Origin of the sequence: Tardiphaga sp. vice154, from assembly GCF_007018645.1 — a bacterium.
In the GTDB taxonomy this organism is placed as follows: Bacteria; Pseudomonadota; Alphaproteobacteria; order Rhizobiales; family Xanthobacteraceae; genus Tardiphaga.
The window spans coordinates 2,864,002-3,319,464 of record NZ_CP041399.1 but is presented as its reverse complement, the minus strand read 5'-3'; the positions used below and the strand labels follow the sequence as shown (position 1 = coordinate 3,319,464).

Annotated in this window: 424 protein-coding genes, 7 tRNA genes, 1 other RNA gene and 7 pseudogenes (2 of these 439 cut by a window edge); 218 read left to right on the top strand and 221 right to left on the bottom strand. The window is 64.2% G+C overall.

Translation table 11 applies throughout. The features are described 5' to 3' along the window. From FIU28_RS15475 to FIU28_RS15455, 5 genes are all read left to right on the top strand, one after another. A protein-coding gene (locus FIU28_RS15475) for an AMP-binding protein (protein WP_143574125.1) crosses the window boundary here: on the top strand, positions 1–17 show its final stretch. Its footprint begins 1,549 nt before the window's first position; 17 of the gene's 1,566 nt are visible here — the last part of the coding sequence; its start codon lies off the left edge, out of view; it ends in the stop codon at positions 15–17. A gap of 369 nt (positions 18–386) precedes the next feature. Then, on the top strand, positions 387–899 hold the full coding sequence (gene ldtR / locus FIU28_RS15470) for a transcriptional regulator LdtR (protein WP_143574124.1): 513 nt from the start codon (positions 387–389) through the stop codon (positions 897–899). Positions 900–1,206: 307 nt separating this feature from the next. Then, on the top strand, positions 1,207–1,434 hold the full coding sequence (locus FIU28_RS15465; protein ID WP_143574123.1) for a hypothetical protein: 228 nt from the start codon (positions 1,207–1,209) through the stop codon (positions 1,432–1,434). A 20-nt stretch (positions 1,435–1,454) separates the two neighbouring features. Continuing rightward, positions 1,455–1,676 (top strand): hypothetical protein, encoded by a 222-nt coding sequence (locus tag FIU28_RS15460; protein WP_143574122.1) that lies wholly within the window; start codon positions 1,455–1,457, stop codon positions 1,674–1,676. A 759-nt stretch (positions 1,677–2,435) separates the two neighbouring features. Next, positions 2,436–3,245 (top strand): tetratricopeptide repeat protein, encoded by an 810-nt coding sequence (locus FIU28_RS15455; RefSeq protein ID WP_143574121.1) that lies wholly within the window; start codon positions 2,436–2,438, stop codon positions 3,243–3,245. Positions 3,246–3,272: 27 nt separating this feature from the next. On the opposite strand, the gene xth is transcribed toward FIU28_RS15455, so the two are convergent. Continuing rightward, positions 3,273–4,064, bottom strand: a complete 792-nt coding sequence (xth, locus tag FIU28_RS15450) for an exodeoxyribonuclease III (protein WP_143574120.1) — start codon at positions 4,062–4,064, stop codon at positions 3,273–3,275. A gap of 156 nt (positions 4,065–4,220) precedes the next feature. Here xth and FIU28_RS15445 point away from each other — a divergent pair, with 156 nt between their 5' ends. The 4 genes from FIU28_RS15445 to FIU28_RS15430 all read left to right on the top strand — a co-directional run bounded on the left by FIU28_RS15445 (position 4,221) and on the right by FIU28_RS15430 (position 10,054). Beyond that, positions 4,221–5,351: an efflux RND transporter periplasmic adaptor subunit gene (locus tag FIU28_RS15445; RefSeq protein ID WP_143574119.1), complete on the top strand. Its 1,131-nt coding sequence runs from the start codon at positions 4,221–4,223 to the stop codon at positions 5,349–5,351. Between the two features lie 3 nt (positions 5,352–5,354). After that, positions 5,355–8,483 (top strand): efflux RND transporter permease subunit, encoded by a 3,129-nt coding sequence (locus FIU28_RS15440; protein ID WP_143574118.1) that lies wholly within the window; start codon positions 5,355–5,357, stop codon positions 8,481–8,483. Then, the gene (locus FIU28_RS15435) at positions 8,483–9,325 is read left to right on the top strand and encodes an amidohydrolase family protein (protein WP_143574117.1); all 843 of its coding nucleotides are present in this window, start codon (positions 8,483–8,485) and stop codon (positions 9,323–9,325) included. Before FIU28_RS15440 ends, FIU28_RS15435 begins: the two co-directional genes overlap by 1 nt. A 282-nt stretch (positions 9,326–9,607) precedes the next feature. Further along, on the top strand, positions 9,608–10,054 hold the full coding sequence (locus FIU28_RS15430; RefSeq protein WP_143574116.1) for an RICIN domain-containing protein: 447 nt from the start codon (positions 9,608–9,610) through the stop codon (positions 10,052–10,054). 77 nt (positions 10,055–10,131) lie between these two features. On the opposite strand, the gene erpA is transcribed toward FIU28_RS15430, so the two are convergent. Further along, positions 10,132–10,464 carry an iron-sulfur cluster insertion protein ErpA gene (erpA, locus tag FIU28_RS15425; RefSeq protein WP_143574115.1) on the bottom strand — a complete coding sequence of 111 codons (333 nt, stop codon included), beginning with the start codon at positions 10,462–10,464 and terminating at the stop codon, positions 10,132–10,134. A gap of 98 nt (positions 10,465–10,562) precedes the next feature. On the opposite strand from erpA, the gene FIU28_RS15420 reads away from it, so the two are divergent. From FIU28_RS15420 to surE, 12 genes are all read left to right on the top strand, one after another. Next, complete coding sequence (locus FIU28_RS15420; protein ID WP_210245405.1) at positions 10,563–11,774, top strand: deoxyguanosinetriphosphate triphosphohydrolase; 1,212 nt, start codon at positions 10,563–10,565, stop codon at positions 11,772–11,774. Between the two features lie 154 nt (positions 11,775–11,928). Next, a complete protein-coding gene (gene argS, locus FIU28_RS15415) occupies positions 11,929–13,719 on the top strand; it encodes an arginine--tRNA ligase (protein ID WP_143574114.1) in 1,791 nt (596 codons plus the stop codon). A 101-nt stretch (positions 13,720–13,820) separates the two neighbouring features. Next, the gene (locus FIU28_RS15410) at positions 13,821–15,242 is read left to right on the top strand and encodes an SPOR domain-containing protein (protein WP_143574113.1); all 1,422 of its coding nucleotides are present in this window, start codon (positions 13,821–13,823) and stop codon (positions 15,240–15,242) included. A gap of 46 nt (positions 15,243–15,288) precedes the next feature. Beyond that, on the top strand, positions 15,289–16,314 hold the full coding sequence (nagZ, locus tag FIU28_RS15405; RefSeq protein WP_143574112.1) for a beta-N-acetylhexosaminidase: 1,026 nt from the start codon (positions 15,289–15,291) through the stop codon (positions 16,312–16,314). Then, positions 16,311–17,144 carry a segregation and condensation protein A gene (locus FIU28_RS15400; RefSeq protein ID WP_143574111.1) on the top strand — a complete coding sequence of 278 codons (834 nt, stop codon included), beginning with the start codon at positions 16,311–16,313 and terminating at the stop codon, positions 17,142–17,144. Before nagZ ends, FIU28_RS15400 begins: the two co-directional genes overlap by 4 nt. Before the next feature lie 20 nt (positions 17,145–17,164). After that, complete coding sequence (gene scpB / locus FIU28_RS15395; RefSeq protein WP_143574110.1) at positions 17,165–18,301, top strand: SMC-Scp complex subunit ScpB; 1,137 nt, start codon at positions 17,165–17,167, stop codon at positions 18,299–18,301. Positions 18,302–18,444: 143 nt separating this feature from the next. After that, positions 18,445–18,693: a twin-arginine translocase TatA/TatE family subunit gene (locus tag FIU28_RS15390; RefSeq protein WP_143574109.1), complete on the top strand. Its 249-nt coding sequence runs from the start codon at positions 18,445–18,447 to the stop codon at positions 18,691–18,693. Between the two features lie 99 nt (positions 18,694–18,792). Then, on the top strand, positions 18,793–19,332 hold the full coding sequence (gene tatB, locus FIU28_RS15385) for a Sec-independent protein translocase protein TatB (protein ID WP_143574108.1): 540 nt from the start codon (positions 18,793–18,795) through the stop codon (positions 19,330–19,332). Then, on the top strand, positions 19,329–20,138 hold the full coding sequence (tatC, locus tag FIU28_RS15380; protein WP_143574107.1) for a twin-arginine translocase subunit TatC: 810 nt from the start codon (positions 19,329–19,331) through the stop codon (positions 20,136–20,138). The genes tatB and tatC overlap by 4 nt, the downstream gene beginning before the upstream one ends. A 62-nt stretch (positions 20,139–20,200) precedes the next feature. Next, positions 20,201–20,491: a hypothetical protein gene (locus FIU28_RS15375; RefSeq protein WP_143574106.1), complete on the top strand. Its 291-nt coding sequence runs from the start codon at positions 20,201–20,203 to the stop codon at positions 20,489–20,491. Positions 20,492–20,569: 78 nt separating this feature from the next. Continuing rightward, complete coding sequence (serS, locus tag FIU28_RS15370) at positions 20,570–22,003, top strand: serine--tRNA ligase (protein ID WP_143574105.1); 1,434 nt, start codon at positions 20,570–20,572, stop codon at positions 22,001–22,003. A gap of 4 nt (positions 22,004–22,007) precedes the next feature. After that, a complete protein-coding gene (gene surE / locus FIU28_RS15365) occupies positions 22,008–22,775 on the top strand; it encodes a 5'/3'-nucleotidase SurE (protein WP_143574104.1) in 768 nt (255 codons plus the stop codon). 165 nt (positions 22,776–22,940) lie between these two features. On the opposite strand, the gene FIU28_RS15360 is transcribed toward surE, so the two are convergent. Next, positions 22,941–23,318 carry a response regulator gene (locus tag FIU28_RS15360; RefSeq protein WP_143574103.1) on the bottom strand — a complete coding sequence of 126 codons (378 nt, stop codon included), beginning with the start codon at positions 23,316–23,318 and terminating at the stop codon, positions 22,941–22,943. A 271-nt stretch (positions 23,319–23,589) separates the two neighbouring features. On the opposite strand from FIU28_RS15360, the gene FIU28_RS15355 reads away from it, so the two are divergent. Both FIU28_RS15355 and FIU28_RS15350 read left to right on the top strand, forming a co-directional pair. Then, positions 23,590–24,240: a protein-L-isoaspartate(D-aspartate) O-methyltransferase gene (locus FIU28_RS15355; protein ID WP_143574102.1), complete on the top strand. Its 651-nt coding sequence runs from the start codon at positions 23,590–23,592 to the stop codon at positions 24,238–24,240. Between the two features lie 108 nt (positions 24,241–24,348). Then, positions 24,349–25,779 (top strand): LysM peptidoglycan-binding domain-containing M23 family metallopeptidase, encoded by a 1,431-nt coding sequence (locus FIU28_RS15350; RefSeq protein WP_143574101.1) that lies wholly within the window; start codon positions 24,349–24,351, stop codon positions 25,777–25,779. 159 nt (positions 25,780–25,938) lie between these two features. On the opposite strand, the gene FIU28_RS15345 is transcribed toward FIU28_RS15350, so the two are convergent. Then, a complete protein-coding gene (locus tag FIU28_RS15345; RefSeq protein WP_143574100.1) occupies positions 25,939–26,922 on the bottom strand; it encodes an ATP-binding protein in 984 nt (327 codons plus the stop codon). A 199-nt stretch (positions 26,923–27,121) separates the two neighbouring features. On the opposite strand from FIU28_RS15345, the gene yajC reads away from it, so the two are divergent. The 5 genes from yajC (at position 27,122) to FIU28_RS15320 (ending at position 31,421) form a co-directional block, all read left to right on the top strand. After that, positions 27,122–27,505: a preprotein translocase subunit YajC gene (gene yajC / locus FIU28_RS15340; RefSeq protein ID WP_143574099.1), complete on the top strand. Its 384-nt coding sequence runs from the start codon at positions 27,122–27,124 to the stop codon at positions 27,503–27,505. 62 nt (positions 27,506–27,567) lie between these two features. After that, the gene (gene secD, locus FIU28_RS15335) at positions 27,568–29,166 is read left to right on the top strand and encodes a protein translocase subunit SecD (protein WP_143574098.1); all 1,599 of its coding nucleotides are present in this window, start codon (positions 27,568–27,570) and stop codon (positions 29,164–29,166) included. Between the two features lie 25 nt (positions 29,167–29,191). Further along, a complete protein-coding gene (gene secF / locus FIU28_RS15330) occupies positions 29,192–30,187 on the top strand; it encodes a protein translocase subunit SecF (RefSeq protein ID WP_143576212.1) in 996 nt (331 codons plus the stop codon). Positions 30,188–30,189: 2 nt separating this feature from the next. Continuing rightward, the gene (locus FIU28_RS15325) at positions 30,190–30,573 is read left to right on the top strand and encodes an Mth938-like domain-containing protein (RefSeq protein ID WP_143574097.1); all 384 of its coding nucleotides are present in this window, start codon (positions 30,190–30,192) and stop codon (positions 30,571–30,573) included. Further along, a complete protein-coding gene (locus tag FIU28_RS15320; RefSeq protein ID WP_143574096.1) occupies positions 30,570–31,421 on the top strand; it encodes a phytoene/squalene synthase family protein in 852 nt (283 codons plus the stop codon). Before FIU28_RS15325 ends, FIU28_RS15320 begins: the two co-directional genes overlap by 4 nt. 162 nt (positions 31,422–31,583) lie before the next feature. Here FIU28_RS15320 and FIU28_RS15315 read toward each other — a convergent pair whose 3' ends face one another. The 4 genes from FIU28_RS15315 to FIU28_RS15300 all read right to left on the bottom strand — a co-directional run bounded on the left by FIU28_RS15315 (position 31,584) and on the right by FIU28_RS15300 (position 35,744). Continuing rightward, a complete protein-coding gene (locus tag FIU28_RS15315; protein ID WP_143574095.1) occupies positions 31,584–32,672 on the bottom strand; it encodes a serine/threonine protein kinase in 1,089 nt (362 codons plus the stop codon). Positions 32,673–32,699: 27 nt separating this feature from the next. Then, positions 32,700–34,136 (bottom strand): methylenetetrahydrofolate--tRNA-(uracil(54)-C(5))-methyltransferase (FADH(2)-oxidizing) TrmFO, encoded by a 1,437-nt coding sequence (trmFO, locus tag FIU28_RS15310; protein ID WP_143574094.1) that lies wholly within the window; start codon positions 34,134–34,136, stop codon positions 32,700–32,702. A gap of 136 nt (positions 34,137–34,272) precedes the next feature. After that, positions 34,273–34,425, bottom strand: coding sequence for a DUF1127 domain-containing protein (locus FIU28_RS15305; RefSeq protein WP_143574093.1), 153 nt, complete (start codon positions 34,423–34,425; stop codon positions 34,273–34,275). A 413-nt stretch (positions 34,426–34,838) separates the two neighbouring features. Further along, on the bottom strand, positions 34,839–35,744 hold the full coding sequence (locus tag FIU28_RS15300; protein WP_143574092.1) for a DUF2189 domain-containing protein: 906 nt from the start codon (positions 35,742–35,744) through the stop codon (positions 34,839–34,841). Positions 35,745–36,066: 322 nt separating this feature from the next. On the opposite strand from FIU28_RS15300, the gene FIU28_RS15295 reads away from it, so the two are divergent. After that, entirely contained in the window at positions 36,067–36,465 is a 399-nt protein-coding gene (locus FIU28_RS15295; protein ID WP_143574091.1) for a DUF3597 domain-containing protein, read from the top strand. A gap of 90 nt (positions 36,466–36,555) precedes the next feature. Next, the gene (locus tag FIU28_RS15290; RefSeq protein WP_143574090.1) at positions 36,556–37,350 is read left to right on the top strand and encodes a fumarylacetoacetate hydrolase family protein; all 795 of its coding nucleotides are present in this window, start codon (positions 36,556–36,558) and stop codon (positions 37,348–37,350) included. 129 nt (positions 37,351–37,479) lie between these two features. On the opposite strand, the gene FIU28_RS15285 is transcribed toward FIU28_RS15290, so the two are convergent. Beyond that, positions 37,480–37,767, bottom strand: coding sequence for a GNAT family N-acetyltransferase (locus tag FIU28_RS15285; protein WP_143574089.1), 288 nt, complete (start codon positions 37,765–37,767; stop codon positions 37,480–37,482). A 183-nt stretch (positions 37,768–37,950) separates the two neighbouring features. On the opposite strand from FIU28_RS15285, the gene FIU28_RS26485 reads away from it, so the two are divergent. Next, positions 37,951–38,088, top strand: coding sequence for a hypothetical protein (locus tag FIU28_RS26485; RefSeq protein WP_168202959.1), 138 nt, complete (start codon positions 37,951–37,953; stop codon positions 38,086–38,088). 64 nt (positions 38,089–38,152) lie between these two features. Here FIU28_RS26485 and FIU28_RS15280 read toward each other — a convergent pair whose 3' ends face one another. Together FIU28_RS15280 and FIU28_RS15275 are read right to left on the bottom strand one after the other, a co-directional pair. Then, positions 38,153–39,625, bottom strand: coding sequence for a DASS family sodium-coupled anion symporter (locus FIU28_RS15280; protein ID WP_143574088.1), 1,473 nt, complete (start codon positions 39,623–39,625; stop codon positions 38,153–38,155). Positions 39,626–40,344: 719 nt separating this feature from the next. Further along, positions 40,345–40,566, bottom strand: coding sequence for a hypothetical protein (locus FIU28_RS15275; RefSeq protein WP_143574087.1), 222 nt, complete (start codon positions 40,564–40,566; stop codon positions 40,345–40,347). 81 nt (positions 40,567–40,647) lie between these two features. Here FIU28_RS15275 and FIU28_RS15270 point away from each other — a divergent pair, with 81 nt between their 5' ends. After that, positions 40,648–40,863, top strand: coding sequence for a DUF433 domain-containing protein (locus tag FIU28_RS15270; protein WP_143574086.1), 216 nt, complete (start codon positions 40,648–40,650; stop codon positions 40,861–40,863). Between the two features lie 542 nt (positions 40,864–41,405). Here the strand turns inward: FIU28_RS15270 and uvrA are convergent. Then, positions 41,406–44,387: an excinuclease ABC subunit UvrA gene (gene uvrA / locus FIU28_RS15265; RefSeq protein ID WP_143576211.1), complete on the bottom strand. Its 2,982-nt coding sequence runs from the start codon at positions 44,385–44,387 to the stop codon at positions 41,406–41,408. 240 nt (positions 44,388–44,627) lie between these two features. Beyond that, positions 44,628–45,398 (bottom strand): outer membrane protein, encoded by a 771-nt coding sequence (locus FIU28_RS15260; RefSeq protein WP_143574085.1) that lies wholly within the window; start codon positions 45,396–45,398, stop codon positions 44,628–44,630. Between the two features lie 461 nt (positions 45,399–45,859). On the opposite strand from FIU28_RS15260, the gene FIU28_RS15255 reads away from it, so the two are divergent. The 3 genes from FIU28_RS15255 (at position 45,860) to gyrA (ending at position 49,989) form a co-directional block, all read left to right on the top strand. Then, positions 45,860–46,384 (top strand): single-stranded DNA-binding protein, encoded by a 525-nt coding sequence (locus tag FIU28_RS15255; protein ID WP_143574084.1) that lies wholly within the window; start codon positions 45,860–45,862, stop codon positions 46,382–46,384. A gap of 228 nt (positions 46,385–46,612) precedes the next feature. Next, positions 46,613–47,017 carry a DUF2306 domain-containing protein gene (locus FIU28_RS15250; RefSeq protein ID WP_143574083.1) on the top strand — a complete coding sequence of 135 codons (405 nt, stop codon included), beginning with the start codon at positions 46,613–46,615 and terminating at the stop codon, positions 47,015–47,017. A 197-nt stretch (positions 47,018–47,214) separates the two neighbouring features. Then, positions 47,215–49,989 (top strand): DNA gyrase subunit A, encoded by a 2,775-nt coding sequence (gene gyrA / locus FIU28_RS15245; RefSeq protein ID WP_143574082.1) that lies wholly within the window; start codon positions 47,215–47,217, stop codon positions 49,987–49,989. A gap of 183 nt (positions 49,990–50,172) precedes the next feature. Here gyrA and FIU28_RS15240 read toward each other — a convergent pair whose 3' ends face one another. Next, positions 50,173–50,430 carry a hypothetical protein gene (locus tag FIU28_RS15240; RefSeq protein ID WP_143574081.1) on the bottom strand — a complete coding sequence of 86 codons (258 nt, stop codon included), beginning with the start codon at positions 50,428–50,430 and terminating at the stop codon, positions 50,173–50,175. A 318-nt stretch (positions 50,431–50,748) separates the two neighbouring features. On the opposite strand from FIU28_RS15240, the gene coaD reads away from it, so the two are divergent. The 5 genes from coaD (at position 50,749) to tgt (ending at position 54,729) form a co-directional block, all read left to right on the top strand. Next, positions 50,749–51,243 (top strand): pantetheine-phosphate adenylyltransferase, encoded by a 495-nt coding sequence (gene coaD / locus FIU28_RS15235; RefSeq protein ID WP_143574080.1) that lies wholly within the window; start codon positions 50,749–50,751, stop codon positions 51,241–51,243. A 76-nt stretch (positions 51,244–51,319) separates the two neighbouring features. Then, positions 51,320–51,898 carry a peptidylprolyl isomerase gene (locus FIU28_RS15230; RefSeq protein ID WP_143574079.1) on the top strand — a complete coding sequence of 193 codons (579 nt, stop codon included), beginning with the start codon at positions 51,320–51,322 and terminating at the stop codon, positions 51,896–51,898. Positions 51,899–51,949: 51 nt separating this feature from the next. Beyond that, entirely contained in the window at positions 51,950–52,417 is a 468-nt protein-coding gene (locus FIU28_RS15225) for a peptidylprolyl isomerase (RefSeq protein WP_143574078.1), read from the top strand. A 99-nt stretch (positions 52,418–52,516) separates the two neighbouring features. After that, positions 52,517–53,599, top strand: coding sequence for a tRNA preQ1(34) S-adenosylmethionine ribosyltransferase-isomerase QueA (queA, locus tag FIU28_RS15220; RefSeq protein ID WP_143574077.1), 1,083 nt, complete (start codon positions 52,517–52,519; stop codon positions 53,597–53,599). Beyond that, the gene (gene tgt / locus FIU28_RS15215; RefSeq protein ID WP_143574076.1) at positions 53,596–54,729 is read left to right on the top strand and encodes a tRNA guanosine(34) transglycosylase Tgt; all 1,134 of its coding nucleotides are present in this window, start codon (positions 53,596–53,598) and stop codon (positions 54,727–54,729) included. The genes queA and tgt overlap by 4 nt, the downstream gene beginning before the upstream one ends. A 147-nt stretch (positions 54,730–54,876) precedes the next feature. On the opposite strand, the gene FIU28_RS15210 is transcribed toward tgt, so the two are convergent. The 5 genes from FIU28_RS15210 to FIU28_RS15190 all read right to left on the bottom strand — a co-directional run bounded on the left by FIU28_RS15210 (position 54,877) and on the right by FIU28_RS15190 (position 60,415). Further along, positions 54,877–55,854 carry a Bug family tripartite tricarboxylate transporter substrate binding protein gene (locus tag FIU28_RS15210; protein ID WP_143574075.1) on the bottom strand — a complete coding sequence of 326 codons (978 nt, stop codon included), beginning with the start codon at positions 55,852–55,854 and terminating at the stop codon, positions 54,877–54,879. 109 nt (positions 55,855–55,963) lie between these two features. Next, positions 55,964–56,812 carry a fumarylacetoacetate hydrolase family protein gene (locus tag FIU28_RS15205; RefSeq protein WP_143574074.1) on the bottom strand — a complete coding sequence of 283 codons (849 nt, stop codon included), beginning with the start codon at positions 56,810–56,812 and terminating at the stop codon, positions 55,964–55,966. Positions 56,813–56,882: 70 nt separating this feature from the next. Then, the gene (gene mhpA / locus FIU28_RS15200) at positions 56,883–58,454 is read right to left on the bottom strand and encodes a bifunctional 3-(3-hydroxy-phenyl)propionate/3-hydroxycinnamic acid hydroxylase MhpA (RefSeq protein WP_143574073.1); all 1,572 of its coding nucleotides are present in this window, start codon (positions 58,452–58,454) and stop codon (positions 56,883–56,885) included. 39 nt (positions 58,455–58,493) lie between these two features. Continuing rightward, the gene (locus FIU28_RS15195) at positions 58,494–59,387 is read right to left on the bottom strand and encodes a VOC family protein (RefSeq protein WP_143574072.1); all 894 of its coding nucleotides are present in this window, start codon (positions 59,385–59,387) and stop codon (positions 58,494–58,496) included. Next, entirely contained in the window at positions 59,384–60,415 is a 1,032-nt protein-coding gene (locus FIU28_RS15190; protein WP_143574071.1) for an amidohydrolase family protein, read from the bottom strand. Before FIU28_RS15190 ends, FIU28_RS15195 begins: the two co-directional genes overlap by 4 nt. 206 nt (positions 60,416–60,621) lie before the next feature. On the opposite strand from FIU28_RS15190, the gene FIU28_RS15185 reads away from it, so the two are divergent. Further along, complete coding sequence (locus FIU28_RS15185) at positions 60,622–61,347, top strand: GntR family transcriptional regulator (RefSeq protein ID WP_246660693.1); 726 nt, start codon at positions 60,622–60,624, stop codon at positions 61,345–61,347. A gap of 85 nt (positions 61,348–61,432) precedes the next feature. Here FIU28_RS15185 and arsH read toward each other — a convergent pair whose 3' ends face one another. Both arsH and arsC read right to left on the bottom strand, forming a co-directional pair. Continuing rightward, positions 61,433–62,149 carry an arsenical resistance protein ArsH gene (gene arsH / locus FIU28_RS15180; RefSeq protein WP_143574069.1) on the bottom strand — a complete coding sequence of 239 codons (717 nt, stop codon included), beginning with the start codon at positions 62,147–62,149 and terminating at the stop codon, positions 61,433–61,435. Further along, complete coding sequence (gene arsC, locus FIU28_RS15175) at positions 62,139–62,543, bottom strand: arsenate reductase (glutaredoxin) (RefSeq protein WP_143574068.1); 405 nt, start codon at positions 62,541–62,543, stop codon at positions 62,139–62,141. The genes arsH and arsC overlap by 11 nt, the downstream gene beginning before the upstream one ends. A 161-nt stretch (positions 62,544–62,704) precedes the next feature. On the opposite strand from arsC, the gene FIU28_RS15170 reads away from it, so the two are divergent. From FIU28_RS15170 to FIU28_RS15160, 3 genes are all read left to right on the top strand, one after another. Continuing rightward, positions 62,705–63,037 (top strand): ArsR/SmtB family transcription factor, encoded by a 333-nt coding sequence (locus FIU28_RS15170; RefSeq protein ID WP_143574067.1) that lies wholly within the window; start codon positions 62,705–62,707, stop codon positions 63,035–63,037. Beyond that, complete coding sequence (locus FIU28_RS15165; RefSeq protein WP_441351304.1) at positions 63,037–64,323, top strand: arsenic transporter; 1,287 nt, start codon at positions 63,037–63,039, stop codon at positions 64,321–64,323. Before FIU28_RS15170 ends, FIU28_RS15165 begins: the two co-directional genes overlap by 1 nt. A gap of 87 nt (positions 64,324–64,410) precedes the next feature. After that, complete coding sequence (locus tag FIU28_RS15160; RefSeq protein WP_143574065.1) at positions 64,411–65,478, top strand: ArsO family NAD(P)H-dependent flavin-containing monooxygenase; 1,068 nt, start codon at positions 64,411–64,413, stop codon at positions 65,476–65,478. 213 nt (positions 65,479–65,691) lie between these two features. Here the strand turns inward: FIU28_RS15160 and FIU28_RS15155 are convergent, their stop codons facing one another. Next, on the bottom strand, positions 65,692–65,904 hold the full coding sequence (locus tag FIU28_RS15155; RefSeq protein ID WP_143574064.1) for a hypothetical protein: 213 nt from the start codon (positions 65,902–65,904) through the stop codon (positions 65,692–65,694). Between the two features lie 216 nt (positions 65,905–66,120). On the opposite strand from FIU28_RS15155, the gene cysK reads away from it, so the two are divergent. Both cysK and FIU28_RS15145 read left to right on the top strand, forming a co-directional pair. Continuing rightward, positions 66,121–67,095 carry a cysteine synthase A gene (gene cysK, locus FIU28_RS15150; protein ID WP_143574063.1) on the top strand — a complete coding sequence of 325 codons (975 nt, stop codon included), beginning with the start codon at positions 66,121–66,123 and terminating at the stop codon, positions 67,093–67,095. A gap of 5 nt (positions 67,096–67,100) precedes the next feature. Continuing rightward, on the top strand, positions 67,101–67,340 hold the full coding sequence (locus FIU28_RS15145) for a BrnA antitoxin family protein (protein ID WP_143574062.1): 240 nt from the start codon (positions 67,101–67,103) through the stop codon (positions 67,338–67,340). 18 nt (positions 67,341–67,358) lie between these two features. Here FIU28_RS15145 and FIU28_RS15140 read toward each other — a convergent pair whose 3' ends face one another. From FIU28_RS15140 to FIU28_RS15125, 4 genes are all read right to left on the bottom strand, one after another. Continuing rightward, entirely contained in the window at positions 67,359–68,237 is an 879-nt protein-coding gene (locus FIU28_RS15140; protein WP_143574061.1) for a DMT family transporter, read from the bottom strand. 188 nt (positions 68,238–68,425) lie between these two features. After that, on the bottom strand, positions 68,426–68,917 hold the full coding sequence (locus FIU28_RS15135; RefSeq protein ID WP_143574060.1) for a hypothetical protein: 492 nt from the start codon (positions 68,915–68,917) through the stop codon (positions 68,426–68,428). A 20-nt stretch (positions 68,918–68,937) separates the two neighbouring features. Continuing rightward, complete coding sequence (locus tag FIU28_RS15130) at positions 68,938–69,294, bottom strand: hypothetical protein (protein WP_143574059.1); 357 nt, start codon at positions 69,292–69,294, stop codon at positions 68,938–68,940. A 157-nt stretch (positions 69,295–69,451) separates the two neighbouring features. Further along, on the bottom strand, positions 69,452–69,724 hold the full coding sequence (locus FIU28_RS15125; protein ID WP_143574058.1) for a hypothetical protein: 273 nt from the start codon (positions 69,722–69,724) through the stop codon (positions 69,452–69,454). Between the two features lie 494 nt (positions 69,725–70,218). On the opposite strand from FIU28_RS15125, the gene FIU28_RS15120 reads away from it, so the two are divergent. Continuing rightward, complete coding sequence (locus FIU28_RS15120) at positions 70,219–72,705, top strand: bifunctional diguanylate cyclase/phosphodiesterase (protein WP_143574057.1); 2,487 nt, start codon at positions 70,219–70,221, stop codon at positions 72,703–72,705. 161 nt (positions 72,706–72,866) lie between these two features. On the opposite strand, the gene FIU28_RS27210 is transcribed toward FIU28_RS15120, so the two are convergent. The 5 genes from FIU28_RS27210 to FIU28_RS15100 form a co-directional block, all read right to left on the bottom strand. Further along, positions 72,867–72,989, bottom strand: coding sequence for a hypothetical protein (locus FIU28_RS27210; RefSeq protein ID WP_256365909.1), 123 nt, complete (start codon positions 72,987–72,989; stop codon positions 72,867–72,869). Positions 72,990–73,747: 758 nt separating this feature from the next. Next, a complete protein-coding gene (locus tag FIU28_RS15115; RefSeq protein WP_143574056.1) occupies positions 73,748–74,335 on the bottom strand; it encodes a formyltransferase family protein in 588 nt (195 codons plus the stop codon). A gap of 59 nt (positions 74,336–74,394) precedes the next feature. Beyond that, positions 74,395–74,470: transfer RNA gene (locus FIU28_RS15110), tRNA-Lys, on the bottom strand. Between the two features lie 86 nt (positions 74,471–74,556). Further along, complete coding sequence (locus FIU28_RS15105) at positions 74,557–77,226, bottom strand: glycosyltransferase (RefSeq protein WP_143574055.1); 2,670 nt, start codon at positions 77,224–77,226, stop codon at positions 74,557–74,559. Positions 77,227–77,409: 183 nt separating this feature from the next. Further along, positions 77,410–77,961 (bottom strand): beta-1-3, beta-1-6-glucan biosynthesis protein, encoded by a 552-nt coding sequence (locus FIU28_RS15100; RefSeq protein WP_143574054.1) that lies wholly within the window; start codon positions 77,959–77,961, stop codon positions 77,410–77,412. Positions 77,962–78,183: 222 nt separating this feature from the next. On the opposite strand from FIU28_RS15100, the gene FIU28_RS15095 reads away from it, so the two are divergent. Beyond that, positions 78,184–79,830: a glycoside hydrolase family 17 protein gene (locus FIU28_RS15095; RefSeq protein ID WP_143576210.1), complete on the top strand. Its 1,647-nt coding sequence runs from the start codon at positions 78,184–78,186 to the stop codon at positions 79,828–79,830. On the opposite strand, the gene FIU28_RS15090 is transcribed toward FIU28_RS15095, so the two are convergent. Both FIU28_RS15090 and FIU28_RS15085 read right to left on the bottom strand, forming a co-directional pair. Then, positions 79,790–80,170 carry a hypothetical protein gene (locus tag FIU28_RS15090; RefSeq protein WP_143574053.1) on the bottom strand — a complete coding sequence of 127 codons (381 nt, stop codon included), beginning with the start codon at positions 80,168–80,170 and terminating at the stop codon, positions 79,790–79,792. The genes FIU28_RS15095 and FIU28_RS15090 overlap by 41 nt on opposite strands. 64 nt (positions 80,171–80,234) lie before the next feature. Beyond that, positions 80,235–81,461: a hypothetical protein gene (locus FIU28_RS15085; RefSeq protein ID WP_143574052.1), complete on the bottom strand. Its 1,227-nt coding sequence runs from the start codon at positions 81,459–81,461 to the stop codon at positions 80,235–80,237. 181 nt (positions 81,462–81,642) lie between these two features. Here FIU28_RS15085 and glmU point away from each other — a divergent pair, with 181 nt between their 5' ends. Beyond that, a complete protein-coding gene (glmU, locus tag FIU28_RS15080; RefSeq protein WP_143574051.1) occupies positions 81,643–82,995 on the top strand; it encodes a bifunctional UDP-N-acetylglucosamine diphosphorylase/glucosamine-1-phosphate N-acetyltransferase GlmU in 1,353 nt (450 codons plus the stop codon). A 6-nt stretch (positions 82,996–83,001) separates the two neighbouring features. Here glmU and FIU28_RS15075 read toward each other — a convergent pair whose 3' ends face one another. Then, positions 83,002–83,190, bottom strand: a complete 189-nt coding sequence (locus FIU28_RS15075) for a hypothetical protein (RefSeq protein WP_143574050.1) — start codon at positions 83,188–83,190, stop codon at positions 83,002–83,004. A 194-nt stretch (positions 83,191–83,384) separates the two neighbouring features. Between FIU28_RS15075 and glmS the strand changes: the two genes are divergently transcribed. Both glmS and FIU28_RS15065 read left to right on the top strand, forming a co-directional pair. Then, positions 83,385–85,211 carry a glutamine--fructose-6-phosphate transaminase (isomerizing) gene (gene glmS, locus FIU28_RS15070; RefSeq protein WP_143574049.1) on the top strand — a complete coding sequence of 609 codons (1,827 nt, stop codon included), beginning with the start codon at positions 83,385–83,387 and terminating at the stop codon, positions 85,209–85,211. A 149-nt stretch (positions 85,212–85,360) separates the two neighbouring features. Then, positions 85,361–86,134, top strand: a complete 774-nt coding sequence (locus FIU28_RS15065; protein ID WP_143574048.1) for a DUF502 domain-containing protein — start codon at positions 85,361–85,363, stop codon at positions 86,132–86,134. Positions 86,135–86,154: 20 nt separating this feature from the next. Here the strand turns inward: FIU28_RS15065 and FIU28_RS15060 are convergent, their stop codons facing one another. The 5 genes from FIU28_RS15060 to recG form a co-directional block, all read right to left on the bottom strand. Then, the gene (locus FIU28_RS15060) at positions 86,155–86,769 is read right to left on the bottom strand and encodes a DedA family protein (protein WP_143574047.1); all 615 of its coding nucleotides are present in this window, start codon (positions 86,767–86,769) and stop codon (positions 86,155–86,157) included. Beyond that, complete coding sequence (locus FIU28_RS15055; protein WP_143574046.1) at positions 86,766–87,356, bottom strand: class I SAM-dependent methyltransferase; 591 nt, start codon at positions 87,354–87,356, stop codon at positions 86,766–86,768. The genes FIU28_RS15060 and FIU28_RS15055 overlap by 4 nt, the downstream gene beginning before the upstream one ends. Before the next feature lie 131 nt (positions 87,357–87,487). Beyond that, the gene (locus tag FIU28_RS15050; RefSeq protein ID WP_143574045.1) at positions 87,488–88,855 is read right to left on the bottom strand and encodes a sensor histidine kinase; all 1,368 of its coding nucleotides are present in this window, start codon (positions 88,853–88,855) and stop codon (positions 87,488–87,490) included. After that, positions 88,852–89,526 (bottom strand): response regulator transcription factor, encoded by a 675-nt coding sequence (locus FIU28_RS15045; protein WP_143574044.1) that lies wholly within the window; start codon positions 89,524–89,526, stop codon positions 88,852–88,854. The genes FIU28_RS15050 and FIU28_RS15045 overlap by 4 nt, the downstream gene beginning before the upstream one ends. Positions 89,527–89,607: 81 nt before the next feature. After that, positions 89,608–91,713, bottom strand: coding sequence for an ATP-dependent DNA helicase RecG (gene recG / locus FIU28_RS15040; protein WP_143574043.1), 2,106 nt, complete (start codon positions 91,711–91,713; stop codon positions 89,608–89,610). Positions 91,714–91,880: 167 nt separating this feature from the next. Between recG and FIU28_RS15035 the strand changes: the two genes are divergently transcribed. Together FIU28_RS15035 and mfd are read left to right on the top strand one after the other, a co-directional pair. Then, positions 91,881–92,171: an FAD assembly factor SdhE gene (locus tag FIU28_RS15035; protein WP_143574042.1), complete on the top strand. Its 291-nt coding sequence runs from the start codon at positions 91,881–91,883 to the stop codon at positions 92,169–92,171. Beyond that, positions 92,168–95,686: a transcription-repair coupling factor gene (mfd, locus tag FIU28_RS15030; RefSeq protein WP_143574041.1), complete on the top strand. Its 3,519-nt coding sequence runs from the start codon at positions 92,168–92,170 to the stop codon at positions 95,684–95,686. The genes FIU28_RS15035 and mfd overlap by 4 nt, the downstream gene beginning before the upstream one ends. A gap of 234 nt (positions 95,687–95,920) precedes the next feature. Here the strand turns inward: mfd and FIU28_RS15025 are convergent, their stop codons facing one another. The 4 genes from FIU28_RS15025 to FIU28_RS15010 all read right to left on the bottom strand — a co-directional run bounded on the left by FIU28_RS15025 (position 95,921) and on the right by FIU28_RS15010 (position 101,013). Beyond that, complete coding sequence (locus tag FIU28_RS15025) at positions 95,921–96,328, bottom strand: PRC-barrel domain-containing protein (RefSeq protein ID WP_143574040.1); 408 nt, start codon at positions 96,326–96,328, stop codon at positions 95,921–95,923. A 68-nt stretch (positions 96,329–96,396) separates the two neighbouring features. Beyond that, a complete protein-coding gene (locus tag FIU28_RS15020; protein ID WP_143574039.1) occupies positions 96,397–97,635 on the bottom strand; it encodes a GGDEF domain-containing protein in 1,239 nt (412 codons plus the stop codon). 83 nt (positions 97,636–97,718) lie between these two features. Then, positions 97,719–99,227: a class I adenylate-forming enzyme family protein gene (locus FIU28_RS15015; protein ID WP_143574038.1), complete on the bottom strand. Its 1,509-nt coding sequence runs from the start codon at positions 99,225–99,227 to the stop codon at positions 97,719–97,721. A 4-nt stretch (positions 99,228–99,231) separates the two neighbouring features. Next, complete coding sequence (locus FIU28_RS15010) at positions 99,232–101,013, bottom strand: extracellular solute-binding protein (RefSeq protein WP_246660692.1); 1,782 nt, start codon at positions 101,011–101,013, stop codon at positions 99,232–99,234. Between the two features lie 297 nt (positions 101,014–101,310). Between FIU28_RS15010 and FIU28_RS15005 the strand changes: the two genes are divergently transcribed. After that, entirely contained in the window at positions 101,311–102,105 is a 795-nt protein-coding gene (locus FIU28_RS15005; protein ID WP_143574037.1) for an invasion associated locus B family protein, read from the top strand. A 154-nt stretch (positions 102,106–102,259) separates the two neighbouring features. Here the strand turns inward: FIU28_RS15005 and FIU28_RS15000 are convergent, their stop codons facing one another. Together FIU28_RS15000 and FIU28_RS14995 are read right to left on the bottom strand one after the other, a co-directional pair. Further along, complete coding sequence (locus FIU28_RS15000) at positions 102,260–102,835, bottom strand: HdeD family acid-resistance protein (RefSeq protein ID WP_143574036.1); 576 nt, start codon at positions 102,833–102,835, stop codon at positions 102,260–102,262. Positions 102,836–102,915: 80 nt separating this feature from the next. Next, entirely contained in the window at positions 102,916–103,920 is a 1,005-nt protein-coding gene (locus FIU28_RS14995; protein WP_143574035.1) for a PrsW family glutamic-type intramembrane protease, read from the bottom strand. Between the two features lie 115 nt (positions 103,921–104,035). On the opposite strand from FIU28_RS14995, the gene FIU28_RS14990 reads away from it, so the two are divergent. Next, positions 104,036–104,284 (top strand): hypothetical protein, encoded by a 249-nt coding sequence (locus tag FIU28_RS14990; RefSeq protein ID WP_143574034.1) that lies wholly within the window; start codon positions 104,036–104,038, stop codon positions 104,282–104,284. Between the two features lie 7 nt (positions 104,285–104,291). On the opposite strand, the gene FIU28_RS14985 is transcribed toward FIU28_RS14990, so the two are convergent. From FIU28_RS14985 to FIU28_RS14970, 4 genes are all read right to left on the bottom strand, one after another. Continuing rightward, a complete protein-coding gene (locus tag FIU28_RS14985; RefSeq protein ID WP_143574033.1) occupies positions 104,292–104,564 on the bottom strand; it encodes a hypothetical protein in 273 nt (90 codons plus the stop codon). A gap of 122 nt (positions 104,565–104,686) precedes the next feature. After that, positions 104,687–104,926 (bottom strand): hypothetical protein, encoded by a 240-nt coding sequence (locus tag FIU28_RS14980; RefSeq protein WP_143574032.1) that lies wholly within the window; start codon positions 104,924–104,926, stop codon positions 104,687–104,689. Positions 104,927–105,084: 158 nt separating this feature from the next. Continuing rightward, positions 105,085–105,621, bottom strand: coding sequence for a hypothetical protein (locus FIU28_RS14975; RefSeq protein WP_246660691.1), 537 nt, complete (start codon positions 105,619–105,621; stop codon positions 105,085–105,087). An 867-nt stretch (positions 105,622–106,488) separates the two neighbouring features. Next, a tRNA-Glu gene (locus FIU28_RS14970) sits at positions 106,489–106,563 on the bottom strand. 288 nt (positions 106,564–106,851) lie between these two features. Here FIU28_RS14970 and FIU28_RS14965 point away from each other — a divergent pair. Continuing rightward, complete coding sequence (locus FIU28_RS14965) at positions 106,852–107,109, top strand: PilZ domain-containing protein (RefSeq protein WP_143574031.1); 258 nt, start codon at positions 106,852–106,854, stop codon at positions 107,107–107,109. A gap of 10 nt (positions 107,110–107,119) precedes the next feature. After that, a complete protein-coding gene (locus tag FIU28_RS26480; protein WP_168202813.1) occupies positions 107,120–107,272 on the top strand; it encodes a hypothetical protein in 153 nt (50 codons plus the stop codon). 11 nt (positions 107,273–107,283) lie between these two features. Here the strand turns inward: FIU28_RS26480 and FIU28_RS14960 are convergent, their stop codons facing one another. The 3 genes from FIU28_RS14960 to FIU28_RS26475 form a co-directional block, all read right to left on the bottom strand. After that, the gene (locus FIU28_RS14960; protein WP_143574030.1) at positions 107,284–107,937 is read right to left on the bottom strand and encodes a glutathione S-transferase family protein; all 654 of its coding nucleotides are present in this window, start codon (positions 107,935–107,937) and stop codon (positions 107,284–107,286) included. A gap of 290 nt (positions 107,938–108,227) precedes the next feature. Next, positions 108,228–108,677 carry a VOC family protein gene (locus FIU28_RS14955; RefSeq protein WP_143574029.1) on the bottom strand — a complete coding sequence of 150 codons (450 nt, stop codon included), beginning with the start codon at positions 108,675–108,677 and terminating at the stop codon, positions 108,228–108,230. A 136-nt stretch (positions 108,678–108,813) separates the two neighbouring features. Continuing rightward, positions 108,814–108,957 (bottom strand): hypothetical protein, encoded by a 144-nt coding sequence (locus FIU28_RS26475; protein ID WP_168202958.1) that lies wholly within the window; start codon positions 108,955–108,957, stop codon positions 108,814–108,816. 335 nt (positions 108,958–109,292) lie between these two features. On the opposite strand from FIU28_RS26475, the gene FIU28_RS14950 reads away from it, so the two are divergent. After that, positions 109,293–109,478, top strand: coding sequence for a hypothetical protein (locus FIU28_RS14950; RefSeq protein WP_143574028.1), 186 nt, complete (start codon positions 109,293–109,295; stop codon positions 109,476–109,478). 10 nt (positions 109,479–109,488) lie between these two features. Here FIU28_RS14950 and FIU28_RS14945 read toward each other — a convergent pair whose 3' ends face one another. Together FIU28_RS14945 and FIU28_RS14940 are read right to left on the bottom strand one after the other, a co-directional pair. After that, a complete protein-coding gene (locus FIU28_RS14945; RefSeq protein WP_143574027.1) occupies positions 109,489–109,752 on the bottom strand; it encodes a hypothetical protein in 264 nt (87 codons plus the stop codon). 206 nt (positions 109,753–109,958) lie between these two features. Then, complete coding sequence (locus tag FIU28_RS14940; RefSeq protein WP_368039312.1) at positions 109,959–110,207, bottom strand: hypothetical protein; 249 nt, start codon at positions 110,205–110,207, stop codon at positions 109,959–109,961. Positions 110,208–110,442: 235 nt separating this feature from the next. Between FIU28_RS14940 and FIU28_RS14935 the strand changes: the two genes are divergently transcribed. Then, positions 110,443–110,739, top strand: coding sequence for a hypothetical protein (locus FIU28_RS14935; protein WP_441351234.1), 297 nt, complete (start codon positions 110,443–110,445; stop codon positions 110,737–110,739). A gap of 90 nt (positions 110,740–110,829) precedes the next feature. Here the strand turns inward: FIU28_RS14935 and FIU28_RS26470 are convergent, their stop codons facing one another. Beyond that, a complete protein-coding gene (locus FIU28_RS26470; protein ID WP_168202812.1) occupies positions 110,830–111,003 on the bottom strand; it encodes a hypothetical protein in 174 nt (57 codons plus the stop codon). Between the two features lie 263 nt (positions 111,004–111,266). Beyond that, on the bottom strand, positions 111,267–111,434 hold the full coding sequence (locus FIU28_RS26465) for a hypothetical protein (protein WP_168202957.1): 168 nt from the start codon (positions 111,432–111,434) through the stop codon (positions 111,267–111,269). 323 nt (positions 111,435–111,757) lie between these two features. On the opposite strand from FIU28_RS26465, the gene FIU28_RS14930 reads away from it, so the two are divergent. The 3 genes from FIU28_RS14930 to FIU28_RS14920 all read left to right on the top strand — a co-directional run bounded on the left by FIU28_RS14930 (position 111,758) and on the right by FIU28_RS14920 (position 112,652). Further along, positions 111,758–111,964, top strand: coding sequence for a hypothetical protein (locus FIU28_RS14930; RefSeq protein WP_143574026.1), 207 nt, complete (start codon positions 111,758–111,760; stop codon positions 111,962–111,964). Between the two features lie 201 nt (positions 111,965–112,165). Then, positions 112,166–112,366 (top strand): hypothetical protein, encoded by a 201-nt coding sequence (locus FIU28_RS14925; RefSeq protein WP_143574025.1) that lies wholly within the window; start codon positions 112,166–112,168, stop codon positions 112,364–112,366. Positions 112,367–112,454: 88 nt separating this feature from the next. Further along, a complete protein-coding gene (locus tag FIU28_RS14920; protein ID WP_143576205.1) occupies positions 112,455–112,652 on the top strand; it encodes a DUF3606 domain-containing protein in 198 nt (65 codons plus the stop codon). A 75-nt stretch (positions 112,653–112,727) separates the two neighbouring features. Here FIU28_RS14920 and FIU28_RS14915 read toward each other — a convergent pair whose 3' ends face one another. Further along, positions 112,728–113,288: a hypothetical protein gene (locus FIU28_RS14915; RefSeq protein ID WP_143574024.1), complete on the bottom strand. Its 561-nt coding sequence runs from the start codon at positions 113,286–113,288 to the stop codon at positions 112,728–112,730. Here FIU28_RS14915 and FIU28_RS14910 point away from each other — a divergent pair. From FIU28_RS14910 to FIU28_RS14875, 8 genes are all read left to right on the top strand, one after another. Beyond that, a complete protein-coding gene (locus FIU28_RS14910) occupies positions 113,287–113,526 on the top strand; it encodes a hypothetical protein (protein ID WP_143574023.1) in 240 nt (79 codons plus the stop codon). The genes FIU28_RS14915 and FIU28_RS14910 overlap by 2 nt on opposite strands. Positions 113,527–113,601: 75 nt before the next feature. After that, positions 113,602–114,363 (top strand): SIR2 family NAD-dependent protein deacylase, encoded by a 762-nt coding sequence (locus tag FIU28_RS14905; protein ID WP_143574022.1) that lies wholly within the window; start codon positions 113,602–113,604, stop codon positions 114,361–114,363. A gap of 185 nt (positions 114,364–114,548) precedes the next feature. After that, positions 114,549–115,214 (top strand): cold-shock protein, encoded by a 666-nt coding sequence (locus FIU28_RS14900; RefSeq protein WP_143574021.1) that lies wholly within the window; start codon positions 114,549–114,551, stop codon positions 115,212–115,214. A gap of 180 nt (positions 115,215–115,394) precedes the next feature. Further along, a complete protein-coding gene (locus FIU28_RS14895) occupies positions 115,395–115,817 on the top strand; it encodes a DUF192 domain-containing protein (RefSeq protein WP_246661005.1) in 423 nt (140 codons plus the stop codon). 57 nt (positions 115,818–115,874) lie between these two features. Continuing rightward, positions 115,875–115,951 (top strand) — tRNA-Pro (locus tag FIU28_RS14890). A gap of 131 nt (positions 115,952–116,082) precedes the next feature. Beyond that, positions 116,083–116,535, top strand: a complete 453-nt coding sequence (locus FIU28_RS14885; protein WP_143574019.1) for a ferritin-like domain-containing protein — start codon at positions 116,083–116,085, stop codon at positions 116,533–116,535. Positions 116,536–116,610: 75 nt separating this feature from the next. Continuing rightward, complete coding sequence (locus FIU28_RS14880) at positions 116,611–118,134, top strand: L,D-transpeptidase family protein (protein ID WP_246660690.1); 1,524 nt, start codon at positions 116,611–116,613, stop codon at positions 118,132–118,134. A 164-nt stretch (positions 118,135–118,298) separates the two neighbouring features. Next, the gene (locus tag FIU28_RS14875; protein ID WP_143574018.1) at positions 118,299–118,604 is read left to right on the top strand and encodes a hypothetical protein; all 306 of its coding nucleotides are present in this window, start codon (positions 118,299–118,301) and stop codon (positions 118,602–118,604) included. Positions 118,605–118,678: 74 nt separating this feature from the next. Here FIU28_RS14875 and FIU28_RS14870 read toward each other — a convergent pair whose 3' ends face one another. Next, positions 118,679–119,881 carry an OpgC domain-containing protein gene (locus tag FIU28_RS14870; protein WP_143574017.1) on the bottom strand — a complete coding sequence of 401 codons (1,203 nt, stop codon included), beginning with the start codon at positions 119,879–119,881 and terminating at the stop codon, positions 118,679–118,681. A 217-nt stretch (positions 119,882–120,098) separates the two neighbouring features. Here FIU28_RS14870 and FIU28_RS14865 point away from each other — a divergent pair, with 217 nt between their 5' ends. The 4 genes from FIU28_RS14865 to FIU28_RS14850 all read left to right on the top strand — a co-directional run bounded on the left by FIU28_RS14865 (position 120,099) and on the right by FIU28_RS14850 (position 125,023). Then, positions 120,099–120,404, top strand: coding sequence for an ETC complex I subunit (locus tag FIU28_RS14865; RefSeq protein WP_143574016.1), 306 nt, complete (start codon positions 120,099–120,101; stop codon positions 120,402–120,404). A 112-nt stretch (positions 120,405–120,516) separates the two neighbouring features. Then, positions 120,517–122,121, top strand: coding sequence for a carboxyl transferase domain-containing protein (locus FIU28_RS14860; protein WP_143574015.1), 1,605 nt, complete (start codon positions 120,517–120,519; stop codon positions 122,119–122,121). Further along, complete coding sequence (locus FIU28_RS14855) at positions 122,121–124,130, top strand: acetyl/propionyl/methylcrotonyl-CoA carboxylase subunit alpha (protein ID WP_210247728.1); 2,010 nt, start codon at positions 122,121–122,123, stop codon at positions 124,128–124,130. Before FIU28_RS14860 ends, FIU28_RS14855 begins: the two co-directional genes overlap by 1 nt. After that, entirely contained in the window at positions 124,127–125,023 is an 897-nt protein-coding gene (locus FIU28_RS14850) for a hydroxymethylglutaryl-CoA lyase (RefSeq protein ID WP_143574013.1), read from the top strand. The genes FIU28_RS14855 and FIU28_RS14850 overlap by 4 nt, the downstream gene beginning before the upstream one ends. Before the next feature lie 118 nt (positions 125,024–125,141). On the opposite strand, the gene FIU28_RS14845 is transcribed toward FIU28_RS14850, so the two are convergent. Beyond that, complete coding sequence (locus FIU28_RS14845; RefSeq protein WP_143574012.1) at positions 125,142–125,486, bottom strand: DUF6481 family protein; 345 nt, start codon at positions 125,484–125,486, stop codon at positions 125,142–125,144. Between the two features lie 343 nt (positions 125,487–125,829). Between FIU28_RS14845 and FIU28_RS14840 the strand changes: the two genes are divergently transcribed. Next, positions 125,830–126,018 (top strand): hypothetical protein, encoded by a 189-nt coding sequence (locus tag FIU28_RS14840; RefSeq protein ID WP_143574011.1) that lies wholly within the window; start codon positions 125,830–125,832, stop codon positions 126,016–126,018. A gap of 86 nt (positions 126,019–126,104) precedes the next feature. Beyond that, positions 126,105–126,569, top strand: coding sequence for an FKBP-type peptidyl-prolyl cis-trans isomerase (locus FIU28_RS14835; RefSeq protein WP_143574010.1), 465 nt, complete (start codon positions 126,105–126,107; stop codon positions 126,567–126,569). Between the two features lie 259 nt (positions 126,570–126,828). Here FIU28_RS14835 and FIU28_RS14830 read toward each other — a convergent pair whose 3' ends face one another. From FIU28_RS14830 to FIU28_RS14820, 4 genes are all read right to left on the bottom strand, one after another. Next, on the bottom strand, positions 126,829–127,023 hold the full coding sequence (locus FIU28_RS14830; protein WP_143574009.1) for a hypothetical protein: 195 nt from the start codon (positions 127,021–127,023) through the stop codon (positions 126,829–126,831). A gap of 94 nt (positions 127,024–127,117) precedes the next feature. Beyond that, positions 127,118–127,252, bottom strand: coding sequence for a hypothetical protein (locus FIU28_RS27205; protein WP_256365908.1), 135 nt, complete (start codon positions 127,250–127,252; stop codon positions 127,118–127,120). Between the two features lie 79 nt (positions 127,253–127,331). Next, entirely contained in the window at positions 127,332–128,384 is a 1,053-nt protein-coding gene (locus FIU28_RS14825) for a polysaccharide deacetylase family protein (protein WP_143574008.1), read from the bottom strand. Positions 128,385–128,497: 113 nt separating this feature from the next. Then, a complete protein-coding gene (locus tag FIU28_RS14820; RefSeq protein ID WP_143574007.1) occupies positions 128,498–128,764 on the bottom strand; it encodes a hypothetical protein in 267 nt (88 codons plus the stop codon). A gap of 268 nt (positions 128,765–129,032) precedes the next feature. Here FIU28_RS14820 and FIU28_RS14815 point away from each other — a divergent pair. Next, a tRNA-Arg gene (locus FIU28_RS14815) sits at positions 129,033–129,109 on the top strand. Positions 129,110–129,309: 200 nt separating this feature from the next. Then, positions 129,310–129,801 (top strand): BLUF domain-containing protein, encoded by a 492-nt coding sequence (locus FIU28_RS14810; RefSeq protein ID WP_143574006.1) that lies wholly within the window; start codon positions 129,310–129,312, stop codon positions 129,799–129,801. A 160-nt stretch (positions 129,802–129,961) separates the two neighbouring features. Here the strand turns inward: FIU28_RS14810 and FIU28_RS14805 are convergent, their stop codons facing one another. After that, positions 129,962–130,147, bottom strand: coding sequence for a hypothetical protein (locus FIU28_RS14805; RefSeq protein WP_143576203.1), 186 nt, complete (start codon positions 130,145–130,147; stop codon positions 129,962–129,964). Between the two features lie 267 nt (positions 130,148–130,414). Here FIU28_RS14805 and FIU28_RS14800 point away from each other — a divergent pair, with 267 nt between their 5' ends. The 7 genes from FIU28_RS14800 to FIU28_RS14770 all read left to right on the top strand — a co-directional run bounded on the left by FIU28_RS14800 (position 130,415) and on the right by FIU28_RS14770 (position 142,205). Further along, entirely contained in the window at positions 130,415–130,618 is a 204-nt protein-coding gene (locus FIU28_RS14800) for a cold-shock protein (RefSeq protein ID WP_143574005.1), read from the top strand. Between the two features lie 380 nt (positions 130,619–130,998). Continuing rightward, a complete protein-coding gene (locus tag FIU28_RS14795) occupies positions 130,999–136,218 on the top strand; it encodes an alpha-2-macroglobulin family protein (RefSeq protein ID WP_143574004.1) in 5,220 nt (1,739 codons plus the stop codon). Next, complete coding sequence (gene pbpC, locus FIU28_RS14790; RefSeq protein WP_143574003.1) at positions 136,215–138,422, top strand: penicillin-binding protein 1C; 2,208 nt, start codon at positions 136,215–136,217, stop codon at positions 138,420–138,422. The genes FIU28_RS14795 and pbpC overlap by 4 nt, the downstream gene beginning before the upstream one ends. A gap of 50 nt (positions 138,423–138,472) precedes the next feature. Continuing rightward, positions 138,473–140,215 carry an ArnT family glycosyltransferase gene (locus tag FIU28_RS14785; RefSeq protein WP_143574002.1) on the top strand — a complete coding sequence of 581 codons (1,743 nt, stop codon included), beginning with the start codon at positions 138,473–138,475 and terminating at the stop codon, positions 140,213–140,215. Continuing rightward, on the top strand, positions 140,215–141,057 hold the full coding sequence (locus FIU28_RS14780) for a phosphatase PAP2 family protein (RefSeq protein WP_143574001.1): 843 nt from the start codon (positions 140,215–140,217) through the stop codon (positions 141,055–141,057). The genes FIU28_RS14785 and FIU28_RS14780 overlap by 1 nt, the downstream gene beginning before the upstream one ends. A 66-nt stretch (positions 141,058–141,123) precedes the next feature. Further along, positions 141,124–141,867, top strand: a complete 744-nt coding sequence (locus FIU28_RS14775; RefSeq protein WP_246660689.1) for a glycosyltransferase family 2 protein — start codon at positions 141,124–141,126, stop codon at positions 141,865–141,867. Then, the gene (locus FIU28_RS14770; RefSeq protein ID WP_143574000.1) at positions 141,867–142,205 is read left to right on the top strand and encodes a lipid-A-disaccharide synthase N-terminal domain-containing protein; all 339 of its coding nucleotides are present in this window, start codon (positions 141,867–141,869) and stop codon (positions 142,203–142,205) included. The genes FIU28_RS14775 and FIU28_RS14770 overlap by 1 nt, the downstream gene beginning before the upstream one ends. On the opposite strand, the gene FIU28_RS14765 is transcribed toward FIU28_RS14770, so the two are convergent. Further along, the gene (locus tag FIU28_RS14765; protein WP_143573999.1) at positions 142,206–143,231 is read right to left on the bottom strand and encodes a helix-turn-helix domain-containing protein; all 1,026 of its coding nucleotides are present in this window, start codon (positions 143,229–143,231) and stop codon (positions 142,206–142,208) included. It lies immediately after the preceding gene. Positions 143,232–143,738: 507 nt separating this feature from the next. Beyond that, positions 143,739–143,951, bottom strand: a complete 213-nt coding sequence (locus FIU28_RS26990) for a hypothetical protein (RefSeq protein WP_246660688.1) — start codon at positions 143,949–143,951, stop codon at positions 143,739–143,741. A 78-nt stretch (positions 143,952–144,029) separates the two neighbouring features. On the opposite strand from FIU28_RS26990, the gene FIU28_RS14760 reads away from it, so the two are divergent. After that, positions 144,030–147,173, top strand: a complete 3,144-nt coding sequence (locus tag FIU28_RS14760; protein WP_246660687.1) for an autotransporter domain-containing protein — start codon at positions 144,030–144,032, stop codon at positions 147,171–147,173. A 70-nt stretch (positions 147,174–147,243) separates the two neighbouring features. Here FIU28_RS14760 and metC read toward each other — a convergent pair whose 3' ends face one another. After that, on the bottom strand, positions 147,244–148,443 hold the full coding sequence (gene metC, locus FIU28_RS14755) for a cystathionine beta-lyase (protein ID WP_441351233.1): 1,200 nt from the start codon (positions 148,441–148,443) through the stop codon (positions 147,244–147,246). 327 nt (positions 148,444–148,770) lie between these two features. Between metC and FIU28_RS14750 the strand changes: the two genes are divergently transcribed. The 5 genes from FIU28_RS14750 (at position 148,771) to FIU28_RS14730 (ending at position 155,146) form a co-directional block, all read left to right on the top strand. Then, the gene (locus FIU28_RS14750; RefSeq protein ID WP_143573997.1) at positions 148,771–149,784 is read left to right on the top strand and encodes an amino acid ABC transporter substrate-binding protein; all 1,014 of its coding nucleotides are present in this window, start codon (positions 148,771–148,773) and stop codon (positions 149,782–149,784) included. Positions 149,785–149,810: 26 nt separating this feature from the next. After that, positions 149,811–151,016 (top strand): amino acid ABC transporter permease, encoded by a 1,206-nt coding sequence (locus tag FIU28_RS14745; RefSeq protein ID WP_143573996.1) that lies wholly within the window; start codon positions 149,811–149,813, stop codon positions 151,014–151,016. Then, complete coding sequence (locus tag FIU28_RS14740) at positions 151,013–152,524, top strand: amino acid ABC transporter permease (RefSeq protein WP_143573995.1); 1,512 nt, start codon at positions 151,013–151,015, stop codon at positions 152,522–152,524. Before FIU28_RS14745 ends, FIU28_RS14740 begins: the two co-directional genes overlap by 4 nt. A gap of 11 nt (positions 152,525–152,535) precedes the next feature. Beyond that, a complete protein-coding gene (locus tag FIU28_RS14735; RefSeq protein WP_143576200.1) occupies positions 152,536–153,276 on the top strand; it encodes an amino acid ABC transporter ATP-binding protein in 741 nt (246 codons plus the stop codon). A 175-nt stretch (positions 153,277–153,451) separates the two neighbouring features. Further along, positions 153,452–155,146, top strand: coding sequence for an FAD/NAD(P)-binding protein (locus FIU28_RS14730; protein ID WP_143573994.1), 1,695 nt, complete (start codon positions 153,452–153,454; stop codon positions 155,144–155,146). Here FIU28_RS14730 and FIU28_RS14725 read toward each other — a convergent pair. From FIU28_RS14725 to FIU28_RS14705, 5 genes are all read right to left on the bottom strand, one after another. Beyond that, positions 155,110–155,886 carry an MOSC domain-containing protein gene (locus tag FIU28_RS14725; RefSeq protein WP_143573993.1) on the bottom strand — a complete coding sequence of 259 codons (777 nt, stop codon included), beginning with the start codon at positions 155,884–155,886 and terminating at the stop codon, positions 155,110–155,112. The genes FIU28_RS14730 and FIU28_RS14725 overlap by 37 nt on opposite strands. 3 nt (positions 155,887–155,889) lie before the next feature. Next, positions 155,890–156,930 carry a cysteine synthase A gene (locus FIU28_RS14720; protein WP_143573992.1) on the bottom strand — a complete coding sequence of 347 codons (1,041 nt, stop codon included), beginning with the start codon at positions 156,928–156,930 and terminating at the stop codon, positions 155,890–155,892. A gap of 106 nt (positions 156,931–157,036) precedes the next feature. Continuing rightward, complete coding sequence (locus FIU28_RS14715; protein WP_143573991.1) at positions 157,037–158,281, bottom strand: SAM-dependent methyltransferase; 1,245 nt, start codon at positions 158,279–158,281, stop codon at positions 157,037–157,039. Between the two features lie 67 nt (positions 158,282–158,348). Further along, complete coding sequence (locus FIU28_RS14710; RefSeq protein ID WP_143573990.1) at positions 158,349–159,236, bottom strand: DUF1365 domain-containing protein; 888 nt, start codon at positions 159,234–159,236, stop codon at positions 158,349–158,351. 2 nt (positions 159,237–159,238) lie between these two features. Further along, a complete protein-coding gene (locus tag FIU28_RS14705; RefSeq protein ID WP_143573989.1) occupies positions 159,239–160,552 on the bottom strand; it encodes an NAD(P)/FAD-dependent oxidoreductase in 1,314 nt (437 codons plus the stop codon). Positions 160,553–160,935: 383 nt separating this feature from the next. On the opposite strand from FIU28_RS14705, the gene FIU28_RS14700 reads away from it, so the two are divergent. The 5 genes from FIU28_RS14700 to FIU28_RS14680 all read left to right on the top strand — a co-directional run bounded on the left by FIU28_RS14700 (position 160,936) and on the right by FIU28_RS14680 (position 170,998). After that, the gene (locus FIU28_RS14700) at positions 160,936–162,381 is read left to right on the top strand and encodes an efflux transporter outer membrane subunit (RefSeq protein WP_143576199.1); all 1,446 of its coding nucleotides are present in this window, start codon (positions 160,936–160,938) and stop codon (positions 162,379–162,381) included. After that, on the top strand, positions 162,371–163,735 hold the full coding sequence (locus tag FIU28_RS14695; RefSeq protein ID WP_143573988.1) for an efflux RND transporter periplasmic adaptor subunit: 1,365 nt from the start codon (positions 162,371–162,373) through the stop codon (positions 163,733–163,735). Before FIU28_RS14700 ends, FIU28_RS14695 begins: the two co-directional genes overlap by 11 nt. A gap of 247 nt (positions 163,736–163,982) precedes the next feature. Then, positions 163,983–167,111, top strand: coding sequence for an efflux RND transporter permease subunit (locus FIU28_RS14690; RefSeq protein ID WP_143573987.1), 3,129 nt, complete (start codon positions 163,983–163,985; stop codon positions 167,109–167,111). After that, positions 167,111–170,218: an efflux RND transporter permease subunit gene (locus tag FIU28_RS14685; RefSeq protein WP_143573986.1), complete on the top strand. Its 3,108-nt coding sequence runs from the start codon at positions 167,111–167,113 to the stop codon at positions 170,216–170,218. The genes FIU28_RS14690 and FIU28_RS14685 overlap by 1 nt, the downstream gene beginning before the upstream one ends. Before the next feature lie 57 nt (positions 170,219–170,275). Further along, on the top strand, positions 170,276–170,998 hold the full coding sequence (locus tag FIU28_RS14680) for a tRNA-uridine aminocarboxypropyltransferase (protein WP_143573985.1): 723 nt from the start codon (positions 170,276–170,278) through the stop codon (positions 170,996–170,998). Positions 170,999–171,161: 163 nt separating this feature from the next. Here FIU28_RS14680 and FIU28_RS14675 read toward each other — a convergent pair. From FIU28_RS14675 to FIU28_RS14665, 3 genes are all read right to left on the bottom strand, one after another. Beyond that, positions 171,162–171,235 (bottom strand) — tRNA-Cys (locus FIU28_RS14675). Positions 171,236–171,327: 92 nt separating this feature from the next. After that, the gene (locus FIU28_RS14670) at positions 171,328–171,507 is read right to left on the bottom strand and encodes a hypothetical protein (protein WP_143573984.1); all 180 of its coding nucleotides are present in this window, start codon (positions 171,505–171,507) and stop codon (positions 171,328–171,330) included. 147 nt (positions 171,508–171,654) lie between these two features. Beyond that, entirely contained in the window at positions 171,655–171,840 is a 186-nt protein-coding gene (locus tag FIU28_RS14665; protein ID WP_143573983.1) for a hypothetical protein, read from the bottom strand. A 285-nt stretch (positions 171,841–172,125) separates the two neighbouring features. On the opposite strand from FIU28_RS14665, the gene FIU28_RS14660 reads away from it, so the two are divergent. Further along, positions 172,126–172,200: transfer RNA gene (locus tag FIU28_RS14660), tRNA-Asn, on the top strand. Between the two features lie 79 nt (positions 172,201–172,279). Here the strand turns inward: FIU28_RS14660 and FIU28_RS26460 are convergent. Beyond that, complete coding sequence (locus FIU28_RS26460; protein WP_168202950.1) at positions 172,280–172,432, bottom strand: hypothetical protein; 153 nt, start codon at positions 172,430–172,432, stop codon at positions 172,280–172,282. A gap of 207 nt (positions 172,433–172,639) precedes the next feature. Here FIU28_RS26460 and FIU28_RS14655 point away from each other — a divergent pair, with 207 nt between their 5' ends. The 4 genes from FIU28_RS14655 (at position 172,640) to FIU28_RS14640 (ending at position 179,012) form a co-directional block, all read left to right on the top strand. Further along, positions 172,640–173,305, top strand: a complete 666-nt coding sequence (locus FIU28_RS14655) for a protein-L-isoaspartate O-methyltransferase family protein (protein ID WP_143573982.1) — start codon at positions 172,640–172,642, stop codon at positions 173,303–173,305. Positions 173,306–173,520: 215 nt separating this feature from the next. Then, positions 173,521–174,900: a TolC family outer membrane protein gene (locus FIU28_RS14650; protein WP_143573981.1), complete on the top strand. Its 1,380-nt coding sequence runs from the start codon at positions 173,521–173,523 to the stop codon at positions 174,898–174,900. Positions 174,901–175,170: 270 nt separating this feature from the next. Continuing rightward, positions 175,171–175,929: a PopZ family protein gene (locus tag FIU28_RS14645; RefSeq protein WP_143573980.1), complete on the top strand. Its 759-nt coding sequence runs from the start codon at positions 175,171–175,173 to the stop codon at positions 175,927–175,929. 209 nt (positions 175,930–176,138) lie between these two features. Continuing rightward, on the top strand, positions 176,139–179,012 hold the full coding sequence (locus tag FIU28_RS14640) for a valine--tRNA ligase (RefSeq protein ID WP_143573979.1): 2,874 nt from the start codon (positions 176,139–176,141) through the stop codon (positions 179,010–179,012). A gap of 103 nt (positions 179,013–179,115) precedes the next feature. On the opposite strand, the gene FIU28_RS14635 is transcribed toward FIU28_RS14640, so the two are convergent. Beyond that, positions 179,116–179,730, bottom strand: coding sequence for a DNA-3-methyladenine glycosylase (locus FIU28_RS14635; RefSeq protein ID WP_143573978.1), 615 nt, complete (start codon positions 179,728–179,730; stop codon positions 179,116–179,118). Positions 179,731–179,830: 100 nt separating this feature from the next. On the opposite strand from FIU28_RS14635, the gene lipA reads away from it, so the two are divergent. Next, positions 179,831–180,790: a lipoyl synthase gene (lipA, locus tag FIU28_RS14630; RefSeq protein WP_143573977.1), complete on the top strand. Its 960-nt coding sequence runs from the start codon at positions 179,831–179,833 to the stop codon at positions 180,788–180,790. Between the two features lie 7 nt (positions 180,791–180,797). Then, a complete protein-coding gene (locus tag FIU28_RS14625; RefSeq protein ID WP_143573976.1) occupies positions 180,798–181,271 on the top strand; it encodes a type II toxin-antitoxin system RatA family toxin in 474 nt (157 codons plus the stop codon). Positions 181,272–181,318: 47 nt separating this feature from the next. Here FIU28_RS14625 and FIU28_RS14620 read toward each other — a convergent pair whose 3' ends face one another. Next, positions 181,319–181,939 carry a CinA family protein gene (locus FIU28_RS14620; protein ID WP_143573975.1) on the bottom strand — a complete coding sequence of 207 codons (621 nt, stop codon included), beginning with the start codon at positions 181,937–181,939 and terminating at the stop codon, positions 181,319–181,321. A gap of 1 nt (position 181,940) precedes the next feature. Beyond that, positions 181,941–183,122, bottom strand: coding sequence for a bifunctional 2-C-methyl-D-erythritol 4-phosphate cytidylyltransferase/2-C-methyl-D-erythritol 2,4-cyclodiphosphate synthase (locus FIU28_RS14615; RefSeq protein ID WP_143573974.1), 1,182 nt, complete (start codon positions 183,120–183,122; stop codon positions 181,941–181,943). A 261-nt stretch (positions 183,123–183,383) separates the two neighbouring features. Here FIU28_RS14615 and dusB point away from each other — a divergent pair, with 261 nt between their 5' ends. The 8 genes from dusB (at position 183,384) to hflX (ending at position 193,657) form a co-directional block, all read left to right on the top strand. Next, positions 183,384–184,391 carry a tRNA dihydrouridine synthase DusB gene (gene dusB / locus FIU28_RS14610; protein ID WP_143576198.1) on the top strand — a complete coding sequence of 336 codons (1,008 nt, stop codon included), beginning with the start codon at positions 183,384–183,386 and terminating at the stop codon, positions 184,389–184,391. Continuing rightward, a complete protein-coding gene (locus tag FIU28_RS14605) occupies positions 184,388–185,572 on the top strand; it encodes a two-component system sensor histidine kinase NtrB (protein WP_143573973.1) in 1,185 nt (394 codons plus the stop codon). Before dusB ends, FIU28_RS14605 begins: the two co-directional genes overlap by 4 nt. A gap of 10 nt (positions 185,573–185,582) precedes the next feature. After that, positions 185,583–187,025: a nitrogen regulation protein NR(I) gene (ntrC, locus tag FIU28_RS14600; RefSeq protein ID WP_143573972.1), complete on the top strand. Its 1,443-nt coding sequence runs from the start codon at positions 185,583–185,585 to the stop codon at positions 187,023–187,025. 206 nt (positions 187,026–187,231) lie between these two features. Beyond that, on the top strand, positions 187,232–189,517 hold the full coding sequence (locus tag FIU28_RS14595) for a sensor histidine kinase NtrY-like (protein WP_143576197.1): 2,286 nt from the start codon (positions 187,232–187,234) through the stop codon (positions 189,515–189,517). A 17-nt stretch (positions 189,518–189,534) separates the two neighbouring features. Continuing rightward, positions 189,535–190,905: a nitrogen assimilation response regulator NtrX gene (gene ntrX / locus FIU28_RS14590; RefSeq protein WP_143573971.1), complete on the top strand. Its 1,371-nt coding sequence runs from the start codon at positions 189,535–189,537 to the stop codon at positions 190,903–190,905. Between the two features lie 55 nt (positions 190,906–190,960). Beyond that, positions 190,961–191,818: a D-amino-acid transaminase gene (locus tag FIU28_RS14585; protein ID WP_143573970.1), complete on the top strand. Its 858-nt coding sequence runs from the start codon at positions 190,961–190,963 to the stop codon at positions 191,816–191,818. A gap of 187 nt (positions 191,819–192,005) precedes the next feature. Then, positions 192,006–192,254: an RNA chaperone Hfq gene (hfq, locus tag FIU28_RS14580; RefSeq protein WP_143573969.1), complete on the top strand. Its 249-nt coding sequence runs from the start codon at positions 192,006–192,008 to the stop codon at positions 192,252–192,254. Between the two features lie 11 nt (positions 192,255–192,265). Next, positions 192,266–193,657, top strand: a complete 1,392-nt coding sequence (gene hflX, locus FIU28_RS14575; protein WP_143573968.1) for a GTPase HflX — start codon at positions 192,266–192,268, stop codon at positions 193,655–193,657. Positions 193,658–193,950: 293 nt separating this feature from the next. Here hflX and mazG read toward each other — a convergent pair whose 3' ends face one another. Next, the gene (gene mazG, locus FIU28_RS14570; protein ID WP_143573967.1) at positions 193,951–194,784 is read right to left on the bottom strand and encodes a nucleoside triphosphate pyrophosphohydrolase; all 834 of its coding nucleotides are present in this window, start codon (positions 194,782–194,784) and stop codon (positions 193,951–193,953) included. A gap of 104 nt (positions 194,785–194,888) precedes the next feature. Between mazG and queC the strand changes: the two genes are divergently transcribed. The 6 genes from queC to FIU28_RS14540 all read left to right on the top strand — a co-directional run bounded on the left by queC (position 194,889) and on the right by FIU28_RS14540 (position 202,248). Continuing rightward, positions 194,889–195,605, top strand: coding sequence for a 7-cyano-7-deazaguanine synthase QueC (queC, locus tag FIU28_RS14565; RefSeq protein ID WP_143573966.1), 717 nt, complete (start codon positions 194,889–194,891; stop codon positions 195,603–195,605). A gap of 122 nt (positions 195,606–195,727) precedes the next feature. Further along, positions 195,728–196,432, top strand: a complete 705-nt coding sequence (locus tag FIU28_RS14560; protein ID WP_441351303.1) for a hypothetical protein — start codon at positions 195,728–195,730, stop codon at positions 196,430–196,432. A gap of 167 nt (positions 196,433–196,599) precedes the next feature. Then, on the top strand, positions 196,600–197,043 hold the full coding sequence (locus tag FIU28_RS14555; RefSeq protein ID WP_143573964.1) for an SgcJ/EcaC family oxidoreductase: 444 nt from the start codon (positions 196,600–196,602) through the stop codon (positions 197,041–197,043). Between the two features lie 525 nt (positions 197,044–197,568). Beyond that, a complete protein-coding gene (locus tag FIU28_RS14550) occupies positions 197,569–198,588 on the top strand; it encodes a TRAP transporter substrate-binding protein (protein WP_143573963.1) in 1,020 nt (339 codons plus the stop codon). Between the two features lie 6 nt (positions 198,589–198,594). Beyond that, complete coding sequence (locus FIU28_RS14545; RefSeq protein ID WP_143573962.1) at positions 198,595–200,481, top strand: TRAP transporter large permease; 1,887 nt, start codon at positions 198,595–198,597, stop codon at positions 200,479–200,481. 117 nt (positions 200,482–200,598) lie between these two features. Then, positions 200,599–202,248: an acyl-CoA synthetase gene (locus FIU28_RS14540; protein WP_143573961.1), complete on the top strand. Its 1,650-nt coding sequence runs from the start codon at positions 200,599–200,601 to the stop codon at positions 202,246–202,248. A gap of 137 nt (positions 202,249–202,385) precedes the next feature. On the opposite strand, the gene FIU28_RS14535 is transcribed toward FIU28_RS14540, so the two are convergent. The 7 genes from FIU28_RS14535 to FIU28_RS14505 form a co-directional block, all read right to left on the bottom strand. After that, complete coding sequence (locus FIU28_RS14535; RefSeq protein ID WP_143573960.1) at positions 202,386–203,183, bottom strand: MBL fold metallo-hydrolase; 798 nt, start codon at positions 203,181–203,183, stop codon at positions 202,386–202,388. Next, positions 203,180–203,971, bottom strand: a complete 792-nt coding sequence (locus FIU28_RS14530; protein WP_143573959.1) for a TatD family hydrolase — start codon at positions 203,969–203,971, stop codon at positions 203,180–203,182. Before FIU28_RS14530 ends, FIU28_RS14535 begins: the two co-directional genes overlap by 4 nt. A gap of 4 nt (positions 203,972–203,975) precedes the next feature. Then, entirely contained in the window at positions 203,976–205,538 is a 1,563-nt protein-coding gene (gene metG / locus FIU28_RS14525) for a methionine--tRNA ligase (protein ID WP_143573958.1), read from the bottom strand. A gap of 55 nt (positions 205,539–205,593) precedes the next feature. Beyond that, positions 205,594–206,643 carry a DNA polymerase III subunit delta' gene (locus tag FIU28_RS14520; protein WP_143573957.1) on the bottom strand — a complete coding sequence of 350 codons (1,050 nt, stop codon included), beginning with the start codon at positions 206,641–206,643 and terminating at the stop codon, positions 205,594–205,596. Continuing rightward, positions 206,640–207,317 (bottom strand): dTMP kinase, encoded by a 678-nt coding sequence (tmk, locus tag FIU28_RS14515; protein WP_143573956.1) that lies wholly within the window; start codon positions 207,315–207,317, stop codon positions 206,640–206,642. Before tmk ends, FIU28_RS14520 begins: the two co-directional genes overlap by 4 nt. A gap of 2 nt (positions 207,318–207,319) precedes the next feature. Further along, a complete protein-coding gene (locus FIU28_RS14510) occupies positions 207,320–208,579 on the bottom strand; it encodes a D-alanyl-D-alanine carboxypeptidase family protein (protein WP_143573955.1) in 1,260 nt (419 codons plus the stop codon). A 96-nt stretch (positions 208,580–208,675) separates the two neighbouring features. After that, positions 208,676–209,602, bottom strand: coding sequence for a septal ring lytic transglycosylase RlpA family protein (locus tag FIU28_RS14505; protein ID WP_143573954.1), 927 nt, complete (start codon positions 209,600–209,602; stop codon positions 208,676–208,678). A gap of 235 nt (positions 209,603–209,837) precedes the next feature. Between FIU28_RS14505 and FIU28_RS14500 the strand changes: the two genes are divergently transcribed. Then, complete coding sequence (locus FIU28_RS14500) at positions 209,838–210,041, top strand: hypothetical protein (RefSeq protein ID WP_143573953.1); 204 nt, start codon at positions 209,838–209,840, stop codon at positions 210,039–210,041. 75 nt (positions 210,042–210,116) lie between these two features. Here FIU28_RS14500 and FIU28_RS14495 read toward each other — a convergent pair whose 3' ends face one another. After that, positions 210,117–210,350: a hypothetical protein gene (locus FIU28_RS14495; protein WP_143573952.1), complete on the bottom strand. Its 234-nt coding sequence runs from the start codon at positions 210,348–210,350 to the stop codon at positions 210,117–210,119. A 144-nt stretch (positions 210,351–210,494) separates the two neighbouring features. After that, positions 210,495–210,846: a transfer-messenger RNA gene (gene ssrA / locus FIU28_RS14490) on the bottom strand. A 106-nt stretch (positions 210,847–210,952) separates the two neighbouring features. Here ssrA and FIU28_RS26455 point away from each other — a divergent pair. Together FIU28_RS26455 and FIU28_RS14485 are read left to right on the top strand one after the other, a co-directional pair. Further along, a complete protein-coding gene (locus tag FIU28_RS26455) occupies positions 210,953–211,108 on the top strand; it encodes a hypothetical protein (RefSeq protein ID WP_168202948.1) in 156 nt (51 codons plus the stop codon). A gap of 179 nt (positions 211,109–211,287) precedes the next feature. Continuing rightward, complete coding sequence (locus FIU28_RS14485) at positions 211,288–211,728, top strand: SlyX family protein (protein WP_143573951.1); 441 nt, start codon at positions 211,288–211,290, stop codon at positions 211,726–211,728. 87 nt (positions 211,729–211,815) lie between these two features. Here FIU28_RS14485 and FIU28_RS14480 read toward each other — a convergent pair whose 3' ends face one another. Next, positions 211,816–212,202 (bottom strand): hypothetical protein, encoded by a 387-nt coding sequence (locus FIU28_RS14480; RefSeq protein WP_143573950.1) that lies wholly within the window; start codon positions 212,200–212,202, stop codon positions 211,816–211,818. Positions 212,203–212,338: 136 nt separating this feature from the next. On the opposite strand from FIU28_RS14480, the gene FIU28_RS14475 reads away from it, so the two are divergent. Both FIU28_RS14475 and FIU28_RS14470 read left to right on the top strand, forming a co-directional pair. After that, a tRNA-Ser gene (locus tag FIU28_RS14475) sits at positions 212,339–212,428 on the top strand. A 688-nt stretch (positions 212,429–213,116) separates the two neighbouring features. Beyond that, a complete protein-coding gene (locus tag FIU28_RS14470) occupies positions 213,117–213,503 on the top strand; it encodes a hypothetical protein (RefSeq protein WP_143573949.1) in 387 nt (128 codons plus the stop codon). Between the two features lie 909 nt (positions 213,504–214,412). Here the strand turns inward: FIU28_RS14470 and FIU28_RS14465 are convergent. Next, a pseudogene (locus tag FIU28_RS14465) lies at positions 214,413–215,393 on the bottom strand (IS256 family transposase); the annotation flags it as partial. Further along, positions 215,389–215,700 (bottom strand): annotated as a pseudogene (locus tag FIU28_RS26985) (transposase); the annotation flags it as partial. The pseudogenes FIU28_RS26985 and FIU28_RS14465, both read right to left, overlap by 5 nt. Positions 215,701–215,955: 255 nt before the next feature. On the opposite strand from FIU28_RS26985, the gene FIU28_RS14455 reads away from it, so the two are divergent. After that, complete coding sequence (locus FIU28_RS14455) at positions 215,956–217,938, top strand: ice-binding family protein (protein WP_143573948.1); 1,983 nt, start codon at positions 215,956–215,958, stop codon at positions 217,936–217,938. A gap of 169 nt (positions 217,939–218,107) precedes the next feature. Here FIU28_RS14455 and FIU28_RS14450 read toward each other — a convergent pair whose 3' ends face one another. The 3 genes from FIU28_RS14450 to FIU28_RS14440 form a co-directional block, all read right to left on the bottom strand. Next, the gene (locus tag FIU28_RS14450) at positions 218,108–219,190 is read right to left on the bottom strand and encodes an IS5 family transposase (RefSeq protein WP_143573947.1); all 1,083 of its coding nucleotides are present in this window, start codon (positions 219,188–219,190) and stop codon (positions 218,108–218,110) included. Positions 219,191–220,331: 1,141 nt separating this feature from the next. After that, positions 220,332–220,520, bottom strand: coding sequence for a GYD domain-containing protein (locus FIU28_RS14445; protein ID WP_143573946.1), 189 nt, complete (start codon positions 220,518–220,520; stop codon positions 220,332–220,334). A gap of 34 nt (positions 220,521–220,554) precedes the next feature. Then, a complete protein-coding gene (locus tag FIU28_RS14440; RefSeq protein WP_246660685.1) occupies positions 220,555–221,076 on the bottom strand; it encodes a hypothetical protein in 522 nt (173 codons plus the stop codon). Positions 221,077–221,593: 517 nt separating this feature from the next. Here FIU28_RS14440 and FIU28_RS14435 point away from each other — a divergent pair. Further along, the gene (locus tag FIU28_RS14435; RefSeq protein ID WP_143573945.1) at positions 221,594–222,751 is read left to right on the top strand and encodes an OpgC domain-containing protein; all 1,158 of its coding nucleotides are present in this window, start codon (positions 221,594–221,596) and stop codon (positions 222,749–222,751) included. On the opposite strand, the pseudogene FIU28_RS26980 reads toward FIU28_RS14435, so the two are convergent. Beyond that, positions 222,729–223,013 (bottom strand): annotated as a pseudogene (locus tag FIU28_RS26980) (transposase); the annotation flags it as partial. The gene FIU28_RS14435 and the pseudogene FIU28_RS26980 sit on opposite strands and share 23 nt — an antisense overlap. A gap of 601 nt (positions 223,014–223,614) precedes the next feature. Between FIU28_RS26980 and FIU28_RS14425 the strand changes: the two are divergent. The 3 genes from FIU28_RS14425 to FIU28_RS14420 all read left to right on the top strand — a co-directional run bounded on the left by FIU28_RS14425 (position 223,615) and on the right by FIU28_RS14420 (position 225,890). After that, positions 223,615–223,956 carry a hypothetical protein gene (locus tag FIU28_RS14425; protein WP_143573944.1) on the top strand — a complete coding sequence of 114 codons (342 nt, stop codon included), beginning with the start codon at positions 223,615–223,617 and terminating at the stop codon, positions 223,954–223,956. Between the two features lie 737 nt (positions 223,957–224,693). Continuing rightward, on the top strand, positions 224,694–224,867 hold the full coding sequence (locus FIU28_RS26450; protein WP_168202947.1) for a hypothetical protein: 174 nt from the start codon (positions 224,694–224,696) through the stop codon (positions 224,865–224,867). A gap of 327 nt (positions 224,868–225,194) precedes the next feature. Next, a complete protein-coding gene (locus tag FIU28_RS14420; protein ID WP_143573943.1) occupies positions 225,195–225,890 on the top strand; it encodes a hypothetical protein in 696 nt (231 codons plus the stop codon). A 33-nt stretch (positions 225,891–225,923) separates the two neighbouring features. On the opposite strand, the gene FIU28_RS14415 is transcribed toward FIU28_RS14420, so the two are convergent. The 8 genes from FIU28_RS14415 to FIU28_RS14380 all read right to left on the bottom strand — a co-directional run bounded on the left by FIU28_RS14415 (position 225,924) and on the right by FIU28_RS14380 (position 237,348). Beyond that, positions 225,924–226,328 carry a hypothetical protein gene (locus tag FIU28_RS14415; protein WP_143573942.1) on the bottom strand — a complete coding sequence of 135 codons (405 nt, stop codon included), beginning with the start codon at positions 226,326–226,328 and terminating at the stop codon, positions 225,924–225,926. Positions 226,329–226,662: 334 nt separating this feature from the next. After that, positions 226,663–227,637 (bottom strand): biotin synthase BioB, encoded by a 975-nt coding sequence (bioB, locus tag FIU28_RS14410; RefSeq protein ID WP_143573941.1) that lies wholly within the window; start codon positions 227,635–227,637, stop codon positions 226,663–226,665. A 370-nt stretch (positions 227,638–228,007) separates the two neighbouring features. Next, complete coding sequence (locus FIU28_RS14405; protein ID WP_143573940.1) at positions 228,008–228,586, bottom strand: hypothetical protein; 579 nt, start codon at positions 228,584–228,586, stop codon at positions 228,008–228,010. A 266-nt stretch (positions 228,587–228,852) separates the two neighbouring features. Next, complete coding sequence (locus FIU28_RS14400; RefSeq protein ID WP_143573939.1) at positions 228,853–229,836, bottom strand: hypothetical protein; 984 nt, start codon at positions 229,834–229,836, stop codon at positions 228,853–228,855. Further along, positions 229,833–230,639: a hypothetical protein gene (locus FIU28_RS14395; RefSeq protein ID WP_143573938.1), complete on the bottom strand. Its 807-nt coding sequence runs from the start codon at positions 230,637–230,639 to the stop codon at positions 229,833–229,835. Before FIU28_RS14395 ends, FIU28_RS14400 begins: the two co-directional genes overlap by 4 nt. Before the next feature lie 8 nt (positions 230,640–230,647). Continuing rightward, positions 230,648–230,854 carry a helix-turn-helix transcriptional regulator gene (locus tag FIU28_RS14390; RefSeq protein ID WP_168202946.1) on the bottom strand — a complete coding sequence of 69 codons (207 nt, stop codon included), beginning with the start codon at positions 230,852–230,854 and terminating at the stop codon, positions 230,648–230,650. A 221-nt stretch (positions 230,855–231,075) separates the two neighbouring features. Further along, positions 231,076–232,275, bottom strand: a complete 1,200-nt coding sequence (locus tag FIU28_RS14385) for a tyrosine-type recombinase/integrase (RefSeq protein ID WP_143573936.1) — start codon at positions 232,273–232,275, stop codon at positions 231,076–231,078. A 231-nt stretch (positions 232,276–232,506) separates the two neighbouring features. Next, on the bottom strand, positions 232,507–237,348 hold the full coding sequence (locus FIU28_RS14380) for a beta strand repeat-containing protein (RefSeq protein WP_246660684.1): 4,842 nt from the start codon (positions 237,346–237,348) through the stop codon (positions 232,507–232,509). On the opposite strand from FIU28_RS14380, the gene FIU28_RS26975 reads away from it, so the two are divergent. The 6 genes from FIU28_RS26975 to FIU28_RS14355 all read left to right on the top strand — a co-directional run bounded on the left by FIU28_RS26975 (position 237,341) and on the right by FIU28_RS14355 (position 241,421). Then, positions 237,341–237,733: a hypothetical protein gene (locus FIU28_RS26975; protein WP_246660683.1), complete on the top strand. Its 393-nt coding sequence runs from the start codon at positions 237,341–237,343 to the stop codon at positions 237,731–237,733. The genes FIU28_RS14380 and FIU28_RS26975 overlap by 8 nt on opposite strands. A gap of 338 nt (positions 237,734–238,071) precedes the next feature. After that, positions 238,072–238,575 carry a phage tail protein gene (locus tag FIU28_RS14375; protein ID WP_246660682.1) on the top strand — a complete coding sequence of 168 codons (504 nt, stop codon included), beginning with the start codon at positions 238,072–238,074 and terminating at the stop codon, positions 238,573–238,575. A gap of 44 nt (positions 238,576–238,619) precedes the next feature. Beyond that, positions 238,620–239,153: a phage tail protein gene (locus FIU28_RS14370; protein WP_143573935.1), complete on the top strand. Its 534-nt coding sequence runs from the start codon at positions 238,620–238,622 to the stop codon at positions 239,151–239,153. A 114-nt stretch (positions 239,154–239,267) separates the two neighbouring features. Beyond that, complete coding sequence (locus FIU28_RS14365) at positions 239,268–239,795, top strand: phage tail protein (RefSeq protein WP_143573934.1); 528 nt, start codon at positions 239,268–239,270, stop codon at positions 239,793–239,795. Between the two features lie 3 nt (positions 239,796–239,798). Beyond that, on the top strand, positions 239,799–240,368 hold the full coding sequence (locus FIU28_RS14360) for a GNAT family N-acetyltransferase (protein WP_143573933.1): 570 nt from the start codon (positions 239,799–239,801) through the stop codon (positions 240,366–240,368). 246 nt (positions 240,369–240,614) lie between these two features. Next, the gene (locus FIU28_RS14355; protein WP_143573932.1) at positions 240,615–241,421 is read left to right on the top strand and encodes an outer membrane protein; all 807 of its coding nucleotides are present in this window, start codon (positions 240,615–240,617) and stop codon (positions 241,419–241,421) included. A 60-nt stretch (positions 241,422–241,481) separates the two neighbouring features. Here the strand turns inward: FIU28_RS14355 and FIU28_RS14350 are convergent, their stop codons facing one another. Beyond that, complete coding sequence (locus tag FIU28_RS14350) at positions 241,482–241,709, bottom strand: hypothetical protein (protein WP_143573931.1); 228 nt, start codon at positions 241,707–241,709, stop codon at positions 241,482–241,484. Between the two features lie 194 nt (positions 241,710–241,903). On the opposite strand from FIU28_RS14350, the gene FIU28_RS14345 reads away from it, so the two are divergent. Next, complete coding sequence (locus FIU28_RS14345; protein ID WP_143573930.1) at positions 241,904–242,092, top strand: hypothetical protein; 189 nt, start codon at positions 241,904–241,906, stop codon at positions 242,090–242,092. A 282-nt stretch (positions 242,093–242,374) separates the two neighbouring features. Beyond that, on the top strand, positions 242,375–243,250 hold the full coding sequence (locus FIU28_RS14340; protein ID WP_246660681.1) for a LysR family transcriptional regulator: 876 nt from the start codon (positions 242,375–242,377) through the stop codon (positions 243,248–243,250). Here the strand turns inward: FIU28_RS14340 and FIU28_RS14335 are convergent. From FIU28_RS14335 to FIU28_RS14320, 4 genes are all read right to left on the bottom strand, one after another. Further along, the gene (locus FIU28_RS14335) at positions 243,222–243,659 is read right to left on the bottom strand and encodes a DUF930 domain-containing protein (protein ID WP_246660680.1); all 438 of its coding nucleotides are present in this window, start codon (positions 243,657–243,659) and stop codon (positions 243,222–243,224) included. The genes FIU28_RS14340 and FIU28_RS14335 overlap by 29 nt on opposite strands. Positions 243,660–243,764: 105 nt before the next feature. After that, complete coding sequence (locus FIU28_RS14330; protein WP_143573929.1) at positions 243,765–244,019, bottom strand: hypothetical protein; 255 nt, start codon at positions 244,017–244,019, stop codon at positions 243,765–243,767. A 114-nt stretch (positions 244,020–244,133) separates the two neighbouring features. Next, the gene (locus tag FIU28_RS14325) at positions 244,134–244,319 is read right to left on the bottom strand and encodes a hypothetical protein (protein ID WP_143573928.1); all 186 of its coding nucleotides are present in this window, start codon (positions 244,317–244,319) and stop codon (positions 244,134–244,136) included. Between the two features lie 66 nt (positions 244,320–244,385). Continuing rightward, positions 244,386–245,096 carry a Spy/CpxP family protein refolding chaperone gene (locus tag FIU28_RS14320; RefSeq protein WP_441351302.1) on the bottom strand — a complete coding sequence of 237 codons (711 nt, stop codon included), beginning with the start codon at positions 245,094–245,096 and terminating at the stop codon, positions 244,386–244,388. A gap of 195 nt (positions 245,097–245,291) precedes the next feature. On the opposite strand from FIU28_RS14320, the gene FIU28_RS14315 reads away from it, so the two are divergent. Continuing rightward, positions 245,292–246,284, top strand: coding sequence for a hydroxyacid dehydrogenase (locus FIU28_RS14315; RefSeq protein WP_143573926.1), 993 nt, complete (start codon positions 245,292–245,294; stop codon positions 246,282–246,284). A 38-nt stretch (positions 246,285–246,322) separates the two neighbouring features. Further along, entirely contained in the window at positions 246,323–246,760 is a 438-nt protein-coding gene (locus FIU28_RS14310; protein WP_143573925.1) for a hypothetical protein, read from the top strand. A 78-nt stretch (positions 246,761–246,838) separates the two neighbouring features. Here the strand turns inward: FIU28_RS14310 and FIU28_RS14305 are convergent, their stop codons facing one another. Both FIU28_RS14305 and FIU28_RS14300 read right to left on the bottom strand, forming a co-directional pair. Continuing rightward, the gene (locus FIU28_RS14305; protein ID WP_143573924.1) at positions 246,839–247,252 is read right to left on the bottom strand and encodes a (R)-mandelonitrile lyase; all 414 of its coding nucleotides are present in this window, start codon (positions 247,250–247,252) and stop codon (positions 246,839–246,841) included. Between the two features lie 26 nt (positions 247,253–247,278). Further along, the gene (locus tag FIU28_RS14300) at positions 247,279–247,977 is read right to left on the bottom strand and encodes a ribonuclease activity regulator RraA (protein WP_143573923.1); all 699 of its coding nucleotides are present in this window, start codon (positions 247,975–247,977) and stop codon (positions 247,279–247,281) included. A gap of 227 nt (positions 247,978–248,204) precedes the next feature. Here FIU28_RS14300 and FIU28_RS14295 point away from each other — a divergent pair, with 227 nt between their 5' ends. The 4 genes and pseudogenes from FIU28_RS14295 to FIU28_RS14280 all read left to right on the top strand — a co-directional run bounded on the left by FIU28_RS14295 (position 248,205) and on the right by FIU28_RS14280 (position 252,182). Continuing rightward, complete coding sequence (locus FIU28_RS14295) at positions 248,205–248,933, top strand: 5-oxoprolinase subunit B family protein (protein ID WP_143573922.1); 729 nt, start codon at positions 248,205–248,207, stop codon at positions 248,931–248,933. After that, the gene (locus FIU28_RS14290; protein WP_143573921.1) at positions 248,930–249,970 is read left to right on the top strand and encodes a biotin-dependent carboxyltransferase family protein; all 1,041 of its coding nucleotides are present in this window, start codon (positions 248,930–248,932) and stop codon (positions 249,968–249,970) included. The genes FIU28_RS14295 and FIU28_RS14290 overlap by 4 nt, the downstream gene beginning before the upstream one ends. A 22-nt stretch (positions 249,971–249,992) precedes the next feature. Beyond that, complete coding sequence (locus FIU28_RS14285; protein WP_143573920.1) at positions 249,993–250,766, top strand: 5-oxoprolinase subunit PxpA; 774 nt, start codon at positions 249,993–249,995, stop codon at positions 250,764–250,766. A gap of 243 nt (positions 250,767–251,009) precedes the next feature. After that, positions 251,010–252,182 (top strand): annotated as a pseudogene (locus FIU28_RS14280) (IS481 family transposase). 28 nt (positions 252,183–252,210) lie between these two features. On the opposite strand, the gene FIU28_RS14275 reads toward FIU28_RS14280, so the two are convergent. Both FIU28_RS14275 and FIU28_RS14270 read right to left on the bottom strand, forming a co-directional pair. Continuing rightward, on the bottom strand, positions 252,211–253,419 hold the full coding sequence (locus FIU28_RS14275) for an ABC transporter substrate-binding protein (protein ID WP_441351301.1): 1,209 nt from the start codon (positions 253,417–253,419) through the stop codon (positions 252,211–252,213). Positions 253,420–253,478: 59 nt separating this feature from the next. Continuing rightward, the gene (locus tag FIU28_RS14270) at positions 253,479–254,762 is read right to left on the bottom strand and encodes a hydroxymethylglutaryl-CoA reductase, degradative (RefSeq protein WP_143573918.1); all 1,284 of its coding nucleotides are present in this window, start codon (positions 254,760–254,762) and stop codon (positions 253,479–253,481) included. 175 nt (positions 254,763–254,937) lie between these two features. Between FIU28_RS14270 and FIU28_RS14265 the strand changes: the two genes are divergently transcribed. Continuing rightward, positions 254,938–256,281 carry an aminotransferase-like domain-containing protein gene (locus tag FIU28_RS14265; RefSeq protein WP_441351642.1) on the top strand — a complete coding sequence of 448 codons (1,344 nt, stop codon included), beginning with the start codon at positions 254,938–254,940 and terminating at the stop codon, positions 256,279–256,281. 10 nt (positions 256,282–256,291) lie between these two features. Here FIU28_RS14265 and FIU28_RS14260 read toward each other — a convergent pair whose 3' ends face one another. The 13 genes and pseudogenes from FIU28_RS14260 to cysD form a co-directional block, all read right to left on the bottom strand. Next, on the bottom strand, positions 256,292–257,335 hold the full coding sequence (locus FIU28_RS14260; RefSeq protein WP_246661003.1) for an aliphatic amidase: 1,044 nt from the start codon (positions 257,333–257,335) through the stop codon (positions 256,292–256,294). Between the two features lie 236 nt (positions 257,336–257,571). Then, a complete protein-coding gene (locus FIU28_RS14255) occupies positions 257,572–258,513 on the bottom strand; it encodes an ABC transporter substrate-binding protein (RefSeq protein ID WP_143573915.1) in 942 nt (313 codons plus the stop codon). After that, positions 258,513–259,604 carry an LLM class flavin-dependent oxidoreductase gene (locus tag FIU28_RS14250; protein WP_143573914.1) on the bottom strand — a complete coding sequence of 364 codons (1,092 nt, stop codon included), beginning with the start codon at positions 259,602–259,604 and terminating at the stop codon, positions 258,513–258,515. The genes FIU28_RS14255 and FIU28_RS14250 overlap by 1 nt, the downstream gene beginning before the upstream one ends. A gap of 25 nt (positions 259,605–259,629) precedes the next feature. Beyond that, positions 259,630–260,594, bottom strand: a pseudogene (locus tag FIU28_RS14245) (acyl-CoA dehydrogenase family protein). Between the two features lie 50 nt (positions 260,595–260,644). Further along, positions 260,645–260,800 carry a hypothetical protein gene (locus FIU28_RS26445; RefSeq protein WP_168202811.1) on the bottom strand — a complete coding sequence of 52 codons (156 nt, stop codon included), beginning with the start codon at positions 260,798–260,800 and terminating at the stop codon, positions 260,645–260,647. Between the two features lie 158 nt (positions 260,801–260,958). Further along, the gene (locus tag FIU28_RS14240) at positions 260,959–261,756 is read right to left on the bottom strand and encodes an ABC transporter ATP-binding protein (protein ID WP_143573913.1); all 798 of its coding nucleotides are present in this window, start codon (positions 261,754–261,756) and stop codon (positions 260,959–260,961) included. Further along, positions 261,749–262,588, bottom strand: coding sequence for an ABC transporter permease (locus tag FIU28_RS14235; RefSeq protein ID WP_441351300.1), 840 nt, complete (start codon positions 262,586–262,588; stop codon positions 261,749–261,751). Before FIU28_RS14235 ends, FIU28_RS14240 begins: the two co-directional genes overlap by 8 nt. 23 nt (positions 262,589–262,611) lie before the next feature. Beyond that, positions 262,612–263,568 (bottom strand): NrtA/SsuA/CpmA family ABC transporter substrate-binding protein, encoded by a 957-nt coding sequence (locus FIU28_RS14230; RefSeq protein WP_143573911.1) that lies wholly within the window; start codon positions 263,566–263,568, stop codon positions 262,612–262,614. Between the two features lie 172 nt (positions 263,569–263,740). Further along, on the bottom strand, positions 263,741–265,348 hold the full coding sequence (locus FIU28_RS14225; protein ID WP_143573909.1) for a sulfite reductase subunit alpha: 1,608 nt from the start codon (positions 265,346–265,348) through the stop codon (positions 263,741–263,743). Beyond that, positions 265,345–267,126, bottom strand: coding sequence for a NirA family protein (locus FIU28_RS14220; protein ID WP_143573907.1), 1,782 nt, complete (start codon positions 267,124–267,126; stop codon positions 265,345–265,347). The genes FIU28_RS14225 and FIU28_RS14220 overlap by 4 nt, the downstream gene beginning before the upstream one ends. Positions 267,127–267,533: 407 nt before the next feature. Then, positions 267,534–268,460 (bottom strand): IS110 family transposase, encoded by a 927-nt coding sequence (locus FIU28_RS14215; protein WP_143576190.1) that lies wholly within the window; start codon positions 268,458–268,460, stop codon positions 267,534–267,536. A gap of 283 nt (positions 268,461–268,743) precedes the next feature. Continuing rightward, positions 268,744–270,657, bottom strand: a complete 1,914-nt coding sequence (gene cysC / locus FIU28_RS14210; RefSeq protein WP_143573905.1) for an adenylyl-sulfate kinase — start codon at positions 270,655–270,657, stop codon at positions 268,744–268,746. Between the two features lie 7 nt (positions 270,658–270,664). Continuing rightward, the gene (cysD, locus tag FIU28_RS14205) at positions 270,665–271,504 is read right to left on the bottom strand and encodes a sulfate adenylyltransferase subunit CysD (protein ID WP_143573903.1); all 840 of its coding nucleotides are present in this window, start codon (positions 271,502–271,504) and stop codon (positions 270,665–270,667) included. 215 nt (positions 271,505–271,719) lie between these two features. Here cysD and FIU28_RS14200 point away from each other — a divergent pair, with 215 nt between their 5' ends. Further along, a complete protein-coding gene (locus FIU28_RS14200) occupies positions 271,720–272,433 on the top strand; it encodes a phosphoadenylyl-sulfate reductase (RefSeq protein WP_143573901.1) in 714 nt (237 codons plus the stop codon). Here the strand turns inward: FIU28_RS14200 and FIU28_RS14195 are convergent. After that, positions 272,430–273,599 (bottom strand): CmpA/NrtA family ABC transporter substrate-binding protein, encoded by a 1,170-nt coding sequence (locus FIU28_RS14195; RefSeq protein WP_143573899.1) that lies wholly within the window; start codon positions 273,597–273,599, stop codon positions 272,430–272,432. The two genes, FIU28_RS14200 and FIU28_RS14195, sit on opposite strands and share 4 nt — an antisense overlap. Further along, on the bottom strand, positions 273,596–274,186 hold the full coding sequence (locus tag FIU28_RS14190; RefSeq protein WP_143573897.1) for an ANTAR domain-containing response regulator: 591 nt from the start codon (positions 274,184–274,186) through the stop codon (positions 273,596–273,598). Before FIU28_RS14190 ends, FIU28_RS14195 begins: the two co-directional genes overlap by 4 nt. A gap of 111 nt (positions 274,187–274,297) precedes the next feature. On the opposite strand from FIU28_RS14190, the gene rimO reads away from it, so the two are divergent. Next, positions 274,298–275,626, top strand: coding sequence for a 30S ribosomal protein S12 methylthiotransferase RimO (gene rimO, locus FIU28_RS14185; protein ID WP_143573895.1), 1,329 nt, complete (start codon positions 274,298–274,300; stop codon positions 275,624–275,626). 193 nt (positions 275,627–275,819) lie between these two features. Here rimO and FIU28_RS14180 read toward each other — a convergent pair whose 3' ends face one another. Together FIU28_RS14180 and FIU28_RS14175 are read right to left on the bottom strand one after the other, a co-directional pair. Beyond that, positions 275,820–276,794, bottom strand: coding sequence for a quinone oxidoreductase family protein (locus FIU28_RS14180; protein ID WP_143573893.1), 975 nt, complete (start codon positions 276,792–276,794; stop codon positions 275,820–275,822). A 55-nt stretch (positions 276,795–276,849) separates the two neighbouring features. After that, positions 276,850–277,575, bottom strand: a complete 726-nt coding sequence (locus FIU28_RS14175; protein WP_246660678.1) for a CDP-alcohol phosphatidyltransferase family protein — start codon at positions 277,573–277,575, stop codon at positions 276,850–276,852. A 119-nt stretch (positions 277,576–277,694) separates the two neighbouring features. On the opposite strand from FIU28_RS14175, the gene FIU28_RS14170 reads away from it, so the two are divergent. Beyond that, positions 277,695–278,885 (top strand): UbiH/UbiF family hydroxylase, encoded by a 1,191-nt coding sequence (locus FIU28_RS14170; RefSeq protein WP_143573889.1) that lies wholly within the window; start codon positions 277,695–277,697, stop codon positions 278,883–278,885. Here the strand turns inward: FIU28_RS14170 and FIU28_RS14165 are convergent. Further along, positions 278,882–279,835, bottom strand: a complete 954-nt coding sequence (locus FIU28_RS14165) for an AEC family transporter (RefSeq protein WP_143573887.1) — start codon at positions 279,833–279,835, stop codon at positions 278,882–278,884. The genes FIU28_RS14170 and FIU28_RS14165 overlap by 4 nt on opposite strands. A 1,064-nt stretch (positions 279,836–280,899) precedes the next feature. Next, complete coding sequence (hmgA, locus tag FIU28_RS14160; protein ID WP_210245561.1) at positions 280,900–282,252, bottom strand: homogentisate 1,2-dioxygenase; 1,353 nt, start codon at positions 282,250–282,252, stop codon at positions 280,900–280,902. Positions 282,253–282,327: 75 nt separating this feature from the next. On the opposite strand from hmgA, the gene FIU28_RS14155 reads away from it, so the two are divergent. Then, positions 282,328–282,816 carry a MarR family winged helix-turn-helix transcriptional regulator gene (locus FIU28_RS14155; RefSeq protein ID WP_143577985.1) on the top strand — a complete coding sequence of 163 codons (489 nt, stop codon included), beginning with the start codon at positions 282,328–282,330 and terminating at the stop codon, positions 282,814–282,816. Here the strand turns inward: FIU28_RS14155 and FIU28_RS14150 are convergent. From FIU28_RS14150 to FIU28_RS14115, 8 genes are all read right to left on the bottom strand, one after another. Continuing rightward, positions 282,813–283,700: an IclR family transcriptional regulator gene (locus tag FIU28_RS14150; RefSeq protein WP_143573883.1), complete on the bottom strand. Its 888-nt coding sequence runs from the start codon at positions 283,698–283,700 to the stop codon at positions 282,813–282,815. The genes FIU28_RS14155 and FIU28_RS14150 overlap by 4 nt on opposite strands. Positions 283,701–283,781: 81 nt before the next feature. Beyond that, entirely contained in the window at positions 283,782–285,047 is a 1,266-nt protein-coding gene (fahA, locus tag FIU28_RS14145) for a fumarylacetoacetase (RefSeq protein ID WP_143573881.1), read from the bottom strand. Between the two features lie 23 nt (positions 285,048–285,070). Further along, the gene (gene maiA / locus FIU28_RS14140) at positions 285,071–285,718 is read right to left on the bottom strand and encodes a maleylacetoacetate isomerase (protein ID WP_143573879.1); all 648 of its coding nucleotides are present in this window, start codon (positions 285,716–285,718) and stop codon (positions 285,071–285,073) included. A gap of 78 nt (positions 285,719–285,796) precedes the next feature. Continuing rightward, entirely contained in the window at positions 285,797–286,753 is a 957-nt protein-coding gene (locus FIU28_RS14135) for an MBL fold metallo-hydrolase (RefSeq protein ID WP_143573877.1), read from the bottom strand. A gap of 89 nt (positions 286,754–286,842) precedes the next feature. Next, positions 286,843–287,556 (bottom strand): ABC transporter ATP-binding protein, encoded by a 714-nt coding sequence (locus FIU28_RS14130; RefSeq protein WP_143576188.1) that lies wholly within the window; start codon positions 287,554–287,556, stop codon positions 286,843–286,845. 8 nt (positions 287,557–287,564) lie between these two features. Beyond that, on the bottom strand, positions 287,565–289,373 hold the full coding sequence (locus tag FIU28_RS14125) for a branched-chain amino acid ABC transporter ATP-binding protein/permease (RefSeq protein WP_143573875.1): 1,809 nt from the start codon (positions 289,371–289,373) through the stop codon (positions 287,565–287,567). Between the two features lie 4 nt (positions 289,374–289,377). Beyond that, the gene (locus FIU28_RS14120; RefSeq protein WP_143573873.1) at positions 289,378–290,307 is read right to left on the bottom strand and encodes a branched-chain amino acid ABC transporter permease; all 930 of its coding nucleotides are present in this window, start codon (positions 290,305–290,307) and stop codon (positions 289,378–289,380) included. 58 nt (positions 290,308–290,365) lie between these two features. Next, positions 290,366–291,595 (bottom strand): ABC transporter substrate-binding protein, encoded by a 1,230-nt coding sequence (locus tag FIU28_RS14115; RefSeq protein ID WP_143573871.1) that lies wholly within the window; start codon positions 291,593–291,595, stop codon positions 290,366–290,368. A gap of 270 nt (positions 291,596–291,865) precedes the next feature. Here FIU28_RS14115 and FIU28_RS14110 point away from each other — a divergent pair, with 270 nt between their 5' ends. The 4 genes from FIU28_RS14110 to FIU28_RS14095 are packed head-to-tail and all read left to right on the top strand — an operon-like array spanning position 291,866 to position 296,227. After that, positions 291,866–292,615, top strand: a complete 750-nt coding sequence (locus FIU28_RS14110) for an SDR family NAD(P)-dependent oxidoreductase (protein ID WP_143573869.1) — start codon at positions 291,866–291,868, stop codon at positions 292,613–292,615. Between the two features lie 7 nt (positions 292,616–292,622). Beyond that, positions 292,623–293,306 (top strand): EthD domain-containing protein, encoded by a 684-nt coding sequence (locus FIU28_RS14105; protein WP_143573867.1) that lies wholly within the window; start codon positions 292,623–292,625, stop codon positions 293,304–293,306. 1 nt (position 293,307) lies between these two features. Next, entirely contained in the window at positions 293,308–294,516 is a 1,209-nt protein-coding gene (locus FIU28_RS14100; RefSeq protein ID WP_143573866.1) for an NADH:flavin oxidoreductase/NADH oxidase, read from the top strand. A 1-nt stretch (position 294,517) separates the two neighbouring features. Continuing rightward, a complete protein-coding gene (locus tag FIU28_RS14095; protein WP_441351231.1) occupies positions 294,518–296,227 on the top strand; it encodes an FAD-dependent oxidoreductase in 1,710 nt (569 codons plus the stop codon). A 1,271-nt stretch (positions 296,228–297,498) separates the two neighbouring features. Here FIU28_RS14095 and FIU28_RS14090 read toward each other — a convergent pair. From FIU28_RS14090 to soxY, 10 genes are all read right to left on the bottom strand, one after another. Next, positions 297,499–298,110, bottom strand: coding sequence for a class I SAM-dependent methyltransferase (locus FIU28_RS14090; protein WP_143573862.1), 612 nt, complete (start codon positions 298,108–298,110; stop codon positions 297,499–297,501). 103 nt (positions 298,111–298,213) lie between these two features. Beyond that, positions 298,214–299,485 carry an NAD(P)/FAD-dependent oxidoreductase gene (locus FIU28_RS14085; protein WP_143573860.1) on the bottom strand — a complete coding sequence of 424 codons (1,272 nt, stop codon included), beginning with the start codon at positions 299,483–299,485 and terminating at the stop codon, positions 298,214–298,216. Positions 299,486–299,538: 53 nt separating this feature from the next. Further along, positions 299,539–300,801: an NAD(P)/FAD-dependent oxidoreductase gene (locus FIU28_RS14080; protein ID WP_143573858.1), complete on the bottom strand. Its 1,263-nt coding sequence runs from the start codon at positions 300,799–300,801 to the stop codon at positions 299,539–299,541. A 44-nt stretch (positions 300,802–300,845) separates the two neighbouring features. Further along, entirely contained in the window at positions 300,846–301,181 is a 336-nt protein-coding gene (locus FIU28_RS14075; protein ID WP_246660677.1) for a c-type cytochrome, read from the bottom strand. Positions 301,182–301,288: 107 nt separating this feature from the next. Next, positions 301,289–302,371: a YeeE/YedE family protein gene (locus FIU28_RS14070; RefSeq protein WP_143573856.1), complete on the bottom strand. Its 1,083-nt coding sequence runs from the start codon at positions 302,369–302,371 to the stop codon at positions 301,289–301,291. A gap of 173 nt (positions 302,372–302,544) precedes the next feature. Beyond that, the gene (locus tag FIU28_RS14065; protein WP_143573854.1) at positions 302,545–303,264 is read right to left on the bottom strand and encodes a c-type cytochrome; all 720 of its coding nucleotides are present in this window, start codon (positions 303,262–303,264) and stop codon (positions 302,545–302,547) included. Further along, complete coding sequence (soxC, locus tag FIU28_RS14060; RefSeq protein WP_143573852.1) at positions 303,248–304,522, bottom strand: sulfite dehydrogenase; 1,275 nt, start codon at positions 304,520–304,522, stop codon at positions 303,248–303,250. Before soxC ends, FIU28_RS14065 begins: the two co-directional genes overlap by 17 nt. Before the next feature lie 75 nt (positions 304,523–304,597). Continuing rightward, positions 304,598–306,295, bottom strand: a complete 1,698-nt coding sequence (gene soxB / locus FIU28_RS14055; RefSeq protein ID WP_143573850.1) for a thiosulfohydrolase SoxB — start codon at positions 306,293–306,295, stop codon at positions 304,598–304,600. Positions 306,296–306,385: 90 nt separating this feature from the next. After that, complete coding sequence (gene soxZ / locus FIU28_RS14050) at positions 306,386–306,718, bottom strand: thiosulfate oxidation carrier complex protein SoxZ (protein ID WP_143573848.1); 333 nt, start codon at positions 306,716–306,718, stop codon at positions 306,386–306,388. Positions 306,719–306,764: 46 nt separating this feature from the next. Beyond that, on the bottom strand, positions 306,765–307,229 hold the full coding sequence (gene soxY / locus FIU28_RS14045; RefSeq protein ID WP_143576187.1) for a thiosulfate oxidation carrier protein SoxY: 465 nt from the start codon (positions 307,227–307,229) through the stop codon (positions 306,765–306,767). 180 nt (positions 307,230–307,409) lie between these two features. Here soxY and soxA point away from each other — a divergent pair, with 180 nt between their 5' ends. From soxA to FIU28_RS14030, 3 genes are read left to right on the top strand one after another with little or no spacing between them, the layout of a single operon-like run. Next, positions 307,410–308,240, top strand: coding sequence for a sulfur oxidation c-type cytochrome SoxA (gene soxA / locus FIU28_RS14040; protein WP_143573846.1), 831 nt, complete (start codon positions 307,410–307,412; stop codon positions 308,238–308,240). A 59-nt stretch (positions 308,241–308,299) separates the two neighbouring features. Continuing rightward, a complete protein-coding gene (gene soxX / locus FIU28_RS14035; protein WP_441351299.1) occupies positions 308,300–308,890 on the top strand; it encodes a sulfur oxidation c-type cytochrome SoxX in 591 nt (196 codons plus the stop codon). A 48-nt stretch (positions 308,891–308,938) separates the two neighbouring features. Further along, positions 308,939–309,439, top strand: coding sequence for a GlcG/HbpS family heme-binding protein (locus FIU28_RS14030; RefSeq protein WP_143573842.1), 501 nt, complete (start codon positions 308,939–308,941; stop codon positions 309,437–309,439). 33 nt (positions 309,440–309,472) lie between these two features. On the opposite strand, the gene FIU28_RS14025 is transcribed toward FIU28_RS14030, so the two are convergent. Continuing rightward, positions 309,473–310,060 carry a SoxW family protein gene (locus tag FIU28_RS14025; RefSeq protein ID WP_143573840.1) on the bottom strand — a complete coding sequence of 196 codons (588 nt, stop codon included), beginning with the start codon at positions 310,058–310,060 and terminating at the stop codon, positions 309,473–309,475. Positions 310,061–310,085: 25 nt separating this feature from the next. Beyond that, a complete protein-coding gene (locus FIU28_RS14020; protein WP_210245400.1) occupies positions 310,086–310,829 on the bottom strand; it encodes a cytochrome c biogenesis CcdA family protein in 744 nt (247 codons plus the stop codon). A gap of 40 nt (positions 310,830–310,869) precedes the next feature. On the opposite strand from FIU28_RS14020, the gene FIU28_RS14015 reads away from it, so the two are divergent. From FIU28_RS14015 to FIU28_RS14005, 3 genes are all read left to right on the top strand, one after another. Next, a complete protein-coding gene (locus tag FIU28_RS14015) occupies positions 310,870–311,319 on the top strand; it encodes a thioredoxin family protein (protein ID WP_246660676.1) in 450 nt (149 codons plus the stop codon). Beyond that, positions 311,316–311,696 carry an ArsR/SmtB family transcription factor gene (locus tag FIU28_RS14010; protein ID WP_143573839.1) on the top strand — a complete coding sequence of 127 codons (381 nt, stop codon included), beginning with the start codon at positions 311,316–311,318 and terminating at the stop codon, positions 311,694–311,696. The genes FIU28_RS14015 and FIU28_RS14010 overlap by 4 nt, the downstream gene beginning before the upstream one ends. Positions 311,697–311,885: 189 nt before the next feature. Next, positions 311,886–312,881 carry a YeeE/YedE family protein gene (locus FIU28_RS14005; RefSeq protein WP_246660675.1) on the top strand — a complete coding sequence of 332 codons (996 nt, stop codon included), beginning with the start codon at positions 311,886–311,888 and terminating at the stop codon, positions 312,879–312,881. 9 nt (positions 312,882–312,890) lie between these two features. Here FIU28_RS14005 and FIU28_RS14000 read toward each other — a convergent pair whose 3' ends face one another. From FIU28_RS14000 to FIU28_RS13990, 3 genes are all read right to left on the bottom strand, one after another. Then, entirely contained in the window at positions 312,891–313,343 is a 453-nt protein-coding gene (locus FIU28_RS14000; protein WP_143573835.1) for a DsrE family protein, read from the bottom strand. 12 nt (positions 313,344–313,355) lie between these two features. Next, on the bottom strand, positions 313,356–313,829 hold the full coding sequence (locus FIU28_RS13995; RefSeq protein WP_143573834.1) for a DsrE family protein: 474 nt from the start codon (positions 313,827–313,829) through the stop codon (positions 313,356–313,358). A gap of 111 nt (positions 313,830–313,940) precedes the next feature. Then, a complete protein-coding gene (locus tag FIU28_RS13990) occupies positions 313,941–314,987 on the bottom strand; it encodes a YeeE/YedE family protein (RefSeq protein ID WP_143573832.1) in 1,047 nt (348 codons plus the stop codon). 340 nt (positions 314,988–315,327) lie between these two features. Here FIU28_RS13990 and hspQ point away from each other — a divergent pair, with 340 nt between their 5' ends. Further along, complete coding sequence (gene hspQ / locus FIU28_RS13985) at positions 315,328–315,660, top strand: heat shock protein HspQ (protein WP_143573830.1); 333 nt, start codon at positions 315,328–315,330, stop codon at positions 315,658–315,660. Positions 315,661–315,775: 115 nt separating this feature from the next. On the opposite strand, the gene FIU28_RS13980 is transcribed toward hspQ, so the two are convergent. Genes FIU28_RS13980 through epmA form a run of 3 tightly spaced genes read right to left on the bottom strand, consistent with a single transcriptional unit; the run spans position 315,776 to position 318,202 of the window. Beyond that, on the bottom strand, positions 315,776–316,045 hold the full coding sequence (locus FIU28_RS13980; protein ID WP_143573828.1) for a hypothetical protein: 270 nt from the start codon (positions 316,043–316,045) through the stop codon (positions 315,776–315,778). 31 nt (positions 316,046–316,076) lie between these two features. Next, positions 316,077–317,153, bottom strand: a complete 1,077-nt coding sequence (locus FIU28_RS13975) for a lysine-2,3-aminomutase-like protein (RefSeq protein ID WP_143573826.1) — start codon at positions 317,151–317,153, stop codon at positions 316,077–316,079. Next, entirely contained in the window at positions 317,150–318,202 is a 1,053-nt protein-coding gene (gene epmA, locus FIU28_RS13970) for an EF-P lysine aminoacylase EpmA (RefSeq protein WP_143573824.1), read from the bottom strand. The genes FIU28_RS13975 and epmA overlap by 4 nt, the downstream gene beginning before the upstream one ends. A gap of 138 nt (positions 318,203–318,340) precedes the next feature. On the opposite strand from epmA, the gene efp reads away from it, so the two are divergent. Together efp and FIU28_RS13960 are read left to right on the top strand one after the other, a co-directional pair. Beyond that, positions 318,341–318,907, top strand: coding sequence for an elongation factor P (efp, locus tag FIU28_RS13965; protein WP_143573822.1), 567 nt, complete (start codon positions 318,341–318,343; stop codon positions 318,905–318,907). 129 nt (positions 318,908–319,036) lie between these two features. Further along, positions 319,037–320,272 (top strand): lytic murein transglycosylase, encoded by a 1,236-nt coding sequence (locus FIU28_RS13960; RefSeq protein ID WP_143573820.1) that lies wholly within the window; start codon positions 319,037–319,039, stop codon positions 320,270–320,272. Between the two features lie 165 nt (positions 320,273–320,437). On the opposite strand, the gene recJ is transcribed toward FIU28_RS13960, so the two are convergent. The 7 genes from recJ to FIU28_RS13925 form a co-directional block, all read right to left on the bottom strand. Continuing rightward, positions 320,438–322,273 (bottom strand): single-stranded-DNA-specific exonuclease RecJ, encoded by a 1,836-nt coding sequence (gene recJ, locus FIU28_RS13955; RefSeq protein WP_143573818.1) that lies wholly within the window; start codon positions 322,271–322,273, stop codon positions 320,438–320,440. A gap of 275 nt (positions 322,274–322,548) precedes the next feature. Continuing rightward, positions 322,549–323,268, bottom strand: coding sequence for a haloacid dehalogenase type II (locus tag FIU28_RS13950; protein ID WP_143573816.1), 720 nt, complete (start codon positions 323,266–323,268; stop codon positions 322,549–322,551). Positions 323,269–323,421: 153 nt separating this feature from the next. Beyond that, a complete protein-coding gene (locus FIU28_RS13945) occupies positions 323,422–323,871 on the bottom strand; it encodes a GNAT family N-acetyltransferase (protein ID WP_143573814.1) in 450 nt (149 codons plus the stop codon). A gap of 10 nt (positions 323,872–323,881) precedes the next feature. Then, complete coding sequence (gene glpX / locus FIU28_RS13940; protein WP_143573812.1) at positions 323,882–324,880, bottom strand: class II fructose-bisphosphatase; 999 nt, start codon at positions 324,878–324,880, stop codon at positions 323,882–323,884. Positions 324,881–324,940: 60 nt separating this feature from the next. Further along, complete coding sequence (locus FIU28_RS13935) at positions 324,941–326,263, bottom strand: homoserine dehydrogenase (protein WP_143573810.1); 1,323 nt, start codon at positions 326,261–326,263, stop codon at positions 324,941–324,943. Positions 326,264–326,290: 27 nt separating this feature from the next. Then, positions 326,291–327,511, bottom strand: coding sequence for an LL-diaminopimelate aminotransferase (locus tag FIU28_RS13930; protein ID WP_143573808.1), 1,221 nt, complete (start codon positions 327,509–327,511; stop codon positions 326,291–326,293). A 90-nt stretch (positions 327,512–327,601) separates the two neighbouring features. Next, complete coding sequence (locus FIU28_RS13925) at positions 327,602–327,862, bottom strand: hypothetical protein (protein WP_143573806.1); 261 nt, start codon at positions 327,860–327,862, stop codon at positions 327,602–327,604. A gap of 301 nt (positions 327,863–328,163) precedes the next feature. Here FIU28_RS13925 and FIU28_RS13920 point away from each other — a divergent pair, with 301 nt between their 5' ends. From FIU28_RS13920 to FIU28_RS13910, 3 genes are all read left to right on the top strand, one after another. After that, positions 328,164–329,969, top strand: a complete 1,806-nt coding sequence (locus FIU28_RS13920) for a PHA/PHB synthase family protein (RefSeq protein ID WP_143573804.1) — start codon at positions 328,164–328,166, stop codon at positions 329,967–329,969. A 294-nt stretch (positions 329,970–330,263) separates the two neighbouring features. Beyond that, entirely contained in the window at positions 330,264–330,662 is a 399-nt protein-coding gene (locus FIU28_RS13915) for an MAPEG family protein (protein WP_143573803.1), read from the top strand. 51 nt (positions 330,663–330,713) lie between these two features. Then, positions 330,714–331,652: a glutaminase gene (locus tag FIU28_RS13910; protein WP_143573801.1), complete on the top strand. Its 939-nt coding sequence runs from the start codon at positions 330,714–330,716 to the stop codon at positions 331,650–331,652. Positions 331,653–331,746: 94 nt separating this feature from the next. On the opposite strand, the gene FIU28_RS13905 is transcribed toward FIU28_RS13910, so the two are convergent. Next, positions 331,747–331,947 carry a DUF2735 domain-containing protein gene (locus FIU28_RS13905; RefSeq protein ID WP_143573799.1) on the bottom strand — a complete coding sequence of 67 codons (201 nt, stop codon included), beginning with the start codon at positions 331,945–331,947 and terminating at the stop codon, positions 331,747–331,749. Positions 331,948–332,467: 520 nt separating this feature from the next. Here FIU28_RS13905 and FIU28_RS13900 point away from each other — a divergent pair. Then, entirely contained in the window at positions 332,468–333,508 is a 1,041-nt protein-coding gene (locus FIU28_RS13900; RefSeq protein WP_143573797.1) for a glutamine synthetase beta-grasp domain-containing protein, read from the top strand. A 143-nt stretch (positions 333,509–333,651) separates the two neighbouring features. On the opposite strand, the gene argC is transcribed toward FIU28_RS13900, so the two are convergent. From argC to FIU28_RS13880, 4 genes are all read right to left on the bottom strand, one after another. Beyond that, positions 333,652–334,629 (bottom strand): N-acetyl-gamma-glutamyl-phosphate reductase, encoded by a 978-nt coding sequence (gene argC, locus FIU28_RS13895; RefSeq protein ID WP_143573795.1) that lies wholly within the window; start codon positions 334,627–334,629, stop codon positions 333,652–333,654. Further along, positions 334,629–335,312, bottom strand: coding sequence for an FMN-binding negative transcriptional regulator (locus FIU28_RS13890; RefSeq protein ID WP_143573793.1), 684 nt, complete (start codon positions 335,310–335,312; stop codon positions 334,629–334,631). The genes argC and FIU28_RS13890 overlap by 1 nt, the downstream gene beginning before the upstream one ends. Before the next feature lie 206 nt (positions 335,313–335,518). Further along, positions 335,519–336,508 (bottom strand): MBL fold metallo-hydrolase, encoded by a 990-nt coding sequence (locus tag FIU28_RS13885; RefSeq protein ID WP_143573791.1) that lies wholly within the window; start codon positions 336,506–336,508, stop codon positions 335,519–335,521. 113 nt (positions 336,509–336,621) lie between these two features. Continuing rightward, positions 336,622–337,152 carry a DedA family protein gene (locus FIU28_RS13880; protein ID WP_143573789.1) on the bottom strand — a complete coding sequence of 177 codons (531 nt, stop codon included), beginning with the start codon at positions 337,150–337,152 and terminating at the stop codon, positions 336,622–336,624. A 327-nt stretch (positions 337,153–337,479) separates the two neighbouring features. On the opposite strand from FIU28_RS13880, the gene parE reads away from it, so the two are divergent. The 8 genes from parE to FIU28_RS13840 all read left to right on the top strand — a co-directional run bounded on the left by parE (position 337,480) and on the right by FIU28_RS13840 (position 348,685). Next, positions 337,480–339,525 (top strand): DNA topoisomerase IV subunit B, encoded by a 2,046-nt coding sequence (gene parE, locus FIU28_RS13875; protein WP_143573787.1) that lies wholly within the window; start codon positions 337,480–337,482, stop codon positions 339,523–339,525. A gap of 68 nt (positions 339,526–339,593) precedes the next feature. Beyond that, positions 339,594–339,788, top strand: coding sequence for a hypothetical protein (locus tag FIU28_RS13870; RefSeq protein WP_143573785.1), 195 nt, complete (start codon positions 339,594–339,596; stop codon positions 339,786–339,788). Between the two features lie 84 nt (positions 339,789–339,872). Beyond that, the gene (locus tag FIU28_RS13865; RefSeq protein WP_143573783.1) at positions 339,873–340,643 is read left to right on the top strand and encodes an SDR family NAD(P)-dependent oxidoreductase; all 771 of its coding nucleotides are present in this window, start codon (positions 339,873–339,875) and stop codon (positions 340,641–340,643) included. A gap of 217 nt (positions 340,644–340,860) precedes the next feature. Next, complete coding sequence (locus tag FIU28_RS13860) at positions 340,861–344,631, top strand: autotransporter domain-containing protein (RefSeq protein WP_143573781.1); 3,771 nt, start codon at positions 340,861–340,863, stop codon at positions 344,629–344,631. Positions 344,632–344,905: 274 nt separating this feature from the next. Further along, positions 344,906–345,229: a hypothetical protein gene (locus FIU28_RS13855; RefSeq protein WP_143573779.1), complete on the top strand. Its 324-nt coding sequence runs from the start codon at positions 344,906–344,908 to the stop codon at positions 345,227–345,229. Positions 345,230–345,291: 62 nt separating this feature from the next. Further along, the gene (locus FIU28_RS13850; protein ID WP_143573777.1) at positions 345,292–345,588 is read left to right on the top strand and encodes a hypothetical protein; all 297 of its coding nucleotides are present in this window, start codon (positions 345,292–345,294) and stop codon (positions 345,586–345,588) included. Between the two features lie 327 nt (positions 345,589–345,915). Further along, a complete protein-coding gene (locus FIU28_RS13845; protein ID WP_143573776.1) occupies positions 345,916–347,496 on the top strand; it encodes a DEAD/DEAH box helicase in 1,581 nt (526 codons plus the stop codon). A gap of 121 nt (positions 347,497–347,617) precedes the next feature. Then, the gene (locus tag FIU28_RS13840) at positions 347,618–348,685 is read left to right on the top strand and encodes a GGDEF domain-containing protein (RefSeq protein ID WP_143573774.1); all 1,068 of its coding nucleotides are present in this window, start codon (positions 347,618–347,620) and stop codon (positions 348,683–348,685) included. 16 nt (positions 348,686–348,701) lie between these two features. Here the strand turns inward: FIU28_RS13840 and FIU28_RS13835 are convergent, their stop codons facing one another. Beyond that, positions 348,702–349,109: a TfoX/Sxy family protein gene (locus tag FIU28_RS13835; protein ID WP_143573772.1), complete on the bottom strand. Its 408-nt coding sequence runs from the start codon at positions 349,107–349,109 to the stop codon at positions 348,702–348,704. Positions 349,110–349,439: 330 nt separating this feature from the next. On the opposite strand from FIU28_RS13835, the gene FIU28_RS13830 reads away from it, so the two are divergent. Then, positions 349,440–350,366 (top strand): IS110 family transposase, encoded by a 927-nt coding sequence (locus FIU28_RS13830; RefSeq protein ID WP_143576185.1) that lies wholly within the window; start codon positions 349,440–349,442, stop codon positions 350,364–350,366. Between the two features lie 72 nt (positions 350,367–350,438). Here the strand turns inward: FIU28_RS13830 and FIU28_RS13825 are convergent, their stop codons facing one another. From FIU28_RS13825 to FIU28_RS13790, 8 genes are all read right to left on the bottom strand, one after another. Further along, positions 350,439–350,840 (bottom strand): HesB/IscA family protein, encoded by a 402-nt coding sequence (locus FIU28_RS13825; RefSeq protein ID WP_441351230.1) that lies wholly within the window; start codon positions 350,838–350,840, stop codon positions 350,439–350,441. A 57-nt stretch (positions 350,841–350,897) separates the two neighbouring features. Next, a complete protein-coding gene (locus FIU28_RS13820) occupies positions 350,898–351,296 on the bottom strand; it encodes an SUF system Fe-S cluster assembly protein (RefSeq protein WP_143573770.1) in 399 nt (132 codons plus the stop codon). Further along, positions 351,293–352,540, bottom strand: a complete 1,248-nt coding sequence (locus FIU28_RS13815) for a cysteine desulfurase (RefSeq protein ID WP_143573768.1) — start codon at positions 352,538–352,540, stop codon at positions 351,293–351,295. Before FIU28_RS13815 ends, FIU28_RS13820 begins: the two co-directional genes overlap by 4 nt. A gap of 2 nt (positions 352,541–352,542) precedes the next feature. Beyond that, on the bottom strand, positions 352,543–353,868 hold the full coding sequence (gene sufD / locus FIU28_RS13810) for a Fe-S cluster assembly protein SufD (RefSeq protein WP_143573766.1): 1,326 nt from the start codon (positions 353,866–353,868) through the stop codon (positions 352,543–352,545). Positions 353,869–353,891: 23 nt separating this feature from the next. Then, positions 353,892–354,650: a Fe-S cluster assembly ATPase SufC gene (sufC, locus tag FIU28_RS13805; protein ID WP_143573764.1), complete on the bottom strand. Its 759-nt coding sequence runs from the start codon at positions 354,648–354,650 to the stop codon at positions 353,892–353,894. A gap of 2 nt (positions 354,651–354,652) precedes the next feature. Further along, complete coding sequence (locus FIU28_RS13800; RefSeq protein WP_143573762.1) at positions 354,653–354,946, bottom strand: hypothetical protein; 294 nt, start codon at positions 354,944–354,946, stop codon at positions 354,653–354,655. Positions 354,947–354,950: 4 nt separating this feature from the next. Beyond that, a complete protein-coding gene (gene sufB / locus FIU28_RS13795; RefSeq protein WP_143573760.1) occupies positions 354,951–356,432 on the bottom strand; it encodes a Fe-S cluster assembly protein SufB in 1,482 nt (493 codons plus the stop codon). Between the two features lie 92 nt (positions 356,433–356,524). Then, on the bottom strand, positions 356,525–357,736 hold the full coding sequence (locus FIU28_RS13790) for a cysteine desulfurase family protein (protein ID WP_143573759.1): 1,212 nt from the start codon (positions 357,734–357,736) through the stop codon (positions 356,525–356,527). 208 nt (positions 357,737–357,944) lie between these two features. On the opposite strand from FIU28_RS13790, the gene FIU28_RS13785 reads away from it, so the two are divergent. Both FIU28_RS13785 and FIU28_RS13780 read left to right on the top strand, forming a co-directional pair. Continuing rightward, positions 357,945–359,225, top strand: coding sequence for a DEAD/DEAH box helicase (locus tag FIU28_RS13785; RefSeq protein ID WP_143576183.1), 1,281 nt, complete (start codon positions 357,945–357,947; stop codon positions 359,223–359,225). Positions 359,226–359,458: 233 nt separating this feature from the next. Beyond that, complete coding sequence (locus FIU28_RS13780) at positions 359,459–360,106, top strand: alpha/beta hydrolase (protein WP_143573757.1); 648 nt, start codon at positions 359,459–359,461, stop codon at positions 360,104–360,106. 144 nt (positions 360,107–360,250) lie between these two features. Here FIU28_RS13780 and FIU28_RS13775 read toward each other — a convergent pair whose 3' ends face one another. Then, on the bottom strand, positions 360,251–361,354 hold the full coding sequence (locus FIU28_RS13775) for an anhydro-N-acetylmuramic acid kinase (RefSeq protein ID WP_143576182.1): 1,104 nt from the start codon (positions 361,352–361,354) through the stop codon (positions 360,251–360,253). A 152-nt stretch (positions 361,355–361,506) separates the two neighbouring features. On the opposite strand from FIU28_RS13775, the gene tyrS reads away from it, so the two are divergent. The 3 genes from tyrS to FIU28_RS13760 all read left to right on the top strand — a co-directional run bounded on the left by tyrS (position 361,507) and on the right by FIU28_RS13760 (position 365,946). Further along, on the top strand, positions 361,507–362,760 hold the full coding sequence (gene tyrS / locus FIU28_RS13770; protein ID WP_143573755.1) for a tyrosine--tRNA ligase: 1,254 nt from the start codon (positions 361,507–361,509) through the stop codon (positions 362,758–362,760). Between the two features lie 84 nt (positions 362,761–362,844). Then, positions 362,845–364,059, top strand: coding sequence for an MFS transporter (locus FIU28_RS13765; RefSeq protein ID WP_143573753.1), 1,215 nt, complete (start codon positions 362,845–362,847; stop codon positions 364,057–364,059). A gap of 192 nt (positions 364,060–364,251) precedes the next feature. Beyond that, entirely contained in the window at positions 364,252–365,946 is a 1,695-nt protein-coding gene (locus tag FIU28_RS13760) for a methyl-accepting chemotaxis protein (protein WP_143573751.1), read from the top strand. Between the two features lie 69 nt (positions 365,947–366,015). On the opposite strand, the gene FIU28_RS13755 is transcribed toward FIU28_RS13760, so the two are convergent. After that, a complete protein-coding gene (locus FIU28_RS13755) occupies positions 366,016–369,645 on the bottom strand; it encodes a DUF3971 domain-containing protein (protein ID WP_143573750.1) in 3,630 nt (1,209 codons plus the stop codon). Between the two features lie 282 nt (positions 369,646–369,927). Between FIU28_RS13755 and FIU28_RS13750 the strand changes: the two genes are divergently transcribed. The 3 genes from FIU28_RS13750 to FIU28_RS13740 all read left to right on the top strand — a co-directional run bounded on the left by FIU28_RS13750 (position 369,928) and on the right by FIU28_RS13740 (position 374,369). After that, positions 369,928–370,728 (top strand): peroxiredoxin, encoded by an 801-nt coding sequence (locus FIU28_RS13750; RefSeq protein WP_143573748.1) that lies wholly within the window; start codon positions 369,928–369,930, stop codon positions 370,726–370,728. A gap of 95 nt (positions 370,729–370,823) precedes the next feature. After that, positions 370,824–372,155: a peptidoglycan DD-metalloendopeptidase family protein gene (locus tag FIU28_RS13745; protein ID WP_143573746.1), complete on the top strand. Its 1,332-nt coding sequence runs from the start codon at positions 370,824–370,826 to the stop codon at positions 372,153–372,155. Positions 372,156–372,221: 66 nt separating this feature from the next. Continuing rightward, positions 372,222–374,369 carry a carbamoyltransferase C-terminal domain-containing protein gene (locus FIU28_RS13740; protein ID WP_246660673.1) on the top strand — a complete coding sequence of 716 codons (2,148 nt, stop codon included), beginning with the start codon at positions 372,222–372,224 and terminating at the stop codon, positions 374,367–374,369. A 10-nt stretch (positions 374,370–374,379) separates the two neighbouring features. Here the strand turns inward: FIU28_RS13740 and FIU28_RS13735 are convergent, their stop codons facing one another. Both FIU28_RS13735 and FIU28_RS13730 read right to left on the bottom strand, forming a co-directional pair. Continuing rightward, the gene (locus FIU28_RS13735; protein ID WP_143573744.1) at positions 374,380–375,360 is read right to left on the bottom strand and encodes a tripartite tricarboxylate transporter substrate binding protein; all 981 of its coding nucleotides are present in this window, start codon (positions 375,358–375,360) and stop codon (positions 374,380–374,382) included. Positions 375,361–375,492: 132 nt separating this feature from the next. Continuing rightward, positions 375,493–376,362: a fumarylacetoacetate hydrolase family protein gene (locus FIU28_RS13730; RefSeq protein WP_143573742.1), complete on the bottom strand. Its 870-nt coding sequence runs from the start codon at positions 376,360–376,362 to the stop codon at positions 375,493–375,495. Between the two features lie 140 nt (positions 376,363–376,502). Between FIU28_RS13730 and FIU28_RS13725 the strand changes: the two genes are divergently transcribed. Further along, positions 376,503–377,177, top strand: coding sequence for a helix-turn-helix domain-containing protein (locus tag FIU28_RS13725; protein WP_210245398.1), 675 nt, complete (start codon positions 376,503–376,505; stop codon positions 377,175–377,177). Positions 377,178–377,251: 74 nt separating this feature from the next. Here the strand turns inward: FIU28_RS13725 and FIU28_RS27255 are convergent, their stop codons facing one another. The 5 genes from FIU28_RS27255 to FIU28_RS13700 all read right to left on the bottom strand — a co-directional run bounded on the left by FIU28_RS27255 (position 377,252) and on the right by FIU28_RS13700 (position 384,741). Beyond that, entirely contained in the window at positions 377,252–377,650 is a 399-nt protein-coding gene (locus FIU28_RS27255) for a hypothetical protein (RefSeq protein WP_302466839.1), read from the bottom strand. A gap of 192 nt (positions 377,651–377,842) precedes the next feature. Continuing rightward, positions 377,843–378,980 (bottom strand): peptide chain release factor 2 gene (prfB, locus tag FIU28_RS13715; protein ID WP_143573740.1). Its coding sequence is split into 2 segments (ribosomal slippage): positions 377,843–378,910 and positions 378,912–378,980, totalling 1,137 coding nucleotides; the frame shifts between segments, so codons are not numbered across the junction. Between the two features lie 114 nt (positions 378,981–379,094). Further along, entirely contained in the window at positions 379,095–380,366 is a 1,272-nt protein-coding gene (locus FIU28_RS13710) for a hypothetical protein (RefSeq protein WP_143573739.1), read from the bottom strand. Between the two features lie 443 nt (positions 380,367–380,809). Beyond that, on the bottom strand, positions 380,810–383,299 hold the full coding sequence (locus tag FIU28_RS13705; RefSeq protein WP_143573737.1) for a penicillin-binding protein 1A: 2,490 nt from the start codon (positions 383,297–383,299) through the stop codon (positions 380,810–380,812). A 194-nt stretch (positions 383,300–383,493) separates the two neighbouring features. After that, positions 383,494–384,741 (bottom strand): N-acetylmuramoyl-L-alanine amidase, encoded by a 1,248-nt coding sequence (locus tag FIU28_RS13700; RefSeq protein WP_143573735.1) that lies wholly within the window; start codon positions 384,739–384,741, stop codon positions 383,494–383,496. 725 nt (positions 384,742–385,466) lie between these two features. On the opposite strand from FIU28_RS13700, the gene FIU28_RS13695 reads away from it, so the two are divergent. Continuing rightward, entirely contained in the window at positions 385,467–388,766 is a 3,300-nt protein-coding gene (locus FIU28_RS13695; protein ID WP_143573733.1) for an Rne/Rng family ribonuclease, read from the top strand. 63 nt (positions 388,767–388,829) lie between these two features. Here FIU28_RS13695 and FIU28_RS13690 read toward each other — a convergent pair whose 3' ends face one another. From FIU28_RS13690 to FIU28_RS13665, 6 genes are all read right to left on the bottom strand, one after another. Next, the gene (locus FIU28_RS13690) at positions 388,830–389,429 is read right to left on the bottom strand and encodes a TetR/AcrR family transcriptional regulator (RefSeq protein ID WP_246660672.1); all 600 of its coding nucleotides are present in this window, start codon (positions 389,427–389,429) and stop codon (positions 388,830–388,832) included. A gap of 127 nt (positions 389,430–389,556) precedes the next feature. Continuing rightward, positions 389,557–391,491, bottom strand: a complete 1,935-nt coding sequence (locus FIU28_RS13685; RefSeq protein ID WP_210247764.1) for an oleate hydratase — start codon at positions 391,489–391,491, stop codon at positions 389,557–389,559. A 91-nt stretch (positions 391,492–391,582) separates the two neighbouring features. Continuing rightward, on the bottom strand, positions 391,583–391,798 hold the full coding sequence (locus FIU28_RS13680; protein WP_143573729.1) for a hypothetical protein: 216 nt from the start codon (positions 391,796–391,798) through the stop codon (positions 391,583–391,585). Positions 391,799–391,927: 129 nt separating this feature from the next. Further along, positions 391,928–393,265, bottom strand: a complete 1,338-nt coding sequence (locus FIU28_RS13675; RefSeq protein ID WP_143573727.1) for a dicarboxylate/amino acid:cation symporter — start codon at positions 393,263–393,265, stop codon at positions 391,928–391,930. Positions 393,266–393,392: 127 nt separating this feature from the next. Further along, the gene (locus FIU28_RS13670; RefSeq protein ID WP_143576178.1) at positions 393,393–393,998 is read right to left on the bottom strand and encodes a biotin transporter BioY; all 606 of its coding nucleotides are present in this window, start codon (positions 393,996–393,998) and stop codon (positions 393,393–393,395) included. Beyond that, entirely contained in the window at positions 393,998–395,212 is a 1,215-nt protein-coding gene (locus FIU28_RS13665; RefSeq protein ID WP_143573725.1) for a pyridoxal phosphate-dependent aminotransferase, read from the bottom strand. Before FIU28_RS13665 ends, FIU28_RS13670 begins: the two co-directional genes overlap by 1 nt. 106 nt (positions 395,213–395,318) lie before the next feature. Here FIU28_RS13665 and FIU28_RS13660 point away from each other — a divergent pair, with 106 nt between their 5' ends. Next, a complete protein-coding gene (locus FIU28_RS13660; protein WP_143573723.1) occupies positions 395,319–396,734 on the top strand; it encodes a M48 family metalloprotease in 1,416 nt (471 codons plus the stop codon). Positions 396,735–396,803: 69 nt separating this feature from the next. On the opposite strand, the gene FIU28_RS13655 is transcribed toward FIU28_RS13660, so the two are convergent. From FIU28_RS13655 to FIU28_RS13625, 7 genes and pseudogenes are all read right to left on the bottom strand, one after another. Continuing rightward, the gene (locus FIU28_RS13655) at positions 396,804–398,072 is read right to left on the bottom strand and encodes an alkaline phosphatase family protein (protein WP_143573721.1); all 1,269 of its coding nucleotides are present in this window, start codon (positions 398,070–398,072) and stop codon (positions 396,804–396,806) included. 19 nt (positions 398,073–398,091) lie between these two features. After that, positions 398,092–398,958: an ABC transporter permease gene (locus FIU28_RS13650; protein ID WP_143573720.1), complete on the bottom strand. Its 867-nt coding sequence runs from the start codon at positions 398,956–398,958 to the stop codon at positions 398,092–398,094. Position 398,959: 1 nt separating this feature from the next. Beyond that, complete coding sequence (locus tag FIU28_RS13645) at positions 398,960–399,895, bottom strand: ABC transporter permease (protein WP_168202945.1); 936 nt, start codon at positions 399,893–399,895, stop codon at positions 398,960–398,962. Continuing rightward, a pseudogene (locus FIU28_RS13640) lies at positions 399,895–400,888 on the bottom strand (ABC transporter ATP-binding protein). Before FIU28_RS13640 ends, FIU28_RS13645 begins: the two are co-directional and overlap by 1 nt. Continuing rightward, a complete protein-coding gene (locus tag FIU28_RS13635; protein ID WP_143573718.1) occupies positions 400,885–401,868 on the bottom strand; it encodes an ABC transporter ATP-binding protein in 984 nt (327 codons plus the stop codon). Before FIU28_RS13635 ends, FIU28_RS13640 begins: the two are co-directional and overlap by 4 nt. A 3-nt stretch (positions 401,869–401,871) precedes the next feature. Next, positions 401,872–403,509, bottom strand: coding sequence for an ABC transporter substrate-binding protein (locus FIU28_RS13630; protein WP_143573717.1), 1,638 nt, complete (start codon positions 403,507–403,509; stop codon positions 401,872–401,874). Positions 403,510–403,571: 62 nt separating this feature from the next. After that, the gene (locus tag FIU28_RS13625; protein WP_143573715.1) at positions 403,572–404,399 is read right to left on the bottom strand and encodes a sugar phosphate isomerase/epimerase family protein; all 828 of its coding nucleotides are present in this window, start codon (positions 404,397–404,399) and stop codon (positions 403,572–403,574) included. Between the two features lie 575 nt (positions 404,400–404,974). Here FIU28_RS13625 and FIU28_RS13620 point away from each other — a divergent pair. The 6 genes from FIU28_RS13620 to accC all read left to right on the top strand — a co-directional run bounded on the left by FIU28_RS13620 (position 404,975) and on the right by accC (position 409,504). Beyond that, positions 404,975–405,742 (top strand): DsbA family protein, encoded by a 768-nt coding sequence (locus FIU28_RS13620; protein ID WP_143573714.1) that lies wholly within the window; start codon positions 404,975–404,977, stop codon positions 405,740–405,742. A 340-nt stretch (positions 405,743–406,082) separates the two neighbouring features. Beyond that, positions 406,083–406,301 carry a DUF6894 family protein gene (locus FIU28_RS13615; protein ID WP_143573712.1) on the top strand — a complete coding sequence of 73 codons (219 nt, stop codon included), beginning with the start codon at positions 406,083–406,085 and terminating at the stop codon, positions 406,299–406,301. A 147-nt stretch (positions 406,302–406,448) separates the two neighbouring features. Continuing rightward, positions 406,449–406,766, top strand: a complete 318-nt coding sequence (locus FIU28_RS13610) for a hypothetical protein (protein WP_143573711.1) — start codon at positions 406,449–406,451, stop codon at positions 406,764–406,766. Positions 406,767–407,019: 253 nt separating this feature from the next. Beyond that, complete coding sequence (gene aroQ / locus FIU28_RS13605; RefSeq protein ID WP_143573709.1) at positions 407,020–407,475, top strand: type II 3-dehydroquinate dehydratase; 456 nt, start codon at positions 407,020–407,022, stop codon at positions 407,473–407,475. A gap of 35 nt (positions 407,476–407,510) precedes the next feature. Beyond that, positions 407,511–407,999, top strand: a complete 489-nt coding sequence (gene accB, locus FIU28_RS13600) for an acetyl-CoA carboxylase biotin carboxyl carrier protein (protein ID WP_143573708.1) — start codon at positions 407,511–407,513, stop codon at positions 407,997–407,999. 155 nt (positions 408,000–408,154) lie between these two features. After that, complete coding sequence (gene accC / locus FIU28_RS13595; protein ID WP_143573706.1) at positions 408,155–409,504, top strand: acetyl-CoA carboxylase biotin carboxylase subunit; 1,350 nt, start codon at positions 408,155–408,157, stop codon at positions 409,502–409,504. A 50-nt stretch (positions 409,505–409,554) separates the two neighbouring features. Here the strand turns inward: accC and FIU28_RS13590 are convergent, their stop codons facing one another. Beyond that, on the bottom strand, positions 409,555–410,517 hold the full coding sequence (locus FIU28_RS13590; RefSeq protein WP_143573704.1) for an MBL fold metallo-hydrolase: 963 nt from the start codon (positions 410,515–410,517) through the stop codon (positions 409,555–409,557). A 10-nt stretch (positions 410,518–410,527) separates the two neighbouring features. Then, a complete protein-coding gene (locus FIU28_RS13585) occupies positions 410,528–412,666 on the bottom strand; it encodes a methyl-accepting chemotaxis protein (RefSeq protein ID WP_168209944.1) in 2,139 nt (712 codons plus the stop codon). A gap of 240 nt (positions 412,667–412,906) precedes the next feature. Here FIU28_RS13585 and FIU28_RS13580 point away from each other — a divergent pair, with 240 nt between their 5' ends. Genes FIU28_RS13580 through aat form a run of 4 tightly spaced genes read left to right on the top strand, consistent with a single transcriptional unit; the run spans position 412,907 to position 416,700 of the window. After that, positions 412,907–414,448, top strand: coding sequence for a sensor histidine kinase (locus tag FIU28_RS13580; RefSeq protein WP_246660671.1), 1,542 nt, complete (start codon positions 412,907–412,909; stop codon positions 414,446–414,448). Further along, positions 414,445–414,885 (top strand): response regulator, encoded by a 441-nt coding sequence (locus tag FIU28_RS13575; protein WP_143573700.1) that lies wholly within the window; start codon positions 414,445–414,447, stop codon positions 414,883–414,885. The genes FIU28_RS13580 and FIU28_RS13575 overlap by 4 nt, the downstream gene beginning before the upstream one ends. After that, the gene (locus tag FIU28_RS13570) at positions 414,882–415,976 is read left to right on the top strand and encodes a sensor histidine kinase (RefSeq protein WP_143573698.1); all 1,095 of its coding nucleotides are present in this window, start codon (positions 414,882–414,884) and stop codon (positions 415,974–415,976) included. Before FIU28_RS13575 ends, FIU28_RS13570 begins: the two co-directional genes overlap by 4 nt. Before the next feature lie 40 nt (positions 415,977–416,016). After that, a complete protein-coding gene (gene aat / locus FIU28_RS13565; RefSeq protein ID WP_143576175.1) occupies positions 416,017–416,700 on the top strand; it encodes a leucyl/phenylalanyl-tRNA--protein transferase in 684 nt (227 codons plus the stop codon). An 80-nt stretch (positions 416,701–416,780) separates the two neighbouring features. On the opposite strand, the gene FIU28_RS13560 is transcribed toward aat, so the two are convergent. Continuing rightward, complete coding sequence (locus FIU28_RS13560) at positions 416,781–417,698, bottom strand: DUF2155 domain-containing protein (protein WP_143573696.1); 918 nt, start codon at positions 417,696–417,698, stop codon at positions 416,781–416,783. Between the two features lie 229 nt (positions 417,699–417,927). Here FIU28_RS13560 and FIU28_RS27200 point away from each other — a divergent pair, with 229 nt between their 5' ends. After that, positions 417,928–418,056, top strand: a complete 129-nt coding sequence (locus FIU28_RS27200; protein ID WP_256365907.1) for a hypothetical protein — start codon at positions 417,928–417,930, stop codon at positions 418,054–418,056. 34 nt (positions 418,057–418,090) lie between these two features. On the opposite strand, the gene FIU28_RS13555 is transcribed toward FIU28_RS27200, so the two are convergent. Next, the gene (locus FIU28_RS13555; protein WP_143573694.1) at positions 418,091–418,501 is read right to left on the bottom strand and encodes an NADH:ubiquinone oxidoreductase subunit NDUFA12; all 411 of its coding nucleotides are present in this window, start codon (positions 418,499–418,501) and stop codon (positions 418,091–418,093) included. 234 nt (positions 418,502–418,735) lie between these two features. On the opposite strand from FIU28_RS13555, the gene FIU28_RS13550 reads away from it, so the two are divergent. Next, complete coding sequence (locus tag FIU28_RS13550) at positions 418,736–419,284, top strand: BA14K family protein (RefSeq protein ID WP_143573692.1); 549 nt, start codon at positions 418,736–418,738, stop codon at positions 419,282–419,284. 172 nt (positions 419,285–419,456) lie between these two features. Then, positions 419,457–420,653, top strand: a complete 1,197-nt coding sequence (locus tag FIU28_RS13545; protein ID WP_210247727.1) for a sensor histidine kinase — start codon at positions 419,457–419,459, stop codon at positions 420,651–420,653. A 13-nt stretch (positions 420,654–420,666) separates the two neighbouring features. On the opposite strand, the gene FIU28_RS13540 is transcribed toward FIU28_RS13545, so the two are convergent. Next, on the bottom strand, positions 420,667–421,566 hold the full coding sequence (locus FIU28_RS13540; protein ID WP_143573690.1) for a DMT family transporter: 900 nt from the start codon (positions 421,564–421,566) through the stop codon (positions 420,667–420,669). Positions 421,567–421,673: 107 nt separating this feature from the next. Continuing rightward, entirely contained in the window at positions 421,674–421,955 is a 282-nt protein-coding gene (locus FIU28_RS13535; protein ID WP_143573688.1) for a hypothetical protein, read from the bottom strand. On the opposite strand from FIU28_RS13535, the gene FIU28_RS13530 reads away from it, so the two are divergent. The 6 genes from FIU28_RS13530 (at position 421,900) to FIU28_RS13505 (ending at position 429,825) form a co-directional block, all read left to right on the top strand. Continuing rightward, the gene (locus FIU28_RS13530; protein ID WP_143573686.1) at positions 421,900–422,340 is read left to right on the top strand and encodes an SDR family oxidoreductase; all 441 of its coding nucleotides are present in this window, start codon (positions 421,900–421,902) and stop codon (positions 422,338–422,340) included. The two genes, FIU28_RS13535 and FIU28_RS13530, sit on opposite strands and share 56 nt — an antisense overlap. A gap of 623 nt (positions 422,341–422,963) precedes the next feature. Next, positions 422,964–426,719 carry a vitamin B12-dependent ribonucleotide reductase gene (locus FIU28_RS13525; RefSeq protein ID WP_143573684.1) on the top strand — a complete coding sequence of 1,252 codons (3,756 nt, stop codon included), beginning with the start codon at positions 422,964–422,966 and terminating at the stop codon, positions 426,717–426,719. A 182-nt stretch (positions 426,720–426,901) separates the two neighbouring features. Further along, the gene (locus FIU28_RS13520) at positions 426,902–427,225 is read left to right on the top strand and encodes a TIR domain-containing protein (protein ID WP_143573682.1); all 324 of its coding nucleotides are present in this window, start codon (positions 426,902–426,904) and stop codon (positions 427,223–427,225) included. Positions 427,226–427,394: 169 nt separating this feature from the next. Then, positions 427,395–427,793, top strand: coding sequence for an avidin/streptavidin family protein (locus tag FIU28_RS27355; protein ID WP_143573681.1), 399 nt, complete (start codon positions 427,395–427,397; stop codon positions 427,791–427,793). Between the two features lie 181 nt (positions 427,794–427,974). Then, the gene (locus FIU28_RS13510; RefSeq protein WP_246660670.1) at positions 427,975–428,931 is read left to right on the top strand and encodes a Bug family tripartite tricarboxylate transporter substrate binding protein; all 957 of its coding nucleotides are present in this window, start codon (positions 427,975–427,977) and stop codon (positions 428,929–428,931) included. 66 nt (positions 428,932–428,997) lie between these two features. Continuing rightward, positions 428,998–429,825: a lytic transglycosylase domain-containing protein gene (locus FIU28_RS13505; RefSeq protein ID WP_246660669.1), complete on the top strand. Its 828-nt coding sequence runs from the start codon at positions 428,998–429,000 to the stop codon at positions 429,823–429,825. A 9-nt stretch (positions 429,826–429,834) separates the two neighbouring features. Here the strand turns inward: FIU28_RS13505 and FIU28_RS13500 are convergent, their stop codons facing one another. Beyond that, positions 429,835–430,551 carry a methyltransferase gene (locus FIU28_RS13500; RefSeq protein WP_246660668.1) on the bottom strand — a complete coding sequence of 239 codons (717 nt, stop codon included), beginning with the start codon at positions 430,549–430,551 and terminating at the stop codon, positions 429,835–429,837. A 661-nt stretch (positions 430,552–431,212) separates the two neighbouring features. Here FIU28_RS13500 and FIU28_RS13495 point away from each other — a divergent pair. Then, complete coding sequence (locus FIU28_RS13495; RefSeq protein WP_143573677.1) at positions 431,213–431,764, top strand: hypothetical protein; 552 nt, start codon at positions 431,213–431,215, stop codon at positions 431,762–431,764. Between the two features lie 6 nt (positions 431,765–431,770). Here the strand turns inward: FIU28_RS13495 and FIU28_RS13490 are convergent, their stop codons facing one another. Beyond that, entirely contained in the window at positions 431,771–432,724 is a 954-nt protein-coding gene (locus tag FIU28_RS13490; protein ID WP_143571863.1) for an IS110 family transposase, read from the bottom strand. Between the two features lie 288 nt (positions 432,725–433,012). Beyond that, positions 433,013–434,485: an amidase gene (locus FIU28_RS13485; RefSeq protein WP_143573675.1), complete on the bottom strand. Its 1,473-nt coding sequence runs from the start codon at positions 434,483–434,485 to the stop codon at positions 433,013–433,015. A 133-nt stretch (positions 434,486–434,618) separates the two neighbouring features. Between FIU28_RS13485 and FIU28_RS26435 the strand changes: the two genes are divergently transcribed. After that, positions 434,619–434,795 (top strand): hypothetical protein, encoded by a 177-nt coding sequence (locus FIU28_RS26435; RefSeq protein ID WP_168202943.1) that lies wholly within the window; start codon positions 434,619–434,621, stop codon positions 434,793–434,795. 181 nt (positions 434,796–434,976) lie between these two features. On the opposite strand, the gene FIU28_RS13480 is transcribed toward FIU28_RS26435, so the two are convergent. Beyond that, complete coding sequence (locus FIU28_RS13480) at positions 434,977–435,333, bottom strand: hypothetical protein (protein ID WP_143573673.1); 357 nt, start codon at positions 435,331–435,333, stop codon at positions 434,977–434,979. A gap of 299 nt (positions 435,334–435,632) precedes the next feature. On the opposite strand from FIU28_RS13480, the gene FIU28_RS13475 reads away from it, so the two are divergent. Further along, positions 435,633–436,604, top strand: a complete 972-nt coding sequence (locus tag FIU28_RS13475; protein WP_143573671.1) for a Bug family tripartite tricarboxylate transporter substrate binding protein — start codon at positions 435,633–435,635, stop codon at positions 436,602–436,604. Positions 436,605–436,693: 89 nt separating this feature from the next. Next, a complete protein-coding gene (locus FIU28_RS13470) occupies positions 436,694–437,299 on the top strand; it encodes a CPBP family intramembrane glutamic endopeptidase (protein ID WP_143573669.1) in 606 nt (201 codons plus the stop codon). An 8-nt stretch (positions 437,300–437,307) separates the two neighbouring features. Here FIU28_RS13470 and FIU28_RS13465 read toward each other — a convergent pair whose 3' ends face one another. The 3 genes from FIU28_RS13465 to FIU28_RS13455 all read right to left on the bottom strand — a co-directional run bounded on the left by FIU28_RS13465 (position 437,308) and on the right by FIU28_RS13455 (position 439,278). After that, positions 437,308–438,186, bottom strand: coding sequence for a putative zinc-binding metallopeptidase (locus FIU28_RS13465; RefSeq protein WP_246660667.1), 879 nt, complete (start codon positions 438,184–438,186; stop codon positions 437,308–437,310). A gap of 137 nt (positions 438,187–438,323) precedes the next feature. Continuing rightward, the gene (locus FIU28_RS13460; RefSeq protein ID WP_143573665.1) at positions 438,324–438,737 is read right to left on the bottom strand and encodes a group III truncated hemoglobin; all 414 of its coding nucleotides are present in this window, start codon (positions 438,735–438,737) and stop codon (positions 438,324–438,326) included. A gap of 46 nt (positions 438,738–438,783) precedes the next feature. Further along, positions 438,784–439,278, bottom strand: a complete 495-nt coding sequence (locus FIU28_RS13455; RefSeq protein ID WP_143573664.1) for an MOSC domain-containing protein — start codon at positions 439,276–439,278, stop codon at positions 438,784–438,786. 181 nt (positions 439,279–439,459) lie between these two features. Between FIU28_RS13455 and serA the strand changes: the two genes are divergently transcribed. From serA to FIU28_RS13440, 3 genes are all read left to right on the top strand, one after another. Continuing rightward, positions 439,460–440,707, top strand: coding sequence for a phosphoglycerate dehydrogenase (gene serA / locus FIU28_RS13450; RefSeq protein ID WP_143573662.1), 1,248 nt, complete (start codon positions 439,460–439,462; stop codon positions 440,705–440,707). Positions 440,708–440,717: 10 nt separating this feature from the next. Next, positions 440,718–441,161, top strand: coding sequence for an MEKHLA domain-containing protein (locus FIU28_RS13445; protein WP_143573660.1), 444 nt, complete (start codon positions 440,718–440,720; stop codon positions 441,159–441,161). A 117-nt stretch (positions 441,162–441,278) separates the two neighbouring features. Beyond that, entirely contained in the window at positions 441,279–441,944 is a 666-nt protein-coding gene (locus tag FIU28_RS13440; RefSeq protein ID WP_143573658.1) for a peptidoglycan recognition protein family protein, read from the top strand. Positions 441,945–442,052: 108 nt separating this feature from the next. Here FIU28_RS13440 and FIU28_RS13435 read toward each other — a convergent pair. Continuing rightward, positions 442,053–442,794: pseudogene (locus FIU28_RS13435) on the bottom strand (tetratricopeptide repeat protein). Positions 442,795–442,997: 203 nt separating this feature from the next. Between FIU28_RS13435 and FIU28_RS13430 the strand changes: the two are divergent. Both FIU28_RS13430 and FIU28_RS13425 read left to right on the top strand, forming a co-directional pair. Continuing rightward, a complete protein-coding gene (locus FIU28_RS13430; protein ID WP_143573656.1) occupies positions 442,998–444,170 on the top strand; it encodes an MFS transporter in 1,173 nt (390 codons plus the stop codon). A gap of 42 nt (positions 444,171–444,212) precedes the next feature. Next, positions 444,213–445,424 (top strand): multidrug effflux MFS transporter, encoded by a 1,212-nt coding sequence (locus tag FIU28_RS13425; RefSeq protein WP_143573654.1) that lies wholly within the window; start codon positions 444,213–444,215, stop codon positions 445,422–445,424. A 104-nt stretch (positions 445,425–445,528) separates the two neighbouring features. On the opposite strand, the gene FIU28_RS13420 is transcribed toward FIU28_RS13425, so the two are convergent. Continuing rightward, positions 445,529–447,514 carry a DEAD/DEAH box helicase gene (locus FIU28_RS13420; RefSeq protein ID WP_143573652.1) on the bottom strand — a complete coding sequence of 662 codons (1,986 nt, stop codon included), beginning with the start codon at positions 447,512–447,514 and terminating at the stop codon, positions 445,529–445,531. Positions 447,515–447,872: 358 nt separating this feature from the next. Between FIU28_RS13420 and FIU28_RS13415 the strand changes: the two genes are divergently transcribed. Both FIU28_RS13415 and FIU28_RS13410 read left to right on the top strand, forming a co-directional pair. Further along, complete coding sequence (locus FIU28_RS13415) at positions 447,873–448,562, top strand: DUF2161 domain-containing phosphodiesterase (protein ID WP_143573650.1); 690 nt, start codon at positions 447,873–447,875, stop codon at positions 448,560–448,562. Between the two features lie 108 nt (positions 448,563–448,670). Further along, complete coding sequence (locus FIU28_RS13410) at positions 448,671–448,973, top strand: hypothetical protein (RefSeq protein WP_143573648.1); 303 nt, start codon at positions 448,671–448,673, stop codon at positions 448,971–448,973. Positions 448,974–449,021: 48 nt separating this feature from the next. On the opposite strand, the gene FIU28_RS13405 is transcribed toward FIU28_RS13410, so the two are convergent. Continuing rightward, positions 449,022–449,630 carry a GNAT family N-acetyltransferase gene (locus tag FIU28_RS13405; protein ID WP_143573646.1) on the bottom strand — a complete coding sequence of 203 codons (609 nt, stop codon included), beginning with the start codon at positions 449,628–449,630 and terminating at the stop codon, positions 449,022–449,024. Positions 449,631–449,769: 139 nt separating this feature from the next. Between FIU28_RS13405 and FIU28_RS13400 the strand changes: the two genes are divergently transcribed. Next, the gene (locus FIU28_RS13400) at positions 449,770–450,561 is read left to right on the top strand and encodes a cobalamin-binding protein (protein ID WP_143573645.1); all 792 of its coding nucleotides are present in this window, start codon (positions 449,770–449,772) and stop codon (positions 450,559–450,561) included. 138 nt (positions 450,562–450,699) lie between these two features. On the opposite strand, the gene FIU28_RS13395 is transcribed toward FIU28_RS13400, so the two are convergent. After that, a complete protein-coding gene (locus FIU28_RS13395) occupies positions 450,700–451,980 on the bottom strand; it encodes an ArgE/DapE family deacylase (protein WP_143573643.1) in 1,281 nt (426 codons plus the stop codon). A gap of 173 nt (positions 451,981–452,153) precedes the next feature. Here FIU28_RS13395 and FIU28_RS26430 point away from each other — a divergent pair, with 173 nt between their 5' ends. Next, the gene (locus tag FIU28_RS26430) at positions 452,154–452,306 is read left to right on the top strand and encodes a hypothetical protein (RefSeq protein ID WP_168202942.1); all 153 of its coding nucleotides are present in this window, start codon (positions 452,154–452,156) and stop codon (positions 452,304–452,306) included. Further along, positions 452,303–452,560: a DUF6719 family protein gene (locus tag FIU28_RS13390; protein WP_246660666.1), complete on the top strand. Its 258-nt coding sequence runs from the start codon at positions 452,303–452,305 to the stop codon at positions 452,558–452,560. The genes FIU28_RS26430 and FIU28_RS13390 overlap by 4 nt, the downstream gene beginning before the upstream one ends. Before the next feature lie 92 nt (positions 452,561–452,652). Here the strand turns inward: FIU28_RS13390 and FIU28_RS13385 are convergent, their stop codons facing one another. Both FIU28_RS13385 and FIU28_RS26425 read right to left on the bottom strand, forming a co-directional pair. Beyond that, complete coding sequence (locus tag FIU28_RS13385; protein ID WP_143573641.1) at positions 452,653–453,021, bottom strand: hypothetical protein; 369 nt, start codon at positions 453,019–453,021, stop codon at positions 452,653–452,655. A gap of 29 nt (positions 453,022–453,050) precedes the next feature. Next, entirely contained in the window at positions 453,051–453,209 is a 159-nt protein-coding gene (locus FIU28_RS26425; RefSeq protein WP_168202941.1) for a hypothetical protein, read from the bottom strand. Positions 453,210–453,661: 452 nt separating this feature from the next. On the opposite strand from FIU28_RS26425, the gene FIU28_RS13380 reads away from it, so the two are divergent. Beyond that, the gene (locus FIU28_RS13380) at positions 453,662–453,913 is read left to right on the top strand and encodes a hypothetical protein (RefSeq protein ID WP_143573640.1); all 252 of its coding nucleotides are present in this window, start codon (positions 453,662–453,664) and stop codon (positions 453,911–453,913) included. A gap of 14 nt (positions 453,914–453,927) precedes the next feature. Here the strand turns inward: FIU28_RS13380 and FIU28_RS13375 are convergent, their stop codons facing one another. Continuing rightward, positions 453,928–454,437, bottom strand: a complete 510-nt coding sequence (locus FIU28_RS13375; protein WP_143576170.1) for a CreA family protein — start codon at positions 454,435–454,437, stop codon at positions 453,928–453,930. Positions 454,438–454,716: 279 nt separating this feature from the next. Here FIU28_RS13375 and FIU28_RS13370 point away from each other — a divergent pair, with 279 nt between their 5' ends. Continuing rightward, positions 454,717–455,463, top strand: the 5' portion of a protein-coding gene (locus FIU28_RS13370; protein WP_143576169.1) for a L,D-transpeptidase. It continues 795 nt past the right edge of the window; only the first 747 of its 1,542 coding nucleotides appear in the window; its start codon is at positions 454,717–454,719; its stop codon lies beyond the right edge, outside the window.

Sequence of the window (455,463 nt, the reverse complement as noted above, 5' to 3'; positions counted from 1 at the left end):
TGCGCGGGGTTGCGTAACGCGCCCAATCTTTTTGCGTAAAACTGTCGAATAATTTTCGGCATTTTTTCGGTAAGATTTGAGTCACCCTAACGCCGCGGTCATCTCCGTTACCCCAACCTTTAAGATTTGAAGGATGCTGTTTCGCTATGGGCCAGAATCCGCGGACAAAGCTGGAACACGAGCTCCGCAGCGTGAATCAAAGATTGCAAGAAGCCCTTTATTCATCGGCTTAATACGCGATTCACTGTCTCAAATTCATGATCTCTTTATTGTCTTATTTAAGCGGTTCTTCAAACGCTGACCCTTACGTTGAGACCATCAGACGGGACAAAAGTTTCGTCAAATAAGTCGCAAAAAGCGACGAAGCGATAACAGGGGTTAGTGTCATGATGAAAGCCGTATCGACGGTTGAGAACGTGGATCTCGTTCCCGGACAGGCGCCGGTGCAGCCGCTATATCTCGAAGCGCTCACGCTGGTGGAGCGTCTGCATCGCCGCCTGCTCGACGTGATCAAGGACGAGTTCGACCGCCGCGGTCGTGCTGATATCAATTCGGTGCAGGCGCTTCTGCTGTACAACATCGGCGACAAGGAATTGACCGCCGGCGAGCTGCGCACCCGCGGCTACTATCTCGGCTCGAACGTGTCGTACAATCTGAAGAAGCTCGTCGAACTCGGCTTCCTCGATCACCAGCGCAGCCGCGTCGATCGCCGCTCGGTCCGCATCCGCCTGACCGCGCAGGGCCAGGAAATCCGCCACATCGTCGACGCGCTGTATCGCAAGCACGTCAAGACCGTTGAGCAGGTCGGCGGCATCTCGAACGAAGAATTCGCCACGCTCAACAAGTCGCTGCATCGCCTCGAGCGTTTCTGGACCGACCAGATCCTGTATCGCCTTTGAGAACGAACTGAGGAAACGCACCAAGGCGCTGGCGCGGAGCGTGTATGCTTCGCGACCGGCTCCGGCCCCGAGGCCGGCCATGTGCCGCTCTCATCCGAGAAGTGCGACCACCCAATCACCACACGCCGGGCAACGGCGGACCTCCGATCTGACGACCTTGATCGGCCCGCCTGGAAACAGCGGGCCGATTGTCGTTTGAGCGACGTGGTCTCCGGCGGCGCCGGAGATCGCGCCGCCAAAAATGTTTCCGCCGACGGAACTTGTTCCAGCCTCCGCGCCTTATCGCTTCGAACCGGAGGAACTTGCCATGTTGGTCGAGCGCGGATTGAAGGTGATGAACGTCGAGGCGGTGGGCGATGCCTACGCCATCGCTGCCAACTATCTGCGCAGGAGCGGCGCCATTCCCGACAGCCAGATCACGCATGATCGCCTGCTCGAACTTATCGTGCAGATGTTTCACCGCGGCGAAGGCAACAAGATCCGCCTCGCCAATCGCGCCATCGCATCGTTCGAATCCACCCAGCTCGTCGCCTGATGTCCGGAGAAGACAATCCCATGCAGACCGCCATCGACCGCATCATGCACACCTACGAAATGATGGTGAGCCGGACCCAGAGCGCCAACGACGAAGCGCGCGCCAAGGTGTCGAGCTACATCCAGTCGCTGTTCGATGGCGGCGAGAAGGACGAACACCGCCTGACGGTGTGCGGACTGACCTATCTGCGCGAACTCGATGGCAGCAACGATCCGGTCAAGGCCGGCTTTACCGGGATGTGAACCGGCGCGCCGTCGCCTGCTTGGCAGGATGTTTGACGGTAGGCCAAACGGCGCTTGGCTGACGATCAGTAATGCCGTTTGTGCAATCGGTCGCAGTCCTCGCTAGAGAGTGCCGAGCCGCGACCTGCGACTTTAGTCGCTTTCCCAAGATTGCATGGGCGCAACAAATGTTGCGCTGGGGCCACAGTTCCCCGGGATTTAACCGTCCGCCTAACTGATCCTTGCGTGCGCCGCGATTTAGCCACACGCCTCCATGAAATCATTTGACGTCCGCAGACCACCGCTGGCGCGCGCGAGCGACGGAAACGTCGGCTTGTCGGCGCGGCAGGTTGGGAAACCAGGTTCGAGATGAACGCCACGACGCCATCCAGGTCTAACCGATCCGCGCCGCAAGGCCGCGCCGCGATCGTGCGTTGCGGGCCTGATGAGCCGACGGATGGCCATCCCGGTCGCGCGCTGGCGGCTATTTCCGAAGGTGTCGATGTCTTCAAAAAGACTCCTTGCGTCGCGGATTTGAAACCGCGTGGCCGTGATCTCGCCAAACACATGCGTGATTTAGGGATCATGGAAAATCCGGACGGCCGCGCTGTCGATCATTGGACGTTGGACCGGAAACGGTCCGTCGACGGGCGGGCGACCAGGCTTCGACCACATGCGAGCCTTCCTGCATCTGTAGCGTCCGGCAGTTTGCCGGGCCGGTCGGAGCGGCCGTCGGTCGCGCTGTTACCGGCCCCGGCAGGGCGCACGAGAAACCATGTTATGCGGATTATCGAGCGTACATTTCTTGTCGCAATCGTCCTGGGGGCCGCGTCGGTGGCCACGCCATCGCTGGCCTTCGACGGCGCCCCGGTCGGATCGGACGCGACCATCCCGATGGTTTCCGCGCTGCCCGGTACGGCTCCCATCCTGAAAAAGTCGGCCAAGCCCGAGACCACGCTGACCGCGTTGCAATATGCGGCCGAGGGCGGCCATCCGATCGCGCAGTGGAAGCTCGGCCGGATGTATGCCGACGGCAACGGCGTGGCGCAGGACGATTTGCGCGCTTTTGACTATTTCAGCCGCATCGCCAATGCCCATGCCGAGGACAGCCCGTCGGCGCCGCAGGCCACCATCGTCGCCAATGCCTTCGTGGCGCTCGGACGCTATTACCTCGACGGCATTCCGAACTCGCGCGTCAAGGTCGACACCGAGCGCGCCCGCGAGATGTTCTCCTATGCCGCGTCCTATTTCGGCAATGCCGACGCGCAATACGACCTGGCCCGCCTGTACCTGAAGGGCATCGGCGCGCCGCGCGACACCAAATACGGCGTGCGCTGGCTCGGCCTCGCCGCGCAGAAGGGCCAGCACCAGGCCCAGGCGCTGCTCGGCCAGATGCTGTTCAACGGCGAGGCGCTGCCGCGCCAGATGGCCCGCGGACTGATGTGGCTGACGCTGGCCCGCGACAACGCCGCGCCCGACGAGGTCTGGATCCAGGAAAGCTACAACCGGGCGATCAGCAAGGCGTCCGAGGACGACCGCGCGATGGCGCTGCAGATGATCGAGCACTGGGTGCAGGGCCGCAAGGACTGATCAGCCTTTGACCCTGCGGAGCGGCGATCACGCCGCCTCCAGATCCAGGTCGATCCACACCGGCACGTGGTCCGACGGCTTTTCCCAGGCGCGGACATATTTATCGATGCCGACGTCGACGAGCTTGTCGCTGGCCTGTGGCGACAGCAGCAAATCGTCGATGCGGATGCCCCAGTTCTTCTGCCAGGCGCCGGCCTGGTAATCCCAGAACGTGTACTGGCCGGGTTCGTCGGTGACGGCGCGCAGCGCGTCGGTCATGCCGAGGCCGAGCAGGGACTGGAAGCTCTCCCGCGTCTCCGGCTTGAACAGCGCGTCATTGGCCCAGGCGGCAGGGTTGTGCACGTCGGCCGGGGCCGGGATCACGTTGAAGTCGCCGGCCAGGATCAGCGGCTCCTCGGTCTTCAGCCGCAGGCGGGTGAATTCCTGCAGCCGGGACATCCATTTCAGCTTGTAGGGGTACTTCTCGGTATCGACCGGATTGCCGTTCGGCAGGTAAAGGCAGGCGACGCGCACCACGCCGGATTTCAGCGACACCACGCCTTCGATGAAGCGCGCATGGGTGTCCTCGTCGTCGCCGGGCAGGCGAGGCGTGGCTTCCTCCAGCGGGTACTTCGAGAGCAGCGCCACGCCATTGAAGGTCTTCTGGCCATGGGTGATGACATTGTAGCCGAGCGCCTCGATCGCCTCGCGCGGAAAGGCCTCATCGACGCATTTGATCTCCTGCAGGCACACGATGTCCGGCGCGCAGTCGCGCAGCCAGGTAAGCAGGTGGTCGAGCCGCTGACGGACGGAGTTCACGTTCCAGGTCGCGATCCGCATGGCAGTGTTTCCCGGTGATAATGATGGCGAAATCTTGTTTGTGTGCATACCATGCACCGTCGCGCCGTGATAGGCTGGGCCAAAGCGCATAAGTCGCTGTCGGGGGCTGGAGCATCGGAGAGGCCCGGGCATTCGGCTGTATTGACGTGGGATGTGATGAAAAAAAGTACATCGATCGCCTTGATCCTGGTTGTCGGCGCCGCGGCGGCCGCAGCCTATCTGACACGCGCGTCGTGGAGCGGCGGCAATACCAGCGCCAAGGCGCCGCCCCGCGTTCGCGTCGTCGCCGTCGAGCTTGCCAAGGCCGAGCGCAAGCCGGTCCCGGTCGATGTCGATTCGATCGGCATGGTAACGCCGATCTCCAGCGTCGCATTGAAATCCCGGGTCGAGACCACCATCCTCGCCGTGCACTTCGAAGACGGCGCCAGGGTGAAGGAGGGCGACCTCCTGTTCACCCTCGACTCGCGCCAGATCGACGCCCAGATCGAGCAGGCCGAGGGCACCCTGATGAAGGACCGCGCCCAGCTCGCCGGCGCCGAGCGCGACGTCCGGCGCTTCAGCGACCTGATCGGCAAGGGCGCCACCACCCAGGTCAATGTCGACAATGCCAAGACCGCGTCCGACATCCTTGCCGGTACCATCCAGGCCGACCAGTCGGCGCTGGACAATCTCAAGGTGCAGAAGAGCTTCACCCAGATCCGCGCGCCGTTTGCCGGCCGCATCAGCCAGGCCAACGTCAAGGTCGGCAATTTCGTGCGCCCGGCCGATACCACGCCGCTGGCGATCATCAACCAGATGGCGCCGGTCTACGTCTCCTTTGCGGTGCCGCAGCGCGTGCTCGCGGATCTCCGCGAGGCGATGGCGGCGGGCTCGACCAAGGTGATCGCGACCATTCCGCAGAGCGGCCGGTCGGAAGACGGCAAGGTCGCGATGGTCGAGAACACCGTCGATTCGACCACCGGCATGGTTACCGTGCGCGGCATTATGAACAACCCGTCGGAGACGCTGTGGCCGGGCATCCTGGTGCAGACCAAGCTGATCGTGCGCAGCGAGGATGGCGTGGTGGTGCCGACCGTCGCCGTGCAGCGCAGCCAGACCGGCAATTTCGTGTTCACCGTGAAGGACAATATCGCCCATGTGCAGCCGGTCACGGTCGATCGCACCGCGCAGGGCATGTCGGTCATCAGCTCCGGCCTGACGGGCACGGAGGATGTGGTGGTCGACGGCCAGTTGCTGCTGACCGAGGGCACAAGGGTCGAGGCGCGCGCCCGCAAGGCCGGGGCCTGAGCCATGACGCTTTCCGAACTCAGCATCCGCCGCCCGGTGATGACCACGCTGCTCACCGCGACGATCATCGCGTTCGGTATTTTCGGATTCCGGCTGCTGCCGGTGTCGGCGCTGCCGAAGGTGGATTTTCCGACCATCGCCGTGACCGCCACACTGCCCGGCGCCAGCGCCGACACCATGGCGGCGTCGGTCGCGGGCGTCATCGAGCGCCAGCTCTCGACCATCGCCGGCATTTCCTCGATGTCGTCGAGCTCGTCGCAGGGCACCACCGGGATCACGATCCAGTTCGACCTCAACCGCAACATCGATGCCGCCGCCCTGGACGTGCAGACCGCACTGACCATCGCGCAGCGCCGGCTGCCGATCGAGATGACGATCCCGCCAAGCTTCCGCAAGGTGAACCCCGGCGACTTCCCGGTGCTGTTCGTCGCCTTGAGCTCATCGACGCTGCCGCTGTCGGCGGTCAATGAATTCGGCGACATCACCATCGGGCAGGCGCTGTCGCAGATCACGGGCGTCGCCCAGGTCGTGATCTACGGCTCGCAGAAATTCGCCATTCGCGTCCAGGCCGATCCGGAAGCCGCCGCGGCACGCGGCCTGTCGCTGGAGGACATCCGCACCGCGGTGTCGCGGGCCAATTCCTCGACCCCCGTCGGTACCCTGAACGGACCGAAGCAGGATATCTCGCTGCAGGCCTCCGGCCAGATGAACAAGGCGTCGGATTACGACCAGATCGTGGTGGCGTGGCGCAACGGCTCGCCGGTCAAGCTCAACGAGGTCGCCAAGATCTATGACGCGGTCGAGAACGACAAGGTCGCGACCTGGCTGAACGGCAAGCGCGCCATCGTGCTGGCGATCCAGAAGCAGCCCGACGCCAATACGGTCGCGGTGGTCGATGGCGTGCGCGCCAAGCTGCCGTCGCTGCAGGCGCAGCTACCGCCCTCGATCGAGGTCAGCGTGATGATGGACCGTTCGGTCTCGGTGCGCGAGGCCGTGGCCGACGTCGAGGAGACGCTGCTGATCGCCGTGGTGCTGGTGATCATCGTGATCTTCCTGTTCCTGCGCTCGGCCTCGGCGACCTTCATCCCGGCGCTTGCCGTGCCGATCTCGTTGTTCGGCACCTGCGCCGTGATGTACATGCTGGACTACTCCATCAACAACATGACGCTGCTGGCGCTGACGCTGTCGGTCGGCTTCGTGGTCGATGACGCCATCGTCATGCTGGAAAACATCGTCCGCCACATCGAACACGGCATGAAGCCGTTCGACGCCGCCTTGAAGGGCGCGCGCGAGATCGGCTTCACCATCATCTCGATCACCTTCTCGCTGATCGCGGTGTTCATCCCGGTGCTGCTGATGGGCGGCATCGTCGGCCGCGTGTTCCGCGAATTCGCGGTCACCGTGGCGGTCGCCATCATCGTCTCCGGCTTCGTGTCGCTGACGCTGACGCCGATGCTCTGCGCGCGCGTGCTGAAGGCGCATGATCCGCACAAGAAAGAAAACATCGTACTCCGGCTGTTCGAGCGGATGTTCGCCGCCTGGCTGCGCGGCTACGAATGGGCGCTCGACCACGTGCTGGCGCACAAGTTCCTGATGCTGATGCTGACCATCGCCACGCTTGGCGGCACCGTCTATCTCTACATGATCGTGCCGAAGGGCTTCTTCCCGCAGGAGGATACGGGCTTCCTGACGGGGATTACCGAGGCTGCCACCGACACCTCGTTCGAGGCGATGACGACCCGGCAAATGGCACTGGCCGAATTGCTGAAATCCGATCCGGCGGTCGACTACATCAATTCGACCGTCGGTTCCGGCGGCCCCAATCCGACCGCCAATTACGGCCGGCTGTTCATCGCGCTGAAGCCGCAGAAGCAGCGCGAGCCGGCGCCGGTGGTGATTGCCCGGCTGCGCCAGAAGGCCACTGCCATTCCCGGCCTGCAGGCGTTCTTCCAGAGTATCCAGAACCTCAGCGTCGGCGGCCGTCCGTCGAAGAGCCAGTATCAATATGTGCTGCAGGGCAGCGACACCGAGACGCTGTACCGCGTCTCGCCGGAGATGCGCGACCAGATCGCCAAGGTGCCGGGCCTGCTCGACGTCACCACCGACCTCTATATCAAGAACCCGCAGATGACGGTCGATATCGACCGCGAGAAGGCCGCGGTCTACGGCATCACCGTCGATCAGGTCCGCAACCAGCTCTACAACGCCTTCGGCGCACGGCAGGTCGGCACCATCTACATGCCGACCAACGACTACCAGATCATCCTGGAGGCGCAGCCGCAGTTCCGCATCGATCCCAGCGACATCTCCAGGCTCTACATGAAGACCGGCAACAACCAGACCATCCCGCTCAGCGCGGTGGCGCGGCTGGTGCCGACGGTGGGTCCGCTGCAGATCAACCATCAGGGCCAGCAGCCGGCAGTGACGATCTCGTTCAACCTGCAACCCGGCTATTCGCTGGGCTATGCGGTCGACCAGATCACCCGCATCGAGGCGGACTCCAAGCTGCCGGTGACGATCGCAACAGGATTCTCCGGCACCGCGCAGGTGTTCCAGGATTCCTTGCGCGGGCAGGGCGTCCTGATCCTCGCCGCGGTGTTTGCCGCCTTCGTCATCCTCGGCATTCTCTACGAGAGCTTCATTCACCCCATCACCATCATCTCCGGCCTGCCGTCGGCCGGCATCGGCGCGATCCTGACGCTGATGCTGTTCAAGATGGAAATGTCGGTGATCGCGATGATCGGCATCGTCATGCTGGTCGGCATCGTCAAGAAGAACGCCATCATGATGGTCGATTTCGCGCTGGAGCGCCGCCGCGTCGGGCTCTCCGCCGAGCATGCGATCCGCGAGGCCGCTTTGCTGCGTTTCCGCCCGATCATGATGACGACCTTTGCTGCGATCTTCGGCACGCTGCCGATCGCGCTCGGCGCGGGGGCCGGCGCCGAACTGCGCCAGCCGCTCGGCATCGCGGTGGTTGGCGGCCTCTGTGTCTCGCAGATCCTGACGCTGTTCATCACCCCGGTGATCTACATCTATCTCGACCGCATCGACCGCAAGCTGAAGCGCCGCCTGAATCCGCAGGAGCACGAGGCGTTCGACGAGGAGCGGCCGCGCGCCGTGGCGGCGGAGTGATGCAATTGCCCTGGGCCTCGGCTCTGGTTGCACTGACCTTTCTCGCCGCGCCGGTGCGCGCGGCCGACGAGCCGATCGAGATTTTCGACGCGCATCTGCACTATAATTTCGAGCCGACGCCGACCTTTCAGCCCGACGAGGTGCTGGCGCTGCTGAAGAAGCACCGCGTCACCGGCATTCTGGCCACCAGCCGTCCCAACACCGGCACCCATGTGCTGATGGGCGCCAAGGCCGAGGGCAAAGCCAGCGACCTGCAGGTGGTGCCCTTCATCCGGCCTTACCGCGTCCGGCCCGATATCCAGACCTGGTTCAACGATCCCGTGATCTTCGATCTGGTGCAGGACGAGTTCAAGCGCGGCTACTACCGCGGCGTCGGCGAATTCCATCTGCACGGCAAGTCCGCCGACACCGAGATGGTCAGGAAGACCGTCGATTTCGCCGTCGCGCATGATCTCTATCTGCACGCCCATTCCGATGCCGAGGCCATCGAGATCCTGATGCGGCACAATCCGCGGGCGCAGATCATCTGGGCGCATACCGGCTTCGGCCTGTCGGCGGATCGCGTCGCCGCGATGCTGGCGAAATATCCGAAGCTGTGGGGCGAGCTGTCCTATCGCAGCGGCATCGTCGACGGCGCGGGCCGGCTCACGACGGAATGGCGCGCTTTGTTCGAGAAATACCCCGACCGCTTCCTGCTCGGCTCCGACACCTGGGTGCCGGAACGCTGGTCGAGCTACGGCGACACCATGGAAGGCTACCGCGCCTGGCTGGCGCAGCTGTCGCCGGCGATCGCGAAGCAGATCGCCCATGGCAATGCGCGGGCGATGTTCGCGGAGAGATAGAGACAGTGGGTCGCACTCCTTTCCTTCGCTCTCCACTCAGAGGCAAAGGTGCCGCGCGTACAGCGGACGAGTGAGGGGGGGGCCGCGAGCTCCGGGCCTATCGTCCACCCCATTCGTCGCGGCCGCGCCGCGCCGCCTTCCGCCGCAAGGTGACGTAGGAAGAAGCGCTGACGTCATCCGGCCACGGCATCCACCATGAAAAGTTCCTTTGGTATTGTTAAACCTCTAAGGTTGTGCTTTTCATAAGCAACCTTAAGTTTAAAATGGGGCCGGGGCGTTCACATGACCAACATTTGCTACCAGATCACCATGGGAACCGGGCTGGCGCTGGCTATCGATGGCAACAGCCACCAGGCCGGCAGCCAGCTGATCCTAAAAACCGCATCTACCAGCGATCCTGACCAGCTGTGGAGTCTTGTGGCCTATCCTGCGACCCGCGGACTCATACTGCTCAATCCGTATCGCGGGCTGTATGCGGCCCCGGCGTCGGGAGACAATGGAGCGGCCGTTCAGCTGTTCGATCTGCCTGAAAATCTGACGTTCGACGATGCGCACACCTGGGAAGTGGCGAGCGACTCGCCGTATCCGGTGCGGATCGTCGGCAACAACGACCAGAACCTCAATGCAGCAGGCAGCGACTGGCAGCCCATCAGCACCCCTATCATCGTCTGGAAATGGGACAGCGGTCTGAACGAAGTGTGGACGTTCAAGCCCGTCAAAACCGGCTAGCCCAAGGCGAACCAGCCTAAGGAGTCATCGCCGCCGGCCGGCGCGAGACATAAACTCTTGCGCCTTGAGATCCCTACTCAGATCGAAAAACTCGTCCCGCAGCCGCAAGAGGCCGTGGCGTTTGGATTGACCACCCGGAACGACGCGCCGATCAGATCGTCGACGAAATCGACTTCGGAGCCCGCCAGAAATGGCACCGATGCGGAATCGACCAGCACCACGGCGCTGTCGCGGTTGATAACAAGGTCATCCTCGGCCTTGGCGCGATCGACGTCGAATTTGTAGGAAAAACCTGAGCAACCGCCGCCCTCGACGGAGATGCGCAGCATGGCGCCATCGCCCTCGGTCCTGAGGATTTCGCCGATCCGGCGGGCGGCCCGCTCGCTGATGGTGACGCTGGTGGCTGTCATGATGTGACTCCTGCGGGACGCTCAGGAAGTTTGAATAACCCGCTCCGCATAGTTAAGTGCGTTGGACAGCGGAATCAATTGGATAAGGACAAAACACCGTGGCGGTTGGAATGGCGGCGCCGCGCGCGCCGTATGCCTGCGACCCCCTGCGTAGCCGGGGACGGTTGGTCGCCGAGCCGGAAAGCGCCACCCGCAGCGCCTTCCGGCGGGATTGCGACCGCGTGATCCATTCGACCGCCTTTCGCCGCCTCAAGCACAAGACCCAGGTGTTCGTGTTCCATGAGGGCGACCATTATCGCACCCGGCTGACCCACACGCTGGAAGTCGCGCAGATCGCCCGTGCCATCGCCCGCCAGCTCGGCCTGGACGAAGACCTCACCGAGACGCTGGCGCTGGCGCATGACATCGGCCACCCGCCGTTCGGACACGCCGGCGAGCGCGCGTTGGACACCTGTCTCGCCGAGCACGGCGGCTTCGACCACAACGCCCAGACGCTGCGCGTCGTCACCGCGCTGGAGCATCGCTATCCCGATTTCGACGGGCTCAACCTGACCTGGGAAACGCTGGAGGGCGTGGTCAAGCACAACGGGCCGCTGACCGACCCGGCGGGGGCCGCGCTCGGCCATTATGCCGGTCCGGGCCTGCCGCGGGGGATTACCGAATTCAACGATATCTGGGACCTCGAGCTTTCCAGCTATGCTTCGCTCGAGGCCCAGGTCGCGGCGCTCGCCGACGACATCGCCTATGATGCCCATGACATCGACGACGGCCTGCGGGCCGGGCTGTTCACCGTCACCGATTTGCGGGTGATGCCGCTCGCCGCCGACATGATCGACGACATCGACGCGCGCTATCCCGGTCTCGACGAGGTCCGGCGCGGCGCCGAACTGGTGCGCGAACTGATCTCCTATCTGCTCGGCGCCGTGGTCGGCGAGTCGACGCGGCGGCTGGCCCAGGCGCAGCTCGGCTCGGTCGAGGCAGTGCGCCGCCATGGCGAGGGGCTGATCGCGTTTCCCCGCGAGGCCGAGAAGGCCGAGGCCGGCATCAAGGCGTTCCTGAAGGCGCGGATGTACCGCCACGCCCGGGTGATGCGGGTGATGGGCGAGGCCGAATGTATCCTGTTCGACCTGTTCGCGCGCTACCAGAGGGCGCCCGAGGACCTGCCGCCGGAATGGCTGCCGACCGGTTCGGTGCCGGAAAGCGATGCCGACCGCGCCCGCCGGATCGGCAATTTCATCGCCGGCATGACCGACCGTTATGCCATCACCGAACATATGCGGCTTTTCGATTCAACTCCCGAGTTACGTTAGAATATTGGCGCAGGATATTGATTGTGCTGCTTAATATACGCCAGATTAATCCTGTATCTTGGCTTTGAAAAGATTGGCGATCCGGCTGCGAAACCGCTAATCATCCGCTTCTTCTTCCAGCCGGAATCGTCCGGCGCAGTTCTGGTTTGCACGCATGGCCTCCGCACCGTCTCCGCATCTGTTCGCCATCATGCTCGCGCGCGTCCATGCGGTCTGCCGCGCGCTGGCCGACGAAGGCACGCTGCCGGCCGGGCTCGATCTGTCGCGCGTCGTGGTCGAGCCGACCAAGGATGCCTCGCACGGCGATATGGCCAGCAACGCCGCCATGGTGCTGGCCAAGCAGGCCAGGCTGAAGCCGAAGGACCTCGCCGAAGCAATCGCCGCGAAACTGCGCGACGACGATCTGGTCGCCTCCGTCGATGTCGCCGGTCCCGGCTTCATCAACCTGACTTTGAAGACCGCGGTGTGGGCCGAGGCGCTGCGCGCCGTGCTGCGCGACGGCGACGCCTACGGCCGCCTCGCGACCGGCGTCGGCGAGAAGGTCAATGTCGAATACGTCTCGGCCAATCCGACCGGGCCGATGCATGTCGGCCATTGCCGCGGCGCGGTGTTCGGCGACGCGCTGTGCAGCCTGCTGGCCACCGCCGGCTTTGATGTCTGCCGGGAATATTACATCAACGACGCCGGCGCCCAGGTCGACGTGCTCGCGCGTTCCGCTTTCCTGCGCTACCGCGAGGCGCTCGGCCAGGACATCGGCCCGATTCCGGAAGGCCTGTATCCCGGCGATTATCTGGTGCCGGTCGGGCAGGCGCTCGCCGCCCAATATGGTGACCTGTTGCTGCTCCAGCCGGAGTCCGAATGGCTGCCGGGCGTGCGTGACACGTCGATCGCCATGATGATGGAAATGATCCGGGGCGATCTCGCCGCCCTCAACATCCAGCACGACGTGTTCTTCTCCGAGCGCTCGCTGATTTCCGGCGATGTCGACAAGGTCGCCGACACCATCGAATTCCTGCGCGCCAAGGGCGACGTCTATGAGGGCCGGCTGCCGCCGCCGAAGGGCGTGCCGGTCGAGGATTACGAAGACCGCGAGCAGACTCTGTTCCGGGCCACCGCCTATGGCGACGACGTCGATCGGCCGCTGAAGAAGTCGGACGGCGGCTATACCTATTTCGCGTCCGACATCGCCAACCACAAGAACAAGTTCGACCGCGGCTTCCGCAACATGGTCGACGTCTGGGGCTCCGACCACGGCGGCTACATCAAGCGCGTGCAGGCGGCTATCAAGGCGGTGACCGCCGGGCAGGGCACGCTCGACGTCAAGATCGTGCAACTCGTCAAACTGTTGCGCAATGGCGAGCAGGTGAAGATGTCGAAGCGCTCCGGCGATTTCGTCACTTTGCGCGAGGTGGTCGACGAGGTTGGCCCCGACGCGGTGCGCTTCATGATGCTGTTTCGCAAGAACGATGCGGTGCTCGATTTCGACCTCGCCAAGGTCCGCGAGCAGTCGAAGGACAATCCGGTGTTCTACGTCCAGTACGGCCACGCCCGCGGCCATTCGATCTTCCGCAACGCCCGCGAAATGCTGGCTGACCTGCCGGAGGAGACCGAAGCCCGGGTCGCCTATCTGAAGGACGCGCCCGTCGAGCGGCTCGACGACGCCGCCGAGCTCGGCCTGGCGCGGCAACTGGCGTTGTATCCCCGGATGATCGAATCCGCCGCGCTGGCGCACGAGCCGCACCGGATCGCTTTCTACCTCTACGACCTTGCCAGCGCCTTCCATGCGCTGTGGACCCGGGGCCGCGATATGCCTCATTTACGCTTCATTATCACTAATGATGCAGAACTTACCAAAGCGCGACTGGCACTGGTCCAGAGCGTCGTCTCGGTCCTGGCATCGGGCCTCGCCGTTCTCGGCGTCACCGCGCCAGACGAGATGCGGTAGACAGGGGACGGCCGTCTGACGGGGATCTGTGGCGGCTCACACTAGCGGCCGATCGTTGACAAGCGGGTTGGCGGCTTTCCCGAAGGGGACGCAAATTGACTATGGCTGATCATCGATACCACGACCGACCCTTCCCCTCAGACGATCACAGTCGCGATGCGTCGCGACCGCGCAGCGACGCCGATCCGTTGGCCGAACTGGCGCGGCTGATCGGGCAGAGCGATCCGTTCGCCAATACCGGGTACGGCAGCCAGTCGCGCCGCGCCGAGCCGGTGCCGCCGAAGCCGGAAGATGATGCCGATGGCGCTCCGAGCGGCCCGCCGCCGTGGATGAAGCGCGTCGCCGCGCAGGAAGCCTATCAGCCGAACACCCATCAGCCGGAAGTCACGGATCAGCATGAACCCGATACGGCCTACAAGGTGAATCGCTACGCCCCCGAGCCGGCGCCGGAAGCCGACTACCATCCGGCGCCAAGCTTCGCTGCTGCGCATCCCGATCCCTACGCCGAACAGCACTACCAGGAGCCCGCCGATCCCGCGCGCTATGATGACGCGCTGTATGGCCGGCCCGATCCCGGCTACGAGCAGCCGCAGAGTCAGAATTATGCAGAAGACCCCTACGCCTATCAGGATGCCTATGCCGACGAGCCGGCACCGAAGCGTCGCGGCGGGCTGATGACCGTGGGCGTCGTGCTGGCGCTGGCCGTGGTCGGCACTGGCGCGGCCTTCGCCTATCGGACCTATATCGGCTCGCCGCGGTCGGGCGAACCCCCGGTGATCCGGGCCGACACCGGCCCCAACAAGATTGTGCCGCCGTCATCGACCGACGCGAACGCCAAGCTGATCCAGGACCGGCTCGGCGCCGCGCCGGAGAAAATGGTGTCGCGCGAGGAGACGCCGGTGAATGTGCAGGATGCCAGCAAGGCAGGTGGCCCGCGCGTGGTATTTCCGCCGCTGAACCAGAACGCCAATCCACCCTCGACCGCCAGCGTCGCGCCGGCCGGCAAGCCGATGGTCGGCGCCCCCGCACAGGGCGGCGATGAACCGCGCAAGATTCGCACCTTTGCCGTGAAAGGCGACCAGACGGACCCGAACGCCACCCCGGCCGCCCGCCAGGCGCCGGCGCGCCTGACCGGTACGCCGCCGGCCGCCGCGCCGGCCCGGCCGGCCAATGCGCCGATTTCGCTGTCGCCACAGGCCGCTCCGGCTCCTGCCGCCCCCGCCCGCGTCGCCAACAACGCGCCGCAGGCCATAGCGCCCGCGACCACCGCTGGTGGCGGCTATCTGGTGCAGATCGCGTCGCAGCGCTCGGAGTCGGAAGCCGCGGCCTCGTTCAAGGCGCTGCAAGGCAAGTACCCGTCGGTGCTCGGGTCGCGCACGCCGACGATCAAGAAGGCCGATCTCGGCGAAAAGGGCACCTATTATCGCGCGATGGTGGGGCCGTTCGGCTCGTCCGAGGAAGCTGCGCAGATGTGCGGAAGCCTGAAATCTGCCGGCGGAAGCTGCGTCGTCCAAAGGAATTAACGGCCGTTTCCTTGACCCTGGGCGCCGATGGGGGCTAATCGGCCTCATGACCAAACGTGCCTTCATCACCGGCGTATCCGGACTGGAACTGACCGCCGAAGAGCGCGCGTTTTTGCGCGCGGAGCGGCCCTGGGGTTTCATCCTGTTCAAACGCAACATCGACAATCCCGCGCAAGTCACGAGATTGGTTGAAGAATTGCGCGAGAGTACAGGCGATCTCGATGCCGTCGTGCTAATCGATCAAGAGGGCGGCCGGGTGCAACGCCTCGGCCCGCCGCACTGGCCGGTGTATCCGCCCGGCGCCGTGTTCGGCACGCTCTATGACATCGAGCCGGCGCTTGGCCTTGAAGCCGCGCGGCTGTCGTCGCGCCTGATCGCCGCCGATCTGGTGGATCTCGGCATCACCGTTGACTGCCTGCCGCTAGCCGATGTCCCGGTCGAGGGCGCCGACGCCGTGATCGGTAACCGCGCCTATGGCACCACGCCGGACAAGGTCGCGGCCATCGCCCGCGCCGCGACGACCGGGCTGGAGCAGGGCGGCGTGCTGCCGGTGCTCAAGCACATTCCCGGTCACGGCCGCGCTACCGCCGACACCCATTTCAAATTGCCGGTCGTGGATACCTCTGCGGCGGAACTCGAAGCCTTCGATTTCGCCGCATTCAGGCCTTTGGCCGATTTACCGATGGCGATGACTGCACATGTTGTGTTTAGCGCCCTCGATCCCGAACAACCGGCGACGACATCTGCGACAATCATTGCTCAGGTGATTCGCGGCTCGATCGGGTTCCAGGGTTTGTTGATGAGTGATGACGTGTCCATGAATGCGTTGGCCGGATCGATCGCGGAGCGAACTCGCGCGATCGTGGCGGCCGGCTGCGACGTCGTCCTGCATTGCAACGGCAAGCTCGACGAGATGCGCGCCGTCGCCGCCGAGACCCCGATCCTCGCCGGCCAAGCGCTGGAACGCGCCAAAGCGGTGCTGGCGTCGCGCCGGCAGCCGGATGCGTTCGACCGCGTCCAGGGCCGTGCCGATCTCGATGCCCTGATCGCCCGCGCCGAGGCCCGCGCATGAGCGCTGAAATCCTGTCCTTCGAAACCGGGCGTCCCGCGGAAATCGTCGAGGACGATGAGCCCTCCCTAGTCGTAGACGTCGAGGGCTATGAAGGCCCGCTCGACCTGCTGCTCGCTTTGGCGCGGCAGCAGAAGGTCGACCTGCACAAGATCTCGATCCTGGCGCTCGCCGACCAGTATCTCGTCTTCATCGAAGCCGCGCGAAAAATCCGCCTGGAACTGGCTGCCGACTACCTTGTGATGGCGGCGTGGCTGGCGTTCCTGAAGTCGCGGCTGTTGTTGCCCGAGCCGCCTTCGGCCGAGGGCCCGAGCGCCGAGGACATGGCGACGGCGCTGGCCAACCGGCTGCGCCGGCTGGAGGCGATCCGCGAGGCCTCCAACCAGCTGATGACCCGGCCGCAGCTCATGCGCGATATTTTTCCGCGCGGCGCGCCCGAGGCGATCGCCGAGGTCAAGCATCCGAAGTTCACCGCCACGCTTTATGATCTGCTGTCGGCCTATGCGACGCAGCGTCAGGCCCGCGTGCTGACCAAGGTGCATCTGGCGCGCCGCACCGTGTGGTCGCTGTCGGAGGCTCGCGCCTCGCTGGAGCGCCTTGTCGGCATGGCCGAGGACTGGAGCCGGCTCGACGAATATCTGCTGGCCTATGTCGTCGATCCCGCCCAGCGCGCCACCGTGATGGCATCGAGCTTTGCGGCTGCGCTCGAGATGGTCCGCGAGGGCACGCTCGATCTCAGCCAGAAGGCGGCGTTCGCGCCGCTGTATTTCCGCAAGCCCCCGCCGCGTTCCGCGACGGCTGCGCTGGTGGAGCCGGACGTTCCGGCCGAGTAGTGGAAGAAGGAGATCCCGACATGGCAAGCCTCGCCGAGAAAATCATCGACGATGCCGAGGATCCGATCGTGCAGGCCGACGATCAGCCGGAAGCACGTCCCGAGGAACTGCGTTTGCTCGAAGCGCTGCTGTTCGCCTCCAGCGAGCCGCTCGACCAGGCCGCCTTGGCCAAGCGCATGCCGGACGGCGTCGACATCAAGTCCGCGCTGGCGCGGCTGCAGGCCGATTATGCGATGCGCGGCGTCAACCTGATCCGCGTCGCCAACAAATGGACGTTTCGCACCGCCGGCGACCTGTCCTGGCTGATGACCCGCGAAACCACCGAAACGCGCAAACTGTCGCGCGCCGCGGTCGAAGTGCTGGCGATCGTCGCCTATCACCAGCCGGTGACCCGCGCCGAGATCGAGGACATCCGCGGCGTCGTCACCTCCAAGGGCACGCTCGACGTGCTGCTGGAGACCGGCTGGATCCGGCCGCGCGGCCGTCGCAAGACGCCGGGCCGCCCGCTGACCTTCGGCACCACCGATACGTTCCTGTCGCAGTTCAGCCTGGAAGCGCTCGGCGACCTGCCGGGCCTGGAAGAGCTGAAGGGCACCGGCCTGCTGGATTCGCGGCTGCCCGCGGGCTTCAGCGTGCCGAACCCGTCCGACGATCCCACGTTGCGCGAGGACGAGGATCCGCTGGAAGACGGCGAACTCGGTCTGTCGCTGCCTGAACCGGAGCCTGAATTCCCCGGACTGATCGAAAAAGCGGTCGACGCCCTCGAACTGGAAATTGCCGAGCGGCAACTGGTCGATCCGGAAACCGTCGAGGCTGAAGCCGGCGATGTCGTTGGCTTTGCCGAGGTCGAGGAAATCGTCGAAATCGAGGTGGTCGAAGCCGAACTGGAAGTCGGGGACGACCTGGCCGAGTTGGCTGAGGACGCCGACGAGTCCGAAGAGGCGGATGCCGGGCTGGAAACCGCCGAACCTGAACTGGGTGATGCCGACACCATCGAGGCGGAGATAGACGCCGCCGAGACCGCCGAGATCGAGGCCGAGGCGCCCGAATCGGCCGAGCTTGAGGCCGATGGACTGGAGGAGACCGAAGCGGTCGATCCGGCGCCGCGCCTCGGCGAGGCCGGTTCTGACGAGCCGGAAGAAGACACCGAACGCTGATTCCGGGCCGTTAACGCTCGCGGCGACGCGCGGCGTTATGCGCGATTTCACGGGGGCTTAGGTCCTTGTTTTTGACATGCCCGCGTCCTACGTTCCGGTCAGATTGACGGCCGGGCGACCGGCCGCGTGTGGAGGGTTTCAGGATGGGTTCACTCAGCATTTGGCACTGGATCGTGGTGATCGGGGTGGTCCTGTTGTTGTTCGGCCGCGGCAAGATTTCCGACCTGATGGGCGACGTCGCGCAGGGCATCAAGGCCTTCAAGAAGGGCATGGCCGACGACGACAAGACGGTACCGCCCGCCGAGAAGCCGATCGAGCCGGTCCGCACCATCGATCAGCCGCCGGCGCCTGCCGCCACGCGCCCCGCCGACGTCGGCACCAAGGTTGGCTGATCTGGCTGCCTGTTGCAGCGGGCTGCCCGTTGCAGCCGGATCGCGCCGGACCTATGAAAGGGACGCGGGACGCCTCGTCTCGCGTGAGCGGAAGAATTCATGTTCGACATCGGGTGGAGTGAACTGGTCGTCATCGCGGTGGTCGCGCTGATCGCCATCGGCCCGAAGGAATTGCCCGGCGTGCTGCGCATGGTCGGGCAGTGGATGGGCAAGGCGCGCAAGATGGCGTCCGAGTTCCAGGGCCAGTTCAACGAGGCGATGCGCGAAGCCGAGATGGAAGACGTCAAGAAGGCGTTCGACGACATCAAGGACACCGCCTCCGGTTTTACCAAGACCAACATTCTGACCTCGCTGACCAAGGACGTCAGCGACGCCATGACGATCGACAAGATCGAGAATATCGATACGCCGCCGGTCATGCCCACCACGCCGGAGCTGCCGACGGCGGAGACCTTCGTCGAGGCCGAGGCACACAATCCGCAGATGGAGCCGCTGGCGATCACCTCGGAAGTGCAGGCCGCCGCTATCGAACCGCCGGTTGCTGCCATGCCCGCGGTCCAAACGTCTGCCAGCGACGTCGCCGCTGTCCAGCCCGAAACGGCCAACCCCGACGTGTTGAAGGACGCGAGAGCGTCATGAGCGCGGAAGACATCGAAGCCTCGAAGGCGCCGTTGATGGATCACCTGATCGAGCTGCGTTCGCGGCTGATCAAGGCGCTGCTGGCCTTCGCCATCGCGTTCATCTTCTGCTTCTTCTTCGCCAAGCAGATCTACAATGTGCTGGTGTGGCCGTTCGTCTGGGTAGCCGGTCCCGAGAATTCGAAGTTCATCTACACCGCGCTGCTGGAATATTTTTTGACCCAGCTGAAGCTCGCGATGTTCGGCGCCGGCTTCATCTCCTTCCCGATCATCGCGGCGCAGGTCTACATGTTCGTGGCGCCCGGGCTCTACAAGCACGAGCGCGGCGCCTTCGTGCCCTATCTGATTGCGACGCCGTTCTTCTTCGCGGCCGGCTCGTTGCTGGTATATTTCATGGTGCTGCCGATGCTGATCCGGTTCTCGCTGGGCATGCAGCAGACCGGCAGCAGCGACACCGCACAGATCGCGCTGTTGCCCAAGGTCGGCGAATATCTGTCGCTGATGATGTCGCTGATCTTCGCCTTCGGCATCGCGTTCCAGTTGCCGGTGATTTTGACGCTACTCGGCCGCATCGGCGTGCTGACGTCGCAGCAATTGAAGGACAAGCGCCGCTATTTCATCGTCATCGCCTTCGTCATCGCCGCAGTGCTGACCCCGCCCGACGTCATCAGCCAGGCCTCCTTGGCGATCCCGCTGATGATCCTGTACGAGGGCTCGATCATCGCGGTGAAGATCGTCGAGCGGAATGCCAAGAAGGCCGCGGCGAAGGCGGCGGGTGCGGGCACGGACGTGACTCCGGCGGAGTAGTCGGTTGCATCTTTAGGTTGCGTTTCGTAATCTGCCGGGTAGGTAGGCGGCGGGAGGTGACCTTGGCATGGGCTTTTGATACACTCGGTTACTCAAAGCGGCTGCGGGATGCCGGCGTGCAAACCAATCACGCCGAGGCCCACGCGGAAGCGACGCGGGATTTCGTCATGACCGAATTGGTGACAAAAACCGACCTGCTTGTCGCCATGTCGGATTTCGACGCAAGATTGCTGGCCACCCGGAACGATCTTCAAGCAGCGATAGAGAAATCCGCGCTGCAGGTAACGATACGTCTAGGCGGTATTGTCGCTTTGGGCGTCGGCCTTTTGGCGGCCTTGCAACGCATTCACTGATGGCTTGTCCCGCCATTTGATGTTCCCAATCACCGGCGTTCGGGGTACTCAGGGCCACGTTTGCCCAGGACCCCCGCCATGCACGACATCAAATCGATCCGCGACAAACCCGAGGCCTTTGACGCCGCACTGAAGCGGCGCGGGCTGGCGCCGCTGGCTGCGTCGCTGCTGGCGATCGACGAGACCCGGCGCACGGCGATCCTGGCGTCCGAACTGGCGCAGGCGCGGCGCAATGCGGCCTCCAAGGAAATTGGTGACGCCAAGAAGAACAAGGACGACGCCCGCGCCAACGCGTTGATGGCCGAGGTCACCGAACTCAAGACCACGATGCCGGCCATGGACGCCGCGGCGAAGGCGGCTGAGGAGCAACTCAAGACCGCGTTGGCCGAGATCCCGAACCTGCCGCTCGCCGAAGTGCCCGAAGGTAGCGACGAGCACGGCAACGTCGTGCATCACCATTTCGGCGCCAAGCGCAGCTACGCCTTCGCGCCGAAGCCGCATTACGATCTCGGCGAAGCCATGGGCTTCATGGACTTCGAAGCCGCCGCCAAACTCAGCGGCGCGCGCTTCGTCGTGCTGAAGAGCGGGCTGGCGCGGCTAGAGCGCGCGCTTGGCCAGTTCATGCTCGACCTGCACACCAATGACCATGGCTACATGGAAGTGAACCCGCCAATGCTGGTGCGGGACGACGCAATGTTTGGCACGGCGCAGCTACCAAAATTCAGCAATGACCAATTTCGTGTCGAAACTGAAGAAGTGCAGCGCAAGCACGCCTACAAAACTTTTGAGCAGGATAAGACGGCCATTCTTGATTACGTTGAAAAGAACGGTATCGAAGCTGCAAAAATAGAGCGCTTGGAGATCGGAGATTTTGTGTATGACCACAATCCCGATCGAATGTGGCTCATCCCCACCGCCGAAGTCCCGCTGACCAACCTCGTCCGCGAATCCATTCTCGACGAAAAAGAACTGCCGCTGCGCATGACCGCGCTGACCCAGTGCTTCCGCGCCGAGGCCGGCGCCGCCGGACGCGATACGCGCGGCATGATCCGGCAGCACCAGTTCACCAAGGTCGAACTGGTCTCGATCACCACGCCGGACAAGTCGAGCGAAGAGCACGAGCGCATGCTGTCCTGCGCCGAGGAAGTGCTGCGCCGGCTCGACCTGCATTACCGCGTGATGACGTTGTGCACCGGCGACATGGGCTTCGCCTCGCAAAAGACCTACGACATCGAAGTATGGATGCCCGGGCAGGGCGAGGGCGGCGCCTATCGCGAGATCTCGTCGTGCTCGGTGTGCGGCGACTTTCAGGCCCGCCGCATGGACGCGCGCTACCGCGCTGCCGACGGCAGACCGCGCTTCGTCCACACGCTGAACGGCTCCGGCACCGCGGTCGGCCGCGCGCTCATTGCCGTGATGGAAACCTACCAGCAGGAAGACGGCTCGATCGTCGTCCCCGACGTGCTGCAGCCCTATATGGGCGGACTCAAAGTAATTGGAAAAGGCATCTGAGCGCATGCGAATTCTCTGCACCAATGACGACGGCATTCACGCGCCCGGCCTGAAGATCCTCGAACAGATCGCCAAGGAACTGTCCGACGACGTCTGGGTGGTGGCCCCCGAGATGGACCAGTCCGGCGTCTCGCATTCGCTGTCGCTGAACGATCCGCTGCGGCTGCGCGAGATCGGCCCGCGGCACTTTGCGGTGCGGGGCACGCCTACCGATTGCGTCATCATGGGCGCGCGCCACATCCTCTTGGACAAGCAGCCCGACCTGGTGCTGTCCGGCGTCAACAAGGGCCGCAACGTCGCCGAGGACGTGGTCTATTCCGGCACCATCGCTGGCGCCCTGGAAGGCACCATTCTCGGCTTTCCCTCGGTCGCGCTGTCGCAGGAATTTTCCATGGAAACCCGCCACGCGCCGCTGTGGGATACCGCGCTGAAATTCGGGCCCGACGTGTTGCGCAAGGTGATTGCGGCCGGCGTGCCGAAGAACACGGTGATCAACGTCAACTTCCCGGCCTGCGCGGCCGATGACGTGCAGGGCGTCCGCGTCACGCGGCAGGGCAAGCGCAACCAGGGTTTCCTGCGCGTCGATGAGCGCAAGGATGGCCGCGGCAATCCGTATTTCTGGATCGGCTTCGAGCGCATCGCGGTGGTCGACATGCCGGCGGAAGGCACCGACCTGGCCGCGCTCGCGGCGAAGTACGTCTCTGTCACGCCGCTGCGGCTCGACCGTACGGACGAGGCCTTTTCCGAAGCGCTGACGGCGGCGATGAAGTAGGGCTGCTACGGCGTTTGCGGCGCATCCTTCGAGCCCGTCGCTTCGCGACGGCGCCTCAGGATGACGGCGGAGTTTGTTGCGACGGGTCTCGTCTTGCTGTCCCGCCCGCCGCCGTCATCCTGAGGTGCTCGCCCGCAGGGCGAGCCTCGAAGGATGGATGTTCAGCTAAACCGCCACGCCCTTCAGCGTATCCGCCAGCACCTGCGCCAGCGTTTCCATCTGGAACGGCTTCTGCAAGGTCGGGCGGTCGCGGAATTCTTCTGGCAGGCCCTGCGCGCCGTAACCGGTGGCGAAGATGAAGGGACGGCCGCGCGACTGCAGCACCTCGGCGACGGGTGAAATCACCTTGCCGTTGACGTTGACGTCGAGGATCGCGATGTCGAACTCGGTCGAGCCGGCCAGGCGAATGGCCTCGTTGATCTCGCCGGCCTCGGCCGCCACGCTGTAGCCGAGCTCCTCGAGCATGTCGGCAACCATCATCCGGATCATTACCTCGTCCTCGACGAGGAAAACTGATCCGCCCGGCGGTTTGGTGGCAGTCATGGCCGGCTTCCTTACTCGATTATCGAATCAAAATAGCAGATCGCAGTTCCGAAGCCAGCCGCCGGCGGGGGCGCCTTGCGAGAACGGCTGCCTGGCTCGGATCCGCCCGGAACCATGGGCAATGGAGGCCCTTCGCAAGATAACACCCCGTTACGGCTTCGGACAGCGAAACGGAAGAATAAATCGTGAACTGGCTTACCGTGTTCTGAAGAATTGCGTCAATCTATCTGCGCTAGGTTGCGCGCTCGAATTTGCGTTGCGTGAGGCTGCCATGATCACCGTCGGACATCCGCCCGAACAAATGATGTTCCAGCTCAGCCTGCGGCGGCGCGGCATCAGTGACCGGAGCGTGTTGCGGGCCATGGAGGCCGTGCCGCGCGACCAGTTCGTCGCCGCCACCGACCGGGAACACGCTTGGCAGGACACCGCTCTGGCGATCGCCTGCGGCCAGACCATCAGTCAGCCCTTCGTGGTCGCCTACATGACCGAACAGTTGCAGGCGCAGCCGGAACACCGCGTGCTGGAAATCGGCACCGGCTCGGGCTACCAGGCCGCGATCCTGTCGAAGCTCGCCCGCGACGTGCTGAGCATCGAGCGGTACCGAACCCTGGCGGATTCCGCCCGCGCCCGGCTGGAGCGCCTCGACCTGCACAATGTCGAAGTCATGCTGGGCGACGGCTATGCGGTGCCGGCCAGTGTCGGCTCGTTCGACCGCATCATCGTGACGGCTGCGATGGAGGAGGTGCCCGACGCGCTGCTCGGCCGGCTCGAGCCGGAAGGCATCTTGATCGCACCGGTCGGCCCGCAGGCCGGCGTGCAGACGTTGATCCGCTATCGCAAGACCGGCGACTTGTATGAGCGCAGGGCCCTGGTCGATGTGCGCTTTGTACCGGCGTTGAAGGGCGTTGCGCGCGAGATGTGAAAAAGTTCAGCGCACCGCCGGCTTCCTGCCCGCAGGGTTAAAGGCTTGGTAATACCGACAGTGTTTATTCAAAAGAGTGATTTTTTGTTGCGTATGAGTGAGTAACCCATGTCCAGCGTTGTCGAGTTGCTTTGCTCCCGCCGGGCCCCGCAGGTCGCGGTGCTGGCGCTGATGTCGATCGGTTTTGCCGGCTGCAGCGCCGACATGCAGACGCGGTTGTCGCAGAATCCCTCTTTTGAGCCCGGCCAGTCGCGCGGTTTTGGCTGGCAGGGTGATACCACCGGTTCGGTATCGCAGCCGCGTCAGCAGGCACAGCCGCCGGCGCCGCGCGAGATGCCGCAGTACCAGCGCCCGGCCTACAACCCGCCGCCGACCTATCAATCCTCCGCGCTGCCGCCGCCGATCGCGGCGCCGCAGTCCTATCCGTCCACCCCCGTCGCATCCGCCCAGCCGGTGACCGGCGGCGGCCGCGGGATGGGCTCCTACACGCCGCCTGCCGCGCCGATCGAGACCACGGCCTCGGTCGCGCCGCGCTCGGTGGCGGCGACCAATGGCCAGGCCCGCGACGGCGGTACCAAGATCATCGTCGGCACCTCCGATACGCTGGAGACGCTGGCGCGTCGCTACAACGTGTCGTCGGCTGCGATCCTGCAGGCCAATGGCTACAAGGGGCCGCGCGCGCTGTCGCCGGGCCAGAGCCTGGTGATTCCACGTCAGGGCACTCCGGCCGTGGCCGCCGTGCCCGCCGCTCCGGCGCGTCCGGTGGCGATCGCCGCTGCCGCGCCCGCACCGGCCGCCGCTTCGGTTCACTTCGTCAATCGCGGCGATACGTTGATGAGCATTTCCCGTCGCACCAATGTGCCGGTCGCCGATCTGGCCCGCGCCAATGGCCTGGCGCCGAATGCCGGCCTGAAGCTCGGCAGCAAGATCACGGTGCCCGCCGCTACCCGGGTTGCTGGCGCACCGCCGGCGCCGCTCGGCGCGACGGCTCCTGCCGCCGTGGCCGCAGCCCCCGCCGGCACGGTGGTGTCCGCGCCCGCGACCCGCGTCGCCACCAATGAACCCGTGCAGAAGGCCCGTCTCGCCCAGACCTCCACGACCCCCGAGGAAGTCGCCGCACCGGAATCCCCGGTCAAGGCGGCGGATGCCACCGGCGCGCTGCCGACCTTCCGCTGGCCGGTGCGCGGCCGTGTCGTCACCGCCTACGGCGCCAAGACCAACGGCAAGGCCAATGATGGCATCAACGTCGCGGTGCCCGAGGGCACGCCCGTGAAGGCCGCCGAAGACGGCGTCGTCGCTTACTCCGGCAACGAACTGAAGGGCTATGGCAATCTGGTTCTGGTTCGCCATTCCAACGGCTATGTCACCGCCTACGCCCATGCCAGCGAGCTGATGGTCAAGCGCGGCGAAACCATCAAGCGCGGCCAGGTGATCGCCAAGTCCGGCCAGTCCGGCGAAGTGAGCTCGCCGCAGCTCCACTTCGAGATCCGCAAGGGCTCCTCGCCGGTCGATCCGAACCAGTTCCTCAGCGGTGGCTAGGCAAGCTGAACTATACAACGCAAAATGCCCGGCTCACGCCCGGCATTTTTTGTAGCCCGGATGATAATCCGGGGCCGGCTCGTCCACGTCCATACTGTTCCCGGATTGCGTCAGCGCGCCGTGCTACGCACGGCTCGCTGACTTCATCCAGGCTACAAGTTACTTCCCCGCCAGCCGCACGCCCATCCGGCCGGCCAGTTCCTGCGTGAACTGCCAGGCGACGCGGCCGGAGCGCGAGCCGCGCGTCGTCGACCATTCCAGCGCCTCGCGCTGCAATTCGTCGGCATCGAGCTTGATGCCAAAATGGCTGCAATAGCCGCGCACCATGTCGAGATATTCGTCCTGGCTGCATTTGTGGAAGCCGAGCCACAGCCCGAAGCGGTCCGACAGCGAGACCTTCTCTTCGACCGCCTCGCCGGGATTGATCGCTGTGGAGCGTTCGTTCTCGACCATCTCGCGCGCCAGCAGATGGCGGCGGTTCGAGGTCGCATACAGGATGACATTGTCCGGCCGGCCCTCGATACCACCCTCCAGCACCGCCTTCAGCGATTTGTAGGAGGCGTCGTTGCCGTCGAACGACAGGTCGTCGCAGAACACGATGAAGTAGAAGTCCGAGGCGCGGATCTGCGCCATCAAGGCCGGCAGGCTTTCGATGTCCTCGCGGTGGATCTCGACCAGCTTGAGCCGGCCATCGACGCCCTTCATGGCGTTGACGCGGGCATGTGCGGCCTTGACCAGCGAGGACTTGCCCATGCCGCGCGCGCCCCACAACAGCGCGTTGTTGGCGGGCAGGCCGGTGGCGAAGCGTTCGGTGTTCTCGATCAGCATGTCGCGCATCCGGTCGATGCCGTGCAGCAGGCCGATGTCGACGCGGCTGACCTTCGGCACCGGGGCAAGGCGGCCGTCGGGGTGCCAGACGAAGGCGTCGGCACGCTTCAGCGAATCGGCATTGTCGAATTTGGGGGAGGCAGCGGCCATGCCGGCGGCGATCGCTTCCAGCGCCCGGGCGATACGCTCGTCCATCGCCGGCGCTTTGGCGGCACGGGGACGTTTTGCCGCGGCGGCCTTGCGGGCCGGGGCAGGACGCTTCGGAGAGGGCTTGGCAACCCGGCGTGGGGCGGTTTTAGCGGGTTTTTTGGACATTTTGGTCCTTCCTGTCGGGGCACCCATAACGAGCCCGGCGGCCCGCCGCAAGCGCTTCAAATGTGAGGCAAATCAGCGCCGGGCGACGTTGCAATTGGGGCCGCGGTGGTTATAGTCCGCGCGAATTTGCCAAACTGGCCGAACGCCGCTGCGTCGCCGGTTTTTCCCATGTTTTCAGGTTTTCACGAGGAATACCCCGATGTTCATTACCCCTGCGTTTGCCCAGGCTGCAGCCGCCGGTGGCGATACCGGTTCGATGCTGATGTCGCTGCTGCCGTTCGCGCTGATCTTCGTGATCATGTATTTCCTGATTCTGCGCCCGCAGCAGAAGAAGGTGAAGGACCACGCCGAGCTGGTGAAGAACATCCGCCGCGGCGATACCATCGTCACCTCCGGCGGTATGGTCGGTAAGGTCACCAAGGTCGTCGACGACGAGCAGATCGAGTTCGAGATTTCCGACGGCGTCCGCGTCCGCCAGATGCGGACCATGATCGCCGGCGTCCGCACCAAGGGCGAGCCGGCCAAGGACAAGGCCGAGAAGGCCGACATCAAGGCCGTCAAGGACGACAGCACCGCGAGCTGATGCGTTCCAGCGAGCTAACGCTGCGCGCGTCGCCATCTCACCGAATCTGACGGGTCAACTCGATGTTGTATTTCACGCGGTGGAAGGCGCTGGCGGTCATTCTCACGGCGCTGGCGGTCTGCCTGTGCGCGGTTCCGAACTTCTTTCCGGAGTCCCAGGTCAAGACCTGGCCGAAATGGGCGCAACGCCATCTGGTGCTCGGGCTCGATCTGCAGGGCGGCTCGCATATCCTGCTCGAGGTCGATTCCAATTCGGTCAAGAAGGACAAGCTCGATCAGGTTCGCGATGATACCCGCCGCACGCTGCGCGAAGCCCGCATCGTCTATACCGGCCTGAGCGCGCGTAATGATTCCGTCGAAGTCCGCATCACCAAGGAAAACGAAGTCCAGACCGCGCTGACCAAGCTGCGCGAGCTGTCGCAGCCGCTCGGCGGCCTGCTGGGCTCCAACGGCCAGCGCAGCCTCGAAGTGTCCGACGCCGGCGGCGGCCTGATCCGGCTGACCGTGCCGCCCGCCGCGATCGCCGACCGCGTCCGCCAGTCGGTCGAACAGTCGATCCAGATCGTCGAGCGCCGCGTCAACGAGCTCGGCACCGTCGAGCCCCTGATCCAGCGCCAGGGCGCCGATCGTATCCTGGTTCAGGTCCCCGGCCTGCAGGATCCGACCCGGCTGAAAGAACTGCTCGGCAAGACCGCGAAGCTCGATTTCCGCATGGTCGATTCCAACATACCGGCCGATCAGGCGCAGGGCAGGGTGCCGCCGGATTCCGACCTGTTGATGAGTTCGCAGTCGCCGAAGGTGCCCTATGTCGTCAAGAAGGAGGTGCTGGTGTCCGGCGCCGATCTCGTCGACGCGCAGCCCGGCTTCGACCAGCGCTCCAACGAGCCGATCGTGTCGTTCCGCTTCAACTCATCCGGCGCGCGCAAGTTTTCCGACGCGACCGTGAAGAACGTCGGCCAGCCCTTCGCCATCGTGCTCGACAACGAGGTAGTGTCGGCTCCCGTCATTCGCGAACCGATCACCGGCGGCTCCGGCCAGATCTCCGGCTCGTTCACCGTGCAGCAGGCCAACGACCTCTCGATCCTGCTGCGCGCGGGCGCGCTGCCGGCGCCGCTCACCATCATCGAGGAGCGCACCGTCGGTCCCGGCCTCGGCGCCGACTCGATCGCCAAAGGCGAACTCGCGGCCTATGTAGGCTCTATCCTCGTCATCATCTTCATGCTGCTGACCTATCGTTTGTTCGGCCTGTTCGCCAACATCGCGGTGGCCATCAATGTCGCGATGATTTTTGGCGTGCTGTCTTTGCTGAATGCGACGCTGACCTTGCCCGGCATCGCCGGCATCGTGCTGACCGTCGGCATCGCGGTGGATTCCAACGTGCTGATCTATGAGCGCATCCGCGAGGAACTGCGCGGCGGCCGCACCGCGATCTCGGCGATCGACGCCGGCTTCAAGCGCGCGCTGTCGACCATTCTGGATTCCAACATCACCACCTTCATCGCCGCCGCGGTGCTGTTCTACATCGGAACCGGTCCGGTGCGCGGCTTCGCCGTGACGCTCGGCATCGGCATCCTCACCACGGTCTTTACTGCCTTCACCGTCACCCGCCTGATTGTGGCGACCTGGGTGCGATGGAAGCGGCCGACCAGCGTGCCGATTTGAGATTGCGGAGCTCGCTGTGACACAAATGGTTCTTTACGGCCTTGGGGCCCTCATCGTCGTTCTCAGCATCGTCGCTGCGATGGACTGGTTGCCGGCTTTGCGTATCGTCCCTGACGATACCAAGTTCGACTTCACGCGCTTTCGCCGGATCTCGTTTCCGATCTCGGCGCTGCTGTCGATCCTCGCCATCGTGCTGTTCTTCACGCACGGGCTGAACTTCGGCATCGACTTCAAGGGCGGCACGCTGCTGGAAGTGCAGGCCAAGTCCGGCACCGCCGACATCCCGGCGATGCGCTCCACGCTGGCTGCGCTCAACCTCGGCGAAGTGCAGATCCAACAATTCGGCGGCCCCGCCGACGTGCTGATCCGCGTCGCCGAGCAGCCCGGCGGCGACGCCGCGCAGCAGCAAGCGGTGCAGAAGCTGCGCGCCGCCTTCGGCGACAGCGTCGAATACCGCCGCGTCGAAGTCGTCGGCCCGCGTGTTTCCAGCGAATTGCTGGCCTATGGCATGCTCGGCCTGATGGTCGCGATCCTCGGCATTCTCGTCTATCTCTGGTTCCGCTTCGAATGGCAGTTCGCGCTCGGCGCGATGATCGCTAACGTCCACGACATCGTGCTGACGATCGGCTTCATGTCGATCAGTCAGGTCGAGTTCGATCTCACCTCGATTGCGGCGCTGCTGACGATTCTCGGCTATTCGCTGAACGACACCGTCGTCATCTATGACCGTATCCGTGAAATGCTGCGGCGCTACAAGAAGATGCCGATGCCCGACCTGCTCAACGAGTCGATCAATTCGACGCTGTCGCGCTCGATCATCACCCACGTCACGGTGACGCTGGCGCTGCTGGCTCTGCTGCTGTTCGGCGGCAACGCGATCCACTCGTTCACGGCCGTGATGATGTTCGGCGTCGTGCTGGTCGGCACCTACACCTCGATCTTCATCGCGGCGCCGATCCTGATCTATCTCGGCGTCGGTGAAAAGCGTGACACCGCGCCGGACACTCCGAAGAAGAAGTAGCCATGCCGGTCCCGCCCGAAGCGCCGCATCTGCCGCGATCTGCCGCGATCGACGGCTATGGCCGGGGCGGGTTCGAGTTCGACACCATGTCGCATGTTGGCTCGCTGCTGTGCCTGCCGGATGCGATCTGGGCATGGGGGGTGACCCGAGCGACCGACATCGACCGCGCCTCGCTGAAGCGCGTGTTCGAGAATGCAGCCTCCATCGACACGCTGATCATCGGCACCGGCAACGAGGTGTGGATCGTGCCGCGCGACCTGCGCGAGGCGCTGCGCAACGTCCATGTCGTGATCGACGCGATGCAGACCGGACCTGCGATCCGCACCTATAATGTGATGATGGGCGAGCGCCGCCGCGTTGCCGCGGCTTTGATCGCGGTGCCATGAGCGCCGACAGCGATTCCGCCGCGTTCTGCGCGCAACTGGTGCGCAGCCAGGATTTCGAACGATACGCCGCGACCTTGTTCGTGCTGGCCGAACACCGCCGTTCATTGCTGGCGCTGTACGCCTTCAACGCGGAAGTGTCCCGGATTCATGAACATGTCAGCCAGCCCCTGCCGGGCGAGATCCGGCTGCAATGGTGGACCGACATGCTGGCCGGCGCCGGCCATGGCGACGTCGAGAGCAACCCGGTTGCCGCCGAACTGCTGCTGGCGATCCGCGCTCATGAATTGCCTGTCGATCGGCTCACGAAGCTTGTCCAAGCCCATGTGTTCGATCTCTACAACGATCCCATGCCAGACCTTGCGGTGCTGGAGAGCCACATCAACGACACGTCATCGACGCTGCTGGCGCTGGAGGCGCGCATTCTCGGGCACCATTCGGACGCCATCGAGCAGGCCGCCGACCATGGTGGCCTGGCGCAGGGCGTGGTCCGGCTGATCGCCACGTTGCCCTATGATTCCGCACGACGGCTGATGTTCATCCCGCAAGACATGCTGATCCGGAACGGCGGCAGCGCCGAGGAAGTCTATGCCGGAAAACTCACGCCGCCGATCCGCGCCACGCTGGACCAGTTGATCTCAGGCGCGCAGGCGCAACTGGCCACGGCGATGGCGCTGTTGCCGGCGATGCCGGCCGAGGCGCGCCGCGCCTTCCTGCCGCTGGCGCTGGTGGCGCGCGATCTCAAGCGGGTCAGCGTCGCCGGGCACGATCCGTTCGTGCTGAACGTGCCGTCGCGGCTGCGCACGCTGTGGACGTTGTGGCGGGCGTCGCTGTCGAAGGTGTTTTCGTAAGTCTCGACGGTTTACTAATCTATCCGCCGTCATTGCGAGGAGCGAAGCGACGAAGCAATCCAGCTCTCGCCGAGCTTGCCGCTCTGGATTGCCGCGTCGCTTCGCTAAGGGGAAAGCCATAGGCTTTCCTTGACCTCGCAATGACGGCTGATAGGTCTTAGCTTACGCCGTCGGCGTCTCGAAATTGAACCGGTCGCGCAGGTTCTTCCGCGATTCCAGGATGCCTTTCAGGAACATCCGATCCGCGTCCGAGGTCATCAACGGCTCGATCAGGTCGAGCTGGTTCATTGCCACCAGTTGCAGGATCTCGGTGCGGATATTTCCCGCCGCATCGCGCGGCAGCGCGGACACCACCTGCAGATGCTCCGGCGGCTTCGGGCCTTTGGCGGATACCAGCGACGCCTGCAGCGGCGCCTCCAGTGCGACATCGTCGGCCTCGACGAAGGCATACAGCCCGACGCCACTGCGGCGATCGGCGAAGGCCACGATCGACACGTCGCGTACCGCGGGATGGCGGCGGATCAGCTCGGCGAGCGGCGGGGCGTCGTTGACCAGGCGGCGGCCGCCGCCTTCACGGTCGGTGAAGTTGAAGATGCCGCGCGTGATGCCGCGATAGACCTTCTTGCCGGTCATCAGCCAGATCCGTGCGAAGCCGGATTTCTTCGCCAGAACCTTCTTCTCGCTCGGCGTCAGCAACTCCGGCGCGTAGGAGCGCTTGTGCTTCAAGAGATGGCGCAGGTCCTCATAGGCGGCGATGCGGAACAGCCGGGAGCGCGACTTGAAGCAGACCGCGAGCTGGAAGTCGGTGACATAGGCCAGGCCATCGGTGCCGCGCAGCCAGTTCTGTTCTTTCGCCAGATCATTGTGGCAGACGCCCATACGGTGCAGCTTGCGCAGCGCGAGTTTCGCGGATTTGAAATAGCGCGCGTCGCCATAGGGCTTGGCGAGATGCAGCGCGACGCCGTCGATGAAGCCCCGCACCAGCGCCTGCTCGCCGGCCCACAGCAATTCCGGTCCGACACGGAGATCGCGGGCCAGCGTCAGCGCGCGGCGCTCGCGCGTGAACAGATGCTGGGCGACGACATAGGACCACCACGGCACCTGGTCGAGCCGGCGCAGCACCGCGTCGACCTCGCTGCCGTTGGCGCGGTAGCGTCCGCGCTCGACGGTCGAGAACACGTCGCGCTTTAGCAGCACGCCTTCGGTCCAGTGGGCGGACAGCGCGGCGGCGTCCTGTTTCGGCAAACTCATGACTCGGTCCTGAATGTGATGCGCGCGTTACGCGGCGGCAGCGCGGGCGGGCAGGTGGGCGGCTATCCAGCCGTCCATGTCGGCCAGGGCGCGCGCGCTCATCGCCTGCTTCTTGGCGACGGTCTTCTCGTTGCCGCGCAATCTGCCGCCTTCGGCGTTTCGGGTCGGCGCCTGCGCCAGCGGCGGGAACAGGCCGAAATTGATGTTCATCGGCTGGAACGAGCGCGGACCGGCATCGATGGTCTCGATATGGCCGCCGGTGATGTGGCCGAGCAGCGAACCCAGCGCCGTGGTCGGCGGCGGTGGTGCGAGCGAGGTGCCGCGCGCTTCGGCCGCAGCATAGAGCCCGGCAATCAGCCCGACGCTGGCGGATTCGACATAGCCTTCGCAGCCGGTCATCTGGCCGGCAAAGCGCAGCCGCGGCAGCGCACGCAGCCGCAGCGTCTCATCGAGCAGCTTTGGCGAATTCAGGAAGGTGTTGCGATGCAGGCCGCCGAGCCGCGCGAACTCCGCGTTCTGCAGGCCGGGAATCATCCGCAGCACGTCCATCTGCGCGCCGTATTTCAGCTTGGTCTGGAATCCGACGATGTTGTAGAGCGTGCCGAGCTTGTTGTCCTGGCGCAGCTGCACGATGGCATAGGCCTTCACGGTGGGGTCGCGCGGATTGGTCAGGCCGACCGGCTTCATCGGGCCGTGGCGCAGCGTCTCGCGGCCGCGCTCCGCCATCACCTCGATCGGCAGGCAGCCGTCGAAATAGGGCGTATTCTTTTCCCATTCCTTGAAGTCGGTCTTTTCGCCGGACAACAGCGCGTCGATGAAGGCTTCGTACTGGTCGCGGGTCATTGGGCAATTAATGTAGTCGGCACCGGTGCCGCCGGGCCCGACCTTGTCGTAGCGCGACTGGAACCAGGCGGTTTCCATGTCGATGGAATCCTTGTGGACGATCGGTGCAATCGCATCGAAGAACGCCAGCGCGTCCTGATCGGTGACGCCGCGAATCGCCTCGGCCAATGGTGCGGAGGTCAGCGGGCCCGTGGCGATGATGACGTTGCCCCACTCGGCGGGCGGCAGGCCGTCGATCTCGGTGCGGTCGATGGTGATGAGGGGATGTTCGGTGAGCGCACGGGTGACGGCGTCGGAAAAGGCGTTGCGGTCCACCGCCAGCGCGCCGCCGGCGGGCACCTGGTTGGCGTCGGCACAGCTCATGATCAGCGAGCCAAGCCGGCGCATTTCAGCGTGCAGCAGGCCGACCGCATTGTTCAGTGCGTCGTCGGAGCGGAATGAATTCGAACAGACCAGTTCGGCCAGACCCTGCGTGAGGTGGGCCTCGGTCATCCGGTGCGGCCGCATCTCGTGCAGCACGACGCGAATGCCGGCGTTGGCGACCTGCCACGCCGCTTCAGAACCGGCAAGGCCGGCGCCAATGATGTGAACGTGGTCGCTATGGTTCAGGGCTGTTGTCATGGCCCCGCATGTAGCGCGTTTTGCCGCGAAGTGGAATCCGCTTCGTCACCGGCAAGGGGGTTGTCCGTATCCTTGATGGCTTCACGAGAGCGTCCGCAATAAGCGGGCGCTGGTCGTGAGGCATCAAAGCGGCGGATTAGCCCTGGTAGGCGCCGGAAGCGACGCGCCGAATTTCGGAACGGTCGAGACCGATGTCGGACAGTTCACGATCGCTGAGTTGCGACAGCTCGGCCACGTTGCGCTGATAGTCACGAAACGCCTGGATCATACGGATGAAAGAAACGAGCATCTTGCTCTCCTGCAGTGTGGCGGTTCATCTCTTGAACCACCGTCGTCGTTGAAATGAATATAGATGATCATCCGCTGTTTAGCAGTCGGAATGTTGCGGTGCAGCTAGGCGTATGTTGCATAGCTCGCGCAAGGGATGATTAACCTATTGGCGCAGTGCCCGGAGTATGACGCTTCGCTGCGCAAAAAAATAACATCGGCTGGAAAAGCCGAGTTAGTTAGTCGATTAAATGATCGTGTCGTTGAAAGAGCCGCGAATCCGGCGGCGCCGCCGCTTCGAATTGGGGCGCGCGGCGCCTCCTGTTGCCGGCGGAAGGCAAACGAAATCGGAACTCTGCTACGATGAGATATGCGAAATTCACATGGTCAATTTAAAATGATTCTCAATTCAGTTTATCTGCCAGGCGGCCAAACCTAATTATCGTCGCGGCGCCACTGGAACAGCGACACCGGGAAATCCGCCGCCGAACGCTTGATCTTCACGCGCGGCGGGATCACCGGCGCCTCGGGATTTCGCTCGACCACCTTGCGGTACAGATGCCAGGTGGCGTGGCCGAGCAGCGGCACCACCACCGCCAGCCCGAGGAACAGCGGCAGCGAGCCCAGCACCAGCAGCACCGCGACGATCATCCCCCACATCGCCATCGTCGCCGGATTGGCCGCCACCGCGCGTAGCGACGTGGTGATGGCGTCAGCAACGCTGGCGTGGCGATCGAGCATCAACGGAAACGACACGACACTGACGCACAGCGCCGCCAGCGCAAACAGGAAGCCGGTGCCGCAGCCGAGCGCGATCAGCGTCCAGCCCTGCGGGGTCGTCAACACCTGCGAGACGAAGTCCGGGATCCCCGATGCCGGCGCATGGCCGAAGGTCGCGACATAGATCGCCTGCGCGGTCGCGATCCAGGTCACGAACAGCACCAGCAACATCGCGCCCAGGCCCAGCATGGCGCCGAACGAGGGGGAGCGCAGCACGTCGAGCGCATGGCCGGCGGAGGGCGTGTCGCCGATCTCGCGGCGGCGGCTGAGTTCGTAGAGGCCGAGGGCGGCGAACGGACCGATCAGCGCAAAGCCGGCAGCGAGCGGAAACAGCAGCGGCAGGATCGAATAGCCGAGCACGGCGCGCGCCAGCACCAGGCCGACCAGCGGATAGATCAGGCACAGCATGATGGCGTGGCTGGGCACCGCCTTGAAATCCTCCCAGCCGAGCCGCAGGGCGTCGATCAGGTCGGCCGAGGTGAGGCGGTGGATGGCGGGACCGATGGCGTCCGCGTGGCGTCGGGCATATTGGGTGGCATTGCCGGGATAGGGTTGGACCATGACGTGACTCCCTGTGCGCGCCCTCGTTGCGGGGCCGCTGTCGGATTCGTCACGATCAAACCAGACGCGAGAGCAAGGTTTGCCGCGACCTGTGCGGGAAGCCTACGCCAATCTGCAGCCGACGCCGCTCACGCTTCAGTGAGCGCGGCCGACCGCGCTGCAGCAATACCTTGCCGTCACAGCGACGCAACGCAGGCGTCGCATTGGCAGGCGACGATAGTAGCGCTAAAATCACTGCAGGTCGGCGATTGGCCGACCGGCCGGGAACCATCCGCCACGCAAGTTCTTCAATTAGTCCATTAAGTCTACTGGGAGCGACAATATGAGCATTTTCGGAAAAATCATGGGCGCCATCTTCGGCACCAGTGCCAGCGCGACGCCGGGCTCCACGCCAGCCACGAACTCCGCGCCGGCTCCCGGTTCGGCCCCTGCGGGCGCCGCGCCCGGACCTGGGTCGGCTGACAGCGTCGATGTCGCCGCCATCCTCGACAAGGCCGTCGCCGCCAAGGGTGAGAAGCTGGAATGGAAGACCTCGATCGTCGACCTGATGAAGGCGCTCGACATCGATTCCAGCCTCACCGCGCGCAAGGAGCTCGCCAAGGAGCTCGGCTACACTGGGGACACCAATGATTCCGCGACGATGAACATCTGGCTGCACAAGCAGATGATGGCCAAGCTTGCCGCCAATGGCGGCAAGCTGCCGGCTGATATCAAGCACTAAGCCTGGTTGCACGATTGCCGAAAGGCCCGCGCTCGCGCGGGCCTTTTTCGTGATAGGAACCATCAAGCCATAAAAATACGGAGGACGACCATGGACCGCATCGACCGCAGGACGATTCTGACCACCGGGACGCTGGCACTGGCGGGTGTTGCCGCCGCACAAGGCTCATCCGCCCACGCTCAGGCCGGGCCGAAAAGCATTTTTGCTGTCGATGCCGTCACCATTCCGATCGTCGGGGAGAGCGACGTGTTTCCGGTGCGCCGGATCTATTGCATCGGCCGCAACTATGCAGCGCATTCGCGCGAGATGGGATCGGACCCGACGCGCGAGCCGCCGTTCTTCTTCCAGAAGCCCACCGACGCCATCCAGAACGTCAAGGTCGGTGAGGTCGCCGATCATCCCTATCCCTCGTTGACCAAGAACTATCATTACGAAGTCGAGCTGGTGGCGGCGCTGAAATCCGGCGGCACCAACATTCCCGTCGAGAAGGCGCTCGATCATGTCTATGGCTACGCGCTCGGCCTAGACATGACCCGCCGCGACCTGCAGCGCGCGATGGGCGACGAGAAGAAGCCGTGGGAGATCGGCAAGAGTTTCGACCACGCCGCGGTGCTGGGGCCGATCCATTCGGTGAGCAAGACCGGCCACTTCGCCAAGGGCGCGATCTCGCTTTCGGTCAACGGCACGGTGAAGCAGAATTCCGACCTCGACAAGATGATCTGGAGCGTCGCCGAGCAGATCGCCAAACTGTCCGAAGCCTTCGAGCTGAAGGCCGGCGACATCATCTATTCCGGCACGCCGGAGAATGTCGGGCCCGTCGTGAAAGGCGACGTGTTGCTGTGCAAGCTGCAGGGCCTGCCGGACATGTCGATCAAGATCGTGTGAAAAACACTGTCGTTCCGGGGCGCGAGCGCATCAGCGCGAGCGAACCCGGAACCTCGAACTGTTCAGCACGCTCTCATATCGGGATTCCGGGTTCGCTCGGGCGGTGCCCTCGCGCCCCGGAATGACAAATCAGCCCACCAGATCCGAAACTTCCGGATGCTGCTCAAGATAATCCACTACGAACGAACAGCCGGCGACCACCTTGAAGCCGTCCGCGCGGATCAGCACCAGCGCGCCCTTGACCAGCTCTGAAGCAATGCCGCGGCCGCGCAGCGACGGCGGCGTCTCGGTGTGGGTGATGACGACACGGTCGCCGGCCAGGCGATAATCCGCAAAAGCGACCGCGCCATCAATCTCGAGTTCGAAGCGCGAGCGGGCCTTGTCGTAGCGGACGTTGGCGGCGAGGGCGTCGGTCATGCTGTATTCCTTGGAGCAGGTAACGTGAAGGCGGTATGTCCGTCCCTTAGAGATCGGAATACCGGCCGGACTTTACAAGATTGCCCGCGCGCCACCCGGCCATGCTAGGATGCCGCATCGCGCGCCGGTCCACCGGCGCGTTTTCATTTCAGGGCTTGTGCCCGCACCTGTCTGGATTTCGCCATGAGCAACGCGCCCAATCAAAAAGGCCCCAACACCAAGAAGAAGCAGAAGTGCAAGAATTGCGAGGGCAAGGGCCTGCTGAAGAAGGGCGACAAGGTGCTGAAGTGCCAGCGTTGTCACGGCACGGGATTGAGGTAGGCGGATGCGTTTCTTCCCTCCACCGCGCGCAGCTACGCTGCGCTCGGCGGAGGGAAGCAGGCGCTCACATATAGCCGAGCAGCTTCCACCAGACGCCGCCGACCAGCACCAGGATGGTGAGGTTGACCACGCTCATCACCCAGCCAGCGATCCACCATTCGTTGAGGGTGACATAGCCGGAGCCGAAGATGATCGGCGCGGTGCCGGTGGCGTAATGCGTCAGCGACATGTTCAGCGAGGACGAGAACGACAGCAGCAGGCCGAGCAGCAAGGGCGGCGCGCCCAGCGCGATGCCGGCGGCGAAGAAGGCGGCGAACATCGCCGTGACATGCGCCGTGGTGCTGGCGAAGAAGTAATGCGCGTAGAAATAGACGATCACGAGGATCGCGGCCGAGGCCTTCCAGTCCAGCCCCATACGGGTGATGCCGCCCTGGATCGACACCGAGAACCAGGTGGTCAGGCCGAGCTTGCCGAGGAAGGTCGCCATCATCACCAACGCGGCGAACCACACCAGCGTGTCCCAGGCGCTCTTCGCCTTCAGAATGTCTTCCCATTCCAGCACGCCGGTGATCAGCAGGATCGCGAGGCCGGCAAAGGCCGTGGTGGTGGGATCGAGGCCGAAGCCGGGGCCGAGCAGCCAGGCGGGCACGCCGGCCCACACCGCAAGCATCAGGACCAGCACGCCGAGCGTGACGATCTCCGGCGTCTGCATCGGGCCGAGCTTGTCGAGTTCGGCGCGCGCCATCGTGCGCGCGGCCGGCGTCTCCTTGATCTCCGGCGGATAGAGATAGAACAGCACGATCGGCATCACCAGCATCATCACCAGGCAGGGCAGCAGCGCGGCGAGCGCCCACTGGCTCCAGGTGATCGAGACAGCGGAGCCGGTGGCCTGCGCGATCAGCGCGACGCAGAGCGGGTTCGGCGCGGTGGCGGTGATGAACATCGCCGACGAGATCGGATTGGCGTTGTAATTGACCAGCGCCAGATAGCGGCCGATCGTTTTCTCCGTGCCCTTCTCGGGGCTGGAGCCGAAGCTGTCGGCGATCGAGCGCATGATCGGATGGATGATGGCGCCGCCGCGCGCGGTGTTGGACGGCGTGACCGGCGCGATCACCAGTTCTGAGGCGACCAGACCATAGGCGACGCCGAGCGTCTTCTTGCCGAGCAGCATGACGAAATAGAAGCCGATGCGGCGGCCGAGCCCGGTCTTGGTGACGGCCAGCGCCACCATCACCGCGATCACGATCAGCCAGATCAGCGGATTGGCGAAGCCCGACAGCGCGTCGGCCAGGGCGGCTACCGGCTTGCCGGGATTGGTGACGCCGGTGATTGCGACCAGCGCGATGGCCAGGATCGACAGCGCGCCGAGCGGCATCGCCTTGCCTATGATGGCGACAATGGTGCCGACGAACAGCGCCAGCAGGTGCCAGGCATTGGGCGAGACGCCGGCCGGCACCGGAATGACGAACCAGATCAGCAGCGTCACCGCAAGCACCACGGCGGAGGGCATGAGCTTGGGAAGCTTGAGACTTTGCATCGGATCCTCGAAAGCGCAGAACGGTCGCGTTCGAGACGGGAATCCCCGGATCAGTCACGGCCATGGATGCCGATGGTCTAGCGGAGAAGGGGAGAGGCCAACGTGATCTACCGCAATGCGGGAAGGGGTTGATCACTTAGGAGGAATGCGCGTTGGGCTGGTGGTGCGGAGCGCCTGCACGGGGGCGTACAGGTTAGTCGCTCGCTGACGTGTCGCGCCAGATCTGCGCGCGCTCGCGTCGCACGAATTTCCTCTTCAACTGTCAAACAGCCAGCCGCTCGCGTTCTCGCGACGCCAGGCGCCCGAGGTGTGCGGCAGTTTCCCCCCTTGAACCCACGAGGGGAGGCAGCGCGCCGACAGGCGCGGGGTGGTGGATGGGGCGCGATCCGCCTCACGACGAACCGCGGCGCCTGTCAGCGCGCCACCGCGGTGATTTTGGGCCGGGGGACCGTGCTTCCGGGGACTTGGTTCCAGGCGGTTTCCCGCCGTTCTCCTATCCCACGTCCAGCCGACAAAGAGCGGCAGAGCCCCGTAGTGGGCCCGGACGGTGACCTCCAGCCTCCCGGGGCGTGCTTGCGAGGCACACGCGCGGGACACCGCATCCTGCTCCGCTACCAAGACGCCTCATGACAGCGCCCCCTCGCGAACAAGACGATCGGCTTATAATCCTATATAAGAATAACGTCAATGTATTTGTGCGGGCATCGTGCACGTTGACCCTATGCCGAGATCGGCTTCAGCTCAAACAGACGAGCATATTTTGCAGCTTCGGGGATGTCGTTTCGACGCAGGGCCGAACGAACTGCATCCAGCTTCTTCGCGTCATTGGCGGACATCGTTGGCGACCAGCTCTCGTCGCTGTAATGGAATTCGATTTCCACTTCGGCCGCATACTTGCCTTCGTGAATGAGCTCCGTGTGTTTCCGCGTTTCTCGATCCATTGGACCTTGCCAATCTGGACGGGGCCGGGCCGTTATGCTGACAGTCCGCCCGCAATCCGCTATGCATATCTAGGGTGGGCCATGTCAGAGCTTTTGACAAGAATTACAACTGATCCCGACCTGATGCATGGCCGTTCGTGTATCAGAGGTCTGCGCATCACTGTTTCGGACGTGCTGCATCTGTTGTCCGCCGGGCAGTCCCGCGATGACATCCTGCTCGACTACCCCTATCTCGAAGCAGAGGATATCGACGCTGTCCTGGCGTTTGCAGCGCGTCGGCCAAAGCCGCTTGCGTAGGGCGGATTAGGCGAAGCCGTAATCCGCCGCTGATGATGGCGGATTACGGCTTCGCCTAATCTGCCCTACGGGCTTGCGTGATCCAGAACCATCCGAACCGCACGGGCCCGGACCTCGGGTGAAAACTTGTTTGTCGTCTTGCTTGTCATGGCTCCATCCTCTCAGAAGTTGGAGCCTCCGATCAACCCGGGGCGGTTCAGAGGCAGATAAGAGCCGTCTCGCTCGGGCCACAAACATGCGGCTTCGCTAATTGCCATGCGCCATAAACGCAAATCACCCAAAAGAACCGACGAACCGATCCACTTCGTAATCGACCAAAGCTCTCGAAAAATTCGGCGGATTCCGCTCCGAAGTCTATCCATAGGCAAAATGCTCAGCAGTGAGAGGCCGGCTCAGGCTGTAACAATGCGAGTAGCCCGCGTGAGCTTAGCGATATGCGGGGAAGTCCGAGGCCAGAAACTCCCGCATGTCGCTGCGCTCATGCGGGCTACGCTTGCTGCAAATTATAGGCAACCTGTTTCAACGTTGTAAGCATTTCCCCCTCACTCCGCCGCCTCGTCCACCTTCCGCTTCTTCGGCTTGGCCGCCTTGGCCAGCACCGGCTTGAGGTAGGTGCCGGTGTGGCTGCGCGGCGCTTTGACGATGTCTTCGGGCGGGCCCCAGGCGACGATTTCGCCGCCGCCGTCGCCGCCTTCGGGGCCGAGGTCGATCACCCAGTCCGCGGTCTTGATGACTTCGAGATTGTGCTCGATCACCACCACCGTGTTGCCCTGCGAGACCAGCTCGTGCAGCACTTCGAGAAGCTTCGCGACGTCGTGGAAGTGCAGGCCGGTAGTCGGCTCATCCAGGATGTACAGCGTGCGGCCGGTGGCGCGCTTGGATAGTTCCTTGGCCAGCTTGACGCGCTGCGCCTCGCCGCCGGACAAAGTCGTGGCCTGCTGGCCGACGTGGATGTAGTCGAGCCCGACGCGCTGCAATGTTTTAAAAGTTTCGCGGACGCGCGGCACGGCCTTGAAGAAGTCGGCGGCTTCTTCGACGGTCATGTCGAGCACGTCGGCGATCGACTTGTTCTTGAACAGCACTTCGAGGGTTTCGCGGTTGTAGCGCTTGCCCTTGCAGGTGTCGCAGGTGACGTAGACGTCGGGCAGGAAGTGCATCTCGATCTTGATGACGCCGTCGCCCTGGCAGGCCTCGCAGCGGCCGCCCTTGACGTTGAACGAGAAGCGACCGGCCTCGTAGCCGCGCGCCTTGGATTCCGGCAGGCCGGCGAACCATTCGCGGATCGGCGTGAAGGCGCCGGTATAGGTCGCGGGGTTGGAGCGCGGCGTGCGGCCGATCGGCGACTGGTCGATCTCGATGATCTTGTCGATGTGCTCGAGCCCCTCGATGCGGTCGTGCGGGGCGGCGCCCTCGCTGGCATTGTTGAGTTTTCGCGCGATCGCCTTGTAGAGCGTGTCGATCAGCAGCGTCGACTTGCCGCCGCCGGAGACGCCGGTGACGGCGGTGAACAGCCCCAGCGGGATCTCCGCCGAGACGTTCTTCAGATTGTTGCCGCGGGCGTTGATCACCTTGATGGTGCGGCGATGGTTCGGCGGCCGGCGCACCGGCACCGGCACCGACATCTCGCCGGTGAGATATTTTCCGGTCAGCGAATTCGGATTGGCCATCACCTGCTTCGGCGTGCCCTGCGCCACGATATGGCCGCCATGCGTGCCGGCGCCCGGGCCGACGTCGACGACGTAGTCGGCGGCGAGCACGGCGTCCTCGTCATGCTCGACCACGATCACGGTGTTGCCGAGGTCGCGCAGCCGGCGCAGCGTATCGAGCAGCCGCGCATTGTCGCGCTGGTGCAGGCCGATCGAGGGCTCATCCAGCACGTAGAGCACGCCGGTGAGGCCGGAGCCGATCTGCGACGCGAGGCGAATGCGCTGGCTTTCGCCGCCCGACAGCGTGCCGGAGGCGCGCGCCAGTGTCAGATAGTTGAGGCCGACGTCGAGCAGGAAGGAAAGGCGCTCGCGGATCTCCTTCAGGATGCGCAGCGCGATCTCGTTCTGCTGCTTGTTGAGCATGGTGGGTACGGTGGCGAACCATTCGCCGGCCTTGCGCACCGACATTTCCGAGATCTCGCCGACATGCTTGCCGCCGATCTTGACGGAGAGCGCCTCCGGCTTCAGCCGGTAGCCCGAGCAGGCGTCGCACGGCACGTCGGAAAAATACTTGCCGAGCTCTTCGCGCGCCCATTCGCTTTCGGTCTCGCGGAAGCGGCGATCGATATTGGTGACGACGCCCTCGAACGGCTTCTTGGTGTCGTAGGCGCGCACGCCGTCCTCGTAGGAGAACTTGATCTCGTCGTCGCCGGAACCATGCAGGATGGCGTTCTGCGTCTTCTTCGGCAGATCTTTCCACTTGGTGTCGAGCGTGAACTTGTAGAACTTGCCGAGCGCCGTCAGGGTCTGGATGTAATAGGGCGACGATGACTTCGCCCATGGCGCGATCGCGCCCTTGCGTAGCGTCAGGTCCTTGTCGGGGATCACCAGCTCGGCATCGATGGTCTGCTCGACGCCGAGGCCGCCGCATTTCGGGCAGGCGCCGTAGGGGTTGTTGAACGAGAACAGCCGCGGTTCGATCTCGGGGATGGTGAAGCCCGAGACGGGGCAGGCGAATTTCTCCGAAAACAGGATGCGCTCGGCGCCGGTCTTGTCGTGGATCTTGGCGACCTTCTTGTCGGCCTTCTTGTTGTCTTCGACAGGCGCGGACGGCGGCGCGTCGGCATATTCGATCACGGCCAGACCTTCGGCCAGTTTCAGCGCGGTCTCGAAGCTCTCGGCGAGGCGCTGGCCGATATCCGGGCGCACCACGATCCGATCGACGACGACGTCGATGTCGTGCGGAAATTTCTTGTCGAGCACCGGGGCCTCGGCCAGTTCATGAAAGCTGCCGTCGATCTTGATGCGCTGGAATCCCTTCTTGAGGTATTCCGCCATCTCCTTGCGATATTCGCCCTTGCGGCCGCGCACCACCGGCGCCAGCAGATAGAGCCGTGTGCCTTCCGGCAGCGCCAGCACACGGTCGACCATCATCGACACGGTCTGGCTCTCGATCGGCAGGCCGGTGGCCGGCGAGTAGGGCACGCCGACCCGCGCCCAGAGCAGGCGCATATAGTCGTAGATCTCGGTGACGGTGCCGACCGTCGAGCGCGGATTTTTCGAGGTGGTCTTCTGCTCGATGGAAATGGCGGGCGACAGGCCGTCGATCTGGTCGACGTCCGGCTTCTGCATCATTTCCAGGAACTGGCGGGCATAGGCAGACAGCGATTCGACGTAGCGGCGCTGGCCCTCGGCATAGATCGTGTCAAAAGCCAGCGAGGACTTGCCGGAGCCGGACAGGCCGGTGAACACCACCAGCTTGTCGCGCGGGATCTCGAGATCGACGTTCTTCAGATTGTGCTCGCGCGCGCCGCGGATGGTAATGTTGCGCAGCGCCGAGCCGACCGGCTGCCGCTTGGCCTTGATGATCTCGTCCATGACAAATCCCCGGCGCATCAGGCGCGCCGAATCCGGGCTGGTATCGCCGGGCATGCCGGGATCAAACGCCAATTGACTGACTTCGGAACATAGGAAGAACGAGGGGAGATTTCCAGTGCCCGGCGAAAATCATCAACGGATTGTTGGCGATCGGGTTGCAGGGGTGGGCAGGACGACCGCGTCCCCGCAAACAGAAAGGCCGGCTCGAGAGCCGGCCTTCGTATCGAAACTGCGGTTGGCTCAGTAGCGGCCGACGGCGGGGCCGCCCCAGCGGTAGTTGATGCGGGCGGTGACAAGATCGACATCGCCGCTGATCCGGTCGTTGGCGTAGAAGACGCCAGCCGGGGTGGTGAAGCGGGCATCGCGGCCATCGAGGAAGATGTGGTCATAGGCCACCGCGAACGACCAGTTCGGGGTGAAGCCATATTCCAGCCCGACGCCGATCACGCCGCCCCAGCGGGTGTTGCTGCTGGCCGTCGCCAACAGCAATCCCGTTGCGGCGTTGACCGAGGAGTACTCCTCATTGACCACGGCGGCGCCGCCCTTCACGTACAGCAGCGTGTTGTTCCAGGCATAGCCGATCTGACCGGTGAACAGCCCGAAGGCATCGATCTTGGAGCGGTTCGCGATCAGCGGGAACGGGGTGCTGACATTTCTGCCCTTGAAGTCAGCCCAGTTGCCCTGGGCTTCCAGGCCGTAGACCCAGGAAGCGTTCTGCCAACGGTAGCCGATCTGGCCGCCCGCGGTGCCGCCGTCGGCGTCGTGACAGCCTTCGCCGACGTTAGCCGCGCCGGTCGGAACGCCCGCAACGGTCGACGGGATGAAATCCCAGCACTTGCTGGCCGAGCCGTAGCCGCCGTTACCGCCGATGTAGAAACCCGACCAGTCATAGACCGCGGCGATCATCGGCGGCGCTTTGGTATAGGTCCGCCGGGCGAGGTCGGCGGCGGAAGCAGAAGTCGCTGTGCCCAAGGCAGCCAGTGCGACGGTGGCGAGGAAAAGTTTTTTCATTTCAAATTCTCCTGTTCATGTCGCTTCGTTCCCCCGAAGCGATCCCCAAGGCGCGAGCGCCGTATTCGACTCCATCGCGAACTTTGTACCTTAGAGTTGCAGCGCTGTCCGTCACCGCAAAGCCACAGTCGCCGCGGAAATGGCGCGGCTTCTAAGTTAATGAACTATTTCGCATTTTTCTTCGCACTGCAGTGAGGTGTTACGTCAATACTGCTGTCCGAAATGTCAGAAGTCGCTGCGGTGCGCGAATATCCATAAGTCAAGCCGGGCGTTTTGATAGTACGGCCTTGGCTTAAGAACAAAAATAGAACATAGTGGCGCCGATCGCCGGGGATAAGTCGGGGATCGGCGACCTGTCGGGATGCCGGACCGTATAGGATGATGCCGCAGCGGTTGCGGACCGGCCTTGTGGCTGGCGCGATAGCGCAACAGCAATTTCAGTGTGAGTTCAGGAGAGCGGTATGGCGGGCAGCGTAAACAAGGTGATTCTGGTCGGTAATCTGGGCAAGGACCCGGAAGTGCGCCGGATGCAGAACGGCAACCCGGTCGTCAATCTCACCATCGCTACGTCCGACACCTGGCGCGACAAGGCGAGCGGCGAACGCAAGGAAAAGACCGAGTGGCACCGCGTGGTGATCTTCAGCGAGGGTCTCGCCAAGGTCGCCGAGCAGTATCTCAAGAAGGGCGCCAAGGTGTATATCGAAGGCGCGCTGCAGACCCGGAAGTGGACCGATCCGCAGGGCGTCGAGAAGTACTCGACCGAGATCGTGCTGCAGGGCTTCAACTCGACGCTGACGATGCTGGACGGCCGCGCCGGCGGCGGGGCAGGCGCGGGCGGCGGCGGTGACAGCTATGGCGGCGACGACGGCGGCAGCTTCGGCGCCAGCAGCCCGTCGCAGCCGCGCCGCGTCGCGGCGAGCTCGCCGGCCGGCGGTGGCGGCGGCGGTGGTCGCGGCAGCGACATGGACGACGATATCCCGTTCTGATCGCGATTATCAGTTCAGCATTCGAGACACCGGCGCTGCGAGGCGCCGGTGTTTTTCGTAGCCCGGATGACAATCCGGGGCCGGCCCATCCATCCGGTTGAATATCGAGCAGTCCGTTGGTGGGCCCCGGATTGTGATCCGGGCTACACATCAGGCGGAACGCCGGGCTTGACGATGGAACCATCGATGTAAATAGTATTTACATCGATTTCGTTTTCCGGAGTTCCCATGTCGATCGATCCGCTGCTCGATGCCGTCCGCCCGGTCCCGCTGCACGCCTTGGCGGCTTTGGCGGCCTTCGTGCTTGGCGTGGTGCTGCTGGCAGCCCCGAAGGGCAGGCTGCCGCATCGCACGCTGGGCTGGATCTGGGTCGCGCTGATGCTGACCGTGGCGATCAGCGCGCTGTGGATCCAGGGCCATAGCTTCCGGCTCTGGCGCAGCTTCGGGCCGATCCATTTATTGTCGATCGTGGTGCTGGTGACGGCCCCGCTCGGTGTCTGGTACGCGCGCCGGCACAAGGTCGACGCGCATCGCTGGACGATGATTTCGATTTTCACCGGCGCGCTGGTGATCGCCGGCGCGTTCACGCTGGTGCCGGGGCGGATCATGCATGCGGTGGTGTTCGGGCCATAGCCAAGGCGAAGCCCGGCCGCGGGCCGATTCGCGGGTCCCGCGATGGCCGATCGGCAGGTCCGCGGCAAGCCGCGATATCCGGCTCTAAGTGGTTGGAAAAGCGAGGCTAAAATCCAGCTGCGGGGAGCGCACGGGGGTGGCTTGCCGGGCGTTGATGCGCTATATGATTCCCAGCAGAATCTCACCGGAAATCATCCTTGGCCGACACAGACGACAAGAAACCCGGGGAGCCGCCGGCGCCCTCGGATATCCGTCCCGTTTCCATTCTCGACGAGATGAAACGCTCGTATCTCGATTACGCGATGAGCGTGATCGTGGCGCGCGCGTTGCCCGATGCGCGCGACGGCCTCAAGCCCGTGCATCGCCGCATCCTGTACGCGATGTACGAGAACGGCTTCGAATGGAACAAGCCGTACCGCAAGTCGGCGCGTACCGTCGGCGACGTCATCGGTAAGTATCATCCGCATGGCGACCAGTCGGTCTATGACGCGATGGTCCGCATGGCGCAGACCTTCTCGATGCGGGTGCCGTTGATCGACGGCCAGGGCAATTTCGGTTCGGTCGACGGCGATGCCGCCGCCGCGATGCGATACACGGAATCGCGCCTGACCAAGATCGCGCAGTCGCTGCTCGACGATCTCGACAAGGACACGGTCGACTACCAGGACAACTACGACGGCTCGTTTCGCGAACCGCGCGTGCTGCCCGCCAAGTTTCCCAACCTGCTGGTGAATGGCGGCGGCGGTATCGCCGTCGGCATGGCCACCAACATCCCGCCGCACAATCTCGGCGAAGTCATCGACGCCTGCATCGCGCTGATCGACGACCCCTCGCTGACCATCGACGACCTCAACAAGATCATTCCCGGCCCGGACTTCCCGACCGGCGGCATCATCCTCGGCCGCTCCGGCATCCGCCAAGCTTACCTCACCGGCCGCGGCTCCGTCGTGATGCGCGGCAAGGTTTCGATCGAGCCCGCGCGAAAAGACCGCGAAGCGATCATCATCTCGGAAATCCCCTACCAGGTGAACAAGGCCACCATGGTCGAGCGTATCGCCGAACTGGTGCGCGACAAGAAGATCGAGGGCATCTCCGACCTGCGCGACGAATCCGACCGTGATGGTTTCCGCGTGGTGATCGAGCTGAAGCGCGACGTCGTCGCCGACGTGGTGCTGAACCAGCTCTACAAGTTCACCCCGTTGCAGACCAATTTCGGCTGCAACATGGTGGCGCTCGACAATGGTCGCCCGCTGCTGATGAACCTGCAGGATCTCTTGCGGATATTCGTCGCGTTCCGCGAGACCGTGGTCACCCGGCGCACCAAATTCCTGCTCAACAAGGCGCGCGACCGCGCCCATATCCTTGTCGGCCTCGCCATCGCGGTGGCGAATATCGACGAAGTCATTCGTGTGATTCGTACCTCGCCGGATCCGGCGACCGCGCGCGACATCCTGATGGAGCGGCACTGGCCGGCGCAGGACGTGGCCACGATGATCACTTTGATTGACGATCCGCGCCATCGCCTCGCCGAAGACGGCACCGCGCGATTGTCGTTCGAGCAGGCGAAGGCCATTCTCGACCTGCGTCTGGCCCGCCTGACGGCGTTGGGCCGCGAGGAAATTTCCGAAGAGCTCGACAAGCTCGCGGTCGAGATCGCCGACTATCTCGAAATCCTGCGCTCGCGCGCCCGCGTCCAGACCATCATCAAGGACGAACTCACCGCGGTTAAGTCGGAATTCGCGACGCCGCGCAAGACCGTGATCATCGAGCAGGAAGGCGAGGTCGAGGACGAGGATTTGATCCAGCGCGAGGACATGGTGGTGACGGTGTCGCACCATGGCTACGTCAAGCGCGTGCCGCTCTCGACCTACCGCGCGCAGCGCCGCGGCGGCAAGGGACGTTCCGGCATGGCGACGCGGGACGAGGATTTTGTCGCGCGGCTGTTCGTCGCCTCGACGCATACGCCAGTGTTGTTCTTCACGTCGCGCGGCCAAGTCTATAAGGAGAAGGTCTGGCGGCTGCCGATAGCGCCGCCGAACGGCCGCGGCAAGGCGCTGATCAACATCCTGCCGCTGGAGCAGGGCGAGCGCATCACCACCATCATGCCGCTGCCCGAGGACGAGGCGACCTGGGAAACGCTCGACGTGATGTTCGCCACCACCGGCGGCAATGTGCGGCGCAACAAGCTGTCGGACTTCGTCGATGTCCGTCGCTCCGGCATCATCGCGATGAAGCTGGACGAGGGCGAGGAGATCGTCGACGTGCAGATCGCCACCGAGCACGACGACGTGCTGCTGACCGCCGCGGGCGGCCAGTGCATCCGCTTCCCGGTTACCGACGTGCGCGTATTCCAGGGCCGCTCGTCGATGGGCGTGCGAGGCATCTCGCTGCCGGCCAACGACAAGCTCATCTCGCTCACCATCCTGCGGCATCTCGATGCCAATTCAGAGGAACGCGCCGCCTATCTGCGCCGCGCCAATGCGGTGCGCCGCGGCGGCAATGACGAACGCGGCGTGGTCGAGGAAGAGGCTGCCGCCACGGCGGCCGAGTCGGAGGAGGCGACGGCGGCGATCGAGCTCGGCGAGCAGCGTTATGTCGAGATGTCGGCGTCGGAGCAATTCGTGCTGACGATCACCGAAAACGGCTACGGCAAGCGCTCGTCGTCGTTCGAGTACCGGACCACGGGGCGCGGCGGCAAGGGCATCGTCGCCATGGCGGTAAACGGCCGCAACGGCAAGCTGGTGGCCTCGTTCCCGGTCGAGGACGACGACCAGATCATGCTGGTGACCAACAAGGGCCAGTTGATCCGCTGCCCGGTTGGCGGCATCCGCATCGTCGGCCGCTCCACCCAAGGCGTCACGGTGTTCAACACCGCGGACGACGAGCTGGTGGTGTCGGTCGAGCACATCGGCGAGGCCGCCGAGGTGGAAGATCCGGAAGCCGGCAACGGCGCCCCGGTGGCCGAGGGCTGAGGCCTCTCCCCGTCATTGCGAGGAGCCCTTGCGACGAAGCAATCCAGTCTTTGCTTGCCGCCTTCTGGATTGCCGCGTCGCTTCGCTCCTCGCAATGACGGGGAGGGGGCAGTGACCTACCCAGGAATCAAAAAGCCCCCGGCGAAACCGGGGGCTTTTTGATGGGATGTTGCGGTGCGAAGGTTACTTGCGCTCGGCGGTGACGAGGCGGGCTTCGCGGATCTTGGCGGTCCGGGTTTCGGCGCGGCGCAGGCAGGAGGCCTCGAAGTTCGGCCAGGCTTGCTCGGAGCAGCTGCGGCCAACCGGCTTGATGTCGAGGCGGTCGCCCTTCGCCAGGGCCACCGGCACGGACGCCTCGACCTTCGGGGCGAAACCCGGGAGAACGGTGAGAGCGGCGGCGATGAAAGCTGCAACGGCAATGGCGGAAATAGCTTTGATCATGACGGTCCCCTGTCGGATGGGCCCTGAGGCCCGGTGTTTTTTCCCTGTCCTGCCTGAATAATCAGGGCCGGTTTCAGGAAGTTGTCGTCGCCACACAATCGGGTTTCATCCCATCCCCCTGTGTGTCGTTCATTTCTCGGCGACGACACATGGGCTCGGAAAGTCCAGTGTTTTCAGCGTCGTCGCGATCTCCCGGAATAGACGCGGTGACCCCCGCTCCGGTTCGATTCAGTGCTGAAAATAAACACCGGGGTGATGGACGATTTCGCGGGAACCAACCCGGCTTGCGGCTTTAAGCCAGGCGCGGTAGACGAAGCCATGCCCCGTATCGCGCTCTATCCCGGCTCCTTCGACCCCGTCACCAACGGCCATCTCGACGTGGTCCGCCATGCCGTCGGCCTGTGCGATCGCCTGATCGTCGCGATTGGCGTGCACCCCGGCAAGAAGCCGTTGTTCACCACGGAAGAGCGGCTGGCGATGGTCGAGAACGTGTTCGCGCCGATCGCCTCCGCTAGCGGTTGCGCGTTCGATTGCACCACTTACGACAACCTCACCATCACCGCGGCCGAGCGGGCAGGCGCCACCATCCTGATCCGCGGCCTGCGCGACGGCACCGACCTCGATTACGAGATGCAGATTGCCGGCATGAACGAGACGATGATGCCGTCGGTGCAGACGGTATTTCTTCCGGCGTCCGTCGGTGTCCGCCCGATCACCGCCACACTGGTGCGGCAAATCGCAGCGATGGGCGGCGACGTCTCGGCCTTCGTGCCGCCGGCGGTTGCCAAGAGCTTGAAATCAAAGTTCGCTTGATTTCAAGTTCGCTGAAAAACCAAGTTTGCCTGAAGTCCACTGCCGGTTGACCGGCTTTCTCTGATCCGGAGTTCCCATGATCCGCATTCTCGCATTTGCTGCGGCGCTGCTTGTCGCCGCGCCCGCTCTGGCCCAGGCGCCCGCCGCGACCGCGCCGCTGCCCGCCGGCCTCGACAAGGCCAATGCCATCGTCATCGATACCACCAAGGGCCGTATCGTGTTCAAGCTGCGTGCCGATCTGGCGCCGAAGCATGCCGAGCGCATGAAACAGCTCGCCCGCGAAGGCTACTACAACAACGTGCCGTTCCATCGCGTGATGGACGGCTTCATGGCGCAGACCGGCGACGGCCAGAATTTCAACGGCACCGGCGGCTCGAAATATCCGAACCTGAAGGCCGAGTTCTCGCCGACCCCCTACAAGCGCGGCATCGTCGGCATGGCCCGCAGCGCCTCGGAAGATTCGGCGAATTCGCAGTTCTTCATCATGCTCGGCGAGAACCCCGGCCTGAACGGCAAATACACCGTGGTCGGCGAAGTCGTGTCCGGCATGGACGTCGTCGACAAGATCAAGAAGGCCCCGGCCGGCTCGCAGAGCGGCGCCGTCACCGATCCCGACAAGATGATCAAGGTCCAGGTCGCCTCCGACATCAAGTAACCGGCGATGCTTCGCCGCCTCCAACCTTCCGTCTAACGAAAGAGATTCACCATGGCTGCTACCGAAAACACGCTGATCCTCGAAACCACCCAGGGCAATGTTACCATCGAGATGCGCCCCGACCTGGCACCCGGCCATGTCGCCCGAATCAAGGAGCTGGTGCGCGAAGGCTTCTATGACGGCATCGTGTTCCACCGCGTCATCGAAGGCTTCATGGCGCAGACCGGCTGCCCGCAGGGCACCGGCACCGGCGGCTCCGGCCAGAAGCTGAAGGCCGAATTCAACAATGAGCCGCACGTCCGCGGCACGCTGTCGATGGCTCGCGCCGCGAGCCCGGATTCCGGCGACAGCCAGTTCTTCATCTGCTTCGACGACGCCTCGTTCCTCAACAAGCAGTACACGGTGTGGGGCAAGGTCACCGAGGGCATGGAGAATGTCGATAAGATCAAGCGCGGCGAGCCGGTGCAGAATCCCGACAAGATCATCAAGGCCCACATGGCCGCGGACGCCGCGGCGTAACCCTCGCAACCATCAGACGACGTCATGCCCGGCCATCGCGCGAAGCGCTGCTTCGCTAGATGTGCCGGGCATCCACGTTTTAGGAACCGCGACAGCGCCATGCGCACCGACCTTTTCGATTTCCATCTGCCGCCCGAAAACATCGCGCTGCGCCCCGCCAGCCCGCGCGATTCAGCGCGGCTGCTGGTGGTGCAGCCGGGCGCTGAATTGCACGACCACACCGTCGCCGACCTGCCGGACTGGCTGCGGCCCGGCGACCAGCTCGTGGTCAATGATACCAAGGTGATTTCCGCCCAGCTCGCCGGCCGCCGCATCGGCCGCGAGCCGGAGACGAAGATCGACGCCACGCTGATCAAGCGGCTCGACGGCGCGCGCTGGCAGGCGCTGGTGAAGCCCGCCAAGCGGCTCGTGCCCGGTGACACCATCCGCTTCGGCAGCGAGGGTCGCGTCTGCCTGCTCGGCCATCTCGATGCCGTGGTCGAGGCCAAGGGCGACGCCGGCGAGGTCACGCTGGCCTTCGTGTTCCACGGCCCGGCGCTCGATCAGGCGATCGCCGAACTGGGCGCGCCGCCGCTGCCGCCCTATATCGCCGCCCGCCGCACGCCGGACGCGCGCGATACCGAAGATTACCAAACCATGTTCGCGACGAAGGACGGCGCGGTGGCGGCGCCGACCGCCGGCTTGCATTTCACCCCGGCGCTGGAGGCGGCCCTCAAGGCACGCGGCGTCGGGCTGCACCGGGTGACACTGCATGTCGGTGCCGGCACCTTCCTGCCGGTCAAGGTCGACGACACCGCCGAACACAAGATGCATTCGGAGTGGGGCACGATCTCGCGCGAGACCGCGGATGCGCTGAACGCCGCGCGCGCGGCCGGCGGCCGTGTCGTCGCGGTCGGCACCACCTCGCTACGGCTGCTGGAGAGTGCGGCGACCGAGGACAACGTGATCCATCCGTTTGCCGACGACACCGCGATCTTCATCACGCCGGGCTACCGGTTTCGCGCCGTGGACCTGCTGCTGACCAATTTTCATCTGCCGAAATCGACGCTGTTCATGCTGGTCTCGGCCTTCGCCGGCTTCGAAACCATGACGAAGGCCTATGCACACGCCATCGCGTCGGGCTATCGGTTCTATTCCTATGGCGACGCCAGCCTGCTGTTTCCGGATAAACGCTCCTCATGACCGTTGCCAATCATTTCGAACTGTTAGGTACCGATGGCCCCGCACGCCTCGGCAAACTGACCACGCCGCATGGCGAGGTTCGCACGCCGGCCTTCATGCCGGTCGGCACGCTCGGCGCCATGAAGGGACTGCACTGGCGCGAAGTGCGCGACGCCGGCGCCGACATCGTGCTGGGGAATACCTATCATTTGATGCTGCGGCCTGGTGCGGAGCGGATCGCGGCGCTTGGCGGCCTGCAAAAGTTCACCACCTGGAACGGACCGATGCTGACCGATTCCGGCGGCTTCCAGGTGATGTCGCTGGCGCAATTGCGAAAAGTCACGGAGCAGGGCGTCACCTTCCGCTCGCATATCGACGGCGCCAAGTTTGAGCTCACGCCGGAGCGCGCCATAGAGATCCAGCGGCTGCTGAATTCCGACATCGCGATGCAGCTCGACGAATGCGTGCGGCTGCCGGCCGAGCACGCCGACATCGACCGCGCCATGCAGCTGTCGTTGCGCTGGGCCGAGCGTTGCAAGCGCGCCTTCGAGAGTGCGCCCGATGGCTACATGCTGTTCGGCATCGGCCAGGGCGGCGACGTGCCGGCGCTGCGCCGCTCAAGCGCGCAGGGTCTGGTCGACATCGGCTTCCACGGTTACGCGATCGGCGGCCTTGCGGTTGGCGAGCCGCAGGACGTCATGCTGGCGATGATCGAGGAGGTGGTGCCGATCCTGCCAAGCGACCGCCCGCGCTATCTGATGGGCGTCGGCACGCCGGACGACATGCTGGAGGCGGTGGCGCGCGGCGTCGACATGTTCGACTGCGTGATGCCGACCCGCAACGGCCGCCACGGCATGGCCTTCACCCGCCACGGCCAGCTCAACATGCGCAACGCCCGGCACATCGACGATCCCCGTCCGCTCGACGAGGAAAGCCCGTGGCCGGCGACGCGGGATTATTCGCGCGCCTACATCCACCATCTGGTGCGCTCCGGCGAAACGCTAGGCGCGATGCTGCTGTCGGAAATCAACATCGCCTACTATCAAAGCCTGATGCAGGGCATCCGCGCGGCGATCGCGGAAGGCACTTTCGCCGAATTTCGCGAACGCACCCGTGCCGGCTGGGCGCAGGGCGACATCGCGCCGCGCTGATCGGGCTCAGCCGCGCGACGCCGCTTCCCTGGAAAGCCGATCCGCCTCACGCTGCGCCATGTCTGCCCGCAAGCGAGGTACGCCCCAATCGCTGGAGCGGGATCGGCTGCACCGCGTGCTGGCACATCCGATCCCGCCAAGTGCGGCTTACTCCGGCTGGATGCCGAGACTCTGGATGGCCTTGCCGGTACTGGCCAGCTCGGCGTCCAGGAATTTTTTGGCCCCGCCGGGCGTCACCGCATCGCCGACGCGGAGGTCGAAGCCGAGGGTGGGCGCGCGCTCCTGAACTTCCGGTGAGTTGATGGCGCGTGCGACTTCGGCACTGAGTTTCTGGACGATCTCCGGCGGTGTGCCGGCCGGCGCCATGAACATGAACCAGCCCTGCAGGTCGACGCTCTGCAAGGTTTCTGCAATGGCCGGCACGTCCGGCAGCGAGGCGATCCGCGCGCTGCCGGCGACGGCCAGCGGGCGCAGCGATTTGGATGCGATGAAAGGCTCGGCCACCGAGGCGGACTGGATCGTGACCTGAATGCGCCCGGTGACGATGTCCTGCACGGCATTGGTGTTGGTGTTGTAGGGCACCAGCACGAAACCGGTTCCGGCCTGCTTGTTGATGGATTGTGCGATCAGGCCGGAGATGTTGCGCGTGCCGTCGATCGCCATGGTCAGCGAGCCCGGGGTGGCTTTCTCCAGCGCGATCAGCTCCGCCAGGGTGTTGGCCTTGACGTCGGGATTGACCAGCAGCACATGGTTGCTGCGCGCCACCATCGCCACCGGCACGAAATCCTTGATCGGATCGTAAGGCAGCTTCTTGAAGGTGTAGGGATTGGTCACCAGCGCGGCCGAAGTGGCGAACAGGAATGTGTAGCCATCCGGCGCGGCGCGCGCGACGGTCTGGGTGCCGACCAGATTGGCGGCGCCGGTGCGGTTTTCGACGACGAATTGCTGCCCGAGCGCCCGGCCGATTTTGTCGACGATGATGCGGCACAGCACGTCCGGGCTGTTGCCGGCGGCCTGCGATACCACGACGGTGATGGGCCGCGTCGGCCATGATTGCGCATGCGCCGGTGGAGCTAGTCCGAGCACGGCGCCGGTCAGCAGTGCAAGGTAAGTCGGCTTGAGCATGGTATCCTCCTGGATGGTATGGCCTGCGATTTGGTATCGCTTGAGGCATTTTCGATCGGGATAGTCGAGCGCTGCTGCGACGGCCTGCGTGCAGGCCGTCGCTAACGCATCAGATTTCGTCGGCGACGCCGTTGCGCAGCACGCCGAGTCTGTCGATCTCGACTTCGACGATATCGCCGGGCTTCAGCCACAGCGGCGGGGTGCGCTTGGCGCCAACGCCGCCCGGCGTGCCGGTGACGATCACGTCGCCGGGCTCCAGCCGCGTGAACGACGAGCAATATTCGATCTGGCGCGGAATATCGAAGATCATCTGATCGATGGTTGCGTCCTGCACGATCTGGCCATTGATGCGGGTCTGCAGCCGCAACGGCTTGACGTCGCCGAGTTCGTCCGGCGTCATCATCCACGGCCCGAACGCGCCGGTCTCCGGAAAATTCTTGCCGGGCGTGAACTGATGCGTGTGACGCTGGAAGTCGCGCACGCTGCCTTCATTGTAGCAGGCGTAGCCGGCGATATGGCTCCACGCGTCTGCCCGGGTGATGTGGCGGCCGGGTTTGCCGATGATGATCGCGAGCTCGCCCTCATAGTCGAGATGGGTCGACAGCTTCGGCCGGATGATGTCGGCGAGATGTCCAGTCTGGCTGTTGGCGAAGCGGCCGAACACGGTGGGGTTCTCGACTTCGGAGCGGCCGGTCTCCTTGCGGTGCGTCTCGTAGTTGAGGCCGATGCAAAGGATCTTGTCGGGGTTTGGGATCACCGGCAGCCAATGGATGGCGGCCGTCGGGTAACGCTTGGCGTCGCGCGCGGCGTCGGCCACGGCCGCCAGCGCATCGGCCGCGATGGCGGATTTCAGATCGGGATAGCGGTCCTTCACGACCGAGCCAATGTCGAGCGCGTCGTCACCCTCGATCAAACCCCAGGTGCTGTTGCTGCCGATCTTGAAGCTTGCCAATCTCATGGTTTCGTCCTCGTTGGAGAAATCGCGTGGCGGCGATGGATGTGTGAAACGTCACAGCTTCGTTGGCGGGTCATTGCAAAGCGATCGCCAACTGGCCGAGCTGGTCGTCAAGCATTGCCAGATCGCTGACGACGCCGAAGACGTAATGATCGGGGCGCACCAGTGCCGCGACGCAGCCGTGGCGTTCGAACCAGCCGGCAACGACGTCGTCTTTTTCGACCAGCGCAGTGTTGTCGCTGTCCGGGCCGATCCGGATCGGGCGCACGCCCAGTCGCGCAAGTTCTGCCTGCTGCGCCGGAAAAAGCTCCGGGCCGCTTCGCGCGTCCAGTACCAATCGCCATCCGGTGCCCGCGACGACATCGAGCAACTGCACACCCGTTGCCGCGCGGATCCAGGGCTGCGGAAACAACGTGCCGTGCGCCGGATGAAGCGGATGCGCCAGCAGGCCGGCCTGCCGCGGTGGCACGATTTCCTGGCGGGTCACGGTGCGTGGCTGACCGCCGCCCTCCGCGAGGATGCGAGCGTCGCGCGCATCGGCCGCGACCGGATCGCGCTCGCAGATCACATGGCCGATCGCCTTGATCCGCGACGTCAGCTCGCGAACATGCGTGCTGCGTTCCTCGCCGTAACTGTCGAGCACTACGTCGCCGGAGCGGCCCGTGAGAACACGGTCGAGCTTCCATGCCAGATTGACGACGTCGCGAATGCCCTGGCACATGCCCTGGCCGATGAAGGGCGGCTGCTGGTGCGCTGCATCGCCGGCGAGGAAGATGCGGCCCTGTCGCCATTGCGCGGCGACCAGCGCATGAAAGCGGTAGCTCGCCGCGCGCCATAGCGTGGCATCGTCGGGCGTGATCCATCGCGCCAGCAGCCGCCACACCTCGACAGCGGTTTCCATCGTCGACGGATCTTCGCCGGGCAACAACATGATCTCGAAGCGCCGGTGGTTGCCGGGGCAGATGATGAACGACGTCGGCCGCGACGGCTCGCAAAACTGCGCGGAGGTGTCGGGCAGCTTGCCGAGCGCACCATCATTGACCTGCAGGTCAATCACCAGCCAAGGCTCGTCGAATACCAGATCCTCGAATCCGATGCCGAGCTGCCGCCGCACCGGGCTCGAGGCGCCGTCGCAGGCGATGACATAGTCCGCGGTAACCGTCCGCGTCGCGCCGCTGTCGTCGCGCAGCTGCAGCGTGACCTGATGCTCCGACTGCTCGAAGCCGACCAGTTCCGTGCCCAGTTCGGCCGTCACGCTGTCATAGGCCGCGGCGTGGTCGCGCAAGGCCGCCTCGACCGGCGGTTGCGTGAACACCATGCTCGGCGTGTAGCCGAGCGGGTAGGGCTCGGCGACCATGTCGATGCGACGGATCAACTGGCCCCTCGCGCCAAAATGCTGCGAGGCCGAGAACGGCGCGATGAACGGCATCACCGCGGGGGCGGCGCCGAGATTGTCGATCACGCGCAGGATCTCATGATCGATCGCGATCGCCCGCGGCAGGTCATAGACGTCGCGCTGGCGGTCGATCGCCAGCGTGCGGATGCCGCGGTCGCCGAGCAGGCTGGCCGCAATGGCGCCGGACGGGCCATGGCCGATGATGGCGACCTGAAAGTCGCTGCGGGCTGGTGGCGATGAAAGCGTCACTCATAACTCCTGGTACATCTGGCGCTGCGGCGCTCGCGTTTATTGTGCGGCGAACGGCACGGCGAGCTGCGCCGCCTTGACGTAATCGGCCTTGGGCGAGGCAATGCCCCAATGATCGGTACGTCCGGGCGGCCAGCGCCACTCGGACGGGCCACGCACCACATAGTCGTCGTCGACCTGCAGCACCTCGGCGGTGTATTCGATGACGACGCCGAGGGGATCGATGAAATAGGCAAACACGTTGTCGCCCGGCCCGTGGCGGCCGACGCCCCAGGCGATCGGATGTCCATGGTCGATCATGCGGCCGGAGCCGCGCATGACGCTCTCGAGGTCCGGCATCAGGAAGGCGACGTGATTGAGACCGTTTACAGGTGCTTCGGCGATGACGATCGCGTGGTGATCGGCGTTGCAGCGCACGAAGGCCATCGCCTTTGATCGGTCGGTCAGCCGAAATCCGAGCGCGCGCTGGTAGAAACCCGCCAGGCTATCGAGGTCGGTGCTGTTGATGTTGACATGGGCAAGCCGCACCGGCCGCGTGCCGTCCGGCTGCGCGACATGTTGCGCGTCACCGTGCACGAAGCGAAGCGCACCACCGTCCGGCAAGCGAATGGTCATGACCGTACCGCCGTCGGGGCCCGGATTGGCTGACGGGCCGGACAGCAGCGTCGCGCCATGCTCGCGGCAGGCGGCGGCGATAGTTTCAAACTGCGCGTCGGACTCAAGTCGGAAGGTGACTGCACGCAGCGCGGGGCCGTCGCCTGCGCGCAAGGCGACGACATGATGATCGGTGCCGCTGGCGCGCAGATAGCTGACACCGTCCTGGCGCGTGACGAGGTCGAGGCCCCACACCGAGGTGTAGAAGGCTTCGGACCGCGCCAGGTCCGGCGTATCGAGATCGACGCTGCGAAGGGCGGTGACGGGAAAATGGGTCATGGCGAAACCTGTTCTCCGAGGCCGAGGAATCGGCGCGCGTTGTCGCGCACGACCAGTCGGCGGGTCGCCTCGTCGGCAATGGCGGAGGCGGCCCGGGCCACCGGGGTGCGGTCATGGAAGGCGAAGGGATAGTCGGTGCCGAGCATGATCTGCGTATCGCCGAACTTCGCGATCAGATGCAGCAGCGTCGGATCGTCATAGACCAGCGCGTCGTAATACAGCCGGCGCGCCTGTGCGACGGGCGCCTCCTGAACGCTCTCCTGCAGCACGGGAAACACCTGCCAGCCTTCCTGCAGCCGCGGCAGCAGCGACGCCAGCGTACCGCCGCCATGGCTGAAGGCGATGCGCAGGCCAGGCCTTCGCAGCAACAGATTGGAGGTGATGACCGAGGCGGCGGCGAGGCCAATGTCGGTGGGGTAGGCCAGCACCTGCTGCAATTGCGCAGGTCCGACCAGTCGGTCCATGCCGGCGGGACGCAGCGCATGCACGAACACCGCCATGTCGAGCTTCTCGACTTCGGCGAAGAAGCCGTCGAACTCCGGCGCGCCTACCGGCTTGCCATTGATGTTGCTGCCGATCTCGATGCCGGCGAAGCCGAGACCGTGCTTCAGCCGGTGCAGTTCGGCGATTGCGAGATCGATGTCCTGTAGCGGGACGGCGCCGAGGCCGGTCAGCCGGCCGCCGGAATGCGACACCATCTCGGCGATCTGGTCGTTGATGTAGCGCAGCAGATCATTCGCCGCGGCCGGCTCCATCCAGTACGACAACAGCTCCGGCATGGGCGAAATCGCCTGCCGACCCAGTCCCATCTCCGCCATGTCGGCGACACGCTTGCCGACATCCCAGCAGCGGTCCGATACCGTGCGGTAGATGCGCCCGGCCATCATGACATGCTTGTGGCACGGCTTCGCCTCGGCCATCGACGGCCAACCGGCGGGCACTGCCGCGCCCATGTAGGAGGGGAACGACGCCGGGACGACATGCGCGTGAACGTCGATCCCGCAAGTGCAGGGGGACAGGATGCTCATGACGAACGACGCCGGCCGCGGGTAGCGGCGGTTCCTTCGCTGGCTTGCACCTCACCCGGCATTGTCATCCCCAACGTAGTCTTTGATGTTGCCGACCAGTAACCTATAGAAATACGCCAACGCAACCATAATTTATAAATTTTAGGTTGGCTTCGGTATGTGTATAGAAATAACGGCGGATGGGGCTGATATCGAGGAAAATTGGCGTGGAGAAGGTTTCAGCATTGCGCCTGGTGTCGGGGGCACCATCCACCCAAGCGAGCACGGTCTACGACCGCCTGCGCGAAGACCTGCTGTCGGGCCGGCTCGAACCCGGCCGTAAACTGCAGATGCGTTTCCTGACCGACCTCTATCAGACCGGGCAGACCCCGCTGCGCGAGGCGCTCAACCGGCTGACGGCTGATGGCCTGGTCGAGGGGCGCGAGCAGCGTGGCTTTTATGTCGCCGCGATCAGCCGCAGCGAATTGGCGGAGCTGACCAAGACGCGGTGCTGGGTCGAAAGCCTGGCGTTACGGGAATCCATGGCGGCATCGACGCCGCAATGGGAGGAGCAGCTGCTTCTGGCGCAGCATCGCCTCAGCCGGTCGCCGCGTTCGCTCAACGCCGAGCAGTTCGAAGACAATCCGGAATGGGAGCGCCTGCACCGCGCCTATCACAAGGCGCTGATCGGCAATTGCGGTTCGCAGTCCCTGATCGCGTTCTGCGGCCAGCTTGCCGACCAGCTCTATCGCTATCGGCGGCTGTCGATCCGCAAGGTGTTTTCGTCGCGACAAGTGGCCGACGAACACCAGGCGATCATGGATGCCGTGTTGAGCAAGGATGCAGACGCCGCGGTGGCGATGCTCACGGCGCATTATAGTCGGACGGCGGAAGTCCTGCTGCAGGACCGGCAGATATTTCCCGAACTAAGGGATGGCGCGGACCGCGGCTGATGCGGAGCGCCGTCGCGGCAAAGCCGGAAACCTTTCAAGCCGGCCTGTCGCTCTGTGTTCATGTCAGGTCCCGGGCCTGCTATCCTCACAGCGCCTCGTTCAGCCGCAGCCTGTCGGCCAGTTTATCGGCGGTCTCCTTGCGTTCGCTGTAGCGGTCCGTCAGATGCGCCGAGGCTCCGCGCGTCAGCAAGGTGAATTTCACCAGCTCCTCGGCGACGTCGACGATGCGGTCATAATAGGGCGACGGTTTCATTCGCCCGGCGTCGTCGAACTGCTCATAGGCCTTGGCCACCGACGACTGGTTCGGGATCGTGATCATCCGCATCCAGCGTCCCAAAACGCGAAGCTGGTTCACGGCGTTGAAGGATTGCGATCCGCCGCTGACCTGCATCACCGCCAGCGTCTTGCCCTGGGTCGGCCGGACCGCGCCGATCGAGAGCGGAATCCAGTCGATCTGGGTTTTCATGATGCCGGTCATGGCGCCGTGGCGTTCGGGGCTGCACCAGACGTGCCCCTCCGACCACGCCGACAGCTCACGCAGTTGCTCCACTTTCGGATGCGTCGCCGGCGCGTCGTCGGCAAGAGGCAGACCGGACGGATCGAAGATCCGGGTCTCGGCGCCGAAGGCTTGCAGCAGGCGGGCGGTTTCCTCGACGGCGAAACGGCTGAACGACCGCGCGCGCAGCGACCCGTATAGCAGCAGGATCCGCGGTCGGTGGCCAACGACAGGCGCCTGCTGCAACAGGCTGGAATCGGCCGGTTGGAAGGCGGCGGGATCGATGTTCGGCAGGTCACGCAGCATCGACGATCTCACCGTCTTCTTTCGTGAACCGCCCGATATGCGGGTTCGGCAGGATGGCTAGCACCTGTTCGGACGGCCGGCACAGCCGGACGCCGAGCGGCGTGACGACGATCGGCCGGTTGATCAGAATCGGATGGGCAAGCATGGCATCGATCAGTTGATCGTCGCTGCGTTGCGGGTCATCCAGTCCCAGCTCTGCATAGGGCGTTCCCTTTTCGCGCAGAAGGCTGCGAACCGAGATGCCCATCGCGGCGATGAGGTCGTGAAGCTTTTCCCGGGATGGCGGGGTCTTGAGATATTCGATCACCTCGGGCTCGATGCCGCTCTGCCGGATCATCGCCAGCGTGTTGCGGGAGGTTTCGCAGGCGGGGTTATGATAGATCGTAACGGTCATCGATGAACCTCCGGATGGTGGCAAGATGTCAGCTCGAATAGGTGATCAGCAGTAAAGGTTTCAAGGCTTCCGCGTCGCGCCCGCGGCGATGGCGTCAAGGCGGTTGCATCGTTCCGAGAAGCTATATATCGTTTATCGACGATTAACGATAGGGGCTTTGCATGATGATCGCCGCGCGTGTCCGGAGCGAGCCGGCCCTCGATGAAAACGCAGCGCTTGCGGCGGTGGCGAAAGCGCTTTCGCACCCGGCGCGCATCGCCATCCTGCAACTGCTCGCCCGACGCGATACCTGTGTCGGCTGCGATATCGTCGAAGAGATCGGGCTGGCGCAGTCCACCACGTCGGAACATCTGCGGATACTCAAGGCCGCCGGCATCATCGTCGGCGAGATCGAACGGCCCCGGGTGTGCTATTCGCTCAACGTCGAAGCGCTTCAGCCGTTGCGGCAGTTCCTCGGCCTGTTGCGGGTGCCCGGCGGCGCGGCTGCCCGATGATTGCGGCTCTCGTCATCTTCCTTGCAACCATCGGTCTGGTGATCTGGCAGCCCAGAGGATTGGGTATCGGCTGGAGCGCGGCGGCGGGTGCGGCGATCGCCTTGCTGACCGGCGTCGTGTCGCTGGGCGATATTCCCGTCGTCTGGCACATCGTCTGGAACGCGACCGCGACCTTCGTCGCGATCATCATCATCAGCCTGCTGCTGGACGAGGCCGGGTTCTTCGAATGGGCCGCCCTGCATGTCGCGCGGTGGGGCGGCGGCCGCGGCCGCAAGCTGTTCGTGCTGTTCGTGCTGCTGGGGGCCGCCGTGTCGGCGCTGTTCGCCAATGACGGCGCGGCCCTGATCCTGACCCCGATCGTGATCGCGATGCTGCTGGCGCTCGGCTATAGCGACAGGTCCACGCTGGCTTTCGTGATGGCCGCGGGCTTCATCGCCGATACCGCCAGCCTTCCGTTAGTGGTTTCCAATCTGGTCAACATCGTCTCGGCCGACTTCTTCAAGATCGGATTCGGTCGCTACGCCGCCGTGATGGTGCCGGTGGACATCGCGTCGATCGCCGCCACGCTGGCAGTGCTGCTGTTGTTCTTCCGGCGCGACATTCCTGCCAGCTATGATGTGGCGCAGCTTCGCATCCCGGCGGACGCCGTCCGTGACCGGGCCACGTTCCGGGCCGGCTGGGTCGTGCTCGGTCTTCTGCTGCTCGGCTTCTTCGGACTGGAGCCGATCGGCGTGCCCGTCAGCGTGGTGGCGACGAGTGGCGCCGTGCTGCTTCTGGTGATCGCCGCCCGTGGCCACGTCATCAGCACGAAGAAGGTGCTGCGCGATGCACCGTGGCAGGTCGTGATCTTTTCTCTCGGCATGTATCTCGTCGTCTACGGGCTTCGCAATGCCGGGTTGACGGCCTATCTCGCCGGCGTGCTGGACCGGTTTGCGGAAGGCGGCGTCTGGGGTGCCGCATTCGGTACCGGCATTCTCACCGCCTTGCTGTCCTCGGTCATGAACAACATGCCGACCGTGCTGGTGGGCGCGCTATCGATCGACGCCTCGAAGGCGACGGGACTGGTGAAGGAGGCGATGATCTATGCCAACGTCATCGGCAGCGACCTCGGGCCCAAGATCACGCCGATCGGGTCGCTGGCCACGCTGCTATGGCTTCACGTTCTGGCGAAGAAGGGTGTCAAGATCGGATGGGGATACTACTTCAAGGTCGGAGTAGTGCTGACGCTTCCCGTTCTGCTGGTGACGCTCGCGGCGTTGGCGATCAGGCTGACCGTAGCGCCGTAACGCGCGCGCGGCGCAAGGTGAACAAATGGCGGGACTCGTTACGTCAGGCGCTCACTCCAGCAACGGCCATTCCCTTGGTAGACATCAATGACACAGCACCAGAGCCGGCAACGCGACGTCCTGATTATCGGCGGCGGGCAGGCGGGCCTGGCGGTGGGATACTTCCTGAGGCGCAGCGGATTGTCATTTTCCATCCTCGATGGTGAAGACGGCCCCGGTGGCGCGTGGACCCATGCATGGTCTTCGCTGACGCTGTTTTCGCCCGCGCAGTGGAGTTCGCTACCCGGCTGGCCGATGCCGGCAGGCGATCACGTCTATCCCCAACGTGAAGAAGTGGTTGCCTATCTCTCGCAATATGAAGAGCGCTACCAATTGCCGGTCGAACGCCCGGTCCAGGTGACGGCCGTGCATTCGACGCCGGATCATTTGAGCGTGGAAACCGACCGCGGCGAATGGACCGCGCGCGCCGTCGTGAGCGCGACCGGAACGTGGCGGGCACCGTTCATCCCGGACTATCCCAATCAGGCGCTGTTCGGGGGAACGCAGCTCCATTCCGCTGACTACAAGGATCCGCAGAACTTTGCGGGTCAACGCGTGTTGATCGTGGGCGGCGGCAACAGCGGCGCTCAGATCCTCGCCGAAGTGTCAAAGGTGGCCAAGGCGATTTGGGTGACGCTGCGCGAGCCGACGTTTCTTGCGGACGACGTGGACGGCCGGGTTCTGTTCGCGCGGGCGACCGCCAAATGGGAGGCCTTGCAGGGCGGTGGAGCGGCGGCGCCGGTCGGCGGCCTCGGCGACGTCGTCATGATCCCGGCGGTGAAGGAGGCGAGGGCGAGAGGGATCCTCACCTCGGTGAGACCGTTCGTCCGCTTCACCGCGTCGGGGGTGGTCTGGGAAGACGGCACGGAAAGCCATGTCGATGCGGTGATCTGGTGCACGGGCTTTGCGCCCGCGCTCGAACATTTGCGGCCTCTGAATATCGTCGGAAGCGATGGCAGGGTTGTTGTCGCAGCTACGCGGTCGGTGGCCGAACCGCGGCTGTGGCTGGTCGGCTATGGCGACTGGACCGGCTTCGCCTCGGCGACGCTGATCGGGGTCACTCGAAGTGCGCGCGAGACGGCGCGCGAAATCGAGGTTGAACTCGGTTCGCAGTAACCAGCCGACATTCGCTGCCCGTTGAAGCTTAGTCCGAATGGCGACACGACCGGCCTTCGGTTTGACAGGGAGTACCGATCGTCAGGGCAACCGAACAAAGGGGGGCGTTTCGCAAGGGCTTATGACGCAAACGACCGTGTGCCCCGGAAGGCCGCTTGCCGGACGTCATCATCGATCGCCGGGCGGCGATCACCTGACGATGTGATCTTCAGATTAGTTGCAGACGATCTTCTTTACCGCGTGCTTGGTCACGAACCCGTAGCCGCAGGTATCGCAGGTCCAGAGGTAGCTCACCACATCGTCGGTCACGAAGGCGGAGGCTTCGGCGGCGATCATGGTATCGGCACAGACCGTGCAGGTCGGCAACTCGCTGCCGCGCGGGAAGGGATGAGACGGCTTGGTCGAACGGGCAGCAAGTGCTGGCATCGTGACCTCCTCGGCGTTGACTTCATCATCTATCATTAGCGAGTTTAAGCTGATTTGTTTGACCTTGTCGCAACACAAATGCGTTGGTTTTACGATTTTTGATTTCGATCATGTTTTGCGATGCAGCGAAGTGCTTGGTATGGCGGCTTTGCTCGACGCATCACGGTTAGTTCATCCTCGCCGTCGCAGCGCACAAACCCGCTCAGGAGACTCATCATGGATACATCTGCAGAGACAACCGGCCATCGTCCCGGTCGCGGCCGTGTGTTCGGCAGCGTCATGGAAGCGTTCGGCGATACCCCGATCGTGCGGCTGGTGCGGCTGCCGCAGCAGCACGGCGTGGACGCGACGATCCTGGCCAAGCTGGAATATTTCAATCCTGCAGCCTCCGTGAAGGACCGTATCGGCGCCGCGATGATCGTCGCCATGGAAAAGGCCGGAATCATCAATGCGGCCACCGTGCTGATCGAGCCGACCTCGGGCAATACCGGTATCGGTCTGGCCTATGTCGCGGCATCGCGCGGCTACCAGTTGAAGCTGGTGATGCCGGATTCGATGTCGGTCGAGCGCCGCAAGATGCTGGCCTATCTCGGCGCCGAGCTGGTGCTGACGCCGGCCGCCGAGGGCATGAAGGGCGCGATCGCCAAGGCCGAGGAACTGCTCCGCACCATCCCGAATTCGGCGATGCCGCAGCAATTCAAGAATCTCGCCAATCCCGAGGTGCATCGCCGCACCACCGCCGAGGAGATCTGGAACGATACCGGTGGCGATCTCGATTTCGTCGTGGCCGGCGTCGGTACCGGCGGCACCATCACCGGGATCGGCCAGGTGCTGAAGCCGCGCAAACCGACGCTGAAGATGGTGGCGGTGGAGCCGGAGGAGAGCCCGGTGCTGTCCGGCGGGACGCATTCGCCGCACAAGATCCAGGGCATCGGCGCCGGCTTCGTGCCCGACATCCTCGACCGGTCGGTGATCGACGAGATCGTCAAGATCAACAGCGCCACCGCGCTGGAGACGGCGCGGGCGCTGGCGCGGCAGGAAGGCATTCCGGGCGGCATCTCGTCAGGCGCGGCGATTGCGGCGGCGTTGCAGATCGGCAAGCGGCCGGAGAACGCCGGCAAGGTCATCCTGGCGATTGTGTCGTCTTTCGCCGAGCGCTATCTCTCGACGGTATTGTTCGAAGGAATCTGATCGAGATGGCCCAGACCCCACGTCGCCCCCGCACGCAACAGGACGCCCGCAGCGAGGCAGAGGCGGCGTTCAAGCAGACCACCACGAGGCCCGTGGAGGAGCCGGTTGCGAAACCGGCGGTTCCCGGTGTGCGCGAACTGGTCTCGCTGCGGATCGATCAGGATGTGCTCGAGCACTTCCAGCAAGACGGCCCGGGTTGGCAGGACCGCATTAACGACGCGCTGCGCAAGGTGGCTGGCAAATAGCCGGCCTGGCGCGACCGGTCAGGTCGCGCTGCGGACAGGGGCGGGGTCGGCGCTGCGCAGGTTGAGCAGGTTGCCGGCCAGGATCAGCACCGCGCCCAGCACGGTGTAGATGTCGAGCCGTTCGGCATACAGCAGCCAGCCGATCGTCGCGCTGAGCGGCACCCGCAGGAAATCCATCGGCACCACCACGGTCGCATCCGCATAGAGCATCGCGCGTGCCATGCAGAAGTGCGAGAACGTGCCGCAGAACGCGATGATCATCAGCCACATCCAGGCATAGGGCGTCGGCCATTGCCAGACATGCAGCGCCGGCAACAATCCGGCGGTGGACTGCACGATGATCATCCAGAGCACGATGGTGAGCGTCGAATCCGTGCGCGTCAGCGATTTGGTCAGGGTGATCGAGATGCCGAAACCGAAGGCGGCGGCGAGCGCCACCATCTGCCCGATATTGATCGCGCCGGCGGTGGGGCGAACGATCACGACGACGCCGATCAGGCCGAGGACGATCGCGGCGATCTTGGCGGCCGTCATCCGCTCGCCGAGAAAGAACGCCGCCATCAAGGCGATCCAGATCGGCATGGTGAATTCGATCGAGACCAGCTGGCTCAGCGGAATCAGGGTCAGGGCGAAGAACCAGCCGATCTGGGCGGCGTAGTGAACCAGGTTACGGGTGATATGGCTGAACGGCCGCGCGGTTCTCAACGTCCCGAGCCCGCCGTTGAAATGCAGGATCGGCACTAGCATCAGCAGGCCCAGCACCGAGCGGATTTCCATCACCTGAAAGACATTGAGTTCGCGCAGCGTCTCGCGCCCGGCCACGGCGACGAACAGCATCAGGATCAGCCACCCCGACATCCACAGTGCGGCGCGCGATTTGGAAGGCGTGCGATCCATCGTTCGGAAAACCGGTTGCTGCATTGCTAAGGTCGGCAATGTCAACGTCATGAAAGGGCACGTTGTATCGGCGACCGCAGGTGGTTTGGCAACGCGCAAATCCGCCGGGCTGCGATGCGCAGAGCGGCACAACGAAAAGCCCCGGCTGCGGAACAGCCGGGGCTTCGTATTCTATCTGCGACGAAAACTCAGCTGCGGTTGAGGGCGATGTTGGCGCCCTTGAACGAGCCGTCCGAGGTGATGGCTACGTTCTGCTTGTTGCCATTGGTCGTCATGACCAGCTTCGCAGTGAAGGCCGGCGCCGATACGGTCACGTCGAACTGACCGTTGCCGGCGCGGCCCTGCAGCGAACCATTCACGCTACGCGTGGTCTCGGCCCAGGTGCCCGACAGCACGCCGGCCTTGGCGATGACATCGCTCTTCAATTCGAACTTGTAGCTGTCGCTGGCGCAGAGCAGGGCCTGATTGAGGCCATTGCCTTGGCTGCTGACGGCGTAGGTTGCCTTGCATCGGATCCGTTCCTTGGCGCCGCCTTCCAGAGAGATAGTGCCGGAGCCCGACCAGACGCCGGCCATGCCGGCGAAGGGCGCCGACTGGGCGAAAGCGGCCGGAGCGGAAACGCCAAGTGCTGCGCCGATGAGGCCGGTCCGCAGCAGCAATGAAGCAGAGCGAGAGATCATGATATCTTTCCAGGTTGAGATTATTGACGCGAAGCTTCCCAGCGTCCGCTACATGGAACGCCGCCCGATGCGCCGTTCCACTTGCCCGTTCCCGTGTTCCCGGACAACTGGCCATTGGCATAGGCCGGGCCGATCGAAACCTTGACGAGCCCCTGAGGCCCGACCTTGCCGGAGACATCGGCGCCGCGGGCGGTGATCCGGCCATCGGTGACGGTGAGCGGGTACCGTGATGTGGGTTCGCAGGTTCCGGATTGGGTGATGATCGTCACATGCCAAAGGCCATCATACGAAGCCTCGGACATGGCGGGTGCGGACAGGGCACAGAAGCCCATGAAAACGGAGCTGAGACAAAGTGATTTGATGCGGTCGAGACGCATGTATTCGATTCCTGATCTGATGAGGATCCACCATATCCGGGAGCAATGTGTCAAAACATTGCTGCACTGCGTCTGCCCCGGGCAGGTTTTGACCGAGACCGACACTTGTTGGCCGTGGAGATTTAAGGCCTGCCGCTACGACCACTTTTGTTACAACTCAATCGCCTTCCCGGTCTTCGACCGCGCGCAAGCCTGCGAAGGCGGCCAGTGCAGCGTCGCTCGCGGACTGCAGCGTTCCGCGGAGATGTCCGAATTGGTCGGGCCAGCCGGTGAGCCGCAGCAGCGCCGCCTGCAATGCATGGTCCGGCGCACCGATCTGCTGCATCACCGTGCCGAATGCCGGCGGATCGAGATGACGGGCGAAGAATTCCAGCGCCTGCAGCAGCTGCGGCAGCAACGCCACGATGTCGTCGACCACCGCGTCGGTCATGATGCGATTGTTAGCCCCCACTCCTGATAGTCCTGCCATACCCGCCGCAGCCCTCGTCGCCTCGCTTAACAGGCCACGGAGACGCATGCCGAGATCGGACGGTAATACCCGCCCAGAGCTTACCATCGGCATGGATCGATTCGAGGTCGTTTCCAATCAGGTTCGATTTGACCCGCCTCAAGACCTTTGCGTGCCGGGACAATACTCGCGGCAGCCTGATCCGGCGCATCTGCTGTGACCAGGCGCGGGTCCAAACTAACACCTCTGCCTGACCGTCCCTGCGACGCTGTCGCCCTTCGAGGTCCGCACGCGCTCGCACCTCAACGTCACGGCCCTGTCCTCGTAGTTCTGCGTGGTCCCGAATTAACGCGCCGGCAATGTGCAGTCACACTAGGTTGGGGGCGCAATCGATCACTGCGGATCCGCGGTGACGGACAAGGCCGTCGAGGCAGGCGTGCGCCGCTCGCGGACTGGCCAGTACAAAGGGGAGTAGCGTGGAAATTTCGGCCGACAATCTCGCCGTCAAGCCCGTGCAATGGAAACGTTACACGCCCGCCATTCTGGCGGCGGTCGTCGGCACACTGATTGCGCTGGGCGCATCTTTTGCCGTCTCGAGTTGGGAATCCAGGCTGGACGAACTCAAGCTGCAGGAGATCGCCGAGGACTACCGGCAGACGCTGAATTCGAGTATCGAGAATGCGACCAATATCCTGTTCACGCTGAGGGCCAATTACAGTTCGGCCGATCGGCCGATCGGCCGCACCGAATTCCAGGCCTACGCCAAGGACCTCCGCAGCCGGCTTCCCGGTCTTCGCAACACCGGCTGGGCCCCCCACGTCACCCGGCAACAGCGCGCGGCGTTCGAGCAGGCGGTGCGCGAGGAAGGATTTGCCGATTTCGAAATCTGGGAGCGCGACGAGAAGGGGAACCGCATTCGCGCGCGCGATCGCGACGAGTTTCTGCCGATCCTGTTTCCCGACCCGCAGGAATACACCAAGCAGATTATCGGCTTCGACATGTATTCGGAACCGATCCGTGCGCATGCCACGGCGCGTGCGCGCCTGACCGGGCGGCCGTCGGCAACGCCGCCGATCAATCTGATCACCAAGGAGGAACCCGACGGCTTCATGGCTTTTGTTCCGGTTTACCCCAAGTTTGCGGGTCCGCATGATCCGCAGCGGATCCCGGATGGCTTCATGTATGGCGTGTTCGGCACCGCGCCGATGATCGAGAACATCCTCGGCGCGAAAACGCTTCCGGCCGGTCTCGATATCTACTTCCTCAACCCGAAGGCGCCGGCCGGCCAGCGCGGCATTTTTTGGTATCCGTCGCGAACGCGGCTGCAGCCGGCGGCCGCTCCAACTGAAGACAGCATGCGGGCGGCTCGGCACTGGAGCGGCCAGATCCGCATTGCCGACCAGGAATGGACCGCGATCTTTGCGCCGACCGGCGAACTTGCCGGCGGCCGGTTGAGCTGGCAGGCGATCATCGTTTTTGGAGTGGGGCTGCTTATCACGGCGATGATCATCATCTACTTGCTGGTATCGCTGAAGCGGACCGTCCGGCTCGAAAGATTGACCGGCGAGCTGCGCGAGGCCACCGCGAAACTGCAGCGCGAAAGCGTCAAGGTCACCCGACTGGCGAGTCTCGATTCGATGACCGGCCTCGCCAACCGCGCGACCTTTAGCGCCCGGCTGGCCGAGACCTTCGCGGCGGCCAGACGGGATGACAGGCACTTTGCGGTGTTCTGTCTTGATCTCGATCACTTCAAGGAAGTCAATGATACGCTCGGCCATCCCTCCGGCGACCTGTTGCTGCAGATCGTGGCGGAACGACTGCGCGCCGTGGTCGGCATCCATGACCTGATCGCCCGGCTCGGCGGCGACGAATTCGCGATTCTGGTGGTCGATGCATCGGATCGCCCACTGCTCGCCAGCATCGCGGCGCGGATCCGGAATGCCCTGAAGCGGCGCTACGACCTCGACGGCGAGGAAGCACAGGTCTCCGCCAGCCTCGGAATCTCGATTTACGATACAGAGACCGCGTCGCCGGACGCCATGTTGGTCGAGGCCGACCTTGCGCTTTATCAGACCAAGCACGACGGCCGCGACGGCTACAGTTTCTATTCGACCAGTCTCGAACGCAAGGCGCGCGACCGCCTGGCGATGAGCGAGGAAATTCGTGCAGCGATCGCCAACGACGAGCTCGAGGTTTACTATCAGCCGCAGGTTGAGATTAGTTCCGGCCGGATCGTCGGCATGGAAGCCTTGCTGCGCTGGAATCATCCGCAGCGCGGGCTGCTGCTGCCGGCGTCGTTTCTGCCGATCGCCGTGACAACCGGCGCGATCCATTCGATCGGCCAATGGGTGCTGGAACAGGTCTGCCAGCAGATCGGCCGCTGGCAGCGCGAAGGTATCGACCCGCCGCGGCTCGCCATCAGTATTTCCGCAGCACAACTCAAGGTCGTCAACACGCTTGACGAGCAGATCCGGGAAACCGCGGCCCGCTACGCCATCGATCCCGGCCGAATCGAGATCGAGCTGACCGAAGCGGCATTGATCGAATCGAACAAGATCAGGACCGATATCATTCCGGACCTGCAAGCACTGGGGATCAGCGTCGCGATCGACGATTTCGGAATCGGCTATTCGTTGCTCGCCTTGCTGCGTACCCACCCGCTGGACCGGCTCAAGATCGCGCGGCAGTTCATGCCCAATTTGCTGACCGAACCCGGCGACGCCGCGATCGTCCGCGCAGCGCTGGTGCTGGCGCGCGAGTTCGGCATGGAAGCGATCGCCGAAGGCGTCGAGACCGCCGATCAACTGGCGTTTCTGCTGAGCGCCGGCTGTCGTTTCGCGCAGGGGTCATACTTCAGCCGCCCGGTGCCGGCGGACGAGGCCAGCGCACTGTTGCAGGCCGGCAGCATCAGCCGCCCCCCGGCGGCGAAGCCGGCCGACAGCGTGCGGTTGCTGGTCGGGTGAGAATACGCGGCATCGACCCGTGCGAGCCAGCTTTCATGGAGGTCGTGGGGAACGGTCGCCTCGGTCGCGGACTGCAGCGGACCGCGCAAATGCGCGAACTGGCCGGGCCAGTCGGCGAGTGGCGCAAGCGTCGCATGCAACGGCTGCTCCGGCATACCGATCTAATGCATCACCGCGCCGAATTCCGGCGGGTTGAGATGACGGGCGACAAGGCCGAGCGCCTCGAGCGATTGCAGCAGCGGCGGTAGCAACGCCACGATGTCGTGGATCACCGGGTCGGTCATGTTGCGCTTGTCAGTCCCGCCATGCAAATCGGCGCTGAAGCATGTCACCTCCACCGCAAATTGGATCAGTAGCTTGACGTGCCGATCGGCGTCGGGGCCCCGCGCCGATTCACAGCATAGTGCCGCAAGAGCTCTGGGATGCCGCCAAAGCGCGGCAGGTCGAATTGACCGGCCTCTACAAGAAGCAGACGGACGGCTGTCGCGCAGCGGTCCGGCGCATCATGGCCGCCAATGGCGGGTTGAACGCCACCCACCGGCCCCGAACGCTGCTGTCCGGCCTTGTGTTTTGTAACTGTTGTGGATCGCCGCCGAGCCCATCCGCGCCTATGTGCAGGAAACCAACCGCCTCAATCGCGAGCACCGAACCTCAGCCGACACCACCCGCCGCGAGCTTTCCGACACCGAGAAAGCTATCAAGGAGATCGTCCACGTCATCGAGCAAGGTGAATATCAGCGGGCCCTGTCGGCCCGGCCAACCGAGCTTGAGGCCAGACAGGACGAACTCAACACGCGGCTGTCGGAGGCTCCCGCCCCCCCGGCGACAAGCGCGGCAAGTTTCGGATCACCCTGCATGGCGATCTCGACACCATCCTCGACTGGATCGACAGCACAGGAAAGTCAGGCCACAGACCTGCACCTGATACCGCTTCATGCCGGTTGTCGGTCTCGGTCAAAACACGGGGATCTCCCTGGTAACATAATCGCCGATCACGGCGTTGGTTCCGCCGCAGTCAGACACTCCGGGCCTCCGGCGGCGCTCAGGCGAGCCTTGGCGCCTTGGTGGCGAATTGCTCGTCCTGCGCAATCGCCGGCAGGCTGCCATGGGCCACGGCGTGGTCGATGATCTCGCCGAGCAGCTTCTGGCCGAGTGGGGCGAGTGCGCGCTCCCACAATTCGCGGGCGGTTTCGCCCTTTTTGACGAAACAGAATTCCTGCAGCGCGATGGCGCCGCCGTCCATCGTGTCGGCGAGGTGGTAGATGGTCCCGCCCGCGACCGGATCGCCCTCCTTGATGGTCCATTCGACGGCGGCGATGCCGCGATGCCGCGGCAGCAGCGACGGATGATAACCGATGCCGCCCATCCTGGAGGCGGCCAGGGCGTCCTTGCCGATCCGGGCATGGCTGTGCGCGGTGACGATCAGGTCGGTGCCCTCGGCGATCTCGGACGCGACGACGTTCTTCGGGTTGGCCTGGACGGTCACCGGAATGCCGGCGGCCTTGGCAGCTGCCGCCAGCCGGTCCTCGGCGTCGGCGACGACCACCCGGGCGATCTCGACATCGTGGGTCCGCAGCATCTCTAGGGTAATGACGCCGAAATGTTTGGAGCCGACGAGCGTAATCCGCATGGAGTGGTGTCCGGTGTTCAAACGGTTTTGTCATCGCCCGGAAGCAAGCGATCCGGGAATGGTGGGCGGGATGGGACTCGAACCCATGACCAGTCGATTAAAAGTCGAATGCTCTACCAACTGAGCTACCCGCCCCCAAGGGGGTGAATAGAGAGAGGGTCCGCGCGGGTCAAGAGCGCGGACCGTCGTTGTGGACATCGAAGCGCCGATTGGCGCCGCCGTCAGCCGTCGCGACGGATTTCCGAAGGCACCGGCTGCGACACGTCGATCGCCGGCATCGCCACCGGGCGCAGGCCGATCAGCTCGGCGGTGCGTACCGTGGTGTTGCGCCACCAGGCGAAATCATTGGTTCGCGAATTTTCCAAGAGCGCAATCGCCACCGCCGACAGGAACGGCAGGCTCTGCAGCACCAGCACGCCCGCGAAGATATAGATCTCGTGCACCTGCTTGAAACTGTTGGAGGCGATCAGAACGCCGGCGCCGACCAGCAGCAGCACGCCGATCACCGCCTCCCAGAACGCCTGGAACTCGATCGACATGTTGGACAGGCCGCCCTTGGAGGTGACGGTGAACGGCAGGTGCTCGGTGATCAGGCCGTTGGCGACCGCGCGCGACACCGTCCACTGCACCGACATCGCCGCGATCATGGCGCCCAGCATCTGCCAGGTCTTCACATGGACCCGGAGCTTGTACAGCGTGATGAAGTGCACCAGCGACACCACGAAGGAGGCGATGATCGGCAGCGTCAGGATCTTGTCGGGGATGGCGATGTCAGCGAACGCGACGATCGGCACCCAGATCAGATTGAGGATCGCCACCACCACGCCGAGGCTTTCGGCGCCGAGCCAGTTCAGCCAGCCGAGGCCGAATTCGCGCTTCTGGTCCTGGGTCATGCGGCTGGCGCCGGGCAGGAAGCGGCGCCAATGCTTCTTGATGATCTGGAACCCGCCATAGGCCCAGCGATGGCGCTGCTTCTTGAACGCCTCATAGGTGTCCGGCAACAGGCCGTAGCCATAGCGGACGTTGGTGTAATGCGTCAGCCAGCCATGCTGCATGATGGCCAGGCCAAGGTCGGAATCCTCGCAGATCGTGTCGCCGGCCCAGCCGCCGGCCATGTCCATCGCCGATCGCCGGATCAGGCACATCGTGCCGTGGACGATGATGGCGTTGACCTCGTTGCGCTGGACCATGCCGATGTCGAAGAAGCCGGCATATTCGCCGTTCATGATGTAGTGCATCAGCGAACGGTTCTGGTCGCGATGGTCCTGCGGCGCCTGCACCAGCCCGACGTTGGGGTCGTTGAAGGCCGGCACCAGGTCCTTCAGCCAATTCGGCTCGACCATGTAGTCGGCGTCGATGATGCCGATAATTTCGGCATCGACCGAGGTGCGCTCCATCGCGATGCGCAGCGCGCCGGCCTTGAAGCCTTCGACTTTCAGCGCGTTGATGAAGATGAAGCGCTCGCCGAGCAGCCGGCAGTAATCCTGGATCGGCTGTGTGAAGGCCGGGTCGGGCGTGTTGTTGATGATCACCACGCATTCGAAGTTCGGATAGTCGAGCGCCGCGACCGCATCGAGCGTCTTCTTCAGCATCTCCGGCGATTCGCGGTAGGCCGGGACGTGGATCGACACCTTCGGGAACACGCCACCGGGCGGGATCGCGATCAACGAGGTCTGGGCCGGGGTGAGCAGGCGGCGCGGCGCGTGGCCGAAGGCAATCGCGGAAATTTCCTCGATCCGCGCCATCGCGATCAGGATCAGCGGCACCAACAGGGTCAGGCCCAGCGTCAGGGCGAAGGTGGAGCCCCAGACGAAGTAGTGGGTCTGCTGGTAAGCGAAAATGTAGGCGACCCAGGCGCCGACGCCGTTGGCGGCCGCCGACAGCACCAGCGCCTGCATTGGCGTCGGTGTCACCAGTTGCAGGATCGGCAGCGACAGCAGGATGCCGACCAGCAGCGCGATGCCCATCAGTTTCCAGTAGGCCGCGTCGACCACCGGGCCGCTCCAGGCGAATTTCGGCTCGCGCGCGGCGTTCAGGATACCCCAATACGGACCGACGCCGCCTTCGAAGAATTTCCAGGGCTGATCGATCGCCTCGACGATGTTGTATTCCATGCCGATGGCTTCGGCGCGGCTGACGAAGGTGCGCAACGTCACCGCCTGCTCGAACGGGCCGGGGATCGCGCTCTTGAGATTGTAGCCGGCACTCGGCCAGCCGAATTCGGCGATCACGATCCGCTTGCCGGGAAAGGCGTCGCGCAGCTTCTGATAGATGATCAGCGCCTGATCCACGGCCTGCTTGTCCGAAAACCCTTCCCAGTAGGGAAGGATATGCGCCGCGATGAAATCGACGGAGGAGGCCAGTTCGGGGTTCTCGATCCAGATGTTCCAGATCTCGCCGGTGGTGACCGGCACGTTGACCTGGCTCTTCACCTTCTGGATCAGTTTGACGAGATCTTCGACCTTTTGCTCGCCACGAAACACCGTTTCGTTGCCGACCACGATGCCGTTGACGTTGCGGTTGCGCTTGGCCAGTTCGACCGCGGCCACCATCTCGCGTTCGTTGCGATCGACGTTCTTGTCGATCCAGGCGCCGACCATGACCTTGAGGCCGGCCTCGTTGGCGATCGGCGGCACCAGTTCGACGCCACCGGTCGAGGAATACAGACGAATGCCGCGGCTGATGCCGGCCAGCGTCTTCAGATCCGAACGGATCCGTTCGGGATTGGGAATGTTGTCAATGTCGGGATGCGCCGTGCCGTCGAACGGCGCGTAGGAGACGCTGGGGAGAATGCCCTTGAAGTCCGGTGCTTCCTGCCTCTCGCGCAAAACTCCCCAGAGGGCGGCGTGAGCGGCAGTGACGAACAGCAAGACGGCGACGACGGCGCGCATCGCGAATAAACCATGACGGGGCGAGCGTGGCCGGTCTGCGGACCCGTCCCCTAGGTCCAACCAGTACGATGGCAGCGATTTCGGATCGCTGCCACACGAATTAACTACTCTTATGACGCCGTGGCGTTTTCAGGGCGATCGTTGCCAACGGGAAACAAATTGCCGCCGTCCGACGCCGCCTTATTACTTCGGCGCGTCGGCCGGCTTGGGCTCCGGCGCCGCACTGGGCGCCGGGGCGGCACCGCCGCTCGGCGCGGGCGTGACGGGGATGATCGAGGCATTCTGCGGCTGCGCGCTCGGATTGATCCAGCATGCGTGGACGCGGCCGTTCAGGCTGTCCGGCACTTTCGGATCGAGCGCACCGAACCGGACCAGGCAGCGGAACGTCGCCTGCACATGGCCGCCGGGGCAGCCGAACCGGTCATACAGATCGAGATGCCGGAACGCGGTATCGAGATCGTCGCGCCACATCAGCACCACGACGCGCCGGCCGAGCCAGACGCATTCCGGGTTGCCGGCGGGGCCGTTGATGGAATTGGTCGCTTCGACGAATTCGTCGGTCTTCTTCTGGCTGTCGCGGGCGACATCGGCCGGGGTGGGTGCGTTGGCCGCTGGCTTCTGCTCCTGGGCTGCGCTTTGCGCGACGGCGCCGCTGACGCCAAGCAGCATGGCCAGGGCAGAGACGGCGACGCCGCGAACAACCGACTTTTGGAACCCGAACACCAGTCGACGCATGAAGTCCCCGATAAGGTTGTCTGCCAGAGCGCCGATGACGCCCGTGTCAGATGCCGCTTAATTAGGTCCCCAATACGGCGGAGACCGCGCTTGAATCCCATGACGGACATTTTGGATTTTGTCCAGCAATGTACGAAGTTTGTGATCAATCCGCGAGCAACTGCGACGACGTGGCTGTGATTGCCTGCAAGCTGCTCTTGGCAGAACGGCGATGACGGGCTAATCGACGGACGTCTATGGAGGACGGAACCGATTTCCTATCGCACGCCGCTGGCGCTTCTCCTGTTATCCCTTTGCTCGATCGCGGCGGTTTGGTGGTGGCTGGCCACACCCGTCTCGCTGGCGCGCGCGCCGATCGATCCCGCCGACAAGCTGGAATGCGTGTCCTACGCGCCGTTCCGGGGCGAGCAGACCCCGCTCGTTCCCACCACGATGATCTCGACCGAGCAGATGGCGCAGGATCTGGCCCAACTCGCCAAGATCTCGAAATGCGTGCGGACCTATTCGATCGAGAACGGCCTCGATCAGGTCCCGGAACTGGCCAGCAAGGTCGGCCTGAAGGTGATCCAGGGGATCTGGCTCGGCAGCAACCGGCTGAAGAACCTCGCCCAGATCGCCATCGCGGTGCAGCTGACCAAGGAATATCCGAACACCATCAGCGCCGTCGTGGTCGGCAATGAAGTGCTGCTGCGCGGCGAAATGACCGCCGCGGATCTGGCCGCCAACATCCGGTCGGTGAAATCGCAGGTCAAGGTTCCCGTCACCTATGCCGATGTCTGGGAATTCTGGCTGAAGAACCGCGAACTCTATGACGCTGTGGATTTCCTCACCATCCATATCCTGCCTTATTGGGAAGACTTCCCGATCCGGGCGAAGAACGCCGCCGCCCATGTCGATTCGATCCGCAAGCGCGTCGCGGTCGCGTTCCCCGCCAAGGAAATCCTGATCGGCGAGACCGGCTGGCCGAGCGCCGGACGGATGCGCGACGGCGCGCTGCCGTCGCGGGCCAACCAGGCGCGCGTGGTGTCGGAAATCCTCGATCTCGCCAAGAAGGAAAACTTCCGCGTCAATCTGATCGAGGCCTATGACCAGCCGTGGAAACGCAATCTCGAAGGCACGGTCGGCGGCTATTGGGGCCTGATCGATGCCGATGCCCGCGCGCTGAAATACCCGGCCGGTGTGCCGATCACCAACTATCCGGCGTGGAAGCTGCAGATGGGCCTCGGCCTGGGACTGAGTTTCCTGACCTTCGCCGTCGGCATGCTCGCGCTGCGCAGGCGTCCGTGGACGCCGCGGCTGCTGGCCTGGATCACCGTGGCGATCTCGGCGACCTCCGCCGGCATCCTGCTCGGCGTCGCCTTTGACAAGCTGGTCTATGAGAGTTTTGGCACCGGCGTGGTGCTGCGCTGGGGGGGCTTGCTGGCGGCCGGCGTGGCCTCGCCGCTGCTCTGCGCCTATTTCACGATGTCCGGCCGCGCGCTGCCGACGTTCCTCGAACTGTTAGGCCCCAAGCCGTACCGGACGGGCTCGTTCCTCACCGTGCTGCTCGGGCTGACGCTGGCGGTGACGGCGCTGGTCGGCGCGGAAACCGCGCTCGGTTTCGTGTTCGATCCGCGCTACCGCGATTTCCCCTTCGCCGCGCTGACGATGGCCGTGGTGCCGTTTGCCGGACTGATGCTGGTCAACCGCCCGCAGCACGGCGATCGCCCGATCGCCGAATCGGTGTTCGCCGGCGTGCTGGCGCTGTCGGTGGTCTACATCGGCTTCAACGAGGGGCCGGACAACTGGCAGTCGCTGTGGACCTGCGCGATCTACCTGTTGTTAGCCATTACGCTGTGGCGGGCGCGGGCCGTGCAAATCCCAGAATAAGCAGCCCGATCGCCAGGCCCGACAGGCCGATATTGTACAAGACGATGCCGAAGCCGGCGGCGACGATGGCGCCGGTCAACAGCACGATCGACGGCCGCATCAGGTTGAGCACCGCGATCACCACCGCCGCGATGCCGAACACCGAACTCTTGAACAGCGCGGTCATCAACAGCCGCGTCTTGCACAGCATGGTCGGCAGGCCTGCGTCGCAGGCCAGCGCCACGGACGACAATTCGATCGCCATGTAACGCAAATAGATCGCATAGCCGACGCTGACGAAGCCGACGATGAGAAGCCACTGAACCTGGCGGGCGGTGAGGCGGAACGGATCTTTTTTCATGGCCTGACTATGGTTCGGATCGCGCTGCGGGACAACCCGGCAGTCGGGTGGAGGTGTTTCGCTGCTAGCGCAGGCCGAGGATCGAGCTCAGCGTGGAGGCCGGCTTCGGCGGCGGTGCCGGCTCTTCGGCGGGCGGCGGCGGCGGGGCGCGCTCGGTGCGTTCCTGCTTTGGCGCGGCGCGGCGGCGCGGCGGCGGTGCCGCTTCCGGCCGCGCGTCGTTCTTCAGCGCCAGCCGCTGGCCGTCGAACACCGCGGTTTCGCAGGCCCGCTTGCTTTCGATCAGCACGGCGCAGAGCCGGGCGGCGGCGGCCGCGTCGCCAAGCGGGCCGGCAATTAGCCGCAGTTGCATGCCATAGCCGCCATTGCGCTCCCGGATGATCATGACCGGGCGCAGCCCGTTCAGTTCCCTGGTGCTGGCGAGGCCGCGCCATAAGGCGCGAAGACCTTCCACCGAATTGGCGCCGCCGAGATCGACGCCGAATTCGGTCCGCGGCACCGGCGTTGCGCCAGGCTCCGAGATCGCGGCCGGCTCGGGTGCTATGGGATGAACGGAAGCCGTGGTGTCCGGTGCCTTGGCGGGTTCAGGCGATGGCGGTTCGATGAGACGGGCGGCGGTGGCGTCGGGGGGCGCCAAGATCGATTTCGGGGCCATCAGCGGCGCGGAAGCCGCTATCGAAGCGGCAGCGGACGGCCGCGGTGGCTCAACCGGCGCGACGACGGTCACTGGCGCGATCGACGGCGGTGGCGACGGCGGCATCGAAGGCGCGGGCGCCATCGACGGTACGGCATTGACGTGCAGGACAGGTTCGACGGTGGCAGCCGACAGGGCGGCAGCCGACAGGGTGGCAGGCGGCAGGGCAGGTGGGAGGGCAGGCAGGGCCGGGGGAGCCGTTGCCACGGCCTGGCGCTTGATCGAGCCGGTCACCGATTCGAGCCCCTGTTCGATCGAAGTGACGCGGGAATACAGCCGGTCGCGGTCGCCGTTTAGCGTCTCGATCGCCTGCGACAGCCGCCGGGCCTCGTTCTGGGTCTCTTTGGCAACGAACTGGATCTGCTGCGACTGCTGCGCCATCAATTGGGCGGAAGCGCCCTGTTCGCGGCGGAGCTTTGAGTGCGACTGGCTGGCCAGCACGGCCACGATCACGGCAGCCACGGCGCCGGCGCCCCACGAACCCAGCCGCCACAGCGTGCGGCGGTCGAACGTATCTTCTTCCGCCACAAGCCCCGTCAGCCAGCCCCCGGCAGGCTCGGCCGAAAGCGTATCGGCCCATTTGTCGCGATCGTCTGCCATACCCGCCTTGGTGCTTCCCGGGCGCCCGCTGCGCCCATTCGAATCACACTTCAACAATACAGGAAACCACGGCGTAACCTGAGTTCCGCGCGCGATGGATGCGGTAAAACCGCTTTCCTCTTTGCTCGAAAACGCTTTATGGAGGGCGGCTGCGCGCTGCGCGCACAACACGGGGATTCGGATGACCGGCAGAACCAGCCTGACCATCGTGCTCGCCGCCGGCGAGGGCACACGGATGCGTTCGTCGACGCCGAAGGTTCTGCATCAGGTCGCCGGCCAGTCGCTGCTCGCCCATGTGCTTGGCGCTGCCCCGGCCGGCCCTGGATCGGCGCTCGCCGTGGTGGTCGGCCCGGACCACCAGCCGGTAGCCGATGAGGCGACGCGCGCCCGGCCGGATGCGGCGACGTTCATCCAGCGCGAACGGCTCGGCACCGCGCATGCCGTGCTCGCCGCCAAACAAGCCATTGCCAACGGCGCCGATGATCTGCTGGTCGCTTTCGGCGATACGCCGCTGATCTCGGCCGAGACGTTTGAACGTCTGCGGGCGCCGCTGAAGGCCGGCGCGGCGCTGGCGGTGCTGGGCTTTCGCGCCAAGGATCCGACCGGTTACGGCCGGCTGCTGGTCGAGGGCGACCAGTTGGTGGCGATCCGCGAACATGCCGACGCCACGCCCGCGGAGCGAGCGGTCGATCTGTGCAATGCCGGGATGATGGCGTTCGACGGCAGGACCGCGCTGGCCGTGATCGAGAAGATCGGCAAGGCGAACAGCAAGGGCGAATACTATCTGACCGATGCGGTCGAAGTGGTCCGCGCGATGGGCCTGCAGGCCTGCGTGATCGAGACCGCCGAAGACGAGGTCCGCGGCATCAACACCAAGGCGCAGCTCGCCGAGGCCGAGGCGATCATGCAGGCGCGATTGCGCAAGGCGGCGCTCGACGCCGGCGTCACCATCATCGCGCCCGAAACCGTCTATCTCGCCGCCGACACCAGTTTCGGCCGCGACGTCACGATCGAGCATTACGTGGTGATCGGGCCGGGCGTCAGCATTGCCGACGGCGCGGTGATTCACGCCTTCTCGCATCTGGTGCAGGCCGCGATCGGCCGGAATGCCTCGATCGGCCCCTATGCGCGGCTGCGGCCGGGGACCAAGGTCGGGGACGGCGCGCGGATCGGCAATTTCGTCGAGACCAAGGCCGCGATCCTGGAGGCCGGGGTCAAGGTCAATCACCTCACTTACATCGGCGACACCCATATCGGGGCCGGCGCCAATATCGGCGCGGGCACCATCACCTGCAATTACGACGGCTTCAACAAGCACAAGACCTCGATCGGCGCCGGCGCCTTCGTCGGCTCGAACTCGTCGCTGGTGGCGCCGGTGACGATCGGCGCCGGGGCTTATATCGGCTCCGGCTCGGTGATTACGCGCGATGTGCCGGACGACGCGCTGGCCTTCGAACGCAGCCCGGTGGCGGTCAAGGATGGCTGGGCGAAGCGGTTTCGCGACGAGCGGATGGCGGCCAAAAAGCCGAAATGAGCCTGGTCATGATTCCTCGTCGGAGAATAATTCGCGTTTCAGCCGCCAGCCGCGACGCACCGCGCGGTTGACGGGCTCGTCCGGTGCATGCGGCTGCCGGATCAACTTGCGCAGGATCTCGGCGCTGCGCACCGGCGGCGGCCAATGCGCCAGCCGGCTCTGGGACGGCGACCTGGGTTCGCGAGGATCTCTCATGGCGCTACCTCCGGTATGGAGAAGCTCCGCCAAAGCCGTTAATGAGCTGTTAAACCCGCCGCGCAAAATCCGGGGCAGATCCGCCGAAATCTGTCTCAATCGGCAATAATAATTGAGTAACAAGACCTTGGCGTTTCTCGCTAAGAGAGGCCGGAGTCTTCTGGCACTTTAATACCTCGGAGAGATGTACCCGCATGTGCGGCATTGTCGGAATTTTGGGACGCGGTCCCGTAGCGGACCAGATCGTGGATTCGCTGAAGCGGCTGGAATATCGCGGCTATGATTCCGCTGGCGTGGCGACGCTGGAGGGCGATCATCTCGAGCGCCGCCGCGCCGAAGGCAAATTGAAGAACCTCGAAGCCACGCTCGCCCAGTCGCCGCTGACCGGCCATATCGGCATCGGACATACCCGCTGGGCCACGCACGGCAAGCCGACCGTTGCCAACGCCCATCCCCATGCCGCGGGCGGCGTCGCCGTCGTGCATAACGGCATCATCGAGAATTTTCGTGAGTTGCGGATGCAGCTCGAAGCCAAGGGCGCGGTGTTCGCCAGCGAGACCGATACCGAGGTGGTCGCCCATCTGGTCAATTCCTTCGTCATGAACGACGCCTCGCCGCAGGAAGCCGTCAAGCAGGCGCTGCCGCTGCTGCGCGGTGCCTTCGCGCTGGCCTTCATCTTCGAGGGGCACCCGAACCTGATGATCGGCGCCCGCAAGGGATCGCCGCTCGCGATCGGCTATGGCGACGGCGAGATGTATCTCGGCTCCGACGCCATCGCGCTGGCGCCTTTTACCGATGACATCAGCTATCTCGAGGATGGCGACTGGGTGGTCCTGAACCGCAAGGGCGCGGTGGTGCACGACGAGCACGGCAAGGTCGTCAAGCGCGAGATCCTGAAGTCGGGCGCCTCAAGCTTCATGGTCGACAAGGCGAACTACCGCCACTTCATGGCCAAGGAAATCCACGAGCAGCCGGAAGTCGTCGGCCACACGCTGGCGCGCTATGTCGACATGGCCAGCGAGCGCGTCTCGCTGCCGGTCAAGCTGCCGTTCGACTTCAAGGACATCCAGCGCATCTCGATCACCGCCTGCGGTACGGCGAGCTACGCCGGCTACGTCGCCAAATACTGGTTCGAGCGGCTCGGCCGCGTGCCGGTCGAGCTCGATGTCGCCTCCGAATTCCGCTACCGCGAAGCGCCGGTGCGCAAGGGCGATCTGGCGATCTTCATCTCGCAATCCGGCGAGACCGCCGACACGCTCGCAGCTCTGCGCTATGCCAAGGAACAGGGCATGCACACGCTGTCGGTGGTCAATGTGTCGACCTCGACCATTGCGCGCGAGAGCGAGACGGTGATGCCGACGCTGGCTGGCCCGGAAATCGGCGTCGCCTCGACCAAGGCGTTCACCTGCCAGCTGATGGTGCTGGCCGCGCTCGCGGTCGCTGCCGGCAAGGCGCGCGGCGAACTCTCGGATGCGGACGAAGCCAAGCTGGTGCATGGCCTGGTCGAGATTCCGCGCCTGATGGCCGAGGCGCTGACCACCGAGCCCTTGATCGAGAAGCTCGCCCGCGACATCGCCAAATGCCAGGACGTGCTCTATCTCGGCCGCGGCACGAGCTACCCGCTGGCGCTGGAAGGCGCGCTGAAGCTGAAGGAAATTTCCTACATCCATGCCGAGGGCTATGCCGCCGGCGAGCTCAAGCATGGGCCGATCGCGCTGATCGACGAGAACATGCCGGTGGTGGTGATCGCGCCGTTCGACCGGGTGTTCGAGAAGACCGTGTCAAACATGCAGGAAGTCGCGGCGCGCGGCGGCCGGATCATCCTGATGACCGACGCCAAGGGCGCGGAGGAGGCCACAGTCGAGTCGCTGGTGACCATCGTCATGCCCGACATGGCGTCGACCTTCACGCCGATGGTCTATGCCATTCCGGTGCAGCTCCTGGCCTATCACACGGCCGTCATCATGGGCACCGACGTCGACCAGCCGCGTAATCTGGCAAAATCGGTCACGGTGGAATAGGGCGCATCTGCGGGACGCCGGGAAATCCCGGCCGTCAACGGCTCTTTGCCGCGCGGCAACTTTGCACCGCAGCGGCGAAAAGCTGCTAGGATGTCGGCGAACGCGAACGGCGCCACCATGCGCGCCGCGCCCCTGGATTTGGAACGCTGATGGACCGCAACGACCTGCCGCCGACGATGCCCGTCGGTGATCCCGTGCCCGAGACGCCGCGCGGCTTCATGGGCCGCATCCGCACCTACTTTCTCACCGGCCTGATCGTCGCCGGCCCGGTCGCCATCACCTTCTACCTGACCTGGTGGTTCGTGACCTGGGTCGATGGCCTGGTGCGGCCATTCGTGCCCGAGGCCTATCGGCCGGAACAGTATCTGCCCTACAACATCCCCGGCTCCGGCCTGATCGTCGCCTTCGTGGCGCTGACGCTGCTGGGCTTCCTCACCGCCAATTTGATCGGCCGCACGCTGGTCGATCTCGGCGAAAAACTGCTCGGCCGCATGCCGGTGGTGCGCGCGATCTATCGCGGGCTGAAGCAGGTATTCGAGACGCTGTTCTCGGGTTCCGGCTCGAGCTTCCGCAAGGTCGGTCTGGTCGAATTCCCGTCGCCGGGGATGTGGTCGATCGTGCTGATCTCGCAGCCCCCCAGCGTCGAGATCAGCAACAGCCTGCCGGGCCAGGACGAATACATCTCGGTGTTCCTGCCGTGTGCGCCGAACCCGACTACCGGCTTTTTCTTCTACGTGCCGAAGAGCAAGATCATCGACATCGACATGTCCGCCGAGGATGCCGCGACCCTGATCATGTCGGCCGGCGTGGTGCAGCCTGGCTCCGACCCGCAGAAGAAGATCGCGGCGCTGGCCGAGATGGCAAATGCCGCGCGCGTGGCGAACACCGGCGCCGTGGCGCAGGAGCCGGCGAAGGTCGAGTAGTCGCCCCTGCGGGCCGGTCCCTACCTGCGCCGCCGCCATCGGCGCCAGATCGTCACCGCCAGGACTTCGAGGGCGATAAGCACGACGATCAGCAGCAGGGCGTCCGACGCCGGGTCAGCGCGGCTGGTACCGATGAAATAGCCCATGATGATGAGCGGCGCTGTCCAGATTACGCTGCCGATGAAGGTACCAATCAGGAAACGGCTGATTGACACCCCGATTGCGCCCGCTGGAACCGCGAGAAAGACCCGCATGGCCGGGATGGTCTGGCCGATGGTCGAGATCGTCAGCAGGTTGCGGTGAAACGCATTGACCGCAAATTGATAGCGCGTTGGCGAAAGATGGATCCAGGGTCCGAAACGCGAAACAAGGGCGTTGCTTCGCGTTTCGCCTAATTTACGTCCGGCGCCGTACCAGCATAGCGAGCCGGCCGTTGAGCCCACGGCGGCCGCGAGTAGCGCGAGCACCGGATTGCCATTGCCGGCAGCGAGGACAACGCCGGTGACGACAAAGAGCAGATAGGACGGCACGACCGGGCACAGCTTTTCAGCCAGGCCGATCAAGCCGATGCCAAGCGGTCCCGCGCCGATGCAAGCGACGAGCGCATCCGGCAGGTGCGCAGCAGCGAAGTTCATGGCGTCACTCCGGCGTTCGGCGCGCGGCGTACGATGCGGTAAACTGAGGCAGGCGGGACGTTCAGCAAGACGCGTCCAACGCAGGAGGCGTGCAGTCCGAGCCGTTCGAGAAGTTCATGATGGACGGGACTGCTCACGCCATAGGTGAACTGGTACATCACGCCATCTTCTTTCAGGCTACTGAAGACGCCGCGCAGGATTGCCTCGACCTTGGTCGGCGTGATGTTGAGCAACGGCAGGCCGCTGACGACGGCGCCAAAGCTGTTGTTCTCGAATACCTTGTGAGAATTGATCCAGGCGGCGTCCATCCAGAGGACACGCGCGGCGGGAAACCGCAACTGCAGCGTCCGTATGAAGTCGGATCCATATTCGATGAGCGTGAGATCCCGCTCACTGACGCCACGCGCCAGCAATGCTTTGGTGAAGACGCCCGTTCCCGGCCCGAGTTCGAGGACCGGTCCGGTCGCGGCGTTGATTTCCTGTGTCATCATCTTGGCCAAGCCGGTCCCTGACGGAGCGATTGCGCCAACCATTCGAGGTGACAGGGCGAGTGTCCGTAAAAACAGGAGGAGGCTGCGTGCGGTCATGAAGACGGTCCATTGCAATGTGACGTCACCGACGATCGTCGGTGTCGCAGCCGGTATGCAGGTTGGAGATTGTGTGAACATTACATGCCGCAGGATCAGAGCATGTCGCGCGCCGTCATGACCGGACGTTCTTAGAGGTGCGGCCTTCGCTGGCCGAACGAAATCGTCACGCAGGCGCCGCCCTCGTCGCCGTCGTCGATCACCACCCGGCCGTCGTGCAACCGAGCAATTTCCCGAACCAGGTTGAGTCCCAGCCCCGCTCCGCGTGTCGCCGCACTGGAGCGATAGAAGGGCTCGAATACGCGCTCGCGATCGGCCGGCGCAATGCCAGCACCGCTGTCGGTCACCGATATGCTCGACGGCGTTACGCGAACCACGATCCTGCCGCTGCGGCCGCCGTACTGGATCGCATTCTGGATGAGGTTGGCGATCGCTCGCTGCAGGGCGCCTTCATCGCCGAGCATCTTGGCGTGGGGGACCGTGGTCTCGAACGCGATCTCGTAGCCGGCCCCGATGGCCAGCGGGGCGAGGTCGGCGGTCACATGACGCGCGATACCGACCAGATCGACGATGGCGTGCGAGGCTGCCGTCTGCTCCAGTCGCTCGACGTCAAGCAGTTGATCGGCCAGCACCGAGAGGCGCTTCACGTCTTCGAGCAAACGCGTGGTCTGCGGCCCCGGCGCGAGGGTTTCGATGCGGGTCTGCAAAATGGCGATCGGCGTCCGGACTTCATGCGCCGCATTGGCCAGGAAACGCTGGCGGCGCTCGACACCATCATCGAGACGCGCCAGCGCGTCGTTGACCGCCCGGACCAAGGGAGCAATTTCTTGCGGCACCTGATCGAGCGAAAGTCGGGTGGCGCGCCGGTCGATGTCGATGCGGACAGCTTCCGCCGCGGTTTGGCGCAGCCCGTCCAGCGCGCGTCGCACCACGATCGGCGTCGCCAGCAGCGTCGTCACCGCCATCATGGCCCCGATCGGCAAGATGACGCTGGCCAGCACTTTGACGACCGCGGTGGCCAGCCATTGCCAGGGCAATGTCGCGCCCGAGCCGGTCAGAATCTGGACCGCGCCGGCCGGGGTTTCCAGCCAACGCATGCGCGCCGGGGCGCGCGGCGCGTCGCCGACGGTCCAGCCGAGACGCGCCTGTCCGATCTCGTCGAGAGCGCCACCAATCCGCGCAAATTCTGCAGGTATCTTGCCTACCGATGCGACATGACCGCTGCGGTCCCGGACCTGAAACCAGAGATCCGGACTTTCCGCGTAAAGATTTGACAAAGCCGGGGTCTCGCGGATCACGATGCCGCCCGAGGTATCGCGCGCAATCGCGTCGCTGATCGCGTCGAGCGTCCGATCTTCCGGCTCCGGTGCAACCAGATAGCCGCCGGCCCACAACGCGGCGAACACGACGGCTACCAAGATCGCGAGCACGGTCGCCTGCAGCACGATCAGGCGGCGGACCAGCACCCAGCGCAGCGAATTCCGCGTCAGCGTGGTCATGACTGGCTGTTGATCAGGTAGCCGATGCCGCGGATCGCGTGAATCTCGATGCCGGCGTCGGCATCGGCAAGCTTGCGCCGCAGCCGCGAAACATGAGTATCAAGCGCGTTCGACTGGATCTCGTCATCAAAGCCGTAGACCGCGTCATCGAGCACTGAACGGGCGACGGTCCGGCCGGCGCGACGCAGTAGCGCTTCAAGCACCAACAGCTCCCGGCGCGGCAAGTTCAGGGCGACCCCGGCGACGCTGGCCTGCCGATGGGCGCCGTCATAGGCGAGACGACCCAGTTTGAGAGTTTCGTCGGGTAGATCGCCCGGTCGGCGCAGCACCGCCCGTAGGCGCGCCAGCAACTCTGCGATTGCAAAAGGCTTGCTCAGGTAATCGTCAGCGCCACCGTCAAGCCCGGCGACGCGGTCGGCAATCTCGCCTCGCGCTGTAAGTACGATGATAGGGGTCTGCAATCCCGATGCGCGAAGTTTTGGAATCAGCTTGAGCCCGTCGCCATCCGGTAGTTGGCGGTCGAGCAGGACCGCACTGTAGGTGGCAATGCGCAGCGCTTCCTCGGCGAGACCGAGGTCGGCGACCAGATCGACGACCATGTCGTGATCCCGGAGGGCTGTCGCCAGTGCTGCCGCCATTTCGGGTTCATCCTCCACCAGGAGAACGCGCACAGCCAAGGTTCCTTCTCGATATTGTTCGGAAACTGCCTGCCTAACATTGCGCGAACATTACGGATCGATCAATTCCGCCTTCTATCCCGCGCCGATCAGCGGCAGCGCTTCGTCGCGCTCGTAGAGATACAGCAGGCACCGCAGCGCCTCGCCGCGCTCGCCTTTCAGTTTCGGATCGTCCTGCAGGATGCGCAACGCCTCGTCGCGGGCCTGTGTCACCAGTTGCGCGTGCACCTCGGGGCGCGCGATGCGGAAGCCCGGCATGCCGCTCTGCCTTGTGCCGAGCACGTCGCCTTCGCCGCGCAGTTTCAGATCCTCTTCGGCGATGCGGAAGCCGTCGGTGGTGTCCTTGATCACCTTGAGCCGCTTGGCGGCGATCTCGCCGAGCGGCTCGCGGAACATCAGCAGGCAGTTCGAGGCTTCCGAGCCGCGGCCGATGCGGCCGCGTAGCTGGTGCAGCTGCGACAGGCCGAAGCGTTCAGCGTTCTCGATGATCATGATGGTGGCCGCCGGCACGTCGACGCCGACCTCGACCACGGTGGTGGCGACCAGGACCTGCGTCTCGCCGGCGGCAAAGCGCGCCATCGCCGCGTCCTTGTCAGCGCCGCGCATGCGGCCGTGCACGAGGCCCACCTTGTCGCCGAACAATTGCTGCAGGCTGTCGAAGCGCTCCTCGGCATTGGTGAGCTTCGGGCCGTCCATTTCGGACTCCTCGACCAGCGGCACGATCCAGTACACCAGCTTCCCGGCGGCGATCTGGCGGCCGACGCCGTCGATCACTTCCTTCAGCCGGCTGCTCGACATCGTGCGGGTCTCGATCGGCTGCCGGCCGGCAGGCTTTTCGCGCAGCTCCGAGACGTCCATGTCGCCGAAATACGTCAACACGAGTGTTCGCGGAATTGGCGTGGCCGACAGCACCAGCACGTCGACGGCGCTGCCCTTGTTGGTCAGCGTCAGCCGCTCGCGGACGCCGAACCGGTGCTGCTCGTCGACCACCGCCAGCGCCAGCGATTTGTAGATCACGTCGTCCTGGATCAGCGCATGCGTGCCGACCAGCATGTCGATCTCGCCTGCGGCCAAGCGAGCGAGAATGTCCTTGCGCTCGCGGCCCTTCTCGCGGCCGGTCAGGATCGCGACGCGCATGCCGGCGCGTTCGGCCAAGGGCGTGATCGTCTTGATGTGCTGGCGCGCGAGAATCTCGGTCGGCGCCATCAGGGCGGTCTGCTTGCCGACCTCGGCGACGGCGGCGGCGGCGAGCAGCGCCACCACGGTCTTGCCGGAGCCGACGTCGCCCTGCAGCAGCCGCAGCATCCGCATCGGCTTGGTCAGGTCCTCCGCGATCGCGGCGGACGCCTCCTGCTGCGACTTGGTGAGCGCATACGGCAGGGCGTCGATAATCTTGTGCCGCAGATGGCCGTCGCCGGCATTGCGGTCGCCGGCCGGACGGCGCACCTGCGCGCGAACCAGCGCCAGCGCCAGTTGCCCGGCGAGCAACTCGTCGAAGGCAAGGCGCGACCAGAACGGACCCTCCGGCAGGACGTCGGTCATCTCATTGGGCACATGAACGCGATGCAGCGCCTCCCACAGCGACGGGAAACTGCAGCGGCGCAGCACTTCCGGGCTGATCCATTCCGGCAGCTCCGGCAGCTTGGTCAGCGCCAGCCCGACCGCCTTGCGCAGGGCGCCGATCGCCAGCCCCTGCGTCAGCGGATAGACCGGATCGATGCCGCTGAGTTTCGCAAAGCCTTCCTCGTCGATGACGCGGTCGGGATGGGTGATCTGCAGGACGCCGTCGAACAATTGCGTGGTGCCCGAGACGAAGCGCTTCTCGCCGACCGGCAGGATCTTCTCGACCTGTCCGGGATAGGCGCGGAAATAGGTGATGACCACGTCGCCGGTGTCGTCGGAGGCATAGACCAGATGCGGCGCGCGGGCGCGGCCGGCGGGCGCCGGGCGATGGCGGTCGACGGTCACTTCCAGCGTCACCATCTTGCCGATCTCGGCGTCGCGGATCTTGGGCCGGGCGCGGCGGTCGATCACGCTGACCGGCAGATGCAGCAACAGGTCGGCGATCCGCGGGGTCTCGTCGCGGCCCAGCAAAAAGCGCAGCAGCTTGTCCATCTTCGGGCCGATGCCGGGGATGGTGGTGACCGGAACGAACAGCGGATTGAGCAATTCAGGGCGCATTGCGACTCAGGCGATCGGTTCGGGCTCATGGGCCGGCGGTATGGCCGAGACTTGAATGCATTTTGGGACGAATGCAATGCGAGAACAGGTGCTGACAGCACCGGGCCCGGGGGCTATATCAGCCTGCCCGGCACGTCCGGGTTTTTGGCGTTGCACGGGATGGACCTATGACCGGTACGACACGATCGAGCGGCGGCCTGGATGATCGCCGCAAGCGGCTTCTGTTCCGCTGCTGGCACCGCGGCACCCGCGAGATGGACCTGATCCTGGGCACCTTCGCCGACGCCGAGATCGGCCTGCTGGCGGATCTGGAACTGACCCAGCTCGAGGCGCTGATCAGCCTCGAAGATCCCGACCTCTATCCGGCCTTCGTCGGCGAAACCCGGCTGGCGCCGGAGTTCCATACCCCCTTGTTCGAGCGCATCAAGAGCTTCCGGAATATGGACAAGTCTCTATGAAGGCGCCGACCGTCTCTCCCGCGGCGCAGCTTGCGCCCGGGCGCGCACTGACTTTTGCCAATGTCGCCGAGGGCGCCGAGGGCCTGATCGTCTCCGACCTCGCCCGCGCCATCGCCGCCCGGCCGAAGCCGCCGGCGGTCAGCCTCGCGGTGGTCTGCCGCGACGGCACAAGGATGCAGAATCTCGCCCGGGCGCTGGAGTTTTTTGCGCCCGACCTCGGCGTGATGCAGTTTCCGGCCTGGGACTGCCAGCCCTATGACCGCGTCTCGCCGCATGGCGGCGTGCTGGCGCAGCGGCTCACCGCGCTGGCGCGGCTGTCGCGCCTGACCGGCAGCGAGAAGCCGCTGATCGTGCTGACCACGGTCAATGCCATCGTGCAGCGGGTGCCGGCGCGCGAGGGCGTTGCGGCGCAGGCGCTGTCGGTCGCGCCCGGCAATGTCGTGCCGATGGACTCGATCATCAGTTGGCTGGAGCACAATGGCTACAACCGCTCCTCGACGGTGCGCGAGCCCGGCGAATACGCCGTGCGCGGCGGCATCCTCGACCTGTTCCCTGCCGGCCTCGACCAGCCGGTGCGGTTCGACTTCTTCGGCGACAGCCTGGAATCGATCCGCAGCTTCGATCCCGAGACCCAGCGCACCCATTTCGACATGCGCGCGCTCGACCTGGTGCCGATCTCGGAATTTCAGCTCGTCACCGAAACCATCAAGCGCTTCCGCATGGGCTATGTCGCGCAGTTCGGCGCGCCGGAGCGCGACGATCTCTTGTACGAAGCCGTCAGTGAGGGGCGCCGCCATCCCGGCATGGAGCACTGGCTGCCGCTGTTCCAGCAGCGGATGGATACGCTGTTCGACTATCTGGACGGCACCCCGATCGCGATCGAGCCGGAAGGCGAGGCGGCGGCCTCCGAGCGTTTTCGCCAGATCACCGACTATTACGAGGCGCGCCGGGAGGCGATGGGAATTCCCGGCGGCGGCGCGGTGTACAAGCCGCTGCCGCCCGACCGGCTTTATCTCACGCAGGACGAATGGCAGGATCGTCTCACCGGCGTCGCATTGGTGCGGCTGACGCCCTATGCCGTGCCCGAGCAGAGCGCGGGCTTCGTCGATGCTGGCGCCCGCGCCGGGCGAAACTTCGTGCCGGAGCGCGCCGATGCCTCGGTCAATGTGTTCGCGGCCGTGGTCGCGCATATCGAGGCGCTGCAGGCGGCGCGCAAGAAGGTCGTGGTGGCGCTGTGGAGCGAAGGCTCGCGCGACCGCATGGGCAGCATGCTCAAGGACCACAAGCTCCTGAACCTGCAGAGCGTGAACTCCTGGCGCACCGTGCTGGCGACGCCGCGCAACCAGACCATGCTGGCGGTGGTCGGCATGGAGTCCGGCTTCGAGACCGACCAGATCGCCGTCATCAGCGAGCAGGACATTCTCGGCGATCGCCTGGTTCGCCCGCGCAAGGCGACGCGCAAGCTCGACAACTTCATTTCCGAAGTCACCTCGCTCGCCGCCGGCGACATCGTCGTGCATGTCGAGCACGGCATCGGCCGCTTCGTCGGTCTGCAGACGCTGCAGGTCGGCGGCGCGCCGCATGACTGCCTCGAGCTGCGCTACGCCAACGAGACCAAGCTGTTTCTGCCGGTCGAGAACATCGAACTGCTGTCGCGCTACGGCTCGGATGCCACCAATGTCGAACTCGACAAGCTCGGCGGCTCCGGCTGGCAGGCGCGCAAGGCGAAGCTGAAGAACCGGATTCGCGAGATTGCCGGCGAGCTCATCAAGATCGCCGCCGAACGCCATCTGCGCGAGGCGCCGAAGACCGTCGTGCAGCCGCATCTCTATGACGAGTTCTGTGCGCGCTTCCCCTATGAGGAGACCGAGGACCAGCAGAGCGCGATCAATGCAGCGCTCGGCGACCTTGAAAGCGGTCGGCCGATGGACCGCCTGATCTGCGGCGACGTCGGCTTCGGCAAAACCGAGGTGGCGTTGCGCGCGACCTTTGCCGTGGCCCTGGAAGGCAAACAGGTCGCCGTCGTGGTGCCGACCACGCTGCTCGCGCGCCAGCATGCCAAGAACTTCACCGAGCGCTTCAAGGGCTTTCCGGTAAATGTCGCGCAGGCCTCGCGGCTGGTGACGCCGAAGGAAATGAGCCAGACCAAGAAGGGCATCGCCGACGGCACGATCGACATCGTGGTCGGCACCCATGCGCTGCTCGGCAAGGCGATCAAGTTCAAGGATCTTGGCCTCGTCGTCGTCGACGAGGAGCAGCATTTCGGCGTCACCCACAAGGAGCGGCTGAAGCAGCTCCGGGCCGACGTCCATGTGCTGACGCTGTCGGCGACACCGATCCCGCGCACGCTGCAGCTCGCCTTGAGCGGCGTCCGCGATCTGTCGATCATCGCCTCGCCGCCGGTCGATCGCCTTGCGGTCCGCACCTTCGTGGCGCCGCACGATCCCCTGATGATCCGCGAAGCACTGCTGCGCGAACGCTACCGCGGCGGTCAGGCGTTCTACGTGGTGCCGCGCATCGACGACCTTGCCGACGTCAAGGACTTCCTCGACAAGCACGTTCCGGAGATGAAGGTCGCCGTCGCGCACGGCCAGATGGCGCCGACGGTGATCGAGGACATCATGTCCGCCTTCTATGACGGCAAATACGACGTGCTGCTGTCGACCACCATCGTGGAATCCGGACTGGACATTCCGACCGCCAACACCTTGATCGTGCACCGCGCCGACATGTTCGGCCTGGCGCAGCTCTACCAGTTGCGCGGTCGCGTCGGCCGCTCCAAGCTGCGGGCCTATGCGCTATTCACGCTGCCGGCGCAGGCCAAGGTCACCGCGCAGGCGGAGCGTCGGCTGAAAGTGCTGCAGTCGCTGGAGACGCTGGGCGCCGGCTTCCAGCTCGCCTCGCACGATCTCGATATCCGCGGCGCCGGCAATCTGCTCGGCCAGGAACAGTCGGGCCACATCAAGGAAGTCGGCTTCGAACTGTATCAATCGATGCTGGAGGAGGCGATCCTCGCCCTCAAATCCGGCATCTCCGAGCCGGTCGAGGACCGCTGGTCGCCGAGCATCACGGTCGGCATGCCGGTGCTCATTCCGGAAGACTTCGTCAACGACCTCGCGGTGCGTCTGTCGCTGTATCGAAGGCTCGCCGATCTCGAGACCGACGACGAGATCGACAATTTCGCCGCTGAGCTGCGCGACCGTTTCGGCGTGCTGCCCGACGAGGTGCGCTATCTGTTCAAGATCGCGGCGATCAAGGCGTATTGTCGGAGGGCCAATGTCGAGAAGGTCGATGCCGGCCCGAAGGGCATGGTCATCACCTTCCGCGAGAACAAGTTCGCGCAGCCCGATCGGCTGGTGTATTTCATCCGTTCCTACGGCAACGCCGCCAAGGTGCGTCCGGACATGAAGGTGGTGTTCCTGCAGGAATGGGATACGCCGGAAGAACGCCTCGAAGGCGCGACCGAGATCATGCGTGCGCTGGCCAATCTGGCGGAGAAGAGAAAGGCGGCGTAACCGTTGCAGCTACGATCTCCGCCGTCATCCTGAGGTGCTCGCCCGAAAGGGCGAGCCTCGAAGGAGGCATGTTCGGCGCTCGCGGCACATCCTTCGAGGCCGTCGCTTCGCGACGGCGCCTCCAGCCGAAACGCAATTGCGATTCGGCGGGGATGACGGCCGAGTTTGTTGCAGCTAAACGAAAAAGGCCGCCGGCATTGCTGCCGACGGCCTTCGTTCGTTGAAGTGCTAAGCTTACTTCGGATACTTGAATTCCGGAGCCGCCTTCAGCGCGTCCTTGGTGGTGTTCATGGTCGCCATCCACTTGTTGTTCTTCTCGTCATATTTGACGTTGACGGAAGAGGGGGCGACAGCGACGTAGTGCTCACCCATACCCAGGAAACCGCCGACCGACAGGATCATGGCTGCGATCTTGTCGTTCTTGAAGGCCAGATCGGTGATCTCGCCGACGGTCTCGTTCTTCTGGTTGGTGATGTTGAGACCCTTCAGCTTCGAGCTGAACATCTCGTCCTTGGCCACGGTCGAGAACTTGGCATCCGCAGGCGCCATGCCCGTCGTCGTGGTGGTGGTCGTCGCGGTCTGGGCGAGAACCGGGGTGGCGAGAAGGGCGAGCGAAGCGGTGATCAGTGCGAGCTTTTTCATGGTCGTCTCCATTGTAGATGCTTTACAATGCAGACCTGTATTAGTCGTTCCGAATTGAGTTCGGAATTTTACGAGGCTTCGCGCTGCGCGGCTTCGCCATGCAACCGCGCCAGGATCGATTTGGCGGTGTCGGTCGGCAGCAGCACCGCGAGCGTGAGGTTGGGATCGTTGCGCGGGTCGCGTTTCGGGCCGTGCATGGTGTGCTTCATCACGCTGGACAACCGCTTGGCGATCATGTGCGCGTTGCGCAGATCGGTCTCGGCGAACACCACGATGATCGAACCGTCGTCGCGCAGCGTGCCGAAATCCATCTTGCGCATCAGCCGGCTCAGAATGCGCGAGGCATCGTGGCGGACGCGCTCCGGAATCGAGTCGAACGAGAACCGCACGGCAGACAGGCCGCCGCCGCGCGATTGCGTCTGATAGACCGCGGTGGCGAGGTCGCGTTCGAACGCGGCTTGCGTCAGCAATCCGGTCGCGGCGTCGAGCAGCCCATCCGATTCGATCGCCTTCAGGCTGCGGTTCAGTCGCACTTCCAGCGCGTGCTGGCGGATCAGCGGCAGTGCGACCGCCGCGACTTCGGCGGCGTCGCCGGCGGTCATTTCGAGATTGGCGAGGTTATAGCTCGGCAAAAGACCCGGCGCGCTGACGACCACCGGCAGGTTGCGGAACCGGGCGTCCTCGGCCAGCACGGTGAGGAAGGCATCGACGACCCGCAGGCTGAAGCCTTCGCCGATCACGATGCCGTCGAGGTCGCGGGTGTTGAGATGCTTGGCGGCGGATTCGATGCTGAGCGCGCCGACCAGGCCGACCCGTTCGCCGAGCGCCACCGACAAAGCGGGATAGCCGGCGCCACGGCCGATCAGCATCACCGTGGCGTCTTCGAGCGGGTCAGGCGTCTGCAACGGCGTGCGGGAGACGTTCTCGGGGGTGAGGCGGCGCATCACCGTGGCATGCAGCGTGCGGACCCGCAGCGCATTGCGCAGCCGTGCGCTCAGGCGATCGAAACTGCCGGCGGTGGATGTGAAGGGAATCGCCTGGCCCGGCAAAGCGGTGGTCGGGTCGATCGCGATCAGCGGCACGTAAGGCTGCTTGGCGCCGAGGCGCTTCGCCAGCGCCTGGAAGATCGGCATGTCGGCCCCGGCGGCCGAAACCAGCACCGCCGCGGGCTGTACGCGCGCCACCGCGTCGAGCGCTTCGCCCCACGTCGAATCGATCAGCGGAAACATTTTCGTCGCGGCCAGCGCCGACGCGAAAGGCGCGGGCTGCTGGCTGGAGACGACGATGATGGCGGCCTGATCGGACATGCTGGCTTCCGGTACGCAAAGCGGGATGGCGCAGGCTAGCCGGGCGTCGTTAATGTCGCGTCAATTCAATTGGCGGAATGCGCTCAATCGGCCGCGGCGCGGTCACGAAAGGCTTCCACCATCAATGGGTTGAGGCCAAGTTCCGTGAAGGCGTCGCGGGCCCGTGAATTGTCGCTGGCGCGGCCTGCGAGACGATAGCCGCTGAGCCGGTCGGGCAGCGCGGTGAGCATGGCGTGCGGACCGAGCCGCTTGGCCCATTCGCTGAGATCCTGCGACAGGAAGCGATATCCGCCGACGGCCATGATGCCGGTCGGCGGTGCGGTGATGCACAGCGCGCCGCTGGAGCGATCGAGCCGCGCGGCAAAGCCGGTATCGACGTAATCGACGGCCTTGCCGGCGAGCAGCGAATTGCCGGATTCGGACGTCGAGGCATAAGCGACCGCGGGGACCATCGGGCCGCGCAGGCCGAGCGTGCCCTTCGGCGTGATCAGGATCTCGCCGGCGATCGAGGAACTCGCCAATGCACGCGGCGCGCCGTGGGCTCCTGGCATGATGATGGTGGGCAGGCCGTCGGCGGCGCGATGGGCGCCGAACAGGCCGGCTTCGCCGAACAGATAGAGGTCGGTGAAGTCCGCCTGCGGATGAGTCCAGGCCGGGCTGCTGGCGACCTGTTCCGGCGCACGCCACAGGCCAAGCACATGGCGCAGCGTCGGCGTGCGGTCGAGCAGGCCAGCCTCCGCGAGCTTCTGCGCCAGCGGCGCCGGTGCCACCAGCACGTCGCAGGCCGCGGCGTTGATCTCGCGCTCCAGCGCGTCGGCATCAAACGGATGGTGCAGCGCCAGCACGCCGCCGGACAAAAGCCACGGCACTAGCGAGCAGGCGAGGCTGGCGAAGGATGAGGGCAGCGTCGCCGACAGCAGCGTGGCGCTCTGCGGCAGGCCGCTTTCGAGAAATACCGAGAGCCCGCCGGAGATCAGATGCAGATGCGAGCGCGGTACCGCGCGAAATCCGTCGGCGGTGACGTCGAAGGTCACGATCGCGGCGCGCCGCGCGTCGGGGGGAACGATGCCGGGCTGCGTGAAATCGGAGGCCATCACCTCGTCGAGCGAGACCATGCCTTCCGGCAGGTCGGTGCCGAACCCGCCGACATAGCGGATCGAGAAGGCTTCGGCGGCGGCGTTCATGGCGAGATCGGCGTGGCTCACGCCGTCGATCTTGCTGGAGGTGACGATGGCGCGCGCGCCCGCCCGGTTCAGCGCGATGGTGAGATCGGCCTGCCGCCACAGCTGCGGCAGCAAGGCCACAATCAGCCCGGCGCGGTGCGCCGCCAGCAGCGTCAGCACGAATTCCACGGTGTTCGGCATCTGCACCGCGATCACCGAATTGGCCGGCAGGCCGTAGGCGATGAAGTGCGCCGTGAGTGCGGCGATCGCGCGGTCGGCCTGCGCGAAGCTCAGTCGCTTCGGCGCCGTCGCGGTGACGCGCAGCTTGTCGGCGGGATCGATCAGCGCCAGCGCTTCCGGCTGGCGGACGAGGACGCGCTGGAACAGGCCATCGAGGGTCGGCGAGGCGGCGTTCGGGGCTGTTGTCACGGGGTTACTTCCGATCCGGAATTTGGGTCCACCAGCTCTCCGGGAGATAACCCGTTAGCGCCGATGCCTGTGGCCGTTCTATCCGATTCCATCGCGCAATCCATTGTTCGCGAACGTGGTACAGCGGTATGGCGTAGAATCCGGCGATCAACACGCGGTCGAGCGCGCGCACCGCATCGACGAACGGCGCGCGGTCGCGCGTCACCAGCATGGTCGCGATCAGGGCGTCGATCGCCGGGTCCTTCGCGCCCATGTAGTTGCGGGTGCCGGGCAGGGAGGCCGCCTCGCTGCCCCAGTAGAAGGATTGCTCGTTGCCGGGCGACAGCGACTGGTCCCAGCGGTTCTGGATCATGTCGAAGTCGTAGGAAAGCTTGCGCTGGTCGAACTGCACGGCGTCGATCGCGCGCACGTTCATCGCGATGCCGGCCCGCTTGAGGTCGCGGGCATAGGCCAGCGCGATGCGCTCCTGGTCGCGGCTGGTGACCAGGATCTCGAAGGCGAACGGCGCCCGGCTGTCGCGCTTGCGCAGCACGTTGTCGTCGAGGTCGAAGCCGGTCTCCGCCAGCAGCTCGAGCGCGCGGCGCAACGTTTCGCGGTCGCGACCGGAGCCATCCGAGACGGGCAGGCGATAGAGGCCGTCGAGAATGTCGGCCGGCATCTGCGCCGCATAGGGCTCCAGCAGAGCGCGCTCGCGCGCGTCGGCCGGGCGCGCATAGGCGGAGAGTTCAGAGCCCGGGAAGAAGCCGGCGGAGCGGGCATAGAGGCCGAAGAAATAGCTGCGGTTGATCCATTCGAAATCGAACAAAAGCGTCATCGCCTGCCGCACGCGGATGTCGGCAAAGATCGGGCGCCGGGTGTTGAACACCAGGAATTCGGATGGCTTCGGCAGGCCGGTGGTGATGGCATCGCGGATCACCTCGCCGGATTTCACGGCGGCGAAGTTGTAACCGTCGTGCCAGCGCAACGGTTCGTACTCGACGCGAAAGTCATAGAGCCCGCGCTTGAACGCCTCGAAATGCCCATTGGCCTCGCGAAAATAATCGAGCCGGATCTCGTCGAAATTCCATAAGCCCCGATTGACCGGCAGGTCGCGCCCCCAATAGTCCGGGTTGCGCGTCAGCGTCACCGTCGCTCCCGGTTTCACCGCGCTGACGCGGTAGGGCCCTGACCCCAGAGGCGGGGCCATCGAGGTTTCCTCGAACGTCTCGGCGTTGATGGCGTGCCTGGGCAGCACCGGCATCAGGCCGAGGATCAGCGGCAGCTCGCGGTCCCCCTGGCCGCCGAAGTCGAAGCGCACGGTGCGCGCATCCAGCACCTCGGCCTTCGCGACCTTGGCATAATATTGCCGGTGGTTGGGCCGGCCCTTGTCACGCAGCAAGGCCCAGGAGAAGACGACGTCGTCGGCCGTCAGCGGCCGGCCGTCCGAGAAGGTGGCGCGCGGGTCGAGTCGGAAGGTGACGAAGCTTCTCGCGTCGTCGGTCTCGACGCTCTGCGCGAGCAGGCCGTACAGCGTAAAGGCCTCGTTCTGGCCGCGCGTCATCAGACTCTCGACCACGAAGCCGCGCATCTGCGGCACGGCGAGGCCGCGGACGATGAAGGGGTTGAGGCTGTCGAAGGTGCCGTGCACGCCGTAGACCAGCCGGCCGCCCTTGGGGGCTGCGGGATTGACGTAGGGCATCGCGGTGAAGTTTGCGGGCAGAGCCGGTTCGCCGTGCATCGCGATGGCGTGGCGCGGTTCGGCGGCCAGTGGTGCGATGGTCCAGACCGCCAGCAGGGACCAAACCACAGCGAAGCCGGCCGCGCGCGGCCAGCGCCAAATCGCCTGAGCTTTGATCCGGTTTGATTCGCGACAGCTCACTTCCGAACTCTAGCATGGCTGCTATCAATCAGGCCCCGTCATGCAGCAAATGCGGTTGTCGCCATTGATCTTTTCGCCCGCCGCTGTATTGAAGGCGTGCAATTGACGAGGACGGCGCGGCCGGTCACGTATCTGCCTTAATTGGCAACGAGACACCCGCCAACGGGTCAGATGAAGCCCCGCCTCCGGGATTCGGGCGCCACCGTTCAGAAAGGGTTTTCCGCAATGAATTTCCGTGTCTTGGCTGCGTCGGTGTTGCCGCGCCGGCGGGTTTTCGCCATGCTGGCGGCGACCGCGCTGACGGCGACCGTGCCGGCCCCCGACGCTTTCGCCCAGGCGCCCGCGCCCGGCGCGCCGCCTGCCACGGCTCCCAAGGCGGCCCCGAAAGTGGCCCCGAAAGCCGCCCCCAAGGGCGCACCGGCCCCCGCCGCCCAGGCGCCCGCCGCGCCCGCGACCCCCGAGCAACAGGTGCAGTTGATCTATGCGCCCTGGACCAAGTTCTGCCTCAAGGGCCAGGACGCCAATGCCAAGCAGGTCTGCTTTACCGGCAAGGACGGCCGCATCGAATCCGGCCAGCCGGTGATTGCCGCGGTCATCATCGAACCTGAAGGCGAGCCGAAGAAGATCCTGCGCGTGACGCTGCCGCTCGGCATGCAACTCGTGCACGGCACCCGCGTCATCATCGACGCCAACGCGCCGGCGCAGAGCCCGTACGTGATCTGTTTCGCCAATGGCTGCATGTCGGACTACGAAGTCACCCCGGAATTGCTGGCCAATCTGAAGAAGGGCCAGAACCTGATCGTGCAGGCGATCAATTCGAACGGCGCGCCGCTGACGCTGCCGCTGCCGCTGGCGGAATTCGCCAAGGCCTATGACGGTCCGCCGACCGATCCGAAGGTGTTCGAGGAAACCCAGAAGAAGCTGCAGGAAGAATTGCAGAAGCGCGCGGCCGAAGCCCGCGCCAAGCTGGAAGCGACCCCGCCCGCCGGCGCCGCGCCGGCCAATCCGGCCGCCAAGTAAGCGATCGCGACATAGAATGCGAAAAGGCGCCCGGTCGGGCGCCTTTTTTCTGGCGTAGCCCGGATGAAGTCAGCGCGCCGCAGGCGTGGTGACGAAATCCGGGAAAGCAGATGTTGGGAAACGCCGGCCCCGGATTGTCATCCGGGCTACGATCTCACGCCTTGTTGCGGGCGGCCAGCGCCAGGCCGATCAGCGAGGAGCCGCCGATCACCATGTTGATGCCGACCAGCAGGCCGATCGCCCATTCCGCGGAGCCCGGCAGGCCGGAGATGATGAAGAAGGCGATTAAGAGATCCATTGCGCCGGAGAACGCCATCCAGCTCCAGCGATCGGACAGCTTCTGGCGGTGCTGCAGCGCATACATGATGGTGGTGACACCTTCGGCGATGAAGTAGGCGCCGACCACCAGCGTCAGCGTCAAAAGGCCCTGCACCGGCTTGGCCAGCAGGATCATGCCGGCGCCGATGCCGAGCACTGCGGAAGCCAGCGACCACCAGAAACCCGGCGACGAGCGCGCCCAGAACGTCATGGCCAGGCCCGCCGCGCCGGAGATCAGGAACATCCAGCCCAGTATGACGGTGATGGCGATGCCGGCGATCGGCGGCACCAGGATTGCGGCGAGGCCGAGAATGACCAGCACGATGCCCTCGATGAGGAACGCCTTCCAGTGCGCGCGCACCGCGCCGCTCATCTTCGATTGCAGGGCGTCGAGATCGGGGGGGAGTGTCATGGAAAAATTCCTGATGGCGTCCACGATGTGCCGGACAAGCGGATAATATACCGTGCCGCAGCGACGTATTAAAGATTACTTCACGGCGCGGATCGAAAGATGCGCAGCCGATCGCGGCCGAGCACATAGGCGGCGCTCGCCAGCAGCAGCAGGACGAGGCCTAAGCCGATCGAGGCCAGCCCGAGCGGCACCAGCAGCATCGTCACGCTGCGGTCGGGCTCGCTGAGCCAGTGCCGCAGCGACGACAGCAGGAACGAAGTGCCGGCGAAGCCCGCAATGCCGCCGGCGATCAGCAGCGCCCAGGTCACCCGCAGCGGGTGCCGTGACGCATCGCCTTGCGTCGCATGGTGGTTACCGATCCGGCGCAGCAGACGTGCCGCCAGGGCGATGGTGCCGAAGCCGACGATCATGCCGGCGCCCTCCAGTGCCCGACGGGTCAGGCCGACAAATTCCGGATTCTGCTGCAGCACCAATAGCGGCAGGTCGAAGGCGGCGTGCAGCGTCCATGGCGCCAGCACGATCAGTGCGCTGCTGCGAAAATAAGCCAGGCGATCGCGGCGGCGCGCGCCGAGCGCGTGCCCGGCACGGGCGATCCCGATATAGGCGCCGGCAATGATACCGAGCGCGCCGTGGAACGGCACCGTCAGCACGCTGCGCAGCACCGCCAGCGAACGCCACATCTCGGGATATTGCAGGAGGTAGACGAGGTTCTCGTAGGCTGCGAAGCCGAGGCCTGCGGCGGCGCCGTAGACCACGGCGTCCATTGGGTCGGCGGCGCGGCGCTGCCGGCTGGCGACCAGCAGGATCACGGCGATCTTGACGGTCTCCTCGGGGGCCGCGATCCCGAATACGGCGTGCAGCAGCAGGGCCAGCGCGGGATCGTCGGTCATGCCGCTGATGCCGGCGAACAGGGCCCGGGCGTAGCCCAGGATCGAGATACTGGCCGCGCCGAGCCCGAAGGCGGCCCATACCAGCGCCGGCGATCGCGGCCGCTCGTCGGCGGCAATCACCAGCCATAGCGCCAGCAGCGCTGGCGCCACGGCGGCAAAGCCGATGACGGTGGGAAGCGATTCGAGCAGGTACATGCGCGAACAAGTATAGTCGGCATTGAAGGATGCGACACCGCACCTAGCTCGAAGGGCAGGGAACCATTTGCCGTCCGGCCGATTGGGCTTCGAACCTCTAATGCGAGAGACAGCCATGACGAACGACGCCACGACCCCTCCCTACATCTACGAAGGCGTCGATCCCGTGCCCGAGCCGAAATCGACCCTCGCCGAAGTGTCCGACACCGTGAAGGAGACCGTGCACCGGATCGGCGACGCCATCGAAACCGGCAAGAAGCCGGGCATGCCGCTGAGCATCCTTGCCAATATCGCCCGCGAAGCACCGCTTGGCTCGCTGCTGGTTGCGTTCCTGCTCGGCGTGGCCGTGGCGCGCCGCCGCTGACGGCGCGTTACGGCTCTGTGCTCGCCGCCAGGATCGACGACCGACCGGTGGTCGGAATCTGAAACACCGACTTGCAGCCGGCACTGAGCGATGCCCGCTTTTGCACCATGCAGGCGGTGATGCGGTCGATCGAGGGAATTTCCGAACTGCAAAGCCGCATGGCGTCGCCGGTGCATAGACGTTGCTGCTCTGCGCTGTAGGCGTGGCTGAATGTCGTCATCGCGCCCAGCAGGAGGGCGCTCGCAAGAGCCAGTTTGGCGGTGGAAGCGAAATCGCTCATGACGGTCCCTCCCGATCGACGAGGCGCCGGCCTCGCCGCCGACGAGGCATCCCGCCGGCTTCAGGAATTGGTCGCGCCGCCCGGAAACCGCGTTCGATGCAAGAGAGATTTTTTGCGGGAGACTATGTTGCTGGAGGTGTCGCTTTGGATATCTTCTTGTTGAGGTGGCCGGTCTCGTAGTCGCGACGGAGCTGGCTCAGCGAGGTCTCGTTCAGCTTTGGCAGCACCTCGTCCAGCGTCGCCGTATCGAGCAGGCCGGCGGCGAAAAACTTGCCGTAGATCTTGCGCAACGTGGCCAGCGTCGTGGCGCCGTGCTTCTGGCTGATCTGGGCATCGTGGTTTTCGAGTGTCGCGTGTTTCATGTGTCGCTCCCTTTGGGAGGGATGACCGGCATCTGAACGATGCGGGCAGCATCCGACACGGCAGCGTAGGCTTCTGGCCCGCGCGGACAAGCGGAATTTGACGAAGGACGAAGGATCAAAGCGCGCAGTCGTCGTGCTCGACGATCGCGGCGGTCGATCTAACTACGCGTGTTGCGCTTGCGTTGTGCGGTTGCTTTCTGGCGGCCCTTGGCAACCGGTCCGCGAGCTCTGGCGCGCGGCCGTTCGCGGGCCTCAGGCTGGCTTGCTTCCGGCGGGATCGCCGCAAAGGATTGCCTCAGATTATCCAGCGTGCTGGTGAGCATACCGACCTGTTCGTTCAATTTGCGAGTCTCGGATTGCTGCGCCGTCAGCAATCTCGTCATGACCTGCAACTGGTCCTGTACCAGCTGTAACTGGTCGATCGATTGCTGCTGGGTTTCCTCGAGGCCCTTGGTCTTTTCGACCAATTGTTCGGATGCCTGGGCGACGCGGGCCTGGTTGACGCGAGCGGTGACGACGCGGTCCTGCTCGGGTGCCCCCGCATAGCCGCGCCAGATCGCCACGCTCGCAACGCCCGCCACCAGCAATACCAGCACGGCGGCGGTGATGGCGATGGGTTGTGTGCCGATTCGCCACGCGCCGCTTCGGTATTCAGGAGCGCGGCCGGCAGGTTGTCTGGATGTGACATCGATCATTGGAGGTGAAGTCCAAATGTGAACGATAGTTCCGAACGCCGCTCGGCATTATATCGCCGGATGGACGAAAGACAACGGTTGCGTTCCGGCGGCCGTCACCGCGGAGGTCGCATTGCCACGCGTAGCCGGCTGCCAATTCAGGCGACAGAGCCGCGCCGGGGCAGGGCGGATCAAGACACGAGACAACAGTGGCAGGGAAAATGATTCTTCTTAGCGGAGGTATGCTTTCTATATCAATCAACGACGTGATTAGCGGGTTGGGGAAATCTCACTGCATTGTATTTCAATACTTTTCAGCGCGGTCCCCCCCCCAACAACGCCCTGATGCCCAATACGGATCAGGCGGTGGGGCCTCAGGCCGGTGCACCAAATCTGGCGGGAGACGTTGGCTTGTCTTTCTCACTAGATAAAATCGATTTGGCGGCTTATTAAACGGCAATGCAAACATGTTGTCCGAGATGTAAAACGATAGCCCGCTCCAGTAACGGGAATGATTGGGAAATTCTGAATCCGGCCTGTCCGGAACTATCGGGCACCCAATGGTCAGATCAGCCGGAGTTCTGTCCGATCCTGTCGCAGGTGGTGGAGCACGAAGTGGTGCTGCCAGGTATCGCTCACCGAGAGATCGTTGCAGCTGAAATTGATCGGCTAAGGGTTGTGAAAGTCGGCCGATAAACGCCGCCCAGCCTTTGAGCGCAGCGGTTTTCCTGAGCGCTATTCCCCCTGTCAAAGCTGCCGCGAGCTGTCAAAGCTGCCGCGAGGTCGCATCGATCTGGAAAAGAACCGAAACAAGCCGTCACCAACCCCGTCGTTCAAGTTTGGGTAACTGTTGGAAAGCCTATTGAAAACACCACCATGAAAGTTTGGTGGTGCTCCCTAGCGGAATCGAACCGCTCTCTCCACCGTGAAAGGGTGGCGTCCTAACCGATAGACGAAGGGAGCAAAGGGTGACCGTCCGGCAATCCGAGAGAATCGCCAAGGCCGCCATTCGCGAGGTTATCACGAATAATACCGCAACATCAAAGCCTGGAAGCCAGTCTGCCTGCGGGCCGTGGCCGAACCGGGTGGAGGGGTTTGGCAACAGCGGCCGAACGTATAGTGGCGTTTGTGCGGGGGAGCAAGCGGTCTGCGACGGTGATTTTACTCCGCCGCAGCATGGCTGACATTTTTTCGCTGCATCGCGGTGGTTCTGCTAAAAGCGGATCGGCTTTGGCGCCGCGGAGAGGCAAGATGGCGGTCACGAAGAAGCGGGATGTGCGGCGCTCGGTGCAGCAGGAGGGCTGGATCACGCTGGATGGCGGATTCGCGGCTCGCCAGTGCAAGGTGCTGGATCTTTCCGCGACAGGCGCCAAGATCGTGCTCGAAGACCCGTCCGCGATAACCAGCTCGAAGTTGCGACTGGCGTTTGCCCGTGATGCGCGCACCGGGCGTGACTGCGAAGTGGTATGGCGCCGCGGCAAGACGCTCGGCGTCCGCTTCGTCGTCTAGGTCACGCCGCGTGAACCCCGACATTCTCATTCCGGTCTTGATGGGCTGCGCGCTGTTGTGGTGGATCGGCCGCGGTATCGGCTGGACGGCCAAACTCGCCGTCGCCGCCGTCACGCTGGCCGTGATAGCCGCGGTCCTGCTGTTCGAACGCGGCCTGCCGTAGCGGAAGCAGCGTCATGACATCGGTGGCGCGACGAATTCCTGAAAGCCGGGGCGGGCGGAAATCAGCGCAAACCAGCGATCGAGATGCGGCAGTGCCGGCCGCGTGACCCCCTCGACGCCGAACCAGCGCCGCGCATAGGTCCCGATCGCGACGTCGGCGAGGCTGAGGCCTGCGCCTTCGATAAAGTCGCCGGTGGCCAACTGACGATCGACGATCCGCCACTGCACGGCGGCGGCGTCGGCCGCCTGCTGCATCGCGCCGAGGTCGCGTTCGGCGGGCGGCGTTCGCACCAGTCCCCAGAACAGCGGTCGCTCGATCGGCTGCAGTGTCGACAGGGTCCAGTCCAGCCAACGCTCGATGCGCGCGCGGGTCCTGGGCTGGGTCGGATAAAGAGCGGCGGGGCTGGTGTCGGGATGGGTCAGCACGATGTAGCGCATGATCGCGTTAGATTCCCACAGCACGAAATCGCCATCGACCAGGGTGGGAATGCGTCCGTTCGGGTTCATCGCCAGATAGTCGGAATCCGTGGTGCGGCCATATTGCATGCCGGCGTCGGTCCGCGTGAAGCCGGCGTCGCATTCGCGGCAGCACCACAGCACTTTCTGCACGTTGACCGAGTTGGCGCGGCCCCAGATCTGCAACGCAGGGGATAGAGCGGTTGGCATGACAGTCCTCGCAACAGCATGATTGAACGGGTGGTGCCATCCATCGTCGCTGTTCGCAAGCCGTCGTGCCATCCCCCCAAAAGAATCAGGCCCCGCGCGAGCGGGGCCTGATGATCGACGGCGTCAGCAAGGAATCAGCGACCGAAGAACAGCCACAACAGAATAATCACCGGAATCGGCACACCGATCAGCCACAATAAAAGTCCGCGTCCCATCGTCGTCTCCATGATTGAGTTCTCATCATGAACGCGACAGCTCGCTTCGGGTTCCCGTGGGTGATAGAGGTTTTCCTACCAGTGGCCGGTGTTGGCCATCGACATCCAGGGTTCCTGCGGCGGCCGCGCCTTGCCCTTTTGCAGCAGTTCGATCGAATGCAGATCGGGCGAGCGGATGAAGGCCATCTCGCCGTCGCGCGGCGGGCGGTTGATGGTGATGCCGAGCTTCATCAGCCGCTCGCAGGTCGCGTAGATATCATCGACCTCATAGGCGAGGTGACCGAAGAAGCGGTCCTCGCCGTATTTCTCCTCGTCCCAGTTCCAGGTCAGTTCGACCAGCGGCGCGCCGCGGCCCTCGGCCCTGGCCAGCAGCGCCTCATCGTCTGCGGCGCACAGAAACAGCAGCGTGAATCTGGCCTTGTCGTTGTCGATGCGTCGGACTTCCTTGAGACCGAGCGCCTCGGCATAGAATTTCAGCGCCACGTCGAGATTACGGACGCGAAGCATGGTGTGCAGATAGCGCATGTGAAGGCTCCGGATGGTTCGGGGTTGTCAGCGCTGCATAGCAGATCGCGACGGGCAGGGGCAGGTGGTGCACCGGGGAGCGGTGTTGCAAGTCCGTCGCAGGCCGCACGATGCTGGCGCGACCGCACTTGCGAACTCAGATGAAGAACAGTCCGATCGCCACCACCACCATCGCGCAGATGCCGAACTGAATGAAAGCCTGAATCCGGCGCTCGCCTCGGGCGAACTGGGCGTGCGATTTGCCCGTCATGAATTCGTGCAGCAGGTGGCGGTCGGACATGGATGGCTCCGTTTCTGGCTGCATAGAATCTGCGTCGCGAGTCGCCGTCAACCGAAACCGGCTGTGGACAACGGGGACGGTTCAGAAAACGAAATGGCTGTGCCACAGGGTACCGCCTTGAAACCGCAGCGATCGCGTCGCGACTCGTCCGGGCCGCCTTCAACCACATGGCGAACCGCAGCGCGCGCCGGTGCCGTGTCGCCGGTCGGATGTCATCGAACGCCAACATGTTAGCGCAATTGCGCAGGCCCGATAACCTTTAAAACTTAGGTTAAAGCACGAGTCCGATTGCTCGCCCGCACGCAAGCGGTAGGCTTCGTCGGGCGAGGTGCATCATGTCCAGTTCGTTTCATAATGCCGACAAGCAGACCCATCGCCGCGTGATGATTGTTGGAGGCCTGTTCTGCGCAGCTTTCGTGCTGTTCAGCTTCTTCGCTCGCCCGCAGCCGGACAACACCTACGTGTTGCAGAAGGCAGACCGGATCGTGCGGACGGCCGGATCGCCGTCGCCGGCCCGTTGAAACCGACGCATCATACGTCGGAATAATTCCGCGGCAGCACATGCACGTCGCTGATCGGCAGTTTCATCACGCCGGCCACCGCCTGCGCGACCTGTTTCGGATAGGCTATACTGATCGCGATGGCCGCGTCGGCACTGGGCACATAGACGTGGACGACGTCTTCAAAGATCACCCCGCACTCGAAGCCGAGAAACAGCGCGTCATATGCCTCGGCCCCCAACAGCATGTTGAGCTTGGCCTGGATCGCCAGTTGTTCGTTGAAGGCAGGGAGCATGGTCTGATCAAAATCATGGGCGATGAAAAAGCTACGCGCAGGCGACGTCGGAGTTTCGCGTGACGTCCCGGCAAACCGCCGGCTCAAAAATGTTCGAGAATAATATGCTACATATATCCGGATCTCGGGTCGAGAGCAATGCGATGCCTGCCGTCTCGCACGAAGATTTGCCGCGACAGTGCACGGCTGCGCATTGCCCGCTTTGTTCAGTTGCGACTTGCTACCAGACGCAGCCGGGGCTTGATCGACTGCTCCAGGTCGTCCGCCAGGCTGAGCACGCGAGGATCCTTTGAAGTGGCGGCGCAGACCGAAAACTGGCGCACCGAGCGTGCGAGTGCGGCGCGTTCATCTCTGCTGCGGGTCACATCCGGATGCGACAGTCGCTTTACCATTTCGCCGAGCTGGACAAGCAATTCGTCGATGATGCCGTCGATCTTCTGGATGTGCTTAATCACGCTAAACTCCACTTGGCGGTGCGTCGCTCGGACGACGCGGAGGGCTTAAAGCATTGCCGGGAAAATGGTCGTTTACGTGCCTCGTTCCCTCATCGAGTCGCTCATGGCTAATGCATTGTTAACGCGAGTACAGCGAACGCCTTGCGAACATGGAACCCCATCTGAAATTTGACGGCCGCGGAAACCATCAAATTTCGTTCGCGTTATCGGCAGGGGTACGAAATAGGAGATCGCGATGTTCCTGAAAAAGACAGTCTTGATGATGGCGACCGTGGCGACGCTGGGCGCCACCGTGATGGCCGCGCCCGCAGAAGCCCGCGGTCGCGGGTGGGGGCCGGGGCCGGCCATCGGGTTTGGCATCGCCGCTGGCGCGCTGGCTGCCGGGGCGTATGGCGCCTATGGCCCGTACGGCTACGGCTACCGTCCATATTACGCCCCCCGTCGCTACTACCGTCCGGCCTATTATGGCTACGCCCCCCGGCCGTATGCCTATTACGGTCCGCGCTATCATCGGCCCTACGGCTATTGGTAAAACCATTCGCAAACGCCCGGGGCATCGCCCCGGGCGTTTTTCGATGCGCACACGTCACGCCCGCGTCTCAACCCGCCATTGCAGGCAAACTCACTCAGGATCGCGAGGGGTGGCGAATTCGTTCCAGTCGGTGGCTCGAACTTTCTCAATCGTGACGTCGTAGTAATCGTCGCGCTCGCGCTGGAACTTGGCCTGGGTCTCACGGAACATCGCGATGCGCTGCTCGATCGCCGCGCGATCGGCCGAAATCCTGTCTTCGTCCATCTCAAATTCCCGAACTGATTCACATCGCTCTAGATTGAAGCCGAATGCGGCGCCAATCTGCCGAGACGATGGCGGGCGGTGGACAATGCGGAGGCGATCCGCTCACGCCCGATCAAAGGCGCAAGCTCCGGGTTCGGAAGCGCAGTGAACGCTGGTCTGGTCGGTAGCAGGCCCAACAAAAACCCGCCCCACGATCGTGGAGCGGGTTCTATCTCACCCGGAAGGCGAATGTCCGATTAGCGAGGGCCGTTGTCGAACGCGTCTCAGCCGGCAGCGACCAGTTCGAGAGCCTGGTCGAAGTCCCGCATGCGCTCGGTGATCCAATTTTCGTCGGGAGATGACAGCATCAGCATCTCCCGTTCTGCTCGGCGGCAAAATTCCGGATCCGGGTCGATGCTCTTCCACAGTTCGATGCGCGCCTGCAAATCCATTTCGCTCTCCTTTGTGCGCCGTAACTATGCCCCGCCAAAGCAGGAGGTCCGATGAAGACCGAATGACATTTCATCACCGATGTTCTTACTTTGTTCTAGTCAATATCCGGACGTCTGTCCATCTCAAGCCGCGCGTTTTCCCGCCACATTGAAGTCGATCCGACGTCTTATCTTCGCTGACGAAAGCGCCGGGCCGGGGCGTGGCGAATGGCGCACAGCCTGGCGAATTCGATGGGCGATTGCGCACAGCGTTTGAATCTCGCCGTGCCGATCGGTTATAGACGGGCGATCGGGGCGGGCCCCATTGGGTGCAGGGGGACGGCATGGACAAGCAGGCGATGCGCGCGGAAGCCGAGCGGCTGATCCGCGAGACGATGGAGCGCAAGAAGCTGGTCGTGAAGCAGGGTGACACCCGCATCATGGCGGTGTGCGGCAAGTGCGGCGCGCCGAACAAGGTGACAGCGCCCAAGGGCGTCGCCCGCGTCGATTATGTCTGCAAGGAATGCGGACACAAGCAGCACACGCTCTGAAAACGAGAAAGGACGACGCTCACGCGCAACTTTGCTTTGGCAATTGCGCGCCGATCGGCCATCATTCTCGCAAGCTGGCGCATGGCGTCATGCAGAAAATCCGGGAGCGAAACCTTAACGAGTGGGCAGTTATAAGATGCTGCCGGGTGTTGGGGATTGGTGATGCGTACGTGGCTGTTGGGTGTTGCGGGATGTTGGCTCGTGGCGACGCCGTCGCTGGGGCAGACTATTCGGAGTTCGGAACCGTTTTTGCTGGCGCCCTATGAGGTCGCGCTGGTCCAGGATGGTTCATGTTCGATCGGCCAGGTCCTTAAGGTGACCGGCGCGATCCGCGGCCTTCGCCGCAAGAAAATCTGCATCCCGATCGGCGCCATCCAGGCGTCCATCGACGCCGACCGTTAGACGGCATTCGAAGCATTCGGCCAATTCGCCTTTAAGCATTGAGCGACCGCGGGCTTGGCGGGCGGCGCAGCGTTGTTATCCTGCCGTGATGATCCTGCTGGTGCCCGTATCCACTGTCTTGGCGTCCATGCGTGGCGTGCAGCCGGCGCAGGTGATCGATTCCGCCGATGCCTCGCAGCGCGATTACTGGGCGTACCGGCTCAGCGTGTCATCGCAGGATTTGAGCGCAGCCATTGAAGAAGTCGGCCCGTCGGTCGCAGCGGTGCGCCGGCATCTCGGCAAATAGCGCAAAAGCGAAAGCCCCGCCGGGGGAGGACGGGGCTTTCTGAAGTTAGAGCATTGGGGGAAGACTGCTCCGGCCTTACAACCGGCCGCTGCCAGGTTCGTTCCCGAGGCCGCGGCGAATTTTTGCCTGCATGGTTTCGTAATAGGCTTCGCGCTCCGCGTTCATCCGGGCCTGGCGGGCGCGGAACGCCGCCACCCGTTGCTGGATGTCGGTCCGCTCGGAAGCTGGCGGCCGTCGGACCGCCGGCGGCGCTGCGGTTGCAATCGGCACCGGCGTCGAACCAGCGTCCGTTGCCGGCGCCACGGTCAACTTCTCCGCCGGCGCTGCGGCTGCGGCGATCGGCTTAACCCTGTCCCGTAGCAGTCTTTCGATATCCCCCGAGGTCGGAACCTGCGGATGCGCTGCGGCGACCTGCTGCACGAATGCCTGGGTCTGCGCCATCAACCGGTCACGTTCTTCCATCCACGATGGCATGCTGCTCACCTCAAGCCCTGGCTGCATTTCAGCGAATCGACATCCGGACGTCAATCCAAAACCCCCGGCGTGGATAATTGCAGCTGCACCTGCCTCGGCTTTGCCTTGGGGCTTGCGGCGCAGGCGGCTTGCCGTTAGCCCAAGACAAAGGGAGAACATCATGGCCAAAATCGATCTGGATCAGTTGAGCATCGAAGAGCTCGCGACGTTGCGTGATCAGGCCAGCGACAAGCTGGCGGAGAAGGTGGCGGCCCGGCAGGCCGAGCTGGAAGCCGAGCTCGAAAAGCTGGCGCAATACGGCAAGTCGGTGAAGAAGTCGCAGGCCACGCCGGTGGCGAAGCCGAAGAAGGACGATGGCGGCAAGGACGAGCCGTCCAGGGGCGTTCCGGACGCGGCCTGACGCCCGATACGCGGCCGGTGACACCCGCCGGCGGCGCTGCGCGTTAACACCGTCCAACAGCCAACGGATTTCCCGATGATAGCAGCGGACCTGCGCAGCGGCGTCGAACGGCTTGGCGACATGATCGCGCAGGCATCGACCATCGTGCCGTTCACGGGGGCGGGAATCTCCACCGAAAGCGGCATTCCCGACTTTCGCTCGCCCGGCGGGCTGTGGACCAGCAACCGGCCGATCCCGTTCGATGAATTCGTCGCCAGCCAGGACGCCCGCGACGAAGCGTGGCGGCGTCGCTTTGCGATGGAAGCCACCTTCGCCGCAGCCACGCCGACGCGCGGGCACCGCGCGCTGGCGGCGCTGTACAAGGCCGGCAAGATCCCCGGCCTCATCACCCAGAACATCGACAATCTGCACCAGGCCTCTGGTATCAAACCCGCCGACGTCATCGAACTGCACGGCAACACGACCTATGCCGGCTGCATCGGCTGCACGAAGCGTTACGAACTGGCATGGGTGAAGAGCGAATTCGATGCCAGCGGGCATGCGCCAGACTGCACGCGGTGCGGCGAGCCGGTGAAGACCGCGACGATTTCGTTCGGCCAGCAGATGCCGGAAGATGAAATGCAGCGCGCGGCCGACTTGTCGGAACGCTGCGACCTGTTTCTGGCGATCGGATCCTCGCTGGTGGTCTGGCCGGCGGCAGGATTTCCGCTATTGGCGAAGCGCTTTGGCGCCAGGGTGGTCATCATCAACAACGAGCCGACCGATCAGGACGAGCACGCCGATCTCGTGCTCCGCTTCGACATCGGTGAAACGCTGGGACCGTTCGTAGGTAATTGAATCGCGCTGATTCGTCATCGTGCAAGGTTGTTCATAGCCGCGTTCGTTTTTTGTCTTTGCCGGGCAACCGACAGTGTTATCTTCGGCTGCGAGATTCGCGACGCGTCATCATGAATTGTCATCGATGGGCACGCGGGGGCGCTGTCATATCAGACAGCCCGCACATCATTGTGGGATCCGGGGTCATGGGGTCGGACGGATTTGAGTCCAAAGGGTCGGAGGGCATGATACCGGGTTTTACCGGTTCATCCAGGACGTCGCCGACAGAATTTAACGCGACTGATGACCGTCATGCGCTGGACCCGTTTGTGGGCCTGGGCGACGGTGCGGCGGCGGATCTGGTCGAGATCAGCGGCGTGATCAAATGGTTCGATGCCTCCAAGGGATACGGCTTCATCATCCCGGACAATGGCGCTGCCGACGTGCTGCTGCATGTCACGGTGCTCCGCCGCGACGGCTACCAGACCGCCTATGAAGGCGCGCGACTGGTGGTCGAATGCGTGCAGCGGGCGAAGGGCTATCAGGCCTTCCGCATCGTCTCGATGGACGAGTCGACCGCGATCCATCCGGCGCAGATGCTGCCGGCGCGCACCCATGTCAGCGTGACACCGACCAGCGGGCTGGAGCGGGCGCAGGTGAAATGGTTCAACCGGCTGCGCGGTTTCGGCTTCCTGTCGTGCGGTGAGGGCACCCCGGACATCTTCGTCCACATGGAGACGCTGCGCCGTTTCGGCATGACCGAGTTGCGTCCCGGCCAATATGTGCTGGTGCGCTTCGGGCCCGGTTCCAAGGGCATGATGGCGGCCGAAATCCAGCCGGAAACCGGCGCGCCCGGCCTGTCCTCGCACTGATCCTTTATTCGTGATGGCTTGCGCCGCTATCACGCGGCTGTGCGTATCGGTGGCTGGTATTTGTCACCGCCGTCAGGCTAGGGTCGCGCGCCCGGCGCCTGGTCCGGGTTTGCCTGGATAGCGTTCATGAGCCTGCTGCGTTCTTCCCGCCTTCGCGCCCCGCTATTGGCTGCCGCTGCCATGCTGGCCTGGCTCTTCGCCGCCGGCCTCTCGCAGGCCGCCGAGATCCAGCCGCTGGAGATCGTCACCAAGGCCGGCGTGAAGACGTTCACGGTCGAGATGGCCAAGACCGAGAAGGAACGCGAGACCGGGCTGATGTACCGCACGGAACTGGCCGACGGCCGCGGCATGCTGTTCGATTTCAGCCCGGAGCAGCAGGTCTCGATGTGGATGAAGAATACCATCCTGTCGCTCGACATGATCTTCATCGGCGCCAACGGACGCATCCTGCGCATCGCAGAGAATACCGAACCGCAATCGCTGAAGATCATCTCCTCCGGCGGCCCCGCCAAGGGCGTGCTGGAAGTGGTCGCCGGCACCGCCAGGAAGTACGGCATCGCCCCCGGCGATCAGGTTGTGCATCCCCTGTTCGGCAAAAAATGAGGGCAGGGCAGACGCGCCTTGCTGGTCCGCCCTTAAGCGTGTATCGACACCGAACGTCGGGGTATAGCGCAGCCTGGTAGCGCGGCAGTTTTGGGTACTGCAGGTCCAAGGTTCGAATCCTTGTGCCCCGACCATGCTTCCGGCGGCCACGCCGTTGCGCTATAGGCGGCATCGCTGGCCGCGACGTGTTCTCCCATGGCTTTTTGTGATCTCCGCCGGAACCCGTTTCTTTTGTCGCGGTTACTGCCGTCAAAGGAGACCCGCTATGGCCCACACCCTTTCCAACGACCAGATCGATCAACTGAAATCGCTGCACACCGCGTCCATCGACGCGCGAAACGGATATCAGGAGGCTCTTGAGGACGCCGAGGGCCGGGGGCTCACGACGCTGTTCCGTGACATGATCGCCGTTCACAATCGTCATGCCGATGAACTGGGAGCCGCGCTGACGGACGCCGGCGAGAAACCCGATGAGGGCGGTTCGTTCATGAGCACGGTGCACCGCACGATCATGTCGGTGCGCTCGCTGTTCGACGGTCTGGACGAGAGTGTGCTGCCCGGCCTGATCGACGGCGAGGAGCGCAATGTCGGCAAGTACGAGGATGCCAAGAAGCTTGGCTTTCCAGCGTCACTGTCAGGCCATCTGGCGAAGCAGCGCGCCGAGCTGGTCGACAAGATTGCTGCGATGAAGGCCTGGAAGGTTCAGGCGGGGGTCTGACCGATCCGCAGTAGTTAACGATTGGTTGTGAATGTCGATCTACCGTCCCGCGTTGACTGACATGCGGGATGGATCATGAAGCGGACCCTGGTTTTGATGAGCGCCTTGCTGGCCCCGGGCGGCATCGAGGCCGCACCCGGCCAGGTTACCTCGGGCGGCCCCTTGGCGCCGCTGGCCGCCAGCGCACCTGCCGAACAGCCGTCGGCTCCGAGCGCCGCGCCTGCTACCAAGGCTGCGACGGTGCCGTCTGCCAAGCCTGCAGCAACTTCCAAACCCGCCGCAGTGAAGCCGTCTGGTACTACGGCGGCCATCCAGGCCGTGGTGAACGCGCCGGTTCAGCCCGCGGTCGCGCCGCTCGAACAACCGCCCGCGGCGCCCTCGGCTGCGGCCCCCGCAACAACACCGGCCAAGCCTGCCGACAAGGCGGCATCGAACGCCCCGGTCGCCACGCCGGAAAGCCGCTCGGCGGCCTTGCTCGCGCAATCCTCCGAGCCCACCTTCGATGCCGGATCCGCGCAGCGGATCGGCGAGGCGATCGACGCCTATTCCACGATCGCCAAACTCGGCGGCTGGCCGCAGATTCCGGCCGAGGCGAAATTCGCGCTGGGCAGCGCCGGCGCGCATGACGAGATGCTGCGGCTGCGTCTGGTGATGACCGGCGATCTGGCGCCGTCGGAAGCCAAGGGACCCTACAACGCCGGACTGGCTGCCGGCGTGAAGCGTTTCCAGGCGCGACACGGCCTCGCCACCACCGGGACGATCGGCCCGCGGACGCTGACCGCGCTCAACGTGCCGGTCGAGAAGCGGATCCAGCAGCTCGAGGCCTCGTTGCAACGCATCGCCGCGATCGGCTTCCGCTTCGGCCAGCGCTACGTCGTCGTCAATCTGCCCGCGGCCTTTGCCGAGGCGGTCGAGAATGACAAGGTGGTGCGACGCTACCGCGTCATCCTCGGCAAGGCCGACAAGCCGTCGCCGACGGTCACCGCCGAGATCAACAACGTCAATTTGAACCCGACCTGGACCGTGCCGGCCTCGATCACCAAGAACGAGATCGCCGCGCATATGCGCAAGGATCCGACCTATCTCAGCCGGTTGCACATGCAGGTGCTGGACTTCAAGGAGAACGTGCTCGATCCCGCCAGCATCGACTGGGCGGCGGAGAAGCTGCCGAACATCTTCGTGCGCCAGGAGCCCGGCTCCTGGAACGCGCTCGGGCAGTTGAAGATCGACATGCCGAACGCCTATGCGGTCTACATGCACGATACCAACCAGAAGAATTTGTTCAGCGAGGACGTCCGGTTCGAATCGCACGGCTGCGTGCGCGTCGACAATGTCCGCGATCTCGCGGCCTGGCTGCTGCAGGAGACGCCGAACTGGGAGCGCCCGCAGATCGACGCGGCGATCGCCACGGGCGTGAAGCAGAGCGTCAAGCTAGAAAAGAAGGTTCCGGTCGCCTGGATCTATCTCACCGCTTGGATGACGCGCGACCAGATCGTGCAATTCCGCGGTGACGTCTACGACCAGGATGCCCAGCTCGTCGAAGCGACGGCGGAAGAGAAGGCGTTCTTCGACCAGGCGGCAAAGAGCCGGACGAACTGAGGGGCGAGTGCCGCAGAGTCTTTCGTCGTATCTGGCAAGTTGACCCGATCTCCCCATGGTTCGGCCATGAAGTCCGCTCACGACGGTGCTGCTGCGCGACGCAGCCGCTCGTACGCAACCATTCGGTCGACCGCGCGTTCAAGATGCCCAACGAGGAGTTTGAAATGAAGTTGAAATTGATGATCGCCGGTTTGGTTGCGCTCGGCGGCGTGGCGGTTTCCACCGGTTCTGCATCCGCCATGCCAAACGGCCTGGCCTTGCAGGGCGGCGCGAGCCAGTCCGGTCAGGTCGAGCAGGTTCGCCTGGTTTGCGATGAATACGGTCGCTGCTTCCGTCGCCCGAACTACGGCTACGGTCCGCGCTACGGCTATGGCCGTCCGGGTCCGCGCTACGGCTTTGGCGGCGGCTACGGCGGTCCGCGTCGTGGCGGCTGGGATCGCGGCTACGGCTACGGCGGCGGTCGCTGGTAAGCGCACCTGAGTTTCAGACGGCGGGGAGGGCGGTTGCCCTCCCTTTTTCTTGAGCAGGTCGCTGCGAGCGATGCTCAGCCTTGCTTTGGATCGGTTGTCGCCGACGCGCTGGTCGCCGACGTCGTGGTCGCTGGCGCCACGGCAGCGGCCGGCTTCGGCAGCGGCTTGTCCTGCTTCTTGGACCACGAGATGTAATAGGCCACCAGCGTCATCAGCGCGAGGCCGGCGGCGCTGACGAAGATCTGCGAGGCCAGCGAGCCCGAGCTCATCATCAGCAGGAAGTGGCCGACGAAGGACAGGAACACGCCGACGCAGAATACGGCGAGCGACTGCTGGCCGCATTTGATCAGCGGCTGGAACACGCGCCATTCCAGCCCGCGCCATTCCTTGGGCACGAAGCGCGTCACGAAGAACGCGATGATGACGAAGTGCAGCACGCGGTACGGTGCGAGATTGGTCTTGTCGTTCGGGTTGAAGGCATCGAACAGCCAGTCCGGCATCATGTGGCCGTAGTCCGGAAACCGGCCGGCCATCGTCATCACCAGCGAAAACAGCAGATAGGCGACGCCGAAATACAGCAGCACCTTCGACTTGATTACCGAGCGCGATTCGACGGCGCCGCCGAGCGCGAACCAGGCGCCGAACACGAACAGCAACTGCCAGGTATAGGGGTTGAAATACCACTCGCCGGACGGATAGGCGGACAGGTTCCAGCCGAACTGCCGCGCGGCAAAGTACAGCGCCAGCGACCCCAGCATGGTGAGGTCCGGCTTGCGCAGCATCAGCCACAGCACTGGGGGAAAGAAGCCCATCAATATGACGTAGAGCGGCAGCACGTCCAGATTGAGCGGCTTGAACTTGAGCAGCAGGCCCTGGCTGAGGGTCTGGATCGGATTGTCGACGAGGCCGGCGACGTTGAATTCGTTGATGATGTCGGGGTCATTGTAGCGCTGCGCGACATAGCCGATGGCGGCGATATAGATCACGAACAGGATGACGTGGGCGACGTAAAGCTGCCAGACCCGCTTGAACAGCCGGGTCGCGCCGACGATGAAGCCGCGCTCCAGCATCATCTTGGCGTAGACGAAGGAGGCGGTGTAGCCGGAAATGAACACGAACAGATCGGCCGCGTCCGAAAAGCCGTAATTCCGGGTGGTGACCCAGTTGACGACGTTGTCCGGGATGTGGTCGAGGAAAATCGCCCAGTTGGCGATGCCGCGGAACAGGTCCAGCCGGAGGTCGCGGCCCTTCGGGGGGAGTGTGGCGTTTATTTCCATGAGGGCCGTTCGTGCTGATCGGGACCGGGCAATATCGGGCAATACAGCGAACTAAGCAGCTTCTTGCCCCGATTGTCACGACGCCGTGGAAAGAATATACCAAATCACAGGATCCGCCCGATGGCGGAATCGCAGGCAATCCGCGACGAATCAGTATAGTGGCGGCGCCGATTCTACCAATTCGGCGCAATGTCGCATCTCAAGAGGCCGTCTGTTCATGACCGCACGCATCTTCAAGGCCGCCAAGAACGCCATGCAGGCCGGGCTTGCCAAGACCCGCGAATGGCAGCTCGATTACGAGCCGGAGCAGGCGCGGGTGATCGAGCCCTTGATGGGATGGACCTCCTCGGGCGACATGAAGCAGCAATTGTCGCTGCATTTCCACAGCAAGGAAGAGGCGATCGCCTATTGCGAACGCGAAGGCATCGCCTATCAGGTGATCGAGCCCAGGGTGCGCGCGCCCCGCACCATCGCCTATTCCGACAATTTCGCGTTCCGGCGGTCCGAGCCCTGGACGCACTGAGCCACCTGCCAGCGTAAAGCGGGGTTGCGCCCCTCTGGCGCGCAATGACACCATCACGACGGTCGATCAACGGCCGCGTGCCACAAGAAAATAATGCGGGAAACGGAAGACGATGTCGCTTCGCTCGACCATTGATCCCGGATCAATCGATTTCAGGCGCAACGTCGAGGCCATGCAGGCCCAGGTCGCCGAATTGCGTGACAAGCTCGGCGCGGTCGCCGGCGGCGGCGGCGAAGCTTCGACGGCCAAGCACCGGGCGCGCGGAAAAATGCTGGCGCGCGAGCGCGTCGATCTCTTGATCGATCCCGGTACCGCCTTCCTCGAATTGTCACCGCTGGCCGCCCACGGCCTCTATGGCGGCGACGTCCATTCCGCGAGCGTCGTCACCGGCGTCGGCCGGGTTTCGGGGCGCGAATGCATGATCGTGGCCAATGACGCCACCATCAAGGGCGGCACCTATTATCCGATGACCGTGAAGAAGCATTTACGCGCGCAGGATATCGCGATGCAGAACCGGCTGCCCTGCATCTACATGGTGGATTCCGGCGGCGCCTTTCTGCCGCAGCAGGACGAGATATTTCCCGACGAGCGCCACTTCGGCCGCATCTTCTACAATCAGGCGCAGATGTCGGCGGCCGGCATCGCCCAGATCGCCATCGTAATGGGCTCCTGCACCGCCGGCGGCGCCTACATGCCGGCGATGTCCGACGAGAGCATCATCGTGCGCAACCAGGGCACCATCTTCCTTGGCGGGCCGCCGCTGGTGAAGGCCGCGACTGGCGAGGTGGTCACCGCGGAAGAACTCGGCGGCGCCGACGTGCACTCGCGGCAGTCGGGGGTCACCGACCATTATGCGCAGAACGATGGCCACGCGATCGGCATTGCGCGAAGGATCGTGGCGACGCTGAAGCAGCCGGAGCGTGCCGCCTTGAACATGCAGCCGCCGCGCGATCCGCTGTATCCAGCGGACGAGCTCTACGGCGTGATCCCGGCGGACGCGCGAAAACCGTTCGACATGCATGACATCATCGCGCGGATCGTCGACGGCTCGGAGTTCGACGAGTTCAAGAAATTGTACGGCACGACGCTGATCACGGGCTTCGCGCATATCTGGGGTTTTCCGGTCGGCATCATCGCCAATAACGGCATCCTGTTCAGCGAGAGCTCGCTGAAGGGCGCGCACTTCATCGAGCTGTGCTGCCAGCGCAATATCCCGCTGGTGTTCCTGCAGAACATCACCGGCTTCATGGTCGGCAAGAAATACGAGGCCGGCGGCATCGCCCGCGACGGCGCCAAGCTGGTGACCGCGGTCGCCACCGCCAACGTGCCGAAATTTACCGTGGTCGTCGGCGGCTCCTACGGCGCCGGCAATTACGGCATGTGCGGTCGCGCCTACTCACCGCGCTTCCTGTGGATGTGGCCGAATGCCCGCATCTCGGTGATGGGCGGCGAGCAGGCCGCGATGGTGCTGAGTACGCTGCGCCGCGACAACATCGAGGCCAAGGGCGGCTCGTGGTCGGTCGAGGAAGAAGAAGCCTTCCGCAAGCCGACGCGCGACCAGTTTGAAAGTCAGGGCAGCCCGTATTACGCCACCGCGCGGCTGTGGGACGACGGCGTGATCGATCCCGTCGACACGCGACTGGTGCTGGGATTGGGCCTGTCGGCCTCGGCCAACGCGCCGATCGAGCCGACGCGCTTCGGCCTGTTCAGGATGTGATGATGGCCGCACCCGCGCTCTACCGGAAATTTCGCACATTGCTGATCGCCAACCGCGGCGAGATCGCCTGCCGCGTCATCCGCACCGCCCGCGCCATGGGGCTGCGCACCGTCGCGGTCTATTCGGAAGCCGACGCCGGCGCGTTGCACGTCACGGAAGCCGACGAGGCCGTGCTGATCGGGCCGGCGCGGGCCCGCGATTCCTATCTCAACATCGCCAACGTGCTTGAGGCTGCAAAAAAGACGGGAACGGAGGCAATCCATCCCGGCTACGGCTTTCTGTCGGAGAGCGCCGAATTCGCGCAGGCCTGCGCCGAGGCGGGCCTCGTCTTCGTCGGCCCGACCGCCGACATGATCGTCGCGATGGGCTCGAAATCGGGCTCCAAGCAATTGATGGAGAAGGCCGGCGTGCCGCTAGTGCCGGGCTTTCACGGCGAGGCGCAGGACGAGGCGACGCTGGCGGCGGAGGCCGCCAAGATCGGCTTCCCGGTGCTGGTGAAGGCCTCGGCCGGCGGCGGCGGGCGCGGCATGCGCGTGGTGCGTTCGGCCGGCGAACTCAGCGATGCCATCGTCAGTGCCAAGCGCGAGGCCAAGGCGGCATTCGGCGACGACCGCATGCTGATCGAGAAGTACGTCGACAATCCCCGCCACATCGAGGTGCAGGTCGTCGGGGACTCTCACGGTAATCTGGTCTCGCTGTTCGAGCGCGAATGCACGCTGCAGCGCCGCCACCAGAAGGTGATCGAGGAAGCGCCGTCGCCGACGCTCAACGCCGAGCAACGCGAAGCCGTCTGCGCTGCCGCGCGAAAGGCGGCGGGCGCGGTCAACTATGTCGGGGCCGGCACCATCGAGTTCGTCTCCGACGGCTGCGAGGTGTTTTTCATCGAGATGAACACGCGGCTGCAGGTCGAGCATCCTGTCACCGAACTGATCACGGGCATCGATCTGGTCGAATGGCAGTTGCGCGTCGCCTTTGGCGAGACGCTGCCGCTGACGCAGGATCAGATCACGCTGAATGGCCACGCCATCGAGGCGCGCGTCTATGCCGAGAACCCGCACAAGAATTTCATGCCGTCGGTCGGCCGCATCACCACCTGGCGCACGCCGGCCGAAAGCCATGGCCTGCGCATCGACGCCGGCTATCGTGAAGGCGACAGCGTGTCGCCGAACTACGACGCGATGCTCGCCAAGGTGATCGCCTTTGCGCCGACGCGTGAGGCGGCGATCGACCGGCTCAACCGCGGGCTGGAAGACACCGACATCCGCGGCATCGTCACCAACATTCCGTTTTTGTCCGCGCTGCTGACGCATCCGCACGTCCGCGCCAACACCATCGACACCGGCTTCATCGAACGCGAGCTGTCCGCGCTGACGCCCGCCGCCGCGGCGCCCGGCGATCTTGAACTATGCGCGGCCGTGGCAGCGATCCTCCGTGCGGAGCAGGCGCAGGTCACAGCGCCTTCGCCGTGGCAGACCGCCGGCTGGATGCCGGTCGGGCGCCGCCATCGCGTGTTCAAATTCCGCCACGGCGACAGCGTGTATCAGGTGACGCTGGCCTATGGCAGCGGGCCGGCGCAGCTCCTGATCGGCGATCGCGGCTTCGTATTTACGACGTCCGCCGGCGAGACCGGCCAGTTCGATCTCACCCGCGATGGCGCGCGGTCGCGCGTTCATGCGGTGATCGAGGGCCACGAACTCTATCTGCGCACCCGCCATGGCCGTTTCGACATGCATTGGGTCGATCCGTTCGGCGGCGACGACGAGGAGCATGTCGGTGACGACAGGATCGTGGCGCCGCTGCCCGGCACCGTGGTGGCATTGCTGGCGGAGGAGGGCGCGCATCTGGAGAAGGGCGCGGCGATCCTGACGCTGGAAGTCATGAAGATGGAGCAGACCTTGCGCGCGCCGTTCGCGGGCGTGCTGACCAGCCTGCGCTGCCGCGTCGGCGACATCGTCCAGGAAGGCGTCGAACTCGCCATCGTCGAACCCGCAGAAGACAAGACACCATGAGCGACGCTGTCCGCATTGTCGAAGTCGGTCCACGCGACGGGCTGCAGAACGAAAAGACACCGGTCTCGGTCGAGGACCGCATCGCTTTCGTGAAGGCGCTGGTCGGCGCCGGGCTGCATACGGTGGAGGTTGGCTCGTTCGTGTCGCCGAAGGCGATCCCGAAGATGCAGGGATCCGATCGGGTGTTTCTCGGCGTGAAGGATCTGCCCGGCGAATTCCACGTGCTGGTGCCGAACGAGAAGGGCTATGAGGCCGCCAAGGCCGTCGGGGCCGAAGTGGTCGCGGTGTTCGCCTCGGCCTCCGAAGGTTTTTCCCGCGCCAACATCAATTGCTCGGTGGCGGAATCCATCGAGCGCTTCCGGCCGGTGATCTCGCGCGCCCAGGCCGACGGCATCCGGGTCCGCGGCTACGTGTCCTGCGTGCTGGGCTGCCCCTATGACGGCGAGGTCGATCTGCAGTCGGTGGTCGATGTCACCACGACGCTGTGGGACCTCGGCTGCTACGAAGTATCATTGGGCGACACGATTGGCGTCGGCACGCCGAAAAAGGCCCGCGCGCTGCTGCGCGCCTGCGCCGAAGCGGTGCCGATGCACGGCCTCGCGATGCATTTCCACGACACCTACGGGCAGGCGCTGGCCAACATCTACGCGGGGCTGGAGGAGGGCTGTCGCGTCATCGATTCCGCCGCCGGCGGTCTCGGCGGTTGTCCCTATGCGCCGGGCGCGACCGGCAATGTCGGCACCGAGGACGTGGTCTACATGCTGGAAGGGATGGGGATCGCGACATCCGTCGACATGGAGAAGCTGTTGGCCGCGACCAACACGATCAGCGCGCTGATCGGCCGCGCGCCGGTCAGCCGCGTCGCCTCGGCGCTGAATGCACGCCGGAAGTAGGCCGTAGGGTGGGCAAAGGCGCGCTTGCGCCGTGCCCACCACCTTCGTGAGCTTCACAAGCGGTGGGCACGCCGCGTCGCGCTCCGCGCGCCGCGGCTTTGCCCACCCTTCCTATGGCTTACTTGCGCTTCTTGCGGGCGGCGTAGCGGGCGTCGCGGGCGGCCTTCTTTTCGGCTTCCAGCGCCAGTTCGGCGGCGGCGGCTTCTTCCTTCTCCCGCACCAGTCGGGCGGCTTGTTCGGCGGCTTGTTCGGCTTCGCGAATCTTCTGCGCGGCCTTCTCGGCGTCGCGGACCAGCTTGGCCTTGGCGCGCAAGGCTGCCTGGGCTTCGCGCTCGGCGGCGCGCGCCTTCACGGCCGGATCATCGGGACCTGGCTGCGACTTGAACTTGGTCAGAATGTTCTTCTTGGCTTCCATGGCCGCCTTCTGGCGATCTGCGAAGCTGGGTTCCTTGAATCCGCTCATGAACGAGGCCTTGTCGCTTTCTTCGTTTGGGGTGGGGCGGGCGCGGCAGCTCACAGGCGATCACCCGGCGCGGCCAAACTCTGCTGCGGTTTACAGCCCATGGCGCCACAACGCATCAACTATCTGCGATTTTCCGCAAGCTTGCCCGAAAAGCGCCGTGGCAATCGCCTGTCATCGGGCGAATGTGGAAGCAATTCCTTAACCTTTGACCGCGTGGTAAAATATGACCTCTGTTCGTTCTCCAGGAACAAACGAGCATTCGATGAACCGCATGACATGCTCGATCGTCTCATCAGGAACCTTTGGCCGGGCGCGATGTTTTTAGAGAAACCGGAGTTCCGCCATGCGTGCCGCCGCAGACCATGTTTTCCGCAGCTTCCGCCAACCACCATTTACGCAGGATGTGATGTCCGCCGCGGCGGGTGAGGACGCGACGCCAAACCATGCGGCGCGCCTTGCGGCCCAACTGCTGGAAAATTATTGCGACCATCTGGCCGAGCGAAGCCCGGAGACCGCGCACGCTCTGCGCTGATTCCCGGTGGGCCGCATGACGGGGCTTGCGCCGACGCGCGCGGTCGGGGCATGACTGTCCGCCGATCATCCTGTCCCGGAGACATCATGCGACATTTTAAGCGCGCGAGCGCCGCGGCAGCCATCGCCTTGACCGTGGCACTTGGCTCCCTTTCGATCGACAGCTCCCAATCCACCGCAATGGCGCAGGCCAAAGGAAAATCCATGACCACCGCATCAGGCCTCCAAATCGAAGACACCGTCGTCGGCACCGGCGCGACCCCGGCCAAGGGCCAGACCTGCGTGATGCACTACACCGGCTGGCTCTATGAGAACGGCGTCAAGGGCAAGAAATTCGACTCCTCGGTCGATCGCAACGAGCCGTTCGAATTTCCGATCGGCATGTCCCGCGTCATCAAGGGCTGGGACGAGGGCGTCTCCACCATGAAGGTCGGCGGCAAGCGCACGCTGATCATTCCGCCGGACATGGGCTATGGCGCGCGCGGCGCCGGCGGCGTGATCCCGCCGAATGCCACGCTGGTGTTTGACGTCGAGCTGCTCGGCGTCAAGTAAACGTCACCTCAGCGAGACCAACGAGCGCGCGGCCATCCGGCTGCGCGCTTTTTTTGCGTCGCATCACTGTGACGACAGAGCGCGATGAAGTTGCTGAGGGCTTATAGGCTTGAGATGAACCGCTTCTCTCACAGCCGTCATTGCGAGGAGCCCTTGCGACGAAGCAATCCAGCTCTTGCCGAGTTTGCGGCTTTCTGGATTGCCGTGTCGCTTCGCGCCTCGCAATGACGGGCTGATGGGCCGTTTCAATTCAAAATAATCAGAGCTTCTTGATCGCGCGCTTGGCGGCGGTCTCGGCGGCTTCCTCGGTGTCGCAATCGTCCTCGGTGACGAAGCCGAGCATCGTCTTGCCCTTGATCGTGTTGCTGGCGCTGACCTTGGGGCTGATCGATGCCCGCCACAGGCCGGGACGGCGCTGGAACGTCAGGATCGAAAACTGCGACAGGTCGGCCATGCGCGGGATCTCGGTGCGGAGGAGGGGCCGGCGGACCGGCCTGCGCGGTGTAGCGCGTCGCTGCCACGGCCGCAATCCGGGCCTGTCGCGGCAGTTAACGCAGGCTGGCGAACTGCGCCGGCGGCGCGGTGCGCAGTTCCAGCCCGCCGGATTGCTGCGCGGCGAGCAGGAACGCCGCCATCGCCAGCGGCAGCGCCAGGAATCTCGTGATGCAGTGAATTGACCGCATATCACGGCCTCCCGGGATGACTACTTGAGGTAGTATCATCCCGGTTTATGGTTAACCGGCCGTTACGAAGGCGCCGGGGTTAGTTGGTGGTGACGGTCTGGATCACGCTGGCGGTGGGCCGCGCATTGCTGCTGCGCACCGGGCCGGCCTTGCTCTGCATCAGCGTGGCGACCGCGGCGTCATATTGCGGCAGCGAGACGAAATTGTCCTTGGCCTTCATGTGCACGACCTTGTAGCCGCCGGCCTGCAACTGCCGCAGCAGCTCGGGCAGCGCCTGCGCGGTCGACTTCTGGAAGTCGTGCATAAGGATGATGCCCTTGCCGGTTTTCTTCAGCTTGGCCATCACGCCGGAGATCAGCACCTCCGGCTTGTGGATGCGGAAATCTTCCGAATCGACGTCGATCGAGAACGCCGCGACGTTGCGCTCGCCGAGATAGGTGGTCAGTTCCTTGGTCTGGCGCAGCTGCGGGAAGCGGAAGAACGGCGAGATCGGCTGGCCGGCCGCCAGCACGACGGCGCTGAAACCCTTTTCGATCTCGTCCTTGGCTTCCTGCACCGGCTTGATGGCGAGGTTGACGTGGCTCCAGGTATGCGCGCCGACCGTATGGCCGCGCGCCAGCACCTGCCGGAGGATTTCGGGATGCCAGGAGGCATGCTTGCCGACCGGGAAGAACACCGCCTTGAGGCACTGCGCGTCGAGCGCGGCCAGCACGGCCGGGGTGTTCACCGGCCACGGGCCGTCGTCGAAGGTCAGCACGACTTCGCTCGGCTGCAGGAAATCATAATCGCGGTATTGCGACAGGCCGAGGCCGGGGCCGCCGGTCGTATCGATCTGCACGGTGCGCGAGATGCCCATCGCGCCCGGAACGTTGCAGGATGCCTGCACCGGGGCCGGCGCTTCGCGCGACGGCGTGGTCGAGGCGGGCTGAACCGTGGGGGCGGGGGCCGAGGTCTTGTCGGCTTCCGCCTTCGGCCAGCGCGCGGAGATCGCGCCGGTGGTCAACTCGCCCTGATCGCCCTTGGCCGCCACATTGGCGACCGGCGCCGATGACGACATAAATTTGCTGGCGCCAAACCCGACCGCCGCCACCGCCAGAACGCCGCCCGCCGCCAGAACCGCTACCCTACGCATCACCAACTCCCGCTGCGGACATACTCACCGCCAAGATTACGTTCGGTGAAAATGGTTAAGCGGGGGTTGCGGGCGGCTGGGGCGGGGATGAAATGTCGCATCCCCGGCGGGACTTAGTAATAATTCGGGAAGAGTTGGTCGAGAAAGCTGCGCTGGTGCTCGACGTACACGCCGGGCTCGCCGGTGCGCAGATCCTGCACATAATGCGGCGGCGCGTTGACGTAATAGGTCGGCGGCACCTGGCGGATCGCATAGGCCGGATGGGTATGGACATGCGCGCGGTGACTGCGCGCGCGGTACGGCGCGTCGCGATAATCGGCGGCGGACGCCGCGGTCGAGCACAGCGCAGTGGCGATGATGAGAAGATGAACGGGGCGCACGGGATACTCCAACAGGTCGAGGGCCGGATCGCCGGAGGGTAGAGCGGTTTGGTTAAGGAACGCCGTAAGCGGCCGGTGCGGCCGGATCCGGGGGGCCGTCGCCGGCGTCGGCCGCCGAGTGGCGGCTCGGGCGTGGGGGGAGGCGGACGGCGCGGAGGTCCGCCCGCTCGAGCGCCCCTCGAGCAAGAGCCTGCAACCTGTGAAAAGCCGCTGTCCGGCCGGGCTCGGACGCTGATTTTTCCAGAAGGCGGTGCTAGAAGACCCCGACGGTCCCATAGCTCAACTGGATAGAGTAACGGATTTCTACTCCGTGGGTTGCAGGTTCGAATCCTGCTGGGATCGCCAGTCTTTTCAGAACCTAGCCCGGGCGCCTGTCGTCGCTCGCCGGGGTACGATCCGACTAGGCTTGCTTCAAAACGAAGCATTGCAGTGAGATCCGTATCCAGAGCAGACTGAAGACCGCATTTTGAGAGATGAACCGGCTATCCTGCCCCTCACCCACCGGGCGGAACGGCCTGCCTGACATAGACAGAGCGAGCTCAATTATGTTCGACGAAATCGGTTTTCCACGCGGCGCCGAGTCGGACGATGCCGGGCTGCCTGCGCTTTATCATTTTGTCTACTGCAGCCGTGCCGCCGACGGCGTCGATGACCTAGAGGTCGGACGTATTATCGAGCGGGCCCAACGCCACAACCGCGCGCACGGCATCACCGGAATGCTGGCTTTCGGCAGCGGCGTCTTTTTCCAATGGATCGAGGGGCCCGCCGCCGAGGTACAGAAGTTAATCGCAAGCCTGCATGGCGACTCGCGCCATTACGATATCGTCGCTCTGGACCAGAGTGAAGAGAAGCGCGAGCGTCTGTATCCGAACTGGGGGATGGAGAAGGTCGAAGCCGAGGATATCCGCGCGGTGCTGGAGGACGCGCTCGAAAGCGCCGAAGACGATAACAACGTCGCGACACTGAAGCGTATTCTCGATCAACTAGCCTCGGGGCCGTTTGATCCGCTTCCGTTCAGCACCCAACAGCCTGCTTGATATCGTTTAGGCTCGGCCTAAAAAGCCATCCCTATCGCGGCCCTTTGGCGCGGCTGCCTTGATGCTGAGGCGTCACATGGTTGAATATCTCAAACAGAGATCATGAGATCGACGGTGTGCAGTTGATACCGAGCGCCAAGATGCGGCGTGCCACCGCCCCTCAATACTCCACCATTTTCTTGTAGATCCAGCGGCGGCCGTCGTGGCGGCGCCAGACCTGGCCGCGCAGCAGCTGGCCGTCGATCGAGCGGCGGGGAAGCGTGACATGCCAGAGGTGCCAGATCGCCGCCCAGGTCGGGTGCGGCCGCAGTTTCAGGATCCGGTAATGCGCCTGCTGGCTCGTCATCATGTCTCGACCTTGCGGGATGAGGCGGCGCGCCGGCGCAATATGATCGCCGGGGTCTGCCGCCATTGGCCGGCTGAATGCCCGGCCGCCAAACCTACCGTGGCGTCGGCGGGGCGCAACGAAAGCCGGGTGTTAAACTAACCGGTCAACCTTACCGGGCCGCGGGGCGGCCGGCGGCGGACGGGCAGGCCGGCTGCCGCGAAATGGCCATTGGCTATCTGCGCGAATGCCTGCTACGGGTGTTCTGACATAACCAGGAGAGTTAACGTGACGACAGGCGTGGTAAAGTGGTTCAACGCAACCAAGGGCTTCGGATTCATTCAGCCGGACGACGGCAGCAAGGATGTCTTCGTGCACATCTCGGCTGTTGAGCGCGCAGGCCTCAGCTCGTTGAACGAAGGCGACAAGGTCTCCTTCGAAGAGCAGGAAAACCGTGGCAAGACCTCGGCCGAGAACCTTCGGGTCGGCTAAGGTTTCGACCTAGATGCGTTACCAAGCCCGCCTTAACCGGCGGGCTTTTTCGTTTACTCTGGGCTTTGCCGCTGTTTACCCGGCTTTTCGGCCCCCGGGGACCGGTTTCTGACGGGCCTCGATTCGCGCCTTTCCGGCTCGACGCCTCCGCCGAATCACCGGGCTTCCAACCTATCCCGCCGGCGCGCTGAAACTTCCGCCAGGATTTCGCCCGGACGCCGCGAACCTGTCGCGTGGCCATGCGACCAATGCACACATCAGCTTTGCGTTCGAAACCGGGGGACGCCATGATGCGCGAAAAGCCGGTCGCGGCTCTGGTCCGTTCGTCACAGCGATTCGCACCGAACGCCGTTCGTCTTCGTCCGTGCAGGGAGTTTTCGATGATTGCTCTGGTTCGCGCCGTCAGCCTTTGCGCGGCGCTGGTGTTCGGGATGGTGCAGGCGGTGGCCGCCGACAAGGCATTCCGGCGCGATGACCTGGCGGATTCCGCCATCAAGCTGGAGGCGCAGATCAAGAGCGAGGCCGGGCCGGTGTCGAAACCGGCGGCGACGCTGCGCAGCGATGCCGACGCCGCGTTCCGGCGCAACGATACCCGCGCCGGACTGACCACGCTCGGCCAGATCGTGGCAACCGCGCCGGAAGACAGCGCCAACTGGCTGCGGCTGGCCAAAACGATCTTCCAGATCCGCCCGGCGACCTCCACCGAAACGACCTTCCTGCTGGAGCGTGCCTCGACCGCGGCCTACATCGCCTATCAGCGCGCCGGCAATCCCGGCGAGGAGGCGGAGGCGCTGGCCGTGCTCGGCCGCGCGATGGCCGACCGCAAATTGTGGCGCCCGGCGCTCGATACGCTGCGGCTGTCGCTGGAGCTGCGCGAGGTCGCCGACATCCGCGGGCAATATGAGAAGCTGCGCGACGAGCGCGGCTTCAAGCTGCTGGATTACACCGTGGATTCGGATTCCGCCTCGCCGCGGGCCTGCTTCCAGTTCTCCGAAGACCTCGCCAAGCGCGTCGATTTCGCGCCGTTCCTTTCGCTGGCGGGCAGTGACCGGCCGGCGATCACCAGCGAGGACAAGCAGCTCTGCGTCGAAGGCCTCAAGCATGGCGAGCGTTACAACATCAATCTGCGCGCCGGCCTGCCGTCGACGGTGAAGGAGACGCTGCCGAAATCGGCCGAGTTCAACATCTATGTCCGCGACCGCAAACCCTTCGTGCGCTTCACCGGCCGCGCCTATGTGCTGCCGCGCACCGGCCAGAAGGGCATTCCGCTGGTCTCGGTCAACACCCAGGCGGTGACCGTCAACGTGTTCCGGATCGGCGACCGCAACCTCATCAACACCGTGATCGGGAGCGACTTCCAGACCGCGCTGAGCAGTTACCAGCTCGACAGCCTGGGCTCCGAGCGCGGCATCAAGGTGTGGAGCGGCGAACTGGCGACGGCGCTGACCCTGAATGCCGACGTCACCACGGCATTCCCGGTCGATCAGGCGATCGGCGAGCTGCAGCCCGGCGTCTATGTGATGACGGCGGCGGCGAAGGGGCCGGGCGCCGGCGGCAATGACGAAGACGGCTCGCTGGCGACGCAGTGGTTCATCGTCTCCGACATGGGCCTCACGGCGTTTTCCGGCAATGACGGCATCCATGTCTTCGTCAATTCGCTGGCCTCGACCGCGCCGGTCGGCCGCGCCGAGGTTCGCCTCGTCGCGCGCAACAACGAGATCCTGGCGACCAAGAAGACCGACGATTCCGGCCACGTCCTGTTCGAGGCAGGGTTGGCGAAGGGCGAGGGCGGGCTGTCGCCGGCGCTGCTCACCGTCACCAGCGAGAAGGCCGACTACGCCTTCCTCAGTCTCAAATCCAACGCCTTCGATCTCTCGGATCGCGGCGTCTCCGGCCGCGCGGTGCCGGCCGGGGCCGACGCCTTCGTCTATGCCGAGCGCGGCGTCTACCGCTCCGGCGAGACGGTGTATCTCACCGCGCTGCTGCGCGACGGGCAGGGCAATGCCGTGACCTCCGGCCCGCTGACCTTGGTGGTGGAGCGACCGGACGGCGTCGAGTTCCGCCGCGCCATATTGCCCGACCAGGGCGCCGGCGGCCGCAGCCTGACGCTGCCGCTGAATTCCGCGGTGCCGACCGGCACTTGGCGGGTCCGCGCCTTCACCGATCCGAAGGGGTCCACGGTCGGCGAGACCAGCTTCATGGTCGAGGATTACGTTGCCGACCGAATCGAATTCGATATTTCCAGCAAGGACAAGCAGATCTTTGCTGACAAACCGGTCGAGCTGAAGGTCGATGGCCGGTTCCTGTATGGCGCGCCGGCCTCGGGGCTGGCGCTGGAAGGCGACCTCTTGGTCGCGCCCGCCGCGGGCCGGCCGGGATTCGCCGGTTACCAGTTCGGCGTCTCCGACGACGAGACCGAGAGCAACGAGCGCACCCCGATCGAGGATCTGCCGGAATCCGACGCCAATGGCGTGGCGACGTTCCCGGTCAGCCTGCCGAAGCCGCCATCCTCGACCCGGCCGCAGGAAGCGCAGATATTCATCCGCATGACCGAGGCCGGCGGCCGCGCCGTCGAGCGCAAGCTGGTGCTGCCGGTCGCGCCCTCTGCTGCGATGATCGGCGTGAAACCGCTGTTCAAGGACAAGAACGTTGCCGAGGGCGACAAGGCCGGCTTCGACGTGGTGTTCGTTGCGCCCGACGGCACCGCCCTTGCGCGCCCCGGGCTGCGCTATGAGCTGCTCAAGATCGAGTCGCGCTACCAGTGGTATCGCCAGAATTCGACGTGGGACTACGAGCCGGTGAAATCCACCAGGCGCGTCGCCGATGGCGAGATCAACGTCGCCGCCGCCACGCCGGCCCGCATCGAGCTGCAGCCGCAGCCCGGCCGCTACCGGCTCGACGTCAAATCGGCCGAGGCGGACGGCCCGATCACCTCGGTGTCGTTCGACGTGGGCTGGTATTCCGACGGCAGCGCCGACACGCCGGATTTGCTGGAGACCTCGATCGACAAGCCTGAATATGTGTCCGGCGACACCATGACGGTGTCGGTCAACGCCCGGACCGCGGGACGCCTCACCATCCATGTGCTCGGCGACCGGCTGCTGACGACGCAGAGCGTCGAGGTTAAGGAAGGCCCGGCGCAGATCAAGCTGCCGGTCGGCCGCGACTGGGGCACCGGCGCCTATGTGGTGGCGACCTTGCGCCGGCCGCTCGACGCTGCCGCCTTGCGGATGCCGGGGCGGGCTATTGGCCTGAAGTGGTTCGGGATCGACAAGAAGGCGCGCACGCTGGACGTCGTGTTGTCGCCACCGGCGCTGGTGCGGCCGAGCACGACGCTCAAGCTGCCGGTCAAGCTCGGCGGGCTGGCGCCCGGCGAGGACGCCAAGATCGTGGTCGCAGCGGTCGACGTCGGGATTTTGAATCTCACCAACTACAAGCCGCCGGCGCCGGACGATTACTATCTCGGCCAGCGCCGCATGACCTCGGAGATCCGCGACATCTACGGGCAATTGATCGACGGCATGCAGGGCACCCGCGGCCAGCTCCGCACCGGCGGCGATTCCGCGGGCGCCGAGCTGCAGGGCTCGCCGCCGACGCAGAAGCCGCTGGCGCTGTATTCGGGCATCGTCACGGTGGCCGCCGACGGCACCGCGCAGATCGAATTCGAGATCCCGGAATTCGCCGGCACCGCGCGCGTGATGGCGGTGGCCTGGACCGCGACCAAGCTCGGCCGCGTCACCACCGACGTGACCGTGCGCGACCCCGTCGTGCTGACGGCGACGTTGCCGCGCTTCCTGCTGAGTGGCGACAAGGGCACGATGTCGTTCGACCTCGACAATGTCGAAGGGGCCGCGGGCGATTACACGATCTCGGTGAAAACCTCCGGCCCGGTGAAGGTCACCGGCAACCCCGCCACCACCGTCCGGCTCGCCGCCAAGCAGCGCTCGTCGATGGCGCTGGCGATCGATGCGTCGGGAGCAGGGACCGCGCAGCTCGACGTCGATATCAAGGGGCCCGGCGGCCTGACGCTGGCCCGGCACTATGCGCTCGACGTCAAGGCGGCGACACAGATCCTGGCACGGCGCTCGATCCGCACGCTGGCCAAGGGCGAGAGCCTGACGCTGACCTCGGATATGTTCTCCGACCTCGTGGTCGGCACCGGCGGCGTGTCGCTGTCGGTCAGTCTGTCGACGGCGCTCGATGCGGCGACCATCCTGAAGGCGCTGGATCGCTACCCCTATGGCTGCTCCGAGCAGATCACCAGCCGGGCGATGCCGCTGCTCTATGTCAACGATCTCGCCGCGGGTGCTCATCTGGCGATGGATACGTCGATCGACCAGCGCGTTCGCGACTCCATCGACCGGCTGCTGGCGCGGCAGGGTTCGAACGGTTCGTTCGGCCTGTGGTCGTCGGGCGGCGACGATTCCTGGCTCGATGCTTACGTGACCGACTTCCTGACCCGGGCCCGCGAAAAGGGCTTTGCGGTGCCGGACGTGCTGTTCCGCGCCGCGCTCGACCGTATCAGAAACTCGGTCGTCAATGCCGAGGAGCCGGAGAAGGACGGCGGCCGTGATCTCGCCTACGGCCTCTACGTGCTGGCCAAGAACGGCACCGCGCCGGTCGGCGACCTGCGCTACCTCGCCGACACCAAGCTGGACAAGCTGGCGACGCCGATCGCCAAGTCCCAACTCGCCGCCGCGCTGGCTCTGGTTGGCGACAAGACCCGCGCCGAGCGCGTCTATGCCGCGGCGGTGGAAAGCCTCGCGCCAAAACCGGTGCTGAGCTTCGGCCGCACCGATTACGGCTCGGCACTGCGCGACGCGGCGGCTCTGGTGTCGCTGGCCAGCGAAGGCAACGCGCCACGGGCGACGCTGACGCAAGCTGTCCAGCGCGTCGAGGCCGCGCGCGGCCTGACGCCGTTCACCTCGACGCAGGAGAACGCCTGGCTCGTACTGGCGTCGCGCGCGCTGGCCAAGGAAGCCAACACGCTGGCGCTCGACGTCAATGGCTCGCCGGTGAAGACGGCGCTGTACCGCAGCTACAAGGCGGCGGAGATGACGGGCCAGCCGGTCAGGATCACCAATACCGGTGATGCGCCGGTGCAGGCGGTGGTGTCGGTCTCCGGCTCCCCGGTCACGCCGGAGCCTGCGGCTTCCAACGGCTTCAAGATCGAGCGCAACTATTTCACGCTCAGTGGCGAAGCGGCCAATCCGGCCAAGGCGAAGCAGAACGATCGCTTCGCGGTGGTGCTGAAGATCACCGAGGCGAAGCCGGAATACGGGCACATCATGGTGGCCGATTATCTCCCCGCCGGCTTCGAGATCGACAACCCGCATCTGGTGTCGTCCGGCGATACCGGCACACTGGACTGGATGGAGGACGGTGCGGAGCCGCAGAACACCGAATTCCGCGACGACCGCTTCACAGCGGCGATCGACCGCAAGAGCGACGACAAGGCAGTGTTCACGGTCGCCTACGTCGTGCGCGCGGTGTCGCCCGGCAAATACGTGCTGCCGCAGGCCTTTGTCGAGGACATGTACAACCCGTCGCGCTATGGCCGCACGGGGACGGGCGCCATCGAGGTCGCGAAGGCGAAATGAGCACCGTCACTCCCGATGGCGCGGAGCCGCCGCCACACGCGCCGTCATGGCCGGGCCTGTACCGGCCATCCACGGCAGCGCGTGAGGTCGTGGATGGTCGGCATAACGCCGGCCATGACGGGCGCGGAGGGCGGCGTCTCATCAAAACGACAGCGATCGCTGCGGCAGTCGCCGTCATTGTCGGCGTAGTAGCCGCCGCCTGGGTGCACTCCCTCGGCCCGCTGCCGCTCGCGCAGGCCAAACAGATTTCTACCACCGTCGTCGACCGCAACGGCAGACTGCTGCGCGCTTATGCGATGGCCGACGGCCGCTGGCGGTTGCCGGTCAACGCTAAGACTTCCGTCGATCCGACCTATCTCGATCTGCTGCAGACCTACGAGGACAAGCGCTTCCAACAGCATCACGGCGTCGATCCGCTGGCGCTCGGCCGCGCCGCGCTGCAATTCGTCAGGCGCGGCCAGATCGTGTCCGGCGGCTCCACCATCACCATGCAGCTCGCTCGACTGCTGGAGCCGCGGCAGCAGCGGTCGTTGACCGCCAAGATCCGCCAGGCGGTGCGCGCATTCCAGCTCGAGCAGCAGCTCTCCAAGGACGAGATCCTCGACCTCTATCTCGAACTCGCGCCATTCGGCGGCAATCTCGAGGGTATCCGTGCGGCGTCGATTGCCTATTTCGGCAAGGAGCCGAAGCGGCTGTCGCTGGCGGAGTCCGCGCTGCTGGTGGCGCTGCCGCAATCGCCGGAAACGCGCCGGCTCGACCGCCATCCCGCCACGGCGCGGATCGCGCGCGACCGCGTGCTGGATCGCATGGTGCGCGAGGGCCGGGTGTCCGCGGCGGATGCATCGCAGGCCAAGGCGGTCGCCGTGCCGAAGCTGCGCAAGCCGATGCCGGTGCTGGCGCCGCATTCGGCGGACCAGGCGATCGCAACCATCAAGGACCGGCCGATCATCCGGTTGTCGCTCGATGCCGGCATCCAGCGCGCGCTGGAGAGCCTCGCGCGCGACCGCGCCGCGGCGCTGGGATCGAACATCTCGGTCGGCATCATCGCGGTCGACAACGACAGCGGCGACATCCTCGCCCATGTCGGCTCGCCGGATTATTTCGACGACCGCCGCGCCGGCCAGGTCGACATGACCCGCGCGGTGCGCTCGCCCGGCTCGACGCTGAAACCCTTTATCTATGGCCTCGCCTTCGAGGATGGCTTCGTGCATCCGGACAGCCTGATCGAGGATCGCCCGGTCCGCTTCGGCGCCTACGCGCCGGAGAATTTCGACATGAGCTTTCAGGGCACGGTGCCGGTGCGCAAGGCGCTGCAATTGTCGCTGAACGTCCCGGCGATCGCGCTGCTCGACCGCGTCGGCGCCAGCCGGCTGTCGTCGCGGCTCCGGCAGGCCGGCGGCCATCTGATATTGCCTTCCGGCGAGGCGCCGGGGCTGGCGATGGGTCTCGGCGGCGTCGGCATTACGCTGCGCGATCTGGTGCAGCTCTATGCGAGCCTGGCGCGTGGCGGCAGCGGCAAGCCGTTGCGCGAAATCCTGCAAGCCGATGGCGGCGACGACCGCGAGATGCTGCGGCTGATGGACCCGGTCGCGGCCTGGCAGGTCGGCCATGTGTTGCTCGGCACGCCGCCACCGGAGAACGCTGCGGCCAATCGCTTAGCCTTCAAGACCGGCACCAGCTATGGCTACCGCGATGCCTGGTCGGTCGGTTTCGACGGCCGCATGACGATCGGCGTCTGGGTCGGCCGTCCCGACGGCGCGCCGGTGCCCGGCCTGGTGGGGCGCACCGCCGCGGCCCCGATCCTGTTCGATGCCTTTGCCCGCACCGGCAAATTGCCGCAGCCGCTGCCGAAGGCGCCGAAGGGCGCGCTGATCGCCAGCAACGCAAAACTCCCGCTGCCGCTGCGCCGGTTCCGGCCGTTCGGCGACCTGATCCGGCCCGGCGGCGAGCAGGCGCTGCGCATCCAGTTCCCGCTCAATGGCTCCCGGATCGACGCCGGTTCGGGCGAAAACCCGCTCGCGGCGATGCCCGTCAGGGTCGCCGGCGGGGTCGCGCCGATGACCATGCTGGTAAATGGCACGGCCGTCGGCGAGATCGATGGCCGCAGGCAACGGCTGATCGATCCGCCCGGGCCGGGCTTTGTCCGGCTCACCGTGATGGACGCCATGGGCGCGGCGGACACAGTTGTGGTCAGAATTCAATAGTTGGGCGACCGGCGGTTGTCCGGATGGCGGTTTCGGCGTAAGCGACAGTCATGTCCGAGACCTATGCAAGACCCCGCTTTGGCGCGCCGCGCGAGCCGAAAACCCGCGTCAATCCGGGCCGCGGGCTGGTGCGCGTGCTGGATTTCGTCACCAGGAGCCACGCCTGGTCGATTGCGTTCCTGACGCTGGTCGGGCTGCTGTTTTTCTTGCCGGGCTTTTTCAACATTCCGCCGATCGACCGCGACGAAGCCCGCTTTGCGCAGGCTACCCGGCAGATGGTCGAGACCAATGATTTCGTCGATATCCGCTTCCAGGACGAGGTGCGCTACAAGAAGCCGGTCGGCATCTACTGGGTGCAGGCCGCGGTGGTGGAAACGGCCGGCGCGCTCGGCCTGCCGCGCGCCCAGGCGCGCATCTGGCTGTACCGGGTGCCGTCGCTGATCGGCGCAATCGGCGCGGTGCTCTTGACCTACTGGACGGCGCTGGCCTTCGTGACGCGGCGCGGCGCGGTGCTGGCCGGGCTCATCATGTGCAGTTCGGTGCTGCTCGGCGTCGAGGCGCGTCTGGCCAAGACCGACGCGATGCTGCTGCTCACGGTGGTCGCCGTGATGGGAGCGATGGCGCGGGTCTATCTGGCGTGGCAGCGCGGCGAGGAATTCGCGAAGCCTTCATGGTCCGAGCCGGTGATTTTCTGGACGGCGATGGCCGGCGGGATCCTGCTGAAGGGGCCGCTGATCCTGCTGTTCATCGGGTTGACGATCCTGGCGCTGGCGATCATGGACCGTTCGGCCGCCTGGCTGTGGCGGCTGCGGCCGGGCATCGGCGTGGTATGGACGCTGCTCCTGGTGCTGCCATGGTTCGTCGCGATCTTCGTGAAGTCCGGCGACGCCTTCTTCGCCAATTCGCTGGGCGGCGACATGCTGAGCAAGCTGGCCGCGCAGGAGTCGCACGGCGCGCCGCCCGGCACCTATTTCCTGCTGTTCTGGGTGACGTTCTGGCCCGGCGCACCGCTGGCCGGGATGGCCGCGCCGGCGATCTGGCGGGCGCGTCGCGAGCCCGGCGCGCAATATCTGCTGGCCTGGCTGGTGCCATCCTGGATCGTGTTCGAACTGGTGATGACCAAGCTGCCGCATTACGTGCTGCCGCTGTATCCGGCGATCGCCATCCTGATCGTCGGCGCGCTGGAGCGCCGGGTGCTGGCCCGCTCCTGGCTGGCGCGCGGCGCCTCGTGGTGGTTCACGGTTCCGGTGCTGACCGCGGTGCTGGTCCTGATCGGGGCCATCATGGTGGTGCGCCATCCGGTGTTCCTGGCCTGGCCGTTCGCCGGCGCGGCGTTGTGCTTCGGCCTGCTTGCGTGGTGGATGTATGATGACAACCACGCGGAGCGCTCGTTGCTCAATGCGGTAGTCGCGGCACTGTTCATGAGCGCGTCGTTCTACGGCATCGTGATGCCGGCGATGAAGCCGCTGTTTCCCAGCCAGGAGATCGCGCGGGCGCTGCGCAATGTAGTCTGCGTGGGACCGCTCGCGGCGGCTGCCGGCTACCATGAGCCGAGCCTGGTGTTCATGACTGGCACCAAGACATTGCTCACCGACGGCTCCGGCGCCGCCGATTTCCTCGGCCAGGGCAGTTGTCGCTTTGCGCTGGTCGAGGCGCGCTCGGAACGCAGCTTCGCGCAGCGTGCCGACGCTATCGGGCTGCGCTACGACGTGGCGACGCGCATCGAGGGCTATAATTTCTCGCAAGGGCGCGCGGTCTCGGTGGCGATCTATCGTTCCGAAGGCACCCGGTAATGCCCGCGAAGGAAGCGGCCGAGCCGGCCGGCTATGTCGCGCGGCTGATCCGCTTTGTCGGCCTGTCGCTGGCGCAATTGGTGCGTTCCCCCACCCATTCGCGCCGCGCCGAGGCCGGCCGGCACTGGGCGCGGCGCTCGCTCGGGCTCACGCTCGTCGCGGCCGCGGCCATCCTGGCGCTGATGTTTGTGATCGATGCCTATGAGATCGCGCTGATGCCGCCGCGCGGAACCGAATGGCTGTGGCCGGTGCGCTCGATCACCGCGTTCGGTAAGTCGGAATATGTGCTGTGGGCACTGTTCGCGGGGCTGGTGCTCGTCGCGCTGGCGGCGCCGCGGTTGCACGGCCTGTCGCGGGCGACGCTGGCGAGCTTCGGCACCCGGCTTCAATATGTCTTCTTCTCGGTGCTGTTCGCCGTTCTGGTTGGCGAACTGCTGAAGGGCGTGATCGGCCGCGGCCGTCCGTTTGTCGGCGGCGAGGCCAATCCATTCAATTTCCAGCCTTTCGCCTGGAGCGAGACCTATGCCAGCTTCCCCTCCGGTCATGCCACCACCGCTTTTGCGCTGGCCTTCGCGGTCTCCGCGCTATGGCCGCGGCTGCGCACCGTCATGTTCGTCTACGCGCTGGTGATCATCGGCAGCCGGCTGCTGCTGCTGGCGCATCATCCGAGCGACGTCGTCGGCGGCGCGCTGAATGGCGTGATCGGCGCGATGGCAGTGCGATACTGGTTCGCGGCCCGACATCTGGCGTTCACGATCCACCGCGACGGCCGCATCGAACCGCTGACCGGACCATCGGCCGAACACCTCAAAAGGGTTGCCCGCGGCGTCATCGCCCCATAGAAGCGGGGCTTGCTGCGGGCCGCCAAAGGCGGGTTCCGCAGCGCCACCCAACCCAAGAGCCCTGATTTGTCGTCTTTTGACACCATTCCCGTCGATGTCTCGATCGTCGTTCCGGTTCGTAACGAGCAGGACAATGTCGCGCCCGTGATCGCAGAGATCGGCGCGGCGCTCGACGGCCGCTTTGCCTATGAGATCATCTACGTCAATGACGGCTCGACCGACGCTACGCCGCAGCGGCTCGTCGAATTGATGCGAGCGCGCGCCAATCTGCGCCGCATCGACCATGCCGTCTCGTCGGGCCAGTCGGCGGCGGTGCGCAGCGGCGTCCGCGCCGCGCGCGGCGCCATCGTCGCAACGCTGGATGGCGACGGCCAGAACAATCCGGCGTTTCTGCCGGATTTGATCGCCGCCGTGCAGGCCGGGGCAGGCCGGGTCGGCCTCGCCGCCGGCCAGCGCGTCGGTCGCAAGGACACCGGTTTCAAGAAGATGCAGTCGAAGATCGCCAACCGGGTGCGCAGCGCGGTGCTTAGCGACGGCACCCGCGACACCGGCTGTGGCCTGAAGGCGTTCCGCCGCGACGTGTTTCTGTCGATGCCATATTTCGATGGCCTGCACCGCTTTTTGCCCGCACTGGTGCGCCGCGAGGGTTTCGAGATCGCCTATGTCGATGTGATCGACCGGCCCCGCCATTCCGGGATTTCGAATTACGGCTTCTTCGATCGGTTGTGGATCGGCATCATGGACCTCGCCGGCGTGTGGTGGTTGATCCGCCGCAAGCGCCCGACGCCGGTCGCAACCGAGTACAAATAATGCTGATTCAATATGGCCAAGAGCTGGGCGACTATCTCTACGATGTGTTTGTCGCCAAGTTCGATTTCTGGCTCGCCTTCGGCTTGGTGGCGCAATTGCTGTTCACCGCGCGGTTCCTGGTGCAGTGGATCTCCAGCGAGCGCGCAGGCGCCAGCGTGGTTCCGATGGCGTTCTGGTTCTTCTCGATGGCCGGCGGGTTGATGACGCTGGTGTACGGCATCGCCAAGCGCGAGCCGGTGATTATCCTCGGCCAGGCGTTCGCCACTGTCATCTACGTCCGCAATATCATGCTGATCATCAAGAACCACGCCAAGGGTTCGAAGACGCTGGACAGCTGATCAGCTTGCGGCGGCTTGCTCGCTGCGTTCGGCGACGTTCATCCACCACTGCCGGACCACGTCCGGGCTGGTGAGCTGGATCGTCGCGGAGGCATCGATCTGCGTCTTGCGATAGCGGCTCGCGGTGATGCCGAACCGGGCACGGAAGCTGCGGCTGAAATGCGCCTCGCTCTTGAAGCCGAGATCGGCAGCAAGCCGCGACAGCCGGCGCGTCTCGAGCGGATCGCTGAGCGCGGCCTGGACGGCGAGCAGCCGTCGCTCCTGGACATAGCGCATGATGCCGCCGTGACTGGCAAACAGTCGATACAGCGAGGCGCGCGAAATTTCGAGCTCCAGCGCCAGCCATTCCGGCGACAATTCCGGCAGCGCCAGATTGTCGCGTATCACGGCTTCCATCAGCGCCAGCACGTTGGCATCGGCATTCCTCTGTTCGACCAGCGAATCGTCCGGAGCCGGCGCGAGCAGTCTTTTAAGGAAGGCCACGGTGTCCGCGACCGTTGCTGCAATATCGTCTTCGCGCAACTGGGCGCCGCGTTCATGGAGCCCCTGAATATGCGCCGCCAGCAGGTCGTTGCGGAACGGATCAAGGCGCGGTTTCAGGTTTTCCAGCGCTCCGTCGCCCAGCAGCTTGCGGGGCACGATCAGCGACAGGGTGGTGGATGCAAAAGCCCGGGTTTCGATCGGGTAGGCCAGATCGATGATCGCGACCTTGCCGGGGCCGATCGCCGTCTTGTGCCCGGAGACGGTGCCGTTGAAGCCGCCGCTCAAATAAAGATGCAGCAAGATGTGGCCCGGGGTCGCACTGATTCGCTGCGCCTCCCGGATGAAATCCTGCGCGTTGAAGATCACCTTGGCGATGATGATCTGGCCAACAATCACACCTGACGCCGACCCCGTCGGGGTTTTCCTGGAGGGGCCGCATGCACGCGGCTCAAATAACGGTGAGATCACCGCGCTCCAGGTCTCAAAGGCGTTCGCCGCGTCCAGCCCGGTGGTGACGTAATAAAGTCGCGGAAGGCTGGACATGCGTAAACCGGAAATCTGCTGCACCGAGCGCCGAGAACTTTTGTTTCGGCTCCACCGAGACGAGCGATTCTGGTTCGTCCGGTCGAATGCTGCCATGTTGCATATGGCAACGCCGGATGTCAGCCCTGTATCTGCAGGACTTTAGTTGTGGTGAACTTTTCCTGACGTGCGGATCATTCCGGTTCGGCTTCGCCTGTGGCGCCGAACTACGTTTCGCATGCTGCATTGTCCCGCCGGATCGAACTGAGACGCTGGGTCAAGTCAAAGCGCACGCGGGAAGCCCCAGCCTCAACATCGCGCTGTCTATCAAACGCGCCGCCGTATTAGAACGCAAAACAGGCTGCGGTTTGCGACTGCCTGTCGTCAACCGAACTGTCACATCGGTACTTCTCGAAACTGCGTGCGCCGGGCGTCCTGCGACGTCCAGCGCTGGTGATGGAGTTGGTTACTATGCGTGCATATCGGCGCTATCGCGATCTTTCGAAGCTGCTGTTGTGCACGACGATATTAAGTAGCGCTGCCGTTCCAACCGCGTTGCACGCGGCAGGACCGGATGCGGTGAACCCGTCCCGGGCCGCTAGAAAAACGAATGGATCGCTGACCGCCGATCAGCAGCGTGAACTGGCCGGCGCGCTGCGACAGGGAGAGCGCACCCTCATCGCGCTCGCCTATGACAATACGTACCGTCAACCCGGCCTTCGCGACCCGATCGTCCGCCATGTCGCCCGCTTGGCTCCTGCGGCCTTGCGGGATGTCACCACCGCTGCCGATTTGGGGGTTCTGACCTCAGGCCAGCCCATGACACTGGCGCCGAACGCCGCCCAGATCCTGGCAACAAGAAGCATCGGCGCCTCGGGCGTCGGTGCGAGCGCCTATGAGGCGGCGTCCAGCCCCGTGAACGTGCCGCGCGCGGCGGCGGGTTTGCCGTCCACCTTTCTGCAGACATGGAATCTGGATCTGATTCAGGCCCAGGCCGCCTACAACCGCGGCTTCACCGGCCAGGGCGTGACCGTCGCTGTTGGCGACAGTGGATTTGACGTTACCAACGCCGCGCTCGTCAACAAGATGAACATTGCGCTGGGACGGAACTATCTCGTTCAGGCCGGCGGCACCTATAATCCCGCGGAGCTTACCCCGCAGGTCGCCACCGAGACCGACATCCATGGCTCGCACGTGGCGGGCATCATCGCCGCGGCGAAGGTTGCCGGCGTCGATATGCATGGCGTGGCCTACGACAGCAACATCATTCCGATCCGCACCATCGTGGCGCGTGGCGCAAACTACACTTACGGGCCTGGCATCGATCCCAACGCCGCGCCGCTGGATTACGTCGCATCGCTGCGCGACGTGATGACCTATAATGCCAGCTATGGACCCAACGCTCCCGACGCGCCGCAAACCGTGTGGTCGCTGGGCACCGGTCCGAACGAGACCGAAGCCCGTGCGGTTCTCAACGTTCTGAAGGCCGGCAAGATCATCGTGGCGGCGACCGGCAACGATCGCAAGGATCACCCGATCGCTGCGAAAAACCCGAGCGGCATGGCGCTTTATCCCTACATTCAGCCTGCGCACGCCGCGACAGGCGTCTATGACGATGGCGGCACCGGTCTCGATCTGGCGCTTTATCAGCAACAGGCCGGCCTGATCATCGGCGTGATGTCTGTCGCCAGCACCAAGGCGCCAGCCTGGTATTCGAACTATTGCGGCGTGACGGCGAGCTGGTGCGTGGCAGCGCCGGGCGGCGACGATGGCGTCGGGCAGATGGTGTATTCGACCGTTCCCAACAACACCTACGGTTTCGCGCAAGGCACCTCGATGGCGGCGCCGACGGTGTCCGGCGCGCTGGCGGTGCTGATCCAGGCCAATCCGACCTATAACGCGCAGGACCTGGCCCGCTTGCTATTCTCGACCACCGAAGATCTCGGCGCTGCCGGTCTCGACGCCATCTTCGGTTACGGCCTGATCCGGCTCGACCGGGCGACGGACGGTCCGACGGCACTCGCCGCCAATGCCAATGTCGCAGTCGCCGCCGACACCACTGCTTACTGGAGTCGATTGCTGACGACGCAAGGCGACTTCACCAAGTCCGGCGACGGCATTCTGACGATCGCCGGCCGCACCAATGCCGGTGGCAACGTGTTCGCAGCGATGGGCACGCTTGCCGTCGACGGCACGCTGGGCCTGACGGTCGGCAAGACGCTGAACGTCGCGCAACCCGCGACGCTGGCCGGCTTCGGTACCGTGAACGGCAACAGTTTCATCGCCGGCACATTGTCGCCGGGCAAGATGGCCAACATCGGTGACCTCGTCGCCAACAATGTGGTCGCGCCCGGCACCGTGCTGGCCGGCAATTCGGTGGGTTCGCTGACTTTCAACGGCAATGTCACGCTGGCCTCGACCGCCACGACCAGGATCGATATCGACGGTACCCTGAATGTGCCGGGCGGGCCGGGCACCTATGACAGGATCTACGTCACCGGGGCCGGCAACGTATTCTGGGCGGCCGGGACCTTGACGCCGGTGCTACGCGGCAGCGTCGGCACCGTCAGCAATTACACGCCAGCGATCGGCACTGATTTCGCCTTCGTGCAGGCCACCGGTGGCGCCCGCACCGCCGGCACCTTTGCGTCGCTGATCCAGCCGACCTCCGGCCTGCCGGCCAATGGTCGCTTTGATCTGATCTACGGGACCACCGCGATCACGCTCACGGTGACGCCCGCCAGCTTCTCTGGACTGGCCAATGTCGATCAGCTCGGCGCGGGTTCGCGGTCGGTCGCGGCCATTCTCGACAGTGAGCGCGCCGGCGCAGGCGCGATGCCGACGGCGAACGAAAAGGCCCTGTTCGACGCGTTGTATAATCTCGACACCGAGGCGCAATTCGACAAGGCGCTGTCGCAGCTCGGCGGCCCCGGCCAGCCGGCGGTTTCGAGCGCGCCGTTGCAGGCCTTTGCCGGCTTCCTCGGCGCGGTCGGCGACCGCCAGGATACGCTCGCGCTGGGCGGCCAGCAGGGCCAGAACGGCGCTGCGCAGTCCTTCGCAATGTCCTATGCCGGCCGCAATGTGATGAGCGCCGAGACGGCCGCCAGCAATGCCTTCGCCAGCCTGACGCCGGCGGAGAACCCGCAGGACGGCTGGAGCGTTTGGGGGCAGGGCTTTGGACGCAGCAGCCGGGTCGGGGATTCCGGCGAACTGGCCGGCTCCAAGGCGGTCAGCGGCGGCTTTACCGTCGGCGCCGATCGCGCCTTCGCCAACAACCTGATCGCCGGCGGCGCGTTCGGTTTCGCGCGGACGTCGGCGACCTCGACCGACATTCGCGGGACCTCCGACACCTATGCCGGCGCCGCCTATGCGAGCTGGACGCCGGGCGCAGCCGTGGTGGATTTCCGTATCGCCGCCGGTCCCAGCCAGATCTCGACCACCCGCCAGATCATGCTGACGAGCTCCGCCCTGCAGGGCAGCACCAACGGCATCGGTCTCGGCACCTCGCTGGAAGCCGGCTACCGGATCGCACTGGCACCGGACGTATCGCTGAAGCCGTTTGCCGGTGTCAGCTGGCAGGGCTTCCGGCGCGACGGCTACAGCGAAAGCCAGTTGCCGTTTGGCCTCGTCTACGCCGCGCAAACCTACGACAAGCTGACCACCACGGCCGGTCTGGCCGCCAGCGCGCGGCTGCGCACGTCCGATGGTGCCACGCTGATGCCGGAACTGAAGCTCGGCTGGGGCTATGACCTGCGCGATACCACGCTGGTCAGCAGCGCCGCCCTGCTGGATGAAAGCTTCAGCGTTTCAGCCGCGCAGCCGGGCCGCAACGCCGCACTGGTTGGCGCCAAGATCTCCGGCTGGCGGAGCGAAAACTTCCGGCTGTTCGCCGCCTATAATGGCGAATTCCGCGGCAATGCCGAGAGCCACCAGCTCTCCGGCGGGGCGCGGTTGAGCTGGTAGCATCGACGGACCCGTTGAGGTCACGGAACGAGCGCCGCCTGCCTAATGCTGCCGTCCAGGGGGGCAGGCGTCAGCGCGCAGCCGCGCGGAGCGCGGCGAAGCCGCGTTCCAGGTCGGCCTTGAGATCGTCCGTGCTTTCCAGCCCGATATGCAGCCGCAGCGCCGGGCCGCCCGGCGCCCATTCGGTTGCGGTGCGATAGGTCGCGCAGTCGAACGGGATCACCAGGCTTTCGAAGCCACCCCACGAATAGCCCATGCCGAACAGTTTGACGGTGTCGAGCAACGCATCGACGGCCGCCTGAGACACCGGCTTCAGGGTAATGCTGAACAGCCCGGAGGCACCGGTGAAATCGCGCTGCCAGATGGCGTGTCCGGGATGGCTCGGCAACGCCGGATGCAGCACGGCGAGCACTTCCGGCCGTGTCGCCAGCCACTGCGCCATCTCGAGTCCGGAGCGCTGGTGATGCGCCAGCCGCACCGCCATCGTGCGCAGGCCGCGCAGCGCCAGGAATACGTCGTCCGGCCCGGCGCAGACGCCGAGCAGCTTGATGCCTTCGTCGACCAGCGGCCAGGCGCGGGCGTTGGCCGAGATGGTGCCGAACATGATGTCGGAATGGCCGCCGATATATTTGGTGGCGGCCTGGATGCTGATGTCGACGCCCTGTTCGAGCGAACGATGGTACAGCGGCGTCGCCCAGGTATTGTCGTCGATGACGAGAGCGCCATGCGCGTGGGCAATCCCGGCTATCAAGGGCACGTCGGGCATCTCGAAGGATTGCGAGCCCGGCGCCTCGACCATCACCACGCGGGTGTTGGGTTTCAGCAGCTCCTTGATGCCGGCGCCGATCAGCGGATCGAAATAGCTGGTTTCGATGCCGAGCCGCTTCAACATGCCGTTGCAGAAATTGCGGGTCGGCCGGTAGGCGCTGTCGCTGACCAGCAGGTGATCGCCGGATTTGAGTACCGAGAGGAGGGTGGTGGAGATCGCCGACAGGCCGGACGGCACCAGGCCGACGCCGGCGCAGCTCGGGCCTTCCAGCGCCATCAGGGCTTCCTGCAGCGCCTTGGTGGTCGGCGTGCCATGGCGGCCGTACTGGAACTCGCCGCGATGGGCATGCAGCGCCTCGGCGCTCGGGTACAGCACGGTCGAGCCGCGCACCACTGGCGGGTTGACGAAGCCCTTTTGCGACACGGTGTCGCGACCGGCGGTGACCAGTTCGGTCTCGATGGCGAGGGAAGCGGTGCCGTGATTGTCGTTTGAAGCCATCATGGATCCGTCGCAGGTGGGAGAAGTTGGCCACAGCCCGAGGGCGCGGGACGTCCGGCAGGCGGGCTGGCTCGGACGCCCCACCTAACAGGACCGGGAAGATCACCGTCAACCCCTTGACCGCGCTGCCGGATCGTTCTGTGATAGCGCGCTGTTCCTCGCTGCCTGTCGCGGGGCCTGCCACGAATTCCAGTGAATTGCCCGATCAACGGTCCCGCTTTGACCGATTCCCGGTCCGGCCGGGCTTTGCGTTGGCCGTCGGGATCGTTAGGTTGCCCTTTTGGCGCGGCGATCAAGCCAATGCTCCGGACGTCCCTGAAAGGCTTTGCCATGAAACGCGCAATTTTGCTTTGCACCCTCGCCATGGCCGGGCTTTCCGCGCAAGCGGCCTCGGCGCAGACCCTGAAGACTGTCAAGGACCGCGGCATGCTGTCCTGCGGCGTGAGTTCCGGCCTGCCGGGCTTCTCGGCGCCCGACGACAAAGGCAATTGGGCCGGCTTCGACGTCGACATCTGCCGCGCCGTGGCGGCCGCGATCTTCAACGATCCGACCAAGGTCAAATATGTGCCGCTGTCGGCCAAGGACCGTTTCACCGCGCTGCAGTCCGGCGAAATCGACGTCTTGTCGCGCAACACCACCTGGACGCTGTCGCGCGACACCTCGCTCGGCGTCAACTTCGCCGGCATCACCTATTATGACGGCCAGGGATTCCTGGTGCGCAAGTCGCTGAAGGTCAACTCCGCCCTGGAACTGAACAGCGCCTCGGTCTGCGTGCAGACCGGCACCACCACCGAGCAGAACGTTGCCGACTACTTCAAGGGCAACAACATGAAGTACGAAGTGATCGCGTTCGGCACCGCCGATGAAACCGTCAAGGCCTATGAGGCCGGACGCTGCGACGTGTTTACCTCCGACGTCTCCGGCCTCTATGCCGAACGCCTCAAACTCGCCGTTCCCGCCGACCATGGCGTGCTGCCGGAAGTGATCTCCAAGGAGCCGCTGGGGCCGCTGGTGCGCCATGGCGACGACCAGTGGCTCGATGTCGTCAAATGGACGCTGTTCGCGCTGCTGAATGCCGAGGAGCTCGGCATCACGCAGAAGAATGTTGATGACATGGCGAAATCGGACAAGCCGGAGTTGAAGCGCGTGTTCGGCACCGACGGCAATCTCGGCGAGACGCTCGGCCTGACCAAGGACTGGGTGGCGCGCATCGTGAAGGCGACCGGCAATTATGGCGAGGTGTTCGACCGCAACATCGGCGCCGGCTCCAAGCTCGGCATCGCCCGCGGCCTCAACGCGCTGTGGAACAAGGGCGGCATCCAGTACGCCCCGCCGATCCGCTGAGCCTGCCGCAGCAGCCGCCAGCGGCCATGACCACTGAAGCAAGACCGCCGCCGTCGCAGTTCGCCGCAAAGCTGCGACGGGCGCTGGGCGGGCAGGCGGGCTGGAGCGGCTTTGCGGCGCAGATCCTGTTCGTCGCCCTGTTGGTCTGGATCGGCTACGAGATCGTCGCCAACACGCGCGTCAACCTCGCCGCGCAGGGCATCGCCTCGGGTTTCGGCTTCCTCGCCAACACCGCCGGCTTCGGTGTCAGCCAGTCGCTGATCCCGTATTCCGAAACCGACAGCTACACGCAGGTCTTTCTCGTCGGCCTCGTCAACACGCTGGTGGTGTCGGTGATCGGAATCTTCTTCGCCACGATCATCGGCTTTGCGGTCGGGCTCGGGCGGATGTCGCCGAATTGGCTGCTGGCGCGGATGGCCGGCGCCTATATCGAACTGATCCGTAACCTGCCGCTGCTGTTTCAACTGTTGTTCTGGTATCTTGCGGTGCTCGCCACGCTGCCGAGCCCGCGACAGAGCATTTCGCTGTGGAACAGTTTCTTTCTCAGCAATCGCGGCTTTGGCGTGCCGAAGCCGATCGCAGCCGCGGGCTTCGATGCGTTTGCGGTCGCGATCGTCCTTTCGATCATCGCTGCGCTGCTGTTGCGCGTCTATGCGCGACGAACGCTGTTTCAGAGCGGCCGCGTGATCCGGATATGGCCTTATGCCGCCGCGCTGCTGATCGGTTTGCCGGTGCTGGCCGTGGCGCTGTTCGGCAGACCGGTGACGTTTCAATATCCCGAACTTCGCGGCTTCAATTTTTCCGGCGGCTCGCGCGTGATTCCCGAATTTGTCGCACTGGTGCTGGCGCTGTCGACCTACACCGCGGCCTTCATTGCCGAGATCGTTCGCGCCGGCGTGCAGTCGGTGCACAAGGGGCAGGCTGAGGCGGGAGCGTCGCTGGGCCTAAGTCGCGGCGCTACGTTGCGGCTGATCGTGGTGCCGCAGGCGCTGCGCGTGATCCTGCCGCCGCTCACCAACCAGTATCTCAACCTCACCAAGAACTCGTCGCTGGCCGTGGCTATCGGCTATCCCGATCTGTTCTCGGTGTTCGCCGGCACCACGTTGAGCCAGACCGGCCAAGCGATCGAGGTGATCGTCATCACGATGGGCGTCTATCTCGCCATTTCCCTGATCACCAGCGCCATCATGAGTCTTTACGGCTGGCGTTTCGGCCGGACGCAGCCCGCATGAGCGAGCCCGCCTTCATCTCGAACCAACTGATCCCCGAGCGCGCCGCGCCCGTGAAGACGACCGGCGTAACCGGCTTCGTTCGCAACCGCCTGCTCAATTCACCGACCAACGTGCTGCTGACCATGACCTGCCTCCTGCTGTTGTGGTTCAGCATCGTTCCCGCGGTGAAATTCCTGCTGATCGACGCGGTCTGGACGGGCCGGGATCGCACGGCATGCCTTGCCGAAACCACCGGCCGGGCGGTCGGCGCGTGCTGGCCGTTCGTGCAGGCCAAGTTCAGCCAGTTCATCTATGGCTTCTATCCGCAGCCGGAGCGCTGGCGCGTCAACCTGACGTTTGGACTCGCAGCGCTGCTGTTGCTGCCGCTGCTGATTCCGAAACTGCCGGCCAAGAGCCTGAACGCCGGGCTGTTCTTCATCGCCTTCCCGATCGTGGCGTTCTTTTTGCTCTATGGCGGCGGCATCAGGGGTTTCGGCATCGCATGGAGCGAGGCCGCTCTGGCCAGCTTTGCCAACGCACTGGTCGACGGCGGCCAGCAACTCGCGCAAGCGACATCGCTGCCGATGCTGTCGGCAGTTCTTCGCGGGCTGGGCGGGTTGATCGAACTGACCGGCTACGGTTTGGCGATCCTTTTGTGGCCGCTGACGTTCCTGCGGAAATTCATCGAGAGCTCCAGCCAGCCGGTATGGGCCGACTTTCTCGCCACCGCACTGATCGTGTCAGCGATCATGTTTCTCGTCGGCGGCGGTTTTCGCAATGGCTGGCGGGCGCTGATCGCGAGCCTGACCACTTTCGCGGGGATCGCGATGGTGATCGCGATCCTGCGGCTCGACCGCCAGGGCCTGCCGGTCGTCGCCACGCGGATGTGGGGCGGGTTGCTGGTCACGATGGTGGTGTCGGTCACCGGTATCGTCGCCTCGATGCCGGTCGGCATCGCGCTGGCGCTGGGCCGGCGTTCCACCATTCCGCTAATCCGGGTGTTCTGCGTCGCCTTCATCGAATTCTGGCGCGGCCTGCCGTTGATCACGGTGCTGTTCTTTGCGACCTACATGCTGCCGCTGTTTCTGCCCGGCAATTTCACCGTCGATGGTCTGGTCCGCGTGCTGATCGGCATCGCGCTGTTCGCCGGTGCCTACAATGCCGAAGTGATCCGCGGCGGCCTCAACGCGATACCGCGCGGGCAGGCCGAGGCGGCGAGTGCACTGGGTCTGTCCTATTGGAAAACTACCGGTCTCGTGGTGATGCCGCAGGCGCTGCGCCATGTCATTCCCGGTCTCGTCAACTCCTTCATCGCGATGCTGAAGGACACCTCGCTGGTGTCGATCGTGGCGCTGTTTGACCTGCTCGGGCAGTTGCGCGCGTCGTTTGCCGATCCGACGTGGTCGACGCCCAGCACGTTATTCACCGGCTTTGCGTTCGCCGGCATGATCTACTTCGTGTTGTGTTTCGGCATGTCGCGCTATTCCCTGTTCGTCGAGCATCGTCTCAATGCTCACCGGCGCAATTGAGTCTCATGGCCATGACTGCGAACCCGATCGTCTCCATCGCCGGCCTCAATAAATGGTTCGGCGATTTCCATGTGCTGCGCGACATCGATCTCGATGTCGGGCGCGGCGAGCGCATCGTGATCTGCGGACCGTCCGGCTCCGGCAAATCGACGTTGATCCGCTGCATCAATGCGCTGGAGGAGTTTCAGGAAGGCTCGATCAAGGTCGACGGCATCGAGCTCGGCCCCAATTTGCGCCGCGTCGACGACGTCCGCCGAGAAGTCGGCATGGTGTTCCAGAGCTTCAATCTGTTCCCGCACCTCACCGTGCTGGAAAACTGCACGCTGGCGCCGATCTGGGTGCGCAACATCCCGAAGAAGGACGCCGAGGAAGCGGCGATGAAATATCTCGAGCGCGTCCGGATACCGCAGCAGGCCCATAAATTTCCCGGCCAGCTTTCCGGCGGCCAGCAGCAGCGCGTCGCGATCGCGCGCGCGCTGACGATGAACCCCAAGGTGATGCTGTTCGACGAGCCGACATCGTCGCTCGATCCCGAGATGGTCAAGGAAGTGCTCGACACCATGGTCGACCTCGCCGAGGAGGGCATGACCATGCTGGTGGTGACGCACGAGATGGGCTTCGCCAAGCAGGTCGCCGACCGCGTTGTTTTCATGGACGCCGGGCAGATCATCGAGGCCGACACGCCGGACGAGTTCTTCGCGCATCCCAAGCATGAGCGGACGAAGCTGTTTCTGGGGCAGATTTTACGATAGTTGCCCAGGGCCTTCATTTTGAGGGAAGGTTGCCGCGACATCGTGGAACCAAAGCGCGGCCAGGACGTCGCTATGCTGAATATCACCTCAATTGCGTCTTTCCAGCCCCCGCCACCGAGGCCAGCGTTTCTATGATCTTGTGCCGAAAACCATCTCAGTTCTGGCGACGGGCGCCATGACACCCAGGATCGCCATCATCGGATCCGGTCCGACCGGCATCTATACGCTCGCCGGTCTGGTGGGCCCCGGACTGCCGCTCTCCATCTCGATCTTCGAGGTCGAGGCGGACGCCGGCAAGGGCACGCCCTATCATCCGGACATCAACGACCAGGCCATGCTCGCAAATATCGCCAGCATCGAACTGCCGGCGATCTGCGAGACGCTGGTCGAGTGGCTGCGTCGACAATCGGACGCGGAATTGCAGCGCCTCAACGTCGCCCGCGACCGCATCAGGGAGCGGGAATTCTACCCCCGGGTCGTGCTCGGCGAATTTTTCCAGTCCCAGTTTCAGCAGTTGATCGCCAAGGGCGTGGCCAACGGCCACACCATCGACGTCAAGTCGCGCCACCGAGTCGTCGATATCCGGCTGCAGGAAACCGAGATCCAGCTCACCGTCCCCATGCCGGACGGCGACCGCAAGGACTACGCGTTTGGTCATGTCGTCATGGCCACCGGGCACAACTGGCCAGAGTCGACCGAGATCAAACCGGCATTCTTCATGTCGCCATGGCCGGCGCCGGCCCTGAAGAAGATCGGACCGTGTTTCGTCGGCATTCTCGGCACATCGCTGAGCGCCATCGATGCGCTGATCACCGTGTCCACGGCGCACGGCGTGTTCTATCTCGACGCGGGTGGCCAGCTTCAGTATCAGGGCGCGGCGGACAGCGAGGCGTTCCACGCCGCGCTGATGTCGCGCAAAGGCTTGCTGCCCGAAGCCGATTTCTACTGCGAGTATCCCTACACGCCATTGCAGATCTGCACGGGTGAAGCCGTTGCCGCGCTGATCGCGCGCGGCAGCGCCAACCTGCTGGATGACGTCTTCGACCTGTTCAAGCGCGAACTGGTAGCGTGCGATCCCGATTATGCGGCAAAGATCGGGCTGTCGTTGCTGACGGTGGATACGCTGGCGTCGGCCTATTTTGCCGAGCGCGAGGCCCGCGATCCCTTCGTCTGGGCCGCGGCTAATCTCGCGGAGGCCGAGCAGAACAAGGCCAATGAACACACCGTGCCGTGGCGCTACGCGATCCTGCGCATGCATGAGATCGTCGCGCGCGCGGTACCGCATCTCGACCAGGACGACCTCAAGCGTTTCCACGCAAAATTCAAGTCGGTCTTCGTCGACGACTATGCCACCGTTCCGCACCAGTCGATCCAGCGGCTGCTGGCGCTGCGGCGGGCGGGCAAGCTGGAAATTCTCAAACTCGGCAGCGACTACAAGCTCGACACCGAAGGCGTCACGCATGGCGCGGTGGTCCGGTTCGACGGCAAGACAGTCGCGTTTGATGCCTTCGTCGACGCGACCGGCCAGGCGTCCATGTCAGCGACCGATATGCCGTTTCCGAGCCTGATGGAGCAGGGGGTCATCAAGCCCGCCGCCACGCCGGAGGGGGCGGCGTTGATCACTGCCGAGACGGAGGAGGCATTCACGCGCACCGGCGGCGTCGATCTCGACGAGGCGTTCAGGCCAAAATTCTCCGACAATCTGTGCAATCGGCTGTATTGCGCGGCAATTTCCTTTCTGCTGCATAAGCTGCCGTTCGTTCAGGGCATCACCAGCTCCCACGAGATAGGCGAAATTGTCGCGCGCGCGATTCTCGACGAGACCGGTGGCGATCAGCGGGCAGGAGCCGGTGCGCTGGAGAGTGCCTGATCGGGCGTATCGTCGATGAAGACGTCGTCGCCCTCATTCAGGGTGCCCGTGACATCCACCGTGCAATTGATCCCGAGATGACGTTTGTTGTGTCGCAGGATGCTCCGGAGAACTTCCGGATCGTCTTCAACGCCGGGCTGCGCGATAAACGTAATGCCGCAACGTGTCGTTTCCTCCTCGGCCCGCAATCCGACTGCGCCGAGGCGCAGGCTCTGGCCGATCCAGTTCTTCTCCACGAAGCCGGTGGCTTGAACGGTCTCGATCAGTACCGTGGGACGGAAGCGTCGCACGTCGATCGCGTCGGTCTGCCGCACTTCCGCAAGCCGGCGCAGTGACGCCGTCGTGAGCACATGCACGGGGAAATGCGGATGGCGCTGCCCCGTCCGCGGAAAATCAGTGTAGCCGTCGATCGCTTCGTGAGCCGCAAGCACGGCGTCAAAGCCGAAGTAATCCGACAGCAAACCGTTGAGCGCCCGGTCGTCCACCGGGCGACACAGTCCGTCTGGAAAAGTGATGGTCGGCAATTGTCCGGCGATGCTGTGGGCCTGCAGATGAAGCGCCGTGCGCCATCGCGCGTGCTTCTCCGGCGCGGCCGGCAGCCCGGTTTCGCCATCGATCAGGCCGAATTGGCGATCGTCAACGACGCCGTCCATGGTCAGGCTGGCACTTGCCACCCGCTCACCAGCCAGTGAACTCACCGGGTAGCGCCATATCTCGGCAATTCGTCCGATGAGCTTCAAGGCTCAAACCTGCTCGAACGGCACCGTGAACGCGCCCTTGCGTTGCAGCCACTCCGGCGTCGGCAGGTTTTTCTCGCGCATGAAAGCGGGGTTGAACAGTTTGGACTGGTAGCGGCTGCCGCCGTCGCACAGGATAGTCACGATGGTGTGGCCGGGACCCATCTGCTTGGCCAGCTGGATCGCGCCGGCGATGTTGATGCCGCTGGAGCCGCCGAGGCAGAGGCCCTCGTGCTGCACCAGGTCATAGACGACGGCGACGGCTTCCTCGTCCGAGACCAGGAATGCGGTATCGACCTGAGCGGTCTTGATGACGGGCGTCACGCGGCCGATGCCTATACCTTCGGTGATGGAATCGCCGGGCGTGGACTTGGCTTCGCCATGCTTGAACCAATTATACATCGCAAAGCCCTGCGGATCGGCGCAGGCGATGACGATCTTGGCGTTCTTTTCCTTGAGGGACCGACTTACGCCGGCCAGCGTGCCGCCGGTCCCGACAGCACAGATAAAGCCATCCACCTTGCCGCCGGTCTGCTGCCAGATCTCGGGTCCCGTCGACTCATAATGCGCCTTGGCGTTGTCGAGATTGTTCCACTGGTCGGCGAACAGGACGCCGTTTGGCTCCGTCTTGCGCAACTGATCCGCCAGCCGCCGTCCAACATGCTGATAGTTGTTCGGATTGGCGAATGGCAGCGCCGGCACCTCGACCAGTTCGGCGCCGTTGAGCCGGAGCGCGTCCTTCTTTTCCTGGCTCTGCGTCTCCGGGATCACGATCAGCGTGCGATAGCCGCGCGCGCTGGCGACGACGGCCAGGCCGATGCCGGTGTTGCCCGCGGTGGCCTCGACGATCAGGCCGCGAGGCCTGAGATCGCCGCGTTTCTCGGCCTCCAGAATCATCCATTTGCCGGCGCGGTCTTTCACCGAGCCGCCCGGATTCATGAATTCGGCCTTGCCGAGGATGGTGCAGCCGGTGAGGTCGGACGCGGCCTTCAGCTTGATGAGCGGCGTGTTGCCGATCGCCTCGATGACGTCTTGGTCAAAATTCATGATGCGGAATTCTTGGGGTTCGGGCCAGACAGGTCGCGACCGTAATGGAGGGGGCGGAGGCAGACAAGGGAGCGAACGATTCCGCTGCCGTCGCACCTATATGGGGTCAATTCGCCTTCTCGAACACCACCTGACGAACATCAATATTCCCCGACAGGAACCCGGCCTCGCAATAGGCCAGATAATACTCCCAGAGCCGGCGGAACCTGTCGTCGAAACCGAGCGGCGTCAGGCTCGGCCAGGCCTCACGAAAATTGTCGCGCCAGGTCGCCAGCGTTTTGGCGTAATCCAGCCCGAAGATGCGTTCGCGCACAACCGGCATGCCGAATTTGTCGCCAAGCGCCTTGAGGATTTCGGGCGATGGCAGCATGCCCCCCGGAAATACGTAGCGCTGAATGAAGTCGACCTCCGCCCGATAGGCCTTGAACAGCTTGTCCTGGATGGTGATGGCCTGGATGCCGACCAGCCCGCCCGGCCGAAGCCGGTCTCGCAGTTGCGAGAAGTAGTGCGGCCAGAACTGCTCGCCGACCGCCTCGATCATTTCGATCGAGGCGATGCGGTCATATTGGCCGCGCTCGTCGCGATAATCCTGAAACTTGATCTCGACACGGTCGCTGAGGCCGGTCTCCATCATCCGCTGCTGTGCGAAGTCGCGCTGCTCGCGGCTGATGGTCAGGCCGGTGACATGGGCGCCATAGTTTTTTGCGGCATATTCGGCAAAACCGCCCCAGCCGCAGCCAATCTCCAGCACGCGATGTCCGGGCTGCAGGTCGATCGCCTCGGCAAGGCGCTTGTACTTGTTGTTTTGCGCGGCGGTGAGGTCCTGGGTGCCGTCCTCAAAGATCGCCGAGGAATAGGTCATGCTGGGATCGAGCCAGGCCGAATAGAACGCATTGCCGATGTCGTAATGGGCGTAGATGTTCTTCTTCGCCTGCCTGCGGGTATTGCGGTTGAACCAGTGCCGGACGATCTGCACGAAGCGCATCACCGGGTTGTCGCCGAGCATCGCCTTGATCAGATCGTGGTTGACGCAGAACAGATACAGGAACTGGGTCAGGTCCGGCGTGTCCCATTCGCGGTGCAGATAGGCCTCCGCAATGCCGATGTCGCCGCCGTTGAGCAGCCGAGAGGCGAAGCCATAGCCGTAGATCGTCATCGCAGCCGAGGGACCGGGTTCGAGGCCGCCGAGCCGCACCTGGCGGCCGTCGGGGAGCGTCACATCGAGCGTGCCGCGGCGCAGCTTCGAGCCGAAGCCGAATGCCATCCGCACGATCCGTGGCAGGTCGGATAGTCTGGCGTCGACATTTTCCGGCGTGAGGACGATCAGTTTCGAAGCGAGGTACTCAGACATGGAAGATCCATCGAATTGCGTGGCTCTGTGTCCGAGTTGCACGTGGACTGAAGGTGAGGCCGCAGCCCTAACGAAGCACAGCGCCCGGCTGCGTGGCGGGCTTGGGACCGCGCGCAGCAGATGACGCCCGACTATAATCATTGCTTTCGGCGCTCGCCAAGACGGTATTTGCATCGGGCGGCGGCCGCTGCACCAGCCGGGCCCCCTTGATCCACAGCCGCAGGGCTTCCCAGTGAATCGCGGCTATGATCTTGAACGTCACCATCGGCAGCGCCAGGAACGATTTGAGCAGCGCGGCGGTCGTCAATGCGCGGCGCCGGCCATTGAAGGTCGCGGCGAGGATCGGGCCGTCGGTGTCGGTTTCCAGGATGCGCAGCTTGACGCAATGTCCGGGCGGCAACACCCGGAAGTGATAACGTAACGGCATTTCCAGAAACGGCGAGACGTAGAACAGCTTGTCCTGCTGCTGCCGGATGCCGGCCTCGGTGTGCTCGCCGGGCCGCACCGGCAGCACGTAGGCGTGGATGTCGCCGAACGTGTTGCGCACCTCATAGATGATCAGCGCGAGCTCGCCATCGCTGGTGTAACAGAAATACGCCGACAGCGGATTGAACGTATAGCCTAGCAGGCGCGGATAGCTCAGCAGCATCACACGGCCGCCGGTAAGGTCGATGCCGTGTCCGGCGGCGCAGGACTGCGCGTAGGCGCGCAACGACGAGCCGTCGCGCGGGCCATGGTCGGTTTCGCGAAAGCTGTACAGGGCGGCCCGGTTGACCCCGAACAAAGGCGTCTGCCGGTCGGCCTCGTCGAGCCGGTCGAGATCGATCAGCAGGCTCATGACGCGGTAGCTGAAGCGATGGCCCATCGGCTTCAGCCTTGCATGCATGACGTCGCCGAAATACAGCGCGGCCGGGGCGGCTGCAGCTGCTTCCACGCTGGCGACAGGACCGGACATCTCTACTCCGCAGCTTCGGACAGTTCAGGCGGTATCACGCGCCACGGCACCGTGGCGCCCAGCGCCTCGGCGACCGCCAGACCGGAGCGCAGCCCGTCCTCATGGAAACCATAGCCGGTCCAGGCGCCGGCAAACCAGGTGTGACGCTGGCCCTGGATCTCGCCGAGCCGCTTCTGAGCGGCGAAAGCTTTCGCATTGTACTGCGGATGTTCGCACATGTAGCGGCCGAAGGTCAGGGCCGGGTCGGGCGCGAAGGGCGGGTTGAGGCTAACGAACAGCGGCTTGTCGTCGGCAATGCCCTGCAAGCGGTTCATCCAGTACGTCACGGCGACGTCGTTCACCGTGCTGCCCTCGCGGTTCCAGCGCAGGAAATTCCACGATGCCCAGGCATTCCTGCGTTTCGGCATCAAGCGGGTGTCGCGGTGCAAATAGACGACATTCGGCGAATAGCCGATGTCGCCGAGAATGGTGGTCTCCTCCTTGCTCGGATCGGCCAGCATCGCCAGCGCCTGATCGCTGTGCGATGCGACGACCACATGGTCATAGGTTTCGGCGCGGCCATGGCTGTCGTGCACGACCACGCCCTGCGCGGTACGCTCGATCGACGTCACTGCGCAACCGAGCCGCAGATGGTCGCCGAATGCGGCCATCAGCTTCTCGACATAGGTCTTGCTGCCGCCGCGCACGGTGCGCCATACCGGGCGGTCATATTGCAGCAGGCGGTGGTTGCTGAAGAAGGCGATGAAGTTCTCGGCCGGAAAGTCCAGCATCTCTGCCGCTGGCGCAGACCAGATCGCGGCCCCCATCGGCGCCAGATAGTCTGTCAAAAGGCGCGGCGCGAACTTGCGCCACGCAAAGTATTCGCCGAGCGACTTGCCCGCGAGCAGGCCGGCGTCGCGATCCTTGATGCTCTGCTCGTTGAAGCTGAGAATGTCGCGCAGCATCCGCAGGTAGGACGGCGAGAACAGGTTCTTGGGTTGCGCGAACAGGCCGCGCGCGGTTTCGGCCCAGCTGTCGCCGCCGCCCTTCCACTCGAACTTGCCGCCATCGGCAGTGACCGCAAAGCTCATGCAGCTTTCCACTGTCTCGACGCCGAGATGGGCGAACAGTTCGGTCAGATCGGGGTAATTCAGCTCGTTGTAGACGATGAAGCCGATATCGACGGCGATCGCCGCGCCGTCATAATCGATCGTGACGGTGTGGCTGTGGCCGCCGGGGCGCAATTCGCGGTCGTAGACCGTCACGGGATAGCGCTTCGACAATGCCCAGGCCGCGGCATTGCCGGCGATTCCCGTTCCGATAACTGCAACGCGCATTCCAGTCCCCTGTGCCCCATCCAAATGTACCAGCTACGTTGGTATCCCGTTGAGGTTTCAATATCTTCCGCGGGAGCCATGGCACGTCCATAAGACGGGTTACCGGCATTGAGTGGCTACATGAAATCTTCGTAAGTCTGCCATTCGGGGTGGCGGCGTCAATGGCCATCAAGGTACCGGCTTATAAAGGGAATTCGTGGGAATCGAGCCGGAATCCCGGCGTTGAAGCAGGATGACGCTTGCAGCCGCTGTGGCGGAAGAACACTGTCCGCGCACGAATCGGACCGCTACAGTGGCGGCACGATTGTTTGAATCACCCGGTGACCGTGTCGCAGCCTGCATCGTCCAAGACCCCATCTGACTACGTGCAGCGTCCGCAAGACATGCCGGTGAAGCGCCTGTCGCCGGTCTGGCGCACAGTCGTTGCGTTCGCGATCGCTGCCAGTTCGACCGGCTGCATCCTGACCTCCGACTTGCCGGACCCCGCGCTGGACGTGCCCCGGGGCTACAAATTCTCCGGATCGGCCCAGCCCGACCGCGCCACGCCATCGCTTGACTGGTGGCGGGGGTTTCGTTCGCGCGAATTGACGCAGCTGATGGAAGAAGCCCAGGCGGTCAATCTCGACATCGCCGCGGCGTCGTCGCGGATCCGGCAGGCCGACGCGCAGGCGCGGATCACGGGCGCAGCATTGCTGCCGAGCGTCAGCGGCGGCGGGCAGGAGACCTATTCGCGCAATTCCGGCTCCAGCTCGAGTGGCCTGACCAATAGCGGACGCGAGATCGTCACCTATTCGTCCTCGCTGTCGGCGAGCTACGAGCTGGATTTCTGGGGCAAGAACCGCGACGCCGCATTGTCCGCCGAGGAAACCGCCACCGCCAGCCGGTTCGACCGCGACACCGTTGCGCTGACCACGCTGGCCGCGGTCGGCAATGCCTATTTCCAGGTGCTGGCCGCGCAGGACCGCATCAAGACGGCCGAGCGCAACATCGCCAGCGCCCAGCGCATTCTGGACGCGATCCAGTCCCGGCTGAGTGCCGGTACCGGCACCGATCTCGACCTCGCGCAGCAGCAGAGCGTGCTGGCCAATCAGCGCGCCGCGGTGCCGCTGCTGCGCCAGACGCTGCAGCAGAATTCCAACGCGCTGGCGCTGCTGGTGGCGCGGCCCCCGGCCAGCATCCGCATCAATGGCGGTTCGCTGAACGCGATTTCGTCGCCGCGGGTGACCGCCGGCCTACCGTCGGACCTGCTGACGCAGCGGCCGGATATCCGCCGCCAGGAGGCCCGGCTGGCGGCTGCGACCGCCAATGTCGGTAGCGCGCGGGCGCAGTTCTTTCCCACCATCCAGTTGACCGGCTCCGGCGGCTACCAGAGCGCCGCGCTGGCCTCGCTGTTTCAGCCCAACGCGGCGTTCTTCAACCTGGTCGGCGGGCTGACCCAGCCGATTTTCGATGGCGGCCGGATCCGGGGCAATTTCAACCTGACCCAGGCGCAGCAGGACGAATTGCTGCAGACATATCGCAAGACCGTGGTGTCGGCCTTCACCGATGTGGAGAACGCACTGGTGGCGATCCGGCAGACCACGGAGCGGCTGCGGCTGCTGCGCGAGGTACTGACGGCGTCGCGGCGCGCCTTCGAACTGTCCGAACAGCAATTGCGCGCCGGCACCGCCGACATCGTCACCGTGCTAAATACCCAATTGACACTGTTTCAGGCCGAGGATGCGCTGTCGCAGGCGCAGTTGTCGCGCTTCCTGGCGATCATCAGCCTGTATCAGGCGCTGGGCGGCGGCTGGGAGCCGAATATGGAGAGACCGGTCAATGCTCTTTAAGCCGGAAGCGAACGAGGCGAACGCGTCCGGCACCGCAGCCCGTATCCGCGGCGGCGCGCGGCGCCGCACGGTCTCGATATTCGTGACGCTGCTGATCCTCGGCGGGCTTGGCTATATCGGCTGGACCGTGTGGCAGCAGAAGCAGACCGCCGCCACGGGACGCGGGCCGCGGCCGGACATGACCGTGCCGGTGCTGGCGGCGACGCCGAAGATCCAGGACGTGCCGGTCTATCTCGACGGCGTGGGCTCGGTGAAGGCGCTGAACAACGTAACGGTGCGCGCGCAGGTCGACGGCAAGCTGATCAAGGTCAATTTTGCGGAAGGCCAGGACGTCAAGGCCGGCGACGTGCTCGGCGAGATCGATCCGGTGCTCTACAAGGCGTTGTACGACCAGGCCGTCGCCAAGAAGGCGCAGGACGAGGCAACGCTGGCGAATGCGAAGCTCGACCTCGCCCGCTACCAGCAGCTTGCGGCCACCAATGCCGGCTCCAAGCAGCAGGCCGATACGCAGAAGTCCGTCGTGGCGCAGCAGGAGGCACTGGTGAACTCCGACCAGGCGGCCATCGACAACGCCGCGGCGACCCTGAGCTACACCAAGATCATCGCGCCGTTGTCCGGCCGCGCCGGCCTGCGCCAGGTCGACCAGGGCAATATCATCCGATCTTCCGACACCACCGGGCTCGTCATCATCACCCAGTTGCAGCCGATCGCCGTGCTGTTCAGCCTGCCGCAGCAGCAGATCGTGCGCGCCAATGCCGCGGTCGCCAAGGGACCGCTCACCGTCGACGTGTTCGGCAATGACGGAGTCACCGTGGTCGACACCGGCACGCTGACCGGCATCGACAACCAGGTCGATATCACCACCGGCACGGTCAAGATCAAGGCGGAATTTCCCAACGCCAGATTCCAGCTATGGCCCGGCCAGTTCGTCAACGTCCGGCTCAAGGTCGAGACGCTGCCGCAGGCGATGGTGGTGCCGACCTCCGCCGTGCAGCGCGGTCCTGCCGGCACGTTCTCCTACGTGATCGGGGAGGGCGATATCGTCAAAGCCGTGCCGGTCACGGTGACGCAGCAGAACGAGACCGACGCCGTGATCGCCAAGGGGCTTTCGCCGACCGATCGCGTGGTCACCACCGGCTTCGCCAATCTGGCCGACGGCTCGAAAGTCAGTGTCGGTACCAACAGCGCCGAGCCGACCGCCGATCTGGCGCCGCGCGCGCGCGGTAGCAAGCGCGGCGAGGGCGGCGAGCGTCGCGGTAAGCGCGGCGAGGGCACGCCGTCAGGTGACCAGAAGGGCCAGACCGGCCTCGCACCCGCGCCTCCCAGCACGCCCGCACCTGCCGGAGCCAAGTAACCATGATGGCGCGCTTGCGCTTCCTTCTTCCCCTCTCCCACCGGCGAGGCGAAGCTTCGCTGGGCGGGAGAGGGTGGATCGAAGCTCCGCGTAGCGGGGTTCGAGACGGGAGAGGGGGGCGACGCGGAACGCTGGCATCGGCGTTTGCCGCTCCACCCTCTCTCCCGTCCGCGCTGCGCGCGGCCACCCTCTTCCGCCAACGCCGCTTTGCGGCGCCGGGGGAGAGGGGAAGAAAGAGCGCGCAGCCATGAGCGTCTCCGAACCCTTCATCCGCCGGCCGGTCGCGACCTCCTTGCTGGGGATCGCGCTCCTGATCGGCGGCGCGCTGGGCTATTGGGCTCTGCCGGTGTCGGCGCTGCCGCAGGTCGATTTCCCGACGGTGCAGGTCTCGACGCAACTGCCCGGCGCCAGCCCGGACGTGATCGCCTCGCTGATCACAGCGCCGCTGGAGCGCCAGCTCGGCCAGATCCCGTCGATGACCTCGATGACCTCGACCAGTTCGTTCGGCGTCAGCTCGATCTCGCTGCAGTTCGATCTCAACCGCGACATCGACGGCGCCACGCAGGACGTGCAGGCCGCGATCAATGCCGCGGCCGGCGTGCTGCCGAAGAACCTGCCGTACCCGCCGGTCTACGCCAAGGTGAACCCGGCCGACGCGCCGGTGATGACGCTGGCGCTGACCTCCGACACCATATCGCTGCGGGCGATGAGCGACATCTCCGACACGTTGCTGGGCCAGCGGCTCAGCCAGATCTCTGGCGTAGGTCGCGTCGCGGTGCTGGGCGGGCTGAAGCCGGCGGTGCGGGTGCAGGCCGACTTGTCGCGGCTGGCCGCCTACGGCATCTCGATGGAGGATTTGCGCACGGCGATCGCGGGCGCCAACGTGTCCGGCCCGAAGGGCTCGCTCGACGGCGCGCAGCAGGCCTACACCATCGCCGCCAACGACCAGATCGCCGCCGCCGATGCCTACCGGCCGATCATCGTCGCCTACCGCAACGGCGCCCCGGTGACGATCGGCGACATCGCGCAGATCGTCGACGGGCTGGAAAACGACCGCACGGGCGGCTGGTACCAGGGCACGCCGGCGGTGATCATCGAGATCCAGCGCCAGCCCGGCGCCAACGTCATCGAGGTCGTCCGGCAGATCAACGAGGAAATCCCCAAGGTACAGCGCGCGATGCCGGCCGGCATCAAGCTGTCGGTGGTGTCCGACCGCACTGTCACCATCCGCGCCTCGGTACACGACGTGCAGTTTACGCTGGTGCTGTCGGTAATTCTGGTGACGCTGGTGGTGCTGCTGTTCCTGCGCTCGCTGCGCGCGACGCTGATCGCCGGCGTGGCGCTGCCGCTGTCGCTGATCACCTCGTTCGGCGTGATGTATTTCGCCGGCTTCAGCCTCGACAATCTCTCGCTGATGGCGCTGACCATCGGCACCGGCTTCGTGGTCGACGACGCCATCGTGATGATCGAGAACATCGTCCGTCACATGGAAGACGGCGAAAGCCCGATGCAGGCGGCACTGTCCGGCGCCAGTGAAATCGGCTTCACGGTGATCTCGCTGACGGTGTCGCTGATCGCGGTGTTCATCCCGCTATTGTTCATGTCCGGGCTGGTCGGCCGCATGTTCCGCGAATTCGCGCTGACGTTGACCATCGCGGTGGTGGTGTCGGCCGTCATATCCCTCACTCTCACGCCGATGATGTGCTCGCGGCTGCTGAAACACACCCATGACGAGTGGCAGGTGCCGGGCCTGGCGGCCATCAGCCGCTTCATCGACCGCATGGTGGCGTTCTATCACCGCACCCTGCTGTGGGTGCTGAAGCATCAGCCGGCGACATTGGTGGTGACGTTCCTGACCGTCGCCGCGACGCTCGGCCTGTATATCATCGCGCCCAAAGGCTTCCTGCCGCTGCAGGACACCGCCTCGATCATCGCGGTGACCGAAGCCGGCGCCGACGTGTCCTTCGCTGAGATGCAGAGCCGGCAGGCCGCGGTGGCGACTATCATTCAGGCCGACCCCGACGTCACCGGCGTGGTCTCGGTGATCGGCGGTGGCACCGTCAACCCGACTACCAATGTTGGCCGGCTGGTGCTCAACCTGCGGCCGCGTGGCGAGCGCCCTGACGAGATTACGAAGGTGATCGACCGGCTGAAGCAGAGCGTCGCCAGCATTCCCGGCATGACGGTCTACTTCCAGCCGGTGCAGGATATCCAGATCAGCACCCAGGCCAGCCGCTCGCAGTACCAGTACACGCTGACCGGCACCGACGCGGCGCAGGTCAGGCTATGGTCGGAAAAACTGGTCGCCGAACTGCGCCGCGATCCGATGTTCCGCGACGTGTCGTCGGAGAACCAGGCCGGCGGCCTGCGCGCCGCGCTTGACATCAACCGGCAACGCGCCGGACAGCTCGGCGTCAGCCTGCAGGGCATCAACGACACGCTGAACGACGCCTTCGCGCAGCGCCAGATTTCGACGATCTACGGCCAGGCCAACCAGTACCGCGTCGTGCTGGAGGCGCTGCCGAGCCAGCAGCGCGATCCCGACGTGCTGTCGAAACTCTATCTGCCGGGTACCGCTGGCGCGCAGGTGCCGCTGTCGGCGGTGGCCACGTTGACGCGCACCACGGCGCCGCTGTCGATCTCGCATCAGGCGCAGTTTCCGGCGATCTCGCTGAGCTTCAACCTCGCTCCCCGCGAGGCGCTCGGCGATGCCGTCGAGGAGGTCAAGAAGATCGAGCAGCGCATCGGCATGCCTGGCAGCATCAACGGCTTTTTCGCCGGCGACGCCGCGGAATTCTCCAAGTCGCTGTCCGGCCAGCCCTGGCTGATCCTCGCCGCCTTAGTGACGATCTACATCGTGCTTGGCGTGCTCTATGAGAGCTACATCCATCCGATCACCATTCTGTCGACGCTGCCCTCGGCCGGCGTCGGCGCGATCCTGGCCTTGATGGCGACTGGGCAGGACCTCTCGGTCATCGGGCTGATCGGCATCATCCTCTTGATGGGCATCGTCAAGAAGAACGCGATCATTATGATCGACTTCGCGCTCGACGCGGAGCGGCATCACGGCCGGACGCCGGAGGAGGCCATCGTCGAGGCTTGCCTGCTGCGCTTCCGCCCGATCATGATGACCACGCTGGCGGCGTTGTTCGGCGCGCTGCCGCTGGCAGTTGAAAGCGGCACCGGCGCGGAATTGCGGTTCCCGCTCGGCGTCTCGATCATCGGCGGCCTGGTCCTGAGCCAGATCCTGACGCTGTACACCACACCGGTGATCTATCTGGCACTCGACCGCATCAACCGCCGCTTCGAGAAGGCGCCGGATGTGATCGTGCCGCCGACGTCGCCGGTCGCGGGAGCGGCGAGGGGGGCGCCGTAATGGCCGTCTCGATCTCCGAGCCCTTCATCCGCCGGCCGGTCGGCACCACGCTGCTCGGCATCGGGCTGTTTCTGATCGGCGCGGTCGCCTACCATCTGCTGCCGGTCGCGGCCGTGCCCAACGTCGATTTCCCGATGATCCGGGTGTCGGCAACGCGGCCGGGGGCGGCGCCGGCCATCATGGCCGCGACGGTCGCGGCCCCCCTGGAGCGCCGGCTCGGCGTGATCGCAGGCCTCGACCAGATCACCTCGACCTCTTCGCTGGGCTCGACCTCGATCCAGCTTCAATTCGCCATCGGCCGCAGCGTCGACCGCGCCGCGCGCGACGTGCAGGCCGCGATCAACGCCTCATTGGCCGACCTGCCGACCGACCTGCCGGCGCTGCCGAATTTTCGCAAGGCCAACCCGTCGGCCGCCCCGGTGTTCATTCTGGCGCTGACCTCGAAGACGATGTCGGCCAGCGCGATCTACGACGTCGCCGATACGGTGATCGTGCAGCGCCTTTCGCAGGTGCCGGGCGTCGGCGAGGTCACCTCCAGCGGCGCCGACCAGCCGGCGGTGCGGATCCAGCTCAACCCGATCGCGCTGTCGAATGCCGGCATCTCCACCGACGATGTCCGCACCGCGATAGTCAACGCCAATCCGCTCGGGCCTGTCGGCATCTTCAATGGCGGGCGGCAGAGCGAAACGCTGTCGATGAACCCGCAGATGCGGACCGCGGAAGAGTTTCGCGACATCATCGTCAAGAGTGCCAGCGGCAACTTTTTGCGGCTGTCGGATATTGCCGACGTGCAGGACGCCACCCGCAACAGCCGCTCGATCGCCTGGTTCAACAAGCAGCCGGCGGTATTGATCCAGATCACCAAACAGGGCGACGCCAACGTCATCGACACCGTCGATAGGGTCAAGGCGCTGATCCCCGATCTCAAGCAATGGATTCCTGCCGGCATCGAGATCTCGGTGCTGACCGACCGCACCGGCACGATCCGGGCCTCGGTCGAGGACATGGAGTGGACGCTGGTGGCAACCGCCGCGCTGGTAATGGCGGTGGTGTTTCTGTTCCTGCGGCGCGGCATTCCCACCATCGCGGCCGGCGTGTCTGTGCCTCTGGCGCTGGCCGGCACCTGCGCCGGGATGTGGCTGGCCGGGTTCTCGATCAACAACCTGTCCTTGATGGCGCTGGCGATCTCGGTCGGCTTCGTGGTCGATGACGCCATCGTCATGATCGAGAACATGTACCGCAACCTGGAGGAGGGCATGGCGCCGCTGCATGCCGCGCTCGAGGGTGCGCGCCAGATCGGCTTCACGGTGCTGTCGATCTCGCTGTCGCTGATCGCGGCGTTCACGCCGCTGATCTTCATGGACGGTTTGGTCGGCCGTCTGCTGCGCGAATTCTCGCTGACGCTGACGTTTTCGATCATCGTCTCCACCGTGGTGTCGCTGACCGTGACGCCGATGATCTGCGCGCGGTACATCAAAACCGGGATTTCCAGCACAGAGACAAGGTTCGACCGCATCGTCGAGGGCACGCTGTCGCGCGTCGTGGCGTTCTACGAACGCTCGCTGCGCGTCGTTCTCGGCTTTCCGCTGCTGACGCTCTTGGTGTTCTTCGCCACCATCGCGCTCACGGTCGTGCTGTACATCAAGACGCCGAAAGGACTGTTCCCCAGCGACGACTCGGGCTTCGTGATCGGATCGACCCGCGCCTCGGCGGACACCTCTTTTCAGGCCATGCTGGGCCTGCAGCAACGCCTCGCTGACATCGTGCTGGCCGATCCCGCCGTCGCCGGCGTCGGCTCGTCGCTGGGCGGCTCCGGCGGTCCGGGCGGTGGCGGGGCCAGCCGCGGCATCATGTTCATCAGCCTGAAACCGCCGGAGGAGCGCAATGGCGCCTCGACCGACGATGTCATCAACCGGCTGCGCCGCGAACTCGGCGTGGTGCCGGGGATCCGGCTGTTCATGTTTGCTGCGCAGGATTTGCGTGCCGGCGGCCGGCAGAGCGATTCCAACTACCAGTACACCCTGACCTCGACCGATCTCGATCTGCTGCAGAAATGGGCGCCGCTGGTCGGCAAGCGGCTGGAGACCGTCGAGGGCATCACCGACGTCTCCAGCGACCGCGATCCCGGCGGCCTGCAATTGACGCTGGCGATCGACCGCAAGACCGCGTCAAGCCTCGGCGTGAAGGTGCAGGACATCGACAACGCGCTCAACAATGCGTTCTCGCAGCGCCAGATCTCGACGATCTACACCCAGCGCAACCAGTATAAAGTGATCATGGAGATCGACGGCAAGTTCCAGAACGATCCCTCCGACCTCGACCGTATCTTTGTGGCCGGCGCGGGTGGCGCGCAGGTGCCGCTGTCGGCCGTGGTGCGCGCCGAACGGACGCTGGCGGCGCTGTCGGTGGCGCATTCCGGCGGATTTCCCTCGACCACCGTGTCGTTCAACACGTTGCCCGGCGTGCAGCTCGACGCCGTGACCGGCGCCATCCAGCGCGCGGTCGATGAATTGCACATGCCGGAAGGCATCCGCGGCGGCTTCGACGGCAGCGCCGGCGACTTCAGCAAGACCTCCGGCCGGCAGCCGCTGCTGATCCTGGGCGCGCTGATCGCGATGTATATCGTGCTCGGCGTGCTCTATGAGAGCCTGGTGCACCCCTTGACCATCATCTCGACGCTGCCTTCGGCGGGCCTCGGCGCGCTGCTGGCGCTGCAGATCACCAATACGCCGCTCACCGTGATCGCCTTCATCGGCATCATCCTCTTGATCGGCATCGTCAAGAAGAACGGCATCATGATGGTGGATTTCGCCATCGACGCGGAGCGCCATCGCGGGCTGTCGCCGGCCGAAGCGATCTTCGAGGCCTGCAGCGTGCGGTTCCGGCCGATCCTGATGACCACGCTGGCGGCGGCCTTCGCCGCCATACCGCTGGTGGTGGCGACCGGGCCGGGTACCGAATTGCGCCGGCCGCTCGGCATTACCATCATCGGCGGGCTGCTGATCTCGCAGATCCTGACGCTGTACAGCACGCCGGTGATCTACCTCCTGATGGACCGGCTGCGCCGCCGGCCGCGACCGCTGGCGCTGCCCGCGCCGGCCGAATAGGCATCTCCGGGCCGTCACGGTGGTTGAAGCGGGGGGCCGCGCGGCGTATAGCGGGCCATGTCCAAGATTTCAGAACTGAAAGCCGGTGAGCTAGATGCGATCCCGGAATGCCCGCGTTGCATGAAGCCGGTGCCTCTGTGCATCTGCGACAGCATTCCGACCATCGAGAGCCGCATCGGCCTGCTCATCCTGCAGCACCCGCAGGAACAGGACCGTGCGCTCGGCACCGCCCGCGTGACCGCCGCGCATTTCAAGAACGCCGTGGTGAAGGTCGGGCTGTCGTGGCCGAGCCTGGCCAAGGCGCTGGGCCGGCCGATCGCCGACCCGTCGCGCTGGGCCGTGCTCTATCTCGGCTCCGCAAAAGTCTCCGATTTCGAGACCGACCGCGATCTTCTGGCCATCGACCGCAAGGGCGAAGCCGAGGAGAACCAGCGCGCGCTGCTCAAGGAGATCCAGGGCATTGTGCTGCTCGACGGGACCTGGAGTCAGGCCAAGGCGCTGTGGTGGCGCAACGCCTGGATGCTGAAGTGCCAGCGGGTGATTCTCGGGCCCGCCAAGCCGTCGCTGTACGGCAAGCTGCGCAAGGAACCGCGCAAGGACGGCCTCTCGACGATCGAGGCCGCCGGCATGTTGCTGTCGAATCTGGAAAAGCGCCCGGAGATCGCGGAGACGCTGAATGCCAGCTTCGTCCGCATGCTCGCGAAATACCAGGAAGCCCAGAGCGTGATGCCGGAACTGAAGCCGAAGAAGCGCGACTGGCGCCGCAAAAAGAGCGCCTGAACCCGGCCTGCGCTGCAACGGCGGAGCCAGCCACCCTTCTCGGAAACGCATTTTGATCGTGTCGGCCCGATCCGGGGCGGCACGGCAATGCCTACGCCACGCCCAATCGCCGCTGCAATCCTCGCAACGTGCTTCAGCTTTTCACAATATGTGTTTGAAAGGATGGAGGCCACGTCGGGAATCGAACCCGAATAAACGGTTTTGCAGACCGGCGCGTAACCACTCCGCCACATGGCCCCATCGGCGGCTTTGTTACAGTCGGATGGCCGTTTAGGCAATGCCCGACTGTATTTTTCCCGGCGCCGTTTCGGCGCCGAGAGCGTCGTCGTTCAGCAGGACGCGCCCCAGCCATCGGGGAAGGGGACCAGCGGCCATTCGAGGCCATTGTCATTGGCGGCGGTCGGCACCGGCGCCAGGAACATCGCCTGGCTGCGCAGATCGTCCAACGCCTCGGCTTCGATTTCGGTGCGGACCGCGTCCAGCAAGAGGTCGAGTTCGGCTTCGCTCATTTGATTGCTCCTTGTTGGATGCAATCTGGCGAAAGAACTCTGCTGGCGCGTTGTGCGGATCGTTCAAATTTTACCAATCCACCTGCACTGCGAAGGATGGTTACCTCGCCGTGCACGCGTCCCTATAAATTCGATCGATCAGGACCGTTACAGCTCGATTGGCACCGCCAGACGGCCGATCAGGCCGGCCAGCTCATCGAGATGCTCGTCGTCGGGTGTGGCGTCGGTCTGGTGATGATCGACCACGGCAGCGAGCCGCAGCAGGCATTCATCGTCGCTAATGAAGGGCAGGGCGTAATGATCGGCGGTAGGGGCGCTGTGAAGGGCAGACATGTGGTCACCTTGTGCGATTCGGAGTTGGGGGCCGGTTGTCGTCTCGCGCCGCTCAATTTTAGATCGGAATGCGACGTTTTGGCGATGACGTTGTGTCGTGCTGTGCCTCAAGTTCCCGATTTTGTGGTCGTTCATGATTTCAGAATCACGAAAAACCCCCGGTAAATCACGGTAATGCGATCCTTTTCGTTTTATACCGCGTGGCAGGCGGCACTTTGCATTTCCCGCTTTGCAAGCCCGGATCGCTTTGTTATACGCTGCGACGAGCGAGGCTTGCTTCGCTGTTCCCTGGTAGCTCAGTGGTAGAGCATTCGACTGTTAATCGAATGGTCGCTGGTTCGAATCCGGCCCGGGGAGCCAAATTTTTTCAAGGACTTCAGAAGTCCTCATTCCCCAGACGATCACGATATTGGTTAAGCCTTCGGAAACCGCGGGTGCGTCAGCTGTTGAAGAAGAAAATATAGATCACCGCGAACGCCACCACCACGAGACCGAGGCTCCAGACCAGCACGTTGCGCGTCGTCGGGCCGCGTTCGGCGCCGCGCGCCTTGATGGCCGATTTTACCTCTGTGCCGTTGGCATCTTTCGACATGGTGTTTGCTCCCTGGCATGAAAGGGGACGCCCGGAAAAACGAGCCGTCCGCCGCACGATTGCAGTGCATGTTGCCGACCCAACCGGCCGGGCAGGCGATCGTTCCCGTGTCGCTTCCGTGCCCGTCCGCCATCAGACTTCTTGCCACCGGCTTGCCCCTGCCGTAATTCCATCGAGCAACTCCAGCCGCATGCCAAGGGATCGCCCATGTCCGAATATTCAACCGCGCGCCAGAAGATGGTTGATGGTCAGGTGCGTCCCAGCGACGTCACCAATCTGCGCATCCTCGAAGCCCTTTTGGCTGTGCCGCGCGAGGACTTCGTCCCCGCCAGCCAGCGTGCGATGGCCTATCTCGACATCGACCTCGACATCAGCGCGCCGGGCGGCGCGAAGCGCTTCCTGATCAAGCCGGTGGTGCTGGCCCGAATGCTGCAGGCCGCCGAGGTCACCGCGACCGACAATGTGCTGGTGGTCGGCTGTGCCACCGGCTATTCCGCCGCCGTCGTCGCGAAGATCGCCGGCCGGGTCACCGCCACCGAGGAAGACCCGTCGCTGATCGGCAAGGCCACGCGTTGCCTGGCCGATCTCGACCTGGGCAATGTCGTGTTCAAGGCAGCGCCGGCGGCCGAGGGCTTCGCCGCCAACGGGCCCTATGACCTCATCGTGCTGGTCGGCGCGACCGAAATCATCCCCAGCACCTTGTACCAGCAGCTCGCGCCAGGCGGCCGGCTGGTCGGCGTGTTCGCCATGACCCAGCCGCAGCGGGCGATGATGGTGACCCACAGCCAGGATGATTACGGCACAAGGGCGCTGTTCGACGCCGCCGTGCCGGTGTTGCCGGGGCTGGAACGGCTGCCGGCATTCGTATTCTGAGCTGGCCGGGCCCGTTCCGCGGTAAGATCGCCTGCGCCCAATTCAAGTGTGGCCGGGAAGTCCCAGCGGGCAAGTTTCCACCGGGATAACGCCGCGGGAGGTTCCGTCCGGCAGGTCGGCGGCATAAGGTGAGTGGAGACTCACAGACGGGAAGCCGGTCTGGCCGCCGCAGTGCGCGATTTGGATCGGTGAACGGAATGAACGGATTACCTGGGATGGCTGGCGTAAAAATTCTCACCGGAGCCGCTGCGGCGGCGCTTTTGCTGGGATTTGTTGGCACGTCGCCGGTGCTCGCGGAGACCATCGAGGTGTCGCTGGTGCGCGCCTATCAGAACAATCCGCAGCTCAACGCCCAGCGCGCCTCGGTGCGCGTCACCGACGAAAACGTGCCGCAGGCGCTGTCGGGCTACCGTCCGCGCGTCTCGGTCACGGCCAGCGGCGGCTATCAGTATGCCGATGCGATCTCGGGCGGTGTGAATGTCCACGGCACGCAGATCCCGCGCGCCGTTGGCGCGACCATCAGCCAGACCGTGTTCAACGGTCAGCAGACCGCGAATCGTACCCGGGCGGCCGAAGGCCAGGTGTCGTCGGCCCGCGAGGGCCTGCGCGTGCTCGAGCAGTCGGTGCTGCTGTCCGCCGCCACGATCTACATGGACTATCTGCGCGACGCCGCGATCGTCGAAGTGCAGCGCAGCAATACCCGCGTGCTCGAGCAGACGCTGAAGCAGACGCGCGACCGCTTCAATGTCGGCGAAGTCACCCGCACCGACGTGGCGCAGTCCGAAGCCCAGCTCGCCGCCGGCCGCACCCAGCAGCTCACCGCCGAATCCAACCTCACCACGACGCGCTCGAACTTCCGCCGCATCATCGGCATCGAGCCGAACGCGCTGCAGGCGGGGTCGCCGGTCGATCGTTTCCTGCCGGCCAATCTGCCCGGCGCGATCGATCTCGGTCTCACGGAAAATCCCAACGTCACCGCGGCGATGTTCGGCATCGACGTCAGCTACCTCAACGTGAAGGTCAACGAGGGCGCGCTGTTTCCGACCGTGACGCTGCAGGCCAACGTGCAACAGGCTTACGAACAGACCTTCGCGATCTCGCGACAGTTCAGCGCGTCCGGCGTGGCGCAGATTTCGGTGCCGATCTACCAGGGCGGCGCGGAATATTCGCTGATCCGGCAATCCAAGGAAACCCTGGCGCAACAGCGTCTGGTGCTCGAACAGACCCGTGACCAGACCCGCGCCAGCGTGGTGCAGGCCTGGGGCCAGTTGCAGGCCGGCAAGGCGCAGGTATCATCCGCGCAGGCGCAGGTTCAGGCGTCCGAGATCGCGCTGAACGGCGTGCGCGAGGAAGCCCGCGCCGGACAGCGTACCACGCTCGACGTGTTGAACGCGCAGCAGGCGCTGGTGAACGCGCGCAACTCGCTGGTGATCGCGCAGCATGATCGCGTGGTCGCATCCTACGCCGTGCTCAATGCGGTCGGCCGACTGTCGCCAGCGGTGCTGAAGCTCTCGACCACGGTCTATGACCCGAGCGTGCATTACCACCAGGTGCGCGATAGCTGGGTCGGTGTCCGCGCCCCCGACGGTCGCTGATTAACGCATCCTTATCCGATGACATCAGTCGGGGGCCGCTTCGGCGGCCCTTTGCTTGCAATCGATTGTTGCGATGACGTACCTTTTCCCGAGGTGACAGAACGATTCGTAGTGTGATGGCGTGACGTGGCTGTCTCTGCGATCGGCGGCGCCTGATCTGGGGACAAGTCGGGCGCGCGACATGAAAACTCCGCCTTCGCCAGCGAGAACCGCCAAAGACGGGCCCGTCTGGTGTAATACTTTGAGAGCGTTGATGATGCGGAGTCGGAAATGACGCAGCCTGCAAAGGTCCAGGAACCCTCGATGGAGGAGATTCTGGCGTCGATCCGGCGGATCATCGCCGACGACGAAGCCAAGCCGGCTGTGGCGGAGACAGCCGCCGCGCCGAAGCCGGCGCCGCCGGCGGCAGTACCTGCAGCGAAGCCCGCCATGAGCAATATCCCGCCGTCGGTCAATCCCGCCGCCCAGGCAGCGGCCGCCAAGGCACCGGTCGCGCCGAAGCCGGCACCGCCGCCGATGCCGGCGCCTGCGGCGAGCAACAGCCAGGACGACATCGACGCGATGCTCGCCGGCTTCGACTCCGCTCCGGCCGAAGAAGAGGTTCAGCCGCCCGAGCCCGAGCCCGAAGTGTTCGAACTGACCGACGAGATGGTGCTGCCCGAGCCCGAGCCCGAGCCCGAGCCGGCACCGTCCTTCCAGCGCGTCGAACTGCAGGACGACCTCGAATTCGCGGAAGCGGTGGCCGCTCCCGCCGAGCGGCCTCGCACGCCGATGTTCGATCCGCCGTCCTACGACGCGCCGCAGCAGCCGTCGGCGCAGATGCTGTCGCAGACCACCGTGTCCGCGGTGGAATCCGCCTTCCACACGCTGGCCAACACCGTGCTCAGCAACAATGCGCGGACGCTGGAGGATCTCGTCAAGGAGATGCTGCGGCCGATGCTGAAATCCTGGCTCGACGACAATCTGCCGGGTCTGGTCGAGCGCATCGTCAAGGCCGAGATCGAGCGCGTTTCGCGCGGCGGGCGGTAATCCGTCCAACCTGGATATTGGCGATGGCGCTCTGTCACCTCTCCCCGTTGGGGAGAGGTCGGATTGAGAAGCAATCCGGGTGAGGGGGCTGCGCGTAGCCGACGCGCATTGGCAGCCTGCTGTTGACTTGACCCGTGACGGCGGGTTTCTAGCGGTCTAGGCATGCGCCTCTGCCAACGCGCCCAAACTCCTGACCTGATTGCATTGTCATGATCGAAAAGACCTATCAGCCCGCCGATATTGAAAGCCGCATGGCCGCCGCCTGGGAACAGGCCGGCGCGTTCAAGGCCGGCCGCGCCGACCGCGTCGACGCCCAGCCCTATACGATCGTGATCCCGCCGCCGAACGTCACCGGCTCGCTGCATATGGGCCACGCGCTCAACAACACCCTGCAGGACATCCTGTGCCGCTTCGAGCGGATGCGCGGTCGCGACGTGCTGTGGCAGCCCGGCACCGATCATGCGGGGATCGCGACCCAGATGGTGGTCGAGCGCCAGCTGATGGAGCGCAAGGAGCCCGGCCGCCGCGACATGGGCCGCGAGAAGTTTCTTGAGCGTGTCTGGCAGTGGAAGGCCGAGAGCGGCGGCGTCATCGTCAACCAGTTGAAGCGCCTTGGCGCCTCCTGCGACTGGTCGCGCGAGCGCTTCACGATGGACGAGGGCCTGTCGCGAGCCGTCGTCAAAGTATTCGTGCAGCTGCACCGCGAGGGCCTGATCTACAAGGACAAGCGCCTGGTGAACTGGGACCCGAAGCTGCTGACCGCGGTGTCGGACATCGAAGTACAGCAGATCGAGGTCAAGGGTCACCTCTGGCACCTGCGCTATCCGCTGGAAGGCAAGACCTTCAATCCGGAAGATCCGACCTCGTTCATCGTCGTCGCCACCACGCGGCCGGAGACGATGCTGGGCGATTCCGCCGTGGCGGTGAATCCGGACGACGAGCGCTACACCCATCTGATCGGCAAGCACGTCGTGCTGCCATTGGTCGGTCGCCTGATCCCGATCGTCGCCGACGAATATTCCGATCCGGAGAAGGGCTCCGGCGCGGTGAAGATCACGCCGGCGCACGACTTCAACGACTTCGAGGTCGGCCGCCGTCACAACCTGCCACAGATCAACATCCTCGATATCGAAGGCAAGATAGCGCTCGTCGACAACGAGGACTATCTGCGCGGCCTGCCAGTCGGCTCCGAGCAACTGGTCGACGAGCTGCACGGCCTCGATCGTTTCGTCGCGCGCAAGAGCATTGTGGCGCGGCTGGAGGATTTCGGCTTCCTCGAAAAGATCGAGCCGCACACCCATGCGGTGCCGCATGGCGATCGTTCCAACGTCGTGATCGAGCCCTATCTCACCGACCAGTGGTATGTCGACGCCAAGACGATGGCGCAGCCGGCGATCGCCGCGGTGCGCTCGGGCGCGACCGAGTTCGTGCCGAAGAACTGGGAGAAGACCTATTACGAGTGGATGGAGAACATCCAGCCGTGGTGCATCTCGCGCCAGCTGTGGTGGGGCCATCAGATCCCGGCCTGGTACGGCCCGGACGGCCGTGTGTTCGTCGCCGAAACCGAAGAAGAGGCCGTCGGCAATGCGCTCGGCTATTATGTCGAGCAGGAAGTGATCACGGCAGAGCAGGGCCATGACATGGCGCTGGATCCGGCGTTGCGCGAAGGCTTCATCACGCGCGACGAGGACGTGCTCGACACCTGGTTCTCGTCGGCGCTGTGGCCGTTCTCGACGCTGGGCTGGCCCGACGACACCACCGACGTCGAGCGCTACTACCCGACCAACGTGCTGGTCACCGGCTTCGACATCATCTTCTTCTGGGTTGCCCGGATGATGATGTTCGGCCTGCATTTCATGAAGGAAGTGCCTTTCCCGACCGTCTACATGCACGCCCTCGTCCGCGACGAGAAGGGCGCCAAGATGTCGAAGTCGAAAGGCAACGTCATCGACCCGCTGCAGCTGATCGACCAGTACGGTGCCGATGCGCTGCGCTTCACGCTGGCCGCGATGGCCGCCCAGGGCCGCGACATCAAGCTGGCGACGCAGCGCGTCGAAGGCTACCGCAACTTCGCGACCAAGCTGTGGAATTCCTGCCGCTTCGCCGAGATGAACGAGTGCTTCGTGCCGCCGGGGTTTGAGCCGACCAAGGCGACCGAAGTCGTCAACCGCTGGATCGCGCACGAGACCGCGCGCGCCACGCGCGAGGTCACCGAGGCGATCGAGGCGTATCGCTTCAACGATGCCGCGGGCGCCGCCTATCGCTTCGTCTGGAACGTGTATTGCGACTGGTACATCGAACTCGCCAAGCCCGTCATGATGGGCGAGGGCAGTCCCGCCCGGACCGAGACCCGCGCCATGGTCGCCTGGGCGCGCGACGAGATCCTGAAGCTGCTGCATCCTTTCATGCCCTTCATCACCGAAGAGCTGTGGGCCGTGACCGCGCCGCGCTCGGGCCTGCTGGCGCTGGCACCGTGGCCGCTGAAGCCGCGCGGCCTCACCGTGGAGCAGGAGGCGCTGATTATTTCGTCGGCGTCCAGCGACCCGCTGCTGGTGCCGATCATGCTCGCCGAGCCCGAACTGCAGGCCGATTTCAAGGATGACGCTGCCGAGGCCGAGATCGGCTGGGTGGTGGACCTCGTCACCGCGGTGCGTTCGGTGCGCTCCGAGATGAACATCGTGCCGGCGACGCTCACACCCTTGGTGCTGGTCGGCGCTTCCGCCGAGACCCACTCCCGCGCGCTGCGCTGGAGCGACGTGATGAAGCGGCTCGCCCGGCTCGGTGAGATTTCGTTCGCCGACCGCGCCCCGGACGGCGCAGTGCAGCTTCTGATCCGCGGTGAAGTGGCCGCCCTGCCGCTGATCGGTGTGATCGACCTCGGCGCCGAACAAGCCCGCCTCGCTAAGGAGCTAGCGAAGGCCGAGGCCGACATCAAGCGCGTCGATGCCAAGCTCTCGAACGAGAAATTCGTCGCCAACGCGCCGGAAGAAATCGTCGAGGAAGAAAAGGAAAAGCGCGCTGAGGCCGTGGCGCGCAAGGCCAAGGTGCTGGAGGCGATGGAGCGCCTGAAGGGCGCGGTGTAATGCTGGGCTCGTTGTAGGGTGGGCAAAGCGTAGCGCGCCACCACCCTACGTCGGCGCTCGATCGATGGGCGGTGGGCACGGCGCAAGAGCGCCTTTGCCCACCCTACAGATTTGGCGCTTTCGGAAACGCCCTGCTGAAAAACCGTGAGCCCTTCAGCCCGAAGCGCCATGGCAGCTCGACGCCCTTGGTGATCCCGATTCGCACGCCGATCACCATCTGCGGTTCGGCCTGCCGGGCATTAAGCGCGAACGGCTTGCGATCCAGCGGCGCGCCGTCGTGGGCGCCGGTGATGCCGAGCGCCGCGCATAATTTGCCCGGCCCCGAGCACAGCGACCTCACATCCTGCAGCCCGCGGCGAAGCTGCATGGCCGGGATGCCGGCCTCCGGCTGGATCGCGCGGACCAGCACCGCGCTGGCTGATCCCTCCGCCTCGCAGACGAAATTGACGCACCAATGGATGCCGTAGGAGCGATAGACATAGGCAAAGCCGGGCGGGCCGAACATTACGCCGTTGCGCGGGGTCCGGCGGACGTAGGAGTGCGAGGCGGGATCCGTGTGGTGATAGGCCTCGACCTCGACGATGGTGCCGCCGGCGCCGCCGAACAGCATCGTGGCGCCGACCAGCTCGGGCGCCACCTCGTGGACGCTGCGGTCGAAGAAATCGCGCGTCAGGGCAGGGCCGAGCAACTTTGTTTTTGATCCAGGTTTTTGAGCCATTCTGCCCGGTATGCTAGGATGCAATGCTGCGCAAGGCGAGAGCGGGTTGCGGGAACGTGCCCGGCAGACTAGCTAGAGCGTCAGCCAGATTGGACAGTTTATGGTCGTCGTCCTCGATACCGTCTCCCACACCCCGTTGCGCCCGCGTCACCCCGAAAAGGTGAACCGGCCGGATGCGTTTTCGCCGCAGAAACCGGACTGGATCCGGGTCCGCGCGCCGACCAGCCGCGGCTATGGCGAGACCCGTAAGATCGTCAAGGAAAACGGCCTCGTTACCGTGTGCGAAGAGGCCGGCTGCCCGAATATCGGCGAGTGCTGGCAGAAGAAGCACGCCACCTTCATGATCATGGGCGACACCTGCACCCGCGCCTGCGCGTTCTGTAACGTCAAGACCGGGATGCCGGGCGCGCTCGACGCAGCCGAGCCCGAGCATGTCGCGCTCGCGGTGTCGAAGCTCGGGCTGCATCACGTCGTCATCACTTCGGTCGATCGCGACGACCTCGCCGATGGCGGCGCCGAACATTTTGCGCAGACGATCAAGGCGATCCGTGCGGCATGCCCGACCACCACGATCGAGATTCTCACGCCGGACTTCCTGCGCAAGCCGGGCGCGATGGAAATCGTGGTCGAAGCCAAGCCGGACGTGTTCAATCACAACCTGGAAACCGTGCCGTCGCAATATCTGACGGTGCGTCCGGGCGCGCGCTACTTCCATTCGCTGCGCCTGCTGCAGAAGGTCAAGGAGCTCGACGCCACCATCTTCACCAAGTCCGGCATCATGGTCGGTCTTGGCGAGGAGCGCCCCGAGGTGCTGCAGGTGATGGACGATATGCGCTCGGCTGACATCGATTTCCTGACCATCGGCCAGTACTTGCAGCCGACGCTCAAGCACCACGTGGTGTCGCGCTACGTCACGCCGGACGAGTTTTCGGGCTATGAAAAGGTCGCCTATACCAAGGGCTTCCTGATGGTATCGGCCAGCCCGCTGACGCGCTCGTCGCATCACGCCGGCGATGATTTCGCCAAGTTGCAGGCCGCCCGCGCGGCCTTGAAGCGCTGAATTCGCCATGCCGCAGTTTTCAAACAAGCGCCGCGTCCACCACAGCGCGGCCCAGATGTTCGACCTCGTCGCCGATTGTGAGCGCTATCCGGAATTCGTGCCGCTGTGCAAATCGCTGAAGATCCGGCAGCGCACGCCCAAGCCGGATGGCACCGAGGTCGTCATTGCCGACATGACGGTGTCGTTCAAACTGGTCCGCGAGACGTTCAGTACCCGCAACACGCTCGATCGCGTCGGCGGCAGGATCCTGGTGGAGTATCTGCAGGGTCCGTTCAGCCATCTCGAGAACCGCTGGACGTTCGAGCCGCGGTCCGAGACCGAGTGCGATGTCGGCTTTTTCATTTCCTATGAATTCAAGAGCCGCATGCTCGGCATGCTGATGGGCACGATGTTCGATACCGCGTTCCAGCGTCTGTCGTCGGCGTTCGAGAAGCGCGCCGATCAGGTGTACGGCGTGAAGCGCTCGCCGGCGACGACCTAAACTCTCGTCGTCCGGCGTTCGCCGGGACGACGGCCGAGAGCGCGGTGTTACTTCGCTGGCTTCGGCTTGACCGGCGCTTTCACCAGCCGTCGCTTCACCGCCGTGCGCCGCGGCGATCGCGCCACACGCGGCTGCGCGAGACCTGCGACCGCGCGCTTCTTCGCTGCCGGTTTTGGCCCACGCGCCAGTTCGGTCAGCATCCGCAACGCTTCCAGCACCGAGCGCGCGCGCACTTGGCTGCGGCCGATCGCACCGAAGCGGCATTCCTTGTGAACGATGCGGCCGTCGCGCGCAGCGACGGCGAAATGCACGAGGCCGACCGGCTTGCCGGGCGTCGCACCACCGGGGCCGGCGATGCCGGTGATCGAGACCGCCAGATCGACGTCGGCTTCTTCCAGCGCGCCGACCGCCATCTGCATCGCGGTCTCCTTGCTGACCGCGCCGAAGCTCTCAAGCGTGGTCGCCTTGACCCCCAGCATCGCGCGCTTGGCGTCGTTGGAGTAGGTGACGAAGCCGCGGTCGATCACGTCGGATGAGCCTGGGATCTCCGTCAGCGCCGCGGCGACGAGGCCGCCGGTGCAGGATTCGGCGGTCGCGATCGTCAGCTTGCGGCCGCGGCAGAGATCCAGCAGCGCGCGCGACAGGGCCCTGGGATCGCTGCCGCTCATGTCATTCCGTCCAGGGAAGGCGGATGGTGGCCGCCGCGGTCGCGGCGATGCCTTCCTCGCGGCCGGTGAAGCCGAGCCGCTCACTGGTGGTCGCCTTCACTGCGACGCGGGACAGCGCCACGCCGGTGATCTCACTGATGCGCGCACGCATCGCGTCGCGCAGCGGGCCGATCTTCGGCCGTTCGCAGATCAGCGTCACTTCGAGATTACTGATGCGCCCGCCACGCGCGGTGACGCGCTCGACGGCGTATTTCAGGAAGGCGTCGGAGGCAGCCCCCTTCCACTTGTCGTCAGACGGCGGAAAGTGCGAGCCGATGTCGCCATCCGCCAGCGCGCCGAGGATCGCATCGACCAGCGCATGCAGGCCGACGTCGCCGTCGGAATGCGCCAGGAAGCCGCGGGTGTGCGGCACGCGGACGCCGCAGATCATCAGATGATCGCCGTCGCCGAAGGCGTGCACGTCGTAGCCGGTGCCCATGCGGATATCGCCGAGGGCCGCCGCGAGGCGGGCTTCCTCGCGTACAAAATCTTCCGGTGTGGTGAGCTTCATGTTTGCAACATCGCCTTCAAAGGTTGCCACCGTCAATCCCGCCCATTCGGCGAGTGCGGCGTCGTCGGTGAAATCGTCGCGACCTTCGCGCGCGGCCCGACGATGCGCCTCAAGGATGACATCGAAACGAAACGCCTGCGGTGTCTGCGCGATACGCAAGCGCGCCCGCTCCGGCGTCGCCTCGACATGGCCGGTGTCGCCGACCTGCTTGATGGTGTCGGTCACCGGCACCGCAGGCACCGCCGCGCCGGTCTGCGTCGCCGCTGCGATGGCACGCGCAATCAGGGCCGGGGTGACGAACGGACGCGCGGCGTCATGGATCAGCACGATATCCGGCGCGTGGCCGGCCAGCGCCTCCAGGCCGGCATGAACCGAGGCCTGCCGCGTCGCGCCGCCGGCGGTCGGCGGCTGGTAATGCAGTTCGGCCACTGCCTCGTTGAACATCACCGTGTCGTCGGGATTGAGCACCGGCTGCACCGCGAACACGTCGGGGTGCCCGCAAAAGGGCTCCATTGCCCGTGAGATCACCGTGCGGCCGGCGATGCTGCGATATTGCTTGGGGCCGCCCGAGCCGGCACGGAGGCCACGGCCGGCGGCAACGATAATGGCAGCAGTTTTCAGGGTTTCGGTCATTTTATTCAGCTGATTGAGGGGTAAGCAGGAGGCGCACAGCCCATAGCACGGGCCGCCGCGCCTGCAGTAAGATTACATTCTCGTGGGCCATTAATTACGCATTGCTGCGCTGCACTTGCAAAAGCAACAGACCTGTCTAAACTGTAGGCAAGGTAGTTGACTGCACAACAAACGTGCGCATTATGCCCCTTGTTCGCAATGTAGCGGACGCAGAGAACGACGAGCAGGTCATTGACCACCGCCCCGCATGCCCATCAGCCATTGCGCATAGGCGACATCGAGATCGGCAACCGCGTTGTGCTGGCACCGATGACGGGGATCACCGATGTGCCGGTTCGCCGGCTCGTGGCCGAGCTCGGCGCCGGGCTGGTCGTATCAGAAATGACCGCTAGCGCCGATCTGGTGAATGGCAAGCCGTCCTCGGTCCTGCGCTGCGAGGCCACCGGGCTCGGGCCGCATGTCGTGCAGTTGGCCGGCTGCGAGGCGCGATGGATGGCCGAAGGCGCGCGGATCGCCGAGGCTTCCGGCGCCGACATCGTCGATATCAACATGGGCTGTCCGGCCCGCAAGGTGACCGGTGGCACCGGTCAGTCCGGCTCGGCGCTGATGCGCGACCTCGACCACGCGCTGAAGCTGATCGAGGCGACGATCGCGGCCGTCAAGGTGCCGGTCACGCTGAAAATGCGGCTCGGCTGGGACGACCACACGATCAACGCGCCGGAGCTGGCGCGTCGCGCCGAGCTGGCCGGCGTGCAACTGATTACCGTGCATGGCCGCACCCGCTGCCAGTTCTACAAGGGCGAGGCCGACTGGGGCGCCGTCCGCGCGGTGCGCGAAGCGATCGCGCTTCCGCTTATCGTCAACGGTGACATCACCTCCCACGACAGCGCGGTCACCGCGCTAGAAATGTCCGGCGCCGATGCCGTGATGGTGGGGCGGGGCGCCTATGGGCGGCCCTGGCTGCCCGGCCAGATCGCGCGGCAGTTTGAGACCGGGGTGGCGGAGCCTGCGCCGACGCTCACGGTGCAGCTCGGCTATATCCGTCGGCTCTATGACGACATTCTCAGCCATTACGGCGTCCACATCGGCCTGCGTCACGCGCGAAAACATCTCGGCTGGTCGCTGGACGCCGCCGCGATCACGCAGCTCGCGCCGGAGGCCGTGCTGAAGCGTTGGAAGCAGACCATCCTGACCTCGGAAAATCCCGCCGCCGTGCATCGGCTACTCGACGAGGCCTATACCGATTTTGCATGGAGTGCCGCCGCATGACCGCCGTTGCAGGCCGCCGTCCCTTACCGGGCGACAGCGAGGCTATTCTCAACGCCTTGCCCAATCCGGTACTGCTGATCGCTCCCGACGGGAAGATTGTCGATGCCAACATGGCCGCCGAATCCTTCTTCGAGATTTCTGCCCAGTTCCTGCGGCGCCAGTCGCTGAAGGAGCTGGTGCCGTTCGGCAGTCCGCTTCTGGCGCTGATCGAACAGGTTCGTGACAGCAACTCGCCGGTCAATGAGTTCAAGGTCGATCTCGGCACGCCGCGGATCGGCCGCGACCGCCAGGTCGATCTGCACGTCGCGCCGCTGACGGAGCGCCCCGGCCATATCGTGGTGATGCTGCAGGAGCGCACCATTGCCGACAAGATGGACCGCCAGCTCACCCATCGCAGCGCGGCGCGCTCGGTGATCGCACTTGCGGCGATGCTGGCGCACGAGATCAAGAACCCCTTGTCCGGCATCCGCGGCGCCGCGCAGCTTCTGGAGCAGGCGGCATCGTCCGAAGACCGCATGCTGACGCGGCTGATCTGCGACGAGGCCGACCGCATCGTCACGCTGGTCGATCGCATGGAAGTGTTCGGCGACGACCGCCCGGTGGCCCGCGGCCCGGTCAACATCCATTCGGTACTCGACCACGTGAAGCGCCTCGCGCAGTCCGGCTTTGCGCGCAACATCCGTTTCATCGAGGACTACGACCCGTCGCTGCCGCCGGTGCTGGCCAATCAGGACCAGCTGATTCAGGTGTTTCTCAACCTGGTCAAGAACGCCGCCGAGGCGGTTGCCGAACTCGGCCATGACGGCGAGATTCAACTTACCACCGCGTTTCGGCCGGGCGTGCGGCTCTCGGTGCCCGGCAAGAAGTCGCGCGTCTCGCTGCCGCTGGAGTTCTGCGTCAAGGACAACGGGCCTGGCGTGCCGGAAGACCTGCTGCCGAACCTGTTCGATCCCTTTGTGACGACAAAGCCCACCGGAAGCGGCCTGGGTCTTGCATTGGTTGCGAAGATCGTCGGCGACCATGGCGGGATCATCGAATGCGAATCGCAACCGCGAAAGACGACGTTCCGGGTGCTGCTGCCGATGTACAATCCTGCCAAGCAGTTTGATGACAAGAACCTTGATCCGAGCAACGGCGATGTCCCGGCGACATCGGCGCACACCTCACATGATGCACGATGAGGACTAAGTAATGGCTGCAGGTAGTATTCTGGTTGCGGATGACGATACCGCCATCCGCACCGTCCTGAATCAGGCTCTCTCGCGCGCCGGTTACGAGGTCCGCCTGACCGGGAACGCCGCCACGCTGTGGCGCTGGGTTAGCCAGGGCGAGGGCGATCTGGTGATCACCGACGTGGTGATGCCAGATGAGAACGCTTTCGATTTGCTGCCGCGGATCAAGAAGATGCGGCCGAACCTGCCGGTCATCGTGATGAGCGCGCAGAATACTTTCATGACCGCGATCCGCGCCTCGGAGCGCGGCGCCTACGAATATCTGCCGAAGCCGTTCGACCTCAAGGAGCTGATCGCGATTGTCGGCCGCGCGCTGGCCGAGCCGAAGGAGCGCGTCGCCAGCCATGCCGACGACGGCGAGTTCGACTCGATCCCGCTGGTCGGCCGCTCGCCCGCGATGCAGGAAATCTACCGCGTCCTCGCGCGGCTGATGCAGACCGATCTGACGGTGATGATCTCCGGCGAGTCCGGCACCGGCAAGGAACTGGTGGCGCGCGCCCTGCATGATTACGGCAAGCGCCGCAACGGCCCGTTCGTCGCCGTCAACATGGCGGCGATCCCGCGCGACCTGATCGAATCCGAACTGTTCGGTCACGAGCGCGGCGCCTTCACCGGCGCCAACCAGCGCGCCTCCGGCCGCTTCGAGCAGGCCGAGGGCGGTACGCTGTTCCTCGATGAAATAGGCGACATGCCGATGGAGGCGCAGACCCGCCTGCTGCGCGTGCTGCAGCAGGGCGAGTATACCACGGTTGGCGGTCGCACCCCGATCAAGACCGACGTGCGTATCGTAGCGGCGTCCAACAAGGACCTGCGCATCCTGATCCAGCAGGGCCTGTTCCGCGAAGATTTATTCTTTCGTCTCAACGTGGTGCCGCTGCGTCTTCCACCTTTGCGTGAACGTATCGAGGACCTTCCCGACCTGATCCGGCACTTCTTCGCGCTGGCCGAAAAGGATGGCCTGCCGCCGAAGAAGCTCGATGCGCTGGCGCTGGAGCGGATGAAACAGCACCGCTGGCCCGGCAACATCCGCGAGCTGGAGAATCTCGCCCGGCGTCTCGCCGCGCTGTATCCGCAGGACGTCATCACGGCCTCCGTGATCGACGGTGAACTGGCGCCGCCGGCGGTGGTGGCCGGCGGCAGCCAGCAGACCAGCGTCGATAATCTGGGCGGCGCGGTCGAGGTCTATCTCGCCACGCATTTCGGCAGCTTCCCGAACGGCGTGCCGCCGCCGGGTCTCTATCACCGCATCCTGCGCGAGATCGAAGTGCCGCTGCTCACCGCCGCATTGGCGGCGACGCGCGGCAACCAGATCCGCGCCGCCGATCTGCTTGGTCTGAACCGCAACACCCTGCGCAAGAAGATTCGAGACCTCGACATTCAGGTGTATCGCACGGGGGGGTAGTCGATTTCGCTCGAACTCTTCCATCCGAAAGCCATGAGAAACCCCGCAAGGGCGTTTTTCGCGGCTTTCGCGCGCCGTGGAATTGTCGTAATTGAGCAACAATGTTGTACGATTGCATCAGTGCGCTGTCGGTGCATCGATAGCGGCCAGGCGTTCACGCTCACCAAAATTCCGGAATGACCAGCGCAGCAACGTCCGCAAACATGATGACCGGCGCCGCAACGCCGGCCCCCGCCGATCCATTGTCGGCGACGGAGCCGCGGCGGTCACCGCTGCGCCGATGGTTCGTGCCGGCCGCCGTCGTGCTGGCGCTATTGTCGGCGTTCCTGACCTTCGTGGTGCTGAACGGTCTGGCGCCGATCTCGCCGACCCACGAGGTGGTGGTCACCTTCCTGCTGATCAATGCCGGCACCGTCTTCCTGCTGCTGCTGATCATTGCCCGCGAGGTCTGGAAAGTCGTGCAGGCCCGCCGCCGCGGTCGCGCCGCGGCACGGCTGCATGTCCAGATCGTCAGCCTGTTCTCGGTGATCGCGGTGATTCCTGCGGTGCTGGTGTCGATCGTCGCCAACGTCACGCTGGACCGCGGCCTTGACCGGCTGTTCTCCGGGCCGACGCGTGCGGTGATCCAGAATTCGCTGATCGTCGCCAATGCCTATTTGCACGAGCACGCGCAGTTGATCCGCGGCGACATTCTCGGCATGGCCAACGACATCTCGCTGGCGCGGCCGCTGTTCGACCAGGACCGCGGCACCTTTCTCAGCGTGCTGAAAGCCAGCGCCGCGTCGCGCAATTTGCCGGGGGCAATAATCCTCGACAAGGACAGCAATCTGATCGAGCCCGCCAATACCGGCATGAAACAGGCGTTCACCACGCCGGCGCCGGAGTTTCTCAAGAACGTCGATGACAGCGAGCCGCAGATCGCGGTGTTCATCGAGGCGAATTATGTCGCTGCCGTGATCCGGCTGCGCGCCTTCGACGACACGTTTCTCTACGTGGCGCGGCTTCTCGACCCCCGCGTCGTCGCGCAACTGCGGCAGACCCAGGCCAGCGTCGCCGAATATGCCGACATCGAGGCGCGGCGCCTGGGCATCCAGGTCGCCTTCGTGCTGATGTTCACCGTGATCGCCCTGACGGTGCTGATGTCCGCGGTGCTGATCGGGCTGAATTTCGCCAACTGGCTGGTGGCGCCGATCCGCCGCCTGATGGGCGCGGCCAATGCGGTATCGGCCGGCGACCTGCATGTCCAGGTGCCGGTGATCCAGTCGGAGGGCGACCTTGCCCATCTCGGCGAGACCTTCAACACGATGACCCAGGAGTTGCGCACCCAGCGCGACGAACTGGTGTCCGCCTCCGACGTCATCGACAGCCGCCGCCGTTTCATCGAGGCGGTGCTGTCGTCGGCCAGCGCCGGCATCATCGGCGTCGACGGGGCAGGCCGGGTCGGCATTCTCAACCGCTCCGCCGAAAAGCTGATCGGCCATTCGGAGTCCGAGACGCTCGGCCATTCGCTGTCGGAGGTGGTGCCCGAGCTCGACGAGATGATGCAAAATGCGCGCGAGGGCTCGCAGCGGCTGGTGCAGGGCCAGATCACGATTACCCGCGACAGCCAGGAACGCGTGTTGTCGGTGCGGATCAGCGCCGAACAGACCAGCCAGTCGCGCGACAGCTACATCATCACGCTGGACGACATCACCGAACTGGTGTCCGCGCAGCGCACCTCGGCCTGGGCCGACGTCGCCCGCCGCATCGCGCACGAGATCAAGAACCCGCTGACGCCGATCCAGCTCTCGGCCGAGCGCATCAAGCGCAAATTCGGCAAGGTGATTATCGCCGACAAGGCGATCTTCGAGCAATGCACCGACACCATCATCCGCCAGGTCGACGACATCCGGCGCATGGTCGATGAATTCTCGAAGTTTGCGCGGATGCCGAAGCCGGTGATCGAGGGCGAGGACGTCGCCGACACCGTGCGCCAGGTCGTGTTCCTGATGCGCGTCGGCCATCCCGACGTCGAGATTGAGACCGAAATCCGGGACGAGCCGATGCGGGCGCGATTCGACCGCCGGCTGATCTCGCAGGCGCTGACCAACATCATCAAGAACGCCACCGAGGCGATCGAGGTGGTGCCCGCGGAAACGCTCGGAAAGGGTCGCATTGAGGTCATCGCTTTCAGGGAGAACGAAGACATCGTGATTGACGTGATCGACAATGGCATCGGCCTGCCGACCGTCAGCCGCTCGCGGCTGCTGGAGCCCTATGTCACGACCCGCGAGAAGGGCACCGGCCTCGGGCTGGCAATCGTGGGTCGGGTGCTGGAAGATCACGGCGGCCGAATCGAACTCAACGACGCCTCGAACATTCGTCCGGGCGCCCGCGGCGCCTGGATGCGATTGCGGTTTGCGATTTCGGGGCAAAAGCCGGACGCCGAAGCCACCGAACCTGAAGCGCCGCCAGCGAACAAACCAACACCCGAAACCGTCTCCGGCAGCTGACAGACAGAGCTTGAATCATGGCCAATGACATTCTGATCGTCGATGACGAAGCCGACATCCGCGACCTTGTCGCGGGCATTCTCGACGACGAGGGATTCTCCACGCGCACGGCGCGCGACAGCGATTCGGCGCTCGGCGAAATCTCCAATCGCCGGCCCAATATGGTATTCCTCGACATCTGGCTGCAGGGCAGCAAGCTCGACGGGCTGCAACTGCTTGAGCAGATCAAGCGCGACCACTCCGAATTGCCGGTCGTGATGATCTCCGGCCACGGCAACATCGAGACCGCGGTCGCGGCGATCAAGCGCGGCGCCTATGACTTCATCGAAAAACCGTTCAAGGCCGACCGGCTGATCCTGGTCGCCAACCGCGCGCTGGAAACCTCCAGGCTGAAGCGTGAGGTCAAGGAGCTGAAGCAACTGGCGCCGGTGGCGAGCTCGCTGACCGGCCGTTCCGCCGCGATGAACCAGTTGCGCCAGACCATCGATCGCGCCGCCAAGGCCAACAGCCGCATCCTGATCGTCGGCCCCTCCGGCGCCGGCAAGGAACTGGCCGCGCGCACGCTGCACAACGCCTCCCAGCGTTCCGAAGGCCCGTTCGTCGTCATCAATGCGGCGGCGATCACGCCGGAGCGGATGGAGCTCGAACTGTTTGGCATCGAGCAGTCGAACGGCGAACAGGCGCGCAAGGCCGGCGCGCTCGAAGAGGCCCATGGCGGCACGCTGTTCCTCGACGAAATCGGCGATCTGCCGCGCGAGACCCAGAACAAGATTCTTCGCGTCCTTGTCGATCAGACCTTCACGCGGGCAGGGGGCACCACCAAGGTGCATGTCGACGTCCGCATCATTTCCTCGACCGCGCGTAATCTCGAGGAAGAGATCGCGGAGGGTCGTTTCCGCGAGGACCTCTATCATCGGCTGTCCGTGGTCCCGATCCGGGTGCCGCCTTTGTCCGAGCACCGCGAGGATATTCCGGATCTGATCGAATATTTCATGGAGCAGATCTCGGTCGCCACGGGTCTACCCAAGCGCCAGATCGGTCAGGACGCGATGGCCGTGCTGCAATCGCACGTCTGGCCCGGCAATGTCCGCCAGCTCCGCAATAACGTCGAGCGTGTCATGATTCTCGCCGGCGGCGGCCCGGAGGTGATCATCACCGCCGACATGCTGCCGCAGGATGTCGGCTCGATGGTGCCGTCGATGCCGACCAGCAATAATGGCGAGCACATCATGGGCCTGCCGCTGCGCGAAGCCCGCGAAGTGTTCGAGCGCGATTATCTGATCGCGCAGATCTCGAGGTTCTCGGGTAACATCTCACGCACTGCCGAATTCGTCGGCATGGAGCGCTCGGCGCTGCACCGCAAGCTCAAGGCCCTCGGCGTCGGTTAAACACCACTCCCACCATCGCATCCCACCATCGCACCAGCCATCAACGGGAAGTCCCATGTCGCGCATTGCCTATGTGAACGGTCATTACACCCCTCTGCGCGACGCCGCCGTCAACGTCGAGGACCGCGGCTACCAGTTCGCCGACGGCATCTACGAGGTCTGCGAGATCGTCGGCGGCAAGATGGTCGATTTCCCCCGACACATGGCGCGGATGCAGCGCTCATTGCGCGAATTGCGGATCGCCGAAGCGATGCCGCTGGCCTCGCTCAAGGTCGTGATGCAGGAGGTGGTCCGCCGCAACCGCATCCGCTACGGCATCGTCTATCTGCAGATATCGCGCGGCGTCGCGCATCGCGACCACGGCTTTCCGGCGCCCGAAGTGAAGCCCAGCTTGGTCGTCACCGCCAAGTCGCTGAATTTCGCCAGGAACCAGGCCCAGGCCGAGCGCGGCGTGAAGGTCATCACCACCGCCGAGAATCGCTGGCCGCGGGTCGATATCAAGACCGTGGGCCTGTTGCCCAACGTGCTGGCGCGCCAGGAAGCGCGCGACAAGGGCGCCTATGAGGCCTGGTACGTCGACGGCAACGGATTCGTCACCGAGGGCGCCTCGTGCAATGCTTGGATCGTGACCAAAGACGGCAAGGTCGTGACCCGCACGGCTACCTCCGGCATTCTCGCCGGCATCACCCGCGCGGTGCTGATCGACGTGCTGGCAGCGATGCAACTAACGCTGGAAGAGCGCAATTTCACGCCGGACGAGGCGTATCACGCAACCGAGGCTTTCGTGTCCTCGGCTTCCCAGATCGTCATGCCCGTCGTCAACATCGACGGCCACGCCATCGGCGACGGCAAGCCGGGCGGTATTGCCAAGCGGTTGCGTGAGGAATTCCATAAGTTTGCGGCCATTTCCTGAGAATTGACCGGGTTTTGGGCCGGCGCCAACTGTTCTGACTTGCCTAAAAAGCGCGCCTGCCATCTAATCATTTCGTCGTGTGCCCGGAGGGGGATCTCAGGGGAAAGCACGGCAGCGAGGAGATGCCCCGTAGAGGGCGGGCCTGGTTTAAAAATAAAAGATGCAATCAGACTGCGGGATAAAAACAATGGCGGCCGACCGCGCACAAAACCTACAAGACACGTTCCTCAATCACGTTCGCAAAACAAAAACGCCTTTGACGATCTTTCTGGTGAACGGAGTGAAGCTTCAGGGGATCGTCACATGGTTCGACAATTTCTGTCTGCTGCTCCGTCGCGATGGCCATTCGCAGCTTGTCTACAAGCACGCGATTTCGACCATCATGCCGGGTGCACCGATTCAGTTGTTCGAAGGCGGCGAAGATGCACCAACGTGAGATTGATTTAATTGGAACATAAAAGCTTCGATGGGGCTGCCGACCGACCACGGCCGGCGCCGGGTGAATCGACGGGACGGGTGGTTGTCATCGGTCCCTATCTGCGGGAACGGCGCGGCAATGCCGATACGCAGGCGGACAGCCATGTCCGCGATTCCGAAGCGCGGCTCGAGGAAGCCACTGGCCTCGCCCGTGCCATCGGCCTGACCATCGCCGAAGCCGTGGCGGCGCCGCTCGGCCAGATCCGCCCCGCGACCTATCTCGGCAAGGGCAAGGTCGAGGAAATTCTCGGCCTGATAACCGGCCACGACATCGAGCTGGTGGTAATGGATTGCGCTCTGTCGCCGATCCAGCAGCGCAACCTCGAGAAGGAATGGAACACCAAGGTGCTCGACCGCACCGGCCTCATTCTGGAAATCTTCGGCCGCCGCGCCAAGACGAAGGAGGGCACGCTGCAGGTCGAACTCGCCCATCTCAATTACCAGCGCAGCCGTCTGGTGCGGTCCTGGACCCATCTGGAGCGCCAGCGCGGCGGCTTCGGCTTCATGGGCGGCCCCGGCGAGACCCAGATCGAGGCCGATCGTCGCCTGATCGGCGATCGCATCACGCGCATCGAGAACGAGATCAAGAAGGTTCAGGCGACGCGCCGGCTGCACCGTGCCGGGCGGCAACGCGTGCCATATCGGGTGGTGGCGCTGGTCGGCTACACCAATGCCGGCAAGTCGACGCTATTCAACCGTCTGACGCATGCCGACGTCACCGCCGAGGATATGCTGTTCGCGACGCTGGACCCGACGCTGCGCGCGTTGACGCTGCCGCATGGCGGCAAGGCGATGCTGTCGGACACGGTCGGCTTCATCTCCAACCTGCCGACGCAACTCGTGGCCGCATTCCGTGCCACGCTGGAAGAGGTGCTGGAAGCCGATATCATCCTGCATGTCCGCGACATCGCGCATGAGGATGCGGACGCGCAGCAGAGCGACGTCGACAAGGTGCTGCGGCAACTCGGCATCGACACCGACGCCAGCGAACGTATCCTGGAAGTCTGGAACAAGATCGACCGCTTCGATGCCGATCAGCGCGAGAACATCGCCAACATCGCCGCCCGCCGTCCGCCGGAGAAGCCGTGCTTCCTGGTCTCGGCGGAAACCGGCGAGGGCGTTGATGAATTGCTGGCGGCGATCGAGACCCGACTGGCCGCGACGCGCATCACGCTCGACCTGTCGGTCGATGCTTCCGACGGCGCCGGCGTAAGCTGGCTGCATCGCAACGCCGAAGTACTGGTGAAGGAGCTGCACGAAGGCCAGTTCGACATGGTTGTGCGGGTCGACGAGACCAAGCGTGACATCGTCATGAACAAGTTCGGCGCCGTGCTGCATCCGGTGGATGACGCGACGGCGTAAGCACGGCTTGCTTTTGATCGTAGTAAAGTTTGCTCGCAACAGTGCGAGCGGTGGCGGCTCTTTCTTTTCCCTCCCCCCTTGCGGGGAGGGTAGCCCGGCGCAACGAAGAGAAGCCGGGTCGGGTGGGGGTGCCACAAGCGCCGTCGCCCGTGGCAACCCCCACCCCGGCCTCCACTCTCGATGATGCTATCGCATCATCGCTCGTTCGGCCGACCCTCCCCGCAAGGGGGAGGGAGACCACTGGCCTCGCGCTACACAAAATTAGCTGAAGTGTAGTTGCAATCTAGTCTCGCTCACCCGGCCGGGACGACAGCCTCGGTCTTTTTCGCCTCGTCCCACAACGCATCCATCTCTTGCAGCGACGCATCCTGCAGCGTGCGGCCCTGCGCCGCCAGCGCCTGTTCGATATAGCCGAAGCGGCGCTCGAATTTCACATTTGTGCCGCGCAGTGCGAGATCGGGATCGGCGCCGACATGGCGCGCGAGATTGACCAGCGCGAACATCAGGTCGCCGGTCTCGGCCGCGACTTCTTGCGCATCGCCACGATCGAGCGCGGCCTCGATCTCGTCGGCCTCTTCGCGGATCTTTGCCAGCACCGCACGCGGGTCGTTCCAGTCGAAGCCGACGCTGGACGCTTTCCGCTGCAACGCCATCGCCTGGGTCAGCGACGGCTGCCCGGCCTTGATCGAGGCGAGCAAGGAGGAGGGCGCAGCCTTGCCCGCTGGCTGCCGCGCCGCGCGTTCCGCCTTCTCCTCGGCCTTGATCCGCGCCCACGCGCCTTTCACCTCCGCCGGCGTGAGCTTGCCGTCCTTGTCGGCAAACACATGCGGATGCCGCCGGATCATTTTTCGCGTGATCGCCTCGACGACGTCACCGAACGCAAACGCATTCTGCTCCTCGGCCATGCGGGCATGAAACACCACCTGCAATAGCAGGTCGCCGAGCTCTTCGCAGAGATCGCCAAGATCGTGCCTCGCTATGGCGTCGGCGACCTCATAGGCTTCCTCGATGGTGTACGGCGCAATGCTGGCAAAGTTCTGTTCGAGGTCCCACGGGCAACCGGTGACGGGGGTGCGCAGCCGCGCCATGATGTCGATCAGGCCGGCAATATCGCGGGAAGGGGTCATGAGGCACCGAAGCTGGGGGAAGACCCGTCCGGTATGCCGCAGGCAGAAGTAAAAGTCATCGTGGACCGGATTGCGCTTCGCTCCATCCGGGCTACAAGTTCGCCATGACCGACACATTCCCCGACCAAACCGCCCTGGTGCTGTTCTCCGGCGGCCAGGATTCCGCCACCTGCCTGGCCTGGGCGCTGGCGCGCTTTGCCCGCGTCGAGATGCTGGGTTTCAGCTATGGCCAGCGCCATCTGATCGAACTCGACAGCCGCGAAAAGCTGCTGGACGGCCTGCGCGCGCTTGATCCCGATTGGGCGGCCAAGCTCGGCGACAGCCACACGCTGGATATCCCGACGCTGAGCGTGATCTCCGACACCGCGCTGACGCGCGACGTCGCGATCGAGATGGGGGCAGGCGGCCTGCCCAACACCTTCGTGCCCGGCCGTAACCTCGTCTTTCTGACCTTTGCGGCGGCGCTGGCCTATCGCCGCGGCATCACGCACATCATCGGCGGCATGTGCGAGACCGACTATTCCGGCTATCCCGACTGCCGCGACGACACCATCCGCGCGCTGCAGCAGGCGCTCAACCTCGGCATGGACCGGCAATTCCATCTGCACACGCCGCTGATGTGGCGCGACAAGGCGGCGACCTGGGCGCTGGCCGATGAACTTGGCGGGCAGGGCCTCGTTGACCTGATCCGTGAGCATTCCCACACCTGCTATCTCGGCGAGCGGGGCGCCCTGCACGACTGGGGTTACGGCTGCGGCCAGTGCCCAGCCTGCGAGTTGCGCGCCAAGGGCTGGCGTGAGTATTCGGCAACCGCGGCGTAAAGCCCGCTGTGCGTTGCATACGCTAGGGTGCAAATAGAGCTGGCGTCTTTTGTGGACTAAGCTAGTGCTAGCGAATGGCGTACTCAAGATCACGATTGCCGGCGCTTGCGACCCTTGCCGTGATGCTGGCCGGCGCCGGCGCCGCGCACGCCGCCAACGGCGCCTATGCCGTGGACGCCGCGGATATTTCCGACGTTGGTAGCTGCAAGGTCGAGAGCTGGCTCGCTACCGCCACGAATTCGGATTTTTCGGCCGTCGCCAATCCGTCCTGCGTGGCGGAAATCGTGCGCCCGGTCGAACTCAGCGTACTGACCAACCGGTTTCGTGCCGACGGCGACTGGGGCACCAGCGTCACGCCCAAGGCCAAGATCAACCTGATCCCGACCGGAATTGGCAAATTCGGCGTCTCGGCGCTGGGCAGCGTCGCTTTTGACGCCCAGACCGGCCAGACCACGGCGCTGTTCGCGGAAATCCCGGCGACCTACCGGCTGTCGGAAGTCATGCGGATCAATCTCAATGCCGGCTGGCTGTGGGACCGCACCGTCGATCGGCATTATCTGACTTATGGCATCGGCTTCGACTGGAAGCTGACCGATCTGTTCCAGTACACGATCGAGATGTACGGGCAGGCCGGCCCATCCGAAATTCGCAGCGTCGTGCAGCCCAAATTGCAGACCGGCATTCGTTACCGACCGAACGAGATCTTTTCCATCGACGTGATCTACGGCCACAACATCACCGGCGAAAACGCCGACTGGATCACGGTCGGCACGACGGTCCGCTTTCAGCCGACTGACAGAAAGCCCGAGCGCTCCGGGCATCTGTAAACGGACCGAGCGAGCGCGGGCAGGCGGCCTGGTATGGGCACGACAGGTGACCACGCGGCGGGTGGCATGACTTTGCGCGCGATCCGCGAAGCCATCCTCAAATTCCTGTCAATACGTGATATGATGGAACTGTAGAAGTTTCCCTATCCATTTCCACGGAGAGGACGATGCAACGACATGGATTGGCCTTGCTGATATCGCTGGCATCCGCGACCACCGCTGCTGCAGGGGCCGCTGACGAGGCCAACGCGGTGATCGACCAATGGTCTGCGAAATACAGCGCGAATGACACTGCGGGATTGCTGGATCTCTATGCCGCGGACGCGGTCTTGCTCGGCACCACCAGTCCTGTGATTTCGGAAGGGCGCGACGCCATCAAAGAGTACTTCAAGGACCTTCCCGGCAGCGGACGAAAAAATACGATCGTGGAGAGACGCACCATCGTCCTGGACCAGAACGCCGTCGTTGGAACCGGATTTTATCGTTTCGCCAGAGCTGCGGAAAACGATGCGCCGCGACCGTCGCGGTTCACGATGGTTGTTGTGAGGCGCGAGGGCCGCTGGATGATTTTGCATCATCACTCGTCACCGCTGTCGGCGGTTCGGCAGTAGCCGCGCGCCAAACGCCACGTGTACGGAAACGGTGGCATCACGCCGGCGGCCGCTACGGCATGCAGTCTGTCCGGTCGGTGCCACGCCATCGGACGGACGACGACAGGCACGAGCCGCGCAACAGACATGAGCTTTGACAAGAGGGTGTCGGGCGGGGCAGAACGGCAAGTTCATATCCCGGATTCGCATAAGGTATATTATGGAATATATTATCCTCAAATGATCTCAAGGACTTAGTTCAAATTGCGGACAAAGCCAATGGTTGCAGCCTCGTTGCGTGCGGCAGCCTCGCCGCTGCCGTCCATATGGCTGACCACCGAATGGGTTCGGCACCGGCGCTGCCTGGCTGCGTTCGACGCCGCTGCGCCAGCATCGCGCGCGTTGCCATCGTCGTGACCACCTTGCCACGGCGGACTGGCTACCATCCAAAGCCGAAACAACTTGACCGCTCATCGATACCATGATGACCAGACAGCAAGGGATCCCTGAGATCCCAGCCAACAATAAAAGTCAGGGAGAATCCGCATGAGCATTTCACGTCGTACGATATTGAAAGCGTCTGCCGCAGCGACTGTGCTGGGTGGCGTCGGCATGCCGTTCGTGGCGCGCGCCCAGAGCGCCGAATTCGTCTACAAATATGCCAACAACCTGCCCGACACCCATCCGCTCAACGTCCGCGCCCGCGAAATGTCGGCGGCGATCAAGGCCGAGACCCAGGGCCGCGTCGATTTGCAGGTCTTCCCGAACAACCAGCTCGGCTCCGACACCGACATGCTGAGCCAGATCCGCTCCGGCGGCGTCGAGTTCTTCACGTTGTCCGGCCTGATCCTGGCGACCCTGGTGCCGGCGGCCTCGATCAACGGCATCGGCTTCGCGTTCCCGGATTACGACACCGTCTGGAAGGCCATGGACGGCGATCTCGGAGCCTATGTGCGCGGCGAGATCACCAAGGCGAACCTCGTTGTGATGGACAAGATCTGGGACAACGGCTTCCGTCAGACCACGTCGTCGTCGCGGCCGATCAATGGCCCCGAGGACTTCAAGGGCTTCAAGATCCGGGTGCCGGTATCGCCTTTGTGGACCTCGATGTTCAAGGCGTTCGATGCGTCGCCCGCCTCCATCAATTTCAGCGAAGTGTATTCCGCGCTGCAGACGCGGGTCGTCGAGGGCCAGGAAAATCCGCTGGCGCTGATCTCCACCGCCAAGCTGTACGAAGTGCAGAAATACTGCTCGATGACCAACCACATGTGGGACGGTTTCTGGTTCCTCGCCAACCGCCGCGCTTGGGAAAAACTGCCGGCCGACCTGCGCACCATCGTGGCCAAGAACATCAACGCCGCCGCGGTCAACGAGCGCGTCGATACCGCCAAGCTCAACGCCAACGTGCGCGAGGACCTGACCGCCAAGGGCCTGATCTTCAACCAGCCCACCGTGGCGCCGTTCCGCGACAAGCTGCGCCAGGCCGGGTTCTACGCGGAATGGAAGGGCAAATACGGCGAGCAGGCGTGGGAGCTGCTGGAGAAATCCGTCGGCAAGCTGGCGTAGCGCTTCATGGCCCATGCCGATATCGCGGCTCCGGAGGCGGGCGAGGTGACCGCGGAGGTCCCTCGCCCGCGCGCGTTCCTTACCTCGCTGGAGTCGATTCTGGCGCGGCTGGTCGAGGTGCCGGCCGCGCTGCTGGTGGTCGCCGAGATCATCATTTTGTTCGCCGGAGTGGTGGCGCGCTACGTGGTGCACCGACCACTGGTGTGGTCGGACGAACTGGCGTCGATCCTGTTCCTGTGGCTGGCGATGCTGGGCTCGGCGGTCGCGTTCCGGCGCGGCGAGCACATGCGGATGACGGCTTTGGTCGCCATGGCCGGGCCGCGGATTTGGGCTTTCCTCGATGTCGTCGCCACCATCTCGGCGCTGGCCTTCCTGCTGATGATCGTCGCGCCGTCCTACGAATACGCCTATGAGGAAAGCTACATCACCACGCCGGCGCTGCAGATCGCCAACTCGTTCCGCGCCGCCGCGCTGCCGGTCGGCATCACCATCATGGCATTGTTCGCCCTGCTTCGCCTCGCCCGCTACGGCGACCGGCGCACGATGCTGTTGGCGCTGGCGACGGTGATCGCCATCATGGGCGCGTTCTGGCTGGCGCAGCCGCTGCTGCGCACACTCGGCAATCTCAACCTGATCATCTTCTTCGTCGGCGTGGTCGGCCTGTGCGTGTTCGCCGGCGTGCCGATCGCCTTCGGCTTCGGTCTGGCCATCTTCGGCTACATGGCGCTGACCACCAACACGCCGATCATGGTGCTGGTCGGTCGCATGGACGAGGGCATGAGCCATTTGATCCTGCTGTCGGTGCCGCTGTTCGTGTTCCTGGGTCTCTTGATCGAGATGACCGGCATGGCGCGCGCGATGGTCGCGTTTCTCGCCAGCCTTTTGGGCCATGTCCGCGGCGGACTGCATTATGTGCTGATCGGCGCGATGTATCTGGTGTCCGGGATTTCCGGCTCCAAGGCGGCCGACATGGCCGCGGTGGCCCCGGTGCTGTTCCCCGAAATGAAGGCGCGCGGCGCCAAGCCCGGCGATCTGGTCGCCCTGCTCTCGGCGACCGGCGCGCAGACCGAAACCATCCCGCCGAGCCTGGTGCTGATCACCATCGGATCGGTCACCGGCGTGTCGATCTCTGCGCTTTTCACCGGCGGGCTGCTGCCGGGCGTCGTGCTGGCGATCACGCTCGGCGCGCTGGTGTGGTGGCGCTACCGCGACGAGGATCTAAGCCACGTCACACGGGCGTCGGGCCGCGAGATCGGCCGAGCCTTTATCATCTCCCTGCCCGCCATCGCATTGCCGTTCGTGATCCGCGCCGCCGTGGTCGAGGGCGTGGCCACCGCCACCGAAGTCTCCACCATCGGCATCGTCTATGCGGTGCTGGCCGGCCTGCTGATCTATCGCCAGTTCCCGGTGAAGCGGCTGATGCCGATGCTGATCGACACGGCGTGCCTGTCCGGCGCGATCCTGCTGATCATCGGCACGGCGACCGGCATGGCCTGGGGTCTGACGCAGTCCGGTTTTTCGCGCGCGCTGGCCGCCGCCATGACCGGCCTGCCCGGCGGCGGCGCGACCTTCATCGCGGTTTCGATCGTCGCCTTCATCATCCTCGGCAGCGTGCTCGAGGGCATTCCGGCGATCGTCCTGTTCGGGCCGCTGCTGTTCCCGATCGCCCGGCTCGTCGGGGTGCACGAGGTGCATTATGCGATGGTCGTGATCCTGGCGATGGGCATCGGACTGTTCGCGCCGCCGTTCGGCGTGGGGTATTATGCGGCCTGTGCCATCGGGCGAGTCGATCCGGCGGAAGGCATCCGGCTGATCCTTGGCTACCTGCTGGCGCTGCTGGCCGGATTAATCATTGTGGCGATCTTTCCGTGGATCTCGATCGGGTTTCTCTAAAAGATCGCTATTCCAGCTAGTTAATCCGACTTTAAGAGAATCGACTTGAGCTTTCTTGACTCGCTGCCAATCAGATGAATTTATCCGTGTAAGCTACTGCGATTAAAGGAGATTGTTATGGTTGAGTCGCAAGGTGCCTACAGTATCGGCCTTGACCAGAACAAGGCTAACTTCGTCCCGCTGTCGCCGCTGAGCTTTCTGGCGCGCAGCGCGGCGGTCTATCCGGACCACACCAGTACGGTCTATGAGGGCCGCCGCTTCACCTGGGCGCAGACCTATCAGCGCTGCCGGCGGTTTGCTTCGTACCTCGCTGCACGCGGCATCGGCCGCGGCGACACAGTCGCCGCCATGCTGCCGAACCTGCCGGCGATGAACGAAGCCCATTTCGCGGTGCCGATGGCCGGCGCCGTGCTCAACGCGCTGAACATCCGGCTCGACCCCGCCTCGATCGCGTTCCAACTCGACCATGGCGGCGCAAAAATCCTGCTGGTCGATCCGGAGTTCGCCGCCGTTATTACCGACGCGCTGGAACTGATGACGCAGCCGAAGCCTGTCGTGATCGACGTCGATGACGTCGCGTTCGGCCCGTCGGCCGGCATTGGCGAGATCGAATATGAGGACGCCGTAACGTCCGGCGATCCCACCTTCACCAGCCCCTACCCGCTCGACGAATGGGACGCCATTGCGCTGGGTTACACGTCTGGCACCACGGGCAATCCGAAGGGCGTGGTGACGCATCACCGTGGCGCCTATCTCAACGCCGTCTCGAATATCCTCGCCGCTGGCCTCGGCCAGCACCCGGTCTATCTGTGGACGCTGCCGATGTTCCATTGCAACGGCTGGTGCTTCCCGTGGACGCTGGCGGCTACCGCCGGCATCAACGTCTGCCTGCGCAAGGTCGATCCGACCAAAATCTTCGCGCTGATGAAGGAGCATGGCGTCACCCACATGTCCGGCGCGCCGATCGTCTACGCCACGCTGATCAATGCGCCGGATGCGCCGACCTACGCCGGCGGCCGGATGGTGCAGGGCTCGATCGCCGGCGCGCCGCCGCCGATGGCGGTGCTATCGGGCGCCGAGAACATCGGCATCAAGCTGACCCATGTCTACGGCTTGACCGAAGTCTACGGCCCGGCCTCGGTCTGCGCCGAGCAGCCCGGCTGGGACGAGTTGCCTCCCGCCGAGCGCGCCAGGCTGAAGCGCCGGCAGGGCGTGCCCTACCCGCTGCAGGAAGCCGTCACCGTGCTCGATCCCGAAACCATGCGGGAAGTGCCGCGCGACGGCGAGACCATCGGCGAGGTGATGTTCCGCGGCAACATCGTCATGAAGGGCTATCTGAAGAACGAGAAGGCGACCCAGGAGGCGTTCGAAGGCGGCTGGTTCCACACCGGCGACCTCGGTGTGCTCGACGAATTCGGCTACGTCATCATCAAGGACCGCTCCAAGGACATCATCATCTCCGGCGGCGAGAATATCTCGTCGGTCGAGGTCGAGGACGTGCTGTACCGCCATCCCGCGGTGCTGTTCGCCGCCGTGGTGGCGCAGCCCGACGCCAAATGGGGCGAGGTGCCCTGCGCCTTTATCGAGCTGAAGGCGGGGGCGAGTGCGACCGAAGCCGACATCATCGCGTTCTGCCGCGAGCACATGCCGGGCTTCAAGACACCGAAGAAGGTGGTGTTCTCGGCGATTCCGAAGACGTCCACGGGCAAGATTCAGAAGTTCATGCTGCGCGATCAGGCGAAGTCGGCGACGGCGATTTCGGGGTAGAACAGATACATTGTCGTTCCGGGGCGCGAAGGCGCAGCCTGAGCGAACCCGGAACCTCGAGATGGGACGATGAACATGTCGAGGTTCCGGGGTCGCTCGCTGCTGGCGCGCTCGCGCCCCGGAATGACAGTTTGGGGCTACTCGATCACCAGCCGCATTCCGTCATACGCAGGCACCACGCCGTCCGGCAGTTGCTGCTGCAGTTCCTCGTAATCCACATCCGCGGTCATGTTGGTGATCACCGTCCGCTTCGGCTTGAAGCGGGCGACCCACGACAGCGCGTCGGGGATCGAGAAATGGCTGGGGTGCTGGGTGTAGCGCAGCCCGTCGATCACCCAGAGATCGAGGCCCTCGAGCGCCGGCCAACTCTCCTCCGGAATGTCGTGGACGTCGGGCGTGTAGGCGGCGTTGCCGATCCGGTAGCCGAGCGCCGGGATGTTGCCGTGCTGGACCAGGAACGGCGTCAGCGTCAGCGCGCCGCCGGGACCCTCGATGGTGCGGCTCTCGCCGGCCTCGATCGATTTCTGTTCGAGGATCGGAGGGTAGTCGCTGCCCTCCGGCGACGTGAAGCAATAGGAGAACCGCGGCAGGATGTCCCTGGCGGTCGCCTGGTTGAGATGAAACGGAATCCGCCGGCGCTGATGGATGACCACCGAGCGCAAATCGTCGATCCCATGCGTCTGGTCGGCGTGCTCATGGGTCAGGAACACCGCGTCGATGTGATAGACCTGCGCGTCGATCAACTGCTCGCGCAAATCCGGCGAGGTGTCGATCACCACGCGGGTGATGCCGTGTTCGCCCTCTCGCTCCGCCATGATCGAGCAGCGGCGGCGGCGGTTCTTCGGGTTGGTCGGATCGCAGGCACCCCAGCCGAGCGCCGGGCGCGGCACGCCGGCCGACGAGCCGCAGCCGAGAATGGTCAGCGTCACCGTCATGACGCGGCATCCGGCGGCGGCACCTTGCTGAACAGCCGGAAGAAGTTTTCCGTAGTCTGCTTCGATATCTCTTCCAGCGAGACGCCGCGGGTTTCCGCGAGCACCTTCGCGGTCTCGACGACGTAGGCCGGCTCGCAGCGTTTGCCGCGGAATTTGCCGGGCGCCAGATAGGGCGCGTCGGTCTCGACCATGATGCGGTCGGCCGGCAGCTCGGCGGCAAGGTCGCGCAGTTCCTGCGACTTCTTGAAGGTCAGGATGCCGGTAAAGGAGATCGACAGGCCAAGCTCGATCGCCTGCATCGCGAGCTCGCGTCCGCCGGTGTAGCAATGCAGCACCGCGCGGAAGGCGCCCTTCCCCATCTCGTCCTGGAGGATACGGCCGCATTGCTCGTCGGCGACGCGGGTGTGGATCACCAGCGGCAGGCCGGTCGCGCGGGCTGCTGCGATATGCGCGCGAAAGCCGCGCTCCTGCGCTTCGTTGAAATCGGTGCCGTAGAAATTGTCGAGACCCGCTTCTCCGAGTGCAACGACCTTCGGATGCTTGGTCAGCTCGATCAGTTCTTCCGCCGTGATGCCGTCCTCCTCATCCACATGACCGGGGTGCGTGCCGACCGAGCAAAAGACGTTGGGGAAACGCTCGGCGATCGCCAGCAGTCTCGGAAACTGCTTCACCCGTGTCGAGATGGTGACGAGACGGCCGACGCCGGCCGCCTCCGCGCGTGCGACGATGCCGTCAAGTTCGTCGGCAAAGTCCGGGAAGTCGAGATGGCAGTGACTATCGACCAGCATGCGATCAGGCCGCCGGAGTCGGTTCGACGTAGCGCGGAAACACGCCGGTCGGCGTCGGTAGCGTCGCGCCGGACTTCAGCCGCGTCGCCAGCGCCGCGAAGTCGCGCGCGTCCGCGGCCACGCCGAGCACGTCGAGCAGCTTGCCCGCACTGTCCGGTATCGCCGGCTGCGCCAGGATCGCGACCTGCCGCACCACTTCGGCGGTGACGTACAATACGGTGCCCTGCTTCTTCGGATCGGTCTTGGCCAGCGCCCACGGCGCCTCGCCGGCAAAATAGCGGTTGGCTTCCGCGACCACGTTCCACACCGCGTTCAGCGCCTGATGGATCTGCTGCGTCGCCATCGCAGCGCGCGCCAGATCGAGCATGCCGTCGGCCTGCGCCAGGATGGCCTTGTCGTTGTCGCTGAAGTCGCCGGGCTCCGGCAGCACGCCGGCATATTGTTTGGCGATCATCGACAATGATCGCTGCGCCAGATTGCCGAGGTCGTTGGCGAGATCGGCATTGGTGCGGTTTACGATGGCCTCGTGATTGTAGCTGCCGTCCTGGCCGAACGGCACTTCGCGCAGCAGGAAGAAGCGCAGCTGATCGACGCCGTACTGCACAGCCAGATTGAAGGGATCGACGACATTGCCGACCGACTTCGACATCTTCTCGCCCTTGTTGAACAGGAAGCCGTGCGCATAGACGCGCTTCGGCAGCGCGATGCCGGCCGACATCAGGAATGCCGGCCAGTACACCGCGTGGAAGCGGATGATGTCCTTGCCGATGATGTGCGCGTCCGCCGGCCAGTAGCGCCAGTTCGCGTCGCCCTTGTCGGGGAAGCCGACGCCGGTGATGTAGTTGGTCAGCGCATCGACCCAGACATACATCACGTGCTTGTCGTCGCCGGGCACCTTGACGCCCCAGTCGAAGGTGGTGCGCGAGATCGACAGGTCCTTGAGGCCGCCCTTGACGAAGCTCATCACCTCGTTGCGGCGGGTGTCCGGGCCAATAAAGTCCGGCTGCTCCTCATAGAGCTTGAGGAGCTTGTCCTGATAGGACGCGAGCTTGAAGAAGTAGCTCGATTCCTCGACCCATTCGACCGGCGTGCCCTGCGGTCCGCGGCGCACCTTGTCCTCGCCGACTACGGTCTCGTCCTCGGCGTAGTAGGCCTCGTCGCGCACCGAGTACCAGCCGGCGTAAGAGTCGAGATAGATGTCGCCATTGTCCGCCATGCGCTGCCAGATCGCCTGGCTGGAGCGATGGTGCTGTTCCTCCGAGGTGCGGATGAAGCGATCGTAGGAAATGTTGAGGACGCGGTCCATGTCCTTGAACTGCGTGGCGTTGCGCGTCGCCAGCTCCGACGGCGTCAGGCCTTCCTTCACCGCGGTCTGCACCATCTTCTGGCCGTGCTCGTCGGTGCCGGTCAGGAAGAACACATCCTTGCCATCGAGCCGCTGGAAGCGCGCCAGGGCATCGGTCGCGATCGCCTCATAGGCGTGGCCGATATGCGGCACGCCGTTGGGATAGGCAATCGCGGTCGTGATGTAATAGGAGCCGCGGGAATTATTGGTCGCATTCGCCATGACTGCGAAGGCCTTTCATCGCATGTGAAGACAGCACCGGAGCGGCGCGCCGAGATCAGCGCACTGCTTCCGCGAGAAGCCCGAACACCGAGAAAACCAGCGGTTTTCGCTCGAGATTGTAGGATTCGGTCTCGCGCGCGGCACGGTTGATCTTTTCCCATACCTCCGCCAGCCGCGCAAGACGCGGCAGGTTGGCGTTGGCATGGGCGCCGTCGGACCGCATCTGCTCGCCGACCCAGCGATCGACGCTGTCGACGAAGGCCGCCAGGATCGCGCGGTCGCTGCCGCCGAGCGCATCGCCCAGCGCGTGCAGTTCGCGCGGATCGACATGCGGCAGCGTATCGAGCAGGGCAGAAGTGCGCTGGTGCAGTTTCAGTGCGCCGCCGCCAAGCAGGTTGATCGCCCGCGACACCGACCCCTCGGCCGCCTGTGCGGCCTCTTCCAGCAGAGGATCGTGCTGGTCCATCCCGCCGGCCAGCGCGGCGGCATGGACGACGTCGTCGATGGCCAGCGGCCGGAGCGCGAGCTTTCGGCAGCGCGACTGGATGGTCGGCAGCAGCCGCGCGGGCGAACTGGAGAGCAGCAGGAAAAGCGAGCGCTGCGGCGGCTCCTCAAGCACCTTCAAAAGCGCGTTGGCGGCATTGGCGTTCATCTCGTCGACGGTATCGACGATGCACACCCGCCAGCCATCGACCGCCGCGGTCGAGCCGAAGAACGGCACGGTCTTGCGGACCTCGCCGACGGCGACGAAGGTCGGCATCACGCCCTTCTCGTTGACGGTGCGCTCCAGCACCAGCAGCCCGCCATGGGCACCGGACGCGACCTGGCGGGTCACCGGATGCAACGGGTCGATCTCAAGCGTCGTGGCCGCCTGCACCTTGGCAGATAGCGGATCGGAATTTGCGAGCACGAAGCGCGCCATCCGGTAGGCCAGCGTCGCCTTGCCGATGCCCTGCGCGCCGGACATCAGCCAGGCATGCGGAATGCGCCCGCCGCGATAGGCATCCAGCAGCGTCTGCTCGGCGGTGTGATGGCCGAACAGAGCGGTGGTCTCGCGCGGCAGCGGCACGGCCACCTGCGGCTCACTGGTGCGGGCGGCGCTCATGCGGATACGGTCTCGGGTTGGGTAAGCAGCCGCTCGGTCAGCGTCGCCCAGATTTTGCCGGCAACGATGTCGGCGTCGGTATTGGCATCGATCAGCACGCAGCGTTGCGGGGCGTTGACGGCGATCAGTCGAAACGCCTCGCGCAGCTGCTGGTGAAACAGCACGCCCTCGGCCTCGAAGCGATCCGGGGTGCCCTGCCCGCGGCGCGCGGCGGCGCGTTGCATGCCGATCTCGACGGGGACGTCGAGAATGATGGTGAGGTCCGGCTTGAGGCCGCCGATGGTGACGCGCTCCATGGCGTTGAGCAGCGCAGGCGGGACGGAGCCCAACTGGCCCTGATAGGCGCGCGTCGAATCCGAAAAGCGGTCGCACAAAACCCAGACGCCCTGCGCCAGCGCCGGCTCGATCACGGCGTGGACATGGTCGTCGCGCGCGGCGGCAAACAGCAGGGTTTCGGCTTCGGCGCCGAGCAGCTTGCCCATGCCGGACAGCACGACATGGCGGATGATTTCGGCACCGGGCGAACCGCCGGGCTCGCGGGTGACGATGGCGCGAATGCCGGCGGCGTCGAGCCGGTCGGCGAGCAGCCGGATCTGCGTCGACTTGCCGGCGCCTTCACCGCCTTCGAAGGAGATGAAGCGGCCGCGCGAAGCGGCGCATTGGGCATCCATCATCGTCACAGCTTCGCGACGCCGGCGCGGAACAGGCCGACTGCCAATTCGCTGGCGCCGTCGATCGCGCGTTGCGTCAGCGAGCCGGTGCCGACGGCCTCCGCGGCATAGATCGGCGTCTCCACCGCGACATTGGAGCCGCGCATCACGCGAATAATGCCGACCGGTCGGCCGGCCTCGACCGGCGCTCGCACCGGGCCATTATAGACGATGCGCGCGATCAATTTGTCGCTGCCGTTCTTCTGCACCATCACCTTGACCGGCTCCTTGCTGGCGAGCGCCACCGAGCCGGCGTCGCCGCCAAACACCTTGGCGTAGCCGACCGGCTGGTTGGCCGCGAACAGCGCGCGCGCCTCGAAGTTCTTGAACCCCCACTCCAGCAGCTTCTTGGCTTCGGTGACGCGGTCGTCGGGATCGTCCATGCCGTTGATCGCCACGATCAGCCGCATGCCGTTCTGCACCGCGGAGGCGGCCATGCCGTAGCCGCCCTCCTTGGTATAGCCGGTGACCAGCCCGTCGGCGCCTTCCAGCGTCGCAAGCAGCGGATTGCGGTTGGTCTGGCGGATCTTGTTCCAGGTGAATTCGCGCTCGGCGTAGAGCTTGTAGAATTCCGGATAGGTCTGGATCATGTGCCGCGTCAGGCGGCTCATCTCGCGCACCGACATTTTGTTGTCGGGATCCGGCAGGCCGTTGGAATTGACGAAATTCGACTTCGTCAGGCCGAGCTCGCGCGCGCGCGCGGTCATCTTCTCCGCAAAGGCCTTTTCGCTGCCGCTGATGCCTTCGGCCAGGATCATGCCGGAATCATTACCGCTCTGCACGATCATGCCGCGCAGGAGATCGCTGACCGGCACCGCGCTCTTCAGCGCGGCGAACATGGTCGCGCCGCCGGCCGGCGCGCCTCCCTTGCGCCAGGCGTTCTCGCTGACGCGGTATTCGTCGGTCAGCTTGATGTCGCCGCGCGCCACCATGCTGAACACCAGCTCGGCGGTCATCAACTTGGCCATGCTGGAAGGCTGGCGCAGTTCATCGGCGTTCTTCTCGAACAACACGCTGCCGGAACTCGCCTCGATCAAGATCGCGGTCGGCGCGTCGGTGTCGTAGCCGCCGTCTTCCACTGCCTTCCTGGCGCCCTGCACGCTTTGATTCGCAGCATAGGCCGCCCCCGACAACAGCAGACCGGCTGCAAGCAGGCCGGTCAGCAGGAAGCGCCAGCGCGAGAGCGCAGTCGGAAACGGGAAAAGCGCGGTGATGGTCGGTGCCATGAGGTGTCCTGCAGGCCCAACGTCTTACCAGCAACATCCCGGGCAAACAACGCAAGCGGCAGGGTCAATCGACCCTGCTTCGTCACGGTATCGGGATCAATAAAGCCCGCGGCCGGACAGGATATCGCGGGCCTCGTCGGCCGGCGCCCGCTCATTGGCCGGCTCCGGCGCGGCATAGCGGCTGTCGTTCTCGTAAGACACCGCGCGGCGATTCTCGACCATGCGGGGATTGGCGCGGACGCGGCCCGAGGCGGACATTTCCGACGTCGCATTGATCGACGCCACATCGGCCGAGGTGTGACCCAGCGAATACGGCCGTCCCTCGGGCATCGGAACGTCGCCGCGGGCAACGCGACCCGGCGTCGGCATGTCCGGCACGAAGGAGCGCGCGGAGGCGACGCGGACCATCGAGGGCGACGGCGCCGGCTCGCCGGTGCGCAGGGTGGCCACCAGCTGGCGGTCGTCGGAGCCTTCCAGCGGCGCGCGGCCGACATATTCGACGCGCACGCGGGCAATGCCGTGGCCCTTGAATTCCAGCAGGTCGGCGGCGCGGTTGGAGACGTCGATCAGGCGGTTGCCGTGATACGGGCCGCGGTCATTGACGCGCACGATCAGCGACTTGCCATTGCTGATGTTGGTGACGCGCGCATAGGACGGGATCGGCAGCGTCGGATGCGCGGCGGTCAGCGAGGCCATGTCGAACACCTCGCCGTTGGCGGTCAGGCGGCCGTGGAAAGCGTCGCCATACCACGAGGCCATGCCTTCGGCGCGATAATTGACGTCTTCTTCCGGCACATAGGTGCGGCCGGCCACCGTATAGGGCTTGCCGATCCGATAGGTGCCGCCGCCCTTCGGCACGGGTTCCCCAGCCGCAACCACGCGCGGGCTGGTGGAAACGCCATATTTCGGGTCGAGCTTGCTCATCTTGCCTGAGGACGCGCAATTGGCGAGCGCCAGGCAGGCACCGACGGCCGCAGCCGCCCGTGCGGCACGCCTCAGCCGATATGATTCACGAATCCCCATAAGCCCCAATACCATTCCGGCGGCCGGCTGCCCACTCGGGCGTGCGCGATCCGCAAATCTCGATACGACCCCACAACCGCATCAAGTCATGAAGATATCGCGGATCAATCACGGCGGAAATGCGGCTGAGGCAAGTATGGTAAATGAAAGCTGACCGGCCGGACGCCGCCGAATCAAGCTACTCGGTAGTGTCCCGCGGCACGCGCCGTTTGTTTCAATCCCACAGGAGCCAGCGATGAACGAACGGCTGACGACATTGATGAAGGCGCGCGAGCGCATGGTCGAGGACCGCGACGGCTTTGCAAAGGTGCTGGCGGCGCCGTTCGACCGCGACAAGGCCGAGCGCGCCCGCAACCGTTTTATCGAAATCCAGTCGCTGGTGGACGCCATCGACCGCGCGATCGCCGGCGAGCGGATCGCCCCTGCCCTTGCCGGATGATGGTCGGAGTAAAACACCCGCAACGCATGCCGCGCTGGAATGACGAACGGTCGTTCGGTCAGGCCCGGCTAGACTTCAGGCAACATCCGAAAGGCTGAGCGAATGGCGTTGTAGATAGATTTTAAGTTCGCGCTCGACAACCCTGTACTGATGCAGCGTATCCGCGTCGCGCATCCGGCGGGCCAGTCGCCAACCCTCGATATTGCCGCCTTCGATGGCATGCTGCCGCAGATCATAGGCCGCGTTCTGCAAGCAGTACGCGCGACGTCCGATCGGAACGATATTCGCCGATGTTGGCCAGATGGTCATTGCAAGTCCCTCGTTTCACGGAAGCAACGGGCAGCCCCCCGCGAAGGTTGCATGAAACGGTCGAGATAAGTCTCTGGTAGCAAAAAAGGTGCGCTGACACCGTTCGCAGAAACGAAAAAGCCGCGCCAACCCGAAGGTTGACGCGGCCCTGGCCGTTCTGTTGCAAGGTGGACCAACCCCGAACGGTTACGCCGCGAGGCGCACTTCGTTCATGCGAACGTTATCGTTTGCATTTAGGTTTTGACCCGATAACGGCGGTATCATGCCGGGAACAATTCATACCTTCTTTGCGACCATCGATCCTATTTCGCCCCCGCCTGAACAGCACTTACATCCCGCCTTTCGGCCAGAATCGCCTCACCCAAGTGAGACGTGAGCTGCTGAGGTGGAGGCGCCGGGTACTGCCCCCGGGTCTGTCCGCAGTCCGCTATGAGTTTCAGCGCCATCGTCTTTCGACAATTCAGATATAGCGGCGGATCTGGGCAAAAGCTAGATGGCAGCCGAGCGGCTCGCATCTTCCCGCGGGGAATATTCCTTTATGCCGCGCGCATTGCTAGCTTCAGTTACGCCGACACACCGTCAGCGCCTGCAAGGACCGACCGATGTCGCTATCATCCGCCAAGAACTATGCGCTGCGGGCTGCCAAGTCGCAGGACCCGAAGGAAGCCGCAGACCTGCTCTCGAAAGCGATTCTCGAACTGGCAACCTCGATCGAGGCGGCTGAGGCCAAGATCAAGAAGATCAACAAGTCCGGCTAGGCCACACGCCCGCAAGCATGGCCTGGCGCCGTGATTTACCATTGTGGCGGAGCGCTCGGCTAATTATGACAGCAAGAGACGAGTATCTCGAAAAGCGAAGTGAGTAGCCTGTGGCCGACCCCATCGACGTTGGACCCCCGCTCTTGCAACTGGGCGGCGGCAGATCCCGAAAAGGCGTTGTGCTGGCAGTCGTGCTCGTGGTTCTCGGCGCCGCCGCGGTGTTCGGCTGGCTCAGTCTGAGCGACCAGCCCACGGATGGCTCCTCGGCCAAATCCCCCGCCTCGACCGCAAGTGTAGGCGATTCCGTCGCCGCAACGGAGTTCGTGGCGTTTCAGGCCCAGACGGCCGCCTCGCTGCAATCCGCCACGCAATTGCTGGCCAGCCAGCAGGCCGAGCTGAAACGATTGTCCGAGCAACTCGCCGGCCTCACCGCCCGGATCGATACTCTGCAGAGTCAGCTCGCCACGCCGGCGCCTGGCGCGGCCCCGACGGCTGCGTCGTCACCGCCGGCCGCTGCCCCCCGCGCGCCCACCGCGCCGCGCAAGCGCCCGGCTCCGGCTCCGGCCGGCGCCATTTCGGTCGGCGGCGCCCCACTGCCGGGCGCTGCGCCGGCACGCTGACATCGCGGGTCCGTTGCAACGGCGGGCCGGGCCCGTGAAAAGTCTGTCGCGACGCTGGATCTGAAAATGCCGCGTCGCGCGTGGCGGCTATTTGGACGACGTTTTGGCCTTCTTGGTAGCGGCTTTCTTGGCTGTCGCTTTCGGCGCGGCTGACTTGGACGTCTTCTTGGCGGTCTTGCTGACGCTGGGCTCAGCACTGGCTTTGGCAGCCGGGGCTGCGTCGAAAACCTCGGCGCCGCCTGCGGTCGCGATCTCGGCACGCTCGGCAACCGGGGCGGTGGCCTTCGGGGGCGGCTTCAGTGACGCCTTGGCCTTGGCCGGCTTGTCCTCGCCCGCGGCGGCGGTCGGCTCCGGCTTGCGCCTCGGCGCCTCGGTCGGCTTGCTGGTTTCCTGCTTCAGACGCCTCTGTTCGGCTTCGAACTTGGCCTCGCGCATCTGCCGCAGGGCATCGGCACGCGGGGTGGGATTGGCCATGGCGGTCTCCTTTCGTTTGGAATCGTCATGGTCCCTTTAGCACGGCGCGCGTGCCGCTTGTCCGGGCCAAATTCGGCATCCCCCGCAACATCCCCGCTTTCCCTCCGCCCTGCCCTTTGCTAAGCGCATGAACGCTGGAAGGGTGGCCGAGTGGTTTAAGGCAGCGGTCTTGAAAACCGCCGTGCCTGCAAGGGTACCGTGGGTTCGAATCCCACCCCTTCCGCCAGAAATTCCTAATAAACCGTTGATTTTGATCAACAAATAACAAATTATGCGGGCTTGAACCTAGCAATAGCCCTAGCGGGGGGGTCGCCCGCCGGCGCAACCGGCGGGCTTTATGGCAAGGCCGGAACAGGCTGGCGCAGTTACATCAACGTGGTCGCCGCCCAAGCCAGCTTGCTGCTGATCTGCAGCAACCACCGCGCCAGCTTGAGGCGATAGCAGGCACCCATAAGCCGGATCAGGCGCATACCGTCCTCCATCCAATGCTGCGCCGCAGGTTTGCCAACCATACATTCCGGTGGCTCTCCCAAAGTGGGCCGATCGACCGCCACGCAGCATCCGGCAGCTAAGCCATATAATCGAGCTGGGTCCGGCTATCGTCGGTGGTCGAGGTGCAGGCCAACAGGACCGCTCGCAGGGTGAAGGGTGTCGCCGTTTGGCGGTGGACTGCTATTGCAACTCCGGGCAGCACGTTGACCGGGACAAAGCCGGCAGCGCACTCGATGACGGCGGCAACGTCGAGGTGGCGAGGGTCTGCCATCACAGCACCTCGCCGGAGTTGTCATAATAGCCGCCAACCTGCTCGGCCAATCCGTCCAGACGATCAACATTTCCGTCATTAGTCGCTTTGCAACGCTTTGTTAACCATCGCAATTCAACTTTGCCCAACCGGAAAATTCGGGACACGAGGGATGGCGATGAACTTAAAATTGATGAACGTTGCTGCGGTCGCAGGCTTGCTTCTCATGCCCGCAAAAGCCAATGCGGACGATCGTGCTGGTGCAGCTATCGCAGGCGCGGTTATTGGTGCGATCGTGGCTTCGTCCATACCCGTCGAGCAACGAGGGCCTGCTCGTGAATACATCTACCGGGATCGTGAGCGTCCTCGTTCATACGAATATTATGGCGACCTCACGCCGGGGCAGCGTTTCGGCTATGGACCGCATGGGTCGCGCGAGTTGCCCCGTGAGTACGGCGTCGAAGGATATCACTACGATGTCGTCAACCGGAGAGCCGTTGTCTTTCAGCCGCACACCCGCCGCATCATTCATGTCTATGACGTAAACGACGAAGATTAATCCCTGCCGGTCAGGCCCGGGCGCGTTCTCCCGAGCGCGTTCGGGTCGCGGGCGGACTAGCCGGCTTGTCGAGATCGGGCTGAAGGCAAAGGGAAATGAACAAGAACGAGCGCCGCGACATGAAGTGGATCATCGCCGCCTTTGTGGACGTTATTGTCCCCGTCGCAATCTCATCGATGATTGTCCGCTAAATCCCCCCTCCATCGGGCCGCTTTTGCGCATACGCTTGCGTCTTCGGGCGCCACGGAGCAATCTGCCGAGAGTCGGCGAGATTGACCCCCAGTCCCCTTGCCGGTTAGGCCCGGGGGCCGGTAACGCCCGGGCCGCACAACCTTGAGGTTTACCGGATGCGCCTTTAGAGGTTCCCGAAGCGATCCGCCGACTCGTCAACGTAGCGCTCGAGCGATCAGCAACAAAAAGGCACGGGAGAAAACGATGCAACACAGCGCTTACGTCAACGGAGCCGATATTCATGTCGGCACCGTTATTTCAATCGCAGGAAAAATTATAAGTTCAGGCGACGATCTGGCACTGGAATTTCCGAGCAATGATCGAGCGCCCGGCACAGTAATTTCTGCTTCGCCCAATGAACTTGAAGTTCACATTAGCAATGAGACATGGCGGCTCCGGCCACACGCACCCTCTGACTCAGAACCGCACTCTAATATGACTAGTGTCGATGCGTCGTTTTGGACCGTACAGGTCAAGCTGTGATTACTGGCCGATCTGCTGCCTCGTCGAGATCGGGCTGAATGCAAAGACTAAATGAGCATTGTTTGGATTGCCATGTTGCTGGCCAGCTACTTAAGTTGAACCATTGAAAAGGCAGGTCATGCGAAAAAGGGGTCCAGTCCGGAAAGTGGTTGGAATTTGGTTGGCGCGTTCTCCGAGTAACATGAAGGTATCGTTTCAGGCGGCGAGGTCAATCGTCTGATCGACGGGTTTTGTAGCAAGGGTCTGCCAGCCATCGACCTTGCGCATGCTGATCTGTCCAGAGGCAAGCAACGCCCAGAACATGATCGCGGCAGTGTCGGCCGATGGCAGCACGGTTTGGGTTTTGATCCGCCGCTTGAACTCCTCGTGCAATCGCTCGATCGCATTGGTTATGCGGATGCTGCGCCATTGGCTCGGTGGCAGGCGCGCAAGCGTAAACAAACGATCGCCCGCTTCCTCCAGGCTGTCGGCAATGGCGCGAAGCTTCAACCGCCATTTGCGGATGAAGGCCTTGCGGCGAGCCGCGATTTCCTCCGGCGTCGCCGCATAGATCATGTCGTTGTAGTCAGAGGTGATCTCCTCATGAAGGCGCTCCGGGGCATGCGCCAGCAGGTTTCTGTGCTTGTGGACCGTGCAGCGTTGCACTGGCACGCCGTCACAGACGGCGGCAATCGCCTTGTCGAGCCCCGGCGCCCCATCGACGATCAGGAGTTCGGGACGCCTGAGCCCACGCTTGACGAGATCGCCGAGCACCGTGCGCCAGGCCTCGGCGCTCTCGCCGCCCATGCTCTTGATCGCGAGCAGCACCTTCTGGCCGTCGGCGCGCACGCCAAGCACCACCAGCAGGGAGATCGAGGTCGCCTTGCGGTCGAGCCGGACGCGAACGACGGTGCCGTCGAGGATCAGCCGCACGATCGGTTCCTCGGCCAGCGAGCGGCTGTTCCAGGCATCCCGGTCGCTCTTCACCTTGCGCCAGGTTCGGCTCACGACGTCCTTGCCGACCTTGCCGCCGAACAGCGCCGCCAGCGCGCGACGCACCCGGCGGGTATTGGTGCCGGCCAGATACGTGCTGGCGATCAGCGCATCGGCGGCAAGCGTGCGCCGTTGATAGGCTCGCAGCGCCTGGCTCTTCCATTCCGTCGTCTTGCCCTCGGCCGTCGTCAGCCGGGCATGCGGCGGTGCGGTGCGCTTTCAGATGCGTCGCATCGATCATTAGGCGGGCTGGCTTGCCAGCCTTGCGAGCTAATTCAGCGAAGATCTTGTTGAAGACGCCGAGACGGCTCCAGCGCACAAACCGATTATAGATCGTCTTATGGGGGCCATACTCATGCGGCGCATCGCGCCAGCGAAGTCCGTTTCTGATGACGAAGACGATCCCGCTGATCACCCGCCGGTCATCAACCCTCGCAATTCCATGCGACAACGGAAAATAAGGTTCGATACGGCGCATCTGCGCCGCGGTCAGCAGAAACAAATCAGTCATGGCGATGCCTCCCAGCATCACCAGTGAATCAACCAATCTGTCCGTCGGCAAGAAAATTAATGGGTCCTGAGCCTAGACGGTTCAGTCTGCAGTTCGCGGAACAAAAGACGCGTCTGGTTGAAAATAAAGAGAAGTATTGCATCATCTAGTATGTTATTTAATTTTATACGGTACGTTAGTGGGAGCGGCACCTGCTGATGAATACTGCAGTTCAAAGGGTATTGCGTCATTTCTGATCCAACCGAATTAAGGCAAATGGAACTAGCCAACGAAAAGCCCAGCCGAATCCCCGGTCTGATCGCGGCCGCTATGCTGGCCGCGGCTATGCCGACTGCTGCGGATGCGCAGGTCCCGAATCTCGGCACCGCCGCCAATTTCGCGGTTTTGGCTGGCTCAACCGTCACCAATACTGGTACCACCATCGTGACCGGCAACGTCGGCGTGAGCCCGGGTAGCGCAATTACCGGTTTTCCGCCCGGCGTCGTGCTGCCGCCGGGATCGACGTTCATTGGCGATGCCGTGGCAATGCAGGCCCAGATCGATCTGACCGCCGGCTACAATACAATCGCCGCCCGGTCGACCACCGCCGACCTGACCGGCACCAACCTCGGCGGCCTGACGCTGACGCCGGGGGTCTACAATTTTACTACCGCCGCGTTCCTGACCGGCACGCTGACATTGAACGCTCTCGGCAATCCGAATGCAGTCTTCATTTTCAACGTAGGTACCACGTTGACCACCGCCTCTGCTTCGACGGTGCGTGTGATCGGCGGCGGCACCGGAGACAATGTCTATTGGCGCGTCGGCACGTCCGCGACGCTGGGCACGACCACGACGTTCGTCGGTGACATTCTGGCGCTCGCCAGCATCACCCTGAACACTGGGGCGATCATCTCCTGCGGTAGCACGCTGGCCCGCAACGGCGCTGTGACGCTCGACACCAATACCATTGCGACCCGAAACCTGACGGCAGCCTGTACCCCGTCGGCGCTGCTGCCGAGCACCGTTCCGGCGAACACTGCCGCAACGACCGCGGCCATCAATTCGGCCTTCGCCACCGCCATCGCGAATAATAACGGCATCCTGCCCGACACTTTCGCACGGGCCTTCCTCAACCTCTCGAGCTTGTCCCCGGCGCAGTTGCTGCTGGCGTTGCAGCAGCTGAACGGCGAAGTCGGCACCGGCGTTGCGCAATCCGGCTTCCAGTCGATGAACTCGTTCCTGTCGCTGGTGCTCAGCCCGAATCCGGGCGACACGCTGTCGGGCGACCGCAGCGGCATCGGCCCGAGCCGTCCGGGGCTGATCGTCAAGGCACCCTATCCGGTGAAGGTCACCGCGGCGATGGCAGCATTCAACGCGGCGCGGCGTGCCGACTTCGATCCGGACCGCTGGGGCATCTGGGGCGCCGCCTATGGCGGCCAGACCCGCATCGGCGGCGACACCACCGCCGGGTTGCATAACCTCGACGTGCGCAGCTACGGCTTTGCCGGAGGCCTCGACTACCGGCTGTTTGCCAACACTACCGTGGGCTTCGCGCTCGGCGGCGGCGCCACCAGTTTCGGTCTGTCGGACAACATGGGCGGCGGCCGCAGCGACATGTTGCAGGCGGCGATCTACAGCTCGACCCGGTTCAACGCAGCCTATGTATCGATGGCGCTGGCCTATGCGTGGCACGACGTCACCACCGACCAGTATCTCAGCGTCGCCAATTCGGATCGTTTGACGGCCAACTTCAAGGCTAACAATATCGGCGGCCGTATCGAAGGCGGCTATCGCTTCGGCATTCCCGCGGTCTACATGGTGCCGGCGTTCGGCATCACGCCCTATGCCGCTTTGCAGGGCCAGGCCTACTTCACGCCGGCCTACAGCGAGAACGCCAGCTCGATTTTCGCGCGCAGCTACGATGCGCGAACCTCGACGGTCTATCGTACCGAACTCGGTGCCTGGTTCGATACCAGCCAGGCATTCTATAACGACTCTATCCTGACGCTTCGCAGCCGTGCGGCCTGGGCGCATGACGAATACTCCGACCCAAGCATCAGTGCCAGTTTCATAGCACTGCCCGGCTACCGCTTCGTCACCTATGGAGTCGCGCCGGCGCGTGACCTGCTGCTGGCTTCGGTCGGCGCCGAGGTCCGCTTCCGCAATAGGATCTCGGTGGGCGCGCAGTTTGACGGCGAATTCGCCGACCGCACCACCAAATACAGCGGCAGGGCCGTGGTGCGCTATAGCTGGTGAGGAGGGGTTCACATGGTGCCCCGCGTCCATCCGACTGAACCGCGCCGGGTTCCACTAGCAGTCCGCTGAAAAACCCAAAATCCGACTATTTTCTTGCCAGCGGACAGGCGCGATGGTGGTGTAGTTAGCTGATCGGGCGTCGCGCGTCGTCGCCTGGACGGCGTGGAGGCTATGCGGCGAGCAGTTTTGGAATGCGGATCAGGTTGTAGGCGATTAGGTTGAGCATGAAGTCGGCGGCGACAGCGCCGATGCCGCGATGTTTGGTCTTGCGCATCGTGCCGTGTTGCTTGCCCCATCCGAAGATGCATTCGATCATCGCGCGCCGTGTCTGCGACATACCATAGCCCTCGTGGCGGGTGGTTCGCTCGTCGATCGCGCTGCGACGGCTGCGGCCGGTCTTGCCGATTGTATTGTTCTGCGTCACATGCGGCGTCACCTCGATGGCGCGCAGATTGGCGACATGATCGGCGGTGTCATAGGCCTTGTCCGCGCCGGCGGTGATGCGCCGGCCGGCCTGTTTGGCCTTGGCCTTGAGCATCTTCTCCGCGGCGCGACGCTCGGCGGTGCCGCTGGCATGCGTCACCATCCCGGCGACCGCCAGACCATTGCGGTTCTCCATGGTGGCATGGCCCATGTAGCAGAGCCTGGCCTCGCGGCCGGTGGCCTTGCGGTAGAGCCGGCTGTCGGGATCGCTGGTGGAGGCATGGGTGTCGTTCTTGCGGGTCTGGCCATGGAAGTTGGTGCCGTCGTCGCCGTCACTGCCGTCCTTGGGGCGGAAGCTCTTGTGGGAAGCCCAGGCTTCGATCAGCGTGCCGTCCACCGAGAAATGCTCGTCCGACAACAGCGCCTTGACCTCGGCGAGGTTCAGAAGCCTGGTCATGAACTTCGTGAACACGTCGCCGTTCTGCAGTCGCTCGCGGTTCTTCGTGAAGGTGGTCGGGTTCCAGACCCGGTCGTCCGGCGACAGCCCCACGAACCAGCGATACAATAGATTGTAGTCCAGTTGCTCCATCAGTTGGCGTTCCGAGCGGATGCCATAGAACACCTGCAGCAGCAGCGCGCTGAGCAATTGCTCAGGCGGGATCGACGGACGACCTTCCTTCGCATAGAGGCTGGAAAAGCTGCGGCTCATCTCGCCCAGCACATCACGGACTAGCGCCCGGACTTTCCTCAGCGGATGGTTCTGGGGCACCCGCGCATCCGGCGAGATATATAAAAACAGCCCGCCTTGATCCTCGAATGTCCCGCGCATGCCGACCTCCACCGATTCTCGACCAAATTGAATCAGGAAATGAACGCCGCCGCGAGGGATTTTTCAGCAAACTGCTAGGGATTTTCGCCGAATGAAAATACCGTCGACGGCGTCGACACGTCTGGATCCGGCCTTGGCGTCAACGAATTGACCAATAGGTCACCTCGGTCCGCGTCTGCGACCGATTGGCTCTGCGAGATCAAGACATCCACTTGTCGCAACTTCGCGACGATCGTGTCATCTCCCTGCGTCTTTATCGTCTGGCTCCGTTGCGGCTTGACTTGGGCAGCTCAAAAAATGGCTTCACGACTGTCCCGGTGAAGTTTCGCGCGCCAGCGGCATCTGGCGAACGACATGCGCAGTCACGATCCGATATCGCCGGCGGTGGTCAACCGGCTGCGGGACGCCCTGCTCGGCTGATCAGCTATCCGCCTGCGAAATGCGATGGAAGTCTGCTGGGCCTGGGCCAATGCACTAAACGCTGGCCGTCATCCTCGATCCAACCAGCCCTATCCAGCCAAACTAGGCCCATGGCTAGTTGTCTCAGGTCGTTTCGCTCAGGACCGATGGGCAATCGTCGTGCTCGACAGAGAGCATCAGCGGCCTGTTCATAAAGACGCGAGTGGCATTTCTGTTGTTGATCCATGGTGACCCCCGAAACCGTTACAGCAGGGACGGAACTAACAAAATCACGATACTCCGAGCGGTCTGAGCGTCAAGGCCAGATATATGGAGCATACTTCGTGGGCTTCCATTCCTGATCGGGCCCAATGGCCAATACTTGCCATGGAATGTTTGCCCCGAACTCACGTACCGGCGCGTCTTCCAGTGATATGCGGGACATGCGCTATCGCCAAATCTTGGCGACTGCCGAGCCGGTCAGGCGGCAGTTGCGGGGTGACGGTCCATCGATTTAGCGCTAGCTTGAAAGGAGGCGCAGAACCGCGCTTACCTTCGATCAGAATGTGGGTATGTGAGTGATATAAGTCGCTGTCTTTTATCGGGCGGGCTTATATCTTTTTATGGAGGCCTCCGAATTCTTCAGGGCTGACACGAGTTCCGCCCCACTCATTAATGCGGTGGTGTGGCTGGACTTTATTGCGCCACCCGCCGCGATCGCTACGGCGATGGCGGCCATGCTCTATACATTGGGTACGTCAGCAATTAAAATAAGGTCATAGCCGCCTAAGCGATACCAACCACCAATCATCCGTCCTCCGACAGCCTCATTCGCCTGCCGCCCAACGGATTCAACTCGGTTCTGCGGATTATTCAGTTGAGCTGCCCATGATTCTCCTGTGTACGAAGCCTGATACATATAGAGCGGCATCGTATTACTCCTCCTGCCGAATCTATCCCGACTTTTACCGGAAAAAGAGTGCGGAATTCGCTGATTTTGCTGCTCGGGCTAGCTTTACTCGAGCGATGATGCCGGCGGCGGTTTGCATTGTGGCACCCACTCCCCAACTCAAATAAATAATGTCAGCTGTACTGGCATTTACGGTTTCGCCTAACACGATACTGGAGACCGACACCACAGCCGCCGCCGAGGTCAAGAAGGTGCCGGTAGCAGTTAGCAACTCCACCATATCTGCATTGGTGCCTAGGCCATGCACTTGCGGCAGGCGGCTGCGGTAATCAGCGGGAGGCTGAGGCAGATCTATGCCGAGATAGAATCCGGCGGCTCCAAGAATGACAGTGGCAAGTACGGCTTCACCCGAGCCAATTTGCTCAATGAAGCGACTTACTTCGGCGACGAACAGCGCACAGGCAGCTCCAACTAAAGCAAGGCCGGACCGTTCGATGACGTGCGCCAATTTACTGAGAGTTGAGCGAGTGTGCCATGACTTACTGCGCCTGATGATCATCTTATCATCTCCGGCCATCACAAGTTCCAGCGATTAACTAAGCGTACGTCCAGTCAATAACAAGCCAGTGGCACTGACCTAAATTGAACCGGTCCGCGTTCAATCTTGATTTTAAAAAAAAAGTTGTGCTGTCCGCGCAACTCGCCGCGACAAAGCCCGGCGCGGCCGCCGTGTTGCTGGACCGATGGCGCAGGGGTATTCCTTGCGGCGCTGGGCCTGCGATGCCTACGGCCTCGGCTTTCTGACGGATGGACGGCTTCTTTCTTGGCATACCTGCTGGTTAATTGAACGAAAATGCACTTCGGGCATTGTTCATTAAAAACCGCTTGCAAAGTTGACCTCCACAAAATGTGGGTTAGTCGTTCAATGCTGAATGAACGTCTCTTGCTCGTTATCGCAGTAATTAAAGCAACTAGAAGAGCAGAACGTCAGGGTCCCTAAACGGCCCCCGAAAGTATGAGGAAATCAGCGGACTGCTTTGCTTCAGTTCATGATCGGGTCACAATACAACTCCCCGAAAGTCGGATGAAATCCGATGACAATCAAGGCAACTATTCCACCTGAACGTCGCGACCTCCGCCTCGACCTATTTCGTGGTGCTGCTAACTGGGCAATTTTTATAAATCACATGCCAAACAATGTTGCGATCTGGCTCACAACTAGAAATTACGGTTTCAGTGACGCCGCTGAACTATTCGTTTTTACTGCTGGATATGCAGCTACCATCGTCTTTTCAAAACTTATGATCACGAAAGGTTTTGCTCTTGCTGCCGCCCAATTGCTCAAGCGCGCCCTACAGTTATACGTTGCTCATGCAGCATTGTTGATCTTCTATATAACCATCGTCTATTTGGTGGCGAAAACCTCCGGCCACCTACAATTGCTCCAAGAATACAACGTCGCTGGTTTTTACGATGATCCGGTAATTAGGCTGACACAGGGCTTACTACTGAATTTTAAACCCCGTAATCTCGACATTCTTCCGCTTTACGTTGTCCTGCTAGCGGCGTGTCCGCCGGTCCTCTGGTCAGTGCTCCGATGGCCGAACTTTACTATTTCAGCGTCATTCACGCTCTATTTAATAGCTCGAGGATGCAATTGGAACCTTCCTGGTTATCCGTCGGGAGTGTGGTATTTCAATCCTTTCACTTGGCAATTTTTATTCTTTCTAGGAGCTTGGTGCACGCTCCGGGGGGCTCGAATGTTGCGTTGCATCCTTCACTCGAAGACAACTTTAATCATATGTTTAGCGTATCTGATATTCGGATGCATGGTAACAACAGCAAGCTATTCCGAATTTTGGCGCTCATATTTTCCTGAGTGGTTTTTGGTCGCATTTAGTGGAAATGATAAAACAAATCTTGATCCGCATCGGATATTACATTTTTGCATCATAGCCATTCTTGTAGTCCGTTTTATCCCATTTGAATGGCCCGGCCTGCGATCGCGTATTCTCCGACCATTAATCGTGTGCGGTCAACACTCTCTTGAGGTATTCTGCGTCGGCATAGTTATGTCATTTATCGGCTATATGTTGCTGGTAACGACCTCGCGAACTCTGTTGACGCAAATGGTGATAACTATTGCTGGAATCGCAGCGCTTACGGGGGTCGGCTACTACAAGCAGTGGTCCCGGCTGAAGGGCGGGCCAAGTACATCTCGTCGATCTACAGTCCCTCGCGGATCTTCGTGAAGCTGGTCAGATTCCAGAACCGGTCATCCGACGACAGCCCGCGAACCAGCGCTACAACAGATTGTAGTCGAGTTGCTCCATCGGTTGGCGTTCCGAGCGGATGCCAAAGAATACCTGCAGCAGCGACGCGCTGAGCAATTGCTCCAGTGAGACCGAGGGACGTCCTTTGCATAGAGGCTGCTAAAGCTTCGGCTCACCTCTCCCAACACACCACATCACGGACCAACGCCCGAATTTCTCTCAGCGGATGGTTCTGCGGCACCCGTGCAGCCGGACGCCGTCGCGCGTACGCACTAAACGGCCAACGCCCCCGTTACTTCCCCACTTCTGTAACGCTTTTCCGGCGATTATTACGCCGCTGTAATGTTGGCGAACGGACACGCAAAAGCGCTCCGATGGGGGTGGGATTTAACGGACAACCATAAAAGAGATTGCGACGGAGACAATCACCAGCACAAAGGCGGCGATGATCCACTTCATGTCGCGGCGCTCGTTATTGTTCATTTCTCTTTCGCTTTCAGCCCCAAGTCGATTAGCCGTCGAACGGCTTCTGATCGGTTGACACCATGGTGTTTTGCCCAAGCCTCAATCGCTGAGATTGTTTCAGGGGGCGCGCGGGTGGTCAGCAACGGATCTTTACCCGTGGCCGGCCTACCTCGTTTTTTAGGTCCAACCTTTATTGACTTTTTCATAAAAGAGGTTTTACCTTAAATACGAGCCGAGGGGAAGCTGGACACTTCCGCCGCGGCTCTAACCCAGCGCATGAAAGGCTTAGAAACATGCACCAGGCTGACAGCGTGCATAGCACGCCACCCACGAACACGTCTGCACCCCAAGCCGCTATTAACAGCCCTGAGAGCCCCGTGGAGGGGCTTTACTTTCCGACGCCCGTCACCCCCGAGGACGCCTTCAAAGCCATTGGGCGACTCCGCAGGGCCGCCAGAGACGAGATCAACAGGCTGATCCAGTTTCTCGATAAGACCGACGATTATGTCAGCCGGGAATTGGAGGAAAACGGCGACGAGCTGGACGCCTCCTATCCAGACGGCACCCGGCTATGCTCAAGCCCGATGGAGGACGACGAGGACGATGATCCAGCGGAGGACAGCGACCCCGGCGAATGCAGCGACACCGGCATTGGCGACCGGGACGGCCTGACCGAGCAATTTAGTGGCCACGGTCTGTTTGCAGGTGGGGTGTTGTGATGACAGACCCTCGCGACCTCGATGCTGCCGCCGTCATAGAACTGTGCGCTGCCGGCTTTGTCCCGGTCAACGTGCTGCCCGGAGTTGCAATAGCAGTCCACCGCCAGACGGCGACACCCTTCACCCTGCGAGCGGTTCTGTCGGCCTGCACCCCGACCGCCGACGATAGCCGGACCCAGCTAGATTATCTGGCTGAGCTGCCGGATGCGGCGTGGCGGTCGATTGGCCCGCTATGGGAGAACCACCGGGAGGTCTGGTTGGCCAACCTGCGGCGCAGCATTGCATGGAGGACGGTATGCAGCTGATCCGCCTTTATGCCGCAAGGCTCAGCCTGTGGGCGAGCATCAGGCTGCGAGGCAGGCGGCAACTTTAATTTAACCGCCTACTGCCATCCTAGAATCAAGCGGGCTTCGTAACTCATACCGCGACTAAAGACTAAGAGCCCGCCGGCGCCCCCCAGCTCGGCGGGTTTTTCATTGGACATGATGGAACTGGCGATGGGCTGGCAGGTTCTGATTCCGCGCCAAGCCTGTTGGTGGAGGCGTTAGAGGCCTTACCCAACTCCTCCCCAGGCCCCAGGTGGGGCCTCTCGCTTTTTATACAACCCTTGTTGAACCGCCATCCCGTTGAGGCATACTCATTTTAGCTGGGGATTTTGCGGGCCCAGTAATCAGCCGGCGCCGCCTGGGCGATTATACTCCGCCCGGGCGGCGGCGTGCTCGACGGGGGAGTGAGTAATGCGCCCAGCCGACGACTTTAGGAATCGTGCCGTCCAATTCACTCGCCAAGCTGCCGCGCAGGCCGATGCCGACGATGCGAGCCGCCTGTTGAGCATCGCAAGCTATTGGTTTCGCCTTGCCGACGCGGAGGAATGGTCAATTGAACGGCCGACGACGAGGACCGAGAACTGAGCGTCAGGATGTCAGATTGATGGGCTACCGAATTGCTAAACCGGTAAACGCCGATCGCTAACCTATTGAACTGAAAAGAAATTTTCGCTTCTCGCAACCCCATTTGCTGCCGGATTGCTACCAAACGCCCTGAAAATGAAGCCTCTCGGCCGATCGGGTCGAGCCCGCGTTGCCACTGCCGCCGTCCGGACCATCGCTCAGCGATGCCACCAAAGCGGCTTACGCAGGGGTTAAGCTACGTTCTGATCTAATGGCGCCTGTGTCAGAGCCGATATCGCTCTAGCGTTCTTGGATTCTCCGTCGCAAACTATGGCGGGGAGATCGAGTATGTTCTGGAAAAAAGAGAAGCCAACGGCCGTCCTGCCGCCTGTAGCGGTAGAGAGCCAGAAGCCGCCGCCGACGCCAGAGGCGAGCATTGCCCAGGCGATCCTTTCATATCAGCGTTCGTTTTATAATTCTCTGCAAACGACAGAGCGAACCGGGTTCAGGGAGGCACAGCGGCTGGTGGCCCGCGCAACCCAGATCGTTCGCGAAAGCAGACTGGGGCCGGCGCTCGTTCCTACGCTCTTGGAACATATCCAACACTGGCCATCCTGGTCGAAGCGGGACGATTTTGGGAAGTATGTAAAATTCCCTGCTAATAACGTTTCAGGTGAAGTCGAACGGCTGCCTGAAGTAGGTGGTTCGGTTAGCAAGATCTATTTCACTTATAACGGCAACGCCTACGGACTGATCTTCACCGATGAAGGTAGTCGCCCATATTCGTCAGGCGACACTTATTTTGCCTATGGCAAGGTCGAGTTGACCTACCAAGGCTACAGTGTATTTGGTCTGGATATCAGCCAAGATTTGTCTAACGAGCACTCTGTCTGGCGATGGCAGAACGTCTTCGCTTTCGTGCCTGGGACGTGGATGAAGGAGTTGATCGAGATGGCGGCCTATATCGAGGCTGCACAACAACAGTACTTCACGGATTTTACCGAGAAAGACGCGCTTGAGCGCGCTAGACGGATCAAATTATAGTTGGAACGGCTAACTTCTGAGCGACAGGAGTTGCTAATCGTCATCATTCGTCAGCAGCATCTCTTCCTTCTGAAACGTGCGGTCGGTGCGATAATAGCTATGGTAAACATCATCATCGTTGCCGGCGAAAAAGCCGTATAACCCGTATTCGTTGAGGTCTTTGAAATAGAATCCTATACGGGTCTCCGCAAAGTGGTCGACGTGAAAAGCTGATAGGTGTGCAGTCTCAAAAAGCAACTCGGCGTCCTTTGCTTTCCAGAAGTCCCGTTGACGCCCCCGAAAATCGTACTCCCGCACCCCCTCTTTGATACGATCGTAAAGCTTAGCATCCCTCTCGAGGCGGGCGCTTGCAGATTTAGCAGCCCCCTCCCGCTTCGACTGCCGCCATAGCAAAATTAGGCCTACAAGCATTAGAGGAATGATTAGTGACCAATCCATTTTCCACTTCCAAGCGAAGAGTCCCAGCCCATTTCAGTATTGCCGCGCAAAATATAATTGCAAAATGGCTACAGCGTTCGAGTGCCAGCGTCTAGACAACTAAGATTATAAGGAAACTTTTATCGGAAGCGCTTAGGTCCCCGCGCGCCGGCCAGTGATATGCTGGACATGCGCCATCGTTTCGTCATGCGTGCCGGCGTCGAACATCTCGCCGCACCGGCACCGGAGTGGCCCTTTTCCCATCTTGTCGCGATAACCGGCATCCCATAGGGCGTACTTGTTGGCCGTCCAGGCGCGGGCCAAGGGCCTTTATCAGACTGGATAGCGCGCAACGTCAGGCCGGCTGCAATCCCAGCCGATCGAATAGTTTTGTGTCGGCCTGGTCTCCCGGGTTGCCTGCGGTCAGCAAGGTATCGCCGACAAAGATCGAATTGGCGCCTGCGAAAAAGCAGAGCGCCTGCATTTCGTCAGTCATGGCCGAGCGACCCGCCGACAGGCGAACATGCGATTTCGGCATCATGATCCGCGCCAGCGCAATGATCCTGACGAACTCGATCGGCCCGATCGGGGCGGCGTTGGCCAGCGGAGTACCGGCAATGGGAATCAGCATGTTGACCGGAACGCTTTCGGGCGGCTCAGGCAGATTGGCAAGCGTCACCAGCATATCGACGCGGTCGGCTTCCTCCTCGCCCATGCCGAGGATGCCACCGCAACAAACCTTCATGCCGGACAGGCGGACGTTTTCCAGCGTGTCGAGCCGATCGGAGTATGTCCGGGTGGAGGTGACCTGCGGATAGTAGCGCTCGGAGGTATCGACATTGTGATTGTAATAATCGAGACCGGCCGCGCTGAGCCGGTCCGACTGTTCGCGATCCAGCATGCCGAGCGTCATGCAGGTCTCGAGCCCAAGCGCTTTCACCGCGCTGACGATTTCAACGACGGCGTCCATGTCCCTCGGCTTCGGATTGCGCCAGGCGGCGCCCATGCAGTAGCGGCTCGCGCCGGCGGCTTTGGCCTTGCGTGCCTCGGCGACGATTTTCTCGACATCCATCAGCTTGGAAGCGGGCAAACCCGTCGCGTTGTGCGCGGACTGGCTGCAATAGCCGCAATCCTCCGGACAACCGCCGGTCTTAATGTTGAGAAGCTTGCTCAACTGCACGCGGTTGGGATCGAAATACTGCCGATGAAACGATTGCGCCTTGAACAGCAGGTCATTGAACGGGAGCCGGTAGACCGACCAGGCAGCCTCCGCTGTCCATGCCGGTGCGACCGCGGGCGCCACGTTCGTTTCCTTGCTCAGTTCAAGCATTCGCGTTCTCCGGGATTCTATCCTGGCCGGCATATTGCACAGTGGCGAGACTCGGACCAGTACGCATTGGGCCTGGCCGAACCAGTGTTTGGCACCTGGGCAAGGCAATCTGTAGGGATATGCACTCAATCTAATTCGCGCACAAGGCGCAGCAATTCCCGCATATACCTTGCCGCCGCGTCGGCCTCGTTGGTCCGACCACCATGTCGAAAATTGCCATTCGTCTTGCCCTTCGGCGCGCCGCCACCAGCGCCGTGCATACGACAGACGCGATGACCGGTAACCGCCGGCGATCGGCAGGGGAGCCCGGTGCGCTTCGATTTAGCCCAGCACCTTGGGGCCTCGTTGCATCGGTGCATGGGGTTGTCGGTCATTTCGTTTCCTGCCCCCCGCCACCCCCGACGAGCTCCGGCTGAATGATCTGGTCGAGGGTAGGCTGCGCTCTGGATTGCAGGGCTGGCACGGTGGTGATGGTTTCCGCGACCATTGCCTGGTCGGCGTTGACGGTGACGTGCTTCACCACGATCTGCTGCTGCCCGCGCCCGCGGTGATGGTCGAGCCGCTCAGTCAGCATCAAGGCCGTTCGCGACGCCTTGTCGGCAAGCTGCAGATATTTCGTGCGGGCCTGGAAATACTCCGGCGGCTGCGCCCAGCCCTTCCGATAGAGCATGAGCGACGCCTCGTTGGCTGCCAGCAATTGAGCGATGATAATGCCCTCAACCGGGTCCGCTGGCGCTAAGGACGCCATCGCGCGGCAAAGAGCCGTTGATGATGCCTCGGCGTTGGCACCGCCTGTACTGGCATATGGCGAGGCCCCTACCGTAAGATTGGCGAGCCAAAGATTCCACTTGTCATCCTGACTGCCTCCGAGCGCCTTGAGTTCGCCCTTAGGGTTAGGATCAAGCGTCACAGTTGTCCCTGCTGGCTTTTTAGCTGGTTTATTGGCCATCATTTCCTCGTTGGCATGAATACGAGCGCCGTCTCTACTGCGATAAATATGTCGCGCGGAAGCAAACCGTAAGCGATCTGCGCCAGCTTGCCTGGTTCGTCCACCGCCAATCGCTCTAGGACGCCCTTCCGTGCCTTTCCCAAACGGAAGCCAGATCGGCCAGTAGTTTTTCGGAAATGCGCTGACGGGCTCCTACAGGCCGCCCATGGGGTTTCCTGACTGACCTGGCTCCCAGTGATGTCCGGTTTTCTTGATCACTTGTTGGTTCATAGCTTTCTGTTTTCTTTGGTACCATCAGGTTCGAAACCTCTGTCGCCTTTTATTAGTTTCTGCAGGTCATCCAATGGAGCGATTGTGGTTCTGGGATCGTGGTTGTCATCATCATAAAAAAGAAATGGCGCATCCAAGTAAATACAGCACATATCGATCAGGAAATCGCCGCCCGCGCTCACTATCTCCGCAACCGTACCGGTCGACCCCCACGTGCTGTCGAAAACTCTGTCGCCAACTTTGATCGGCAGCTTCCTTTCTGCTTCCCGCGCGAGCCGCTGCTCATCAGCCAACAGCGCCGCCTGGCGCTGCTCTTCCTGCTTCGGTTTTTCAGCCGCGCGGCGCTCCTCTTCTTGCTGTCTCAGAAGTTTCGCCTCAGCAATGAGCTGCCGTAGTTCATCGGCCTGCCCTTCGATATATTCGAGAGCATCGTACCGCTGGCCCCACTCATCGCTAACTTTCCGCAGTTCCTTCAACACCTCTGATATCGACGGGATGAATTTTGATGATTGGCGCAATGACCGCACCGTCATCTCCAAAATCACCATGTCATGACAGCCCTCGGCCATGATCTCGTTAATCAACATCGGCACGTAAATTTCGGGATTGGCGACGTTGGCCTGCGGGAAGCTGCCGACCAGTTCGCCAACTTTCGCAGCGATCCAGCTTTTCTTCAGCCCGTCTTCATCTCGCAATATCTCGATGTTGAAGGCGTCTGATTGAGCGTTTGCTTCAGCGATGCGTTTAGCAGCGCCTTTGTCGAATTCCGCTAGATTCTCTTCAATCCACGGGAGATGGTCATAACTGCGTTTAATGCCTGTGGGGTGTTTCTCAAAAATTTCGACGTGCCCTTCAAGGATTTTATATCGATACGCCAGAGCATCGAGCGTATCCGCCAGGTCGTTGTACGCCTTGAAGGACGGTAACTTTGATGTGGCGGGTGCGATATCTGACTGGACGACTGTAAGCTTTTTGCTCATTGGTATCCCTCCCGCTCAAACTCATCGCGGCACATGTCCATGGCAACGTCAGCCGCGCTGCGCTTGCCACGCCCCCATTGACTGTCTGTAGCCGGCGGGAGGTTTCGCCACGCGCCGTTCGCCAGCCAGTCTTCGAGCTTGGGTAGGTATCTAGGTTTAACCGCCGCCGCCCACCGCGCAGCGCTGGCGATAATCTCGTCAGGGTCTTCGCCATCACAGACAGCATTAAAGGCGTCTTTTGGCTTTTTCGGTCCAACTCCGTAAAGTCGCACTCGCCAGATGGCGACAAGCTCTTGAAACTTTTCTTCATGCGACGCGCCGGAAGGCGCGCTCGCAATGGCAGGAAGCGCCTCACACTCTCTCTCTGAAAGAGAGAGTGGTTCTTCTTGGTTCGTGTGCAGTGTACGACACCCCTTCGTGCGTTCCACGACACGCGTGTCGTCCGCGACATCCGTAGGGGTGTTGTGAGCGACATCCGTAACGGGTGCTGTGTGCAACACCCGTTGGCGATTAAACCGGAAGCTATTCGTGGTACCGGGAGCGCCGCCTTTGCTGCCCTCCACGATAAGCCAGCCTCGATTTTTTAGCTCTTCGATAGATGGAAAAACGGCACGGCGTTGCCGGCCGACCGCTGTAGCGATCGACGCGACACTTGGATTGCAACGGCCAGTTTTGGTGTTCTGAAACTTGAAAAGCAATGCGGTTGCCACGGTCTTCGCAGACGCCGAAATCTCAGCGTCTTCTAAGATCGCAAGTATCAGCGCAAACTTGGCTTTGGCCTCGGGTGTGGCGCGGGCTTTCATTGCGCGCATTACTCGGCGGCGATCAGCCGATCTGCCCATCGCGGCGGGTCGATCTGCCAGGCTTCAATGTCGGCCCGACGCCACGCGATAGTACGGGGCGAAAGATTGATGCGCTTGGGGAAGCTGCCGGCCTTTTCTTGACGCCAGCGAGTTACGCGGCTGACCGGATGAATCGTTTTAAGCTCGTCTTCAAGGACGAATGGCGTGGCGGACATGATTGCTCCGAAGACGGCTAAAGCCATCTCAGCGCGCGATCAGTCGGCAGCCTGCTCGCGCATGAATCCACTCACTGCCGTGAGAAAATGGTGGTTTTTCATCTGGGGATTTCATCTGCGGCTAGGCGGTATTGGCCCATGATACGCGGCAGCTAATCATGCTGACGGGTTCACATTGCGTAGGCGCAGGCGACTCGACCGCTATGTCCGAGTCTTTAAGATTATGAAAATACACGAAACGATGCGAACGTCAAGTTTGTGCACGAAAAAACCGCCCATTCTTCCATAAGTAACTTGCGTTTTGCCAGTGCGTCACCACGACGGTAGGCTCTCTCGCTGTCGTCACCGACAAGATGTGACAAGGCGGCCTCAGCAGTCTCACGGGCGAATGTCGTTTCGTCGCCAGCCCAGTCGCGGAAGCTCGATCGAAAGCCGTGAACCGTGAAGGCTTCGCCGCCGGCGCGGTCCAACGCCGCCGACAGAGAGGCGTCGGAAAGCATCGCGCCGGGCTTCATGCCAGGGAATATAAGATCTGATTTGCGCTTGCCGGCGAGCTGCCGAGCAAGGCCTATTATCTCGATCGCGCGCGCGACCAGCGGCACCCGGTGCTCGCGGCCTTCCTTCATGCGCGCAGCGGGGACTGTCCACAGGTCGCCATCGATCTCGCTCCACACGACGCCGCGAACCTCACCCGATCGGGCAGCCGTTAAGATGGCAAATTCCAAAGCAAGGTTGCTGAGCGAAATGTTGGCGCGCAGCCCCGCAAGAAACTTTGGGACATCTTTGTACGGCATCGCCGCATGGTGGCCGCGACTGAGTTTCTGACGCGGTGCCAGCAGCGCGTCGAGGTGGCCTTTCCACCGGGCCGGGTTCTCACCGGTACGGAACCCGTTGGCCCTGGCGGCGTCGAGGACGCGCTCGATCCGCATGCGGGTTCGGCTCGCTGTTTCCGGCTTCTCGCTCCAAATTGGCCGGAGAGTGCGCAGTACGTCCTCGGTGCCGATCTCGTCGACCATCATCGGCCGAAGCGCCTTGGCATAAACCTCCAGGGTCATCTTCCATTGAGCGCCATGTTTCTCGTTTTTCCAGCCGGGCTGCAGCGCCGCGATCAGATCGTCGGCGACCTTGCCGAAAGTTGGCCGGGCGGTAATTTCACGGCGAACCGACAGCGGGCTGATTCCGCCGGCCAGCGTCTCCCGGGCCGCCTTGGCCTTGTCCCGGGCGGCGGCCAGCCCGACAGCGTCGAGTTGCCCCAGGCCCATCTCGATGGTCCGGCCGCGCCACCGATACATGAACACCCAACGCCGGGCTCCGGCTGGCGAGACGGACAGATACAAGTTGCCGCCGTCGCTGTGCCGGCCAGGCACGCCGTACAGCTTTCGGAGAGTCAAGGGGGATAGTTTATTGATGGATCTCGACATGTCAGCCCTAGCATCAGCCCTAGCAGAAGCATGAAATTATAGGGAATCATTTGCGATGATTTGAAATCCAATGACAAGCGAGAATTAGAGAAGTGCCTGGTTTTATTGGGGAAGTAACACTCTATGATGCTTAGTGAAACTGTCTGAAAACGTGGGTTAACATCCCACCCCTTCCGCCACAGCGCCGGCGATCCTGTCTATGATGAGGTGAACTGGAACACTCACCGCCCCTCAGAACGGCACCGATCCCCGCCCCCGGAAACTCCAGATCTGCACGTTGTTGCCGATGCCGCCGAGCTCGGCGCCGAAGGCGACCGCAGCGCCGTTGCCGAACCGCGCAGCAAGGCCGCCGGTGGCTCGCGCCGACCAGCCGTCGATGAACGGCGTCGAGGTCAACGCACCGCCGCCCGCCAGCGTCACCGAGGCGGCGTCGTCGCCGGTGAAGTAATAGTCGGCGTAGATGCCGGCATAGGGCGAGATCGTCAGCGCGGCATCGAACAGCCAGGGATAGGCGACGGCGAAGCCGGTCGAGGCGCGGCCGGTGAAGAAGCTGCGCTCGGCCTGCGGCGTGCCTAGCGAGTCCGTATAGGCGTTCTGCTGCTCCCACAGCGCATAGACCCGCGCCGAGGGCTCGATCGCAAAGCCATAGGCCTCGGTACTGCCGGTCAGGCCGCCCGACACCAGCCAGCGATCACCGTTGAACTTGCCGGTGGCGGTGCCCGCCGTGCCGTCATAGCCCAGCCCGGTATAGGCGACGGCCGCGTCGAAACGCAGCCCGGCGGCGAACTTCCAGCCGAGATAGGAGCCGACGGTCCAGCCGTCGCCCTTGAGGCGGCCGTTCAGCGTGTCCGAGCGATAGTCGAATACTTCGTAGCCGCCGACCACGCCGACCAGGAAATTCGGCGTAAGCCGGTGCGTCAGGCCGAGCAGCCCGTTGACCTGGGTGCCGTACAGCACCGAGGGCCCGCTGGAATGCCAGTTGCTGATGCCGCTGCCCCTGATGTCGCCCCACAGCAGCCAGTCCTTCGGTTCGACAGGAGGCCGCGGCGCCCTGGCCTTGACGAAGCTGCGATCGATCGCGGCGAAGGCATCATCGACGCGGTTGCCTTCGCCGCGCGACACGCCGCCCCGGCCTCGTGTGGCATAGGCGGCGGTGCCGTAGTCGCCATTCCAGCGCTGGCTGACGGTGCGCTCTGCCGTCGTCGTCGTCTCCTGGTCGGGATCGGCGGAGAAGTTGAACCGCACGCCGCCGGCACCGGGCGTCGTCATCGGGCCGGCGCCATTGCTGAACCCTTCGCCGATCGCGCTGTCGATTGCGCCGGAGATCGCCGAGCCGGAATTCTGCGCCACCGTCCGGGTGGCGACGATCTGCAGCGCGCGCAGTTTCAGACTGTCCTGCGGCGTGTTCACCGCCTGCAGCAGCGGCGCCGATGTGCTGGCGGCGAAATTCGCGTTGCCGGCATAGGCGGCGGTGATGGTGTGGTTGCCAATCGCCAGCGCCGAGGTCGTGAAGGCGGCGACGCCGCCGGTCAGCGATGCGGAGCCGATCGCCACGCCGCCGTCGCTGAACGTCACCGTGCCGGTCGGCATCGCGCCGTTGGCGCTCACCGTCGCGGTGAAGGTCACCGCCTGCCCGGCCTCGCTGGGATTGCGCGACGAGGCGAGCGACGTGGTCGTGACGGGGACAATGTAGCTGTAGAGGCCGGCGCCGGTCGCCGTGCCGCCGGGCGTCGTCACCGTGATATCGACCGCGCCGGCCGCATGCGCCGGCGTCGTCGCGGTGATCGAGGTTGCGCTGCCGACAGTGAAGCTGGTCGCCGCGGTGCCGCCGAAGGTCACGCTGGTCGCGCCGGTGAAGTTGCTGCCGGTGATGGTCACCGACGTGCCGCCGAGCGTCGTCCCGGAGTTCGGCGATACCGACGTGACGGCAGGCCCTGTCACATAGGTGAACAGGCCGGTGCCGGTCGCTGTGCCGCCGGGCGCGGTGACCACGACGTCGACGGTGCCCGCCGCATGCGCGGCCGTGGTCGCCGTGATCGAGGTGGCACTGGCGACCGTGAAGCTGGTCACCGCGGTGCCGCCGATCGTGACAGAGGTGGCGCCGGTAAAGTTGGTCCCGGTGATGGTCACATTGGTGCCGCCCGCGGTCGTGCCGGTGGCCGGCGCGATCGCGGTCACTGTCGGCGCGGTGGCGTAGGTGTAAAGGCCGACGCCGGTCCCGGTGCCGCCGGGGGTCGTCACGACGACATCGACGGTGCCGGCGGCATGCGCCGGCGTGGTCGCCGTGATCGACGTCGGGCTTGCCACCGTAACGCCGGTCGCCGCCGTGCCGCCGATGGTGACATTGGTGGCCCCGGTAAAGTTGGTCCCGGTGATGGTCACACTGGTGCCGCCGGCGACCGGACCGGCGTTCGGCGAGATCGACGTCACAGCCGGCGCGGCCGCATAGGTGTAGAGGCCGGTCCCGGTCGCGGCGCCGCCGGGCGTGGTGACGACGACATCGACGGTGCCGGCGGCATGCGCCGCCGTTGTCGCTGTGATCGAGGTGGCGCTTGCGACGGTGAACGTGGTCACCGCCGTGCCTCCGATGGTTACGGCGGTCGCCCCGGTGAAATTGCTGCCGGTGATCGTCACATTGGTGCCACCAGAAGTCGGGCCTGCATTGGGCGCGATCGACGTCACCGTCGGAACATTGACGAAGGTGTAGAGATTGACGCCTGTCGCGGTGCCGCCAAGCGTCGTCACCACCACGTTGACGGTACCGGCGGCGTGCGCCGGCGTCGTCGCGTTCATCGTGGTGGCATTGACCACGGTGAAGCTGGCGGCGGTGCCACCGATCGTCACAGCGCTGGCGCCGGTCAGGTTCGTACCGGTGATGACGACGCTGGTGCCCCCCGTCGCGGCACCCGAATTCGGCGCGACCGACGTCACCGTCGGCGTCGCGAAGTAAGTGAACTGATCGGCCGCAGATGTCGCGCTGGTGCCGCCGACGGTCGTGACGCGAACATCGACGGTGCCGGTGCCGGCCGGCGACGTCGCGGTGATCTGCGTCGCGCTGTTGACGGTGAAGCCGGTCGCCGGCGTGGCGCCGAAATTCACCGCGCTGGTGCCGATGAAGCCGGTGCCGGTGATGGTAACGCTGGTGCCGCCCGCCGTGGGTCCCCCGCTGGGCGCGATCGACGTCACCGTCGGCGCCGCCACATAGGTGAACTGATCGGCCGCCGAGGTGGCGCTGGTGCCGCCGAGGGTCGTCACGCGAATATCGACGGTGCCGGTCCCGCTCGGCGACGTCGCCGTGATCTGGGTGGCGCTGTTCACCGTAAACCCGGTCGCCGCGGTGGCGCCGAACACAACTGCGGTGGCGCCAGTGAAATTGGTGCCGGTGATGACGACCGAAGTTCCGCCCGCGGTCGGACCGCTGGTCGGTGCAATCGACGTCACCGTCGGCGCCGCGACGTAGGTGAACTGGTCGGCCGCAGATGTCGCGCTGGTGCCGCCGACGGTCGTGACGCGAACATCGACGGTGCCGGTGCCGGCCGGCGACGTCGCGGTGATCTGGGTGGCGCTATCGACGGTGAAGCCGGTCGCAGGCGTAGCGCCGAACACCACCGCGTTGACGCCCGAGAGGTTGGTGCCGGTGATAGTTACCGACGTGCCGCCCGCCGCAGGACCGCTGGTCGGCGCGATCGACGTCACCGTCGGCGCTGCGACGTAGGTGAATTGATCGGCCGCCGAAATGGCACTGGTGCCGCCGACGGTGGTCACCGTGATGTCCACCGTACCGGTGCCGGCCGGTGACGTGGCGGTGATCTGGGTCGCGCTGTTGACCGTGAAGCCAGCCGCCGCTGTAGCCCCGAAATTCACCGCCGTGGCACCGCTGAGATTGGTGCCGGTGATGACGACCGACGTGCCGCCCGATGTGGGCCCCGCCGTCGGCGAGACCGCGGTCACGGTTGGCGCTGCGACGTAGGTGTACTGATTGCCGGCGCCGGTCGCCGAGGTCGCCGAATTATTGGTGACGGTGACGTTGACCACGCCGGTGCCGGAAGGTGCGACCGCGGTGATCTGCGTCGCGGAGTTTACCACGTAGCTGGTGGCATTGGTGGCGCCGAACCTGACGCTCGCCGCGCCGGTGGTGCCTGTAAAGCCGGTGCCGGTGATCACGACCGAATTGCCACCCGCCACCGTGCCGGAGGTCGGGTTGAGCGCCGTCACCGCCGGTCCCGCGATGTAGGTGTACTGGTTGCCGGCACCCGTGGCCGAGGTTGCCGAGTTGTTGGTGACGGTGACGTTGACCACGCCCGTGCCGGCAGGTGCCACGGCGGTGATCTGCGTCGCGGAGTCCACCACGTAGCTGGTGGCATTGGTGGCGCCGAACCTGACGCCCGCCGCTCCGCTCGTACCGGTGAAGCCGGTGCCGGTGATCACCACCGAATTGGTGCCGCCCGCCGGACCGGAGGTCGGATTGAGCGCCGTCACTGTCGGTGCCGGAAGGTAGGTGTATTGAGTGCCGGCGCCGGTCGCCGAGGTCACCGCGTTGTTGGTGACGGTGACGTTGACCGTACCCGTGCCGGCGGGTGCCACGGCGGTGATCTGCGTCGCCGAATTCACTACGTAACTCGTCGCGTTGGTGGCGCCGAACTTGACGCTTGCCGCGCCGGTCGTGCCGGTAAAACCGGTCCCGGTGATCACCACCGAATTGGTCCCGGCGGCGGGACCGGAGGTCGGGTTGAGCGACGTCACCGTCGGCGGCAACGGAAGGTTCGTCACCGCTATCGGATACGACGTATCGGTAATGGCGTAAACATTGCCACCATTTGCCAATGAATACGCACAGGGCGCGCTAAGCGGACAACTTTGCGAAGCGTAGAAGAGCGGGATGCTGGCCGAGTTCGATGATCCCATCGTTGTCAGTTGAATCGTGTAGTCGAAGTAGACAGAACCATCGGTCGAGCCCGGCGTGACCAGGAAAACAACGCCATTGCCGCCATTGATGGACGCCGGCGTACCGCCGCCGGGGTTGCCGACCATCGGATAACCGGTCTGGGAGTCGAAACCGAGAGTCGTGTACAAGCCTGCCCGGATCGGTTCCGAGCATGACGATACATCGAGCGTGACCGATTGTCCGACGGTCTTGCCGGTGAAATCGACCGAGGTCTGGCAGGCTGCCTGCGCAGTCGCGCTGCTTAGGCAAAGCATCGCGGCGGCTGTCGAAAGGGCCAAAGCGGCTGTGCATCGGGCCGGTGCGCCAGCCGACGCCGGACGCAGCCGGGAGAAGCCGAAAAAAATTCGGATTGAACGGGCCGTGAGACGTCTTCCTGCCGCCAGCAGCAGCTTCAAAACCATCATTCGGCCCATCTCGAAAATGAGTACCGCAGGATCGTCCCGCCCCGAGAAACTCAACGCTGACGCGCGGATCGCACTTGCCATTCCCAAGCCGACATTCAGTGATTGTTAACTTTGGTAAGCAGCAATCGATGGATGCGGACCTGCATCACGACTGCATTCGCCTACTAATTGCAAGATGGCGGGACACAATCTTTCCCAAAAAATCGTCGGTTACATCCCCTTCGTCGGATTTCGTTGCGTGCAGGCCACAGTCGCCTGCGCGCCCTCATCGACCTACGACAGGCATCAGCCTGCTTGTGCGCTCCCGTTCAGGTTGTTGGTGTATTGACAAAATTCATGAGGTTGCGAATATTTGGAGGTATTAGCTACCTGCATTGTTTCGCCCATTATTTCGATAGCCGCCTGGAAGGTACATCGATGCCTTTGACGCCCTTTGTCGGACAGATCATGCCGGCAGCATTCGGGTTTGTCCCGAGAGGCTGGGCCGCCTGCAACGGCCAAATTCTATCCATCCAGCAAAACCAGGCTCTGTTCTCGCTGCTTGGCGTTACCTATGGCGGCGATGGTCGGATAACATTCGCTTTGCCCGACCTGCGCGGTCGCGCCATCGTCGGGTCCGATTTCACGTCGGTCGCCTGGGGGGAAATCGCCGGTTCGGAAACGGTAGGCATGACGACCGAGCAACTGCCGAGGCACACCCATTCCCTGCAGGCATCGACGACCGCCGGCCCTACGGGCCGCCCTGCCCCACCTGTCGGAAAACTGTTCGGGGTCAATAGCGCGACCTCGCCCGCGTTGATCTTCGCCCCGGCCGGCAGCAACGAGGTGGTGTTGTCGTCGGGGACCAACGTCCCGCCGACCGGCGGCAACCAGCCGCACAACAACATGCAGCCTTACCTCACGATCAATTACGTGATCGCGCTTAACGGAATGTTTCCGTCGCGCTCTTGAGCCGCGGTCGCGCCGCCCTTCATCGAAGCAGTGGGAGTATCCGGATGTCTGACCCTTTTGTCGGAGAAATACGTTTGTTCGGTTTTCCGCGCATTCCGACCGGCTGGGTGGCCTGTGATGGCGCTGCTCTACCCATCTCGGAGTACGATGTACTCTACACGCTGATCACCACCACCTATGGCGGCGACGGCGTCACGACGTTCTGCGTCCCGGATCTGCGCGGTCGTGTGCCGCTATCGCAAGGTACCGGTCGCGGATTGACGACGCGCGTGCTTGGCGAACCCGGCGGTGAAGAGCGGCATACTCTGACGTCCGGCGAAATGCCGAGCCATGGCCACGCCCTGCTTTCCAGCACCAACGTCGGCACGACGGCCACGCCCGGCGCCGCGGTTCACCTCGCCACCTCCAGCAACGCCGCGACCCAACCCTACGCACCGCTGGCCAACGTCACCGGGTATAACGTCATGGCGTCTTCGATCGGTATCACCGGGGACGACCTGTCCCATGACAACATGATGCCGACGTTGACCGGCAATTATTGCATCTGCACGGCGGGCGTGTTTCCGCAGCAGAGCTAGTTCGTTTCAACCGCCAGGGATTGTGGATACGCGCCTGGCGGCGTTCTCGCATCGTCTACCGACCGCTCCCGATGGCTCGTGCCTGCAGGGACGGCGCATCGCAGGGAGGCTGTCATGTCCGATCCGTTCATTGGGGAAATTCAGGCGTTCGCCTTCGGCTTCGTACCGAAGGGCTGGGCCCTCTGTGACGGCAGCCTGCTGCCCATCCAGAGATACAGCACGCTGTTTTCCCTGATCGGCTCGCTCTACGGCGGCAACGGCACGACCACTTTCGCGCTGCCCAACCTGGTCGGTCGTGTCGCCATCAGTCAGGGCCAGGGGCCTGGCCTTGTCGATTATGCCATTGGCGACGTACTCGGCAGTTCGACGGTATCGGTCACACAGCAGGAGATGCCGGCCCATCTCCACCCGATGCAGGTCGGCACCACCGCTGCCACCAACAGCACGCCCGGTCCCACCGGCGGCTCCAACGTCGCCATCGATCCGAGCTTCAATGGCTTCATCGCGCCGCCGTCCAACACCACGTTTGCAACGTCGGCCGTGGTCCCGGCCGGCGGATCGCAGTCCCATCCCAACGTGCAACCGACGCTGGCGATAGCCTATTGCATCGCGCTGCAAGGCGTGTTCCCGAGTTTCAACTGAGGCATGTCGGCTGGCAGAACGGCGGCACTGGCCGGTCAACTCCGGCTCGCCCACCCCGGCAGCCGCATCCGCACACATGCTGCGGCGGATGACGAATTCTGCCGGTCCCTGTTTCGCGAGGAGCGCGCCGCGCAGTTTGCGCCCCTGGACCTCGGCGACGGCGCCCTGAGGGCGATGCTCGATCAGCAATTCGAGGCGCAGCGGATGGCCACCACCCGCCGCTTTCCCGACGCCGAGGCCTTCATCATCGCCCATGCGGGGCGCGATGTCGGCCGGCTGATCGTGACATTCCGGGCCGGATCGCCCGCCGCTTCCGAGGGCACCGCCTCACGGCCGTCGGACAGCCCTACCCTGCACCTGATCGATCTTGCGCTTGCGCCGGCCGCCCGCAATTGCGGCATCGGCAGCGATGTCATCAACAGCCTGGCCCGCGCGGGACATGCCCTCGGCGCGAAGCACTTCACGCTGTCGGTGCTGCAATCCAACGAGGCGGCCCGGCGGCTCTATGGGCGACTGGGTTTCTCGACGGCCGCAGATGGCGTCTACAGCGCAATGGTCCGGCATCTGGAATGAGCGAGGCGGCAGGATTCGCGCCGCGGGGCCGGGTCTGCCGCTGCCGGCGCTGCCGCAGGGGCGAGGCCCGTAGCTGCTCTGACCGTCCAATTCGTTAAGCACCAGCCATCTTTGTCCATATCGGCGGGGCTTCAGAGCCCTAATCCGGCGATCAAGGCAAGGCTGTGTCCCTGCGGTGACAGCCATTTGCCGGCCACCCCGCTAGAAAGCGTGATCGTCCATCGATCGGGACGGAAAGGTATTCTAATGAAACTCCTGGTTCTCGCCGTCGCGTTTGCAGCATCGGGCGCGGCTTCCGCCGCAGCCGCCGATCTGTCGTCGCGCGCCTGGACCAAGGCGCCCGCGGCGCATGAAGCGGGCTTCAACTGGGGCGGCTGGTATGTCGGCGGCCACGCCGGCGGCGCCTGGGGCCGTTCTGACACCTCCAGCGCGTTCATCAACGGCACCGCACCGATCGCCAACCAGCAGGCCGTAGCTGCGGCCTCGCCACGGCTCGAGCCCGACGGCTTCACTGGCGGCGGCCAGGTCGGCTATAACCATCAGGTCGATCGCTGGCTGTTCGGCGTCGAGGCCGATGCCAGCTACTTCGGGCTGAAGCAGGCCCGCACTGCCGCCGCACCGTTCCCGATCGGCATCAGCACGTTCAGCACGACCAATTCGGTGTCTACCGACTGGCTGGTGACGCTGCGTCCGCGTGTTGGCTACGCCGTCGATCGCACGCTGTTCTATGCCACGGGCGGTCTCGCCCTGACGGAGATGAAGAGCAGCAGCGGCTTTGCCGATTCGACCGGACAGAACCAGACCGCGGGCCTGACCAAGGTCACGGCCGGCTGGGCCGCCGGCGCCGGCATCGAACACGCCTTTACCAATAACTGGTCAGCCAAGGTCGAATATCTGTATTCGGATTTTGGCAAGCAGTCGTTTTCAAGCCCGATCTTCGCCGGCCAGACGCCGACGGCTGGCTTGATCGCCCATGACGTCGATCTCAAGGTCAGCACCGTGCGCGGCGGTTTGAACTATCACTTCGGTGGCGCCCCGGTCGCGCGCTACTGAGACAGCCGTCCAGAAAAAAGCCCCCGTTCGCGGGGGCTTTTTTCGTCTGGAACTCGGATTTCAGCCTGCCAGCGCCATCGCCGGAAGTTCGCCGGACTGCTGCTCGATCGTGATGATCCAGCGCAGCGGCCAGCAGGTCAGGTCGGGACTGACCATCTTGATATAGCCGGAAATAAAGACGTCCCCGTCGTCCCCGCGCTTGAAATGTTCATCGACCATCCGACCGTGAAGATGCGCCATCCGGCAGCGGCGCATTTGCTCGTAGTTGGTCGTCTCGTACTTGGTCACGAAGTTTCTCTCCACGCATGGTCTCGACCGCGAAAGTGTCGCCGACTCACGGTTAACAAAGGCTGAACCGCAATTGGGGCGGTAGCACGATAAGCGGCGGAAAATACACAGAAGCCCCCGACTTTGCGCGATCGGATTTACCGACGTTTGAAGAATTCGCACCACAATCTGCGGATATTGATCGGGAGATACCGATGCTTTCAATAGCCGCCATCCTGACCTTGGCTGCCGGGGTATTCTATGCCGCAAGCACCAACACCACGGGATGGGCGATGCAGGTCTGTCGCTACGGCGACTTCTTCTGCGTCAACCCGTCCTCGCTGATGATCGCCGCCGTACTGTCACTGATCTGGGCGTTTTTCCTGCGCGTCGATCGGTTGTAACTCATCAAGTCCCGAGACCGCACAGCGCCCGATCGGATATGTCTGCGTTGGCGGCCGGCAGTAGCAGGGTGTTAAATCGCAGATGATGATCGCAAGAAAACTGCGCACATCGCGGTCATCGCTGCACCATATTACCAAACAGCAGAGGTGTGCCAGTGCATCGACGTAGATAATCGAGGTATAGTTCTGAACCAAATCGCGCGATCGCTGCTACCAACACGACACAGGAAGTACTTCGATCAGTTTTTAGTAGCTCTACATTTTCCAGTCCAGGATTACGTGATGCCCAGACGATACCAACCGTTGAACATTCCGATCGAAATCGTCCGCACCGTCGTTGCGATTTCCGAAACAGGAAGCCTCACGAAAGCGGCGGAGAAGCTCGGGCTGAGCCAGCCCGCCGTGAGCTCACAGATCAAACGGATTCAGTCGATGGTCGGCGGTGCGCTGTTTGCGCGGACCGCCAACGGCACCACGGCGACACAGCTCGGCAAGCTGGTGCTGCATCAGGCGCGCCGCATTCTTGAAGCCAACGACCAGATGCTGCGCCTTGGCGGCGCCGCGCATCTGCCGCAGCCGGTGCGGCTGGGGCTGAGTACATTGTTCGTACGTGAATTCCTTGGTCACCAAACGGCGCAGAGCCTGACCGACGTCGTCATTCAGACCGACAATTCTGTTGGCATCACCAAGGGGCTGATCGACGGCTATATCGACATCGCCTACATCCTGGAAAATCCTGAGATGACCAGTGAGATCGCCCATCTCATCGTCAACGACACCGATGAGGAATTCGTCTGGGTGCGGTCGCGCGATTTCGTACTGAGTCCGGATTCGCCGATCCCGATCCTGACCTGGCCCGGCGACGACCTGATGATCCGCACGCTGACGCGGCAGGGCATCGCCTACAAGGTCGTGTTCAACAGTCCCGACTACCACGCCAAGCTAGCGGCGGTGGAGGCCGGCATCGGCATTGCTGCGATTCCGCGTCGCCTGATTCCGCCGTCGCTGGTATGGGCACAGGAAAATTATCTGCCCGAATTGCCGCCCATCAAGGCACTGCTCTGTGCGCGTTCGAATCTCGAAAGCAGCCAGGGCCGCAAACTGCTTGAAGACATAGCCACCCTGTTCTTCAAGGCGCAGGTGCCCACGCTGATCTAGCGCGCGCCCGCTTGTTTGACTTCGGCACGAGATAATGCGCGTCCCATTCGCGGCGCGGCACTTCACCGCCGAGCTGATAGGCGAACGCCACAACGTCCAGACCGTCCGCATTGGTCTTGCAGGTATAAGAAAGCCGGTACCATTTCCCGTTGCTGCGGATTGCTCCGCCAGGCGCGGTGATCTTGCTTCCGCGCAAAATGGGATCGGTGAAGGCGTAAGCCACGAACTCGTCGGGTTCGAACCCTTTGTGCTCCCGTTGCACCGCGCCCATCGCGCGTGCGTCGCAGCGTTGCTCGATGCGCGTCTCGGACGACAGCTTCAGCATCTGCGCGATTTGCGCTTTGGCGGCATGGACTGGCCCCGCGCTCATCATGGTGGCGGCGGCCAGTGCACAGGCAATCGTTTTCATGAAATCAGACCAGCTTGGAGATTGCGGAGAGCGCAGGTCTTAGCACGTCCATCGCGTGCAAAAACCCCGCCGGGCTAGCGGCGAGGTCACGATGATCCTATCGGTTCAGCCTATGCGGTCGTAGGTCAAAAGCTGGTGGAATTCGGAGGGTGCAAACTGACGGCCGCCGAGGCCGGAGATTCGCACCCGCCAACCGGCGTCGTTGAGCACCCGGGCCTGGGCCACAGCGACGTCCGGAATGATTCGGTGCGTCACCATGCTCTGGTCGTTCCGCGTGGCGTGAATGGTGAAGATCTCACCCCGCCCCGACATCATGTCCACAGCCGGGGCAGTGTCGCTATTCGAGATCATGGTCGCCAACGGAATTCTCCATCGCTCGCCGTGTATCGGAACAGGGTGCAACCGCATGATTAACAGAAATTTAACGCCGCGGTCTGAACAGCAACACGTTCGCGTGTTGCTGTTCAGTGGCGGCTAGTTCTTGCTGTCGCCGTCCGGCTTGCTCCTGGCGGGCTGCGTGGCGCTGACGGGGTCCGAGGCGGGGAACGAGCCTTCCAGACCGGCCTTCAGTTCGCCATGCTTCTTGCGGTCGGCCTTGGCGGCTTCTTCGATGCTGACGGCGTGCTTGTCGTGCGGGGCGGGATCAAATTTGTCGGTCATGGTGTTCTCCAGTGTCGTGATGAAAACACCCCGGACGCCAACAGGTTCCATCCCGGTTCCCTGGCCTCAGTCGAGCCCGCGTTCGCGGCTCAGGCGGACCATTTCCTCGATAAACAACGCTTTCTGCCGGGCATCGAGACTGGCAAACAACGGTTCTGCGGCATCGGCTACATTGCGCTGGTCGACCGCCCGGTCATTGAGGAACTGCGCCTCATTGCGCATCTGCTCGATGATATCATCCGGCGGGTCGCGCTTGGCGCGGGCGATGCGCAATTTAAGGCGGTCGGCGCCGTTGTTGCCGAGATAATGCATCGCACTGTTGAAGCCGGCCCAGTTTTTCTCCTGCTCCGGCGTCAGGTTCAGCGCAGTCTTGATGCGGGCGATATTCGCATCGCTGTTGGCGACGACCTGCTCGGCCGTCAGCTCCGGCTCGGAGCCCGGCGCGGCCTGCGCGGCCTCCCTGGCCTTCTTGAGCCGGGCATTGCGCGCCGCCTTCGTCTCCTTCGGTTGCCGGGTGCCGGCCTGCGCCGGGCCACGCACGGTGGTATTGTTGGCGGGCACGCCGAGCACGCCGCCGACCACACCCACGACGCCGCCGATGGCGCCTCCCAGCACGCCGCCGATCGGACCCGCTGCCTTGTTGCCCTGCGCCGCGCCCCGCTGCACGCCCTGCACCAGCCCCTGCGCGTGGACGACCACCGAACCGGTCAGAAGCATGATGGTGGCGACACCGAGCGCACCACGCCATCCGGCGCGCCGCGGCGTCGGTCGGATCAGTCGGGTCATGAGAGCATCTCCATTACGTCGCGCCCACCAATCGCCGGCACGCCCGAATCCTATCGTTTCCGAAGACGGCGAGTCGATGGCCGCCATGCCACACCCGGATGGACCTTGGTGCAATAGGCCTGTTAGAAACGCCGGGCGCGGCCGACATCGGCAAGACGCTCAAAAGCAAACGCGGGACGGAACGAGATGACCACAAACAAGAAGAAACTGCTGATTACCGAATCGCTGTCGCCGCAGGGCCGCGCGTTGTTCGATGAGCGCGGCGACATCGAGACGGTCGAGTTCCCCAATTTGATCTCCGCCACAGATTTCAACGCGCTGCTGCGGCAAGAGGCGCCGGTGCACGGCGTGGCGCTCGGCGCGACGCGCTTTGGCGAAGCGGAGCTCGAAGCCTCCGGCGACATGAAGGTCGTGGCGCGGATCGGCGTCGGCTATGACGCCGTCGACGTCGAGGCGCTCAACAAGCGCAAGGTGCCCTTGATGATCGCCGGCACGGCGAACTCGCCCTCCGTCGCCGAGCAGGCGCTGTTCATGATGCTGACGCTGGCCAAGCGCGCGGTCGAGCTGCATGCGCTGGTCAAGGATGGCAACTGGAGCACGCGGTTCGGCATGCTGCCGTTCGATCTGTTCGGCAAGACCGTGCTGGTGGTGGGCTTCGGCCGGATCGGCACGCGCACTGCCCGGCGCTGCCTGGCCATGGAAATGACCGTGCAGGTCTATGACCCCTACGTCTCCGCCGAGACGATCCGGGAAGCCGGCTGCGAGCCGGTCAGCGACCTCGACGCGGCCCTGCCGCACGCCGATTTCGTCACCTTGCACTGCCCGAAGACCAGCGACACGATCGGCCTGTTCGATGCGCCACGCATCGCGCGGATGAAGCCCACGGCCTATCTGATCAACACCGCGCGCGGCGGCATCGTGGTGGAGACGGCGTTGTACGACGCGCTGGTCGCTAGGAAACTTGCCGGCGCCGGCCTCGACGTGTTCGAGGTCGAGCCGCCGCCGCTCGGCCACAAACTGTTCGAGCTGCCCAACGTGATCATCGCCCCGCACGTCGCCGGCGTCACGCGCGAGGCGCTCGATCGCATGGGGCTGCAGACCGCGCGCAACATGCTGAGCGTGCTCGACGGCGAGCCGATCCGGCCAAACGCCGTCAATGCCGACGTGCTTGACGCATGAAACCATGCGATAATCGCGTTTTTTCGGAGGTAGCCTAGTTGACTCAAAACGATCCGACCGATCATGCCCTCGCGGCGATCGCGAGCATTCTCGATCACTCGCACGAGAAGCCCGACAGCAAAGCTGAGGTCGTGCCGCTGACGGAAGTTGCAGCGGCTGCCGTGGCTCGCGAGCCCGCGGTCCTGACGCCGGAGATCGACGTCGACAGCTACAGCAAGCTTGGCCCCGGCCCGCTCGACGCCATCCGCTTTCGCTGGACGGCCCGGCGCGACGACGAGGGGCAGTACTTCGTCGACGAGACGATAGGCCCGAGCTCGCGTCCGCTGGTGCTTGGCCCCATGCCGCGGCACGAAATCGTCGGTTTCATCGATGCCCGGGAAGCCAGCGCCCGCCGCCGCTTCGAGGCCCTGAAGAACGAAATGACCTTCGGCAAGCGCATGCCGGATTATGATCGCGAGGCGAACGGCGAGAGCTGAACGAATCTGGCTGTTCTGAACATTCCCAGATTCCGGGTTCGCTCGCGGCTGACGCCGCTCCCGCCCCGGAATGACAGTCTAAGTATCAGACCCTACGTTGCCGCCATACTCGCTATCGCTGACCTTCTCCATCCAGGTGGCGAAGCTGCCGTCGAGCGCTTCCTGCATCGCGATGTGCGCCATCGCGTGGTCCGGCGCCGCGCCGTGCCAGTGCTTCTCGCCCGGCGGAATCCATACGGTGTCGCCGGGCTTTATCTCGAGGATCGGCCCGCCTTGCGTCTGCACCCGGCCGACGCCGGAGACGACGTACAGGGTCTGGCCGAGCGGATGGGTGTGCCAGGCGGTGCGCGCGCCGGGCTCGAACGACACCCTTGTTGCGGCAAGCCGCGCCGGGGCTTCGGTGGCAATGATCGGGTCCTGCCAGACCGTGCCGGTGAAGTAGTCCTGCGGCGCCCGAACGGTGGGACGCGAATTGGCTGCATGAATCTTCATCGGCACGGCCTCGCTGTTGTGATGCGTTACTTCTTCGACGCGGCGTAGCGCGCCTTGGTCTCGGCGTTCATCGGATAGAGGCCTGGCAGCGTCGCGCCGTTGTTGACCTCGTCGACGATCCACGCCTCCATGCGCTCCTGCTCCGCGCCCTCGGCGAGGATCAGGTCGAGGAACGCCTTCGGGATCACCACGGCGCCATCCTGGTCGGCGACGATCACGTCATCCGGGAAGATCGCAACGCCGCCGCAGCCGATCGGCTCGCCCCAGCCGACGAAAGTGAGACCCGCGACCGACGGCGGCGCGGCGTAGCCGGCGCACCATACCGGGAGGTTGGTGCCGAGCACGCCTTCCAGATCGCGCACCGCGCCATCGGTGATCAAGGCCGCGACGCCGCGCTTCTGCATGCGGGCACAGAGGATGTCGCCAAAAATACCGGCGTCGACGATGCCCATCGCATCGACCACGGCGATGCAGCCTTCCGGCATGGCTTCGATGGCGGTGCGGGTCGAGATCGGCGACGACCATGATTCCGGCGTGGCGAGATCCTCGCGGGCGGGCACGAAACGCAGCGTGAAGGCCGGGCCGACCAGGCGCGGCTGGCCCGGGCGCAGCGGCTTGGCGCCGCGCAGCCAGACGTTTCGCAAGCCCTTCTTCAACAGGACCGTGGTGATGGTCGCCGTGGAGACCTTGGACAGGGTGGCGATGGCTTCGGGGGTCAGGGACATGCGCGGGGGCTCTTTGGGTGCGAGATAGACAGGCGGCGCATCTTGCGGCGGAAAGCCGCCGCGTCAACCCCGCACAATCGTCGTGCAGCAATGCGTCGATCAATCCTGCTTATCGCGAACACACGTTTTAATTAATTGAAGTCGCTCGCTTATTCGCAGATTGCGAATTCCACTGTTCGGCAAAACGCGCTATGCACGCACTGTCCCGAGACTGATGTTGTGAGGCCATGGCCGACCCGCTCACCCCGCCCCGCATCCTGCCGTCTGGCGATGCCGCCATTACCGTCGAATTCAGCCGCACCATCGACGCGGATGCCAACCGCCGCGTGCTGGCGCTGGACAAGCTTGTCGCGGGCGCCGCCCTTGCCGGCGTGACCGAGACGGTGCCGACCTATCGCTCGCTGCTGGTGCATTACGATCCGCTGCAGATCGACTTCGAGGCGCTGGGCGCGCAACTTACCGAGCTGGCGCTCAGGCCGCTGCCCGAGCAGACCGCAACGCGGCGCTGGCGCATCCCGGTTGCCTATGGCGGCGACAATGGCATCGATCTCGAAGACGTTGCCAAAACGCTCGCCATTACGCCCGACGAAGTCGTGTCGCGGCATGTCGGCGGCGACTACCGCGTGGCGATGATCGGCTTCACGCCGGGCTGGTCCTATCTCTCCGGCCTGCCCGCCTCGATGCAGATCTCGCGGCGCAAGGACCCGCGGCTGCTGACGCCGCCCGGCACGATCTCGATCGGCGGAATCCAGACCGGCGTGCAATGTCTTGCGGGCCCCAGCGGCTGGCATCTGCTGGGCCGCACGGCGGTCCGCACCTATCAGCTCGGGCGCGACCCGATCTTCCTGCTCGAACCCGGCGACGCCATCAGCTTTATTGCCGTCGATGAAAAGACCTTCGCCGAACAGGAACGCGCGGCCGAGGCCGGTGAGTTTGTCGCCGAGGTCGTATCATGAGCCGGCTCGTCGTAACTTCGGTCAGCCCCGGGACTTCGGTGCAGGACGCCGGCCGGTTCGGCGCGCAGCGCTACGGGCTGGTGCCCTCCGGCGCGGTCGATCGGCTGGCGTTGGCCGCCGCCAATGCGCTGGTCGGCAATGCGCTGTTTGCAGCCACGATCGAACTCGGACCGCTCAATACCGTGCTGACGGCGCGCGACGGTGCCGTGCGCGTGGCGCTGACCGGCGCCACCCGTCCAGCCGACGTCGGCGGTGTGCCGCTGGCCCTGAACAGCTCGATGACCCTTGCCGACGGCGAGAGTCTGACGCTCGGCGTCGCGCGCGCCGGCACCTTCGGCTATCTCGCGATCGAGGGCGGCGTCACCGGCGAACCGATGTTCGGCAGCCTTGCGGTCAACGCCCGCGCCGGGCTCGGCAGCCCCTATCCGCGACCATTGCAGGCCGGCGACGAATTGCAGGTGACGGCCGCCCGCAGCGCCAGCGAGAAGCGCATCGATCTGCCGGCGCCGGCCGACGGCCCGATCCGCGTCGTGATGGGCCCGCAGGATGACGAGTTCGGCGACGACAAGGACCTGTTCCTGAACAGCGAGTGGAAGATCTCGGCGATGTCTGACCGGATGGGCTATCGGCTCGAAGGCCCCGCCGTCAGGCATCTGCATGGCCACAACATCGTCTCCGATGGCACCGTCAACGGCTCGATCCAAGTGCCGGGCGCCGGCACGCCGATCGTGCTGATGCCGGATCGCGGCACGTCGGGTGGCTATCCAAAAATCGCTACCGTGATTTCTGCCGATCTCGGCCGCTTCGGCCAGACCCAGCCCGGCCGCGGTTTTCGTTTCAAGGCTGTCACGATGGCCGAGGCGCAAGCCGAATACCGCGCCTTTGCTCAACTGCTGCAAAGCCTGCCCGGCCGCGTCCACGACGCCGATAATTTGACGATCGACATCGAGGCGCTGCATTCCACCAATGTCGCAGGCGCCGCGATCAGCGCGACGGACGCCTGGACCTGGCAGAGCCAGCCGATAGCGCAAGACTAGTTCCCTTCCCGCAACGATGAGCATGACCATGAACATTGATCTCAACTGCGATCTCGGCGAGGGCTTTGGCGCCTGGGAGATGGGCAACGACGCCGCCATGATCGAACTGGCCACCTCGGTCAACATCGCCTGCGGTTTTCACGCCGGTGACGCCGACACCATGCGCAAGACCGTGCAGCTTGCAAAAGCGCGCAACGTCTCGATCGGCGCACATCCCGGTTACCGCGACCTGCACGGTTTTGGCCGCCGTCCGATCGCCGGGCTCACCGCAAACGAGATCGAGAATCTGGTGGCCTATCAGATCGGCGCGCTGCAATCGGTTGCCGCGCTTGAGGGCTACAAGGTCACCCATGTGAAGGCGCATGGCGCGCTGTCCAACGTCGCCTGCGAGGACGACATGACCGCGCGCGCGATCGCCTCCGCGATCAAGGCGGTCGACCGCAACCTCGTTTTCGTCGTGCTGGCGAATTCGAAACTCGTCGATGCCGGCGAAGCCGCCAACCTGCCGATGGTCCACGAAGTATTCGCCGACCGCGCCTACAACGAGGATTCCACGCTAGTGTCGCGCAAGAAGCCGGGCGCGGTGCTGCACGATCCCGCTCTGATTGCCGAGCGCGTCGTGAAGATGGTGCAGGACGGCGCGGTGGCAGCGATCACTGGCAAGGTGATCAAGCTGCGCTCTGACACGGTCTGCATCCACGGCGACACGCCCGGCGCCGTCGAGATTGCGCAACGCATTCGCGCCGAGCTGAAGGAAGCGGGGATCGACGTCAAGCCGTTCAAGGTGGCGGGCTAACTTATCTCACTACGACGCGCCTGCGTCGCGCTCCCTCGCCCCGCCCTTGCGGGGAGAGGGCTGGGGTGAGGGGCACTTGCGAGTGAAACACTTAGTTGCCCCTCACCCGTCTCGAATGACGTGCGGTCCTTCGAGCCACCCTCTCCCCGCAAGATGTTCAGCCCGGACAGATCCCTGACAGGTGTTCGGAGACATAGCTGACACATCCATACTGGCTGGAATGCCCTTTTTCAGGAGGCTTCCATGCCATGGCGAGAGGTGTCGGTGATGGATCAGCGGCGCGAGTTTGCCCTTTTGGCGAGGCAGGAGGGCGTCAACCGGCGGGAGTTGTGCCGGCGGTTTGGGATCAGCCCGGACACCGGCTACAAGTGGATGGAGCGGGCTAAGGCCGGCGATGCGGAGTTCGCCGATCGGTCGCGGCGGCCGCATGTCAGTCCGCGACGCAGCGATGCGGCGATCGAGGCGCAGGTGCTGGCCGTGCGCGATGCCCATCCCGCGTGGGGCGCGCGCAAGATCGCATCCTGCCTGTAACGCGCCGGCGTGTCGCCGCCGGCAACTTCCACCGTGCATGCGATCCTGTCCCGCAACGGCCGCATCATCCCGCCGCCGGGTGGGCGGGCACAGTTGCTCGGGCGGTTCGAGAAGGAGGCGCCGAACCAGCTGTGGCAGATGGACTTCAAAGGCCGCATGCCACTGGAGAACGGCTCGGCGAGCCATCCGCTGACCGTGATCGACGACCACTCGCGCTATTCGCTGTGCATCGGCGCTTGCGCCAACGAACAAAGCACAACGGTGCAGCAGCACCTGACCTGCACCTTCCGCCGCTACGGCATGCCGGATGCGCTGTTCGTCGACAACGGCTCGCCATGGGGTGACAGCGGCGGCTCACGCTGGACAGCCCTGCGGGTCTGGCTGCTGCGGCTCGGCGTCGATATGATCTATGCTAGGCCCTATCATCCGCAAAGCCGCGGCAAGAACGAACGTTTCCACCGCACGCTCAAGGCCGAGGTGTTCGCCCTGCGGCGCTTCCGCAACCTGCTGGAGGTTCAGCGTGCCTGCGATGCCTGGCGCACCGTCTACAACTGCCAACGCCCTCATGAGGCGCTCGACATGGACGTTCCCGCCTCGCGCTACAAGCCCAGTGCGCGACCGATGCCGGACAAGCCGGCCGAGATCGAATACGCCGACGGCGAGATCGTCCGCCGCGTCTCCGACGATCGGTGCATCAGTTTCAGGAACAGGCCTTGGCGCGTGCCAAAAGCCTTCCGCGGCGAGCGCTTGGCAATCCGCCCTAAGGACCGCGACGGCCACTACGGTGTGTTCTTCGGAAGCCGGCAAGTCGGCGAAATCGACTTGACCGGCAGCAAAAGTGTCAGTGATGTATCCGAACAGGCGTCAGCTATGTCTCCGGGCTGAACAAAGAGCGGGGCGAGGGAAACAAGCGCTACTTCATCGCCATCGCACAGTTGCCCTGCTCGATGGGGCGGAACGCTTCGGCGGCCGGGATGGTCTCGATCAGCTTGTAGAAGTCCCACGGCGCCTTGGATTCCTGCGGCGTCTTGACCTGGAACAGATACATGTTGTGGATGTGGCGGCCGTCGGCGCGGACCTTGCCCTCGCCGAACAGCGGATCTTTCGACGGCAGTTCCTTCATCTTGGCGACCACCGCCTGCCCGTCCGATGAATCGGCCGCCGCAGCAGCGCGCAGGTAATGCAGCGTGCCGGCATAGACGCCGGCCTGATTGGCGGTCGGACGCCGGCCGTTCATCTGAGCCGCGAAACGATCGGCAAACTTGCGGGTACCCTCGTCGGTGTCCCAATAGAAGCCTTCGGTCAGATACAGTCCCTTGGCATCCTTCAGGCCGATCGCGTTGACGTCGCTGAGCTGCATCAGCAAAGCCGCCAATTCCTGGCCGCCGGCCTGCAGGCCGAATTCCGACGCCGTCTTGACCGAGTTGACGGTGTCGCCGACCGCATTGGCGAAGGCCACGATCTTCGCCTTGCTCGACTGCGCCTGCAGCAGGAAGGACGAGAAGTCGGACGTGCCCGTCGGATGCCGAACGGCGCCCAGAATTTTGCCGTTCTCCGACTTGATGACGTCGGAGGCGTCCTTCTCCAGCGCGTGGCCGAACGCATAGTCGGCGGTGACGAAGAACCAGGTGTCCTTCTTGGCGCGCAGCAGCGCCAGCGCGGTGCCATGCGCCAGCGCCCAGGTGTCGTAGGTCCAGTGCACGGTGTTCGGCGAGCACTTCTCGCCGGTCAGAAGCGAAGTGCCCGGCCCCGACGCCACGAAGGCCGTCTTGCTGCCGCGCACCACTTCCTGCACGGCCAGCGCGACCGACGAGAACGGCACGTCGAGAATGACATCGATCTTGTCGATGTCGATCCAGCGCTTCGCCAGCGATGCGCCGATGTCGGCCTTGTTCTGGTGATCCGCCTGCATCAACTCGACCTTGAGGTCCGGCTTCTCGGCCTTGAAATCCTCGATCGCAAGTTTCGCTGCGACGACGGAACCGGGGCCGGTCGAGTCCGCGGCAAAACCGCTGAGGTCGGTCAGCACGCCGAGCTTGATCGTCTTGTTCGGAATCTCCGCGCTGGCTGGTGATAGCGACGTCAGCACGGCGGCCGTGCCGGCGAGCAGCAACATTTTCATCTTGTTCATCTGGTATCCTCCCAATGGTCGTTTTGTTGTTCGTTGGTGTCGTCGTACGGCTAGCCCCGCATCTTGCTCAGAACTTCCTGCGCCACGTCGATGCGAACGGTCTTCTGCTCGACCAGCACCCTGGCGACCGCATCGACTTCGTCGCCGACGCCGCCGGCCATGATCGCGACGTTCTGCGCATGCAGCGCCATGTGGCCGGACTGAATGCCGACCGTGGCCAGCGCCTTCAACGCCGAGAAATTCTGCGCCAGGCCAACCGCTGCGATGATCCGGGCCAGCCGTTCCGCGGTGGTGACGCCGAGGATTTTCAGGCAGGCCTGGGCGGTTGGATGGATCTTGGTCGCGCCGCCGATCAGGCCGACCGCGAGCGGCAGTTCTATCGAGCCGCTGAGATCGCCGTCCTTGTTGATCTCGTAGCGCGTCAGGCTGGTGTAACGGCCGTCGCGGGCGGCATAGGCGTGCGCCCCCGCCTCGACCGCGCGTGTGTCGTTGCCGGTCGCCAGCACGACGGCGCTGATGCCGTTCATGATGCCCTTGTTATGGGTGGCCGCGCGATAGGGATCGGCGGCGGCAAAGTGGTAGGCGCTGAGGATGCCGTCGCGCACGCTTGCGCCGCCGATCTCATCGAGCTTCCACACCGCATGCGCGCGCGCCAGCCGCCGGTCGGCGAGATTGGAGAGGATGCGCAGGAACACCCGGCCGCCGGTCCAGCCGGCGATGTGCGGCGCGATCTTCTCGGCCATAGTGTTGACGGCGTTGGCGCCCATCGCGTCGCGGGTATCGACGATCAGGTGGGTGATCAGCATGGTGCCGCCCAGCGTATCGAGGATGCGCACCTCGACATCGCGAAAGCCGCCGCCGAGCTTCACCAGCAGCGGATCACAGCCGTCGCAGATCGCGCGGATCTCGTCGCGCCGTTCCAGCAGCCGCAGCCGCGCGGCGTGCGGATCGGGCACATCGACCGCCTGCACCTGCGCGATCATCAGCGTCCCCGACACCGAGGTCGTGAATCCCTGATCGTAAGTCTGGCGCGACGCGTTGCAGACGGCGGCGACGACGGAGGATTCCTCGGTCGCCATCGGGATCAGAACGTCTTCGCCGTCGATCTTCACATTCGTGGCAATGCCGATGGGAATGTTCATCGTGGCGATGACGTTCTCGATCATCTTGTCCGCCAATGGCACCGGCAGGTTGCCCATGTCGGCGAGATGCCGCGTGGTCGCGTCGTCGAGCCCGGCGAAGGCGGCCACGAGGTCGAGGCGCTCCTGCGGCGACTTGCGGTGAAAGCCGCCGATCCGCGACGAGCGGTTGTGGCCGTGCTGGGGGATGGTCATCAAGCGTCTCCGGTCCGATGCCTCTGGGGGCTTTTCGGTTGCGGAAACTGTACGGTGAGAGGGGTACGCCGCAAGGAACGCTTTGCACTATTTGGCTAAGGTCCGTACCATCGGTGCAATGGGTACAGTTCAGCAGCCTGACCGGGGGAACAGCCGCTCGCGGGTCGAAACCATCGTGGACGAGGTCATTTCCCGCATCGAGCGGGGGCTGATCCGGCCCGGCGAACGCCTGCCCTCGACGCGCCACGCGGCACTCGCCTTCGCGGCCTCCAAGAACACCATCGTCGATGCCTATGATCGTCTGGTTGCCGCCGGCCAGATCGAGAGCCGCCCCGGCTCCGGCTTCTACGTGTCGCTGAACCGGACGAAGGGCACGCAGACGCCTGAGCCTGCGCGCATCGACGCGGTCGACAGCGTCTGGCTGCTGCGCGAACAGCTCGAGAAGCGCTACGAGGTTCGCGTCGGCGATGGCCGGCCGCCTCCGGCCTGGATGGAGGGCGCCGAGATCGGCCAGTTGCGGCCGGTGAGCCGGCCCGGCCAGCGCACCCTGCCCGAGAGCTATGGCAGTCCCTACGGCCTGCTGGCGCTGCGCGAACGTATCGCGGGCTTCCTGACCGAGCGCTCGATCGCGGCTGCGCCGGCGCAGGTGTTGTTGACCCAGGGTGCCAACGACGCGCTCGACATGATCGTGCGCCAGTTCGTCGAGCCGGGCGACGCCGTACTGGTCGACAGCCCCGGCTACTATCCGCTGTTCGGCAAGCTGCGGCTGGCGAAGGCGCAGCTGATCGGCGTCCGCCGCACGGTCGACGGTCCCGATCCCGACGATCTCGCCGCCAAGGCTGCGGCATCAGGCGCCAAAATCTTCTTCACGCAGTCGCTGGCGCAGAATCCGACGGGCTGCTCGATCACCCTGCCCGTGGCGTACCGCGTGTTGCGAACCGCCAGCGAACTGAACTTGCGGATCGTGGAATCCGATCCGTTCGTCGACGTGCTGGCGAATGCGACGCCGCGGCTGGCGGCGCTCGACCAGCTCGACCGCGTGACCTATGTCGGCACCTTCGCGAAAACCCTGTCAGCCAGCCTGCGCTCCGGCTACATCGCGGGCAATACCGACGTGATCGGCCAGCTCGCTGATCTCAAGATGATCACGCGTGCCAACTCTTCCGGCTATGTCGAGCAGATCATTTTCGATCTGATCACCAGCGGGCGCTACCGCGGCCATCTGAAGCGCCTCACCGGACGGATCGAGGAAGCCACGCGCCAGGCATTTGACACCTTGCAGCAGATCGGCCTGCCGGTGTTCGGCCAGCCGCGCGGCGGATTTTACATGTGGTGCGGATTGCCCGAGCACATCAACGACACGCAGCTATCGCGCATCGCCGCCGAGCAGAGCATCCTGCTGGCGCCCGGCTCCGCCTTCAATCCGGACGGGTCGTCATCACCGCCAGCCATGCGTGTCAACATCGCCCATGTCGGCGACCCGCGCTTCCGAGATTTCATCGCCGAACATTGCGCGTGACGCCCGTGCCTCAGCGATCGTTCAGCATGCCCTCGTGCGGCAATCCCTCGATCGGGCATTCCTCGACGCCGACCGTGGTGCGGGTGAAGGCCTCGACATTGTCGCGGGCCTTTTCGGGATCGTTGACCCAGGTCGAATAGAAATCGAACGGGCAGCCCGAGACGCACTTGTTGCTCTCGCCGGAATTGATGGTGCCGGTGTAGCCGCGGTGCAGCAGCTTGAACAGATGGTTCTCCGATTGTCCGGTGCGCCGCGCATCGCGGATCAGCGATTTCGACAGCGCCGCATACTGGATGCCGTAATCCTCCTCGCCGCATTCGCCGAGCGTGCGGCCGTCGAAGCCGATGATCGCGGAGTGGCCGAAATACGAGTAGACGCCGTCGAATCCGGAAGCGTTGGCAACGGCGACATAGACGTTGTTCGCCCAGGCCATCGCCTTGGCCATCAGCACATGCTGGTCCTTGGCCGGATACATGTGGCCCTGGCAGCGCACGATCAGTTCGGCGCCCTTCAGCGCGCAGTCGCGCCAGATCTCGGGATAGTTGCCGTCGTCGCAGATGATCAGCGAGACCTTCAGGCCTTTTGGGCCTTCCGACACATAGGTGCAGTTGCCGGGATACCAGCCCTCGATCGGCACCCACGGCATGATCTTGCGATATTTCTGCACGATCTCGCCCTGATCGTTCATCAGGATCAGCGTGTTGTACGGCGCCTTGTTGGGATATTGTTCATGCCGCTCGCCGGTCAGCGAGAACACGCCCCACACTTTCGCCTTGCGGCAGGCGACTGCGAAGATGTCGATCTCCTCGCCCGGGACCTGTGAAGCCGTCTCGTACATCTCCGCGGAGTCGTCCATGATGCCCTGCGTCGAATATTCCGGGAAGATCACCAAGTCCATGCCGGGCAGTCCGGACTTCATGCCGACGATCATGTCGGCGATCTTGTGCGCGTTGGCCAGCACCTCGGCCTTGGTATGCAGCCGCGGCATCTTGTAGTTCACGACGGCGACGCCGACCGCGTCCTTGCTGGATGAAATATCGCCGTGATGCGTGATACTGTCTCCGTTCGGCGGCGATCCTGTGCCGACGAGGAGAGACAGGCCATACGTGGATTTACGGATGGGATAATTCCGAGCCAAGGCTGTCATTCCGGGGCGCGGGCGGCGTAAGCCGAACGCGAACCTAAGCCACTCCAATTGGAGTGGCGGGGAATCCAGATGTGTTGAACATGTCGAGGTTCCGGGTTCGCTCGCGCTGATGCGCTCGCGCCCCGGAACGACAGAGTTCGCTGCTACAACCCAGCGCCCTTGCCGATCGCGTCGCTGAACGATCTATCGACCAACGTCGCGGCATCGAGCTTCTGCGTGATCAGCCCGGCGCGCAGATAGAGGTCGATCGTCTTCTGCTCGTCCGCCACCACGCCATCATCGATCGGTGCGATACGGATTTTTGCACGCGTGAGCCAGTTCAGCGGCACCGACGGCGCCACGTTCATCAGCTTGCCCCAGGTCTCCGAATAGCTCTGCCCGTTGCTGAGAGCCCAGGCGCGCGCCTTGGTGAGCCGCTGCAGATAGTCTTCCAACTCCGGCCGCTTGTCCTTGATCGCGGTTGGTGTCGCGACCTGCAGGCTGAGTCCGGAGGTCAGGCCTTCTGCCGTCAGGATGCGGCGCGATTGGAACAGCACCTCCTCCTGGCTGACATAGGGCTCCCAGGTCGACCACGCATCGACCGAGCCGCGGCTGTAAGCGACCTTGGCGTCGGCGGGCGCGAGAAATACGAGCTGAATGTCGGCAGGCGTCCAGCCCCTCGACTCCAGCGCAGCGAGAATGAGCTGATGTCCGATCGAGCCGCGGCCGGTCGCGATCTTCTTGCCCTTCAACTCGTCAAAACTCTTTATCGCAGACTCTTTCGGCACCAGCACCGCCAGACCGTCCTGTGTCTGCCGGATCGCGCCGATCGCCTTGACGGGCACGTTGGCGGCCGCTGCGAAGGTAAACGGCGCGTCGCCGACCAGCCCGGTCTCGATTGCACCGGCGCCGAGTGCCTCGAGCAACGGCGCTGCCGCGGCAAACTCCTTCCACTCGATCTTGTACGGCATATCCTTGAGGACTCCGGAGGCTTCCATCACGGCGCGCGAATTGCCCTTCTGGTCGCCGACGATCAGCGTGGTTTCGGCACGGGCGGAGGACAGCGATGCCGCAAGCATTGCTGCGACGAGGATAAGTTTTTTCATCAGGCTGCAACTTCCTTGGGAACACCGCGACCCGCGATCAGTTCGCGGGTACGGGGAATGAGATCACGACCGTAGTCGATGGCGTCGATCAGGGGATCGAAGCCGCGGATCAGGAAATGGCTGACGCCGAGATCGTAATAGTCGCCGAACACTTCTGCGACCTGCTCGGGCGTGCCGACCAGCGCCGTGGTGTTTGAGTTGGCGCCGGTCAGCGCAGCCATCTCGGTCCACAACCGCTTGTCGATGCGGGTGCCCTGCTCCGCCAGCGCCAGCAGCCGCTTCGCGCCAGCGGTGGCATGGCCGTCGGCCGGCTTGCGATAGCCGGTCTTGTCCTGCAGCGCGGTCGCGCGGGGCAAAATGTCATCGGCCTTGGCCCAGGCCTTCTCCTCGGTATCGGCGATGATCGGCCGCACCGACAGGCTGAAGCGCGGCGGCGGCCGGCCGTGCCTGGCTGCCGCAGCGCGGACGCGCGAAGTGACGTCGCGGACCTGGGCGTAGGATTCGCCCCACAGCGCAAAGCTGTCGGCGTGCTTGCCGGCGACCTCGATCGCGGCGTCAGACGCGCCGCCGACGAAGATGTGGATCGGGCTATACGGCTTGACCTGCGCAAAGCCATTCTCGACCTGGTAGTACTTGCCCATGTAGGTGAACGGCTTCTCGCTGGTCCATTCCTGCTTGATGACGTCGAGCCACTCGTCGGTGCGGGCGTAGCGCTCATCCTTGTCGTCGAGCGTATTGCCGTCCTGGCGCAGCTCGGTGGCATTGCCGCCGGTGATGACGTGCAGCGACACGCGGCCCTTGGAGAGCTGGTCGATGACGGCGAGCTGGCGCGCCAGCAGCGTCGGCGAGGTGAAGCCCGGCCGCTGCGCGATCATCATGTTCAGCCGCTCGGTGACGCCCAGCGCGTGCTGCGCAACCTGCAGGCCGTCCGGCGTGATCGAATGAAACGCCAGCAGCGCGCGGTCGAAACCGGCGAGCTCATGTGCCTTGGCAACGGTCTCGATGTAGCCGGGATCGAGCACCGGGCCGGAGCGCACGCGCGTCTCGGAAGAATCGTTGTTGGTGATGAAGCCGATAAATTCGATGGACATGGGTTGTCTCCCTTGATGGGTTGAATTACAGGCCGAGGGCAAGGCGGCCGGCGCCGAGGCGCGTGGCGTCGTCCTGCGGGGTGTGGACGCGACCGCACATCACATCACGGAAATGCCGCTCGAGCGGATTGGTTCGGCTGAGGCCGTGATTGCTGGTCAGCGACAGGGCTTCCTCGACGGCTGCAGGAACTGCACGACCCAGTCGCGCGCGGCGCGCGCCACGCCGTCATAGACGGCGCCGACCAGCACCGCCTGTAGGGTCGCCTGCGTCAGGTCCGGTCCGCCCCACTCCGACGGCTTTCGCACATCGATCTCATGATCGAGCGGAAATACCACGTCGTCGAACACGACGTCGTGGCTCCCCGAGGCGCGCAGGCCGAGATGATCCCAGGTCTCATTGATCGTCGTGCCCGGCAGGCCGGCGGGCACCAGGAACATGCCGACACGCAGCTCCGGCTCGTCAGTCTTGGCCCACACCGTGTACCATTTCAGAATCGGCGCGCCGGTCGAATAGATCTTGCGCCCGTTGAGGCGCCAGCCGGTCGCGGTACGCGTCGCCGTCGTTGCCGGCAGACCGCCGCGCGAAGGCGAGCCCTGCTCCGGCTCCACGCGCAGCGCATTGACCAGCGCGAGCCCGTCGATCGTTTCTTTCGCCAGCTTGCGCGCCAGATGCGTGGGCCAGCGCTCGCTGTCCGCGATCACCAGATGATGGATGTAATGCATCGCCAGCACGAGGCCGGTCGCGGCGTCGGCCTGGGCGACGATGTTGACCACCTGCGCCGCCTCGCGGACGCCGACGCCGCCGCCGCCCAGCACGAACGGTACCGTCAGCGCCAGCAGGCCGGCATCCGATAGCTCCTGAAAGTTCTCAAACGGAAAACTCGCGGCGCGGTCATGCAGCGGCGCGCGCTCGGCGAAGCCCGGTGCGAGCTGTTGCGCACGTTCAATCGACGAGGCTGCATCGTCGGCCGTTTCCGGCTGGCGCCTGATGCTCAGATTCACTCGAAGTCCATTCTCGAAAAGAGGTCGTTCCGAACGCGTCAGAACGGGCGCACCGACAACGTGCCGAACACGATGGCGACGAGCAAAGCGAACGCGCTATAGAAGCAGAAGGTCGCAAATCGCCTCGCTGAGCGCCGCGGCTGCGCGCGGAGTTGGCTATACATACGGGTTTCCGCGGACAGTTCGCGCATCATGCCTCTCCAGCGCTTCATCGTGCGACTAAGGAAATGCCGAACTGGGCTTGATGCAAGAGGCTCCGCGAAATAGCGATGCCGACCCTGCCGACGCAGGCGTGCGCAGGCAAAAATACTCTCTCACGGGCGCCTGCGAGCATTCTATTTGGCAGTATTTTTCAGGAGTCAGCCGTCGCCATCGCCGGGACGCTGCGCGCAAGATGGCTGGTCAGTTTTCGCGTGACGTCACGGCGCAGCGTGTTGAACTCCACTGATGCGACATCGCGCGGGCGCGGCAGGTCGATGTCGATCTCGCAATCGATCCGGCCGGGGCCCGCGGTCATCACCACCACGCGATCGGCGAGCAGAACCGCCTCCTCCACCGAATGGGTGACGAAAATCACCGTCAGCCCGGTCGTCCGCCAGATCTCGACCAGTTCTTCCTGCAGCTTGCTGCGGGTCAACGCGTCGAGGGCGCCGAACGGCTCGTCCATCAGGAGGATGTCGGTGTCGTTGGTGAGCACGCGCGCAATCGCGACGCGCTGCTTCATGCCGCCGGACAGTTCGTGCGGATAGCGATCGGCGAAGGCCGTGAGCCCGACCATCGCCATGAATTTGTCGGTCAGTTGCGCCACGATCTTCGAGGCGATGCCGCGCTGCTTCGGCCCGAAGCCGATATTGTCGCGCACCGTCAGCCACGGAAACAGCGCGTAGTCCTGGAACACCATGCCGCGTTCCGGTCCGGGCTTGTCGACCGGAAAACCGTACATCGCGACTGAACCATGCGTCGCCTTCTCGAAACCGGCGATGATGCGCAGCAGCGTGGACTTGCCGCAGCCAGAGGCGCCGAGCAGGCAGATGAACTCGCCTTTGCGGATGGTGAGATTGACCCCGCGCAGCGCTTCCACCGGGCCGCCCGACGACTGGTAGAATTTCTGCACCGCGGAGATGTCGAGGATGGTCGGTTGATCAGCCATGCTGAGGGCTCCAGCGTAGGAAGTAATGGCTGAGGGCCAGCAGGATGCGGTCCGATACATAGCCGGTGACGCCGATGATGATCATGCCGGTGATGACGAGATCGGTGCGCGACAGCGTACGGCCGTCCATGATGACGGCGCCGAGCCCTTCGGGCACGCCGGTCATCTCGCCGACCACGATCAGGATCCAGGCAAAGCTGGCGCCGAGCCGCAGCCCGTTGAAGATGCTGGGCAGCGCCGCCGGCAGCACGACGGCGCGAAACAGTTTCGATCCGCTGCAGCCGAGCATTTCGGCGGCTTCGAACAACCTGATATCGACCGACTTCACGCCGAACACGGTGTTGAGCAGGATCGGATAGAACGCGCCGAGAAACACCAGGAATACCGCGGAGCGCGGACCCAGGCCGAAGAAGATCATCGACAGCGGCAGCCACGCCGTCACCGGGATCGGCCGCAGCAGCGACAGCGTCGGATCGAGCAGCGCGCGCAGCAAAGGAATGCGGCCGATCATCAGGCCGAGCGGAATGCCGAGCGCCGCCGCGCACAGAAAGCCGCCATAGACACGCTGCACGCTCTTCCAGAAGTGGATCGGCAGGCTGGCGCTGTAGGCGTCGTCATAGATTCCGCCGAAGGCGAAATCCCACATCATCACGGCCACGCCCCAGGGCGACGGCACCAGCCGCGTCCCGGTCCAGCGCACCATCGCGTCCCAGAACAGCAGCAGGCAGACCGGCACGATCCATGCGAGGCCGATCGTGCGCAGCCGCTGTGCGATGCGCCCGCGGACGACGGGAAGCGGTGCGGGTGACACTACGACGTTCGCCTCGGGCAGATCGTCGACCGCGGATTGCAACGTCACGTCGCGGCCAGTGCCTGTACGAAGCTTGGGTCGATGAAGGTCTTGTAGTCCGGCAATTGGCGGATCTGCTTCTTGGCGAGCATCTGGCTGCCGTAATAATTGGCCTGCTTCAGGAACTGGTCGTCGATCTTCCAGGTCAGTTCGACATTGGGGGCGGCCTGCTCGATCGACGGCTTCTGCTGGCCGAGCTTCTGCATCGCGACGGCCACGAACGCCTCGAGGTCTTTCATCGCGTATTCGGTGGCCTGGCGATGGATCTTGAGCAGCGTCTTGACCAGTTCCGGGTCCTTCTCGATTTGCGCGCGGCCGGTTGCGAGCACCATGTTCAGCGAGCCGGTCGGCGTCGAATAGGGATATTCGACGATCACGCCGACGCCGTTGGCGAGGCTGATGCCGGGGCCGGGCTCTGCGCCGACATAGGCGTCGATGTCGCCGCGGGCCAGCGCCGGCGCCATGTCGCTGAATGACAGCCGGATCGCTTCGACGTCCTTGACTGTCATGCCCTCTGCCGCGAGCCGATCGAGGATCACCACCTCCTGGGTCGAGCCCGGCAGGATCGCGACCTTCTTGCCCTTCAATTCCTTGATCGTGGTGATGCCCGACGCCTTGCTGGCGACCACGGCCATGCCACGATTGCAGGCGGCGGCGATGACCACGACGGGCTCGCCATTGGCGCCGCCGAGCGTCGCAGCCGCGAGGCCGAAGATGCCGAAATCGACGGTACCCGTCGCCACTGCGTTCTTGCCGTCGGTCGGTGTTTCGAACGGGATCACTTCGATCTTGACGCCGGCCGGCGCAAACTTCTCATAGAAGTAAGGCGTGATGCCGTGGATCAGCTTGAGCGTGCCGATCTTGATGGTGCGATCGGCGGCGAAGGCCTTGATGCTGGTGGTGGACAGTGCCGCCGCGGTGGCGGTGAGGCGAATGAACTGTCGTCGGCTTGTGGTGTGCATCTGATGCTCTCGCTGCGGCTGATCCCAGGTGTCAGCCGCGAATGATATGCAAGAGCCGTGCCCGGCGATGCACTTGTAGTGTGGGCAAAGGGCCCTTGCGCCGTGCCCACCATTGCCTCGCCCGCCGTCATGGTGGGCACGCCTGCTTTGCCCAACCTACGCGGTACTTGCGTCAATATACGTCGAGCTGGAAGCGGCCCTTCTTCTTGAGGTCGCCGACGAACAAGGCGGCCTCGTCGGTGGTTCGCGCGCCATATTGCGCGACGATATCGACCAGCGCGCGTTCGACGTCCTTGGCCATCCGCTTGGCGTCGCCGCAAATATAGACATGTGCGCCATCGGCCAGCCAGGTCCAGAGGTCGCGCCCGACTTCGCGCATGCGGTCCTGGACGTAGAATTTCTCGTTCGCGTCGCGCGACCACGCCAGCGAGAGCCGGGTCAGGAATCCCTCCGCCTTCATCGCGTTGAGCTCATCGGCATAGAAGAAATCCGAGACGCTGCGCTGGTGACCGAAGAACAGCCAGTTCCTGCCGGGTGCCGCCGTTGCCTTGCGATCATGCAGAAAGGCACGGAATGGCGCGATGCCGGTGCCGGGGCCGACCATGATGATCGGCACGCTGGGATCCTCGGGCAACGCGAAGCCATGCGCCTTCTGCACATAGACCTTCAGCTCGTCGCCGGGCTGGATACGGTCGGCGAGAAAGCTCGAGGCCAGGCCATGCCGCTTGCGCTTGCCGACGACATAGCGGACGACATCGACCGTCAGCGACAGTTTGCCGGGCGTGGCGTTGTGCGACGAGGAGATCGAATACAATCGCGGCTGCAGCGGCTCCAGCGCCTCGATGAAGGCCTCGGGATGCGGCCGCACATGCGGAAACTTCTGCAGCGCCGCCATCACGTCGAGCGACGCGGCATCGCCGTCGGGATCCTCGCCCTGCGCGAGTGCGCGCGCCTTTGCACGGTGCGCGCCGCCGGTGAGGTACGAGATCAGTTCGAACAGGCTGTCCGGCGCCGGCGCCAATGACACGTCGTAGCGCAGCACCTCGCGCAGCGTCTTGCCGCGGACTTCGGTGGTGTGCGAGGCGCCGAGCAGCGCGATGATCTGATCGACATGGCCGAGGTCGTTGGACGCGAACACGCCGAAGGAATCGCCGACGACATAATCGAGCCCGCAGCCCGACAAGTCGAAATCAATGTGCCAGGTTTCCTTCTCGGAGCCAGCGCCGTTGAGCAGCCGGCGGCCGAGAAAGATTGCCGGCGCCGGATTGTCGCGCGAGCGGCCTAGCGTGGCGGGATCGGGCGCAGCGATTTCGACCGGCTCGGTGGTTGATGGCTTCGCCGCGGGCGCGGCAGCGCCAGTCGCTGGCGACTTCTCCATTTCCTCGTTCAGCGCCTTCAGCATCCGCGCGGTTTCCTTGCCGCCGGGGACACAGAGATTGAGGCGCGGCTCGGCACGGCCGGCGATGGCATCGGCATAGTCGTTGCAGTTGTAGCCGCACTGGCCGCAATCCTGCTGCGCCATCGCGGCCATCATCTTGCGCCGCATCGGGCGACCTTCGGCGAGCTTCATGCGGTCCGGCAACGGCAGGGTCTGGTCGTGCCACGGCGCGCCGTCGTCTTCTTCCGGCGTAATGGTGGCGCCCTGCCCGGCCGACAACGGCGCAGGCGCATTCGATAAGAGCCCCGCAAAGAACCCGTTCAGCCAGGAGCGCTGCGCCTCGGAGAATGGTGCGGACGGCGGGATGATCTCGATTCTTGGCGGCGGCGTCATCTGGTTCATGCGGACACCTGTTCGGCAAGCTGGCGCAGCTTCTCGCCATCGTGGCGGCGCGCGAAGGTCAGGAAGGTTTCGTCCAGAGAAGCACGGTTCGCCATGTAGGCCTTCAGCAATTTCTCGACGACTACCGGCGCGTCCTCGGCCTTGACGTCATGATAGACTTCCTGCCCCACATCCGCCGCCGGCCCGAAGCCGCCGCCGGTGAAGACGTGAAAGCCGTCCACGGTGTCATCGCCGTCGCCTACTGCGACGCGCGCGCCGATCATGCCGATGTCGCTGATGTAATGCTGCGCGCAGGAATGATGGCAGCCGGTGAGATGGATGTTGATCGGCGTGTCCAGGGTCACCCGCGGATCGACCCAGTCGGCGATTTCAGCCGCGGTGCGCTTGGTGTCGGCATTGCCGAACTTGCAGCCGGCGCGGCCGGTGCAGGCGATCAGGCCGGCACGGACTTCCGTGGTCTTGATAGCCAGGCCGATCGCCTCGATCGCGGCCGTGGCCAACGCCACCTTGTCGTCCGCCACGCCGGGGATCAGCAGGTTCTGCCAGACCGTGAGGCGAATATCGCCGTCGCCGAGATCGGCGGCAATTTTCGACAGTCCGCGCATTTGCTCGCAGGTCACTTTACCGAGCGGCAGCGCGACGCCGATCCAGTTCAGACCGGCCTGCTTCTGCCGGTGCACGCCGATATGCGCATTGCGATCGACCTCCGGCCGCGGCAGCAGCGCTTCCGCGGGCACGCGCGTGAAAGCATGGCCGAGCTTGTCTTCCACAAGCACGAGAAACTTTGCCATGCCCATGCCGTCGATGACGTATTTCAGCCGCGCCTTGAGCCGGTTGGTGCGGTCGCCGAGATCGATGAAGACGCGCACAATCGCATCCGACACCTTCGTTGCATCGGCCGGACGGACGATGATGCCTGTGTCCTTGGCAAAATCCTTGTGGCCGGTGATGCCGCCGATGCCGAGCTTGAACCAAGCGCCCGGCTCGACGCCAAAACCTTCCTTCACTTCAACCGCGCCGAACGCGATGTCGTTGGTATCTTCCAGCACCGCGATCTTGCCGGCACCGTCGAAGGCGACGTTGAATTTTCGCGGCAGGCCGAACAAGGTGCGGTCGTTGAGAATGTGATAGTGCCACTCGCGCGCATAGGGCCGCGTATCCAGCAGTTCCTGCGGATCGATGCCGGCGGTCGGCGTGCCCGTGACGTTGCGGATATTGTCGGCGCCGGAGCCTCGCGAGCACAGGCCGAGATCCTGCACGCCCTCGATCCAGGCGACCGCATGTTTCGGCGGGATCTCGCGCATCTGCAGATTGGCACGCGTGGTGACGTTGGTGAACGGGCCGCACAACTCGTCCGCGAGATCCGCAAGACCTGCGAACTGCCAATGCTTCAGAATGCCGTTCGGGATCCGCAGCCGGCTCATGTAAGAATCCTGCGTGGGACCGACATAGAACAGCCCGTAATAGCGCCAGCGAAAATTGTCCGCGGGCGACGGCCGCGCGTCGATCGCCGCCTGCTCCTTGAGGCGCGGATAGGCGTCGAACGGATGTTCCTCGCGCTTCCACTTTTCCTGATCGACCAGCTTCCTGCCGGACGCAATGACGCGGTCCTGCGCCCGGAGATGCGGCGCCTCCGGTCCGACCGGTTCGGCCGCGGCCTTCGCTGCCGCGCCGCCGAGGCCTTTGCCAACGCGGCTGATCTGCAGGCCGGTCGAAAATCCTTCGAGGTAGCGCTTCTGTTCGTCGGTAAAATCAAGCGAGACGGGGTCGATTTTCATCGCGCAAAAGACTCCTGCAGCCACTGTCGTGGGCATCAACGGGGAACGGAATGTGACCGCGCAGGTCCAGCTCAGCGCCTCGCGCCGGCATGAAGTCAGGGTGCGGTCCGATCAGCCTCGTTGCTGCGGAAATCCATCGGAACGTGGCCGGCGCGCATCAACGAACGCCGGCAGGTCAGTGCATTCAAGTCCTGTGCCAAAATGAAATGGGAGAAAAACGCCCCTCGATCAACGCCTTGGCAAGCGTGTCGGGGGCAAAGGACGAGTTGGAGTGCCAGCCTTTTGCACCGCACGCACAATAATTAGTCGGCTTGGCGGCACGCTCGACATCGTTCCCCGGACGCGGTGCACCGCGCCGCCGTTTGGCGGTGTGGTGCGCCGCAGATCCGGCAACTGTAATTTGCCCATCACGCGCGGAAGGGCTGTTGTTCCCTGATGATGGCGTTGAGGGTGAGCAGCAGTTTTCTGGCTACGGCAATGAGAGCGACCTTGGCCGGCTTCCCGGCTTTTCGCAGCGCCTGGTAGGTCTGTGCGAAGCGCGATCTCGTCCGGGTGACATACACTGCCGCCATGTAGAGTGCTTCGCGAACCCTGCGCCGGCCGCCGTGAATCCGCCGGGTACCGCGAAACTTGCCGCTGTCGGTGTTGAATGGCGCCAGTCCCGCCAAGGCCGCGATGGCCTTGGGCGAGCGTGAGCCAAGCTCGGGCATCAACGCCAGCAACGTGGCCGAGCACACCGGGCCGATGCCCGGCACCGACTGCATCAGGCGCCGGGCATTATGCAACGCCTGCTGCTGTGCGATCAGGGTGGCGATCTGCCGGTCGAAGTTCCGGACCTCCGCATCGAGCCAGGCGATGTGGGCCGAGAGGCTCGCGGCCAGATCCTTGGCGCCCTTGAGACGGGTGCGTTCCTGCTTGCGGAAGGCAACGAGCTGGTCGCGGCGCTTGTGCAACTCGGCCAACTGCTCGCGTGCTGGATCGGCCATGCCATCGGCGCCGGGGCGCAGGCACTGCGCCATGGCGGCCAGCATCCGCGCATCGATGGCGTCGGTCTTGGCGAGGAAGCCCGCGGCGCGGGCGAAATCGCGGGCGCGAGCCGGATTGACCCGGGCAAAGGCGATGCCGGCGGCGCCCAAGGCGTGGCGCAGTGCCTTGTCGTAACGGCCTGTGGCCTCGAACAGCACGAATACGTCGCTGCTGGACCACCCGGCGAGCAAGCCTTCGATCGCTTCCGGGCCGTTATCGACGCGGCGGACCGCGCCGACGCTGCCGTCGTACATATCAAGAAAATCCTTCGAGATATCGATTCCAACGAAGCCAGGATGTATCTTCATGGGGCCTGTCCCTGTGCTGCGAGGTCCGCCGCAGACGGCCTCGATCAACTGTTCAGGTGTGGGTATTAGCGAAGCGGGCGGGTGCCGAGCCGGATCACGGTCTTCTCGACCTGGGACCCAACGGCATACCGCCCGCACCCCATCATGACAGATCCTGACTACACAGGGCCCCGGTGGGGCGCTAAAAAAACCGGGATCCCGGATCTGCGAAGCGGCACTTCGCGCCGCATCGCGTCCGGGAAACGGCAAACCGTTTCATGCCGATGGCGCGAACGCCGGACAGTCAGATATTCGCCCCCAGATCGACGATCTGGTCGTGCAGCACGGCGCTCTTCCGCAGCATGGTCTCGATGCGGTCCACCGCTTCCCGCACGCTGGCCTGCGAGGTGTCGATCGCCAGTTCGACCGCCTCCGGCGCCTGGTACTCGTTGGAGATGCCGGTGAAATCCTGCAGGGTCCCGGCGCGGGCCCGGGCGTAGTGGCCTTTGGGGTCGCGCTGCTCGCAAATCGCGGCGGGGGTCGAGACGTAGATTTCGCGAAACGCGCTATCGACCATCCGACGGGCTTCCGCGCGGTCGCCGCGCGACGGCGACACGGCGGCGACGATCGCGGTATGGCCGTTGCGCGCGAGATGACCGGCGACCTCCGCCAGCCGCCGGATGTTCTCGCGGCGATCATCGGCGGAAAAGCCGAGGTCGCGGTTGAGGCCGGCGCGCAGCGTGTCGCCGTCGAGCAGGATCGGCGAGCCGCCGATGTGAAACAGGCGCTGTTCCAGCGCCAGCGCCAGCGTCGACTTGCCCGATCCCGGCAGGCCGGTGAACCACAGCACGGCGCCATTGTGGCGATAGCGTCCCGTCCGCTCTTCCGGCCGCAGCGCGGACCGTACCGGCACGATGTCGCGCGGTACCGCGCGGCCGGCATCCACCGTGAGCACCAGCCCTCCCCCCGCAATGCGGCCATTGACCTCGATCACCAGCCGTCCGGTGCGCGGGTTGTCGGCATGACAATCCGCTGCCACCGGCTGGGCCAACGTGATGTCGATCTCGCCGACATGGTTGAGCGCGATTTCCCGGGTCTCGACATGGGCGAGCTTGCCGGGATCGATCGCCTTCTCGATCGCGACCACGGTGGCGCGGACTTCGCGGACGCCGAGCCGCAGCAGGATCGAGGCGCCGGCCTTCAGCGACTGCTCGTGCAGCCAGAAGATGCGGGCCCGCAGCCGCCGCGTTTCAGTCGGTACGGAGCCTGCATGCGCGATGACGTCGCCGCGCTCGATGAACAATTCGCGGTCCAGCGTGATGCCGACCGATCGCCCGGCGCCGAGCGCGCCCTCGATCGGCCTGGCCGACCATTGCTCGACCGACTTGACGCGCGCCACCTTGCCGGCGGGCATGATGACCACCTCGTCGCCGATGGCGAGGTGTCCGGCCTCGACGCGACCGGCGACGATGCGGCGGTCGTCGAATTTGTAGATCGCCTGCACCGGCAACCGCAGCGGCAATTGATCGAGCGCCAGCGCCGGGGTCAGCGCGTCCAGCGCCTCGACCACCGTCAGCCCGTGATACCAGCCGATCCGGTCGGTCAGTTCGGCAACGCCGTCGCCATCCCTGGCCGAAATCGGAATGATCGCGGCAGGAGCCACGCCGAGCGCGATCAGATGCGCGGCGATCTCCTCGCTGATCTCCGTAAAGCGGGCCTCGCTGAAATCGAAGCGGTCCATCTTGTTGACGACAACGGCGACCTGCTTCACGCCGAGCAGATGCAGCAAATAGGCGTGCCGCCGCGTCTGATCGCGCACGCCTTCCAGCGCGTCGATGATCAGCACCGCGGCGTCGGCCTGCGACGCGCCGGTGATCATGTTGCGCAGGAATTCGGCGTGGCCGGGCGCATCGATCAGAACGACGTCGCGCGCCTTGGTGCGAAAGCGGATCTGCGTGGTGTCGATGGTGATGCCCTGGTCGCGCTCGGTCTGCAGCGCGTCGAGCAGGAACGACCATTCGAACGCCATGCCGCGCCGCGCGCTGACCGCCTTCAGCATTTCCAGCTTGCCGTCGGCCAGACTTCCGGTCTCGTGCAGCAGCCGGCCGACCAGCTTCGACTTGCCGTGATCGACATGGCCGACGATGACGATCCGCAATTGCGGGCGCGTGGTGCCGTTGGGCATGACGAGGCTCGATGGATTAACGGGTTGGTTCATGCATCACCTACAGGTAGCCGGCGACGCGCAGCCGCTCGAACGCATCTTCGGTTTCGTGGTCGAGCGCGCGCCCGGCGCGTTCGGGAACGGTGCTGCCGTCGAGCTCGATCAGGATCTCAGCGATCGTGCTGGCCGTGGACGCGACCGGGCTGGTGATGTCGGCATCGCCCAGCGAGCGATAGCGCAGGCCATCCTTCGCCAGATAGAGCGGGATGATCGGGATGTTTTCGCGCGCCGTGTAGGCCCAGATGTCGGCCTCGGTCCAGTGCAGGATCGGATGGACGCGCAAATGCGCGCCATCGGGCGGCGAGGCGTTGAACTGGTCCCAGAATTCCGGCGGCTGGTCGCGCACGTCCCATCCGCCGTCGAGACCGCGCGGCGAGAACACGCGCTCCTTGGCGCGCGTCGCCTCCTCGTCGCGGCGGATGCCGGCGATCAGCCCGTCGAAGCCGTGTTTGGCGAGCGCCGACTTCAGGCCTTCGGTCTTGCGCGCCGCGGAGCGCGCAGCCGGCGGCAGCGTGGGGTCGATGCTTTCGATCGGCGGGCAGTTCTCGAGGATCAGATCGAGCCCCCACTCCACCGAGTATTGGTCCCGGAAGGCGTACATCTCCGGAAACTTCTTGCCGGTATCGACATGCATCGCCGGGAACGGCACGCGGCCGAAGAAGGCCTTGCGCGCCAGCCAGATCATCACATTGCTGTCTTTGCCCAGCGACCACAACAGCGCCAGCTTCTTGAGGCGTGCGAAGGCTTCGCGCAGGATGTAGATGCTCTGCGCTTCCAATTGATCGAGGTGGTCCATCGACACCACATCGGTCTGAGAGCGCTCAGGATTGGACAGTCCCATGGCTGGTCTCCGGGTCAAAAAAGCCGTCCGGAGAATCGTCTTTGCTCACGAAGCGGAATGCTCGGAGAAATTGAATCTCTGGAACTCGATCTGCAGGGTTAAAAAATCTACATTGCATACTGCCAATAGATAGAATATTATTCTATTTATTGGCAGTATATGACTGATATATAGAACTATCTTCTAGTCAAGAAAATACATCGAGAGGTGCTGGGATGACGGCTCCGCCAGCGATTGAACATGTGGCCGCATGGCAGCAGGCGCTGCACGCGGCCTCCCCCGCTGACATCATTGCGGCGGCGCTGCGGGCGGTCGGCCGCGAGCATCTGGCGCTGGTGTCGTCGTTCGGGACGGAATCGGCCGCGCTGCTGAAGGTGATGGCCGATGTCGATCCCGCCATTCCCGTGCTGTTTCTCGATACCGGCTGGATGTTCGAAGAGACGCTCGCCTATCGCGACGATCTGGTGCGGCGGCTGGGGCTGCGCGATGTGCGGACCATCCACCCCGCGCCCGACACGCTGGCGAGCGAAGACCCCGAGGGCGACCGCTGGTCGTCCGACCCCGACTCCTGCTGCCGGATCAGGAAGGTGGAGCCGCTGGCGCGTGCGCTGGCGCCGTTCCGCGCCTGGATCAATGGCCGCAAACGATTTCAGGGTGCGTCGCGCGCCGCCATTCCCGTTGTCGAGCCAGACGGAGAGCGGTTGAAGTTCAATCCGTTCGCCAACATCGATGCAGAAGATATCCGGTTGATCTACGCCTCGGCAGGCCTGCCGCCGCATCCGCTGGTCGTCTCGGGCTTTGCGTCGGTCGGCTGCATGCCCTGCACCAGCCGCACCGCCCCCGGCGAGGACCCACGCGCGGGGCGCTGGCGTGGCCGCGACAAGACGGAATGCGGCATCCACGTCCCGCCCCCTGAAAGCGCGCCCTAGCCCTTCATATTGGCGATCTCGAATGACGCCAGGTGTACAGCAAGATTTTCGGGATTGAATGGCGGTCCGGCAAAGGCACCGATCGCGTCGCCGGTCACATTGGCATGCACCGCCAGACCCAGCGCCGCATCATAAAGATCCGGCCGGAATACCGCCTCGGCAATCTGCTGCGCCTCCGTGCTGAACGGCGCCTGGCCCCAGCGCACCATCTGGGCATAGAGCCAGGCGGCCTGCGTCGGATCGGGCCGCGCGGCGCCGTTACGGGCAAACGAAATGTAGTTCGAGCTCGCGCGCGGCGAGGCGCCCGTCGCCTGCACCAGCCGTCCTTCGAGCACCGTGCGGATGATGCCGGCATCGGCATCGACGCGGTCCGGCCGCGCCAGCAGCGCCGACACCTCGTCGCGGTTGCCGGGCTCCTCGATGAACTCCGCCGCCTTCTGGTGCGCCCGGATCAGGGCGGCCACCGTGTCCGGCCGCTCCTCGGCCCAATGGCCGCGCACCGCCAGCACCTTTTCGACGGCGCTCTGCAGGATGTCCGGGCCGAAATGCAGGATGCGACCGATGCCGCGATCGACCGCCACCGCATTCCACGGGGCGCCGACGCAGAAGCCATCGACAAGGCCGCTGGTCAGGCTGCCGACCATGAAGGGCGGCGGAAGCACTACAAGTTGCACGTCCTCGTCGGGATCGACGCCGCCGGCGGCCATCCAGAACCGCAATTGATAGTTATGGGTGGAATAGGGAAACGTCATGCCGAAGGTCAGGGCCGGCTCGCCGCGGCGACGCCTTGCCGCGACCAGGCGCGCCAGCGCCTGCGCGGTGGCGAGCGGATCGGTGATGTCGCCCTGCAGATGTTCTGAAATCTGCGCATGCAGCGCCGGTGACACCGTGATCGCATTGCCGTTGAGATTGAGCGTGAACGGCACCATGATCGGCACCTTGACGTGGCCGAGGCCGAGGCTGGAGGCGATCGCCACCGGCGCCAGCAGATGCGCGGCGTCGAACATGCCGATGTTGAGCTTGTCGCGCACGTTCGACCACGACACTTCGCGAACCAAGGTGACGTCGAGCCCCTCGTTTTTGGCAAAGCCCTTGTCGACCGCGACGATCAGCGAGGCGGCGTCGATCAGCGGAATGAAGCCGATATGCAGCGGTTGACCGGTCATTTCAGCAACTCCGCAGCGGTGATGATCGACTGCGCGATGTCACCGATTTTCTTCTTTTCGCGCATCGCGGTAGAGCGCAGCAATACATACGCCTCCTCTTCGCTGAGGCCCTTCAGCTTCATCACCAGGCCTTTGGCGCGGTCGATGATCTTTCGGTCTTCCAGCGCCGATTTGGTGCGTTCCAGCTCGTCCTGCAGTTTAGAGAAGGCGTTGAAGCGCGAGATGCACAGGTCAAGGATCGGCTTGATGCGCTCCTTTTTCAGCCCGTCGACGATGTAGGATGATACCCCGGCATCGACCGAGGCGCGTGCCGACTCTGAATCGCTCTGGTCGACGAACATCGCCACCGGCCGGCGCACGGCGCGGCTGACCTGGAACATCTGCTCGAGCACGTCGCGGCTGGGATTTTCGAGGTCGATCAGGATGACGTCGGGATCGAGCGCATAGATCCGCGCCAGTAGATTATGCATCTGGTGGATGTGCTGGACGTCGATATAGCCGGCCTCGCGCAATCCCTCTTCGAGAATCGCGGCGCGGATCGGGCTCTCATCGACAATCACGATTTTCGGCGACGATTCGTTCGGCATTGCGGCCCTGGTTCCCTGCGGACTACCCATAACACGGCTCCTGCCTGCTTAAAGCCTTGTATTTATGGGCAAATAGGCCTAGTTGCTGCCTCTCAATCAGGCAGATCAAACATGCAACAGGCCGCTGCGCCCAAAATTTCCTTTGTGTCGCTGGGATGCCCCAAAGCGCTGGTGGATTCCGAACGCATTATCACGCGGCTGCGCGCCGAAGGCTATGAGCTGGCGCGCAAGCATGACGGCGCCGACATCGTCATCGTCAACACCTGCGGCTTCCTCGACAGCGCCAAGGCGGAGTCGCTGGGCGCGATCGGCGAGGCGATGGCGCAGAACGGCAAGGTGATCGTCACCGGCTGCATGGGTGCGGAGCCCGAGCAGATCGAGGCCGCCTACCCCAACGTCCTCTCCATCACCGGCCCGCAGCAGTACGAGAGCGTGCTCGACGCCGTGCACCGCGCGCTGCCGCCGGTCTACAATCCGCATCTCGATTTGATGCCGCCGCAGGGCATCAAGCTGACACCGCGGCACTATGCCTATCTGAAGATTTCCGAAGGCTGCAACAACCGCTGCAGCTTCTGCATCATCCCGAAGCTGCGCGGCGATCTCGTCTCGCGGCCGGCCAACGAGGTGCTGCGCGAGGCCGAGAACCTGGTGAAGGCCGGCGTCAAGGAATTGCTGGTGGTATCCCAGGATACATCGGCCTATGGCGTCGATACCAAATATGCGACCTCGATCTGGAAGGACCGCGAGGTCCGCGCCAAATTCTATGATCTCGCCAAGGAGCTCGGCGAGCTCGGCGCCTGGGTGCGGCTGCAATATGTCTACCCCTACCCGCATGTCGACGAAGTAATCGGGTTGATGAACGCCAACAAGAACGTGCTGCCCTATCTCGACATTCCGTTCCAGCACGCCGCCCCCGACGTGCTGAAGGCGATGAAGCGCCCGGCAGCGCAGGACAAGACGCTGGCGCGGATCAAGAAGTGGCGCGAGGAGTGCCCGGACCTGACGCTGCGCTCGACCTTCATCGTCGGCTTCCCCGGCGAGACCGAGAGCGACTTCCAGTATTTGCTCGACTGGCTGGAGGAAGCACAGATCGATCGCGTCGGCGCGTTTAAGTATGAGTCGGTTGCTGGTGCGCCGTCCAATGCGCTCGGCAACGCCGTGCCGGAAGAGATCAAGCAATTGCGCTGGAACGCGCTGATGGAGCGCCAGCAGAAGATCTCCACCCGCCGCCTGAAGCGCAAGGTCGGCACCCGGCAGCAGGTGATCATCGACGAGGTCGGCCCGACAGTATCGAAGGGCCGCTCGAAATCCGACGCGCCGCAGATCGACGGTGCGGTCTACGTCTCGGCCCGCCGGCCGCTGAAGGTCGGCGAGATCGTTACCGCGAAGATCGAGCGCGCGGACGCCTATGATCTGCACGGAACCGTGGCGGGGTTCTGAACTCTCAGTGACGCGCTTTTTCCCTTCTCCCCTTGTGGGAGAAGGTGGCGCCGACGAAGTCGGCGTCGGATGAGGGGCCACTAGGCTCGGAGCGAGTTGCACCCCTCACCCGTCTCGAACCGCTTCGCGGTTCGATCCACCCTCACCCACCTAGCGAAGCTCCGCTTCGCGCGGGGGAGAGGGAAGAAAGAAGCTACGGCTTCAAAATCGACGCCCCGGTCGTCTTGCGCGCTTCCAGATCGATATGCGCTTTTGCCGCATCCTTCAGCGCGTAAGCATGGTTGATAGGCACATGCAGCTTGCCGTCGATCACCGCCGAGAACAGCGTGTCGGCGCCTTCCAGCAGTTCCGAGCGCTTGCCAACATAATCGTTCAGCTTCGGTCGCGTCGCGAACAGCGAGCCGTGATTGTTGAATTCGGCAATCGAGAACGGCGGCACCGGGCCGGACGCATTTCCGAAACTCACCCACATGCCGCGCGGCTTCAGGCAGGACAATGAACCCGGGAACGTGGTCTTGCCGACGCCGTCATAGACCACGTCGCACAACTCGTTGCGGCTGATCTGCTTGACACGATCGACGAAATTTTCCTCGTTGTAATAGATGACGTGATCGCAGCCATTGGCCAGCGCCAGTTCGCCCTTCTCCTTGGAGCCGACGGTGCCGATCACATGCGCGCCCATCGCCTTCGCCCACTGGCACGCCAAGAGGCCGATGCCGCCGGCGGCGGCGTGGATCAGCACGCGGTGATGCGGTTCGATCTTGAAGGTCTTGTGCAGCAGGTACCAGACCGTGAGGCCCTTCAGCATCAGCACCGCGCCCTGTTCGTAGGTGATGCGGTCCGGCAGTTTCACGCAGCGATCGGCGGCGAAGACGCGCTCGGTGGCGTAGCTGCCGAGGTTGGAATAATAGGCGACGCGGTCGCCGGGATGGAAACCCGTCACGCCGGGTCCGACCGCGATCACCTCGCCGGCGGCTTCGTTGCCGGCGATGAACGGCGATGTCGGCGCCTTGTAGAGGCCGGTGCGGAAATATACATCGATGAAATTGACGCCGATGGCGTGCTGGCGGATGCGGACCTCGCCGGGACCGGGGGCTGCGACCTCGACGGTCTCGTAAACGAGCGCCTCGGGGCCCCCCACCTTATGAACGCGCACAGCCTTGGTCATCGCTTCGCTCTCCAGAAGTATCTGGTTCCCAGCGATAGCCGACGCGCCGGTGTTGTCAACTGCGCGGCCTGAGCAGCCGCAGCATGGCGTCGGCGCCGACGATGTAGAGCGCGATGCCGCACAGCGCGGCGCTGACCGGCCAGGCGACGACGAAGTCCTGCGCGATGGCAATGATCGCCAGCACGGCCCAGATCGCGATCAGCGCCAGATTGAGCCGCCGCCAGCGCGTCACACGCACCGGATGAATGACGTGGAACGGCACGAAGGTGAGCACCACCAGCGCCAGCACGGTCAGGCTGGCGAGGATGGGCGATGGCTTCAGCAGAAACAGATAGAACGCCGCGGCATTCCACAGCGCGGGAAAGCCGCGAAAATGATTGTCGGACGTTTTCATCCGCTTGTCGGCGAAATACAGCGCGCTGGAGACGACGATGGCGACGCCAAGCACGGTCGCGCTCCACGGCGCGAGCAGCCCGCTCTGCATGATGGCATAGGCCGGCACGAACACGTAGGTGATGAAATCGACCACGAAATCCAGCGCGTCGCCCGACCAGTCGGGCAGCACGCGGCGGACATTGAGCCGGCGCGCCAGCGGGCCGTCGATGCCATCGACGACGAGCGCCAGGCCGAGCCATCCGAACATCGTCGACCAGTCGCCGCGCACCGCCGCCATCATCGCCAGCAGCGCGATACCCGCGCCCGCGGCCGTGAAGACATGCACGGCGAACGCCGCGGCCTGGGCGGTGCGGGAGGCTGGCGGTGGCGGGCTGAGGGCGTCCATGGGCCGGGTCATGCTAGCAGCAATCGGGAGCCGTTGCCCAGCGGCGGATGCGACGCCGCAGGGCTGGCCGGCGCGAAAGCCGGCTTGAAATATGCCGCGCAAACGCCGATGCTCTTCTAATGACTGAAAGCTCCCTTCCCTACGACGTCGCCGTGGTCGGCGGCGGCCCTGCCGGCCTCGCCTCGGCCATCGCGCTGGCAGACGCCGGCGCCCGCGTCGCACTGGTCGCGCGTCGCGCCGCCTATGCTGACAACCGCACCACCGCGCTGCTTGGCGGTTCCACCGATTTCCTCGAACGGCTCGACGTCTGGCGCCGCTGCGCGGGGCAATCGGCGGCGCTGACCACCATGCGGCTGGTCGACGATACCGCGCGTCTGATCCGTGCGCCGGAAGTAAAATTCGTGTCCGGGGAAATCGGCATGGAGGCGTTCGGCTACAACATCGCCAACCGCGACCTGACGGCTGCTCTGGAATCCCGCGCCGACGAACTGCCCGGTCTCAGCCGCATCGAAGGCGATGCCGATACGGTCCGCACCGGCGACAGCGACGTCGTGATCCACACGACGCAGGGCACCTCGCTGTCGGCGCGTCTGGTCGTCGCCGCCGACGGCCGGCAATCGCTGTGCCGCGACGCTGCCGGCATCGAGGTCAAGCGCAAGCCGCTCGGCCAGTCCGCCCTCACCTTCAATCTCGCGCTCGGCCGTCCGCACCGCAACGCCTCGACCGAGTTCCACACCCCGTTCGGCCCCTGCGTGTTCGTGCCGCTGCCGGACCAGCGCTGCAGCGTGGTCTGGGTCTCGAAGCCGAAAGAAGCCGAGCGGCTGATGGCGCTCAGTGACGATGATCTCGCCGCCGCCGTCGAGAAGCAGTCGCATTCGATTTTCGGCCGCGTCACCGTCGAGCCCGGCCGCTCGCTTTTTCCGCTCGCCATCGAGACGCCGAACAAGGTTGCGAAAAACCGCGTCGTGCTGGTCGGCGAGGCAGCGCATGTGGTGCCGCCGATCGGCGCGCAGGGTCTCAACATGGGCCTGCGCGACGCCGACGACATCGCCCGCATCGTCAGCGACGCGATGCGTTCGGCCCAGGACCCCGGCGCCGAAGCCGTGCTGGGGCAATTCGAGCGGGCAAGGCGCAGCGATATCGCCAGCCGCACCTTCGCCATCGACATGGCCAATCGCTCGCTGCTCAGCGAGTTGCTGCCGGTGCAGGCGGTGCGCAGCGTCGGCATGCAACTGATCGGCGCCATCGCCCCGCTGCGGCGCCTCGCGATGCGCGAGGGCATGTCGCCGTCGCGGCGGCGGAGCTCCTAGGGAAACGCGATCTGCCCGGTCTTCAGCAGATACATCACCGATGTCAGCGAGATCACCGACACGAAGGTGCCAACCAGCACCGCGACCGAGGCCGGCTCGATCCAGGTGTCGTATTGCCGGGCGATCACGAACACGTTGAGCGCCGGCGGCAGTGACGCTAGCAGCACGGCGGTCGCCGCCCATTCCGGCGGGAACGGCCCGGCCAGCAGCAGCAACGCGAACACGATCAAGGGATGCACGATCAGCTTGACGCCGATCAGCGCCGGAACCTCCCACGGCACCCGGGCCAACGGCCGCAGCGCCACGGTGACGCCGAGCGTGAACAGCGCCACGGGGGCGGCCGAATTCTGCAGGAACGACAGCATGCCATCGATCGCCACCGGCATCTGGACGTGGAAGGCCGCCGCCAGCGCGCCGAGATAGGCCGCGACGATCAAAGGATGCAGCACGATGTGCTTGATGACGATGCCGATGGTTGGAAGCCACGGCCGCCTGTCGCCGGCGGTCAGGGCCATGGCCAGCGGCACGATCGAGAACAGGAAGATGCTGTCGAAGCAGAACACCAGCGCGGTCGGCACCGCTGCCTGGCTGCCCAGTACCGCCAGCGCCAGCCCCGGCCCCATATAGCCGATATTGCCATAGCCGCCCGATAGCCCGGCCATCGCCGCCTCGCGCAGCGTCAGCCGCCCGATCGCCTTGCCGACCCAGGCCGACAGGAAGAACGCGCTCGCCGTTGCCGCCGTGGTGGCGATCACGAATGGCAGGTTGTTGAGTTCCTCGAACGGCGTCTTCGCCATGATGCGGAAGAACAGCGCGGGCAGCGAGACGTAGAGCAGGAAGAAGTTCATCCAGGCGAGGCCGGCTTCGGGCAGGCTCTTCACCTTGCCGCAGGCAAAGCCGATGAAGATCAACCCGAAATACGGCAGCGCCAGGTTGAGAACATCCATCATCGGATTGCGTTTTTCTTCATTCTTGGCCCTATGTGGTTGGATACCCAATGATCTGCACTTTTGAGCCAGAGTTCTGGCGAACACAGGATTAACACCCTATCGACAGGCTGAAAAAGGCTTAGTCTTGGGTTTCACGCTCTCGACCCTCATTCGCGTCCTGCAGCCACTCACAAAGCAGAAATTGGCCATTCTGACTTCGCGCCATGTCGAGACGCCAAGAGGCAAGAGGTCATTCGGATCGCCTATCTTTCAAATCCAGTTGACTAAAAGGCCTCAGACCTAAGGCCTGGCACATTGCCGCGGCTTCTCAAATCTCAATGATCGTAAAGAACATATAGCGAACAGTTAGACGACCAATGAGGAATTGAAACGGTGCTGAGTATTCTGAAGAGAGGTTTGTAGAAACAGGGTTTGATGGCTGGGTGGGCTACGTCTTTGTCAACTAACGACGCGGCCACCGTCGGCCGAGCAATAAACGACATCCTCGCGAGTACTCCCCACACGCACACTGTCGGCAGCGGAACTTTCATCATTGCATTTGTGCAAAAAGGCGTAGCTGACGCCATCGATGTCGGGAGTTGAGGCCAGGTTGTGAATCGGCTTGGCCTTTGCCCCCGATCGGCGCCCAAGGCTGACCCCACACGAGATAACTGAAGCGCTGCAAATTACTTCAGATTTTTCCTTAGCACGGGGGCCCGTGTCGGGCGCCGGGGGGATATTCGGAGCCGAGACACAGCCATTCTCGGAGGAGATGACCATACGCGATTGCATCATCGGATGACGTCATTTTTCGCGGCCGAACTGGCGGGCGTGGTATCTTGCCACTTGCTTACCTGGTTGATCGTGGACCATCTGAATGCAGTGTCACCGGTTCCGGTACTGGATCAGTTCGCGGGCGGCAAAATGCCGCTTCGCTCCCTGTGGCCCCGTTGGCGCTCTATTCAACGAAAAGTGCGCGTTCTGATTGATGCACTGCTCCGCGCGGTCCAACAGCATGGGGCGGTCTTACAGCCTTGAGAATCGGTAGCCTGAAAGTTGACAAGTCAACGGAGAACCGGCGCTTCTTAGCGCTCGGTTGGATTGAAGTGGCTCACAAGGTGGCGTCCATATGCGCCGTAGCCCTTCTGTAGTTCGGGCGATGCAGCGGCGAACGCAGTTACCTGCTGAGGAAAGCGCGTCTCGATCATAAATGCCAGGGTCCCTTCCAGTTTCTGGGGTTTGAGATCGGCGTTGCTCGCGGTCTCGAATGCCTCGGCGTCTGGCCCATGCGGCAACATGCAGTTATGCAACGACACGCCGCCGGGAAGAAATCCTTCAGGCTTCGCGTCATAGCGGCCGTACACCAAGCCCATGAATTCGCTCATGACGTTCATATGGTACCATGGCGGGCGGAAGGTGTTCTCCCCGACCATCCATCTTTCGGGGAAGATCACGAAGTCGATGTTCGCCGTGCCGGGCGTTTCCGAGGGCGATGTCAGCACCGTGAAGATCGACGGATCTGCGTGGTCAAACAGGACTGGCCCCACGGGCGAGAATTTCCGAAGGTCGTACTTGTAGGGCGCGTAGTTGCCATGCCACGCCACGACATCCAGAGGTGAATGCTCGATTTCAGCACCCCAGATGGTGCCACCCCATTTCACTGCAAGATGCGATCGAACTTCTTTGACTTCGTATGCCGCTTCCGGCGTCAGGAAGTCGCGAGGATTTGCCAGACAATTCGCACCGATCGGCCCCCGCTCCGGAAGCGTGAAGGCGCCTCCGTAATTTTCGCAAACGTAACCGCGCGCGGACTTATCCAGCAGTTCGACCCGGATCTTCACTCCGCGCGGAATCACGACAATCTCGCCGGGCTCAACATCGATAACGCCAAATTCCATACAGAAGCGCAGCCGCCCATCCTGCGGCACGACCAACATCTCGCCATCCGCATTGTAGAAGTATTCGTCGACCATCGAGCGCGTCGCCAGATAGACGTGGGCACCCATGCCTGCCTGCGTTCCGGCGTCCCCCGCCGTTGTCATGCTGCGCATCCCTTCGATGAACGATAACGACTCCAACGTCATCGGCAGCGGATCCCAACGCAGCGGCGCAATCGGCATGTCGACCTCACGGGCCGGCGCCGTCCGCCACAAACGAGCATCCATTTTCTGGAAGTCGGACCAGTGCGCCACGGTGGGCCGAATGCGATACAGCCAGGACCGTTCATTCGTCTTGCGAGGCGCCGTAAACGGCGAGCCGGAGAGTTGCTCGGCGTATAGTCCGTAAGGGCACTTCTGCGGTGAGTTGCGGGCGACCGGAAGCGCTCCCGGAAGCGCCTCCGTCTCGAAGCCGTTACCAAATCCCGACATGTATCCGGGAAAGATTGCGGTTGGTCGCCTGAGTTCCGGGGTAGCCGGATTGGCTGTAAACATATTCATCTTGCGCTCCCTGTTGCTACCCTTCAAATGGGCCTACTCTGCAAATTAATATCATATCATATGAGATGAATGTCAATGACTCGGCAACCTGCAAAGCGCTCATCTTCCAATCTCTCGCTCGGCGAGTTTTTGCCGTACCGCCTTTCGGTCGTCGCAGAGACTGTGAGCGCGCTCATCGCCAAGGGCTATGAGCGGCAATTCGGAATCACAATTCCAGAGTGGCGGGTTCTCGCGGTCATCGGAGAGAACGGCAAGCTGACAACGCAGCAGGTCATAGACCATACGCGAATGGACAGGGTACGCGTCAGCCGCGCCGTCATTCGGCTCGCCGACAAGGGTTTCCTCGCCAGAATTGCGAACCCTGCGGATGCCAGAGCCCAGATCCTCGCTTTTTCGCCGGCCGGTGCCGAGATTTACCAGCAGATCATTCCCTATGCGCGGACTATCCAAAGGAAACTCGTCGATTCGCTAAGTCCAGACGAGGCCAAGCAGTTGGTCGTGATCCTTCAGAAACTTGATGTATGCGCGAAGCTGTTGGACGAGACGACGTATCCTGAACTCTAGACGGGCGAATTGCCTGAGCCAGCCTTGGTGATTTTCTCTGGCTTTAGACGTTTTCCGGACTGGCGTGGCTCCTTCACGGGAATGCTGATATCCGACGCTTCAAGTTCCGGCATGTAGCCCAGATGCCGCGACAGTTTCTGGATCTCACCAACGATCCCGAGAAGCTTGCGATTGCCCGAATTGACGCTGAGTTCAGCGGCCGGACCGATCACTGTCATTCCGAACTGCATTTTCTGGCTTTGATCAAACACCGGGACGCTGACGGCGTTAACGCCGGGTACCGGTATGCCCGCCGTGACTGCGTAACCCTGCCGTCGGATCTCGGCGAAATCCTCGATCCATGATGCAGGAATTTTTTTATCCGCGTGACCGTTCGCCTTCTGCTCCAGGCGCAGCGCTTTGTTCAACAACGGTCTGACGACCTCGAACGGAAAGAACGCGGAAAACAGGCGTCCAGTCGCCGTACCCCTCACCGTATAAAGAGCGCCGACGCGCAGATTTACATGGACGGGGTAAGCTGCTTCATGGACCTGCACAATGGTCGGACCGTGAGCCCCCCACACGGTCACGGTGACCATAAAGCCGGTTTCTTCGGAAAGCCGGCTCGCGACATCACTTGCAATCCGCAACGGGTCGAGTGCCCGCATCCGGACCAGCCCGAGCTGAAGTGCCATTGGACCGAGGAGATAGCGCCCGCTCGTCGTTTCCTGTTCAACAAGGCCCATCTTACGATAGCTTACGAGATAGGAGTGGGCTTGGGCGGCCGTCATGTCAGCCTTTGATGCAAGATCACGCAGCATCGTTGGTCGGCCGAGTTCGATCAACGCATTGAGTATTCGTCCGCCAACCTCGATCGACTGGATTCCCCTGCCCTCGACGGCCATCTGATTTTCCTCAAAGTTTGTCCGTGCTTCGGTCGACCATGCTATACAGCCCCCATCCGACACGGCAATTTCTGTAACACATTAACTCGCCACGATTGTACCCTCGACGCTCCCGAATCCGATCCGGTATCCATCACCTTGGCAAAAACCTAGAATATTCACGGAATCGCCGTCCTCCAGGAACGTTCTTCGGGTGTGCTCGGCCAGCTCGACAGGCTCAGTGCCGTTCCAGCCTATCTCCAGCAAGCTGCCCCGCTGGTGCTTCTCCGGTCCGCTGATCGTACCTGAGCCAAGCAGGTCACCCACATTCATGGTGCATCCCGATGACGCGTGGTGAACAAGCTGCTGCACGGAAGACCAGTACATATATTTGAAGTTCGTGTTCGAGATCGTGACGTAATCCTTCATGCGTGCTGCACGAAGCCCCACCTCAAGGCGCAGATCGTAATTGTTTGCCTTCGTCTGGCGGAGATAGGCCAGCGGTTCCGGCTCCTGCGCCGGGCCGTGCAGACGGAACGGTTCGAGCGCCTCGCGCGTCACGATCCAGGGACTGATAGAGGTCGCGAACGCCTTGGCCTGAAACGGTCCCAGCGGCACATACTCCCATTGCTGGATGTCGCGCGCGCTCCAGTCGTTCAGCAGGACGAAACCGAAGATCATCGCTTCGGCCTGGCATTCGGTCAGTCGCTCCCCCATGCGCGAGGATTGCCCAATGACGACACCGATCTCCAGCTCGAAGTCGAGGCGCTTGCACGGGCCGAACCACGGCACGTCCGCCGATGGCGGCTTGAGCTGGCCGTGTGGCCGCAGGACCTCTGTGCCGCTGACGACCACAGTCGAGGCCCGGCCGTTGTACCCGATCGGCATGTGCAGCCAGTTGGGTTGCAGGGCATTGTCCTTGCCGCGGAACATGACGCCGACATTGGTGGCATGCTCCCTGGAGGAATAGAAATCCGTGTAGCCGGAGACCGCGAGCGGGAGATGCAGTTTCGCCTTCTCAAGCGGAATCAGGGCCCGCTCGCGCAAGGCTGTGTCGTCCCGCAGTTCGGGATTGTCATGACGCAACAAGGCGCTGATGCGCGCACGCGTCTCAGTCCAGGCGACCGGTCCAAACGCCATGAACGGGTTGACGCTCGGTGAGGCGAAGACGTCGGACAGGCCCTCCCCCAGCTTGCCGGCTCTTTCCATCTCGGAAAGATCGAGAACGAACTTGCCGATGGCGACACCAACCCGCGGCGAAGGCGTCGCGGCCGTCGAGAACACGCCATACGGAAGGTTCTGGATCGGAAAATCCGACGACGGAACGACTTCCACGAAGGACCGGAGGCTGGGATCGTTGGGGTGCATGAAGCGAAGTCCTGGAGTGAGAGTTATTCGGCGTCCGGCTGCCTGCCAGGCTCGGCCGCAGTGAACGCATCGAGCATGGCCGATGCCGCGTCTATTTCAAGGATGCGGGTATAGAGAGACAGGTCGACTCCGAAACGGCGTGCGTTGAACACCTGCGGAACGATGCAGATATCCGCCAGTGTGGGCCGGTCACCCAGAGCGAACGGCCCGGGCAACCGCGCAAGACGTTCCTCGATCGCCTCGAAGCCACTCACGATCCAGTGTCGCGACCACTCGGCCCGCTCATCGTCGCTGACACCCAGCTCGATCAGGCGATTCAGCACGCGCAGATTTCCCACCGGATGGATGTCGCAACAGACAACCAACGCCAGTTCACGAACGATCGCGCGGGCTTCGACGGCCTCGGGAAGCAAGGGCGGGTTCGGATACATCTCATTGAGATATTCGATGATGGCAAGGGATTGAGCGAGGTGGAAGTTGCCATCCGTCCAATATGGCACCAGCCCGGCCGGGTTGATATTGCGGTACGCCGGCTGGGCCTGCTCGCCCTTTCTCAGATGGATGAACCTGTTGTCGGCGCTGAGGCCCTTCAGGCCCAGGGCAATGCGGACGCGATAGGCGGCGGTCGACCGGAAATAGCCATAGAGAACAGCTTCAGCGATCTTCGTCATATATTCTACTCCCGTTCGCCGCCAACAGTCACGCAACCATCCGTGCGCCAGACGTCTGATTTCGACCGGCGCGGTGCTTCACGCCTTTTGCAGGGAGTGCCACATCTGTTGATCGCGCTCTGCCGTCCAGATCACCGGATCGTCGATCCCGGAGGCTTCGTCGAACGCCCGCGAGACGTTGAATGGCAGGCAATGTTCGTAAATGGCAAAGCTCGAGAATTTCGGATCCATCACCTCTCGCGCGGCTGCCATCGTCTGCTTGAGGTCCCACCCCTTCGCGACCGCGGATTCCGCGGCACCATAGAGCGACGTCACGAAATCCCGTGTCATCGCAATGGCATCACGGCCCGTCGCAAGGCCCTTGAGCGCGTCACCGCGCCCGGGCGCGATTGCCTTCGGATTGAAGTCACGGATCTCGTTGAGCGTAGCTGGCCATTCGCGCAAGTGGGCGTCCCCGCAGTAGCAGGCCGAATGATATTCGATCAGGTCGCCGGAGAACATGACCTCCGCATCCGGAACCCAGGCGACGATATCGCCCGACGTGTGCCCGGCGCCGAGCTGCATCAGCCGCACCTCGCGCTTGCCGAGGTAGATCGACATCTCGCCTTCGAACGTCAGCGTGGGCCAGGTCAGCCCCGGAATGCTCTCTGAGCCCTGGAACAGTCGCGGAAACCGACCGAATTCCGAATCCCAGTCCTGCTGGCCACGCTCCGCCACGAGCCGATGGGTCTCCGAGGATGCGACCACAGCCTGCGCCTCAAACGCGGAGGCGCCGAGAACACGCACCGCGTGATAATGCGACAGCACGACATATTTGATCGGCTTGTCGGTCACGCTGCGCACGCGTTCGATGACCTTGTTGGCAAGCGCAGGCGTGGCCTGCGCGTCGAACACGATGCAGCCATCGTCGCCGACAATGACCGCCGAGTTTGGATCGCCTTCCGCCGTAAAGGCGAACAGATCGGTGCCGATCTCGGAAAATGTTATCTTCTTTTCAGCCATATCGGTGGTGGAGGCAAAGCCTGTCGTCGTCATTTCTGTAGTCCTTATGGGTGTGTCGGTATCACGGACGGCATGCCAAAAACCTACTCCGTAGCTGCCGATTTAGTCGTTGCCGACCACGTTTAGTGTGATGCGCCGAGGTACGCCCTGCGTACCTCGGGGTGCGCAAGCAATTCCGATCCAGATCCGGTGATGGTGATCCGTCCACCATCGAGCACATAGGCACGATCGGCAAGTCGCAGTGCCTGATTGGCCATCTGCTCAACCAGAAGAATCGTCATCCCCCGCGCCCTCAGGCCGCGAATGATGGAGAAAATCTCCTTGATGATCAGCGGCGCCAGTCCCAGCGAGGGCTCATCGAGCAAAAGCAACCGGGGCGCACCCATCAGCGCCCGCGCAATCGCCAGCATCTGCTGTTCTCCACCCGACAGCGTCGCCGAAATCTGGTCGCGCCGCTCGCGGAGACGCGGGAATAGCTCGTACTGCTCTTCGACCGCAGTCTGCATCGCGGCCTTGCCCAAACGCCGGGCATAGGCGCCCAGTTCAAGGTTGTCCCTGATGGTCTGGTCGGAAAATACCTGGCGCCCCTCCGGCGACAGGGCGATACCGATCTCTACGCGACGGTGTGGCTCCATCCGCGTGATTTCCGTATTGTCGAAAACGATCTGCCCGCTGCTCGGCAGCATCAATCCCGCGATCGACTTGAGAAGCGTCGTCTTTCCGGCGCCATTGGCCCCGACGATCGCGACGACCTCGCCTTCCTTCACCTCGATGCTCGCTTGCGAGACGGCCTCGATCGGCCCGTAGGAGACGTTGATGTTTTCGACCTGGAGCATTTGCTGTCTCACGGTGCTGATGCGGCCGAGGCGATCGGCACGCATTCTTCGTCCGGATCGTCAACGCCGAGATACGCCTCGGTGACCTTGCTGTTATTCTGAACCATGGACGGGGTACCCTCGGCGATCTTCTCGCCGTAATCGAGCACGATGATGTAGTCGGCGATCTTCATCACCAGATCCATGTGATGCTCGACCAAAAGCATCGTGATGCCCTGGTCGCGGATGCGCACGAGAAGATCGCCGAGCTCAGCAGTCTCCTGGGGATTCAATCCCGCCGCTGGTTCGTCGAGCAACAGCAGATCCGGCTCCGTCGCAAGCGCACGAGCCAATTCAACACGCCGCTGCAGACCGTAAGCCAGTCCTCCCGCGTTCTTGTCGGCGAAATCCGCCAAACCGACGAACTGCATAATGGCCTCAACATTGCCGAGCGCCTTTGCTTCCTCGCGTCTGGCAGCCGGCAGTCCGAGCAGAGACAACCAGATCCCGTTCGTCATGCATCGATGCTGGCCAACCAGGATATTGGTACGAACGCTGAGATCCTTGAACAATCGAAGGTTTTGAAAGGTTCGGGCGATGCCTCTCGCACAGATGGCGTGAACGGGCTTCTGCGCGATGCTTTCGCCGCGGAAAGTGATCGTTCCCTTGTCCGGCCGCACGATGCCCGACAGGATGTTGATGAACGTGCTTTTCCCGGCTCCGTTCGGTCCTATGAGCGCGTGGATGCTGCCGCCTATCAGGGTCGCATCGAGATTCTGCGCCGGCTTCACGCCACCGTAGGACTTCGAAATACCCTGCGCCTGCAAGAGAACCGCCGACCGATCGGCTTTCACTTTATGTGCCAGTCCGCCGACGGCCGGAAGCGGAGGTGCCGGCGATGCCGCCCGCTGGCGTCCAAATTTCGAGAGGACATCATCCAGGAACCCAGCCAACCCGCGCGGCATCACATAAAGGGCGAACAGCAACAAGGCTCCGTTCGCAAAATGCTCGGCCCAGGTCCAGCGTGCCAGGACGCTATTGAGTATTGTCAGGAAAACCGCGCCCAGCAACGGACCAGCGAGAGAGCCACTTCCGCCGAACATCACCAGCAGCAGGATGAAGATCGACAGGTTGAAGTTGATGAAGTCCGAATTGATATACTGGTTCTGTTGCGCGACCAGAGCGCCTGCAAGGCCGCAGGTCGCCGCGGCGATCACGAATGCGATGATCTTGTAACGCAGTACGGGAACGCCCATCGCAGAGGCCGCAATCTCATCCGCCTGGATCGAGAGAAGTGCCCGGCCAAAACGGCCGGTCAGCAGGTTGCGCAACAGCAGGTACACCGCGAGCGAGGCCAGGATGCCAAACCATACCCACTGCTTCATGTCGAATGGAGAACCATTGAACGTTAGCGACTTGATCGCGTAGATGCCCATGGCCCCGCCGAACACGTCCGAGGTCTCGGTCACGAGTTTTTCGACCACGATTCCAAACGCCAGCGTCACCATCGCCAGGCTCGGCCCTCTGACGCGCAAGGACGGCGCGGCGATCAGGATACCGAACAACGCTGATATAACGACCGCAACAATCAAGGCCAGCCACGGGTTCATGTCCCAGGACGTGGTGAGAAGAGCGGCCGAGTATGCGCCTGCGGCGAAGAGGCCAGCTTGTCCAAGAGATTTCTGACCGGCATAGCCCACGAGGACGTTGGTGCCGACGGCGCAGAGAAAATAGACGCAAATCGAAAACATAACGCGGAGATAGAAGTCGTTGCCAATGATTCCGACAATCAAAGCGGCCACGACAGCCAGACCGATGGCGACCAGTGTTCCTCGCATCGGATCAGACCTTATCGAACGAGCGCGATCCGAACAGCCCGTTGGGCCAGACTGAAAGCACGAGGATGATCAATGCAAAAATAACGATCTCACGCCACTGGGCCTGCCACAGCGCAACACCCTGCTCCAGAAGCCCGAGAGCGAATCCCCCGAAAATGCAGCCCCGCGGGTTGTCCAATCCGCCCATGATGGCTCCTGAGAAAGCCTTCAAGGCGATCCCCAGGCCCATGAAAAGCGACGCCGATGCGATCGGCGCAACCAGCACGCCACCCAAACCGGCCAGCGCACTGGAAAGCACGAATGCACCGATCATGACAGCCGTCACGTTGATCCCCATCAGCGATGCGACCGCCGGATTATGGGCGACCGCGCGCATTGCCTTGCCTATCCGCGTTGCGCGCATCACGACATCAAGTGCGACCATCAGGACGACGGCCGTCACGAACACGAGAACTTCCTGGGGGCGGACCCCTGCTCCCGCAATCCGCAGCACGTCGTCGCCGAAAGGCGAAGGCAGCTTCACGGGGGCTGGCCCCCAGACAGCAAGTCCAATGCTCTGGAGGATGACGCCGAAACCGATCGTGCTCATCACCCACGACATCCCCGGCTTTCCCGAGAACGGTCGTATCGCAGCAAGGAAGATCACGATGCCGAGCACACCGGTGACGCAGCCCACGGCAAGCGCCGCAATCGGATAGTTTAATCCGGCGGAAGCGCTGCCGGCCAACCCGGCAACACCGGAACTGCCGTGATCGGCCGATAGCAGGTAGAGAACCGTCACACCAAGGAAGGCCCCGAAACCGATAAATTCACCCTGCGAAAAATTGAGTGTCTTCGTCGTCGTGAATGTGATGCTAAAGCTCAAGGCGATCAGAGCGTAAACTCCTCCCACCGCCAAACCACTCATCAGGACCTGCAGATATGTTGCAAGCACTCGCGCCCCTCCCTCTTGGCTGAACCAGACAGTCGAGGCCGTCAGGCCGCCAACCGCACTATCCCTTGAAGTCTTCGGGCTTAAGGGACGCAACGACCTCGTCGTTGTAGGCGGCCAGCTTGCCGCCACGCCAGCATGTCCAGCGCTGATCCGCGGCCGTCAGTGCGTCATGCTCGGTCTTGCTGAACGGCTTGTTGTAGGATTTTGCATAACCATCGAACGGCTTCTTCAGATCCTCCAGCGCTTCACGCACCTTCGGCCCCGCGGTTGTGCCTGCCTGCTGGATCGCAGCAGCGAGCAACATTGTGGAATCGTAGCCATGTACCGCAAAGGAGAACGCGGAGTCGGCGTCGATCTTCGGCCGAATCCGGTCGAAAAACTTCTGCTGAAACGGCGTGCGAGCTTCGGAAACCGTCCGCAGGAAAATCGGCTTCTCGGCGAGCGCCGGTCCTGCCGCGTTGATAAAGCTCAGGTTGTCCGCGGCCCAGCTCGTCAACACAATCGGGAAGTAGTCAATCTTCTCCATGCTCCGCATCAATTGGCCGATGGGAGTGCCCTGCGCCCAGACGAGCACGGTGTCCACTCCCGCCGCCTTCATCTTGCCGAGCTGGGAGGTCATGTCGGTGTCGTTGACGTTGAACTTTTCGTTGGCGACCGGCGTGATGCCCTGCAGAACGGCGATTTCCTGCAAGTCCTTGAGGCCGCCCTGGCCATACCCCGTCGTCTCGGTGAGAAATCCTACGTTTTTGACGGCCTTGCTTTTTTTGGCATAGCCCATCAACGTGACGATCTGCGTGCGATCGACGCTGCCGACGCGAAACATGTAGTTGTCAGCTCCGGGACTCATCGGCTTCACGATATCCGTAGCCGATCCGATGCACCCCATCACCGGAATCTGCTTCTGGTTCGGAATTTGCCGCCATGCGAGCGCGTTGCCCGAATTCGTCGGACCGAGCACGGCAACGACCTTTTCGTTGTCAATCAGATCGGACATGTTTTGAATCGACTTCGGCGGCTGCGAAAGATCGTCGCGCACGACCAAGGTGAAGTCGTAACCCAGGCCTGTGCCCTGCGTCTTGAGATCATCGATCGCGGCCTGGATGCCGACCACCGCAGCCCGCCCGGACTGTGCCGATGGCGAAGCCGAAAGGTCACCATTAAATCCGAGCTTGACCGGCCCGTCGGCCCAGGCCCGCCCAGCCGTCAGAGCTCCAAGAGAGGCGGTGAATATTCCCGAGATCGCAAGCTTGTTGAAGCCACGGCGACTGGTCGTCCTGATTGACGTCATTGTTTCTTCTCCCCTGTTGCTACCGCCGTCTCCGAACACAGGCCTTTCACAAGAGGCGCAGGATTTCGGGCGGCTGATTGTTGTCGCGCTCGGCCGGCTTGAACGCCGTCTCGTTGATCGTCGTCTTCACTATCAAGCGGTCCTCTCCCGCGCAATGGGAGCAGAGGCCGTTTTGCAAAATAAATTTGTTATTACCGAACTTATTCGCTATAGCAGAATTTGTCCCGTTCGGAAGCGGCGGCCAAAAATGCGTGAAATGAGGAGGAAGCAATGCTTCTTGACGCCAGAGTTGCGCTCGTTACCGGCGCTGGACAGGGCAATGGCGAAGCAATTGCCCTAGGCCTCGCTGCCGAAGGTGCCCGCGTGATCGTAACTGATATCGCAGCGCACTCAGCGGAGACGACCGCGCGGCGTATCCGCGATTCGGGCGGACAGGCCTGGGCGTTCCGGCTGGATGTTACAGACGCGACCGAGTGCGAGGATCTGGCAAAAGAGATCGCAGCATCCGTCGGAGACGTCTCGATCGTCGTCAACAATGCCGGCATTTGTCCGCGACACACGATCGACAGTCCCGACCTTTTTGCGCATTGGAATGCCGCGCTGGATGTCAATCTGCGGGGCACGTTGAACGTCTCCGTCGCGTTTCTCCCGGCATTGCGAAAAACCAAGGGCGCAATCATCAACATCGCGTCGATCGCGTCATTTGTCTCGACCGCGACCTCAGTCAGCTACCCGGTCTCGAAAGCCGGCGTCAGAGCCCTGACCCAGAGCATGGCGCATGAACTCGCCAAGGATGGCGTACGGGTCAATGCCATTGCACCCGGCACCTTCGCCACAGCCATGACAGAGGCGACGCGCTCCAATGCGGAGAGATCGGAGCGCTTCCTGGCGAGAATTCCCATGGGCCGCTATGGCGACCCTAAAGAACTGGTCGGGCCGACCGTCTTCCTGGCCTCGACCATGTCCAGCTACGTTACAGGCACGACGCTTGTCGTCGATGGCGGCTACCTAGCACTGTGAGAGTCACATGATCGTCAGAATGGGACTTTCAAAGAAGCTGCCCGGCCTTTCAACCGCAGAATTCCGTCGTCACTGGCGCGAGGTCCACGGACCGCTCGCCGCAAAGATGCCGGGGCTGCGCGCTTATCACCGGAACCATATCGTTGACAAAACCCAGCTGGCGATCGACCATGATCGCGGCAATTGGGATCTCGATGGGATCTCCGAACTCTGGTTTGACGATCTCGCATCGATGGACCGTGCAATCGCCTCCGACGCCTACCCGCCAACGGTGGCAGACTCTCCCAGGCTGATTGCGGCGACAACGGTGATCGTGGCCGAGCAAACCGTCGTGGTGCCGCGGGCCGATAGTCCGCTGATCAAGCGAATATCCATTCTCGAGAGACGAAAGGGAATGTCGCGAGACGAGTTTCGTACTGAATGGCTCGGCAAACATGCCGCGATGGTCGCTGATTTCCCCCTGCTTGCGGGTTACACGCAGAACCTGGTGATCGGTCGTGGCCAGGCGCCGGGTATCGACGACGACACGGGGGAGCCGCCATTGGACGGCATCGTCGAGATGTGGTTCCGGAACCAGCAGGATCTTTGCGCAGCGTTCAGGTCGCCGGCAGCCGACACGTCTCAAGCGCATGCGCTCCATTTTCTGGAGACCATCACGGCCTTTCTCGTCGAACCCCACGTCGTTATCTGAAATGCCAAGGACCAACGCACGCCTCCTGTTTTCTCCGCTGACGCTGCGCGGGCTGACGCTTCGCAACCGCATCGTCATTTCGCCGATGTGCCAGCACGCCGCGGACCAGGGAAAGGCAACCGACTGGCACCTCGTTCATCTCGGCAAGTTTGCGATGGGAGGCGCGGGCCTTATTTTCACAGAGAGCACGGCGGTGTCTCCGCATGGTCGCATCGGCATCGACGATCTCGGCCTTTGGTCAGATGATCAGATCGAACCACTCAAGCGTGTCATCGATTTCGTCCATGACCAGGGAGTGCCGGTTGGCGTGCAGTTGGCACATGCCGGGCGCAAGGCGGGTTCCCAGCCGCTCTGGGAGGGCGGGCAAGCGTTCACGCTTGAAGATATGCATTTTCCCGACGGCACGCCATGGCGGCGGATCGGACCGAGCCCGGTGGCAGCCGGTCCCGAATGGAGCGTTCCGGAACCGCTCGACGAGAGCGACATCCGGGACGTGGCCGACCAGTTCGCCGCTTCCGCCGCACGCGCTGTCGCCGCGGGCGTTGATGCCATCGAACTGCACTTCGGCCATGGATATCTGCTCGCCAGCTTTCTTTCGCCAATCTCCAACCATCGGTCCGATGCATATGGTGGAAGCAGAGACAACCGTATGCGCCTTGCATTGGAGATAGCAGAGCGCGTCCGTTCCGGGATACCGGATGGCATGCCTCTGTTCTGCAGACTATCCGCAATCGATGGCGCGGAAGGGGGATGGTCGGTGGATGATTCGGTGCATCTTGCGCGGGATCTTTCCAACGTGGGTGTTGACGTCATTGACGTGTCGTCCGGCGGCCTTTCCGAAGAAACACGCCGGAGCAACGTGCCCCGCGGACTCGGTTTCCAGGTTGGCTTCGCCAATGACATCAAGCGCGGTGCGGGCGTCGTGACCCAGGCTGTGGGGATGATCGTCGATGGACGGCAGGCAGAAGACATCCTGCAGTCCGGCGCGGCCGACCTGGTCGCGATTGCCCGCGAGGCGCTCAATGATCCCTATTGGCCGAGGCGAGCAAGGGAAATGCTTGGGCTGGATCCCGATTACTCGGATTGGCCGGCTCGCTATGGGTCATGGCTTTCGCGACGCGACAGTCAGATCGGTGATGAACTCCGGGCGCGTCGCGAATTCATAAGAAGCTCGGCAGGCAACAATGCCGACAATGACAAAGGAAACTAGGATGGCGCAGACCGTCGATTGCGATGTACTCGTTGTAGGTTCTGGCGCGGGCGGCTTTGCCGCCGCAGTCGCGGCCCAGGCACGAGGCTTGAAGGTCATCGTCGCAGAGAAGGAGAAATGGGTCGGCGGCACGACCGCTCTCTCGGGCGGCTTCATGTGGGTGCCGAACAACCCGATATCCCGGGCCGATGGAATCGAGGACACCGTGGACGCCGCGCGGACCTACCTGCGGCATGAGGCCGGCAACCACTTCAACGCGGAGAATGTCGAAGCATTTCTCCAGGAAGGTCCGGAGGCCATTGCGTTCTTCCACGAAAAGACCGCGCTGCAATTCGAACCGGCATCGGCATTTTCAGACTATCATCCGGACGCGCCGGGCGGCCGCGCCGGCGGGCGCTCGATCAAGGCACTTCCCTATCGCGCCCAGGGGCTCGGAAAAGAGCTCAACAGATTGAGCCCCCCGCTTCCCGAACTCACATTCGTGGGCCTCATGATCGGGTCCGGTCCTGAACTCAAGCATTTCTTCAACGTCACGCGCTCGCTGAAGTCGGCCGCCTACGTTGCGCAGCGATTGCTGGCGCATGCGCGCGATCTCGCGCTCTACCAGCGCGGCATGTTGCTGACAAACGGCAATGCCTTGGTCGCCCGTCTGTTCCGAAGCGCACTGGATCTGGGAGTCGATGTCTGGACGGATTCGCCGGTAGCCAGATTGATACGCGAAGGAGACGCCGTGACGGGCGCCGTCATCAATACGAAGAGCGGTGACATCACGGTCAGAGCGAAACGAGGCGTGGTCCTGGCAGCCGGGGGGTTCCCGCAAGACATGAGCCGGCGACGAGAAATGTTTCCGCACGACCGCAGCAATGACGGGCACTTTTCGCCCGCGCCGAAAGGAAACACGGGCGACGGGTTGCGGCTCGGCGAGGAAGTCGGCGCTGTTGCCGAGAAGGGCTATCCCAACGCCGCAGCCTGGGTGCCGGTATCGCGCGTCCCGCGACGCGACGGCAGCTATGGCGTATTCCCGCATTTCATCGACCGCGCCAAGCCCGGCCTGATCGCCGTGCTGCCGAACGGCAAGCGCTTCGTCAATGAAGCCAACTCCTATCACGATTTTTGCCAGGCACTGTTCGCGGCGGTCGGCACCGACGCCGCCGCCCGGGCGTATCTCGTCGTCGATCAGCCGTTCCTCACCCGATATGGCTTGGGCTTCGTCAAGCCGTTCCCCGTTCCGGTTGGCGGCAATATCCGGTCGGGCTATCTGAAGACCGGAAAAACCGTTGCAGAGCTTGCCCGCGCCGCGGGTATCGATGCCACGGCTCTCGAAGCAACTGTGGATCAGTGGAACAAAGACATCGCCAATGGAGAGGACAAGGCCTTCGGGAAAGGTACGACCTCCTACAATCGGTTTAATGGAGATCCGGATTTCGAACCCAATCCATGTCTGGCGCCGCTTGCAACGGGCCCATTCTATGCCGTCGAGGTTGTTGTTGGCGATCTCGGCACCTTTGCGGGTCTGCGCGCAGATCGGTACAGCCGGGTCACCGATCATGAAGGCCGACCGATCCCGGGCCTTTACGCAGCAGGCAACGATCTGAACAGCATTATGGGAGGCAACTACCCCGGAGGCGGCATCACCTTGGGGCCAGCGCTTACATTCGGCTATATCGCAGCCAAACATCTCGCGGAGCATTCTCACAACGTGAGATGCTAAGTATATCGCTGACCGCTGTAAACGGGTCCTCGGGACCATCGCCTCGAAAGTTTCAGGATCGAAGGCGAACCGAAGGTCTTCACGGAAGCAGCGTACAGGCCATATGGGACGGCACCTCCTCATAGTCGGTTCATAAAGCCACGACGGACTAAATCGCGGAAAGCTTTCGCCCATAAAACACGATAAAATTTCGCTGTGAATCGGCAAGGCATCTGTCCCCAATCAGCGCCGAACATTTACCCCACTCGTGTGTGGGCACTGATCGACAGCGATGATCAACGGTCACCGCCTGCCTGCCGGTTCATCCTTCGGGCAGTTTACGGCCTGCCTACTGTGCGCATGAGCCGATCTTGAGATCGGTGCATGCTGCCCGTTTTGCGGATGCCTCTTCGGAATATTGAGCCCGCGACGGCGCGATCGCGTGATCAACGCTCTGGATCGTTGAACGTCGAGGCTCCTAACGTCGCCAAACGCAACCCAATCCAAGCGACAGCGCCCACGAAGCCTTCCGTGTACCAAAGCTGACTTTAATCCCCCCAAGGGCACAACTTTGAGCACAAGATGAACAGAACTTCGGGTCGCGCGAATTTCGGCCTCAAGATTGCATTGTCTTATCAACGCTTTGCCGGATGCCTTGTGCAGACCTTTGAGTTTCCCACCACTATGGTTGGTGGGATACCCAATGTTCCGCACTTTTGAACCAAAGTTCTGGCGGACACAGGAATAGCACCCTATCGGCAGGGCAAAAAAGGCTGAATTTAGAGGTTGCGCGCTCTCGATCCTTATTCGCGTGCTGCAGCCAATCACAAGCAGAAGTCGGCCATTCTGACTTCGCGCCATGTCGAGACGCCAAGAGCCAAGAGGCCATTCGGATCGCTCATCTTTCGAATCTGGTTGATCAAAGGCCTCAGACTTGAGGCCTGCGCAATACCGCTGCTTCTCGAATTCGAATTGAATCCGGTTAACTACATAGAACATATGACGAACAATTGGGTAGCCAGGGAGGGGTGTACTGCTCTGCGACAGCCCGATCGTGCTTCTCGATGAACCCGTCGAGCATCTGGTTACCGATCAGGCATCGCAGCTTCGGAACAGCGTTCTGTCGCGGTTGAATGACCGGCTTGCGATCTATTCGCACACATGGACGCGATAATGCGCCAGCAGTCGTTCGGATTTCTCTCGGCGCGGAACGGGAAGAATAGGTGCCGGCGATATTCGAGGAGAGCGCGAAGCGCGGACTCAAAGAAGCAGAACTCTCGAAAGCATCGCGGTCACGGAGCCTTGCGCGCGGTGAGGCCTATGACAGCCGACATCCCGCTATGGGCAGCACCTTCGTGCAGTTCGCGCTCCTCTTCCGTGATGGTGATGTCGCGGAGCGAACCGAAGGCCTCCTGCAGCATTTCACGCGTGTAGAGATTCTCGACAACCTTCGGACCACCCGTGCCGTACTCCAGTTGCTTTGGCGTGTAGCCCTGGACGATGACCAATCCGTTTGGCTTGAGGCTCCGAAGGACGCCGCGCCATTTTTCTGCGCGCCCCGCCGGCGAACTGAACTGCGTAAAGATATCGATCACGACGTCAAACGTCTCTGCCGGATAATCCCAAGCCTGGACGTCCGCCCTGATCAACACGATCTCGACGCCGCGCTCCTTTGCCAGCGAGGCGGCCTTGACCTGCGCCGCTTCGGAAAAATCGAGTGACACGACGTCGAGCCCCTGCTCGGCCAGCCAGACGCCATTGCGTCCCTCACCGTCGGCAATCGCAAGCGCCTTGCCAGATCCGGGCAACAACATCTTGCAGGACGCCAGAAAATGGTTCGGCTGCTTGCCGAAGATGAAATCCGTCCCGCCGAAACGAGTCTCCCAGACATCGTGCTCGCTCATCTGTGCTCCGCTTGCTTTGTGGTTGCCATGCCGGCCTGATGATTTAACGGATCGATCGGATCGGCCAGAAAATCAGTGAATCCCGCCACACCGTGGTCACGGATCAACCGAAGATATCGGTCGTCATGCCCACGTACCAGCCGGCCGCCTCGCGCGCCTGCTTGGCGCGCAGCTCGGCGCCCTCTTCCAGTTGCGACGTGTAGGGATCGATCATCACGATCCTGCCGTCGCGCGGCTCGTAGCGGGCGCCGTTCTTGACGGCGTCGTTCGGCGCTATCGTGCTCCAGCAATGATTGGTGAAGCGAACCGGCAGACGGCGCCCGCCCGCAAGCTCGGCGCGCAGCACCATGGCGGTCATCTTGGCTTCATTGTTGGCGGCGAAGCCGGATTTCGGGAATTCGCCGCCGGTCGCGGAGTCGCCGATCACATGGATCGCGGGATCGATCCGCGAAGCCATCGTGCCGGCATCGACCGGGCAGAAGCCGCTGTCGTCGGCGAGCCCGGCATCGCGAGCGAGTCGGCCGGCGATCTGCGGCGGGATCACGTTGACGAGCGTCGCTCTGTGGGTTTCGAAATCGGTGGTCACGGTCATTGCCTTGATATCGACCGCCTTGATGCCGCCGTGGATGGCCGGATCCTGCCATTCGATCATGCCGCCATAATGCCGCTCCCATCCGTCGATGAACAGCGTCTGCATCGCGAAGTGGTCCTTGGTATCGAGGATCACGATCCGGGCATTCTTCACCCCACGGGCCTTCAGCGCATAGGCCATCATCGAGGCGCGCTCATAGGGCGCCGGCGGGCAGCGATAGGGTAGCGGCGGCGCGATGATGACGATGACGCCATCGTCGCTGACCGCGTCGAGCTGTTGCTTCAACAGTTTGAATTGCTCGGCGCCGCGATAGCCGTGCGGCATCCGCTCCGCGGCTTCCGGAGAATAGCCAGGCACGGCGCCCCAGCGGAAGTCGATGCCGGGCGACAACACCAGACGGTCGTAGGAGATGCGAGCACCGCCGTTGGTGCTCACCTGCCTGGCATCGCGATCGATCGCGGTGACGCTGTCGAACACCATGCCGACACCGGCGGCGGCAATCGCCTCGTAGCCGAAATTCAGCGTCTCGAACGGCTTCAGCCCGCCGAGATACAGGTTCGACGTGAAAGGCGTGGTGTAGATCCGGTTCGGCTCGATCAGCGTGACATGCATGGAGTCGTCGCCATGGCGCAGATAGCGCGCCGCGGTCGCCCCACCGGGTCCGCCGCCGACCACGACGACGCGCGGCTTCACCTGCGCGATCGCCGGACAGGCCAGCAGCGCCGTACTCCCCGCCAGACCGCGCAGTACGCTGCGCCGGCCAATCCCGATGGGCTTGCTCACGTCAACTCTCCATGGACGGCGCCCGCGACGCGCGACATCGCGGACGCTTGGGATCAGGCAAAAATGTCGGCGACGATGCTGGCGTACCAGCCCATGTTTTCCTCGGTGGTCTGCACGCGAACGCCGGCGTCCTCGCCGGGCTTCGAGACGAAACCCTCGACCTCGGCGATGGCACCCTCCTTCGGCTCGTAGCGCCCGCCGACCTTGATCGTGTCGTCGGTCTGGATCACCGACCAGCAGGTGTTGGCATAGCGCGCCGGGAAGGTACGGCTGCCGGCTAGCTCGCCGCGCACTGCCATCGCCACCACCTTGGCCTGGCTGTTGGCCGCGAAAGCCGATTTCGGCATCGCGCCGGCGATCGAGGCGTCGCCGAGCACGTAGATATTCGGATCGATCGCCGACCGCATGTTGGCAGCGTCGATCGGGCAATAGCCGGTCTGGTTGGTGAGGCCGGCGTCGCGGGCGATCTTGCCGGCCATCTGCGCCGGGATGACGTTCACCAGATCGGCCTTGATGGTCTCGAAATCGGTCGTCACCGTCATCGCCTTGGCATCGATCGACTTCACCCCGCCGTGCATCTTCGGGTCCATCCACTCGATCATGCCGGGATAATGCTTCTGCCAGCCTTCCTGAAACACCGCCATCTTGGAAAACCTGTCCTTCGGATCGATGATGACGATCTTCGACCGGGTGTGACCCTTGGCCTTCAGCACATGCGCCATGCACGATGCCCGCTCATAGGGCCCGGGCGGGCAGCGATAGGGATTGGGCGGCGCCAGCATCACGATGGTCGCGCCGTCCTGCAGCGCATCGAGCTGCTTCTTCAGAAGCTGCATCTGCGGTCCGGGCTTCCAGGCGTGCGGCATGATCTCCGAGGCGGCTTCGGAATAGCCGGGCACCGACTCGAATTTGATGTCGATGCCGGGCGATACCACGAGCCGGTCATAGGCGAGCGTGCTGCCGTCGGCGAGCCGCACCTGCTTCTTGTCGCGGTCGATCGCGGCGGCGACCTGGCGGACCTGTTTCACGCCGTAGGCGTCGAGCTTGTAGGCATGGGTAGTGGATTCCAGGCTGCGCAAACCGCCGAGCACCAGATTGGAATGAAAGCAGGTAGTGAACTTTTCCAGCGGCTCGATCATGGTGACGTCGATGGCGCCTTGTGAATCCTTGGCGACATATTTCGCCACCGTGGCGCCGCCGGGACCGCCGCCGATCACGACGAGGCGCGGCTTGGCCTGGGCGCGCAGCACGCCCGGCATCGCGACGAGGCCGGCAACTAGCCCGGCAGAAAATTGGCGACGGCTGAGTGACGTCATGGTGCTCCCCTTCTGTGAATGTGCCGCATGGCGCGGCGTTGCTTTCATCTCTGGCTTTTTTCGGCGTGCGGTCCGATGCTGCCGAAGTAGCTGGCAAGCGCGGCGATCTCCTCGTCGGTAAACTTCACGGCGATCGAGCGCATCACCGCGTTCTCGCGCGACTTGTCGCGATATTCACCGAGCGCCTGCACGAAATCAGTCTCGGGCCAGCCGACAATCGGCGGAATGCCGTCGTAGCGGCCGCTGATCTGGTGACAGGTGACGCACTCGCTCGACAGATATTCGCCAAGCTCCCGGTCACCGGCGCACAACGGCGCAACTCCGCACAGCATGATCGCGGCACCCAGTGCGACCGGTGACAGCTCGCGGCCGCCCGTCATGTCGAGGCCCGCCGGCCAGGCCCGGATCGGCTGTCTGGATATCTCGCGGTCAACATTCCCTCGAGGCTCATGTGCGTTTCCCGGTAGCGTGCCGGCTTGCTGCCGAACTATTTTAACGTCAGCGCAGGCGCGATCTCGCCCGCCACATCCTTGTCCATTATAACATGCGTGACCAGCGCGCCCAGCCACATCGCCGCCAGCGCAAGCCAGGCGGTGACAGCGAAGATCGCACCGCCTGTGACGCCGGCACCGACCGCGCAGCCGCCGGCCAGCATACCACCAAATCCCATCAGGAAAGCGCCAGCAGCATAACGCCGCATGCTCGGTCCGTCATGAAATCCCTGCAGCTGCCAGTCGCGGGCGAGCAGCGAGGCGATCAGCGCACCGGCGAATACGCCGGGCACTAGCCCGATGTCGAAGCCGAGCGGCACCGAGGGCGAATTGATCAACCCCATCAGCGTATCGGCCGACGGGCCGGTGAAGCTGACGCTCTTGATGGTGATCGGGCTGAAGGAATGCTGCGACAGCGTGTAGGTGATCAGCCAGCCCGCGAACACCGCAAGGCCGACGCCGATCGCGCTCAGCGCGGTGACGGCACCAACCCGGGCGCGGCGCGCCAGCCAGCATGCAAAGGCAAGTCCGGCCAATCCCAATACCGCACCGAGCACAGCGTCCGCATTGAGCACCGAGAGCAGGTTGCGCGACGGACCACCCTGCACGGTCCAGAGTTCCGACAGGCTCTCCCGGGCCGGCGACAGCACGCCGCGCAACGAGGCCTGCGCCACGATGGTGAGGATCAGGCCGGTCACCAGCGCCCGAAGATTGCCGGTCGCCGACAGAACGAGCAGACGACTGGCGCAGCCCCGCGCCATGATCATGCCGGCACCGAACATCATGCCGCCGATGATACTGCCGGACAGCGAGCCGCGCGCGGCGAGTTGCCGCGCCTCGCTGACGTCGAGCGCGCCGATGGCGATCGCCGCCTGGGTGGCGGCAAGCGCGGCCGAAAACGTCAGAAGCCAGATCGCCAGCTTGGGACCGAACTGGCCTTGCGAAAACTCGATGACCGCCGCGCGGAGGCAGAACTTGCTGCGTTGCGCGCAAGCACCGAATGCAAATCCGACCAGCAATCCACCGGTCGTGAGCGCGGCCGTGTCGCCGAAACGTTCGATGAGCGATTCGATAATCACTGGCGCACCTGTAGGCCGCGCAACACCGATCTGTAAGCTCGCCGCAGCATGATGTGACATTGTGCGCCCAATCACCGGTCCGGCATTGATCTGAAGCAACCCGTTCAACTCATAACGGCATTCCGTGACTTGCTACCTCACACGACGCGGATCCCGGTCCGCGCCGTTCGCGATCAATCCACCTTCGGCCCGGCCTTGGAGTCCGGCGTGACGTCGACCGACATCGCGCGCCCGATCACCTTCGGCGGCGGCCGGCAATTCTTCATGCAGGGATCGCGCTGCCAGAAGTGCTTCTCGCTGACGTCGCGATCGTCCACGAAGAAGCCGCCGGCATTGGGCATTTTGACCTTGGCCAGATTGCTTTCGTTCAACTCATAGTTCTCATCCTTGATGACGTCGCTCATGCTGAGGATGTAGGCGACCAGCGCATAGACCTCGTCGCTGGCGAGCGAACGCGCATTGCCGAGTGGCATCGCGCGCTGGATATAGTCGAAGGCGGTGGTGGCGTCCGGCCAGAACGAGCCGACGGTCTTGTCGGGGCGATCGGCGGTCAGCGTGCCGAGGCCGCCGGACAGCACCGGCCAGCGCCCGACGCCCTGGCCGAACTCGCCGTGGCACGACGCGCATTTCTCCTGAAAGATCTCGTCGCCCTGCTTGGCGGTGCCCCTGCCCTTCGGCAGGCCGACGCCATCCGGCCGGACGTCGTCGTCCCAGGCGCGGACTTCCTCAGGCAATGCAGGCCGGCCAAGCCCGAGCTTGGCAGGCAAGGTGACCGCGGCCTTCTGCGTCGAGGCTTTCGCCGCCGTCTGCTGCGCCCCAGCCGGTGCATGCACGAGAGCGACTCCCGAGACCGTAAGGACGCCGGCGAGAAGGAGACTAACCGATCTCGACATTTTCAGTCTCCCCGTCGGGCCGCACCAGCCAGGTCTGGATACCATTGTTGTGATAGATCGAGTTGACGCCGCGCACCTTGCGCAACTCGTCCTTCGAGGGTTGCACGTAGCCGGTCTCATCGATGGCGCGGGACTGAATCATGAGCTCCTGTCCGTTCCAGTCGAAATCGACGTAGAACCGCACGATCGACTTATCCAGAACCGGACCGTCGAGCCGCGCCGTTTGCCAGTTGCGGCCGCCGTCCAGCGAGACGTCGACGCGCTTGACCGTACCGCGCCCCGACCAGGCGATACCGGTCAGCACGTTGCGGCCCTTGAATTTCAGCGGTGCCTGCGGCGACGGATTGGTCACCACCGACTTGGCGTCCATCACAAAGGTGTATTTGCGCGAGCGGCCGTCGGCCATCAGGTCGGTGTATTTGGAGGTTTCCTCGCGGGTCTGCCACGGCTGGTCGCCGGCCTCGATCCGGCGCAGCCACTTCACCCAGAGATTGCCCTGCCAGCCCGGGATCACCGCGCGCAGCGGATAGCCGTTCTCCGGCCGCAGCGCCTCGCCGTTCATCGCAAACGCGATCAGCACGTCGTCCAGCGCCTTCTCGATCGGCAGCGAGCGGTTCATGCCGGCGGCATCGGCGCCTTCCAGCATCAGCCACTTCACGTTCGGCTTCAGTCCGGCCTCGTTGAGCAACACCTTGAGCGGCACGCCGGTGTACATCACGTTGTGGATCATACCGTGGGTGAACTGGCAGCCGTTGAGCTGGGCACCGCGCCATTCCATGCCGGAATTCGCCGCGCATTCCAGGAAGTACACCTTGTTCACCCGCGGCATCCGCTTGATGTCGTCCATGGTAAACACCAGCGGCTTGTCGACCAGGCCGTTGATCATCAGCCGGTGGTCGGCCGGATTGATCTCGGCGACCCCGCCATGGTGCCGTTCGAAACACAGGCCCGACGGCGTGATGATGCCGTCGATTTCGTGCAGCGGCGTGAAGTTCACCGAAGATTCCGGCGACGCCGTCAGCCAGGAGACGTCGCGGCGGACGATATGCTTTTCGTATTTCGACGGCATGCCATACGGTCGCTTGTCGACGCCTTCGCCGAGATAGCGGCTCCAGTCCTGTACTTCGGTGATCAACGGATCCGGCTTCGGCGCTTCGGCTTTCGCCAGCTGCGGCAGCATCGCGCCGGCGCCGGCAAGTCCCGCCGCGCCGAGAAAGCGGCGGCGATTTAAAACCTCGGCAATTGGCTTGTCACTCATGCGGCATGCCCCACTGTTATTGTGATACGTGAATATGTTGCGCGTGATCGTGATGTTGTGTGCGATGGCTTCATGTCAGGCTCCCGTGACCTTCACGGCGGTGTTCGCATCGATTTTTACGCTGCCGACGCGCCCGACATGGGCCGCCACGACGTCCCAGATCGGCGGGCCCTGCGTGTTCTCGTTGATGCTGGCCCAGCCGGAAACGGTGTACGTCTTCGATGCCTCGATCGGCTGGCCGGATTTGAGGTGCGTGAGACTGCTGATGCGCGAGCCCATCGGCTTGCCGACATCGATCGCGTAGCCCATGCCGCCGGTCCGCACCATGTCGCCGCCACCCTGGAAGTAAGGGTCGGGATGGAAGATGTTGTCGGCGATGTCTTCCAGCACTTCCTTGAGCTGCGCTCCGGTCATCTGGTTGCGGTAGCAGTTCGGATAGGTGATCGCCGTGGCGTTGGTGATATTTTCCCAGGTAATATTGTCCTCGGGCAGCAGCGTGCCGCCCCAGCGGAAGCCCGGCGACAGCGCGATCTCGGTGTCGCGTTCGGCCAACATCGCGTTGCAGATCAGGTCGTCGAAAGTGCCGTTGAAATTGCCACGGCGATACAATAGCGAGTCGGTCTTGCCGATCACCCGCGCCAGATCCTTGGCATAGGGCGCCCGCACCTGCTCGACCAATTTCGCCATCGCCGGATCGGGTTTGATGGCGTCGGCGAACACCGGCATCAGCTTGAAGCGGATGTCGGCCACCTTGTTGTCCTTTACCGCGATATCGAGCCGCGAGACGAACTTGCCGTGCGAGCCCGACGCCACCAGCACCGTGTTGCCGACGCGGACGAGTCCAGGCATCGCGTCATGGGTGTGGGCGGTCAGGATCACGTCGAGGCCTTTGACCCGCCCCGCCAGCTTGCGATCGACGTCGAAGCCATTATGCGACAGCAGCACCACGATCGAAGCGCCTTCGGCGCGCGCCTCATCGACCTGCTTCTGCATGTCTTCCTCGCGAATGCCGAATTCCCACTTCGGAAACATCCAGCGCGGATTGGCCACCGCAGTGCGCGGCAGCGCCTGCCCGATCACCGCGATCTTCGCGCCGCCGCGCTCGAACATCTTGCGCGCCTCGAACACCGGCTCCTGCCATTCGTTGTCGCGGACGTTCTGGGCGAGGAAGGCGAAGGAGGCGGAGTCCGCGATCTGTTTGACGCGCTCGGCGCCATAGGTGAATTCCCAATGCCCGACCATGGCATCGACCTTCAGCGCCGACATGACGTCGACCATGTCCTGGCCCTTGGTCTTCAAGGACGTCCAGCTGCCCTGCCAGGTGTCGCCGCCGTCGAGCAGTAGCACCTTGTCGGCACCGCGTTCCGCACGCACCGCGCCAACCAGCGTCGCGATGCGGTCCATGCCGCCCATCTTGCCGTAGTTGCGGGCCATCGCGGTGAAGTCGTCCGCGGTCAGCGCAAAAGCGTCGGCAGAGCCGGTGGCAATCTTGAAGTAGCTGCGGAATTCAGAATCCGTCAGGTGCGGCGGCAAACCCTTGGCTTCACCGACGCCGAGATTGACCGACGGCTCGCGGAAATGCAGCGGCATCAGCTGGGCGTGGATATCTGTCACGTGCAGGATCGTGACCGTCCCGAGCGGCTCGAAGCGGGTGATGTCGGCTTGCGACAGGCGCTGCTGAGCAGCGACCCGTCCCAGACCGCCAAGACCGCTGCCGGCCAGCAAAGCCGACGCAGCCGCAGTCGCCTGCAGGAATTCCCGCCTCGATATCATCGTCCCACCCTTGCCAGTCTGGCTTTGCCAGCAGATTCAGAAGGAAGCTTTTATTACTTCCTGTCGACTGCGCTTCTCAAGTGCGCCGGGTCACGCCGCGACGGTCAATTTGCTCTTGGAAACGTAGTTCGAGCCGTCGTCGTCCTTCCACGTGAAGGTGAATTCACCGCTTTCAGCGGCCTTGTAAAAAAATGACTGATAGGGATTGGCGGAGATCGCCGGATTCCATTCGGCCTCGAACACCGTCTTGCCGTTGAACTCGGCAATGAACTTGTTGATGATCTTGCGCGGCACGATCTTGCCGGCGGCGTCCTTGCGCTGCCCTGATTCCATCTCGTGCGAGATCAGCGTCTTGATCTCGAACAGTTCGCCTGGCTTGGCCTGGGCAGGAACGCGAACGCGTGGTGTCGGTTGCGTAGCCATCGGGATTCCTCGTTCTTAATTCTACACAGCTTCATGGACGAATTGATCAGCCGCCGCAGCCGCCGATCGTCACCTTCACATTGGCCTTGGCCATATGCAGGTTTCCGTTCGACATTTCCGCGATGCAAATGATGTTCTGGGTCTGCGCCAGCCGCATCCGCGTCGAGGCGGAAGCCTTGCCGCAGGCGGGCGTGAACTTGTAACTCACGATACCTGGCAGCGGGTTTCCATCCGCGAAGACATGCACGGCCTTGACGTAGTCCGCCTCCGTCATCGGGCTCTCGACATCCACGTTGACGGGAACGACGAGCCCGTTTTCCGCAATCTCGGGTACGTCGAGCTTGATCTTGCCGCTGTCGAATTTCTTGTCGCCGTAAAGCTTCTTGATTTCAGCGGCGACCGCCTGCTCGTCGGCAAAGGTCATTCTTGGAGCAAGTAGCGCTGCGAGCCCTAGAATCGAAGCGAAAGCAAGCGTCTCACGACGGGTCGTTTCAACCGACGTCCAAACCATATGGCATCCTCCAGCAGGATATCTTGGGGTATCCCTGACAACGGAATCGCTTGACGATTCCAGATTTGATCTATCAAGATCTGCAAACATCATTATATTGTTTTTCTTGAATGTAAAGATCTCCGAAAAAATTCGGAGCGAGGACCGCACAAGACGGTCATGCAATTGGGAGGTAGAGGAATGGTACGAGCCGCAATCGGTTCTGCGCTTTTCGCCATGGTGCTTTGCACAATATCATTGGGCGCATCAGCACAATCCGCGCAGGATGCCAGTGAGAAGGAAATCGAGCGCTATCGCGCGATGATCTCGGATCCAATGTCCAATCCCGGTTTTCTCGCGGTCGATCGCGGCGAGATTTTGTGGAGCGAGAAGCGAGGCAGCAAGAACGCATCGCTCGAGCAATGCGATCTCGGGCTTGGTGCCGGCAAGCTGGAAGGCGCCTATGCGAAGCTTCCGCGCTATTTCAAGGACGCCGACAAGGTGATGGACCTCGAGCAGCGGCTGCTGTGGTGCATGCAGAACGTCGAGGGTCTCGATACCAAGGACGTCGTGACCCGGCGGTTTTCCGGGCCCGGCCGCGCCTCCGACATGGAGGATCTGGTCGCCTATATCGCCAACAAGTCCAGCGACATGAAAATCGACGTGCAATTGAGCCATCCCAAGGAAAAGGAAATGGCTGCCGTCGGTGAGGAGTTGTTCTACCGGCGCGGCGGGGTGATGGATTTCGCCTGTGCCACGTGCCATGCGGACGAAGGAAAGCGGATCCGGCTGCAAGGCCTGCCGAACTTCTCGAAGCCCGGCAAGGAGGCGCAGGACACCATGGGCTCATGGCCGACATACCGCGTCTCGCAGGGCGCGCTGCGGACCATGCAGCACCGGCTGTGGGACTGCTACCGACAGCAGCGCTGGCCGGTCCCCGAATACGCCTCCGACAGCATCACCGCGCTCACCGTGTTCCTGAACCAGCAGGCAGCCGGCGGCAACATCACCGTCCCGTCGATCAAGCGCTGAGGGAGCCTCCGATGAAAACGACTTTGCAGATTGCGCTTGTGATCACCGCCGGCGTCACGATGCTTTCGCCCACGGCATTCGCGCAGAACACTCAGCCGAAGGCGGTCACCGTCGCCCCTGCTGTTGTTGACGCCTACCTCAAGTCGACCTTCGGAAAGGCGCAGCCCGAATGGCAGGCACGTATCGAACCCGATGAAACGCTGACGACCTGCAATCAGTACCGCAACGATGTGCCGTCGGCCGAAGCCGACAAGATCGTCGCGCGCGAACTGACCCGGGTCGTGCTGCCGGCAGATGGCAATTTCCTTGGCGACTGGAAGGAAGGCGCGAAAATCGCCAACAACGGGCGCGGCGGGCAGTTTTCCGACGACGACAAGACCGTCAACGGCGGCAATTGCTACGCCTGCCACCAGATGGAGCGCACCGAAGTCAGCTACGGTACGCTCGGACCGAGCCTCACCTCCTATGGCAAGGACCGCAAATTTGGTGCCGACGAGATCAAGCAGGCCTATACGAAGATCTACAATTCTCAGGCCGTGCTGGCCTGTTCGAACATGCCGCGTTTTGGTGCCAACAAATTCCTCACCGAAAAGCAGATCAAGGATCTCGTTGCATTCCTGTTCGACCCGGCGTCACCGGTCAACAAGTAGCCGCCTCACGCCTCAAACGCGGATGCCGGTCAAAGAAAAGGATTGAGCATGACCATTCGAAGCTTGTTGACGGCGGCGGCACTGCTTGCACTGACGGCGGTATCCGCCCAGGCGCAGGACGCACTCGTCACCTACAAGGTACTGAGCCCGGAACTCGCCCTCGACTCCGCCCGGGCTGCACTCGGCGAGTGCCGCAAGCGCGGTTATCAAGTCGCGGTGGCCGTGGTCGATCGCTTCGGCGTGACGCAGGTCATGCTGCGTGACCGCTTCGCCGGCGCCCATACTCCCGCCACGGCGACTGGCAAGGCCTGGACGGCCGCTTCGTTCCGGACTGGCACCGGGGACCTGCAGGCGATCAGCCAGCCCGGCATGCCGCAGGCCGGCATCCGCAACCTGCCCGGCGCCGTCGTCATTGGCGGCGGCATGGTCGTCGAGGCCGGCGGCTCGCTGATCGGCGCCATCGGCGTCTCCGGCGCCCCCGGCGGCGAAGCCGATGAAGCCTGCGCCAAAGCCGGCATCGACGCAATCAAGGACAAACTCGATTTCTGAGCGGCAGGCGTGTGAGCCTGAGGCGCCATCGCGTCAGGCCTGCTTGCGCAGCCAGTCAGGAAACGACAACGCCTCGTAGCCCTTCTCGCGCACGTAGCGGAACATGGCGAGAAACTCCGAAGGCTCGAGCAGTCCGGGCATCCGGGCAACCTCGCGCGCCTGCCCGCTCTTGCCGGTGAGGCCGTCGATCTTGTTCGGCAAAAACTGGATCGTCGGGGTAAAGCGAATACCATAGGCCTCGCCAAGCGCCTTCTCGGTCAGCTTGCGTCCGTCGAAATCGGTCACCGCCCGTGATCCGATGTGATTGAGGTGCAGCACCTCGAAATTGTCGCGGACATAGCTCTCGATTTTCGGATCCATCAGATGGACTTCATGCATCCGCTTGCACGCCGGGCACCCCTTGAGGCCCCACATGATCGCGAGGCGCTTGCCCTTCGATGTGGCGCCGGCTAGGTCCTCGGAGAGGTCGAGAAAACTCTCTAGGTACCAGTCCATCTGGTACAGGCCGTCGTCGCCGAGCTTTGCGGCGGCTTTCACCGGCGTCGGAGCGAAGCCCATCGTACAAAGGCCGAGACCGGCAACGACGTTCCTTCGTGTCAGCAGGTAGGCGGGATTCAGCATCGGCGTCTTCTCCCTGTTCATCCGTTCAGCCAATCGACGAGAAAGCGGGAAACGCCTGCAACAGCCAGCCAGCTATGAGCGGCATCGTCCCAGTCAAAAACAGAATTCCGGTCAGCACAAGTGCGGAGCCGATCATCTTCTCGACAAGGTTCATGTGATGGCGCAGCCGCGCCAGCAGCCGGACGAAGCGGTCCGCAAACAGGGCAGCCAGCAGGAAAGGAATGCCAATCCCGAACGCATATACGCCAAGCAACAAGGCGCCCCGCCCGGCCGATCCCTCGACGCCGGCGACCATCAGGATCGCGGCCAGCACCGGCCCGACGCAGGGCGTCCAGCCGAAGGCAAATGCCAGCCCCACGAGGTAGGCACCGAGAAAGCCGGCTGGCTTTCGTACCGCTTGAAAACGAGCTTCACGAAACAGCAGGCCAATCCTGAATACGCCGAGAAAATGCAGGCCAAGGACCAGGATCACAGCGCCGGCAATCATTCCAAGGGTATCGAAATGCGCCGTGACGGCCTTGCCGATCAGCGAGGCCGACGCGCCCAGCGCCACGAACACGGTCGCAAAGCCGAGCACAAAAGCGACGGACATCGCCACCACATGCCAGTTCGGGCCCCTGCCCTGACGCTGCTCTGCTTTGGTCAGATCGTCGAGGCTGATGCCGGCCAGAAAGCAAAGATAGGGCGGCACCAACGGCAGGATGCACGGGGACAGGAACGATAGCAGTCCCGCCCCCAACGCTCCAACCAAGGAAATATTTGAAATCACAGCGATACCAACTCTGGTAGATACATGCGAATTCGTGTATGTGTATCACATGATTGGCAAAATGCTCCTGAAATCTTGGCTCATCGCGTGCTGTGTGCTCACTCTGTGTCTCGTGCCGGTCGCATCGCAAGCAGCCGAGCTGCTGATGTTCGAGCGCGACGGCTGCGTATGGTGCCAACGTTGGGATCGCGAGGTCGGCCAGATCTACGGCAAGACCGATGAAGCCAGGTTGCTTCCGTTGCGGCGCATCAATATCGACAAGCAGTCCGACGCAGGCACCGTGCTGACATCGGCGGTGCGCTACACGCCGACTTTCGTGGTGGCCGATCAAGGTCGCGAAATCGGCCGCATCACCGGTTTCATCAGCGACGATGCGTTCTGGGGTTTGCTCGGCCCATTCGTGACCCGACTGCAGTCGCAGCGCCTGACCGAGCACTCGCAGCTGGGCCAGCCTTCCACCGACACTTCGAACGGCATGAAAACGCCATGACATCTATCATCTCAAGCGATCTCGAGAACGAACTTCGCGACGGCGCGGAATATTCGCCCGAACTCGATCAGTTGATGCGCAAGGCGCGCAAGGCGAGCAATTTCCTGAAGGCCGTTTCGCACGAAAACCGCCTGTTGCTGCTGTGCCTGCTCGCGGAACGCGAACGATCCGTTTCCGAACTGGAAAACATCCTGTCGATGCGGCAGTCCGCCGTTTCCCAGCAACTCGCACGCCTGCGCTACGACGGGATGGTCGATACGAGGCGCGACGGCAAGACGATCTACTACAGCCTCGCCAATGAAGACGTCCGGCGCGTCATCTCGGTGATCTATGACATCTTCTGCGCGCCGCCTGCGCCGAAAGCGAAAAAGAAATAGATCTGCCGGTGGCAGGTGAATGACGGGGCATCGTCAACGCGACGCCAGCCCTGCTCCGAACCCGGGAGTGACGCCATGCAGAACCTGTCTGGCTGGATGCTCGCGCTGGTTGGCTTTGCCATCGGCGCGGCGGCAGGATTTTTCGTGCGTCACGCCAGACTGTGTTCGTTCGGCGCGATCGAGGACGCGTTGGTCGGTGGCGACAGCCGCCGCCTGAGAATCTTCGGACTTGCCCTCGGCGTTGCAATCGTCGGAACGCAGGCGCTCGTCATCGGCGGGCTGCTTGATCCGATGCAAACCAGCTACACGCCGTCGGCTATCCCCATCTTCGCGATCGCCATCGGCAGCGTCATGTTCGGTATCGGCATGGCCTGGGTGGGAACCTGCGGTTTCGGCTCGCTGGTGCGGCTGGGGGCCGGCGACCTGCGCAGCCTCGTCGTTCTGATCGTGCTGGGTGCCACCGCCTATGCGACGTTGCGCGGCGTCTTTGCAAACTTTCGCATCGTCATCCTTGAGAGCCTTGCTGTCGCGATGCCGGATGAGATCCGCTCCGACCTCGCCTCTCTTGCTGCACGCATGCTGGGATTTGACGTCCGCGCGATCATCGCAACCTTCATCGGTGGCGGACTGTGCCTGCTCGCATTCAGCCATAAAAAGCTTCGTCATTCGCCGCGCCTGCTGTCGGGCGGCGTGGCCCTGGGCATGCTGACGGTAGCGGGCTGGGCGGCGACGTCATGGATCGGAGACGAATTCGCTGCGCCGATCCGTCCGCAAAGCCTGACCTTCGTGTCCACCGTCGGGAAGGCCTTCTACTCGGCTCTGCTGAGCACCGCCGGTTTTGCCGATTTTGGCGTCGGCTCCGTTCTCGGCGTGGTCGCCGGCGCCTTCCTCGCGGCGTGGCGCGCCGACGAATTGCAATGGGAAGCCTTCGACGACGACCGTGAGATGCGGCGTCATCTCGGCGGAGCGGCGCTGATGGGCATTGGCGGCATCCTGGCCGGTGGCTGCACCATCGGACAGGGCATCACCGCCGGCTCGATGCTGTCGCTGTCCTGGCCGTTCGCCGTGGGCGGCATGATGATCGGCGCGCGGCTGGGAATTGCGACACTGATTGACTGTGCTCCGAGAGAGTTGCTGGCGCGCGGCTGGGCCAATCTGCTGGGAAGACCCCACCCCTCGAAATAGCAGACCCGATCAAGGCCGGAGATAGCTCCAGCCATTCTCCTGAAGCTCGATCAGCCGCACCGCGCCGGACGGCACCAGTTCGGCCTCAGGGATGAGGCTGACCGCACGTCCCTCCCGCTTCTCCATGCCCTCCTTGGTATTGTTGCAGGCCGAGACCCTGATGCCGGACGGGAAGCTGGCGTCGACGATCTGCTTGATCCGATCTTTCACCGGCGATGTGTCGGCGCGCAGCATGTGAAGGCCTGGGCCGTAGGTCACGATTTCGATTTCTACCGTCTCGCCCTTCGACTTGTACTGCTCCATGATGTTGGTGGCGTTGTTCAGCGCAAGATTCATCACGTCGGCATCGTTCTGGTCGACCTGGATCGCGACACGATGCTGCTTCGGCTCGGCAGCAGTACCCGGGCCGGCATTCGCGACCAGCAACGCCACGGCGACGACTGCAGTGCACAAGAATTTCATCTCATCTCTCCTTCAAGGACGCACAAGCGTGTAGCCGTTTTCGGTCAGTTTCAGCAGTTGCGCAACGCCGGCCTCGACTTCCTTGGCGTACGGATTGATGTCCGGCCGCTTTCCGGTGTCGCGTTCAATCGTGTCCAGCGTATTGCCGCACACCGAGAAGCGGACGCCCTGGCTCACCAGACTATCCACGAGCTGACGGTGCTCGTTGCCCGTTCTGAGCAGGTGGATACCCGGACCGAACGTCACGACTTCGATGGCCACCTTGTCGGGGCCGTAGAATTTCAGGATGTTGCTCGCCACGCTGAGCACGAGCCGCTCCTTTCTGGCATCGGAGTCCGAGAGCTGCAGCGCCAGGAAATGCTCGGCGAAGGGCTTGTCTTCGGAGGATGCCCCGGATGCGGGTCTGGTCTGCGAGGCCGCAGGAAACGCCGCGGCGGCTCCCACAGCGGCAACCAGTAATCCTGCCAGAAAATAGCGCGAAAGCATCCGGGTTCGTCCTCCCATGACCGGCTTCTTCCGAGCCTGCCATGACGGTCTAGCCCATTCCGCGAGATGCGACCAACACTTCAACGCAGGCTCTCCGCAGCCGCATTGTTGCTATTGAGTCACCAGAGCCGGCGCCGGCACACGTCGTCGCAGGCCCACGGCTGCACCGGTGAGAATGCCGGCGACGGCGATCACCGACGAGAGCGAGAGCGTCGAGAGCCCTGTCAGTCCCTGCCCGACCGAACAGCCATAGGCCATCGCGCCGCCGATCCCCATCAGCGCCGCGCCCGATATCGAACGCATCATGTGATCGGCCGACGCATAGCCTTCGACGCGAAAGCGTCCCGTGAGCAGCGACGTCGCGAGGCTGCCGGTCAGCACGCCAACGACGATGGCTATTCCAAAGTTCAGCGTGAGACCGGTCGAGAGCATCGCATATTGCAGCGTGTCGGCGACCGGCGCGATGAACGTCAGCGATGTCACCGGGATCGGGTTGAATTCGTCCGCACCGAGCCAGCCCGTGGCCAACCATCCCGCTATTACCAGTAATCCGACGGCGAGGCCGGCGGTGATCTGCGCAGGAGAACGACGGAACTGGCGGTCGGAAAAGGCAAAGGCGAAAAGCGTGCCGCTGCCGATCAATGTCGCAAGGATGCGCGCGGCCGTGTCGCCGAGTCCGATCGACGCGAGCAACGCCGGCGCCGACACACTCGCCGGGGAAATCTGCGTCCATTGAATGATCGCGAGGCGCGATGGCGCCAGCAGGCCCTTCAGCGTCATCTGGGCGGCAATTCCGAGGATCACGAGGACCACGAGAGACCGCAGATTGCCCTTGCCCAGCAGCACCAGTGCACGCGATGCACAGCCGTTCGCCAGTACCATTCCAAGGCCGAACAGCAGGCCACCTGCGAAGATCAGCGGCGCGGAAAATGCCGGCTGCAGATACAGCGACTTTCCGATATCCACGATGTCCGCCGCGGCGAGAAACTGGGTGCCTGCGATCGCCACCGCCAGAGCGAGCGCATAGCTCCGGATACGGCGGCCGTCATGTGCGCTCCAGTCGCGAAGACTGCTCGTGAGACAGAAGCCGCTCAGCAGGCCGATCACGCCGAAGGCAACGCCGATCGCAAACCCGGCGGTAACCGCAATATCGATCATGGCAAATCCTCGGACAGTCTGAATTCATCAATATTGGCAGAGATTTACGTGCGGTAGCCCGGATGGTCCAGCGCTTGTCGGAATTAAGGAGGAAGTTGCCACAGGCAGGCTGGAAAGAGTGGCTTTTGCCATGCGCGTGTTTGTTTGAATAAAATTCCTCTCCCAACAAGATCATCGCGCGACCAACCCGGTACGCCTCAAGGGCGAGCCCCATGTTGTCCGAGCTACATGACTGAATGGGTTTCCCACCGTGGTCAAACGCGTGGACGGGGCCGCATAGCCGTCGCAAATCGGTCATTTGCCTCTAGCATCGGCCACAATCCTGGTCTATTCGACCAGAATGATTATTGCCCGCACCGCCAAGTTCCAGATCGGCCAGATCGTCCGGCACCGGATCTTTTCGTTCCGGGGCGTGGTGTTCGACATCGATCCGGAGTTCAACAACACCGAGGAATGGTGGCTGTCGATCCCCGAGGACGTGCGCCCCCGCAAGGACCAGCCGTTCTACCACCTGCTCGCGGAAAATTCGGAATCCGAATATGTCGCCTATGTCTCGGAGCAGAACCTGCTGCCAGACGATTCCGGCGAACCGATCCGCCACTCGCAGGTCGCCGAGATCTTCATCAAGGACAAGTCCGGCAGCTACCGGCCGCGCAATCCGTCGCTGAATTGATCGCCCGTAGCCCGGATGCCAATCCGGGGCCGGCCCATCGACATGACTGCTTTCCCCGGATTGCGTCGCCGCGCCGCTGAAGCGGCGCGCCGACTTCATCCGGGCTACCTGTGTCTCAACACCCCTTGCAGATGCCCTTGATCATGCGGTCGAGTTCTCGGTCCTGCGCGTCGATCTTGCCGGGATCGTTGCTGCCGGTCTCGGGAACGTCGCCGGCGCGAGGCTGGCGGTGGCCGACCGGCGCGTCAAGTCCTGGTCGCGGCTGAACGCCCTGCTGGGCCCGCTTTACAGACGCCGGCGGCGCGTTGCGGGTCGAGTCCTGGGCGTGCGCCAGCGATCCGCAGAACAGCATCAGACAAGCGAGCGTTACGATCCGTTTCTTCATGGGGCCTCTCCGACCGGTCAGGCGCCAACGCTCAGGCTTTGGGCGGATAGAGGTGAACGTCGCCGCAGTAATCCGTGACACGATAGACCGATTCCGCCGTCGCTTCATGTGCGGCGTCGGACGTAGCCGACAAATATTCGGGACCGACCGGCGCCTTGCCGAAGCCGCCGGGAATATCGAGCACATAATCGGGCTGGCAAAGTCCGGAAACATTTCCGCGCAACGCGCGCATCAAGGCCTGGCCCTGCGCGATCGTGGTGCGCAGATGCGCGGTGCCCGGCGCCAGATCACCGTGGTGCAGGTAGTACGGCTTGATGCGGCATTCGACGAACGCCCGCATCAACGCTTCCAGCGTCGCCGCGCTGTCGTTGACGCCGCGCAGCAGCACCGACTGGCTGACCAGGGGAATGCCGGCATCGACCATCCTGGCGCAGGCCGCCCGCGCGGCTTGTGTCAGCTCGCGCGGATGATTGGCGTGCAGCGCGACCCAGGTCGCCGCGCCCGGCACTCTCAGCGCCGCTACCATCTCGGGCGTGACGCGGGCAGGATCGGCGACCGGCACGCGGGTGTGCAGGCGGATGATCTTCACATGATCGATGGCGGCGAGATCGGCCATGATTTCCGCCATCCGCCGCGGCGACAGCATCAGGGGATCGCCGCCGGTGAGGATCACTTCCCAGATCTCGTCATGCGCGCGGATGTAGTCCAGCGCGCCGGCATAGGCGTCGCCTGACAGCGCGGTCTCCTTGCCGGGCCCGACCATCTCGCGGCGGAAGCAGAACCGGCAATATACCGCGCAGACATGCACCAGCTTGAACAGCACGCGGTCGGGATAGCGATGCACGATGCCGTCGACCGGCGAATACGTGTGGTCGCCGATCGGATCGGCATTCTCGTTCGGCTGCGCTACCAGCTCGTCGACCGAGGGAATGTATTGGCGCGCGATCGGGTCAAAGGGATCGCTGGTATCGATCAGCGCCGCCACCGCCGGCGTCACCGCCACGGCGTAACGCGCGGCGACCTTCTCCAGTCCGGCCTGGGCGTCGGCCGGCGCGAGGCCGTGCGCGATCAGTTCGGCTGGCTGCCGCAACGTCGTTGTGACCTTCATGGCGCGCCTGCCGGCGGCGTCCACACCACCTGGTCGATCCGTGTCGCGCCCGCAGCCAGCATCACCAGCCGGTCGAAGCCGAGCGCGACGCCGGCGGCGTCGGGCATCGCGGCCACCGCCTCCAGGAAATCTTCGTCGAGCGGATAGCGCTCGCCGTAGCGGCGCTGCTTCTCGTCCATGTCCGCCGTGAAGCGACGGCGCTGCTCGTTGGCATCCGTCAACTCGCCAAAGCCGTTGGCGAGCTCGACACCGCAGGCATAGACCTCGAAGCGTTCGGCGACATCGGAATCATGTTGCGTGGTCCGCGCCAGCGCGGCCTCCGGCGCCGGATATTCGTACAGCACCGTCAATCGCCCCTGCCCTAGTCTCGGCTCGACGTGTTCGACCAGCACCTTGCTGAAAATGTCCGACCAGGTGTCATCTTCGGCGATCCGCACCTTGCCGGATGCCGCAGCGGCCAATGCGGCACGATCGCCCTGGTGGCCGGAAACGGTCGCGAGCAGATCGATGCCGGCGTATTTCTCGAACGCGCCCGCCACGGTCAGCATCTCCGGGTCGGCGAACGGATCGGCGGCGCGTCCGCGAAACGAGAACTGTTTCGTGCCGGTCGCCTTGGCGGCATGGGCGATGACGGCGACGCAGTCGGTGATGACCGCCTCATAGCCGGCATTGGCGCGGTACCATTCCAGCATGGTGAATTCCGGCAGATGCAGGTCGCCGCGCTCGCGGTCGCGGAACACGCGGGCGAACTCGAAGATCTGCTCCTCGCCCGCCGCCAGCAGCTTCTTGCAGGCGAATTCCGGTGAGGTCCGCAAATAGCGCGTCAGATGCGCGCCGTCGCGATCGATCAGCTCGGTCTTTGCCGCGTGCAGATGGGTCTCGTTGCCCGGCGAGACCTGCAAGACGCCGGTCTCGACCTCGATAAAGCCCTGCTTCCCGAACCATTCCCGGGTCGCCCGGGTGACGTTGCCGCGCGCCAGCAGGAAGCCGCGGCGGTCCTGGTGCCGCGCGGGGCTCCACCACGGCGATGGTCGGTCGTGCCCGGCCATCAGAGTACCGCCCCGGAAGGCCGCAAAACGCTGGCATCGACGGGCAAAATCAGTATGTTACGCGCAGACAACGCTTCGCTGGCCACAGGACACCCTCGTCCGGATCGGTCCCGGGCCTGAATTTTAGGAAACACACCTGTGAAAGTCATCGCCAGTTCTATTCGCAAGGGCAACGTGATCGAGCAAGACGGCAAGCTCTACGTGGTTCTGACCGCCGAGAACATCCATCCCGGCAAGGGAACTCCGGTCAGCCAGATCGAAATGCGCCGAATCAGCGACGGCGTGAAGATCTCGGAGCGTTACAAGACCACGGACGCGGTGGAAAAGGCGACCATCGAAGACCAGAACTTCAATTACCTCTACAAGGACGCCGACGGCTTCCACTTCATGAACAACGACAATTACGACCAGGTGTCCGTGCAGAAGGACGTGATCGGCGATGCCGAGGCCTATCTGACCGAGAACATGACCGTGAAGCTCTCGCTGCACGGCCTGGTCCCGGTCTCCATCACCATGCCGCAGCGCGCCACGGTCGAAGTCGTCGACACCGAGCCGGTCACCAAGGGCCAGACGGCGTCGTCGTCCTACAAGCCGGCGATGCTGGCCAACGGCATCCGCACCCTGGTGCCGCCGCACATCGGCACCGGCACCCGCATTGTCGTCATGACCGAAGACAACTCCTACGTTGAACGCGCCAAGGACTGAGCTGCCAAAAGTACAACTGTCGTCGCCCGGCTTGGTCGGGCGACGACAACTGAGAGGTAGGCGGCGACCTCGACCATCCGCGACGCCGTACGCCCTCGCGCTGCCCATTTCGCGGCGCTACTCTGGGACATGACCCAGAACGATTCCCAACACCGCCTCTCCCGCCGCGCGATGCTGCAGTCAAGCCTCAGTGCCGCCGCCGCTCTGGCATTGCCCGGAGCTGCCTTTGCCGCTCCAGTAGGCTTCGACGCCTGGCGCGACGGCTTCCGGTCCCGCGCGCTGGCCAAGGGCGTCTCGGACGCCACCTATTCCCGCGTGATGGGCCGCATCGAGCCGGACATGTCGGTGTTCAAATCGATGCAGAAGCAGCCCGAATTCCACGAGCAGCTCTGGCAATACGTCAACCGCCGCGCTTCCGACTGGCGCATCACCGCCGGCAAGGAAGCGCTGCGCAAGCACGAGGCGTTGTTCGGCCGGATCGAACAGGACTTCGGCGTCGAGCGCGGCACGCTGCTGGCGCTGTGGGGCGTGGAATCCGCCTATGGCGATCCGATCGTGCAGCAGAACCATATGCGCCCGGTGTTTCCGTCGCTGGCCGCACTGGCGTGGAACGAACCGCGCCGGCGCAGCTATTGGGAAACCGAACTCATCAACGCGCTGAAGATCGTCGACAAGGGCTGGGGCACGCCGGAGGAGATGCGCGGCTCCTGGGCCGGCGCGATGGGCCATACGCAATGGATGCCGGAAGTCTGGCTCAATGTCGGCATCGACTATGACCGCGACGGCCGTGTCTCGCCGTTCGGCAGGCCGGATGATGCGCTGGGCTCGTCCGCGCGCTTTCTGGTCAACCGCGGCAAATATCCGCGCGGCGAACATTGGGGCTACGAGGTCCGCGCCGAGGGCGCGGCATCGTCGGAGAGCAGCCGCAGCTTCGCGTCGTGGTCGGCAGCCGGCGTCACCCGCGCCGATGGCAAGCCGTTCCCGCAGCCGAGCGCCACCGCCAAGCTATGGATTCCGGTGGCCGGCGGCCCTAGCTTCCTGCTCGGCCAGGGTTTCTACGCCGTGCGCAGCTACAATCCGTCGATGAACTACGCGTTGGCGATCTGCCATCTCGGCGACCGCATTCTCGGCGCGCCGCCGTTCCTGCAGCCGTTCCCGGGCTCCGAGCGCATCCTGACGTTGGCCGAAGTGCAGGAAGTACAGACCCGCCTGACCCGCGCCGGTTTTGATACCGGTGGCACCGACGGCCGCGTCGGCAATGATACCATGAAGGCCGTGCGCGACTATCAGACGAAGATGGGCCTGCTGCCGGCGGATGGTTATGGCGGGCTCAAGGTGCTGGCAAGGTTAAGGCAGGGCGGCTAGCTGGCGTCACGCGGCCCTCTCGGCCGTCATTACGAGGATCCCTTGCGACGAAGCAATCCAGTTCTTGCCGAGCTTGTGGCTTCTGGATTGCCGCGTCGGTTCGCTAAGGCGAAAGCCGATTGGCTTTCCCCTGACCTCGCAATGACGGAGAGAGGTGTGTGCTTCTTACCTGATCCTCGCCGGCCCGTCGTCCGGCACCGCGATGTCGATCACCCGCAACTGCACGCGCTCATTGCCCTGCCAGCGGTCCACGGCCAGCGAGCCCGCGACATGCAGTAGCTGGCCGCGATGCGCGAGCAGTGCGTTACCGAGCTTCTGGCCGACCGAGCGAAAGGCGATGCCGTTGACGATGGTGCCGTCACTCGACTTGAAGCGCAGCCGCAGATGCGCCTGACCGACCTCATCGGCATAGACCAGTTGATGCGACGGCAGCGCGACCACCGGCTCCGGATTGCCGGCGCCAAACGGCCCTGCCCGGTTCATGGTCGCGACCAGCTCCGGCGTGACGCCGCGCGCGGTGACGGCGCCGTCGATGAACAGCTCCTTCTCGTTGCGCGATTTCGCTACGTCTGGGGCCAGCGCGCTTTCGATATAGGCGCGGAATTCGGCGAGCCGTTCCTTGCGCAGCGTGATGCCGGCTGCCATCGCATGGCCACCGCCTTTTATAAGCAAGCCGTCCGTCACCGCCTGCCGCACGGCCTTACCGAGATCGACACCGCTAATCGAGCGGCCCGAGCCGGTGCCGATTCCGCCCGGCTCCAGCGCGATCGCAAAGGCCGGCCGCGAAAACTTCTCCTTCAGCCGCGAGGCGACGAGCCCGACCACGCCGGGATGCCAGCCTTCAGCGGCGGTGACGACCACCGAGCCCTTGTCCTCGAGGCCAAGCGAGGCCATCGCCTCGGCTTCCGCCTGCGCCTCGGCCATCTGTTCGATGACGCGGCGCTCGACATTGAGCCGGTCGAGTTCGGCGGCAATCCTTGCCGCTTCCGAGATGTCACCCTCCAGCAGCAGCCGCACGCCGAGGTCGGCGCGGCCGATGCGGCCGCCGGCATTGATGCGCGGCCCCAGCATGAAGCCGAGATGCCACGCCTCCGGCGGGCCGTTGAGCCGTGCCACATCCATCAAGGCGGTGTGGCCGACATGGTCGCGGCGGCGCAGCGCGATCAGGCCCTTGGCGACGAAGGCGCGGTTGAGCCCGGTCAGCAGCGCGACGTCGGCGACGGTGCCGAGCGCCACATGATGCAGCATGTCGAGCAGGTTCGGCTCCGGCCGGGTCGCGGTCCAGAAGCCGCGCTGGCGCAGCTCGCGGTTGACAGCCACCAGCGTGATGAAGACGAGGCCGACCGCGGCAAGATGGCCAAGGCCGGAGATGTCGTCGAGCCGGTTGGGATTCACCAGCGCCTCGACGTCTGGCAATTCGTCGCCGGCCTGATGGTGATCGATGACGACGACCGACATGCCGACCTTCTTCGCTTCCGCCAGCGGCTCCAGGCTGGTGGTGCCGCAATCGACGGTCACCAGCAGCGTCGCGCCGTTGTCCGCCAGCATGCGGATGGCGTCGGTGTTGGGGCCGTAGCCTTCAAAGATGCGGTCGGGAATGTGGATCTGCGGATCGAGGCCGCAATGCCGCAGATGCCAGGCCAGCAGTGCCGACGAGGTCGCGCCGTCGACGTCGTAATCGCCGAAGATCGCGACCTTCTCGCCGTTCACCGCGGCATCCGCGATGCGCTTGGCGGCGGCTTCCATCTGCGTCACGGTAAAGGGATCGGGCATCAGCTTGCGGATGGTCGGGTCGAGAAAATCCTCGACGGCGTCGAGCTCGACGCCGCGCCCGGCGAGCAGCCGCGCGAGCATTTCCGGCAGTTGAAACCGCTGCACCATCGCCAGCGCCCGCGCCGCGCCGCGCTGGTCGACCCGGTCGCGCCAGGTCTTGCCGGTCGCCGACAGCGTCACGCCGAGAAAGGCGGGCCTGGATTCAACGGGAATGATGGTGGGTGACATGATGCCCGGACATAAGCACGAAGCGCGGGCGAGGCAAACCGGCCGCCGCCGGTTGCCACCAGCTCAGTCTCGTCGCCACCAGCTCCGCTCCCGTCATCCTGAGGAGCTCGCCGAAGGACGAGCCGCGAACGATGCGGCCACAGGCGTTTGCGGCGCATGCTTCGAAGCCGTCGCGTGTATTGCAGCCAGGTCGCTATTGGCCGAAGTGCCGGAGAACGTTGGCTGCCACGAAAAGCGCGACCGCCAGAAAAACGAGCTGCTTCTTGCTCGGCATCTCAGCACCCCATCCGTGTCGCCAGGTCGCCGAAATCATCCGCCACCACGTCCCATTCGCCGTCGGCCTTGAAGTCGCGGCTCTGGTGCGGGCCGTATTCGGTGATGCGCGGCACGAAGGCGGTCTTGAGGCCGAGTTTTTGCGCAGCGTCGAGGTCGTTGTTGTGGGCGGCGACCATCATCACCTGCCCGGGCTCCAGATTGAGCAGCCGCGCGGCGCCGAGATAGGTCTGCGGGTCCGGCTTGTAGTGCTCGAACAATTCCGCGGACATGATCAGGTCCCACGGCAGCCCGGCGAATTTGGCCATGTTGGTGAGCAGCGCGACATTGCCGTTCGACAGCGGGCTGATGATGTATTTGGTCTTCAGCCGGGTCAGGCCGCCGACCGAGTCGGGCCAGGGATGCAGCCGGTGCCAGCCCAGCGTGAAATGGTGCAAATCGTCCGCGGTGAGGCCGCTGATGCGGAATTTCTGCACCAGGTTCTCCAGCGACTTGCGATGCAGCGTGTCGAGCTTCTTGAAACCGAGTTCGGGATGATGCCGCACCACGTCCATGGCCGGCATGTAGGCCTGCCGCCAGGCATCGACCAGTTGCGTCCAGTCCGCACTGACGCCATTGGCACCGCCCCATTGGCCCAGATCGGCAATCAGGCTGGAGCGCCAGTCCACCACCGTGCCGAACACATCGAACACCAGCGCCTTGACGTCGTGCAACTCGCTCATGCGTTTCGCTCCCGAAGTTTCTTGTTTTATCATTCACCTCTCCCCGTCATTGCGAGGAGCCCTTGCGACGAAGCAATCCAGTCTTTGCTTGTGGTTTGCTGGATTGCCGCGTCGCTTCGCTCCTCGCAATGACGGCTGAGGGTATTCGCTAGTCTAAAACACTTTCCGGTATTGAATGAAGCCGGAATTGTCGGCGATCCGGTCGTACAATAGCCGCGCCGTCGCATTGTCGTTCTGCGTCAGCCAGTGCACGCGGCTGCAGCCATCGGCACGGGCACGGTCGTACACCGCCTCGATCAGCGCGCGCCCGAGCCCTAGCCCGCGCGCGCTGTCGTCGACATAGAGGTCCTGCAAATAGCAGTAATCACCCGGCGTCCAGGACGAGCGGTGGTACAGAAACTGGACGATGCCGGTAAGCTTGCCGTCGACATAGGCGCCGAGCAGGAACATCGCTTCCTTCGGGTCGTGGAAGCGCGCCCAGGCCGTGTCGGTCGCGAGCTGCGGCAGCGTCGCTTTGTAGAAAGTCAGGTAGCCCTGCCACAGCGGCTCCCAGTCGGCTCGCTCATCGGCGCCGACCGGACGGATTACGACGTTTGCGGTCATGCTACCAAACTCAATCGAGGTGGAATTTTTCGAACTGGCGGTGCTCGGCCTTGATGATGCGGACGGTGCCGGTCACCGAGCGCATCACGATGGTCTCGGTTTCGATCACATGCTTGCGGAACTTGACGCCCGACAGCAGCGAGCCGTCGGTGACGCCGGTGGCCGCGAACAGGCAGTCGCCGCGCGCCATGTCCTCGATGCCGTAGATCATCTTCGGATCGGTGATGCCCATCTTCAGCGCGCGTTCGCGCTTCTCGTCGGTGTCGAGGATCAGTCGGGTCTGCATCTGGCCGCCGATGCAGCGCAGCGCTGCCGCAGCCAGCACGCCTTCCGGGGCGCCGCCGGTGCCGATGTAGAGATCGATGCCGGACTTCTCGGGGTTGGCGCAGTGGATCACGCCGGCGACGTCGCCGTCGTCGATCAGGCGCACCGCAGCACCCGTGGAGCGGATCGCGGCGATCATGTCGACATGGCGCGGACGGTCGAGCACCAGCACGGTGATGCCCGTCATCGGCACGCCCTTGGCCTTGGCGAGACGGCGGACGTTCTCTTCCGGCGAGGCGTCGAGCTCGATGACGTTCTTGTCGTAGCCCGGGCCGATCGCGATCTTCTTCATGTAGACGTCAGGCGCATGCAGCAGCGTGCCGCCGTCGGCCATCGCCATGGTGGCGATCGAGCCCGGCATGTCCTTGGCGCACAGCGTGGTGCCTTCCAGCGGATCGACGGCGATGTCGACCTTCGGGCCGGCATTGATGCCGACCTTCTCGCCGATGAACAGCATAGGGGCTTCGTCGCGTTCGCCCTCGCCGATCACGATGGTGCCTTCGATCGGCATCTTGTTGAGCTCGCGGCGCATCGCATCGACGGCGGCCTGGTCGGCCGCTTTTTCCTGGCCGAGGCCGCGCAGGCGCGCCGCCGACACCGCGGCGCGCTCGGTCACGCGAACGATCTCCAGCGTCAGGATGCGTTCCAGCAGTTGCTGCGGCGGCACGGTAATATGGGTCGACATCGTAGTCTCCTTCAAACGTCACAACGGGTCAGTGGACCCGTAAATGTCTCAAACGAATCGTCAGTTTTTCTCGATGCGGATCACCTGCGGCTTGCCGCTGATGACCTTGTCGCTCTGCACGGCGGCCAGCGCGCGGCGCATCGCATCTTCGGAGGTGGCATAGGTGATCAGGATCACCGGAACCGGCTGGGATTTCTTCTTGCCATCGATCGGCTCGATCATGCCGTCGGGATGACGCTGCACGATCGATTCCAGTGAGATCTTCTGCTCCGCAAGCCGCGTCGCAATCCTTGCTGCGGTGCCGGCCAGGTCGCGCGCCATCAGCCGGATGTAATAGCCGCCAAGATGGCGCTCCATCGGCGCCTTGGTGGTCGCGTCGAGCTTCGCCACCGGCCGGCCGAACGGCAGCGCGCGCACGCCGCGGGCGACATCGGCGATGTCGGCCAGCACCGCGGAGGCGGTCGCAGCACCTCCGGCGCCGGGCCCCACCAGCGTGATCGGCGAGATGCCGGCGCCGTCGATCGTCACCGCATTGGTCACGCCCATCACCTGCGCAATCGAGGATTTCAGCGGCACCATGGTCGGATGCACGCGCTGTTCGATGCCGGTCGCGGTACGCACCGCGACGCCGAGCAGCTTGACCCGGTAGCCGAGTTCGGCGGCAGCGCGCAGATCGGCGGCTGCAATCGAGGTGATGCCCTCCACATAGACCGCGCTCTGCGCGACCTTGGTGCCGAACGCGAGGCTGGCCAGGATCGCCAGCTTCTGCGCGGTGTCGTGGCCGTCGACGTCGAACGACGGATCCGCTTCGGCATAGCCGAGCCGTTGCGCGTCCTTCAGACATTCTTCAAACGACAGGCCCTCCTGCTCCATCCGGCTCAGAATGTAATTGCAGGTGCCGTTGAGGATTCCATAGACGCGATTGATGCCGGTGCCGGCCAGGCCCTCGCGAAGGGTTTTCACGACCGGAATGGCGCCGGCCACGGCGGCCTCGTAATTCAGCGCGCCGCCGTGTTTTTCGGCCAGCGCCGCCAGTTTCAAGCCGTGCTTGGCGATCAGCGCCTTGTTGGCGGTGACCACCGACTTCCCGGACGACAGGGCGGCCTCGATCGCCGACAGCGCGGGATCGCCAACGCCGCCCATCAGTTCGACGAAGCAATCGACTTCCGGGTCGGTGGCGACCGCCATCGGATCCCTGGCCCAGCGAATGCCGGAGAGATCGACATTGCGCTTCTTGGCCTTGGACCGCGCCGTGACCGACACGACCTTGACGCCGCGGCCGGAGCGCGCGGCCAGGACCTTGCTCTGCTGTTCGATGAGGCGGACCACCTCGGCGCCAACGGTGCCGAGGCCGGCGATACCCACGCGGAGGGGTGCGACCATGTAACTGAAAACCTATTCGGAAAGAGCCTAGCGCCGGGTGGCGAGAGGAACCACGTTGTGCAACGTTTCGAGCCCGCTTTCAAGGAAGCGCCGAACGCCGCGCGCGGCTTGGCGGATGCGCTGCTCGTTTTCAACCAGAGCGATGCGGACGTAGCCCTCGCCATGCTCGCCGAAGGCAACGCCGGGCGACACCACCACGCCGGATTTCTCCACCATCAGGGTGGCGAACTGCATGCTGCCCAGTTCCGCGAATTTCGGCGGCAGCGGCGCCCAGGCGAACATCGAGGCGGACGGCGCCGGAACGTCCCAGCCGGCCTTGCCGAACGTCTCCACCATGACGTCGCGGCGCCGCTTGTAGGTCTCGCGCATCTCGCGGATGCAGTCATCCGGCCCGTTCAGCGCCGCGGTGGCCGCGACCTGCACCGGGGTGAAGGCGCCGTAATCGAGATAGGATTTGACCCGTGCGAGCGCTGCGATGATGCGCTCGTTGCCGACCGCAAAGCCCATCCGCCAGCCGGCCATCGAGAACGTCTTGGACATCGAGGTGAACTCGACGGTGACGTCGATTGCGCCGGGCACCTGCAGCACCGAGGGCGGCGGGTTGTTGTCGTCGAAATAGACCTCGGCATAAGCGAGGTCCGACAGGATGTAGATCTCGTGCTTCTTAGCGAACGCCACCAGGTCCTTGTAAAAATCCAGGCTGGCGACCTGCGCCGTTGGGTTGGACGGGTAGCACACGATCAACGCGATCGGCTTCGGGATCGAGTGGATGATGGCGCGTTCGACCGCGGCGAAGAATTCCGGGCCGGGCTCCGACGGCACCGAGCGGATCACGCCGCCGGCCATCAGGAAGCCGAAGGCATGGATCGGGTAGCTCGGATTGGGGCACAGCACGACATCGCCCGGCGCGGTGATGGCCTGCGCGACGTTGGCGAAGCCTTCCTTGGAGCCGAGCGTGGCGACGATCTGGGTGTCGGGGTTGAGCTTCACGCCGAAGCGGCGGTCGTAATAGGCGGCCTGGGCCTTGCGCAGCCCGGTGATACCGCGCGAAGCCGAATAACGGTCGGTGCGCGGCTTGCCGAGGGTTTCCTTGAGTTTCTCGATGACGTGCGGCGGCGTCGGCAGGTCCGGATTGCCCATGCCCATGTCGATGATGTCGGCACCGGCATTGCGCGCGGCCGCCTTGGCCCGGTTGATCTGCTCGAACACGTAAGGCGGCAGGCGGCGAATGCGGTAGAATTCTTCCATAACAAGGGCTCCCGAACCGCTCGGTGCGGTTGAATCGCTTCTTTTTACCACGGAACCCCAGTGACACCAGCCATGTCGGGGCGGTTTTGCTTACTTCCGGCCGGGAGCGGCCGGGGTTGCGACGGCCTGGCGGTCGCGGGCGGCGATCAGCTCGGCCTGGATCTTGGCCTGTTCGGCCGGCGCCATGGCGGTGCCTTCGCGCGAGGTGGGGAGATCGTGCACGGGGAGATATTCGCCGGGCTGGGCCGGCCGCGCCGGCGCGCCGGCGGGCGTGCCGACCATCGGCAGGTCGGCGATGGTCGAGGCGCAGCCGCCAAGCGTCAGCGCCAGCAGCAGCAACGCTGTCGGCATCCCTGCCCGGCCGCTGTGACCTGCCGGTCCGAATGTCCTGATCCGCTTCACGCCTTGCTCACCTATCCAACCCATTACGCGTTCGTCGCAATGCAGCATAAACCAAAATGGATCGAAACGATTAACGCCCCGCGAACGAGGCAGGCTTGGACCTGCAATATGACAAAACAAAGGGGAGCCGGCGAGCGGGCGCCTTGTCGCAGTGCAACACATCGAATCCTGCGACATCGCGCGAACTGTGCCATCATCCTGCTGCGTGCTGATCTGTCGTCACCGGACATGAAATGAAGTTTGTTGCCCCATGAGTGAAGTCGCAGTCGAAACCAAGGCCCCGAACACCTTCGATCCCGAGGCTTTCGCGTTGAACATCGCCAAGGCGATGGAGAGCAGCGGTCAGGCCCTCGCCGCCTACCTCAAGCCGCGCGAAAACGGCGAGGCGCGCGACAAGCCGCCGAACGAGGTCAACGAGATCATCAAGACCTTCAGCACGGTCGCAAATTACTGGTTGTCCGACGACAAGCGCAGCGCCGAACTGCAGATCAAGCTCGGGCGTGCCTATCTCGATTTGTGGGGTTCGGCGATGCACCGCATGGCCGGCGAAGAGGCCAAGCCGGCGATCGAGCCGCCGCCGCGCGACAAGCGGTTTGCCGACCCGGAGTGGAAATCGAACCAGTTTTTCGACTTCATCATGCAGGCCTACCTGCTGACCACCAAATGGGCGCAGGAACTCGTTGATAACGCCGAGGGGCTGGACGAGCATACCCGCAAAAAGGCCGAATTCTACGTCCAGCAGATCGCCAATGCGCTGGCGCCCTCCAATTTCGTCATGACCAACCCGGAAGTGCTGCGCGAGACGGTGGCGTCCAACGGCAGCAATCTGGTGCGCGGCATGGGCATGCTGGTCGAAGACATCGAAGCCGGCCACGGGTCGCTGCGCATCCGGCAATCCGACCCGGCCAATCTCGAGGTCGGTGTCAACATGGCGACCACCGCGGGCAAGGTGATCTTCCAGAACGAAATCATGCAGCTGATCCAGTATCAGCCGGCCACGGAGAACGTGCTAAGCACGCCGCTTTTGATCGTGCCGCCATGGATCAACAAGTTTTACATCCTCGATTTGAAGCCGGAAAAATCCTTCGTTAAATGGTGTGTCGATCAGGGCATCACGGTGTTTCTGATTTCCTGGGTCAACCCCGACAAGCGGCTCGGCAACAAGACCTTCGAGGACTACATGAAGGAAGGCCCGCTCGCGGCGATGGACGTCATCGAGCAGGTCACCGGTGAAATGACCGTGCACACTGTCGGCTATTGCGTCGGCGGCACCCTGCTTGCCACGACCCTGGCCTGGCTCGCCGAGAAGCGCCGCGTCCGCGTGGCGTCCGCCACCTTCCTGGCCACACAGGTCGATTTCAGCCATGCCGGCGACCTCTTGGTGTTCGTCGATGAGCAGCAGATCTCGGCGCTGGAAAAGGACATGCAGGCCACCGGCGTGCTGGAAGGCAGCAAGATGGCCATGGCCTTCAACATGCTGCGCTCCAACGACCTGATCTGGGCCTATGTCGTCAGCAATTATCTCAAGGGCAAGCAGCCCTCGGCGTTCGACCTGCTGCACTGGAATTCCGACGCCACCCGGATGCCGGCCGCCAACCACTCGTTCTACCTGCGGAACTGCTACCTTGAGAACAAGCTGTCGTCGGGCAAGATGGTAATCGACAACACGCGGCTGGATCTCTCCAGGGTCAAAGTGCCAGTCTATAATCTGGCGACCCGCGAGGATCACATCGCGCCGGCAGAGTCCGTGCTGTACGGCTCGCAATTCTTCGGCGGCCCGGTCAAATACGTGCTGTCCGGCTCCGGCCACATCGCCGGCGTAATCAACCCGCCGGCCGCCGGCAAGTATCAATACTGGACCAACGACGCCAGTCACGCTGAAACGGTCGCCGACTGGATGAAGACCGCGCAGGAACACGCCGGCTCATGGTGGCCGAACTGGCGGGAATGGCTGTCCGGCATCGACGGCGAACAGGTTCCGGCACGCAGCGTCGGCACCGAAGCGCTGCCGCCGCTGGAGGATGCGCCGGGCAGCTACGTGCGGGTGCGGGCGTAGGCCTCCCCCGCTGTCGTTCCGGGGCGCGAGCGCATCGGCGCGAGCGAACCTCAGCCGCTCCATTTGGAGCGGTGGGGAACCTCGACATGGTCAGCGCAAATCAGCCCGGGGTTCCCTTGTCTCCATCGGCCGGCTTCGCCGTCCGATGCATCCCGGAACGACAACAGGGAACGCCGCATTGGCGGCGTCGCATCAATTGTCTATGGTTGCCGCATCGCGCCGGCATTTTCCGCCCAAGCGATTCCTGATCGCCCTCTCCGCGCTCGCGGACCTACCCTCTGAAAGGAACCGCGGATGACGCGCGAATTGTTCTGGCTGACGCTGACCGTGATCCTCACCGGCCTGCTCTGGGTGCCCTATGTGCTGAACCGCATCATGGTGCGCGGCGTGTCGGGCGCCATGGCCAATCCGTCGCGCACCGACAAGCCGCAGGCGGAATGGGCGAACCGGTTGATGTTCGCGCATGACAACGCGATCGAGAACCTGATCGTGTTCGCGCCGCTCGTGCTGATCCTCAACGCCGCCGACGTCTCGACGCCCACCACGGTGCTGGCCTGCGCGGTGTTCTTCTGGTCCCGGCTGGTGCACCTGATCGTCTATACCGCGGGCCTGCCGGTGCTGCGCACCCTCGCCTTCGTGGTCGGTTTCGCCGCCCAGGCCGTCCTCGCCGTCGCCATCCTGCGGCTGGCCTAGGCCTGTAACTCTCCCCGCCCGGCGCGGGGAGAGCTCGAACCCCGAGCGCCCATGCCCGAATTCGCCCATCTGGAAACCGTCGTCCAGGAAATTGCCGAGGAGATGGCCGCGCGGACCGACCGCGGCGAGGTCGCCAGCTATATTCCGGAGCTTGGCAACGTCGACCCCAAACACTTCGCCCTGGTCGTCACCGATGCCGAGGGCAACATGGCGGCCGGCGGCGACGCCGACGTGCCGTTCTCGATCCAGAGCATCTCGAAAGTGTTCACGCTGACGCTGGCGCTCGGCATGGTCGGCGACCGCCTGTGGCGCCACGTCGGCCGCGAGCCGTCCGGCAACGCGTTCAACTCCATCGTCCAGCTCGAGCGCGAGCGCGGCGTGCCGCGCAATCCCTTCATCAATGCCGGCGCCATCGCCGTGACCGACGTGATCCTGTCCGGCCACCAGCCGCGCGAGGCGATCGGCGAGATCCTTCGCTTCATGCAGTTTCTGGCCGGCGATCCCTCCATCATGATCGACGAAAAGGTGGCGGCGTCCGAAAAACGCACCGGCTTTCGCAACACCGCGCTGGCGAATTACATGAAGTCGTTCGGCGTGATCGAAAACCCGGTCGATTTCACGCTCGGCGTCTACTTCCACCACTGCGCGATCTCGATGAGCTGCCGGCAATTGGCGACCGCGGGACGCTTCCTGGCTTATTCCGGGCGCAATCCCTCGACCGGGCTTTCGGTCGTATCCGCGGAGCGAGCGCGGCGCATCAATGCGCTGATGCTCACCTGCGGCCATTACGACGGCTCCGGCGAATTCGCCTACCGGGTCGGCCTGCCCGGCAAGAGCGGCGTCGGCGGCGGCATCCTGGCCATTGCGCCGGGCAAGGCTTCCATTGCGGTATGGGCGCCCGGTCTCGACAAGGCCGGCAATTCGCATCTTGGCCGCATCGCGCTGGAAGCGCTGACCAAGCGGATGGGCTGGTCGATCTTCGGCGTCTAGCACCGCCCAACAAAAAGGGCCGAAACCTGAAAGTTTCGACCCTGACTTGCCTGCGATGGCGACGGTGACGTGGGAGACGATCCGGTGACGGGCATCAGTGGTCGCGGGTCCGCTTGGCATCCTGCTGGATCGCCGCGTCGTGGTACCAGCCTTCGCCGCAGACGGTTGGCGTCACGTGCGGGGCGATCCGTTCGAGATGGCTCCGTGCGTCGTTGCGAAGCCCATGGGCTGCAGCGCGGCCACCGATCGGGAACTGATAGATTTTCGCGCTCTGGTGCGGGGTATTGGTCGGCATCTTTCATCTCTCCTTTCGCATCTGGTTTGCGATTGCTCTGCGCATCAACGCGACAGGCCCCGTTTTAGCAGATGGCGCACTTCATATGTGCGATCTGCCTCGTTAAAAGCAGCAATTGCCGACATTATGCGCAGATCGTCGGGATGCGGGTTCGAGCGGCAGCCTACAATCGCGGATGGTTGCCATTGCACGTAAAGAATGAGCGGTTGGACGGCAGAAAGGTTCCGAAAGAATCCACGCCATCCCCGCAACTGCGCAAAATTTGCACAACGCCACATTGGCAAGCACCCCCGTGCGGATTGTCGCAGGGCATTTTCGTGCACGACTCGGCCAGCATCGCGGCCCCGCCCGTCCGCCAACCAACCACCCTCACGACTTTTCAGGGGCTGGTCAGGCGGACTTTGGCGCTTGGCATATAAAATGCTTTAAAGAAGCGCGGCCGCCGGCGCCGGGTATGTTTGACGCCGGCAGGCCCAGGGAATTCCTCACCCCTCGTAACGTCAACTCATGAGAGATCCGCATGACCAAGTACAAGCTCGAGTATATTTGGCTCGATGGCTACACGCCGGTTCCGAACCTGCGTGGCAAGACCCAGATCAAGGAATTCGATGAATTTCCGACCCTCGAGCAGCTGCCGCTGTGGGGCTTCGACGGCTCCTCCACGATGCAGGCCGAAGGCAGCAATTCCGATTGCGTGCTGAAGCCGGTCCGCGTGTTCCCGGACGGCGCGCGCGAGAACGGCGTGCTGGTGATGTGCGAAGTCATGATGCCCGACGGCAAGACCGCGCACCCGACCAACACCCGCGCCACCATCCTCGACGATGACGGCGCATGGTTCGGCTTCGAGCAGGAATACTTCTTCTACGAGGACGGCCGTCCGCTCGGCTTCCCCGAGGCCGGCTATCCCGCGCCGCAGGGCCCCTATTACACCGGCGTCGGCTACAAGAACGTCGGCTCGATTGCTCGCGAGATCGTCGAAGAACATCTCGACCTCTGCCTCGCCGCCGGCATCAACCACGAAGGCATCAACGCCGAAGTGGCCAAGGGCCAATGGGAATTCCAGATCTTCGGCAAGGGCTCCAAGAAGGCCGCTGACGAAATGTGGATGGCCCGCTACCTGTTGCAGCGCCTGACCGAGAAGTACGGCATCGACATCGAGTATCACTGCAAGCCGCTCGGCGACACCGACTGGAACGGCTCCGGCATGCACGCCAACTTCTCGACCGAGTACATGCGCACCGTCGGCGGCAAGGCCTACTTCGAGGCTCTGATGGCGCAGTTCGGCAAGAACTGGGAAGCGCACATCGAGGTCTACGGTCCGGACAACCACCTGCGCCTGACCGGCAAGCACGAAACCGCGCCGTGGAACAAGTTCAGCTACGGCATCGCGGACCGCGGCGCCTCGATCCGAGTCCCGCACTCATTCGTCAACAATGAGTACAAGGGCTACCTGGAGGATCGCCGTCCGAACTCGCAGGGCGACCCCTACGCCATCGCCTCGCAGATCCTGAAGACCATCTCGGAAGTCTCGACCGAAGGCAAAGCCTCGGCCGCCGCGTAAGCGAAACTTCATCGATACGGAAACGGCCCGGACCAAAGTCCGGGCCGTTTTGCTTGTCGGTAGCCCGGATGGAGCGCAGCGCAATCCGGGAACCAGCCTTCGTGACGGATGGGCCGGCCCCGGATTGTCATCCGGGCTACGGATCACTCCAGCCCGAGCATCAGCCGCATATTCTGCACCGCGGCGCCCGACGCGCCCTTGCCGAGATTGTCGAGCCGGGCGACCAGCACCGCCTGCCCCAGCGCGTCATTGGCAAACACATAGAGCTCCAGCCTGTTGGTCTCGTTGAGCGCCTCCGGCTCGATGCGGCCGTTCTTGATCGCCACGTCATCGAGCGGCATCACCACCACGTTGGCGCTGCCCGCATAGCGTTTCGCGAGCGCATCATGCAGCATTGCGCCGCTCGGCCTGCCGGGCAGCATGTCGAGGTGCAGCGGCACCGACACCAGCATGCCCTGCCGGAAATTGCCGACCGACGGCACGAAGATCGGCCGCCGCGCGAGATGCGAATAAAGCTGCGTTTCCGGCAGATGCTTGTGCTGCAGGTTGAGGCCATAGAGCTCGAAGGCCGGCGCCGAGCCGTCCTCATAGCTCTCGATCATCGACTTGCCGCCGCCGGAATAGCCGCTGACCGCGTTGACGGTCACCGGATGGTCGGCCGGGATCAGCCCGGCATCGACGAGCGGTCGCAGCAGCGCGATCGCGCCCGTCGGATAGCAGCCGGGGTTCGACACCTTCCGCGCCTGGCGGATCTTGTCGGCCTGATCCGGCGCCAGCTCGGCGAAACCATAGACCCAGTCCGGCGCGACGCGGTAGGCGGTCGAGGCGTCGAGTACCTTCGGCCCCTTGGCGCCCATGGCGTCGATCAGCGCCACCGTCTCTTTCGCAGCATCGTCGGGCAGGCACAGGATGACGAGGTCGACCTCCTCCATCAGCGCGCGCTTGGCGGCGACATCCTTGCGCTTGTCGGGATCGATGATCTTCACCGCAACATCGTTCTGGTGCGCCAGCCGCTCGCGGATGCCGAGCCCGGTGGTGCCGGCTGCGCCATCGACGAACACGGTCGGCGTCGCGAGGCGGGTGGCGGTGGCCGGAGCCGTCGTCTTCGTATCGCTGCTCATCACGTGGTTCCTTCCAGGGTCGGCATAGCATCCAATTGTGTCACTTCATCCGCGAACAGCACCGGTCGTAGCACGCGCATCTCGCTGGCCAGCTTTTGCGAAGCCGCATCCGGCTGCACCGACAGCGCGCCCGCCACCGCGGCATAGTCGGCGTCGGATTTGTGCTGGTTCAGCTTGAAGCTGCCCTCGACCTCGTCCACCGTCAGCACGACACCGACAATCGCCTTCTTCATCGCGTCCAACCGCCCGGCCGTCATCTTGCTCGAGCTCCATGGCGGCTTCGGCAACAGCCAGTCTTCGAATTTGCCGGACAGCGCGTCAAGGTGAGAACCCAGTTCATCGTCGCGAAGCCGCCGCACCGGCCCGGTCAGGTGGACCGCCTGATACAGCCAGGTCGGTACCTGGTCCGGCGAGACATACCAGTCGGCGGAGACATAGGCATCGGCGCCGTTCACCGCCATCACCAACGGCGTCGCGCCGTCGGCCAGCCGGAGCAGCGGATTCTGCCACGCCATATGGAAGGCGAGACGCGGCGTGCCGTCGGCGCTGTAATCGAGCGCGAATGGCAGCGCCGAGGCGACCGGCTTGTCGCCATCCCACGCGCACGCCGTGCCGAAGCCGCGCGCGGCTGCAAACGCCAAGGCCGCGGCGCGGTCGGGCTTGAATCGGGGTGGCGTGTACATGGCGGCCTCCTGTCGGGTGAGGAGCCGTCGGATCGGGACTGCGGGGAGTGTCGAGCGATACCGCGGACCAAATCCGGCGGCAGGGGCGACGATCTAAACGCGAACGCCGTTAGCTGCCGCGAGGATGCGGCGGCGGCGGGCGATGATGGTCAACGCGTTGATCATGGGCGCGGTCATAAGACCGCGCCCGGATTTCGTCAAGACGATCAGATCACCGGGCTCCACGGCGCCGGCACCAGACGGTAGCCGCTGCCGTCCTTCTCGACGAAGCCGTTGGCGGGGAACGGATAGTGGAAGCCCTGCACCCGCATCCGGTCGGCGACCAGCATGTCGTAAACCTTGCGCCGCGTCGCCTCCGCCTGCGCCGGATCCTGGTCGAACATCAGGTGCCAGCCGGGATTGGCCACGAACAGCGACGGGTGGTTGGTAACGTCCGACTGGATGAAGACCTTGTCGGAGCCCGACGACAGCACATAGGAGGTGTGGCCCGGCGTGTGACCGACCGATGACACGGCCAGCAGGCCGGGTGCTACGTCCTTGCCCCACTCATAGGGCGTGACCTTCTTCTTCAAACCGGCCTCGAACACCCGGCGGATATTCTTGAACTGGTCGGCCATCCGGCCGGCCGACGCCCGGCTCATCTCGCCGTCGTCCATCCAGTATTTCCACTCCGCCGCCGGCACCAGCACTTCAGCGTTGGGGAACGCCGCCGTGCCGTCGGCGGTGACCAGGCCGTTGATGTGGTCGCCATGGAAATGCGAGATCACCACCATGTCGATCGCCTTGGCATCGAAGCCCGCAGCCGCCATGTTGCTGGCGAACTGCCCGACATTGCCCTTGCTGGAGGCGAAGGCGCCGGGGCCGTTGCCGGTGTCGATCACCACCAGCTTGCCGCCGGTGTTGATGACCAGCGGCGCGAAATGGATGGTCATCTTGTCCTTCGGCATGAAGGCCTTTTCGAGCGCGGCGTTTACTTCGTCCTTCTTGGCGTTGAGCACCAGCGTGTCGGCGAGCGGAAACGTGTTGGCGCCGTCGGAGATGGCGTTCACCTGGGCGTCGCCGATCTTGTAGCGATAGAAGCTCGGCGCCTGCTTGTCGGCGAGCGGCGCGGCAGCTCTCGCAGGCGCGGTCGGGAGCAGCGGTGAAGCGGCGAGCGCAGCAGCGCCGACCAGCGCGTGACGTCGTGACAGTTCCATGATGCAGACTCCGGTGATTCAAGGGGACGCGCGTGGTGGGCGCCATCGGTGGTATCAACAACGGCGCGACCGACTTATTCCGCGGCCGGTCCGTGCCGTCAATTGCGCCAGGCTCAGCCGCGTTGCAACATCAACCCCACGCCATGCGACATGGCGTCGCCGAACAACAACAGCACGCCCGACCACACCAGGGCCGACAGCACATTGGCTGCCTGGAAGCGCCAGTAAGGCATTTCGAAAATGCCGGCGGCCAGGGGCACCGAAGCCCGCAGCGGCCCCGAGAATCGCGCCAGGAAAATCCCCGGCACCCCCCATTTGTTGACGAACGCCTCGCCAAGCGGCAGCAAATTTGGGAATTTCGTCAGCGGCCACACATTGGCGACGCGGTGCTTGTAGTGGGCCCCGATCCAGTACGACAGCCAGTCGCCCAGCGCCGCCCCGATGCCGCCGGCCAGCCAGATCGGCCAGAAGCTGATGCCGCTGGCCCCGATCAGCGCGCCGATCGCCACCAAGGCGCCCCAGGCCGGTATCAGCAGCGAGACGAAGGCCAGCGACTCGCCGAACGCCAGCAACAGCACCACCGGGGCGGCCCAAGCTTGGTGCTGGCGCACGAAATCGATCAGCTCGTGCATCCAGCCTTCCATTCGAAATATTCCCTTCGCGGCCACCCCGCCTGCACGGCGGTACCGCTTAACTTCTGAATGTGAATCCCCATATGAGACGTAGACGGCGGCCCCGATCACAGCAAGTCACATCGCCCACGGCGCGACGCCCTGCCTAGGGACTGGCGGAATGCGACAGCTCCAACGCCTGCTTCCGGGCAAACACGACGGCCGGCGTGACCGTCGGCGGCACCACCCGCCGCGATCCGGTCTCCCAGACTGGTCACATTGGCAACGTAACCGTGGCATAGTTACGGAGCCGATTCGCCAAATGGCGCTCCCGAACGATGAGTCAAGACCTTAACAAACATGTCGAAGCCCTTGAAATCGAATGCTAAAGTGGACCTGTTTGGCGCCGACGCGCCGAAGGCCGCAGCCCCCGCGAAGCCGGCGCCCCGCGCTACATCGGCCGAGGACGGGTATACCGCCGCCGACATCGAGGTGCTCGAAGGTCTGGAGCCGGTGCGGCGCCGGCCCGGCATGTATATCGGCGGCACCGACGAAAAGGCGCTGCACCATCTGTTCGCCGAAGTGATCGACAACTCGATGGACGAGGCACTGGCAGGCCATGCCTCCTTCATCGAAGTGGAACTGGCGGCGGACGGTTACCTCACCGTTTCCGACAATGGTCGCGGCATCCCGATCGACCCGCATCCCAAATTTCCGAAAAAGTCGGCGCTCGAAGTCATCATGTGCACGCTGCATGCCGGCGGAAAGTTCGACTCCAAGGTCTACGAGACCTCCGGCGGCCTGCACGGCGTTGGCGTCTCCGTGGTCAATGCGTTGTCCTCGCTTTGCGAGGTCGAGGTCGCGCGCAACCAGCAGCTTTACAAGATGACCTTCGCTCGCGGCATCCCGCAGGGCAAACTGCAAGACCTCGGCAAGATCCATAACCGCCGTGGCACCCGCATCCGCTTCAAGCCCGACACCGAGATCTTTGGCGACAAGGCGGCCTTCAAGCCGCAGCGCCTGTTCAAGATGGCGCGCTCCAAGGCGTACCTGTTCGGCGGCGTCAAAATCCGCTGGAAGTGCGACCCCGAACTTCTCAAGGGCGTCTCCGACGTCCCGGCCGAGGACGAATTCCACTTCCCCGGCGGCCTCAAGGACTTTCTGGGCGCCGCGATCCACAATGATACGCTGGTGCATCCCGACATCTTCTCCGGCAAGTCCGGCCGCAACGGCGCGCATGGCGCCTGCGAATGGGCGGTGGCCTGGACCGCGGATGCCGACGGCTTCATGTCGTCCTACACCAACACCGTGCCGACGCCGGACGGCGGCACCCATGAGGCCGGCATGCGCAGCGCGCTGCTGCGCGGGCTGAAGGACCACGCCGAGCGCGTCGGCCAGGGCAAGCGCTCCGGCTCGATCACCTCGGAAGACGTCATGGTCGGCGCCGCCGTGATGCTGTCGGTGTTCGTGCGCGAGCCGGAATTCCAGGGCCAGACCAAGGACCGCCTCGCCACCGCCGAAGCGCAGAAGATCGTCGAACAGGCGATCAAGGACCCGTTCGACCACTGGCTGTCCGGAAATCCCGTGCAGGCCAACAAGCTGCTGGAATTCGTGCTGGAGCGCGCCGACGAGCGGCTGCGCCGCCGCGCCGAAAAGGAAACCTCCCGCAAGACCGCGGTGAAGAAGCTGCGGCTGCCCGGCAAGCTCGCCGACTGCACCAATACCGCCACCGAAGGCTCCGAACTGTTCCTGGTCGAGGGCGATTCCGCTGGCGGCAGCGCCAAGCAGGCGCGCGACCGCAAGACCCAAGCCATTCTCCCCCTGCGCGGCAAAATCCTCAACGTGGCCTCCGCCACCAAGGACAAGATCACCGCCAACGCGCAGATCTCCGACCTGTTGCAGGCGATCGGCTGCGGCACCGGCGCGCAGTATCGCGAAGAGGATTTGCGCTACTCCCGCATCATCATCATGACCGACGCCGACGTTGATGGCGCCCATATCGCGTCCCTGCTGATCACCTTCTTCTACCGCCAGACGCCGAAGCTGATCGACGAGGGCCATCTGTATCTGGCCGTGCCGCCGCTCTACCGCATGACGCATGGCAGCAAGACCATCTACGCCCGCGACGAAGCGCATCGCGACGCGCTGCTGAAGAGCGAATTCAACGCCAATGCCAAGGTCGATATCGGCCGCTTCAAAGGCCTTGGCGAGATGATGCCCGCACAGCTCAAGGAAACCACGATGGACCCGGCCAGGCGCACCATGCTGCGCGTCAACCTGGCCGACATCGATCGTGACGGCACCGCGGATTCCGTCGAGCGCCTGATGGGCACCAAGGCCGACGCCCGCTTCGCCTTCATCACCGACAAGGCCGAATTCGCCAGCGACGATCTGCTGGACGTGTAGCAGGAGGATGGCCCGATATCGGCATGGCAGGAAGTGAAACTACCTGCGCCAGTGCCCGTATCTCACCCATGCGCATCCCATTCCTCACCCTCGGGCTTCTCGCCCTGTTCGTCGGCTTGCTCTGGATCGGCCAGGGCACCGGGCTGATCGCCTGGCCACGGTCGAGTTTCATGATCAGCCAGATGCAGTGGGCCTATTACGGTGCTGCGCTGGCGGCATTGGGCATCGGCCTGATGGTGCTGGCTCGACGACCGCCGGCCTGACGCCCCCTTCCCCCGGCTCCCTACTCTTGCGATGATGCCGGCTACGCGCGCGGCAGAACGCGCGACAGCATCGGGGACGAAATCATGACCAGCCAACTGTTTGATCTGGCCGGCCGCGTGGCGGTCGTCACCGGCGGAAATGGCGGCATCGGGCTTGGCATGGCGCGTGGCCTCGCCGCCGCAGGCGCTGCCATCGCCATCGTCGGCCGTAACGAAGCCAAGTCGAACGCCGCAGTCGCTGAACTTGCAGCGATCGGCGCCAGGGCGATCGCCATCGCCGCTGACGTCACCGATCAGGCCGAGGTCGAAGCCATGGTCGCCCATGTGCTGGAGGCCTTCGGCCGGCTCGACATCCTCGTCAACAACGCCGGCATCAACATCCGCAAACCGCCGCACGAACTGGCGCTGGCGGACTGGCGCCAGGTGCTCGATACCAACCTGACCAGCGCCTTCCTGTGCTCGCAGGCGGCGCATAGCGCCATGAAACAGGACGGTGGCGGCAAGGTGATCAACATCGGCTCGATGATGTCGATTTTCGGCGCCAGCTATTCGCCGGCCTATGCCGCCAGCAAGGGCGGCATCGTGCAGTTCACGCGGTCCTGCGCGGTGGCATGGGCGCCCGACGGCATTCAGGTCAATGCGATCCTGCCGGGCTGGATCGACACCGAACTGACGCAGAATGCGCGCCGCGAGGTCGACGGCCTGCATGACAAGGTGCTGGTCCGCACGCCCGCCGCGCGCTGGGGCGCCGCCGACGATTTCGCCGGGATCGCCGTATTCCTCGCCTCCGCCGCGTCGGACTTCGTCACCGGGACGGCGATTCCGGTCGATGGCGGCTTCTCGGTGATGGGGTAGCACCCTAACCACCATCATCTCGATCGAACAGCCGGCTCGTTCCGCGACGCTCTGCTGACGCCAGCGTGGGCGGCCGCTTCAGCGCCCCGGCTGTGTCGGACTCGCAACACATCTCGATCTTGAACGCCTCCAGACGAATGTCGGAGCGTTCTCGCGTTGCCATCTCCCATTACCACCTGTAGTTTTAAACTTGAAGGCGGAACGGTACCGAAGGCACATGACCTTTAGCTGGGGGAGACTGCGAAACACAGGCCCGACCTGGGGCGCGTTGGCTCTTGCCGTTGCCGTGGTGGCAGCCGGCAGTTCACCGGCGGAGGCCGTCTGCACGCCCGCCGCTTCCAGCGCCATCATCGCTACCTGCTCGGGCTCCACCATTAACCAGGGCGGCGGCACCAGCAACAACAGCGACAACGTTCTCTATTTCGGTTACGGGACCGGGATCGAAACCGGTATCACCGTCAATGTGCTCGGCGGGTCCGGAAACTCCGTCGAGGGAACGAGCGTCGGCCTGGCGTTCGGCGACGCCACGATCAACGTCGGTGCCGGGGCTAACGTGATCGGCAACACCGCGATCCGGACCTTTTCGGGCGATGCGTTCGTCACCAATTGGGGGACGCTTACCGGCGGGGACGATGGTATCGCAGCCAGCGGCGCGGCCATTGTCACCAATGAGGGCACCATCTTCGGCGGCCGCTACGGCATCTCTGCCATCGGCGGCGGCTCGTCGGTGTTCAACGCAGGCACCATCTCCGGCGGCAGCGCAGCGATCCGCTTCGGCGGGTCCGGCAACACACTGACGCTGGCGCCGGGCTCGATCATCACCGGCGATGTCCTGGGCACCGGCAACGACACGTTCCAGTTCGGCGGGACCGGCAGCGGCGCGTTCGATATGGCGCAGTTCGGGACGCAGTACAACGCATTCGGCACGATCAACAAGATCGGCAGCTCGACGTGGACGTTGACCGGCTCGGCGAGCGGGTTTACGGGCCCGGTCAACATCAACCAGGGCACGCTATCGATCTCCAACCTCGACGCGGGAAATTTCGATTCGCTCGGCTATGGCATTGTGACCATGGCCGGCGGCACCCTGCGGACCACCGCCACCGGCACGCTGGTCAACGATCTCATCTTTGCACCGGGCGCCAGCACCCTCGCTGCGGCGACCGGCACGACGCTGACGATCGGCACCAAGACCAGCAATTTCATGCTGGACGCCGGCGCCACGGCGGTGTTCGGCACGCCGACCGACGCCGGCACGATCCTGTTCAGCGGCTCGTTCTTCAGCCCGTCGGTCAATACGAGCTCCGCCGTGGTCGTCGCCGGCGGCACGTTGCGGGATTACCAGTCCGGTCTGTGGCAATTACTGTTCGGAACCGGATCGGTCACCGTCAATTCGGGCGCCACGCTCGATTATGCCGACGCGCCCCTGCAGATCATCAACAACCTGAGCGGCGCCGGCACGGTCGATACCGGCGCCACGGGCAGCAACCAGCTGGTGTTGCTGGGCGACCCCGGCCGTACCAATCTGTTCTCCGGCGTTATCGCCGGATCGCATCCGGTGCAGATCGACGGCGGAAGATACATCTTTTCCGGAGCCAACACCTACAGCGGCAATACTTTCATCTGCTCTTGCGCAACCTTGCAGATCGGCAATGGAGGCACCACCGGCTCGATCGTGAGCAGCTTCGTCCTCAACGGCGGCGAACTCACCTTCGATCGCTCCAACACCTATGTGTTCGGCGGCATGATCGTGGACTTCGGCCCCGACGCCGGTCATGTGACCCAGGCAGGCACCGGCACCACGGTGCTCACCGCCGACAACACCTATACCGGCGGCACCACGATCAGCGCCGGCACCCTGCAGCTTGGCAATGGCGGCACCACGGGCGCAATCCTCGGTGACGTCGTCAATAACGGTACGCTGACATTCAACCGCAGCGATGCGTTCGCTTTCAACGGAAGCATCTCGGGCACCGGCGGCATCGCCAAGCTCGGCAGCAATGATGTCACCCTCGGCGGCAGCAACGCCTTTACCGGTGCGATCGACGTGTCCGGCGGCCGGCTGATCGCCGGCAGCGCCACCGCGTTCGGCACGCCGGGTGCCGTCAGTATTGCCGCCGGCGCGACCATCGACCTCAACAATTTCGACGCGACCTTCGGCTCGCTCAGCGGCGCCGGCACCGCGGCGCTGGGATCGGCAACGCTGACCACCGGCGGCAGCAACGCCAGCACGGTTTTCTCCGGCGCCATCACCGGCAGCGGCGGCCTGACCAAGGTCGGCACCGGCAATCTGAACCTGACCGGTATCAGCAACTATAGCGGGCCGACCGCGGTGAATGGCGGCACGCTCAGCGTCAACGGAGCGATCGGTTCGGCGGTCACGGTCAACACCGGCGGCACGCTCGGCGGCAATGGCACGGTCGGCAGCACCACGCTCAACGGCGGCACACTGTCGCCGGGCAATTCGATCGGCCAGCTCACCGTGCAAGGCAACCTCGTCTTCACGGCGGCCTCGACCTACATGGTCGAGGTTGCCGCCGCCGCCGCTGACCGGACCAACGTCACGGGCACCGCGACGCTCGGTGGCGCCACGGTGATCGCCAACTTCGTTTCCGGGACCTATGTCGTGCGGCAATACACCCTCATCAATGCTGCTGGCGGTGTGCTCGGAACGTTTGGCAACCAGGTGACCACCAATCTGCCGGGCAGCTTCAAGACCAGCCTTTCGACCGACACCAACAATGCCTACCTCAACCTGACGCTGGACTTCACGCCGACGCGCAACGGCGGGCTCAATGTCAACCAGACCCGTGTCGCCAATGCGCTGACTGGCTTCTTCGATCGCACCGGCGGAATTCCGTTGGTGTTCGGCGGCCTGTCGCCGGCCGGCCTGACGCAGGTCTCCGGCGAGCCCGCGGTGGCTGCGCAGCAGTCGACCTTCGAGGCGATGAACCTGTTCCTCGGCCTGATCAGCGACCCTTTCATTGCCGGCCGCGGCGATGGCCCGTCGCGTAACGGGTCCGCCTCGGCTTTCGCCATGGAGCCACAGGCCTATGTTGCAAGCGGCCGCAAACGCCCGGCGTCCGAACACGACGCCTATCGGCTGATGACCAAGGCCCCGCTGCCCGCCTTCACACCAGGCTGGAGCGTTTGGACGTCCGGATTCGGCGGCGCACAGACCACCGACGGCAACGTCGGGCTCGGCTCCAACACCACCACCAGCCGGCTCGCCGCCGGCGCGGTCGGCGCCGATTTCCGCTTCTCGCCGGACACGCTGGCCGGCTTCGCCATGGCGGGCGGCGGCAGCACCTTCAATATCAACGGCCTGGGCGGGGGGCGATCCGACCTATTCCAGGCGGGGGGCTTCATCCGTCACAATTCCGGCCCGGCCTACCTCACCGCCGCCGCCGCCTATGGCTGGCAGGACGTCACCACGGAGCGCTCGCCGGTCGGCGCAGGCCCGGCCCAGCTTCGTGCGCAGTTCGACGTCAATTCCTGGTCCGGACGCGTCGAGGCCGGCCGCCGCTTCGCGCCGCCTTGGGCCGGGCCTTCGGCGGGCGTCACGCCCTATGCTGCAGGCCAGTTCACCACCTACGACGCCCCCGCTTATAGCGAACAGAGCGTCGCCAGCGGCGGCATGTTCGCGCTGAACTATCAAGCCGCGAGTGTCACCGCGGCCCGCTCCGAACTCGGCCTGCGCACCGACGCGTCATGGGCTGTGAGCGACGCGCGCCTCACCTTGCGCGGCCGCGCCGCCTGGGCACACAATTACACCACCGATCGGGCTTTGACGGCGACGTTCCAGTCGTTGCCCGGCGCAAGCTTCATCGTCAACGGCGCTGCACCCGCGCGCGATGCCGCCCTCACCACCGCCGCCGCCGAGATTAAATTCTCCACCGGCATCGCCATTGCCGCAATCTTCGAAAGCGAGTTCTCCGAAGCAACCCGCTCCTACGCCGGCAAAGGCGTGGTGCGTTACGCTTGGTAGCCCGGCGGTTACAAACAGTTCGATCGGCGCTCTGGCCCAATGAGACTTGAACTTGGGACTTGGGACGCGGGGAGATGGCGCGTGACGGCCAAAACGGTAAGGTTTCCCGTGGTTGCTGGCCCAGCCGCGTCGGACTTCGTCACCGGCACGGCGATTCCGGTGGATGGCGGTTTTTCGGTGATGGGGTAACGACTTTGCACGCGGACTCTGCCATCAAATTGTCCGTAATCCGGCGTCAAGCAGCCGGCACGTTGCCACCACCGAGGAGACGACTTTGAAACTCATCTTGCTGACAGCCGCGCTGCTGATTCCGGCCTCCGCCGGCCTGGCGCAGGATGCCGCGCCGTCTCCGTCGCAAGCCCCGGCTGTCCGTGCCGCCCCGCCCGCGATGCGCAAGCCGGCTCCGGTCAACGCCGCTGCGCCAGCGCCGAAAGCACCCTCCATCACGGAGATCAGCCAGATTGACGGCATCCGCCAGGTCGATGCGGCAACCTATGAGATCGATGGCAAGTCACCGAACGGCACGATGGTGATGCTACGCATGAACGCCTTCGTGATGCAGGATCTCGGTCGACGGCTGGGCACCTTCGGGCCCTGATGCCCCCATCACGCAAGCGATTCCGCAGAGCCATCGGCATCTCAAAACCGAAGTGACTTTCCATGCACAAGACCATCGCCCTCGCCGCCCTGTTTTGCGCGTCAACCGCCGCCGCACAGCAGCCGGCGCCACGGGGCGCCCCGATCGCTTCGATCAATGACGGCCTGATCAAATGCCTGTCGATTCCGGACGGGACCAAAGCGCGGCTGGATTGCTACGACGCCGTGATTGCGCCCTTGTCGAAGACCAAGCCCACATCGAGGGACGTCGCGGCCTGCCGGTACTATACCGAGCAGGACCAGCGGCTGGCCTGCTTCGACGACTTCGCACACAGCATCCCGCAATATTCAAGGCGCTGATCGCCCGCCGACAGCGCGGGACGTGCCGAACAGCCGTCACTTCCCCTGAAACGCCGCCATTTTCGCCCCGGATGGCGTTTCCCGCATTGACTTTGGCCCATTCCCGCCTATCTTCCGCTGCGACGCGGCCCGGTATCGAAACGCGATACCTCGAGTAAGCCGCCTGTCTGCGCCCTTTGATTCCCCGTGCATTTTAGCGTGCCGCTCCGGGGTAAAGCGCGACAGTGTTTTCCGTGAATCCAAGCGGCGGTTTCTTCCAGAGGCATGGTCCCGAAAAGAGGTCTTTCCGGTTTTCGGCAGAGATCATGCCCCCATAACAGAGGCTCAATGTCCTTTTCCCATCTCGGCCTGTCCGACAAGGTTCTCGCCGCCGTCGCGGCCACCGGCTACACCACGCCCACCCCGATCCAGGAACAGGCGATCCCCCATGTGCTCGCACGCAAAGACGTGCTCGGCATCGCCCAGACCGGCACCGGCAAGACCGCGGCCTTCGTCCTTCCCATGATGACCATGCTGGAAAAGGGCCGCGCCCGCGCCCGGATGCCACGCACCCTCATCCTCGAACCGACCCGCGAGCTCGCGGCCCAGGTCAAGGAGCAGTTCGACAAATACGGCGTTGGCCAGAAGCTCAATGTCGCGCTCCTGATCGGCGGCGTCTCGTTCGGCGACCAGGACACCAAGCTGACCCGCGGCGTCGACGTGCTGATCGCCACCCCTGGCCGGCTGCTCGACCACACCGAACGCGGCGGCCTGCTGCTGACCGGCGTCGAATTGCTGGTGATCGACGAAGCCGACCGCATGCTCGACATGGGCTTCATCCCGGACATCGAGCGGATCTGCAAGCTGGTGCCGTTCACCCGCCAGACGCTATTCTTCACCGCGACGATGCCGACCGAAATCCGCCGCATCACCGAAACCTTCCTGCACAACCCGGTGAAGATCGAGGTCTCCAAGCCGGCCTCCACCGCGATCACCGTGACCCAGTCACAGGTCGCTGTTGGCCGCGAGCCGCACGAGAAGCGCGAAGCGCTGCGCGCCCTGATGCGCGACGCCACCGACCTCAACAATGCGATCATCTTCTGCAACCGCAAGCGTGAAGTGGCGCTGCTCGCCAAGTCGCTCGAGAAGCATGGTTTCAGCGTCGGCGCGCTGCATGGCGACATGGAGCAATCGGCCCGCACCGCAGCCCTCGACCAGTTCCGCAAGGGCGAGCTGCCGATCCTGGTGGCCTCCGACGTCGCCGCCCGCGGCCTCGACATTCCCGCCGTCAGCCACGTCTTCAATTTCGACGTCCCGCATCATCCCGATGATTACGTCCATCGCATCGGCCGCACCGGCCGCGCCGGACGCTTGGGCACTGCGATCTCGCTGGTCGCCCCTTCCGACGTCAAGTCGATGGCCGCGATCGAGAAACTGATCGGCCAGCCGATCCCGAAGGCCGAGAGCGGCGTCAGCATCAATGAGCCCGTCGACGGTCCGATCGCCAGCGAAGCCTCATCCGCCGAGCCGGCCCGTCCCGCTCGCCAGCGCACCGGCAACCGCGAAGCCAATGCCGAGCAGCCGCGCAGCGCCGGCCGGGGCCGCGACCACGCCCGTGGCGGCAAGCGCGAAGGTTCGGGCAACCGGGAAGCCGGTGCGAAGCGCGAACCGTCGGGCGAGCGCAAGCCGCGCCGCGAGCGCGAACCGCGCCGGTCGGAGGCCGGCGAACGCGAGATCCGCCCCGCCGCCGCGGTGCAATCAAGGATTGCGGAACCTTCTTTTACCGCTCCAGTGCCACCGGCGCCGTCGCGTACTCCTTCCATCGGCCGTGCCGAGGCGCCGCGTTCGCGTCGAGAGGAGGCGGCTGAACCGGCCGATCACTCGCATCTCCCGGCCTTCCTGCTGCGCCCCGTCCGGGCTCGCGTCTAAGTAGAGTTGCACCCTCGTTTACCGGTCCTTCATCCCCGTCGCCTACTCTGAATGCGTATTTTAATTAAAGCGCATTTGTACATTTCGGCAATGTCGCCGATAGGCGACGGGGGCACAGAACGTGACCGCTATAACGGATGATCAGGAACGGACCCTCGGTTTCGCCGACATCGCGCTCGGCCAGATCAAGTCGCTCCGTCAATTGGCGATCCCGCGCAATTACGAGATCTGGTACGTCTATGCGACGGGCTACAATTCGTCGCTGAACCGCGTGATCAACGAGACGCTGGCACGCAACGGCTGCCTGACCGAGGTCGATCTCGACCAGATTCACGACACCTATTTATCGCAGGTCCGCAGCACCGACCGCATCGATCACGTCGGCGCCCGCGTTATCAGCGAAATCGATGACGTCATGGCGCTGATCAACGACGCCCTTGGCCTGACCGAAAGCTTTGGCGCGACGCTGCAGGGGGCCAGCGAAACGGTGTCCCTGGCCAAGGACCGGGACCAGTTGAAGGCGGTGATCGAGGGCCTGGTGAAGTCCACGCGCGAGACCCGCGACGCCAACAAGGCGCTGGAAGAGCGGCTCAACTCCTCCAAGAGCGAAGTCTCGAACCTGCAGAAGAACCTGGAAGCGATCCGGGCCGAGACCCTGAACGATCCGCTCACGGGCCTTGGCAACCGCAAATATTTCGACCGCGCCCTGTCTTCCATGATTGCGATCTCGCATCAGCAGAAGGAGCCGCTGTCGCTCCTGATGCTCGACATCGACCATTTCAAATCCTTCAACGACAATTACGGCCACCTCACCGGCGACCAGGTGCTGCGCCTGGTCGGCCAGTCGCTGAAGCAGACCATCAAGGGCGCCGATATAACGGCGCGCTATGGCGGCGAGGAATTCGCCGTCGTGCTGCCCAATACATCGCTGCGCCAGGCCCTGACCGTGGCCGACCATATTCGCCGCGCGGTGATGTCGAAGGAACTGAAGAAAAAATCGACCGGCGAAATCCTTGGTCGCGTCACCATCTCGATCGGCGTCTCGCTGCTTCGGGAAGGCGATGAAATGGACTGCCTGATCGGGCGCGCCGACGCCTGCCTCTACGCCGCCAAACGCAACGGCCGCAATCGCGTGATCTGTGAAGTCGATCCGGAATATTCGGCGGAGATACAGGTGCAGGTGGCTTAGGCGCTGAGCCCTCGATCTAACTCGAGGATTTGCGCGTCTTCGCCTTCTTGGCCTTCTTCGCAACCTCCCCCTTAACCGCCACTTTGCGCACCCTGTTCCGCTTCACCCGCGCCGCGCGCTCCGCGGCGACGTGGGCCGTCCGCGCCCATTCGGTGACTTCATCAGGCTCGTCGTACAATCGCTCCGGCAATTGCCAGTACGAGCCGATGGTTCGCACCTTGCCCTTCATTTCGTAGCTGAACGGCCCGCAGCCCTCCGCCTCGAAGCGCGGAATGCTGTTCTCGTCGGCACGCAGATAGATGGCGTCGCGCAACACAAGCGCGAAGTTCACGTCGTCAGCGGACACGCCGTAGCCGGAGAACATCCGGCGTATCACGACCGGCCCGAAGCCGGCGAACAGCTCGATGAGGAAATCGCGGTCCATGAGGGAAGTGTAGGATGCCGTTGGCGATCGAGGAAGCGATCAACCCGAATGTCGTCCCGGCAAGCGAGCTTGCGAGCGCAAGCCGGGATCCATAGCGTCTGTCTGGTCGGTGAAGCGTCGTAGCCTAATCCTGTGCGATCAACAGGCTCGGAGTGTATGGGTCCCTGTGTAGTCAGGATCTGTCATGATGGGGTGCGGGCGGTATGCCGTTGGGTCCCAGGTCGAGAAGACCGTGATCCGGCTCGGCACCCGCCCGCTTCGCTAATACCCACACCTGAACAGTTGATCGAGGCCGTCTGCGGCGGACCTCGCAGCACAGGGACAGGCCCCATGAAGATACATCCTGGCTTCGTTGGAATCGATATCTCGAAGGATTTTCTTGATATGTACGACGGCAGCGTCGGCGCGGTCCGCCGCGTCGATAACGGCCCGGAAGCGATCGAAGGCTTGCTCGCCGGGTGGTCCAGCAGCGACGTATTCGTGCTGTTCGAGGCCACAGGCCGTTACGACAAGGCACTGCGCCACGCCTTGGGCGCCGCCGGCATCGCCTTTGCCCGGGTCAATCCGGCTCGCGCCCGCGATTTCGCCCGCGCCGCGGGCTTCCTCGCCAAGACCGACGCCATCGATGCGCGGATGCTGGCCGCCATGGCGCAGTGCCTGCGCCCCGGCGCCGATGGCATGGCCGATCCAGCACGCGAGCAGTTGGCCGAGTTGCACAAGCGCCGCGACCAGCTCGTTGCCTTCCGCAAGCAGGAACGCACCCGTCTCAAGGGCGCCAAGGATCTGGCCGCGAGCCTCTCGGCCCACATCGCCTGGCTCGATGCGGAGGTCCGGAACTTCGACCGGCAGATCGCCACCCTGATCGCACAGCAGCAGGCGTTGCATAATGCCCGGCGCCTGATGCAGTCGGTGCCGGGCATCGGCCCGGTGTGCTCGGCCACGTTGCTGGCGTTGATGCCCGAGCTTGGCTCACGCTCGCCCAAGGCCATCGCGGCCTTGGCGGGACTGGCGCCATTCAACACCGACAGCGGCAAGTTTCGCGGTACCCGGCGGATTCACGGCGGCCGGCGCAGGGTTCGCGAAGCACTCTACATGGCGGCAGTGTCTGTCACCCGGACGAGATCGCGCTTCGCACAGACCTACCAGGCGCTGCGAAAAGCCGGGAAGCCGGCCAAGGTCGCTCTCATTGCCGTAGCCAGAAAACTGCTGCTCACCCTCAACGCCATCATCAGGGAACAACAGCCCTTCCGCGCGTGATGGGCAAATTACAGTTGCCGAATCGGCGTTCGCTTCGCGAACTTGTCCGGGACGACATACGGAGAGTGCTTCTCAATCCAGCTTGGCCGCCGTCAGTTGCACCGACTCGCCGCAGCCGCAGGCGCCGGTCTGGTTGGGATTGTTGAAGATGAACTGCGACTGCATCTTGTCGGACTTGTAGTCCATCTCGGTGCCGAGCAGGAACAGCACCGCCTTCGGCTCGACCAGGATCTTGACGCCCTTGTCCTCGACCACTTCGTCGGTGGCGCGGATGTCGTGGGCGTATTCCACCGTGTAGGACTGCCCGGCACAGCCGCCATTCTTGATGCCGACACGCAGGCCGACGATTTCGGAATCGGCGCGTTTCGTCAGTTCCTGGATCCGGGTCGCCGCGGCATCGGTGAGCCGCATCACCTGCGGGCGAGGACGGGGCTTGGGCTTCGCACTGGGTGTTGTGGGGGTCATGTTGGTCATGTGTTCAGTCCTTACGGCCCTTCAAGGCCGCCATTGCCGTCTCACGCAAACGCAACGTCACCACATATTCAGAACGAGGCGCGCCTCGTCGGTCATCCGGTCCGGCGTCCAGGTCGGTTCCCAGACGATGTTGACGGTGACGACACCGACGCCGGGCACGCTGGCCACGGCGTTCTCGACCGTCATCGGCAGTTCTTCCGCGGCCGGGCAGTTCGGCGTCGTCAGCGTCATCTCGACTTCGACGCTGCGATCGTCCTTGAGGTCGACCTTGTAGATCAGGCCGAGCTCATAGATATCGGCCGGAATTTCCGGGTCATACACCGTCTTCAGGGCCGCGACGATCTCGGTGCCGAGACGCTCGGTCTCGTCGGCCGACAGCGCCGAGGTGGTCTGCATCTGGCTGGACTTGATGTCCGTGTCCGCAGCAACAGTTTTGGCTTCGGCGGTGTCGGTCATGAAAACAACTCCTGGGCCTTGATCAGCGACTGCGTGAGGTGGTCGATCTCGTCGCGGGTATTGTACATCCCGAATGAGGCACGGCATGTCGCCGTCACCTTGAATCGCTCCATAAGCGGCATCACGCAATGCGTCCCTGCCCGCACCGCGATGCCCTGGCGGTCGATCACCGTGGCGATGTCATGCGGATGCGCGCCTTCGATGGCAAACGAGATCACCGGGCCCTTGTTCTTCGCCGAACCAAGGATGCGCAGCGAGTTGATCTCGCGTAGCCGGCCTTCGGCGTAGGTCAGAAGATCGTGCTCGTGCGCAGCGATGCGCTCCTTGCCGATCGAATTGACGTAGTCGATCGCAGCCCCCAGGCCGATCGCCTCGACGATCGCCGGCGTGCCGGCCTCGAACTTGTGCGGCGGATCGCCATAGGTGACCCATTCCTGCGCCACTTCGCGGATCATCTCGCCGCCGCCGGCATAGGGCCGCATCGCGACCAGATGCTCGTATTTGGCGTACAGCACGCCGATTCCGGTCGGGCCGTACAGCTTGTGGCCGGTGAAGACGAAGAAGTCGGCATCCATCGCCTGCACGTCGATCGTCATATGCACGGCCGACTGGCTGCCGTCGACCAGCACCGGGATGCCGCGGGCATGCGCCATCTTGATGATTTCGGCGACCGGCACCACGGTGCCGAGTGCGTTCGACATCTGCGTGATCGCGACGATCTTGGTCTTGTCGGTCAAGAGCTTCTCGAACTCGTCGATCAGGAAGTTGCCTTCGTCATCGACCGGCGCCCACTTGATCACGGCGCCGTGTCGCTCGCGCAAAAAGTGCCACGGCACGATGTTGGAATGATGCTCCATGATGGAGAGCACGATCTCGTCGCCGGCCTTGATGTTGACGCCGCCCCACGACGACGCGACGAGGTTCAGCGCGTCAGTGGCGTTTTTGGTGAAGATGATCTCCTCGGGCCTGCCGGCGTTGAGGAAGTGCTGAACCTTGGTGCGCGCGCCTTCATAGCCTTCGGTCGCCGCATTGGCGAGGTAGTGCAGGCCGCGGTGCACGTTGGCGTATTCGGTCTTGTAGGCCAGCATCATGCGATCGAGCACGGCGTTCGGCTTCTGCGCCGAGGCAGCGTTGTCGAGATACACCAGTTGCTTGCCATAGACCTTCATCGCCAGCGCCGGGAAATCCGCGCGGACCAGATCGACGTCGTAGGAACCGTTGGAGACGGCGGGGTGCAGATCCATGCTCATGCCCTTGCTGCCAGCCAGCGCTCGGCGGCCGATATCGCCAGTTCACGCAGATCGTCGTTGACGATCGATTCGATGGCCTCGCCGACGAACGCCTGGATCAGCAGCGCCTGCGCCTGCTTCTCGGTCATGCCGCGGGCGCGCAGATAGAACAGCAGGCTGTCGTCGAGCGCGCCGGTGGTGGCGCCGTGGCCGCACTGCACGTCGTCGGCAAAAATCTCCAGCTCCGGCTTGTTGTAAGCCTCGGCCTCGTCGGACAGCAGCAGCGCGCGCGTCATCATCTTGGCGTCGGTTTTCTGCGCCGGCTGATGCACGTTGATGCGGCCCTGGAACACCGAACGGGTGCTGTCGTCGAGCACCGCGCGAAACACTTCGCGGCTCGCGCAGTTCGGCGCCACGTGATTCATGACCAGCGTGGTGTCGGCATGCTGGCGACCGTTCAGCAGGTTGACGCCGTTGGTCTCGACCTGCGCGTGCTCGCCATGGATGCCGATCACCGCCTGGTAACGGCTGACGATGGTACCGGTATTCATGCCAAAGGTGTTGAAGTGTGCCTTGTGGCCGAGCGTGATGACCTGCGACGAGATATTGAACGCCTCGCGGCTGTCCTCGGTGAGACGGACATGGTCGAGCCGTGCGCCGTCGCCGATATGGACCACCAGCGAGTCGTGGACCTGATAGATGTCCGCGCCTTCGGCGCAGATGTAGCTCTCCACCAGGGTCGCCGCAGCGTCCTTGCCGAGCGACAGCATCGAGCGCGTGAACATCGCGGACGGCGCGCCGCCGCTGGCGATGTGGATCACATGGATCGGTTGGGAGATCCGGGCGCCATCCGCCACGGCAATCACGACACCATCCGTCATCATCGCGCTGTTGAGCGCGATCATCGGATTGGTTGTATCCATCGCGAACAGCTGCGCGTGAAGCGCGGCGTTGTCGGTCTCGAGGACATCGCGCAGGGTGAGGATGCTGAGACCGGCATCGAGCCGGCCTATGTCCGAAAGCTTTGGCGCAAACACGCCATCGACCAGCACCAGCTTGCGCACGCCGTCGATCGCATGCAGCTCCAGCGCTTCGGTGGCGCGCAGCAGCGCGGCGGCATCCGGCGCCGCCGCCAGCGGCAGCACGGCGCGCATCAGCACGCGCAAATCGGTGTATTTCCAGTCCTCGATCCGCCGGTGCGGCAGGCCGATCCGCTCATAGGCCTCGAAGGCCTGACGGCGGGTGTCGGCAACCTTGCCTGCGCCGGGCAGTCGCGGGCGCGCGAGGGCAAATGCCTCGCCTAGCGCCGTGCCTGTATCTGTCTTTGCCAATGCTACGTTCATCACAAAATCCGTTCGTGCGCTGCTTAAGCGGCCACGTCCTCATACTGCGCGTAACCGGTGGCTTCGAGCTCGAGCGCCAGTTCCTTGCCGCCCGACTTCACAACCCGGCCCTTCGACATCACGTGGACGACGTCCGGCACGATGTAGTTCAGCAGGCGCTGGTAATGCGTGATCACGACCATTGCGCGCTCCGGCGAGCGCAGCGCGTTGACGCCGTCGGCGGCGACGCGCAGCGCGTCGATGTCGAGGCCGGAATCCATTTCGTCGAGGATGCACAGGCTCGGCTGGAACAGCGCCATCTGCAGCACTTCATTGCGCTTCTTCTCGCCGCCGGAGAAGCCGACATTGACGCCGCGCTTCAGCATGTCCATCGGGATGTTCAGCGAGGCCGCAACTTCGCGGACCTTCTTGAGAAAATCCGGCACCAGGAATTCGCTTTCGCCGCGCGCCTTGCGCTGCGAATTGAGCGCGGTGCGCAGGAAGTTCATGGTGGTCACGCCGGGAATTTCGACCGGATACTGGAACGCCAGGAACACGCCCTTGGCGGCGCGCACGTCGGGCGCCATGTCCAGCAGGTCTTCACCCTTGAACAGGATCTCGCCGCCCGTCACTTCATATCCCGGCTTGCCGGCGATGACGTGTGAGAGCGTCGACTTGCCGGAGCCGTTCGGCCCCATGATGGCGTGCACTTCGCCGGGGTTCACGGTGAGCGTCAGGCCGTGGAGGATTTCATTGTCCTCGACACGAACCTGCAGATTGTTGACTTGAAGCAATGCGGTCATCGTTAGCTATCCTTCTTGCCCGGCGCGCTAGTTTCAGGCGGCGCTGCGGCATACACGTTCGATTTGGGCGGGCTAGCGGAATTCGTTGAGCCCAACAGACTGAATAGTTCTCCGTAGGGCGACAGCAGCAGAACAAAGAAACCCAGTGCTCCGAACCCGCAGATCGTTCCCCCTAGGACCCTCGCGTTTTCCAGACCAACGACGCCACCGAAGAGTGCGACGATCGCGCCTGAAAACGCCAGGAACAACGTGATTGCAAACGGAAGACCCAGAACAAATCCAAGTATCTTCCGCATGTTGTCACCCCACGCTTCCTTCCAGCGAGATCGAGATCAGCTTCTGCGCTTCCACAGCGAATTCCATCGGGAGTTGTTGCAGCACGTCCTTCACGAAGCCGTTGACCACGAGACCGACGGCCTCTTCCTGCGACAGTCCGCGCTGCACGCAGTAGAACAGCACATCTTCCGAGATCTTGGACGTGGTCGCTTCATGCTCGAACAGCGCCGAGGAGTTCTTCGCTTCGATGTACGGCACGGTATGCGCGCCGCACTTGTCGCCGATCAGCAGCGAGTCACACGCGGTAAAGTTGCGCGCGTTGGTCGCCTTGCGGTGCGCGGTGACGAGGCCGCGATAGGTGTTCTGCGACACGCCGGCGGCGATGCCCTTCGAGATGATGCGGCTCGTTGTGTTCTTGCCGAGGTGGATCATCTTGGTGCCCGAATCGACCTGCTGGTGGCCGTTCGAGATCGCAATCGAGTAGAACTCGCCGCGCGAATCGTCGCCGCGCAGGATGCAGCTCGGATATTTCCAGGTGATCGCGGATCCCGTTTCGACCTGGGTCCAGGAAATCTTGGAACGGTCGCCGCGGCAGTCGCCGCGCTTGGTGACGAAGTTGTAGATGCCGCCCTTGCCCTCGGCATTGCCGGGATACCAGTTCTGCACCGTCGAATACTTGATCTCGGCATCGTCATGGGTGACGAGCTCGACCACGGCGGCGTGCAACTGGTTCTCGTCGCGCTGCGGCGCGGTGCAGCCTTCGAGGTAGCTGACGTAAGCGCCCTTGTCGGCGATGATAAGCGTGCGTTCGAACTGGCCGGTATTGCGCTCGTTGATGCGGAAATAGGTCGAAAGCTCCATCGGGCATTTCACGCCCGGCGGCACGTAGACGAACGAGCCGTCGGAGAACACCGCAGAGTTCAGCGTGGCATAGTAGTTGTCGGAGGTCGGCACCACGGTGCCGAGATACTTGCGCACCAGTTCGGGATGCTCACGGATGGCTTCCGAGATCGGCATGAAGATCACGCCGGCCTGCTTCAGCTCCTTCTGGAAGGTGGTGGCGACGGACACCGAATCGAACACGGCATCGACCGCGATGCGGCGCTCGCCTTCAGGGCGCACCACGCCTTCGAGCATCTCGACTTCGCGCAGGGGTATGCCGAGTTTCTTGTAGGTCTCGAGGATATCCGGATCGATCTCGTCCAGCGAGCCGATCGTCTTCTTCGGCTTCGGCGCCGAATAGTAATAGAGATCCTGGAAGTCGATCTTCGGGTAGCCGACGCGCGCCCAGGTCGGCTCTTCCATCGTCAGCCAGCGCCGATAGGCCTCGAGCCGCCACTGCAGCATCCAGTCCGGTTCGTTCTTCTTGGCGGAGATGAAGCGGACGATTTCTTCCGACAGCCCTTTCGGGGCCTTGTCGGACTCGATGTCCGTGACGAATCCATAGCGATATTGATCGACATCGATCTGGCGAACCCGATCGACGGTCTCTTGTACGGCAGCCATTTTACCCTCCGCTCGCGGTTTCAAGGACCGCGGTGGATCAATTAGAAAACTTGTACGCTTCTTTACGATGTTCCCAAGAGGAAATCACCTGCTTAGAACCGTTCGAGCTGTGTTTCGTCGCTCTGTCTAAGTAGGGTGCCGGATAGCTTTCGCCAAGCCTCCAGACAACGATCGACGTCGCTTTCGGTGCTGGACCAGCCCAGACTGAGCCGCACGGCGGCCTGGGTGTACTCCGGACCGTACCCCATCGCCTGCAGAACGTGCGACGGCTGGACCTTGCCCGAAGAACAGGCAGACCCGGACGACACCGCGATACCTTCAAGGTCGAAGCCGATCACGGCGGTCTCCGCCCGCAGGCCGGCGACGCCGAACAGCGTCGTGTTCGGGAGCCGCCGGACCGAATCGGAGAACACCATCGTGCCCCGAATCTGCCGCAGCCCGTCCTCGAGCCGCTGACGTAGTCCGGCTAAGCGCTCCATCTCACTTATACCAGCCATGGCGGCCTTTACGGCAGCGCCGAAGCCGGCGATGCCGGGGACGTTCTCGGTCCCGGCCCGACGCCCCAATTCCTGGCCACCGCCGCGCAGCAATGCGTCCAGCCCCGCAACGCCGTCCGCCAGCACCAGCGCGCCGACACCCTTGGGGCCTCCGACCTTATGTGCAGAAACCGATAGAAGATCGGCTTGCAACAGCTTGATATCGATTGACATCTTACCGAACGCTTGCACCGCATCGACGTGCAGCAAGCCACCCGCCTGATGAACCAGTTCCGCGATCTCGGCGACCGGCTGCAGCGCGCCGGTTTCATTGTTGGCCAGCATCACCGACACCAGCGTCGGCGGACCGCCGGCCAGCAGCACGCGCAGTCCATCGGGGTCAATCACGCCGTCCCGGCCAACGCCCAGAACCTCGATGGCTTCTGGCGCAAACCGCCCGCCGGCCAGCACCGAGGCGTGCTCGATCGCCGACACGATCAGCCGCTCCACCGGGCTGCCCGGCTTGCGGAACGGTCCCGGCGTCAGCGCCAGCACGTTGGCCTCGGTGCCGCCGGAGGTGAACACGACGTTGCGCGAATCCGCCCCGACCGCCGCCGCGACCGCATGGCGGGCGTCCTCGACCAGCCGGCGCGCCTGCCTGCCCTCGGCATGGACGGAAGATGGATTGCCAGCGAGATCCCAGGCCCCCGACATTGCCACACGCGCCTCGGGGCGCAGCGGCGTGGTGGCGTTCCAGTCGAGATAGACGCGCGCACGGGCCAATGAGTTCGATGCCTTCTTTTTGGTTTGATGAGATGGCGGGCGCATGTTCGCGCTTCGCCATCATAGGTTCAATTGTTGGCGAAAACCTGTCGATCCACTCTAGCGCGGCGGGAAGGGAAACCCGACCCTAAAACGCCGCGGTCGCTGTTTTCCGCGTTGACGCAGTGCAACATCGCCCCTAACAGTCCGCCCTCTCGAAAAGCTAAGCCCGTCCAGGCGCAGCCTCGTTCAGCGCTGGAGGCGCCGCGTGACCATGACCATGACCTTCGCCGATCTCGCTTTGGCGCCGCTCCTGCTACAGGCACTGTCCGAGCAAGGCTATACCAACCCTACTCCGATCCAGGCCCAATCGATCCCGATGCTGTTGCAGGGCCGTGACATGCTCGGCATGGCTCAAACGGGCACCGGCAAGACCGCGGCCTTCGCGCTGCCGCTGCTGCATCGCCTGGCAGCAAATCCCCGCCCGGCGCCCAAGGGCGGTGCCCGCGTCCTGGTGCTCGCGCCGACGCGCGAACTGGTTTCGCAGATTGCGGTGGGCTTCGAGACGTTCGGCCGCCATCTGCAGCCGCGCGTGACGACGATCTTCGGAGGCGTCAGCCAGTTCCACCAGGTCAATGCGCTTGAGACGGGCGTCGATATCATCGTGGCGGCGCCAGGGCGCCTGCTGGATCTGATCGAACAGGGCCTCTGCGACCTTTCAGGACTTGAAGCTCTGGTGCTGGACGAGGCCGACCAGATGCTCGACATGGGCTTCGCCAAGCCGATCGAACGCATTGTCGCGACCCTGCCGAAGGATCGGCATACCATGCTGTTTTCGGCCACCATGCCGAAATCCATCGCCGCGCTGGCCGAGAGCCTGCTGCGCGATCCGGCAAAGGTCGAGATCGCCCCGCCCTCGACCACCGTGGACCGGATCGAGCAGTCCGTGATGTTCATGGACGCCGCCCACAAGAAGGCGGCGCTGCTGGCGCTGCTGCAGACGAAGGAGATCGGCCAGGCCGTCGTCTTCACGCTGCAGAAGAACATTGCCAACGAAGTCTGCGCTTTCATTACGGAAGCAGGCATCACGGCCGAAGCGCTGCACGGCAACAAGTCGCAGGGCCAGCGGGAGCGCGCGCTGGACGCCTTCCGAGCCGGGACCGTGCAGGTGCTGGTGGCGACGGATATCGCGGCGCGCGGCATCGATGTCGACACCGTGACGCATGTGTTCAACCACGACCTGCCGAGCCTGCCGGAAAGCTATGTCCACCGCATCGGCCGCACCGGTCGCGCCGGACGCAGCGGCTTTGCCATCACTTTGTGCGACGCCGAGCAGCGCGCCTGGCTGCATGATGTGGAGCGGGAAATCGGTCGCGCCTTGACGGTTCATCACGATCACGAATGGCATTGCGAAGTGGCGCGCCACTCGACCGCGCCCGCGCCGGTGCTGGGGGGCGGGCCGGCCAAGCAGGTCAAGACCCAGCAGGTACGCGAGCGCAAGATCTGGACCGAGGAAGAGAAGCTTGCGGCACGCAACGCGGCCAAGGTTGCCTGACGGGAACTCGATCGGCCCCCGATCCGCCTGCCCGTCGGCGCGAAGCTGCGACACCCTGTTCAAGATGCTTGCTTTTTGCCCTGGGCCTCATGGTAGAACGCGGCCTCAGCTTCACCCGGCGCCGCCCGTTGCGCCCGATCCGCCACCTTAGACGCAGGACTCTCCGAGCCCGGGCTTGCAAGCCCACCCGCCGAACCCTGCGCGAAGTCGGTTGATTACCTCAAGGATCATCCATGCCCGAAGTCATTTTCACCGGACCTGCCGGCCGCATCGAGGGCCGTTATCATCCGGCCAAGCAGAAGAACGCGCCGATCGCGATGGTGCTGCACCCGCATCCGCAGTTCGCCGGCACGATGAACCACCAGATTATCTACCAGTGCTATTACGCCTTCGTGCACCGTGGCTTCTCGGTGCTGCGATTCAATTTCCGCGGCGTCGGCCGCAGCCAGGGCTCGTTCGACCATGGCACCGGCGAGTTATCGGATGCCGCGGCGGCGCTCGACTGGGCACAGACCATCAACCCCGAAGCCCGTGCCTGCTGGGTCGCCGGCTTCTCGTTCGGCGCCTGGATCGGCATGCAGCTCCTGATGCGCCGCCCCGAGGTCGAGGGCTTCATCTCGATCGCGCCGCCGGCCAATCTCTACGACTTCTCGTTCCTGGCGCCCTGCCCGTCCTCGGGCCTGATCGTGCATGGCGAGAAGGATGCCGTGGTGCCGCCGAAGGACGTCAACACGCTGGTCGAGAAGCTGAAGACCCAGAAGGGCATCGTCATCGACCAGCACATCATCCCCGGCGCCAACCACTTCTTCGACGGCAAGCTCGAGCCGCTGATGGAATCGGTCACCGGCTATCTCGACATGCGCCTGGCGAACGTCCGCTAAAGCGGCGTCTGTAGCCCGGATGAAGCCGGCGATGGCGCGAAGCGCGATCGCTGGTGAAATCCGGGTCCGGCCCGTCCATCACAAACGCTTTCCCCGGATTGCGTCGCCGCGCCCAAGGGCGCGTCGACTTCATCCGGGCTACGATCACCCCGGCCTCGCCACCACGCCGCCGGTCATCGGGATCGGTACGCCGGTGGTGGCCGGATAGCTGATCGGCAGGCCCTTGAGCCCGCGCACGGCCAAAAATCCGAACGCCTGCGCCTCCATTGCGTCTCCCGACCATCCCAGCGAATCCGCGGTTTCTACCTCCGCTGGCGCAAGTCGCGCGCGCAGCATGCGCAGCACTGTCAGGTTGCGGGCGCCGCCGCCGGTGATGATCCAGCTCAGAGGCGGGTTCGGCAGCAATGGCCCGATGCTGGCAATCGCCGCGGCGGTGAACGCGGTCAGCGTGGCGGCACCGTCGGCAGGCGCCATGTTGCGCAATACAAGCGCAGCAAACGCATTGCGGTCGAGCGACTTCGGCGGCGGCGCGGCGAAGAACGGCAATGCCAGCCCGCACGCCACGAATTCCTCATCGACCACGCCCTGCGCCGCCAGCCGGCCCTCGCAATCGAACGGCTCGCCCATGCTGCGGAACATGAAATCGTCGAGCAGCGCGTTGCCGGGACCGGTGTCGCAAGCGATCAGGGTGTCGCCGTCGATATAGGTGATGTTGGAGACGCCGCCGATATTGACCACGGCGACCGCCCCGCCGCGCCCAAGCGCCTGCGCCAGCGCGCGATGATAGACCGGTACCAAAGGCGCGCCCTGCCCGCCGGCCGCGACATCGGCGGCGCGGAAATCGTGCATCACCGGAATATGGATCGCCCGCGCCAGTGCCAAGCCATCGCCGATCTGCACCGTCAGCCGGTCGGCCGGACGATGCAGCACCGTCTGGCCATGGAAGCCGACGATATCGACGTTTTCGCGGGCGATGCGGTTTTGCGTGAGAAAGCCGGCCACAGCCTCGGCATGGGCCGAAGTCACCACCCGCTCGGCCTCGGCCAGGACCCCCGGCCGCGCGTCGCGGTCCGATAGCGCCGCGGCTTCGGCCAGCGCCTGGCGCAGCACGGCTCGCTCGCTTTCCGCATAGGGCCGGTAGCCGGACGGACCGAAGGCTCGCACGGCGCGGCCGTCGGTCTCGATCAAGGCGATGTCGACCCCGTCCAGCGAGGTCCCGCTCATCAGCCCGATCGCGGTCAGCATCAATGCCACGGCCAAAGCCCTCGTCAGGTGAAACTTGTGTCTAATGGCCCGATCTTATAATGCCACACGGCGCCCCGGATGGGCGGTCGCCGGTCCCGGCGCACCGCCAATCTGTCGAGTCAGCGTAAAAATATCATGATCAGAGTCTTCAACAGATGACCGCATTTAAATCAGACTTTCTGAACGTGCTGCAGAGCCGCGGCTTCATCCACCAGATCTCCGATCCGCAGGCGCTGGATGCCGCCTGCGCCAAGGGCCCGGTCACCGCCTATGTCGGCTACGACGCCACCGCGACGTCGCTGCACATCGGCAATTTGATCTCGGTGACCATGCTGCACTGGTTCCAGGAGACCGGGCACCGTCCGATCACCCTGATGGGCGGCGGCACCTCGATGGTCGGCGACCCCTCTTTCCGTGACGACCAGCGACAGTTGCTGACCGTCGAGAAGATCGACGAGAACATCCAGGGCATCAAAAAAATCTTCGGCAAGATGCTGCGCTACGGCGATGGCCTGACCGACGCGATGATGGTCAACAATGCCGACTGGCTGTTGAAGCTGAACTACGTCGAATTCCTGCGCGACGTCGGCCGGCATTTCTCGGTCAACCGCATGCTGGCCTTCGACAGCGTCAAGCTGCGGCTCGACCGCGACCAGTCGCTGTCGTTCCTCGAATTCAACTACATGATCATGCAGGGCTACGACTTCACCGAGCTCAACCGGCGCTATGGCTGCACGCTGCAGATGGGCGGCTCCGACCAGTGGGGCAACATCATCAACGGCGTCGACCTCTCCCACCGCATGGGCGGCCCGCAGCTCTACGCGCTGACCACGCCGCTCTTGACCAAATCGTCCGGCGAGAAGATGGGCAAGTCGGCCACCGGCGCGGTATGGCTGAACGGCGACCTCTTCAGCCCCTATGATTTCTGGCAGTATTTTCGCAATACCGAAGACGACGACGTCGGCAAATTCCTGAAGATCTTCACGCGGCTGCCGCTCGACGAGATCGCCCGGCTCGAGCGCCTCGGCGGCGCCGAGATCAACGAAGCCAAGAAGATCCTCGCGACCGAAGCCACCGCCATCGTGCACGGCCGCGAGGCGGCGGACGCCGCCAACGAGACGGCGCGAAAGACCTTCGAGGAAGGCGCGATCTCGTCGAGCCTGCCGACCATCGATATTCCGCACGGCGAACTCGAGGCCGGCATCGGCGTGCTCGGCATTTTCGTCACTGCCGGCTTCGTCGCTTCCAACGGCGAGGCGCGGCGCCAGATCAAGGGCGGCGGGCTGCGCGTCAACGATGTGCCGGTGACCGACGAGAAGATGCTGCTGACGCCGGCGCAACTCACGCCGGAGGGCGTGATCAAGCTGTCGCTCGGCAAGAAGAAGCACATCCTGCTCAAGCCCGCATAGGGCCATTCGCCGGGCGCACTTGTTCATGCACTGCGAAACGCGCTCCATGGTGGGCCATTCGCAAACGCCGTGAAGAAGAGCCCGATGGACCCCAAAGCCTCCCAGCGCACCGCGCTCGCCGTTCTGGGCGTCTGCTTCACGCTGTCGGTCCTGGGTCGCGGGCTACAGGAGAGCTTTACGGTCTTCCTGCTGCCGATCTCGCAGGCTTTTGACTGGGATCGCGGCGACGTGGTCTCGATCTACTCGCTGACCGCGCTTTGCATCGGGCTTGCCTCGCCGCTGGTCGGTCGGTTGTTCGACCGCTCCGGCCCCCGCGCGGTGTTCGTCACCGGACTGGCGCTGATCGGCGGCGCCTTCCTCGCCGCTTCCTTTGCACAGCAGCTCTGGCAGTTTCAGGTCACCATCGGGATCGCGCTGGGCTGCGGTGTCGCCTGCATCAGCAACGTGCCGAACTCGATCCTGCTCGGCCGCTGGTTCGGCAAAAGGCTGCCGACCGCAATGTCGGTGGTGTATTCCGCGACCGGCGCCGGCGTGCTCATCATGCTGCCCTTCGCGCAAATCCTGATCGACCGCCTGGACTGGCGCGGCGCCTATCAGACCTTCGGCTGGATGGTGCTGGCTTTGCTGCTACCGTTGGTTCTCTTGCCATGGCGTTTCTTTGCAAATGGCTCGGAGCATCTAGAGAAGCCCGAGGGCCACGATCTTGCCGACGAGGGCTGGACGCTGCCGCGGGCCATGCGCCATCACGCGTTCTGGGCGCTGTTCTCGACGTTCTTCTTCACCGCGATCGGCATGTATGCGATCGCGCCGCAGGTCGTGGCCTATCTGATCGATGCCGGCTTTCCGCCGCTGACCTCTGCGACCGCCTGGGGTTTCAGCGGCGTGGTGCTGCTGTTCGGCATGCTCGGCGTGTCGTGGCTCGACGGCGTGATCGGCCGCCGCCCCTCGATCCTGTTCAGCTACACCCTGTCGATCGCAGGCATCGTCATGTTGTGGCTACTGCAATGGTACCCGAACTATTTTCTGCTGACCGGCTTCGTGATCTGCTTCGGCAGCATGATCGGCTCGCGCGGGCCGCTGCTGACGGCGACCGCGATGAAGATATTTCGTGGTCCCCGCGTCGGCACCATCTACGGCACCATCACGATCGGCAGCGGGCTGGGCTCGGCGCTCGGCTCATGGAGCGGCGGACTGCTGCACGACTGGACGCAGAGCTACAATCCACTGATCGCCTTCGCGCTGGTCAGCGTGGTGATCGGCATGATCCCGTTTCTCGTCGTGCCTGCGCTGCGCCGTTAACTTGAAGGTGGGCGCGGTGAACAGCGCCTACCTCAGTTGATGCGCGCTGCAGGACATTACGACTGATTTCTCTATTTTAGCGTGCATGTCACGCCTGTTGCATTGAGATGCGTATTCATATAACGCACTTTCATCTTTGGTAAGCACCTTGCAGCTACAAACTACCTCAAGTTTTACCGACTGGAGGTCCAGATGAGTCTGCTCAGCCGCTTCACGATCCGCACCAAGCTCGCCAGCATCGTGGTTGTTTCCGCCATATCCGTTTGCGCGATCATCGCGGTGTCCGCCTCGCTGAGCCAGAAGCGCATGCTGGAAGACCGCATGGGCCAGTTGCATACCGCCGTCGACCTGATGGTCGGCATGGCGCAGACGCTGCAGGACGAAGTCGCGGCCGGCAAGCTCACGCTCGCTGACGCGCAGGCCCAGTATCGCCAGCGCGCCAGCGGCATGACGTTCGGAAACAAGCAGGGCTACCTCGTCGCCTATCATTCCGACGGCGTGCTGCTGGTCAATGCCGGCAACCCCAAGCTCGAAGGCAAGTTCACCGGCACCAAGGACTCCAACGGCGTGCTGATCTCCAAGGCGACCATCGATGCTGGTCGCAAGTCGCCGGAAGGCGGCACGACCTCGTATCTCTATCCCCGTCCCGGCCAGACCGTGCCGCTGGAGAAGATGGTCTACGCGCGCTACTACGCGCCGTGGGACCTGACCATGAGCAGCGGCCTCTATGTCGACGATCTCGATGCCGACGTGAATGCGCTGCTCACCAGGCTCGGCCTGCTCGGCGCCGGCGTGCTGGCGCTGATGGCGCTGCTGTCCTGGCTGATCGCCCGCGACGTGCTCGGCGCGCTGCGTCGGCTGCAGGGCCGCATGCACAACATCGCCACCGGCTCGCTCGACACCGCGGTCGACGAGACCGACCGTGGCGACGAAATCGGCCGCATGGCCGAGCAGTTGGAGATGCTGCGGCAGACCTCGATGACCGCGCGTACGCTTGAAGCCGAACAGGCCCGCCTGAAACAGACCGGCGAGGCCGAGAAGCGTGATGCACTGATCCAGCTCGCCAACCGTTTCGACCAGTCGGTCGGCGCGCTGGTCGGGCTGATGGCCTCCGGCTCGACCGAACTCGAAGCCACCGCCCAGTCGATGTCCGGCACCGCGGCGCGCACCAACGACCAGGCAACGATCGTCGCGACCGCCGCCGCCGAAGCCAGCAGCCGCGTCCAGACCGTCGCCGCCGCCGCCGAAGAATTGTCGTCATCGATCGTCGAGATCAGCCGGCAGATGGCGCAGTCCGCAAAGATCACGAGCCATGCGGTCGATAGCGCGCGGCGCACCGATAGCATCGTCCGCGCTTTGGCGGATGGTGCGCAGCAGATCGAGCACGTCGTCGAACTGATCAACAGCATCGCCAGCCAGACCAACCTCTTGGCCCTCAACGCCACCATCGAGGCGGCACGCGCGGGCGAAGCCGGCCGCGGTTTCGCCGTCGTCGCCACCGAAGTGAAGAGCCTGGCCGGCCAGACCGCCGACGCCACCAAGGAGATCGGCACCCGCATCGCGCAGATCCAGGCGGCGACCAGGGAAGCGGTCGATGCGATCCAGGGCATCACCGCGACCATCGAGGAAGTCAGCGCCATCGCCACCACGATCGGCTCGGCGATCGAGGAGCAAGGCGCCGCCACCGCCGAGATCGCCCGCAACGTGACGCAGACCGCGCAGGCGACCCAGGAGGTCACCACCAATATCGGCGGCGTCAGCTCGGCCGCGCATGAAACCGGCGGCGCTGCCAGCATGGTGCTGAGCGCGGCGTCCGGCCTGTCGAAACAGGCCGAGCAATTGTCCGGCGAAGTCAGCACCTTCCTCGCCGGCGTCCGCGCAGCGTAAAGTTCCCTAGCAACAAAAAAGGGCGCGGTCAGCAATGACCGCGCCCTTTTTCTTTAAGCCCGGCATGGACTAGTTGTTCGAGCCGCTCGGGAACTCGACCGGGTTGTTCTGTTTGCCAGTGTTGAACTCGAAGATCTTGCGCACCAGGCCCGGCGCTAGCGCCGAGATAGGGTTGACGCGCATGACGGGCGCGCCGGGCGTGCCGATCACCTCGTAGGTGACGCCGATCAGCCCTTCATTGCTGCCGCCGCCGAGAAACAGCCCGATCACCGGCAACTGGCCGAACATGTTGTTGAGCCCGTACATCGGCACGAAGGTGCCGCTCATCCGCACCGTGTTGGCGGGATAGTCGATGCTGCCTTCGATGGTGGCGCCGACGACCGGGCCTTTCACGACGCCTTCGCGGATGGTGAGCTGGCCGTTCTGCCGGGTGAATTCGGCGCGCAGCCGCGAGAAGGCGATGCTGTTCTGGGTGCCGCCCTGCCCGCCGCCGGCCACGCTGGCGAGCTGCGCTTCGCCCTTGACGGCGAAGTCGCGCAGATTGACCAGACCTTCCTTCGGACGGTTGTCGGAGCTCGGCGTATCCATCGCCAGCGACAACTGGCCGCCGCTGACCTTGGCGTAGGTGTCGGTGACGCGCAGCAGCGCGCCGGCGTCATTGGTCTCGATGTAGATGATATCGCGCGCGGCACCCTGCGCGCGACCGCGCATGTCGCCGGTCAGCGGCGTGTCGCGTCCGAGCTTGCCATTCAGCGTGAAGCTCTTGATCGTCCCCCCGCGCCTGGAGATCTTGACGTCGAGGCTGCGGATGGCCTCGCCGTAGAAGCCCGCGACCGCCCCCAGCTTGACGTCGATGTCGAAATCGATCGCCTTGGTCTTGTTCTTGGGGTCGGTCTCCTTGCCGGAGATCACCGACTTCAGGAAGCCGCGGCCGTCAAACACGTCGCCGCGCATCACCACCTTGAGCGTGCCGTCCTGACTGCGATCGGCCTTCAGCGAGGTCTTGTCGCCTTCCGACGGCGAGAAGGTCGGGAAGTTGGCGCTGACCAGATCGCCGCTCTGGTCGACCTCGACCGCGCCCCTGATCGAGGCGCCGGAGCCGTCGACCACGATGTCCTCGAGCCTGGTCGATTGGCCCTTCTGCACCACGTTGAACACCGCGCGGCCGGCCTTGCCCGGCTGCTTGGTCCAGCCCGGGAGGATGTTGTCGATCTTCATCGGCGTCAGATCGGCCTCGATGCCGAACTTGCTCTCGCGGTCTCCGGACCCGATCCGGCCCGCCAGCTTGAGCGGCAACGAGCCGCTGACGGCGGGGCCGAGATCGAAGCCCAGCCGGGCGCGGCTGGCGTCGTCGAGCGTGGCCTGCAGCCGCACGTCGGCATCGCCGTCAGTCGGCTTGCGGTAGTCCAGCGCGGCGGGCTGGCCGTTGATCCGGACGTCGCCCTTGACCTGATAGCCCTGGTTGTTGGCGGTAATCTTCAGGGCGTTGGCTTCCAGCTTCTGGCCCATCACCAGCTTGTCGCCGGCGAAATCCTTGAGGTCGGCATTGATCGTATAGGTGGTGTCGGCCTTGGTCAGTTCGCCCTTGATCGGCATGCCCATGGTGACGAACGCCGAGGCATTGCCCTTGGTGGCGTTGGGATCGAGCGTGTTGCCGGTGACGTCGCTAAGGCGGTCGGAGGCCAGGATTTCCGCTACCGCAGGCACCGGCCCCTCGACCCTGAACTTGACCCGCGCCGGCATAGGCTTCGGCACCATGTCCGGCACCTCGAACACGACGTCGGTGAGATTGAGCTTGCGCCCCGCGGGCGTATCGACACCGGCCTGCCCGATCGTCACCGTGGCGGTGCGGCCGGTGATGCGGGCCTTGAGGTCGGCGTCGCGGATCAGCGGCAGGTCATCGACCGGGCGCAGCGTCACGCCATTGGCGAGGATGGTGACGCTGAGGCCGTCATCGGGGATCGGCGGGCCTCTTCGCGACAAATTGCGTACCGGCGAGTTGAGCGCGATGTCGAGCCGCTGCACCGAGCCGCGCTCGATCCGCTCGATCACCCATTCTCGGACTTCCGGGGTCACCAGGATCGGCCACATCCGCTTCAAGGCAGACGCCGACATCGGCGTGCCGGCAAGCCCGAGCACCAGCCGCGGCTCGCCGGCGTAATCGACCGCGCCGGAACCGGCGATCCCGATCTCGCCATTGCTTATATTGGCCTGCGTCAGCAAAACCCGCTTGTTGTCGGTATCGAAACGCAGCCCGATATCGATCCGGTTGAAGATCAGCGGCGCTTCATTGCCGGTGCCGGGCAGCACGATGGTGCCGCCGCTCAAGCCGGCCTGCCAGTTCGGCACGGCGTCGTTGGGCGGCTCGACATGCGCCAAGAGCGTCACGCGGTTCGGACCGGCAACCACCTTGAACGGTGCCAGCAGCACGCGGCGGCCGGAATCCCATTCGAGATTGACCTCGGCGGAATCGATCAGCATCGGATAATCGGGCGTATCATTGTCGATGATCGGGCCGGCGCCGGCGACGATCTTGCCGCGGAAATAGGTCGGCAGGCCGTCGCGGCCAAGTTCGCCCTTCAACTCGCCGGTCAGCGGCAGGTCGGCGCTGTAGGTCAGGTCCTTCATGCGCAAGGCCAGCAGGATGTTCCGGGTCGGAACCCTGTCTGCTTTGATCTCGACCGAGCGCACGCCGTTAGACGGCGCACCGACCACGACGCCGAACGACCACGGCGTCTTGCCAGCCTCGCCAAAACTCATCGCCACGCCGCCCGTATGCGGGCGGCGCAGGTTCAGCGTGATGTTGTTGAAGGTCGAGGTGTTGCCGCGCTGCTGGTCGTCGATCACCAGCGTGCCGTTCTTGAGGCCGATCTCGTTGAGGTTCTGGCCGTCCAGTCCGGTCAGGCTGAGGCTGTCGAGCCACTCCAGCCCGGCGAGGAGGCCGCTGGGCGACGGTTTCTCGGCCGCCGGAACCGGCGGGGTAGGCAGCGCCTGGACCAGGGGGGCGACCTGACCCGGCGGCAGCGACAGCGACGGGCCGGACGGCACCGGGATGGTCGGCGGAATGACCGGCGGCGCGACCCGCGGCGTCGCCACGCCGGTCGCCAGCGGGCGCGCATTGTCGCCGGTGGAAACGGTGACCTCACCGTCCGGCATGATGCGGACCGCGAGCACGGCATCGACGAGGTTGAGGCTTTCGGCGCGCAGCCGGCCCATCAGCATCGCAGGCACCGACAATTTGACTTCGGCCTTAGGGGCACTGGCGACGATGGCGTGATCGCGGTCGCGCACCACGATGTCGCGGATCCGTACCGCGATCCGGATCCGGCCGGACCGCTCGATCTGGGTGCCGCCAACCTCGACGGTGTTACCCTCGCCGATATTGTCCTGGATCGCGTCAGCCAGCCACGGTGTCGCCATGTCGAAATTGATCGGCCCGGCGCCGAGCCGCCACCACAGCGCGCCGAAGCCGCCGGCCACGACGACCAGCAGCAGGAGCAGCACCCCGAGTGTCCGCTTCAGCCAGCCGCCGCGACGCGGTGGCTCTACGCCGTGCCCGGTGTCCGGATTGGACAGCAGCCGGCGCGCGCGATGATTGCCAACCTCTTGATGGAGCTGATCCCAATCGGAATCGTTCCATTGCGGAGACTGCTGACCGGCGTGCGGAATTGTCGCTTGGGGCGGCTTGTTACTTGGCATTGCCTCTCGGTGCAGGCGCTGATGATGAGAATGATCGCTCCGGGCATCTGCGCATCGATCGCTCGATGGCCCCTGTTCCGGCAATGCGGCTCATTCGCGGGTTAGTCATGACGTTCAGGTCGTGGCGCCGCGTTCAGGCACACGGGATCGGGTGTTGCGTCGAATCCTTTGTAACCATACTCCGGGGGCAGATCATTTGCACCGCGGCGGATTTACCCGGCAGCGCAAAGCACTTCTAATATTCATCACACTGATCCGCTGAAAGCGACGAAAGGAAGGCGTATGTCCAAGAAATCGCGCGAGAATTCCTCCAAAGCCTCGACCGAGAGCGCGGCCAAGAGCGCGGCCAGGCCAGCCGCCAAAAGCGCCGCGAAGCCGGCTGCCAAGAAGGTTGCCAAACCGGTGGTAGCCAAGCCGGTAGCGAAGGCGCGGGCAAAGAAGACCGTTGCCCAGCCCGTGAAGCCCGCCGCCACGGCGGTTGCCAAGGTTGCAGCGAAAGCGAAACCGGCTGCCAAGGCTCCGAAGGCCGTTGCCGCCGCGAAGGCCCGCAAGCCGGCGCCGGCGGCCAAAGCCGTCGCCGCACCGAAGCCGGCGAAGGCAAAGCTCGATCAGGCGCCGGCGCTCGCCGCCGAAGGCAGTCTGGCTCCGGGATTCAGCCTGCCGCGCGACGGCGGCGCCACCGTTTCACTCGCCGACTTTGCCGGGCAGAAACTGGTGATCTTCTTCTATCCGCGCGCCAATACGCCAGGCTGCACCAAGGAGGCGATCGATTTCACCCGCCTCGGCCGTGATTTCAAGGCCGCTGACACAATGGTGCTCGGCGTTTCCGCCGATCCCTTGAAGGCGCAGGAATCGTTTCGCGACAAGCACGATCTGACGACGCCGCTGTTGTCCGACGAGACCCAGTCGATGCTCAAGGCCTACGGCGCGTGGGGCGAGAAATCGATGTATGGCAAGGTGTTCGAAGGCGTGCTTCGCACCACGGTTTTGATCGGCAGCGACGGCCGCGTGGCGCGAATCTGGCGCGGTGTGAAAGTCGATGGACATGCTGACGCGGTACTCGAGCAGGCCCGTCAAATTTAGCGGATCCCTTTGCTCAAAATTAACCATGAGAGGGTCAAATCCCCCGGTAATTGAGCCGGCCAGAGCGTATTTCCTGGCCGGCGCCGGGAGTACTGATGTCGAACCGCACCGCGCACCACGCCGAATATCCACAGCACCACGCCCATGATCACCACCGGGCGCAAGCGCGTCGGACCGGCCCGGCCAAGGCCCCGGCGCAGCCGGCCCGCCAGGGCGACTATACGATCGCGCATGCCGGCAAGCAGTTCCGGATCGGCCCCGTGGTGTTCTGGATCGTGGTCGGCACCGTGACCGTGCTGGGCGCCTGGTCGGCGGCGACCGCGACCTATTTCGCGTTCCGCGACGACGTGCTGACCAAGCTGATCGCCCGGCAGGCCGAAATGCAATACGCCTATGAGGACCGCATTTCCGAGCTGCGTGCCAAGGTCGATCGCTCGACCAGCCGGCAGATGCTCGACCAGGAACAGTTCGACCAGAAACTCGCCGAAGTCACCCGCCGCCAGGCCGTGCTGGAAAACCGCGCCGCCATGCTGAGCGCGATCCCCGATAATCTGGCGACCGGTTCGATCGGCAAGCCCCCCGCATCATCCGGCACGCCGAAGCCGTCGCCGATCAATACAACCGTCACGCCAACGGCGCCGCCGGACCGCCAGGCGCGGCTCGGCACCCGCATCCTCAACGCCGTGATGCCCGGCCACTTCGCCAAGATCCAGGGCGTCGATACCGTCATTACAAAATTGCAGGCCTCGCTCGACCAAGTCGAGAGCAAGCAATTATCGACCCTGAGCGTGGCGGAAGAAACGATGAACGCCAAGGTCAACCGGATGCGCGGCGTCGTCAGCGAGCTCGGCCTCAACATGGCGCAGCTCGAAGCCGCAGCACCCCGCGCGCCAATGGGCGGCCCCTACGTTCCCGTCAAGCTGACCGCCGACGCCGGCCCGTTCGAGCGCCAGCTCGTTCGCACCTATACGACGCGCGCGCAGCTCGACAAACTGAACCGCACCATGGCGCTGGTGCCCTATCGCAAGCCGGTGGTCGGGGAAATCGAATACACCTCGACCTTCGGCGTGCGCTCCGATCCGTTCCTCGGCCGCCCGGCGATGCATACCGGCCTCGACTTCCGCGCCGCGACCGGCGATCCGATCCGCGCCACCGCCAACGGCCGCGTGACCTCGGCGGCCTATGCGGGAGGATATGGCAAGATGATCGAGCTCGACCATGGCAACGGCCTCGCCACCCGCTACGGCCATTTGTCGGAGATCAACGTCCGGGTCGGCGACGTCGTCAAGATCGGCCAGGTGATCGGCCTCGCCGGTTCGACCGGCCGCTCCACCGGCTCGCACCTGCACTACGAAACCCGCATCGAGGGCGAAGCCGTCGACCCGCAGAAATTCCTGCGCGCGGGTGCACGGCTCGGTGCGGGCTAGGGATGCCGGGCATTGTTGCCCCGCCCCGAGTGTGATTGAAGCGGCAGTGAAACCCGAGGCTGCCTCTTGAGCTCTCCCCGACGCATCGGCCCGAAATATCCACGCCTCGGCCGCTTCGGCTTCCGAGCGACCCGCCGCGTCACGACCTGGCTGATGGCACTGGCCGGGTTTCACGCCAATGATTCCCGTTTCACGGCAGACCGCATCCAGGCAATCCGCGCCAAGCTTGCACGCGGCGAGACGGTGTATCTCGCCGGCCTCGGCCTGCCCGGCACGCATAATTCCGGCGTCGCCCTGGTCGAAGTGACGCAGGCGCGCGGGCCGCGGCTGATCGTCAACAATGAAGAAGAACGCTTCTCCGGCGACAAGCACACCACGCAATATCCGCGCGGCGCGCTGGATGCGATGCGTGCCACGCTGCGGACGATCGGCCGCGACGTCGGCGATATCGATGCGTGGCTGACGAGCTGGGACTATCCCGACCTGATCGGCTCTCTGCTGCGTAGCGTGATCGAGGAATTCCCAGAGAGCCTGAAACTGCTGCGCACGCAGAATTCCGTCAGCTTCGATGCGAGGCGCTTCGAGCAGATGACGCGCACGCCAAAACTGTTGCGCAAGCAGTTCGGCCTGCCCGCCCGCGTGCCGCTTCTGATGATGCCGCATCACGACAACCACGCCTGGTTTTCCTTCGCAGCCTCGCCCTTCCCCGACAACGAGCCGGTGGCGATCGCGGTGCTGGATGGCACCGGCGACCTCGGCTCGGTATCGACCTATGTCGCGCAGTCAGGCGCGATGCAAAAACTGTTCTGCAATGACAGCGTGTTCGACTCCCTCGGCGCGTTCTACAGCGTGATCGCCTCGACGCAGGGCGGCTGGACCTGGCTGTCCTGCGAAGGCCGCTACATGGGCGCCGCCGCCTGGGGCGACATGAACCGCGCCAGCAATCGGTATTACCCGCGCTTGCGCGAGGTGCTGGAATTTGCCGTGAACGGCGAAGTGCGGCTCAACCGCGCGATGGGCAACTGGTACTGCGACCCGTTCGAACATCCCTACAAGCAGCCTTTGATCGACCTTCTAGGTCAACCGCTGAAGCCCGATCAATTGTGGAATCCCGACGCGGTGCTGCGCGTCGAGGACATCGCGCACCGCGCCGATACGCAGGACCGCCTCGACAAGGCGGCCGCGACGCAACTGGTGTTCGAGGATGCGCTGATCCATATCGTCGATCACCTGCTGCGCACCACCGGGGCACGCCGGCTGGTCCTGACCGGCGGCGTGGCGCTGAATGCGCTCGGCAACATGCGGCTGTTGCAGCATTTCGACGAGACGTGGTTCGCGCAGGCGCAAGGCCGCCGCTCGAAACTGCATCTGTGGGTGCCGCCCGTACCCGGCGATCCCGGCGTCACCATCGGCGCCGCCTGGGTGTTCGCGCATCTGCTCGGCGCGCCGCGCGGAGCACCGATCACGCATGCGTTCTATGGCGGCGACGCGCCGGCCGCGGATGACATCGCGGAGGCGCTGAAGAGCGACGACATCGCCTCGACGCCGGTCGGCTCGATCTCGACGCCCGAGGGCATCGATGCCGTGGCTGATTTGATCGCTTTTATCATCGCGCAAAGCGGCATCGTCGCGTTGTACCAGAGCGCGGCGGAGACCGGCCCGCGCGCGCTCGGCCATCGTTCGATCCTCGCCAACCCCTGCGATCCCGCGACGCGCGAGCGGCTGAATGCGCGGGTAAAATTTCGCGAGGCGATCCGCCCTTTGGCGCCGATGGCGACGCTTGAGGCGGCGCAGGAATATTTCGAGCTGCTGGAAGGCGCCGCTGACGCTGATTACAACGCCTATAATTACATGGTCCTGACCGCGCAATCGAAGCCGCAAGCCCGGATAAAAATTCCGGCCGTGATCCACGCCGACGGCACCGGCCGTATCCAGATCGTCCGCGCCGACGACGACCCCCTGACCTACGCCATCCTGAAAGCGCTCGGCCGCCACATCGGCGTCGAACTTTCGGTCAACACCTCGTTCAATGTCGCAGGACCCATCGCGCAGACGCCGCAACAGGCGGTGGACACGCTGCGCCGCTCGGCCGGACTCGATGTCGTGATGATGGTCGCCTGCGACGGCGCGGTCACCGCCGCCTGGCACGGCGGCACGCGCGACAGCGGCCGGTTTACGGCGTGGCTGTCGGCGTGGCGCCGTCCCTGCGGTTAGGAATCGTAGCTCAGACCTTGCCGATCTTCTTGGCTACCGCGACCAGGCGCGCGCTGTCCTTGGCGACGAATTGCGCGAAGGCGTCGGCGTCCTGATAGGCCGGCATATTGCCGGCGGCCTCGAACGTCCGGGTCACTTCCGGATCGCTCATCGCGGACTTCATCGTTTCGCGCAGCTTTGTCACCACCGGCTGCGGGACACCCTTCGGCACGAACAGGCCGGCCCAGATGTAGAACTCGACATCGGAGTAGCCCAGTTCCTTGAACGTCGGCACGTTCGGGAAGGCGGCCAGGCGCTCGCCGCCGAAATTGGCGAGAACGCGCAGCGTGCCGGCATCGACATGCTGCTTCAGCGTGCCCGGCGCGGAGGCCAGCGCCTGGATCTGGCCGCCCAGGAGATCGCTGATCGCCGGCGAAGCACCACGGTAGGGAACGTGCAGCAGCTTGATGTCGGCGGCGATCGCGAACATTTCCATCGAGACATGCAGCGTGCCGAACGGGCCGGACGAGCCATAGGCGATGGCACCGGGCCGCGCTTTGGCGTCGGCGACGAAGTCCGCAATGGTCTTCCACGGCGCGCTGGCCGGCACGGCGAACAGCGTCGGATCGGCGAGCACGCGCGCGATCGGCTGCAGCTGATCGACTTCATAAGCGACGGGACGCTCATAGATGCGGTCGGCTTCCGGCAGCACGGCGAGCGACGACAGCGTCATCAGCATGGTGTGGCCGTCGGGCTGCGCGCGTGCTGCGGTCGCATTGCCGAGCGAGCCGCCGGCGCCAGAGCGGTTATCGATGATGACCGGCTTGCCGAGCACCTTTTGCATGTACTGGGCGATCGGACGCGCCGCGATGTCGGCCTGCCCGCCGGCCGGAAACGGCACGATCATGGTCATGTTGCGGGTCGGCCAGGCGTCCTGCGCGCGGGCGCTCTGGCCGGTCACGGCGAGAGCCGAAAGGCCGCCAAGGCCCGCGATGAAGTCGCGACGTTTCATGTGATGTCTCCCAATGTGTTTTGTGCGGCGCCATCGATGGGCCGCCGTCTCAAGGACCGACGATTTGACCGCCTTGTATCGTGTATCGCAGCATGCGGTGGCGAAGGACGCCACCGCATGTTGATAGCTCGTTCAGCCGACCGGATTTTCCAGTCTGCCGATGCCGCTGACGTCAATGGCCACCACGTCGCCCTTCTTGAGGAAGCGCGGCGGCTTGAAGCCGAGGCCGACGCCGGCCGGCGTGCCGGTGGCCAACAGATCGCCGGGCTCCAAGGTAATCACGGACGAGATACACTCGATCAGCGTCGGAATGTCGAAGATCAGATCGGCGACCGACGCATCCTGGCGCAGTTCGCCGTTGACGTAGGTCTTGAGCTGCATCTTGGTCGGGTCCGGCATTTCATCGGCCGTCAGAATAGCCGGTCCCATCGGACAGAACCCGTCGATGCCCTTGCCGATGAACCACTGCCGGTGCTTGTGCTGCAGCGTGCGCGCGGTGACGTCGTTGATGATCGTGTAGCCGAACACATGCGCCAGCGCATCCTGCTTGGTGATGCCGCGGCCGCCGCGACCGATGATCACGGTCAGCTCGCCCTCGTAGTCGGTGCTGTCGGTCGGATCCAGATAGTTCGGGATCGACGCGCCCGGCCCGATCACGGTACTCGACGGCTTGGTGAAGATCACCGGCGCTTCCGGCACCACTTCCTTGGCCGAGGAGTCGAAGCCGGAGCCGGCGAATTCCTTGGCGTGTTCGTGATAGTTCTTGCCGACGCAGAACACGTTTCGCGACGGACGCGGGATCGGCGCGAGGAGCTGCAACCCGGCGATCGGCAGCGGCGCGCCTGCGGCAGCGGCCAGCCCGTCCTTCAGGCGATCGTAATTGGCGATCAGGGTCAGCATGTCCGGCGCGATTTCGGCTGGCAGCGGCGAAACCTGCGTGAGCATCTCATCGGCGATGCCGACGGCCTGATGGCCGTTATGAAGGAACGTGACGAGGCGCATTTTCTCTCCAGTGCTCTGGTGCGTTTATTTCCGGCGACGGGTCGCCGGTTCTTCTATAGACACGTATATCTTCGATAGAAGATTTGTTCAAGGCCGCCGGTGTCTTATAACCGTTTGGCGAAGTGACACCGCGGCAAACCATGCCTAAGATCGATCACGGCAATCACGACGGAGCGACACGCGACATGGCGAACCCTGCGGCACGGAAGGTCATCGACGAAGACCCCGTCAGCCGTGACTTCGGCGACCGCGTCCGCACCATGCGCGAGCAGGCCGGCCTGACGCTGGAGGCCTTTTCGAAACTGTCCGGCGTGAGCCGCGCGATGCTGTCGAGCGTCGAGCGCGGCGAGAAGAGCCCGACGATCGGCCTGGCGCGGCGCATTGCACTCGCGCTGAATACGTCATTCTCGACTCTGCTGGGAGACGTCGATGCGCCTCGTCGCGCCTTCGCGGTCGTGCGCAAAGATCAGCGACAGGTGTTTCGCGACGCCAAGACCGGCTTCGAGCGTTTCCTGCTGTCGCCGGTGATGGCCGGCATGGCGGTGGAAGTCGTGCTGCACCATCTGCCGCCGAAGACATCGACCGGCGAACTGCCCGCCTACCCGGCCGGCACGTCCAAGCATGTTCTGGCCACGCATGGCCGCGTGACGGTCCGGACCCGGGATACCGAGACCGTTCTGGAGGAAGGCGACTCGCTGTATTTCGAGGTCGATGTCGAGCACTGGTTCGAGAACCGGACGACGCGCCGCTGCGAGTACTATCTGGTGATCGCGGCGGCGCCGAGCTATGCCCGCCGCAGCGACGCAAAAGCGTAGGAAACTCCTGCCGCTCCTGCGCCGCTGTCGATCCACGCGCGGCCGGCCTCAGCCGACCGGCGCCATCCGCGGAATCATTTCTTCAGGCACAGGCCGACGCTGGGCGGCTTGGCGCAGGCCGCGCCGTCGGGCGCTCCGCCGCTCGGGCAGAACACCGAGACCAGCGTTTCGGTCGCATCGCACGCAGCGGGGCCATCGACCTGTACGGCGCGAACGGCGACCGTCGCCGCTTCGCCCTTGTCGCCTTTTTCACCCTTCTCGCCAGCAGCGCCCGGTGCACCCTGCGGTCCCTGCGGACCCTGTGCGCCAGTCTGCCCCTGAACGCCGGGAATACCCTGAAGGCCCTGGGCGCCTTGCGGACCGGCGGGGCCCTGCGCGCCCTGCTCGCCCTTTGGACCGGCCGGTCCGGGATCGCGACCGCAGCCGGCCAGCATCAGCGCTGCACCGATAGCCAGAATGGGAATGATTTTCACGATGCCCCCCTTTTCAATGATGATGCCGCTTCCTGCGACTCTCGGAAACAAGCCGGAAGACCCCGGCGGGTTCCGGTACCGTCATCATAAGGAAAATGCGGCGGAGGAGAAGTAGTCCGCCAAGGCCGGGGCCTGAAAGTCGCACAAAATATTGAAACGGTGCGACTGCAGTCGCACCGCCTCGAAGCTGGCTTAGTCGACGTCGTCGATCGTGCCGGCGCCCGGCGAGGTGCCGAAAGCGCGCTGCGCCAGCGTCGCCGCCATGAACTCGTCGAGGTCGCCATCGAGCACGCCGGAGGTGTCCGAGGTCTGCACGCCGGTGCGCAGGTCCTTGACCATCTGGTAGGGCTGCAACACGTAGGAGCGGATCTGGTGGCCCCAGCCGATCTCGGTCTTGGCGGCCTGGTCGGCAGCGGCCTGCGCTTCGCGCTTCTTCAGCTCGATCTCGTAGAGTCGCGCGCGCAGCATGTCCCAGGCCTGCGCCTTGTTCTTGTGCTGCGATCGGCCGGCCTGACAGACCACCGCGACGCCCGACGGGATATGCGTCAGACGCACCGCGGATTCGGTCTTGTTGACGTGCTGGCCGCCGGCGCCGCCGGAGCGCATCGTGTCGACGCGGACGTCAGATTCGTTGATGTCGATCTTGATGGTGTTATCGACCACCGGGAAGATCGCCACGCTCGAAAACGAGGTGTGCCGCCGCGCGTTGGAATCGAACGGCGAGATCCGCACCAGGCGATGCACGCCGGCCTCGGTCTTCAGCCAGCCATAGGCGTTGTGGCCGGAGATCTGGATGGTCGCGGATTTGATGCCGGCTTCTTCGCCGGCGGTCTCTTCGAGATATTCGACCTTGAAGCCGTGCTTCTCCGCCCAGCGCGTATACATGCGCAGCAGGATGTTCGCCCAGTCCTGGCTCTCGGTACCGCCGGCGCCGGCGTGGACTTCGAGATAGGAGTCGAAGCGATCGGCCTCGCCGCCGAGCAGCGCTTCCAGCTCGCGGCGCGCGACTTCCTTCTTCAGCGCCTTCAGCGCCTGTTCGGCCTCGACCACGACGCCGTCATCGCCCTCGGCCTCGCCGAGCTCGATCATCTCGACGTTATCGTCGAGTTCACGCATGACCTTGCCGATACCGGTCAGCGAATCCTCCAGCGAGGTCCGCTCCTGCATCAGTTTCTGGGCTTTCTGGGGATCGTTCCAGAGATTGGGGTCTTCGGCGAGCTTGTTCAGCTCTGCGAGGCGTGCCGTGGATGCATCGACGTCAAAGATGCCTCCTCAGCAGCCCGACTGACTGCTTGATCTCTTCAACGAGGCGTTCGAATTCTGGGCGCATGACAAAGTCCGTGATTGCGCTGCCCGTTTAACCGCAGCTCTCGTCAGATGCAACCGCCGTCGCAAGCCTCCAGTGCTAGATCTGCTCTTCGCAAACGTCCGCCGCTTTCGCGATTTAATATTCCGAGCACGCCTTGGCAATACGCGCAGAATTTTCGATCTGCCGCTCGATTACGTGAGGCGCGACGGAGAATTCATCGGCAATGCTCATCAGGTCGTGCTGGTCTGCCTGCATGGAGCGAATTTCGTCTACAGGGGCCAAAAATTCAGCAGCGAAGGCTCGGCCGGCGGCCTGACGGTAGGCATTGTGAAGATCGTTGATAGGCGCAACCTGTTCATCGTCAAGAAAGCAAGCAGCATCGCCGAGCGCACGCGCCATTGCAAACAAGTGTTGCGAGCGCGCCACGTCCGATTCACCGTGGTTCCGCAGATGAATTTGACAACCCCCACTGTGATGAGTTCGCAAAGCTCGAATGCCTTCCGCTTTTGGCGCGACATTAAAGCTTGGGCCTGCACCGAGATGCTTGGCTATGTCTCTAAACGAAGAAAAGCGATCAGCCTGATCCAGATTCAACACCTGACGGACCTGCCTTGCCCGCTTGTAACCGATGGCCCAGGCTTGGGGCGTTAGGTCAGGTAACCTTGTGCCCGCAGCCTCGCGAACAATGGACTCAAGATCCGGCACACGATAATGCGAACTCCTGTCTGCAAGCATTCGCCTCACCCAATCCAGCAGGTCAGGTCGGCGGACTCCAGCAGAGCCTGCAACAAATTCAACAAGCGCCTGCCCCCGGAATACGGACTCAGCGTCCTCGATAAAATCAGCCGTCGGCCCATCGATCTGGTAGGGGTCAAGCGCCAGCGATCCAGCAGCTTCGCAGAACAACGCCTCCGCGGGATTGTTGAGAGAAGACTTTACGCGTGCCCATCTGGTATGTGCTCCCGACTCCGACATACCGAGACTTTTAAGGCGATCCAGAATTTCCTCGATGAACCGACCAAGGTGGGCCTCGGCCTCCTGACGCGGGATTACTTCGGCAGGCCCCGCCCAGAATCTGACGCCGGGATTGTCATAAACCCTCTGTTCAGCGGCAATTTCAAACGCTGCGCCATCAAAACGTAAACGGATATCGGGAACGACATAACCGCTTCGATAACTGATTAAGGAAACGTCGCCTTCTCGCAGTCCAAAAATCTTCCACCAATCGCGAGCCAGGCCATAAGCGAGGCCGTACATAGCGATTGTAATATGATCTTGTGGTACACGACCGTTGAGGTGTTCGGTAACGTTCACTTGATTCAGGAACAAGCGAACATCAGCCACAGTCGCGGCCTCTTCGGGCACGGCGTTGTTTTGCTGATCCAGCCATTCAATCGAATATTTCACGTTTTTCTACCTCATCAACAGGCCAGCCCTTATACTCACCGGACACGCTGTTGATGCATCGTCCGATCCAAAACTGTCCTGTCGCATCCCGATACCAAATATCCTTCGGAAATGTCTTGTCGCCGTCACCGTACCTGAAATATCCGTTGGCAAGAGCCTCTTATACCCATTCCGTCGCCTGCTTCCGTTCAGCTTCGCTTGCAAGTCGGCAGATTGTTGTTTGCTGCCTGCCGGGACGGCTTGCTACTCCGCCAGCGTCCAGCCACGCTTGGGGCAATCCCCCCCACCAGCGTGTTACCTTGTGCTCGCCACTTCCAACGTAAGATGCAGAGCAAATCTCGTGTTCGGTCAGTTCGTCGCGGGTCTGAACCTGACCGGGCTTTGGCATGCTTCATTCCCCGCACTACGAGCTAAATGAAACACGCGGTGGTCCGTGACGTCAATCAATACAGCCCGCCGGTACCCGGCCGCATGAAGCTGCGGTCGGTTTCCGGCGACACCTGCAATGAGCGGCCGTCGGCATCGGCGACGCCGATCACCGAATAATTGTCCGGCGGCGCCGTGCCCGGCTTGAAGGCCTCCAGGATGGTGCGACCGCTTTCCGGACCGGCGCGCATGCCGCTCTTGGCGTCGACGCGGATCAGCTTGATGCCGGCCGGCACGCGGAACGGCACCGCGGGCTTGTCGGCCAGCGCCAGCTTCATGAAATCGCGCGCGATCGGGGCGGCGAGGCCGCCGCCGGTCGCCTTGGCGCCCAGGCTGCGCGGCTTGTCGTAGCCGATATAGAGGCCGATCACGACGTCCGGCGAGAAACCGATGAACCAGGCGTCCTTGGCGTCGTTGGTGGTGCCGGTCTTGCCCGCGATCGGCTTGCCGACATCGCGCATGATGGTGGCGGTGCCGCCCTGCACGACGCCCTCCATCATCGAGGTGATCTGGTACGCCGTCATGGCGTCGAGAACCTGCTCGCGGCGATCGACGAGTTGCGGTTCGGCCTGGTTCTTCCAGCCCTCCGGCGCCTCGCAGCCGCGGCATTCGCGCTGGTCGTGCTTGAAGATGGTATGCCCGTAGCGGTCCTGGATGCGGTCGATCAGCGTCGACTTCACCCGCTTGCCGCCATTGGCGAACATCGAATAGGCCGTGACCATCCGCATCACCGTGGTTTCGCCGGCGCCGAGCGCATAGGACAGATAGTTCGGCAATTCGTCATAGACGCCGAACCGCTTGGCATATTCGCCGATCAGCGGCATGCCGACGTCCTGCGCCAGCCGCACGGTCACGGTGTTGAGCGAGCGCATCAGCGCGTTGCGCAGCGTGGTCGGGCCGTAATACTTGCCGGTCGAATAGTTCTCCGGGCGCCAGACCCCGGCGCCCTGCCCCTGGTCGATCTCCAGAGGCGCGTCGACCACCACGGTCGAGGGCGTGTAGCCATTGTCCATCGCCGCCGAATAGACCAGCGGCTTGAACGACGAGCCGGGCTGCCGATAGGCCTGCGTGGCGCGGTTGAACTGGCTCTGGTCGAACGAGAAGCCGCCGACCATCGCCAGCACGCGTCCGGTCAAGGGGTCCATCGCCACCATCGCGCCGGACACTTCCGGATATTGTCGCAGCCGGAACTGGCCTTCGACCATGCTGCCGTCCTTGGCGAGCAGCGGATCGACATAGATGATGTCGCCGGGCTGCAGGACCTGCGTGACCGAGGTCGGCGTGCGGCCCTTGATCGGGCCCGTGGTGGGCTTGGCCCAGCGCACGCCGTCGAGCGTCAGGATGCCGGTCTGGCGGTCCTTGAGCACGGCGCCGCCAAGTTCACGACCGGGCTGGAAGCCGATCCGCGCCGACTGGTCGCTGACGTCGAGCACGACCGCGAGCTTCCAGGGCGCGATGTCGTTGAGCGCCTTGACCTCGGCCAGCTTGACGCCCCAGTCGCCGGAGATGTCGAGCTTGTTGGCCGCGCCGCGCCAGCCATGGGCCTCGTCGAAATTGACGAGGCCGTTGACCATCGTCTTGCGCGCCATCACCTGCAGCTTCGGATCCAGCGTGGTCCGCACCGACAGGCCGCCCTCATACAGCTTCTTCTCGCCGTAACGCTCGAAGATGTCGCGGCGGACCTCCTCGGCAAAATACTCGCCGGCGAAGATATGCGCGGCATTGGTGCGGCTGGTCACGCTCAGCACGTCCTTGCGCGCCTTCTCGGCGTCGGCCTGCTTGATCCAGCCGTTTTCCAGCAGACGGTCGATCACGTAGTTGCGGCGCTCCAGCGCGCGGTCGCGGTTCTTGACCGGATGCAGCGACGACGGCGCCTTGGGCAGCGCCGCCAGATAGGCCGCTTCCGACACGGTCAGTTCGTTCACCGACTTGTCGAAATACACCAATGAGGCCGCGGCAATGCCGTAGGCGCCCAGGCCCAGATAGATTTCGTTGAGGTACAGTTCGAGGATCTTGTCCTTCGAATAAGCGCGCTCCAGCCGCATCGCCAGCAGCGCTTCGCGGATCTTGCGGGTGAACGACACTTCGTTGGTCAGCAGGAAGTTCTTGGCGACCTGCTGGGTGATGGTGGAGGCGCCCTGCGGTCGCTTGTTGGAGCCGAAATTCTGCGCGTAGAGCACCATGGCGCGCGCCATGCCGGTGTAATCGATGCCGCCATGCTCGTAGAAGTTCTTGTCTTCGGCCGCCAGGAAGGCGTTGATCACCAGCTTCGGCACCGCCTGGATCGGCAGGTACAGCCGACGCTCCTTGGAATATTCCCCGAGCAACGCGCCGTCGGCGGCGTGCACGCGGGTCATCACCGGCGGCTCATAATCCTGCAGCTGCGAATAGTCCGGCAGGTCCTTGGAATAATGCCAGATCATGCCAGCCGCGGCGGCGACGCCGACCAGAAACAGGACGGTTCCGGCGGCGAACAGGAAACCCAAAAACCGCACCAGCAGACGCATTATCGAAGATCCGTTTCCATCAACGTGCCGCAGCCTGAAATGACGCGACGTCCACTACCGCGCAACAATCCTGTTCCGGCGATTGGCCGGTCAGGCAAAGCGGGATCTGACCGATTCTGGCGGCCATGGTGAAAATTTTATAAAGCTGCCGCTGTGTCGAAACTAGGGCTTTCATTGCCGAAAGCCCTGTCTTTTCAGTTTCCCGGCCGGGTTTCCGGCACTGCCGATACAAGCTTCTTCGTGAAAAACCCGTCGATCGCCTGCGCCACCGCGCCCACCGTCCGGGAGCGCCAGTTTTCCGACAGCAGTTGCTGCAGGTCGTCCTTGTTGGAGACGTAGCCGAGTTCGATCAGCACCGAGGGCACGTCCGGCGCCTTCAGCACCCGGAAGCCGGCCGATTTCAGCGGATGCTTGTGCATCCGCGCCGTGGTCTTCATTTCGGCGGCGACCAGCCGCGCAAAACGGTTGGAAAAGGTCCGGGTCTCGCGCTGCGTCAGCTCGATCAGGATATCGGCGACGTCGGTCGGCTCCTCGGTGAGATTGACGCCGCCGATGGCGTCCGCCTTGTTTTCCGAATCCGCCAGCCGCTGCGCCTCGGCGTCCGACGCCTTGTCGGACAGCGTATAGACCGTGGCGCCATGCGCCTCGCCCTCGCCGCGCGGCAAGGCGTCGGCGTGAATCGACACAAACAGTGCCGCCGACAGGCCACGCGCCATCTTCACGCGGTCGTTCAGCGCGATGAAGGTATCGTCGCTGCGGGTCATCACCACGCGGTACTTGCCGGCCTTTTCCAGCCGGTCGCGCAGCGCCAGGCCAAAGCTGAGCACCAGGCCCTTTTCGCTCTCGCCGCCGGATTGGGTGCCGTTGTCGATACCGCCATGGCCAGGATCCAGCACCACCACCGGGCGGGGATCGTTGGCAGAAGCTGCGGTGCCGGCAGGCGCCGAGCCGGTGACCTCGATCGCCGGCCGCAGTTCGGCGTTGCTCTCGACGGCCAGTTCCTGGCTGAACGCGGCGCGATCGACCGCCTCGAGGTCGATCACCAGCCGGGCCGGCTGGCCGTTGGCCGGATCCAGCGCATAGGCGCTCTTGATTTTGGCCGGACCGGAGAGGTCAAACACGATCCGCGAACCGCCGGGCATCACCAGCCCGTAGCGAAACGCCTTGATCAGCCCGCGCGCGACGGTGCCGCCGCCAGCTTCGAGCTGGAACGAGACCTGGGGGATATCGACCACCACCCGGTACGGATCGGCCAGCGCGAAGGCACGCAGCGGGATCTTCTTGTCAAGATCGAGGATAAAGCGGGTCTGCTTGTCGTCGCCGGCGATCCGCACGTCGGAGGCGACCGGAAACGGGCTGACATTCCCAGCGGGCGCCGACTCAGCCTGGGCACGGCCGGGCGCCGGCCACCCGCAGCCGATCACGACGCCCGAAAGCGCCATCCAAAGCCCGATGAGTTGGTTTGCGCGGCCCGACAACGAATCCAGTGCCTCCGTTACAGCCCCGTTTAACGCAATAGAACCGCAGGGTTAATCGAAGCTTAACCGGGTCGCGCCGATTAGTCGGGAGTGTTGCAGCGCTGTGACGCTTCCCTTGCATGGGGCCGCCAATCGACGTATGACCGAAGGGCTGACGGTTTAACTCCCGATTGTGTCGTTTCAGCCTCCCGGTGCAGCGCCGGTTTCCTCAGGTAAATATCTGGCGGAACCAGCGTTTTTCCGATCTCCCTTCACCAGCCAGCGCAGCGCGCGGCTGATCAGAGGGGCGGTTCTAGCCCGAGCGGCGTCCGTTCCCCGGCCATCTTGTTCAGGGGCGGCTTTGAGACACGTCACGACCGATTATCCCGCTTTTACGCGCGGGATAGGCGAGAGCCGGCGACCTCTTTCGCCGGACGCCAGCAATAAAGGCGGCGCCATTGCCGCCGAGATTTAGACGGGCCGACGCTTGATGCGCCAGACTGTGATGCCGACGAAGACCTATACGGGACCTGCGCCGATGCGAAGCCTCAGCTTCGCGCGTCGCCCTGCACTGGGTCTGCGATCGGCACGGCGCCCCGGGTTGCGTTTCGGCCTTCCTTTCACCCCCGAATCAGGTGGACCGTTGCGTCACCCGGCTGCGCCCTTCGCGCTTGCCGCCACGCGCGCCCTCCGCCGCCATGAGCCCCCAAATGCCCAACAAAATGTTGATCGATGCCACCCACGCGGAAGAGACCCGGGTCGTCGTGATCCGCGGCAATCGCGTCGAGGAATTTGATTTCGAGACCGCGCAGCGCAAGCAGCTTCGCGGCAACATCTACCTTGCCAAAGTCACCCGCGTAGAGCCCTCGCTGCAGGCCGCTTTCATCGAATATGGCGGCAACCGCCACGGCTTCCTCGCCTTCAGCGAAATCCACCCCGATTACTACCAGATCCCGGTCGCCGACCGTCTGGCGCTGATCGAGGCCGACGAACGCGCCCATCGCGAGGCCGAAGAAGAGACCGACAACCGTTCCAGCCGCGGCAGCAAGCGCCCGCGTCATCGCAACTCGCGCCGCCGCAGCGGCGGCGAGCGCGTGCAGAGCGACGTCGTCGCGCAGGATCCGTCACAGGCCGAGCAGCCGCGCGATCCCGCTTTCGACGCGCCCGCCGGCGAACACGTTCATGCCCATGACGAAGGCCACCATGCCGGCGAGCATCACGAGCATGACCACGACGGTCAGCCGCACAGCCACGCCCATGACCATGCCGAGGGTGACCATTCCCACGGCGAGCCCGCTGTAACCGGCGAAGCCTTCGGCGACCACCATCACGAGAGCCACGCTGCGCCGATCGATGCCGAGGCACCCGTCGCCGAGGTTCCTGTGTCCGAGACTTCGATCGCCGAGGCGCCCGCTGCCGCGACGCCGGCCGTTGAAGCCGTGACGTCCGAGACCCCCGCTTCCGAGACCCCCGCTTCCGAAATCCACCCGGACCAGCCGGTGGCCGAAACCGCCGCGCCGGAAACGGCCGCCGAACTGGCCGAACCGGTGGCTGCCGTTGCGACCGAAGCGCATGATCACGGTCACGACGACCACGCCCATGAAGACCATCATGACGCCGCCTACGCCGCCGCGCAGAACCTGGCGCATGCCGACGACGCCGTGCACCACGACGAGCACGCGGCCGTAGAAGCCGACGAGCATGACGACGAGGAAGACGAGGAAGAAGAAGCCGAAGAGGATCAGGTCGAATCCGTCGGCGGCGACGACGTTCTGGAAGAAGTGCCCGAGCGCGCCTTCCGGCCGCGCCGCCAGTACAAGATCCAGGAAGTCATCAAGCGCCGCCAGGTGATGCTGGTGCAGGTCGTCAAGGAAGAGCGCGGCAACAAGGGCGCCGCGCTGACCACCTACCTGTCGCTGGCCGGCCGCTATGCCGTCTTGATGCCGAACACCGCGCGCGGTGGCGGCATCTCGCGCAAGATCACCTCGGCGCAGGATCGCTCCCGCCTCAAGGAAGTGGTCTCCGACCTCGACGTGCCGGAAGGCATGGGGATCATCCTGCGCACCGCAGGCGCCTCCCGCACCAAGCCGGAAATCAAGCGCGACTTCGAATATCTGATCCGGATGTGGGAAACCGTCCGCGACATGACGCTGAAGTCGCAGGCGCCCACCCTCGTCTACGAGGAAGGCTCGCTGATCAAGCGTTCGCTGCGCGACCTCTACAACAAGGAAATCGACGAGATCCAGGTCGCCGGCGAAGCTGGCTATCAGGAAGCCCGCGACTTCATGCACATGCTGATGCCGTCGAACGTTCGCGCGGTGAAGCTGTATCGCGACGGCCAGCCGCTGTTCTCGCGGATGGGTGTCGAGAGCCAGTTGGACGCAATGTTCTCGCCGACCGTGCAGCTGAAGTCCGGCGGCTACATCGTCATCAACCAGACCGAAGCGCTGGTCTCGATCGACGTCAACTCCGGCCGCTCCACCAAGGAGCATCACATCGAGGACACCGCGCTCAAGACCAATCTTGAAGCCGCGGAAGAAGTTGCGCGTCAGCTCCGGTTGCGCGATCTCGCCGGCCTGATCGTCATCGACTTCATCGACATGGATGAGAAGCGCAACAACCGCTCCGTCGAGCGCAAGATGAGCGACTGCCTGCGGCAGGATCGCGCACGCATCCAGGTCGGACGCATCTCGCATTTCGGCCTGCTCGAAATGTCGCGCCAGCGCATCCGCGCCAGCGTGCTGGAAAGCTCCACCGAGGTCTGCACGCATTGCGGCGGCAGCGGCCACGTCCGTTCGGTCTCCTCCGTTGCGCTGCAGCTGCTGCGCGGCATGGAAGAGATCCTGATGAAGGGTGCCACCCATAACCTGGTGGTTCGCACCCGCACCGACGTCGCGCTCTATGTGCTCAATCACAAGCGCGGCCATCTGCGGGATCTCGAAAGCTCCTTCAAGGTCACGCTCGCCGTGATCGCCGACGCCAGCATCACCGGTCAGCAGTCCTTCGTGATCGACCGCGGCGACCAGGTGCATACGCTGGAAGCCGCCAAGGGCATCCTTGCCGCCCAGGTCGCCGCCTTCCCGCCACCGCTGGAAGAAGAGCCGTTCGACGATGAAGACCTGTTCGAGGTCGAAGCCGAAATCGAGACCGAGGAGACCGAAGGTCTGGTCGATGGTCCGGCCGATGGGTCGGCCGACGACGACAACGCCGCCGAGAGCGCCGGCAGCGACACCGATGCCGATGGCCGCAAGCGCAAGCGCCGCCGGCGTCGTCGTGGCCGTGCCGGCGAGACCCGCGAAGGCGGGCCGGTGGCCGAGCGTGACGTGAATGAAGCCGCCGCCTTCGCCAGCGAAGGTCTCGTGGAGGCCGTCGGTGACGACGCCGAAGGCGACGACGAGGAATCCGAGGACGTGCCCGGCGAAGCCCGTGCCGAGCCGGTCGATGGCGAGCGCCGTCCGCGCCGCCGCGGCCGTCGCGGTGGTCGTCGCCGGCGTGGCGGTCCGGAAGACGGTGTCGTCGGCTCGATCGCCGACGAACTCGGTCCGCTGCAGGCTTCCGAAGCCTCTGAGGCGGTCGCCGACCTCGAAGGCGGTCCGGTGCCGCACGACGGCAGCTCGCTGCGGCCGCATGACTCGACGCTGACGGAAGCGATCGCCGGACAGGCCGAGCCGGCGCAGCCGGCGTCGTTCGATGCCGAACCCGCGACCGCCCCGCCGCAGCCCGTCGCTACGCCGGAGCCGGAGCCGGCCCCGGAAGCCGTTGCGCAGGACGACGACAAGGCTGCCGCCCGCCGCCGTTCGACGGTCCGCGAGAAGGTCAGCTTCGGCTCCTCCGCTGCGCCCGTCGCCGCCCCGGTCGCTGCGGCGCCTGAACCGGTCGCTGCGGCACCTGAGCCTGTCGCAGCGCCAGCGCCCGTCCCAGCGCCGGAGCCCGCCAAGCCGGACGCCGGTACCGACACCGCGCCCCGCAAGGCCGGATGGTGGTCCCGCGCATTCGGCAACGGCGAGTAGACTCGACCCAAACGAACAATAAAAAGCCGCCCGGCCAAACCGGGCGGCTTTTTGCTGACCGGGTTAAACGATGCGTCCGTGCTCTCGCGCCGATGGCCATCCACCAATGACGGCGCGAAGAAAAGCGAGAAAGATTTTATCGCGCGGCGGGGCTCCGGCCACCACGCCTTGCACGGCAAGACCTGACCACAGCGCATAGAGCCCCATGGTGATCTGCAACGGCGGCAAGGCCGGCGCCAGGTCGTGACGCCGGACGATGTCATCGACCAGCGACGCGAACTCGGCGAAATAGCCGGTGTTGGCGTCATCATAGGCTTCTGCGAAACCGGGGTCGCGCCGGGCATGAAGCTGCAGTTCAATGGCCAGCAGCGACCATCTGGTCTGCTCTGCGAGATCAGCCAGATGCACGGCAAGCGCCGCGAGAAAATCGTCCAGCGAGTGGGTGCGGGTAACCTCAACAAGGCCGCGAAGCACTTCCACCTCGCCATGAATGTGGCTCTCCATCAGCGCAATCAACAGATCGTCGCGGCCGGCGAAGTTCGAGTAGAAGGCGCCCTGCGAAAAACCGGCCTCCTCGCATAGTCCGCGCAACGACAACGCCCCCACGCCATCGCGCACGATCGCGGCGCGCGCCGATGCGAGCAGGCGCTGACGCGTCTCCAATCGGCTTTGCTCTCTCGTCTTCCGCATTTTCCCGATCTCGATCGTGTGTACCGTGAAGGGGAAGCGGCGCGCTCCGCTTCCCCCGTCCGACGCTTTTCTACTACCGAACCTTTTTGCAGGCCCTTCGCTATTTGGACTTGCTCCGCGGCCCGTCGCGCAGCTGGTCGAACCAGCCGAACACCGCTGCGAGCGCATGACTTCCTTTGCCCAGAAGCGTCGCCATCTCGGCTTCCACACGCTCGCCGAGCTCTCCGTCTCGCTCCGGCAATGGCGGGAGGATATGGGCGAAATAGGTCTTATCGAGCAGGCGATGCAGCAGCCGTTCGCCCATGAACGGCTCGTTATTGTTGAGCACGCGGGCTGCCTTCATCAGATTGCGGATATCATATTGCGTCGGACTGATATCGGCGACCTGCCTGGGCAGCCCCAGCAGCGTGTAGACGCCGATCCGCGCCGTTCGCACCGAACATTCCATCGTGAAGATGATGTCGTTGCTGGTTTCCACGAACTGCCCCATCAAGGCGAGGTTGGTGCAGCCCGCAGGCACGACGCGGGGGCGATCGCCTGCCGCGCGCGGCATGAACTGCGCTGTAATGAACGGCATCAGCGCGATGCGGACCTTGGTGTTGGCGACGACGGCGTCAAGCTGGTCGACGATGCCGAGATGGTAGCAAAGCTCAGCCAGGATCTCGCGGCCGTTGCAGGCCGGCATCGGCTTCTTGACGTAGTTGCCATCCTTGTCCATCAGCAGCGCATAGACCCACAGCACCAGCACGTCGTCAGGCTGTGTCGGGAAGTGCGGCTGGCGGTTGCAGGTGAAGCTCAGCACCCAGTTGGAATCCGTAAAGGTGATCACGCCACCGGTCACGGTCTTTCCCGAATAGGGATCGTTGACCGACAATTCCTTCAGCCTGTCTACCAGCGGTGAGGGCTTGCAGGTCAGCGTCGCCGATTCCCACGTCGATGCCGCGGCATTGCCGCAGAATTTTTCCGGCTTGCCGAATATCGGCGATTTGCTGGCGAGGTTCTTCCACAGCATCCAGTCGCTGTCCTCGCCCGGCTTGGCATCGCGGGCCAGAACCGGGGCCGTGTCCATGTCGCCATAGGCCGTGCCCTCGGTCATCGATCCCGTAAGCGCGAACACCATGTCGTCCGGACCGATGGCGATGCTCTCGTCGTTACCGCCGACCTTGCAGCGGATCGCGGTGACGGTGCGCTGGCCCTGCTGTTCCAACATGTCGAGGTCATAGGCCCTTGTGTCGAACTGCACCTTGACGCCCTTGTCCTTCAGCAGGCGGAGCAACGGCACGACGAAGCTGTCATATTGATTGTACTTCGGGAAAACGCAGGTCGACATGTCGGCCATCCCGTCGAGCGCATCGAGGAAGCGATGCATGTAGAGCTTCATCTCTAGCAGGCTCTGCCAGTTCTCGAAGGCAAACATCGATCGCCACAGATACCAGAAGTTGGTCTCGAAGAAGCTCTTGCTGAAATATTGCTCGATCGTGACGTCGTCGAGCTCTTCCTTGCGCTTGAGCAGAAGCTTGATGAGCTCCCACTGATGCGACTTGCTGAGGCCCAGCGTCGAAAAATCCCGGATTTTTCCCTGCTGGTGCATCAACCGGGCCTTGGACCAGTTCGGGTCGTTGTCGTTCACCAGCCGGTATTCGTCGAGCACGCTGTAGCCTTCGGCCAATTCCAGCGCCGGCACATCCTGGAACACGTCCCAGAAATTATCGTAATTGAAGTTCATCTCGCGGCCGCCGCGGACGATGTAGCCGGTTTCGGCGTCGCCGGCGCCATCGAGCGAGCCGCCGGCGATGTCCATCGAGTCGAGGATCGTGATGTCCTCGCCCTTCATGCCGCCATCCCGGATCATGTAAAAGGCGGCCGACAGACCGGCGATGCCGCTGCCGATGATCCAGGCCTTGCGTCCTTTGACCGGCCGTGTCGGCACGGCCCGGCCGCGCATGTAGGGACCCATCATATCGGGCGGCGGCAGCGGCTCGTTCGGGCCCTTGCGCCAGAAGCCTTCACCCACATTGGTTTCGATCAGGGGCATGCCGGGAGCCGGCGCGTTGGGGCAAGGGATATTGTGGGTCATGTGCATTTCCTTGGTCGGCAGCGGATATCGAAATTCGGCCTTCAAGATGTCACACGATATTCGAATATCGTTTGATATCGATCAATTCTACCGCGATGCGTTGCATGATCGAACCGCCGGAGAACACCGTCGCGGGCACCGCTGCTCGTATGAAAGAAGCGGCCCGGCCAAACAAGGCAGCTGTTTGCTGATCACAAACTGTCATTCCGGGATGCAGCAGGCGGCGAAGCCGGCTGATGGCGACCCGGAATCCCGGCATGTTCATCTTCCCACATCCAGATTCCGGGTTCGCTCACGCTGGCGCGTTCGCGCCCCGGAATGACAGCGATGGGTCAGCAAAAAGCCGCCCGGCGAACCGGGCGGCTTTTGTGCTGACAGCCATAGAGCCGAACGGTCAGCCCGTCGTCACGCCCGTCTCCAGATCCGACGGATCGATGGTCTTGTTGAGGTTGGCGTGCATCACGTCGTGATCGAGTTCGCCTTCCCACCACGACACGAACACCGCGGCGACGCCGTTGCCGGTGATGTTGGTCAGCGCACGCACTTCGCTCATGAACTTGTCGATCGAGAACACGATCGCCATGCCCGGCACCAGACGGGGATCGACGACGCTGAGCGTCGCGGCCAGCGTGATGAAGCCGGCGCCGGTGACGCCGGAGGCGCCCTTCGAGGTCAGCATCGCCACCAGCAGGATGGTGAGCTGCTGGCCGAACGTCAGATCGACGCCGAGCGCCTGCGCGATGAACAGCGTCGCCAGCGTCATGTAGATGTTGGTGCCGTCGAGGTTGAACGAGTAGCCGGTCGGGACCACCAGGCCGACGACCGACTTCGAGCAGCCGAGCCGCTCCAGCTTGGCCATCAGCTGCGGCAGCGCGCTCTCCGACGAACTGGTGCCGAGCACGATCAAGAGCTCATCCTTGATGTAGGCGATGAACTTGAAAATGCTGAAGCCGACCATTCTCGCGATCAGGCCGAGCACGACGATCACGAACAGCAGCGCCGTGCCGTAGAACAGCGCGATCAGGCTGACCAGATTGGTCAGCGCCGCCGGACCGAACTTGCCGATCGTATAGGCCATCGCGCCGAACGCGCCGACCGGCGCCGCCTTCATGACGATGGCGATGACGCCGAAGATCGCGTGCGAAACATCGTCGATCGTGTCACGCAGCGTGTGGCCGCGCTCGCCGAGCGCCATCAGCGCGAAGCCGAACAGGATGGCGAACAGCAGCACCTGCAGGATGTCGCCCTTGGCAAAGGCACCGACAACGCTGTCGGGGATGATGTTGAGCACGAAGTCGACCGACTTCTGCGCTTCCGCCTGCTTGACGTAATTCGCAACCGCCGCATTGGTGCCATCGACCTTGGTGACCAGGCCGTGGCCGACCTGGAACACGTTGCCCATGATCATGCCGAGGATCAGCGCGAAGGACGACACGATCTCGAAGTAGATCAGCGCCTTGATACCGACGCGGCCGACCTTGCGGGCGTCCTGGATGTGGGCGATGCCCGACACCACGGTGCAGAAGATGATCGGCGCGATCACCATCTTGATCAGCTTGATGAAGCCGTCGCCGAGCGCCTTGATCCAGTCGTTGGTGGCGAAGTTCGGAAAGAACGATCCGACGATGACGCCCAGCACGATCGCGACCAGCACCTGGAGATAGAGAACCTTGTACCAGGGCTGCTTGATTGCGGGCGCTGGCACGCCCGTCGTTGCGATCACTGCCGCCATTGTCGTCACTCCGAAGTAGAACTGCGGGGTGGATACACAGAACGGCCTGTACTCGGCAAGCCACCGGGCGGAATTTAGTTGAACAATTAATCAGCGAAATACCTTCGCAGCGCCATTGATACCGTTGTCACGGCTTTTGGCGGCGATCAGCCACCACGCGCAGGCCGGGCACCAGCAGCGCCCCGAGCAGAGTTTTCACCACGGCGCCCGCGAGAAACGGCCCGACGCCGACCGTCCAGGCCTTCTCCAGCCCGAGCTGGCGGCCATAGGCCAGCCAGACGAGGCCCATCGCCAGGATCACGACGTGCCCGATGGTCATCGCGACGAACATCTGGATAATCGAACGGTCCCAGCCGCGCTCGCCGAGCCAGCCGCTGATGAAGGCAGCCACCACGAAGCCGAACAGGAACCCTGCCGTCGCCCCGAACAGCGGCGCGAGCCCGCCGGTTGGGCCGGCAAATACCGCCAGGCCGGCCGCACCGACCGCGAGATAGCCAACGACCGTTGCAACGCCGAGCCGCCAGCCGTAGGCGGCCCCGATCACCAGCACGACCAGCGTCTGTAGCGTCATCGGCACCATCGGCAGCGGCACGTTGGTCTTGGCGGACAGCGCCAGCAGCGCGATGCCGAGCGCGACCAGCGCCGTCGCGCGGATGCCCTCGGCAAGCGTGCTGCCGCGTGGCGGCCACAGCACGGCGACGATCGGCGCCTGCGCTTTGCTCTTATCGTTCATCATTTGGGGCCGCCCTGCCCGAGCCATTTGCCGATCCGCGCTACCGCCTCGTGCATGTCGGCCGCGGACTGTGCATAGGAGAACCGCACATAGGACCGGCCATGGATCGGGTCGAAATCATTGCCGGGCGTCGCGGCGACGTGGGTCTGCTCCAGCATCTGCTTTGCGAAATCGAAACTGTCCGAGGTGAATTTCGAGACGTCGGAATAGAGATAGAACGCGCCGTCGGCCGGCAGGAAGTCGGTGAGCCCGGCCTGCGGCAGGCCGGCGGCGAGGATCGCGCGGTTGTCCTGGTAACCGTGCTTGATCGCCTCCATCTCGGCACGGCCCTCGAAAGCCGCCTCCGCCGCGATCTGCGACAATGTCGGCACCGAGATCGACATGTTCTGCTGCAGCCGTTCGATCGGCCGCACCAACGGCTTCGGCACCACCATCCAGCCGACCCGCCAGCCGGTCATGCAGAAGTACTTCGAGAACGAGTTGATCACCAGCGCGTCGTCGGACAGCGCCGCGGCAGTCACGGCCGGAAAGGCGTAGTCGAGACCATGATAGATCTCGTCGGAGATGAAGCGGATGCCGGCGCCATCGGCGGCCTGCATCAGCCCGGTCAGCGCCTCCTTCGACATCATCGTTCCCGTGGGATTGGCGGGGCTGGCGACCAGCACGCCCTTCAGCGGTGTCTTGCGATGCGCCTCGAGCAGCGCCTCGCCGGTCAGCGCATGGCGGGTGTCGGCATGGGTTTCGATCAGCACGGGCTCGCAACCCAGCGCCTTCAGGATATGGCGGTACGGCGGATAGCCAGGCACCGTGACGGCGACGCGGTCGCCGGGTTCGAACAGCGCCAGGAACGCCAGGATGAACGCGCCGGACGAGCCGGTCGTCACCACGATCCGCTCCGGATCGACCGCGCAGCCATAGACGTCGCGGTAATGCCGGGCGATTCGCGCCCGCAGCGACGGTGTGCCCAGCGCTGAGGTGTATTCGATCCGGCGCTGCACCAGCGCCGCCTGGGCGGCTTCGATCGCCACCTGCGGCGCCGGCGCGGCGGGCTGGCCGACTTCCATGTGGATGACGTGGCCACCCGCGGCCTCGATCCGCGCCGCAGCCGCCATCACATCCATCACCATGAACGGCGGCACGTCGCTGCGGGCCGAAGGTGTCAACAGCGACCGCGCGCGAGCGATCGAGCCAGTTCCCGGAATCGTATTGGACATCAGAATCTGCTATCTCCGCGGCGCTGCGTGACCCGGTGCGGCTGTGCCGCGCTCCTGCCGCAATATCGGGCTTGTTGGGCCCCTCTCGCGTATCCGAACCCGGCCGATGATGAAAGACCTGCGAAGGCCCTTCCGGGCCGTGTCCCGGATCCTCTCCAAGCTGACCGCGCTGGGCGCGGCAGCGGCGCTGCTGGTCGTGCCGGTTGCGGCGTCCGCGCAGAACCGCGGCCCACCGCTGCTGCGCGACGCCGAGATCGAGCAGCTGCTGCGCGAATATACCCGTCCGATCCTGCGCGCCGCCGGGCTCGAAAAGCAGAATATCCAGGTCGTCATCATCAACAACGGCACCTTTAATGCCTTTGTCGCCGACGGCCGCCGCATCTTCGTCAATTACGGCGCGCTGATGCAATCGCAGACGCCGAACCAGCTGATCGGCGTGCTGGCGCACGAGACCGGCCATCTTGCCGGCGGCCACCTGTCGAAGATGCGGCAGCAGATGGCGCAGGCCCAGACCTCGATGATCGTGGCGATGCTGCTCGGCGTCGGCGCGATGGTGGCGGGCTCGCGCAGCAACGCCGGCGGCGGCTCGAGCGCCAGCAATATCGGCGCGGCGGCACTGAGCGCCCCGCAGGCGCTGTTCCAGAGCACCATGCTGTCCTATGTCCGACAGCAGGAAGAGAACGCCGACCGCGCCGGCGTCAAGTACCTGACCGCCACCCAGCAGTCGCCGAAGGGCATGTGGGAGACCTTCCAGCGGTTCTCCAGCGACAGCCTGTTCGCCGCGCGCGGCGCCGACCCCTACCAGCAGTCGCACCCGATGCCGCGGGAACGCGTCGCCGCCCTCGAGGAGTTCGCCAGGACCAGCCCGTACTGGGACAAGAAGGACGACCCGGCGCTGCAGCTTCGTCATGACCTGATGCGCGCCAAGACCGCGGGCTTCATGGAGCAGCGCGACACCGTGATGCGGCGCTACCCGCCGTCCGACACCACTTTGCCCGCGCGCTACGCCCGGGCGATTGCCACCTACCGTCACGGCGACCTGCGCGACGCCGTGGCGCAGGTCGATGGATTGCTCGCCGTGCAGCCAGCCAACGCCTATTTCCATGAACTGAAGGGCCAGGCGCTGCTCGAAGGCGGTAAGCCGGCCGAGGCGGTGGCGCCGCTGCGCCGCGCCGTGCAGCTCTCGAACAACGCGCCGCTGATCGAGATGCTGCTCGGGCAGGCGATGGTGGCCTCCGACAACAAGGCCAGCCTCGACGAGGCGATCCGGATCCTGCGCGCCGCGGTGGCCCGCGAGAGCGAGGCGCCGAGCGGCTATGTCCAGCTCGCGCTGGCCTATGGCCGCAAGGGGGATTACGCCGAGGCGGACCTCGCCTCGGCGCAAGCCGCGTTCCTGCGCGGCGACAACAAGACCGCGCGGGATCTCGCCTCGCGCGCCAAGTCGCGCTTTGCCATCGGCTCCCCCGGCTGGGTCAAGGCCGACGATATTATCGCGGCGAAGGGGCCGGGATCGAAGGATTGAAGTCGGACGCCGGGGCCGCGTAACGGCCTGCCCTTGCGCCGCAACCTTCCAGCATCCTCGCGCTTCGTGTCACCCCGGGGAAGCAACAAGCGCCACGCCGTCGAGACCGTCTTGCGGCAGGCCGAGGTGCCGCAAGGCGGTGGGGGCGAGGTCGATGATGCGGCTTTGCATCGTCACCACGCTGCCCGCAGCAAAGCCGTTGCCGACGGCGATCAGCGTGGGATTTGTCTCGTAGCGGCCGAGCCCGCCATGCATGCCGCAATCGCGGCGCACCGCATCCTCGGTTTCGGAGAAGCGTACCGCCATCGCGGTCAGCCCGGGCACGCCGTTGCGATTGCTGCCCGGCGACTTCGCCATGTCGAGGGCGAGAACGTCGGAGGCTGGAATCTGCCCAAGGGCGGCGAGGTCTTCGCCGCGCATGATCCGCCCGGCCCAGGATTGCTGGCCGAGCCAGTCGGCCACTTCGTCGCGCCGCGCCAGCGCGTCGCCGCCGAAATGGATGAAGGCCGACGTTCCCTGGCAGGCTACGACCACGTCCGGGCTCTCCAACTCGGCCTTGAAGCCCGCTTCGAACAACCGCCGTTCGACCGGCACGGTCTCGGTGACCGATTCATGGCCATGGTCGGAGCCGACCATCAGCAGCACCTCGTGGCCGCGATCGCGTAGCCGTTCGACGGCTTCAGCCACCGCGCCGACATGGCCATCCACCACGCGCAAAGCCGCCAGATGCTGCGGCGAGCCGAGCGGAAAGGCGTGCATGGTCTTGTCGGGTTCGGACAGCCACAACGTCGCCACCGAAGGCGGCCGCTCCAGCAGCGTCGTGATAAATTGTTCGGTGAGCACGGCGTCCCCTTTGGCGCCCGCCGGCGCGTCGATCGCCGGCAACGGCTCCCTGCCCGGCCGGTAGCTCAGCTCGCGGTGATACAATTCAGCATGGCCGTCGGCATCGTGAAACCAGGCCGCGCCCGGCGAGACGTTGGAACACAGCAGCGCGCCGTGCAGGCCGCTCACCCGTGCCGACAGCGACGGCCGCATCAGCAGCCGGCCGAAATGCTGGCGATAGGTGTCGAAAAATTCCGGCATGCCGGCGTCGTGCACGTGATGACCGCCGGCGCTCGGCAATGCGACCGAATTGCCGCGGAGTCCGTGCGAGACCGGCCAGCAGCCGGTAGCGATCGACGCTGACGACGCCCGCGTCGCCGAGGGGAAAATCCCGCGGTGGTCTGCGAACCAGGTGCCTGCCTGGCGCAACCTGGCCATCTGCGGCGTCGTCGCCTCGGAGACGAAATCCGGCCGGTGACCATCGCAGATCATCGTGACCACGATCGGGTGTGACATGGGGGGGGTCCTTTACGAGCTAGTCGTCGAGCGTGGGATCGAGGCGGTCGCGCAGCCAGTCGCCGATAAGCGACACCGCCAGCGTGGTCAGCGTGATGGTCACCGCTGGCGCCAGCATGATCCACGGCGCGCTGCCGACATAGTCGCGACCATAGCCGACCATGTTGCCGAGGCTGGTCATCGGCGGCTGCACGCCGAGGCCGAGGAACGACAGGCCGGATTCCAGCAGGATGACTTCGGGAAACACCAGGGTCATCGACACGATCAGCGTGGAGACGATGTTGGGCAGAATATGGCGCAGATAGATCCGCGACGGCGTCGCGCCGAGCTGCCGGACCGCGGCGGCATAGCCCTGCTTGTTGGCGGAGATCGCCAGGCCGCGGGCGATACGCGCATAGCGCTCCCAGCCGTAGCAACCCATCAGCCCGATCAGCAGCGGCAACGAGGTACCGAAGAAAGCAAGCACGGCCAGCGCGAGAATCAGAAACGGCATGCTGGCCTGAAAGTCGGCCAGCATCAGCACCGCCTGCTCCACGAACCCGCGAAAATGCGCGGCGAGGAATCCCAGCAGCGTGCCGACCACGGCGGAGATCGCGGTCGCCCCGAAGGCGATCAACAGGGAGATGCGGATCGAATACATCAGGCGCGACAGCACATCGCGGCCGAGCTCATCGGTGCCCAGCCAGTGCAGCGTATGGCCGGGCGGCGCCAGACGATTGCGTAGGTCCATCTTGGTCATGCCATAGGGCGCCAGCGTATCGGCCAGCAGCCCCACCGCCAGCATGGCGACCAGCCAGACAATGGCGATCACCACTGCAGCCGGAATTTTCGGCCACGCCATCCCCGGCTTCGCCGTGCGTTCCTCGGGGAGCGACAGATCCGCCATTTCAATGCGCTCCGGCTGCTTGAGGGCTGCGCAGCCGCGGGTCGAGGAAGCCGTAGAGGAAATCGACGATCATGTTGGACGTCACCATGGTGGCGGCGACCAGCAGCAGGATGCATTGCACGACGGCGAGATCGCGGTTGGCGACCGCTACGACGAGCAGTCGCCCTACCCCGGGCCATGAAAACACACTCTCGACCACCACGGCGCCTGCGATCAGGCTGCCGACCATGAAGCCGACGATGGTAACCGTCGGAATCGCCGCGTTGGGCAAAGCATGCGACAGCACCACTGTGCGCCACGACAGGCCCTTGGCCGAAGCGGTGCGGATGTAGGAATGACCCAGCACTTCGAGCATGGCGCTGCGGGTGAAGCGCGCCAACACCGCCGCGCCGCCAATTCCGAGCGTGGCGATCGGCAGGATCGCGTGCCGCCAGCTTTCCTGTCCGCCCGACGGCAGCCAGCCGAGCTGCACGGCAAAGATCAGCACCAGCACCAGGCCGAGCACGAAGCTCGGAACGGTGAAGCCGATGACGGCGCTGACCATCACCACGCGATCGATCCAGCTGCCGCGATGCAGCGCGGCGGAAATTCCGGCGGGAATGCCGATCGCGAGCTTGATAAGCAATGCCGGGATCGTCAGCGCCAGCGTGGCGGGAATGCGCTCCAGCACCAGTTCGATCGCCGAACGGCCGTCGCGCATCGAGCGCCCCAACTCGCCCTGGGCGATGGCGCCGAAATAATGGATGTATTGAACCCAGATCGGATCGTCCAATCCCCACGCCTTGCGGAACGCTGCGATCACTTCGGGCGGCGCCTCCGGACCGAGAATGATCAGCGCCGGGTCGCCGGACATCCGCAACACCACGAACACGAAGGTGACGACCAGCACGATGGTGATCAGCGCCCGCAACAGCCGGATCGCGAAATAGCGGGCCATCAGTGGATCACTCCGGCGCCAGCAGGCGCCCCCGGCACGACCAGATGGCAGGCCACGCTGCGGCCAGGCGCGACCTCGGCGAGGTCCGGCGCTTCGACGCGACAGCGCGCGAATACGACCGGGCAGCGCGGGTGGAAACTGCAACCGGCAGGTTTCGCCGCAGGATTCGGCGGCTCGCCCGACAGCACGATACGCTCGGTCTTGCGCCGTCCCGGCGTCGGCGAGGCCGACACCAGCGCACGCGTGTACGGGTGCTGCGGCGAGGCGAACAGATCGTCGGCGTCGCCGAGTTCGACCACGCGCCCGAGATACATCACCGCGACCCGTTCGCTGATCTGGCGCACCACCCGCAAATCATGGCTGATGAACAGCATGGTCAGATTCAACTCGGCTTGCAGATCGGCCAGTAGATTGACCACCTGAGCCTGGATCGAGACGTCCAGCGCACTGACCGGCTCGTCGCAGACCAGAAAATCCGGTTTGGTCGTCAATGCGCGCGCCAGCACGGCACGCTGCCTTTGCCCGCCCGACAATTCGTGCGGATAACGCTGTCCGATGTCGCGGGACAATCCGACCCTGCGCATCAGATCCGCAACCCGCGCGGTGCGCGATGCCGCGTCGCCGATGCGGTGGACATCGAGCGGCTCACGCAATTGGGTGGCAATCGGCAGCAACCGGTCGAGGGCACCGAGCGGATTCTGGAAGATCATCTGCATGCGCGCCCGAGACGTTCGCCACGCCGCGCTGTCCACGGCCGCCAGCGGCGCGCCGTCAAAACCGACCGCTCCCGCATCGGGGTTCTCCAGACCGAGCACCAGCCGCCCGGTGGTCGATTTTGCCCGAGCCGGATTCTCCGACCAGGCCAAGTGTTTTGCCGCGACCGATGGCAAAGCTCACCCCGTCGACCGCACGAACCTCACGCGCATGACCGAACATGCCGGCCTTCATGCGATAGCTGCGCACCAGTCCGTCGACACTCACCAACGGCGTCATTCGGCAGCCTGGCCGAAACGAATGGTCGCGGCCGCGTACCGGTCAGTGACACAGGCGATCCGCCGGTTGTCGCCGATCACACGAAGCGGCGGCGTGGTCCGGCACGCGGCGCCGGCCAAACCGCAGCGCGGCGCGAACGCACAGCCCGGCGGCATGGCCTTGGGATCAGGCACGGTGCCGGCGATAGCCGTCAGCCGGCGCCGCGGGCCGTCCATGGTCGGCAGCGATCCGACGAGGCCCGCGGCATAAGGATGAAGGGGATCGTCGAATAGCTCCGCCGCCGGCGCTTCCTCGACGATGCGCCCGGCATACATCACGGCGACGCGGTCGCAGTTTTCCGCCACCACGCCGAGATCATGGCTGATCAGCACGATGGCCATGCCGGTCTCGCGGCGCACGCGCCAGATCAATTCGAGGATCTGCGCCTGGATCGTCGCGTCCAGCGCCGTCGTCGGCTCGTCGGCGATCAGCAGATCGGGATTCCCCGCCAGCGCCATGGCGATCATGATGCGCTGGCTCTGGCCGCCGGAGAATTCATGCGGATAGGCCGACAACCTGCGTTCCGCATCGGGAATACCGACCAGATCGAGCAGCCGTTTGGCTTCGGCGTGGATCGCCGTTCCCGACAAGCCGCCATGCAGCGCAAGGGTTTCGCTGATCTGCCGGCGGATGCTGAGCACCGGATTGAGGGCACTCGCCGGATCCTGAAAGATCATGGCGACCTTGCCGCCGCGGACCTTGGCCAGGGCGGCGGGCGATGCGCCGACAAGTTCGGCGCCTTCCAGTTTAACGCTGCCACTTACGGTGGCGGTGTTCGGCAGCAGGCCGAGCGCCGCCAGCCAGGTCACCGACTTGCCGGAGCCGGACTCGCCGACGAGACCAATGGCCTCGCCGCGACGCACTTCAAGGCTGACGCCGTCCAGCACCTTCACGCCCCTGAAGGCGACGGTCAGCGCATCGATCGCGATCAGCGGCTGCATCGCTCAGCTCCCGAAATTGCCGGGACGGAAATCCATCGCAAAGGCCGGAGAGGCCTTCCATTTGATGGATTTCGGCTTCGCGGTGAAGGTGGCGTTCTGGTGCAGCACCGTATAGGCGGGATCTTCGCGCTCGAGAATTTCGAGCATGCGGCGGAACGCAAGGCGGCGCTTCGGGCGATCGGTCGAGGTCTCCAGTAATTCGCACAGCGCATTGGCTTCGACGTTAGCGTACTCGCCGATCTGCTGCTGCTGTCCATTTGGACCGTGCTGAGCCACGATCGACGACACCGGATCGTTGAACGGCCCCGAATTCGACCAGTCGCGCACCGCGCGCGTCGGCGTACGCTCCATGATCTGGGTCCAGTTTTCCTTGGTCTCGATCTGGACGTTGAGGCCGACGGCCTTCCACATTTCCACCAGCACCTGCGAGGTCGGCACCTGGTTAGTGTAGTAGTTGTTGAGCAGCCGGTACGGGATCGGGTCGCCTTTGTAGTTGGCCTGCTTCAGCAGATCCTGCGCCAGCTTCGGGTTGTATTCCGGGACTGTCCAGTCGGCATGGAACATGTCGCCGTAGAATTCCCACTGCAACCCGTTCGGCACCCGGGTGCGGCCGGCCCACAGGCTATCGACGATCGCCTGCCGGTCGATCGCATGGGTGAAAGCGCGGCGCACCAGCGGATTGGCCAGTTGCGCATGGTTCTTGTCGAACACCGTGAGGCGGTGGTTGGCGATGGTGCCGCCCTGCACCTCGAAGCCGGCGTTCTTTTCGATGCCGGCAATCTGGTCCGGTGGAATATCGCAGGCGAACTGGTACTGGCCGGACACCAGTCCGTTCACCCGGCTCGACACTTCTGGGACCTCGACAAAGCGGATCTGCTTGATCGGCGGGCGACCGCCCCAGTATTCGTCATGCGCCACCAGCGTCAGCGATACGTCGGGTCTGTACTCCGCCACCATGTAGGGTCCGGTGGTGATCGGCTTGCGCGCCCAATCGAGATAGCTCGCCGCATCGTCCCAGCCGCGACGGCTCATGATGTTGGATCCGGACCGCGACAGCCGGCCTTCCAGCGTGACGTCGGGCGTCGCATTAATGAAACGCACAGTGTACTTGTCGATCGCCTCGACGCGAATCAAGTCGGGCCAGATTCGGCGCGCTACTGCCGGCAGATCGCCGGGCAATTCCTTGCCGGGCCGCGGCGTCGGGATCTGTTCGCTGGCGCGGATGGTGCTGCGGTTCTTGGCTTCGGTGTTGGCGAACATGCGCTCGCGGCTGAAGCTGAACACCACATCGTCGGCGGTCATCTCGTCGCCGTTGTGGAACTTGACGCCCTGGCGAAGTTTCAACTCGACGATCTGGTCGTCGATGCGGCGCCATTCTGTGGCGAGTCCGGGCGTGATGCCGAGATCGCCGCGCCAGTCCTTGCCGATCAGCGCTTCCCACAGCGAGGAGAAGAACACCCGCTCGCCGACATTGGACTGCTCGCGCAGCACGTCGAGCGTGTTGGAATTGGCAACCTTCTGTACGGCGATGGTGATCGACGGACGGTTATCGGCCTGCGCAATCGAGATACGCGGCAGGATGAATGCACCGGCGGCGGCGGCGCCAAGGCTGAGAATCGAACGGCGGTTGGGACGAATCATGATGCGTTCCTTTGGCATCGGACAAAAACAGACGAACAGACAGGGACGACGACAGGATCAGCCTACAAAGCGAGACCGAGCGCCTCCAGATGCGCGGCGCCGCGCCGAATATTGGCCTGGTCCTTGACCTCGATCAGCAGTCGCGGCCGGTGCGACAGGCGGCCGAGCGCCTTGAACACAGCGTTCCAGTTCAAGGTGCCGTCGCCCGGCAACCAGTGACGATCCGAATAGCCGTCGGCATCCTGGATGTGCACGTGGGCAAGATCTGCACCGGCGGCATCGACATAATAATCGACCGGCGGCGCGCCGGTGGACACGTGCGCGTAGTACGCGTGCCCGGTGTCGATCGAGACACGAACGGCGGCGCTGTCGAAACTCCGGGCCAGCAGCACGCGCGCCATCGGGTCGATGTCCTCGATGTTCTCGATCACCAGCTCGCAACCGATGCCTTCGGCGCGTTGCACCACGTCCCTGAGAGTCTGATGCACGCGTTCGGCTAGAGCCTCGCGCGCACCGGGATTGATATCCAGATTATTGTAGTCCCAGGTCGTGAACGGCGAATGGATCACCATCTGCGTCGCCCCGATCGCCTCGCAGGCATCGAGCCCCTGCAGCAGCCTTTTGGTGACGACGGCGCGAATCAGAGGGTCCTGGCTGTCGATCTTGAAACCCCAGAACGGACCGTGCATGCCGAGCCGGCCAGTATAGCCGTCAAGCAGGCGACGAACACCATCGGCCACCGCACGCCAATCGCCATCCAGTGTTTCGCTTCTGAAAAAGTCCTGGATCTCCAGATCGCGCTGCTTCTCGAGAATCCAGTCGCGATGAATGGCAAGCGTTGCCATCGACAGCGCGGCGCCAACAACTGGCAGATCTGATTTTGCGATCATGAATGTCCTCGAACCAAATCTCACTGCATCTCTCGACGCAGTAGCTAGTCTCGCGACGTGACGACCTCATGAATTCAACGTGTCACCTTGTTGATCTTGCGCTCACCGTCGCATTGCCGCGAAACCGGCGGCGAAACCATCGGGCCGCGACAGCGACGATCGCTTCGACGGCGAAAACCAGGTGCATGCAACATGGGAACGTGCCTCGATATTTTCTCCACTCAGCCTGGGGTAGCGGCAGCAAATTGCCGTTGAAGACCTTGAAGGCAGTCCGCCAGTCTGGAATGTTCTCGATTTCCAAAAGCAGCCCTCACCGCAACGCGCGACCGGCGACCGGCCATGACGGGCGAATCGCCCGTTGGCAGGTGATGCGGCTGCAGGTTAAGACGCTGCCGCTTGGCCGCGGACGGCCCGCGCACGGGCGGACTGCCCAGAGACCGGCGGATCACGGGGATTTGCGGCGATGGCGTCCGTCGCCTGTTCACAAATCGAGCGTATTTCGTCTGCAAAATGCTAAATAGCTCTCTGGATATCCGCCAGCATCCTGGCTCGCTTTGCCCCAAAGGAATTTTTCCATGTTTTCGTTCCGCTTTCTTGCCCCCGCCGCCCTGGCGCTCGCTTTGTGCGGCGCGCCGGCCGTGGCCTCGGCGCAGAGCTTCAACGACGCCCAGCGCGGCGAAATCCAGAAGATCATGAAGGACTATCTGCTGACGCATCCCGAAATCCTCGAGGAAGTCTCCGCCGAGCTGACCAAGCGGCAGGCTGCTGCCGAGGCCGAGAAGCACGCCGCGGCCGTGACCGCCAACGCCAATCTGATCTTCAATTCGCCGCGCGGCGTCACCGTCGGCAACAAGGACGGCGACGTCACCTTCGTCGAGTTCTTCGATTACAATTGCGGTTACTGCAAGAAGGCCATGACCGACATGGTCGAGATCATGAAGGACGATCCGAAGCTCAAGGTCGTGCTGAAGGAGTTCCCGGTGCTCGGACCGGGCTCGGTCGAGGCCGCGCAGGTCGCCGTCGCCGTCCGCATGCAGGACCCGACCGGCAAGAAGTACCTCGACTTCCACCAGAAGCTGCTCGGCGGTCGCGGCCAGGCCGACAAGGCCCGCTCGATGGCGGCGGCCAAGGAAGCCGGACTCGACATGGCCCGGCTGGAGAAGGATTTCTCAAGCCCGGAAGTTCGCGCCACGATCGAGGAGAACTTCAAGCTCGCCGAATCGATGGGCATGAACGGCACGCCGAGCTATGTGATCGGCAAGCAGGTCGTGATCGGAGCGGTCGGCATCGACGCGCTGAAGGAAAAAATCAGCAATGCGCGCTGCGGCAAGGCGATGTGCTGAACCGGCAACGCGTAGTCTTCAACAGAAACCGGCTGCTCTGCGGCCGGTTTTTTCGTGGGGCTGCACGATGCAGCGATCAGCTGGTTTTCGTATCCGAGTTCCTGACCGTGACCGACCGGTCGGTTGCCGTTGCCGGCGCGTCGGCAACGCGGCGTGTGCCTGCTACCAGCGGAGCTTCGGTAAACCTGAGAACAATCTTTTCCAGCAACGCCGTCATCGCCCGCACTCTAAAATTTCGTCGGTGCAAGTCGCAATTGCCGGGAATCGTTCCGCCGAACTGTCCGCAGATCCACCCGGAACATTCCGCGCGTGGCCCGCATTACCCCTGCGGAGGACGCGCATGCCCAAGTATCATTTCGAAATCGTCGACGATTACCGGCTCGAAGATCCCATTGGCCAGGAGCTGCACGACGCCGATCAGGCCATGACCGTCGCCAACGACATCGCCAAGCAGATCGCGACGGACGTTGTCAGCGAGAGCGCGCGGAACGTTGTGGTGATCGACGATTCCGGCACCGAGGTCTACCAGACACCGATCAGCTGCGAAGGCAAAGCCTGAGACCAGGTTTGTTCTTCTGGAACGAACAGGGGACGCCAAATCACGGCCGCGCGAATATTAATTTATTCCTAACGCCGACTTGATCGGTGGACCGGCCTGCCCTTCTGCAGCGGCGCCGCTCGACCGCTTCTCATCACAGGACTGCCCATGAATCACAGGCTCCTTATCGCTGTCGCCGCCGTTATAATGGCCGCCAGTGCTCCGATGCAGGCGCAAACCCCGGCAAGCGGTTCGGGCACGACGCTACCCAGCAGTGCCCCAGCGGCAGCGGCGGCTGAGACGATTCCATCGGCGGATCCCGCCGCCCCCGTCGAGCGAGCAACCCCGGTCAACCGCGACGAGGCCACCGACACCTCTGCTCCCCCGGAAGCCGGCGCCGGCATCAAGCCCGTCGCGTCCGACGACAAGGTGCAGCGCGACAATGGCGACGTGCGCGCCAGCGACGTATTGCCGGGCGGCAAGTGAGATCTTAGCGGCCCGAAAAACGGCCGTATGATCGTCGATAACGTCAGGTCGTTCGGGCCGGAAGCGACGGACGGACGGCCACGGTTAAGCCTTGAAGGCCCCTAACGCCTGCCGACATCCGGTCTGCGATTGGTTTTTCTGAACGCAATGAGGTATTTGGCTGGGGGAACTGGGCTCGTTCAGGCTTCCCCTCGCCCCCAACTCTACTTATAAACCGGGACGTTCGCGCTTGTGCGCCTGCCGGGACACCCTGATGGCAAAAATTGTTTACGTGCTCAACGGCCCCAACCTCAATCTGCTGGGAATCCGCGAGCCGGAAACCTATGGCCACGCCACGCTGGCGGATGTCGAGAGACTCTGCGTCGAGGCAGCCGCGCGCTACGGCCTGTCGGCGGATTGCCGGCAGTCGAACCACGAGGGCGAACTGATCGACTTCATCCACGAGGCCCGCAAAAATGGCGCGGTCGGCATCGTCATCAATGCCGGCGGCTATTCGCACACCTCGATCGCGCTGCACGACGCTCTGGTCGGCGTGCAAATTCCGACCGTCGAAGTCCACGTCAGCAACGTCCACGCCCGTGAAAATTTCCGCCACCACTCGTTCACCGCTCGCGCCGCCTTTGCCAGCCTGTGCGGCTTCGGCATCGAAGGCTATCGCCTCGCCATCAGCGGCCTGGCCGCGAAAATCGGCGCCACGGCGATTGCCTGACGTTCCTCTCACCTTCTTGAATTTGGATTGCACCCATGGCCCGCAAGCCTGACGAAACTTCCACTGCGACTTCGACCGCCAGCAATGACAGCGCGATGATCCGGGAACTGGCGCTGCTGCTCGACGAAACCAATTTGACCGAGATAGAGGTTGAACGCGCCGGCCTGCGCGTCCGCGTAGCCCGCAGTATCAGCGTCAACGCGGCGATGCCGGCGCAGTACCAGCCGGCGCCGCAATATGCCCCGGCTCCGGTGGCCGTCGCCGCCGCTCCGGTGGAAACCGCCAAACATCCCGGTGCGGTCCCCTCGCCAATGGTTGGTACGGTGTATTGGGCCTCGGAGCCCGGCGCCCGGCCGTTCATCGAGGTCGGTACCAAGGTCGCCGTCGGGCAGACCCTGGTCATCATCGAGGCCATGAAGACGATGAACCAGATCCCGGCGCCGCGCGCCGGCACGGTCACGCAGATCCTGGTCGAAGACGGCGCGCCCGTCGAATTCGGCGAGCCGCTGGTCATCATCGAGTAACAACGCAGCCGTCATCCTGAGGTGCTCGCCCAATTGAGCGAGCCTCGAAGGATGAGAGCCATGCGCATGCGGCCATCCTGCGAGGCGCGCAACAGCGCGCACCTCCAGCCGAAACAATCGCGTTTCGGCGGGGATGACGACGGAGCAAGACTGACATGTTCGAGAAAATCCTGATTGCCAACCGTGGCGAGATCGCGCTGCGCATCCTGCGGGCCTGCAAGGAACTCGGCATCGCCACCGTGGCGGTGCACTCCACGGCGGATGCCGACGCGATGCATGTGCGCCTGGCCGACGAGAGCGTCTGCATCGGCCCGCCGTCGTCCAAGGACAGCTATCTCAACATTCCTTCGCTGCTGGCGGCCTGCGAGATCACCGGTGCCGACGCCGTGCATCCCGGCTACGGATTCCTGTCGGAGAACGCGCGCTTTGCGGAAATTCTCAAAGACCATAATTTGCACTTCATCGGCCCGAAGTCCGAGCATATCCGGCTGATGGGCGACAAGATCGAAGCCAAGAAAACCGCGAAACGGCTCGGCATCCCCGTGGTGCCCGGCTCCGAGGGCGGCGTCGGCCCCGAAGACGACGCGATGGCGATCGCCCGCGAGATCGGCTTCCCGGTGCTGGTCAAGGCGGCCTCCGGCGGCGGCGGTCGCGGCATGAAGGTGGCGCAGACCGAAGCCGACCTGATGCTGGCGCTGTCGACCGCGGCGACGGAAGCCAAGGCGGCGTTTGGCGACGCCTCGGTCTATCTCGAAAAATATCTGCAGAAGCCGCGCCACATCGAGATCCAGGTGCTGGGCGACGGCCGCGGCGGCGCCATCCATCTCGGCGAACGCGACTGCTCGCTGCAGCGCCGCCACCAGAAGATCTGGGAAGAAGGACCGTCCCCGATCCTCACTGCCGCCGCGCGTGCCAAGATCGGCGAGACCTGCGCCAAGGCGATGCAGGAGATGCAGTATCTCGGCGTCGGCACCATCGAATTCCTCTACGAGGACGGCGAGTTCTACTTCATCGAGATGAACACCCGGATCCAGGTCGAGCATCCCGTCACCGAGATGATTACCGACATCGATCTGGTTCTGGAGCAGATCCGCATCGCCGCCGGCGGCGACCTGCCCTGCACCCAGGAAGAAGTCATCATCAACGGCCACTCGATCGAGTGCCGCATCAATGCCGAGAACCCGCAGACCTTCCGGCCCTCGCCCGGCAAGATCACGCAATATCACCCGCCCGGCGGCCTCGGCGTCCGCATCGATTCCGCCGTGTACCAGGGTTATGTGATCCCGCCTTATTACGACTCGCTGGTCGGCAAGCTGATCGTGCGCGGCAAGAACCGGCCGGAATGCCTGATGCGGCTGCGCCGCGCGCTCGACGAGATCGTGGTCGAGGGCATCGAAACCACACTGCCGCTGTTCCGCGCGCTGGCGCGCGAGACCGACATCATCGACGGCGACTATCACATTCACTGGCTCGAGCAGTATCTGGCGGGCAAGCCGCCTAGCTGATGCGTTCCGGACGCGGGGGTTGCCCCGCGTCCACTTCGTGGCGGTTCGTTTTACAGTTCGATTTCCATCAGATCGCGGCCGACCACGATCGGCCCTGAATAGTGCTTGCGTGCGCCTTCCGCCCACATTTCGTCGGTGATCGACGGATCGTCGCCCGGCACGAAGTGGGTCATCAGCAGCTTCTTGACGCCGGCCTCTTTGGCGATCCGACCGACATCTTCCGTCGTGGTGTGCGACGCCAGCAGATGCTCCTTCAGCGTCGCGGCATTCTTGACGCGGGCAACCATCGCATCGACGCCCGGCACGTAGAGCGCCTCGTGCACCAGCAGATCCGCACCCTCGGCGAACTTCGCCAGTCCCGGATTGTAAGCGGTGTCGCAGGCGTAGACGATCACGCCATCCGGCGTCTCGAAGCGATAGGCGAAGTTGTCGTTGATCGGCGGATGCGGCGTGCGGAAGGCGGTCACCTTGACCTTGTCGTTGCTCATGACCAGGCCGTTCTCGACGATGTCCTTGGCGACCAGCAGCTTGCGCGGATCCGGCTTGCTCTCGTCGATGATGCGGGTATCGACGTCGAACTTGATGCTTTCCCAATAGGCCTTGGTCAGCGCTTCCATGCCGGCCGGCGCGAACGCCTCGACCTTGTGATTGAGGCCGGCCGACCAGCCGCCATAGACCATGTTGCCGTATTCCAGCACATGGTCGGAATGCAGATGGGTCACGAACACGTAGCGCACGTCGGGCAGCGCCACCTTGGCTTCGACCAGACGCTTGCTGACGCCGGGACCGCAATCGACGACGTAAGGCACGTTATCGACGATCAGGACGTTGGCCGGATTGGACCGGCCGAGACCGACGCGCGGACCGCCCTTGGTGCCCAGGCAGATCCAGCGCGCGCGCTTCTTGGCGGCGGGGGCGACGACGGGCTGCGCCATCGCAGCAGGTATCGCGAGATTGCCGGCAACAGCTCCCAGCATGGAGAGTTTCAGGAGGGCACGGCGGTTGATCGTCATGGGTCGTTCCTCAGAAGATAGTGAGATCGGCGCTGGCGCACGCATGCGGACAGAGCCGTCGGGGGATCGTCACGCGCCACGCGATCCTGCGTGACGCGCCTTCGTGTGAGGCGGCGCGGACGCTGCTCAGAAAGCTGGAGATACGCTCGGTGAGATCGCCGCTGCGGACCGAAAGATCGTCGGCCTTGGCGATCATGCGCAACGCGGCGGCCTCGGCTTCCGTCATGGCCGTGCTGACCGCACCGACATTGGCCGAGACGTCCTTGGTGCCGGAGGCTGCCTGCTGCGCGTTGGCCGCGATCTCGCTGGTGGCCTGGCGCTGCTGGATCACCGACGCCGCGATATCCGCTGTGACCGCATCGACCCGGCCGATGGTCGCCGAGATCAGCTTGATGGCCTCGACGGCAGCGGCGGCTTCCATCTCGATATGACCGATCTGCGCGGTGATGTCGTCGGTTGCCTTGGCGGTCTGCGTCGCCAGCGCCTTGACCTCGCCGGCGACGACCGCAAAGCCCCTACCCGCATCGCCGGCGCGCGCCGCTTCGATGGTGGCATTGAGGGCCAAAAGGTTGGTCTGGCTGGCGATGTCCTGGATGAACTTGATGATGCTGCCGATCCGCTTCACCGCCAGGTCGAGGCCGCCGATACGCCGGTCGGCGTCGCCGACTTCACGCACCGCGTCGGCCGCAATGGCGGCGCAGGTTTCCAGCCGCTCGGCGATGCCGGACACTGCGACGCTCATTTCCTCGGCGGCGCTGGCGATGGTCCCGACATTGACCGAAGCCTCTTCGGCGCCGGCCGCGACGCTGGTGGCACGCGCCGAGGTGCCGGTGGCCAGTCGCGAGCTGGCTTCGGCGTCACGACGAACGGCTTCGCCGGCGGCGCCGACGCCGTCGATCGCCTGGCTGCTGGCCGTGTCGAAGTCCAGTGTCAATTCTTCGATTCGCGCAGCGCGCGCTTCGCGCGCCCGCTGCTGCAGCCGATGTTCGGCTTCGAGGCGCGCCGCCTCGATGGCATTGAGGCGCAAGGTTTCCAGTGCGCCGGCGATGGCCCCGATCTCGTCGCGGCGGCCGCGCGCCGGCACTTCAGCGTCGCGGTCGCCTTCGGCGAGCCGCGTGATCGCGACGGTCATGCCGACCAACGGCTGCACCACGCGGCGGTCGAACAGCACGGTGACACCGATCACCAGAACGACCACCGCCACGAGCAACAAGGCCGCCATCGACAGCCGCGTCAGCGCTTCGGTTTTCGCCGTCTCGGCCAGCACCAGAGCTTGCTGCATCGCGGCATCGCGCACGGCGAGCGCGGACTGTGCCGGCCCGACCAGACGCTTCAGCACGTCCTGAAAACCCACGCCGTAATAGGTCCCGACCAGGCCCTTTGCCGTCATGTCGGCGATGAACTTGTCGGTGTCGCCGAAGAACCTTGCTTCCGCGTCCTTGATGGCCGTTGCCAGCGGCGAGCTCTCGCCCAGCTGGGAAGCCGTCGCCTGCAGCCGGGCCCAGGCATGCCGGATCTCGCCGGTCAGTTCGGAAGCCCCCTGGATGTCCGCGACCATCAACATCTTGTTGCCGCCGGCAGCACGGGTGAAGAAGCTGGCGCGGCGGCCGGCCGCGTCGCGCATGTCCCACGACAGGCGCGCGATCTCGATCAGGCTGCCGACGCCGCCATGCGCGGAGCTGGCGCTGCGTTCGAGCCCGTTGGCAATGCCGGCCACGAGCTCGTTCAGCTCGAGCATCCGCGGCACGAACTCCCGGGCCAGGGCTTGGTCGCGCTGCGCGCGCGGCAGCTTGAAGGCGGTGTCCAGCCGGGCGTAGATCGCCACCAGATCGCGGCGCGATCGGTCGAGATTGGCGACCGCCACGTCGCGCTCCGGATAGGACGCGAGAAGGAAGGCGGCACGGGCGCCGGTGACTTCGTCGGCGAGCACGCCGCGGGCCTTGGCGATCGCCGCAAGTGCGGCCGGGCTGGCCGGATCGTCCGCGAGCAAGGCGGCACTGTCCGGACCGCGGCTGACAGCGAGCTGCTCTGTGGTCCGCAACAGCGCGGTCATGGCCGAAACCAGATGAGCGGCTTCGCTCGAATCCCGGTAGTCGCGCCACTGCTGGACAAGAAAGACGGTGGCAGCGATGGCGATGATGCCGGCCATCGCAGAAACGCATGATAGAAATAGAACACGAACGCGCATGTTGGCCCCTTTTGACGTCTCCATACGGCTCCCGCGTTAAGTCATGTCTAAAATTGGTAATAAGATGCCTCCTATCCATCGCAATATTGAAACTGTCATGTCCATGCCGACAGAACGCCCTTCGGAACCAATGAAGCAGTTCGACGTTGACGCGCTGCCCGGGAGCTTGCCGGTGCGGGGGACGTCTTGATTCAATCTTCAGTGCAAAAAACCATTCCGGGAACCGCCGCAAGCGCCCGGCGTCGTTCGATCGGCCAGATTCTGCTGTTGGCCGCCGGCTTCGTCGTGCTGGTCGCGATCAGCGCGTCGTCGGTGATCCTGGTCAACCAGGCGCGGGAGGATTCCGGCTGGGTCGTCCACACCGTCGAGGTCGAGAACCAGCTTGCGACGTTGTTGCTGGAGATTCGCCGCGCCGAGAGCGCCGCCCGGGCATTTCTGCTGAACGGACAGGCGAACTTCCTCACCGAGCACGAAACGGCCGTGGCGGCGATCCTTCCCGGGCTGGACAAGCTGGCCAGGCTGACCGACGACAATCCGCTGCAGACCGAAAACATGAAGAAACTCCGCCCGGCAGTCGAAGCGCGGATGGGGGAATTTGCAAAGGCCGTTGGGCTCGTCAAGCAGAACGATACGCCAAGCGCCGTGGCCATGCTGCCGCAGACCGGCAACGGCGCCGCGGTGCAGGCGATCGGCGAGACCGCGCGGGCCATGCGCGCCGTGGAAGAAAAACTCTTCCTTGAGCGCACCCGCACCGCCGACCAGACCCAGCAACTGGCCTCGATCGTCACCGTCGCCGGCTCCGGCCTGGTGATTGCGCTGGCCGGCCTGTCGATCTTCCTGGTCCAGCGCTCGTCGCGCGCCCGCGATGACGCCGAGGCGCAACTGCGCGAGAACAACCTCAATCTGGAAACCACGGTGCAGGAGCGCACCGCAGATCTCATCGAGGCCAATGAGGAAATCCAGCGCTTCGCCTACATCGTCAGCCATGACCTGCGCTCGCCACTCGTCAACATCATGGGCTTCACCAGCGAACTCGAAGAACTACGTGGTGACATCTTCCGTCGCATTGCTACACTCGGCAACGACACGCCGCTGGTGCCGGACGTCAATGGCGAATTGCCCGAGCCGGCGCTGGCCGAGCAGGACAGGCAGCTATCAACCGACTTCACCGAGGCGCTCGGCTTCATCAAGTCGTCGATCGGCAAAATGGACCGGCTGATCAGCGCCATCCTCAATCTGACGCGCGAGGGCCGCCGCGAGTTCAAGCCCGTCAAGATCGACACCCGCGAACTGATCGAGAACATCGCCTCCACCGTTGCGCATCAGGCCGCAGAGACCGAAACGACGATCCGCGTCGAGCCGCTGCCCGACATCACCAGCGATCGCCTCGCAATGGAGCAGATTTTCGGCAATTTGATCGATAATGCGCTGAAATATCTCAGGCCCGGCATTCCCGGCGATATCCTGATCAAGGGTCGCAGCAAGATGGGCTTTGTGATTTTCGAGGTGATCGACAACGGGCGCGGCATCGACCCGAAAGACCACCAGCGGATCTTTGATCTTTTCCGGCGGGCGGGTACACAGGACAAGCCGGGACAGGGTATCGGTCTGGCCCATGTCCGAGCTCTGGTCCGGCGAATGGGCGGCACCATGTCGGTGGCGTCGGAACTGGGCAATGGCAGCAATTTCACCGTTACGCTTCCGGCGAAGTGGACGGGCAAGAACCGGGACAAGCAATCATGAGCAAGCCAGTCACCATCATCATGATCGAGGATGACGAGGGCCACGCCCGCCTGATCGAACGCAACATCCGGCGCTCCGGCGTCAACAACGAAATCATTCCGTTCACCAACGGTACAGATGCGCTGGCCTACCTGTTCGGCAAGGATGCCGGCGGCGAGGACCACAAGGGCGAGGCGCTGCTGATCCTGCTCGACCTCAATCTGCCCGACATGACGGGCATCGACATCCTGCGCAAGGTCAAGGAAAGCAACCTGCTGAAATGTGCGCCGGTCGTGGTGCTCACCACCACCGACGACGCCCAAGAGATCAAGCGTTGCTACGAACTTGGTTGTAACGTCTACATCACCAAGCCGGTGAACTACGAAAGCTTCGCCAACGCGATTCGTCAGCTCGGGCTGTTCTTCTCCGTAATTCAGGTACCGCAAGCCAACTCATGACATCGAAGCCTGCCCCCACGCTGCTCTATATCGACGACGACGCCGGTCTGGCCCGGCTGGTGCAGCGTGGCCTGACGCGCCAGGGCTTTACCGTCGAGCATTGCGACAATGGCGAAGCCGGTCTGGCGCGGATCCGGCAGGGTGGCATCGACGTGATCGCGCTCGACCAGTACATGCCGGGGCTCGACGGTCTGGAGACGCTGGCGCAGATCCAGGCCATCCTCGGCGCGCCGCCCGTCGTGTTCGTCACCGCGTCGCAGGATTCCAAGATCGCCATTACCGCGCTGAAAGCCGGTGCGGTCGATTACATCGTTAAGGACACCCAGGGTGATTTCGTGCCGCTGCTGCACGTCGCCTGCACCACCGCCATCAAGCAGGCGATGATCTCGAAGGCGCGCGACGACGCCGAGGCCGAAGTCCACGCCTCGCGCGATCGCTACGCCGCGCTCGCCGCCGAGCGCGAAATGCTACTGCGCGAGGTCAACCATCGCGTCGGCAATTCGCTGCAGATCATCGCATCGCTGCTGCATCTGCAGGCCAATTCGTCGGGCGACGAACACGTCAAGGCGGCGCTGACCAATGCGATGGGCCGCGTCGCCGCCGTGGCCCAGGTGCATCGCCGGCTCTATACGTCTCACGACCTCAAGAGCGTGCTGCTCAACCAGTATCTCGAAGCCTTGCTTGAAGACCTCAGGCGCTCCGCCGAGGGCAACCGGATGTCGCGCCTGACGCTCAAGGCAACGGCTGTCGAGATCGACCCCGATCGCGCGGTGGCGATCGGCATCATCGTCAACGAGCTGGTGATGAACGCCGTCAAATACGCCTATCCCGATGGCGCCGGACCGATCCATGTCGTGCTGACCGCCCAGGGCGACGCGCTCGAACTGTCGATCACCGACGATGGCGTCGGCCTCAACGTCAAGGCCGATCCGCGCTCCACCGGCATGGGCCAGCGCATCGTCAGCGCGATGGCTAACAAGCTCGAGGCCACCGTCGAGCGCGATCCCAACCACAGCGGCACCCGCATCATCCTGCGGTTCTGTGCCGTCTCCAAACCGGCCGTCGCACCGCCAATGAGCGCGGCAGGCTAAGCGGCTCGCCTATGCGGCCCCGCCCTGCTATCGTACGATGATGAGCTCGCGCGATACCGCCTCTTCCGAAGTCACGCCCGACTTGCTGCTGCGGGCCTATGCCTGCGGCATTTTTCCGATGTCGGAAAGCGCCGACGATCCCGGCCTGTTCTGGGTCGAGCCGGAAGAGCGCGGCGTGATTCCACTGGACGATTTTCGCGTCGCCTCGCGGCTCGCCCGCACGGTGCGCTCGGACGTCTATACCGTCACCGTCAACACCGCCTTCAAGCGGGTGATCGCGGAATGCGCCGCGCCAAAACCCGGCCGTGACGACACCTGGATCAACCAGCGGATCCGCGACCTCTACACGGCACTGCATGGCATGGGGCATGCCCACAGCGTCGAGGTCTGGGAAAATGACGAGCTGGTCGGCGGGCTGTACGGCGTCAGTCTCGGCCGCGCGTTTTTCGGCGAAAGCATGTTCCACCACGCCCGCGACGCCTCGAAAGTGGCTTTGGTGCATCTGGTCGCGCGGCTGATCGCGGGCGGCTTCAAGCTGCTCGACACGCAATATGTCACCGAGCACCTGCGCAGCTTCGGCGCCACCGAAGTGCCGCGGCGGCGTTACCGGCAATTGCTCGACGCCGCACTCGACGGCATCGCGGAATTCGACAAACTGCCGGTGGCGTTTCCCATGAAAGGCAGCGTGATGCTGCAAATCATCGCCCGCAAGGATGCGGCCTGAAGCTTTCAACACTTTGAGGATGCGAACAGGGGGCGGTTATTAGTCGGATAACCGCCCCCTGTCGCTGTGCTGTTGAAAGGCTACCTGAACTGCGGGAAAGCCGGTCCCGGCAGCGGCTGCTGCTGCACCGGCTGCGGGCGCGGTGCCTGCTTTGGCGGGGCACGCTTCTGCGGAGCGACCGGCTTCGGGGCTTCCGGCGCGGCGGTGGCCAACGTGGCTTCGGGATTCTTGCAGTCGCTCAGCCAGACGTCATAGATCGGATGCTCGACGCCGTGCAGGCCGGGACTGGCGGCAAACATCCAGCCGGAGAAAATCCGCTTCACCTCGCCCTGCAGCGTGATCTCATCGACCTCGACGAAGGCGTCGGTATTGGCGGCCTCGGTCGCCGGGCGGGTGTAGCAGGCGTCGGTCTTCACCCGCAGCGCGCCGAACTGCACGGTCTCGCCGATGTCGGCGTCGAAATTGATGATCCGGCCGGTGATCTTGTCGAGGCCCTGAAACACCGCCTTCTTGTTGACGATCTTCTGCGCCGGCGGCTCGGCGACCACTTCGTCGCCGGGCTGCAGCGTCGCGGCCGGCGCAGGCGCCTGCTTGGCGCCGCGCGGCAGCGCACCGGGGGGCACAGCGCCCGGCGCGGGAGCCGCGGCCGGCGGCGCATTGGCGATGCCGGGCTGCGGCGCGGATGCGGCGCCGGGCGGCACGTTCTGGGGAATCACGGTGGTGGCCGGCGGCGGCGCCAAAGGCTGCGACTGCACGGCGCCGGGAGGCGGCACGCCCTGCCCCGGCCGTGTCGGCAGCAACCGGCCCTGCGGCAACTCGGGCACTTCCTCTTCGTCGTCGAACTGCGGCTGCGGCTGGCCGCGCGGCACGTTGCCGGGCGGCCGCGGAATCAGATCGTTGAACAGATTGCCGAGCTGCGCCTGCGCCGGCGGCGCCTGCGTCAACGACGTCGCGGCCAGCAAGGTGGCCAGTCCGGCAAGGGTCAGGAATCGAAACATTCTGCGGCTCAATCGGCAATCAGGCTTGCGACAGTGTATCGATAAGTCGTTGCGGCCGCTCGCAATGATCCCGGTTAACACGGCGAATACGGCAACGGAAGGGCGTCTGCCGCGACATACCGTGCGCTATCGCAGAGTGGGCGCATCATCCTGCATTATGGTCGGCACGGCGCCAAAGCGCCTTTGCCCACCCTGCGACCGCGCACCGTGCCGCGATGGAGTACCTACCATGACCACGCCCCTGCATATCGGCCTGCTGCTGTTTCCCAACCTGACCCAGCTCGACCTGACCGGACCGAAGTCCTGGGGATGGTCAAGGCGAGGATGGCAGAGCGGACTGGGCGCAGCGATGCGATGACCCGCGCGGCGGCAAGACTGGAGACGTCGAAAGACTAGTTGCCCGGCGTCCAGGGCTGATAGTCGCCGGTCGCCTTGGGACGGTGGCCGGAGGCCAGCGTGGAGCCGGCGGGACGGTAGGCATAGGGCGTGCCCGTCAGATTCGGCACGTGCGGCTTCTGCCATTCCTTGGCGACGTAGGTCTCCTCGGTGGGGGCGACATCGACGGTATGGTGCAGCCAGCCGTGCCATGACGGCGGTACCCGGGAGGCCTCGACCGTGCCGTTATAGACCACCCAGCGCCGCTGGAAACCCAGCGTGGGGTCGATCACGCCACCTTTGGTGCGGTAATAGGTGTTGCCCGCCTCGTCCTGACCGACGAGTTCGCCGAATCGCCAGGTCCACAATTGCGTGCCAAAGGTCTGGCCGCTCCACCAGGTGAAAAATTTCAGCAGAAACAGCTTCATGACGCCAGCCGGTTGGATGATTGCTGGGCCTGTGATGCCATCCGCAAGCGCAATTGTCCAGTTGGCTGCGCCCGCGCCGCGCCACCGATCGCCACAGCATCAGCGGGCACCTGCGCCTCCGCGGCATTCGCATCCGGCATCCGCAAGGGCATCGCATCACCAAGTGGTGTGCGGAGGATTTGGAACGCCCGCCCCTCGGACCGGTTAGAGCGGCATCACATGCAGGAGAATAGGATGATCAATCTGAAAACGATGGGTGCCGTGGCCGTGATGGCTCTGGCTGTACCTTTGGCGACCTCGACGGAGAGCTTTGCACAGGCCAAGCCGTTCAGCGGCGGCGGCCCCGGTGGTGGTGGTGGTGGATTCCACGGTGGTGGCGGCGGCGGATTCCGCGGCGGCGGTGGTGGTCCGCGCTTCGGCGGCGGTGGCGGCGGTTTCAACCGCGGTGCATTTGCCGGTGGACCGCGCTTCGGCGGCGGTGGCGGCTGGCATCGTGGCGGTTACGGACGTGGCGGCGGCGGACTGGTAGCCGGTGCCCTGATCGGCGGCGCCCTGGCGTCCGGCGCCTACGGCTACGGCAACGGCTACTATGGCGGCAGCCCGTATTACGGTTCCTACGGTTCCTATGGAGCCTATGATGCACCTTACGATGACGGTGCCGAGATCGTCGAAGTCGCGCCCGCCGGTGGCGACGTGAACTACTGCATCCAGACCTACAAGTCGTACAATGTCCGCACCGGAACCTATCTCGGGTACGATGGCTTGCGGCACGCCTGTCCGTAACGCGTGACGAACGATTGTGGTGAGTACGGTGCCTCCGGGCGCCGTCCTCACCATGTTTGCGGGTAACATCGGTAACGGCTATGAATGGTACCGTGCCGCGAAACGCTGCGGCCCGTCATGCGTATTAGTTGGCGTACCGGCTGAGATCGCCGCGCCGCTCAAAGCAGGTTCCGTGAACTCTTCCAATCAGCACAAAGCCGCCGACCTGCATGCCAACGAGACGGAGCGCCTGAAGGCGCTGCGCTCCTACGGGATTCTCGACACGGCGGCCGAATCCTCGTTCGACGACATCACCAAAATCGCGAGCTATGTCTGTCAGACGCCAGTCGCGCTGATCAGCTTGGTCGATGAGGGCCGGCAATGGTTCAAATCCCAGCATGGGTTTGAGCCGCGCGAGACTCCGCTGGCGGAATCGATCTGTGCGCATGCGCTGCTCGAGCACAGTTTTCTCGAGGTCGAGGACACCACCCAGGATCCGCGTTTCGACGGCAATCCGCTGGTGATCGGCATGCCGCATATCCACTTCTATGCGGGCGCGCTGCTGCGCACGCCGGACGGCCTGCCGCTCGGCACGGTCTGCGTGCTCGACGACAAGCCGCGGGTGCTTTCGCCGGAGCAGCGCGATGTGCTGGCAGCCCTTGCCCGTCAGGTGATGTCGCAAATGGAGTTTCGCCGCGCACTGGTGCTGTCGGACCGGCTGCAGCGCAACATCAGCCGCCTGATGGCGGTGGCCGGTCACGACCTCAAGCAGCCGCTGCAGGTCATGATCATGGCGATCGACCGCATCCGCAACAAATTGACCGACGAAAAGGACCGCACCCGGCTCGGCTATGCCATCGACGCCGGCATGCGGATGGCTGAAGAACTCGACCGGCTCGCCGAAACCTCGGTGCTGCAGACCGGTTACGGCGTGCCGGCGCTGAAATCCTTCGGGATCGCCGAAGTGTTCGACTCCATCGTCGCCAACTGGCGTCTGCACGCCGAGGCCAAGGGGCTCGATCTGGTGGTGGTTCCGTCGAAGGCGCGCGTGGTGTCCGATCCCACCATGCTGCGCGCCATCCTCGGCAACCTCGTCGGCAATGCCATCAAATACACCGCGCAGGGCCGCGTGCTGGTCGGCTGCCGCCGCCGCGGCCATGAGCTGAGTGTCGAGGTGATGGATTCCGGCCCAGGCATCGCCGCCGAACAGCGCGATGCGATCTTCGAGGCGTTCCACCAGATCAATCCCGCCAGCGAAGGCCTCGGCCTCGGCCTGTCGATCGTGCGGCGCAGCGCCGAAGCGCTCGGACATGCCATCACGCTGCAATCCACCCTCGCCCGCGGCTCGCATTTCAGCGTCCGCGTGCCCTTGGCGGCGGTGTCGGTCTAGCCAACGGACTTTGCTAGCTGCGCGTCGCCAGCATCACGCCGGCCAGCGTCAGTACCAGCGCGGCGATCTGGCCAATCCCGAGCGGCTCGTGCAACGCGATCGCCGAGACGACCACGCCGATCACCGGCACCGCCATGGTACCAATCGCCGCGACCGACGCCGGCAGCATTTTCAGCGCCGCAAACCAGCACAGATAGGCGATGCAGAACGGCACGATGACAATGTAGGCCAGCAGGCTCCAGCCGGTCGATGACAAGGCCGCGAAGTTCGGCGTTTCGAAGATGAGCCCGAGCAGTGCCACCGGCACGCAACCGATCCCGATCTGCCACGCCGTCGATGTCAGGAGCGGCAGCGCCAGCCTGAAGCGCTTCGCCAGCACCGTGCCGAGCGCGAAGCCGAACGCGCCGAGCAGCGCCAGCGCCACGCCCGGCAGCTTCTCCGCGCTGGTGGAGAGGCCATCGGCGCCCATCAGCGCGGTAATGCCGGCGAAGGCCATCACCATCGCCAAGATCCGCGACAGCGACATCCGCTCGCCCAGGATCCACCAGGCCAGCACCGCCGCCCATACCGGCATCGTGTAGGCGATCACCGCGGCCTCGCCGCCCGGCAGCCACAGCAGCGCCAGCCCCATCAGCGCCATCCATCCGGTGACGTTGAGCAGCGCCAGCACGATCAATGGCCCCCACTGCGCCGGCGCCACGCGAAGGCTCTCGCCGCGCCACAGCGCCAGCGCGGCCAGCAGGCTGCCGCCGATGATGCCGGTGAAGCCGCGCGCGGTGAGCGGCGGCAGCTCGGCGATCAGGAACTTCATCACCGGCCAGTTCAGCCCCCAGCCGACCGAGGTGATTGCGAGAAACAGCAGGCCCAGCGGCGCGATGCGCGCGCGAGAGACGGGAGGTTCGGAGACTGACATGGGCGGACCGGCTGATGAACGGAAGCAACGCCTACACCGCCGCCCGGCCCGGACCAATGCCCGGCGACGCAGGCGCGCCATGCGCGCGCGATGCTGGAGGGGCCTCGCTACTCCGCCGCCACCTGCAGCCGCGCGGCGCTGGCGTCGCGCAGCGGCGACTGGCCGTACAGGCGGCTGTATTCGCGGCTGAACTGCGACGGGTCGTTTTGCAGGATCGTGCATGAATCTCGCAGGATCGCGATAACGCCGGAACGGCATCTGCCGGCATAAGCAACGGCCGGGAGCGCGCTCCCGCACAGCCCCGGCGGAGCCTGCCATGACCCCCCCTCCTGCATCTCGCGCAAACTCGTCCTGATCACCGATTCCGGCAGCGCGATCGGCGAAGCCATCGCCCGCCATCTGGCGTCGCAGGGCTACAAGGTGATGCTCGGCGGCCGAAGCCTCGACCGGCTTGCGGCGCTGGCTGGCGCGATCACGCGGGCCGGCAGCGCGAGCTACCAAGAACTCGACGTCACGAGCCGCGGCAGCCTGCGGGCGTTCCTGCTGATCGCCGAGGCCTGCCATGGCCCGATCGACGCGCTGGTCGACACCGCCGGAATGCCCCCCGCGATGGCCGCGGTGCTGGCGACGCAGGGCATCGCGCGGGTGCTCCATGTGCCGACCGACCACGCGCTGCAGGCGAACGCGATCGCCGGTACGATCGGTCGTGCCCTCGAGCAACCCGGCACGATCGATCCGGGCCTGAGGCGGTTCCGCCCGGCCATGCGGGCCTAGAAGACCACGCGCTCCAGCCTGCCTCGCGGGGAACCGCGACTGGCCTTTTGCACACCCTTGCCGCCCCGCCTGAGTCTCGCAAAAGCAATGGTTCGATGACAAAATAAAGTTGGCCTGTGAACAACGGGCGCAGCTTCGACAACCCGGACAAATTGAAATAATTCGGCTTCCGATTCCGTGAGGACTCACCGATACTTGCCAGCAATCGGGTGCCCTCCAAGCCCCGCTTCCCACCATATTTAGTAATTGGTTTAGGAACTCGTACTAGTTCTTGACGGGTGCAGGGAGTCGGCCTAGTTTTCGAAACGTCCGGTGCGGGTAGCGAGATAGGCATCCGGACGCTCCCCAAAAGGGTTCCAGAATGACCGCTCCGACAGCCTTGTCAGCTTTCGGGGATGGGTCGGTCTGTCCCTGAACGGGCGACCTTTTGGTGGTCACGATGAGCCGAACAATGGCTCGGGTGGCACGGTAACGCGTTGAGCATGACCCCGGCACTTCCGGGTGGCCGGCACGCCGGCCAACGCATGCTCCGAAATCAACATGCGGTCCCTTTCGGGGATCGCGACAGCAATGCAACCGCCGGCGCCCCCCTGGGGGCTTGTCGGCACAGACGGGGCACGACCATGAAGATCAATCGCCGCTACACCACCACGGACCAGTCGCCCTATGCCGGGATCAACTTCCGTCACACGACCTCCGAGATCCGCAACCCGGACGGCTCCGTGGTGTTCAAGCTGGAGAATGTCGAAGTCCCCGATTCCTGGTCGCAGGTTGCCTCCGACGTGCTGGCGCAGAAATATTTCCGCAAGGCCGGCGTCGCCGCCCGCCTGAAGAAGGTCGAGGAAGAGACCGTGCCGTCGTGGCTGTGGCGCTCGGTGCCCGACACCGAGGCGCTGGCCGCCCTGCCCGAGAAAGAGCGCTTCGTCTCGGAGCTGTCGTCCAAGCAGGTGTTCGACCGCCTCGCCGGCTGCTGGACCTATTGGGGCTGGAAGGGCTCGTACTTCACTTCCGAGGAAGACGCGCACGCCTTCCACGACGAGCTGCGCTACATGCTCGCCAAGCAGATGGTCGCGCCGAATTCGCCGCAGTGGTTCAACACCGGCCTGCACTGGGCCTATGGCATCGACGGTCCCGGCCAGGGCCATTATTACGTCGACTGGAAGACCGGCAAGCTGACCAAGTCGAAATCGTCCTACGAGCACCCGCAGCCGCACGCCTGCTTCATTCAGGGCGTCGAGGACGATCTGGTCAATGAAGGCGGCATCATGGACCTCTGGGTCCGCGAAGCCCGTCTGTTCAAGTACGGCTCCGGCACCGGTTCCAACTTCTCCCGCCTGCGCGGCGAAGGCGAGAAGCTGTCGGGCGGCGGACGCTCCTCCGGCCTGATGTCGTTCCTGAAGATCGGCGACCGCGCCGCGGGCGCGATCAAGTCGGGCGGCACCACGCGCCGCGCCGCCAAGATGGTGGTGGTCGACGCCGACCATCCGGATATCGAAGCCTATATCGACTGGAAGGTGAAGGAAGAGCAGAAGGTCGCGGCCCTCGTCACCGGTTCGAAGATGAACCAGAAGCACCTCAAGGCGATCCTGAAGGCCTGCGTCAATTGCGAAGGCTCCGGCGACGACTGCTTCGATCCCGAGAAGAACCCGGCGCTGCGCCGCGAGATCAAGCTCGCGCGCCGCTCGCTGGTCAATGACAATGTCATCAAGCGCGTCATCCAGTACGCCCGCCAGGGCTACAAGGAGATCGACTTCCCGGTCTACGACACCGACTGGGATTCGGAGGCCTACCTCACCGTCGCCGGCCAGAACTCCAACAATTCCGTCTCGCTGAAGGACGACTTCCTGCGCGCGGTGGAGACCAATGGAAATTGGGACCTGATCGCCCGCAAGGACGGCAAGGTCATGAAGACGCTGAAGGCGCGTGACCTCTGGGAGAAGATCGGCTACGCCGCCTGGGCCTCGGCCGATCCCGGCCTGCACTTCAACACCACAATGAACGACTGGCACACCTGCAAGTCGTCGGGCGACATCCGCGCCAGCAACCCCTGCTCCGAATACATGTTCCTCGACGACACAGCCTGCAACCTGGCCTCGGCCAATTTGCTGACGTTCCACGATGTCGCGACCAACCGCTTCGACATCGACGCCTACGAGCACCTCTGCCGCCTGTGGACCATGGTGCTCGAGATCTCCGTCATGATGGCGCAGTTCCCGTCGAAGCCGATTGCGGAGCTGTCGTTCGAATTCCGCACCCTTGGCCTCGGCTATGCCAACATCGGCGGCCTGCTGATGTCGATGGGCCTGTCCTACGACTCCAAGGAAGGTCGTGCGCTGTGCGGTGCCCTCACCGCGGTCATGACCGGCGTGTCCTATGCGACGTCGGCTGAGATGGCGAAAGAACTCGGCCCGTTCCCCGGCTACAAGAAGAACGCAGCCCACATGCTGCGCGTGATCCGCAACCATCGCCGCGCGGCGCATGCCGAATCCCGCGGCTATGAAGGCCTCGCCGTCAATCCGGTGCCGCTCGACCACGCCTCCTGCCCGCAGGCCGACATCGTCACCCACGCCAAGGCGGCCTGGGATCTCGCGCTCGAACTCGGCGAACTACACGGCTACCGCAACGCCCAGACCACGGTCGTGGCGCCGACCGGCACCATCGGCCTCGTCATGGATTGCGACACCACCGGCATCGAGCCCGACTTCGCACTGGTGAAGTTCAAGAAGCTCGCCGGTGGCGGCTACTGGAAGATCATCAACCGCGCCGTGCCCGCAGCACTCCGCGTGCTCGGCTATCGCGAGAGCGAGATCGCCGAGATCGAGGCCTATGCGGTCGGCCATGGCTCGCTGAGCAACGCGCCCGGCATCAACGTCTCGACGCTGAAGGCCAAGGGCTTTACCGACGAAGCGCTGAAGAAGGTCGAGGCAGCCTTGCCGACCGCCTTCGACATCAAGTTCGCCTTCAACAAGTGGACGTTTGGCGAAGACTTCCTCCGCGACACGTTGAAGATCGCGCCGGAAGCGATCGCGGCCCCCGGCTTCGACCTCTTGGCCGCCGTCGGCTTCTCCAAGCGCGAGATCGAAGCGGCCAACGTGCACATCTGCGGCGCGATGACCGTGGAAGGCGCCCCGCACCTGAAGGCCGAGCACTACAACGTGTTCGACTGCGCCAATCCCTGCGGCAAGATCGGCAAGCGCTACCTCTCGGTGGAAAGCCACATCCGCATGATGGCGGCGTCGCAGCCGTTCATCTCGGGCGCGATCTCCAAGACCATCAACATGCCGAACGACGCCACCGTCGAGGATTGCAAGGACGCCTATCTGCTCTCCTGGAAGCTGGCGCTGAAGGCCAACGCGCTGTACCGCGACGGCTCGAAACTGTCGCAGCCGCTGAACTCGCAGCTCATCTCCGATGATGACGAGGACGAGGACGGCATCGAGAGCTTCATGGAGAAGCCGATGGCGGCGCGCACCGCGCACGTCGCCGAGAAAGTCGTGGAGCGCCTGGTCGAGCGCATCGTGGTGATGCGCGAGCGCGAGAAGATGCCGGATCGCCGCAAGGGCTACACCCAGAAGGCGGTCGTCGGCGGCCACAAGGTCTATGTCCGCACCGGCGAATATGATGACGGCCGGATCGGCGAGATTTTTATCGACATGCACAAGGAAGGCGCGGCGCTGCGCTCCTTCATCAACAACTTCGCCATCGCGGTGTCGCTCGGTCTGCAATACGGCGTGCCGCTGGAGGAATATGTCGACGCCTTCACCTTCACCCGCTTCGAGCCCGCGGGCCCGGTGCAGGGCAACGACAGCATCAAATACGCGACGTCGATCCTCGACTACGTGTTCCGCGAACTCGCGGTCTCCTATATGGGCCGCTTCGACCTCGCCCATGTCGACCCGACCGAGACGCATTTCGACGCGCTCGGCAAGGGCGTGGCGGAAGGCAAGGAGCCGGCCGGCCACAACAAATACGTCTCCAAGGGCCTGACCCGCTCGCGCACCGACAATCTCGTCGTCATGCGCAGCGAGCCCGCCCCCTCGACCGAAGGCGGCGCCCGCAGCCAGGGCGCCAGCAACGTCACGGCCCTGGCCTCCGGCCACGCCGCGACCGCGCAAGGACCCGCCGGCACCGCCACGGCGCTGAAGACCGCCGAGCCGGACCGCGCGCTGTCGCCGACCGAAAAGCTCGAGGCGCAAGCTTGGAGCAAGCCGGGCACGGCAGCCGCCGCGGCTCAGCCCAGCAAGGCCGAGCGTCGCGAAGAAGCGAAAGCCAAAGGCTATGAGGGCGAGATGTGCGGCGAATGCGGCCACTTCTCGCTGGTGCGTAACGGCACGTGCATGAAGTGCGATACGTGTGGCTCGACGACGGGGTGCAGCTAACTATCAAACGCCGTCATGGCCGGGCTTGTCCCGGCCATCCAAGAAAAAAGGCGGCCGTAAGGTCGCCTTTTTGCTGTTCGTACCACAACAAGTGTGACAACCTTTAGATGTGCTTTTCAGCTTGGATGCCGACTAGGACACAAGCTTTGCCCTAACCAGACGCATTTCTAAGCTACACGAGAATGGACGACGATTTCTTCGGAGGCGCCATAACTTCATTCCGAGCATTCTTAGAGCTTGGAGTGAGAGTTGTAACTGGCGACAAAGAATTCAGTATCTTTCAAGATATCGACGGAATTCAATTTGGCCAACGATGGCAGAGCCAGTTGGACCAGGCGATCGAAACCACCCGCCTTTTAATACCAATAATTACTCTCCTCTTTTTCCAGAGCGGCGCCTGCCGCGATGAGTTGACGAAATTCATTAGCCACGAGCGCGAGTTGGGTCGACGTGATTTGATTCTTCCACTTTATTTTGTCACAGCCGCAGCCCGTAGGGCGGGTTAGCGCAGCGTAACCCGCCGCTTCATCGACCGCATCGCCTGCGATAGATGGACTACGTTTCGTTGATCCGCTTACTTGCTAAGACGCCTCAGTGCCTTTCACATTTTTAAGCTATTGCATCGTCCAAAGAACACGGGATACACTACTTCTGGTAGTTAACCGGGAGGCTGCGATGCGATGTCTCTTTACGTTTTTATTTTTGTCACTATTCCCAATTTCAGCTCAAGCTCAGATCACTCCATTGTCGACATGGGTGAACACACGAGGGTCCACTCTCACAGCATGGTTCGTTGAGCCGGTCACTGGATCATTCATTGGCACATATGTGAACAATGCCGCCGGATTTGAGTGTCAGGGTGCGCCATACGAAGTCCGTGGCCTTACCAAAGGAACCGCCGTCACCTTCAAGGTTGACTGGAACGGGCTTGGTGTACCCGACTGCAAATCGACTACGATCTGGCAAGGTCGGGTTGTAGGTCCGACGATGAGCACTCGCTGGACCCTCGATTATACCGGTCGTGACGGCAAACCCCACCGTATGTATGGCAGAGATCGATTCACGCGACGCTGAGCAAGCGTAGAGCCCGTAACCCGCCGCCTTGCGGATATCGGGAGGATTACGCTTCGCTCACCGGCCTGCTCGCGGCCCCGCATGGCGCTTCGCTGATGCGGCCGACACGCGACATCGAATCGTTTGACTCCCCGGCGCCGCGCTCCCTAAGTGGCCACAAAGCGACACAAGGAGAGACGTTTTGCGCAAGGTTCTTATTGCCGTCGGATTGATGCTCGGCATCGGCCACGCCGCGGCGGCGGATTATCCGACACGGCCGATCCGGCTGATCGTGCCGCTGCCGGCCGGCACGTCGACCGACGTGATCGCACGGGTGCTGGCCGACACGGTGTCGCCAAAGCTCGGGCAGCAGATCATCATCGACAACAAGCCCGGCGCCGACGGCGCGATCGCCGCCAGCGAAGTGAAACGCAGCGCCGCAGACGGCTACGTCATCATGCTTGCCTCCAACACCGCGATGTCCGGCGTTCCGGCGACGCGCAAGGCGCCGCCCTATGACAGCTCGACCGACTTCACGCCGATTACCGACATCGGTCGCTACAACTTCTTCTTCTTCGTCAACAAGGACATTCCCGCCAGGACGCTGGCGGAGTTCATCGCCTATGCCCGGGCCAATCCCGGCAAGCTGGCCTACGGCGCCGGCAACATCAGCGGGCGGCTGGCGTTCGCGTCGCTGGCGACCACCAGCGGGCTCGATCTCACGCATGTGCCCTATCGCGGCGAGCCGCCCGCGATGACCGACCTGATCACCGGCCGCATCAACGCCATGGTCGCGACCTCCGGCACCGGCATGCCGCAGGTCAAGGACGGCAAGATCGTCGCGCTCGCCACCATCCTGGAGAAGCGCAGCGCGATCGCGCCTGATGTGCCGACGATCGCCGAAGCGGGCTTTTCGGATTTCAAAATCGAGCCGTGGGCCGGGCTGTTCGGCCCGCCCGGCATGCCCGCCGACATCGTGGCGAAGCTCAACAAGGCCTTTCACGAGGCGATGGCCGATCCGGTCGTGAAGCAGCGCATGGTCGAGCAGGACTTTGCGCTGACGCCATCCACGCCCGAGGAACTGGCCGCGCTGATGAAGCGGCAGCTCGAGGTGCATCGAAAGATCGTCGCCGCGGCCGGCATCGAGATGATGCCGTAGCGACCACGGCCGCGAGCCCGCCCGGACCGGTTGCCGCCGGTGCGGGCGCGGCCTAAACCGTCGCCGATGTCTTCGACGCGCACCACGCCTCCGCTCCGCAAACCGCGCACAAGGCGTGGCGTATCCGGTCTCAGGCGACGCCTCGGACGCCGGCTGCGCGGGCTGCGGCCGCGCTGGGCGGCCCGGCCGGTCGCGGTCCGCATCGTGATCGTCGTGGCCGCGCTGCTGATCGGCGCGCCGCTCGTCAATCTCGTCGTGCAGCTAGTGCGCAAGCCGACCGAGCTTTTGTTCTTTGCGGACACCGTGCTGAACAAGCCGCCCACCGAGACCTGGCGGCACTACGGCGCGCGGTTCCGGAACTATTCGACCGACGCCGTCTCGCCCGAATTGCTGGCCGCGCTGACGCAGACCGAGAGCACCGGCAATCCGGCCGTGCGGACCTATTGGCGCTGGCGGTGGGGCTGGAATCCGTTCGCTTGGTACCGGCCCGCCTCCAGCGCCGTCGGCCTGTTGCAGATGACCGATCCGGCCTTTGCCGAGGCCTCGCGCTTTTGCATCCGCGGCCATGTGGTGGTCAGCGATTGCTGGTTCACCAGCCTGTATTTTCGCTCGCTGCCCGGCCACGCCATCGAGCTGGCGTCGATCTATCTCGACCGCCAGACCGCCTCCGTGCTGATCGCCGTGCCCGGCAAGGCGCCGAGCGCGCCGCAGAAGCAGGATCTCGCGGCCGTCATCCATCTGTGCGGCGCCGGGCCCGGCCGCGCCTTCGTGCGCCGCGGCTTCCGGCCCGCGCCGGGCGAGCGCTGCGGCGATCACTCCGTCGCGGGCTATCTCGGCCGCGTCAACGCCATGAAGCAGCAGTTCGTGCGGCTCGCCGCGAACAATCCGGGCTGACCGCCGGCGCTACGCCCGTGTCACCTCGTAGATGACAAACCGCTCCACCATGATCGAATGCGTCGCGACGTGCTGCCGCCGCAGGCCGGCCTGCGCGATCAGGTGATCGAACAACGCCATGTTGCTGTCCGACGACACCAGCAGATACATCGTGCCGCCCGGGGCGAGATGCGCCGCGGCCTGGTCGAACAGCGCAAGGATGTCGCGATAGCCGGGGCCGGCATGCCAGGCCCGGTCCGCGACATTGCGCGGTTCGCCGGAAAACGACGGCGGGCTGGAGATGATGACGTCGAAGGTCTGATCCGGCGGCACCGCCGAAAACAGGTCGGACTCGCGCGCCTCGACCTGCGGCAGGCCGTTGGCGACGGCGTTCAGCGCGGCGGCGCGCGCGGCCTGCGGATTGATGTCGAGTGCCAGCACGGAGGCGGCGCCGGCGCGCGCGGCGGACAGCGCCAGAATGCCGGAGCCGGTGCCGATCTCGACCACGCGCTTGCCGGCAAAATCCTGCCGCTGCAGGAATTCGGCGAAGAACCGGCTGGTCAGGAACAGCTTTGGATGAAACACGGTCGGCGGCACCGTCAGGCTCAGCCCTCCGACCTCGGTCTTCGAGGTCCGGCGGCTGTTCAGCACGAAGTGGAACGACAGGAAGTGCACGACCTTGCGGAACACCGCGCGCAGCGGGCCGAAAGTGTCGTCTGCCTTGATCGGGCTGTTGTCGATCGTCACGGCGGTCTCCCTGCGGTTGTTGTTTCCCAAGCCGTCGCCGAACCCGGCGCGGCCGTCAAGACCGCGATACCAATCGCAACTGCAGCAAACGGCCGCGTCAGCGCCGTGCAGCCGCGTTGCTGCCTCGCCGCGGCCGACCTGCCCGCCGACTATCTTGACATCATTCCTAGTAAGGATTATAAACCGCGCATCGTGTTCGCGAGGGGCGCTGTCATGAGGCGTCTTGGTAGCGGAGCAGGATGCGGTGTCCCGCGCGTGCGCCTCGCAAGCGTACCCCGGGAGGCCGGGGGTCGCCGTCCGGGCCTACTACGGGGCTCTGCCGCCATTTGTCGGCTGGACGCGGACAGTGAGAAGGCGGGGAAATCCCGCCGGAGGCTGTCCCGGAAGCACGGTCCCCCGGCCCAAAATCACCGCGGTGGCGCGCCCACAGGCGCCGCGGTTCGCAGCGATGCGGATCGCGTCCCAACCACCATCCCCGCGCCTGTCGGCGCGCTGCCTCCCCTCATGCGTCGAGAGGAGAACTGCCGCACAGCTCGGGCGCCCCGGCGTCGCGAGAACGCGGGCGGCCGGCCGTTTGACATGGCGACCCGCAACACGCGAATTTGCGCCACAGGCGTGTGGCTTCTGTCACCCGGCCCGTCCATGACCTCGAAGGAAACCGATGCTCTCTCGCCTCCAGGACCAGTTGCAAGCCTACCGCGAAAACCCCGACCCGCTGGCGCAGCTCGCCAATACCATCGCGCTGGTGATCGCCGGCAACCAGCCGTTCTATCCGCTGTATCTGTATGCGATCGTGGGTCAGGCCGCATGGCCTTCGTGGCTGACGCTGCTGACCTTTCCGCTGTTCGCCGTCATCCCGGCGGTGGCGCGGCGCAATCCGCTGGCCGGCCGCCTGATGCTGCCGGTGGTCGGCGTCGCCAACACCGTGCTGGCGGTCAAGCTGGTCGGGCTCGACACCGCCGTGGAACTATTCCTGCTGCCCTGCGTGCTGCTTTCGACGATCCTGTTTCGACAGACCGAAAAGCGCGCGATGGCGGCCGCGCTGGCCTGCCCGTTTGCGGCCTATTTCATGCTCGATGCCGCGGTCGGCAGCCCGCTGGCGACCTACAGCGCCGCCGAGTATCGCTCGATCATCAACATGCACGTCTTCAGCGTCGCCTCGCTGTTCGCGCTGATCGGCTTCGCGTTCCCGGCGGATACGAAGCAAGCGTAGCAACCATTAAAGCGCGGCCTGCTTTTCAACCCATGGCGTGCCGCGCTCGACGACGGTGTTGGCGTAGATGAGGAGCTTGCGAGCGCAGGCGATGAGCGCCTCGTTGTGGGCCTTGCCGCGGGCTTTCAGGCGCTCGTAGAGCGCGCACAGGGCCTTGTTCCAGCGGAACGAGGCCGGCAGCGCCGCAGCAAACAGCGAGCGACGCAGGCGGCTTCGACCACCTGCAATGTGGCGCTGCCCCCTATGCTTGCCGCTGTCATCGTCGAACGGCGCAAGGCCGGCAAGAGCTGCCGCCTTCTCCCGGCTGATTTGGCCGAGCTCAGGCATGCGGATGATCAGCGCCAGCGCAGTCCGCTCGCCGATGCCGGGGACGCTGAGCACCAGATCGAGGCGCCGCGCCAGATCCGGATGGTCGCGCAGTTGGCCCGCGATTCGTAGGAGTTCGGTGGCTCGGCGCGCCTTCAGCCGATCGATGTCGTTGAGGACCAGACGCCGCCGTCGTGGCTCGTCGATATGTTCGAGCCGAGTCTTGAGGCGGACCATGTCTTCCTCGATCTGTTCGACGAAGGTCAGGTGATCTGCCAGCTCCGTGAGCCTTGGATCCGCGTCGACAGATGGAGGATCGAGCACCGCCGCGCAGGCGGCGACCAGCACGGCATCCAGGGCGTCGTTCTTGGCGCGCCGCAGATGCAGCCTGGCAAAGTTCTTGACCTGGATCGGCTGCAGCACCAGCACGACGAAGCCTTTGGTGCGCAAATGCGTAACCACGCCACGTTCATAACCACCGGTGGCCTCGATACCGACTTTGGTGACGCCTGCCTTACCGAGATCGGCCGCCAACTGCCGCCATCCCGCCGCTACGTTGGGCACCTGCCATCGCTGCTCCCGGCCATGCACCGCAATGTCGAGCTTGTCTTTGGCCGTATCGATGCCGGCCGTTTCCGTGTTATTGTTCGTCATCTTCGTCGACCCCTGCCTTGTGAAGCGAACCAACTTGTTCCGGCAACCATCCGGGTCCGATGAAGGAGCTGGCGCGATCCCGCTACGGGGCAGTCTCAGACGACTCAGGGCGGATACGATCCGATCGCCAGCCGCTCTGCCGCGGATGGCCGTCCGCGGCAGAGCATTCCTCTCGGAACGAGCTGACAATATCCCGATTTGCTATTACAAGGGCGGGTTAGCCGAAGGCGTAACCCGCCGCCGCGCGGATGGACGGCGGATTACGCTTCGCTAATCCGCCCTACTCAACTAGCTACGGCTGACATGCTGCTTGGGCAGCGCGCCGCCGTTCCATTTTCCGTCGATCGCGCGCTCGATCTGGGCTGCGAGCTGCAGCAACAACCCGTCATGGGCCTGCGCCGCCTGCGCCTGGATGCCGAGCGGCAGGCCGTTCTCCTGCGCGGCCAGCGGCAGCGAGATGCCGGGGATGCCGGCGAGATTGGCCAGCGGCGTATAGGCGAAGTTCTTCCAGAGGTTCGCAAACCAGTCGTGCACCGACAGATTGGTCGAGGTCGTCAGATACTCGGCGGTGCCGACCTTCGGCGTCGGCTTGGCGGTGATCGGCGTCAGGATGATGTCGTAGCGCTCGAAGAACGCGCCGAAGCCGCGCGACGTGGTGTTGAACACCGCCTGCATTCTGGCGCGGTCAGTATAGGACATGTCGATGCCGGCCTCCCAGATCTTCACGTTGATCGGCTCCAGCAGTTCGGACGTCGGCTTTTCCAGGCCGAGCCGTGCCAGATGGCCGCCGATCACCTGCGCGAAATTGCTGATGTAGCAGGCGGTCTGCGCGGCAAAGGCGGCGCGGAAATCGATCTCGGGCAGCGCCCATTCGACGTGGTGGCCGAGCCCCTCCAGCAGCCGGCCGACACGCTCGAGCTCGGCGACGAAATGCGGCGTCGCGCTGCTATCGCCCCATTCGTGCGACAGCGCGATGCGCAGGCGCCGGGGGTCGCGCCGGATCCGCTCGCTATAGGGCTCGGCCGGCGACCAGAACGGCATGAATTCGCCGGGCGCAGCACCCCGGCAGGCATCGACGAAGGCCGCGGTGTCGCGCACGCTGCGGCTGACGCAGCCCTGGATCGATACCAGCCCGGTCAGGTCCGACATGGTCGGCGCCAGCGAATAGACGCCGCGCGACACTTTCAGGCCGATCAGGCCGTTGACGCCGGCCGGAATCCGGATCGAACCGCCGCCATCGGTGGCGTGCGAGATCGGCAGCACACCGGCGGCTACCATCGCCGACGACCCCGCGGAGGAGCCGCAGGTCGAGTAGTCGGTATCCCAGGGATTGCGGGTGACATAGAATGCATTTTCGGCAGAGCTGCAGACGCCGAATTCCGGCGTGGTGCTGCGGCCGATGATGTTCAGCCCGGCCTGGCGGATCCGGCCGGTGAGAAAGCTGTCCTGCGCGGGCCGGTTGCCCTGCATGATGGCGGAGCCGAATTCCTGCAGCCGCCCCCGCAGCGTCGGCCCGAGATCCTTCATCAGATAGGGAACGCCGGCAAACACGCCAGCTTCGTTCATGCCGTCCTTGGCGGGATCGGCGACCACGTCGTCGAAGACCTCGACGACGGCGTCGAGCGCGGGGTTGAGCCGGGCTATGCCGGCGGCGGCTTGTGCCGCAAGTTCGGCCGGCGTCAGATCGCCCTGGCGCACGCGGTCGGCCAGCGCCACCGCGTCATGTGTCGCCCATTCGTCCCAGTCCATCGCCAATGTCATGTCGTGCGTTCCGGTTGCAGATTCGTTCGCGGGAAGCCTAGACCGGATGGCGCTCGCTGCGTGATCAGGGCTAGCATGTGAAAACGCCGTGACGCCTTCCGCGTCACGCCATGAAAGACCCGGCTCACGCGCCATGAAGCTCAGTAACCAAGCCGATTCCGTCTGGACCTCGCTGCAGGACGAAGAGTTGCGCCGTCAGTTGCTGGCCGGCCGCAGCATCAACGAGATCGCGCTGCGCACGAAACGCTCGCCGCTCGCCGTCCGCACCCGGATCAAGAAGCTCGGCATCGCCGAGCACACCGCGGATTAGAGAGTTCGGGTGGCTTCACTCACCGTCCTCATAGTGAGGAGCGCGCCACTTGGCGCGCGTCTCAAACCATGGGAGCTTGGCGCCATCCTTCGAGACGCCGCGCAAGCGCGCGGCTCCTCAGGATTAGAGAGAGCTTTTGGATGGGAAAAAGTCTCTCCAGACGGAAAAGCGTAGCGCAGGCCTATCGCCCGCAGTTCCACACCGGCCCGATCGGCGTCTGGGTCCAGCACGGGCCCATGCTGCCGCCATTGTACTGGCCGCGGTAGAAGCCGGGCTGGCCGAAATAGCGCTTCTGGCCATCGTACCAGCGGTAATAGACCGGCGTGGGCGTGATGTACCACGGCCGCTTCGGGCGGCGCGCATTGCGCAGCACCGCTTCGTCCTGCTTGAACAAGGGCGCGGCATTGTTCAGCGGCTGGTGATAGCCCGGCAGGAAGCCGTAATTATGCGGCCGCGGCTTCCGCTTGGGAGCGGCGTCGGCGACGACAGACGACAGCGTCAGGATGGCAGCGAGCGAGAGACACAGAAGGCGGGACATCTATCGACCGTAGCGGGTCGGCGTGTCCCGCACCAGTCACATCCCGGCGAGGCGTCCTGTATTCATGTCGCAGCATGAGCGGGGCCAAGTCCGGACATTCCATCCGGCGGCAGTCGGTGCGCCCGACCGGCGGCCTTTCGTCTACTTCCCTGCCCGCCGCGACCTGGGCTAGCCTGCCCGCGGGAATCTGCACCTCGCACGGGTGCAGCACGGCAGGCTCGACATAACGAGTGCGGATCAGAAGGCGGCAGCTGCAAGCTCCCCGCCGCCTTGACGATCGCACCATCCGAGGAAACGACATGAACCGCATTCTCCGCGTGATGGGCGCGCTTGCCATCGTCACGGCCACCGCCGGCTCCGCGCAGGCGCAGGGCTGGCCGAACCGGCCGATCCGCATGGTGGTGCCCTATACGCCGGGCGGCTACACCGACCTGATGGCGCGGCTGGTTTCGCAGAAGATGTCCGAAGCCCTGGGTCAGACCTTCGTGATCGAGAACAAGCCCGGCGCCAACGCGGCGATCGGCACCGACAGCGTCGCCAAGGCCGCGCCCGACGGCTACACCTTCGGCACCGTGATCGCGGCGCATTCGGTCAATCCGACGCTCAATCCGAAGCTGCCCTACGACACGATGAAGGATTTCACCTACGTCTCGCTGACCTCGGTGGCCCCCTTGATCCTGATCGCGCATCCGTCGGTGCCTGCCAGTAACATGAAGGAGCTGATCGCGCTCGCCAAGGCGAAGCCCGGCACGCTCAACTTCGCCTCTTCCGGCATCGGCTCGGCGGCGCATCTGACGATGGAAATGCTGAAGAGCCGTGAGGGCATCAATCTGCAGCACATCCCCTACAAGGGTACGGCGGGCGCGCTGCAGGATCTTGTCGGCGGCCAGATCAGCGTGATGTTCGACGTGATCGGCCCTCTGATGTCGCAGGTCACGCCGGGCAATGCCAAGGCGATCGCCGTCACCGCCAAGGACCGCGTCCCGGCGGCGACCAACGTGGCGACCATGACCGAGCAAGGCGTGCCGGACTTCGTTTCCGGTACCTGGTCGATGATCATCGCGCCGGCCGGCACGCCGAAGGAGATCGTCGACCGCATCTCGCTGGAGGCCAAGAAGGCGCTGTCCGATCCCGATCTGAAGAAGAAGCTCGACGACCAGGGCATCGTCGCGATGGGATCCACGCCGGACGAGGCCCGCGCCTTCGTCACCGAACAGATTGCGCTCTGGAAGAAGGTCATCGTCGAGGCCAACATCAAGTTGCCGGAGTAGCCGCCGCCTGGCGCTGAACTTGCGGAGTTGCGACCAGCGCGGCACTCCGCCGCGCTGGTCGCACAGTATGAATTCCGCTAAACAGTTTTATGACATATTCGCGACAATGGCGCCCGCTGCTACCGCTGCTGGCCTTCACGGCGCTGCTGCTTACCCCCGGCCTCGCCATCCATTTCGGCCTGATGCCGTTTGAATACCGCAGCTATGCCCTGATCGGCGTGTCGGCGTCGTGCCTTGCGCTGTGCGTCGTTTCGGGCCTGTCATTGGCCGAACTCGGCCTCGGCCGGCCCTCGATCCGGGAACACTGGCTCGGCTTCGCGGTGCTGACGCTCGGCCTCGCCGCCGTCATGCTGTTGCAGACCCGGCTGTTCACATTCGACGCCAATCCACCGGTCTGGCTGAGCTTTGCGCCGTTCTACGTGCTGGTCTCCAGCCCGTGCCAGGAAGTGGTGTGCCGGTCGATCCCGAAGCTGATGATCGACCGCCTGCAGGCCCGCAGCTGGGTCTATGTGCTGTATTCCTCGGCGGTGTTCTCGCTGATCCACATCGCCTATGGCGACACGACGTTGCTGCTCAACACCTTCGCGGTCGGCGTGGTCTGGGGCATAGCCTATTTGCGGATGCGCAACATCTGGCCGGTGATCCTGTCGCATGCCGCGATCGGCACGCTCGCGTTTTCGCTCGGCCTCGCCTAAGGCGCGGCCTACGCGCCGTTCCGCGCTTTCAATATTGCCATGTGCACGAAGTGCAGCTTGCCGCGCACCGCCGCCGTCAGTTCAAACGGATAGGCGTCGCTGAGGCCCATCGAGCGGTTGAGCTCGTTCATGCTGTAGGCGACCAGTTCCCACAGCGCCAGCAGCGCCTCGAAGTCGCGCTCCAGATAGGGATCCTCCAGCGTATGGCGGGCCCGCGCATCGAGCGACAGCGGCAGCGAGGACGCGGTATCGAGCGTCGAGACGATGTGCAGGAAATGCGCAAAGGTCTCCGCCCAGTCCTCCCACGGATGCGAGGTGGCGTATTCGCTGATGAAGCCATCGCTGTTCCAGCCGCGGTCGGCGCGGTTGTGATAGGCAGCCAGCGCTTCGGCATAGGCGGCGGACTCGTCGCCGAAGATCAGCCGGAACGGGTTCCCGAGCTGGGCCTCGTCGATCAGCGCCTCCCAGTAGAAATGCCCTACCTCGTGGCGGAAGTGGCCGAGCAGCGTGCGATACGGCTCGCGGAAGGCCGCGCGGCGCGCCTCGCGCACCGCGTCATCGGCCTCCGACAGGTTGATGGTGATCAGCCCGGCCAGATGCCCAGTCATGATCGAGTGACCGGCGGTCTCATGCGACAGGATGTCGAACGCGATCTGCGCACCGCCAGGCACCGCCAGCGGCAGTTCGAGCCGCATCAGATCATAGGTCAGCCGCCGCTTGGCCTGCTCGACCTTGCGCCACAGCGCCAGATTGCGATCCGAGCCGAGGTTCGGAATGGTCCGCGTCAGCCGGCAGGAGCGGCAATAGGGCATGCCGTCCTGGACCGACCAGTTGCAGCCGATCAGATCACGGTTGGCGCACGGCACCACGTTGCGCCCGCGCACCATCCGCAACGACCCGCTGTCGAAACTGACCGGCGTTCTGCAATGGCTACAGGGGCTCTGCTCGAATACGATTCTTTGGCGGCAATGGGGGCAGTTCAGTTGCTTCATGCGGGCACTATGCCGAAACGGCCGCGGTCATGCTACACGCTGTGCCGCGGCCGGGTGATCTCGCCGCGGGTGGTGGCGATGCCCATCTCGAAACCATCGGCGATGCGCCGCGCGCGCTCGATGAAGGCATCGGCCACGTCCGCGCTGAATATCTCCCGGGCGGTCGGCTCGAACAGCGCCAGCCAGCGGTCGAAATGCGCCGCGGTCAGCGGCAGCACCAGATGCGGCCGCATCGGGCGGCCGTCATAACGACCGGTCTTCAGCAGCATCGAAGACCAGAAATCGGAGATCTGGGCGATGTGATGCTCCCAGTCCGACACTGCAGCGTTGAAAACCGGGCCGATCAGCGCGTCTTCGCGGGCCCGGCCATAGAAGGTCCGGACCAGAAGGGCGATCGATTCTTCGGTAATTTCGGGGTGGGCTTCATTAAGAGTGGGGTCGGTCATGCCTCCGATGTAGGCGGCAGCGCGCCATTTCACAACCGCGGGAAGGTCAGGCCCGCGTCACCGCGTCCCCGATCCGCACCTCGCCGCCCTCGATCACCCGGGCGGTAATGCCGCCGTGGCCGCGAACGGCATTGTAGCCGCCGGGTCCGAGCACCTCTTCCATCCGGCTGCACGGCGCGCAGTCGCCCGAGGGCTCGAGCAGCGTCGCACCGATGCGCAGGCGTTGTCCCTTGAGGGCGGCCATATTGACGCCGACGGTCACGAGGTTGCGCCGGAGCAACTCCGGCGCCAGCGCGTCCAGCCCGAGGAAGGCGGCGATTGCCGCCAGATCCTCGGCCGCGATCAGCGTCACCTGCCGCGGACCGTTATGGCTGCTGCGGTAACGGTCGCCCTCGATACCCTGGCCTGCGACCAGCAGGGCCTGCTCCGGCGTCAGCACGGGCGCGCGGCGCGCCGGCCGCAGCCCGATCCATGTCAGCCTGCCCGGCCGCATCGGGGCGGCCAGCAACCGGCCGAGGGGGCTTTCCGGGGCAAAGGTCATCAGCGATTCCTAGCACAGCCCGATGATCGGTCACGGTCGAATCCAGGCAGCGGACTTATGGCGGCCACATGCCTGCAGATTGTTCTGCACCCTTGCCAATCCCTTCCCGCCATGAAAGCACGTGGCCTCCCAATGCCGCCCTGCGGACCGCGTCGCGGTCGCCGCTGCCAGGATAACTGCCATGATCACGCGCCTCTCGCTGCCCAAAGACAAGATCCGCATCCTGCTCCTGGAGGGCATCAACGACAGCGCCGTCGCGATGTTCGCCGACAATGGCTATATTTCTGTCGAGCGGCATCCCAAGGCGCTGTCGCCGGAGGCGCTGAAGGAAGCCGTGAAGGGCGTCCACCTGCTCGGCATCCGCTCGCGCAGCAACGTCACCGACGACATCCTCGAGGCCGCCGATAGGCTGCTCGCGGTCGGCTGCTTCTCGGTCGGCACCAACCAGATCGACCTTGAGGCCGCGCGCCGCCGCGGCATCCCGGTGTTCAACGCGCCGTTCGCCAATACCCGCAGCGTCGCCGAACTGACCATCGGCGAGATCGTGATGCTGCTGCGCCGGATCGTGCCGCGCTCGGTCGCAGCGCACGCCGGCGGCTGGGACAAGTCGGCCGACGGCAGCCGCGAATTGCGCGGCAAGACGCTCGGCATCGTCGGCTACGGCAATATCGGCTCGCAGCTTTCCAATCTCGCCGAGTCGATGGGCATGCGGACCGTGTTCTTCGACCTCACCGACCGGCTCCGCCACGGCAATACCGAGCCGACGGCCAGCCTCGACGAGTTGCTGGCCTTCAGCGACGTGGTCTCGCTGCACGTGCCGGAGACGCCGCAGACCGCCGGCATGATCGGCGCCCGCGAGATCGCGCTGATGAAGGACGACGCCTGCCTGATCAACAACAGCCGCGGCCATGTCGTCGATCTCGACGCGCTGGCAACCGCCATGCGCGCCGGCAAGCTGGCGGGTGCCGCCATCGACGTGTTCCCGGTCGAGCCCGCGTCCAATAACGACAAGCTCGTGACGCCGTTGCAGGGCCTGCCCAACGTGATCCTGACGCCGCATATCGGCGGCTCGACCGAAGAGGCGCAGGACCGCATCGGCGCCGAAGTGACGCGCAAGCTGGTGGAATATTCCGACGTCGGCTCGACGCTCGGCGCGGTCAACTTCCCCGGCGTGCAACTGCCGCCGCGGCCCTCGGGCACGCGCTTCATCCACATCCACGGTGACGTGCCGGGCGTGATGGGCAAGCTCAACGACATCGTCTCCAAGCACGGCGTCAACATCGCCGCGCAGTACCTGCAGACCGGCGGCGGCATCGGCTATGTGGTGTTGGAAACCGATGGTCGTGGCGTCGATTCCGAGAAGGTGCTTGAGGAAATGCGCAACGTGAAGGGCACAATCCGTGCCCGGCTGCTGTACGAGGCGGACTAAGGCCCGGCGCATGACTTCTGCTACAGACCCCGCGTTCTTCGCCCTGCTCGCGTCCAGCTACGCCCGCGCCGTCGGCAAGCCGCTGGTCGCCGCCGGACACGACGCCGCGTGGCTGCACAACGATGCGCCGTTCGCGGTGCTTGCGCACAATACCGCGCCTGATCCGGTGTTCGTCTATGCCAACAATACCGCGCAGGCCTGTTTCGAATATGACTGGGACGAGTTCATCACCCTGCCCTCGCGGCTGTCCGCCGAGGCGCCGAACCGCGACGAGCGACAGCTTCTGCTCAATGCCGTCACGCGCGACGGTTTCATCTCGGACTATCGCGGTATGCGGATCGCCGGTTCCGGGCGGCGGTTCTGGATCGACGGCGGAACCGTCTGGCAATTGATCGACGAGGCCGGCACGCCGCGCGGTCAGGCGGCCCTGTTTACCTCGTGGACCAACGCCTGAGCGGGCTGCGACGGTTGCGCGCTGGCACCGTGGCACAAAAGCTGCAACGATCGGCCCATGATGGGGCATGCGCGATCGGCTAAGATCCTGGACAGCTTTGCGCGCTACGCTCGGCGCATGAAGGGTCCTGTCTCATGCCTGCTGCTGGCGCTGCTGTGGCCGGCCGGTCCGGCCGCCGCGCAGAGCGCAAAGCCCGCGCCGGACAGTTTCGAGGCGCGCGCCCGCGCGCGCGGCACGCCGGATATTCCCGGGCTCAACATCGTCTGGCTGGTGCCGTGGGGGCCGCTGGAGAACGCGCGCGACTGGCGCAACATCGTCGTGCACCAGAGCGAGGGCGCGGCCGGCTCGGCGTGGCGCAACGCGGTGGCGCAGAGCCAGCGGCCGGACCGCCGCGGCGTTACCGTCTGGGTCGAGACCGACGGCACGGTATACTGGTCAGCGGCCGAGTTCGCGGTGCCCAACCACCTGCGCGACGGCAACCGCAACGACAACAAGTTCATCGACAACGCCGCCACCTACCAGCAGGTCGACAATGCCTCCTCGATCGGCGTCGAATTCGTCGGCAACTATCCGAATGTGCGACGCCCGCCGACCGAGGCGCAGATCGCCGCCTGGCGCATTCTCGTTCGCGTGCTGCAGGTCCGTTACGGCATTCCGGACAATCGCGTCTACGCGCACAACTGGATTGACTACAAGGACCACCGCTATTGCGAGGGCTGCGAACTGGCGCGTCTTGCCCGCACGCCAAACATCGAAACCGCCCAAGCCGACAAAACGCCGTAGGATACAGGACTGTGTAGCTGATATTTTGTCACCTCTGCCCAGTGGAGAGAGGTGCACTGCTGCCGGTGCGTGTCATTGCGCTACTCTCGACATCAGAAACTGGTGCTATCAGAAGCACAGATTGCTGACGACGTTGCCGCGCTTGTCCTTCAGCACGTAGGGGCATTCCAGCCGCTTCAGCGCGGCCCGGGCTTCGTCGTTGCCGAGCGCCGCGGAACGCTCGTAATAGGTTTTCGCCGCCGCCTTCTCGAACAGGCCGCGCGCCGACCTCGTCCTTCGGGCCGCCTGAGCCCTCCGCCAGCATCATGCCGAGCTGGTATTGCGCCTCCGGATTGGTCTCCGCGGCCTTCGCCAACAGCGCCCGGCCGCGTGCCGGATCGGCCGACGCACCACTGGACGCCGCGGCGAGATTGGCGACACCGCGCGGATTGCCGGCCTCGGCGGCGCGCTCGAACAGTTTTCGCGCCTGCGCCTCGTCTCTGGCGACACCGTTGCCGGTGCCGTACATCACGCCGAGCTCGACTATCGCCGACGTGCTGCCCTTGTCGGCCGCCTTGCGCCATGCCGCCATCGCCTCGGTCATCTGTCCGTTGGCGGCATAGGCGCCGCCGAGCTGATACAGCGCGCGGCGCAAGCCGCTGCCGGCGGTGCGGCAGAACTTGATCGCGGTGGCGATGTCGGCCTTCGCGATCTCCGCGGTGCCGCGAGCGTCGGCGGGCCTGTCGGGATCGGACGGATCGGCGGCGAGCCCGTCGCACAAAACGAGGTCCGCGGATTGCGCCGACGCGCGCGAGATCGGCGCGAACGCCAGCAGCAGTCCGGCCAACGCAGCAGCAACAAACGGTTTCATCGTCCACATCAGGCACTCGCATCATCGTTGCCGGCAATCCTGTGGCGGTGCAGCGGTGCCGACGAGCGCACCGCTTTCGACATTGTGATGACAGAACCGCGCAATGCAGCATCCCCCTGCCGGCGCTCGCCAAGCCGCGAGCGCCATGCGATTTCTAACAGATATTGCGCCGCAACATTACTGCCTCGCACGTCGGAACCTGCATGATCTCCAAGCCCATCCTCGCGCTCGCTGCTGCCTCGTTCGGCATCGGCACCACTGAATTCGTCATCATGGGCCTGCTGCCCGATGTCGCGACCAGCTTCGGTGTGACCATCCCGCAGGCCGGCTATCTGGTCTCCGGCTACGCGATGGGCGTGGTGGTCGGCGCGCCGCTGGTGGCGATGGCGACCGCCCGCCTGCCGCGCAAGACGGCGTTGCTGGCCTTGATGGCCGTCTTCATCATCGGCAATTTCGGCTGCGCGCTGGCGCCCACCTACTGGCTGCTGATGGCGGCGCGCATCGTCACGGCGTTCTCGCACGGCGCGTTCTTCGGCATCGGCGCGGTGGTCGCCCGCGATCTGGTGCCGCGCGAGCAGCGCGCGCAGGCGGTCTCGCTGATGTTCGCCGGGCTGACGCTCGCCAATGTACTCGGCGTACCATTCGGCACCGCGCTGGGACAGCAAGCCGGCTGGCGTTCCGCGTTCTGGGCAGTGGTCGCGATCGGCCTCATCGCCGGCGCGGCGATCATCCGTTGGGTACCCTCCGGCCTGCCCGGAACGACGGGCAGCCTCACCCGCGAATTCCGCGCGCTCGGCCGCTGGCCGGTGCTGTTGCCGATGCTAATCTCGATCACCGCAGCCATCAGCATGTTCAGCCTGTTCACCTACATCACGCCGTTGCTCGAAGAGGTCACCGGGCTGTCGCCACACGGCGTCACCGGCGCGTTGCTGGCGATCGGCTCAGGCCTCACCATCGGCAACCTGATCGGTGGACGTCTGGCCGACCGCAATTTGCTGGGCACCGTGATCGGCGCCTTTGGCGGCGTGATGCTGGTGCTGATCCTGCTGGCGTTCGTCATCCACTCGGCAGTGCCGACGCTGGTGCTGCTGGTCCTGTGGGGTGGCCTGGCTTTCGCGCTGGTCTCGCCGCTGCAGATCTGGGTGGTCGATGCCGCGACCGACGCGCCCAACCTCGCTTCGACATTGAACCAGGGCGCCTTCAATCTCGGCAACGCCATCGGCGCCTGGATTGGCGGCGCTGCGCTGAACGCCGGCATGTCCTATGCTCATCTGCCATTGCTCGGCGCCGCGGTGGCGGCTGTCGCACTGGCGTTGACGCTCAGCATCATCGCCAACCGCCGCGTGATGCCGATGCACTTGCGCCCGGCCGAATAGACATTGCCAGCTTTCATCGAACTCATCTTGTAAGGATTTTCAGTGGCCCTCCGGCGCGACAGTTTTGCCTTCACCGCCTTTCTCGGCGCCCTCACCGCGCTGCCGCCGCTGTCGATCGACATGGGCCTGCCGGGCCTGCCGGCGATTGAGGCGACGTTTGCGGATGCAGCCGGACAGGGGCCGCTGACGCTCAGCCTGTTCCTGGCCGGCTTTGCGATTTCGCCGCTGATCTGCGGACCGCTTGCCGACCGGTTCGGCCGCCGTGCCATCCTGCTCGACGGGCTGCTGCTGTTCTCGCTCGCCGCGGCGGCCTGTGCCTTTGCGCCGACCTTCACCATCCTGCTGGTGTGCCGGATGATGCAGGGGCTCGCCGCCGGCGCCTGCGCCATCCTGCCGTTCGCGATCGTGCGCGACGTGTTCGAGCACGCCGTGGCGCGGCATCAGTTGTCCCGGATCGCCGCGGTGCTCGGCATCGCACCGATGATCGCGCCCGTGCTTGGCGGCTGGGTCATGACGGTCAGTGACTGGCGCATGATCTACACCCTGCAGGCCGGCACCGGCCTGCTGCTGCTGGTCGTCGCCATCGGCATGCTGGACGAATCCCAGCCGGTCGACATGCGACGATCGCTCAATCCGGCGAGGCTGATCGAGAGCTATCGCAACGTCCTGACCGACCGCGCCTTCCTCGGCTATGCCCTGCTCTACGCCTGCGCCTTCGCCGGCATGTTCAGCTTCATCTCCGGCGCGCCTTCGGTGCTGATCGGAAGCCTTGGCCTGTCGACCACCACGTTCGCGCTGCTGTTCGGGCTGTCATCCTGCGGTGTGCTGATCGGGTCTTTGCTCAGCGGTCGAATGAGCCAGCGTCACGTCGCGTCGCGCAAGATCATCGCCGGGGGATTGCTGCTGACGGTTGCGAGCGCGCTGGCGGCGCTGACGCTGGTCGCAGCCGGCGCGATGACGGCGTGGACCCTGATGCCGCTGATGGCGCTGACGCTGCTGGCCTTCGGCATCATCGCGCCCAGTACCAACCATGAAGCGCTGCAGAACCTGCCGCACGTCGCCGGCTCCGCAGCCGGGGTGATGCGCTCCCTGCAGATGGCCATGGGCGCTCTTGCCAGCGCAACAATTGCGGTGTTGGAGCCGTTCGGGCACCCGGCGCTGGTGATGACAGGGCTGATGACGATGCTGGCCGTGGCTGCCGGCGCGATCTTTCTATGGATGCTGCCGTCGGGCAGGAAGCCTGTTCAAACGTGAGGCGTGCGATCCGGGGCCGCTCCGCTTTGTGGGCAGGATGATACATATGAAAAAGGCTCGCGGGATCTCCCGCGAGCCTTTGTCTGTTAATGCCTGGTGTTCGATCAGGCCTTGTTCTTCTTCTTGCCGAACGCCGGCTTGAACACCGACTCGGCGCCCTCGCGCTTGGCCTTGGCGACGTAAGGCGGCTTCTCGGCGCGCGGCTTGTCGGACTTCGGCTTGCTATCGTAGCGCGGCTTGTCACCGGCATAGGGCTTGCGGTCGCCCTGCGGCTTGTCGTTCCAGGATTTTTCCTTGTAGGACGCCTTGTCCTTGAAATCCGGGCGATCGCCGTCCGAGGTCTTGCCGTAGCTCGGCTTGCGCTTGGCGTTCGAATAGTCGCGGTCTTCCGGCTTCGGACGCGCAGATGCGATCGCGCCTTCGGGGCCGTTCGGCAAGGGCTCGATGCGGATGTTGTCTTCCTTGTCCGGGCGCTTCACCATCACCAGGAATTTCTCGACCGCGCCGGCCGCGATCTCGAATTCGGAATTGGCGTCGTAGATCTTGATGGCACCGATGTCGTTCTTCTCGATGCCGCCGCGGCGGCAGATCATCGGCAGGAGCCAGCGGGCTTCGGCATTCTTCTGTCGGCCGATCGCGGCGCGGAACCACATCGAGCCTTCGCCCATGCTCTCGCGCGGCTTCGACTTTCGCGGGGCCTCGCGCGGCGCGGTGCGGTCCTGGCCGCGGGTGTCGCGCTCGTTGCGCGCATTGCTGCGATCCTCACGGCCGCGGAACGTGCCGGGATCCGACACTTCTTCCGGCGACGGCAGGCGGGCACGGTACAGACGCGCCAGAGCGGCGGCGATATCCTCGGCCGAACGCTCGGCGAGCATGGCGCGGGCCAGCGCCAAGTCTTCCTCGGTGGATTCCTCGGTGAACAAGGTGTCCTTCAGCATGCGCTGCTGATCGAGCGTGCGGATCTCTTCCACGGTGGGCGCACTGCCCCAGACCGCATCGATGCCGCCGAGATTGAGCAGCAGTTCGGCACGGCGCTTGCGCGCGGGCGGCACGAGCAGAACGCTGACGCCCTTCTTGCCGGCGCGGCCGGTACGGCCAGAGCGATGCTGCATCACTTCGGCGTCGTTCGGCAGGTCGGCGTGAATGACGAGGCCGAGATTCGGTAGATCGATGCCGCGCGCCGCTACGTCGGTCGCAACGCAGACACGCGCGCGGCCATCGCGCAGCGCCTGCAGCGCAGAGGTGCGCTCGTTCTGGGTCAGTTCGCCGGAGAGCGCGACGACGGAGAAGCCGCGCTCCTGCAGCACGGTCTGCAGGTGGCGAACGGCGTTGCGGGTGTTGCAGAACACGATGGTGCTCGGCGATTCGAAATAGCGCAGCACGTTGACGACAGCGTGGTCGACGTCGTTGGGCGAAATGCGGATGGCGCGATATTCGATGTCGGAATGGCCGCCATCGGCGCCGGCGACTTCGACGCGAAACGCCTGCTGCTGGTACTGCTTGGCGAGCGCCACGATGCCGCGCGGCAGCGTGGCCGAGAACAACAGCGTGCGGCGGGTCGACGGCGTGGTCTTGAGGATGAACTCCATGTCCTCGCGAAAACCCATGTCGAGCATCTCGTCGGCCTCGTCGAGCACGACGGCCTTGAGCTGCGAGACGTCGAGGCGGTTGCGGCGGAGATGGTCGCACAGACGGCCGGGCGTACCGACGACGATGTGGGCGCCTTCGGCGAGGTCGCGCTGTTCCTTGCGCGGGTCCATGCCGCCGACGCAGGAGACGACGCGCGCGCCGGCATATTTGTACAGCCAGGTCAGTTCGCCGTGGACCTGCAGCGCCAGTTCGCGCGTCGGCGCCACGATAAGCGCCAGCGGCAGGCCGGCCTTCGGCAGCTTCTCGGCGCCTTCCAGCAGATTGTCGGCGATCGCCAGGCCGTAAGCCACGGTCTTGCCGGAGCCGGTCTGCGCGGAGACCAGCAGATCGCGCCCGGCGGCGTCGTCGGCCAGCACGGCGGCCTGCACGGGAGTGGATTCATTGTAGTTGCGCTCGGCCAACGCGCGGGCGAGCGACGGACCAGTCGTTAGGAATGTCACGGAGATTTAAACCTTGGTTCTAAGGGACCGCTGTGCGGTCGGGACCCAATTTGGACCAAACGGAAACGAATCTGCCGCCCCTCGAATGGGCGGTCACGTCGGGTCCAGGAGTCCGGTGCGGGTGGTTGGCCGTTCTTTATGCTGTTCTGCAGCAAAAGGCCACTCATTGCTGCCATCTGCGTAAATTTTTGTCAGACCCGGTCGAAATCGGGTCAAAGCGGCGACGTGCACGGCAATACCGATGTCGAACGATGATGGCACGGGACCAGGCCGCGCAAGGCTGCCGTCGCGCGCGATCCGGTCTAGACTCGTCGCCTGAGTCGCGGTCGCGACGCATCGTCTTACGCGCAGGCCCGTCTTGGAAACTACCCTCTATCTTCCGGTCAAGAACCACCTCGAGAGCCTCGGCTTCACCGTCAAGGGGGAGGTCGGCGGCTGCGACCTCGTCGCCATCAACGGCGACGATCCGCCGCTGGTGGTGATCGGCGAACTCAAGCTGAGTTTCAATCTCGAACTCGTACTGCAGGCCGTCGATCGCGCGGCCTCCTGCGACGAAGTCTGGCTGGCGGCAAAGCTATCCATCAAAGGTAAAGGCCGCGAGAGCGACGCGCGTTACCGCAATTTGTGCCGGCGGCTCGGCTTCGGCATGCTCGGCGTCACCGAGGCCGGCAATGTCGAGGTGCTGGTCGCCCCCCACGCCGTCACGCCGCGGCGCAATCCGAAGAAGCGATCGCGGCTGGTGGTCGAGCACACCAAACGCCGCGGCGACCCCGCGCTCGGCGGCAGCACCCGCGCGCCGATCATGACCGCCTATCGCCAGCAGGCGCTGGCCTGTGCGGCAATGCTGGCGCCGGGCCCTCGCAAGGTTCGTGAACTGACACCGGACTACCCCGATGCGCAGAAGATCCTGCATCGTAACGTCTATGGCTGGTTCGTCAGCGCCACCCGCGGCATCTATTCGCTCACCGACGCCGGCCATGCCGCCCTGAAACGCTGGCCCCAGCCGGACCGCGGCGCCATTCATCCGTCAGAATTGGCAAAAAACTGAGCGCTTCGAATTGGAACCTGTTCTGCATGGCTGGGTTGTCAGAGCAGTTCGATATTGCAATGCAACATGAGCTTCGATATTTATCGCAATTCGAAAATGAGGCGAGCGATGAGCGAAGACTGGAATACGAAATATGGTACGCGGCGCGTCCGGCGCGATCCGCCAACCCTCGAAGAAGCCATCTTCGCCGCGATTGGCATCACGGAAGATCTCGACCAGCAGGCCGAGATCGCCGCGTCGCTGATGGGGCTGCCGCTTGAAGCGGTGCAAACCGAAGTGAAGAAGGCCTGCCGCACGGCCGCGCGTTCGACGCGGGTGATTGCCGGCGAACAGGGCGCTCAGCGCTCGATCGTCGTCGAACGCAAGGTGTCACGGCGCATCATTGGCAACGACAAGCGTATCGGCGCCTGATCCAGGCGGCCGTCGGCAGGGCGACGCGCCGTGCTCGCAGGCCTTCTCTCATGAAGGCTTTCGTAGACCCGCCACCGAGAACCACAGGCGCCAGCAGGCCCGGTTATAGTCTGACATCGCGCGTGCCACCTCCAGCACCGAGGTTTTCGGCCGGGCATCCGGCATCGGCGTGATGTCGATATTCCCGGAGGATTCGCCGTGCCGGAACGTCAGCCGCGCGCCAAATCTCCTGGCCAGCGCGCGCATCGCATCGTTCTGCGCGCCGGTAGTGATGCGCAGCGTGGGATAGCCGAGCGACCGCGCCTTTTCGATCAGCTTTGTGAACAGCATCGTGCCGACGCCCTGCCGGCGCACGGCCATTTCTACCGAGAACGCAATCTCGGGCAGCGAGCCCGGCGACAAATCAGGCTGGTGAAGTTCAGCGGCGCCGCGCACCACGCCGTTCTCGAAATAGGCGATGATGATGGTACCGTCGCTGACGCAGCGGGCGGCATAGATCGCCAGGAAATCGTCGTCGAGCGCGCCGTTGAAACGATCATGCCGGCTGTCGCGATCGAGCCGCAACAGGTGGTCGCGAAACAGCGGTAATTCACGGGCGCTCAGAACGCGCACCGTGCCGCTTTGGGCGGCGGGTCTGGCAAGGGTGGCCTGGTCCATCGAATCTCTCCTCGGAGTAGACCCTCGATGAAGCGTTCGTCTCCCTGACAGCCATTTTGGTGCAGCGCACCATAATTTCAAGAGGCGCGTGGCAAATTTGGCTCCGTGACAGCGATTATGTTTCGCGGCATAGCAGCCCATGCGCCACTTCCCGCCCCGCCGTATCGTATGCCTGACCGAAGAGACCGTCGAAACGCTGTATCTGCTCGGCGAGCAGGACCGCATCGTCGGCGTTTCCGGCTATGCCGTGCGCCCGCCCGAGGTGCGCCGAGACAAGCCGCGGGTATCGGCGTTCATTTCCGCCGACTTGCCGAAGATCCTGGCGCTCGATCCCGACCTGGTGCTCGGCTTCTCCGACATGCAGGCCGACATCGCCGCCGACATCGTCCGTGCCGGCATAGCCGTACACATCTTCAACCAGCGCGACGTCAACGGCATTCTGGCGATGATCCGGATGCTCGGCGCCATGGTCGGCGCGGCGGAGCGCGCCGAACAACTGGCGGAAGACTATCAGCAGCGCCTCGCCGGAATCGCCGCGGCGGCCTCCCGGCGCGACGCGCGGCCGAAAGTGTATTTCGAGGAATGGGACGACCCGCTGATTTCCGGGATCGGCTGGGTGTCCGAACTGATCGGCATCGCCGGCGGCGACGACGTCTTTCCCGAGCTACGATTCCAAAAAGCGGCGAAGGATCGCATCGTCGCGCCGGACGCGGTGATCGCGGCGGCGCCGGACGTGATCCTCGCCTCCTGGTGCGGCAAGAAAGTCGTGCCGGACAAGATCCGTTCACGCCCGGGCTGGCATGACATCCCCGCGGTGCGCAACGACCGCATCGTCGAAATCAAATCGCCGCTGATCCTGCAGCCCGGCCCCGCGGCGCTGACCGACGGGCTGGACGCGATCATAAAGGCGTTGTGGCCTGCACCGCCGTAGGGTGGGCAAAGGCGCACTCTTGTCCGCCGTAGCCCGCAGGGCGAAGGCGGATGCGCCGTGCCCACCATGTTCGCGAGTCGGTGGGCACGTCCCGCCGCGGTTCGCGCGACGAGACTTTGCCCACCCTACTGAAGCGACCTACAACGCCTCCACGCCGCACCACTCGGCGATGAACAGCGCCGTGGCCTTGGTGGATTTGCGCAGCGATTCCAGATCGACGAACTCGTTGAAGCCGTGCATCGCCTGGCCGTCGGCGCCGAAGCACAGGCTGGGGATGTTGTAGTTCAACCCGTAGAAGCGGGTGTCGGTGAGCGCGGTGAAGACGAGATCCGGCGTGGCCCCGCCATAGACCGCGTCGTAAGCCGTCGCGAACGCCGCCTCCGGCGCCGCCGAATCCTTCAGCTCGTAGCCCTCCGACAGGAACCCGGACCATTCGACCTGCGGCGGGCTGTTGGACAGGAAGCGATGGTTGCGTGCCGCCTTGGCGATGCAGGCGAGGATCTCGGCCTGTGCCTCGGCCACCGACCAGCCCGGCAGGATCGAGATCCGGCAGTCGACGTCGCACCACGCCGGCACCGAGGAGGCCCAGTCGCCGCCCTTGATGATGCCGGGGTTGAAGTTGATCGGATGATCGACCGCCCCGAAATGCACGTCGGAGGCGGCGCGCTTGTTCCACTCGACCTCGATTTCCTCGACCGCCTGGATCAGATGATAGGCCGCCTTGATGGCGTTGGCGCCGATGCCGGCCTCGAACACATGCGCCGGAAAGCCGCGCACCTTGATGCGAAACCACAGCACGCCGACCTGCGAGCGCACCATCTTGCCGGAGGTCGGCTCGGGGATGAAACAGGCGTCGGCGCGGTAGCCGCGCTGCAAGGTGGAAAGCGCGCCGATCCCGGTGGATTCTTCCTCGATCACCGACTGGAAATGGATCCGTGCGGTCGGCTTCAGGCCGGCAGCGCCGATCGCGTCGAGCGCGTATAGCGCGCCGATAGTACCCGACTTCATGTCGCAGGCGCCGCGGCCGAACATCTTGCCGTCCTTGATAATGGGCGAGAACGGCGGGGTATCCCACATGTCCAAGGGGCCGGTCGGCACCACGTCGCAGTGGCCCTGCAGAATGAGCGATTTGCCGGCATTGGTGGTCGGGCGATAGGTACCGACCACGGAACGGGCCTTGGAAAAATCATGCTCGATGGCGCCTGCGCCGCGCAGATCCTTGAGATCCGCCATGTCGATGTGCCAGTCGTCGACCTCATAGCCGCGCTCGCGCAAGAGATCGCCGATCATGTCCTGGCATGGGCCCTCGGCGCCGCGCGTCGAGGGGATCGAAACGAAGTCCTGGGTGGTCTTCAACTGCGCGTCGAACGAGGCATCGACGGCGTCCAGGATTCTTCGTTGCGTATCGGTGGCAGTCATTCGGCGGCTCCAGTCACGATTCAGTTCGAAATCGCCGGCACCCTAGCCCGATCGCCGCGCCCGCGGTATGACAGATTCCAGGCAGCAGCCGCCGCATCTTCGGGCATCGGCCAGGCCGGCTTTAAGAATCAAAGCCGCCTCTCTACAGTGGATGAGACAACCAAGGAGACATCATGCCCGCCAACCGCAACGTGCTTTTCCTGATCATCGGCGCGCTGGTCGTCGGCATCGGCGTGCTCGGCTACAATCTGTATCAGACCAAGAAAGAGCCGAGCGGCCTGCAGATCAATGTCGGCCCCGACGGCCTGAAGGTGCAGAACAAGTGATCGCGAAGCGCTCCGCTTTGGTGCTGGTCGCGGCTTTCGCGTCAAGCGTCTCGGCCTTGCCCGCATCTGCGCAGCTGCAGATATTCCCGCGCGAGCAGGATGTTCCGGAAGTGCGGCTCGGCCAGCGCGTCCAGGTCGATGACGGTTCCTGCCCGACCGGGCAGATCAAGGAACTGCTCGGCACCACGCTGACCACGGCCGGCGTGACGCGCGTTTCCAAATGCGTGCCGCGGCTCGGCACCAAGAAGCGCTAGCAGTTTCATCAGGCGCCGCTTCTCTTCACCTCTCCCCGCTGGGGAGAGGTGTCAGAGCGTCTCTGGTCTCGGGGGCAGACAGTCCAGCGCCCCTACTTCGCCGGCTCGAACATGCATTGCAGCGTCGGGCGCGCGATCTGGCTGAAGGTCGCGTTGATCATCGATTGCTTCGAGGCCGGAATCCAGTCGCGCTCGATCGTCGGCACGCCCCGCTCGCTGATGCCGCGCAACAGCGCCTCGCGCAGGTCGCTGTCCAAGACGTCAGCCAGAGCGTGATCGTGCAGGCAGCCGCACACCGCCTCCGGATGTTGCCAGCGCCCGACCATGTGCGGCGCGCACAGCCGGACGAACTCGCCGCGCTGGTCGGGCAGTTTCTTCCACGACCAGATCTGCGCCTGCGCGCTCCCCGTCGAAATGGCGAGCAACGCTGCGAGGCCGGCGGTGACGTTCAAAATGTTCATTTCGTTAATTTCAGTTGGCCGTGGCGCAATCAGTGGCTGGTGGCAAAGTGGATCGCCGGCGCGGTGAGCGCCGACGGCCCGTTATAGGCAAAGGCGCCACTTCCTGGCAGACGGTCGTCGGCTGATCCGGCCATCGAGGGGCCGGCCAGGACCAGTCCAACGGCAAGGATGAAACTGAGGCTGCGCATCTGGCGGTCTCCGGTTGAGCGGCTTGACGCCGCGTCGCTGGCCTATCTGTAGGCCGCGACCGTTTCCGGGTGCCGTCGCCGCAAGCGGGAAATGGTTTCACCGTGAGGGGAATTGTTTCGTCGCCCGCCCCTGCACGAAACACGAATCAGAGACCGGAAACGCCTGGTGTCCGGAGAATGATCTGCTCGCCCAGGACTCAAAAAAAGAACAGCCAAGCCGGTGAAACCGGTGTTTGATAGCAGCGCAGCACAGTTGATCCAGCGCATTGTCAAAAGATCAAGGATGCAGCGAAATGGAGACGGCACGAATTCCACAGTCAAACCGGGTTGTCACATGCCGTTAATGAAATTGCACCATTGACTGTCTAAAGCGACAGAGTGCCACGTGTGCAACCATTTCAGGCAACGGCGCGTTACCAGACCACTCCAGCAAAAGGATTGATGCCGTGGGAATGAGCAATATGCGGAGCAACGAGGCTACCGCTGCCGCGACCGAAACTCCCCGGCCCCCGAAAATTCGTCCGCCCGCCAAGTGCCTGGGCGCCATGTCGCAGCAGGGCTTCGGTGCCCACGGCAACGAATGCTATCCGCAGAACATGGTGCAACTGGTCGGTTATCGCAGCCCGCAGGCACTGGCCCTCGCCCAGGCGGAAGCTGTCGCCCGGATCCGCCTAAAACGCTCGCTGGACCAAGCGGCCGAATAGACCGCCCGCCATGGCTACTGAACGAAGTCGCCGCATTTCGCGATGGCGTTGCCGGCCTGGCCCCATGGCATGATCGGAACCGAGGACGTCGAGTTCTTCGGAGATCCCTCGATGATGCGGTCGGTATAAACCATATAGACCAGCACATTTCGCTTCGGATCGCAGCCGCGCACGATCTGCATTTTCTTCAAGAACATCGAGCGACGCTGCCGGAACATATCGTCGCCCTGCTCCATCTTGCCCTTGAACTTGATCGGGCCGATCTGCCGGCAGGCCAGCGAAATGTCGGACACCTCCTCCGCAAGCCCCAGCCAGCCCTTGAAGCCGCCGCGCTCCGGCACCGTGAAGTGGCAGGCAACGCCCTCGACCTCGGGATCGTCGACGCCGTAGGTCGCCAATTTGTCGTTCGGACTAAGCCATTTGAACACGGTGGAGCGCCGGAAGATCAGGTCCGGCTCGTCCGCGGCCAAGGACGGTGTGGACAATAGCGCGGCGAAGCCGAGCAACGCGGCCATACCGACCATCAAGAACCGGGCCGGGGCGCGGGAACCGTCGATAGTCATGCAAGTCTCCGTGAGCGTTGATCCCCATTTAGGCATTCCCTTGTGATTAGGAAGCCGAAACGCCGCGCTGTTAATCCAATGTGAGGCTTTTTTGTTACGATTGTACCGGATCACCTCTAGCCGACTCGCGCTGGTGAACCCAAAACTCCGTCTGCGAGACTGACGTATTTACCGGTTAACGAGGAATTTGGCGTGGGCGCATTTCAGGATTTAACGACCAAGTTCCGCGCGCCCCGCCGGATGATGACGGCAGCGATGATCGCGATCGCTGGCACAGCCTGGGCCGTGCCCGGCCATGCCGCCGTATTCTGGTCGGACGAAGACCCGATGCGGATGTCGCCGGAGCCGCTGCTGCAGGAGCCGCCGCGCCCGAAGAAAATCATCAGGCGTCCGGCAGCCCGGCCGGAAAAGCAGGTCAGCGAAAGCGCCAAGCCAGTCGGACCGCTGGTGGTTGCCATCTCGGTCGATCAGCAACGGCTCAAGATCTATGACGCCAATGGCCTGTTCGCGGAAAGCCCGGTTTCGACGGGCATGAAGGGTCACGCGACGCCGATGGGCGCGTTCAGCGTGATCCAGAAGAACAAGTATCACAAGTCGAACATCTACAGCGGGGCGCCGATGCCCTACATGCAGCGCATCACTTGGTCGGGCATCGCGATGCATGCCGGCATGCTGCCGGGCTATCCGGCGTCGCATGGCTGCATTCGCATGCCGATGGCCTTCGCCACCCGGATGTGGGGCTGGACAAGGATGGGCGCCCGCGTCGTGATTACCCCGGGCGAAATCTCGCCTGCCCCCATTTCCCATCCGCTGCTGGCCAGCCGCAAGCCCGACCCGGCGAGCGCGCCTGTGCCGATGGCTGCCGCGAATGGGCCTACGGTGAAGGCCGAGTTGCCCGCGACGGACCCCCGTCCGGCGATGTCCTCGGCCAGCCTCGAACTGAAGCCCGCCGTCGATCTGAACCATACCCGCACGGTATTCGACGCC

Excerpts from the sequence above, each read along its gene's own strand:
- ldtR (WP_143574124.1), top strand. The coding sequence starts at position 387 with ATGATGAAAGCCGTATCGACGGTTGAGAACGTGGATCTCGTTCCCGGA.
- FIU28_RS15465 (WP_143574123.1), top strand. The coding sequence starts at position 1,207 with ATGTTGGTCGAGCGCGGATTGAAGGTGATGAACGTCGAGGCGGTGGGC.
- FIU28_RS15460 (WP_143574122.1), top strand. The coding sequence starts at position 1,455 with ATGCAGACCGCCATCGACCGCATCATGCACACCTACGAAATGATGGTG.
- FIU28_RS15455 (WP_143574121.1), top strand. The coding sequence starts at position 2,436 with ATGCGGATTATCGAGCGTACATTTCTTGTCGCAATCGTCCTGGGGGCC.
- xth (WP_143574120.1), bottom strand. The coding sequence starts at position 4,064 with ATGCGGATCGCGACCTGGAACGTGAACTCCGTCCGTCAGCGGCTCGAC.
- FIU28_RS15445 (WP_143574119.1), top strand. The coding sequence starts at position 4,221 with ATGAAAAAAAGTACATCGATCGCCTTGATCCTGGTTGTCGGCGCCGCG.
- FIU28_RS15440 (WP_143574118.1), top strand. The coding sequence starts at position 5,355 with ATGACGCTTTCCGAACTCAGCATCCGCCGCCCGGTGATGACCACGCTG.
- FIU28_RS15435 (WP_143574117.1), top strand. The coding sequence starts at position 8,483 with ATGCAATTGCCCTGGGCCTCGGCTCTGGTTGCACTGACCTTTCTCGCC.
- FIU28_RS15430 (WP_143574116.1), top strand. The coding sequence starts at position 9,608 with ATGACCAACATTTGCTACCAGATCACCATGGGAACCGGGCTGGCGCTG.
- erpA (WP_143574115.1), bottom strand. The coding sequence starts at position 10,464 with ATGACAGCCACCAGCGTCACCATCAGCGAGCGGGCCGCCCGCCGGATC.
- argS (WP_143574114.1), top strand. The coding sequence starts at position 11,929 with ATGGCCTCCGCACCGTCTCCGCATCTGTTCGCCATCATGCTCGCGCGC.
- FIU28_RS15410 (WP_143574113.1), top strand. The coding sequence starts at position 13,821 with ATGGCTGATCATCGATACCACGACCGACCCTTCCCCTCAGACGATCAC.
- nagZ (WP_143574112.1), top strand. The coding sequence starts at position 15,289 with ATGACCAAACGTGCCTTCATCACCGGCGTATCCGGACTGGAACTGACC.
- FIU28_RS15400 (WP_143574111.1), top strand. The coding sequence starts at position 16,311 with ATGAGCGCTGAAATCCTGTCCTTCGAAACCGGGCGTCCCGCGGAAATC.
- scpB (WP_143574110.1), top strand. The coding sequence starts at position 17,165 with ATGGCAAGCCTCGCCGAGAAAATCATCGACGATGCCGAGGATCCGATC.
- FIU28_RS15390 (WP_143574109.1), top strand. The coding sequence starts at position 18,445 with ATGGGTTCACTCAGCATTTGGCACTGGATCGTGGTGATCGGGGTGGTC.
- tatB (WP_143574108.1), top strand. The coding sequence starts at position 18,793 with ATGTTCGACATCGGGTGGAGTGAACTGGTCGTCATCGCGGTGGTCGCG.
- tatC (WP_143574107.1), top strand. The coding sequence starts at position 19,329 with ATGAGCGCGGAAGACATCGAAGCCTCGAAGGCGCCGTTGATGGATCAC.
- serS (WP_143574105.1), top strand. The coding sequence starts at position 20,570 with ATGCACGACATCAAATCGATCCGCGACAAACCCGAGGCCTTTGACGCC.
- surE (WP_143574104.1), top strand. The coding sequence starts at position 22,008 with ATGCGAATTCTCTGCACCAATGACGACGGCATTCACGCGCCCGGCCTG.
- FIU28_RS15360 (WP_143574103.1), bottom strand. The coding sequence starts at position 23,318 with ATGACTGCCACCAAACCGCCGGGCGGATCAGTTTTCCTCGTCGAGGAC.
- FIU28_RS15355 (WP_143574102.1), top strand. The coding sequence starts at position 23,590 with ATGATCACCGTCGGACATCCGCCCGAACAAATGATGTTCCAGCTCAGC.
- FIU28_RS15350 (WP_143574101.1), top strand. The coding sequence starts at position 24,349 with ATGTCCAGCGTTGTCGAGTTGCTTTGCTCCCGCCGGGCCCCGCAGGTC.
- FIU28_RS15345 (WP_143574100.1), bottom strand. The coding sequence starts at position 26,922 with ATGTCCAAAAAACCCGCTAAAACCGCCCCACGCCGGGTTGCCAAGCCC.
- yajC (WP_143574099.1), top strand. The coding sequence starts at position 27,122 with ATGTTCATTACCCCTGCGTTTGCCCAGGCTGCAGCCGCCGGTGGCGAT.
- secD (WP_143574098.1), top strand. The coding sequence starts at position 27,568 with ATGTTGTATTTCACGCGGTGGAAGGCGCTGGCGGTCATTCTCACGGCG.
- secF (WP_143576212.1), top strand. The coding sequence starts at position 29,192 with ATGGTTCTTTACGGCCTTGGGGCCCTCATCGTCGTTCTCAGCATCGTC.
- FIU28_RS15325 (WP_143574097.1), top strand. The coding sequence starts at position 30,190 with ATGCCGGTCCCGCCCGAAGCGCCGCATCTGCCGCGATCTGCCGCGATC.
- FIU28_RS15320 (WP_143574096.1), top strand. The coding sequence starts at position 30,570 with ATGAGCGCCGACAGCGATTCCGCCGCGTTCTGCGCGCAACTGGTGCGC.
- FIU28_RS15315 (WP_143574095.1), bottom strand. The coding sequence starts at position 32,672 with ATGAGTTTGCCGAAACAGGACGCCGCCGCGCTGTCCGCCCACTGGACC.
- trmFO (WP_143574094.1), bottom strand. The coding sequence starts at position 34,136 with ATGACAACAGCCCTGAACCATAGCGACCACGTTCACATCATTGGCGCC.
- FIU28_RS15305 (WP_143574093.1), bottom strand. The coding sequence starts at position 34,425 with ATGCTCGTTTCTTTCATCCGTATGATCCAGGCGTTTCGTGACTATCAG.
- FIU28_RS15300 (WP_143574092.1), bottom strand. The coding sequence starts at position 35,744 with ATGGTCCAACCCTATCCCGGCAATGCCACCCAATATGCCCGACGCCAC.
- FIU28_RS15295 (WP_143574091.1), top strand. The coding sequence starts at position 36,067 with ATGAGCATTTTCGGAAAAATCATGGGCGCCATCTTCGGCACCAGTGCC.
- FIU28_RS15290 (WP_143574090.1), top strand. The coding sequence starts at position 36,556 with ATGGACCGCATCGACCGCAGGACGATTCTGACCACCGGGACGCTGGCA.
- FIU28_RS15285 (WP_143574089.1), bottom strand. The coding sequence starts at position 37,767 with ATGACCGACGCCCTCGCCGCCAACGTCCGCTACGACAAGGCCCGCTCG.
- FIU28_RS26485 (WP_168202959.1), top strand. The coding sequence starts at position 37,951 with ATGAGCAACGCGCCCAATCAAAAAGGCCCCAACACCAAGAAGAAGCAG.
- FIU28_RS15280 (WP_143574088.1), bottom strand. The coding sequence starts at position 39,625 with ATGCAAAGTCTCAAGCTTCCCAAGCTCATGCCCTCCGCCGTGGTGCTT.
- FIU28_RS15275 (WP_143574087.1), bottom strand. The coding sequence starts at position 40,566 with ATGGATCGAGAAACGCGGAAACACACGGAGCTCATTCACGAAGGCAAG.
- FIU28_RS15270 (WP_143574086.1), top strand. The coding sequence starts at position 40,648 with ATGTCAGAGCTTTTGACAAGAATTACAACTGATCCCGACCTGATGCAT.
- uvrA (WP_143576211.1), bottom strand. The coding sequence starts at position 44,387 with ATGGACGAGATCATCAAGGCCAAGCGGCAGCCGGTCGGCTCGGCGCTG.
- FIU28_RS15260 (WP_143574085.1), bottom strand. The coding sequence starts at position 45,398 with ATGAAAAAACTTTTCCTCGCCACCGTCGCACTGGCTGCCTTGGGCACA.
- FIU28_RS15255 (WP_143574084.1), top strand. The coding sequence starts at position 45,860 with ATGGCGGGCAGCGTAAACAAGGTGATTCTGGTCGGTAATCTGGGCAAG.
- FIU28_RS15250 (WP_143574083.1), top strand. The coding sequence starts at position 46,613 with ATGTCGATCGATCCGCTGCTCGATGCCGTCCGCCCGGTCCCGCTGCAC.
- FIU28_RS15240 (WP_143574081.1), bottom strand. The coding sequence starts at position 50,430 with ATGATCAAAGCTATTTCCGCCATTGCCGTTGCAGCTTTCATCGCCGCC.
- coaD (WP_143574080.1), top strand. The coding sequence starts at position 50,749 with ATGCCCCGTATCGCGCTCTATCCCGGCTCCTTCGACCCCGTCACCAAC.
- FIU28_RS15230 (WP_143574079.1), top strand. The coding sequence starts at position 51,320 with ATGATCCGCATTCTCGCATTTGCTGCGGCGCTGCTTGTCGCCGCGCCC.
- FIU28_RS15225 (WP_143574078.1), top strand. The coding sequence starts at position 51,950 with ATGGCTGCTACCGAAAACACGCTGATCCTCGAAACCACCCAGGGCAAT.
- queA (WP_143574077.1), top strand. The coding sequence starts at position 52,517 with ATGCGCACCGACCTTTTCGATTTCCATCTGCCGCCCGAAAACATCGCG.
- tgt (WP_143574076.1), top strand. The coding sequence starts at position 53,596 with ATGACCGTTGCCAATCATTTCGAACTGTTAGGTACCGATGGCCCCGCA.
- FIU28_RS15210 (WP_143574075.1), bottom strand. The coding sequence starts at position 55,854 with ATGCTCAAGCCGACTTACCTTGCACTGCTGACCGGCGCCGTGCTCGGA.
- FIU28_RS15205 (WP_143574074.1), bottom strand. The coding sequence starts at position 56,812 with ATGAGATTGGCAAGCTTCAAGATCGGCAGCAACAGCACCTGGGGTTTG.
- FIU28_RS15195 (WP_143574072.1), bottom strand. The coding sequence starts at position 59,387 with ATGACCCATTTTCCCGTCACCGCCCTTCGCAGCGTCGATCTCGATACG.
- FIU28_RS15190 (WP_143574071.1), bottom strand. The coding sequence starts at position 60,415 with ATGAGCATCCTGTCCCCCTGCACTTGCGGGATCGACGTTCACGCGCAT.
- arsH (WP_143574069.1), bottom strand. The coding sequence starts at position 62,149 with ATGCTGCGTGACCTGCCGAACATCGATCCCGCCGCCTTCCAACCGGCC.
- arsC (WP_143574068.1), bottom strand. The coding sequence starts at position 62,543 with ATGACCGTTACGATCTATCATAACCCCGCCTGCGAAACCTCCCGCAAC.
- FIU28_RS15170 (WP_143574067.1), top strand. The coding sequence starts at position 62,705 with ATGATGATCGCCGCGCGTGTCCGGAGCGAGCCGGCCCTCGATGAAAAC.
- FIU28_RS15160 (WP_143574065.1), top strand. The coding sequence starts at position 64,411 with ATGACACAGCACCAGAGCCGGCAACGCGACGTCCTGATTATCGGCGGC.
- FIU28_RS15155 (WP_143574064.1), bottom strand. The coding sequence starts at position 65,904 with ATGCCAGCACTTGCTGCCCGTTCGACCAAGCCGTCTCATCCCTTCCCG.
- cysK (WP_143574063.1), top strand. The coding sequence starts at position 66,121 with ATGGATACATCTGCAGAGACAACCGGCCATCGTCCCGGTCGCGGCCGT.
- FIU28_RS15145 (WP_143574062.1), top strand. The coding sequence starts at position 67,101 with ATGGCCCAGACCCCACGTCGCCCCCGCACGCAACAGGACGCCCGCAGC.
- FIU28_RS15140 (WP_143574061.1), bottom strand. The coding sequence starts at position 68,237 with ATGGATCGCACGCCTTCCAAATCGCGCGCCGCACTGTGGATGTCGGGG.
- FIU28_RS15135 (WP_143574060.1), bottom strand. The coding sequence starts at position 68,917 with ATGATCTCTCGCTCTGCTTCATTGCTGCTGCGGACCGGCCTCATCGGC.
- FIU28_RS15130 (WP_143574059.1), bottom strand. The coding sequence starts at position 69,294 with ATGCGTCTCGACCGCATCAAATCACTTTGTCTCAGCTCCGTTTTCATG.
- FIU28_RS15125 (WP_143574058.1), bottom strand. The coding sequence starts at position 69,724 with ATGACCGACGCGGTGGTCGACGACATCGTGGCGTTGCTGCCGCAGCTG.
- FIU28_RS27210 (WP_256365909.1), bottom strand. The coding sequence starts at position 72,989 with ATGACCGACCCGGTGATCCACGACATCGTGGCGTTGCTACCGCCGCTG.
- FIU28_RS15115 (WP_143574056.1), bottom strand. The coding sequence starts at position 74,335 with ATGCGGATTACGCTCGTCGGCTCCAAACATTTCGGCGTCATTACCCTA.
- FIU28_RS15105 (WP_143574055.1), bottom strand. The coding sequence starts at position 77,226 with ATGCGCGCCGTCGTCGCCGTCTTGCTGTTCGTCACTGCCGCTCACGCC.
- FIU28_RS15100 (WP_143574054.1), bottom strand. The coding sequence starts at position 77,961 with ATGCGTCGACTGGTGTTCGGGTTCCAAAAGTCGGTTGTTCGCGGCGTC.
- FIU28_RS15090 (WP_143574053.1), bottom strand. The coding sequence starts at position 80,170 with ATGAAAAAAGATCCGTTCCGCCTCACCGCCCGCCAGGTTCAGTGGCTT.
- FIU28_RS15085 (WP_143574052.1), bottom strand. The coding sequence starts at position 81,461 with ATGGCAGACGATCGCGACAAATGGGCCGATACGCTTTCGGCCGAGCCT.
- glmU (WP_143574051.1), top strand. The coding sequence starts at position 81,643 with ATGACCGGCAGAACCAGCCTGACCATCGTGCTCGCCGCCGGCGAGGGC.
- FIU28_RS15075 (WP_143574050.1), bottom strand. The coding sequence starts at position 83,190 with ATGAGAGATCCTCGCGAACCCAGGTCGCCGTCCCAGAGCCGGCTGGCG.
- glmS (WP_143574049.1), top strand. The coding sequence starts at position 83,385 with ATGTGCGGCATTGTCGGAATTTTGGGACGCGGTCCCGTAGCGGACCAG.
- FIU28_RS15065 (WP_143574048.1), top strand. The coding sequence starts at position 85,361 with ATGGACCGCAACGACCTGCCGCCGACGATGCCCGTCGGTGATCCCGTG.
- FIU28_RS15060 (WP_143574047.1), bottom strand. The coding sequence starts at position 86,769 with ATGAACTTCGCTGCTGCGCACCTGCCGGATGCGCTCGTCGCTTGCATC.
- FIU28_RS15055 (WP_143574046.1), bottom strand. The coding sequence starts at position 87,356 with ATGACCGCACGCAGCCTCCTCCTGTTTTTACGGACACTCGCCCTGTCA.
- FIU28_RS15050 (WP_143574045.1), bottom strand. The coding sequence starts at position 88,855 with ATGACCACGCTGACGCGGAATTCGCTGCGCTGGGTGCTGGTCCGCCGC.
- recG (WP_143574043.1), bottom strand. The coding sequence starts at position 91,713 with ATGCGCCCTGAATTGCTCAATCCGCTGTTCGTTCCGGTCACCACCATC.
- FIU28_RS15035 (WP_143574042.1), top strand. The coding sequence starts at position 91,881 with ATGACCGGTACGACACGATCGAGCGGCGGCCTGGATGATCGCCGCAAG.
- mfd (WP_143574041.1), top strand. The coding sequence starts at position 92,168 with ATGAAGGCGCCGACCGTCTCTCCCGCGGCGCAGCTTGCGCCCGGGCGC.
- FIU28_RS15025 (WP_143574040.1), bottom strand. The coding sequence starts at position 96,328 with ATGAAAAAGCTCGCACTGATCACCGCTTCGCTCGCCCTTCTCGCCACC.
- FIU28_RS15020 (WP_143574039.1), bottom strand. The coding sequence starts at position 97,635 with ATGTCCGATCAGGCCGCCATCATCGTCGTCTCCAGCCAGCAGCCCGCG.
- FIU28_RS15005 (WP_143574037.1), top strand. The coding sequence starts at position 101,311 with ATGAATTTCCGTGTCTTGGCTGCGTCGGTGTTGCCGCGCCGGCGGGTT.
- FIU28_RS15000 (WP_143574036.1), bottom strand. The coding sequence starts at position 102,835 with ATGACACTCCCCCCCGATCTCGACGCCCTGCAATCGAAGATGAGCGGC.
- FIU28_RS14995 (WP_143574035.1), bottom strand. The coding sequence starts at position 103,920 with ATGTACCTGCTCGAATCGCTTCCCACCGTCATCGGCTTTGCCGCCGTG.
- FIU28_RS14990 (WP_143574034.1), top strand. The coding sequence starts at position 104,036 with ATGACGAACGACGCCACGACCCCTCCCTACATCTACGAAGGCGTCGAT.
- FIU28_RS14985 (WP_143574033.1), bottom strand. The coding sequence starts at position 104,564 with ATGAGCGATTTCGCTTCCACCGCCAAACTGGCTCTTGCGAGCGCCCTC.
- FIU28_RS14980 (WP_143574032.1), bottom strand. The coding sequence starts at position 104,926 with ATGAAACACGCGACACTCGAAAACCACGATGCCCAGATCAGCCAGAAG.
- FIU28_RS14975 (WP_246660691.1), bottom strand. The coding sequence starts at position 105,621 with ATGATCGATGTCACATCCAGACAACCTGCCGGCCGCGCTCCTGAATAC.
- FIU28_RS14965 (WP_143574031.1), top strand. The coding sequence starts at position 106,852 with ATGGCGGTCACGAAGAAGCGGGATGTGCGGCGCTCGGTGCAGCAGGAG.
- FIU28_RS14960 (WP_143574030.1), bottom strand. The coding sequence starts at position 107,937 with ATGCCAACCGCTCTATCCCCTGCGTTGCAGATCTGGGGCCGCGCCAAC.
- FIU28_RS14955 (WP_143574029.1), bottom strand. The coding sequence starts at position 108,677 with ATGCGCTATCTGCACACCATGCTTCGCGTCCGTAATCTCGACGTGGCG.
- FIU28_RS26475 (WP_168202958.1), bottom strand. The coding sequence starts at position 108,957 with ATGTCCGACCGCCACCTGCTGCACGAATTCATGACGGGCAAATCGCAC.
- FIU28_RS14950 (WP_143574028.1), top strand. The coding sequence starts at position 109,293 with ATGTCCAGTTCGTTTCATAATGCCGACAAGCAGACCCATCGCCGCGTG.
- FIU28_RS14945 (WP_143574027.1), bottom strand. The coding sequence starts at position 109,752 with ATGCTCCCTGCCTTCAACGAACAACTGGCGATCCAGGCCAAGCTCAAC.
- FIU28_RS14935 (WP_441351234.1), top strand. The coding sequence starts at position 110,443 with ATGTTCCTGAAAAAGACAGTCTTGATGATGGCGACCGTGGCGACGCTG.
- FIU28_RS26470 (WP_168202812.1), bottom strand. The coding sequence starts at position 111,003 with ATGGACGAAGACAGGATTTCGGCCGATCGCGCGGCGATCGAGCAGCGC.
- FIU28_RS26465 (WP_168202957.1), bottom strand. The coding sequence starts at position 111,434 with ATGGATTTGCAGGCGCGCATCGAACTGTGGAAGAGCATCGACCCGGAT.
- FIU28_RS14930 (WP_143574026.1), top strand. The coding sequence starts at position 111,758 with ATGGACAAGCAGGCGATGCGCGCGGAAGCCGAGCGGCTGATCCGCGAG.
- FIU28_RS14920 (WP_143576205.1), top strand. The coding sequence starts at position 112,455 with ATGATCCTGCTGGTGCCCGTATCCACTGTCTTGGCGTCCATGCGTGGC.
- FIU28_RS14910 (WP_143574023.1), top strand. The coding sequence starts at position 113,287 with ATGGCCAAAATCGATCTGGATCAGTTGAGCATCGAAGAGCTCGCGACG.
- FIU28_RS14915 (WP_143574024.1), bottom strand. The coding sequence starts at position 113,288 with ATGATGTTCTCCCTTTGTCTTGGGCTAACGGCAAGCCGCCTGCGCCGC.
- FIU28_RS14905 (WP_143574022.1), top strand. The coding sequence starts at position 113,602 with ATGATAGCAGCGGACCTGCGCAGCGGCGTCGAACGGCTTGGCGACATG.
- FIU28_RS14900 (WP_143574021.1), top strand. The coding sequence starts at position 114,549 with ATGGGGTCGGACGGATTTGAGTCCAAAGGGTCGGAGGGCATGATACCG.
- FIU28_RS14895 (WP_246661005.1), top strand. The coding sequence starts at position 115,395 with ATGCTGGCCTGGCTCTTCGCCGCCGGCCTCTCGCAGGCCGCCGAGATC.
- FIU28_RS14885 (WP_143574019.1), top strand. The coding sequence starts at position 116,083 with ATGGCCCACACCCTTTCCAACGACCAGATCGATCAACTGAAATCGCTG.
- FIU28_RS14880 (WP_246660690.1), top strand. The coding sequence starts at position 116,611 with ATGAAGCGGACCCTGGTTTTGATGAGCGCCTTGCTGGCCCCGGGCGGC.
- FIU28_RS14875 (WP_143574018.1), top strand. The coding sequence starts at position 118,299 with ATGAAGTTGAAATTGATGATCGCCGGTTTGGTTGCGCTCGGCGGCGTG.
- FIU28_RS14870 (WP_143574017.1), bottom strand. The coding sequence starts at position 119,881 with ATGGAAATAAACGCCACACTCCCCCCGAAGGGCCGCGACCTCCGGCTG.
- FIU28_RS14865 (WP_143574016.1), top strand. The coding sequence starts at position 120,099 with ATGACCGCACGCATCTTCAAGGCCGCCAAGAACGCCATGCAGGCCGGG.
- FIU28_RS14860 (WP_143574015.1), top strand. The coding sequence starts at position 120,517 with ATGTCGCTTCGCTCGACCATTGATCCCGGATCAATCGATTTCAGGCGC.
- FIU28_RS14855 (WP_210247728.1), top strand. The coding sequence starts at position 122,121 with ATGATGGCCGCACCCGCGCTCTACCGGAAATTTCGCACATTGCTGATC.
- FIU28_RS14850 (WP_143574013.1), top strand. The coding sequence starts at position 124,127 with ATGAGCGACGCTGTCCGCATTGTCGAAGTCGGTCCACGCGACGGGCTG.
- FIU28_RS14845 (WP_143574012.1), bottom strand. The coding sequence starts at position 125,486 with ATGAGCGGATTCAAGGAACCCAGCTTCGCAGATCGCCAGAAGGCGGCC.
- FIU28_RS14840 (WP_143574011.1), top strand. The coding sequence starts at position 125,830 with ATGCGTGCCGCCGCAGACCATGTTTTCCGCAGCTTCCGCCAACCACCA.
- FIU28_RS14835 (WP_143574010.1), top strand. The coding sequence starts at position 126,105 with ATGCGACATTTTAAGCGCGCGAGCGCCGCGGCAGCCATCGCCTTGACC.
- FIU28_RS14830 (WP_143574009.1), bottom strand. The coding sequence starts at position 127,023 with ATGGCCGACCTGTCGCAGTTTTCGATCCTGACGTTCCAGCGCCGTCCC.
- FIU28_RS27205 (WP_256365908.1), bottom strand. The coding sequence starts at position 127,252 with ATGCGGTCAATTCACTGCATCACGAGATTCCTGGCGCTGCCGCTGGCG.
- FIU28_RS14825 (WP_143574008.1), bottom strand. The coding sequence starts at position 128,384 with ATGCGTAGGGTAGCGGTTCTGGCGGCGGGCGGCGTTCTGGCGGTGGCG.
- FIU28_RS14810 (WP_143574006.1), top strand. The coding sequence starts at position 129,310 with ATGTTCGACGAAATCGGTTTTCCACGCGGCGCCGAGTCGGACGATGCC.
- FIU28_RS14805 (WP_143576203.1), bottom strand. The coding sequence starts at position 130,147 with ATGACGAGCCAGCAGGCGCATTACCGGATCCTGAAACTGCGGCCGCAC.
- FIU28_RS14795 (WP_143574004.1), top strand. The coding sequence starts at position 130,999 with ATGATTGCTCTGGTTCGCGCCGTCAGCCTTTGCGCGGCGCTGGTGTTC.
- pbpC (WP_143574003.1), top strand. The coding sequence starts at position 136,215 with ATGAGCACCGTCACTCCCGATGGCGCGGAGCCGCCGCCACACGCGCCG.
- FIU28_RS14785 (WP_143574002.1), top strand. The coding sequence starts at position 138,473 with ATGTCCGAGACCTATGCAAGACCCCGCTTTGGCGCGCCGCGCGAGCCG.
- FIU28_RS14780 (WP_143574001.1), top strand. The coding sequence starts at position 140,215 with ATGCCCGCGAAGGAAGCGGCCGAGCCGGCCGGCTATGTCGCGCGGCTG.
- FIU28_RS14770 (WP_143574000.1), top strand. The coding sequence starts at position 141,867 with ATGCTGATTCAATATGGCCAAGAGCTGGGCGACTATCTCTACGATGTG.
- FIU28_RS14765 (WP_143573999.1), bottom strand. The coding sequence starts at position 143,231 with ATGTCCAGCCTTCCGCGACTTTATTACGTCACCACCGGGCTGGACGCG.
- FIU28_RS26990 (WP_246660688.1), bottom strand. The coding sequence starts at position 143,951 with ATGGCGGACGATCGGGTCGCGAAGGCCGGGTTGACGGTACGTATTGTC.
- FIU28_RS14760 (WP_246660687.1), top strand. The coding sequence starts at position 144,030 with ATGACACTGGCGCCGAACGCCGCCCAGATCCTGGCAACAAGAAGCATC.
- metC (WP_441351233.1), bottom strand. The coding sequence starts at position 148,443 with ATGATGGCTTCAAACGACAATCACGGCACCGCTTCCCTCGCCATCGAG.
- FIU28_RS14750 (WP_143573997.1), top strand. The coding sequence starts at position 148,771 with ATGAAACGCGCAATTTTGCTTTGCACCCTCGCCATGGCCGGGCTTTCC.
- FIU28_RS14745 (WP_143573996.1), top strand. The coding sequence starts at position 149,811 with ATGACCACTGAAGCAAGACCGCCGCCGTCGCAGTTCGCCGCAAAGCTG.
- FIU28_RS14740 (WP_143573995.1), top strand. The coding sequence starts at position 151,013 with ATGAGCGAGCCCGCCTTCATCTCGAACCAACTGATCCCCGAGCGCGCC.
- FIU28_RS14735 (WP_143576200.1), top strand. The coding sequence starts at position 152,536 with ATGACTGCGAACCCGATCGTCTCCATCGCCGGCCTCAATAAATGGTTC.
- FIU28_RS14730 (WP_143573994.1), top strand. The coding sequence starts at position 153,452 with ATGACACCCAGGATCGCCATCATCGGATCCGGTCCGACCGGCATCTAT.
- FIU28_RS14720 (WP_143573992.1), bottom strand. The coding sequence starts at position 156,930 with ATGAATTTTGACCAAGACGTCATCGAGGCGATCGGCAACACGCCGCTC.
- FIU28_RS14715 (WP_143573991.1), bottom strand. The coding sequence starts at position 158,281 with ATGTCTGAGTACCTCGCTTCGAAACTGATCGTCCTCACGCCGGAAAAT.
- FIU28_RS14710 (WP_143573990.1), bottom strand. The coding sequence starts at position 159,236 with ATGTCCGGTCCTGTCGCCAGCGTGGAAGCAGCTGCAGCCGCCCCGGCC.
- FIU28_RS14705 (WP_143573989.1), bottom strand. The coding sequence starts at position 160,552 with ATGCGCGTTGCAGTTATCGGAACGGGAATCGCCGGCAATGCCGCGGCC.
- FIU28_RS14700 (WP_143576199.1), top strand. The coding sequence starts at position 160,936 with ATGCCGGTGAAGCGCCTGTCGCCGGTCTGGCGCACAGTCGTTGCGTTC.
- FIU28_RS14695 (WP_143573988.1), top strand. The coding sequence starts at position 162,371 with ATGCTCTTTAAGCCGGAAGCGAACGAGGCGAACGCGTCCGGCACCGCA.
- FIU28_RS14690 (WP_143573987.1), top strand. The coding sequence starts at position 163,983 with ATGAGCGTCTCCGAACCCTTCATCCGCCGGCCGGTCGCGACCTCCTTG.
- FIU28_RS14685 (WP_143573986.1), top strand. The coding sequence starts at position 167,111 with ATGGCCGTCTCGATCTCCGAGCCCTTCATCCGCCGGCCGGTCGGCACC.
- FIU28_RS14680 (WP_143573985.1), top strand. The coding sequence starts at position 170,276 with ATGTCCAAGATTTCAGAACTGAAAGCCGGTGAGCTAGATGCGATCCCG.
- FIU28_RS14670 (WP_143573984.1), bottom strand. The coding sequence starts at position 171,507 with ATGAGCGAAGCCGAACTCGACCTCTTGCTGGACGCGGTCCGCACCGAA.
- FIU28_RS14665 (WP_143573983.1), bottom strand. The coding sequence starts at position 171,840 with ATGTCTGCCCTTCACAGCGCCCCTACCGCCGATCATTACGCCCTGCCC.
- FIU28_RS26460 (WP_168202950.1), bottom strand. The coding sequence starts at position 172,432 with ATGTCGAAAGATGCCAACGGCACAGAGGTAAAATCGGCCATCAAGGCG.
- FIU28_RS14655 (WP_143573982.1), top strand. The coding sequence starts at position 172,640 with ATGTCCGAATATTCAACCGCGCGCCAGAAGATGGTTGATGGTCAGGTG.
- FIU28_RS14650 (WP_143573981.1), top strand. The coding sequence starts at position 173,521 with ATGGCTGGCGTAAAAATTCTCACCGGAGCCGCTGCGGCGGCGCTTTTG.
- FIU28_RS14645 (WP_143573980.1), top strand. The coding sequence starts at position 175,171 with ATGACGCAGCCTGCAAAGGTCCAGGAACCCTCGATGGAGGAGATTCTG.
- FIU28_RS14640 (WP_143573979.1), top strand. The coding sequence starts at position 176,139 with ATGATCGAAAAGACCTATCAGCCCGCCGATATTGAAAGCCGCATGGCC.
- FIU28_RS14635 (WP_143573978.1), bottom strand. The coding sequence starts at position 179,730 with ATGGCTCAAAAACCTGGATCAAAAACAAAGTTGCTCGGCCCTGCCCTG.
- lipA (WP_143573977.1), top strand. The coding sequence starts at position 179,831 with ATGGTCGTCGTCCTCGATACCGTCTCCCACACCCCGTTGCGCCCGCGT.
- FIU28_RS14625 (WP_143573976.1), top strand. The coding sequence starts at position 180,798 with ATGCCGCAGTTTTCAAACAAGCGCCGCGTCCACCACAGCGCGGCCCAG.
- FIU28_RS14620 (WP_143573975.1), bottom strand. The coding sequence starts at position 181,939 with ATGAGCGGCAGCGATCCCAGGGCCCTGTCGCGCGCGCTGCTGGATCTC.
- FIU28_RS14615 (WP_143573974.1), bottom strand. The coding sequence starts at position 183,122 with ATGACCGAAACCCTGAAAACTGCTGCCATTATCGTTGCCGCCGGCCGT.
- FIU28_RS14605 (WP_143573973.1), top strand. The coding sequence starts at position 184,388 with ATGACCGCCGTTGCAGGCCGCCGTCCCTTACCGGGCGACAGCGAGGCT.
- ntrC (WP_143573972.1), top strand. The coding sequence starts at position 185,583 with ATGGCTGCAGGTAGTATTCTGGTTGCGGATGACGATACCGCCATCCGC.
- FIU28_RS14595 (WP_143576197.1), top strand. The coding sequence starts at position 187,232 with ATGACCGGCGCCGCAACGCCGGCCCCCGCCGATCCATTGTCGGCGACG.
- ntrX (WP_143573971.1), top strand. The coding sequence starts at position 189,535 with ATGGCCAATGACATTCTGATCGTCGATGACGAAGCCGACATCCGCGAC.
- FIU28_RS14585 (WP_143573970.1), top strand. The coding sequence starts at position 190,961 with ATGTCGCGCATTGCCTATGTGAACGGTCATTACACCCCTCTGCGCGAC.
- hfq (WP_143573969.1), top strand. The coding sequence starts at position 192,006 with ATGGCGGCCGACCGCGCACAAAACCTACAAGACACGTTCCTCAATCAC.
- mazG (WP_143573967.1), bottom strand. The coding sequence starts at position 194,784 with ATGACCCCTTCCCGCGATATTGCCGGCCTGATCGACATCATGGCGCGG.
- queC (WP_143573966.1), top strand. The coding sequence starts at position 194,889 with ATGACCGACACATTCCCCGACCAAACCGCCCTGGTGCTGTTCTCCGGC.
- FIU28_RS14560 (WP_441351303.1), top strand. The coding sequence starts at position 195,728 with ATGCTGGCCGGCGCCGGCGCCGCGCACGCCGCCAACGGCGCCTATGCC.
- FIU28_RS14555 (WP_143573964.1), top strand. The coding sequence starts at position 196,600 with ATGCAACGACATGGATTGGCCTTGCTGATATCGCTGGCATCCGCGACC.
- FIU28_RS14550 (WP_143573963.1), top strand. The coding sequence starts at position 197,569 with ATGAGCATTTCACGTCGTACGATATTGAAAGCGTCTGCCGCAGCGACT.
- FIU28_RS14545 (WP_143573962.1), top strand. The coding sequence starts at position 198,595 with ATGGCCCATGCCGATATCGCGGCTCCGGAGGCGGGCGAGGTGACCGCG.
- FIU28_RS14540 (WP_143573961.1), top strand. The coding sequence starts at position 200,599 with ATGGTTGAGTCGCAAGGTGCCTACAGTATCGGCCTTGACCAGAACAAG.
- FIU28_RS14535 (WP_143573960.1), bottom strand. The coding sequence starts at position 203,183 with ATGACGGTGACGCTGACCATTCTCGGCTGCGGCTCGTCGGCCGGCGTG.
- FIU28_RS14530 (WP_143573959.1), bottom strand. The coding sequence starts at position 203,971 with ATGCTGGTCGATAGTCACTGCCATCTCGACTTCCCGGACTTTGCCGAC.
- metG (WP_143573958.1), bottom strand. The coding sequence starts at position 205,538 with ATGGCGAATGCGACCAATAATTCCCGCGGCTCCTATTACATCACGACC.
- FIU28_RS14520 (WP_143573957.1), bottom strand. The coding sequence starts at position 206,643 with ATGAGCGCCGCCCGCACCAGTGAGCCGCAGGTGGCCGTGCCGCTGCCG.
- tmk (WP_143573956.1), bottom strand. The coding sequence starts at position 207,317 with ATGATGGATGCCCAATGCGCCGCTTCGCGCGGCCGCTTCATCTCCTTC.
- FIU28_RS14510 (WP_143573955.1), bottom strand. The coding sequence starts at position 208,579 with ATGGCACCGACCATCACCGCGCTTTTCCCGTTTCCGACTGCGCTCTCG.
- FIU28_RS14505 (WP_143573954.1), bottom strand. The coding sequence starts at position 209,602 with ATGGGGATTCGTGAATCATATCGGCTGAGGCGTGCCGCACGGGCGGCT.
- FIU28_RS14500 (WP_143573953.1), top strand. The coding sequence starts at position 209,838 with ATGAACGAACGGCTGACGACATTGATGAAGGCGCGCGAGCGCATGGTC.
- FIU28_RS14495 (WP_143573952.1), bottom strand. The coding sequence starts at position 210,350 with ATGACCATCTGGCCAACATCGGCGAATATCGTTCCGATCGGACGTCGC.
- FIU28_RS26455 (WP_168202948.1), top strand. The coding sequence starts at position 210,953 with ATGTCGCTATCATCCGCCAAGAACTATGCGCTGCGGGCTGCCAAGTCG.
- FIU28_RS14480 (WP_143573950.1), bottom strand. The coding sequence starts at position 212,202 with ATGGCCAATCCCACCCCGCGTGCCGATGCCCTGCGGCAGATGCGCGAG.
- FIU28_RS14470 (WP_143573949.1), top strand. The coding sequence starts at position 213,117 with ATGGCGATGAACTTAAAATTGATGAACGTTGCTGCGGTCGCAGGCTTG.
- FIU28_RS14455 (WP_143573948.1), top strand. The coding sequence starts at position 215,956 with ATGGAACTAGCCAACGAAAAGCCCAGCCGAATCCCCGGTCTGATCGCG.
- FIU28_RS14450 (WP_143573947.1), bottom strand. The coding sequence starts at position 219,190 with ATGCGCGGGACATTCGAGGATCAAGGCGGGCTGTTTTTATATATCTCG.
- FIU28_RS14445 (WP_143573946.1), bottom strand. The coding sequence starts at position 220,520 with ATGCCGCTCTATATGTATCAGGCTTCGTACACAGGAGAATCATGGGCA.
- FIU28_RS14440 (WP_246660685.1), bottom strand. The coding sequence starts at position 221,076 with ATGGCCGGAGATGATAAGATGATCATCAGGCGCAGTAAGTCATGGCAC.
- FIU28_RS14435 (WP_143573945.1), top strand. The coding sequence starts at position 221,594 with ATGACAATCAAGGCAACTATTCCACCTGAACGTCGCGACCTCCGCCTC.
- FIU28_RS26450 (WP_168202947.1), top strand. The coding sequence starts at position 224,694 with ATGCGCCCAGCCGACGACTTTAGGAATCGTGCCGTCCAATTCACTCGC.
- FIU28_RS14420 (WP_143573943.1), top strand. The coding sequence starts at position 225,195 with ATGTTCTGGAAAAAAGAGAAGCCAACGGCCGTCCTGCCGCCTGTAGCG.
- FIU28_RS14415 (WP_143573942.1), bottom strand. The coding sequence starts at position 226,328 with ATGGATTGGTCACTAATCATTCCTCTAATGCTTGTAGGCCTAATTTTG.
- bioB (WP_143573941.1), bottom strand. The coding sequence starts at position 227,637 with ATGCTTGAACTGAGCAAGGAAACGAACGTGGCGCCCGCGGTCGCACCG.
- FIU28_RS14405 (WP_143573940.1), bottom strand. The coding sequence starts at position 228,586 with ATGGCCAATAAACCAGCTAAAAAGCCAGCAGGGACAACTGTGACGCTT.
- FIU28_RS14400 (WP_143573939.1), bottom strand. The coding sequence starts at position 229,836 with ATGAGCAAAAAGCTTACAGTCGTCCAGTCAGATATCGCACCCGCCACA.
- FIU28_RS14395 (WP_143573938.1), bottom strand. The coding sequence starts at position 230,639 with ATGAAAGCCCGCGCCACACCCGAGGCCAAAGCCAAGTTTGCGCTGATA.
- FIU28_RS14390 (WP_168202946.1), bottom strand. The coding sequence starts at position 230,854 with ATGTCCGCCACGCCATTCGTCCTTGAAGACGAGCTTAAAACGATTCAT.
- FIU28_RS14385 (WP_143573936.1), bottom strand. The coding sequence starts at position 232,275 with ATGTCGAGATCCATCAATAAACTATCCCCCTTGACTCTCCGAAAGCTG.
- FIU28_RS14375 (WP_246660682.1), top strand. The coding sequence starts at position 238,072 with ATGCCGGCAGCATTCGGGTTTGTCCCGAGAGGCTGGGCCGCCTGCAAC.
- FIU28_RS14370 (WP_143573935.1), top strand. The coding sequence starts at position 238,620 with ATGTCTGACCCTTTTGTCGGAGAAATACGTTTGTTCGGTTTTCCGCGC.
- FIU28_RS14365 (WP_143573934.1), top strand. The coding sequence starts at position 239,268 with ATGTCCGATCCGTTCATTGGGGAAATTCAGGCGTTCGCCTTCGGCTTC.
- FIU28_RS14360 (WP_143573933.1), top strand. The coding sequence starts at position 239,799 with ATGTCGGCTGGCAGAACGGCGGCACTGGCCGGTCAACTCCGGCTCGCC.
- FIU28_RS14355 (WP_143573932.1), top strand. The coding sequence starts at position 240,615 with ATGAAACTCCTGGTTCTCGCCGTCGCGTTTGCAGCATCGGGCGCGGCT.
- FIU28_RS14345 (WP_143573930.1), top strand. The coding sequence starts at position 241,904 with ATGCTTTCAATAGCCGCCATCCTGACCTTGGCTGCCGGGGTATTCTAT.
- FIU28_RS14340 (WP_246660681.1), top strand. The coding sequence starts at position 242,375 with ATGCCCAGACGATACCAACCGTTGAACATTCCGATCGAAATCGTCCGC.
- FIU28_RS14335 (WP_246660680.1), bottom strand. The coding sequence starts at position 243,659 with ATGAAAACGATTGCCTGTGCACTGGCCGCCGCCACCATGATGAGCGCG.
- FIU28_RS14325 (WP_143573928.1), bottom strand. The coding sequence starts at position 244,319 with ATGACCGACAAATTTGATCCCGCCCCGCACGACAAGCACGCCGTCAGC.
- FIU28_RS14315 (WP_143573926.1), top strand. The coding sequence starts at position 245,292 with ATGACCACAAACAAGAAGAAACTGCTGATTACCGAATCGCTGTCGCCG.
- FIU28_RS14305 (WP_143573924.1), bottom strand. The coding sequence starts at position 247,252 with ATGAAGATTCATGCAGCCAATTCGCGTCCCACCGTTCGGGCGCCGCAG.
- FIU28_RS14300 (WP_143573923.1), bottom strand. The coding sequence starts at position 247,977 with ATGTCCCTGACCCCCGAAGCCATCGCCACCCTGTCCAAGGTCTCCACG.
- FIU28_RS14295 (WP_143573922.1), top strand. The coding sequence starts at position 248,205 with ATGGCCGACCCGCTCACCCCGCCCCGCATCCTGCCGTCTGGCGATGCC.
- FIU28_RS14290 (WP_143573921.1), top strand. The coding sequence starts at position 248,930 with ATGAGCCGGCTCGTCGTAACTTCGGTCAGCCCCGGGACTTCGGTGCAG.
- FIU28_RS14285 (WP_143573920.1), top strand. The coding sequence starts at position 249,993 with ATGACCATGAACATTGATCTCAACTGCGATCTCGGCGAGGGCTTTGGC.
- FIU28_RS14275 (WP_441351301.1), bottom strand. The coding sequence starts at position 253,419 with ATGAAAATGTTGCTGCTCGCCGGCACGGCCGCCGTGCTGACGTCGCTA.
- FIU28_RS14270 (WP_143573918.1), bottom strand. The coding sequence starts at position 254,762 with ATGACCATCCCCCAGCACGGCCACAACCGCTCGTCGCGGATCGGCGGC.
- FIU28_RS14255 (WP_143573915.1), bottom strand. The coding sequence starts at position 258,513 with ATGAAAAAACTTATCCTCGTCGCAGCAATGCTTGCGGCATCGCTGTCC.
- FIU28_RS14250 (WP_143573914.1), bottom strand. The coding sequence starts at position 259,604 with ATGTCCATCGAATTTATCGGCTTCATCACCAACAACGATTCTTCCGAG.
- FIU28_RS26445 (WP_168202811.1), bottom strand. The coding sequence starts at position 260,800 with ATGATGCGCGAACTGTCCGCGGAAACCCGTATGTATAGCCAACTCCGC.
- FIU28_RS14240 (WP_143573913.1), bottom strand. The coding sequence starts at position 261,756 with ATGGCTGATCAACCGACCATCCTCGACATCTCCGCGGTGCAGAAATTC.
- FIU28_RS14230 (WP_143573911.1), bottom strand. The coding sequence starts at position 263,568 with ATGCACACCACAAGCCGACGACAGTTCATTCGCCTCACCGCCACCGCG.
- FIU28_RS14225 (WP_143573909.1), bottom strand. The coding sequence starts at position 265,348 with ATGAACCAGATGACGCCGCCGCCAAGAATCGAGATCATCCCGCCGTCC.
- FIU28_RS14220 (WP_143573907.1), bottom strand. The coding sequence starts at position 267,126 with ATGAAAATCGACCCCGTCTCGCTTGATTTTACCGACGAACAGAAGCGC.
- FIU28_RS14215 (WP_143576190.1), bottom strand. The coding sequence starts at position 268,460 with ATGAAGATACATCCTGGCTTCGTTGGAATCGATATCTCGAAGGATTTT.
- cysC (WP_143573905.1), bottom strand. The coding sequence starts at position 270,657 with ATGAACCAACCCGTTAATCCATCGAGCCTCGTCATGCCCAACGGCACC.
- cysD (WP_143573903.1), bottom strand. The coding sequence starts at position 271,504 with ATGGGACTGTCCAATCCTGAGCGCTCTCAGACCGATGTGGTGTCGATG.
- FIU28_RS14200 (WP_143573901.1), top strand. The coding sequence starts at position 271,720 with ATGACGGCTCCGCCAGCGATTGAACATGTGGCCGCATGGCAGCAGGCG.
- FIU28_RS14195 (WP_143573899.1), bottom strand. The coding sequence starts at position 273,599 with ATGACCGGTCAACCGCTGCATATCGGCTTCATTCCGCTGATCGACGCC.
- FIU28_RS14190 (WP_143573897.1), bottom strand. The coding sequence starts at position 274,186 with ATGCCGAACGAATCGTCGCCGAAAATCGTGATTGTCGATGAGAGCCCG.
- rimO (WP_143573895.1), top strand. The coding sequence starts at position 274,298 with ATGCAACAGGCCGCTGCGCCCAAAATTTCCTTTGTGTCGCTGGGATGC.
- FIU28_RS14180 (WP_143573893.1), bottom strand. The coding sequence starts at position 276,794 with ATGACCAAGGCTGTGCGCGTTCATAAGGTGGGGGGCCCCGAGGCGCTC.
- FIU28_RS14175 (WP_246660678.1), bottom strand. The coding sequence starts at position 277,575 with ATGGACGCCCTCAGCCCGCCACCGCCAGCCTCCCGCACCGCCCAGGCC.
- FIU28_RS14170 (WP_143573889.1), top strand. The coding sequence starts at position 277,695 with ATGACTGAAAGCTCCCTTCCCTACGACGTCGCCGTGGTCGGCGGCGGC.
- FIU28_RS14165 (WP_143573887.1), bottom strand. The coding sequence starts at position 279,835 with ATGATGGATGTTCTCAACCTGGCGCTGCCGTATTTCGGGTTGATCTTC.
- hmgA (WP_210245561.1), bottom strand. The coding sequence starts at position 282,252 with ATGAATATGTTTACAGCCAATCCGGCTACCCCGGAACTCAGGCGACCA.
- FIU28_RS14155 (WP_143577985.1), top strand. The coding sequence starts at position 282,328 with ATGACTCGGCAACCTGCAAAGCGCTCATCTTCCAATCTCTCGCTCGGC.
- FIU28_RS14150 (WP_143573883.1), bottom strand. The coding sequence starts at position 283,700 with ATGGCCGTCGAGGGCAGGGGAATCCAGTCGATCGAGGTTGGCGGACGA.
- fahA (WP_143573881.1), bottom strand. The coding sequence starts at position 285,047 with ATGCACCCCAACGATCCCAGCCTCCGGTCCTTCGTGGAAGTCGTTCCG.
- maiA (WP_143573879.1), bottom strand. The coding sequence starts at position 285,718 with ATGACGAAGATCGCTGAAGCTGTTCTCTATGGCTATTTCCGGTCGACC.
- FIU28_RS14135 (WP_143573877.1), bottom strand. The coding sequence starts at position 286,753 with ATGACGACGACAGGCTTTGCCTCCACCACCGATATGGCTGAAAAGAAG.
- FIU28_RS14130 (WP_143576188.1), bottom strand. The coding sequence starts at position 287,556 with ATGCTCCAGGTCGAAAACATCAACGTCTCCTACGGGCCGATCGAGGCC.
- FIU28_RS14125 (WP_143573875.1), bottom strand. The coding sequence starts at position 289,373 with ATGCGAGGAACACTGGTCGCCATCGGTCTGGCTGTCGTGGCCGCTTTG.
- FIU28_RS14115 (WP_143573871.1), bottom strand. The coding sequence starts at position 291,595 with ATGACGTCAATCAGGACGACCAGTCGCCGTGGCTTCAACAAGCTTGCG.
- FIU28_RS14110 (WP_143573869.1), top strand. The coding sequence starts at position 291,866 with ATGCTTCTTGACGCCAGAGTTGCGCTCGTTACCGGCGCTGGACAGGGC.
- FIU28_RS14105 (WP_143573867.1), top strand. The coding sequence starts at position 292,623 with ATGATCGTCAGAATGGGACTTTCAAAGAAGCTGCCCGGCCTTTCAACC.
- FIU28_RS14100 (WP_143573866.1), top strand. The coding sequence starts at position 293,308 with ATGCCAAGGACCAACGCACGCCTCCTGTTTTCTCCGCTGACGCTGCGC.
- FIU28_RS14095 (WP_441351231.1), top strand. The coding sequence starts at position 294,518 with ATGGCGCAGACCGTCGATTGCGATGTACTCGTTGTAGGTTCTGGCGCG.
- FIU28_RS14090 (WP_143573862.1), bottom strand. The coding sequence starts at position 298,110 with ATGAGCGAGCACGATGTCTGGGAGACTCGTTTCGGCGGGACGGATTTC.
- FIU28_RS14080 (WP_143573858.1), bottom strand. The coding sequence starts at position 300,801 with ATGACGTCACTCAGCCGTCGCCAATTTTCTGCCGGGCTAGTTGCCGGC.
- FIU28_RS14075 (WP_246660677.1), bottom strand. The coding sequence starts at position 301,181 with ATGACGGGCGGCCGCGAGCTGTCACCGGTCGCACTGGGTGCCGCGATC.
- FIU28_RS14065 (WP_143573854.1), bottom strand. The coding sequence starts at position 303,264 with ATGTCGAGATCGGTTAGTCTCCTTCTCGCCGGCGTCCTTACGGTCTCG.
- soxC (WP_143573852.1), bottom strand. The coding sequence starts at position 304,522 with ATGAGTGACAAGCCAATTGCCGAGGTTTTAAATCGCCGCCGCTTTCTC.
- soxB (WP_143573850.1), bottom strand. The coding sequence starts at position 306,295 with ATGATATCGAGGCGGGAATTCCTGCAGGCGACTGCGGCTGCGTCGGCT.
- soxZ (WP_143573848.1), bottom strand. The coding sequence starts at position 306,718 with ATGGCTACGCAACCGACACCACGCGTTCGCGTTCCTGCCCAGGCCAAG.
- soxY (WP_143576187.1), bottom strand. The coding sequence starts at position 307,229 with ATGGTTTGGACGTCGGTTGAAACGACCCGTCGTGAGACGCTTGCTTTC.
- soxA (WP_143573846.1), top strand. The coding sequence starts at position 307,410 with ATGGTACGAGCCGCAATCGGTTCTGCGCTTTTCGCCATGGTGCTTTGC.
- soxX (WP_441351299.1), top strand. The coding sequence starts at position 308,300 with ATGCTTTCGCCCACGGCATTCGCGCAGAACACTCAGCCGAAGGCGGTC.
- FIU28_RS14030 (WP_143573842.1), top strand. The coding sequence starts at position 308,939 with ATGACCATTCGAAGCTTGTTGACGGCGGCGGCACTGCTTGCACTGACG.
- FIU28_RS14025 (WP_143573840.1), bottom strand. The coding sequence starts at position 310,060 with ATGCTGAATCCCGCCTACCTGCTGACACGAAGGAACGTCGTTGCCGGT.
- FIU28_RS14010 (WP_143573839.1), top strand. The coding sequence starts at position 311,316 with ATGACATCTATCATCTCAAGCGATCTCGAGAACGAACTTCGCGACGGC.
- FIU28_RS14000 (WP_143573835.1), bottom strand. The coding sequence starts at position 313,343 with ATGAAATTCTTGTGCACTGCAGTCGTCGCCGTGGCGTTGCTGGTCGCG.
- FIU28_RS13995 (WP_143573834.1), bottom strand. The coding sequence starts at position 313,829 with ATGCTTTCGCGCTATTTTCTGGCAGGATTACTGGTTGCCGCTGTGGGA.
- FIU28_RS13990 (WP_143573832.1), bottom strand. The coding sequence starts at position 314,987 with ATGATCGATATTGCGGTTACCGCCGGGTTTGCGATCGGCGTTGCCTTC.
- hspQ (WP_143573830.1), top strand. The coding sequence starts at position 315,328 with ATGATTATTGCCCGCACCGCCAAGTTCCAGATCGGCCAGATCGTCCGG.
- FIU28_RS13980 (WP_143573828.1), bottom strand. The coding sequence starts at position 316,045 with ATGAAGAAACGGATCGTAACGCTCGCTTGTCTGATGCTGTTCTGCGGA.
- FIU28_RS13975 (WP_143573826.1), bottom strand. The coding sequence starts at position 317,153 with ATGAAGGTCACAACGACGTTGCGGCAGCCAGCCGAACTGATCGCGCAC.
- epmA (WP_143573824.1), bottom strand. The coding sequence starts at position 318,202 with ATGGCCGGGCACGACCGACCATCGCCGTGGTGGAGCCCCGCGCGGCAC.
- FIU28_RS13960 (WP_143573820.1), top strand. The coding sequence starts at position 319,037 with ATGACCCAGAACGATTCCCAACACCGCCTCTCCCGCCGCGCGATGCTG.
- recJ (WP_143573818.1), bottom strand. The coding sequence starts at position 322,273 with ATGTCACCCACCATCATTCCCGTTGAATCCAGGCCCGCCTTTCTCGGC.
- FIU28_RS13950 (WP_143573816.1), bottom strand. The coding sequence starts at position 323,268 with ATGAGCGAGTTGCACGACGTCAAGGCGCTGGTGTTCGATGTGTTCGGC.
- FIU28_RS13945 (WP_143573814.1), bottom strand. The coding sequence starts at position 323,871 with ATGACCGCAAACGTCGTAATCCGTCCGGTCGGCGCCGATGAGCGAGCC.
- glpX (WP_143573812.1), bottom strand. The coding sequence starts at position 324,880 with ATGTCGACCCATATTACCGTGCCGCCGCAGCAACTGCTGGAACGCATC.
- FIU28_RS13935 (WP_143573810.1), bottom strand. The coding sequence starts at position 326,263 with ATGGTCGCACCCCTCCGCGTGGGTATCGCCGGCCTCGGCACCGTTGGC.
- FIU28_RS13930 (WP_143573808.1), bottom strand. The coding sequence starts at position 327,511 with ATGGAAGAATTCTACCGCATTCGCCGCCTGCCGCCTTACGTGTTCGAG.
- FIU28_RS13925 (WP_143573806.1), bottom strand. The coding sequence starts at position 327,862 with ATGCCGACAGCGTTGCTGCTGCTGGCGCTGACGCTTGGCGGCTGCGCC.
- FIU28_RS13920 (WP_143573804.1), top strand. The coding sequence starts at position 328,164 with ATGAGTGAAGTCGCAGTCGAAACCAAGGCCCCGAACACCTTCGATCCC.
- FIU28_RS13915 (WP_143573803.1), top strand. The coding sequence starts at position 330,264 with ATGACGCGCGAATTGTTCTGGCTGACGCTGACCGTGATCCTCACCGGC.
- FIU28_RS13910 (WP_143573801.1), top strand. The coding sequence starts at position 330,714 with ATGCCCGAATTCGCCCATCTGGAAACCGTCGTCCAGGAAATTGCCGAG.
- FIU28_RS13905 (WP_143573799.1), bottom strand. The coding sequence starts at position 331,947 with ATGCCGACCAATACCCCGCACCAGAGCGCGAAAATCTATCAGTTCCCG.
- FIU28_RS13900 (WP_143573797.1), top strand. The coding sequence starts at position 332,468 with ATGACCAAGTACAAGCTCGAGTATATTTGGCTCGATGGCTACACGCCG.
- argC (WP_143573795.1), bottom strand. The coding sequence starts at position 334,629 with ATGAGCAGCGATACGAAGACGACGGCTCCGGCCACCGCCACCCGCCTC.
- FIU28_RS13890 (WP_143573793.1), bottom strand. The coding sequence starts at position 335,312 with ATGTACACGCCACCCCGATTCAAGCCCGACCGCGCCGCGGCCTTGGCG.
- FIU28_RS13885 (WP_143573791.1), bottom strand. The coding sequence starts at position 336,508 with ATGGAACTGTCACGACGTCACGCGCTGGTCGGCGCTGCTGCGCTCGCC.
- FIU28_RS13880 (WP_143573789.1), bottom strand. The coding sequence starts at position 337,152 with ATGGAAGGCTGGATGCACGAGCTGATCGATTTCGTGCGCCAGCACCAA.
- parE (WP_143573787.1), top strand. The coding sequence starts at position 337,480 with ATGTCGAAGCCCTTGAAATCGAATGCTAAAGTGGACCTGTTTGGCGCC.
- FIU28_RS13870 (WP_143573785.1), top strand. The coding sequence starts at position 339,594 with ATGCGCATCCCATTCCTCACCCTCGGGCTTCTCGCCCTGTTCGTCGGC.
- FIU28_RS13865 (WP_143573783.1), top strand. The coding sequence starts at position 339,873 with ATGACCAGCCAACTGTTTGATCTGGCCGGCCGCGTGGCGGTCGTCACC.
- FIU28_RS13860 (WP_143573781.1), top strand. The coding sequence starts at position 340,861 with ATGACCTTTAGCTGGGGGAGACTGCGAAACACAGGCCCGACCTGGGGC.
- FIU28_RS13850 (WP_143573777.1), top strand. The coding sequence starts at position 345,292 with ATGCACAAGACCATCGCCCTCGCCGCCCTGTTTTGCGCGTCAACCGCC.
- FIU28_RS13845 (WP_143573776.1), top strand. The coding sequence starts at position 345,916 with ATGTCCTTTTCCCATCTCGGCCTGTCCGACAAGGTTCTCGCCGCCGTC.
- FIU28_RS13835 (WP_143573772.1), bottom strand. The coding sequence starts at position 349,109 with ATGGACCGCGATTTCCTCATCGAGCTGTTCGCCGGCTTCGGGCCGGTC.
- FIU28_RS13830 (WP_143576185.1), top strand. The coding sequence starts at position 349,440 with ATGAAGATACATCCTGGCTTCGTTGGAATCGATATCTCGAAGGATTTT.
- FIU28_RS13825 (WP_441351230.1), bottom strand. The coding sequence starts at position 350,840 with ATGACCAACATGACCCCCACAACACCCAGTGCGAAGCCCAAGCCCCGT.
- FIU28_RS13820 (WP_143573770.1), bottom strand. The coding sequence starts at position 351,296 with ATGACCGACACCGCCGAAGCCAAAACTGTTGCTGCGGACACGGACATC.
- FIU28_RS13815 (WP_143573768.1), bottom strand. The coding sequence starts at position 352,540 with ATGGATCTGCACCCCGCCGTCTCCAACGGTTCCTACGACGTCGATCTG.
- sufD (WP_143573766.1), bottom strand. The coding sequence starts at position 353,868 with ATGAACGTAGCATTGGCAAAGACAGATACAGGCACGGCGCTAGGCGAG.
- sufC (WP_143573764.1), bottom strand. The coding sequence starts at position 354,650 with ATGACCGCATTGCTTCAAGTCAACAATCTGCAGGTTCGTGTCGAGGAC.
- FIU28_RS13800 (WP_143573762.1), bottom strand. The coding sequence starts at position 354,946 with ATGCGGAAGATACTTGGATTTGTTCTGGGTCTTCCGTTTGCAATCACG.
- sufB (WP_143573760.1), bottom strand. The coding sequence starts at position 356,432 with ATGGCTGCCGTACAAGAGACCGTCGATCGGGTTCGCCAGATCGATGTC.
- FIU28_RS13790 (WP_143573759.1), bottom strand. The coding sequence starts at position 357,736 with ATGCGCCCGCCATCTCATCAAACCAAAAAGAAGGCATCGAACTCATTG.
- FIU28_RS13785 (WP_143576183.1), top strand. The coding sequence starts at position 357,945 with ATGACCATGACCTTCGCCGATCTCGCTTTGGCGCCGCTCCTGCTACAG.
- FIU28_RS13780 (WP_143573757.1), top strand. The coding sequence starts at position 359,459 with ATGCCCGAAGTCATTTTCACCGGACCTGCCGGCCGCATCGAGGGCCGT.
- tyrS (WP_143573755.1), top strand. The coding sequence starts at position 361,507 with ATGACCGCATTTAAATCAGACTTTCTGAACGTGCTGCAGAGCCGCGGC.
- FIU28_RS13765 (WP_143573753.1), top strand. The coding sequence starts at position 362,845 with ATGGACCCCAAAGCCTCCCAGCGCACCGCGCTCGCCGTTCTGGGCGTC.
- FIU28_RS13760 (WP_143573751.1), top strand. The coding sequence starts at position 364,252 with ATGAGTCTGCTCAGCCGCTTCACGATCCGCACCAAGCTCGCCAGCATC.
- FIU28_RS13755 (WP_143573750.1), bottom strand. The coding sequence starts at position 369,645 with ATGCCAAGTAACAAGCCGCCCCAAGCGACAATTCCGCACGCCGGTCAG.
- FIU28_RS13750 (WP_143573748.1), top strand. The coding sequence starts at position 369,928 with ATGTCCAAGAAATCGCGCGAGAATTCCTCCAAAGCCTCGACCGAGAGC.
- FIU28_RS13745 (WP_143573746.1), top strand. The coding sequence starts at position 370,824 with ATGTCGAACCGCACCGCGCACCACGCCGAATATCCACAGCACCACGCC.
- FIU28_RS13735 (WP_143573744.1), bottom strand. The coding sequence starts at position 375,360 with ATGAAACGTCGCGACTTCATCGCGGGCCTTGGCGGCCTTTCGGCTCTC.
- FIU28_RS13730 (WP_143573742.1), bottom strand. The coding sequence starts at position 376,362 with ATGCGCCTCGTCACGTTCCTTCATAACGGCCATCAGGCCGTCGGCATC.
- FIU28_RS13725 (WP_210245398.1), top strand. The coding sequence starts at position 376,503 with ATGCCTAAGATCGATCACGGCAATCACGACGGAGCGACACGCGACATG.
- FIU28_RS13705 (WP_143573737.1), bottom strand. The coding sequence starts at position 383,299 with ATGCGTCTGCTGGTGCGGTTTTTGGGTTTCCTGTTCGCCGCCGGAACC.
- FIU28_RS13700 (WP_143573735.1), bottom strand. The coding sequence starts at position 384,741 with ATGGCGCTTTCGGGCGTCGTGATCGGCTGCGGGTGGCCGGCGCCCGGC.
- FIU28_RS13695 (WP_143573733.1), top strand. The coding sequence starts at position 385,467 with ATGCCCAACAAAATGTTGATCGATGCCACCCACGCGGAAGAGACCCGG.
- FIU28_RS13685 (WP_210247764.1), bottom strand. The coding sequence starts at position 391,491 with ATGCCCCTGATCGAAACCAATGTGGGTGAAGGCTTCTGGCGCAAGGGC.
- FIU28_RS13680 (WP_143573729.1), bottom strand. The coding sequence starts at position 391,798 with ATGAACATGCCGGGATTCCGGGTCGCCATCAGCCGGCTTCGCCGCCTG.
- FIU28_RS13675 (WP_143573727.1), bottom strand. The coding sequence starts at position 393,265 with ATGGCGGCAGTGATCGCAACGACGGGCGTGCCAGCGCCCGCAATCAAG.
- FIU28_RS13670 (WP_143576178.1), bottom strand. The coding sequence starts at position 393,998 with ATGAACGATAAGAGCAAAGCGCAGGCGCCGATCGTCGCCGTGCTGTGG.
- FIU28_RS13665 (WP_143573725.1), bottom strand. The coding sequence starts at position 395,212 with ATGTCCAATACGATTCCGGGAACTGGCTCGATCGCTCGCGCGCGGTCG.
- FIU28_RS13660 (WP_143573723.1), top strand. The coding sequence starts at position 395,319 with ATGATGAAAGACCTGCGAAGGCCCTTCCGGGCCGTGTCCCGGATCCTC.
- FIU28_RS13655 (WP_143573721.1), bottom strand. The coding sequence starts at position 398,072 with ATGTCACACCCGATCGTGGTCACGATGATCTGCGATGGTCACCGGCCG.
- FIU28_RS13650 (WP_143573720.1), bottom strand. The coding sequence starts at position 398,958 with ATGGCGGATCTGTCGCTCCCCGAGGAACGCACGGCGAAGCCGGGGATG.
- FIU28_RS13645 (WP_168202945.1), bottom strand. The coding sequence starts at position 399,895 with ATGGCCCGCTATTTCGCGATCCGGCTGTTGCGGGCGCTGATCACCATC.
- FIU28_RS13635 (WP_143573718.1), bottom strand. The coding sequence starts at position 401,868 with ATGCAGCCGCTGATCGCGATCGATGCGCTGACCGTCGCCTTCAGGGGC.
- FIU28_RS13630 (WP_143573717.1), bottom strand. The coding sequence starts at position 403,509 with ATGATTCGTCCCAACCGCCGTTCGATTCTCAGCCTTGGCGCCGCCGCC.
- FIU28_RS13625 (WP_143573715.1), bottom strand. The coding sequence starts at position 404,399 with ATGATCGCAAAATCAGATCTGCCAGTTGTTGGCGCCGCGCTGTCGATG.
- FIU28_RS13620 (WP_143573714.1), top strand. The coding sequence starts at position 404,975 with ATGTTTTCGTTCCGCTTTCTTGCCCCCGCCGCCCTGGCGCTCGCTTTG.
- FIU28_RS13615 (WP_143573712.1), top strand. The coding sequence starts at position 406,083 with ATGCCCAAGTATCATTTCGAAATCGTCGACGATTACCGGCTCGAAGAT.
- FIU28_RS13610 (WP_143573711.1), top strand. The coding sequence starts at position 406,449 with ATGAATCACAGGCTCCTTATCGCTGTCGCCGCCGTTATAATGGCCGCC.
- aroQ (WP_143573709.1), top strand. The coding sequence starts at position 407,020 with ATGGCAAAAATTGTTTACGTGCTCAACGGCCCCAACCTCAATCTGCTG.
- accB (WP_143573708.1), top strand. The coding sequence starts at position 407,511 with ATGGCCCGCAAGCCTGACGAAACTTCCACTGCGACTTCGACCGCCAGC.
- accC (WP_143573706.1), top strand. The coding sequence starts at position 408,155 with ATGTTCGAGAAAATCCTGATTGCCAACCGTGGCGAGATCGCGCTGCGC.
- FIU28_RS13590 (WP_143573704.1), bottom strand. The coding sequence starts at position 410,517 with ATGACGATCAACCGCCGTGCCCTCCTGAAACTCTCCATGCTGGGAGCT.
- FIU28_RS13585 (WP_168209944.1), bottom strand. The coding sequence starts at position 412,666 with ATGGCCGGCATCATCGCCATCGCTGCCACCGTCTTTCTTGTCCAGCAG.
- FIU28_RS13575 (WP_143573700.1), top strand. The coding sequence starts at position 414,445 with ATGAGCAAGCCAGTCACCATCATCATGATCGAGGATGACGAGGGCCAC.
- FIU28_RS13570 (WP_143573698.1), top strand. The coding sequence starts at position 414,882 with ATGACATCGAAGCCTGCCCCCACGCTGCTCTATATCGACGACGACGCC.
- aat (WP_143576175.1), top strand. The coding sequence starts at position 416,017 with ATGAGCTCGCGCGATACCGCCTCTTCCGAAGTCACGCCCGACTTGCTG.
- FIU28_RS13560 (WP_143573696.1), bottom strand. The coding sequence starts at position 417,698 with ATGTTTCGATTCCTGACCCTTGCCGGACTGGCCACCTTGCTGGCCGCG.
- FIU28_RS27200 (WP_256365907.1), top strand. The coding sequence starts at position 417,928 with ATGACCACGCCCCTGCATATCGGCCTGCTGCTGTTTCCCAACCTGACC.
- FIU28_RS13555 (WP_143573694.1), bottom strand. The coding sequence starts at position 418,501 with ATGAAGCTGTTTCTGCTGAAATTTTTCACCTGGTGGAGCGGCCAGACC.
- FIU28_RS13550 (WP_143573692.1), top strand. The coding sequence starts at position 418,736 with ATGATCAATCTGAAAACGATGGGTGCCGTGGCCGTGATGGCTCTGGCT.
- FIU28_RS13540 (WP_143573690.1), bottom strand. The coding sequence starts at position 421,566 with ATGTCAGTCTCCGAACCTCCCGTCTCTCGCGCGCGCATCGCGCCGCTG.
- FIU28_RS13535 (WP_143573688.1), bottom strand. The coding sequence starts at position 421,955 with ATGGCTTCGCCGATCGCGCTGCCGGAATCGGTGATCAGGACGAGTTTG.
- FIU28_RS13525 (WP_143573684.1), top strand. The coding sequence starts at position 422,964 with ATGAAGATCAATCGCCGCTACACCACCACGGACCAGTCGCCCTATGCC.
- FIU28_RS13520 (WP_143573682.1), top strand. The coding sequence starts at position 426,902 with ATGGACGACGATTTCTTCGGAGGCGCCATAACTTCATTCCGAGCATTC.
- FIU28_RS27355 (WP_143573681.1), top strand. The coding sequence starts at position 427,395 with ATGCGATGTCTCTTTACGTTTTTATTTTTGTCACTATTCCCAATTTCA.
- FIU28_RS13505 (WP_246660669.1), top strand. The coding sequence starts at position 428,998 with ATGTCTTCGACGCGCACCACGCCTCCGCTCCGCAAACCGCGCACAAGG.
- FIU28_RS13495 (WP_143573677.1), top strand. The coding sequence starts at position 431,213 with ATGCTCTCTCGCCTCCAGGACCAGTTGCAAGCCTACCGCGAAAACCCC.
- FIU28_RS13490 (WP_143571863.1), bottom strand. The coding sequence starts at position 432,724 with ATGACGAACAATAACACGGAAACGGCCGGCATCGATACGGCCAAAGAC.
- FIU28_RS13485 (WP_143573675.1), bottom strand. The coding sequence starts at position 434,485 with ATGACATTGGCGATGGACTGGGACGAATGGGCGACACATGACGCGGTG.
- FIU28_RS26435 (WP_168202943.1), top strand. The coding sequence starts at position 434,619 with ATGAAGCTCAGTAACCAAGCCGATTCCGTCTGGACCTCGCTGCAGGAC.
- FIU28_RS13480 (WP_143573673.1), bottom strand. The coding sequence starts at position 435,333 with ATGTCCCGCCTTCTGTGTCTCTCGCTCGCTGCCATCCTGACGCTGTCG.
- FIU28_RS13475 (WP_143573671.1), top strand. The coding sequence starts at position 435,633 with ATGAACCGCATTCTCCGCGTGATGGGCGCGCTTGCCATCGTCACGGCC.
- FIU28_RS13470 (WP_143573669.1), top strand. The coding sequence starts at position 436,694 with ATGACATATTCGCGACAATGGCGCCCGCTGCTACCGCTGCTGGCCTTC.
- FIU28_RS13465 (WP_246660667.1), bottom strand. The coding sequence starts at position 438,186 with ATGGTGCGCGGGCGCAACGTGGTGCCGTGCGCCAACCGTGATCTGATC.
- FIU28_RS13460 (WP_143573665.1), bottom strand. The coding sequence starts at position 438,737 with ATGACCGACCCCACTCTTAATGAAGCCCACCCCGAAATTACCGAAGAA.
- FIU28_RS13455 (WP_143573664.1), bottom strand. The coding sequence starts at position 439,278 with ATGACCTTTGCCCCGGAAAGCCCCCTCGGCCGGTTGCTGGCCGCCCCG.
- serA (WP_143573662.1), top strand. The coding sequence starts at position 439,460 with ATGATCACGCGCCTCTCGCTGCCCAAAGACAAGATCCGCATCCTGCTC.
- FIU28_RS13445 (WP_143573660.1), top strand. The coding sequence starts at position 440,718 with ATGACTTCTGCTACAGACCCCGCGTTCTTCGCCCTGCTCGCGTCCAGC.
- FIU28_RS13440 (WP_143573658.1), top strand. The coding sequence starts at position 441,279 with ATGAAGGGTCCTGTCTCATGCCTGCTGCTGGCGCTGCTGTGGCCGGCC.
- FIU28_RS13430 (WP_143573656.1), top strand. The coding sequence starts at position 442,998 with ATGATCTCCAAGCCCATCCTCGCGCTCGCTGCTGCCTCGTTCGGCATC.
- FIU28_RS13410 (WP_143573648.1), top strand. The coding sequence starts at position 448,671 with ATGAGCGAAGACTGGAATACGAAATATGGTACGCGGCGCGTCCGGCGC.
- FIU28_RS13405 (WP_143573646.1), bottom strand. The coding sequence starts at position 449,630 with ATGGACCAGGCCACCCTTGCCAGACCCGCCGCCCAAAGCGGCACGGTG.
- FIU28_RS13400 (WP_143573645.1), top strand. The coding sequence starts at position 449,770 with ATGCGCCACTTCCCGCCCCGCCGTATCGTATGCCTGACCGAAGAGACC.
- FIU28_RS13395 (WP_143573643.1), bottom strand. The coding sequence starts at position 451,980 with ATGACTGCCACCGATACGCAACGAAGAATCCTGGACGCCGTCGATGCC.
- FIU28_RS26430 (WP_168202942.1), top strand. The coding sequence starts at position 452,154 with ATGCCCGCCAACCGCAACGTGCTTTTCCTGATCATCGGCGCGCTGGTC.
- FIU28_RS13385 (WP_143573641.1), bottom strand. The coding sequence starts at position 453,021 with ATGAACATTTTGAACGTCACCGCCGGCCTCGCAGCGTTGCTCGCCATT.
- FIU28_RS26425 (WP_168202941.1), bottom strand. The coding sequence starts at position 453,209 with ATGCGCAGCCTCAGTTTCATCCTTGCCGTTGGACTGGTCCTGGCCGGC.
- FIU28_RS13380 (WP_143573640.1), top strand. The coding sequence starts at position 453,662 with ATGAGCAATATGCGGAGCAACGAGGCTACCGCTGCCGCGACCGAAACT.
- FIU28_RS13375 (WP_143576170.1), bottom strand. The coding sequence starts at position 454,437 with ATGGTCGGTATGGCCGCGTTGCTCGGCTTCGCCGCGCTATTGTCCACA.